This is a genomic window from Cognatishimia activa (genome assembly GCF_017798205.1).
Classification (GTDB): Bacteria; Pseudomonadota; Alphaproteobacteria; order Rhodobacterales; family Rhodobacteraceae; genus Cognatishimia; species Cognatishimia activa_A.
Map to the genome: position 1 here is coordinate 2203389 of NZ_CP060010.1, position 452160 is coordinate 2655548.

The following is a 452160-nucleotide window of genomic DNA, read 5'->3' on the forward strand; positions in this document are numbered from 1 at the left end:
TCCGTCGCCGGTCATTCCCGACACGCCAGTGGCGCCAGAGCTGCCAAGCATCGAGCCGCCAAGTGCCGCGCCAGAACAAGCCGTGCGCCCCATTGCGCGGCCCGTGCGTCGCGTAGCGCCAACGCCAGTCGACGCCCCGGACCCCGATCTGCAAATCGCCGAGATCGACCAAGCCCCAAGTGCTCCGAGTGAGGACGCGGCCGCGACCGAGGAGGCCCCCGAGGCGACCGCACGCGAAGAGGCCGCCACGGAAATCCCCACCGAGCCTCAGGATGTGGCCGCCGCACCGACGACCTCGGTGCGACCGCGCATCAGACCGCGCACCGTGACGCCCGCCGTACCAACGCCTGCACCTGACACAACCAACGACAGCGTCGCCGCGGCTTTGGCTGAGGCACAAGAGCAGGCCGATACACCCGCGCGCCCTAGCGGCCCGCCGCTGTCCTTCGCTGAAAAAGAATCCCTCAGGGTCTCGGTTCAGCAATGTTGGAACGTGGATGTGGGCAGTCAGGCCGCAAATGTGGTCGTGGTCTTGGGCATGTCACTGGATCGTGATGGTCGTGTGGTAGGTGGTACGTTAAGACTGCTGTCAGCAACCGGCGGCGACACCCGTGCCCAAAATGCAGCTTTTGAAGCCGCACGGCGGGCGGTTTTGCGCTGTCAGCGTGGTGGATTTAATCTGCCGATTGAGAAATATGACCATTGGCGTGATATAGAAATGACGTTCAATCCGGAGAAAATGAGACGTAGATGAAGACTTTCCTTAAATCATTGCTGTGCGCTTTGGCTCTTTTCGTGAGCGTGGCCCCGCTGGCGCAGGCCCAGAACGGTCCTCTCCGGATCGAAATCACCGATGGTGTGATTGAACCCTTACCCTTCGCGGTGCCGAATTTTGTCGCCGAAACCAGCGGCATGGAAGAGCTCGCGACCAATATCGCGCGGGTCGTTGCGGCGGATCTGAACGGCACCGGCCTTTTCCGCGAGATCCCGGAAAACGCTTTTATCAGCACGATCACAAACTTCTCTTCTCCGGTGCAATATTCCGACTGGAAGGCGATCAACGCACAGGCGCTGATTTCCGGTGCCGTCAGCATGAACAACACGGGCGAGATGTCGGTGAAGTTTCGGGTTTATGACGTCTTCTCGGGCCAAGAGCTTGGCAACGGCCTGCGCTTCCGCGGCACGCGCGAGGGTTGGCGGCGCATTGCGCATAAGGTGGCCGATGCGGTTTATAGCCGGATCACGGGTGAAAGCGGCTATTTTGACAGCCGCGTCGTTTACGTCAGCGAGACTGGCCCCAAAAACGAGCGCCTCAAGCGCCTTGCGATCATGGATTATGACGGCGCGAACCTGCAGTTCCTAACCGACAGCAGCTCCATCGTTCTGGCACCGCGCTTTTCGCCCAGTGGTGACCGCGTGCTTTATACCTCTTACGAAACCGGCTTCCCGCGTGTGTTTGTCTTGGATGTGGGCTCTGCGACCCGTCGCGTGCTTGAGGATCAACCGGGCACCATGAGCTTCGCGCCTCGTTTCTCGCCGGATGGCAACAGCGTCGTCTTCTCGATTACCGAGGGCGGCAACACCGATATCTATCTGATGGACATCAACAGCGGGTCTCGCAAACGCCTGACCAATGCGCCGTCAATTGAAACGGCTCCGTCGTTTAGCCCCGACGGCAAGCGGATTGTCTTTGAAAGTGACCGGTCCGGCAGTCAGCAGCTTTATATCATGTCCGCAAATGGCGGGCAGGCGCAGCGGATCAGCTTTGGGCAAGGACGCTATGGTACGCCGGTCTGGAGCCCGCGCGGCGACCTCGTGGCCTTTACCAAACAGAACAAGGGCCGTTTCCACATCGGCGTCATGCGGGTGGATGGCTCGGAAGAACGTCTTCTGACCGCGAGTTTTCTGGATGAAGGCCCGACCTGGTCCCCGAATGGGCGTGTGATCATGTTCACCCGCGAAACACAGGGCGCGAATGGCTCGGCGTCGCTTTATTCGGTGGATGTCTCGGGGCGCAACCTCAAGCCTGTGCGCACGCAGGGTGGGGGGTCCGACCCAAGCTGGTCGCCGCTGCAACAGTAAAGATATTCAGGAATGCCGGACTATGATAAGCTTGCAGCAAATCCTTAGATCCGGTCTGAGAGAGAAAAGAAGCGAGGGGTAAAGATGAGCAGCATGAAATTGACAGCCGCTTTGGTGGCGAGCTTGGCGCTGAGCGCCTGTACGGACGCTGGCCAGTTCGGCGGTGGAGGCCTGTTTGGCGGCAATCGCCCTGCGGACGATACCGAATTCGGTGACCCGACAAGCCCCAGCTATTTCCAGCAAGCCATTGGCGACCGCGTGTTGTTCCCGGTGGATCAGGCCGTGCTGACGGACGAAGGCCGCGCGATCCTTGATGCCCAAGCGGGCTGGCTTGCCGTGAATTCCGATTATGTCGCCATCATTGAAGGCCATGCCGACGAGCAAGGCACGCGCGAATACAACCTCGCGCTGGGCGCGCGCCGTGCCAATGCGGTCCGCGAATATCTCTTGTCCAAAGGTGTCGCCGGCGTGCGTCTGCGCACCGTCAGCTACGGCAAAGAGCGCCCGATTGAGATCTGTTCGGCAGAGGCTTGCTATGAACAGAATCGCCGCGCAGTGACGGTCATTTCGGGCGGTCTCAGCAGCTAAGTTAAGGAATTTCGCCATGCGTTTCATTGCAGTCGCAGCCTTTGTGCTATGCTCTTTCGCTCCTGCGACGGTCTCGGCCCAGCAAGAGGAAACCTTGGCGGATATTCGTCAGCAGCTCTCGATCCTGTTTGTGGATGTGCAGCGGCTAAAGCGGGAGTTGTCGACGACTTTGGCCCCGCGTGGGTCCGAGAACGAGGTGTCCGTTCTGTCGCGCATTGACGCGATTGAGCTGGAACTGCAGCGTTTGACCGGCAAAACGGAACAGCTGGAATTCCGTATCGAGCGGATCGTCAAAGACGGGACCAACCGGATTGGCGATCTTGAATTCCGCCTTGTCGAACTTGAAGGCGGCGACGTCAGCCAATTGGGCGAAACCACTACGCTGGGCGGGGATGTGGCTGGCACAATCGATCAGCTTGAGGACACAGGGTCTGGCGATGGAGTCCCAACCGAATTGGCCGTGGGCGAAGAAGCGGATTTCCAGCGCGCTTATGATGCGCTGGATTCCGGGGATTTCCTGGCCGCCGCTGATCAATTCCGCGCCTTTAACGAAACCTATCCCGGTAGCCCGCTTTCGGCTGAAGCCTTCCTGCGTCAGGGCGAGGCTTTGGAAGGGTCCGGCGCAACCGCAGATGCGGCGCGGGCCTATCTGGAAAGCTATTCCGGCCATCCCAATAACTACACAGCGCCCGAAGCCTTGTTCCGTTTGGGAACGGCCCTTGGCAAGCTGGGTCAAACCCGCGAGGCCTGCGTGACCCTCAACGAGGTCGGTGTGCGTCATCCGGGCGACAGTTTCGTCGGGGATGCGCAGGCTGAAATGCAAAGGCTTCAATGTAGCTGATGCGCGACAGCAAGACGATTTTAACGAAAATCGCCAGTCGAGTGCCTGCTGAAGGCGCGATTGGCGTGGCTGTGTCGGGCGGCGGGGATTCCCTTGCGCTCTTGCTGGCATTGCAGGAAATAGCAGAGACCACGGGGCAACAGATCGAAGCCATGACCGTCGATCACGGGCTGCGCGCCGAAGCGACTGCCGAGGCGGATTACACCCGCAAAATCTGTGTCAAACTCGGCATTCCCCACGCGACCGCGCGCTGGACGGGGTGGGGCGGCGAAGGCAACTTGCAGGACGCGGCGCGGCAAGGCCGGTATCGTTTGATCGCGGAGTGGGCCGAGCGTCGCAAACTGGCTGCGGTCTGCATTGGCCACACACAGGACGACGTGGCCGAGACCTTTGTGATGCGCCTGGGTCGCGAAAGCGGTGTCGACGGTCTGGCGAAAATGGCCGAGCGTTTCACGCGCCACGACGTGCAATTCCTGCGTCCAATGCTGGACATCGAACGTTCCGAGCTGCGCGACTATCTAAAACGGCGTGGTGTTGAGTGGGTTGATGATCCCTCTAACGACAACGAAGATTTCGACCGCGTCCGCATCCGTCGCGCGCTTGAGGTTTTAAGGGACGTCGGTATCTCGTCTGAAAACCTCGCTGCAGTTGCCGAAAACATGAGCCAAGTGCGCGACGTGATGAAAGATCGCGCTGCGGATTTTGCGGCTCGGGTGGCACGTCAGGACAAGGGCGATCTTGTTCTGGATCTGGAGAGCTTTAAGGCAGCGCCCTATGAATTGCGCCGCCGTCTTTTGAATGACGCCCTGGGCTGGGTGTCTCCAACGCCTTACCCTCTGCGCCGAGGCACGTTGAGCGAGCTGGATCATGCCATTTCCGAGGGTCGGAATTTCTCTTGCAACGGCTGCATCATTCAGCTGACCGCAAAATCGGCCCGCATTCTGCGCGAATTCAATGCCGTGCGCGAGCTGGTGGAATTTGCTCCAAACTGGGATCGTTGGCACCTTAAGGGGCCTTGGACTGTGGGCCTCAAAGTCACCGCTTTGGGCGAACCGAGCCTTGCCGGTTTGGAAGATTGGCGCGCATCAGGCGCGACGCGACAATCCTTGATGGCGTCGCCCGCCGTGTGGAAAGGCGAAGATTTGATCGCGGTGCCCTTGGCAAACTATGGCGAGGGGTGGTCATTAAACCTACGTGAACCCGATTTTCACAAGTTTATGCTAGGATCCGCCTATTCGCATTGAACCTTGCGGCGTGATGTCTATTTATCACCCATGGAGGCTGTGATAGACACGGCTCCAACCGAATTTTAGGAGAATTGCCTTGGGCAACGCACGTAATATCGCTTTCTGGGTTGTGCTCTTCCTGCTGATCCTCGCGCTTTTCAATCTGCTAAGCGGCAACAGCAGCACCCTGCAAAGCCGTGAAATTGGCTATTCCGACTTTGTCGCCTCTGTTGAGGAGGGCACTGTCACCAGCGTCACCTTGGATGGCGAAAAGGTTGTGTATCGCACGGCAGACGGCACGGACTATGTCACCATCGCGCCCGAAGACGCCCGCGTGACCGAGCTTTTGCTGGCCCAGGACGTGCCGGTAAAAGCCGAGGCGCAAGAGCAATCTGGCTTTCAGGCATTCATCCTAAGCCTGCTGCCCTTCCTGCTGTTGATCGGTGTGTGGATCTATTTCATGAACCGCATGCAGGGTGGTGGCAAAGGCGGCGCGATGGGCTTTGGCAAATCCAAAGCCAAGATGCTGACCGAAAAGCATGGCCGCGTGACCTTTGATGATGTCGCTGGCATCGATGAAGCGAAAGAAGAGCTCGAAGAGATCGTTGAGTTCCTCCGCAACCCTCAGAAATTCAGCCGTCTTGGCGGTAAGATCCCTAAGGGCGCGTTGCTCGTAGGCCCTCCGGGTACAGGTAAAACCCTACTGGCGCGCGCGATTGCGGGTGAGGCGGGTGTGCCGTTCTTCACCATCTCTGGTTCTGACTTTGTTGAGATGTTCGTGGGTGTGGGTGCCTCCCGTGTCCGTGACATGTTCGAGCAAGCCAAGAAAAACGCGCCTTGTATCGTGTTCATCGACGAAATCGACGCCGTGGGTCGCCATCGTGGCGCAGGCTATGGCGGCGGCAATGACGAGCGTGAACAGACGCTCAACCAGCTGCTTGTCGAGATGGACGGTTTTGAAGCCAACGAGGGCGTGATCATTCTGGCCGCGACCAACCGGAAAGACGTGCTGGACCCAGCGCTGCTGCGTCCGGGCCGTTTTGACCGTAACGTGACTGTCGGCAATCCTGACATCAAAGGCCGTGAGAAGATCCTTGGCGTTCACGCGCGTAAGACGCCTCTGGGCCCAGACGTCGACCTGCGCATCATTGCGCGCGGTACGCCGGGTTTCTCTGGTGCGGATCTCGCGAACCTTGTGAATGAGGCCGCGCTGATGGCTGCCCGTGTCGGTCGTCGTTTTGTCACGATGGAGGATTTTGAATCCGCCAAAGACAAGGTGATGATGGGGGCCGAACGTCGCTCGATGGTTCTGACTCAGGATCAGAAAGAAAAGACCGCTTATCACGAAGCAGGCCACGCTGTGGTGGGCCTAAAATTGCCGGAATGTGATCCCGTCTATAAGGCGACAATCATTCCGCGCGGTGGCGCTTTGGGCATGGTCGTGTCCCTGCCTGAAATGGACCGTCTGAACTACCACAAAGAGGAATGTAAGCAGAAGCTGGCCATGACCATGGCTGGTAAAGCTGCTGAGATCATCAAATACGGTGAGGACAATGTGTCCAACGGCCCAGCAGGCGATATCATGCAAGCCAGCCAACTGGCACGCGCGATGGTGCTGCGTTGGGGGATGTCCGATAAGGTCGGCAACATCGACTATGCCGAGGCGCATGAGGGCTATTCCGGCAATACCGGTGGTTTCTCGGTCTCGGCCAACACCAAAGAGCTGATTGAAGAAGAGGTCCGCGCCTTTATCCAAGGCGGCTATGATCGTGCCTACGAAATTCTGACCAAATACAAGGATGAGTGGGAACGTCTGGCGCAAGGCCTGTTGGAATACGAAACCCTGACGGGCGAAGAAATCCAGCGCGTCATGAACGGCGAGCCTCCGCAAGCGTCTGATGATGACGAAGGCTCTGCGCCTAGTGCCGAGGATAAGCCATCTGTGACGGCGATCCCGAAAACCAAACCGCGCAACAAGCCGGATGGCGGGATGGAGCCTGAGCCGACCGCCTAACGCGCTCGACACGCAAAACAAATAAACCGGTGCTCGCATGAGTGCCGGTTTTTTGTTTTCGAAAGCATGGTGATCCAGACCGCTTGTTTGGCATAGGACGCGAAACGAGATTTCCGTTTCCCAAACGAAACCCCATCTGTCGCGCAAGACGCAAGAATGCTTGTTTGTGTCGGAATTGCTCCGTGTGCCGAGGCATTCTGTCGCTATTAATCGAGTCAAACACCACCTTTAGCGACTGGAAAGACCGCCATGGGATATAAATCAGACATCGAAATCGCACGCGAAGCCAACAAGAAACCGATCATGGAGATCGGCGCCAAGCTTGGTATGGAACCAAATGACCTGCTGCCCTATGGCCATGACAAAGCCAAGGTTAGCCAAGAGTTCATCAACTCGGTTCAGGGCAAAGAGGATGGCAAGCTGATCCTCGTCACCGCGATCAACCCGACCCCTGCGGGCGAAGGTAAAACCACCACCACCGTGGGTCTGGGCGATGGTCTGAACGCGATCGGCAAGAACGCGATGATCTGTATCCGCGAGGCGTCCTTGGGCCCGAACTTCGGCATGAAGGGCGGCGCTGCTGGCGGCGGTTACGCGCAGGTTGTGCCAATGGAGGAAATGAACCTCCACTTCACCGGTGACTTCCACGCGATTACTTCTGCGCACTCGCTTCTGTCGGCGATGATCGACAACCACATCTATTGGGGTAACGAGCAGGAAATCGACACCCGCCGCGTTGCATGGCGTCGTGTGGTCGATATGAACGACCGTGCGCTGCGTCAGATCACGGCGTCTTTGGGTGGCGTATCCAACGGCTTCCCGCGCGAAACCGGCTTTGACATCACAGTGGCCTCTGAGGTTATGGCGATCCTTTGCCTCGCGACCGACCTCGCGGATCTGGAGAAACGTCTGGGCGACATCATCGTGGCCTATCGCCGCGACAAGACGCCTGTGTATTGCCGCGACATCAAAGCATCCGGCGCGATGACCGTGCTGCTGAAAGACGCGATGCAGCCAAACCTCGTGCAGACGCTGGAAAACAACCCGGCCTTTGTCCACGGCGGCCCATTCGCGAATATCGCGCACGGCTGTAACTCTGTCATCGCGACCAAGACCGCGTTGAAAGTGGCGGACTACGTCGTGACCGAAGCTGGCTTTGGTGCGGACCTTGGCGCCGAGAAATTCATGAACATCAAATGCCGCAAAGCAGGGCTTGCACCCGATTGTGTGGTGCTCGTGGCGACTGTGCGCGCGATGAAGATGAACGGCGGGGTGGCGAAAGCGGATCTGGGCGAAGAGAACGTGCAGGCGGTTCAAGACGGTTGTGCGAACCTTGGCCGTCACATCGGCAACGTTAAATCCTTTGGCGTGCCTGTGGTCGTTGCGATCAACCACTTTGTCACCGACACCGACGCCGAAGTTGCGGCCGTCAAGGAATACGTTGAGGGCCAAGGCTCTGAAGCGATCCTGTGTCAGCACTGGGCGCATGGCTCTGAAGGCACCAAAGAACTGGCGACCCGCGTTGCGGAAATCGCAGACTCAGGCGTCAGCCAATTCGCACCGCTCTATCGCGACGAGATGCCTCTGTTTGAGAAAATCGAGACCATCGCGAAACGCATCTACCGTGCGGACGAAGTTCTGGCAGATCAGAAAATCCGCAACCAGCTGCGCGAATGGGAAGAGGCCGGCTATGGCAACCTGCCTGTCTGTATGGCTAAGACACAGTACAGCTTCTCGACCGACCCGAACCTTCGTGGTGCACCAGTCGGTCACTCTGTGCCAGTACGTGAGGTGCGCCTCTCTGCCGGTGCCGGTTTCATCGTGGTTGTCTGCGGTGAGATCATGACCATGCCTGGCCTGCCACGCAAGCCAGCGGCCGAGACGATTTGCCTCAATGCAGATGGTGAAATCGAGGGCTTGTTCTAAGTTGAAAAATGCGCTCTCTGCGGCCACATAAAGGGTGGCCGCAGGAGTATCCAAATGACGACACTGAAATCCCCTCAAGACTGTCAAAACATGCAGGAATTGCGGGAGGCCATAGATGGTCTGGATCGTCACTTGGTCGAGCTTTTGGTGGCGCGTGCGGGGATGATCGACCGCGCAATCGAGCTCAAACAGATTAACGGCTGGCCCGCCCGCATTCCCGAACGTGTGGAAGAGGTGGTCAGCAAGGTCAAAGCAACCTCGGCATCTGTGGGGCTAGACCCCCAGCTAACCGAGGATTTGTGGCGACGCCTGATAGATTGGTCCATCGCGCGCGAGGCGCAGGTGATCAAAGAGAACGCAGAGGCCTAGCCTCTTAGACTGTGGGGGACTGACAAGATGGCAGCTCAGATTATCGACGGCAAAGCCTTTGCCGCAACCGTGCGTGAAAAAGTGGCAGGCCATGTGGCGCGGCTGAAAGAAGAAAACGGCATCACGCCGGGTTTGGCCGTGGTTCTTGTTGGGGAAGACCCTGCGAGCCAGGTTTATGTGCGCTCTAAGGGAAAGCAGACCGTTGAGGCGGGCATGAATTCCTATGAACACAAGCTGGACGCGGACACCTCTGAAGAGGATCTGCTGGCCGTTGTGAACCAGCTGAACAATGACCCGAATGTGCATGGCATTCTGGTGCAGCTTCCGCTGCCGGGGCATCTGAACGAAGATCTGATCATCAACTCTATTGATCCGGCGAAAGATGTGGATGGGTTCCATATTTCTAACGTGGGCCTTCTTGGCACGGGTCAGAAATCCATGGTGCCTTGCACACCGCTTGGCTGCTTGATGATGCTGCGCGATCACCATGGTTCTCTGTCTGGTATGGATGCGGTTGTCATCGGGCGCTCCAACATTGTGGGCAAGCCAATGGCGCAGCTTTTGCTGGGCGATAGTTGCACCGTGACAATCGCACATAGCCGCACCAAAGACTTGCCGGATGTTGTGCGTCGTGCGGATATCGTTGTGGCCGCTGTGGGCCGCCCTGAGATGGTGCCTGGGGACTGGATCAAGGAAGGCGCGACCGTGATTGATGTGGGCATCAACCGCATCGAGCGTGATGGTAAGAACAAACTTGTGGGCGACGTGGATTACGCGTCTTGTGCCGAGCGGGCAGGGGCGATCACCCCAGTGCCGGGCGGTGTTGGGCCGATGACCATCGCCTGTCTCTTGGCCAATACTGTGACGGCTTGCTGTCGTGCACACGGGCTCGCGGAACCCGAAGGGCTCACCGCTTAAACTTTTTCTTTGAAAGAAAAAGACGTCGGATCCTTTTAAAGGATCCGCGCAGGCGGCCTAGGTCTTTGGATGGGCCGCCACCATCGTTCCCATTAAAATCGCGACGTGGATCGGCGCTTTGCCGTGGCTCTCGCCGTAGACATCGGCCTGCGTGACAATCAGCCGCTTGCCGGGTTTGATCACGCGTCCGACTGCACGCAGCCGCTCTCCAGCGGCAGGGGCAAGCAGGTTGATCTTCATTTCAGTGGTCAAAACATTGCCGTCCAGCGTCATGGTTGTGGCGGCCGCAAAGCCCGCTGCTGTGTCCCCAAGCGCAAAGGTCAGGCCCGCATGGCCAACGCCATTGTGCTGCAAAAACGCTTCGCCTAGCGGTGCGGTGATTTCGGCACGGCCCAATTCGACCCCATGAATTTCAGCGCCAATTGTCTTCATAAAGGCCTGTGCATAAAAGGCTGCGCGGATTTTTTCATCAACAATGGGATCCAGGGACATAGGACACCTGCCGTTCGTATTCCCTTAGAGCATGCCGATCTGATCAGAGGTCACAACGAGAGCGTCGCGTCACTTTGGCAAGGGAACGATCCGAGGGGTTTGGCCGGTGACGATGGCTTGCGCCTCAGGGCGCATCAGGCTTTTCAGTGCGTCATCAGAGCTGCGCAATCCGCCGGTATAGGTGCCATATGACGGCATGATGATCCGGTCGGAATCAAACAGGAACGCGGGTCTGGAAATCGACCTAAGGCGGGTCTGCACACGAACTTTGGGATGATAGTGCCCTGAAATTTCGCCACTTTTCCCCTGCTGCGGGATATGGCGGAACGTAAGCGGCGGCAAAGGCAATTCGGCCAAATGGCTGCCCGGCAATTGCACGGGTCCCGGATCATGGTTGCCTTCGATCCAGATCCAACGGCGGCCTGCCTGCAGGCGATGGATCCAGTTGGTCTCGGCCTCAGGCAGCTCGTCCAGCACCTCTAGATCGTCAAAACTGTCGCCCAGACAGACCACAATCGCGGCCTGCGTCTGTTGCAGATCATGTTCCAGCCGGATCAGCGTGTCCTGCGTGTCATAGGGCGGCAGAACCTGCCCAGACAGGCGCGCGAGCCGTTCTGATTTCCCAAGATGAAGGTCGGAAACACAAAGCAGGCGTTTTTCCTGCCACCAAAGCGCGCCCGACCCAAGGGCCGTCAACTGTGCGCCTGCCAAAGAAAAGTCCACGCCGTTCATATGGCATAGGTGACCTAAATCGGGGGCACTGGCAAGCAGGGATCAGTTAATTTTTGCAAGGCCAGAGGTGTCCATCAACCTGGCCTCTTCTTCCGCCAAAAGCCGTTCTTCGGCAGACCCTGATACTGAGACCTTGCCGACCTCTAAAAACAGGGGCGCTGCCAGAGGCGTCACACGATCCAGCACGACGTGATCGATACGCCCGTCGATCCGCGCGAGCATTTCTTCGATGCGCGCGAAATCTACGAGGCCGCGCATCGCCTCTTCTCGGGTGATCTGCATCAAGACGTGATCAGGGTCATACTTCAGCAAAGTGTCATAGAGGATATCGCTGGAAAACGTTGCTTGCCGGCCGGTCTTGCGCTTGCCGGGCAGGTTGCGGTCAATCAGGCCCGCGATGGTCGCAACACCTCGGAAGGTGCGTTTCATGAGTGCGTTTTCAGCAAGCCAGCCGTCCAAGCCGTCGCGCAGCTCCTTTGGGTCCAGCAGTGGGCGAGGATCGCTTACGTGATCTAAACCCCAGATCAAGGTGGCGTAATCGGTGGCGACAAAGCCCATTGGAGCGAGCCCCAAGTCTTCCATCCTCTTCGTCAGCAAAAGTCCCAAAGTTTGCTGCGCGTTTCGGCCTGCAAACCCATAAACACACAGGTTCTGGCGATCGTCATTCGGAAAGCTTTCAACCAAAAGACGCCCGGGTTGTGGCAGTCTCGACATCTTGGTTTGTAGATGCAACCAGTCGCTAGTGTGTTGGGGCAGTTCGGGCCAATCCCCTTTGTCAAACAATCGCAAAATACGTTGGGACAATTGGGTTGAGGTCGAGAATTTCGACCCCGAGAATACAGCCACTTTGGGTTTGCGCCCGCGATTGCGCGAGACTTCGACGGTCATCTCGCGCAGGCCCTCATAGCGCACGATCTGCCCGCCGATCAGAAAGGTGTCGCCGGCGGTGAGTGACGCGGCAAAGGCTTCTTCGATCTCGCCCAGCGGCTTGCCGCCGCGGGACCGGCCCATGCGCACTTTCAACAGGTCGCTGTCCTGAATAGTGCCCGCATTCATGCGGATCTTGGCCGCCGAACGTGGATCGCGCAGATGCCATGTCCCGTCCGGTGCCTGTTTTAACCGTTGCCACTGATCATACGCCCGCAGCGCATAGCCACCGGTTGCACAGAACGTCAGACAAAGGTCGAAATCAGCTCGGGACAGATCAGCGAAGGCCCCAGCCGAGGTCATTTCGGCGAAGAGTTCGTCCGGATCAAACGACCCCGCCGCCGCGCGCAGCATGATATGTTGGCACAAGACGTCCCGAGGCCCAGCCCCGCGTGTTTCCCCATCCAGATCGTTTTCCTGCACCGCTTGAAGCGCTGCGACGCATTCAATGACCTCAAATCGGTTCGCCGGCACCAGTATGGCTTTTGACGGCGCATTATAGCGGTGATTGGCCCGCCCGATGCGTTGCACCAGTCGTTTAACGTTCTTGGGCGCGCCGACCTGAATGACCAAGTCCACATCGCCCCAGTCGATGCCCAGATCCAGACTGCCCGTGCAAACAATTGCCCGCAGCTCGCCGCGCACCATCGCGGCTTCGACCTTTAGGCGTTGCTCTCGGTCCAAGCTGCCATGGTGTATGCCAATGGGCAGCGCTTCGTCATTTGCGAGCCAGAGGTTGTGAAAGAAAATTTCGGCCTGCGCGCGGGTGTTGTGAAAGATCAGCGTGGTCTTGTGTTTCTTGACCTCTTCCAGAACTGCTGGGATCGCATAGGCCGCGCCGCCGCCGGACCAGGGTGGGGCCTCGTCGGTCTGTAGCATCGAGATATCAGGTGCAGGGCCTGGATCTGCGGTTAAGATCTCGCAAGGGTCCGGGTTTTTGGCCAAGAGCTTTGCGATGTCGTCTGGTCGATCCACGGTCGCCGAAAGGCCAACACGTTTCATATCGGGGCACAGTGCCTGCAAGCGCGCCAGTGCCAGCATCAATTGGTCGCCCCGTTTGCTTTCCGCCAAAGCGTGGATTTCATCCACGACGACCCGCTTGAGGCCACGGAAAATATGGGGCGCATCCTCGTAACTGGTCAGGAGAGCAAGGCTTTCCGGCGTGGTCAGCAGAATATGAGGCGGATCAGCCCGCTGGCGTTTCTTGCGCATACCAGAGGTGTCACCCGTGCGCTCTTCGATCCGAATGGGCAGCCCGATCTCTGAAATCGGCGTGTTGAGATTGCGTTGAATGTCGCTCGCAAGCGCCTTGAGCGGAGAAACATAGAGCGTATGCAGACCCTCATGCGTCCCATCTGCCAAATCGACCAAAGTGGGCAGGAACCCCGCCAGAGTCTTGCCACAGCCCGTCGGAGCAATCAGCAAAAGGGCGGGCACATCGCCTTTGGCCAGCATCTGCAACTGATGTGGATGGGCCGCCCAGCCTCGGCTGGCAAACCAGTCGTTGAATGCCGATGGAAGCGTCATACCTGCGCGTAAGACCTTTGAAGATTGAGGCGAAGCGAGAATTTAAGGAACGCTAGGGCGCTGCGGCGCTCAAGGCAAGATCAACATCAAGCGAGCTCGAAGCTCGATGTGCTCTTACTCTTTTGAGGGATCTTCACGCGTTGAGTCCGTGGCGCAAAACCGTTCATAGAGAACACCGATAATCTGGGCGACAGTCTGGTCTGCGACAGAGTAATAAACGGTCTTTCCGTTGCGGCGGGTCTCAACCATCTCTTCTTCGCGCAAGCGTGCAAGCATCTGACTGACCGCAGCCTGACGCGCATCCAATAGAATTTCCAACTCGCTGACGGATTTTTCGCCTGTCGAGAGATGGCAAAGGATTTTCAATCGACCTTCATGCGCAAAGCTTTTCAGGAAGCGCGCCGCAGCGGCTGCGCTTTCTTCAAAAGACGTCATAGAGTCGGCGGAGTTTTGGATATTCACAGCTAAATCCTAAAACAATTGACCCAGCCTAGCATAGAAACCGCCAATTTGCGAAGTCACTTATTCAAGAGGTGGCGCGCCACCGGCAAAAGAGTTGCCATTCACATAGTCGCAAGGATCGTCCTGCATGTTCAGATGTAGATCGTGGCCGGTGAAAGGATGCGCGCGGGCAAGGTCTTCGTCGACTTCGATGCCAAGGCCGGGTTCGGTTGGCGCGTGGACAAAGCCGTCTTCGACGCGAATGCCGCCTTTGATGAGGTCCTTGTGGAAAGGTGTTTCGATGGTTTCGACCATCAGGATGTTCGGGATCGAAATGCCGAAATGGATATTCGCGGCCCATTCCACTGGGCCTGCATAAAGATGCGGTGCCATCTGCGCGTTGTGAACTTCGGCGAGGGCTGCGATCTTTTTTGCCTCCCATATGCCGCCGACGCGCCCCAGCGCGGGTTGCAGGATTGTTGCGGCTCCCAGGCGCAGGACGTCTGCGAATTCGGCTTTGGTAGTGAGGCGCTCGCCGGTGGCTGTCGGAATGCGCACAGCTTGCGCGACTTTGGCCATTTCGCGCGCATTGTCTGGCGGAATTGGCTCTTCATACCAGAGCGGGCTGTATTTCTCCAAGGCCTGCCCAAGGCGGATCGCGCCCGCGGTGGTGAATTGCCCGTGGGTTCCGAACAATAGGTCCGCCTCATCGCCCACCGCGCCGCGGATCGCCTGACACATGGCCTCGGACATGGTGATGTCGCGCATCGCAGGCATGTGGCCGCCGCGCATTGTGTATGGACCAGCCGGGTCAAATTTCATCGCGGTGTAGCCTTGGGCCAGCAGATCAGCCGCCGCTTCGGCATGCATAGCGGGCGAGGTCCAAAAGGCGTTTATGTCATGCTCGGGAAGGGGATAAAGATAGGTATAGGCCCGCAGCCGTTCATTCATTTTACCACCCAGCAGAGCATAGACGGGACGACCGCGATCCTTGCCCAGAATATCCCAGCAGGCGATCTCTAACCCGGAAAACGCGCCCATCACGGTCAGGTCCGGCCGCTGCGTGAAGCCTGAGGAATAGACCTTGCGGAACATCAATTCGATGTCTTCGGGGTTCTCGCCCTGCATATGCCGCTCAAAGACATCGCGGATTACGTGGGTCATGGCCTCGGGCCCCACAGAGGCCGCATAGCATTCACCCCAACCGACCAGCCCGGTGTCGGTGCGCAGTTTGACCAAAATCCAGTAACGGCCACCCCAACCCGGCGCTGGGGGGCTTGTGACGATGACATCCAGATCGATCAGACGCATGGGGCTCTCCTTTGGATGTGAGCTTGCGACGAAGTCTTCGCGGGCGCAAGCGCGCCTTAGAACACGATGACGTTGCGCTTGGCAGTGCCGGTTTTTGTGTCGGCAATGGCTTCGTTGATTTTATCCAGCGTCCATGTGCCAGAGACCAACTCATCCAGTTTCAAGCGGCCTTGCTCATAGAGGTCTGCCATCCAAGGGATGTCGCGCGGCACCACCACGTCGCCCATTTTAGAGCCGATCATGCTCTGGCCGACAGCGGCGAAGTTCGCGGCCTCATATGTAGAAACCGCGCCCGTATGGGGCATACCCACCATGATCATCTTGCCGCCATAGGCGAGGTAATTCGGCGCGGCGTCATAGGCAGGGGCGGCACCCACAGTGACCAGAACCGCATCGGCCCCACGTCCTCCGAGGGCCTCTTTGGCGGCGCGCCATGGCTTATCTTCCGTAGCGAGCACACCGTGGGTTGCGCCAAATTCCTTTGCGATTTCAAGCTTCTCTTCGCTCATATCCACGGCGACGATCCGACGAGCACCTGCGATACGCGCGCCTTGGATGGCGTTCAGGCCCACACCGCCTGCACCAATAACGACGACGTCTTGACCAGCGCGCAATTGCGCTGCGTTCACAACAGCTCCGACGCCGGTGATGACGCCGCAAGCCAAGAGGCTCGCGCAGGTCGAGGACATATCCTCGGGGATCTCGGCGATCTGGCTTTGATCGACCACGACCTTCTCTGCAAAAGCTCCACAGGCCATCGCCTGATGCAACTTGCTGCCGTCGGGCATGGTCAGAGGCCCTTTGTCACCGTCATAGGCCGTTTGACAGATCGTCGGCGTTCCGGCCGCACAGGCAGGGCAGGTGCCACAGGCGCGAATGAGGGTCACGACCACTTTGTCACCCACCTGATGGCCCGTTACATTGTCGCCCATCGCGGTAATCACGCCCGCCGCCTCATGGCCATAGACCGCAGGCAAAGACCCGCCCCAGGCACCATCGGCGTAAGAGATATCTGAGTGGCAAATCGCGACGGCAGCGAGGGTCACCTCGACCTCGCCTGAAATCGGTGCGCGCAGCTCGACGTCTTCGATAGAGAGGGGTTTGCCAAATTCGTGGCAGACAGCAGCTTTGACTAGGGCCATGTCAGAAATCCTTGTTAACTCGCACCAGCTTGGTGAGTTAACGCTATCAGCTGACCGCCCGATTGCGACAAAGTTTTATGCGTTTTGTGTCGCTTGTGATGCACTACGCCACGTAAAGATCACGATCGCGATGCCCATGAGGAGTGCTGCCAGCAAGAAGGACGCACCGGGCAGGTAGATCGGGGCCGAGTCTCGCGTGAAAAAGGCGAAGGTTTGGTTCATCACCAAAGGCGAAATCACCATGCCGATGGCCGCCACAGACGTGAGCACGCCTTGCAATTCCCCTTGTGCGTCATCAGGGACGACGCGCGACATTATGCCTTGCAACGCAGGCAGGCCGATAGAGGCGAGCGCGGCGATAGGTGTGAAGGCGAGGATCAACATGCCGCTGGGTACCAAGCCGATGAAAAGCATGGCGAAAATTTCGAGGCCGAGACCGAAAATCACCGTGCCGCGATAGCCGAAGCGATTGATCAAAGGCTGCACCAAAAGAGCTTGGCTGGCGGCATAGAAAATGCCGAAAACGGCCAGAGATATCCCGATCATGCTGACGCTCCAGCCAAAGGCTTCGGCGGTGAAGTAGCTCCAGATCGCGGGGTACACATAGGCTGAGACCTGATAGAAAAAGAACACCAAGAGAAGCGCGCCTAGGTTTGGGAGCTTGGAGACGGCGGCAAACGCCCCAAGCGGGTTTGCGCGTTTCCAGCGGAAGGGGCGGCGGATCTCATCCGTGACGGTTTCTTTTAGGACGAAATAGCCTAGGATCACATTCGCGCCGGCGAGGGCGGCGGCCGCAAAGAACGGCGCGCGGGTGCCAAATTCCGCAAGCATACCGCCAAGCGCTGGGCCGAGGACAAAGCCAATGCCAAAGCCTGCACCAATCAGGCCGAAGTTCTTCGCCTTTTGATCCGGCGTCGAGATGTCTGCCATATAGGCGCTGGCGGTAGAGTGCGTCGCGGCGGTAATGCCTCCGACGATCCGGCCCGCCAGCAATAGCCAGATGCTGCCCGCCAGAGCCATGACGATGTAGTCAAGCGCCATGACCGTCAGGGAAATCAGCAGGACGGGTCTGCGGCCATAGCGGTCAGACAGGTTGCCAAGGAAGGGACCAAAGAGGAACTGCATCGCGGCAAAGGACGCGGCCAATATGCCGCCCCAGATCGCCGCATCCGAGATGCCGACGCCCTGAACCTCTTGGATCAGATCGGGCATCACAGGCATGATCAGACCGATGCCCATGGCGTCAATCACAACGGTCATAACGATGAAGATGATCGGCAATCTTGATGACATAACGGTCCCCAAACCCTCTTAGGGGTCAGAGATAAGGGATTTAAATGCAAAATCAAACTGATCAGTTCAGTTTTGACAGTTTGCCGTAGGGTCAGATTTCCGCGTCTTGGGCTATGTGGCCGATATCTTTGAGGAATTGCACCAAGGGCATGGCAAAAGAAATTGGCTGATCCACGGGCGAAAGGTGCCCGGATTTGCGAATGATTTCCACTTTTGAACCCGGGATGAGCTCTACGATCTCTCGGGTCATGTCCGGCGGGATGATCTTGTCGTCAAAGCTGGCGAGCCCCAAAGTCGGCAGGCGCAGACCGCTGGTGGGTGTGTAAAAATCCGTGGTTTTTACCGCTTCCATATAGCCGATCACCACCTCATCCGGCAGGGCCGCGAGGCTTTTGCGCCAAGGCTCGGTCTTGCCGTTCAGATGCCAGTCTTTGGTGAACCAGGCTTCAATCGTGCGGCTTGTCATGCCGCCGGTGCCCTTGGCGCGCACCTCTTCGATTTGCTTGTCCCACTGGCTGGCAATCCCTACCCGCGCCGAGGTATTCGCCAGCACGAGGCCTCGGATGATATCCAGCCGCTTCACAGCCAATCCCTGCGCCACCATGCCGCCAATCGACAGGCCGACAACGACCGCATCGCGGACCTTCAGGTGATCCAGAACCCGTTCCACGTCACGCACCAGACTGCCCATCTTATAGATACCCTCAGGTGCCGTGCTGTCGCGATGGCCGCGCATATCTGGGCGTATGATCCTGAGGCCCGGAGGCAGGTGCTCGATCATATCCTCCCATAGATGTGCGCCGGTTCCGAGCGCGTGCAACAGCACCAAAGGTGCGCCATTGCGTGGGCCTTCGTCGATCACGTTAAGGCTGTGGGTGCCGAGGTCGATCTTCATTCATTTCAATCGCATATGGGCCATGATCTGCCCGTGATCAGAGGCCAGTTTGTTATAGGGCGCTTCCGGGTGGCTGCCGTCGGTGAGATGGTCGTTAAAGACACTAAAGTACTCCATATCGCCGATCCGGTCGGGATTGTCAGGATTGAAATGACGCGACAGGTAAATCTGGTCGATACTTTCATGCACGCCGCCAAACGCGGTCGTATAGACCACATCGCGCAGGCTTTTGCGCAGGAATAGGTTCTCGGCAGAGACGAGCTGCATTTTCAGCAAAGCCGCGCGGATCTGTTTGTCCTCAGCCTCGCTGTAGCGATCGCGCGGCGTTTCGGCGTCGTGGCGCAGCATCCAAGCGTAGTTTTTGAATGGTGTCTCGCCCGAGATGATTTCCGAACTGACCGCGTTTTCGCCATCGTTGAAATCGCCCGTGACGGCGACGGGGTTGCCCGCCTCCAGTTCCTTGACGATCTCGCGGCGCAGAACCCAAGCCTCTGCCATGCGGCGCACTGCGGCGCGTAGGGATCCAAGGGCACGGCCAATTGGATCGTATTGGGTGAGATCTGCCTCGGGGGCAGGGCCTCCGTGATCGGGGCGGGGGAATTCGCCGAGTTTGGATTTCAGGTGGCAATTGAAAAGCGTCACCACGTGATCGCCCACGGGCACGCGCACCTTGAGGATCGGGCGGGAGAGACGAGTGATCCGGATCGAGCCGCCGTCGCCTCCGGTCAGATCCTGCATGGGAATGTCGAGTGTTTCAGGTAGGTCCTGAATGACCTCAGGATCCCCGACAAACCCAAACCGGCTGAGGACCGCGACGCCAGGGCGGCGATGGCCTGGCTCGCCTGTGTCGTTGACGTTCTTGGCAAAGGCGATGTAGCGCGTGTCATAGGGGTCAAACCCCAGCTTTTTGAAGATCGCTTTGCGGTGATAGCGTTTGTCGCGACTGGGGATCACAGCGGCATTCAGGGCCGCGCCCCGTTCATTGGTTTCCTCAATCACTTGGCGCAGCGCGTCTTCTTCAAAGATCTCTTGAAATCCGATGATATCGGCATCCATCGACAGGATCTGATCCGCCATCCAATCGACTTTCCACGCATGTTCCTCGGGGGTGTAGGACTGGAAGCGATAATACTCCTGATCTGCTCCGATCAGGTTTTTGACGTTGAAGGACGCAAGCGTGAAATGCATGGGATCTATCCGTAGGTCTGAAGGACTTGGGTAAAGAGCGCAGGGTCGACGTTGCCGCCGGTGGTGACGGCGATGGCGGTGTCCATCGCGAGCGCGTCGCCATGAAAGAGCGCCGCCGCAAGCGACACCGCGCCGCCGGGTTCCAGCACGATTTTGAGGCGGTTGAAGGCCAATGCCATGGCGCGTTTGGCCTCTTCATCAGAGACCGCGATGCCTTGGCCTGCGAGGCGGTGGAGGATAGGGAAGGTCATCTCACCGGGCGCAGGCGTGAGGATTGCGTCACAGAGGCCTTTTGCCGGGCTATTGTGGGCCGTGATCGCACCGGTTTCGAGCGAGATGCGCACGTCGTCAAACCCTTGTGGCTCGCAGGTGCGCACTTTCATCTTTGGCGCTTTGGCTTCTAGTGCCAAGGAAATTCCCGCAGACAAGCCACCGCCGCCTGTACAGATCAAAACCTCTGCCGCATTAATGCCGACCTCCGCCGCTTGTTCGGCAATCTCAAGGCCAGTGGTGCCTTGGCCTGCGATGACCTGAGCGTCGTCATAGGGGCGGATCAGGATCATGCCAGCTTTGGTGTATGCCTCAGCAGCCTCTTCGCGGCTTTCGCCCCCGGCGCGGTCATAAAGGACCACGTCTGCGCCCAAAGCACGGGTGTTGTCGATTTTAATCTGAGGCGCATCGGCTGGCATGACGATCACGGCTTTCACGCCGTGCGCCGCTGCCGCAGATGCCACGCCCTGCGCGTGATTGCCCGAAGAGAAGGCAATGACGCCCTGTTTTCTCTGCGCGTCGCTGAGCGCTGAGACCGCAGACCATCCGCCGCGAAATTTGAATGATCCGGTGTGCTGCAGGTTTTCAGGTTTCACGAAAACATGCCGTCCGGCGATCTCGTCCAAGAATGGCGACGACAGAAGCGGTGTGCGTCTTGCGTGGCCCTTGAGCCGCTGGGCGGCGGCTTCGATCATGTCTATGTTCATGTGAGCCTCGCAATCCAATCGCGCAGGGTGTCCAGCGCTTCTGGTTCATCCAGAAAGGGGATATGACCGCGATCTGCTACGGTGACGGCCAGAGCATCGGGCAGTTCCTTTTGCATGCGCTCAAAGGCGGTCGCGGACAAAAGGTCGGAGTTCGCGCCTCGGATCAGGGCCACAGGTAGATGCGCGAAGGCTGTAAAAAAGGGCCAGAGGTCCGGCACTGCTTGCAGGCTGGCGGCCTCGACCGCGTCGCGCAGCTTGGGGTCATAGGTGTTGATCAGGCCGTTCGGTGTCTGGTGGTGCTGTTTCTCGACTTCTTCGCGCCAGCGGCTGTCGGGCACATTGGCAAAACCTGCCATGACGCTTGACCGCACGGCCGCGGCTTCGGCATAGGTTTTCCACACGGGCGGGCGGCCCAGATAGCCCATGATGGCCGAGAGACCCGCTGTGTCGAGTTCCGGCCCGATGTCGTTCATCGCAACGCCGATCAGACGATCCATACACATTGCTCCAAGCGTCATCGCAATTAGCCCGCCGCGCGAAGTGCCTAAGATTGCGAACCTCTCAAGACCCAGATGATCCATCAGCTCAATCGCGTCTTGGGCTTCGCGCGAGACGGAATAGGTGGTGAAATCCTCGACCCAATCAGATTTGCCACGCCCGCGATAGTCCATCTTGATCAGCCGCGCGCCGGGCAGATGGCCGTCGATGTAGCTGAAATCGGTGGAATTACGTGTCAGGCCCGAGAGGCAGAGGACGGGGGCCTCTTCGGTGCCCTCATCGGTATAGAAAATTGTGACCCCGTCAGAAGTTTGAAAATTGGCCATCAGGCCCTCGCTAAATCTGGAATTGTGGTGAGGTCAGACAGAACATGATGCGGGGTCCAAGGCAAGCGGTCCATCGGTTCGCCTGCGCGGTTGACCCAGACAGTGGTGAAGCCAAAGCCTGCAGCCCCCGCCGCGTCCCAACCGTTAGAGGATACAAAGAGCACCTCGTCGCGCGCGCAATTAAAGCGGTTTGTCACAAGCTCATAGACCGAGGCGTCTGGTTTAAAGATACCCACGCTTTCTACACTAAGAACGTCATCGAGCACATTGCCGATCCCAGCACTGTCGACGGCACCATTCAGCATATCAGGCGATCCATTGGACAGGATCGCCGTCTCAAACTCCTGATCTTTCAGGGTTTTCAGCATCGTTGGCACCTCTGGATAAGCCGAGAGTTCCCAATAAAGTTGTAAAAGCCGTTCGCGCAGCGCGGGCTCAGCGAGGCCAGAGGCCTCCAGCGCCCAGTCCAAGCCCTCCTGGGTCACTTGCCAGAAATCCGTATGGGCGCCTGTGATGGCACGCAGCCAAGTGTATTGCAGCTGTTTCAAGCGCCAGTCATTTGCGACCTTGGGCCAATGGGTGGCAAATGCTTCGCGCCCCGGTTCCTGGGCCGCTTCACGTGCGGCAGCGGCGACGTCAAACAGCGTGCCATAGGCGTCAAAAACGCAAGCTTTAATGGGCATATGAGATCCTCCGTTGCGGCCAGAATGATCCCTTGCAGCGTGAAGTCAATGCAGGGCGATTTGCATCACGGGATTTTTCCCGATAGGGGAGGCGCGTCAGAGGTCACGGGGACGTCTGAGAACAGATTGGACAGACCATGAGTGACGCAAAACAGCTCGCCAAAGCGGGCGACAACGTACAGATCCACTACACCGGCACGCTGGATGACGGCAGCACCTTTGACAGCAGCGAGGGCCGCGATCCGCTGGCGTTCACTCTGGGGTCTGGGCAGGTCATCAAGGGTTTTGATGACGGTGTGACCGGCATGAGCGTCGGCGAAGAAAAGACGATCCACATTCCATGCGAAGACGCTTATGGCCCGATCAACCCAGCCATGATGCAGGATGTGCCGCGTGAGCAGATCCCGGACGAGATCCCTCTGGAGCTGGGCATGATGCTACAGATGCAGGGGCAGGCGGGTGATGTAATCCCTGTGACGGTCGTGAATATCACCGACGATACCGTCACGCTGGACGCAAACCATATGCTCGCGGGCAAGGATCTGACCTTTGCCTTGAAGCTGGTCAGCATCGGCGCGCCGGTTGCGGCGGGTGGCGAAGAGAAAAGCTGCGGCTGCTGCTAAGTATTTCGTTCAGAACAGAAAAAGCCGGGTGATATGCCCGGCTTTTTGCTTTTTAGATGTCTATGAAACCTAGAGGTTTTCCGGCTGCGGCATGCCCAGAACGTGATAACCACCATCCACGCGGATGATCTCACCAGTTGTGCAGGCCCCGGCTTCGGACGCCAGATAAACCGCAGTTCCACCGACCGCTTCCAATGTCGCATTTGCACGCATCGGCGCGTTGGATTCGGTCTGACGGAAGGTCTTGCGTGCCCCGCCAATCGCAGCGCCTGCCAGTGTTTTCATCGGACCCGGAGAGATCGCGTTCACGCGGATGCCTTCTGGGCCAAGGTCGTTTGCTAGATAGCGCGTTGCCGCCTCAAGCGCGGCTTTCGCAACACCCATGACGTTGTAGAAGGGCGTCACACGGTTAGAGCCCTGATAGGTCAGGGTCAGGATCGTCCCGCCTTGGTGCTTCATCAAAGGATGGGCACGACGGGCGACTTCGATCAGGCTATAGGCCGAGATGTCCATGGAGTTCTTGAAGTTCGCGCGCGAGGTGTCCAAGAACCGGCCTGTCAACTCGTTCTTGTCTGAATAGGCAATCGCGTGGACGACAAAGTCGATGTTGTCCCAGCGCTGGCCCAGCTGATCAAACGCTGCATCCAAGGACGCATCATCCGTCACATCCACATCGACCATAAAGTCGCTACCAAGGCTTTCTGCCAGAGGCGCAAGGCGTTTGCCAAAGGCCTCGCCCTGATAGGTGAAGGCCAGCTCCGCGCCGGCTTCATGCATAGCTTTTGCAATGCCCCAAGCGATCGAGCGATCGTTGGCGACGCCCATAATCAGGCCGCGTTTTCCTTTGAGCAGGTCAGACATATCTTTCGTCCCTTAAAGTTGTCTTGTTGCTAAATCAGTGGGTTAGCCGGTGTATTTCGACATGATCATCGACCCGTTGGTACCGCCAAAGCCAAAGCTGTTGGTCATCACGCTATCAAGCCCTGCGTTTTCCACGAGGCTTGTGGCGATTTCGCCTTCGTTGATGCCATCGGCGAGGGTTTCCACGTTGATCGACGGGGTGATGAAGTCATTGTCCAGCATCAAGAGGCAGAAGATCGCCTCCATCGCGCCGGCCGCGCCCTGACCGTGGCCGGTCATGGATTTGGTCGAGCTGATCGGAGGCACATTACCCTCGCCGAATACACGGCGGACCGCTTCGACTTCGCCGACATCGCCGACAGGGGTCGAGGTGCCGTGGGCGTTGATATAGCTGACTTTGCGCCCCTCAGGCAGAGTCTGCAGCGCCAGACGCATCGCGCGCTCGCCGCCTTCGCCGGAGGGGGCGACCATGTCGTGGCCGTCAGAGGTTGCGGCGAAACCCGTGACTTCGGCGTAGATCTTGGCACCGCGGGCCAGAGCGTGGTCGAGATCTTCAAGCACCACGATGCCACCGCCGCCGGTGATGACGAAGCCGTCGCGGTCTTGGTCAAAGGCGCGTGATGCTTTGGTCGGATCGTCGTTTTTCTTGCTGGACATCGCGCCCATGGCGTCAAAGAGGCAAGAGAGCGTCCAGTCCAGTTCCTCACCGCCGCCTGCAAACATGACGTCCTGTTTGCCCATCATGATTTGCTCCGCCGCATTGCCGATGCAGTGCAGGGATGTCGAGCAGGCCGAGGTGATCGAATAGTTGATGCCTTTGATTTTAAAGGCCGTCGCGAGGTTTGCCGAAATGGTCGAGCTCATGCATTTTGGCACGGCGAATGGCCCAATGCGCTTGGTCGCGCCGGTTTTCGCAACGGTCTGGTGCGCAGTCAGCATGGCCGAGGTCGACGGCCCGCCAGAGCCTGCCACGAGGCCAGTGCGTTCGTTGACCACATGCTCCTCAGACAGGCCAGCATCCGCGATGGCCTGAGACATCGCAATATGGGCATAGGCCGCGCCCGGCCCCATGAAACGGAGGGTGCGTTTGTCGACATGTTCGCTGACGTCGATTTTCAACGTACCCGCCACCTGAGAGCGGAACCCGTGTTCCACCATCTCGGGGCTGGCTTCGATGCCGGATTTACCTGCCTTTAGGCTGGCGATGACTTCTTCTGCGTTATTGCCGATTGAGCTGACGATGCCCAAACCAGTGACGACGACTCGACGCATATGCGTACTCCTGAATTTGTGCCGGGGTGGGCTTAGCTTTCGGACAGGGCGACTTTCATGCCTGTGACTTGATAGATAACCTCTCCGTCGGCCTCTACAATACCATCCGCGACGCCCATTGTCAGACGGCGGGTTTGCACGGCTTTGGTGAAATCCACCTTATAGGTCAGCATTTTGCGATCCGGGCGCACCATGCCGGTTAGTTTGACTTCGCCAACACCAAGCGCATATCCGCGCCCTTGCCAGCCGCGCCAGCCAAGGTTGAAACCGGTCAGCTGCCACAAACCATCCAGACCCAGACAGCCTGGCATGATCGGATTACCTGGGAAGTGGCAGTCAAAGAACCAGAGGTCCGGCGTGATGTCGAATTCCGCCACCACATGGCCTTTGCCATGCAGGCCGCCGTCGCCGGAAATATCCGTGATCCGATCCATCATCAGCATCGGAGGAGCAGGCAGCTGTGCATTCCCTTCGCCGAATAATTCGCCGCGGGCGCATTTCAGGAGGTCCTCTTTGTCAAAGCTGCTTGGATAATCGGCCATAGAGGCATGCCCCTTTCTTGTCATTCTGTGTCTTCATTTCCGTCTAGCACTGCATGCCATGGGGCTGCAAGGTGACACTGAGGGTGCAACACCTGTCTTTGCGACGCATTTTCAATTGAAAGGGGCGTCAGCGGGGCTTATATTGGCTGTGAACCAGATGGCAGGCACTTTAATGACACCAACCGCGATCAAGAATGGAACCAAATGGCTGGCGAGCGCAGATGTGCGCCCGACGCGTCAACGTGTTGCGCTTGCGTCTTTACTGGTGGGTGACGGAATGGATCGCCATGTCACTGCCGAGAGCCTGTTTGACGATGCCCGTGGCGTCGGTGAAAGCGTGTCTTTGGCGACGGTGTATAATACTCTGCGCGCCTTTTGCGATGCTGGTTTGATGCAGGAAATTACGGTGGATGGCTCTAAAAGCTATTTTGACACCAATATTTCCGACCATCCGCATTTCTTCTGGGAAGATGATCGTGTTCTAACCGATGCGCCTGCAGAGCAGCTTAAGATCGTCCAACTGCCAGAAGCACCAGCGGGTGCCGAGATCTCTAAGGTCGACGTCGTAGTGCGTCTGCGCCGGAAGTAATCTGACATTCTTAGAAATTAGCGATCAGCGCGACGTCAGTCGTTCCAACGTTGCACGTAATCGGTCTGATAGGCCCGTTTGGCGCGCTTTGGTGTCAGGGGCTTGCGCACCACGTAGTGAATGATCAAAGGCGCCCCGGCGGGCAGCTCGCCTTGAACGCGCGGGCGGCGTCCGGTTTGCGTCGGGTCGCTGACGCGAGCGGTTTGATTGGCAAGGGCAGGGCGGAGCGGTTGCAGTAGAACGTCCAAAACCTCGTACCCTCGAGCGTTTTGCCAATAGCCAAAGATCATCTCGGGGCAGATCTGATAAAACCCGTGATTTATCCAGTTATTGCACGGGGATTGTCCGATCAGAACCCCTCCGGGTTTTAGCGCTTTGTCGATATTTTTATAGGCTGTGGGAAGGTCAAAAATATGCTCGCACGTGCCCCCGTCGTAGATCACGTCAAACTGCGCCTCTAGCTCTTTGGGCAGTTTTTGGGACAGGTCACAGACGATGGATGCCTTCTCAAAATCGGAATAATCGATCGAGTCGACCTGCGAAAACCCAAGTTGATGAAACAGGGCTTCGGAATAGGCATCGTCTGCATTGTGCAATTGATCCTCGGTCACGCCGGGCAAGTGCTCTTCGAGTACCTTTGACAGTAATTTCGCTGAGGCTCCTCGGCGAGAGCCGACCCATGTTTGACGCCCGAGCATCGCAAAACGCCCAGTGAGGTCGTGGGTTTTCACCGTTTCAATAAGCCGGGCAACGAGCGTGTCTGGAAGCGCCATTTACGCAGCACCGAAAGGGGTTAGAACCACTGACCCGGCTCCATCAACCCGAGGTCCATCAACTGACGAGAGTGCCACTCAAACGGCACGGAATTGTGCCATTTAAAACTCTTGATGTCATAGGTCGAGCCCGCGTTGGTCTTGAGCGCCTTCGCCGCGCGGAACGAACAGACCGAGGCGGTCAGGTTGCTGTGCCAGGCGCAGCTATAGGTGTTCATTTCTTCGTCTGAGAATGTGAAGTCCGGACGCAGGTAAACGCCTGGTGTGGCTCGGAAAATAGAGATCCTGTCGATCTTGCGTTTGGCTTTTGGAATGTGTTCTTCAAACCGCCAGCGAAGCCCGCCATAGAAATCAAGTTGGCGTTCTTTGGGGTGATTGTGGTTCTCTGGGTCCGGCCGCGCCAAAGCGTAATAGCCAGCCTTGTCCATCATCGCCCCTTCGATAGTCACCGCGTCCCGATGCTGATGCAGGTTTTCGGCATAAAGGTCGACCACATAGGTCAGCATCGCCGAGCGGCGCTCTTCGGCGTGAAAGGCTAGCATTTCGCCGATGCTGCGCGTCTCGCAGAACGGAAACAGCAGGTATTCGGCGTTAAAGCAGTAATAGAGCCATTGACCCGCACAGGCCTCCGCGACCTCATTGACCGCAGTGATCATGTCAGGGCCGCTCGCGGTCTCCATGTCGATACGGATAACCATCTCGGCGACATCATGGGCCAGCTTGAAACCACTTGGCATAAAGGCCAGCACTTGCTTGAACCCGATGTCCTTGTGGTGGCGCAGGGTGGTGTCCAGCTCCACATCGTCTTCGGCAAAGATCAGGGCAAGCGGGCCTTTCGCAACAAGACCTGCGTCGGATTTCAATAGCTCGGCAAAACTCGTGAACTGCATCGGTGCCTACTTTTGATTTTTGCTGAAAGTGATCGAAATCGCCTCTTATTGCAAGCGTCACGCATCGTGGTATAGGGAGGCGCTCTGGATTTTAGAGGTAAGATCATGGCCGACCCCAAGAAGCTCTTTATCAAGACCTATGGCTGTCAGATGAATGTCTATGACAGCGAACGCATGGCCGAGGCTATGGGGGGCGCTGGTTATGTGACCACGGAAACGCCGGATGACGCGGATATGATCCTGCTGAACACCTGCCACATTCGCGAGAAGGCGGCCGAGAAGGTCTATTCCGAGTTGGGCCGTTTTAAAGGGCTTAAGGCCGAGAAGCCTGACCTAAAAATTGGCGTCGCAGGCTGTGTCGCGCAGGCCGAGGGCGAAGAGATCATGCGCCGCCAGCCTTTGGTTGATCTGGTCGTGGGGCCTCAGGCCTATCACCGTCTGCCAGAGATGGAAGAGAAGGCGCGTGGCGGGGCAAAGGCCTTGGATACGGATTTCCCCGAAGAGGATAAATTCGAGAAACTGAAAGGTCGCGGCAAAGCCAAACGGGCACCTGCTGCGTTCTTAACCGTGCAGGAAGGCTGCGATAAATTCTGTGCTTTTTGTGTGGTGCCCTACACACGCGGTGCGGAAGTCAGTCGTCCGGCAGAACGCGTCCTGAACGAAGCGCGCGATCTTGTGGAACGCGGCGTGCGCGAGATCACCCTCTTAGGCCAGAACGTAAACGCCTATCATGGTGACGGCCCAAAAGGAGGCACATGGTCTCTGGCCGATCTGATCTGGGAACTTGACAAGGTCGACGGGTTAGAACGCATCCGCTTTACCACCAGCCACCCCAATGACATGCAGGACGATCTGATCGCCGCTCATGGTGAATGCAGCAAGCTGATGCCGTATCTGCACCTGCCGGTGCAATCGGGCAGTGACAAGATCCTCAAGCGCATGAACCGCAGCCATACCGCCGAAAGTTACCTGCGCTTGATCGAGCGCATCCGCGCGGCGCGTCCAGATATCCTGATCTCGGGTGATTTCATTGTTGGCTTCCCAGAAGAGACCGAAGAAGATTTTCAAGACACCATGGCCCTGATCGAAGAGGTCAAATACGGTCAGGCGTTTTCCTTTAAATATTCCACGCGCCCCGGCACGCCTGCAGCGGAACGTCCGCTGGTAGATGACGCAGAGGCCTCGGATCGCCTCTACCGCCTCCAAGCCCTGATCACCAAGCAGCAGCAAGAGATCCAGCAGTCCATGGTGGGCCGCGAGGTCTCTGTGATGTTTGAACGCAAAGGGCGGCTTGAGGGGCAGATGGTCGGCAAGTCCGAATATCTGCACGCGGTCCATGTGGCAAATGCGGATGTGAATGTCGGCGATATCCGCGCTGTGAGAATCGTTGAAAGCAGCGCAAATTCGCTGGGTGGCGTTCTCGTTTAAGGTAACAAAAGTTAACCTTTCAGCCCGTTCCCTATATTTTCTTGGCGCTGCGCGGGTTTCTATGGTCGCCCACAATATCTTGTGGATTTCCCTTCACATGATCGGAAAATTTGCTACAGTACTGTCATGAATGATGTCGGCTCTTCCCTTGGCTGCTGCGGCCCGGGTGGCGCGCGACAGTGAGGGTAGTATCGTGGCAGATCATTTTAAAACCGGCCTGCGCCGTGCATTGGGGAGCATCGCAATTGCTGCGATCACATGCACCAGCGTTGCGACCACTGCGGTCGCGCAAGGCACCAAAACCATCCGAGGCGCGGAATATAAACCTACCATCTGGGTCGACCCGGATGGCTGTCAGCATTGGGTGATGGACGACGGCGCAGAGGGCTATATGACCCCGAATGTGAACCGTCATGGCATTCCAGTGTGCGACCATTCCAAACTTTGCGGCATGATGAATGCGGATCAGTTCTTTGCCTCTGGCAGCTATCGGATCACCAGCCAGGGCCGCGCGCGCCTTGCGCAGTTCTTTCAGCAGAACGGCTCGGACGCCTATATCATCATCGGCCATACCGACAGCCGGGGCTCTGACGAAAGCAATATGAAGCTTTCCTTCAACCGCGCCGCGACCGTCGCGAATGTCGGCACCAGTGCTGGCGCGAATATCGTCGACGTGCGGGGCTATGGCGAGCGAATGCCGCGGGCCTCGAACAAAACATCCGTCGGCCGCGCGGAAAACCGCCGCGTCGAAATCATGTGTCTGAATTAAGGGGAGCGACGATGAAACTGAAATCAACAGCACTCGCTCTCCTGGCGGCAACGGCGGTCTCGGGCTGTGTCGAGTCCTTTGAGGGCGGCAAGAACATTGCCGATAAGACCATCGATCAGGGGTTTGACGACAAGCACCTTAGCCAATTGGTGGCCGGTATTTGGGTCGATCCAAACGGCTGTGACCACTGGATTATTGACGACGGTCTCGAGGGATACCTCAGCCAGCGGCTGGATCGCTATGGCAAGCCGGTCTGTTCTGGCATCGCACCGCCCAATACGGCAACCGGCCCCTACAAAGAAGGGTCCAAGTACTACGACAAACTATGATCGGGTCCCAGATCACAGATCATCATCCAAAAGACCGCGCGCATCCGCTCGCGGTCTTTTTTTGTAACTCTGGCGTGAATTTTGCCGCCAACTGCTTGCAGGTCTTTTGGAAAATTTGCAGGCTAAGACTCAGAGCCATTTAGAAAAAGGAGAGCTGCTTGGCCATAAGTGCCCTGACCCCGCCATCCACTGGGGAAACATCGAAAGAAGTTCTGATCGAGTTCCCAGACAATCGCCTTTTGATCGACCTTTGCGGTGAGTATGACCGCAATCTCGCGGATATAGAGCAGCAGCTCTCGGTTCAAATCATTCGCCGTGGCAACCAACTGGCCATTTTGGGCGAAGAGGCCCATCAAAAAGAAGCGGCCGAGGTCCTGCAGTCCCTCTATCAACGTTTGGAAACCGGCAAATCGGTTGAGCACGCGGATATCGATCGCGAGCTGCGCATGGGTGGATCGGAAAAAGGCACCGGAGCGCGGGACGGCGACCAGATGGAGCTCTTCAAAGGCGGTAAGGTCGAGATCAAGACTCGCAAAAAGCTGGTTGAGCCTCGGACCGATGCACAAAAGGCCTATGTGCAGAACCTCTTCAAAAACGAAATGGCCTTCGGCATTGGCCCGGCAGGCACCGGTAAGACCTATCTCGCCGTGGCCGTTGGTGTGTCGATGTTCATCGGAGGCCATGTGGACCGTATCATCCTTAGCCGCCCTGCGGTCGAAGCGGGTGAAAAGCTCGGCTATCTGCCCGGCGACATGAAGGACAAAGTCGACCCCTATATGCAGCCGCTTTATGATGCGCTGAACGATTTCCTTCCGGGCAAACAGCTCGCGAAACTGATCGAAGAGAAAAAGATCGAAATCGCGCCGCTGGCCTTTATGCGGGGCCGCACCTTGGCGAATGCTTTTGTTGTGCTGGACGAGGCGCAAAACGCCACCACCATGCAGATGAAAATGTTCCTGACCCGCCTGGGCGAAGGCTCGCGCATGGTGATCACCGGTGACCGCAGCCAGGTTGACCTGCCCCGCGGCGTGCAATCGGGGCTGCGTGATGCAGAAAGGTTGTTGAGCGGCATCAAAAACATAAGCTTCAACTATTTCACCGCAGATGACGTGGTCCGTCACCCGCTTGTGGCCGCCATCATCAAGGCCTATGACGCGGATTCTGAACGCGCCATGGCCGACAAAGCCTAGGCTTTCATCTTGCGCAAAATACTCACGGGGGTGTGGGGGCAGTCAGCCCCCACGAGGCCAGTCACATGATCGTAGACATCCAATTCGAAGACAGTCGCTGGCAGGATCTGGACCTGCAGAGGCTGGCCGATCAGGCTTGCGCTCAGACGCTGGCCCATCTCGGCTTGGGAGATGACTGGGAGGTCAGCCTTCTGGCCTGCGATGATGCGCGTATTGCCGATCTGAATGCCGAGTTTCGCGAGAAACCGACCCCCACCAACGTCCTTTCTTGGCCCTCAGAGGAACGCGGCTCTGATGAGGACGGTGGCAACCCCGATCTGCCCGAAGGCCCCGACCCAGAACTCGGCGATATCGCCATCGCCTATGACACCTGCGCCCGCGAATCCGAGGCGGTAGGCAAGCCAATGCGCGACCATGTCACACATCTATTGGTTCACGGCGTGCTACATTTGCTGGGATATGATCACATTCGTGACAAAGATGCCGCCCTTATGGAGGGTTTAGAGGTCGAGATACTTGGCAAACTAGGGTTGAGTAACCCATATTATGAAGGATAACGGGGTTTCTCCCCGATTTGGAAAGGTACAATGGGCGACAGCACCGACGGGTCTTCTATCGCAGCGCAGAGCGCGCAGGGCGAGATCCCAGAATTAAATAAAAGCGGCGGGTTTTTCCGTCGCATCCTCGAAGCGATCAGCCCCGCAGATGTGGGCGAGGTCGCAGAACCTCAGCAAACCGATAAGCCGAGCACCCAGACCCATGGGATGATCAACCTGCGTCGCATGCGGGTTGAGGACGTGGCCGTGCCCAAAGTGGACATCGCCTCGGTTCCCGTCACCATGACACGTGCCGAGCTGGTGGATGTGTTCCGCGAAAGCGGGTTTACGCGACTGCCGGTCTTTGACGGCACGCTGGATACGCCGGTGGGCTTTGTGCACCTCAAGGACTTGGCCCTGAAGCACGGGTTCAATGGATCCGGTGGACGGTTTTCACTGCGCCAAATGCTGCGGCCTCTGCTATTCGTGCCGCCCTCCATGCCCATCGGTGTGCTGCTGACAAAAATGCAGACCGAACGGCGTCACATGGCCTTGGTGATTGACGAATACGGCGGTGTGGACGGGCTTGTGACCATCGAGGATCTGATCGAACAGGTGGTCGGAGAGATCGAGGACGAACACGACCAAGAAGAGGCTGCGCTGTGGCGCGAGGAAAGCCCGGGCTGCTATCTGGCGCTGGCGAAATCTCCGCTGGATGAGTTTGAGCCGGTCATTGGACGCTCGCTGACCAACCACGAAGAGATCGACGAAGAAGAGATCGACACTCTGGGCGGTCTGGTCTTTATGCTCGCCGGTCGTGTGCCCGCGCGGGGCGAAGTCGTTGTGCACCCCGATGGCACAGAGTTCGAAGTCGTGGACGCCGATCCGCGCCGCATCAAACGGCTGCGTGTGATCCTAAGCGATCAAAATGCCCATGCCGACGGCTGATCTGGTGTCGCGCTATGCTGGGCTGCCCCGTTGGGGGCGGCTTGGTATTTGGGCAATATTGGGCGTGATTTCAGCCATGGGACAAGCGCCCTTCGGATGGGCGCTTGTCTCGGTTCTTGGCTTTGCGTTCGCCTTTCTTTTCTTTGAACGCACAAAGGGCACCGATGCGCCTGCCGCACAAGGTTGGACCTTTGGGTTCGGCTATTTTCTTCTGACACTCCAATGGCTTGTGAGCCCCTTCCTTGTGGAACCCGAGCAGCATGGCTGGATGGCGCCCGTTGCCTTGGCGCTGATGCCTGGCGGGCTTGCGTTGTTCTGGGCCGCTGCTTTTTGGGGAGCAGGTCGCTTGGGCAGAAGTTCTGCCTTGATCTTTGCACTGCCGCTGATGGAACTGGCCCGCGCCTATGTTTTCACAGGCTTTGCCTGGGGCATGCCTGCTTATGGCATGGTTGATAGCGCCTTGGGGCAGGTGGTCACCTGGGTCGGATCCCATGGGTTGAATGTCTTTGTGCTCGCGATTGCTTGGGCCGTTGCGCAGGCGATCAACTCTCACGGGCAGTTTCGGCTCGCATTCCTAGGCCTCGCTGTCGCCGGAGTGGTCGCCATTCTCTGGCCTGCGCCTGAGCCAATGGCACCGCGCGACGACGCTCCAATGATCCGGTTGATACAACCCAACGCAGCGCAACATGAAAAATGGGATCCAGACCTGATCGATGAGATCTTTGAGCGTGGCCTTGCCCTGACGCGGGCAGAGGCCGAGGGGCCGATTGCTCTGACTATTTGGCCTGAGACATCATTGCCCGAGATCCTGAACTATGGCGATGAGCTTTTGGCGCAGGTCTCCGAGGCCGCCGGACTGGCCCCCGTGGTGATCGGAGCGAACCGTTTTGAAGGCCCACGACTTTTCAATTCCGCCGCGCTCATCGGATCTGATGGCGAGGTCCATGCGATCTATGACAAGCACCACCTTGTGCCCTTTGGGGAATATCTGCCGTTTGGCGATTTCCTTGCGCGGTTTGGCTATTACGGCATGGCTGCGAGCCAGGGGCATGGTTTCTCACCTGGAGCTGGGGCCGAGTTGATGGATCTTGGCCCGTTGGGCCTCGCGCTGCCATTGATTTGCTACGAAGTGGTTTTCCCGCAAGATGTGCGCGCCAGTCAGATCCGAGCCAATATGCTGATGCAGATCACCAATGATGCGTGGTTTGGGACGTTCTCGGGCCCCTATCAGCACCTCGTTCAGGCGCAGATGCGGGCGATGGAAATGGGCCTGCCGATGGTGCGGGCAGCCAATACGGGTGTCTCGGCCATGATCGATGCACGCGGTCGGATCGTGGCGCAATTGCCGATGAATGAAGCGGGATATCTAGATGTACGCCGCCAGGATCCTTTGCCGCAAACGCTCTATGCCTGGGTAGGAGACGCGCCTGTTTTGGCATTTCTGATCCTGGTGCTTCTGGGATACATCACCGTCCGCCCCCGCGAATTCGCTTGACCGCATGGTCAACCCCGCCTAAGTCCCGTTGATATCACCGCCGCCACAACGGCTTCCTGACGTGGCGGTTAGATTTCTCAATGGAGCACTTCATGGCACGACAGAATTACACGTTCACTTCCGAGTCCGTTTCGGAAGGACACCCAGACAAGGTCTGCGACCGCATTTCCGATGCCGTCCTTGACGCTTTCCTCGCCGAGGAACCCGAGGCGCGCGTTGCAGCAGAGACCTTTGCCACCACAAACCGCGTTGTTATTGGCGGTGAGGTGGGCTTGTCTGATCCGGACAAACTCAAAGATTACATGGGCAAGATCGACGCGATCACCCGCGCTTGCATCAAAGACATTGGCTATGAGCAAGACAAATTCCACCACGAGACCGTAGAGGTCACGAACCTGCTGCACGAACAATCTGCGCATATCGCACAGGGCGTGGATGCGGCCGCGGATAAAGACGAAGGCGCGGGCGACCAGGGCATTATGTTCGGCTACGCGACCAACGAAACCGACGCGCTTATGCCGGCTCCGATCCAGTATTCCCATGCGATCCTGCGCCGTCTGGCCGAGGTGCGCAAATCCGGCCAAGAGCCTGCGCTGGGCCCGGACGCGAAATCTCAACTTTCCGTTGTTTATCGCGATGGCAAGCCTGTGGGCGTGTCGTCTGTGGTTCTCTCCACGCAGCACCTTGATGAAGCGCTGAGCAGCGAAGACATCCGCGCCATTGTTGCACCTTATATCGAAGAAGTTCTGCCAGAGGGCTGGCTGTCTGCCGAGACCGAATGGCACGTGAACCCAACCGGCAAATTCGTCATCGGCGGCCCTGACGGGGACGCGGGTCTGACGGGCCGTAAGATCATCGTGGATACTTATGGCGGCGCGGCACCTCACGGTGGCGGTGCGTTCTCTGGTAAAGATCCAACCAAGGTTGACCGTTCTGCGGCTTACGCTGCGCGCTATCTGGCCAAGAACGTCGTGGCTGCAGGCATGGCAGATCGCTGCACGATCCAGCTGTCATATGCGATTGGCGTGTCCAAACCGCTGTCGATCTATGCGGACACCCATGGCACCGGCAACGTGGCTGATGCTGCGATCGAAGCAGCTGTGGCCTCCGTGATGGATCTCACGCCGCGCGGCATCCGCCAGCATCTGGGTCTGAACAAGCCGATCTATCAGCGCACCGCAGCCTATGGCCACTTTGGTCGTACGCCGGACGCGGACGGCGGGTTCAGCTGGGAAAAAGACGATCTGGTGACAGCGCTGAAAGCTGCCGTCTAAGCACATCGCCTTGACGAAAGAGACACAAAGGTCGCCAAACTGGCGGCCTTTTTCTTTGCCGCCTTGGCAGCTCTCGCTTGCTGCGCTAGCTCTGAAGAGCACGCCGGAGGATCTGAATTGCGTAGTTTATTTGTTGTTTTTGCCACTCTTTTGGCCACTCATGCCGTTGCCGAAAGCCATGGCGACCTGCCGCCCAAGTTCGAAGTGCGTGGCACGACTTTGGTCTATGACACCGAGACGAGGGTAAACTCCGAAATTGAATCCGACGACGTGGACCACCTTTTGGCGGTGTTGCGCGCCAACGAAAGTTTGCGCGTGCTCGAACTCAACAGCAGCGGAGGCAGCGTTTGGGCCGGGCGCGAGATGGCGCGGATCGTGATTGATTTCGGGCTGGACACCATCGTGCATGGGGAATGCGCGAGTTCCTGCGTCCGCGTTTTTCTGGCAGGCCAAAAGCGTCAGATGACCTTAGGGTCTAAGTTAGGGTTCCACCAACCCTTCTGGAGCGCGGCCAATATGCAGAGCTACTACGAGCAATGGCGCGAGCAGGATGGCTGGGACACACCGTTCGAGTTCTCTGAATGGGTCTTTGAAGACACCCAGCGCGAGTTCCACGAAGACCTCACCTATATGATTTCGCGCGGGGTGGATGCTGAGTTCGCGGTGAAAAGCAAAGGCATCCCAAACAGCGACAACTGGTACCCAACACGGGTCGAGCTGACCTTGGCGGGCGTCTTGCGCAGCGAATAATCGTCACGAAAGGCTTGCACATGACGCGTCCATACGGCAGAGGGCGCGCAGCAAAACCTATGGAACCTTTATGTCAAACCCATCTGATATATCCAAAACTCACCCCTCTGGCGCGCCTTGGCGGAATTTCTACGGCCGCTTCAAAGGCAAGGGGCTGCGCAAGTCTCAAGAGGCGTGGCTGGATGAGGATCTGGCGGCTCTGTCGCCGGGCAAGGTGAGCTGGGAAGACAATCCAGAGCGCGAGGCTTTGGATCTGGAAGGGTTGTTTGGAGACCGCGATCTATGGCTGGAAATCGGCTTTGGTGGCGGCGAGCATATGATTCATCAGGCCACTCAGAACCCCGATGTCGGGTTCATCGGCTGTGAACCCTATATCAACGGCGTCGCCATGCTCCTGGGCAAGATCCGCGAAGCAGGGGCCGAGAATATCCGCATCCATCCGGGCGACGCGCGGGATATGTTTGATGTGTTGCCGCCGGAGTCCGTGTCCAAAGCCTTTTTGCTCTATCCCGATCCGTGGCCGAAGAAACGTCACCATCGGCGTCGCTTTGTGACACAAGAGCACCTAGTTCCTTTGCATGGGGTTATGAAACCCGGCGCGATCTTGCGGGTGGCGACTGATATTCCTGACTACGTACGTCAGACCCTGCAAGAGGTGCCTAAGGCCGGCTTTGAATGGTTGGCCGAGACGGCGGAGGACTGGCGGCAGCCTTGGGGCGACTGGATTTCGACTCGCTATGAGCAGAAGGCATTTCGCGAAGGCCGGACTGCGCATTACCTGACATTCCGCAGGGTTTAGGCGGGCAGGGGCTTTGCCTCTTTGTGCGGGATTGCGGGCTATCCCTCCCATTCACCCTGAAGTACTTGCGGCAAGATGAAATCTTGGCTTGGTCATGGACGCCGGGAATGTTCTGCGCTAACAGCTTGCCTGACTTGGAACAAGGAAGACCCGAATGTCCGGACATGGCACCCCGATCCCAATGACCTCTCGTCCCTGCGGCCCGCTGAAAGGCGAGGCGATTGTGCCGGGTGATAAGTCGATTTCGCATCGGTCTTTGATTTTGGGCGCTTTGGCCGTGGGCGAGACCAAGATCTCGGGGCTTTTGGAAGGCGAAGACGTGATTGACACCGCCAAGGCGATGCGCGCCTTTGGGGCAGAGGTTGTCGATCATGGCGGCGGAGACTGGTCTGTGTTCGGCGTAGGTGTCGGAGGCTTTGCCGAGCCTGATCAGGTGATTGACTGTGGTAACTCGGGTACTGGCGTGCGTCTGATTATGGGGTGCATGGCGACCACGGGGATCACGGCGACATTCACGGGGGATGCGTCCCTGAACAAACGACCGATGGCGCGGGTTACCGATCCGATTGCCTTGTTTGGCGCGCAGTCTGTAGGTCGCACTGGGGGGCGTTTGCCTATGACAATCGTAGGCGCGAAAGAGCCGGTGCCGGTGCGCTATACGACGCCTGTGCCCTCGGCGCAGGTGAAGTCTGCGGTTCTTTTGGCGGCGTTGAATGCGCCGGGGCAGACGGTGGTGATCGAGAAAGAAGCGACACGTGATCATACCGAACGGATGCTGGCTGGTTTTGGCGCGGAGATTTCTGTGCGCGACACTGATGAGGGACGTGAGATCACTCTGACGGGTCAACCGGAATTGGTCGCGCAAGAGATCGCGGTGCCGCGCGATCCGTCTTCAGCGGCTTTCCCTGTCTGTGCGGCTTTGATCACACCGGGCTCTGATGTGTTGGTGCCCAATATTGGCCTCAACCCGACGCGCGCTGGGCTCTTTACCACGTTGCAGGAAATGGGCGCGGATCTGACCTTTGAGAACGAGCGCGAAGAGGGTGGCGAGCCTGTTGCCGATCTGCGGGCGAAATTCTCGCCGGACCTGAAGGGTATCGACGTTGATCCGGCGCGCGCGGCGAGCATGATTGACGAATATCCCGTGTTGTCTGTGGTGGCCTCTTTTGCCCAAGGCGATACGGTCATGAAGGGCGTCAAAGAGCTGCGTGTGAAGGAAAGCGACCGTATTGATGCGATGGCCAAAGGGCTTCGCGCCAATGGCGTTGAGGTCGAAGAGGGAGAAGATTGGTGGATCGTCAAAGGTCTGGGTCACGGCAATGTACCGGGCGGCGGCACTTGCGAAAGCCAGCTCGATCACCGGATTGCCATGAGCTTCATGGTGATGGGCATGGCCGCGCAGAAACCGGTCTCTGTGGATGACGGCGGGCCAATCGCGACGTCTTTCCCGATCTTTGAGAACCTGATGGGCAATCTTGGCGCGCAAATCGTGCGCACGAACGCATGAGCTTTACCGTCGCGATAGACGGGCCTGCTGCGGCGGGCAAAGGCACGATTTCCAAGGCGGTCGCCGCGCATTTCGGATTTGCGCATCTGGACACGGGGCTTTTGTATCGTGCGGTTGGGGCTAAGGTTCTGGTGGGTGCCGAGGCAATTGCCGCGGCTGAGGCTTTGACCGCTGAAGATCTGGAGGCCGACAACCTGCGCACGCCAGAGGTGGCGCAAGCAGCGTCCAAAGTGGCAGTGATCGCCGAGGTGCGCGCCGCTTTGGTGGCGTTCCAACAATCCTTTGCCCGCCGCGCAGGCGGAGCGGTGTTGGATGGGCGCGATATCGGCACGGTGATCTGCCCAGATGCCGAGGCCAAGCTCTTTGTGACTGCCAGCGCTGAGGTGCGGGCCGAGCGGCGGTATCTTGAGCTTGCAGCCAAGGGTCACAGCGATACCCGCGAAGAGGTCTTGGCCGATGTCAAAGCGCGCGATGAGCGGGATATGAACCGTGCAGAGGCTCCGTTGAAGGCCGCAGACGACGCCATTCTGATCGACACAAGCGATCTCTCGATTGAGGATGCCGTGGCGCGCGCTGTGGCTGAGATTGAGGCGCGGTTGTCTGCCTGATCCAGCGGCGATGCAGAATTGACATGGGTCACCGCTTGACCGGAGTCTGCGCCGGATTATCTCGGGGTCAGCAGAAAGAATAGGACAAGAGATGTTTCTTGAAAAACTGGACTGGCGTTATGTCGTCAAGAAGATGGATCCCACCAAAACTGTCGCCCAGGCCGATGTCGACCAGATCATCGAGGCGATCCGGATGGCACCGACCTCGAGCGGGCTGCAGCCGTTTGAGCTCTTGGTGATCACCAATGACGAGATCCGCGCCAAGATCCAGAAAGTTGCGTGGAACCAGGCGCAGATCACCGAAGGCAGTCACCTATTGGTGTTCGCCGCCTGGGACACCTACACCGAAGCACGTATCGATGCGGTCATGCAGCATATGGCCGAGGAACGCGGCGGGCTGACTGAGACGCTTGAGGGCTACTATACCAACCTTAAGAAAATGTACTTGCCGCGCGAGGCTGAGGTGAACTTTGAACACGCAGCGCGTCAGTCCTATATCGCGCTTGGCTTTGCCATGGCAGCCGCGGCGGAACTGGGTGTGGATTGCACGCCGATGGAAGGGTTTGACCCCGTTAAGGTAGATGAAATCCTTGGCCTTTCGGCAAAGGGGCTGCGCTCGGTGACGCTCTTGCCCTTGGGCGTTCGGGCCGAGGCGGGCGATTGGCTCAAGGACATGCCAAAAGTGCGGAAGTCCAGATCCGAGATGGTTTCCGAGATCGCCTAAACCGCCATCAACATTAGAATAAGAGCCCCGGCCATAAGGTTTGGGGCTCTTTTCTTGGCAAGCCCTCATGTGGGCTTTACGCTTGTCGCAGCAGAGTTGATTTCCCCTCAGGAGTTTACCCAATGAAGACGCGCAAAATTGGTCGCAACGGTCCCGAAGTCTCGGCCCTTGGTATCGGCGCTATGTCGTTTTCCAACTTCTATGGCGAGACCGATGAGGCGCGCTCGCATGCGATCCTGGATGTGGCGCGCGAGGCTGGTGTGACCCATATCGACACGGCCAATGTCTATGGGATGGGCGCGTCCGAGGCGGCAATCGGGACATACTTCGCCAAACATGGCGCTGGGCTGCGGGACGGGTTCCACATCGCCACCAAAGCCGCCATCACCCGACGCGATGGCAAACGGTTTTACGACAACACGCTGGAGCACCTCGAAACCGAGCTCGACCAGAGCCTCGCGCGTCTGGGCACCGATCACGTGGATCTCTTCTATGTGCATCGGCGCAATCCTGACATCCCGATTGAAGAGGTCGCGGGGTTTCTGGGGCAACTGAAAGCCAAAGGCAAAACCCTCGGCATCGGTTTTTCCGAAATCGCGCCCACGTCCCTGCGCCGCGCGGTCACTGAGCACCGAGTGGATGCCGTGCAGTCAGAGTATTCCCTGTCCACCCGTGCGCCGGAACTGGGGCTGGTTCAGGCCTGCGCCGAACTCGGCGCGGCTTTGGTGGCCTTCTCACCCGTCGGGCGGTCTTTGTTGACGGATGACCCGATCCCTCTGGAGCGCGCGTCGAGCTTGCCGTGGCTTGGCACGAACCCTCGGTTCCAAGAGCCGAACTACAGCGCCAATCTTGAGGCCGTGAAACCCTTCCGGGCGTTGGCCACAGACATGGGCCTTCCCGCCGCTGGCCTCGCCATCGCTTGGGTCTTGGCGCAGGGCGATCATGTGACGACGATCCCGGGCACGCGGTCGGTGGCGCATTTCATGGAGCTGGTGGCGGGGTGGCAACGCGTGTTGACGCCCGATGAGGTGAAGGCCGTGGAAGAGGCCTTGCCACTGGGGTGGGCCCATGGGGATCGCTATAGCGAGGATCAATGGGTTGGGCCGGAACGGTATTGTTAGGGCTCTTGGGTCAGGCTTTTAGACATCCGAAAGTAGGGGATGTCACCTTTGAAAAATCGGTTGCCATCAATGGAAAACCCGAGTCTTTTGTAAAAGGGTACGGCAGTTTCTCGGGCGTCGAACCAAAAGACTTCCGCATCCAAGTCATGGGCCACTTTCAAAAGGTGTTGGAGCATCAAAGATCCAAATCCTAAGCCTTGAAAATTCGCATCAGTAGCGAACTTGCGCAGTCTGACCGTTTGGCCGTCGCGAAAGAGGGAGGCGACGCAGATCAATTTCTCTTCTAGAAAGCCGCCAAAATGCAGCGCAGTTTCGTCCCCGTCGAGTAGCGAGTGTTCGACGGGATAGCCCGGCCAAAGTATTTTGTGACGCAAGGGCAGGGTGTCTCCGGCGGAGATGGCTTTGATCACAATCGACATATGGAGTTGTTTGCAGAAAGTCACGGGATCGGCAAGTCACTGAAAATCTAGGCTTAAGCCTTGCAAAACAGGCGATTCCCCCATAAACAGCGCGCTATCTGACGACCGACAAGAGTCGCAGCCATGGTGAGCAGGGCCTAAGGGAAACCTTTGGCCCTTGTTGTTTGTGTTTTTTACCATGGATTGCAACGCTTTAGCGCGCGGTATCAGATGCAACGAAACCAAGACCGGCGGAGCCAACCGCGCGGCCAGTAAAACCGATCAAAGGATATACACGCCACATGGCAATGACATCTATGGAGGAATTCGAAGCCCTCTTGAACGAAAGCTTCGAAATGGACACCCCTGATGAGGGGACCGTTGTTAAAGGCAAGATCATCGCAATTGAAGCGGGTCAGGCCATCATCGACGTAGGCTACAAAATGGAAGGCCGCGTTGATCTGAAAGAATTCGCAAACCCTGGCGAAGCTCCTGAAGTTTCCGTTGGCGACGAGGTAGAAGTCTATCTGCGTGCCGCTGAAAACGCCCGTGGCGAAGCCGTTATCTCTCGTGAGATGGCACGCCGCGAAGAAGCTTGGGACCGTCTGGAAAAAGCATATGCGGACGATGCACGCGTCGAAGGCGCGATCTTTGGCCGCGTCAAAGGTGGTTTCACCGTGGATCTGGGCGGCGCAGTTGCGTTCCTTCCAGGCTCCCAGGTCGACGTACGTCCAGTACGCGACGCGGGCCCTCTGATGGGCATGAAGCAACCGTTCCAAATCCTGAAAATGGACCGTCGCCGTGGCAACATCGTTGTGTCCCGTCGTGCGATCCTCGAAGAGTCCCGCGCAGAACAGCGTGCTGAGGTTATCGGCAAGCTGGCAGAAGGCGACGCGGTTGACGGTGTTGTTAAAAACATCACCGAATACGGTGCCTTCGTTGATCTGGGCGGCGTTGACGGCCTGCTTCACGTCACCGACATGGCATGGCGCCGTGTGAACCACCCGAACGAGATCCTGACCATCGGCGAAACCGTCAAAGTTCAGGTCATCAAGATCAACAAAGAGACCCACCGTATCTCTCTCGGCATGAAGCAGCTGATGGAAGATCCATGGGATATCGTTGCAGCGAAATACCCGCTGGAATCCACCCACACTGGTCGCGTCACCAACATCACCGACTACGGTGCATTTGTTGAGCTGGAGCCAGGTGTCGAAGGTCTGGTTCACGTCTCTGAGATGTCCTGGACCAAGAAAAACGTACACCCAGGCAAGATCGTTTCCACGTCCCAAGAAGTCGAAGTCATGGTTCTGGAAATCGACGGCGCCAAGCGTCGCGTTTCCCTTGGTCTCAAGCAGACCATGCGCAACCCATGGGAAGTCTTCGCGGAAACCCACCCAGAGGGCGCGGAAGTCGAAGGCGAAGTCAAGAACATCACCGAATTCGGTCTGTTCATCGGCCTGCCAGGCGACATCGACGGTATGGTTCACCTCTCCGACATTTCCTGGGAAGAGCGTGGCGAAGATGCGATCCAGAACTACCGCAAGGGCGATCTCGTCAAAGCGGTTGTTTCCGAGGTTGACGTCGAGAAAGAGCGTATCTCTCTGTCCATCAAAGCGGTTGGCGGCGACAAGTTCGCAGATGCGACTGGCGGCGTGAAGCGCGGCTCTATCGTGACTGTCGAAGTGACCGCGATCGAAGACGGTGGCATTGAAGTGGAATACGAAGGCATGAAGTCCTTCATCCGCCGCTCCGATCTGGCACGTGACCGTGCTGACCAGCGTCCAGAGCGTTTCAATGTTGGTGACAAGGTCGACGTTCGCGTCACCAACGTCGACAACAAGACACGCCGTCTGGGTCTGTCCATCAAGGCACGCGAGATCGCAGAAGAGAAGGAAGCAGTTGAACAGTATGGTTCCTCTGACTCCGGCGCGTCCCTGGGCGATATCCTCGGCGCAGCTCTGAAGGGCGACGAGTAATCGCTTAGATCTCTGATCTAACAACCTTTTGGCCTCGCCCAATCGGGCGGGGCCTTTCCTTTTCTGAGGCCTCAGGCCTTCCGTTTCGAAAGACCCCGACCGTGAAACAAGCCCTACAAGACGCGCTGGATGAGCGCGGCTATTCCACTCTGACTCCGGTTCAGCAGGCTGTGATCAGCGACGAGCATTTGGGGCGGGATCTGTTGGTCTCGGCACAGACTGGGTCAGGGAAGACGCTGGGCTTTGGTCTGGCGATTGCGCCGACGGTTCTGGGCGAAGGTGAGCGGTTCGCGCGCGCTGAGACGCCCATGGCGCTGGTGATCGCGCCGACCCGTGAGTTGGCGATGCAGGTGAAACGCGAGTTGGGCTGGCTTTATGCGCAGGCGGGGGCCGTGATGGCGTCTTGTGTGGGTGGCATGGATATCCGCAGTGAGCGCCGTGCGCTGGATCGTGGGGTGCATATTGTCGTCGCTACGCCGGGGCGGTTGCGCGACCATATCGAAAAAGGAGCGATTGATCTGTCGGACGTCCGCGCCGTGGTGCTGGACGAAGCCGACGAGATGCTTGATCTGGGCTTTCGTGAGGATCTGGAGTTCATTCTGGGCGAATGCCCCGAGGATCGTCAGACGCTCTTGTTCTCGGCCACCGTGCCCAAGATGATCACGGCCTTGGCGCAGAATTATCAGAATGACGCTGTGCGCGTGGTCGTAAAATCTGAGACCCGCCAACACGCCGATATCGAATACCGTGCGATGCAAGTCATTGATCGCGATGTGGAAAATGCGGTCATCAATAGCCTGCTTTACTATGATGCGCCCAATGCCATCGTCTTCGGAAACACCCGGGCGACCGTGAACCGTCTGACCACGCGGCTTTCAAACCGCGGCTTCCGCGTTGTCTGCCTGTCGGGTGAATTGACCCAAGCCGAACGTACCAACGCGCTGCAAGCGATGCGTGATGGGCGCGCGAATGTCTGTGTTGCGACCGATGTGGCCGCGCGTGGGATTGACCTGCCGAACCTTGATCTGGTGGTGCATGCAGAACTGCCGAGCAGCCATGAAACGCTCCTTCACCGCTCGGGTCGCACGGGGCGGGCAGGGCGCAAGGGCACCTCAGCTTTGATTGTGACCAAACGCAGCGCCAAGAAAGCGCAGCGCATTCTGAAGATGGCGAAACTGGACGCAGACTGGGGTGGTGCGCCCACATCCGAAGAGGTCTCAGAGCGCGAAGACGCGCGTATGATGGCCGATGAGGGCTGGGCGACTCCGGTTAATGAAAGCGAACAGGACACCGTCGCGGCCCTGACCGAGGCTTTTACCGCAGAGCAACTCGCCGCGGCTTATCTGCGCCTGCGGCGAACTGCACGCTCGGCCCCCGAAGAGCTGAATGTGTTTGCCGACACCAAACCCCGCCGCAAAGAAGACTTCGGCCCAAGCACCTGGTTCTCGGTTGCAGGTGGCCGCAAGGCAGATGCCGAAGTACGGCGTCTTTTACCGATGATCTGCAAAGCCGGAGACCTGACCAAAGACGATATCGGCGCGATCCGTATCCAGCAGACTGAAACCTTCGTGCAGGTTCTGAATTCCAGCGTGGACGGATTCCTTGCTTCCATTGGTCCGGACCTAACCATCGAGGGTTCCAAAATCACTCAGATCGAAGGCGCGCCAAAACTGGAGCGGCCTGAGCAGTCCGACCGGCCTTTCAAATCGCGCGGACCAAAGCGCGACGGCGGCAAGCCCTTCAAAAAACCACGCCGGGATGAGGACCGTCCAGCCAAGCCGCACCGCAAAGGCGACAGCAACAAGTCGCGCGACGAAACGGTGTGGAAGGACCTTGGTCCAAAGGCCGACAAAGCCGCCTCTGATAAGCCCAAGAGCCACAAGAAACGCGACAACGGGCTAAGTGACAAACCTAAAGGCCCACCTCCACCCAAAGGCAAGCCGAACAGCAAAAAGAACAAGGCCCGCGCTGCGGCAGCCAAGCTGGCGGCCAAGGGCAAGGGGACGCCTGCGTCCAAAGGGGGCGAGGCACGTCCGAAGCGTCGGGGCTAAGGCCTCAGCGCCCCTTTAGCCAAAGACGGACCAACCGGTCATCTCAGCAAATTTCTCAGCGGCCTCTGTGCCCAGCTGAGAGTTGCCTTGCGCGTTTAACCCCGGCGACCAAATCGCGACCGAGGCTTTGTTGGGCACGATCATCAGGATGCCGCCACCCACACCGCTTTTGCCGGGCAGGCCGACGCGATAGGCGAATTCTCCGGACCCGTCGTAGTGCCCACAGGTCAGCATCAGTGCATTGATGCGCCGCACATTGCTTTGGGAAATCAAACTCGGTCCAGTTGCGCCAATCAGAAATCGCCCCGCGCGGGCCAGTTGTTCGCAAGTCATCTCGATGGCGCATTGATGAAAATATGTCCCGCAGGTCATCTCGGGCGGGTTCTGGAAATTGCCCTGTGCCTGCATGAAATGCGCCAAGGACAGATTGCGCGCGCCATGCTCTGTTTCGGATTTCGCTACCGCCTTGTTGATATGGATGTCGTCGTCACCGGCCGCCGCGCGCACAAATCGCAAAAGTTCGCCAAGCACTTCGCGCGGCTGATGGCCCGCCAAGATCGCGTCGGTCACAACCAAAGCGCCTGCGTTGATGAAAGGATTGCGGGGGATGCCGCGTTCATGTTCCAACTGCAGGATCGAATTGAAAGGCAGGCCAGAGGGCTCGCGCCCCACGCGGCTCCAGAGCTGATCGCCAAGACGTCCCAGTGCCAGGGCCAGCGTAAAGACCTTAGAGACCGACTGGATCGAAAAACGTGTCGCCGCATCGCCGACGGAAAAGCTCTGACCATCGGCCATCACAACGGACATACCAAACTGTTTGGGATCAACGGAGGCCAGCTCGGGGATATAGCTCGCAACCGCGCCCCGCTCGGTCTGAGCATCAGCGTGTTTGGAGATACGGTCCAGTATGGTTTTGATCTGTGCCAAATGAAGTCCCTCCGTACCGCGGAGTAGTGAAGAGCGTGCGGCAAAAGTTCAACCTGATTTCTTCTTCGGGTTAAGGCGTCTTTGGCCGATCAAATGCCGTATTCAAATGCCCGAATCGCGATATGAGTTCTGCAGTGCAGCATTGAAATTGCTGCGCTTTAACCTGGCTTAAATTCTGTGTGTTGCGTTAATTTCCCCTAATCCTCCCCTTTTTCGCACCAAAATCAGGGGTTTGGCGGATCTTAAGGTTTCCGTTTGGCCAATATTGTTTCTATAGTCTGAACTGTTGTTCAAAAAAACAAAACAGAACACTGGGGAGTGGCTATAGATGATCCGGTCTGAATTGATTCAGAAACTCGCGGACGAGAATCCGCATCTTTATCAACGCGACGTAGAGCGCATTGTGAATTCCATTTTCGAAGAGATCACCGAAGCCATGGCGCGTGGCGATCGGGTCGAGCTGCGCGGCTTTGGTGCGTTTTCGGTGAAACAGCGCGATGCGCGCGTCGGCCGTAATCCGCGCACCGGCGAGTCTGTCGCAGTTGAAGAAAAGCACGTTCCGTTCTTTAAGACAGGGAAGCTCTTAAGAGATCGTCTAAACGGAAAAGCCTAATGCGCTACATTCGCTATGCCTTTTTGGCAAGCCTTGGGGTGGTCCTGATATCGGTGGCTCTGGCCAACCGGGGTATGGTCACCTTGAACCTGCTGCCCGCTCCGATGGGAGAGTTGCTGAACTTTAACTTCTCGGTGTCATTGCCGCTGTTCATCGTGATTTTCATGGGGATCGGCGCGGGGCTGTTGATTGGGTTCTTCTGGGAATACCTGCGCGAGCACAAGCATCGCGCGGCAGCCGGGGCCGCACAGCGCGATCTGAAAAACAGCCAACGCGAAGTGCGCCGTCTGAAAGGCAAAGCGAACGAAGGTAAGGACGAGGTACTGGCCCTTTTGGATGAAGCGAGCTAGATCCTGTCACAAGAGATCACCTGATGGCCCCAGAGATCCTCTGGGGCTTTTCATTTTGAGGGCCTTATGGACACCAAAGTCAAAATCTGTGGGCTGACCACGCCCGAGACCATCAAGGCCGCGGCCGAGGCGGGCGTAACCTATGTCGGCTTCAATTTCTTTGCCAAATCGCCACGCTATGCCGCGCCCGAACTGGCACGCGCGCTTGCGTTGGACACGCCGGTCGGCGTGGCAAAAGTGGGGCTTGTGGTGAATGCGGATGACGCCTTTCTGGATCATCTGGCTGACACCGTGCCTTTGGATATGATCCAACTGCATGGAAAAGAAACACCCGAGCGCGTGGCAGAGGTGCGCGCGCGCTATGGTCTGCCTGTGATCAAGGCCATCGGCATTGCGACGGCAGAGGATGCCAAACAGATCGATGTCTATGGCCAGGTCGCAGACCAACTTTTGGTCGATGCCAAAGCGCCGAAGGACTCGGTCCTACCCGGCGGCAATGGACTGGCCTTTGACTGGCAGCTCATCAATCGCAAGTTCTGGCCCAAACCTTGGATGCTGGCCGGAGGCCTGACACCTGAAAACGTGGGCCTTGCGGTGCAGATGACGGGGGCACGTCAGGTGGACACGGCCTCGGGTGTCGAGTGCGCGCCGGGCGTGAAAGACCCAGACTTGATGCGCGCTTTCATCACGGCGGCGCGGGAGAAGACCGCACCGAAACTTTGACGTCACTTTCCGATGGTGTCCGGGCGCGTTCCGTCCTAAGACTTTCGGCAACTTCTGAGAAATGAGGCAGCTATGGCCAACGATCTTTTCAACAGCTTCATGAACGGCCCTGACGACAAGGGCCGCTTTGGTGATTTCGGTGGGCGTTTTGTGTCTGAAACGCTGATGCCGCTGATCCTGGATCTGGAAGCGGAATATGAGAAAGCCAAGACCGACCCAAGCTTCTGGGCCGAGATGGATGACCTCTGGGCGCACTACGTGGGCCGCCCAAGCCCGCTCTATTTCGCGCCGCGCATGACCGCGGAACTTGGCGGGGCCAAGATCTATCTCAAGCGCGACGAGTTGAACCACACCGGCGCGCACAAGATCAACAACGTGCTGGGTCAGATCATTCTGGCGCGTCGCATGGGTAAGACCCGCATCATCGCAGAAACCGGAGCGGGCCAGCACGGCGTTGCGACAGCAACGGTCTGCGCCAAGTTCGGCCTGAAATGCGTGGTCTATATGGGCGCACATGACGTGGAGCGTCAGGCGCCGAACGTGTTCCGTATGCGCCTGTTGGGGGCTGAGGTTGTTCCTGTAACCTCTGGTCGTGGTACGCTGAAAGACGCCATGAACGACGCCCTGCGCGACTGGGTGACCAATGTCGCGGACACTTTCTATTGCATCGGTACCGTGGCTGGCCCGCATCCTTACCCTGCGATGGTGCGTGACTTCCAAGCGATCATCGGCAAAGAGGTTCGCGAACAGCTCGCCGCGCAAGAGGGCGAAGGCCGCCTGCCTGACACCGTGATTGCGGCGATTGGTGGTGGCTCGAATGCAATGGGCCTGTTCTTCCCGTTCCTGGATGATCAATCAGTCAATATCGTCGGCGTCGAAGCGGGCGGCAAAGGCGTGAATCAAAAGATGGAGCACTGCGCGTCCCTCACCGGAGGCCGTCCGGGCGTTCTGCATGGCAACCGCACTTATCTGTTGCAGGATGACGATGGTCAGATCCTCGAAGGCTTCTCGATCTCGGCAGGCCTCGATTATCCGGGTATTGGCCCGGAACATGCTTGGCTGCACGAAATTGGCCGCGCGCAATATGTGTCGATCACCGACAAAGAAGCGCTGGAGGCGTTTCAGTTTAGCTGCCGCACCGAGGGTATCATTCCGGCGCTCGAACCCAGCCATGCGCTGGCCCATGTGATGAAGCTCGCACCGACCCTGCCTAAGGACCATATCATCGTGATGAACATGTGTGGGCGTGGCGACAAGGACATCTTTACCGTCGCACGCCATCTTGGGTTCGACATGAAAGACGCTGAGTAAAACATCAAAACGTTAGACACTTAAAAGGCGCCCTATTTGGGGCGCCTTTTTGTTTGGTAGGTCGCCAAATTCCAGACGTCATCGTCTGGATTGCGCATAAACCGATGGATTAGGCATCTCAACCAAGGCTTATGCGCTCTACTTTGCCGCTCTGCATTGCTGAAAACACGATTGCCGTTTGGGGTTTGGTGATGTCTCAATTAAGAATTTGATTTTAATGGGAAATTTAGAAAATAGAGAACGCCACTCTGCTAAACTTTCGTTCCAATTTCTAACCCTTGGTACTGAAAGCCGCGATCTAAACCCCAGCCCAATATCTCTGGCCGTGTTCTCGAACCAAGTTGTGTCCAAGGCAGCCAACGCTGTCGAACAACCCTCGTAAGACTAACCTCGTAACCACAGGACACACACATGAAAAAAATTCTCTCCACCACCGCGATCGTTTTTCTTGGCACAGCTGCCTTCGCACAAAGCACCGACTTTGAAGCGCGGATCACAGCTGATCTGGAAGGTCAGGGCTACACCGTTGTCGATGTTGAAACCGAAGGCGGCGAAGTGATCGTCGAAGCAACCCGCGACGGCACTGAGTTCGAATTCACATATGACGCAGCCACCGAGGCCCTGCTGGGCACCGAAGAAGAGCCAGTCGACGCCGATGAAGATGAAGACGACGCAGATGAAGCTGACGACATGGACGACGAAGACGACGACATGGACGACGACGAAGATGAGGACGAAGACGACGACGAAGATGAAGACGAAGACGACGAAGATGAAGACGAGGACGAAGACGACGACTAAGTCGCTCTGAGGACCGTCTTTAGGTGACTTTAAAGCCTAACGCTTGAATAGTTACCTGCTGGCTGATGCCGCATCCCCGAAGTCGCATCAGCCAGCTTTTTTCGTTGCACTTGGGTCAACTGATGATGGCCCGCGATTTGTCTGCTGCCACCTTGCGCCTTTGGCGCAGATGGCAGGGATGAAAAAGACGAAGATGAAGACGACGATACCGCAAGTGACGATGAAACATAGGTCCCGAGCGGATCGAGTTCAGCGAAAGACCCCACAAACTTCCCCACACTCACGGCTTTCGCTTGAAATCACTTGAATGATCGTCATGCTGGCCAATGCAAAACGTCCCGTAGAAGCATTGGTCAGCAGCCTGTTCGGAGAAGACGATGAAGAGAAAATTTGTACTAGCGTTTTGCATAGGATGTGCCTTCGCAATGCCAGCGTCAGCTGCTCCAACAGTCGAAGAAATTATCGCTCAGCTTGAAGCACAAGGCTATACCGATGTGTCCGTGTCGCGCACTTGGCTGGGTCGCATTCGGATCGAAGCCGAAAGCGGCACCCATGAGCGCGAGATCGTGTTCAACCAACGTACTGGAGAGATCCTGCGTGATTTCTGGGAAGAGCTCGAGGACGACGATGAGGTCGAAGAGTCAGAGGAAGCTGGCGAAGAAGGATCTGACGATGGCGATGACTCGGAGGATGAAGACGAGGGCGATGATGATTGACCCGGTTACCATCGCACAGGAGTTGACGTCCCCGCATGGATAAAAACCGCGCGTTTCTGATTGCAGTTACAGCCGTGCAGGGCGCTTGCGCGGTGTTTTTTGTGTCTGACATTTTGTTGACGATCATAGGCGTCAGAACGAATCCGATCCGATGGCAAACCCGCGAATTGCTTGAAATAGGCGCCGCGATTGGCCTGACCCTTGGGGTGGTCTTCGGCTATCTGACCCTCAGACGTTCTCTGAAAAGAACAGCGGCCGCCGAGGCCAGTTTGCGTTCTGTACAGATGACGTTTCAGGAGCACATCCAAGACCGCTTCAATGCTTGGGAATTAACGGCCGCCGAGCGGGACGTAGCGCTCTTTACGATAAAAGGGCTTAGCGTGTCAGACATCGCTGAGCTACGCGCGACATCTGAGGGCACTGTCAAAGCGCAAAGCGCGGGGATCTACCGCAAGGCGGGCGTGAATAACCGTACGCAGCTTGTCAGCCTGTTCATCGATGACTTGCTAGAGCAAGACGGCTAACGCACCGATTAAGGCAGGGCGTATTGCTCCAGAACACGCAGGGGCACGATGTCGGTGGCCCTCAGATGTGTCGCAGCCAGATTGACCTTCGGCGCGCAACCTTCGTCATGGGCCTGCAGAAACCGCGCCGCGCATAGGCACCAACTGTCCCCAGCCTTCAGCCCCGCAAACCCATATTCGGGGCGTGGGGTAGACAAGTCATTCCCGACATATTTCGAATAGGCGAGGAATTCGTCAGTCATGACCGCACAGACGGTATGGCTGCCTTGATCGGAGGCACAGGTGTTACAGGCCCCGTCGCGGAAGAACCCTGTGAGAGGCTCTGTGCTGCAGGGGATCAGTGTCTCGCCGTAAATATTGACGCTAGGATCTGCTTTCATATCACCAGATTACAGGTTTTCAGCGATGGCGCGAAACATTTCTATGTTAGAGCTGTTCACACCTTGGTTGCGAAAGCCGCGATCTGCGCCGTTGGTTACGATAACGATGTTCCGAGGGTGATCGATATAGATGTATTGGCCATAGATACCGCGCGCAAAATACTCTCCGGGGCGGGCGTCTGAGGGCATCCACCATTGGAACCCGTATTGCTGCCGTCCCGCTTTGGTTGGCGCCGACGGGGCGGTCGAGGCGGTGATCCAATCGGCAGGCACAATCTGTGCGCCATTGAATGCCCCGTCATTCGCAATCATCTGCCCAAAGCGCGCGTAGTCGCGGGTGGTGAAATTCAAACCGCCCAGCACAAAGGCAACACCGACACCGTCAGTGACGTAATAGCCATCCTGTTCCATGCCCAAGGGCGTCAGGATCTTTTCGGTCAGAAGGTCGGCGATTGGTCGCCCTGTCGCGCCTCGGATCACCATGCCGATGACGTGCGTGTCGATTGACACATACTGCCACGCGGCGCCCGGTTCTGCGAAGGAACTGTCGATAGAGGCCGTGAAGTCGTCCATCTTTTGCCCCAGTGCAAGGACACGGCCCATACGGTTGATATCGGAATTGAAATCCAGATAGTCCTCGTCGAACTCGACCCCGCTGGCCATGTTCAACACATTGCGCACGGTGGCGTCTTTGTAGGCGCTTTCCGCAAGCTCAGGCGCATATTTGATCACCGGATCATCAAGCGAGTCGATGGCCCCTTCGGCCATCACCACCCCAAAGAGCGCGGACAGATAGCTCTTGGCAACGGACCAAGAGATCCGGCGATCCTCTGCGCTGGTCCCAAGGTAGTACTCCTCAAACCGCATCTCTCCGTCTTTCAGAACGATCAGAGAGGTGACGCTTCGGTCTTTGATCCATTGATCCGCACCAACGGGCAGCGTGATCGCCTCGCCCTTTGGGAAAACATAGGTCGGCCCATCGCCTTTGGGCAGGTCGGTTTTCAGAAAGGCCGCCTCCATGGACGAGAAATTGCCAACGATCTTGTCAGCATCAAACAGAGAGTTCACGACCAAGAGCCGTTGGATCTCCTCGCGTTTCCAAATGGCAAGCACGGCGACAACAATCACCAGAACCAAAATGATGCGGAATACAATTCGACCCAAACGGCGCATGTGACCTCTCCCTCAACCCATGTTCAGCATGAGAGTAGAGGCGCTAGCGTGCAACGAGGACGCTACGGAACCTTAGGTCTAGCGGAACTTGTCCATCAGTTTTTGAAGGGGGGACTTGTCCTCGACCGGCTCAGGCTCTGCGGCCTTCGGGGCTGGCGCGGGTTTTGGTTTCGGCTTGCTGTTCGAAGACCGCGGCGGGGCCACGCGCAATGCCACCGCATTCATAAATTTGCCGCCATCATCGCGTGCCAGATGTTCCGCCCCATCGCTGATCCCGCGCATGAGGTCATCCAGCCACTCCTGATCCGCCTTGGCAAAATCCCGCAAGACATAGCCTGCCACGGCGTCTTTGTGACCGGGGTGCCCAATTCCCAGACGCACACGATCATAGTGTGGCCCGATATGCTGGTGAATGGAGCGCAGGCCGTTGTGGCCCGCATGGCCTCCGCCCGCCTTGACGCGACACTTGCCCGGGGCCAGATCCAACTCGTCATGCAAAACCGTGATGTCGGTGCTGTCGAGTTTGTAAAACCGCATCGCCTCTCCAACCGATTGGCCGGACTTGTTCATGAAGGTCATGGGCTTCAGCAAGATGACCTTGTCGCTGCCAAACTTGCCTTCGCTGACCTCGCCCTGAAATTTGCTGCGCCAGGGCGTAAACCCGTGGTCCTCGGCGATCCGGTCCAACGCCATAAAGCCGATATTGTGACGGTTCCCAGCGTATTTATCGCCCGGGTTGCCTAGTCCTACGAAAAGTCTCATGGCGTGATCTCTGCGGTGTCTTTCTTGTGCCTTCATACGCGCCTTTGTTCCCCAAAGCGAGAGACCCCCAAAGAAAAACGCGGCGCCCGAAGGTGCCGCGTTTCAACGTCTTGGCAAAAGCCGCGCGAGGATTATTCCTCTGCTGCCGCCTCTTCGCCCTCTGCTGCTTCGCCTTCGCCGTCTTCGTCGTTGTCAGAAGACCGCAGGGAAGATGGTGCAGAGATGTTCGCGATCACGAAGTCACGATCGATCGTTGGCTTCGCGCCTGCTGGCAGCTCAACCGCAGAGATGGTCAGAACGTCGCCGACTTCTTTGCCTGCCAGATCAACAACGATCTTTTCAGGAATGTCGCCCGCGGTCACGTTCAGCTCAACTTCGGAACGCACAACAGTCAGAACGCCGCCTTTTTTGATGCCAGGTGCGGCTTCTTCGTTCACAAACTCAACCGGGATAAACAGGTTGATTTTGGAAGTCCGACGCAGACGCAGCAGGTCCAGGTGGGTCGGCAGGTCTTTGACGGTGTGGCGCTGCACGTTACGGCAGATCACGCGCACGTCTTCCTGACCTTCAACTTTCAGGTTGAAAAGGGTCGACAGGAAGCGGCCGTCTTTCAGCTTTTTGAAAAGCACGTTGAATGGGATGTTGATCGCGATAGGATCAGCGTCACCACCATAAACAACACCAGGTACGAAGCCGTCGCGACGAGCTTGACGAGCGGCGCCCTTGCCTGTCCCCGTCCGGACTTCGGCGTGAAGATCAGGGATCTGTCCAGCCATTTGAATTCTCCAATAGATTAGGGCAGGGTTCCTCCAAGGCTGTAACCCCGCGTGAAGCGCTGCCCTTAGCGCAGAATCATCAGATTGCAAAGGGGTATTCGCGTGAATTCGGCCGCGATTTACCCGTTGTATTGCTGCAAATGACCGCCCGCGTCCAAAACCCTTTGATAAAGGGCAAATTCATCGGCGCGGAAGGCGCGCAGCTCGGCTTCGACGTCAGGCGACAGAGGCGTGGGTTTGTCAGGTGAGACGTTCTTTTGCTGGAACTCGAATGTCTTGCCAAAACGGTCATTCAAAAAGCCCCGCACGACCTGCTGTTTTTCATAAGCAAAGATGTGGTGAACAGGGATCACGCCGTCAAACATCGACAGGAACCCAAGCTGTGTGCCAATGGCTGCGGCTGGCGGCTGCGGCTCTTGCATCACGAGGCGGACGAAGTCGTCAAAGCTCAGATCCTGACAATCCGCGCGTCCGCCTTTGCCAACGGGCCGTGCGCGGTATCTGTACCAGCTGCGGATCTGTTCAATGGGATCGCGGATGATCGCCATGACTTCGGGTTTGAGGCCGTAGAAGTCGTCCAGAAACGGCACCATGCGGCGTTTGAACTGGCCTGCGGTCATATGCTTGCGGCGCTTTGCAAAGACGATATCGGCATGCGGGCGTAGCGCCATTTCATAGGCCGTGCTGCCGGTCTTGGGGACCGCAAGAAAGGCGAGGTTTTGCTCGAAGTAGATTTGCACGGGGTGGCCTAGCTAATTTTGGATACCGTAGCGTTCGGAGAGCGCGAAGTCTAAACAGAAAAGTCCCCCAGACTTTCGCTGCCCGGTGCGACTGCCAGAGAATTCTATTGTTCTGTGTTCAAAAGCGCTTTTGCGCAGCTGCCCTCTAAAATTCCGGTGCGCGTGTAAACTTGAACAAACTCAAAGTGGAGAGGCGATATCGCTGCTGAGATTGCGGCAACCAGATCTTTGCTAAAGAATGACTGTTGACCACCTGCAAAAGTGCTTTTGTCGCAAATTTCTAGAACCGTTTTCAGGCTGTCCTCACTGCTCAAGGGGCTGTTCTGATCGCGTAGTGAAATAGTTTGTGAGAGTAGCGCCAAGAAGGGTTCACGAGACGTGTGAACCCTCATGTCTTCTGAAAGATCGATGCGGCCTATTTGCTTGTCAGCCCTTCTAAGAGCTTCAAGTGCCAAGAAAAATAACCGATCTTTTTCCACGCTTTGCGCAAAGAAATTTTTGTTTAAAAGAAACTGAATGAATTCGAAGTTTGTTTGGCTCACTTCGTCATCGTTTAGGTGGCTGAAGGCGAATTCAATTAAACTGCGGTCAAATTGGTCCGTCACAAGTAACACGTCGGGCGATGTCGTGACGATGTTTAGTAAGCGCGCGTTGTCGAACCGCGCGTTGGCGATTTTTGCTTCATCAAATAGAGACCGCGTAGCGCCGTTGTTCCCAAATGCTGTCCCGGTCATCACAGGTACACAAAATAGGACAGCGGTTAGGAGCTTGACTCCTGTCTCAGTGAAACGCGAAGTTGAAAATTTTCGTAACAAGGAAACTTCTCTAAGATACGAGGAACACTATTAAAGCGCGTTCAGCGTAAACCAACAATACCTCTGTGGTTTCCAAGATTTGGCGCCTACTCCCACTCCCCCGAAAACCCTTTCGGCACCATTAGGACATCGCGATCAATCTCATCGATCGTGCGCCGTCCGGCTAACCCCATCGAGATATCCAGCTCTTTGTGAATGACCTCCAGCGCTTTGGTCACGCCGGGTTCCCCCATAGCGCCGAGCCCATAGATGAAGGCCCGCCCGATATAGGTCCCTTTGGCCCCAAGCGCGATGGCCTTCAGCACGTCCTGTCCAGACCGGATTCCACTGTCCAGATGCACTTCGATCTTGTCGCCCACCGCGTCCATAATCGGGGGCAGGGCGCGGATAGCCGAGAGGGCTCCGTCAAGTTGACGCCCGCCGTGGTTTGACACGATGATCGCGTCAGCACCGACGTCCAAGGCTTTGACCGCGTCGCGCGGGTCGATGATGCCTTTGATGATCAGAGGGCCGTCCCACATCTTACGGAACTCTTTGATGCGGTCCCAATCGAGCGCCTGATCAAAGCTCTTGGCGGTCCATTCAAACAGCGAACTTGGGTCGTTCACGCCCTTTGCGTGCCCAATGATATTGCCAAACCCGCGCCGTTTGGTGCCGAGCATCTCCAGCCCCCAGCGCCATTTGGTCGAGAGGTTGACAATATTCTTGAGCGTCGGCTTGGGCGGGGCAGAGAGGCCGTTTTTCAGATCCTTATGGCGCTGGCCGAGCATCTGAAGGTCGACTGTAATCACGGCGGCCGAACATTTCGCATCTTTCGCTCGGTCAAACAGGCGACGCATGAAGTCGTCATCGGTCAGCGTATAGACCTGCATCCAGAAAGGCTTGTCCGTGTTCTCGGCCACGTCCTCGATCGAGCAAATCGACATGGTCGAGAGCGTGAAGGGCACGCCAAAATTGCCCGCCGCCCTTGCGGCCTTGATTTCTCCATCCGCCGATTGCATGCCCGTCAGACCGACCGGGGCCAAGGCCACCGGCATCGCCACATCCTGTCCGATCATCTGCGTCGCCGTGCTGCGGCCCGTCATGTCGATAGCCACGCGCTGCTTAAGATAGATGTCCGCAAAGTCCGAGGTGTTCTCGCGGAAAGTCTGTTCGGTATAGCTGCCGCTTTCCGCGTAATCATAGAACATGCGCGGCACGCGGCGCTCATAGATGCGTTTCAGATCCTCGATGCAGGTGATCACTGGCATAGCGTAACTCTCTAAATTGGTAAGGGATGTTTGCCAATTTGGGTGAAAACTTGCAATCCCCAATTTTGGGTAGGGCAATCAGACTGGCAAAACCGTCGAGGATTTCGTGCGGCGCAGGACGAAATTCGTATAGGACGAACTGATGATGCCCAGCCTTAACACGCGCTTCATAATGAACTGTTCCAGCGCCTCGGCGTCTTCGGCCACGACCTTTAGGAGGTAGTCGTTGGACCCAGTAATCGAGGCGCATTCGATCACCTGCGCTTCGTTTTGTACAAAGCGATCAAAGGTTTGGATGGTCTCTTCTTTGTGGTCAATCAACGAGAGTTGCAGATAGGCCTGCGCGTTCAGACCCAGAGCCTTTTGATCCAAAAGCGCCACATAACCTGTGATGATCCCGATGTCTTGCAGGCGTTTCACGCGGCGAAAACAGGGGGATGTGGACATGTTCACCAGCCCGGCGAGGGCTTGCAGGCTGATTTTGCCGTCTGTCTGGAGGGTGCGCAGGATTGTGCGGTCGATTTCGTCTAAGTTGGGCATGAATTTTGGCTTTGGCGTTCGTGTGAGGCATATTTTGCTCTAAAAATTGCTGCAATGCTAGATTTTAGGTGATTTTTTGCCCCTGTTTCGCGCGAAACTTTCCCAAAGAGAGGAAAATCATGCCGAAATCGACCGCCTATACCGCCAAAACGCCCGATGAAAACGGGTTGATTCCCTACACCAGCGAAGAAGACGCCGTCTGGGCGGATCTGGTAGACGCCCAATGGGACGCGGTTCAGGCCCATATGGCGCGCCCGTATCTGGATGGGCTTAAGAAACTCGATATGCCACGCAGCAAAGTGCCTCAATGCGCGGATATTTCTGCTGTCTTGCAGCGCGAGACGGGTTGGAAAGTCGCGCCCGTGCCAGCGCTGATCGGATTCAAGACGTTTTTTGGCATGCTCGCCGATCGCACCTTCCCTGCGGCGTCCTTCATCCGGTCTCGCGAAGACTTCGACTACATCGAAGAACCCGACATCTTTCACGAGATCTTTGGCCATACGCCGCTGCTGACCGATCCCCGTTTCGCGGCGTTCTCCGAAGCCATTGGACGGGCAGGGCAAACAGTCGACAAATCGCAGTATTCCTGGCTGATCCGCCTTTACTGGTTCACGATTGAGTTCGGTCTGACCTACGAGAACGGCGCACTTAAAGCGCTTGGCTCTGGGCTGGCTTCCTCAAAAACCGAGCTGCCTCATGCGGTCATTAGCGGCGACCCGTTGATCCGTCCTTTTGACATTCAGGACATCCTGCGCACGCCTTACCGTATCGACATTCATCAGCCGGTCTATTTCGTGATCGAGACCCTCGACGACCTGTTCGCTGCCGCCGACCGCGACCTGACGAAGGATATCGTAGAGGCGCAATCCAAAGGCCTGTTTGAGCCGCTTTACCCTCCAATCCCAAAGGCATCGTAATGAAAACTCAAGAAACCTGCGAGCCCTGCACCCTGGGCGACGGCCTCCTGTCCTCAGAGCAGATCCAAGCTCGTTTTGCATTGCTGGACGGCTGGGAGCTGGCCAAGGATCACATCAAAAAGCGTTTTGACTTCAAAGGCTTTGCCAAAGCGGTCGAGATGGCGAACCTAGCGGCCTGGCATTCCAATAAAATGGGCCACCACGCGGATATCGCCTTTGGTTGGGGCTATTGCGAGGTCACCTACACAAGCCACGAGGCAGGCGGGTTGACGGCCAATGATTTCATCTGTGCGCGTAGGCTCGACGAGTTACTCAGCTAAAGCGTCAGATGCCGATAAACCAGATCCTCGGGAGCTTGGCGCGGCGCATCGTCGTCGCGCGTGGCTCCGAGGCGTTCGGCGAGCTTTTGTGATTTCACATTATCTGGGTCGATATAGCTGACCAGCCCTTTGATGCTGAGCACCTCATAGGCCCAACGCCGCATGCATTCGGCCGCTTCAAAGGCATAGCCTTTGCCTTCCGCAACCTCATAGAGCATCCACCCAAGCTCTTTTTCTGGGAAAAGCGGCCCGTGGTTGATGCCGACTTGGCCGACGACGTCTCCGGTGGCCTTCTCGACCACCATCAAAGCGCCGTGGCCAAACAGCGCCCATTGGCCTGCGTCCTGGCAAAACATCCCCCATGCGTCACGCTCTGAAAAAGGCCCACCCATATAGGCGGCGCGCTCTGATCCCATCAGCTTTTTATAGGCCGACCAATCGTCCAGCTCCATCGGGCGTAGGATCAGGCGGTCGGTTTCAAGCGTGGGGGCTTGGGGCATGGGCTCAGGCGCGGTGCGCTCCATCAGCAAGGGTTTTCACGAAGGCCAGAACTTCGTCTGCTGGCTTGCCCTCGCCAATCATTTTCACAATCGCAGAACCCACGACCGCGCCATCAGACACGGAGGCAATCGCCTCGGATTTCTCGGGTGTGTTGATGCCAAAGCCCACGATCACAGGCAGGTCGGTGGAGGATTTGATCCTTTCGACTTCTGGGCCGACATTGGTGGCCTGCGCTTCAGCCGCGCCGGTGATGCCGGTGATCGAGACATAGTACACAAAGCCTGAGGTGTTCTGCAGAACCTTCGGCAGGCGCTTTTCGTCTGTGGTTGGCGTCGCGAGGCGGATAAAGTTCAGACCCGCCGCTTGGGCTGGAATGCAGAGCTCGTCGTCTTCTTCGGGCGGCAGGTCGACCACGATCAGCCCGTCGATACCGGCGTCTTTAGCGTCTTGAAGGAACTTGTCCACGCCGCGGCTGTAGATCGGGTTGTAGTAGCCCATCAGCACAATCGGGGTCGTGTCGTCGTCTTTGCGGAAATCGCGTGCCATCTGCAGCGTGGTTTCCAGCGTCATGCCCTGATCCAGCGCGCGCTGACCGGCCAGCTGAATGGTTGGGCCATCGGCCATCGGATCGGTGAAGGGCAGGCCGAGCTCGATAATATCAACACCCGCCGCTGGCAGGCCTTTGACCACCTCAAGCGAGGTCTCATAGTTCGGATCACCTGCCATCACATAGGACACAAAGGCTTTCTTACCTTGCGCCTTCAGCTCGGCGAATTTGGCGTCGATGCGGGTCGTGAAGTCGGTCATTGGGCGATCCTTAATACTACGCCCAGCGGTTTGCCTAAAGTTTTGGGGGAAATCAATCCTTCGCGGACAGCGCAGGCGCTTTGCGACCCAAAAGACGCGAGATCATGCGGCGCAGCGGCCCGGGGCCTGCGGATTTGCCGAGGCTGATGCCTGCGCGAATACGCTCGATTTCATGATTGTCGATCACACGTTCCGCACAGCCGCACCCTTCGCCGAGACCGACTTTGGTGTAATAGAATTTCTCAAAGCTTTGCCGCCGCATTTACTCTTCCTCTTTGGCGATCATGATCATCCAATGGGTCCCGAACCGGTCTTTGCAGGTGCCAAATCCATAAGCAAAGAAGGTTTCCTGATAGTCCATCAGGATTTCGCCACCTTCAGCCAGTCTCGCAAACTTCGCGCGGCCGTCTTTGGCGTCCTTGGCGTAATGCGTCACATGCACCGAGGCCTGAGGCGCATAGGTCTGCCCCGGCAAAATGTCAGAGGCCATGAGCATGTGATCCCCAATGCGAATGTGAGAATACATCACCCGCGCATCCGGCGGCATCCCAGCTTCTGGCGGCGCATCGGCGAAAGATGTTTTCACAACTTCGTCCGCCCCCAAAACCTCTGCGTAGAAATCTATCGCCTCTTCGCAGTTGCCGTCGAAAAACAAAAATGGGGTAAAGCTCATGAAGTACTCCTTAGGGTTGAATATGGCGACCCTAACACCACCTTGCGCCATTCCCAAACACTCAGTAAGAGCGGCAGAGAAAATATCAGGAGGCCAATATGGGCTTTAAAGTTGGGATCGTCGGGCTGCCGAATGTGGGCAAATCCACCACGTTTAACGCGCTGACCAAAACGGCAGCGGCGCAGGCGGCGAATTTTCCGTTCTGTACGATTGAGCCCAACGTCGGAGATGTTGCCGTACCGGATGATCGTCTGGACAAGCTTGCTGCGATTGCGAGCTCTAAGCAGATCATCCCAACGCGCATGACATTTGTCGACATCGCAGGTCTGGTGAAAGGCGCGTCTAAGGGTGAAGGCCTTGGCAACCAATTCCTGGCCAATATCCGTGAAACCGACGCGATTGCGCATGTTTTGCGGTGTTTTGACGATGACGACGTGACCCATGTGGATGACCGCGTGGATCCTGTGGCCGATGCTGAAACCATCGAGACCGAGCTGATGCTCGCGGATCTGGAAAGCATCGAGAAGCGCCGTCAGGGTCTGGTCCGCAAGCTCAAGGGCAATGACAAAGAGGCCAAAGAGCAGGACCGCCTGCTGGCTATGGCGCAAGAGGCGATTGAAAACGACCGCCCCGCGCGCACGGTTGAGATCGCGCCAGAGGACGAGAAACTCTGGAAAGGCCTGCAGCTCTTGTCCACCAAGCCTGTGCTTTACGTCTGTAACGTTGGCGAATCTGAGGCGGCCGAAGGCAACGCGCACTCCGCCGCCGTCGCCGAAATGGCCGCCAAACAGGGCAATACCCATGTGATCATCTCGGCCCAAATCGAAGAAGAGATCAGCCAGCTTGAAGCCGAAGAAGCCGAAATGTTCCTTGGTGAAATGGGCCTTGAAGAAGCCGGTCTGGATCGCCTGATCCGCGCGGGTCATGACCTTTTGCAGTTGGAAACCTATTTCACCGTCGGCCCCAAAGAAGCCCGCGCTTGGACCATCAAAAAAGGCACGCTGGCCCCACAAGCGGCGGGCGTCATTCATGGTGACTTTGAACGCGGCTTCATCCGCGCCGAGACCATCGCCTATGACGACTACATCGCCTGCAATGGCGAGCAGGGCGCCAAAGAAGCGGGCAAGATGCGCGCCGAAGGCAAGGCCTATGTGGTGCAGGACGGCGACGTCATGCACTTCTTGTTCAATACCTAAGCCGTTCCCTAGGCTTTCGGAAAATTTGAAACTGTTCCGGCCGGGCAGGGCGCATTCGCGCTTGCCTCCGTTAGCGCTATCTACATTATGGGCCGCTAAAAAATGAGGACCCTATGACAAAGATCATTATCGACACAGATCCCGGCATTGATGATGCAATGGCGATTTTCTACGCGGCGGCGGCTGAGGATATCGAGTTGCTGGGCCTGACCGCGATCTTTGGCAATGTGACCGTCGACACCGCCACACGCAACGCGTTGCGACTGGTTGAGGCGGCCGGTCTCGATATTCCTGTGGCTCGGGGTGCTGAGAAGCCGCTTGAGATGCCGCATATCAAACCCTCAGCCCATGTTCACGGCGACGAGGGCTTTGGCGATATTCCCGCTGCGACACCTAAAGGCAAAGCGATCGACGAAACCGCGGCCGAGTTCCTCGTCCGCATGGCGCGCGCGCACAAAGGCGAGTTGGTGCTTTGCCCAATCGGGCCATTGACCAACATTGCGCTTGCCATCCAAGCGGATCCAGAGTTCGCCCCAAATGTGGATCGCATCGTCCTGATGGGCGGCTCTTACAAAGAGGGCGGCAATATCACGCCCTATGCCGAGGCCAATATCTACCATGATCCACATGCGGCTGAAGTGGTCTTTGCCTCTGGCGCCAAGGTCGAGATGGTGGGGTTAGACGTCACCCATCAGATCCTCTGCACCAAAGAAGATTTCGCCGCGATGGCCGAGGCCGCACCAAAGCTGGGCGGCATGCTTCAGGACATGAGCCACTTCTATCTGAAATTCTATGAAACGGTCGGCAAATTCGATGGTTGCAGCCTGCACGATCCCGCGGCCGTGATTGCCTGCACGCACCCGCACCTCTTCACATCTGAAGAGGTCGGCATCACGGTTGCCACCCAAGGCGAAGAAATTGGCGAAACCCGAGCTGCCGCTGACGCTCGCAGTGAAACAAGCGTTTTGATGGGCGTGGAAAGTGAAGTAGTGAAGTCCCTGTTTATGCAGAGAATTTCTGATCTGTCGTGATCGCATTAAGCGCAGTTTGACACGTTTGATCAACGACCACGAGCCTATCAAAAAAATGATAAAAAGCCCTTGTGGAAGCAGGGGCTTTTCTTTACTTCCGGTCAGTGGAGACGTGGCCGAGTGGTCGAAGGCGCTCCCCTGCTAAGGGAGTATACCGGAAACGGTATCGAGGGTTCGAATCCCTTCGTCTCCGCCATCAAACAATTTTTCTTTTTCATAATAGTAAGTTATTGAGAAATAAGGTTTCTGACAAGTTACATTGCTACAATATCATGCTACAATTTGCGTATGAATCCACGAGTAGCTGTCCCGAAACTGTTCCGCAGGAAAAATCGCTGGTACGTCCGTATCCAGGTTCCAAAAGGAATGCAAAAGAGACTTGGGAAAAAAGAGTATTGGAAATCCCTGAGAACGTCTGATCGCCAAGAAGCGTTGAGGATTGCGCCGTCGGTCGTTGCTGATGCTAGAGCAATCATGAATGCAACGTTCAGCAAGGCCGAGGGAATTCGTACTACGATAACCGAATTTGCCCAAGATCACGAGCAAGCTTTGTTCCGAGAAGCTTATGCAAACCATGTCAAAGGCGGCTCCGATTTGATTTCGGAATATGAAAGCAGCGCATTTAGATCACTGAAGGAATTTGCAGACCACAGAGAGGCAGTGGTGGTCGAGATGATCGCACGTCTTCGAGTTGAGCGTGGTGTCAATCCGAGCATCAAGATAATGATGCTCTCGTTGGCAGAAGCAAATGGGTTCAACGCACCACCCGGTTCAAAAGCTGAGGACACGTTGCGACGCATTTGCGTAGAGAGCTTTATCGAAGCGAAAAGAAATGAGGTTGCTCTTCTAAAAGGGAAAGCAGTTCACACAAGCCCTAACCCCGAAATAGTTGATCCTGCTAGTGGCCGACCAAGAGATTTTACTCCACTACGTAGCCTACTTGCCCGACCACCAGAGGAGCCGGTTAGCCTGACCAAACTGGTTGAGGAGTTTATTGCAAACCCGAACAAGATCAGAACGCCCAAGACCCAGAAATCGATCCGTGGGTCTTTGGAAGTTGTCATCGAAATCTTGGGAGATGCTACATCGCCTGACGAGATCACCGAATTAGACTGCGAACGTGTCCGGGACATTATTATGCAGTTGCCACCTAATTTTCGGAAACTACCGGCTCTGAAGGATCGGTCGATAGATGAGATGGTGAGGATCGCTAGAGCTAAAGGAATGGCAAGATTGACGCCAACGGGCGTCAACACATACTTGAAGTGGCTGACCACCTTCCTGAACTGGTGTCAAAAAAAGGGTAAGCTAACTCGGGTACCGACTTCATTCAGCGAAATCCGGGTAGCTGACCCTGAGAGAAAAGAACACAAACGTTTGCCATTCAAAGATGAACAGCTACAAACCTATTTCCACAGCAGGGTTTTTACCGAACAAGACCGTTCCAACTGCCTATTCTGGGTGTCTTTGATAGCCCTGTGGAACGGAATGAGGTCAAACGAGATTTGTCAGCTTGATGTTGCCGATGTGTTAGAAATTGAAGGCATTTGGGGCTTTGATATCTCGTACATCAGCGCATCCGGCGATGATGACAAATCGCTTAAAACTGGGGCCTCTTTCCGATTGATCCCGATTCACAGCAGGCTGATTGAGTTCGGTTTCTTGGAGTTTCATGCCCGCCGACCGAAGGAAGCCAAATTGTTTGGCGACATCACTCGTGGATCAGACGGCTATTATTCGAGCACTTTCAGTAAGAAGTCCAACCGGTATCTTGCAGAGGTTGGTGTCCACGGGCGCAAGCAAAAATTCCATTCTTTCCGCCATAATTTTCGCGATGCACTTCGACGTGGTCGGGTTGATCGAGAAATTGGAAAGGCTCTTGGTGGATGGCAACGGGGAAAGACGGAAGCCTTCGATATCTATGGTTCTGGGTTCCCTTTAGAAGAGTTGGCAGGTGAACTTGATCGAGTTGACTATCCCAGAGTCGAATGGGACCATTTAGTCATATGAACCGCATCGTATTGCGACCCCGGCAGGGTCACAATTCCCTTTGGTTTATTTGAATTTTTTGGAATGTGTGAAAGCGCTAGGCCCTCTGGCACTAACTGACACCAAGCAAGATTACATCGCGCCTAGCATTGTCCGCTACACGATCTGTTCTTTGATCGATTGCTCTATGTCCATGACAGCACCGCGGGTGATAGCGTTTTCGTTCACGAGGGATATCCTATCTCAACTAGAAGCCATCGAGGCCGACGAGGCAATATCTAAACAAGCAGCTTTGGAAGCTGAGGTTCCCCTATCAGCGTTTGGTGAGCCTTGTTTGCCTGCTATTCCAACGTCCAATGATCCGCAGGACTAACATCCTTTATGTTCGTCTTATCGATCACATCGAACAGTAGTTGATAAACCGTCAGAAAGACCAACTCGGCAAACATTTACAGGCCAAGATTTTCCGCAGTGGTGAACGCAATGCAAAAGCGTGTCCGAATATCGCTACTGTCCTAAACCTTTGGATGATACCAGGGTAGCTTGAATCGGAATATCGACCTCCCTACCTTTTTCCCGCTCGGTGCACAGCAACTGACGTAATCAGTCCATCCGACGCAGGTATTGTCGTAGAAGGAGTTAATACGATGCCCCAATTTACATCACCGCGTACTACGCCGCCATTTTGCATTAACCCATGTGAAAACTACATCGACGGTGAACTGGGAATCTCCGGGTGAACTTCGTCTCGGGTTTCTTGCTCAATAAGCATTTCAATGGCGTCGCTGACTAATTCTCCAAGTGTGCGCCGCCCTGTTTGAAGAGCATGAATCTTCGCATCGGTGACCAATTCTGGGTCCAAATTGCGTATAGTATTACGTGTTCCTGACATTGGTTGTCTCCCTAAGAATTACACCAGTATTTAGGGCATTTTAGCATTCTAGGTGTTTCCAGAGATCAAACGGATCGTGGCGTCGCTGACGTAGCATAAATACTAGTTCAGCGTGGTGAACCACGGGTCCCCTAAGAGAGAAGAATTGAGCCATGACGGCAAAACACGACATAACCGATCCAAGCAAAAAAGTTGCCCAACACGGTGCGTATGTCGTGCTAGTGGTCAAGGTTTTACATGTGGTGATGTGATGTTCTCGAAGACTATCCAAGATAAAATCCAAGAAGGGAATGCAAACTTATATCGAAGGGTCAGCACGAGTAAGCAAGCCAAAGACGGGTACAAGCATCAACTCGAATGCATTCAGGCGAAATACCCAGATTTCACTATTTCGAACAGTGCCAGGATCAGCGAAAAAGAAATTATAACGGGTAAAGCCGATATGGAAGTTCGGGTAGCCACCAAACTAGGTAAATGTCTTCGACAGCTTGTTCACAATCCAAATGAAATTCTTATAGTTTCTAGTTACGACCGCATCGCGAGATGTGCTGAGGTCTTTGAGAAAATTCAGCAAGTGGCGATGGGGGACCGTATCTTCGATGCATCCACTGGAATGAACGTGGATGACTTTGTCAAAGCTGGCCTGCATCGCTCCTTGGAAAAAGAAACGAACGAAAAGCACCTTGCCCAGCTTGCGTCAATTAAGCGTCGTCAGGCTGCCGGTGAAAAAATTGGTTCTGACAACATTGCAAGTCATTCAACGAAAGGATCAATGACCAAGGTACGTCGCGCAGAGAACAGGGTAGGAAAGGTTCTCAAAGTTGTCTCAGCTATGGCTATTCATGGAAGAGGTAAGCGTCCTTCATATGAAGAAATCAGCGACGAATTGAACGCACAAGGTATCCGGACTGGGCAAAATCGCCTTTGGTCAGCGGAAAAGCTCTGTCAATTTCGGAAGAGATCACCAGAGAAATGGGATCAAGCCTTCGATGCTTATGACAGACCGCGACGGCGGCTATTCGCACTAATGGACGCGATAGAAATAGAAATTCTGAATCGAAGAAAAACCCGCCGTCGAAAGATATGGTTGGCACATAAAACATACCTTGAAGAATTACTATACGGGGTCACATGGAGTGATCGTCGATCATCCCTGAATGCACCTAGCCAGTATATTGATCAGACACTTAAACAAGTCGGCGAGGATGGGTGCCGTGGCCCTCCCTCCAAATTCCAGTGCGCTCTTTAGCAGTTTTCAAGCTGGAGTTCGGGCTAATCCGTTCCGTGGCTCATCAGTTGTCTGATCAAAGATCACTTTAGCTAAGCAGTAACGAAAGCCCCTAAAAGGGTGGTTTTCTAAGGCTTCTTAACAAGAACCAAGAGCAGCCTGCGAATATGATCATTGGGACAAGAAAATTGGCAACCGCCTCAAATGGATTATTCGCGACATCCAGAAATCGGATGAACACAAGGCCAAAAAAACCGCTAAATGCCCAAGCAATAAAAGGAACAATTCGATTGCTCTTAACTAAGTCTTCCACCGTTGTATTTAAATCTTGGCGGATTGCGTTGACCGAAGCTTGGATGTCTCCGTCGCGATCAACTTCTGGATCGACTGAATCGAAAGGCTCTAATTGCTGACTCAACGAAGCGGTTGCTTGTCGTTCTTCTCGCATTCCATTCACAATCATCACGATACCGTAGATTATGGCGGCAAAGGCGATCGGTGCTATCCAAACGGCTAAATTGTGCATGTCCCCTCGAAGTTCTCGGAAAAACTGATAGAAAAGAACGCTCATACCACTTGCGATCATTGCACCAACATTTTGCGTGTCGAGTCCCTGTTTCAGAAATAATTTCGTGGTATTCATTTCCATTAGCCGCGCTTGAACGTCTAGGCCAATTTCACCCGGTCGCATAAGAAGGTTTGCTTGAGCTTCAAGCTCTGACATTGCCATATGCTGCTGTCTATTGATGTGACCAGATTTGAAAATGCGGTCCCAAAATCCGAGTTGATCTTTCTTCAATGAATGCCCCTCCAAATAGACGACAGGTCCGTGACAAACCGTGTATGCACAATACTCCACTGAAGACTGCATGACCCTGGAAGACAATGCAATTAGCGATGCAAATTGCGATGGCACGAAGTCCAGTCTTCTATGGGGCAATTGATTTCTAGCGCTTCAGTGTTACGCTTACGGCAATTACATGCAGCCCAACTTGTCTCAAAATTTGGAGCACCATTGTGAAATACATATTGCCTATTGTCGCAGCTTTGTTCGTCTCTTTTGCAGTCTCTTCTGCACACGCTACGCCTTTGAACCAATGGAAAATCTCATGTGGTGTGGACAAAGGTTCCATCAAAAAGAAGGGCAAGACGCGCATTTTTAAAACAAGCACTAACCATTGCACAGGCGGCGTGTTTCAGCAGCGGGCAGAAATTACGTCTAAGAAAGTCAGCCCTAACATCAAAGGAAAATACCGCTTCACCTCAACCATCAGCATGACGAACAACAAGAATGAAAAATTCGATATTTTCCAAATGCATGACGGTCGTGACGGATGCGCTCCTCCTCTGAAGGTCACGGTTCTTAGCAATGGTCGCTTCAAGCTGGAAGCAGACTATAAGACTGGTAAAGGCGAGTCTTGTGTACGGGACGTTTTCGCTCAGTCCACGAAAAGCAATGTCGTGTTCAAACGTAACGGCCAACCACAGCAATTGGATGTATTCGTGGATTTTCGAGGCAAAGCTCATTTCTCGGTGCAAGTGTTCTTAGATGGAAAGTTAGCTGCGCAAGGTGACTATTCACCACCTGAGGGAAAAGGCTATTTCAAATCTAGACATTTCTATTTCAAGCACGGTGTGTACTCATATCGGATGTTTGACTATGAGATGGTCTCTCAAAATATGTCCGTCAAACGTGTTAAAAAATAGAGGCCGTACCAACACACTTAGGTAGTGATCACGGAGACTGGCAATGAGTGAACTCAAAGCCCGGACATCTTAGTTCGTCCTTTGAAACCCTTTTGAAAGTGCAACGCAGCTATCTGAAAGCCACCCTGCGGCCATTCTTTTGGCGTATCGAGCAATAAGATTTCTTTCAGGCCAAACCCTGCATCACGAACGTCTCTGATGCGTGCCCTGCTACTGAAGTGAACCAGCGGTATGACCCAGACGACATTCGTTGCCAATGACATTGCATGGATATTAAAGGCTCGAAACTCTGACCATGGTGGGTTGCTTATGATCCAATCCACCCGTTCGGACAAATCGAAGAAGTCCCGACCCTCGTCTAATTCGCACCATCTCGCATCTGCTTCTGCGGGGAATGCTTCTAGGAAACTCCCATCACCTCGGCACGGCTCCAGAACAATTCCAGAAGGCGAAAAATGCTCAACAACGTCCCTAGCCATCTGCCGTGGCGTGTACACCTTGTCATGCTCCGGACCATTTCTAGTTGGCACAGCCCGTCGGTTCTTAGGAACGACTTTTGGCGCTATCCGTAGGGCAGTCAAAACGTCGTCCAGAACGCTCATGCGTCCAATACTGCCATTTTCGAGGGAGAGGATGCTGCGTGATGTTACGCCAACTTTTGTGGCCAAGGTGTGCTGAGACATTTTCCGTTCTTGGCGACGGTTCCTAACGATAGAGCCAATTTTCTGATCTGCTTGGCGGCCCTGCCATGTGAGGTTGCACCGAAGTGCCCAAAGGACCTTTTCCAAAGTTCTTAGTGAAGCAGCACTTCTTTCGACACTCGCCAAACTGTCAGGGTTTATTCCCGCCCTACGTGCTACCTCAGCAGCGGAGTGCCCTTGTCGATTACGTTCTCGTTTAACCAGTTCGCCTACTTTCATAGTGAATACTTTTGGGTCACAATCACCCAATTATTTTCACCTATGTTTCGTATTTGCAAGTACAGTAATATGCGCTCTCGCGTTTCGACATTCTCTTTGAGGTGTCATGGTCAAACACGACATAACGACGAAACAGCCGCAACAGTATGAACCACGCATTTGGTGTTGCAGATGCGGCATTCCACGAGCACGCACGTTCCAAGGTGCTTGTTTGGCAAAGCTTCGTTTTGGTTTCGGGACAACTCAGTGCCAAGCATCGAGAGGCCCACTCGATGGTCGTCGAAGACGTCCGAATGATGCGTGGCCGCTTTCCGAAACCAGTCACATTTTCTACTGAGCACACCGACGACCGCATCATGCGTGCCTAAATTCTTTCGCCCTAAAATCGCCACTTTCGGATTGAAGTTTTGCCATTTGCGGAAACTATAACTCCCTCAAAGTTTGATTAAACCCAAGAAGGAAACAGTATCGATGGAAAGAAAACCAGCAACCATCCTAGAGATTGTAGAACGCGAACAACGCCATTCTTTGTCTGATCGTGAGTGGAAACACCGGCTACGTGGATACGGCTATTCGATCAAATCCCGCGAAGATGGTCAGTTTGTTACTTCTCTCCTCGGTGGTGAGGAAATCTGTAAGCTTCCACAAGAATTGGCGGCTTAATCCCCTGTGTAACGCACCAACTGCCAGAACAGAGAGTTCGCCGTTTCTCGGGGCCAGCCTTAAGCGATTTTGGCTAGTTCAATGGACCGTACTGTTCCAGATTTGACGCTATATGCCTTTTTGAATTCGCGTGCGGCAGAGGCGGTCAAACTACCGTTCCTTGATTGGAATTTCATTTCTATTGGCCCAATCATCAGAAGCTCCACACCTTCAAAGTAGAAAGTTTCCCATCCATCCAAGTGTGAGCGAATTATTCCTCGCTCTGCAATGTCATGGATGCTCACATCAATCCCTAGGCATTCGGAAACCGCTGAAATCGCTTCAGACTGAAACTGCCGTTTAAGCTCGTCTGAAACAACATCCTGCATAGTAAGCTAACCCCAACCTGAAACTACGCGAACATAGTTCAGCCCTATTCTCCACCAATCACGTGTGCCGTGACCATCCCTAGTGCAGATTAAATAGCGCAGTTTTCCGCATGGATAGAAGTTGCTTATTGGGGAAAGAAGGATTGAGTTATCCGTTGTGTCTTTCCGACATGAGTAGCCAGAAGCACCAAATTGAAACGATTCTTAGCTTTCCTGGCGTCTGTTTCCAAATCGGCGATCATCAGGGCAAAATTTTGACACAATTTAATTCGCAGTAGAATGTCGTGCACATCAAGAAAGTGCCTCAGAGTCGCTTTTCTTGCCCCCACCCACGCGGCTCTGAGGCATGTTTTCACCCATAGTTATTAGTCTAATCGAGAATGAGGACCGAAACGTTGAGGCCAAAGGCAATTATAGCTGGAAGTGTGAAGCAAACGTTGTCGGAACTAAATCTAAAACATGTGTGGTTCCATCGTGCTATTTTTCGCGGTGAGGACGATGAAGGGCCGGTGTTCATATTCTCGGTCAACAACCCAAAACTACTAAACGATGTAGAGCTAAGGGGATTTTCGGTTCATCACTCAGCTAAGCATCACCCACGCTTAGAAGAATGCGAGATAATAGCACGTCAACGTATCAGGGGATGATCACCACACCACTTCATCGGCCTAAGGTGCTTACGTGGTCTCTCGATGATCTCTTAGTATTCGAAACACAGAAGCTCTTCCGATTTCTAACTGCTTGGCAATCTCATCGGGACGGAAGCCTCTTTCCCTCAACCTCAATACCTCTGGTGCCTTAGCACGTGCAGTTGGCTTCCTTCCCTTGTACTTACCTTCCTTCTTTGCTTTGGCGATCCCATATGCACGACGCTCAGCCAAACGGTCGCGTTCAAACTGAGCAACTGCTCCCATCATGCGCACCAATAGCATTTGAGTAGGATCAGTTGGATCAAGCGGGTGCTTTGACAGGTCGGGAAGCAACCAAATCACATTGTCATTGGCGGGACGAGTAATTGCCTCATCGGCAGCAGCTAGATCACGAAAGGCGCGGTCCATTTTTGACGACACTAAGCATATGCGATTAACTGGAGATGCTTTCTTGCTGGCTTCAGTAATCATTCTCTGAAACTCTGGACGTGCTGATCTCGTTGAAGCTTCCTCATAGAAAAACCGATCACAGCCTATTTGCTTTAATGTCCTGATCTGTTCTTCCCAACCAGCAGCTTGCATTTTGCGATCTACTGAAACCCGTACGTATCCCCATTTCTCCAATCGACACCCCCTGTATCATTGTGTTCTAAAGCAAGTGATACAGTATCATTAGGATGCTGATTCGTCAATTTTGATACACCATGAAGGAAGTTATGTTGGTATCTTTGGGGATGTCCCATGTGAGACAACATTCGCCGCTGTACTGAACGCGGTGTAATTTATCGTAATACAACAATTTCGTGACTACCTCGATCATATCGGCCGGGAGGCATCGGGTTCGCGAAACAAAATGGGGCTTTCGGAGACGGCTCGCGCTGGAAGCGTAAATAGTAAAATGGAGCTAGACAATAGGCAGTATGGCAATTATGTATATGCAATATTATCTTGCTTTTGTAGTTTCGCAAGATTTAGGTGGAGAGAAAAATGTCACAGACATTGTTTGGTGAGAGGCTTAGGTTTCTTCGTGACCAAAACGAAATGTCACAAGATAAACTAGCGAATTTGCTTGGATTAGAGAGTCGGCAAATAGTATCGAACATCGAGACCGGAGTTCGTAAGATAAGTGGCGACGAACTTATTGTGTGTACAAGCATCTTTGGCGTCGGGCTTGATTTCTTCACTAACCCATATCTTTTGGTTGGCCAGGGCTCTTTCTCCTGGAGGCAGTCCGGAGTGCCCCTGGAGGAACTGCGAGGCTTCGAAGCTCTGTCTGGCGAATGGATCGGTGCGTATCGTTCCTTGCGTAACCAACTTGGTAAGAAGCCTCGAGCGCTTCTTTCTGAAGTTCGGCTGACCAAAAAGTCCTCCTACGAGGAGGCGGTAGAAATGGGTGAGGCCGTAGCTGCCGAGCTTCAATTGGGTGATGTTCCGGCTCACTCGCTAGCCTCGGCTGCAGAAGAAAAGTTGGACGCGGTTGTCCTAATGACAGATACGATTGAAGGCATCTCAGGGGCGGCGTGCCGCCTACCTGAAATGAACGCCATCATTATAAACCGCAACGAACCGATATCACGGCGCAACTTTGATTTGGCTCACGAAATTTTTCACATCCTAACATGGGAGGCTATGCCGCCGGAATATTTGGATGGGGTAGACAATGCTAAGTCTCGGGTAGAGCAGCTTGCAGACAAATTTGCGTCAGGGTTGCTGCTTCCGCAAAGTGCTTTGGAGCGACATCTGGATAAGCTTCAACCCAGCAGTGAAGACTTTGTGGACAATGTTAATCGGGTTGCGACGGAGATGATGGTTTCGTCCGTCGCTCTACTTTGGCGTCTGGTTGATTTGGGGATTTTAAGCAGGCAGCAGTGTCGGGAATATTCAGAGACAAATTGGTTTAAGTACAACGGTGGCATGCTAGAAGACTTGCGCCCTGCTTTACTCAGTAAGAAGTATTTGTCTGTGATTGGTGAAGCGGTGGAGAAAGGGCTGATTTCCGAGCGGAGGGTCGCGGCGCTTCTGCGATTGTCGTTTGAAGAATTAGCCGGGCTTTTTATCGATCATGAGTTGGAAAGCCCATTGGGACTGTAAATGAAGCGTTCAGACATTGTACTGGTCGATGCATGCATAATTATCGAAGCACACCGAGTAGGTGTTTGGAATGCAATGCACAAAAATCTTACTCTGGAAACCGTGGAGACTTGTATAATCGAGGCGCAAACGGGAAGAGCAAATCGCCTCGACCCTGCGGTTCTCGACGCGGAACTTCGTGCCGGATTCTCGGCGGTTCACCAAGTAAGCCAGGCAGAAATTGCCAATCATTTGGCCGCCGCTGAAGGCAATTTGCCAGTCATTGATGCTGGCGAATTGGAGCTTTGGGTGCACGCTTGTCAGCGAGACGACGTGTGGTTTCTTTGTGGGCCTGACCGAGCAAGTATGAGATTTGGTTATGAATTGGGGTATGTAGATAGGCTAGTCTCGATGGAGCAGGTCCTTGATCTTGCTGGTGTCCAAAACAGCGGCATCAACGCCCACTATCAAGAGAAATGGTTGAGCGAGCTAAAGACGAATCTGACGATGGGCATTTTGTGAGATGCTATTGAGCAGTGATAACTCATAAAAAATTTGCTCCACATTTTGCTACACGAAAAAATTTTGAAATAGTTTTTTAATTAATAATAATAACATATTAGCCATAATACCATATGGTGGATGACGGACTTCGTCTCCGCCAACATTGCCGGCTTGAAATGCTCCTTATGATACCGACAATCGGGCCTTTACGGAGTTTTTTGCTAGGGATTTCTGCGCTAGTTTCCCGCCTTTAGAACAACTTGAATTGTTTATCTTCCTCATTTTTGAGTGTTACCCGTTTACCGGAGCGGCTGCGGCTTCCCAATTTTTGAAAGACCGCGGCAGAAGACGTTCGAAAACCGTCCTGTTTGCGAATTTCGAAAATGCGCTTCTTGGCTTCTTTCGCAGCGATTTCATGGTCCACAATGCGGTGAGGATAGTCTCTTCCCAACTTGAACGTGTCATCTTCGAACAAAGTTCGATCCCACGTCCATGGTGTGTGAATGAATTCGTCTGGCACCGCTTCCATTTCCGGGACCCACTTTCTGATAAAGGCACCCGTTGGGTCATGTTCTTTGGATTGCTTTACGGGGTTGTAAACGCGAATGGCATTAATCCCTGTCACACCAGACTGCATTTGGAGCTGACTATAGTGGATCCCGGGTTCGTAGTCGGTGAATACTCTTGCTAGGAAATGGCCAACCACGCGCCAATCTAGCCACAACTGATAGCTGGCAAAGCTCACTAACATGGCACGCATACGGAAGGTGATCCAGCCCTCAGCAAGGAGATTGCGCATACAGGCGTCTATGAACGGGAACCCGGTCTGCCCTGATGCCCAGGCCTTGAAATGAGTTTCGTTGTGTGCGTACTCGCGCAATCCTTCGAATGCAGGGTGCATGCATTTTGTTTCGATAGAAGGCTGGTCTTCGATTTTTTGTATGAAATGGCATCGCCAAGCGAGCCGAGAGCCAAAAGCGCTGTAGTTTCGACCGTAGATCGATTTCTCCATATGCGATAACTGAGAGCTACGTTTCGCAAGCGACTGCACAACTTCTCGCACGGACAGCGTGCCCCAAGCGAGATGCGTAGAAAGTCTGGAGCAATGATATTCCGACGAGTCGGGCGCTGAGATGTGAGAAAGGTAGTGACGCGATCGCGTTAGCAAGAAGCTCCGAAAATCTTCGATGGCGGCGCGTCTTCCGCCACGTTGAACGCGACCGTAAAGTGGTGCGCCAAACATAGGGGAGTCTTTGTTTGGCATCACGTCTGTTTTGACGGTTATTGGTTCAAGTTTGCTGGGCTTTGCGAGGATCTCATCTTTCATGCGGGCGTTTCTGATTTTTGCCCAGTCATCACGACTACTGAGCCTGCGCACGACGCCGTTGGATGGAAATTCGCGAAACTTGATCCCTTGATCTGCGCAAAGCCGAGCTACGGAAATATCTCGCGCGTAGGTCCAACCGTTCCCGGATTCTTCATGCGCAAAGACTTCGGCGACCCCGAAATCTCGAAACAACTTGCCAAAGACCTCGCATGCATCACCAGCCTTCACGACAAGTGGCTGCCCCAGAACCGAAAGCGCCTTGTTCAGGTCGACCAAACAATCGTGGATAAAATGCCAATGACGACGTGACGCAAACGGCTGTTGCCAGTAGTCCGGCTCTACAATGTATAGCGGGATCACCGGCCGACCTGACTGAGATGCCGCCAACAGTGGCGCATGATCGTGAACGCGCAAGTCGCGCTTAAACCAGACAATGCATGGGGATTGTGACATCTGCTCAGATTCACGCGTCGATTGGGTGGTGAAGCGTCAGGCCCGTTTTAACCAATCTCTAAGCGTTACATTCTGGCACGCTTAGCTTCACCTCGGCTGCTGCCCCCATGATTGCGGAAACTGAGGTGGTCTCGGATTTGAAGCTGACGGTGGTCCCGCTTATCTCGCTATCAGAGACAGTGATCGCACGTGCGCCACGAGTGTCGTCAACATCGATGGTGAAGGCGATCGATGCGTTCGTTTCCAGGCCCGAAATATCCAGAACTGCGAGTTGGTCCCCGTCTGAAATCGTAGGCAGTGTGTTCAAAAATTCTGCTCCGGACGTCAGCTCAAAAGGCTGGAAAACTTCAACTCCTGCGCCTGATCCTGAAACATCAAAGATCAACCCTGCATCGGATCCTGTGAAATCGATTTTGAAGATGCCAGCGCCAATATCGCAGTCGCTGAAGTTCGTTAATACAAAGCGATCTTTCGGGGCGCCCTCAATGAATTCCACACGTATGTCCGCCAGCGCCGGGCTTGAGAACGCTATTGTTCCAATGACTGCAGCAGAAAGAATTGAGTTACGCATTGTCCGCCTCCCACGTGTCTAGACATTCAAAATACGAATGGTCGGGCGATGTGGATCATTTGCCGCTGCTTAAGTCGGTGACTGTTTTTCGTTTTGGTGTCAGCTCCGCCGGTTGTGATCTAATTGGGCTACAGTCGCGTATTCTTGGTCATGTAGTTGGCAAGTGAGCTACACTATCGACCACAATTACGAGACTGGATTTGATACCAGAGATAATGACACAGCGGCCTGCGGACGAAGACGAGACGGGCGACCCCATTGATGCGGTTATTACCTGGGTCGACGGTAGCTCGGAGAAACATAGCCGCAAGCGACAGCGATACTTAGCGCAAGCAGGTCGCGCCCTGCATGAAAACGCAATCAACCCACATCGGTGGGCCTGTAACGATGAAATCCTCTACTGCCTTCAATCGCTGGAAAACAACGCGCCTTGGGTGCGCAAAATTTGGATTGTTGTCGACGATGAAACGCCAGACCTACGGTCGCTTTCTGAAAACATTCGGGCAAAGATACGGTTCGTGTTCCATCCAGAGATCTTTGTCGAGTTCGCCGATGCGCTGCCGACATTCAATTCGCTGGCAATCGAAAGCATGCTCTGGAGGATAGACGGGCTCAGCGAGCGCCTTATGTATTTCAACGATGACGTATTCTTGGCCGCGCCGTTGCAACCGTCTGATGTGTTCAGGGGGAATTTTCCTGTTTTGCGAGGAAAATGGGTCGACTATAGCGAAGCTCTGAGCAGTCCGGCCGTGCGTCGTGACCCGGCTAAATTCAATCATTACATGCAGTTGAATGCCGCGACCATGATGGGTCTTGAAGCCACTCGACTGTTCTCATCCGCGCATGTGGTTCATCCGCTGCGGCGTTCGGTCATGTCACGACTGTTTGATCAGCACAGGGAAGCCTTCGGCAAAAACGTGGCACATCGGTTTCGCGATCTGAGCCAGTTCCTCCCGCAAGGTCTTCACAATCACGCATGCATCATTGCGGAGGAGGCCGTTTTTGAGACAGCTGCCGATCACCTGCATATCGTAAGTGGACAGGGGGTGGGACAATGCCCGTCTGAAACCCGTTCGTTGTTGCAAAAGGCGACCAGTCCCGAGATCAAGTTTTTATGTGTCAACGATTTGCCCCAATTAGAAGATGTCGTGCCAGAGGCGCGTGAGTGGATTAGCTTGGCAATTGGCGGTTTTCCTGCGGGCAAAAATTTTTGCTCAACGCGCCTTCCCGGCAATCCCTTAGAGCCGGGAGTTCTTCCAGAGCCAAGTTAGAAATAATTTCTCTCTCCGACGACAATTATGGTCCTCATGAAGTGATCCGGAACGCGACATGATGCGTAATACTCTTTGTTCTTTAAGGAGTTGATCACCATGATCGAGATCGTGCTACCCAAGCAGTTGAACAATGCGAAAGCATCTACTGGCGCCTCTTTTGGCGAAGAAAAGATGGAAGCCATCAGCCGCGCCACACCATCAAAGGTAGACAACGATTTTGGTCGCGAACTTGATCAAGACCCCATTGGATTAAACCGCAGTTTCCAAGAGAATTTTGTAGTCAATGATGCATACAAAGCCAGCATGCCTGATCTGCAAAACGGGCCGTCGAGCCTGATCAAGGGATCCAAAACTGCAATCCAACACGTTGGCATTTCAAACTTCCGCCTGCCTCTGAAATGGCGGACCCGCTCGGGCGAGTCCTTGGCGCTAGAGACATCCGTGACTGGGTCCGTCTCGCTTGAGGCATCGAAGAAGGGCATCAATATGAGCCGCATTATGCGCTCGTTTTACAAATTTGCCGATACGCCATTCGATCTTGAGACCACGGGACAAATTCTGAAAAGCTATTTGGATGACCTGGAAAGCTTCGATGCGCGTTTGCAGCTCAGCTTTCGTTACCCGATGCTGAAACGCTCCTTGCGCAGCAATCTAGAGGGGTACCAGTACTACGATGTGGCTTATGAGGTGATCCGTAAAGGAAAGTCATCAACGAAAATTATGCATTTCGACTATGTCTATTCGTCGACCTGCCCGTGTTCGTTAGAGCTGTCTGAACATGCCCGAAACAGCCGCGGGCAGATCGCAACACCGCATTCTCAGCGCTCTGTAGCGCGAATTTCAGCGGTCATCGAAGATTATAAAACGATTTGGGTCGAAGATCTTGTGGACCTATGCCTGAAAGCCATTCCCACAGAAACACAAGTGATGGTCAAGCGCGAAGACGAGCAGGCGTTCGCAGAATTAAACGGCTCAAATCCGATCTTCGTCGAAGACGCAGTACGGCTCATTTATGCTGCTCTGGACGGAGTCAGCCACATCGGCGATTTCCGAGTGATCGCGAGCCACCAGGAGTCGCTCCATAGCCACGATGCCGTGTCGATCCTCACAAAGGGCGGCACATTTGATCAGGTGAGCTACGACCACAGAATGTTCGCGTCCCTGTATCACGTGGGGTAGGGCAGGGTGTTTACGAAAACTGCCGAGGGCGATAGCCCGTAAGGTGTTCCCCACCATCCAAAGCGATGATCTGACCAGTGATTGCTTTTTGGGACAGCAGGAAGCGGACAGTTTCGCATACCTCACTCAAAGATGCAGGCCGTTGCAGGGGCAGGAGCGAACACCGCTCACGAAAATGCTCTTCTGTCCGGCCGGCTTCTGGCAAAATCGGCCCAGGCCCGATCGCATTGACCCGAATTCTTGGTGCAAACTCTTCCGCCAAGATTTGGGTCAGGTTCCAAAGACCTGTTTTTGATAGGGTGTAAGTAAGGTGTCTAGGCGAAGGGTTGAGCACCCTGGAATCGATCACATTAACAATGGATCCGCCCGCCCGATCCGGCAAACGATCTGCAAAGTGCTGGCACAATAAAAGCGGCGATTTGAGGTGCACGCCCATGTGATTTTCAAATGACTCCGAGGTTGCTGTCGATACATCGTCCCATTCAAAAACCGACGCGTTGTTAATCAAGACACCTATTGGGCCACAACGGTTTTCGGCGCGGTGAATGAGCTTTGCCGCTTCCCCTGCAAGGGAAAGATCGGCCTGTACGATTTCCGCATGGCCACCAGAAGCTTCGATCTCACCCTTTAGATGGTCGGCCGCGTCCTTGGAGCCGTTGTAGTGTATTGCAACGGACCAGCCCGACGCGGCCAAATCCAATGCAATCGCCCGACCTAAGCGTTTCGCAGCACCCGTAACCAAAACAGAACTGGTTTGCGGTGTCGGTTGTTCAAACGCATCATGAAAAAAAATCTCGTCACTGTGATGCACAGGTTTGGTTATTGCGTCCACTTTATTCATCGAGACCACCCGTATCGAATACAGAAATATGTTGAAGAAACATATTATTAGTTACGAAATCCCATCTCGTTTGGATCACTATCCGAGCACTGTTTTTCGCATTTTCTGGTTTCAGCCCAGGGCCGTATCGCGGTATGAAAGCGTAGCGCTCGAGGCCGCTGTGTTTCAGCTTTCAGAATACTGTCCCACGAATGGTGCGTTGCAGCGCAGTGTTCGAATGGTTGGGCCAATTGCCTTGATAGACTGATCCAGGCGGGTCAGCTCGGATAGCTGAGACACAATTATTCATTATTCTCGGCTCTGATTGGCACATTGGTTAATCGCCAGAACCTTAGTGGCAATGCAACCGCTGCGACGACAAGGCCCAAAGTGTAACCCAGCCAAATGCCTGTGGCGCCGAGGTTAAACAGAAAGCCGAAGGCATAACATGCCGGAAGTGCCAGAACCCAATATGCGGTAAGGGTAATTGTTGTTGGCCTACGCATGTCGGACATGCCGCGTAGAGCCCCTAGTGCGGTGCCCTGGATACCATCGGCGACCTGCAAAAGGCCTACTATGAAAAACAGAACAGTGGCGAGGTCGATGACGACTTGATCCGTAGACATGGTTGCTGCCAAGTGCCGACCTGCCATAATAAAGAGAGTGGCCACTAGGATTTGCCAAAAAGTAACCAAGGCAAAGGACGCTTTGAGTATCGGGCGAAGGCGTTCTTGATGGTCTCGCCCAACGGCTTGGCCAATCCTAATTGATGCCGCGCCAGCGACACCGAGCGGGATCATATACGCCAAACCGGCCAGCGCATTGACGATTTGATGCGCGGCCAAAGCCTCGGCTCCCAGCCACCCCATCATGACTCCCACAATAGCGTAAGCTCCTCCTTCACCTGCGTATCCCAAGCAAAGCGGCATGGCCTCAGCGCCTTGTTCTTTTACATTGGCCCAAGAAATTGAAACTCGTTGACGATAGGGTGCAAGACCTGATGCACGCAGGAGGACGAAAGCGGCCGCGACAAGTGAGGCGCACTGCGAAAGGATACTGGCCAAGCCCGCGCCCAAAAGCCCCATGTCCAGCACATGAATGAACGTATAGTTCGCGGGAATGTTCACGATGACGCCGATGTATGAAAGCGCTACGGCTGTCCAAGGCCACTCTACAGCGTCAAAGAGCGATTTTAGGCCAAAAAACAGAGTGAACGGGATCATCCAAAGGGCCATAGAGACCCAGTAGGGCCAAAGGATTGTCAGAACCTCTTCGGGCTGTCCAAGTGGCTTTAGGAGCGGAAAGAGTGCTAGCATCAGCAGCGCGCCAGCGCTGCCACCGATCAGACATAGCACTACGCCACCTCGCAACGCGGCAGCCACACGGGCAAAGTTGTCAGCTCCATGCGCTTGACTGATTTGGACGGAAATCACGGTAATGACGCCCCAAAGCGCCGAGATCATTATGATCAAAACAGCCGTTGTCACCCCAGCGGCGGCCAACGGCACCGTCCCGAGAGGTGAGATCATCGCGGTATCTACGACACCGATCAGAAGGGCAGCCGCGAGCCCGACCATGAGCGGAATGCTTAACCGGATAACAGGCATCAGTTCGGCACGCGTTGTCGCCGGATTGGTAAGTGATTGGAAAGGCATGGATGTTCCTTCGGGCGAAAGCCCTAGCAATGTCGTCGCGAAACGGAGGTTCAAGCTCCGGAAATTTAACAGGCAATTAGCCCTGCGACGGGAAATCCATCTGACAACTCCTTACAATCTTGGGCTAGATAACGGATCTGGACATTGGTTGTCCATAGGAAGCCGAATTGATCAACTGATGTGGCGACGCTGGGAAATTGGCGCGCAGTGCAGCTTCCATTGCTGGATGCCTGAGCGAAAATAGAGTTAGCCGCTGCCTTTGAATACCAATTAGTCGTACCGGAGTTCAGTCGCCTTACCTCGGAAAATCGTATAGGCAAGCACTGTGTATCCCGCGATGACCGGCAATACGAAAATTGTGCCTATCAAAATTATGAACAGACTTTCGGGTGCACTTGCGGCGTCGTAGATGGTTAGTCTTTCGGGGACAACATATGGATAGAAACTGTATGCCATCCCAAAAAACGCCATAGAAAACAGAGCAATAGATGCTACGAATGGAAACCAGGCCAACCTGTCGTCTTTGGTTGGCAAATGGCGCAGACCGTACCAAAGCAAAGCGATGAGCAACCCCGAAGCTAAAGGCAACGGGGCCAATAGCAAGAATTCAGGAAAAGCGAACCATTTATCGAAAATGCGGTCACTCACCAATGGCGTTGCGATGGAAACCAAGGCAATGCCAATGACGAGCCCCCAAATACCCCCGCGCGCCCATTTCACCGACTTTTTCTGCAATTCACCGTCGGTTTTCAGGATCAGCCAACAAGCACCAATGAAGGAATAGCCAACTGCCAAGAAACATGAGGTTATGGCTGCGAAAATCCAAGTTCCTAATGTGCTCTCCAGACCCATAATATATTTCCCGAGCATGAAGCCTTGGGAAAGTGAGGTCATTAGCGAACCGCTGAAAAAGGCGAAGTTCCAGTAACTCTTTTGGCGAGTTGGGGCTTTTGCCCGAAACTCAAAAGCCACTCCTCGAAGGATTAAGCCAACTAGCATGATGGCGACCGGAAGGTAGAGAGCCGTGAGAATAACGCCGTGCGCCGTTGGAAAGGCGACGAGCAAAATGCCTATCGCGAGAACCAGCCAGGTTTCGTTGGCATCCCAGAAGGGCCCGATCGACGCGACCATCCTGTCCCTCTCATCGTCCTCTGCGAAAGGAAACAAGACCCCTACACCGAGGTCAAAGCCATCCAAGATCACATAGATAAGGATCGACACCCCCATCAGCATTGCGAATGCGATCGGAAGCCATTGAGTTGGGTCACCGAATAACGTCATCAATAATCACTCCGCTGGGAGGGGATCAACATCCCGAGACTGTGGCGGTTTGAAGCCTGAGTGACCGGCCTTTTTTGCCAAGTAGAACAAGACGGTTACGTAGGCAAACAGCAGCAGTGCGTAAATCGTCAAGTATACGGCCAACGTCGAACCAACCATCGGCGCAGGAACGTCCGCAACAGCTTGTTTTGTGGTCAAGACACCCTGCACCAACCACGGTTGACGCCCAATCTCTGTCGTATACCAGCCTGCAAGAGTTGCGACCCAGCCCGAGAAAGCCATCGGTACCATCCCAAACTGGATCAGTTTAGGAATTCCGGCTGGCCCACGTCCCCCTCTCATGAAAAACAGGGTGGACCAACTCAGCAGCAACATTGCCAGCCCAGTTCCCACCATGATGCGGAAAGACCAAAACACTGGGGCAACCGGTGGATGCAGAACCGTTCCATCCGCGGCAACAAAATCATTCAATCCAGGGACAACGCCGTCCGCTTTGTGTTTTAGAATGATCGACGCGAGGCTTGGAATACCAACTTCAAATCGGTTTTCACGCGCATCTTCGTCAGGGAGGGCAAACAAAAGTAAAGGAACGTTTGACTGTGTCTCCCAATTACCCTCCATCGCGGCAACTTTCTGAGGCTGATACTCGAGCGTATTCAGGCCGTGCATGTCCCCCATGAATATCTGAGCTGGAATAAGGACAGCTCCCAGCCATGCACCAGTTTTGAATGTTGCACGGACATCTTCACCACGATCATGTCGCAGCCAGCGATACGCTGATAAACCAAGTATCAAGAACGACACAGTTAGCCCACTGGCCAGCAACATGTGAACAAGGCGATAGGGCATTGAAGGGTTGAAGATGATCGCAAGCCAATCGGTTGCATGTGCCACTCCATCCCGCATTTCAAACCCGGCTGGCGTATGCATCCAACTGTTCAAAACCAAAATCCAGAACGCTGACATTGTGGTTCCAAAAGCGACCAAAAACGTAGCTAGCGAATGCAACCAGTTTGGAACCTTTGAAAAGCCAAAAAGCATAATTCCCAGGAAAACGGCCTCAAGGAAAAACGCTGTCAGGACTTCGTAAGCGAGCAGGGGACCGGCAATATTTCCCACAGTCTCCATGAACCCGGGCCAATTTGTGCCAAACTGGAATGACATGGTGATACCCGACACGACTCCCATCGCGAAGGATAGCGCAAATATTTTGACCCAGAATTGATAGGCCGCTAGCCATTTCGGGTTTTGCGTCGCGTTGAACCGCAATTTGAAGAAAAGCAAAACCCACCCAAGAGCGATGGTTATCGTCGGGAAAAGAATGTGGAACGAAATATTCGCTCCAAACTGAATTCTTGAAAGCAGAAGCGTATCCATAAATGCACCTTTGGACTGGTTTGCATTCTTAGCGGGTATATATGCTGACCAACTTGAAACTTAATGGTGATGCGGCTCTGTGGCGCAGTTCGGGTTTCTGTTTACTTTCCTCTCCATGTTAACTCCGAAAACGCAGGAAGGATCCCTTCGATTATAGGGTTTATTGTCCCGCATGGCGGTAACCATTAGCGCGTCAAGAGAATCCATTAAATTATTGCTTTGAAACGCTTACATTCATTTTGATGAAGTCGCGTTTTAGTCTTCGTCTCCGCCACCCAAAACCTCACAAAAATCAGTATGATGTTGGGGGGTTCTGATCGAGGAGTCCGCAAGACTCCTTTTTCACACCACCATTTGAGAGCCCAAATCGATGACGTCGTTCTTTGCGGTCAAACAATCGTCGCCTTTCAAGTCACAGTAGTCTTTCTGTGCGAGAAGCCCCCATTGCCCAATTGTTGCACAAAGTGTCCGTGTTCGTAAAATAAGTTGCGTCATTTGCAACAGTCTGACTCGATATGGATCAAAAACTCACCTCTACTTTTTTGCGTGTTTGCCAAGAGGGCTCTATTCGAGCAGCCGCTGTCGCTTTGGAACAAGAGCCTTCAACCATAAGCCGCCGACTGACCTCGTTGGAGGAAGAGCTCAGTATTCAATTGCTCGAGCGGCGAAAGAAGGGTGTCACACCGACGGAAGCAGGCGCGTTGCTCTTGTGCCATTTGCGTGCTCAGATGGCTGAGCTAGAGGCGCTTACAGCTGAGTTTGACGCTTTGAGAGGGATGCGCAGGGGTACCGTTTCACTCGCGGTCGGAGATGGGTTTATCAGCGATTTGATCAAGAACGCACTGCCCGGTTTCAAGAGGATGCACCCAGAAATCACTTTCAACATGCGAAGTGGTTCAACCGAAACCGTCATGCAAGATGTTCTCAATGATGTGGCGCATTTGGGTTTTGTTTTCAACGCGATGCCAGATCGCCAGTGTAAAGTATTGGCGCATATGACGCAGCCGCTGCAACTCTTGGTCAGTCCGTCATCAGGATGCGCCAATACAGTCGCCCCTGTGTCAATCAACACTCTTGCCGGTATGAGAATGGCCCTGTTGTCGTCAGGGTCCGGCATAGGTGCGATGGTGCGCGAGGTCGAGACAACCTATGGGGTCCGTTTGAATCGAGATTTAGAAGCGAACTCGCTCGCAGCCGTACGTAACTTTGTTCGAGAAGGGCTGGGCGTCACTGTCCTTCCTTCTTTCGTCGTTGCGCAAGAGATCGCGGATGGCTCAATCGTAGATTTGCCTGTGGACATACCTGAATTTGCAAAAGGCGAAGTCAGCATGATCGCTCGTTCGGGTCGGCGCCTGCCTGATGTCGCCATGAAGTTGGCAAACCACGCGATGCGGTCGATGCTGGCGTTCAAGACATGATCAAGAGTTGATGTTGCAAATTTCGCAACATTTTACTCGAACGCATGCAATTCACGGAACTAGGGTGATGAGCTAACTTTCACAAAACCTTGGGGAGGGGCTCATGATCGGATTGATTGGATTAGGTGCAATGGGGGGCGGATATGTCTCTCGTCTGATGGATCAGAAAATTGATCTATTGTGCTATGATGCCATGCCGGAAGCTCGCGACCGCGCGCGTGAATTGGGCGCCAGTGTAGCTCAAAGTCTTGCTGATTTTTGCGCTTGCGAAACGGTCCTTCTGTCTTTGCCTAAAGCCGCGATTGTAGCGTCGCTCATGGACGAGCTTGGTCCAAATCTGAAACCGGGCACCATTGTTGTGGACACATCAACGTCAGAGCCCGACACCACCAAGCAGCTCGCTGCGACTGCTGAACGTCAGGGCTATGTTTTCCTTGATGGCCCCGTCAGCGGCGGACCTCTCGGAGCTCGCAGCGGCACTATGACGATGGTGGTCGGCGGCGACAAAACCGCCTTTGCAAAAGTCCGACCACTGCTCGAGAAAATGACGGGCAAGCTGCTCCATATAGGTCCGTCTGGCGCAGGTCATACGGTAAAGATCGCCAACAATCTCTTGTGCGCCGCGAACCTTGTTTTGATGAGTGAAATGGCGCAGATGGCCGAGCGTGCTGGCATTTCTTTGTCAGAGCTTCTTGCAGGCATCAACGCTGGGTCCGGTCGATCGGGCGTTAGCGAGGTAAACTTTCCCAAGTGGATCACCAACGAAGCTTATGACTCGGGGTTCACCATGGGATTGATGCGAAAAGATGTCGGCCTTGCCACCGGGTTGGCCGGCCGCTTGGGTATCGACCTTCCGGCGACCGAGGCGATTGCCGCAATTTGGGAGAGCAGCCGCGAAGAGCTGGATGACAACGCCGACTTCAATGAAATCTTCAAATTCCGGAACACGTCTAATGCTTGACCGAATTGCTCACTACAAGTCGCTCTGCAGCGCGCTGGGGCTCGCGGACATGCCTCAAAGTTACGTTGGGGGTGAGTTTGTCTCTGGCAGTGGCGCGATGATCGCCTTGGAGGACCCGTATTCCCGCGCTGTACTGGCCGAATATTCCGACTGTGGTGCGGCGATCGCAAATCAGGCCTGCGAGACGGCTGAGGCTGCGCAAAAGGTCTGGACGGCAGATTTCACCGCTGCGGGGCGCGGCGTGGTGATGCAGAAGATAGCAGCCTTGGTTGATGAACGGCAGGAAAGCTTGGCGCAGGTTGAGGCGGTCGTATCGGGCAAGCCAATCCGCGATTGTCGTGTTGAGGTGGCCAAGGTCTCGGAAATGTTCCGCTACTACGCCGGCTATACCGACAAGTTGCACGGGCAAGTGATCCCAGTACCCTCGGGCCATCTGAATTATACCATCCGCGAGCCTTTGGGCGTGATCTTCCAAATCACTCCGTGGAATGCGCCGATGTTCACTGCCGGTTGGCAGATTGCGCCTGCAATGGCCTGCGGGAACGGCGTTGTTTTGAAACCCAGCGAGCTGACGCCCGTGACCTCGGTTGCCTTGGCTGCCCTCTGCGAGGAAGCAGGCGCCCCAAAGGGACTGGTCAATGTGCTAGCAGGGCTTGGACCAACAGCCGGTGAAGCAGCCATTGCGCATGACGCGACGCGCAAAGTGGTTTTTGTAGGGTCGCCGGCAACCGGTCGAGTTGTGGCTACTTCGGCTGGGAGGGCGTTGAAACCGGTCGTGCTGGAACTGGGTGGGAAATCTGCCAACATTGTATTTGAGGACGCCGACCTGGAAGCCGCCTGCAAGGGCGCGCAGGCCGCAATCTTTGCCACGGCAGGTCAAAGCTGCGTCGCAGGTTCGCGGCTCTTGGTGCAAGCATCAATCAAAGACCATTTTTTAGAGATGGTCGCGGATGGTATGAGTCACCTGAAAGTTGGTGATCCATTGGATGATGCGACAGAGATTGGCCCGATTAGCAATCGACGTCAGTTCGATCACGTGACAGCTATGGTCGATCAGGCAGTGCAAGAAGGAGCCAAGGTTCTGACAGGCCCCAGCTCCGAAGGCGATGCGCTGATGGTGCCGCCTACGATCCTCGCCGGCCTGCCGCCCGAAGCAAGTGCTGCTCAAACCGAAATTTTCGGACCCGTCGTGACGGCTCTGAGTTTTGAAGATGAAGCCGATGCCCTGCGCATTGCCAATAGCACCGATTTCGGGCTGGCTGGTGCAGTTTGGACCAACAACGTTAGCCTTGCCCACCGTATGGCAGCAAAAGTGCGGGCAGGGACATTCTGGGTAAACGGGTATAAAGCCATCCATGTCTCAACCCCCTTCGGCGGCTCGCGTTCTTCGGGATTTGGTCGATCCTCTGGTATGGAGGTACTCATGGAATACACAGAGCCCAAAAGCGTATGGGTGGAAACAGCAGAAGTCCCCCGCGTGGCTTTTGGTTATGCCCCGAGCGAATGACATGAACCTTCTGGAAGACATCGCCCGCCTTTTTCACGCAGAACCCGCCTTGTCGGCGCTTCTTGGGTTTGAACCGGACGAGGTACAAAACGACGCTGAACTGCTCGCCGCTGTCTTGGCCGGGCTCGTGCAAGACGCGCATGCGCGACATCGGGTGCGTGACTTGGTAGGTGAGGGATTTGCTGAGGACAGAGAGGCTGTTTCGGTCGCTTTGGAGGATCTCGCCGCCACTGCCGCGCGCGATCTGAGCACTGACCCTGCGCGGGTTTTGCTTTTTGCTGCGGGGTATCAGGGGCTGTTGTCCTATCGCGCATCTCGGGCTTTGTTCTTGTCGGGCCGTGACACCGCCGCCGCTGCGGTCAAAGCCATTCTAGGGCGACAGCTGAGCGTGGACATAGCCCCAGAGGCCGATATCGGTCGTCGGGTCTGGCTTGACCACGGGCTTGGCGTTGTAATCGGACGCACTGCGATCATCGAAGATGACGTGAGCATCTGGCACGGGGTCACTCTGGGGTCGAATTTTGTGAGTATGGGCGACCGCCGACACCCGCTTATCTGCAAAGGGGCAGTGTTGGGCGGTCATGCGATCATCTTGGGCGGCATTGATATCGGCGAAAACGCAGTCGTCGCCGCAGGGGCAATCGTGACCAGATCGGTTCCCGCTGGCAAAACGGTTTATGGTCCCAAGGCTACTATCCGCGATCGAAAGCCCGGCAGTTTCAGCGGATTTCTGTAGGAGGTTGCAATGGCATTTCTTGGGATCGACCATCCGCTGATCGCTGTTCATGATCTCGACAAAGCAATTGAGACTTACCGTGATTTGGGCTTCTTTATCGCGCCTCCGGGACAGCACCCTTGGGGAACCTCGACGGCGCTGGCTTTGTTCCGCCATCAGATCATAGAGATTGTGAGCATTGGCGATGAGACTTTGCTGGATGGATACGAAGCGGGCGGGTTTCGCTTTGGTCGACATGTTGAAGAATTCCTGAACAGGTCCGAAGGCGTAGCTCTGACGGCGCTGTTCACCGAGGACGCAGAAGAGGCCGAGCAACAACTGGCCGATCGCGATATTCAATGCACTGGCACGATTGATTTTGGTCGCGATGTTGTCCGTGCAGACAGTAAGCCTGATCGAACCAAAACCACGCTTAAGGTTTTCCACAATGACAGCCTGCCGCGTTTGTCCGTTTTTGCATGCCAACAACACCGACGCGACCTGCTGGAGTTTCCTAACAGGATGATCCATCCCAACGGCGCGCAAGGCTTTGCGGCCGCAACTATTGTGGCCGAGGACAAAGCACCTGTGCTGGATTGGTTCGCCCGTATTCACAATGTGTCTGCCACAAAAGATGCCGAAGGGTTTGACGCTGTTGAGACCACCAACGGACATTGGCGCATCATGGCGCCCGACCAATTTGAGGCTTTCTACAGAGTTACTTTATCCCAGGCTTTCTTCGCAAATGGACCGCGCATTTCAGCTTTGGATGTTCGTGTCAAAAATCTTGGGGTCGTGAAGGATTGCGCCTCTGTGACTGTGTCAGAAACCGACGAACATCTTATTGCATCTGACATGTCGCAGCTTGGCGGAATAGCCCTGCGCTTTGTTCCCTCATAACCTTCGCCTCACAATCTTGTCCGGCATCTGGTGTTGCGCTTTCTTACGGGTCAGTTGGAACCAGCAGGCGCGCTGTTAAAGCCGTCAATCATGCAGCCACCAGCGGGTCCAAAACAGCTTGCTTCGAAAATCTGCTCGCAGCGGATCTGATCTGAAGTCACATGGTCAAATACCTGCATGGTATTTTGATTGAATACGATGTGATCACCAGAGATGCGCTCATCAAGCCAGGATATGAAATAGATACCTTCGGCAATCTTCGTCACATGGGTTCGGAAGGTCTCTGCGGCTGCGCCATCGACGGACATCCATGTTTCGAGGTCGTTGATTTGGAGTTCAACAACACCCGCGCCGCTGTCATAGCGAAGCGTCTTGCCCATGAGTTCCGCCAACCCATCAGCATGGCTTTGAACAAGCGGTGGCTGGAATTCGGTCAAAGAGGTGAGCCGCCCCGACTTCGCAAGTAAATGTCACTACGCTTTGTGCGTAGAAAAGGTCCGTCTGGCAACGCGAACTTGCATCCGCAGCGTCTTGCGGGACCGGTGTGTTTGCCTTGCGCTCGTCCTTTAACGTTCAGGCTTAAAAGTAAAAGGCGTGCGCCACTGAGTTGAAGACTTGATCGTAGTGGTCTGATGGGATCAAGGCTCTCTGGGTTTCAAACATTTTTTGATAGTCCGAATAGAGTTTGTCCACCGGGAAGTTCGATCCAAACATGACGCGATCCGGACCAAATTGCCCAATGACGTCTTCTACAATCGGCGCGAGGCTTTCCTGCGTCCAATTGTGTTCAAACATTCCAAGTCCAGAGAGTTTGCAAGTTACATGAGGCAGGTCTGAAAGATGCCGCAATGACCGCGCCCAATTGGCCAGACCCGCTTCCGTTCGATCGTGTGGGGAGCCTGCGTGACAGAGCGCGACGGGCGTATCCGGCGCCTGTGCGATTACGGTGGCGGTTTTCTCCATGAGCTCTGGATTAAGCTGCAAGTCAAAACTCAGCCCGCGGTCACCCGCTTCCTTGAGACCTTTCAGGAATGAAGGGTCGTCCAGCAAGTCGTTCGTGCCTGTCACAGCATCTTCGCCAGGGGCACGTCCGATGATTTGGCGCACGCCTTTCACTGTCGAAAACCGCTGGTATTCATCCAGTTGAGCAGGCAGGTCCGGCGCTGTGAGATCGCAAAACACCACTTGCGCCATCGGCCAATCCGGCGTGGCGTCGGCAACCGATTGAACCCATTTTGCCTCGGCCAACGGGTCCTCTGCGCCTACCTGAATGTGGACCGATCCGGTGATCCCGCAGGCACTCGCCTCAGCTCGGAACTCATTGATCAGATAGTCGCGCTGAATAGGGGAGGGATCTCCGAAAAAGCGTTCTACGCCTTGGGCCATCAGCCAAGGGTAGTGTACCGCGTTCAAATCCCAGAGATGGTGATGTGCATCGATCATGTGCGGGGCACCTCTTGCATGCGGGCCAGTATGTCGACGCCAAGGCCTTTCCAGAAATGCAGAAGGTCAATGAAGATCCAGTTCTCGGCCAGCTTGTCGCCTTCGCGACGATAGATGTCGATCACGCGCATCTCGCCAAGTTTGTCACTGGCAGGCATGCCCATAAACCCGCCATCATGGCGGGCGGTGAAATTCGGCCAGCCAAAGAAACCGCCGTAGTGCCCTTCGGCCATGCGGCAGATGTGGTTTGTCTTGGATCGTTCAGAAAAGGCCGCGCGGAAGGGGCCAGAGTGCTGTTTGGCGTAGCGCTCGATTGTGTAGGTCGCACCGATCCCGGCTGGCCCCCACCAGATCATGTCGTCGTGCCATGTCCGCGCCAGTTCTTCTTCGAGTGGCAATCCAAGTTGCCAAGTGCCCAGATCCCCAATCATGGCGTTGATCGCCGCAAGGGTCGCGTCACCTTCGGCCTTTGGTTGCGCATCAAAGAGCAATCCATCATGCGTCATAGGCCCGGGCTGAACCAGATGCGCTGCGGTTTGAGGCGGGAAGGGATTTAGGCCCGCTTGCATCATCAAATGCGGGATATCGAAGTACATGGCGGTTTCGACGATCTTGCCGCCCGCGACCTTGTTGAACTCGCAATACCGCAGGAAAGCCATTTTGCCCGTCGGCGCGATGCCAAGCCAAGGCTCATCAAAGAGCCCCATAAGGTGGCCCATAGACACAACCCATGAGCCGTCAAAGCCGTCGGTTTCATTCTTGCCTGCCATGAAAACATCCTGACGCCGTTGAAGCCGTTTTAAGGATGTTTTCAGGGGTGCCCAGAATTCTGATGCGACACGAATCGAGTCCGTCATTTCATTGAAAGGATGAAAGCCGCGCCACAGATAGTCGGTCGAAATATATTGACCCAGAACACCCGCTATATCGCCAGAATCGGCGGCGTCCAAAGCAGCATAGTATTCTCTAACTAAATGTTTTTCCGCTTGAAAGTCGACCACTCGACCTCTCCCTTTGATGGATTTTTGCACACGTTTGCAAAAACTTCTTGCCAAAATCCGGAACCCGAGTCTACCCTGTTGCAAGCGTATGCAAAAATTGCATTGATGACACTCGGGAGGAGCCTTCATGGCCGAAATCCAGCTCAAGAACCTCAGCAAGCGCTGGGGCAGCTTTGTTGGCGTTGATGATTTCAATCTTACGATTGCTGACAAAGAGTTCCTTGTGCTCTTGGGGCCGTCTGGCTGCGGCAAGACCACGACGATGCGTATGATCGCGGGCCTAGAGGATGCAACCGAAGGCGATATTTTGGTCGACGGAACGCGGGTCAATGATTTGGAGCCCAAGGACCGAGATGTGGCGATGGTGTTCCAAAGCTATGCGCTTTATCCGAACATGAACGTCTACGAGAACATCCGCTTTCCGCTGAAAGTGCGCGGCGTTGATCCAAGCACACACGACGAAAAAGTGCGTCGCGCGTCGGCGATGGTTGAACTGGACGAATTCCTGCACCGCAAGCCAGCCGAGCTTTCTGGCGGTCAGCGTCAGCGTGTTGCTTTGGCCCGCGCCATTGTGCGCGAGCCGAATGTGTTCCTGATGGACGAGCCACTGTCCAACCTAGACGCAAAACTGCGCGTCTCGACCCGTGCGCAGATCAAAAACCTCTCTCACGAGCTGGCCGTAACCACCATCTATGTAACCCACGACCAGATCGAGGCCATGACCCTCGCGGATCGCGTGGTGGTCATGAAACAGGGGGTTGTGCAGCAGGTTGGTAGCCCAACGGAAATCTACGACCGCCCGGCCAATGCGTTTGTCGCAAGCTTCATCGGCAACCCGGCCATGAACTTGATGGATGGCGCGGTAGAAGGCGGAACATTTAAGGCGGAAGGCGTTGAGGTCAAAGGCCTCACGGCACCTGACGCGAAAACGACTTTGGGCTTCCGTGCAGAAGATGCCGAAGTTGTGGGCAGCGGCGGTCAGATCAACGCGCCGATTTATACGATGGAACTTTTGGGCGAAGCGACGATGGTATCGGTTCGGATCGGTGGCTCTTTGGTCAGCGTTAAGGCTGACAAGAACTATCGCGCGGACATTGGAGACATCGTCTCGATCAAAGTTCCAATGGAACATTGCCACTTGTTTGATGCTGAAACAGGTGAGCGTGTAGGGGGGTAAGCCCCTGAATTATGGCGCAATTAATAAGCGTCTTTAGCTGGGTGCGTGATTGCAAGACGCATCCAAAATGACAAGAAACAGGGAGAAAGACATGTTTCTAAAGAAAGTAATGGTTGCTGGTGCAATGTCAGCTCTGCTGGGGACCTCTGCCTATGCAGGTGGTCACGCAATGTGTGGTCCTGATGGCGCGTCGGTTCGTATTCTCGGGTCAGACTTTCCAGCGATCCAAGCGGTTGCTGGTGCGGCCGAAGCAAACTGCTCTGGCAGCGCGGGCGAGTTCACTATCAACCTGCGTGACGATACACGCGACATGATGAACCAAGCGCTGACGCCAAACCCGGCAGAATACACCAGCGTGATCGTGGCGAACTCTACGCTCACTCAGTTAATGAATGATGACCTCGTGCGTCCTTTGAACGATCTGGTCGACAAATACGGTGCGAACCTCAAGCCGCATCAGCTAATCACCATTGACGGTAACGTTATGGCGATTGCCTTCATGGCGAACTCCCAGCACCTCTTCACCCGGACTGACATTCTCGCGCAAGCGGGCGTCGAAGGCACACCGTCCAGCGTTGAAGAAATGGTGGCCGCGGCGGAAAAAATCCGCGCAGCAGGCATCATGGAATATCCGATTGCGATGAACATGAAGGTCGGCTGGAACGTTGGCGAGATCTTCAACCTGTTCTATTTCGCGAACGGCGGCGAGCTATTCAAGCCAGGTACAGCTGAGCCAGCAGTGAATTCCGCAGCAGGTGTCGCGGCGCTGAACTCGATCAAATCCTTGCTGGAGTACACCCACCCAGATCACCTCAGCCACGCGTCCAACGAAACCCAGGCACTTTGGGAAGCAGGTCAGGCGGCAATGGCGATCATGTGGGGCTCTCGTGGCGGCGCGGTTCTGGACGACGAGGGGTCTACAGCCGATGTCACCGAGAATACTCTGCTCTCGATGGCGCCAACCGCAAACGGTGGCTCTACGCCAGCGGCGACTCTGTGGTGGGATGGTGTGACCATTGCCAAGAACGTGCCTGATGCCGACGCGGAAGCAAGCTTTGCAGCCCTGGTCAGCGGCCTGAACGCAGACCTGATGAAAGAGCACAACGACAAAGCCATCTGGCTGATCGACGGCTTCCAGCCTGGTCCAGCGGCGGCAGGTGTGTCCGCGACTGCAAATGCAGGGGCCAAGCCTTACCCAATGATCCCATTCGTGAACCTGATGCACAACGCACTGGGGTCCGAACTGGTTGACTTCTACAAAGGCACCGAGAGCGCAGAAGACGCGCTGGCGGACGTCGAAGCGGCCTATGTGACCGCAGCGAAAGAAGCGGGCTTTTTGAACTAAGAGCCTGAGGAAGGGGGCTTTTCGGCCCCCTTCACCCCCTGATTTCTGACACGCCAAAAAGGTCTAGGACATGAAACACCGCACGTTCTTTTGGTTCATTCTGCCGACGCTCTCGGCCATGATCCTGTTTATCGCGTTGCCGATTGTTTCGGTCTTTATCCAATCGCTTTTCGTTGAGCACGAGCAGGTGCTTGTCGTCTCCGAAAGCTGCGGGCCTTTTGGCTGTAACCAAACCACATCGATTGACGCAGAGGCCACCGCAGCGCTTCGCGAAGAGAAACCCTTGGGTCGCTTTAACGGTCTCAGCACATATTTTGACCGGTCCCACTTGGCATCCGCCGAAGTAGCCGAGATCTGGCGCGAGTCGACTGGTCTTGCCTCTTTTGTCAATGGATTGATGGATCTGAAGTTCTATCGCGCTCTGATCTTTACTCTGACCTACACCTTCACTGTAACCCCGGCGGTTCTGATCCTGGGTCTGGCAATCGCGGTTGGCGTGAACAACCTCCCACGCGCCTTCCGCGGTGTCGCGATCTTTATCTCTCTGTTGCCGTTCCTTGTGGCGACGGTCGTTGGCTCGATGATCCTGTCCTGGATGCTTGACGGCGAAGGTATCATCGGCGCGACGCTCCAGAACATCTTCAATGACCCGAGTTTGACGATCAAATCGTCGACCCCGCTGATGTGGATCGCGCTGATCGTCTACGGGATCTGGCACACGCTGCCCTTTAGCTTCATCACCTTTTATGCGGGGCTGCAGACCGTGTCCAAAGACACGCTTGAGGCCGCGCAGATTGATGGGGCAAACAAGTGGCAATCCATGATCCACGTGGTCGTGCCGCATCTGATGCCGCTGGTGTCTTTCGTGACCCTGATGCTGTTGATGGATAACTTCCGCGTCTTTGAACCGATCGTCAGCTTTAACGCCGAGGCCCACGCCCAGTCGCTGAGTATTTTCATCTGGAGCGATCTGCGCGAAGCGGCAACCCGCTTTATGCTTTCGGCTGGCGCGACCTCGATCCTGACGATCATCGGCGTCGCTATCCTTCTCACACCTGTGTTGATCCGCACCTGGCGCGACTTCAACGCTAAGTCTCATTAAGGGAACGCATCATGGCAACTCAGGCACAAAACCGTCTTACACCGTTCAAGGTCGTCTCCTACGCACTGGTGATCACCTGGCTCGTGATCGCTGCCTTCCCTTTCCTTTGGACCTTCTGGGGCAGCTTTAAGGTTCAGGGCGACTTTTTCTCTAAGGCGGATTGGACCAACGCGCTTTATGGCGTCTTCACCACCCGCGAGACCGGTGGCGCCTTTACCGGCAACGGGTATTATGGCGCGTGGGTTCAGGAATCCTTTTGGCGCAACGTTCTGAACACAATGGTCATCGTGTTCTTCACGGTGATTATCTCGCTGACGTTCGGCACACTTGGTGGCTACGCTTTGGCGCGCTCTGGTTTCCGCTATGCGTTCTGGATCTTGATGGCCGCGCTGATCTTCCGTGCGATGCCGCATATTACGCTGGTCTCGGGCTATATGCTTCCGTTCTTTGAATGGAATATTTGGGGCCTCAAGGGCACAGCGATCATTGTGCTTGTGGCGATCAACCAGCCGTTCACATTGTGGATGCTGCACAGTTTCTTCAAAAACATCCCCAAAGACATGGACGAAAGTGCCATGGTCGATGGATGCACCCGGTTCCAAGCCTTCCGTCATGTGATCGTGCCGGTGATGTGGCCGGGCGTGATCACCACGGGCCTGTTCAGTTTCTTGCTTGCCTATAACGATTATGCCGTGACCTCGATGCTGCTCAGCAAACCGAACGAGACCATGGTGCCTGCCGTTGCAAGCTTCCTTGGCTCGGTTCAGGTGCAGGGCAACATCATGTTCGCAGTCGCAGCCGTTGTTTCGGCGACCGCACCTCTCTTTGTGTTGATCTTGTTCTTCCAACGCCAGATCGTCAGCGGCCTGACCGCGGGGGCTGTCAAAGGCTGATGAAGGACTTCCTTGTCATAGGTGCCGGTTCGGCGGGCTGTGTTCTGGCCGCCGAATTGGTGCGACGAGGGGCTGGGTCGGTGCTCTTGCTTGAGGCGGGGCCAAGTGATCGCCATCCTCTGGTTCAAACCCCGATGGGGCTGATTTGGGTTATGGGCAGCAAGCGTGATTGGTGTTTCACCTCAACTCCGCAGAAGGGTGCTGGAAACCGCGAAATTAAAGTGCCGCGCGGGCGGATGGTCGGCGGGTCTGGCTCGATCAACTCAATGGTTTGGTTTCGCGGCCGAAAGGACGATTTCGACAATTGGAACGTTCAGGGTTGGAGCTATGAAGAGGTCGCGCCTGCGTTTGAAGCAGTTGAGGATGCGCTAAAACCAAGCCGTCTTGCGACACCGCATCCTTTGACGACGGGGCTTTCATCAGTTTTCCCAGAAACACGTCCAACGCCCGAGACCGAAAGCTCTGGAGTGTTTGCCTATAACTTGGTGGGCGGCCGCAGAAACTCGGCGGCGCGCGCAATGAATATTGGCAAGCTGGTCGAGCTTCGCACGGATGCCCATGTGGATCGCTTGCTCTGGGACGGCGACAAGGCCGTAGGCGCCGTCCTTGTCGACGGTAGCGAAATCCGTGTGGCAAAGGGAGTTGTCCTAAGCGCTGGTTCTGTTGCGTCCCCGGGTATTCTGATGCGGTCGGGCGTTGGCCCTAAGAGCGATCTTGAGAAGCTAGGTATCGATTGCCGCGAAGACGCGCCCGAGGTCGGTGAGAACTTGCATGACCACCCTGGCATAGGGTTGCATTTTGAAGGAGCGGGTTCGGGATATGGGCTAGAAGCGGCGCAGTGGCTCAATTGGGTATTGGCTCCGTTTAAGTATGCGCTGTCGCGCACAGGTCCCTTTGCGTCACCGACCGTTGAGGGCGGCATGTTTTTCAATGCGCGCGGCGTAGATCAAGCTCCTGACGTGCAAAGCCATTTCATTCCGTTCCATTTGGCTCACACGGGCCCCCGGTTTCAAAAGAAGTCCGGATATTTCGCTGATGTGTGCCTGTGTCGCCCGAAATCGCGTGGACGGTTTAGTCTTGCGTCCAAGGATCCAAAAGCCGCGCCTCTGATCGACCTTGGGTTGCTCAAAGACCCTGATGATCTTGAAACGCTGGCTGCCGGGCTCGAGAGGCTTCGCGGCTTATTGCAGGCGGCGGATTTCGGCACTCGACGCGCGCCGGAGGTTTATCCCAGCGCAGCCGTCCAAGGGGACGCGCTGAAAGAGCACATCCGCGCGAACTGTGGCACGGCCTATCATCCGGTTGGCACCTTGCGTTTGGGCGGGCCGGTTTCAGAACGCCTTTCCGTCAGAGGCGTTGAAAACCTTTGGGTGGCCGACGCAAGCATTATGCCGTCTGTCACATCAGCAAACACCAATGCGCCCAGCATGATGATCGGCTGGAAAGGCGCAGAATTTATCGCGGAGGACGCTGCATGAGCTCTTCCGCCCGCAACAGCGCCATGGCGCGTCATCCGGCTCTGAACAGGATGCCGAGGGACTTTATAAAGAGAGGCTTTGCGCCCTCTTTTTTCCCTCAATGCACACTGAAAGGAGACCTCAGATGAAAGGTTCTCGCCCCGAGCAAGCGGTTTTGTCCCGCGACACAGACATGAGCAAGACCGATGAAACCCGTGCCGTGATCGAAGGCATGGTGGATGGTCTGAACGATCACCGGATCGACGATATTGGCCAGTTCTTTAGCGATGGTTTTCGCTGGATGGGCAACCAAGGCTGCGGCACCAAATTGGGTCTGAAAGCCTTTCAAGACAATTGGCAACGCCCGTTCCAGGCAGCCTTTAGTGACAAGGTCTGTATCGATGAAGCCCGCCTTTACATGGGCGAATGGGCAGCGGCGTTTGGGCGCCAAGAAGCAACCCATTCCGGCGAATTCCTTGGGATCGCGCCGACCGGGAAACGTGTTGAAATCCGCTACATGGATTTCTGGAAAGTCGTCGACGGCAAGATCGTCGACAATTGGGTGAATGTGGATTTCGCCCATGTGGCCGCGCAGTTGGGCGTTGATGTGTTCGACGGCGAAGGCTGGGAAAAATTCGATGGGGTCTCCCCACAAAATGAAGGTGAAAGTCATGGCAATTGAGTATCTGAAACGCGGTAAACCCGAAGCGGATCGAGCCGAGGACGACGCGAAAACAGCAGCGATTGTTTCGGCAACGTTGAAAGACATCGAGCAGCGCGGTGACACCGCTGTGCGCGAGCTGGCCAATAAGTTCGACAATTTTGATCGCGAGAGCTATCGGCTGTCGGACGACGAAATTCAGGCGATCATCGCCAAGGTCAGCCCGGAAGATATGGCCGACATCAAATTCGCGCAGGAACAGGTGCGCAATTTTGCGCAAGCGCAGCGGGATTCCATGTTGGATATCGAAGTGGAAACGCTGCCCGGTGTGATTTTGGGTCACAAGAACATCCCTGTGCAGTCTGTCGGCTGCTATGTGCCCGGTGGCAAATTCCCGATGGTGGCGTCTGCGCATATGTCCGTTGCCACCGCTTCAGTGGCTGGCGTGCCGCGTATCATCGCCTGCACGCCGCCCTTTAACGGAGAGCCGAACCCTGCCGTGATCGCTGCTATGCATCTTGGTGGCGCGCATGAAATCTATGTGCTGGGTGGCATCCAGGCCGTGGGTGCGATGGCGATTGGCACTGAAAGTATTGATCCTGTGCACCTGCTTGTGGGCCCGGGCAACGCATTTGTCGCCGAAGCGAAGCGGCAGCTTTTCGGTCGGGTCGGTATCGACCTCTTTGCTGGTCCGACCGAAACCATGGTCATTGCCGATGAAACCGTTGACGCAGAGCTTTGTGCCACGGATTTGCTGGGGCAGGCCGAGCACGGCTATAACTCGCCCGCTGTCCTGCTTACGAATTCGCGCAAACTAGCCGAGGACACCCTCAGCGAAATTGATCGGCTTCTGACAATCTTGCCAACCGCCAGCACCGCCTCTGTGAGCTGGGAGGACTATGGCGAGGTCATCGTGTGTGACACCTATGACGAAATGCTCGAAGTGGCGGATGACATTGCGTCTGAACACGTACAGGTCATGACCGATCGCGATGATTGGTTCCTTGAGAATATGACCTGCTATGGCGCGTTGTTCCTTGGTCCGCGAACCAATGTGTCAAATGGCGACAAGGTTATTGGCACGAACCACACGTTGCCCACCAAGAAAGCGGGCCGCTACACCGGTGGTCTTTGGGTCGGTAAGTTCCTGAAAACGCACAGCTATCAGAAGGTTCTGACCGATGAGGCCGCGACGATGATCGGGGAATACGGCTCTCGTTTGTGTATGCTAGAGGGCTTTGTCGGCCACGCTGAACAATGCAACGTTCGCGTGCGGCGCTATGGGGGTGTGAATGTGCCCTATGGCACGGGTGCACCACGCCGGATGGCCGCGGAATAGCCAAGACTGTGTGCGACACGCCCTTAAGGGCGCTGTCGCAAGACCAAAGAGACAAGAATGACCGACGTACACACAACCAACAAAGCCTTGATCGCGCCTCTGCGCGAGGCGATGTACAACTTTGACGAAAAGGGCGTTCGAGCAGCCCTTCGCGCCCTCATTGCCGAGGATGCCGTCATCCACATGCCCTATCCGCTGGATGACATGACTGGCCCTGATGCCTTTTATGACACCTGCTACGCGCCACTGTTTCAGTCCATGCCGGATCTGGAACGCCGGGACTGGATCGTCATGGGCGGGCTGACCGCCGATCACGAAGAGGATTGGATCGGCTGTGGTGGCCACTACATCGGCACTTTCGTTGCGCCTTGGCTGGACATCCCACCGACGGGGCATCTGGCCCATATGCGCTTTCACGAATTTTTCCGTTTCGTCGACGGCAAAGTCGTCGAAGTTCAGGCGCTCTGGGACATCCCCGAGCTGATGATGCAGGCAGGAGCCTGGCCCATGGCGCCGTCACTCGGCCTTGAATTCTGCATTCCGGGACCAGCAACTCTGGATGGCATTGTCGAAGGTCCGTGGGACAAGGAACGGTCTACCGTCTCCTGCGATCATGTCATCGACATGTTGGAACATCTCAAAAAGCACCCCTCGCAGGGCGGGCCCGAAGTGATGGAGATGGAAAAGTTCTGGCACCCAAAGATGAACTGGTACGGACCCGCGGGTATCGGAACGGGTCGGGGGATTGCTGGTTTTCGCAATTGGCACCAGATCCCGTTTTTGAAAGCAATGCCCGACCGCGGGTTTGAGCGCCACAAAATCACTTATCACTTCTTCGGAGACGCCGACTACATCGCCGTGACCGGTTGGCCCAATATGATCCAGACCGTGACACACGATGGCTGGATGGGGATCGCGCCCGCAGGCAAAAAGATTACGATGAAGTCCTTGGATTTCTGGAGGATCGAGGACGGTCTGATCCGTGAAAACTGGGTAATGGTCGATCTGTTGGACGCGTATCGCCAACTTGGTGTGGATGTTCTGGCGCGTATGCGAGAGTTCAATAAAGTACGCGTACAAGGACGCATTCCGTTCCCGGTAGGAGACATTTGATGACATTGCCACGTACGCCATCTTTTAACCTGAAGGGCAAACGCGCGCTCGTGACGGGGGCGTCTTCGGGGATTGGCTTGGCTTGCGCGACGGCTTTGGCCGAATATGGGGCTGAGGTCACCTTGGCCGCGCGGTCTGGCGATAAACTGGAAGAGATCTCGCGCCAGATGTCGGAGCAAGGGTGGGATGTGCAGACCATGCCTGTAGACGTCTCTGATGTCGCGGCCACGACCGCCGCTGTCACGGCGGCGGGGCCGTTTGATATTCTTGTGAATTCTGCAGGCCTTGCGCGCCATAGCGCCGCTTTGGAAACCACGGAAGAGGACTTTGACGCAGTCGCTGACCTGAATTTCAAAGGCGCATATTTTCTGACAAAGGCCGTTGCGCAAGGTCTGGTCGACGCCGGGCGGGGCGGGTCGTTGATCAATATCTCAAGCCAAATGGCGAAAGTCGGGGGCATTGATCGCGCGGTCTATGCGGCGACAAAGCACGCCGTCGAAGGCTTTACCAAATCGATGGCGATCGAATGGGGCCCAAAAGGCATTCGGATCAATACAATCTGCCCGACCTTCATTGTCACGCCTTTAACCAAACAGACCTTTGACCGCCCCGAGCGGCGGGCCTGGGTCGAAGAAAAGATCAAGCTTGGCCGCATCGGAGAGGTTGAAGACATCATGGGGGCAGTCGTATTCCTCGCGTCGGATGCAAGCGCGCTCATCACAGGATCCGCCTTGCTGATTGATGGAGGTTGGACCGCAGATTAATGACAGTCATTAAGATCACATCCGCAGAAGTCGCAGAACGCGCCGGGGTCAGCCAGTCGGCTGTCAGCCGCGTGTTTACACCTGGCGCTTCAGCCTCGCGCAAGACCGCTGAAAAGGTGCGCAAGGCGGCTATGGAACTCGGCTATCGTCCGAACGCTTTGGCGCGCGCGATGGTCTCGGGCAAGTCGCGGATTATTGGTCTTGTGGTCGCCTATCTGGAAAACCAATTTTATCCGGATGTGCTGGAAAAGCTGTCCAATGCGCTGCAGGCCGAAGGCTATCACGTGCTGATCTTTATGGCGTCGCAGACTGCGGGGAATATCGAGGGCGTAGTTGATGAAATCCTTGATTATCAAGTGGATGGGATCATCGCGGCCTCTGTGGCCATGACGTCGGACCTTAGCGAAAGATGCCGTGCAGCGGGCGTGCCGATGGTTATGTTCAACCGCTCGCAAGACACGCCGCATATGTCTGCCGTTACCAGCGACAACATTGCCGGAGGCCGCAAAGTTGCGGAGTTCCTGATCGCCGGAGGGCACCAGAAAATCGGCTATATCGCCGGTTGGGAAGGCGCCTCGACCCAAAGAGACCGTGAGGCCGGATTTACCCAAGGTTTGAAAGATGCGGGCACCACGTTGCACAAGCGGGGCGTCGGCAACTTCGGCATGGAAGACGCCCGCGCTGCAACGCTTGAGATGTTCTCAGAGGACGCGCCTGATGCCGTCTTTGTTGCAAATGACCATATGGCAATGGCCGTCATGGACACGCTGCGGTTTGAACTGGGCCTAAAGGTGCCCGAAGATGTTTCGGTTGTTGGCTATGACGACGTGCCGACCGCGGCTTGGCCCGCCTATGGCCTCACAACCGTCCGCCAGCCCGCCAACCGTATGGTGGCTGAGACAGTCGACATACTTCTAAGCAAAATCAACGATATAGACGTAAATCCGCGCAAGGTAGAAATTGACGGGCCGCTGGTCCTGCGCAAATCGGCCCGCGTGCCAGAAGGATGGACAGAATGAAGGGGTTCTCAAACCGTTTCGTAGACTTTCCCGATTACATCATCGGGATCACCAAAGAGATCTGGGAAGATCGTGGCATCGCCACGCTGCATGAATACTATGCGCCCGACATTGTCGTGCGGTCTCCGGCCTCTGTTGTGGTCGGCAATCAGAATGTCATCGGCGCGACCATGGCGACCCTGGCGGAATTTCCGGATCGCACGCTTTTTGGCGAAGACGTGATTTGGTCGGGTTCGCCCGAAGAGGGGATGTTGTCCTCGCACCGCCTGCATTCCACCGCGACCCATGCCAAACCCGGTGTTTACGGGGCTCCGACGGGCAAAAAACTGCACTACCGAATTCTCGCGGATTGCCACGCGATCAACAACCAGATCAACGATGAGTGGCTGATCCGGGACCAAGGCGCGATCGTGCGTCAACTCGGCTGGGATCCCAAGGACTATGCCCGCGATCTGATCGCGCGCGAAGGTGGGCCCGAGAATTGCGTTCAGCCCTACACGCAGGCAAATGAGGTCGAGGGGCCCTACAAGGGCAATGGCAATGACAACGAGTGGGGGCAACGCCTTGCGGATATCCTCACGCGGATGATGAATGCGGATTTCACTGTCATCCCAAAGGAATACGACCGTGCCGCGAACTTGGAATACCCAGGCGGTGTTCAGGCGCTGTCATTTGACGGGGCTGATGAGTTTTGGATGGGGCTGCGTGCGAGCTTCCCGAATGCCGAATTCAAAGTGCAGCACGTCATTGGCCGCGATGATCCGAACATGCCGCCCCGCGCCGCGGTGCGTTGGACGCTAAGCGGCAAGCACGACGGCTGGGGGTCTTTTGGCACACCTACGGGCAAGGACGTCTTTGTCCTTGGCATCACGCAGGCTGAATTTGGTGAACTGATCGCTGGTGATATCAAGCTGCGTCGCGAATGGACGCTCTTTGACGAGACCTCGGTCTGGAAACAGATCCTCCTGCAGACTGGGGATCTCTAAGTGGTCGATTGCGGCACATATCGGTTGGACAGCAGTCAAACGCTGTGCCGCTTTCACATTCACCGTTCGTCGCTGCGCGCGCGGCGGCTCAATCCTCATCCTCCGGGCTGGGCGTGTACAGCACGCGCAACCCACGGAAACTCTAGAGGAAATACGCAATGACACCCCAAGACATGGAAGCCCGCATCGTTCGCTATGGCGACCTTAAACCCTGTAAGACTGCCTTTATCGACGCACATACGCCCGGCAGTGATCAGAAAGAAAACTTCACCATCATCGGAGGTGGCGTCAGCGAAAGCCCCGACCAGCACGTGCACATCACAACGCCCCATGGGTTTAATATCGGCGCGGCAGGGCAGCCGCCAAAGTGCCGCAACTCTTTGCACGATCATCGCACGGCTGAAGTATTCTTTGTGCTCTCAGGCCGCTGGCGGTTCTTTTGGGGGCGCTGGGGCGATGCGGGCGAAGTCACTCTGGAGCCCGGCGATATCTTCAACATTCCAACTGGCATTTTCCGCGGTTTTGAGAACATCGGCACCGACTATGGAATGATCATGGCGATCCTCGGTGGCAACGATGCCGGCGGCGGTGTCATGTGGGCCCCTCAGGTGATCGAAGACGCCGCCGACCATGGGTTGATCTTGGCCGAAACCGGCAAGCTCTATGACACTAAAAAGGGCGAAGCACTGCCCGACGGCGTCAAGCCGATGCCCTTGCTGACGGCCGAAGAACTCGCCCTGCGACCAGAGCCCACCACAGCAGATGTTTTGCCCAACCATGTCGCGCGTTATTTGGACATGATGGCCTATTCCGACAAATCGCCCTGCAAAGTCATCGGGGAAACCGGCCTTTTGAAAGACAAGCCCGGGTTTGAGGTCGATTTCATTTCGCGCGCATCCGCCAGCGATCAAATGCACAGCCACGACAAGCCGTCGGTCTTGATGCCGGTCAAAGGCCATTGGCGCGTGGATTGGGACGGCGGCACCACAACGCTCGCACCGGGTGACACTATGTCGATCCCAGAAGGTCTGTCACACCGGGCAACGCCCTCGATGACCGGCGAAGCTGCGCTCTATCACATCATTGCAACTGACGATCCCGCAGGTCTGACCTGGACTGGACACTGACGCCAAAAGGAGAGGCCTCGCCATGACCAAGATTTTGACGACCCATGTCGGCTCTTTGCCACGTACCCAAGACGTTGTGGATTTCATCTTCGCCCGTGAACACGGCAAGGACTACGACCAAGACGCCTTTGATGCCTGCATGGCGGCAGCGGTGGACGACACCGTGCGCAAGCAGGTTGCGGCGGGCGTCGATATCGTGAGTGATGGCGAGACCTCAAAGATTTCTTACGCGACCTATGTCAAAGACCGCTACACGGGGTTTGACGGCGATAGCCCGCGCAATGCGCCTGCGGACCTCAAGCAATTCCCGAGCTTTCTCAAGCGGTTGGCGGATGATGGCGGGACACCGCAATATGCGCGCCCCATGTGCGTTGGCGAGGTGAAGTCCAAGGGGCAAGGAGAGCTGCAAAAGGACATCACCAACCTCAAATACGCGATGGCGGAACATGGTGTTGAACGGGGCTTCATGAATGCGGCGTCGCCGGGGGTGATTTCCCTGTTCTTGCAAAACGATCACTACGCCACGCGCGAGGCCTATCTGGCGGCGCTCGCCGATGCCATGAAAGAGGAATATGAAACCATCGTCGGTGCTGGCTTGGACTTGCAGCTCGACTGCCCCGATCTCGCTCTGTCGCGGCATATGCTGTTCAATGATTTGTCCGACGACGAATTCCTAAAGATCGCGGCATCTCATGTCGAAGCGCTGAACCACGCACTGCAGGATGTGCCGGCCGAGAAAGTGCGCGTTCACATCTGTTGGGGTAACTACGAAGGGCCACACGTCTGCGATATCCCCATGTCCAAGATGTTTGACACGCTGATGTCGACGAAATCGCGCTATGTGCTTTTCGAAACCTCAAACCCGCGCCACGGCCACGAATGGAGCGTCTTCCGCGACCGCAAAGCCGATATTCCAGAGGATAAGGTTCTCGTGCCCGGCGTGGTCGATTCGACCACGAACTTCGTGGAACACCCAGAGCTTGTTGCCGAGCGTGTGTCGCGCTTTGTCGACATCGTTGGGGCAGATCGCGTGATTGCGGGGTCCGATTGCGGGTTCGGCACCTTTGCGGGGTTCGGCGCCGTCGATCCTGATATTGCCTATGCCAAGCTCGGATCCCTTTCAAAAGGCGCAGCTTTGGCGGGATGACACCGCTTGTTCTGATCCCAGGCATGATGTGCGACGCGCGGCTTTTTGGGCCGCAAGTTGACGCGTTTTCAATGGATTACGATCTGATCTTCGCTTCGATCACAGAAGAAGCCAGTGTCACAAAACTGGCAGAGCGTGTTTTGAGCCAAGCACCCGAGCGTTTTGCAGTTGCGGGCCTGTCGATGGGTGGGATCGTCGCGATGGAGATGATGCGGATCGCGCCACAGCGGATCGAGCGAATTGCGCTGATGGACACAAATCCGATGGCTGAAACGGAACAGGTCAAAGCTGGTCGTATCCCCCAGATGATGGCCGTGCGTGAAGGGCGGCTTGCATCTGTGATGCGGGATGAGATGAAACCAAAATACCTCGCGCCCGGGCCCGGTCGTAAGGACGTTCTGGATCTTTGCATGAAGATGGCGCTGGGCATAGGACCACACGCGTTCTTGCGCCAATCCCGCGCCTTGATGGATCGCCCCGATCAAACCGAAACCCTGCGCGGCAGCACTATTCCGTCCCTGATCCTTTGTGGCCGCTATGATAAGCTCTGCCCAATAACCCGGCATGAATATATGGCCTCTTTGATGCCACATGCGGATTTTGAAGTCATCGAGGACGCGGGCCATTTGCCCACGCTTGAAAACCCTGACGCAACAAACCAAGCGCTGGCGCGCTGGCTGGAGGCCGCATGAACGACGATCTTTTGACCCTTTTGAAACAAGTGGATACGCCAACAGTTTGCAACGCGATTGAGGTGGTCGAAGGCAAGCGCGGCTTTGACCAATTCACCCGCGGCACCATGCTGTCCAGCGCCCCAGAAGAGGGGGCGATTGTCGGCTATGCTCGGACGGCCAAGATTTCGGCCATCGCGCCGCCATCCGAGGCGCCAGAGGTCATCAAAGCACGGCGCATGGACTATTATCGCCATATGGCCAGCGGTCCGCGACCGGCGATTGCTGTGGTGGAAGATGTCGATGGCGACGATGCTATCGGCGCCTATTGGGGCGAGATCAATACCACAATTCACAAAGGCTTCGGCCTAAACGGTGCGCTGACAAATGGCGTCATGCGCGACCTCGGCGACTTACCAGAGGGCTTTCCTGTGATCGCGGGGTCGATTGGCCCGAGCCATGGTTTCGTCCACGTCAAAGAAATCGCGACTCCGGTTACGATTTTCGGTCTCACGATCAATGACGGCGACTTCGTTCACGCAGATCGTCACGGAGCCCTGGTTGTCCCTGCACAGCATATGGGCAAGTTGGAGGCTGGCGTGCGTAAGCTATTGGAGACTGAGCGGATTATCCTTGATGCCGCTAAAGGCAACGACTTCGATTTCGCGAAATTTGAAGAGGCCTGGGCAAAGTTCGAAGCGTCCAGAACTTAAAGACGGGCCAATTCGGTTTCTCGGGAGCGGTGCCTGCGCCAGTAACTGCGAACCGAATGGGTGAAACTTGTAATGCAGCTTAACGTGCTGGAAGTGCTGCAGGAATTTCGGTCGATCAATCGGCCGGGCTATGAACGAACGCTCTGCCGCTTCCAACTATTCCGCTCTTAATTGTTGCGCAAAATGCTGCTGGGACACCTCTTTCACGATCTCGGTGAGCCGCTCCAAAGTGGTCCCGTGAGGCGATTGTTTGCGCCATACCATACCGATGGATCGCGTCAACCTATTGTTACGGAAGGGTAAAACTGTCACGTCATTCGCGGATTTTCCAACTTCCGATTTCACATAAAGTGCAGGCAAGAATGCAACGCCCATGTCTAAGGAAACCATGTGCCGGATCGCATCCAAACTTGTGCCTTCGTACTCTGAACGAAGATGCGCTCCTAGTTCGTCACACAACAATGCAATTTGGTTGTGCAACGTATAGGCCGTAGAGAGGCTGAGCACATCCAGATCGCCAATATCGGCATCCTGTACCTCCGGCTTTTGGGCCAATGCATGATCGCGCGCGACAGCGAGCATCAGCGGCTCTCGGAACAGGCGACGAACCGAAACGTCGGCAGAGCGAAATGGCAGTTGCGTGAGGATAAAGTCATGGCGGCCCTGAAGCAGTTCCTCTTTGAGGATAGCGGGTGCTGCGTCCCTGACGAGCACTTTCAGAGCTGGATACTCTTTGTGAATTCGGCGCATCACCTGAGGAAGAAAGTAAGGCCCAAGCGTCGGTGTTGATCCAAGTCGCAATGTGCCACTGATACCTTCTTTTGCGCCATGTGCAGAGGTCCTGAGGCTTTCGACGTGGTCCAGAATGATGCGCGACTGCTCCAGCACATCTCTGCCGCCGGGTGTCAGAATAGCACCGCGCTTGCCACGCTCGACCAGTTCCAATCCAAGAGCCGCCTCAAGCCCGACAATCTGTTGACTCAACGATGGCTGGCTTACACCGACCAACTCGGCGGCTTTGCGGTAGTGACTGGTGTCAGCCAAGGCAACAAAGTAACGCAATTGGCGAAGCGTAACGTCAGGGTTCATGCGGGCTCTCCAAAATCCTGACTTTAATATAGGTTTTTCCTATCAAATTTTCACCCTTCAGTGGATTTATTCTTATGTCGTTTCGGGCGATATCGCCGGTCAGCAACGATACTTCCCAGAATTTAAGGGGCTTAGGTGACCATAATGACCGCCATGCAAAATACGCTTCGTAACCGCATCCACGAACTCCAGATCTTTGTTTCCCTTGTGGATCAAAGGCTTGCGCAAGAGCGGAGCAACCCGCACCCAAGCCTTGAATTGATTCAAAGGCTTGAGCTGGGACGCGAAGACCTCCTCGACACTCTGTCGCAGGCTCAAGCCTGGTCTCAGCACGACAGCCATACCGGACCTTCTGCGGCATAGATCTCAAGATATGACTGAAATCCTTTCTTTGGCAGGTAGCAACCTGGCCTCTCCGATCATCTTGTGTTTCGCTCTTGGTCTCGCGGCCGCCCTCGCAAGATCGGATCTGTCCATTCCAGAGGCGGTCGCCAAAGGGATGTCGATTTACCTATTGTTTGCCATTGGTTTCAAAGGAGGCGCATCGGTCGCGTCTCATGGAATAGATGGCACCCTGTTAAAGGCACTTGCCGCCGGAATATTCCTGTCATTTAGCCTTCCGTTCATCGCTTTTGCGTTTCTGAGAACCATTACAGGAATGTCTCGATTAGACGCAGCAGCAGTGGCGGCCCACTATGGCTCGATCAGCATCGTGACCTTTGTTGCCGCGACTTCCATTCTGGAAGGGCGAGGTATTCCGTCTGAAGGCTATATGGTGGCGGTGGCGGCCGCGATGGAAGCCCCTGCGATCCTTTCAGCGCTATGGCTCGTAGCGCGCAGTGACAAAGGCGGGCAGATGGAACCGGGACTTCTACGGGAAATCCTTCTCAATGGTTCTATTGTGCTTTTGGTCGGTAGTTTCGCAATAGGCACGGTGACTGGTGAACAAGGGCTTGCCGAGATCGCGCCATTTATTGTGGCACCTTTCAAAGGCGTATTGTGCCTGTTCCTTCTGGACATGGGGTTGGTTGCTGGACGCGGGTTGCGCCAATCAAAAGGGGCACTGGGCAGCAGTGCCGTTGTTTTCGGCGTCACAATGCCCGTGATGGGTGCCGCAATTGGCTTGGGCCTTGGCGCCATGATTGGCCTTTCGATGGGAGGTGTGGTTTTGCTGATGGTTCTCGCAGCATCTGCGTCGTATATCGCAGTGCCCGCAGCCATGCGTGTGGCCTTGCCCGAAGCTAATCCTTCTGTCTATCTGACTTTGTCTTTGGGCGTGACCTTCCCATTTAACCTGACGCTCGGCATCCCCCTTTATGTCGCGCTTGCCACGATGTTCATTGGAGGCTGACATGCAAATGCACTCGGCGAAACGCGTTGAAATTGTAATCGAAAGGCCTCTGGAGAGCCGCCTGACCGATGCACTGAACGAAGCCGGTGTGACCGGCTATACCATTGTGCCTGTGCGCGGCGGATCAGGGCGTTCCGGCCCTTGGACACGCGAGGGTCAAGTCGGACGCGCAGGCATGGTGATGATCGTTTGCCTTATTCGCCCAGACCGTCTCGACAGTCTGCTGGAAGCCGCTTTCGCGGTGGTAGAGCGTCACATCGGTGTTGTTTCAGTCACCGATGCGCAGGTCCTACGGGCAGAAAGGTTTTGAGTGGCGACCGCAGCTTGAAGTCCATTCCAAAATAATGACAATGCTCGGCCTAGCCGGGCATTTTTTTTTGGCGAAATGTCTACGCCCAATAATAGGGAACACCCATGGATCTGGGTCAGATACTAAATTTGCAGGCCGAAACTCTGGCTATTGCATTAGCGGCAATTCTACTTGCTGGATTTGTCAAAGGAACGACTGGCGTCGGTGCCCCAGTTGTAGGGGTCCCAATTTTAACCGCACTCTTTGACATAGCTTTCGCCGTAGCGATCTTCTCCATCTTGAACCTGCTTTCCAATATTTGGCACACGATCGCGTTCAGAGACAAAGTGCCCAATAAGTCCTTTGTTCTCAGGTTCGCATTCGCCGGAGCTTTGGGCGCAATACTCGGGTCGTTGCTATTGGCATCTTTGTCTGACGCACCGTTGATGCTGACAATGGCTGGCGTCGTATTGTTCTATGTCGGCTTCAAACTGACCAAGCCCAATTGGAAGCTATCCCGCGAAGCAGGAGATCGCTTGGTTATACCGGCCGGTTTACTTGGTGGTCTGTTGCAAGGGGCAGGGGGGCTGTCTGCGCCAATGTCTATTACCTTCTTGAGCGCCCTGAAACTCCCAAGACCCGAGTTTATTGGAACTATTTCAGCCTTCTTTTGCATAATGTCGCTGTTTCAAATTCCCACACTCGCTGTCTTGAATATTCTTAAACTCGAGCATGTGTTCTATTGCGGGTTAGCGCTTTTGCCATTTGGAATGGCTATTTGGGCCGGTGAAAAAGTCTCGCGATTTGTATCGGGGCGATTGTTTGACCGATCTATCCTCTTATTACTCTTCGCTGTGGCAGTGCTGCTTATTTCGAGATCCATAGCATAAAATCTGATCCACCCATTTGCTTAGAATGTGGAAGAACAAGACTGGCGAATAAGCGACCGAAATTGGAAGAAACGGTTTCCAAACACCGTTAAGTAAGTCCGGTTTTGAAAAGGCTCTTTTGTCTTAAGCAGCCCATTCAATTGAAGCGGTTTTTAAATTTGACTGCTTTTCGCGCTCGTATCATTTTGAGATGAAACGATGTGTGGAGGCTCGCTTGGCTCAGATATTTCCGTTTACGGATCCGGTAGCGGCCGTAACCACACCGCCGACACAATTTGTTCGGGGAGACGGCGTGAGAGCCGTCGATGCCGATGGCAAATCCTACATTGATGCCGTGTCTGCGCTCTGGTGTGCCTCGCTTGGATTTTCCCCTGAAAGGTTGACCCGTGCGATGGCGGATCAAATGGGTAAACTTGCCTATTACCATTCGTTCATGGGACGAACGCCCGAGGTTGCAGATCAATTGGCTGCCCGCCTAGTCGCGCGTTTGCCGGGTATGGAAAGGGTGTTTTTTGGTACATCCGGATCCGAGGCCGTCGAAACAGCATCGAAATTTGTCCGCTATTATTGGAATGCCAAAGATCGCCCACAGAAAAAACGGATCATATCGCGGGAGGGCGCATATCACGGGTCTGGTCAAATGAGCGCGGCATTGACCGGCTTAACCTATTGTCATGACGGGTTCGATCTGCCGTTGGATGCGGTCTTGCGCACGGGGCGGCCCCATTACCTGCGGGATGCGGAACCCGGCGAGAGCGAGGCCGACTTTTCCAAGCGCCGCGCGCGTGAGCTTGATGCTTTGATCTCTGCTGCTGATCCAGAAACGGTTGGTGCGTTCATCGGCGAGCCAGCGATGGGAGCGGGCGGAGTTATCCTGCCCCCGGATGGATATTGGGCCGAGATTCAAAACGTTCTGACCAAACACGATGTTCTGCTTATCGCTGATGAGATCATTTGCGGGTTCGGGCGGACTGGAGAATGGTTCGCTTGCGAAACCTACGATATCCGTCCCGACATGATGACGCTGGCAAAGCAACTCACGGCCTCGGTCTTTCCGATGTCAGCCGTTGCGGTGTCTGGAAAAATCTATGAAGCGATTGAGGCGCTAGCAGGTAAAAACGGCACTTTGGGCCATGGCGTCACTTACGGAGGCCATCCGGTGGGGGCAGCGGTCGCGCTGGAATGTCTCGACATATATGAAGAGATGGATTTAACCGCTCACGTCGGGCGATTAGGCAATTTGATCGCAGATGGGTTGGCGCCATTGCGAGACGCGCCTGGTGTTCTGGATGTCCGTCATAGTGGCATGTTGGCCGCCGTCGAATTCAACACCGACGCGCTTGCTCGTGCTGTAGGCGAGGAAGCTGAGCGCTTGGGCGTCTTCTTCCGACTTATCGGCTCGGTTTTGGCAATCGCGCCGCCGTATATATGTACCGATGCGGACATCGAAGAAATTACCTCTGTCATGAGGAAGGCGGTTGAGGCCCAGACGGTACCGCAATGACTCAACTGGCCTATCTTTCTGCCTCGGAAATTTTGACGGCCTATAGGCAACGGGCATTGTCGCCGGTCGAGGTGGTGGATGCTGTTATAGCGAGGTCGAGGCAAACTGAGCCGGATGTAAATGCACTGACCTATACCTATTTCGATCAGGCGCGCGATGCGGCTCGCGAGGCCGAAAAACGGTATATGGGCAAAACCGCTGATAACCCATTTCCTCTTGATGGTATCTGCGTTGCGGTGAAGGATTCCGGCCATATCGCGGGGCAACCAACGTCGGCGGGCTCACTTCTATCTAAGGACATTGCACAGCCTGCAACCTCGCCTATCAACCAACGGGTGCTCCGAGCTGGCGGTATTGTGCATGCGCGCAGCGCGACCCCCGAATATTCCTGCGCCGCAGTGACTTTGTCAAAACGCTGGGGGATCACGCGCAATCCGTGGAACCTGGACATGACGCCCGGTGGGTCATCGGGCGGGGCTGCGGCGGCGCTTGCCGCGGGTTCGGCCACCTTGGCCACCGGGTCTGACATCGCTGGATCGATCAGAATCCCAGCCGCATGTTGTGGCGTCGTCGGCTACAAGCCACCGCGTGGGCGAAACCCTGTCGATGCACCGTTCAATCTGGATACCTATTGTCACACAGGTCCGATGGCCCGCACTGTTGCGGACGCCTTGTTGTTTCAAAACGTTTTGTCAGGTCCTCATGCTGAAGACCCCACAACGCTGCCCTATCAGCGCATTGCGCCGGGCGATGCCAGTATCAAGGGCCTTCGTTTAGCAGTCTCTTCGGACCTCGGATTTTTTCCAGTCGATCCTGAGGTTGTGGCGTCTCTGGATAAAGCAATCCAGCTGTTCACCGATCTGGGCGCACGGGTGGAGGAGGTCGTTCTACCATGGAAGGCGGACGTGCTGGACGCCACGTTGACCCATCTCCGGCATATTTTCGGGACATCGATTGCGCCAGACACCGCGGAGGATTGGGAAAAACTTACACCCTACGCCCGATCCTTTGCACAAGCCGGTTTGGAGGTAACGCCCAAAGACTATTTTGCAGCGCTTACAACAGCCGGCGCGGCAGCGCAGAGTTTTGGCGCAGTCATGTCGCAGTATGATCTTTTCATATGTCCGACGACAACTGTCCCAGCAGTCGCTGCCGACTTCGATCCAGGTTCCCAGAGTTTGCAGGTCGCAGGCCAAACTGTCGACCCAATGCTGGGCTGGGTCATGACGTCACCGTTCAACATGCTAAGCACACATCCGGTGTTGTCCGTGCCGGTGTCACAGGCGGAAAATCAAGTGCCAATTGCAATCCAAATTGTCGGACGACCGTTCGATGAAGCCACCGTGTTCCAGGCTGCATTGGCGTTCGAAGCTGAACGTGGGCATTGGTTTGCCGATGACGCGCCGCAACCATTCTTGCCACACCCATAGCACTCACAAGCCAAACCTGAGATGCTTGATATCAGTTGAGAGAAACGAATAAAGTCAGTGCCTTACCAACACGCCATAAATTTCCTAAAAAAGGTACTTGGTAAAAGCATCTTGCGCCTTCGCGCATCACATTTGAGCCGCATCATTTGCGATTTCTGACAAAGCTGAGATGGCCCACTGGTGCATGGGATTGTTCGAGTTGCGCTCATGATGCATGGCGGAAACGGTGAATGGACGGATTTCGATAGGCGGTGGACATGACACGAGCTGGTAGCGTCCTGCTTGGGTCGCAACCAGCCGGCTCGGCATCGTCGCGATCAAGTCCGTCGTGGCGACGATGGAAAGCGCTGGCAAGAATTGCGGCACCGCCGTTGTCACCTGTCGCATACTTCCGAATTTTTCCAACGCGTCATCGACGATCCCTCTGTGATCGCCGCGGGGAGAAACGATGAGGTGCTCTGCACTGACATAAGCCTCAAGGGTCATCTGGGCCTGCGCAAGCGGATGCCCCTGACGCAATACGACACTGTAGCCTTCTTCATATAGCTTTACCTGTTTGATGCTGCGCGGCAAGCTCCAGGCAAAGCCCAGTGCGAGGTCTATGTCACCGTGCTCCAAAGCGTCGACTGCTGGACGGCGGCCTAGGGGTAGGATGCTGACGCGCATGCCCGGCGCATCCGAGCGAACAACCTGAAGAAAACGCGGAATGAGCGTTGTCATCTCATTGTCAAATGCCCCTAAGCGTAAGGTCTCAGTAGATGACGCCGGATCAAAGATCACGGGTGCGCTTATCGCCTGCGACAATGTTTCGACAACGCTGCGGATCTTTGGTTCCAGCCCAAGTGCGACTGCGGTTGGCTCCATGCCCTTAGGAGTGCGTAGGAAAAGTGGATCACCAAAGGTTTCGCGCAAACGTTTGATCGAATGGCTGATCGAAGACTGTGTCAAGCCCATGTGCTCGGCGACATAAGAGGCTTTCCGCAGCCGCATCAGGTTGGTGAAAACCAACAGGACCGTCAGATCTAACCTGCGCAATTCGATTTCATCGATATTCACATTTAACCCAATTCGTTTTCATTTAAGCTTTGATCTCTCTATCTCTCGATCAACGTCAAGGCAATGGAGAGATGTCATGCGGATTGGGATTATCGGGAAGGGACGGGTTGGTTCCGCGTTGGCCGTAGGTTGGCGAGCTGCTGGCCACGAGGTTCAGCTCGGCGGGCGCGAGACCTCGCCCAACGCATCAGAAGTAGCAAACTGGGCCGATGTCGTAGTGCTAGCGGTGCCATTTGCAGCGCTTGAGAGCATCGCACAGACGATTATCGCTGCAGACAAACCAGTTATCGATTGCACAAACCCGATCGCCATGGGTCCAGACGGCATGGGGCTGGCGATAGGACATACGACTTCGGGGGCCGAGCAGTTGCAGGCGAAATTGCCGGGCGCGCACGTTATCAAGACGCTCAATCAGGTGGGCGCCGAGGTGATGGCTGATACCACTGGTTTCGCCCACGCTCCGGTGCAGTTCCTTGCAGGTGACAACGAGGTCGCCAAAAAGGTTGTTGCATCCTTGCTTGTCGATCTGGGGTTCGAGCCACTGGACGCAGGTGGGCTTTCCAAAGCGCGGCTGCTTGAACCATTCGCTCTCGCTTGGATCAATCAGGCCATTGCACAGAAACATGGGCGTGATTGGGCCTTTGGCGCAATGCCGAGGACGGTCAAATGAGCGAACCGGTCACCATCGTCGTGCGTCGCCGCGTCAAGGCAGGTTCAGAGCAATTCTACGAAAACTGGCTGAACCGACTGACGTCAGAGGCACAAGCGCTGCAAGGCTATCTTGGAGCGCAGTTTCAAAAACCCTCAAACACTGGAGCGCCTTACACAAGCGTGTTCCGTTTCGCGAGCCTAGAGGCGCTGGAGGCTTTTGAGCGTTCTGAAATGCGGGCGCGTTACCTTGGTGAGATCGCTGCCCATGTGGCGGCAGACGCGGTGTGGGATCGGACCACTGGGCTTGAGGTTTGGTTTGAAGCGCCAAAGGGTACGGTTGTCGCGCAACCGTCTCCGCATCGTATGGCGCTGGTTTTGCTCGTGGTCGTGTTTGTGCTGGTTTTGCTGCTGAATCTGGCGCTTGGCCCAGTGATTGGCAACTGGCCGCTGGCCCTTCGCCTTCTGGTCACGGTCATCCTTCAGGTCACTCTCATGACCTATTTCATCATGCCGCGCGTCACGCGTATCTTGGCGCGCTGGATTTTTCCTTCAACTAAAACAGCAATCTAGAAAGGCAATGACCATGTCTGCATCTATTGACACACTTGGAACCAAACGCGTTCTCATGATCGTCGCGAACCCTGGCACCTCGCCGACCACCGGCTGGCCTGTGGGCTTCTGGTGGGCAGAAGTCACGCACCCATATTGGACATTTACGGAAGCTGGCTACGAGGTCGAGATTGTTTCCCCAAAAGGAGGGGATCTGATGGCCGACGGATTTTCAGATCCTGAAGACGACAGCCAATACTCTGCCCATGACATCATCTCGTTGGGGTTCAAAAAATCGGCGACCCACAGCGCTTTGCTCGAGGGGACCAAGCCAATCGCCAAAGTCTCATTGGATGACTACGACGCAGTCTTTGTGGCGGGCGGCCAATCTCCGATGGTGACCATGATTGATGATGAGGAACTGCACGCCTTCATTGCCAAGGCCTATGAGGCGGGCAAGGTTGTCAGCATCGTTTGCCACGGCACGTCAATCCTGCTCAAGACGCGGCTTTCGAACGGGGATCTCCTTGTGAAAGGAAAGACTTGGACGGGCTTTGCCGACGCTGAGGAGCAATTCGCTGACGACTTCGTAGGTCAAAAGATTCAGCCGTTTTGGATCGAGGAAGAGGCGCGCAAACTCGACGACACAAATTTTGTGGTTCAGTCAGTGTTCAAACCTTTTGCGGTGCGGGACGGCAACCTCATCACGGGTCAACAGCAATTCTCTGGTGCTGCGGCGGCGGAATTGGTTGTGGAAACGCTTGGGCGTTAGTTTTTGGGAAGTTCGAGAGGCCTGCGGCGCAAACCGGAGGCCTCATTGTGCTGCAATTTCCACGCGACCTTTAAATAGTCCTTCAGTTGAAACGGACTATCGTTGTGCAACGCACTAAAGTCGGCCCTACGCGCAAACTTTATTAAACTGCAGCCCCATCCGAGCTGAAAAAGTGCACGTGCTCTGATTGGAACGACAGTCCCACCTTTTGGCCAACTTCGTAGGTTTCTCCGCCACCGACACGTACGTTAAGAACGCCTAAGGGACCGCAATTGACGAATACAAAACAATCGGCACCGAGGTATTCGACAACCTCTACTTCACCGTCGCATTGTCCAGAGCCGACGTCGCAAAAGGTAATATGCTCGGGACGGATGCCGACATGGGCAGGCTGACCTGATCCCGTGTATTTTCCGCCTCGTGCGCCTTCCAGTTGGTATTCCGATCCACTGAAAGAACAGCCCATCACGTTCATCTTCGGAGACCCGATAAACTGCGCCACAAACAAGTTGGCCGGGGAATTATAGAGCTCTCTTGGTGTGCCGACCTGTGCGATTTGACCCGCGTCCAGCACAACAATTCGGTCCGCCAATGTCATAGCTTCGACCTGATCGTGGGTGACGTAGATCATCGTTGTTTCCAGAGACCGGTGAAGTTTTGCGATCTCCAGACGCATGTCTACGCGGAGGGCGGCATCCAGATTGGACAGCGGTTCATCGAACAAAAACGCAGTCGGAGCCCGCACGATGGAACGCCCGATCGCGACACGCTGACGTTGACCGCCCGACATGTCTTTGGGGCGCCGGTCCAGCAGCGGTTCGAGTTTCAGAACCCTTGCGGCTTCTTCAACCTTTTCTTTGATTTCCGACTTCGGAGCGCCGGCCGTTTTCAAGCTGAAGCCCATATTGTCGCGCACGGACATATGCGGATAGAGCGCGTAGGATTGGAACACCATGGACAACCCGCGTTTTGAAGGAGGCTGATCCGTGACGTCCGTGCCGTCCAGAACAATCGCACCGCGTGACGTCTCTTCCAACCCGCCGATCATTCTGAGCAACGTGGATTTGCCGCATCCCGATGGGCCGACAAAAATGATGAACTCACCGTCTTTGATATCCAGGTCAATGCCTTTGATGACCTGAAGTTCGCCGTACCATTTTTCGACGGCTTTTAATTCGATCGCGCCCATTATTTGTCTCCCACTGAAGATGACGCCCAGGCCAGCCAAACCGCAGCGGTCCAGGAAAATGTGCCGCCCCCGGCAGGCGAGCCTGTCTCGGGGTGGAAATACTCGGCAAACCCGTGTTCCGCGATCAGCGCGCGCGTCCGAATGCGTAGCGTTTCTGCTTCGTCGTCGTGGCCCATGTCCTGCAAGCCGATGCCGATCAGTGCATTCATGATGGCCCAGGTTGGCCCGCGCCAATACCGCATGCCGTCAAACAATGGCGATGTCTTTGCTAGGCTTGGAATAGGGTAGGTGTTATTGGCCAGCTCCTGACGGATCGCCTCAAGAGAGGCTTGATCCTCCATACCTGCATACCACACCAAGAAGGTCGCCGAGGTGACGTGGCCAGTGTGTTCGCCCGAGCGCAGGTTGATTGCGTTGAACAGACCGGTGTCCGGATTGCGCAGCGACTGCGCGCCTTTCATGAGCCGCTCGGACCAAGCGTCGACTTCGGATGTGTCCATCCCCATTGCGTTCATCATGAACGAGAGGTCCTTGTTTGCACGTAGCAGGATGAAGGTGAGGGTCGGATCCGCGACCATGAAGGGGCGATCTCTGGAGAGTTCTTCTTCGTTCCAGCGACGTTCACGCCCGCGATAGACCAGCCACAAATACCGGTCGTATTCGTCTTTGGTCGGGCGCATGGCGGGATCCACATGGGAGGTATCACGACGTGAGTATTCGCCCACGCCCTCTGGATTGATCATGGCCATAGAGCTGTCCCAATCCGGGCTATTGTCGCGCCCAGCTTCCCATGGGTGGGTCAAGAACACGGCCCCGTCGCTTGAGGTACGCCATTTCATGAACCATGCGTGCCAGGCTTTGATCTTTGGAAGCAGAGCCGCAACGCGTTCTGCTCCAAAGTCCTTGTTTTGCTCCCAGACGCTGCGCACAAAAGTCGCGGCCACCGGCGGTTGGCTAATGCCCCCTGAGGGGATTGGCCCAATGCCTTCGGTGCCCCAGACATCAGGGCCCGGGAAATAATCCGGATCGTTTTGCCGAAACAAGATGTGAGGCACCATGCCGTTTGGCCATTGGCCGGAAAACAGCGTGTCAAATTCTTGCCATGCGCGCTCGACGTCGAAGGTGCTAAAGCCCCATCCGCAAAAGGCGCTGTCCCAATTCCACTGGTATGGATAGAGACCCTCGGTTGGAATGGTATATCCACCGCGATCGTTGGCGATCAGAATATCTCGTGCACGTGCGTCCAGTGCGGCGTTGTCGTGGTTGCTCATCCTTTGACACTCCCTGCGGTCAGTCCTTTGGTCATGAAGCGTTCAAGTCCAAGGAAAAGGGCCATAATTGGTAAAGTTGCGATCACTGCGCCCGCCATGAGGTGCTGCCGTGGAACTTCTGAAGAGTTCAACGACGCAACGCCGCGCGTCAGTGTGAATTTCGATGGATCGTCCAGAAGCATGAGCGCGAGGAGGAATTCGTTCCATGCGATCATGAAGACGTAGAGGCTCACCGAGGCAAGTGCTGGCAGCGCAAGGGGCAGGGTGATTTTCCAGATCACAGCCAAACGGGACAGCCCGTCCATAAGACCTGCTTCCTCGACCTCAGCGGGAAGGCCGCGAAAATAGCCTTGCAGCATGTAAAGCGCGACGGGGATCGTTGTTACTGGATAAATCAGCACGATGCCAAGGATCGTGTTGCGCAAGCCAGTCATCGAAAACACGATATAGATTGGCAGGGCGAGGACGATCATCGGAACCATGTAGATCAGCAGGATCGACCGGCCAAAAGCGGCACGGCCCCTAAAGCGCAGCCGCGCTACGGCATAGGCCCCGGGAATAGAGAAGGCGAGCGTGATGAAGACGGTGATCACCGAGACGTAAAAGCTCGTCCACAGATAAGAGCCGAACCCGAAATCCCCGAAGAGTTCAAAGTAGCTGCGGAACAGGTCCAGCCCCTTTGACAGATCAATCGTGAAGTCCAGTGGGTTCTGCAAAAGCTCTTGCTGGTTCTTCAGGCTGGTCATGACCATGACGTAAAACGGTACAAGGACGATCGTCGTGAAGAAGATATAGCCAAATCCGGTGAGAAAGCGGATCACCGCCTCTTCGAATTCGTGCTTATCCACAGGGCCGGGCACTAGGCTGTCCAGGATCACCAGCAGCGGCCAGGCGGTGAAGATCGCGAAAAGTACATTTGCCACGATCAGCATCGTTAGGGACACGTCCTCGCCGACCAAGATCGCTCCAAATCCGGCAAGGCTTACAATGACGGCCACAACAGAGAACGCCAATGAAAGCAGACGTTTGTCTCGGAAGAAGAGGGTGGTCAGGCCGACACCCAGGCCAAGGACAAGGCTTGACCAGAAAGACGGGCGAAACGGGTCGCCTGTCGAAAAGGACATGATGACAGCGACAATGATTGCGATCGTGAAGGCCCAGAACCAGCCAATGATTGCGGCCGTCAGATATCCGTTGCGCATGGAGATCATAGCCCTTCCTCCCGGCTCATGAACTTGAAGAAGAAGATCGAGAACACCAGCAGGAAGCCAAAGATCACAACAGCCACAGCTGCGCCTGCCCCAATGTTAGAGATCGCAAACGCCTGTTCATACACGTTGACGGTCAAGGTCCGCGTGCCGGCATTGCCGCCTGTCAGCAAAAAGATGTCGTCGAACTTGTTAAACGTCCAGATGAAGCGCAGCAGGAATAGGACGCTCAGAATGCCAAGCAGCATTGGCAGGCTCAGGTACCAGAACTTCTGAAACGGGCTGGCCCCATCCATGTCCGCCGCCTCATACATATCGGTATCGATGGACTGCATGCGCGCAAGGATGAACAGGAAGGACAGCGGGAAATAGCGCCAGATCTCAAACACCGTCACCATGATCAAAGCCTGCGGACGTTGTCCGAAAAAGTTGATCGGACTGTCAGCGACGCCCATCTGCACAAGCAAGGCGTTGACCGAGCCTGAGAAGGGGTCAAACAGCGTCACCCACGAGAAGGCAACCGCAATGACGGGCGCCACATAGGGGAACAGATACAGCCCCCGCACGATGCCCTTACCTCTGAATTCCTTGTTCAAAAGCAGCGCGGCAAAGAGGCCGACGACCAGCGCGCCGACGGTGCCCACAATCGTGTAAAACATCGTGGCATAGAGCACGGCCCAAAACTCGCGACCATCGAAGATGCGTGCAAAGTTCTCGAGGGTGAACTCTGAATTTGTGAGGATATTGTCGCCACGCCCCGTGGCCTTGGTTGGGGTCGCGCCCAGGTCCGGATCTGCGTCCAGAAAAGCCTGGCTGACTTTCACATCGATTTCGATGTTTTCGCGCTGACCGCCTTCAAAATCGCCAAGGTCGCAAAACAGAGACAGGTTATCCAAGGTGCAACGCTCATCAACGGCAACAATGGTCAGGCCTTCTGGCAACGTGTCGGAAATTGTGACGCCGGTCAGGATTTCTTTCTGGCTCGAATTGCGCACCCGGTACCGCAATGTCGCGTCATCGCCAGCTTCAGCTGGGCGCCCCCGCAGCTGTTCGCGCACGACGGTTTCAGGTGGGCGAAGGTCTTCAAGGCCGATGGGCTTGAAGCTCACCCAAAAGATCGCAAGAAGCGGGAGGATGACCACAAGGGACACTGAGAAGATTGTAGGGAACAGCAAGCCCCAGGCCAGTCGCGCCTCGCGCTTGGCTAGCGGCCCTGCACCAGTGGGTGGCACAGCACTCGTCATCTCGTGATCTCCGAAAGAAACAGGTTGGTTTGGGCTCAGGCGGCGACGATCGGCCGCCGCCTGAAGGTTCTGAGGAGAAAGTTACTCTAGCTCAGAGAGTTCCGCATTCATTTTTGCCACAGCGTCGGTCGCGCTGATGGTCCCGTCGATGTACTCGCGGGTCACGCGGTTGATTGCTTGGCTGTTGATGATCTTGGACGCGAGGCCCAGTTGACCCTCGGACACGCCCCAGCGCTGACCAACATCCAGACCGGACACGATGTTCGCGATCACGTCAGCCGGATAAAGCTCGGACAGTGGCGCGCGGCGGTCAACACCAACGTCCAGCTTGGACCAGCCGTCGATATAGGCGGTTGGGTTGTCCGCGGTCCCGTTGCGAATTGGGAATTTGCCCTCAGGCGCGATGGCCAGAGTATCCAGATACCCTTCGCTGACTGCAAATTCGACGAAGTCCTGCGCAGCTTCGGTGTCAGCGTCTGCGGTGATGCCGAAGTAACGCGTATCTGCCCATGCGGCACCAGCAGGGTTGGATGGGCCTGCAAAGTTGGTGATGAAGCCAGTTGCATTCGCCAGCTCACGCGACGTTGGGTCGTCGTTGATGGTCACAGGTGCTGCGTCGCGCAGACCTGCCAGTTCGTCCATGATGAATGGAGACCAGATGATCATCGCCGCTTGGCCCGCGAAATAAAGCTCGCGAGACTGCTTCCAATACAATTCGCCAGGAGGGGAGGCTTCTGCGATCGCTTTGTAGAATTCGAGAGCTTCTACAGTTTTCGCTTCGTCAAAGCCCGAGAAACCGTTCTCGTCCACCGGAGTCGCGCCGTTCGCAAGCAGAACATGCTCCAGAACCTGGCTCATGAAACCTTCGTCAACCTTGGTTGCGGCCACAAAACCAAACATTTCTGGTGGGTTGTGCAATGCCTCAACCGCGGCCAGCACGTTGGCATAGGTCGTTGGCGCGGCAAGACCTTTTTCTTCAAAGAGATCTTTGCGGTAAACAACCATTTGGGTCCAGCCATCGACCGGAACGCCCGCAACGCCATCATCAGTCTGTGCCATTGCAACACCGCCTGGTGCAAAGGTGTCAGCGCCCAAGGTCTCCAGCACTTCTTGTGCAGCTTCAGCATCCAGAATGCCTGCCTCAACCCATGGCAGCGCATGCTGAAGTGGGAAGTAGATAACGTCTGGAAGGTCGCCGGCCGCGAAGGCTGCGGTGGCCCGCGTGCTGTATTCGCCTTCGTCTACTGGGATCATTTCCACTTTGACGCCGGATGCTGCTTCGTAATCGGCGGCCATTTGCTGTTGGCGCTCAAGGCGCGCAGGCTGCGTTTCTGTCGTCCAAACGCGGATCTCTTGCGCAACTGCAGCGCTTACAGATGCAATAAGTGCCAGGCCGGAAACGGCGCCGGCCAGTCTAAAATTAAAGGACATTCCTCTCTCCCTATCTGTGGTCCGCCTTCGCGAGATCCACTTTTGCAACAAGGCGCTCACTCCCGAACACCATCAGTTTGCTGTGCTTAGGTCCGGCAGGATTGTGCAATTGCAGCATCAAGCCGACTCGGATCCAAGTCGAGATAAAAGTGATGCAACGTTTAACCAAAGTCAATCATATGTTGACGTAATTTCCTTAGGGGGTGGTCATTTAGAGGTCTTTAATATTGATTAATAAGGGGAATAATGGTAAATTATTTGAAGTGAAATGGTACAACGTTTTGTCGATTTGATCCTATTTTTGCTAGATTGGGGCAGGAAAGATGACGAAAAAACCGACTCTGGCAAACGTCGCCAATCAGGCCGGCGTGTCTATCGCGACCGCCAGTCAGGTGTTGCGTGGTACCGGGAGAATTTCTGATACCACTCGAAATTTGGTGAAGGCAGCAGCCAAAAAACTGAACTACGTTCCAGACGCAAGAGCAGCTTCCATGCGGTCTGGTGCCAACCATGAAATTGGCCTGTCCATTCACAAGATCGCAAACCGTTTCAATGCCGAGATTATCAGCGGTGCCAGTGATTTGCTGGAAGACGAGGGCTATCTATTGTCGGTGCTTGATGCACGCGACGACGTGGTGCGCCAGAGAAAACAGCTTGAAGCGTTCATTCGTTCCTCTCGTGGCGGGCTGATTTGGGTTCCCGCGGCTGACACGCCTGAATCGACTTTTGATCTATTGAACACGCATGGTTTGCCTAGCGTTACCTTTCTGAGGCGGCCGGAATTCGGAGAACTAGATCACGTCGGTATTGAGAACGCGGCTGCAACATTTGCCGCGACCAATCATCTTTTGGATTTGGGGCACACCAAAATTGCCTATCTGGGTGGCGAAGCGAATGTGGATGTGCGTTCTGAACGTATCGAAGGCTGTCGCAAGGCTCTTAATGCCCGGGGGATCGATGACATTCACATTGTTGACTGTCAGGACAGCCGCTCTGCTGGTATCGAAGCCATGCACAATTTGATGAAGCAGCATCCTGAGGTAACGGCGGTTGTGTGTAACGGCGACATGGTTGCGATTGGTGCCAGCTTGGCGATTGGTCAAGTCGGTATGCGCCCGGGCCGCGAGATTTCCGTCGTCGGATTTGACGACACGCCAGATGCAAAATACGCGACCTATCCGCTGACCACATTGGCCGTTTCGCCTTATGAGCTGGGCCGAAAACTTGCGCGTGTTTTGTTGGAGCGTATGAATGAACCGAATATGCCGCCGTCCACGACATTGGTACCAGCGAAATTGGTAGAGCGCGAAACAACAGGGGCGCCACCAGCAAAGTGAGCAAGGTATCGGAGCGGCGCGGATTTTGAACATTGGTCCAAATCTGTTGGCGCATCAGTTGAGGATAGCGCGCGTGGTTGGGACTCCAATTTGAAAACTGTACGGCACCAATTGGGTGCTTCGAATGTCGATCTGCCTAAACAAGGGGGTATCGACAGTCGCGATTTTCTAAGGTTGATCGACCGATGCGCGCCTCTTGCCTGATTGGGGCTCTAGTCTAAGTTTCAAGTATGCGCCATTTCGTTCTTTTCTTGCTGTTTCCCATTCCAGCACTTGCGTGGGAATTCTCTCCTGACCCAATTTGCACGCTCTTTCACCAAAACCCGTCTGCACAGATCACTGTAACTTTTGATCCCGAGCCTTCGCAGTATCAACTTGCGATCACTCTGGAAGGCAGGAATTGGGATCCGGCTCCGAACTTCGGTATGGGCTTTGATGGCGGGCAAGCGCTCACGATTGGAACCGACCGACAGGTGATCCAAGGGAGTACATTGAGTGTGTCGGACAGCGGCTTTGGAAATGTCCTAAACGGGCTCGAGTTTAATCAACGCGTGACAGCTTTCACCTCGAACCTTGCGGTGTCTTTCAGTTTGGAAGGCGCAGCAGAACCCGTGCAGCAATTCAGAGACTGCACCGAACCAGCTCCTGCTTTGTCGTAAGACATGTGTTTCGGCGGAATAGAACGTAGTTTCCCAGCGCCCAATACATTGAATTTCTAAGCTCTCCACACTTCCGTGCGTTGGCGCTCGGTGATGGCGCGAGACAGGCTTTGAAACTGAAGCGATACATTTTTGACGAACTGTCGGACCGCTGGCGTTCGGTCATTTTCCGTTTTCATCAGCAGGCCAAGTTCGCGTTTTGGATGCTGAATGCGGATCGGCAGCGCGTGGATGACCTTGCCAGGGTGCATGAAGACCACCGAATAGGGCAAGACGGTCATAGCGTCCGAGCCCGCGAGAATTGTTATGATCGACGACAGGGACCCACCCGAATAACTCACTTTGAAATCAGTGATCCCGATGCTGCGCAACACATCGCGCAAGTCTTGATACAAAGGACTTCCAGCAGGTTGGGTGATCCACGGGTATTCCGAGATATCCTCCAGTCGCAGGCTCTTTTTGCGCGCGAGCGGATGCCCCGCGCTACAGGCGATCACATTTCGCCCCTTAAGGAAGGGACGAAATTCAAACCCCTCTGGCACATCCTCATCCAGCATCGGGCATATGCCCAAATCAATCGTGCCCAGCTCCAACCGGTCTATCAGTTCTGACGCGTACCCATAGCTTTGATCCACACGCACGTCGGGATGGTTTTGCTGAAACCCGGCGATGATATTGGAAATCACCCCATCCATGAAAATCGGAGACCCCGCCACGCGCACGCTGCCTGCCTGCCCGCGCGTGAAGCGGTCCACTATGTCTTCGGCGGCTTGGGTCGCCAGATGAATGGCGCGTCCTTCATCGGCCAGCCTGCGTCCGAGTTCCGTGGGTCTTAGGGGGCGACGCCCTTTCTCAAACAGGGGTTCATTCAGCCGCTGTTCAAGGTTGGACACCACCCGCGAGAGGCTGGGTTGTGTCTTGCCCAGGGCCAGCGCGCCTTCGCTCAGTCCGCCTTCATCGACGATGGCTGCAAGTATTCTGAGATGGTTTGGGTCTATTTGCATACCAAAAAGGTATATTGTTGATCGTTAATTTTATCAACTTGCGAATTTGTGTCGCCTAGCTTTGCAGCAAGGAGGCCCGAATATGGCACAAGCGCTTAGACAAGAAGACTTTGATTCAGTGCGCGTCCGCGACGGCGCTGGACTTCGGTTTGAGGTCGCAGATGAAGTCGCCCGCCTTGGGTGCACGAAGGCCTTGGTGCTGTCGACACCCCAGCAATGCGATCTCGCGCTCGAGATTTGCGAAGCGCTTGGGGATGCCGCCGCCGGTGTCTATTCCAAGGCAGCAATGCACACGCCGGTGGATGTCACCGAGGATGCACTAAGTCATTTGTCTCTGTCCGGTGCCGATTGTTTGGTCGCAGTCGGAGGCGGGTCCACCGTTGGTTTGGGCAAGGCGCTCGCCTATCGGACGGGCCTGCCGCAGATCACGATCCCCACCACATACGCGGGTAGCGAAGCCACGCCCATTCTTGGGCAAACGGAAAACGGGGTCAAAACGACCCTCACGGACGCCAAAGTTCTGCCGAGCGTTATTCTTTACGACCCCGAACTTGTCGCCACATTGCCCGTTGGCATGACTGTAACCTCTGGTCTGAACGCGATGGCCCATGCCGCCGAAGCGCTTTATGCGGAAAACCGCACGCCCGAGACCACGAATTTGGCGATCCAAGGTTTGAAAGATCTGGCGCAGGGCATGGCGAAAGTAGTGCAAGCCCCGGACGACCTTGACGCACGCGCACTAACTCAGCGTGGGGCTTGGGCCTGCGGCACTGTGCTTGGTCGCGTTGGCATGGCGCTGCATCACAAGCTTTGCCACACATTGGGCGGGACGTTTGATCTGCCCCATGCTGATACGCATGCGATCATTCTGCCGCATGCGATTGCCTATAATGCACGCGCAGCGGCGGATGAACTTGCCCCAATCACCGAGGTCTTGGGCGGCGAGAACGCAGGGCGGGCGCTCTATGATTTTGGCAAGTCGCTTGGGGCTCCGCTGGCGCTGAAATCGCTTGGGGTCACCGAGGCCGATCTGGATCACGCGGCCGATCTCGCGGTGCAAAAACCCTATCCAAATCCACAACCCGTGACGCGCGAAGACATCCGTGCGCTGCTGCAATCAGCTTGGGCCGGAGACGTTCCGGCATTCTAAGACCACGTCATTTTGGGAGGAAAGACGATGATCACCAGACGTAAACTACTCAAGACATCCGCGGCGAGCGGTCTGACTCTGGCCGCCGGTGGCCTTGCCGCCCCGGCGCTGGCGATGGGCGCAAAGATCAAGCTGGGCTATGTCAGCCCGCAATCCGGTCCTTTGGCGGCATTTTCCGAGGCGGATAGCTTTATCATCAATGGCTTTATGAATTCCGCCGTCGGTGGGGATTTTGAAGTCATCGTCAAGGACAGCCAGTCCAACCCCAACCGCGCTGCCGAAGTCGCCAAAGAGCTCATCTTGGACGACGAGATCGACATGATGCTCGTGGCCTCGACGCCTGAAACAACCAACCCGGTCGCGACGACCTGTGAGGCCGAGGAAATCCCTGTGATCTCGACCGTTGCGCCGTGGCAGCCTTATTTCATTGGCCAGCAGGGCAACCCCGGCGATCCGGGATCCTGGGAGCCGTTTGAATACTCGTTCCACTTCTTCTGGGGGCTTGAGGACGTGATCTCTGTTTTCACTGCCATGTGGAACCAGCTCGATACCAACAAGCAGGTCGGCGGGCTGTTCCCGAATGACGGGGACGGCAATGCATGGGGTGATCCAAATGTTGGCTTCCCACCCGCCTTGGCCGCCCAAGGCTATGGTCTGACAGATCCGGGCCGCTATCAGAACCTGACGGATGATTTCACGGCGCAGATCAATGCCTTTAAACAGGCCAATGCCGACATCATCACAGGCGTGCCGATCCCGCCGGACTTCACCACCTTCTGGACCCAGATGAAGCAGCAGGGCTTTACGCCGAAAGCCGCCTCTATTGGCAAGGCGATCCTCTTCCCGCAAGCGGTCGAGGCGCTGGGCGATCAGGGTCATAACCTGTCTTCCGAGGTCTGGTGGTCTCCGAGCCATCCGTTCGCCTCATCCCTGACCGGCCAATCCGCCGGAGACCTCGCAGGGGCCTATACCGCAGCCACAGGCAAGCAATGGACCCAGCCGATCGGCTTTGTGCATGCGCTGTTTGAGATGGCGGCCAATGTTATGGGGCGCGTGGATGACACAGGCGACGCGGATGCTGTGGCCGAAGCCATTGCCGCAACCGAGCTGCAGTCCATCGTCGGACGTATCGCCTTTGACGGCGCAGGTCTGCCGCCGTTTGCGGCCAAGAACGTGGCGAAAACCCCGCTGGTGGGTGGCCAATGGCGTCTGAAAGACGGCGGTGGCTATGACCTCGTGATCGTGGACAATTCTGATCATCCAAACATCCCGACCGGCGGGTCGATGGAAGCGATCAGTTAAGCTTCTCCTCCTTTGCGGCGCGCGAGTTGTGCGCGTCGCAGTCCTTTCTTCACTGGGAATTCCTATGTCGATTTTGGCGCTCAAAAACGTATCCAAAAGCTTTGGAGCCTTGAAGGTGACAGACAGCGCGAGCTTTGATGTCCCGCAGGGGCAGGCTTTGGGGATCATCGGGCCGAATGGAGCCGGGAAATCTACGCTGTTCAACCTGATCACCGGCAACCTTAAAGCGGATGAAGGTTCGATCCATTTCGATGGGCGCGACGTCACCAATGTTTCGGCGATGGAGCGCTGTCTGACGGGGATTGGGCGTTCGTTTCAAATCCCGCAACCCTTTGAGAAGATGACGGTTTATGAAAACCTTTTGGTCGCCGCCACCCATGGTCGCAACCAATCCGAGGGTGAAGTTCAGCAAGCCTGCGCCACGGTTCTTGAACAAACCGAGATGTTGCGGCGAGCGAATACACCGGCAGGGCAGCTCAGCCTTTTAGAACGCAAACGGCTAGAGCTGGCACGCGCCATGGCGACGGAACCGAGGCTCTTGCTGCTGGATGAAATCGCTGGCGGTCTGACCGAAGGTGAATGCCAAGCGCTGATCCAGACCATCAAAGACATTCACGCCCAGGGCGTCACGATCATCTGGATCGAACATGTGCTGCATGCGCTCACTTCTGTGGTCGAACGGCTCTTGGTTCTGGACTTTGGCAAGGTGATCGGCATCGGAGACCCCGACGAGATCATGGCCAGCCGCGAAGTCAAAGAAATCTATCTGGGGATTGATGTCTGATGGCCTTGCTCGCAACCCATAATCTGACCGCCCATTATGGCGACTTCCAAGCGCTTTTTGGTGTGGATATCGAAATCAACGAGGCCGAGACCATCGCCATCATCGGCGCGAATGGGGCAGGGAAGACGACCCTCATGCGCTCGATCTCGGGCGTGCTGCGCAATGGCCCCCAGATGGTACGCCTTGAGGCCGCCGAGATCGGAAGAGCCCCCGCTGATGAGATCATGGCGCAGGGTGTTTCCATGGTGCCTGAAGGGCGCAAGCTCTTTCCGTCTTTGACCGTCGAAGAGAACCTTTTGATCGGCACCTACGGGCGTAAGATCGATGGGCATTGGACGCTTGAAACGATCTACGATCTCTTTCCGATCCTAAAAGAGCGGCGCAATTCGCCCGGCACAGCTCTGTCTGGCGGACAACAGCAGATGGTCGCGATTGGCCGCGCGTTGATGTCCAACCCTCGGGTCTTGCTCTGTGACGAGATCAGCCTCGGCCTCGCGCCGGTGGTGATCAAGGATATCTACAAGAGCATTCCCAAAATCAAAGCCGCCGGGGCCAGCCTGATCGTCGTCGAGCAAGACATCGGCCAAGCTATGGCCGTCGCGGACCGCGTCTATTGCATGATGGAAGGCCGCATCACCCTGTCGGGCCGCCCAGACGAGCTCAGCCGCGACGACATCCACAACGCATATTTCGGAGCAAGCCATTGATCTGGATCGACACACTCGTTCAAGGCGTCCTGCTGGGAGGGCTCTATGCGCTCTTTGCAGCCGGGCTAAGCCTCGTTTTTGGCATCATGCGGCTGGTCAATCTGGCGCATGGGGATCTGATCGTGATGGGGGCCTATCTGATCCTCGTCCTCGTGACGCTCTTGGGGCTGTCGCCCTTTGTGGCGTTGCTGATCGCCATGCCGCTGATGTTCGCACTAGGGTGGGTGCTGCAGAAGTTCCTGCTGAACCGCACTCTGGGCGATGACATCCTGCCGCCGCTGCTGGTGACATTCGGCCTGTCGATTGTCCTGCAAAACGCATTGCTCGAAGGGTTTTCTGCCGATAGCCAACGGCTGCCGACGGATGCTCTGACCACGGCCTCTGTGTCGCTGGGGCCTGTGACTGTCGGTGTCATGCCGCTTTTGACCTTTGCCTCGGCCATCGTGGTGATCGTCGGTCTCAACCAACTGTTTTACCGCACCTCTCTGGGCCGCGCCTTCCGCGCCACCTCGGATGATGCGGTGACAGCCAGCCTCATGGGCATCAAGCCCGCCAATATCTTTGCCACCGCTACCGGGCTCGCGCTGGTCATCGTCGCCATCGCAGCGATCTACCTTGGCCTGCGCGCCAATTTCGACCCGAGCGTTGGCCCCGCGCGCCTGATCTATGCCTTTGAAGCGGTCATCATCGGAGGCCTCGGTTCGCTCTGGGGCACGCTGATCGGTGGCATCTTTATCGGCGTAGCCCAAACCGTGGGCGCGGCGATCAATCCCGAGTGGCAGATCCTCTCGGGCCATCTGGCGTTCCTCGCGGTGCTGCTTGTGCGTCCGCGTGGACTTTTCCCAAGGGCGCATGACTGATGAACACCTATGTCGTAGAAACCCGCACCCGCGCGTCCAATGTGACGGCTCTGCTTGGCGCAGCCCTCGTGATCGCGCTGATCCTTCTGCCACTTTACGCAGGGCGCAGCACCATTCAGGATATGTTCTTTATCCTGACCATGCTGGTTCTGGCCCAGTTCTGGAATCTGCTTGCAGGCTACGGCGGGCTGGTGAGCATCGGCCAGCAGGCCTTTGTCGGCATGGGCGCCTATGCGCTTTTCGGAGGCGTCATTCTTGCGGGCATGGATCCGGTTCCAGCGATCCTTCTATCCGGCGTCGCAGCCTTGGTGATCGCGATCCCGACCGCCTTCTTTGCCTTCCGCCTGCAAGGGGCCTATTTCGCCATCGGCACTTGGGTCATCGCCGAAGTCTTTCGCCTTTTGCTGGCCCAATGGAAAACGCTGGGCGGGGGAACGGGCACGTCTTTGCCGCGCTCGGCCACCAAGGACATGTGGTTTGTCGATGCGATCAAAGCGCTGTTGGGCGTCAAGACGTCAGCCGCGCGTGATATTCTTGCCTATTGGCTGGCTCTGCTGCTCGCTTTGGCGACCATCGGCGGCATTTATTGGCTGCTGCGCACCCGCAGAGGCCTCGCCTTGGCCGCCGTACGCGACAACACCGAAGCCGCTAAATCCGTCGGTGTGGATGCCGGTCGCATGAAATGGATGGTCTTTCTGACCTCTGCTTTCGGAACCGGCCTCGCCGGAGGTCTCATCTATATGCAAAAGGCCCGGATCTCACCGGATGCGGCCTTCTCCGTCACCGACTGGACCGCCTATGTGATCTTTATCGTCGTGATCGGAGGCATCGGCACAATCGAAGGCCCGATCCTTGGCGTGCTGATCTTCTTTGCCCTGCAATCGCTGCTTGCGGACTTTGGCAGCTGGTATCTGCTCAGCCTTGGCGTCCTTGCGATTGCCATCATGCTTATCGCCCCGCGCGGCATCTGGGGGCTGATTTCCGAACGCACGGGGCTGCAACTTTTCCCAATTCGACGTCGCCTGAAGGGCGGCCAACTAGATAACCTGGAGGACTAACCATGGCCGATATGACCACAGATGTTTTGATCATTGGAACGGGGCCTGCGGGCTCGGCCACGGCGGCGCTGTTGTCGACCTATGGCATCGAAAATATGGCCATCAACCGCTATCGCTGGCTGGCCAATACCCCGCGCGCGCATATCACCAACCAGCGCACGATGGAGGTCCTGCGGGATTTGGGGCGAGAGGTCGAGGACGAGGCCTATATGCACGCAGCAGGCCAGGATCTGATGGGCGAGAACGTCTTTTGCGAAAGTCTAGCCGGCGAAGAGATCGGCCGGATGAAAAGCTGGGGCACGCATCCTCTGTCAAAGGCCGAGCATCTGCTGAGCAGCCCGACCTTCATGAACGATCTGCCGCAAACCTTTATGGAACCTTTGCTGTTCAAAACCGCCTGCTCACGCGGCACCCAAGCACGCATGAGCACGGAATACCTGAGCCACGAGCAGGATGCCGAGGGGGTCACGACCACCTGTCTGGACCGCCTGTCTGGCAAGGAATTCACCATCCGCTCGAAATATCTGGTTGGTGCGGATGGCGGCAATTCCCTCGTGGCCTCAAACGAAGGTCTTGAGATTTCGGGCGCAATGGGTGTCGGCGGGTCGATGAACATTCTGTTCAAAGCCGACCTCAGCAAATACGTCGCGCATCGCCCCTCGGTGCTTTACTGGGTCATGCAGCCCGGCGCGGATGTGGGCGGGATCGGCATGGGGCTTGTACGGATGGTGCGGCCTTGGAACGAATGGCTGATCGTTTGGGGCTATGACATCAATGAACCCGCGCCTGAAGTCGACGAGAAAATGGCCACCGATGTGGCACGGCAGTTGGTCGGGGATCCGGAGCTAGAGATCGAACTCATCAGCGCCAACACCTGGACCGTGAACAACGCCTATGCCGAAAAGATGTCGAGCGGTCGCGTCTTTATCATGGGCGATGCTGCCCATCGTCACCCGCCGTCCAATGGGTTGGGTTCGAATACTTCTATTCAGGACTCCTTCAACCTTGCTTGGAAGCTGGCGGCGGTGCTGAAAGGCGAGGCCGGAGAGCGTCTGCTGGAGAGCTACAACACAGAGCGCGCGCCCGTGGCGAAGCAGATCGTCACTCGCGCGAACCAGTCGATTGCCGAGTTCGGCCCGATCTTTGAGGCCTTGGGCATGACCGGCGGCACGGATGTCGAAAAGATCAAAGCCAATATGGACGCGCGCTGTGGCACGACAGCAGCCGCCGAAGAGCAACGCGCCGCGCTGCGCGATGCCATAGCGTTCAAGAAATACGAATTCGATGCTCACGGTGTCGAGATGAACCAACGCTATAAATCAGATGCCATCGTCACTGATGGGCAGATGGAACCGGATTTCGCGCTAGACGCGGATCTGCACTATCAGCCCACCACATGGCCCGGCGCGCGGATCCCACATGCCTGGCTCTTTGATGCAGAAGGAGGCAAGCACTCGACGCTCGATATCACCGGAGGCGGCAGCTTTACCCTGCTTACGGGGCTGGGTGGCGAAGCTTGGGTAGAGGCCGCCGCCAAGGTCAGTGCGGCGCTTGGCATCACGCTGAAGGCCCATGTGATCGGACCGCGTCAAACCTATGTTGATCACGTCGGCGACTGGGCCCGTGCCCGCGAAATAGGGGACTCTGGTTGCATCCTTGTGCGCCCAGACCAGCATGTCTGCTGGCGTCAGGAAGCGCTCGCGGATAATCCTGAAGCAGAGCTGACCCGGGTTATGTCCCAAATTCTAGCGAAGTGAGGCTAAGATGAGCGAAGTAAACAAAGGCTATTTCACCGAAGAAAACTCGGCCGACGTCGTGATCAGCCGCATCGCGGACAGCACAGAGCCTCGTTTGGCCGAGGTCATCTCGGTGATCACCAAACACCTCCATGCCGCCGTGAAAGAGATCGAACCGACACAAGACGAGTGGCTGACCGCGATCAAGTTCCTGACCGAGACAGGGCATAAGTCAGACGACTGGCGGCAGGAATACATTTTGCTCAGCGACATTTTTGGCGTCTCGATGCTGGTCGATGCGATCAACAACCGCAAACCCTCGGGCGCGTCTGAGTCCACGGTTCTTGGCCCGTTTCACGTGCCAGATGTGCCCGAACTGCCAATGGGCGCAAATATCTGTCTGGATGGCAAAGGGCACCCTATGTTGATCAAAGGACGGATCCTGAACACTGCGGGTGAGCCCATCGCGAATGCCAAGATAGATGTCTGGCAAACCAACGATGACGGGTTTTATGATGTACAGCAAAAGGGCATCCAACCTGATTTCAACCTGCGCGGTGTGTTCCGCACCGGAGCGGATGGCACTTATCACTTCTGGGGCGCCAAACCGCGGTTTTATCCGATCCCAGATGATGGCCCTGTTGGCAAACTCTTGGGCAGCCTTGGTCGGCATCCTTTCCGCCCGGCCCATCTTCATTACATTCTGGAAGCCGACGGGTATGAGACGCTGGTCACGCATATTTTTGACCCTGACGATGAGTACATCCATTCCGACGCAGTCTTTGGCGTAAAGGAAAGTCTGCTGGCCAAGTTCGATCTGATCGAGGATCCAGAACGCATCGCCGCTGAACACCCAGACGGGGCGTTCTACGAAGTCATACATGATTTTGTCCTAGCGCCGGACGCGTGATAGAGGCAGGTCGTTGTACCCGCGAGACTGTTTGAGCGGGTACAATCGTCGCTTGAACCTCGCGAACAATTTCTCGGCAGGAGTTTACGAAAAGCCCCCGAATAGTTAGGGCTTTGGGTAAGCTACTTTATGCCAATCACTCTGACGAGGGCTCGCACATTACAAAACCTGAGTTAGCAACGCTGCCACTGGCATATCAAGCCGTGGTCAAAGTGACCCAACAGTGGCTTGAACAGATGGTTGTGGGTTTGAACCTATGTCCGTTCTCCGCGAGCGTCATTGCCCGAGATCAAGTGTATTTTGCGGTCTGTGATGCGGTGGATGATGCCGAGATTCATCAGTTCTATCTGAACGAATTGCAACGTCTGCTCGCGACACATGAAAACGATATCGCCACCAGCTTGCTCATATTTCCCCAGGGTCAGGACGCGTTCGAAGACTACCTCAGTTTGCTTGATTGGTTTCAGCAGTTGTTGGAGCAAGCTGAGCTAACAGAGCATGTGCAACTCGCGTCGTTTCATCCTCAGTATCAGTTTGAGAGCGTGGCGTCAGAGGATCTAAGCCACTTTACCAACCGCGCGCCCTATCCGACGATACAACTGCTGCGGCAAGATCAGATGACCAAGGTTCTAAGCCATGTGTCAAACCCGCAAAAGATCTATGAAGACAACATTAAGACGCTAGAAAACCTTGGGCGTCGCAAGGTCGAAGGGCTGTGTCCCTGGGGTGTTTCATTGTGAATGCATCGAGGTCTTCAAAACGTCGGCACAACGGGTGTTAGTGAAAGCAGATCGATCGCATAGTTCGACTTTGGATGGTCAAACACTTGATCCGCGGGTCCGGCCTCTTCAATGCGCCCATTTCGAAGAACGACCACATCATCTGACATCTGGCGAACAACCGCGAGGTTGTGGCTGATGAACAAAATGGACAAGCCGAATTTGGACTGCAAGTCTTTCAAAAGGTTCAGAATTTCGGCCTGAATCGACACATCCAGCGCAGAAGTGGGTTCATCGCAGATCAGGAACCTTGGGCGCGCAAGGAGCGCTCTGGCAACCGCAATACGTTGACGTTGCCCGCCGGAGAACTGATGCGGGTATTTATCGATTGCATCCGGTGACATGCCCACTAGTTCCAGCATCGCCGCCGCGATATCGCGTCTTTCTTTGGCGTCAGGAACCAGCCCATAGAGCCACAGAGGCTCAGCCAGTATCGCTCCAATTCTGTGGCGGGAATTCAGACTAGAGTAGGGGTCTTGAAAGATCATCTGTACGATCTGACGAGAGGGGTGGGTCCGCCCGCGTTTTGTGCCATCTGGCAAAACTTCGTTGCCGAGGATCATTGTTCCAGAGGTTGGGTTCACCAGTCCTGTGATCGCTTTGGCGAGCGTTGATTTCCCCGAACCACTTTCCCCAACCAGACCGGTGATCCCGCCTGGCTTGACCTCAAAACTAACGTCCTTGAGCGCGGTGAACGGGCTTGGTTTGCGCCAGAGTGAGGTTCTTACGCCAGGAAAATCGACGCAGAGGCCATCGATCTTAAGCCCAATCTTGTCTTGCGCCGTCCCCTCCAAGAGCCAGCGCTCGGCGACGTCGCCTAAGTCGTCGCCGCCAGACGTTGGGCTTTCCTTGGGAACTCGAAACCTTTCAAGTTTCCTATCCAACGGCGGCACCGCATCCAAAAGCGCGCGTGTGTATGGGTGTTTAGGATTGCGCAGTACCTGTTTTGTCTCGCCAGACTCCAGAAGCTTGCCATGGCGCATCACCGACACGCGATCTGCAATCTGAGCGATGACGCCAATATCATGCGTGATCAATATGAACCCAATTTTGCGGCTTTGGGCCAAACCCTTGATCAGGTCAAGAACCTGACTTTGCACTGCTACATCCAGCGCTGTGGTAGGTTCATCGGCAATGATCAGATCCGGATTGGTGCAGAGCGCAAGCGCAATGACCACACGTTGACGCATGCCGCCAGAGAACTGATGTGGAAAGGCTGTGATGCGCTCCGACGCGTTTTGGATGCCGATCTCTTCCAGAATATCAACGGCGCGGGCGCGGGCCGCTTTGGTTGAGATTTCCTCATGGGCCTGCATGGTCTCGATCAGCTGATCTTCGACGCGCATCAGCGGGTTTAGGCTGGTTTGCGGATCCTGAAAAATCATCGAAATCCGCTTGCCGCGCAGGTGATGGGCCTCAACCGGGCTTAAACGTCTGAGATCCGTGTCGCCCAATGACATAGACCCTTCGGCGACATATCCAGGTGATTGCAAAAGCCCGATGATTGCGGCGCCGACTGTGGATTTCCCAGCACCGCTTTCTCCGACCAGCCCGTGGATCTCTCCGGGCTGAACGGACATGGTGACATCTTCGATTGCCGTGATGTCCCCGAAACGCGAGGGGAAGCGAACGGTAAGGCCTTCTACATTCAGCATCTCAGCGTAACCTCGGATTAAAGACATCGCGCAGGAAATCCCCGAGGATGTTGATTGAGACCACCAAGGCCACAAGGAACAAGGTCGGGATCCACAGGATCCACCATTCGCCAGAGAGCATGAACTGCATGCCGATGCGGATCAGGGTTCCCAGCGAGGGGCTGTCCGCAGGCAGGCCGATCCCGAGAAATGACAGGGTGGCCTCCAGAAGGATCGCCGAGGCGAGATCGACCGTCATAATAACCAAGAGCGGTCCCAGAATATTGGGCAGGATATGCACGAACATCACGCGGATTGGGCGTTGGCCGGTGATGATGGCGGCCTGCACGTATTCCTTTTGCATTTGAACGAAGGTCGACGCGCGGGCTGTCCGCGCGAAGTTGACCCAAAGCGACAGGGCGATCGCGAGCGTCAGAACGGCTACCCGCAGATCTTGTTGCATTTCAGACGGCAAAACACCCCGCGCGATACCGTCAATCAACAGAGCAGTAAGGATCGCGGGCAGCGCCAATTGGATGTCCGCGATGCGCATCACGATCATATCAAAGCGCCCGCCGTAATACCCGGCGGCTAGACCCAGACCAACGCCTAGGACTGTGGCGATCGCCATGGCCGACAGTCCGATTATCAAAGACAGACGCGCGCCGTAAAGGATCGAGGACACCATATCGCGGCCCTGATCGTCTGTTCCCAACAGGAACTTCGGGTTGCCGAACTCCTCCCAAATCGGCGGCAACAGCCCGTCCATCAGGCTGAAAGAGGCAAGATCATAGGGATTGGCAGGTGCGATGAGGGGTGCAAAGACCGCGCCCAGAATGGACAGGACCGCGACGATCGCTGCGATTATGGCCGCAGGTGATCTTGAGAACAGCCAAAGCCCTTCGTATCGTTTGATGAACTCCCTCATGACTCATCCTTAATCCGCAAACGCGGGTCAATCGCTACGTACAGAAGGTCAACGATCAGGTTCACGAGGACAAAGAAGAAGGCGATCACGACGAGGTAAACGCCCATCACAGGGATGTCGACAAATCGGATGCTTTCCAGAAATAACAGCCCCATACCCGGCCATTGAAAGACGCTTTCGGTTACAATCGAAAACGCAATCACGCCGCCAAACTGAAGGCCGATGATCGTGATCACCGGCACCATCGTATTGGACAGAGCGTGTCTGAAATAGAGGCTCCGCATCGGCACGCCTCGGGCCATCCCAAAGCGAATATAGTCCGAGCGCAGAACCTCCATCATCTCGGCGCGCACAAGCCGCATCGTGAGGGTCAGTTGGTACACGCCCAGCGTGATCGCGGGCAGAAGCAAGGCACGCCAGCCGTCGATTGTGAACAGAGAGGATTCCCATCCGCCGATCTGAACAGTGCCGCCGCGCCCGAACGTCGGCAGCCATCCCAATTGCACGCCGAACAGGAATATCAACATGATCCCGATCACAAATGTCGGTATCGAAACACCCACCAATGTGGTCAGCAATATCGATTGGGTCGCAAAGCCCCTTGGTCGCAACGCCGTGTAAACACCCGTCGGAATGCCGACGATCAGGGAAATCAACAAGGCGACCGTGCCAAGTTCCAAAGTTGCAGGAATGCGAGAGGCGATCATTTCCCCGACTGACTGACGGGTCCGGTACGAGTAGCCGAAGTCGCCTTGCAACATGTCACCGGTAAATCGGTAGAACTGAACCACGAAGGGATCGTTCAATCCCAATTCTTCGCGCAGCCGTTCCTGGTCTTCGATCGCCGTTTCCACGCCGGTCATCTGGGTGATGGGATCCCCCACAAACCGGAACAGGGAAAAGGCAAGAAAAGCGACGGCGATCATCACGAAGACTGATTGGACCAGCCGCTTTAGGATAAAATATGCCATCGCTTTTCTTAGTTTTCAGTGCCTTAGTTCACAGTTACCCAACGCAGCATAAAGAAGTTGTCCGCACGTTGTGTCAGATCAACATTGTCTTTTGCCGCCCAGATCAGGGGTTGGGTATAAAGCGGGATATATGCCACTTCTTCTTGGGTGATCGCAACGACCTCATCAACCATCGCCTGACGTGCGGCTGGATCGACCTCACGCTGAATGCCTGGCAAGAGTTCATCAACACGCGCGTTGGAATAGCCACCAAAGTTCCAGGACCCCAGTTTCTTTTCAGAGTTCGGCGTCGACATCAGAAAGCGAATTGGGTGTTCCATGTCAAAAGTACCTGGCGACCAGCCCAGAAGGTACATGTCAAACTCATCCGCACGCAGCTGAGGCCAGTAGTCACGTACCGGACCGGTGCTCAGTTCGGCATTCAGACCGACTGCGGCAAACATAGAGGCAGCAGCGCGGCAGAGTGCTTCATCGTTGATGTAGCGGTCGTTCGGGCACTTCAGACCAAAGCTGAACCCGTTTGGATAACCGGCTTCCGCAAGCAGGGACTTGGCTTTTTCTGGGTCATAGGCCGGGCGCGTTGAGTTCGCCTCGGAGTAACCAGAAATGCCCGCCGGGACCAATTGCGACGCGCCGTCGATCTTGCCGCGGAACAGAACACGATCGATGGAGGCGATGTCGATGGCATGCGCTGCCGCCATGCGAACGCGTACGTCCTGGAAGGGGTTCGTGCCGGTTACATCGGTCGAATAAAGCAGCTCTTCGTGCTCATGGCCAAAGCCGAACATGATCACACGTGTTTCTTCGCCCTCCAGCACTTTGAAGCCATCGCGGCTTTCGACCTGCGCAACGTCCTGCAAAGGAATTGGCTGGATGAAGTCGATCTCACCGGACAAGAGCGCCGCCAATCCGGTGGCTGCATTGCCAATCGGCGTGAAGGTCGCTTCGGTTACGTTATGCTCGACGTCACCCCACCAGTTGGCGTTAGGAACCAGAACGGTTTTGACGCCCGGATCGCGGCTGGCGAGCGTGAACGGCCCTGTGCCATTGACGTTCATCGTCGCGAAGTTTTCCGCATCACGCGCAGGCAGTTCGGCACCATTCGCTTCGGCCCAGCCCTTATCCAGGATCATGAAGTTGGCGATAGAATCCGGAAACAGTGGGTTTGGCGCGTTGGTGACGAAGTCGACTGTGTAGTCATCCACAACGCGCACCTCTTTGACAGGCGCAAACCAAGACCGGACGTCAGCCGCTTCGCTTGACGCGCGCTGATAAGAGAACATCACGTCTTCTGCATTGAACGCAGAGCCATCCTGGAAAGTGACGCCCTGACGCAGGTAAAACCGCCATCCGTCCTCGCCATCCAGCGGCTCCCAGGATTCTGCCAGCGAGCCTTCGATTGCCATGCCTTGGTTTCGACGCACGAGGCCTTCGTAGATATTGTTCAGGAACGACAGAACCGGGGCCGAGTTCACGGCATGCGGGTCCATGGTTTGTGGATCAGTATTGGACGCCCACTTAAAACTCTCCGCCGAGGCGCCTGCGGCGCTGACGAGCAACGCCGTGCCGACCAAGGCGCTGCGTTTAAATGTTTGGATACTCATATTTGCACTCCCACCCATGTTGGTAACGTTAACAGCCTCGGCAAATGAGGCGGAACGTCAAGCGAAAGTTTGCGCTGATCACATGTCCGTGTGGTTGAAAGGCTATTTGACTGTTCTCGCGAGGCGCGAAGGTTTTCCAGGGTTCTGAAATAACGCCAATGGCGAAGCGCGGTAACAAGCTGCGGCTATTGTTTTTCTTCAAGATATTCCAAGAGTACTTTTCTAAAATGCAGATACTCGGTTCTATTCTGATCTGTCTTGCGCATCCAAAGCGCGATGTCGCGCCGAATTTCGGGGAAGTCAAAGTCGATAATACGCGCGCCACCAAGATCCCCTGCGGCATTGGTCAGACGCTCTGGCAGGGCGATCAGCGCATCAGTAGTCTTGAGCAAATGCAAAGGGATCTGCAAATCACCGGAAATCGCCATGCGAATACGTTTGGGCTCGATTCCAAGGTACTGGAAAATCTCTTCTTCGGTGCCGTGGATTCCCGCGCGGGCCCCCGCGATCAACCAGTTCCCATTCTCGAGGTCAGCGCGCGTGACTTTGGCGTTCGGCTTTGACAGGGGCGATTTTGTCCCCGCAAAAATCTTGAGCCGATCCTTGAAGACCACTTCTTGAACAAGCCTTTCTTGATGCAGGCGAAGCTGGGCGGGCGCGAGGGCCATATCCAGCCTGTGGTCATTCAACCGCCGGATCAAAGGTGCAGCAGAGGCACTGTGAAGGCGCAGGCGATAGGGCCATTTGCGCCGCATATAAAGCTCGGTCAGTTGCGGAAGCAGTGTCGCCGCCAGAAGCGGGCCGAGGCCCAGCCGTATTTCAGACAATTGCCCGTCACGCCAAAGCCTGACGGCATCATCTGCGGATTCCGATTCCGACAAAACAGCGCGACCTTTCTCGGCGAGCTTTTCACCAATATCGGTCGCCACAACACCAGAACTTTCGCGGATCAGAACAGGCGCGCCGACGCGGTCTTCGATGATCTTGATGCTGCGCGTGAGCGTCGGTTGGGTCACATTCAGCCGCTGGGCTGCGCGATTTAATGAGCCAAGATCAATGGCGACGGCAAGGTGAACAAGCAGGCGAGAATCCATGGTTATAAATATATGCATAACCAAAGGTGGTTTTTCAATTTCTTTTGTGCTCAGCTTTTATGCAAGAACCAGAGTCGGATTATTTGGGAGGAAACCATGAACATCCTTAAAACTGCAGCCTTCGCTGCATCTATGACACTCGCGGCCGCTGCGCCTTCTTTCGCTGACACTTTGAAGGCGGAGGGCGGTTCTGCTGCTGGTCTGTCTGCGCTGGTCCCTCAGTTGCTGTCCAAATACGCGACAGACAACCATGAGATCCGCGTAAACGTCGACCAGACGCTGACTCGCGCAGCTCTGAAAGTCGCGAACGGCTCTATCGACATGGCCAGCATCCCTGCTGGTGCCTATGACAAAATGGTCAAAGGCAAAGGTCCATACAAGAAAGTTTCTGAAGAAGCGATTGCCGCATCTGGCAACGTACGTGCACTGTTCTCGTTCCTGGGCGGTCACTATCACCCAATGACATACGCTGACTCTGGCGTTGAATCTTGGGAAGACATCAAAGGCAAGCGCGTCTTTGTTGGCCCACCAGCGGGTTCCGCATCCGGTCAGTCCATGGACATGATCGAAGCAATCACCGGCTATAAAGCTGGCGAAGACTATGAAGCGATCAAACTGGCCTGGGGCGCTGCAAACCAAGCGTTCGAAGATGGCAAGTTTGACCTGTTCATGCGCACCGGCACCATGGGTTCTGCGGCAATCGACCAGTTCGGTTCTGCAAAACAGTTCCGCATCCTGTCCGTTCCTCAAGAGGTTATCGGCACCGATGCATGGGCGAAATACCTGCAGGTTCCAGGTCGCGCGACTGACGTGATGCCGGCCGGCACATACGCAAACCAAGTCAATGCTGACGAAGACGTTCTGTCCTCTGCCTATGTTATGTTCATGGGCGTGAATAAAGACATGAGCGACGATGTTGCATATCAACTGACTAAAGCGATGTTCGAGAACCTGGACGACGCACACAGCGTAAACAAAGGCCTGACCCCACTGAATCTGGGCAACGCGTTTGTTTCGCAAAAAGCAAAACTGCACCCAGGTGCAATCCGCTATTATGAAGAAGCTGGCGTAGAAGTTCCTGCGGAACTGCGCCCAGACGCTTCCTAATCATAGCGCTCTCGCTCTCGAAGGCGGCACAGAGCTGCCGCCTTCACTCAGCGACCCAAAATTTTCTTAAGGAGACGTGCCATGGCTGATCAGGCCGCGCACCAAGGAGCTATGCAGAGAAACATTCTGCTGGTGATTGGTTTCTTTTTTGCACTACTGGGATTTTTCAATGCTCTTCCTGACCTAGGCCCTATCCGGTCTCCTTTCGGGATCATCGGCGCTGAAACCCTTCACCCACTTGTCCTCGCAGTCGGGCTTGTGATCGCCACCATCAGCATCTCGCGTTTTTCCAGCAACCCTCGCGATGTCGCTGTGACAGGTTTTAACTTCACGCTTCTGGTCGCAGGTCTTTACGCCCTCTATGACTACAACGTCGCGATGATCGAGTTGAACGAAGGTCTGTTCTTCTTTGACGCGCGCCACGCTTGGATCTCGGTCATTGGCTGTATCATCATCCTGTATTTCTGCTGGCGCCTCTGGGGTCTGCCTCTTGCCATTGTTGGCGCGGTAACCCTGCTGTATTTCTTCTTTGGTGAAAACGCGCCAGGCATTCTGGGCCACGCGGGATCTGATTTCATCGAAGATACCCCACCAGAGCTTTGGTATAACACCGGCGACGGTGTCCTTGGTAAGATCCTTGGTATTCTGATCGGCACCATCTTCCCGTTCATCATTATGGGCGCGGTTCTCGAAGGCACCGGCGGTGGTCATTCCATGATCAAACTGTCCTTCCATGCGATGCGCCGCTTCCGTGGTGGCCCTGCACACGCAGCGATCATGGCGTCCTCACTCTTTGGGACGATCTCGGGCTCTGCAGTATCTAACGTGGTTGGCACCGGTGTTATCACCATTCCAATGATCAAAAAGCGCGGCTTCTCTCCGGCCTTTGCGGGCGGCGTCGAAGCAACAGCCTCGACCGGTGGTCAGATTATGCCTCCGATTATGGGTGCCGCTGCACTGGTTATGGCGGACTTCATCGAGCTGGATTACTTGCTGATCATCACAGCCGCGATCATCCCTGCGATGGCCTATTACGCATCGCTCTTCACAACCGTTGTGTTCGAAGCACGTTCCCTGAACGTCGGCGAGACCGCGGAAAGCGAGATGGATCCGATCACTGGGCAGGACTGGATCAACCTGATCCTTGTTGTTGTGCCGATCTCCACCGTTGTCTTCTGTCTGATCGCAGGCTTCTCGGCTGCTGGTTCCGCGATGATCGCTCTGTCGATCCTGCTGGTGATCAGCTTCCTGAACCCTGAAATGCGCAAACGCCCACTGACCGTGGCCGAAGCCTTTGCCCGCGGCGGCACGACCTTTGGTCGCCTGCTGATGGCGATCAGCACCGTTGGTATCATCGTGGCTGTTCTGGGTGCGACCGGTCTGCCTCTGGAATTCGCGAAAGTGATTAGCCAATCTGCAGGCGATAACCTGCTGGTCGCTCTGATCTTTGCGGCTCTGGCTGCTCTGGCGTTGGGGATGGGCATGCCGACACTGCCGGCGTATCTGACCATCATCATCATCCTTGGGCCAGCACTGACCTCTCTGGGTCTGACAGATCTCGCAGCGCACTTCTTCGTGTTCTACTTCGGTGTTGCATCCGCAATCACGCCTCCGGTCGCGATGGCAGCTTTCGCTGCGGCGTCGATCTCTGGCGGTGGTGCGATCGGGACTGCCGTGGCCGCAACGCGGATCGGTATCGTGATCTTTGCGATCCCATTCATGTTCGCCTTCAACCCAGAAATGCTTCTGGTGGCCGAAGGTGGCGCTGAATTCGCGATGGGTCCGTTCCTCTACATGATCGTGCGTCTGATGCTGTTGATCTACATGCTGGCCTCTGCCGCCTCGCGGTTTGACAAAGCCCGTATGCCTGCCTGGGAATCCCTAGCACGTGCAGCGGTCGGTCTGGCGCTGATCAGCCCAGTCATCGCGATCAGCGGTGCAGCGATTGTCGCAAGTGCGGCTCTGATCTTCCTGCACTACACGGTCCTGAACCGGAAAGAGGCGACAGCATGAGTGACCGCCCAAATATCCTCTACATCATCACTGACCAGCACCGAGCCGATTGGCTCGGGTGCGCCGGCCACCCGGTGGTCAAGACGCCAAACATCGACAAGCTCGCCGAGCGTGGAACCCGGTTTACCCAGTTCCACGTGACCACCCCGGTCTGCATGCCGAACCGTGGGGCGATCTTTACCGGGCGCTATCCGTCGGTGAATGGGCTGAGGCATAACGGGCTGCCGCTTCCGGCTGACGCAAATACCTTTGTCGATATCCTGCGTGACGCAGGGTATCGCACCGCCGCCATCGGCAAGAGCCACCTGCAACCCTTCGGCCATACCCCAGCGGTGCGCACGGACGAAGAGCGGGTTGCCAACGACCATTTCCCCGAAGCAAAGAAATGCGATGGGGGCAAATACACACACGAACATCCCAGCAATTATGAAACTGGGGAAATGTTCGAATTCCCAAAGCCATACTATGGGTTCGATCACGTTCGCATGGTCACGCATCACAGCGACCAATGTGGCGGTCACTACCTGCAATGGCTGCGCAGCAAGTCCAACAATTGGGCGAGCTATCGTGACCGCAACAATCAGTTGCCACATGATTACACGGTGCCTCAGGCCTACCGGATGAAAACTCCGGAAGAGCTCTATCCGACCTCCTACATCAAGGAAGAGGCCAAGGCCTATCTGGCAGAGCAAAAAGACAGCGAAGATCCGTTCTTTGCCTTTGTCTCCTTCCCGGATCCGCACCACCCGTTCACGCCGCCCGGTAAATATTGGGACATGTATGATCCCGAAGATTTCGACGTCGATCTGCCATATGAGGCCCATAAGAACCCTCCACCGCAGCTCGCGCGCTGGAAGGAGCTGATGGATCAGGGCGAAGTGCCCAAGAACGAGCAGCAGTCCTTCATGGCGTCAACACAGCAGGTCAAAGAGGCTATGGCCCTGACTGCGGGCATGATGACGATGATTGACGACGCTGTCGGCGAGATCCTCGAGTCTCTTGAGGCCGCGGGTAAGCTCGACAATACGATCATCATCTTCAACTCCGACCACGGCGACTATATGGGCGCGTTCAATCTGTTGTTGAAAGGCCCGTTTGCGCATGACTCTGTGAACCGGGTTCCCTTTATCTGGGTCGATCCAACCCAAGAGGGCGGTAAGACGGCGGACGATCTCGCGGCCTCTGTCGATATCGCGCCGACGATCCTGGAACGCTGTGGGCTGACGCCGTACTACGGTATTCAGGGACGTTCGTTCCTGAACCAGATCAAAGGCGGCGAGGGCGCGCGGGACTTCGTGCTGATCGAGCATGAGGAAAACAAGGTTTATCCGGGTTTGGACAAGCGGCCGAACATGCGCCATCTGGTCACCGACACCCATCGCATGACCGTCTACAAAGACCTCGATATGGGCGAGCTCTATGACCGAGAGGCCGACCCGAACGAGACCAAAAACCTGTGGGATTGCCCCGAGTCCGCCGCGGCAAAATCCAGCATGATGTTCACCCTCAGCCAAGCCATGCTCGACGCCATCGAACGAGGGCCCTGGCCGAAACATTTCGCGTAAAGGAAAGTACCAATGACCAAAGAATTGAAGAACCTGATCGCTGGAAAATGGGTCGGGTCTGAGAAGACTTTTGAAAAGCGCAGCCCTTTCAACGGCGAAGTCGTTGCGACCGTGCACGAAGCCACACAAGAGATGGTGGACGAGGCGGTTACCAAAGGCCGCGAAGTTTCGATTGGTGCGCGGGCGAATGAATGGGGCAATATGCCTCTAAAGCAACGCCTTGCGATCATTCATGATTTCTCGGATCGCTTGCTGAAACGCGTTGATGATCTGGTGGAGGCCGATGTGGCCGATACTGGCCGCAGCTATTGGCAGGCGTGCAACTTTGACGGTGCGAGGGCGGCCAACCTGTTCCGCGCCTATGCGGATCTGGCAGTGTCGCTTGAAAACCGCTCCAAGACCTTTCAGGGCGAGATGGGCTTTCAGGGTCTGTGGTACACAACCCGCCGTCCAAAGGGCGTGATCGCAGCAATCTGCCCCTGGAACGTGCCTTTGCTGATGGCCTCCATGAAGGTCGCGCCGGGCCTCGTGATGGGGAACTCGGTTGTTTTGAAACCATCTGAAGAAACCCCAAGCTCGGCCACCGTGTTGGCCGAAGTCATCGCAGAATCCGACATCCCAGACAGTGCCTTTTCTCTGGTGCACGGCTTTGGTGTTGGCAGCGCAGGGGCCTTCCTGACCGCGAACCCGCAGGTCGATGCCATCACCTTCACAGGCGAAACCGGCACCGGCACCGCGATTATGAAAGTCGCGGCAGATGGCATGCGCGGCGTATCTCTGGAACTGGGCGGTAAGAATGCCTCTCTGGTGTTCGAAGACGCGGATATGGACAAAGTCGTCGAGGGCACAACGCGGTCTGCCTTCTTTAACTGCGGCCAGATCTGTTTCTGCACCGAGCGCGCCTATGTGCATCGCTCGCGTTATGACGAATTCGTTGAACGCATGACCGAGGTCGCCAATAGCATCGTCATCGGCGATAAAAACCACGATGGGTTCAACATCGGCCCCTTGGTCAGCCATGGCCACCGTGACAAGGTGAAAGAACTGCTGGACACGGTCAAAGAAGACGGTGGCGAGTTCGTGGCTGGCGGCGGCATCCCTGAATTCGGCGACGAGCGCGACAATGGCGCCTTCATCCAGCCGTCGATTGCGGTCGGCCTGCCTGAAGATGCGCGTTTTGTGAAAAACGAAGCCTTTGGCCCGGTTCTGCACGTGGCACCATTTGATACCGAAGAAGAAGCCATCGCGCTAGCCAATGACACCGTTTACGGCCTTGGGACCTGCATCTGGACGGAAAACATCAGCCGCGCACATCGCGTCGCGCCGCGTATTCGTGTCGGTCACGCTTGGGTCAACTCCTGGCAGATCCGCGACCTTCTGAGCCCGCTCAGCGGGGCGGGGGCCTCTGGACTTGGTGAAGAAGGCGGCAAGCTGAGCCTTGAGTTCGTCTCGCAGCCTCAGACCGTGACCGTTCGGATCTTCGGAGAAGACTGATGAAAATCGGCATTCTCGGTTCAGGTGCTTTGGGATCCGCTGTCGGCGGCTCCTTGGCGCTGGCCGGGAATGACGTCGAGCTTTGGGACATCAATGAAGCTCATATGAAAGCGGTCAACGACAACGGGCTGAAGTTCGATGCCGTTGACGGCAACCATGTCATACCACTGTTTGCCTGCCGACCCGAAGAGGGCCATGCGCAAGACTTGATCATTCTGATGACCAAGACCTGCGACAGTGACGCCGCTTTGAAATCCGCGCGCCGCCATATCGAGGCTGGGGCGATGGTGATGTCGGCGCAGAATGGTCTTGGAAATGAAGTGCGTTTGGCCGCGCATGTGCCTCAAGAACAATTGCTTTATGGTTGCACAATGATGCCTGCACGGTTTCTTGATTATGGCCATGTGGCCAGCCAGGCGGTGGGCCGGATCGTCTTTGGTGCAAAGAACGAGGTTGCTTCAGAGAAAGCAGCCCAGTTCGCTCAGACGTCTGCGCATTTTACCCTAGAGTTCGCACCGGACCGCGCGGATACCGTCATTTGGCAAAAGGCCGCGTTTAATTGCGGGATGAATGCTGTGAATGCGCTGACCGGCGGTCGTGTTAAATCGATGGCCAACAACCAGGACGCACGCGATCTGGTACAAGCGGTCGCCAGCGAAGTGGTCGCCGTGGCGCGTGCAGGCGGCGTGAGTGCAGAATACCAGCCGGTGTTTGACCATCTGGCGAACTCCATGGCCAAACACGGCGAACATAAAGCCTCGATGCTGCAAGACATCGAAGGTCGCCGTCCAACAGAGATAGACAGCCTCTGCGCCGAAGTTGCGCGGCAAGGCGAAGACCTTGGCGTGCCAACGCCTCTCAACAAAACCCTCGCGACGCTGGTGACATTAAAAAGCGACGTATTGAATGGAGATTACCTATGACTGAACAAGTTTCCGCAGGCGAAGCGATCCTGCGTTCCCTGAAATCCAACGGGGTCGACTATCTCTTTATCAATCCGGGTTCGGACTTTGCACCTGTGATCGAGACCTACGCCAAGACCGGCGGCGAAGAGATCCCAGAAGCCGTCACCGCCGCGCATGAAAACGTGGTTGTGACCATGGCGCATGGCTACTACCTCGCAACCGGCAAAATGGCGGCTGCTGCAGTGCACGTGAACGTAGGCCTGGCCAACGCCGCAATGGGTCTTTTGAACGCGCATTCCGATGATGTACCAATCTTTATGATGTCCGGCCGCAACCCTCTGACTGAGGGGCAGCGCATGGGCAGCCGCCACACACCGATCCAATACGGTCAGGAAATGTTTGACCAAACCGCTATCGTGCGTGAAGCGGTCAAATGGGATTATGAATTGCGTTACGCTGAAAACGCAGCCGATCTTGTCAGCCGAGGTTCTTCGGTTGCACGTATGGAACCGCAGGGCGCCGTCTACCTCTCTCTTCCTCGCGAACCCCTTTGCGAACTGACGGATATGCCGGGAGCTCCCACCCAGGTTGCCCCTGCGGTTCCATACCCAAATCCGGATGCGATTGCGGATCTTGCCGCGAAACTGGCTGCGGCCAAGAATCCGCTGATCATTTGTTCGCGTGGTGATGTCGACGGCGAAGTCTCTGCCGAGATCATGGCGATTGCAGAAGAGAACTCAATCGCTGTGTCCGAAGTTTTTGTGACCCGCAACGTCCTGCCAACCGATTGGAAAAACGGTGTTGGCGGCAATATCGCAGCGCATATTCCTGATGCGGATGTCGTGCTGGTCGTCGACGCAAGCGTGGCCTGGATCGAAGCCAAAGCCAGCCCGAATGCAGATGCAGAGGTCATCCATATGGGCCCGGACCCTATGTTCACGCGGATCCCGGTGCGGGGCTATAAAACAACCGCAGCGATCCCATGTAACACGGTTGCGGGCCTAAAGGCGCTGCGTGCCGCACTACCTGGTCAGCCCAACGCCACACGTCAGGAAGAGATCGAAGCGCGCCACGCGAAGTTCCGAGAGCGTATGACGTCCAAAGTCGAGCAGGGCTCTCAGGGTTTGGCCAACAAGCCTTGGATCGCAAAGTGTATTTCTGACATTCTGGGCGACGGCACCGTGTTTGCCGAGCGCGGCGGCCCATTGCCGCTTTATAATGTCAAAGGTCCAAACCAATGGTTCGGTAACGCACAGGCCGGTGGTCTGGGCTGGGGCCTTCCTGCAGCACTTGGCTATCAACTGGCCAATCGCGACAAGCTGACCGTCTGCGTAATTGGTGATGGTTCGTATATGTTTGCCAACCCAATCGCATGCCACCAGGTTGCGTCAGCACAGCATCTGCCTTTGCTGACCATCATCCTGAACAACGGCAGCTGGGACGCGGTGCGGATTTCCACTTTGGATATCTACCCAGACGGCGAGGCATCCAAAGCCAACCACGTGCCAATGGTGCCGTTTACTCCGACCCCAAGCTATGGCGACATCGCGGGTGCCTCCGGTTGCTATGCTGAAACTATTGAAAAGGCAGAGGATTTCCCAGCAGCATTGCAGCGCGCACTGAAAGTGATCCAGGAAGAGAAACGTCAGGTTCTTCTGGATGTGCATGTCGGGATGGACGACGGCGAAAAGTAAGCGCGTCAAATCTAACGAAATAATGGGGGTGCCACGGCGCCCCCTTTTTGCTTTTGTCGTCGTCTATTTGAAGGGCGTATGGCGCGTCAAAACATGCTTGCGAGGGCCGAGTCTCAGGCCGCGCAGACCAGCTTTAGCAATGGATCATCTGACTTCAAAGCCTGCCAGTCGGCGTCCTCAACAGTGCCATCGGCAGCAAAGTTTGCACCATCGATCAGCAGAGCAGACCGAGCGCTTGCACAGTCAAACAAGACCGGCGCTTGGCTGATCGGCGACCAACGGCCAAAGAAGTAAAGGTCGGTCAGGCGTTGGTCCGGCAGGTTCGTATTGGTGCGCGTGGCGGCCGTATCCACGGCGGCAAAGCGTTTGGTGTATGGCCAGACTTGCGTCCAGGGACGCAACCAGCTTTGCTCATCGACCTTGGTGGCGATCACCACACCCTCGGGCAAGTTTTCCGCGGTGCGGTCAAACCATGTGTATTCATTGGAGATCGTCATACCGATCATGCCGGCTCCGGCGGCAACGGGCATGAGCCATTTTGGCAACCTACGGCCCAAAGCGATGTTCACAAGCATGGCGATCCCGGCGCAGGCGATACCTGCAAAGATTGTGCCGATCAACTCTATGAACATGGGATTAGGTCTCTTGGTTTAGGGGGTATGCGTAAAGCGGGGAGGGCACCGCCGCAAGTGCTGCGGCGATGCCTATGTTGTTTAGTGACCGTCGACCGCGCCACCCGCACCGCGTGGGATGCGTACGCTTTCGACCAGATCTTTGATCTCCTGTGGGGTCTCTTTGGTCATGCCAGACACGACATACGCGACACCAAAGTTCACCGCCGCGCCGATGACGCCGAAGGAGGTGGACTTCACTGGGCCAAGCAGCGGGTCCGCATCCGTGAAGGAGTTGGTGCCCGGTACAAAGAACCAGCCTTTGTGCAGGAAGATGTACAGCAGCGTGACAACCAGACCTGCCAGCATGCCCGCAACCGCGCCCGCGTTGTTGATGCGGGTCGAGAAGATCCCCATCATCAGCGCCGGGAAGATCGAGGCAGCGGCAAGGCCAAAGGCCAGGGCCACGGTTTGCGCTGCAAAGCCTGGAGGGTTCAGGCCAAGCAGAACCGCAACCACGATCGCCGCTGCCATAGACAGACGCGCTGCCATCAGTTCAGAGCGTTCAGACATATTTGGTGTCAGCTGACCTTTCAGCAGATCATGCGACACCGCCGAAGAGATTGCCAGCAACAGACCCGCTGCCGTGGACAGCGCCGCCGCCAGACCACCAGCCGCGACCAGACCGATCACCCAACCAGGCAGGTTTGCGATTTCTGGGTTCGCGAGAACCAGAATGTCACGGTTGAATTTGGTCAGCTCGTTGCCGGCCCAGCCGTTGGCTTCTGCTTTAGCTTGTAAGTCCGCACTCTTGTCGTTGTAGTACTGGATCTTGCCGTCGCCGTTCTTGTCTTCCCAATCCAGCAGACCGGTTTTCTGCCAGGTTTCCATCCAGGCATACTCAGGGTCCGTTTGGATTTGCTCGACGCTCACAGCTTCGCCATCCGTGCCATTTGGCCACATCAGCTCTGAGATGTTCAGACGCGCCATCGCACCCACCGCAGGAGCGGTCAGATAGAGCAGGGCGATGAACACCAGCGTCCAACCCGCAGACCAACGTGCATCAGAAACCTTAGGAACGGTAAAGAAGCGCATGATCACGTGGGGCAGACCCGCAGTACCGATCATCAGAGACAGGGTGAAGAGCACCATGTTGATGGTCGAGCCATGCGCGGCTGTGTATTCCTTAAAGCCCAGATCAGTGACGATTTGGTCCAGTTTCACCAAGAGTGGCTCGCCAGAACCGGTGTGCTCACCAAAGAGACCCAGCGCAGGGATCGGCGTGCCTGTCAGCTGCAGCGAAATAAAGACCGCAGGGATTGTATAAGCGGTGATCAGAACGCAATACTGCGCCACCTGCGTATAGGTCACACCCTTCATGCCGCCGAAAACAGCATAGGCGAAAACCACACAAGAGCCGATCAGCAGCCCCCAGAAGGCGTCGATTTCAAGGAAGCGGCCAAAGGCAATGCCCACGCCCTGCATCTGACCGATCACATAGGTGATAGAGGCAACCAGCAGACAGATCACAGCCACCAGACGCGCGGTCGGGGAATAGAAACGGTCGCCGATGAATTCAGACACAGTGAACTTGCCGAACTTCCGCAGGTAAGGGGCCAGCAGAAGCGCCAGCAGCACATAGCCGCCAGTCCAGCCCATCAGGAAGGACGAGTTGTCATAGCCGGTGAAAGCAATCAGGCCCGCCATCGAAATAAACGATGCCGCAGACATCCAGTCCGCTGCCGTCGCCATACCGTTGGTGACAGGGTGAACGCCGCGACCCGCTGCGTAGAATTCCGAGGTGGATCCCGCACGGGCCCAAACCGCGATGCCGATGTAAAGCGCGAAAGAAGCGCCTACAAACAGCAGGTTAAGAGTAAACTGATCCATAATTTAGTCCTCGTCCACGCCGAATTCGTGATCCAGCTTGTTCATCCGCCAGGCGTAAAAGAAGATCAGCGCCAGAAAGACCAGGATCGAGCCTTGCTGGGCGAACCAGAAGCCAAGATCGCTGCCGCCGACAGAGATGCCGGACAGCATGGGGCGCAGGAGAATCCCGAACCCGAAAGAGACCAGCGCCCAGATAATAAGGCTGATCCGAATGAGCCGCACATTGGCTGCCCAATATGCGTTGTTGTCGTTTTGGGACATGATTAGAAAGTCCTCCTTCTTTTTCCCACCGCCCTCGTTGGGGGCCTTTTGAGCATTATTGAGTGGCGTTGGAGACCACATTGCTCAGGTTGGACGCGATCTCCTCAATCGCCCCCATTGCATCGATGCGTGTGAGCGCATCGGCATTCTCGTAATAGGCAATCAGCGGCGCGGTCTGCGCGTGATAGGCCGTCAGGCGCTGGGCGACGGTCTCTGCCTTGTCGTCCGCGCGCCGTTTCATGTCTGTGGAGCCGCATTTGTCGCAGGTGCCTGCGGTGGCGGTTGGCTTGAATGTTTCGTGATAGCCTTCGCCGCAATTGCCGCAGGTAAAACGTCCCGAAATCCGTTCGACCATGGCGCTGTCATCAACCTCGAGGCTGATGGCAGCGTTGATTTTCTGGCCCCGTTTCGCGAGCAGATCGCCAAGCGCATCGGCCTGCACCGTGGTGCGCGGGAAGCCATCAAGGATCACGCCCTTGGAGCAGTCTGGCTCATCTAGCCTGTCTGATAGGATCGCGATCACGATGTCATCGCTCACCAGCCCGCCGGCCTCCATCACGGCTTTCGCCGCTCTGCCAGCCTCGGTGCCCGCAGCAACCGCTGCGCGCAAGAGGTCTCCGGTAGAAAGTTGGACCAAACCAAAGCTCTCTTCGAGCATACGGGCCTGCGTGCCCTTGCCGGCCCCGGGAGGGCCAAGCAGGATCAGAACAGGGGCGACGGCGGGGGTGTTCGCGCCGTCCATTATGCGTCCGCCCGGTTCATGCGGTTGGCGATCAGATCGTCAACGACCGACGGATCCGCGAGTGTCGAGGTATCGCCCAAAGCGCCGAAATCGTCCTCCGCAATCTTGCGCAGAATACGGCGCATGATTTTGCCGGAACGTGTTTTCGGCAGGCCTGGTGCCCATTGGATCAGATCCGGCTTCGCAATTGGTCCGATCTCTGAGCGGACCCAGGTTTCCAGCTCTTTGCGCAGCGCGTCGGATGGCTCTTCGCCGTTCATCAGGGTGACATAAGCATAGATGCCTTGCCCTTTGACGTCGTGCGGATATCCGACCACGGCGCTCTCGGCGACTTTGGCATGTGCGACCAGCGCGCTTTCCACCTCGGCCGTGCCCATCCGGTGGCCCGAAACGTTGATCACGTCATCGACGCGACCAGTGATCCAATAGTCGCCATCTTCGTCACGACGACAGCCGTCGCCCGAGAAATAATAGCCTTTGTAATCCAAGAAATAAGTCTTCTCGAACCGCTCGTGATCGCCCCAGACCGTGCGCATTTGACCGGGCCAGCTGTCTTTCATGCAGAGCACGCCTTCGACGCCATTGCCCTCGATGATTTCGCCAGAAGTTGGTTCCAGTACAACGGGTTGCACGCCAAAGAAAGGCTGTTGCGCAGCACCCGGTTTAAGGTCCGTTGCTCCGGGGAGGGGAGTGAGCATGTGACCACCGGTTTCGGTCTGCCAGAAGGTGTCTACGATGGGGCAGTTCCCTTTGCCGACAACCTCGTTGTACCAGTTCCAAGCTTCTGGGTTGATCGGTTCACCGACCGATCCAAGAACACGCAGATCAGAGAGATCGTGCTTTTCAACCCACTCATTGCCTGCACCCATCAAGGCACGGATCGCGGTGGGGGCTGTATAGAATTGATTGACTTTGTGCTTGGCGCAGACTTCCCAGAAACGACCTGCATCAGGATAGGTTGGGACGCCCTCGAACATGATCGTGGTCGCGCCATTGGCCAGCGGGCCATAGACGATATAGCTGTGGCCCGTGACCCAGCCCACATCCGCCGTACACCAGAAAACATCGCCCTCGTGATAGTCAAAGGTGTATTGATGCGTCATCGATGCATAGACCATGTAGCCGCCGGTCGTATGCACGACGCCCTTGGGCTGGCCGGTCGAGCCGCTGGTGTAGAGGATGAACAGAGGATCTTCGGCGCTCATTTCCTCGGCGGGGCAGTCGTCGGAGGCCGTCTCCATCAGAGCATTGCAATCGTGATCGCGGTCAGTCCATGCGACCTCGCCACCGGTGCGTTTCACCACCAAACATTGCACCGAGTCCTTGCAGGTCGCCAGAGCGGTATCTGCGTTGGATTTCAGCGGTGTTTGACGGCCGCCCCTAGGTGCAAAATCAGCGGTGATGAGGAGTTTTGCGTCGCATCCGTTGATACGCGCACCTAGGGCGTCCGGGGAGAAACCCGCGAAAACGATAGAATGAATGGCCCCGATCCGCGCGCAGGCCAGCATCGCATAGGCGGCCTCGGGGATCATCGGCAGATAGATTACCACGCGGTCGCCTTTTTCAACGCCAAGCCCTTTCAGGACATTGGCCATCTTGCTCACCGAGCGATGCAGATCCGCATAGGTGATATGGAGCGATTCTGTGGTGTTGGGATCATCCGGCTCCCAGATGATGGCGGTTTGATCGCCACGTGTCGCCAGATGACGGTCCGTGCAATTGGCGGCTGCGTTCAGCGTGCCGTCCTCAAACCAGCGGATGTCGATATTGCCGGGTTCAAATGAGGTGTTCTTTACTTTGGTAAAGGGTTTGATCCAGTCAATGCGCTGACCGTGCTCGCCCCAAAAGGCGTCTGGATCGGTCACAGACGCCGCGTACATTTGCGCATATCCGTCGGCGTCTACATGGGGTTTGGGTTGGGTTTTCGGTGCTGGCTGCGCGTTAATTTCCGCGCCAGAAACTACGTCTGACATGAATGTCTCCTCCAAAATCTTCGCCTCTCCCAAAGCGAATTGCCGCATCGCGGCATCTGAGGGTGAGCATACATACAGTTTTGTAAATTTCCTCAAAGTCATTCACATCGTTGCGTTTTTTTGTAAAAATATTCATGAAATTAACGAATTTATCGTAATTAATTTTACAAGCTGTGCGGATTTCCACGAAAATTCAGATGGTTAGAAAATCGAGCGCGCAATAATGTTGCGCGCTGGGTTGCGCATTTGTGCGCAGCGCTTAGCTTCTGGCGTGACCGGGCGCGGGGGCTGAGGGGAGTGCTTGAAAAATTGAACACTCCGGACGTGCTGCAAGCGCCTAAACCACGGCGCTGAAACGCGTATATATACTCTAATGGCTCAGCCACCAACGGAGCTCATGTTTGAGGGCTTCTAGTGTTTTGGCGACTCACCCAGATCAAAGGTGACGCCAAAGGAAGCGGTCAGTTTGACGCTATTGCCGTTGCCGGGGAAGAGCTGTGTGAAGACATTTTTGTATCGCAGCGAGGCTCCTGCAATCGCGACGATATCGCCTTGCGAGAACCGAAATCGATCCGCGTAACCGGGATAGGTCGCAAGACCGGTGAAGAGCGACAGCTCAAAGTCGTCTTTATAAATCAGAGGGGCCCCAACGGTAGCGGCTGTTGAAAATCCGCCATAAGAATTGCGAAAGGCACCAACTGTATAGCCAAGGTGCTCGCCTTCCCATGTCAGAAAAAGTCCAGGATTGATCTGTTCGAAGTCTTTGTCGCTGATATGTGCGGATCCCAGCGAAATCCACGCGCGGTCTGGATCTGCGACTCCCGCGGTGGCTGAAACCGTTGCCAAACTAAAAAGAGCAAAGAGCGTGCGGAGCTTTTTCATTGCGTGTTCCGATAAAGAGAGAGCGAAGGCTTAAATGCCTAGCTGGCTTCTTTGGCGGCGGTAAGCACTTTGCGGTTTTTCTGTGTCATTGTTGACGAGCAGAGGAAAGTCGCCGCAAACGCCAAGTTTTTTGCACGAAACTCGTGACAAACCTGACCCTGTCTCAGGAAGGAAAACTTCCACAAAGATGTCGCATGTGGCCGATGGCGCTGACTGTGGTATGCTATTTCTAATTTAGCCCGCGTTTAGTTCTGTGGGCTGAAGGGAGAAGAATGACCAGCGGCACTTCAAGCGCCGACTTTCCACATAGATCAAGCCCTGTCTGACGTGCGAAAGTGCTTGCATACCATTGTATGCTGAAATAAGAGGGGTTCAGCCAGCTGTCCCAGCGCGCGAAAGTTACTGCCGCGAGGGACGCAATCCACAAACTCTAACGCGCCGGTATTATCATGAGCTTGTACACAGATTATCTCGCAGAGATCGAAACCCGCAAAACCCAAGGCCTGAGCCCAAAGCCGATTGATCAGGCAGATCTGGTCGAAGAGCTGATTGCTCAGATCAAAGACGCGGGTCATGAACATCGCGAAGACTCGCTGAATTTCTTTATCTATAACACCCTGCCAGGCACCACGAGCGCAGCTGGTGCAAAAGCAGGTTTTCTGAAAGAGATCATTCTCGGTCAGGCCGAGGTCGCTGAGATCTCTGTCGAGTTTGCATTTGAACTGCTGTCCCACATGAAAGGTGGCCCATCCGTTGCTGTCCTTCTGGATCTGGCGCTGGGCGATGACGCAGGCATCGCGGCGCAGGCTGCGGACGTGATGAAGACTCAGGTATTCCTGTACGACGCCGACATGGAGCGCCTGAAAACGGCCTATGAAGCAGGCAATGACATCGCCAAAGGCCTGCTGGAAAGCTACACAGCGGCTGAATTCTTCACCAAGCTGCCAGAAATCGACGAAGAAATCGAAGTCGTGACCTATATCGCTGCCGAAGGCGATATCTCGACCGACCTGCTGTCTCCGGGCAACCAGGCGCACTCGCGTGCGGACCGCGAATTGCACGGCCAGTGCATGATCAGCACCGATGCGCAAAAAGAAATCGAAGCTCTGAAGCTTCAGCATCCAAACGCGCGCGTGATGCTGATTGCGGAAAAAGGCACCATGGGTGTTGGCTCTTCGCGGATGTCTGGCGTGAACAACGTGGCACTGTGGACCGGTAAGCAAGCGTCTCCTTATGTGCCTTTCGTGAACATCGCGCCGGTTGTGGCCGGCACCAACGGCATTTCTCCGATCTTCCTGACCACCGTCGGCGTGACCGGTGGCATCGGTGTGGATCTGAAGAACTGGGTCAAAAAGCTGGACGAGAACGGCGAGCCTGTTGTGAACAACAATGGCGACGCGGTTCTAGAGCAGCGCTATTCGGTGGAAACCGGTACGGTCCTCAAGATCAACACCAAAGAGAAAAAGCTCTACTCCTCTGACGGCTCCGAAGAGCTGGTCGATATGGCAGGTTCTTTCACCCCGCAAAAGATGGAGTTCATGAAAGCGGGCGGCTCTTACGCCATCGTCTTTGGTAAGAAACTGCAGACATTTGCGGCGGAAACTCTGGGCGTCGAAGCCCCTCAGGTCTTTGCCCCATCAAAAGAGATCAGCCACGAGGGCCAAGGCCTGACCGCGGTTGAAAAGATCTTCAACGCCAACGTGCGCGGCGCAACACCGGGCAAGGTGCTGCACGCAGGCTCTGACGTGCGTGTCGGCGTGAACGTTGTCGGGTCTCAGGACACCACGGGCCTCATGACCATGCAGGAACTCGAAGCGATGGCGGCGACCGTTGTGTCTCCGGCCGTGGATGGGGCCTATCAGTCTGGTTGTCACACTGCGTCCGTTTGGGACGTGAAGGCACAGGAAAACACCCCGCGCCTGATGAAGTTCATGAACGACTTTGGTCTGGTGACAGGTCGTGACCCCAAGGGCGTCTATCACTCGATGACCGACGTTATTCACAAGGTTCTCAATGACATCACCGTCAGCGATTGGGACGTGATTGTGGGCGGCGACAGCCACACGCGGATGTCCAAAGGCGTGGCCTTTGGTGCAGACTCCGGCACCGTGGCGCTGGCTTTGGCGACCGGTGAGGTCTCTATGCCGATCCCTGAGTCTGTGAAAGTGACCTTCAAAGGCGAAATGGCCGAGTGGATGGACTTCCGCGATGTGGTACACGCAACCCAAGCGCAGATGCTCGATCAATGTGGCGGTGATAACGTCTTCCAAGGCCGCGTAATCGAAGTTCACATCGGCACGCTTCTGGCAGACCAAGCCTTCACCTTCACCGACTGGACCGCAGAGATGAAGGCGAAAGCCTCTGTCTGTATCTCCAACGATGAAACCCTGATCGGCTCGCTGGAGCTGGCGAAGTCCCGTATCCAAGTCATGATCGACAAGGGTATGGAGCACGAGAACGGCACTTTGGCCCGTCTGATCGCCAAAGCCGACGCGCGGATCAAGGAAATCAAATCCGGCACCCGTCCGGCTCTGGTGCCTGATGCAAACGCGAAATACTTCGCTGAGGTCGTTGTGGATCTGGACGAAATCATCGAGCCGATGATTGCCGACCCGGACGTGAATAACGCCGATGTGTCCAAACGCTATACCCACGACACCATCCGTCCGATTTCTTACTACAAGGCGGAAAAAGAGGTGGATCTGGGCTTTGTTGGGTCCTGTATGGTCCACAAAGGCGACATCAAGATCGTGGCGCAAATGCTGCGCAACCTTGAGGCCGCCGAGGGCAAGGTCGAGTTCAAAGCCCCACTCGTGGTGACCGCGCCGACCTACAACATCATCGACGAGCTGAAAGAAGAGGGCGACTGGGAAGTTCTGCAGAAGTACTCTGGCTTTGAATTCGACGACAGCGCGCCAAAGCAGGTCGCACGGACCGAGTATGACAACATCCTCTATCTGGAGCGTCCGGGCTGTAACCTCTGCATGGGCAACCAGGAAAAGGCTGCGAAGGGCGACACCGTTCTGGCGACCTCAACCCGCCTGTTCCAAGGCCGCGTTGTGGCTGACTTGCCTGAGAAGAAAGGTGAATCGCTGCTGGCCTCGACCCCAGTTGTTGTTCTGTCCGCGATCCTTGGCCGTACGCCAACTCTGGAAGAGTACAAGGTTGCGGTCGAAGGCATCGACCTGACCAAATTCGCGCCGGGCAAAGGTAAGCCTCTGGATACATTGTCTGTGCATTACTAAGCACGGTTTCATACGAAATTCGAAGGGCCATCCGCTTGGGTGGCCCTTTTTCGTGACGTCCCCCATTGACGCAGAATACGAGTCTGGCTTACAGCGCAAATATTCTCAGGGCGGGGTGAAATTCCCCACCGGCGGTGACAGCCCGCGAGCGGCCCATGTTTTGGGTGTCAGCAGATCCGGTGAAATTCCGGGGCCGACGGTTAAAGTCCGGATGGTAGAGAAGTATGCGGTGATCCTTCGCGGGTGACCCGTGTCAAAACGCTCTGGGATCTTGTCATTGGGAAAGGACTTAGAGCTATGACAAAATCCCCAAACTTCGCCTTCATCAAGGCGCGCTGGCATTCTGATATTGTAGACCAATCGCTGGTCGGTTTTGAAAACCGTCTGGCTGAAATGGGCGTGGATGCCGGTATTGAGACATTCGACGTGCCCGGCGCGTTTGAGATGCCTTTGCTCGCGCAAAAGCTGGCCGTAACCGGCAAATATGACGCTGTGATCGCGGCGGCTCTGGTCGTGGATGGCGGCATCTATCGCCATGATTTCGTGGCGCAGGCCGTCGTCGATGGCCTGATGAAAGCGGGCATGGAGACAGGTGTTCCGGTGCTGTCCGTGTCGCTGACACCGCATCATTTCCAGCCTTCGAACGAACACGAAGCCTATTTCCACGCGCATTTCGTCAAGAAGGGTGCAGAAGCTGCGAATGCGGCTGTGCAGATCGTTGACGTGCACGCCGAGCTGGCAGCGCCTGCAGAGCTTGCGGCCTAGGACGTCAGGCTCAAACACAAAGGGTGATCGGCGTCTGCAAGCCCGTCGATCACGTCAAAATGATGCTTGCCCGGGTCCGCAACGAGCCGGGCAGGGACGCCGGCACGGCTCCAGTTTTCGGTGATCAAAGCAGACTGGCGCAGGAACTCTGGCCGTTCGCAGGCCCCAACCCAAGCGGTGAAATCAAATCCTTTATAGGGCGCTCTGAGTGAGGGACTTTCGGCGTGTGCGGTTTCTTTCATCAGGCCAAGTTTTCCATTCATCGAGTGCCGCAACAGGAGGCGCAGATCGTGAACACCACTTATGCTGGCGATCTTGTCGATCCGCGTCGTCACCGTGGCAAGCAAAGGCGTGTCGTCACACCCCATCCGCGACACCAAATGTCCGCCTGCTGAGTGTCCCGTCAGCCGGATCGGGCCTGCGACCTCGTTGGCAACCATTGATACCGCACGACCAATCTGCGCCGTGATCTCAGGAATTTTCGCTTCAGGCGCAAGGGTATAGCTCGGCATAGCCACGGCCCACCCGTGTTCTATCGGCCCGCGCGCCAGATGCGACCAGCTGGATTTATCAAAGGCCTGCCAATAGCCCCCATGCACGAAAACGATCAGCCCTTTGGGTTTTTCATTAGGCAAGAAAAGGTCCAGCTTTTCACGCGGAGCGTCGCCGTAGGCCAGATCCAACCGTCCACGCACCGAGGCGCGAAACTGCGCGGCCTGTTCTGACCACATCGGCGGAAAATCCGCTGCGTTCTCGATGTAGTCGCCATTGGAAAAGGCATCTTCCCAGTCGATGTCTGGTGTCATGGTCAGGTCTCAAAAAATCTCTTGCGCGTTTTGTTTAGGTTAATATATTTCATGCTTGAAGCAAGTGAAATTCCAACCACCGAGCCCCGCGTGCCAAAACCTTTCAAGCCAGATCCCCCAGACGGAGACCTCAGCAAAGAGCGTCTTGAGCTGTGGCTGCGTTTGCTAAAGGCCAGCGGTTTGATCGAAGAAGAATTGCGCCGACGGTTTCGCAGCGAGTGCAATTCTACCCTGCCGAGGTTTGACGTGATGGCGACGTTGGCGGCCGCAGGTAGCGGCCTCAAGATGAGCGAGATCTCGGCGAAGCTGCGCGTTTCGAACGGCAATATCACCGGCATCGTGGACAAGCTGAGCGAAGAGGGGATCGCAGCCCGCGTGCCCTTGCCCGGCGACCGGCGCGCGCATCTCGTGCAACTGACCGACAAAGGGCGCAAAGTTTACGAGGACCACGCCAAGGCCCATGCCGGATGGATCGACGAAATCCTAAGCGGCCTGAACGCCGACGACATCGAGGGCATGATCTTGCGGCTCGATTATATGACCAAATTCTTGGAGAGCGACGATGACTAGCGCCTACAACCCCAGCGAAGACGGCGCGCAAATGGGATTTGCCAAGGCGATGTCTTATGGCGACTACCTTGGGCTAGAAGGGCTTTTGGCGCAGCAGCACCCACAGAGTACGGCCCATGACGAGATGCTATTCATCATCCAGCATCAGACCAGCGAGCTTTGGATGAAACAGGTTCTCCATGAACTCGGCGCCGCGCGGATCGCGCTAAAGACCGGCGACACGCCGCAGATGTTCAAGATCCTTGCCCGTGTCAGCCGCATCTTTGAACAGCTCAACAACGCCTGGGATGTGCTGCGTACGATGACGCCTGCGGACTATACGACTTTCCGAGAAGCGCTTGGGCCGTCAAGCGGATTTCAATCCTATCAATACAGGCTGATCGAGTTCACTTTGGGCAACCGCAACCCGCATATGATGCAGCCCCATGCGCATGTGCCAGAGGTCCATGCGCTGCTAGAGGCAGAACTGGCGCGTCCCAGTTTCTATGATGAAGTAGTGACCAATCTGTTTCAAACGCTGGATGGGCACTCAGACAATATGCCCGCGCCACAGCTCGACAGCCCCCACACAGCGCAGCCTGAAATCCAAGCGCGCTGGAAGCAGGTTTATCAAGACACTACAACCCATTGGGCGCTCTATGAGCTGGGCGAGAAACTGATGGATATGGAAGATTACTTCCGTCGCTGGCGCTTTAACCACGTGACCACGGTTGAACGCGTCATCGGGTTCAAGCGTGGCACCGGAGGGACATCCGGTGTGCAATATCTCAAACGCATGCTCAGCGTCGAGCTCTTTCCTGAACTCTGGAACGTCAGAGGCGAACTCTGATCAAATCAAAGGATGATGTTATGAAATTTATCTCTTTCTGCGCGGCATTCGCCATATCGGCCACCGCAGCCTTCGCCCAAGACCTGTCACGCGAGGAAATACGCCGCGTGCCGGTGCCCGGGTCCGAGACCATGGAGGTCATCGTCAGCAAGCTCACCGTCGCGCCGGGCGCGACGATCCCGATGCACAGCCATCCTGGCGACGAGCACGCCGTGGTGATCACTGCGGCAACGGCACAGGCCCCAAACGGGCAGATCATCGAATTCCCGATCGGGGCCACGCTCTATTTTCCAGACGGGCAGGTGCATGGCGGTCTGACCAATATCGGCGAGGCACCTATGGTGGCGATCACGACCCATGTGGTGCGGGTGGGCGAACCTCTGACCATTCCGGCTCAGTAAGATTTGCGACACGAGGGGGGAGCAATGTTACCACGCAAAGATCTGTTTGAGTTGCCCGAAGGGGTGATCTATCTGGACGGCAACTCATTGGGACCATTGCCAAAAGGTGCACAAGAGCGTGCCATGCACACCATTTCCCAAGAATGGGGCGGAGAGCTGATCCGCGCATGGAATTCCGCCGATTGGATGTCTTTGCCGCAAAAGGTCGGGGACCGTATCGCCGGATTGATCGGGGCCGCACCAGGCTCGGTTGCCACCGGAGACACCCTCTCGATCAAGGTCTATCAGGCCTTGGCCGCTGCATTGAAAATGCGGCCCGATCGCAAGGTGATCCTGTCGGACAAAGGCAATTTCCCCACCGATCTCTATATGGCGCAGGGCCTGATCAAGACGCTGGACGCAGGTTATGAATTGCGTACACCTGCACCCGAAGACGTAGCGGATGCGATCACGGAAGAGGTCGCTGTGGTCATGCTCACACAGGTCGATTATCGCAGCGGACGCCTACATGACATGCAGGCAATCACTGAAAAGGCCCATGCGGCGGGCGCGGTGATGATCTGGGATCTGGCGCATTCGGCGGGGGCTTTGCCTGTCGATCTGGCGGGCAGCAACGCAGAATTCGCCGTTGGCTGCACCTATAAATACCTCAACGGTGGCCCCGGAGCGCCGGCCTTCATCTATGCCCGTCCTGATATTGTCGAGGACGTAGAGCCTGCGCTCGCCGGTTGGCTTGGCCACGCCGCGCCCTTCGCGATGGACCCAGCCTACAGCCCCGCCATGTCGACAGAGCGCCTGCGTGTTGGCACGCCACCAGTCGTTCAATTGTCCCTGTTGGATGCAGCTTTGGATGTCTGGAACGGCGTCGGTATGGCAGATATTCGCGCCGCATCTATTGATCTTTGCGAGACATTCATTGCCGAGGTCGAAGCGCGCTGCCCTATGGTAACGCTCGCCTCTCCTCGCGACGCGCAGCAACGCGGCTCGCAGGTCTCGTTCGCATTTGATCCGGGCTACCCGGTGGTGCAGGCCCTGATCGACCACGGCGTGATCGGAGATTTCCGCGCGCCCAACATTATGCGCTTTGGCTTTACGCCGCTGTACATTGACCAAGCCGACGTCATCCGCGCCGCCGAGATCCTTGAGACCATCATGACTGAGGGTCTCTGGAAGGATCCCAAATATCACCAAGTTTCCAAAGTCACCTGAGTAAAGGACATCACTATGGTCTGCCTTTTCGTTCAAATCCGCTGCACCCCCGGTACGGCCTATCGGGTCGCAGATGACATCGCCCTGCGCGAGATTCATTCCGAGCTTTATTCCATCAGCGGCGACTATGATCTCTTGATGAAGCTCTACATCCCAGAGGGCGAGGACGTTGGGCGCTATATCAACGACAACCTGCTCAATATCGAGGGCATCGAGCGCACCCATACGACCCAGACCTTCAAAGCCTTCTGAGCGCTTGCCAAAGCGATGCCGCGCACGGATAGTCGCGGCAAGAGCATTGAGGAAATTGCAGCATGGCTTTGGAAAACCTCTGGGAAAAAACCGCCGTTGCGCCGCCAGCGACCAAAATTCTGGCGAGCGCACAATCCGCCTATGATCTTATGGTCATTGGCGCTGGATTTTCCGGCTGTTCAGCGGCTCTGACCGCGCGGGATTTGGGGGCGTCTGTTGCGGTTTTCGAAGCCAGAACAATCGGCTATGGCGGATCAGGGCGCAATGTCGGTCTGGTGAACGCAGGCCTTTGGACGCCGCCCGAAGACATCGAGGCCACGATTGGCAAACGCGAGGGCTCGCATCTTTACGAGAGCCTCAGTGCGGCACCAGATCATGTGTTTTCCCTGATCGACCGGCTGAATATCGAATGTAATGCCCGCCGCAATGGCACCCTGCATTGCGCCCATGCGGACACGGGGCTGGCGGATCTGAAATTGCGCGCGAAACAACTGCGCGCGCGTGGTGCTCCGGTCGAGCTGTTGGGCGCCAACGCCACCCGTCATCGCGTCGGCTCTGACCGTTTCAAAGGCGCGCTTTTTGATCCGCGGGCTGGGACCATTCAGCCGTTGTCCTATGTGCGTGGCCTCGCCAAAGAGGCCATGAAAGCAGGCGCGCATCTGTTTGAAAACGCGCCGGTGCATCATGTGAAAAAGACCTCATCGGGTTGGATGGTTTCGGTCGGCGAGCAAGTGATCTTTGCCAAGGCGTTGTTGTTGGCCACAAATGCCTATCTGAAGGGGCTCAGCGGCTTGCCCGCGCCGCAGTTCACCAAAGTCGGTTATTTTCAGGCGGCCACGCGCCCGCTGGAGCCCACATGGCAGCGTAGCATCCTGCCCGGCAAAGAAGGCTGTTGGGACACGGCCATGGTTATGTCGTCCTTTCGCATGGACGGCGAGGGGCGTCTTGTGATTGGCGGGGTTGGATCCCTCGACAGCATTGGGCGTGGCACGCATCTGGCCTGGGCGCAGCGCAAACTGGCGCATCTTTTCCCGCAACTGGCAAAAGAAACCCTGCAAGAGGCCTGGAGTGGCACGATCTGTATGACCAGCGACCATATTCCAAAGATTCTGGACATTGGCACCAAAGGCTATGCGCTTTTTGGCTATTCCGGTCGTGGGATCGGGCCGGGCACGGTCTTTGGCGCGACGGCGGCCCATGCGCTTTTGACCGGAGACCGCCAAGACCTGCCGGTGGTGCCCACCAAAGCGCATACTGAAAAGCTGACGGGCCTGAAGGAAGTCTACTACGAGGCCGGAGCGACTCTGACCCATATGGTCTCTGCCCGTTAGGACGCCGCGTTCCTGTTGGGATCATTTGCAATTGCCCCGGCATTTGCCCCATGATCCCGTCAGCCACTCTGGGAGGATCAGACATGCATGATGGATCGACACCGCCAATGGACCCGGTCACGCTTGAGGTGTCCGACGGCATTGCCACGCTGACCATGGAACGACCACGCTCGATCAATGCGCTGTCCGAAGAGATGTTGGCAGCCCTGCAAGCGCAGCTTGATGACATTGCCACGCGCCGCGACATCAAAGTGGTGATCCTGCGTGGGGCAGGGGATCATTTCTGTGCAGGCCATAACCTCAAAGAAATGACCGCGCGGCGGGGCGATGAGGATGGCGGGTATCAGTACTACAACGACCTCTTTGCCACCTGCGCCAAGATGATGATGTCGGTCGTGAACCTGCCGCAACCCGTGATCGCTGAGGTTACGGGCATTGCGACGGCTGCGGGCTGTCAGCTTGTGGCGAGTTGCGATCTGGCCGTCGCCTCTGAAGAGGCGCGTTTTGCGACCTCTGGCATCAACATCGGGCTGTTCTGTTCCACGCCCATGGTGGCGCTCAGCAGGAATGTGCCGCGCAAGGCTGCGATGGAAATGCTGTTGCTGGGTGAATTTATCCATGCGGACAAGGCCTTAGAGATGGGCCTTATCAATCGCGTCGTGCCCTTGGATCAGGTCGCGGCAGCTACCCGCGAGATGGCTGCCAAGATCGTCAGCAAGTCTCCGGTCGCCGTAAAAATCGGCAAACGTGCCTTCTATGAGCAGGCCGAGATGACTTTGGCCGAGGCCTATGACTATGCCGGTCGTACCATGGCCGACAATATGATGGCGCGGGACGCAGAACGTGGCATCGGGGCCTTTGTGACCAAAGCCCCAATGCCGGAATGGGAAGGCGAATAGGCGTTAGTCCCAGGCCACCACGGTCTGGCGCTGTTGCCCCAGCCCTGTAATGCCAAGTTCCACGACATCGCCCGGTTTCAGGTACTGCGGCGGCTTAAAGCCCATGCCGACGCCCGGAGGCGTCCCCGTCAGGATCAAGTCTCCGGTTTCCAATTGCACGAACTGCGACACGTGATGGATGATCGTGCGCACATCAAAGATCATCTTTGAGGTATTGCCCGTCTGTTTGCGCGTGCCGTTCACATCCAGCCACATCTCGAGGTTCTGGACATCGGCGATCTCGTCCGGCGTCACAAGCATCGGACCCGTCGGGCAGAAGTTCGGAAAGCTCTTGCCTTTCACCCATTGCCCGCCACGCTCGATCTGCCACGCGCGTTCGGACACATCATTGGCCAGCGTATAGCCCGCAACATAATCCAGCGCGTCCTCCATCGACACACAAAGCGCGGTCTTGCCAATGACCAAGGCCAGTTCGACCTCCCAGTCCAGCTTGGTCATATGGGGCGGGTAGGGGATGTCGGCATTGGCCTCGCAAAAGGTGGCGGAGGATTTGCTAAACAAGATCGGCTCCTCAGGGATCGGCAGGCCCGCTTCTTCGGCGTGGTCGGAATAGTTTAGGCCGATGCACCAGATATTGCGGGGTTGTGCGATGGGCGTTGCGATACTAAGGCCCGCGGTGTCGAGCTGTTCCAGAGTGTTGATGTCAATCGAGGCCAAGCGATCCATCAGCCCCTCTGCAAAGGCATCTGGCGAGATGTCGTCACAGATGGTCTCCAGCCCGTGCCAAGTGTCTCCGTCCATAGATGCTGCCGGAATGATCGATCCCTCAGCGTTCTGAAAGCGTTGTAGTTTCATAACCTTACTCGTCCTCGTTAAAGTAAATCGCGCGCAGCAAGATTGCGCATCAGATGGCTGGCCCCAAAGGTCCATTCATCGCATATGGTTGATAGCTGAACGCGATTGCGCAGCGTGCCGAGACCCGGGGCTTTGATCTCGACCTGATCACCAAGCTTGTGGGTAAAGCCTTCGCCGGGCACATCTCGGTCCTGTGTGGGCGCGAAAAGCGTGCCAAGATAAAGCATCAGCCCATCGGGGTATTGGTGATGACGCCCCAAGGTTTGTGCGACAAGGTCTTCGGGGTCTCGGCTGATTTCTTTCATCGACGAATGGCCGGTCATCTCAAAGCCGTCTTCGCCGCGCACGGTCAGCGTCAGTTCAGCCGCGCGGACGTCGTTCAGCGTAAAGCCCTCGTCAAACAGGCGGATCATCGGGCCAATGGCGGCTGAGGCGTTGTTGTCCTTTGCCTTGGACAGCAAAAGCGCCGAGCGCCCCTCCACGTCACGCAAGTTTACGTCATTACCCAAAGTTGCGCCAACGATTTGACCCGTTGAGGAAACGGCCAAAACCACCTCGGGTTCGGGGTTGTTCCAGGTCGACACCGGATGCAGTCCGACATCAGCACCATAGCCGACGGCAGATAGGACCTGCGCCTTGGAAAACACTTCGGCGTCAGGGCCGATGCCGACCTCTAGATATTGCGACCACAGACCTTCTTCGATCAATGCAGCCTTCACCTTTTGTGCCTCAGGAGAGCCGGCTTTGACGTTGCGCAGACTGTCTCCGATGGCGCCACCGATGCGCGCGCGGATGTCTTCGGCGCGTTGGGGATCCCCTTTCGCGCGTTCCTCAATCACGCGTTCCACCATCGACCCCGCGAAGGTGACGCCGCAGGCCTTTACGGCCTGAAGATCGCAGGGGGTAAGAAAATGGATCTGCGCGCGATCCCCAGCCGGAGCCGCCGCGATCTCGTTAAGCGATCCCATCGAGACGCCGTCTGCCGTCGCCACATAGCGCGCGGGGTCGTCCATCTCGCAGATATCCCGCACCAATGGCGCGGATTTGGACGTGATATCAACAACCTCTTCGTCGCGCAGGGTGACGACGCAGGGCCCACTTGCCTCGGGCGACCACACGCGGCCGAGCCAAGTTCCGGCATGTTCAGCCTTTGATAAAAACGTCATGTACTGGTCCTTTCTTGCGGGATGAACTGGCCATGCGGCAGGCCTTTGACTGGAATATCGAGGGCAAAGAGCCCGCCTGCCTGTGGTGTCTGCTGGAGTGCCTTTGCGTCCATTCCCACCCGCGCTGTGGTGATAAACAGACGATCCAGATTTGCGCCGCCAATGCAACAACAAGTGACATTGGGCACGGGGAGGGTGATGACTTTGTCAAGGTGACCTTCAGGTGTAAAACGCAGAACAGACCCTCCGCCAAACCGGGCGTTCCAAAGATGGCCCTCGGCATCCACGATCGAGCCGTCTGGCACCCCATAGCCCTTGATATCCGCAAAAAGACGCCCTTCGCCAAGCGCGCCTTGTGCGTCGTAGTCATAGGCATAGATGGCGGTGCCTGCACTGTCCGCGAAATACATCAGCGTGCCGTCGGGCGAAAAACAGATCGAGTTCGCGCAGCCGATGTTTTCAAGAAGGGTTTCGCACCCATTGCCATTCCAGCGCCAAACCGGTGTCGTTGGGGCCATGGAATCTTCGTTTATGCCGCCAATAACGAAATTCCCCTCGCGGTCCAGATTGCCGTCGTTCATGCGGGTGTTAGGAACACCTGGTTGATAGCCGCGCAATTTGTCACGCGCGCCGGATTGCGGATTGAAATAATACAGCCCGTCAGAAAATCCGGCGAGCAGGGTTTGGTCTTGCAGAAACGCGAAAGCACAGAGTTTACCGGGCAGTGGGATCGACCGAGGATCGCCACCATTGGCGTCACAGGACCAAAGCATCTCTCCGAAAATATCGGTCCAATAGAGACGTTGATCAGTGCAATTCCATTGGATGCCTTCGCCAAGCTGGTTCTCGCAATCCAGCAGCAGGTCTGCGCCAAGTTCCTGTGGTTCATGCGCAGTCATTTTGCGGTCAGCCCTTCGTTGAGGTGACCTGAGTCGCCAATCAGGTGTGATCTATAGATTCGGGACTGCGCGTATGAGGCTACAGCCAAAAATCCCGCTGTTTTCCGAACAAAATCGAGGAAAGTTGGGCGTTTTCCAGAAAATTCTAGCCCCATGGAAGTAAACATTTTTTTACACATTGGCGGTTCAATCCCTCATCGCAAGCACATGATGCAAACTGCGATCATGAATTATTTTTCTTGACGAAATTAATGCGATATCTATTCTAAATCACACCTAAAGCGCAATGAAAATGTGCTTTGGTCGGCTAGGCCTTACCCCGAGGACGCGCCGACGAGTGGAGGGGGAAGAGTATGAGTATTTTGATGTCGCTGCCTGGTTTTACCCGTGACGCCTTGATCAACACGGCAAGTGCGCTAACCCGCTTGCCGACGCTGACCCCATCCCGATACCGCGCTCTTGGTCCCTTGAAGGCGATGTCCCCAGCGGGCGCACTTCGGGCAGTTCAAATTCGCTATTTGCAAGCAAGCTCCCATACCTTGCAGCTCCTTTCGCAAATAGTGCCCCGAAACAGGAGAGGCGCTGCTTGTCACAGCGCTTCTCCTAAGTGGGTTTGAAGGGGCGCTTCCCAAAAAGCGCCGGTGTCTGCCTAGGACTTGTTCGGAGGAAACAGTTTTAGACGAATTCAGGCACCCAATGATGAATATCAAATGAAAGTCCGGGCACCCCGGTCTAAAGTTAGAAAAACTGGAGGAAACTATGAAACACGTCTCACTCACGCTCGCGGCTTCGCTGGCATTCACTGCCGGATCCGCATTTGCGGATGTGACCGTTGACGTTTTGTCGATCAACCGGGATTCAACACCTTGGCTGGGGCTCTACACCGATGCTGTTGCCTCGTTTGAAGCCGCAAACCCAGGCGTCAAAGTGAACCTGCAGTTCATGGAAGATGAGGCGTTTAAGCAGAAACTGCCTACTTTGCTGCAGTCTGATGCTGCACCTGATATGTTCTTTAGCTGGTCCGGCGGCGTGTTTTATGAGCAAGCAGAGCAAGGTTTCCTGCGTGCCTTAGATGACGCAACCGTCGCTGAATGGCAGCAAGATCTGTCCGCAGGTGGCATGGCGGCCCTGTCTCACAATGGCAAATACTACGGCGCGCCTGAGGCCTCTCAGAACGTTGCGATCTGGTACAACAAAGACCACGCGGCCGCATTGGGTATCGACCCGACGTCTATCAAAACCTATGACGAGCTTTTGGGCGCGGTGGAAACAGCCAAAGCAGGCGGCGTGACCCCGTTTGTTGTCGGCGGTCAGGACAAATGGCCTCTGCATTTCTTCTATTCCCTGATCGCGATGCGCATCATGGGCCAAGAGGGCATGGCGGCCTCGGCCGCGGGTGAGAATGGCGGCTTTAACAATGAAGATTGGGTGCGTGCCGGACAGGAATACATGCGCCTGATCGAGCTTGAGCCGTTTCAGCCGGGCTTTATGGGTGTGAAATACGATGGGGCAACCGGCCTTTGGGGCGACGGAGAGGCTCTGTTCCACCTCATGGGCGACTGGGATCTTGGCGCATCGCGCGGTGCGGCGAGCGACGGCGGACTGTCTGATGACCAGCTCGGCGTGATCCCTTTCCCAATGATCGAAGGCGGCAAAGGTGCGATCACCGATACGCTGGGCGGGGCCTCTGGCTTCGTTCTAACCAAGGATGCGCCGGATGAAGCGATTGATTTCCTGAAGTATTTCATGGGCGTAGACGTTCAGAAAGCTGCCGCGAGCGGTGGGGTATATATCCCAACTGTTCCCTCTGCAGGTGGGTTGGTAGAGGACGTGATCCTCAAGCAGTTCGCAGCCATCGGGGGTGCCTCGACCTATCACCAACTGTTCCTGGATCAATTCTTTGGCTCCGAGCTGGGGGGCGCGATCAACGACGTCTCTGCGCAGATGGCAACCGGCGACATCACGCCCGAAGCTGCTGCAAAACTGCTCGAAGAAACCCGCGCGTTTCAGTGACCTAAAGTGAAATTGCTCTCCCCGCCAAAGGGGAGAGCGACCTAAGGCAAGACAGATGGTCACCACGACAGACTACGCAACCCAAGCAACGCTTAAGCCGAACGTTTTCCGCCGCATGTGGACAGACGGCCAGCTTAAGATGTTGCTGATTTTCCTGCCACCAGCACTGCTAGTGTTCACGGTCTTCGTGATCCTGCCCATGCTGCAGGCCGGTTTCTTTGCGCCCTACAAATGGTCGGGCTATGGACCTGCTCCCTGGGTTCTGAACGAAGACACCGGCCGCGAATTTGGCCGCTGGGTCGGAAGCCAGAATTTCGAACGCATGTGGGGGCATTCCGCTTTCCAACAGGCCTTTGAAAACACGCTTCTGGTGATCGCTGTCTCGCTGCTTATTCAATTGCCGATCGCTTTGTTTCTGGCGCTGTTGATCTATCAAAACAGCCGCATCAACACGATCTTTCGACTGGTGTTTTTCCTGCCCTACATCATGGCAGAAGTCGCGACGGGTCTGATCTTTAGTTTTGTTCTGGATGGCAACTATGGCCTGTCCAAATGGTTCTCGGACCTTATGGGATATGAAACGGCTTTCTTCCCATTGGCCGAGAAACCTTGGGCGTTCTATTCGATCCTTGCGGTCATCGTCTGGAAGTACTTTGGCTTTCACATGATGATCTACATCGCCGGTCTTCAGTCGATCTCGAAAGAGCTGATCGAGGCCGCGCGGATTGACGGAGCGAGCGCTACACAGCGTGCGTTCTTTATACAGATCCCCCTTCTGTGGCCCGCCATTACGATCTCGATCTTTTACTCGGTACTGGGGGGATTGCAGGTCTTTGACCTTGTGATGCCGATGACCGCCGGAGGCCCGTCGAACTCGTCCCATACGTTGGTGAGCTATCTCTACAACTTCGGCTTTGTCCGCCTGAACGTGGGCTTTGGCTCGGCGGTTGGCGTGTTCCTGTTCGCGGTCGGCGTGGTCTTTGCGCTGGTCTATCGCAACACCGTCCAGAGGGGGCAGTAAGATGTTTGATTGGAAAGACGCCGGTCGCATTTCCGTGCTTCTCTTGGTGTCGTCCCTGATCCTGATCCCCTTGGCCGCGACGGTTCTTGGAGGGTTCAAAACCTCGGGTGAGCTGCGCGTGTCGCCCTTTGGGATCCCGGATCGATGGCATATGGAATTCTATGGTGAAATCTTTGCGGATGCGAATTTCTGGCGCTATCTCTGGAACTCGCTCCTGATCTCTTTGCTGACGGTGTTTCTGACCGTGCTGATGGGCGCAATGGCCGCCTATGCCTTTGCGCAGGTTCGGTTTTTCGGGTCAGAGTTTCTGTTCAGCTATATGTTGTTGGGGCTCATGTTCCCCTTCGCCGCAGCCATTATGCCCCTGTTCCTGACGGTCCGGGATCTTGGCTTGCTTGACACCCCTTGGGGCGTCGTTCTGCCCCAAGTCGCCTTTGGTCTGGCGTTCTCGATCATGTTCTTCCGCACGTTCTTCTCCCAGATGCCGGCGGAACTTTTCGAGGCCGCACGGGTCGATGGCTGCGGCTATATCAAGTTCTTTTTTCTGTTCACGCTGCCCCTCTCGACGCCGATCCTGGCGACCATCGCGACTTTTGTGTTCGTGCAGAGCTGGAACAACTATCTCTTGCCGCTGATCATGCTGAATGACCGCGCGGGCTATACCTGGACGCTCGGCGCAATGGATTATCGCGGAGAGTATACGGCCGAGTGGAACCGAACGCTGGCCTTTGTTTCGGCCACCCTAGCGCCTGCAGTGGTGTTCTTCTTAGCGGCTCAGAAATACATTGTCGCAGGCCTAACCGGAGGCGCGGTAAAAGGATGAATATTCAGAACCCAATCCTACCGGGCTTTCACCCCGATCCCTCGATCTGCCGCGTGGGCGAGACCTATTACATCGCGACCTCGACCTTCGAGTGGTACCCGGGCGTTGAGATCAACGCCTCAACCGACCTGCAAAACTGGTCGCTGGTGGCGCGTCCTCTGGACCGCGCGCAACAGCTCGATATGCGTGGAGAGCCTGACAGCTGCGGCGTCTGGGCCCCCTGTCTGTCCTATCACGACGGTCTCTTTTGGCTGATCTATACGGACGTGAGACGCTATGATGGGAACTATAAGGATACCCACAATTATCTGGTCACGGCCCCCTCTATTGAAGGGCCGTGGAGTGACGCAATCTATCTGAATTCCAGTGGCTTTGACCCCTCGCTCTTTCATGACGATGACGGGCGCAAATGGCTGGTGAATATGGATTGGGACCATCGCGGGAACAGCGCGGACCCACGGAGTTTCTTTGCGGGCATCCTCTTGCAGGAATACGACCCCGCGCAAGGAAAACTGGTCGGAGAGGTCACCCGGATTTTTGAAGGGTCCGAGGCGGGTTTCACCGAAGCGCCACATCTTTTGAAACACGACGGAAGCTACTACCTTTGTACCGCCGAGGGCGGGACCGGATATGGCCATTGCATAACCTATGCGCGTGCCGATGCTTTGACCGGGCCCTATGTGCTTCCGGACGAGCCCAATGTGCTGACAGCGCGGGACGAACCGGACGCGCCCTTACAGCGCATCGGACATGGACAGCTTGTTAAGGGCGAGGGCGACACGTGGTGGCATACTTTCCTGTGTTCACGCCCCTTGCTCGGCAGGCCGTTCAGCCCTCTGGGTCGCGAAACGGGGATCACCAAAGCGCGTTGGGAGGATGGTTGGCTGGTGCTGGATGATCCTCAGCACACAGCAATAGATGACGGCTTTCACGAAGACACTGCGACTTATGCGTTTGATGGCAAGCTCCCTAATGCCTTTCAATGGCTGCGTTCGCCTGACAAAGATCGTCTCTTCTCGCTGACAGATCGCGCGGGTGCCCTTAGGATATTTGGCCGCGAAAGCGTTGGGTCCTATTTTGAACAGGGTTTGGTCGCGCGCCGTCAGACCGGCTGGCGCTATTCAGCCGAGACGCTGATCGACTACAGCCCGCGCGATTATCAGACCATGGCGGGGCTCATTGCCTATTATAACCGCCATCAGTTTCACTACCTCTATATCACCGTCGGCCCAAAGGGCGGTCGCCAGCTAGAAATTCAATCCTGCAACGGCGATTGGCCTGAAGGGGAACTTACTTTCCCGCTTGAGGCCCCCGTGGACCTGCCCGACGGGCTGATCGAGCTTGGTGTAGATGTCGACCTCAGCGGACTTCAGTTCCGCTGGCGTAGCGTAGGAGGGGACTGGTGTCCCACAGCTCCTCTCCTCGATGCGTCCCTGCTGTCTGACGAAGCCGGCCGCGGCGACCGCGCAAATTTTACCGGAGCCTTCATCGGCATGGCAGCCCAAGACCTGAACGGGTCGGGTCTGCACGCCGATTTCCTCGGCTTCTCGTATCGCAATAGGAAAGAGTAACCCATGGCAGAAGTACGCCTTACCTCCGTTCAGAAATCCTTTGGCAACGTGAATGTCATTCCTCAACTGGATCTGACCGTCAAAGAGGGTTCTTTCACCGTGCTCGTGGGCCCGTCTGGTTGCGGTAAATCTACCCTATTGCGTATGATCGCGGGTCTCGAAGAGGTCTCGGGCGGGTCGATCTATATCGATGGGGTGGATGTCACCAACGCCCAGCCCTCGGATCGCGGCATCGCTATGGTGTTTCAATCCTATGCACTTTACCCGCATATGACCGTGCGCCAGAACATCGGCTTTGGCCTGCGTCTGGCAAAGTTGGCCAAGGACGAGATCAACCAACGCGTCGAAGAAGCTGCCGAGATCTTGCAGCTTGGTCCACTTTTGGATCGCAAACCCAAGCAATTGTCCGGCGGTCAGCGTCAGCGTGTGGCCATTGGGCGGTCGATTGTGCGCAAACCCAAGGTTTTTCTATTTGATGAACCTCTGTCCAATCTGGATGCCGCCCTGCGCAGCCAGATGCGGGTCGAGCTGGCAGAGCTGCATTCCAAGCTGGATGCCACAATGATCTACGTCACCCATGATCAGGTCGAAGCCATGACTATGGCCGATCAGATCGTGATCATGAAAGGCGGGGAAATACAGCAAACCGGCGCGCCTATGACGCTCTATAACCAGCCAAACACGCCTTTTGTGGCCGAGTTCATCGGCTCGCCCAAGATGAACCTGATCGAAGGCGCTGTCGCGATGGATCTGAACGCCAAAGCCATCGGGGTCCGCCCTGAACATATCCGCGTCAGCCCAAAGGAAGGCGCTTGGAAAGGCCGTTTGCGCCACGTTGAACACCTTGGTTCAGACACCATCGCCTATGTCGAAAGCCCAGACACCGGGGCCATGACCGTACGGCTGGTAGGAGAGGTCTCGATGCGGTCAGGGGACGAGATTTACATGACGCCAATGATAGGAAGTATGCATCTGTTCGGCCACGATGGATCGGTGCAAAGGGTTTGAAACTATGAAGAAAATTTGCGTAACCGGAGGAAGTGGCGGCGCTGGGAATGCGGTGATTGGGCATTTGCTCGCGCATGGCTATGACTGTGTGAACATCGACATCAAACCGCCCAAGTCCCAGCATTGCCCTTTCTTTGAGGTCGATATGACCGACTATAAGGCCGTCTATGAGGCGATGGCCGGCTGTGATGCTGTGGTTCATTTCGCGGGCAATCCGGAACCTGACTTTGACCATTGGGAATCCGCGGACCGGTTCAACAATAACACCAGCGCCCTGTTTAACGCCTTCAATGCGGCTCAGGCGCATGGGATCAAACGCGTGGTCTGGGCCTCATCTGAAACCATCTTTGGCTTCCCCTTTGACACGAACCATCAAGAAACGCTGCCGGTCAACGAAACCTCTGAACCTCAGCCTCAAGGTGGCTATGCGCTGTCCAAGATGATCTCCGAGACCCTGGCTGAACAAATGGCCAAGCTCTACGGCATGACGTTCATCGGCCTGCGGCTGTCCAATGTGCTCTATGACGACGTGAACGCCGTGCCGAGTTTTCAGAAAATCCCCGGTTACTGGGAGGACATGCCGTACCGCAAGTTCAACCTCTGGGGCTATATCGACAGCCGCGATACGGCGCGGGCGGCGCGCTTGGCTCTTGAGGCGGATATCTCGGGCGCCGAGGTGTTCAATATCGCCGCAAAAGACACGCTGATGCGCCAGCCCACCAAAGAGCTGGTCGACACGGTGATGCCGCAATCAAAACTCGATCCCAAGATCACAGGTCACATGGCGCTTTTGGACTGTTCCAAAGCCCGCGACCTCTTGGGGTTTGAACCGGACTACAACTGGCAAGACGTCCTCGGGTTGACCGTGGATGGCACCCCTAAAGGTGACGCATGAAGATCAAGAATATCACCACTCATCTGCTGAAAGAATGGCGCACTATGCTGTTCGTCGTCGTGGAAACCGATGACGGGACAATCGGTGTTGGAGAGAGCGGTTTGACCAGTCGCGAATATGCGGTCGCGGGCATGATTGATCATCTAAAGACCCTGCTGATCGGCGAGAATGCCTTTGACATCGAACACCATTGGCAGACTATGTGGCGTTCGGGGTTTCATCCGGCAGGACAGGTGCTGTCCAGCGCGATTGCTGCCATCGATATTGCGCTGTGGGATATCAAAGGCAAGGCGCTTGGCGCGCCCGTATATGAGCTGCTGGGCGGACGGGCACGTCAGAAGGTTCTCAGTTATTGCCACCTGCGCGGCGCCACGCCCGAAGAGACATTGGCCTCGGCCAAAGAGCATGTCGCCATGGGCTGGAAAGCCCTTCGTTGGGAGCCGAGCTATGGCGAAGACATGATCATGCGCGGACGCTGGTCGATGGACAAAGCTATCGAGGAATTTCGTTTGCTGCGCAGTGAGTTGGGTCCTGAAATTGAACTTGCTTTTGACGCCCATACCAAATTTACACCCGCTGAGGCCGCTTATTTCTGCAATGCAATCGCCGATCAGCGGCCAATGTTTGTCGAAGATCCGCTACGCAGTGAATATACCGATGCCTACCGTTCTTTAAGGGGCAAGACGTCGGTGCCTTTGGCCGCAGGCGAGCAGTTTGCCTCGAAATGGCAATTTGTGCAGATGTTGCAGGACAACCTTATGGATTATTGCCGCGTGGATCTCTGCATTGCCGGAGGGATTACCGAAGGGCGCAAGATTGCGGCCATGTGCGAAGCGCATATGGTCGATCTTGCCGTCCACAATCCGATAGGCCCTGTGTCAACGGCAGCTTGTTTGCATCTGAATATGGCCAGCCCAAATGTCTTGGTGCAAGAACTGCCAAAGAGGCCGGGCGAGTGTTTGGATGATGTAATCGCGACGGATCAGACCTGGGAGGATGGCTGGTTGACCTGTTCCGGCAAGCCGGGTCTTGGGGTCGAGGTTGATATCGAGGCGCTTACAAAATACCCATTTGAACCAGAACATTTGCCAATGCTGCGCCGAGAAGACGGCAGCTTCGCCAACTGGTAAGCCAAACACTAAGTGGAACGACCATGTTACAGAAAAAACATTTGATTGCTGGCGATTGGGTGGACGCAGAAGAGCGGTTTGAGAACCAACCTGTGTCCGGGAATGCGGACAGATTCGCGGCAGGCTCCCAGATGCATGTCGATCAAGCGGTAAGTGCGGCAGAAGATGCGTTTTGGAGTTTCGGCTATTCCACGCGAGACGCGCGCGCCGCCTTCTTGCGCAAAATCGCTGATGAAATCGAAGCTCGCGGTGCCGAGATCACAGCGATGGGCGTCAAAGAAACAGGTCTGCCAGAGGCTCGTTTGGAAGGCGAACGCGGGCGCACGACGGGCCAGCTTCGTTATTTTGCCGATGCGATTGAGGCAGGCGATTATCTGGATCGCACCCATGACGTAGCCTTGCCGGATCGCGCGCCCTTGCCGCGCCCGGATTTGCGACTGATGCAACGTCCGATCGGGCCTGTTGCAGTCTTTGGAGCGTCCAACTTTCCATTGGCGTTTTCGACGGCCGGGGGTGACACGGCTGCGGCTTTGGCGGCTGGTTGCCCTGTGGTCGTGCGTGGTCATCATGCCCATCCCGGCGTGTCTGACCTTGTGGCTCAGGCCATCGATGCTGCGATCAAGGCTTGCGACATGCCCGCCGGTGTCTTCAGTCTGATCCAGGGTGGTCCGCTTGAGGTCGGAGCGGCTCTGGTGCAACATCCGCTGATCAAGGCGGTCGGATTTACCGGATCGCTCAAAGGTGGGCGTGCTTTGTTTGACCTTTGCGCGACCCGCCCCGAACCGATCCCGTTCTTCGGAGAGCTCGGATCCGTGAACCCCATGTTCCTTCTGCCGGAGCTTCTGGCCAGCAAAGCCAAAGCCACAGCCGAGGGTTGGGCGGCATCGCTGACGATGGGGGCAGGGCAGTTCTGTACCAACCCGGGCGTTGTTGTGATGATTGCAAGCGAGGGCGCAGATGCGTTCTTGGATGCGGCACAAACGGCGTTGGGTGGGGTTGCGCCTCAGGTCATGCTGACGGATGGGATTGGCCAAGCCTATCAGGCCGGACAGGCGCGGATCTCGGACAAGCCGCAAGTCACCTCCTTGATTGCACCAGAGCTCGCGGCCCGCAGCGCAGCGCCGTCTCTTGCGCGCGTTTCGGCGTCGGATTGGTTGGCTGACGATACGCTCGCTGACGAGGTCTTTGGACCCTTTGGGTTGGCCGTTATCTGCGAAAACGAAGAAGACATGCGGGCTGTGGCAAAATCCCTGCATGGCCAACTGACCTGTACCCTGCATCTGGAAGCAGGCGATGAGGCGCTGGCCCAAAGCCTGATGCCGATTTTGGAACATAAAGCAGGCCGTGTCTTGGCCAACGGGTTCCCAACCGGCGTTGAAGTCTGTGATGCAATGATGCACGGGGGGCCTTATCCAGCGTCAACGACCTTTGGTGCAACATCTGTCGGCGCGATGTCGATCCGTCGTTTTCTAAAGGCGGTCAGCTATCAAAACCTGCCAGAGGCGCTTATTCCGCAGGACTTGCGTTGATAATCTTTTCAGCCGTGTCGCTGTTTTCAGTCAGCATTTGATACATCAGCCGCCGCGCCTCGATCGGGTTCGCGGCGGCAATTGCCTGCGCCACGTCGATATGGGCCTGACTGTTCACTTGCACTTCGGGCACCACTTCGGCGCCGGTGGAATAGCTAAATTGCAACAAGGCCCGAATAAGGCCGCGCAGTTGCGCCAGGATCAGGTTGCCTGTGGCCTCAAGGATCGTTGCGTGAAACGTATAGTCCGCGGCGAGCATGCCATCCATGCCGTAGGGCTCGGGATTTATGTGCTGAGCCGCCTTTAGGATCTTTTCCCGCTGTTCAGGCGTGCCATTTTCGGCGGCCAGTTTTGCAGCCTCAGGTTCGACCATCAGGCGCATCTGCGTGCTGGCGGCATAAATCCGCGTCGCTGCAGGGCTGGTTGGATCGTGCCAGACAATGACATCGGGGTCCAAAAGGTTCCAGGATTCAAATGGCAACACCCGCGTTCCGTACCGGCGAGCTGTCCGCAACATGCCTTTGCCAGACAAAACCTTCGTCGCTTCGCGTACGACAGTTCGGGACACACCTAACATGTCACAAAGTTCCGCCTCGACGGGGATGGTCACCCCTTCCGCGAACTCTCCACGTGCAATCATTCGACCCAATTTATCGACCGCCGTTTTCACAGAGCCTGTAGGCAGTTCGTTTAGAAAGAAATCGGGCAGCTCAAAAGGCGAAGACGCTGATTTTTTCATAATATCCCCTCTGCCAAGATATTATCTAAGCGCATCTCAATAACCAAGACGAAACGGTTAACTTATTCACCAGAACGGAGAAAAATGTGCGATTTGTTCAACTTTCTTTCATTCCGTTGTGTAAAATGAGAGAACTGATCTTTCTATTTGAGAGGGGCTAGTGGTTTGCAATAACAGTCGAAATCAGATGCATTGCTCCTTTGTTAAGAAACTTGCATATCTGTGAGCGGATGGACGCAAGATGCAGATTGATTGGACACCTCTCAGAGACGAACTCTCCAAGTGGCACCAAAAGGGGCTGACCTTGCCGCTTTGGTGGCGCGATGATGATGCAGAAACCGATGGGCCTGCTTTGGATCGGCTGATTTCTCTCTCGAAGGAAGTGGGAGTGCCAGTGCACCTTGCCGTGATCCCGCGCAAAGCGACACCGCAACTGGCGGCGCGTTTGGCCAACGAGTCGCATATCGTTCCCATCGTCCACGGTTGGGCCCATCGAAATCACGCGCGCGGTCTTGGGGATCGCTCGGAGTTTACAGATGCCCGCCCGCCCCAGGCAAATCGCGACGACGCCGAAGCCGCGCTCCGGGCGATGCGAAGGTTGATGCCCGAACGCCTTCTTCCGGTCTTTGTGCCACCCTGGAACCACATCGATCCGGGGGCCGCGAAAGAGCTGGCAAGTTTGGGTTACAAAGTTCTCTCGACCTGTGACGCCCGTCACACGGCAGAACCTTTTGAGGGCTTGTTGCAAATCAATACCCATCTTGATCCGATTGCCTGGCGAGACGGAGAAGGGCTACATGACACGACCTATCTGGTCGGCAATTTGGTCACTACTCTCAAGCGGCGACGGCAAGGCAAGGACGACAACCAAGAGCCGTTCGGGCTGTTGACGCATCATCTGGCGATGCAGGATGACGTTTGGGAGTTCACCGCGCAATTCTGGTCCGAGATTCTCTCTGCTCCGCACGAAATTGCGACGATCGCGCCGCAATAGACAAATTTTGACGTCGTTAGACTAATTCGGCCTCAGCGCTGTTTCTGTTACCAAAGCTTTGCATTGCCGACATCTAAGCGCCACAGAAGCGTTAATTTAACTTCAACTGCGCTTCTTAGGGTTCCTCCGGAATATCGGGGGAATGCCATGCTAAGCGTTCAAGGCCTTACCAAACGGTTTGGTGATAAGACAGCGGTCGATAAGGCCAGCTTTACTGTAGAAAAGCCCGCCATGATCGGAATCATCGGTCGTTCAGGCGCTGGTAAGTCCACTTTGCTGCGGATGATGAACCGGCTCGCAGATGTGAGCGAAGGGTCGATGGTCTATAACGACGTCGAGATCTCGTCCTTGCGCGGTGCTGACAAACGCGAATGGCAATCCCGTTGCGCGATGATCTTCCAACAGTTCAATCTGGTGCCGCGTATGGATGTGGTGTCCAACGTGCTGCACGGAACGCTCAATCGCCGCTCGACGCTGGCGTCGATGTTCAACCTCTATCCGCAGGCGGATATCCACAAAGCCATTGAAATCCTTGATCGTTTGGGCATTGCCGAGCAGGCGGCCAAACGCGCCGAAGCCCTGTCTGGCGGCCAACAGCAACGTGTCGCCATTGCACGTGCGCTGATGCAGGACCCGCAGATCATTCTGGCGGACGAACCGATTGCGTCACTTGACCCAATGAACGCACAAATCGTGATGGAGGCCCTGCGCCGCATTCACGAAGAAGACGGCCGCATGGTCATCTGCAACCTGCACACGCTGGATACGGCGCGTCGTTATTGCGACCGGGTGATCGGCATGCGCGACGGGCGTATCGTGTTTGACGGCACGCCTGCGCAGCTGACCACAGGTGTGGCTCGCGACATTTATGGCGCTGGCGATGACTTTTCTGAAGCCGCCACAAGCACCGAAATCGAGACTTTGGATCGGTCGGACTCTGCACGCGCAGTTCCGGCCTAATTTTTCGACCCGTGGCCTTGGGGGACGCGGGCGGACACTTCATCACTAGGAGAAAGAGATGAAAAACGTAGTAGCACTGGCTCTGGCCACCACCATGCTGTCTGGCGCGGTTTCCGCAGAAGGCATCAAAGAATTCCGCATCGGCATCCTGGGCGGCGAGAACGCGCAAGACCGTCTGAACTCTTACGAGTGCCTGCGCTCTTACACCGAAGACGCGCTGGGCGTTGAAACCAAGCTGTTCGCGCCTGCGGACTATGCGGGTGTTATCCAGGGCCTCGTTGGCGGCACGCTGGACTTTGCATGGCTGGGCGCGTCCTCTTACGCGGCGACCTACCTGCAAGACGCAGACGCGGTTGAGCCAGTTCTGATCAAAGTGAACGTGGATGGCTCCATCGGCTATCACTCCATCGGTTTTGCCCGCAAAGACAGCGGTATCGCGTCTCTGGACGACATGCAGGGCAAAGTCTTTGGCTTTGGTGACCCGAACTCCACCTCTGGCTACCTGATCCCATCCATCGAGATCCCTCAGTACAAAGACGGCATCACCATGGAATCCGGCGCATACTTCGGCGAAGTTAAATTCACCGGCGGCCACGAGCAGACCATCGTTGCAGTCAACAACGGCGACATCAACGGCGGCGTGACCTGGGCAGACGGCCAAGGCGACTGGGAAGACGGCTACAACTCTGGCGCGCTGCGCAAAGCGGTTGACGCGGGCCTCGTAGACATGAACGACCTGGTACAAATCTGGAAATCCAAGCCGATCCCAGAAGGCCCAATCGTTCTGCGCAAGAGCCTGCCAGCGGACGTCAAAGCAACCATGACCAAGCTGGTTGACGACATGTTCGAAAACGACGCGGCATGTGCCTACAACATCGCAGCGGGCGACACTCTGGGCTTCCAGCCAGTGACCCACGAAACTTACGTCTCCATCATCGAAGCACGTAAGCTGAAATCCAAATAAGCCACACAGGCTTGCGGCGGGTCCCTCATCGGGGCCCGCTTTTTCATGACATTTCAAGCGTTTCGGAGTGAGGCTTCGCGCAAGCCCCAGTCCACAACGCTTTGAGGATAAGGCACGTCACCATGACAGAGGCTGCAGTAAGCCCCCCGCGGATCACCATGATCCAAGACGCCTATATGGCGCAGACCCAGAAAAAGAGACGTTACGGCTTTCTGACCCTAGTGATCTTTATCTTTGTGATGGTGGCGGGGTTTAACACCGCTGCCTCGCGCAATGGCGGTTCCTTCTGGGGCGGGATCGACAATTTCTTTGACTATCCTGCCGAAGTGGTCAGCGAAGCGGTCGAGAAATCCTCAGAGCTGCCCGCGCATTTCGTGACCTACTTCCCAGCGCTGGTCGAAACGGTCAATATCGCCGCGGTCTCCACCTTGATCGGAGCGCTGCTTGCGATCGTGCTGTCGCTCTTGTCCACGCGTGGTTTGGCGCGGTTTCCACGCATGATCCCGGTGTTTCGCCGCGCCATGGATATCATGCGCGCTGTACCGGAAATCGTCATCGCGCTTGTGTTGATCTTTATCCTCGGCGGCGGGCCAGTGCCTGCGATGATCGCGATTGCGTTCCACACCGCTGGCGCGCTGGGCAAACTCTTCTCCGAGGTCAATGAAAACGCCGATCTCAAGCCGGTGGACGGCCTCGCCTCGGTTGGTGCCACCTGGAGCCAGAAGATGCTACTTGGGGTCGTGCCTCAGGTTGCACCGAACTGGCTGAGCTATGCGCTTTTGCGGTTTGAAATCAACATTCGCGCCTCGGCGATTCTGGGTTTTGTGGGCGCAGGCGGCCTTGGCTATGAACTCAAGAACGCGATCTCTTGGGGGCAGGGGCGCTTTGATGAAGCAGGGGCGATGTTCATCCTGCTCTTCCTGACGATCATGTTTTTCGACCAAATCTCAAGCTATTACCGCGACCGTCTGGTGCACGGTTCAGGCGAAGGGGCGCACTGATGGCCACTCTTGACGCAAATGCTGGGCTGCGACTGCAAGCCGACCGGATTTTTCTACGCAAACGCCTGGTGGCCTTTAGCGTTCCGGCTCTGATCCTGGCCTATCTTATCTATGTCTTCTTTGCCTTTAACATCCCTGATGTGATCGAAAAGGCCAATGGCGACAATGCGCGTGCGCTGGTGGCTGACACCTACAGCCACAAGGTCCACGTCACCCGCGACAACCGGAATGCGGCGGTTACTGTGGCTATCGAAGGCGAAAAGAAAGGCCGCTATCCCGAAGGCACGTCGCCAGAGTGGGTGACCCTTGGCGACACGACGGTGATCGATCTGGGCGAGGGTCATATCGTGACTTTTGGCCCCGAGACAATCACCTACGACGTCCCCGGCTATGGCATGATCAAAGCCACGCCGACCCGTGCGCAGGGTGTGATCCAGGAGTACCCAACGGATGAGATCCCCGCGTGGGTCAACGCCTCAAAGAACCGTATGGCGGTCACAACAGAGGCCGGTCGACTGACTGTCACCCGCAACCGTTCTGAGGTGTTCCGTTATTTCGGCGGCTGGGAGCTCTTCTTCTTTACGCTCGACAGCCCCTATCACGGTTTGTCATTTGGCGAGGTAATTTCTCGCGCCATCACGGGCGAAGTAGGGGCCATCGCAAGTGACTTCTGGAACAACGCCATGTGGCGTCACGGCGACGTGGCCTGGGCGATTGGCGAGACCATTCTGATGGCTTTCCTGGGCACTTTCGGGGCTGCTGTCGTGGCTTTGCCACTTTCGTTCTTGGCGGCCAAGAATTTCACGCCGCTGCTCACCGTTCGCTTTGCCATGCGCCGTTTCTTTGACTTTGTGCGTGGCGTGGATGGGCTTGTCTGGACCATCATTTTAACGCGTGCCTTTGGGCTTGGACCTTTGACAGGCGCGTTGGCTATTCTGATCACGGACACCGGATCCTTTGGTAAGATGTTCTCCGAAACCCTTGAGAATGTAGATAAAAAGCAAATCGAAGGTATCCGCTCCACTGGCGCGAAACCGCTGCAAAGATACCGTTTCGGAGTGATCCCACAGATCACGCCAATCCTTCTTAGTCAGGTGCTCTACTATCTGGAATCCAACACCCGTTCGGCAACCGTCATCGGAGCGATCACCGGCGGTGGCATCGGCCTCTTGCTGACCCAGGCCATCATCACCCAGAAGGATTGGGAAGAAGTCACTTACTACATCGTCCTCGTCGTGCTTATGGTGATGTTCATGGATTGGGTCTCGGGCTGGCTGCGTGGCCGCCTGATCGGCACAGCAGAGGACAAACATTGATGGCGCGACTAAAAGCTGAAGCTCCGTTTCTGCATGCCAATGCAAGCGTGGTGAATTCCGAGCTTGGAGCGTTCACAGAGGTCGGCGAGGGCGCGCGGCTCTTGAATTCAGAGCTTGGGGATTATTCCTACTGCGAACGCTTCTGCGACATCGCCAATACGACCATCGGCAAGTTCTCAAACATCGCGAGCTTCGTGCGGGTGGGGGCCACGGATCATCCGCTAACAACGGCGTCGCTGCATCATTTCCTCTATCGATCCTCTGACTATTGGGATGATGCGGACAACGATGCAGAGTTCTTTGAACACCGGGCCTCCCGCCGTGCCAGTATCGGCCATGACACCTGGATCGGTCATGGCGCGATGATCAAACCCGAAGTGACGGTGGGCGATGGCGCTGTTGTAGCAGCTGGCGCGATTGTCACCAAAAACGTTGGCCCCTATGAAATTGTTGCAGGCACGCCGGCCAACGTTTTGCGCCTGCGCCAACCACGCGACATCGCAGAGCGCATGATAGACCTTGCCTGGTGGGATTGGGACCACGCGCGTTTGCGCGAAACATTGGAAGATTTCCGCAGCCTCTCTGCCGCGGCCTTTCTGGAAAAATACGAGGGCGCATAGGGGCTTTGCCCCTCGGCCCAAGGGCCTCACCCCAGAGTATTTTGGGCAAGATGAAAGCGCGCGCTCATTCTCTTGCCAAAAATATCCTCGCGCCGAAGGCGTCCGGCGCTAGGCGTCTTCCTCTAGGGTTAGTGTGACGCGGTCCCCGGCGAACCAGGTACGTCCGAATTCAACTTTTTGACCGTGCTGATCGACACTCATACTGGTCGTGTAGATCAAAGGCGCGCCTTCCCGAAGTTCCAGGTGCAGCGCTTGGGTTGCGTTGGCCAAAGTCGCACGCACGCGGGTGGATTCGCGCGTGTAGTCGGTGATACCAGCCCTCTCAAGTGCTTTGGTGACGCTGGTTTCACCGCGCATCAGGTCGCCAATACCGGGCAGGCGTGTTTCCGGGAATTCACTGATCGACAGAGCAATCGGCTGGTGGTCCGCATAGGACACACCATGGCGCAAAGTGATCAATTCGCCCGGCGTCATGTCTAACCGCTCGGCTTCCTTGACTGTGGCTGGGCGGGTTTCCACATGCAGGACTTTCTTAGACGGAGCACGGCCCGCGGCGCGTAGGTTCTGGTGATACCTTACCCGTTTCCCAATGGGATAATCCGTCGGAGCCCCCTTCACGAAAGCCCCCGATCCGCGCCGTGTACGCACCAGCCCATCTTCGACCAAAACCGATATCGCATGCCGGATTGTGTGACGGTTCACGCCAAACCGCTCGGCCAGCTCAGCCTCGGTGGGCAGCTTGTCACCGGGCCTGTAGCGTCCTTCAGCCATGTCCTCACGCAAGGCGTTTGAGATCGCCTGCCATAGAGGTGTCTTGCTCATGTCGTCTCTCCGTTACGCAAGTTTCACAAAATCTTTCTGGCTCGATAGCCCCGAATCTCGCATAATAAGTCTAGTTGTATAGTGTAACGAAAATTTGTCGAGACAGAGATGGGACAGATGGAAACACAAGATCGCCAGGCCTGGATGGGGCTCTTGGCAAAGGCCCCCAAGGGGCGGATTGCGGATCTTCTAGGGGATCGCAAAACCGAAGGATTTGAATGGCTGCGCAAGCCCGAAGTGGGCAGCGTTATGATCCGTGGGCGCATGGGCGGCACGGGCTCGGCCTTTAATATGGGCGAGATGACCGTGACGCGCTGTGCGCTGAAACTGGACGCCGGCGTCGTCGGGCATGGCTATGTACAAGGGCGCAGCAAAGCTGATTCAGAGGCTGCTGCCCTGGTCGATGCCTTGATGCAGACGGATCAGGCCGAGGCTATTCGCGCGAATGTCCTGACCCCTCTGGAAACCGCCCAACGTGAGGCCCGCGAGTTGCGCTCGCGCAAGGCCGCCAGCACGAAAGTGGATTTCTTCACCATGGCACGAGGAGAAGACTGATGAGCGCGACAGCTTTAGAAGGCGGGTTCAAAAACCCTCCGCATGACTCAGCACGCGCGTTTCGTGCTCTGATGAATGCGATGGCGCGGCCCGGCACGACCCATGAGGTTGCGGGCGCTCTGCCACCAGCCCCCATGTCCATTGCGGCGGGCGTTCTGTTGCTGACGCTCTGTGATGGCGACACCGGGATCTATCTGACGCCGGAATTTGACACCGAAGAGATCCGCACCTGGATCAGCTTCCACATCGGCGCGCCTTTTGTGGCCCCGATGAAGGCTGATTTCGCGGTCGGGCGCTGGGATGAGCTCGCGCCAATTGATCGCTTTGCGATTGGCGATGCGGAATATCCCGACCGCTCCACGACTTTGGTGATCGAGGGGCAGGGGGCTGAGGACGTCACCTTGAAAGGCCCGGGCATCAAAGACACGCAGGCTTTTGCCTTGCCTGAGGTCGCGCCGTTCCAAAACAACCGCGCGCTCTTTCCGCTGGGTCGCGATTTCTATTTCACCCAAGGCGCAGAATTTGCGGCCTTGCCTCGCTCAACGGAGATCACAGCATGTATGTAGCCGTAAAGGGTGGCGAGCGCGCCATTGACAACGCGCATGCCTGGTTGGCCGAGGAACGCCGTGGAGACACCACGGTCGCGGAACTGAGCGTGGATCAGATCAATGAGCAGCTCAAGCTGGCAGTGAACCGCGTTATGGCCGAAGGCTCACTCTATGATCCCGACCTTGCCGCGCTGGCGATCAAACAGGCGCGCGGCGATCTGATCGAGGCGATCTTCCTCATTCGCGCCTATCGCACGACACTGCCGCGTTTTGGAAATTCCAATCCGGTGGAAACCAGCAAAATGGCCTGCGAACGTCGGATTTCGGCGACCTTCAAGGATCTGCCGGGCGGGCAGGTTTTGGGCCCGACCTTTGATTACACCCATCGCCTGTTGGATTTCAAACTGGCGGCTGAGGGCGAAGAAGTTCAGGCGGCAGAACGTGACGCGGAGCCAGCTGACGTGCCGCATGTCACTGAATTCCTGAACAAAGAAGGCCTCATCGAGGAAACCTTCCCCGAAGAGACCACACCGCCAGACCTCACCCGCGAGCCGCTGGAACTTCCTGCCGAGCGCGCGTTGCGCCTACAGGCGCTGACGCGGTCAGACGAGGGGTTCACCCTTGGCATGGCCTATTCCACGCAACGTGGCTACGGGCGCACCCATGCCTTTGTGGGCGAGCTGCGGATTGGCGAAGTTGCGGTTGAAATGGACATTCCAGAGCTGGGCTTTGCCATTGAAATCGGCGAGGTCACCCTGACGGAATGTGAGACGGTGAACCAATTCGTCGGCTCTAAATCGCAACCGCCGCAGTTCACCCGAGGCTATGGTCTGGTCTTTGGCCAGAACGAGCGCAAATCGATTTCCATGTCGCTGGTGGACCGCGCGTTGCGTTGGGAAGAATTTGGTGAAGACAACGAAGGCGTGCCGGCGCAGGATGCGGAATTCGTGCTTTATCACGGGGACAATATTCAGGCGACGGGGTTCCTCGAGCACATCAAACTGCCGCATTACGTGGATTTCCAGGCGGAACTCGAACTCATCCGAAAACTGCGCGCCGAGGCGACTGCAGAGCAGAAGGAGGCCGCGGAATGAGCGACTATAATTTCGCATATCTTGATGAGCAAACCAAACGCATGATCCGTCGTGCGATCCTCAAAGGCCTCGCGATCCCCGGCTATCAGGTGCCTTTTGCCAGCCGCGAGATGCCGATGCCTTATGGCTGGGGCACAGGTGGCGTGCAGGTGTCCGCCGCAACCTTGATGCCTGAGGATACGATGAAAGTCATCGATCAGGGCGCGGATGACACGACCAATGCGGTGTCGATCCGCAAGTTCTTTGAGAACACCGCCGAGGTGAAAACCACCACCGCGACCTCCGAGGCAACGGTCATTCAGACCCGTCACCGGATCCCCGAAGAGCCTCTGAGCGAGGATCAGATACTCGTCTATCAGGTGCCGATCCCGGAACCTCTGCGCTTTCTGGAACCGCGCGAGACGGAGACCCGCAAAATGCATGCGCTTGAGGAATATGGCCTCATGCATGTGAAGCTCTATGAGGACATCGCCAAGCACGGTCATATTGCCACGTCCTATGCCTATCCGGTGCAGGTCGAAGGGCGCTATGTGATGGACCCGTCACCGATCCCGAAATTCGACAACCCCAAATTGGAAATGGACGCGATCCAGCTGTTTGGGGCAGGGCGCGAGCAGCGGATCTATGCGCTGCCACCACACACCAGAGTGGTGAGCCTTGATTTCGAGGATCACCCCTTTGAGGCCTCCAAGGCCGATCATGTCTGTGATCTTTGTGGCGCGACCCACAGCTATCTGGACGAGGTCATCACCGACGATGAAGGCGGGCGGATGTTTGTCTGCTCTGATACGGACTACTGCGAAAGCCGACGTGGCGAGGGCCATGTTGGACCGAAAGGAGTGGCGGCATGACACCTTTGCTCTCTGTCAAAGACGTCAGCAAATATTACGGCAACCGGATTGGCTGTGCGAATGTGGGGTTTGACCTCTATCCCGGCGAAGTCATGGGCATTGTCGGCGAATCTGGCTCTGGCAAGTCGACCTTGCTGAACTGCCTTGCGGGGCATCATGCGCCAGACACAGGCGAAGTGATCTTTGACACCCGCACCGATGGCCCGCGCGACACATTGCAAATGAGCGAGTCCGAGCGTCGGATGTTGGGCCGCACCGACTGGGCCTTTGTGCATCAACATGCGCGCGATGGGCTGCGTATGGGTGTCTCGGCTGGCGGCAATGTGGGCGAACGCCTCATGGCCGTGGGCCAGCGCCACTATGGCGATATCCGTGCGCAGGCTGTGGACTGGCTGGGCCGCGTGGAAATCGACGAAGACCGTGTTGACGATCGCCCAACCGCCTTTTCCGGCGGCATGCAACAACGCCTACAGATTGCCCGCAACCTCGTGACCGGCCCGCGACTGGTGTTTATGGACGAGCCGACCGGAGGCCTTGACGTCTCGGTCCAAGCACGCCTCTTGGATCTGTTGCGCGGTCTGGTGCGGGATCTTGGATTGTCGGCCATTATCGTGACCCACGACCTCGCCGTCGTGCGCCTTTTAGCGGATCGCCTGATGGTGATGAAATCCGGCCATGTGGTGGAAACGGGTCTGACCGATCAGGTCCTGGATGATCCGCAACATGGCTATACCCAGCTGCTCGTCAGCTCTGTTTTGCAGGTATAAGACGATGATTGAACTGACAAATGTCTCGAAAACCTTCACCTTACACAACCAAGGCGGCGCCGTGCTCGAAGTCATGCGCGGAGCGAACCTCACAGTGCCAGCGGGTGAATGCGTCGCCCTGACCGGAGCCTCGGGTGCGGGCAAATCCACGCTGATGCGGATCATCTATGGCAATTATCTTGCTGCGGGTGGATCCGTGGTGGTCGGCGGCGTCGACGTCACACAATCCGAGCCACGCGACATCCTGAAGCTGCGCCGCGAAGTGCTTGGCTATGTCAGCCAATTCCTCCGTGTCGTGCCGCGTGTGCCCACCATCGAAGTCGTCGCCGAGCCGCTCTTGTCACTGGGCACCCCGATGGAGGAGGCCAAGGAGCGCGCAGCAAGCCTTTTGCAAAAGCTCAACATCCCCGAGCCTCTGTGGTCGCTCTCGCCCACCACCTTCTCGGGTGGTGAGCAGCAACGTGTGAACATCGCGCGCGGCTTTGCCCATAGTTATCCCGCGCTTTTGTTGGACGAGCCGACCGCGAGCCTTGATGCCACCAACCGCGAAATCGTGCTGGGGCTGATTGAAGAGGCTAAAGCAAATGGCACCGCCATCGTCGGTATCTTTCACGACGAGGCCGCGCGCGAGCGGGTCTGTGATCGAGAGATTGACGTCACGGGCTTCAGCCCTCTGGCGGCGGCCTAAATGGCGGGGCGGCTCATAGCGATTGTCGGCCCCTCCGGGGTCGGCAAAGACAGCGTCATGGAAGCGCTGGTTGTGGCACACCCGCGCCTAGGGCTGGTCAAACGTGTGATCACCCGGCCTGAGGGTCTGGGCGGCGAGGACTATGAGCCCGTCTCAACCACGGAGTTTGAGAGCCGAAAAGCGCGCGGCGCGTTTGCCTTGGACTGGCCCGCGCATGGGTTGCTCTATGGTATTCCCAAGACGGTGCATGATGACCTCGCAAAGGGGCATGACCTGCTCGTGAACCTCAGCCGTGCAGTTCTGCCCGCCGCTCAAAAGGCCTTTCCGGATCTCGTGACCTTGCGTTTGACGGCCAGCGACGCGACGCTACGCGCGCGTCTATCAGGCCGGGGTCGCGAAACCGCCGAAGATATCGAACAGCGCCTTAAGCGCGCAGATTTTCCGATGCTTGCGGGCGTCACCTATACCGACCTCAGCAATGACGGCGCGCTTGACGAGACCATCGCCGCGGCCCTTGCTGTGCTCTATCCAGAGGATGTTTTGACATGAACTCTCCAAGCCTGTCCCACGATGTCGATAGCGGTGTTTTCTGCCTCGCAAATGCGCAGATCGTGCTAGAGGACCGCGTTGTTTCTGGCGCGATCTATGTGGCGGAGGGCAAGATCCTTGACGTGGTTGAAGGGGGGCAATGTCCCGTCGGGGCCATTGATTGTGATCGCGACTTTATCCTGCCTGGCCTTGTCGAATTGCACACAGACAATCTGGAACGCCACATCCAGCCGCGCCCAAAGGTCGACTGGCCGCATGACGCCGCGATCCTTGCCCATGACGCAGAGCTCGCGGGCTGTGGTATCACCACGGTGTTCGATGCCATGCGGGTTGGGTCTATTCCGACAGGCAAGGGGCGCTATCTGAAATACGCCCGCCAACTCTCACGCGAGATGCTGGCGATGCGGGCCGAGAATGCGTTGAAAATCAGCCACTTCCTGCATCTGCGGGCTGAGGTCTGTTCTGAAACCCTGATCGAAGAACTCAGCGAGTTTGACGAAAACGACCGCGTTGGCATTGTCAGCCTAATGGATCACACGCCGGGGCAGCGTCAGTTCCGCGACACCGAGAAATTCAAAGCCTATGTCATGGGCAAATCCGGCATGAATGACGCGGAATACCAAGAGCATTTCGATACTCTCTTGGACCTGCGTGCACGCCTTGGCGACAAGCACGAAGCCATGACCGTCAGCGAAGCAGCACGGTTTGGCGCGGTCTTGGCAAGCCACGATGACACCACAACTGAGCAAGTCGAAACCTCGGCAGGTCATGGTATCCGCCTCGCGGAATTCCCCACCACAGTAGAGGCCGCGCGGGCCTGTCGCGACAATGGCATCGCGATCATGATGGGGGCTCCCAATATCATGCGCGGGGGCAGTCATTCGGGCAATGTCTCGGCACTGGAACTGGCAGAGCTGGGTCTTTTGGACATCATTTCCTCTGACTATGTGCCTGCGGCTTTGCTGCAATCTGCCTTCCGCCTGGCCAAGCTCTGGGACGACCTGCCGCGCGCGGTGAAAACCGTGACCAAAGCGCCAGCACGGGCCTCAGGCCTCACGGATCGCGGCACGTTCGAGCCCGGGATGCACGCTGATATGATCCGCGTTCGAACTCTGCGAGACATGCCGGTTATTCGAGGCGTCTGGAGCCACGGTCGCCAAGTGGGCTAAGCCTCTTGTAATCCGGCGCGGCGCGGGACATTTTCGGGGCGTTGCAAAGCAAGGCTCCGATGTCGACGTCCACTCCTGAACAACCGGTGATTTTACCCCTTGGCCTCACGTCCTTGATAGTGCGGTTCGGGTTGACCGCGCGGCCAGAGCTGACGGTTGCGGTCCGCGCTTTTGTCGCGGATCTGACGTCAGATCCAATCGCCGGTGTTGCGCAGGTGGCCGGATCTTTGACGACCGTCATGGTCGAGGTCGACGGAGGCTCTGCGGCACGCGCACGTGTGCAGGAGGCGTTGCAAAAGCGGCTCGATGCCCGTGACTGGAGTAAAGCGGCGCGGCCAGATCCTTTGCGTCGCTGGACCATTCCTATCGCTTTTGGTGACGCCTGTGGCCCTGATCTGACGAAAGCCGCAGGTGCTGCCGGGCTGTCTGACACAGACGCGGTTGCAGAGCTCTGTGCCCAAGAGGTCGAAGTCCTGACGCTGGGTTTCGCCCCGGGGCAGGCCTATCTGGGCTTTTTGCCAGAACGGTGGGATATCCCCCGAATGTCGGCGATAAACCCCTCCGTTCCCGCCGGGGCGCTCATCCTTGCTATTAGGCAAGTCATTATTTTTACAAATGAAAATCCGACGGGATGGCATCACATTGGTCAGTCCGGATTTTTGCCCTTTGCTCTTGATCGTGCCGAGCCAATCTTGCTGCGCGCAGGCGACGTCCTGCGATTTGAAGCGGTCGCAAGCTCTGAGATGGCAAGCATTGTGGCCGACAATGCCGACGGCCTCGGCCGCGCGAAACTCGAGGTTTTGCGATGAGCGTTATTTTTCAGGGCAACGGTCCAGCCATCACGATCCAAGACCTCGGACGCCCGGGACAGATCGCGGCGGGCCTGTCGCGCGGCGGGGCGATGGATCGTTTAGCCCTGTTTGAAGCAACGGCACTATTGGGGGCTGCGCATGTCTTGCCAGCGCTGGAGATTGCAGGGTTTGGCGGCACTTTCTTGTTCAAAGCCACAACCCGCATAGCGCTGACCGGCGCGCCGATGGTTGCGAGTTTGGACGACGCACCGCTAGCCTGGAACCAGACCCATTTGATCCCCTCCGGCGCACGTCTGGATCTGGGTGCCTGTCGCGCAGGCAGCTACGGATATCTGACCTTCGCGGGCGGCATTGAAAGCCCCCTTCATTTGAGCAGTCAGGCTGCGCATCTGATGGCTGGGATTGGCGCGGTGCTCGCAACGGGCGCGGAGATCACCTTTGCCCAGGATCCCGATCCCAATGCTGTGCAAGTGGGTTTGACTGCGGAAAACAGGTTTGACGGCGGCGTGTTGCATGTGGTCTCGGGCCCTCAGACCGATCTTTTTGATGCGGCGACGCAAAAGGCATTTTTTGAGGCCGAATTCACCAAATCCAACCGCGCCAATCGGCAGGGGATTGGTTTGGATCATCCAAGCCTCAAGTTCGGTACAGATCAGGCGGCGGGGCTTGCCTCGGATTTCATCATGCAGGGGGACATTCAACAGACCGGAGACGGCGTGCCCTATGTGCTAATGGCAGAATGCCAGACCATGGGGGGCTATCCGCGCATCGGAACTGTCGTGCCGGATGATCTACCGAAACTGGCGCAGGCGCAGCCCGGAAAACCGTTTCGGTTCAAGCTGATATCGCGCAAAGAAGCCGAGGCGCGCACCAAATCCGAGGCGGATCAGCTTGCTGCGTTGCGCAGCAAATGCACTCCGGTCGTCAGAAACCCTGCCGACATGCGCGATCTTCTGAGCTATCAATTGATCAGTGGCGTCACAGCCGGACAGGACCCGGAGGGCTAAATGGCAAAAGTAGACCTGAACGCGGATATGGGCGAAAGCTTTGGCCCTTGGCCGATGGGCAATGACGCGGCTTTGTTGGACATTGTCACCAGCGCCAATGTGGCCTGTGGCTGGCATGCAGGTGACGCGGATACGATGGCCACAACCATGGCCTTGGCTCGGGACAATGGCGTCAACATCGGCGCGCATCCGGGGTTTGCGGATCTGCAAGGGTTTGGGCGGCGGCGCATTAAGTTGACGCCGACCGAGTTGGAAAACCTCGTTATTTATCAATTGGGTGCGGCGCAGGCGACAGCGGCGGCTTTGGGCACATCGTTGCGGCATCTCAAGCTGCACGGGGCTTTGGCCAATATGTGTGCCGAGGACGAAGATATGGCGCGCACTGCCTATAATGCGGCGCTGCGTGTGGCTCCGGATATTGTCATTATGGCCATCGCTGCAACGGCTCAGGAACGCGCGGTTCGGGCGTTGGACTGCAACTGGGTCGGAGAAATCTTTGCCGACCGCGCCTATGAGGACAACGGCCTTTTGGTAGATCGCAGCAAACCCGGCGCGGTGATCCATGACGCGCAAGAGGCCTCAGATCGCATTCTGCGCATGGTCGATCAGCAGGCGTTGATCTCGCAGAATGGTGTGAAGATCCCGACGCAGGTCGATACGATCTGCCTGCACGGGGACGGAGAGACTGCGGTGCAAATCGCCCAGACCCTGCGGGGTAATCTTTCAAAAGCTGGCGTGGATATTCGGCCGTTCTAAAGGTCGAAGGTCAGGCGCAAGCCGTCATAGGCCGGAATAATATGATCTGCGGTTTCCGCCGCGACGGTCTCGTAATCCAGATCCACATGCATATTGGTCAAAACGGCCTGTTCGGGCGCGGCGCGCTCGATCCACTCAAGGCTATTGTCCAAATGCGAATGCGACGGATGCGGCGTGCGGCGCAATGCGTCCAGGATCCAGCATTTAAGGCCCGAAATCTGCTCCCATGCCTCGTCAGAAATCCCTGAAACATCAGGCAGATAAAAGACGTCATTCACCCGAAATCCCAGCGAGTCGATGCTGCCGTGCTCGACTTCAATCGGCGTCAAGACAATGTCGCCGCCCGCGCCAGACACGGTGACGTCTCCGTCGATGCCGTGCAGGTCCAAAATAGGTGGATAAGGCGAGTTCGGCGGCTGCACAAAGGCATAGCCAAAGCGTGACAACAGCGCGTCTTGGGTGGGACCATCGGCATAGACTTTGACCCGCTCGCGCATATTGAACACGATCATACGCAGATCGTCGATCCCATGCACATGATCGGCATGAGAATGCGTGTAAACGACCCCATCAATATGCCCCACATTTTCGCGCAAGAGCTGCTGGCGCATGTCCGGAGAGGTGTCGATCAGAACCGTGGTCTTGCCATCTGCAGTCTCGCGTTCGATCAACAGAGAGCATCGGGTGCGCGTGTTTTTTGGGTTTTCCGGATCACAATCGCCCCAGACACCGCCCAGTCGCGGCACTCCGCCCGAGCTGCCACAGCCCAGGATGGTGAAGGTGATCGTCCCGCTCATGCAGCGCTTGCCTGCGTGAGGGTGGCTTTGGAAAACAGCCGTTCGAAATTGGCTTCGGTCTGGGTCGCGAAGTCTGCGTAGTCCATGCCAAAGACCTCAGCCCCTTTGCGCGCGGTGTGGGCCACATAAGACGGCTCATTGCGTTTGCCGCGGAAGGGCGGGGGCGCCAGATAGGGTGCGTCGGTTTCCACGAGGATGCGATCTACCGGCGCGCGGGCGAAAATATCGCGCAATTCCTGGCTTTTAGGGAAGGCGGCGATGCCGGACATGGACAGGTAGAACCCCAGATCCAAAGCGGCTTTTGCGAGCTCTGCAGAGGAGCTGAAGCAGTGCATCACACAGGAATAGGGCGCGTTGGCGTGTTCCTCAGACAGGATCCGCGCCATATCGTCATCCGCTGCGCGGGCATGAATGATCAGTGGCAGGCCGGTTTCTTGGGCGGCTTGGATGTGAACACGCAGCGAGGTCTTTTGGATCTCGGCGGAATCGGCGGTGTAGTGATAATCCAGACCGGTCTCTCCAATCCCGACGAATTTGGGATGCGAGGACAGCGCCACCAACTCTTCAACCGTCGCCAATGGCTCGCTGGCTGCACTCATTGGGTGCGTCCCAGCCGCATAGAAAATCGGCGCATGGGCTTCGGCGATGGCGCGCACAGAGGGCTCGTTTTTCAGTTTCGTGCAGATTGTCACCATGCGATGCACGCCAGCCTCTGCGGCTTTGGCAACGAAATCGCCGATTTGGCCCTCAAAGTCTGGGAAATCGAGGTGGCAATGGCTGTCAGTGATCAGTGGTTCGGACATTAAAAACGCTGCGCGGTTTGTTGGATCTTCCAAACCGTATCAAGCACCAAAGCGGCAGGGTCAAGGTTCACCGACTTGCCGTGACGGCTCCGCGCAGAGATTTCCTGCGCCACATCCGCCCAGGCCCGCGCCTGTGCCGGGTTTTTGGACAGGTTTGCCAGCACTTGTGCCTCATTCGGCGCGGCTTCGATTTGTGGTAGCTGTCCGGTCGCACCGACCCGTACGAGGCGCAAGAGCAAAAGGTCGATGAGGTTAAGCAGATGATCCAGCCGATCTTGTTGTCCGGGCATCGCGGCACTTTCCGCTAAGGCCATCGCCGCTTGCCTGTCCGGGCGCGGCATGCCCGCAAAGAGCGCCACCAATTGCGCGTAGATTTCGGTTCCACCCGATTGCGCCAAACGCATCGCTTCCCCGACCGAGCCCCCGGCGAGTTCAGCGAGCTCTGGCGAGGCGGGCTCGCCCGGATCGGCCTGTTCCAGCGCGCGCGCCATATCGTCAGGCGACAAAGGCGCAAGACGCAGCTCGCGACAGCGGCTGCGGATCGTGGGCAAAAGGCGCGAGGGCTGATGGCTGATCAGCAAAAGCGTGGTGTCAGCAGGGGGCTCTTCGAGCAGTTTCAAGAGCGCATTGGCAGCTGAGACGTTCATCTCATCCGCGCTGTCGACAATCACAACGCGGTGGCCGCCGTCGGCGGCTGACAGGGAAAAGAAGTTCTTGAGCCGCCGCACTTCGTCCACAGTGATCTGGGCTTTGAACTTCTTGGTTTTCTCGTCATAGGGCCGTTTGACCGTCACAAGGCCGGGTTCAGACCCCGCCTGAATGCGACGCGCCACCGGATGTTCAGGATCAATCGCGAGCGAGGTCGGGGCAGGGGGCGCGCCAAAGAGGCTATCACCGTCGTCCTTTGGCGTCGCGATCAGAAAGCGCGCGATCTGCCAGGCCAAAGTGGCCTTGCCGATCCCGCGCGGTCCCGTGATCAGCCAGCCATGGTGCAGACGGCCTGCGTTAAACACATCCAGAAACCCGCGTTCTGCTGCCTCTTGCCCAAAGATCTTCGCCGTCTCACGCGGGTGAGGCGCACCGTCGATCTGGTCGGATTGGGGCAGGGCGTCGTCAGTCATTCAGATAGTCTAACACAGATTTCAGCACGTCAGCGGCGACGTCATCCATGCTTTGATCACCATTGATGATCCGGTAGCGGTCGGCAAATTCTCGGGACAGATCCAGAAATCCCGCGCGCATTTTGTTTTGCAGCTCTTGGCCGAAGTCCTCGAACCGCTCCTCCGCGGTTTGCCGCCCCTTGGCGCGTGCGAGCCCCGTGGCAGGGTCCATATCAATCAGTACGGTCAGATCCGGCTCGCGCCCAATCATCAGGTCGTGGAGTTGATCAACAAGCGCGCGCAGGTCGCCGCGCGAGAGGCCCTGATACATGCGTGTGCTGTCGGCAAATCGATCACAGAGCACGATTTTTCCGGCCTCAAGTGCGGGCAGGATCGTGCGTTCCATGTGGTCGCGCCGGGCGGCTGTGAACAGGAGGATTTCGGTTTCAGCCGACCAGCGATCCGTTGCGCCTTCAAGCACAAGAGAGCGGATCTCTTCGGCTCCTTCTGATCCGCCCGGTTCACGCGTGACAACCACGTCGTGGCCAGCGGCCTTGAGCGCCTCGGCCAAACGCTTGAGTTGGGTCGATTTCCCAGACCCATCAATACCCTCAAAGGTGATGAATGCGCCGTTGCCCATGTCTTTGAATTTCCTTTAGGACCCAAGCCCGAAGTTCTTCATCAGAACCGCAGTCGCCGTGCGCATCCGTACCGAAAACCCGCCCGCGGTAACAGAGCTTTCCGCAACCAGCGGCACGCGGACCTCTGGCAGATCACCTGCTTGGATCACGAGTTCGGCGATCTCTTGGCCGGCCTCAATCGGGGCTTGTAGAGGGCCGTTATAGACCACTTCGGCCGCGATCTCATCGCCTGCTGAAACCGGAACAAGGATGTCGATGTCATCTGTGGCCACAAGACCGACACGCGGCGCATCTCCCATCCAGACATCAGCGTCGGCCACGCGTTTGCCCGCGCGCAGGATGGTTTTCGTGCTGAACTGACGAAACGCCCAATTGACGATTTGTTCTGAAACTTCAGCACGTTCCTTGGCGCTTGTCATGCCAGAGACCGCAAAGATCACACGACGTGGCCCCTGTTTGGCCGACCCCACAAGGCCATAGCCCGCTTCCTGAGTATGGCCGGTTTTAAGACCATCCGCGCCGACACCAAGGCGCAACAAGGGATTGCGGTTGTTCACATTCTGAGGCGCGCGCCCGTCGAATTCGAACTTGGTTTCCGAGAACATCGGATAGAACTCGGGAAAATCTGTAATGAGGCGGTTCGCGAGCAAGGCCAGATCTCGCATCGACATGCGATGCCCGGGCGCGGGCCAACCGTTGGAGTTCGCGAAGGTCGAGCTAGTCATACCCATTTGGCGCGCGCGCAGGGTCATCTGACGGGCAAAGCCTGCCTCTGTTCCGTCTGGCGATAGCGTCTCGGCAATCACCGCACAGGCGTCATTGCCGGACAAAACAATAATGCCACGGATCAAATCCACGACCTTCACTCGGTCCGTCGTGTCCAGAAACATGGTTGAACCGCCATAGTTCATCGCGTGCTGCGACACCGGCAGTTTCTCTTCCATATTTAGCCGCCCGTCGCGCACGGCCTCAAAGGCCATATAGAGCGTCATAAGCTTGGACATGGACGCAGGCGGCAAAGCCTCATCCGCGCGCTTGGAAAACAGGATCGTGCCCGTGGTGTGGTCAATCACAAACCCCGCCTTGGCGCGGTTTTCAAATGCAGACACAGGTGCCGCCAACAGCGCCGCACAAAGAACAGAAGCCAATAAGCGTTTGGCAGATGAAAACATAAAACGGGTCTCCAAAAGATCCGGGTTAGTTGGACACCGCATAGGCGTCGGTAAAGCCATTGTCACGGATGCGCTTGATCAGGGAATTCAGCTCGGACCGCGTGGTCGCAGGCCCTACGATGACACGCCAGAAGGGTTTGCCCTTGATCGTTTGCGCTTTGACCGTCGGGATCATGCCCGCATTGCGCATCTGAGCCGCAGCATTGTTGGCGTTGTTTTCAACGCTGAAAATGCCGATCTGAACGAATGGCTTGGCGAGATTTGATTGTACCACAGGTGCCGCCGCGGGTTGAGAGGCCTCGGCATTGTCAATGGCCGCGGACGCCGATGCGATGGGATCCAGCGTCTCTTCGGTCACGGCCTCTGCCGTTTCCACGCTGTCCACGGTTTCCGCAACCACAGGCGCTTCTTCGCGCCGCAGGGCGGTTACTTCGATTTCGACCGGCTGTCCTGCGAGGACGGAAATCGCCGCCGCCGCGTCAGACGAGAGTTGAACGCGCGGCCCTGGGATCGCACGTTCGCGCCGGAAGAGAGCGCCGATGACAAACTTGCCATTTGCTTTGTTTTTGATGATCACCCGCTCGGGTTCCGTCACATCCGGATGCGCAACCCAGACGCCACCCAATGAGGGTCGACCGTCCCAAAGACCCGCTTCCGAGACGTAAAATACCTCGGGCGCTTCGACATCGCGCTCGACAACAGTGGTTGACGTGGTTTCCACCGGCGCATCCGCACCCGCGTTGCCGCCGAGGTTAAACCCCTGAAAATCCTCGCAACCGGCCAAGAGGCCAAGCGCCAAAACGCCCGCTAAGGTTTTGGAAAGAATAGTGAACTGCCTGTTCATGTGCCCTGCTGTCATCCTGCCTTGCCCTTTGCCTGATGCGCTTGTTCCAAGGTCGTTGTTGGGCATCGCACCCACAAGACCCCTTTTATTTATGCGGTAGTGTAACGAGAGCGATGCAGCAAGGAAAGTCTGCGTAAGGCAATAGGCGAATTTTCCCTCAATTGCGGTCTTTCAGAATCAAAGCGGGGGCGCTAGACGGATCAAACCGGAGGAGTGGCAGAGCGGTTGAATGCACTGGTCTTGAAAACCAGCAAGGGTTAACGCCCTTCGTGGGTTCGAATCCCACCTCCTCCGCCATTAACTTCAATTTTTATTGGGCTAAATAGTGTCATTTAGATACTACCCCACATAAGGCCCCACAAAATCGAAGCCGCTTGGCGTGTTGTTGACTTGAAGTTGACTTTGGCAAAAACCGGGATTGCTTTCAAAAGCGAAGACCTCGCCAAGAGAGCGGATTAGCCTCATCTGACTGGTCCAGCTTGATTTTTACTCGCGCGTTGGCCAATGCTCAATCGGTTTGATGCTTTCCTAGGCTGGCGGGAGTTAGTCCAACGCACTGGTTTGACGTACTGTGTTGTAGGCTTGTTCCATTTTCAACTCAGGAACTGAGCTTCGCGCAGGCTGCAAAAAACCTAAGACCCGAGTAGGCCACCCCTCAACTGCCCATTTAAGCATTCGCCGAACACGTTTCCACAGGTTGATACCTACTCGATATTTGCGATTAGTGTGCCAAAAGTTGTGATCCAATCTCGAACAGCCTTAGCGACAAACTCTGCGTCGTTGCCTAAGCTGCGGATTGCGTTCCATTGAAAGACCATGTCGAGAATTGTCTTCCGTCAGTGTAAACCGTCTATTTTGCCTATCAAGGTTTGGGTTGAATAACTCTGCCTCAATCCAACCAATAGAAACGGACTGGTGGTATAATAGCCGTGACTTGAACCTATTTGCCTCGGGCTTTCTCAATGGCGACAAAAACCGGTACGCGTATTGTGTATGGGCGGTAGAATTTTGGAAATTCGAGATGGCACTTCAAACTCTGTGGCCCTTCTATTATGGGAATTGGTATGTCGATTGGAGATTGGACAGAAAGCTTTGTCGGGACGCGAAACTTGCCGCGCAATGTGCGTGACAAGCTTCTGCGTGAGGCCCGCGTGGTCAAGTTTGCAAAGGGCACCGAGGTGTTCGGTCCAGAAAATATTCCCGACAGTCTCATGTTTCTATACTCTGGGTGCATACGCGTCTCCCAATCCTCCGAGAGTGGTCGCGAGATCGTTCTTTATAGGGTTGAGGCCGGCGAAAGCTGCGTGCTGACGACAGCCTGCATGCTCTCGGAAGAGGCTTACAATGCTGAAGGCGTCGCGGAGACTGAGGTCGTTGCGATCACTTTACCAAAACCCTCGTTCGACAGGCTTGCGTCGGAAGAAGACAGCTTTCGCGCCTTTGTTTTTCAGGCCTATTCGAGACGTTTGATAGATTTACTGCGTGTTGTTGATGACGTGGCCTTTGGACGAATGGACGTGCGTCTTGCGCAAAGGCTTCTGGATCTGGCAGGCGAAGACCTACAGCTGAAAGTCACCCATCAAACCTTGGCCGGTGAATTGGGTACTGCGCGTGAGGTCGTTTCGCGAATCTTGAATGATTTCCAGAAACGAAACCTGATCGGGCAGACACGTGGTCACATTTCGATTTTAAATAAGAACGAACTCCAACGCTTGGCAGAAAGCGTCTAGCTCGAAAACGCCAAGGTGACATTGTCACTGAGGCCTCAAGGCCAGGCCGGTATTCAATCACTAAGCTGATTCACCGGAGTGACCACATGGAAACCGTATTTACCCGCTTTGCTTCTTTTGGAGGCGGAAAAGCCCTTGGGCTAGGTCAAAGAATGCCTGAAAGGAAATCCAGATGACATACATGGTTGATATGACAATCATCCCCGAGGTCCAGGCCTTCTTCGATGAAGCGACCAACACAATTAGTTACATTGTGAAAGACCCTACAAGCCCCTCTGCTGCCATCATCGATAGTGTGATGGACATCGATTACGCCGCGGGTCGCATCACTTTTGACCACGCCGACGCGCTGATCCGGCAGATTGAAGCGCAAGGCCTCAAGCTGGAGTGGATTATCGAAACGCATGTCCATGCGGACCACCTAAGCGCGGCGCCTTACATTCAGGAAAAGCTTGGCGGCAAGATCGGCGTAGGTGCGCAGATCACCGTTGTGCAAGAAACTTTTGGCAAGGTTTTCAATGAAGGGACCGAATTCCAGCGGGATGGTTCGCAGTTCGATGCTTTGTTCGAAGACGGCGATACCTATCAGATCGGCAATATGCAGGCCGTCGCGATGTACACGCCCGGCCACACTCCGGCTTGTATGGTGCATGTGATGGGCAATGCGGCCTTTGTTGGCGACACGCTTTTCATGCCGGACGGTGGTTCAGCTCGGGCTGACTTCCCCGGCGGTGATGCGGGAACGCTCTATGATAGCATTCAGAAGGTGCTATCGCTGCCCGACGAGATGCGGCTCTTCATGTGTCATGACTACGGTCCCAATGGGCGCGACATCGCTTGGGAAACAACCGTGGCCGACGAAAAAGCACACAACATCCACGTCGGCGGCGGCAAAACTCGCGCGCAGTTTGTGCAGTTCCGCGAAGAGCGCGACGCGCAGCTGGCCATGCCCAAACTCATTGTGCCGTCGCTGCAGGTCAACATGCGCGCAGGTGAGGTGCCGACGGATTCCGACGGCAACCCGATGCTCAAAGTCCCAGTTAATAAGCTATAGGAGTAGACCCAAATGGAACTCACCCGAATGTCCGACCACTTTGCCACAACGGCACAGATTACTGTCGCGGATCTGGATGCGATCAAGGCGCAGGGCTTTAAGGCCATCATTTGTGCCCGCCCTGACGGTGAAGGCGAAGGTCAACCAGACTTTTACGAAATTGCTGCTGCGGCCGATGAAATTGGCCTTACCGCGAGATACGTGCCTGTAGACCCCACCGGAGCCACTGAGGCTGACCATGCAGCTTTTGAAAAGGCAATGGAAGGATTGAGCGGGTCGGTGCTTGGCTATTGTCGCACCGGCAAGCGTGCCGGAATGCTTTGGCAGGGCCTTCAGGTAGCAAATTAAAGCAAATGGACATCACGCGATACATGCCAGTCCTGTCCTGGGGGCGTCGTTACGGTCGTAAGGAACTGTCTGCAGATCTTATTGCGGCGGTCATTGTCACGATCATGCTGATACCCCAGTCGCTGGCCTATGCACTTTTGGCAGGGCTTCCGCCAGAAGCAGGGCTTTATGCCTCCATCGCGCCGATAATCCTTTATGCCCTGTTTGGCACCAGCAAAGCACTGGCGGTTGGCCCTGTCGCCGTTGTCTCGCTGCTAACGGCATCCGCGGTGGGGCAGGTGGCCGAACAGGGCACAGCAGGCTATGCCATCGCCGCACTGACTTTGGCCTTTCTGTCGGGTGGATTCTTGCTGGTGATGGGTGTCCTTCGACTGGGATTTCTAGCGAACTTTCTGAGCCATCCCGTTATCGCAGGCTTCATCACAGCCTCAGGCATCCTGATTGCCACAAGTCAGTTCAAGCACATTCTAGGAGTTAGTGGCCACGGTCATACTCTGCCGGAAATGCTGCTGTCGCTCGCCACGCATTTGGGAGACATCAACTGGATCACATTGGGGCTCGGCGGGCTGTCGGTCGCGTTTCTGTTTTGGGTGCGCAAGCATTTTAAACCCTTTCTCCTGATGCTTGGCGCGTCTGAGAAGCTCGCCGATGTGCTGACAAAGGCCGGGCCTGTCTTTGCCGTCATCGCCACGACCGTGGCAGTCTGGGCCTTTGAGCTGCAGACCCAAGGCGTAAAGATCGTGGGCGAGGTTCCACAGAGCCTACCGCCGCTTACCATGCCTGGGTTCGCTCCGGAATTGTTGGGCGCGTTGCTTATGCCAGCGATCCTGATTTCGGTCATCGGCTTCGTGGAATCTGTTTCTGTTGCTCAAACACTGGCGGCCAAGAAGCGGCAGCGCATCGATCCGGACCAGGAATTGATCGGGCTTGGCGCCGCGAACATGGGGGCGGCCTTTACCGGTGGCTACCCTGTCACTGGCGGGTTTGCCCGGTCTGTTGTGAACTTTGATGCGGGTGCCGAGACACCAGCAGCCGGGATCTACACAGCCATCGGTCTTGCCATCGCCGCGCTGGCTCTCACGCCGCTGGTCTATTACCTACCAAACGCGACGCTGGCAGCGACGATCATTGTTGCCGTTCTAAGCCTTGTTGACGTGTCGATTTTGAAAACGACCTGGTCCTATGCGCGCGCGGATTTTTCGGCTGTCGCGGCGACTATTCTGTTAACCCTCGGTTTTGGGGTAGAGTTTGGGGTGGCCGCAGGTGTTATCATCTCTGTTCTGCTGCATCTTTACAAAACGTCACGCCCGCATGTGGCAGAGGTCGGCCGTGTCCCCGGCACCGAGCATTTCAGAAACATTCTGCGTCATGATGTTCAGACGCATCCAAGTTTGTTGACGTTGCGTGTTGACGAAAGCCTGTACTTTGCGAATGCGCGCTTTCTGGAAGATCTTGTGCAGAACCGTGTATCTGAGAGGACAGACATCAAGCACGTTGTGCTTATGTTTTCCGCTGTAAATGAGGTGGACTATTCGGCGTTTGAAAGCCTCGAAGCGATAAACTTCAGACTAGGCGAGATTGGGGTCAGGTTGCACTTCTCAGAAGTTAAAGGACCTGTGATGGACCGGTTGAAACGCGGTCACCTCCTTGAGCAGCTGAACGGGAAGGTGTTCCTGTCACAGAATGATGCGTTTCGGGAATTGGCCTACGAATGAACTCGACCGGAGGATAGCGTTTAGATTCAATTTTGAACCAATTCCAAAACTTACCAGCTTATGAAACCGCGTTAACTGGAGGTCGCCGAGAAACCGACGATCAGCTGTCTCAAACCAAATGCGCATCCGATGAAGATCGAGAGCAATGCGACCGGCGCGCTAAAGGCGAGGGTCGAAAACGCTGAAATACCTTGGCCGACACTGCAACCGACGGCCAGGATCGCGCCTGGGCCCATGATGCTGGCTCCCAGTATTTGACGCTTGAGCTCGCGAGGGTCTTCGCAAGCTTCCCAACGGAAATGGCCTTTGGAATAAGAACCCATGGCTGCGCCAATGAGCACACCGAGTATTGAGCCCACGCTGAACGACAGTTCATTGCCCGAAGCCGTCATGAAATAAAAAATCGTATCGCCAATAGGCGCCGCAAATGTATGGGTCTCGACCGGTTCGACGGCAAATCCGTTCTCAGCGATCCACGTGGTGCCGATCCAACCGGATGCGACAGCAAGGCCAACTACCGATCCCCAGAATATAGATTTTGCGGGCAAAGACTCTTTAAAGAAAAAGAGTGTTCCGGCGAGAATAGCCAAGCCGATTGCCACGCCAGAGTAGGCGGCTTTGATGCCAAAGGTTTCAAGTAACTGCGAGAATCCCTGCGGCGAAGTCGCATCAGTTTCTACGGGAAAGAGCCAAACGCGCGTTGTTGCCAAGGGGCCAGACATAACGAAATAGGCCGAAAGTCCCATAACCAGGATGATTACAAACGCCCGCAGATCACCGCCTCCTAAACGGGCGAGTGCGCCGTAACCGCAATTCCCGCTAAGAGCCATCCCGTACCCAAACATCAGTCCTCCAACGATGGTGCCCAATGGGTTCCAAACACGGTCGAGATAGGCCGCGTCTGATGGTACAAAAAGCTGAAATCCAATGGCGACATGGGTGGCAATAACAGCGACGCCGATCGCAATCGCCCACATTCGCAAGCGCGCAGTGCTGTCGCCATAAAGGAAGTCTTCAATCGCGCCAAGCGTGCAAAACCGCCCGATGCGCGCGGCCAGACCAAGGGCAATCCCACCCAGCAGTCCTACCAATGCGGCAAAATTACCTTCGCCAAACCATTCAAGCATTTGGTTCCTCCCAAAACCAAACGCACCTACGCACGCGACTACTCGCTACGACAAAACAGATCGTAGACGATCTCCATGATTTGCTTCGGTCGATCATCTGTCAAGCTGTAGTAGATGGTCTTCCCGTCCCGGCGTGGGGTGACAAAACCTTCCAGGCGCAGTCGCGTCAGTTGTTGGGAAACCGCCGATTGCCGCGAGGACAACAGCTCTTCGAGTTCTGTGACAGACTTTTCGCCGGTGACGAGGTGGCACAGGATCATCAGGCGACCTTCGTGGCCAAGGGCCTTGAGGAAGTTCGCTGCATTGACCGCATTTTCGGCCATACGATCCATTTCACTCGCGCACATGTTCTTGTCAAACACGGGTAGGCGCGTTGTGCTCGTTTCGATTTGCTGTGTCATGTTTTGGTTCATAGGGTATTAACCAGCATTTTTGTAGGGTATTTCGGCTTTTTCGAGCATCATTCCCAGCAATCCCCAGAAAAAATCTTCTCCGGGATAGCCTTCGATCCGCGCGATTTCTTTGTCGTTGTCGATCAGGATAAACGTTGGCGTAAAGTGTACACGGCGCGCAAACGAAACGCTCTCAGGCAAAGCGTGTATGTCAGCACGCTGAAGAGGGGCCGCGTGTCCTTCCGGTGTCTTCGGATAAATCGCAGAGATTTCCTGGTTCCAACGCTCACACCAATAGCACCCATCCTCTTCCGCCATCAGCAGATAAGGTTCGGCAAAAGCCGTAGTCGCCATCCAAAGGGCGGTGATTGATGCCAAGAACGTTTTCACAATGAAACTCTTGTTGACGCATTTATTGACTCAAACATAATATAATTTGTGAATATGACAAGGCGAGGAGGGGCGTTTCATGTTCGATGTCACGCTTTTTGGGGCATTGGTGGCAGGTTTGTTGTCTTTTTTGTCACCCTGCATCCTGCCAATCGTTCCGTTTTACCTAAGTTACCTTGCTGGCGTGGGAATGAACCAAATCTCAGCAGATGCCGAGATCCCCAGATCTGTGCGGATTCGCGCGGTTTTTTCAGCGATTTGTTTTGCGCTGGGCGTGATCACGATTTTTGTGGCTCTGGGCGCAACTGCGACAGTTTTTGGTGAGTTGGTTCGGCAATATTTTGATGTTTTGCGTTGGGCTGCTGCTGCGATCATCCTTGCAATGGGGCTCCACTTCCTCGGGATATTCAAGATTGGCATTCTTTACCGTCAGTTTCGGGCAGATGTCGGAAGTACCAGCAACGTGGGATACCTTGGTTCCTATGTCATAGGTTTGGCTTTCGCGTTTGGTTGGACGCCCTGTGTTGGTCCAGTTTTGGCAGCGATCTTGTTTACGGCTGCCGGTCAAGAAACAGCCTCGCATGGGGCCAGTTTGCTCTTTGCGTATGGGATCGGGATGACCGCGCCATTCGTGCTTGCGGCTTTGTTTGTCGGGCCATTCATGCGGTGGATGTCAAAGTTCCGAAAACATCTTGGGACTGTCGAGAAGATCACCGGGGTTTTGCTGGTCGTTTTTGGTCTTTTGATTGCGACGAATTCGGTGAACGTCATTGCCGAATGGATGCTGAGACATATTCCGTGGTTCGCCACGATTGGATAATGGAGGACTTGCGATGAAACGTTTCCTGTTAGGTTTGGTGGTTGTGATCTGGGGTGGGGCGGTTGTTGCCGCAGAGATTGGCGACGACGGTCTGCACAAAACCCCGTGGATGCGCGACACATTCAAAGATTTGCGTGAAGACCTGGAAGAAGCAAATGCCGAAGGCAAGCGGCTTATGGTCATGGTCGAGCAGCGCGGCTGTATCTATTGCACCAAGATGCATGAAGAAGTGTTCCCTGTTCCCGCGATCCAGGATTTTATCACCGAGAACTTCTTTGTCGTGCAGATCAATATGTTCGGAGATGTCGAAGTTACTGACTTCGACGGCACAACTCTGCCAGAAAAAGACATGGTCAAACGGTGGGGCGCATTGTTTACGCCTAGTATTTACTTTTTCCCAACCGAAGTGCCTCAGGATGCCGTTGCCACGCAAGCGGCGGTCGCTCATATGCCAGGGGCTTTTGGGCGGTGGACGACGTTGAACATGCTAACCTGGGTCGTCGAAGAGGGGTATCTTGGCGACGAGCCGTTTCAAAAGTATCACGCCCGAAAGTTCGCGGAACAGAAGGGATAAAATTCTGCGGTAGCGAAATAAAATTTCAAAATTTTCTGCGACAGCGAACATATGAAAAAATTCATAAAAGCGAATTTGTTGTTGCAAGAAATCGCAGGTGTACCGTAGTGTACTTCTAACCAAGGCACGGAATCGACCTAGGGAGGGGTTATGAACCAAGCGATTGGATATGGCGTTGGCCTGATAATGTGCGCGTCTGTTGCGTTAGCGGCAGATGTCACCCCACAAAAAGTTGCCTTCTCTGATGGTGCGGTCTCGGATGCATTGACCGGTTCAGCAGGCGACGCGGTTAACGGCCGCAAGGTGTTCGCCAATAGAAAGCAAGGCAATTGCCTCGCCTGTCATATGAATGCCGATCTGGATGAACAAAGCTTCCACGGTGAGGTTGGGCCGCCTCTGGATGGCGTGGCTGATCGTTGGACCGCAGCAGAGCTGCGTGGGATCGTGACAAACGCGAAAATGATGTTCGATGATACCATCATGCCTGCGTTCTATATCGATGCCGGCTACACACGCCCGCTCGAGAAATTCGAGGGCAAAAGCATCCTGACAGCTCAGCAAGTTGAAGATGTCGTCGCGTATCTACTTACGCTGAAAGAAGAATGATTTCCTGAAATGGAGAGTAACATGAAACTAACACGGCGAGACCTCCTCGCGCTTGGAACTGGCAGCTTTGCAATGGCGAGCCTGTCCGCTCTGCCAGCTTTTGCAAGCTTGGCGGACGATGCAATCGCGGCGTTGACGAGTGGCGCAGAACTGGGTGAGGGGGCTATTTCCCTGACCGCTCCGGAAATCGCAGAGAACGGCAACACTGTGCCAATCGGTGTCGATGCGCCAGGCGCGGTTGAGGTTACCTTGTATGCGGACGGCAACCCAACTCCGAACGTCGCAACGTTCAAGTTCGGACCGCTGAGTGCGTCTCGTAGCGCCTCCACGCGTATTCGTTTGGCGTCCACGCAAAACGTGATTGCTGTGGCGAAAATGGAAGACGGATCATTCCAGATGGCGAAGGCCAACGTGAAGGTCACAATCGGCGGCTGCGGCGGCTAAAAGCGGTAAGGAGAATTATCATGGCATCTGGTGTAAAACCACGCGTCAAAGTACCAAAGACCGCAGCTGCGGGCGATACGATTACGATCAAAACCTTGATCAGCCACAAGATGGAAAGCGGCCAGCGTAAAGACGCAGACGGCAATACAATCCCACGCTCAATCATCAACCGCTTTGTCGCCGAGTTTAATGGGCAAAGTGTGATTGATGTGGCGCTCGAGCCAGCAATCTCGACCAACCCTTATTTCCAGTTCGACGCGGTTGTGCCGGAAAGCGGCGAGTTCAAGTTCACGTGGTATGACGACGACGGATCTGTCTACGAAACAGCGAAAAAAATCAGCGTTTCGTAAGTGCTTAGATCTTCGACGAGGGAGGAATACAATGCAAGCTAGACTGTGGATTACATCCGCCGCTATAGCGATCTTTGGGTCGGTGGCGTCCGCCCAGGATGCCAGCAATTTGACAATTGATGGCGTGCCAATGGTGACAGAGATCGCCGCGCCATCACACATGGATAATGTCGACACCATCTATTCTGGCTGGCGTTTCCGGGCGCCTGAAACCCAGGCGCTAGAGATGGACGACTTTGACAATCCCGCTTTCGTCTTTGTGGAACAGGCAGAAGAAATCTGGGCAACAGAGGATGGATCTCAGGGGAAAGCCTGCGCCTCTTGCCATGCGATAGAGGACTTTGCCGGTTTACGTGCTACGCTTCCGCGGGTCGAGGACGGCAAGCTGGTAACGCTCGAAGATCTCATCAACAAAAGCCGTGTCGAGCATATGGGGGCCGACCCTTGGAAGTGGTCTAGCGGCAGCATGACAGCGATGACCGCGCTGATTGGCTTGCAGTCGAGGGGTATGCCTATGAACGTTGCGATCGACGGAGACGCAGCGGCTCATTGGGAAGCCGGCAAAGCGCTGTATTACCAACGTGTTGGGCAGCTTGATATGGCTTGCTCTAATTGCCACGAAGACAACTACGGTGTGATGATCCGTGCGGACCACCTCAGCCAGGGACAGATCAATGGCTTCCCCACCTATCGTTTGAAAAACGCAAAGCTGAACTCGATCCACGGTCGATTCAAGGGGTGCATGAGCAATATTCGCGCGACGCCTTACGCAGAAGGCAGCGACGAGTTCAAAGCTCTGGAGTTGTACATCGCGTCGCGTGGACAAGGTCTGTCCGTCGAAACTCCTTCTGTACGTAACTAATTCTGAAGACCCCGGAGTGTGAGTTCTGGGGTCTTCATGCGTTATACATATTAACGAATTCGAATATGAGAAAGAAAAGTCAATGATCTCACGTCGAGATTTTCTGCAAGTCAGCATGGCGGCCTCAGCGCTTCTTGGGGCATCGGGGTTTGGAAACTGGGCACGACTGGCGGCCCAGCAAAAGCTCACGCAAGATCAACTGTTGAATTTTGACACCTATGGAAATGTGTCGCTGATCCATGTGACAGACATCCATGGGCAACTTAAGCCGATCTATTTCCGCGAACCGTCCATCAACATTGGTGTCGGTTCTAACAAAGGTGCAGTACCGCATGTAACGGGGGCAGACTTTCGCAAGCTCTATGGCATCAATGACGGAAGCCCGAGCCACTATGCCCTAAGTTCCGGTGACTTTGCAGCTTTGGCAGAGGGGTACGGACGCGTCGGCGGTCTGGATCGCGTCGCGACGGTCATAAACGCAATTCGCGCGGATCGGCCGGATGCGATCCTGCTCGATGGCGGTGACACGTGGCACGGCTCCTATACGACCTATCACACCCAGGGTCAGGACATGGTCAACGTCATGAACGCGCTCAAACCTGATGCGATGACGTTCCACTGGGAATTCACCCTTGGCAGCGACCGGGTCAACGAGATCGTCGAAAGCTTGCCGTTTGCAGCGCTTGGCCAGAATATTTTTGATGCAGAATGGGACGAGCCGACGGAACTCTTCCCGCCTTACAAAATGTTTGAGCGTGGCGGCACAAAAATCGCCGTTATCGGGCAGGCTTTCCCATACATGCCGATCGCCAATCCGCGGTGGATGTTCCCCGAGTACTCATTTGGGATTCGCGATGAAAACATGGCGGCTATGGTGGACGAAGTGCGTTCCATGGGCGCGGAATGTGTGGTCGTGCTCAGCCACAACGGCTTTGACGTTGATAAAAAAATGGCCAGCGTTGTGCCAGGGATTGATGTGATCTTGTCAGGTCACACGCATGATGCGCTGCCAGAACCGGTTTTGGTTGGTAAGACGATCATCGTACCCTCAGGGTCGAATGGTAAGTTCGTGAGCCGCGTTGATCTGGACATTCGCGATGGGCAGATGATGGGCTATCGCACCAAGCTCATTCCAATTTTCTCGGACGTTATTGCGCCAGATCCAGAAGTTTCCGCCCTGATTGATGCACAGCGCGCGCCATATGAGGCGGCGATGGGTGAAGTGATCGGCAAGACTGATAGCACGCTCTACCGTCGCGGCAACTTCAATGGCACGTGGGACGATGTGATTTGCGATGCGCTGATCAGCGAACGCGATGCCGAGATTGCTCTGAGCCCAGGGGTGCGTTGGGGGCCAAGCCTTATCGCGGGTCAGGATATTACCCGCGAGGACATCTGGGGCGTGACCTCAATGACATATGGCGAGGCCTATCGCACTGAAATGACAGGCGAATTCCTGAAGGTTGTGCTCGAAGACGTCGCCGATAACATCTTTAACCCAGACCCATATTACCAGCAGGGTGGGGATATGGTGCGCACGGGTGGCCTCGGCTACCGCGTCGACGTGAGCAAGCCTCAAGGTGAGCGTATTTCTAACATGACGCTCTTGTCGACTGGCGAGCAGATTGACCCTTCAAAATCCTATGTCGTGGCCGGTTGGGCCAGCGTGAATGAAGGCACCGAAGGCCCTCAGATTTGGGATGTGGTTGAAAGCCACATTCGCAAGCTGGGTACGGTCACGGTGCAAGACAACAACAGCGTCGACGTTGTCGGCATTTAATCCTCGGAGACTTTGAGACGAATGAACAAGCTGTCAAAGCCATCCCGCCGGGCCTTCCTAAGGGGAAGCGCCGCTGCCGCCGCCGGCACCGTTGCTGGCGCTGCCGGGGCGCAGACGCCAGATCCTTTGATCACCGAATTGCAGGACTGGGCGTCGTACACCGGTGCAGGGGTTGATGAAACGCCCTATGGCATGCCGATCCAATATGAATCCCATGTCGTGCGTCGCAATGTGGAATGGCTCACAGCCTCGCCCATTTCCTCGATCAACTTTACGCCGATCCATGCTCTGGATGGAACGATTACACCACAAGGCTGTGCCTTTGAGCGTCATCACTCGGGCGCCATTGAGCTGCGTAAAGAAGACTATCGCCTGATGATCAATGGCTTGGTCGATCGACCCTTGGTGTTCACCTACGAAGATATCGAGCGTTTCCCGCGTGAAAACCACGTATACTTCTGCGAATGCGCGGCCAACACAGGGATGGAATGGGCTGGAGCTCAGTTGAATGGGGCTCAGTTCACCCATGGTATGATCCACAATATGGAATACACCGGCGTGCCTTTGCGGACATTGCTGCAAGAGGCGGGTGCAGACATATCGTCTGATAAATGGGTTTATGTTGAAGGTGCGGATGCATCTTCCAATGGCCGTTCGATCCCAATGGAAAAGGCGCTTGATGACGTTCTCGTCGCGTTCAAGGCCAATGGCGAAGCGCTGCGGATGGAGCACGGTTATCCAGTGCGCCTTGTTGTGCCTGGCTGGGAAGGCAACATGTGGGTGAAATGGCTGCGTCGAATAGAGGTCGTTGATACCGCTGTCGAAAGTCGCGAAGAAACCTCCAAATACACGGACGTCTATGAGGACGGTACCGCTCGCAAGTGGACCTGGGTCATGGATGCGAAATCTGTGATTACCTCTCCCAGCCCACAGATGCCCATCACACATGGCACAGGCCCGCTTGTGATTTCCGGTCTTGCTTGGTCAGGTCACGGCCAGATTACACGCGTCGATGTTTCCAAAGATGGCGGGATCACCTGGGAAACCGCGCGTCTTGGCAAACAGGGCGACACAAAAGCGCTGACACGGTTCTATCTGGACACCGAATGGGATGGCGCGCCGATGCTTCTGCAATCCCGCGCGATGGATGAAACCGGCTATGTGCAACCCACGAAAGATCAACTGCGCGAGCAGCGCGGCGAAAACGCCGTTTATCACAACAACTGTATCCAGACTTGGTACGTCAACGTAGAAGGGGTGGCCGAGAATGTCGAAGTCTCTTAATCAGATTTATCTGCCGGCCTTTGGTGGGATCTCATTGGTCATCGCCGTGGCGTTGGTCATGTCAAACCGCGAATATGCCGACGACCGCATGTCGATGCTGGAAGGCAGAATTGCGCAGGTCGATGCGCAAGCCGCAGAGTCCAAACAACTTGCGTCTTCGTTGGCCCTCGAACTCGAAGCCGCCAAAGCTGAAGCGGCCATGATGACTGCAACTCTGACCGCACCAGCGCCTGTTTCTGAGGGCACATTTGGTCTTGGACGCGCAGCGCTGGCCGAAGAAATTGCCGCATGGGACGTGGATGTCTTGCCAGACGGTCGCGGGCTCCCTGCTGGACAGGGTGACGTTTGGACCGGCGAGGAAGTTTTTGCCGACCGTTGCGGGTCTTGCCATGGTGATTTCGCTGAGGGTGTAGACAATTGGCCGGTTCTGGCAGGGGGCTTTGACACGCTCGCCGACGAAGACCCAGTCAAAACTGTCGGTTCCTATTGGCCACATCTTTCGACTGCCTGGGACTATATCAACCGCTCTATGCCCTTTGGGGAAGCGGGCACGCTGACCGCCGATGAGACCTACGCGATTGTGGCTTACATCCTATATTCCAACGACTTGGTGGATGACGACTTCGTTCTTTCAAACGAAAATTTCTCGGATTTCGACATGTACAACGCCAAGGGCTTTGTGATCGATGATCGGCCTGAGCTGGAATATGCGGAATGGCGCGCCGAGCCCTGTATGAGCAACTGTAAAGACGAAGTTGCCGTGACGATGCGCTCGGTCTTTCTGGTGGAAACGCCCCCAGAAGGTGGATCCAATTCTGTGATGAACCACAGCTCGCTAGAGGGGATTCCGTCTTTCACGGCGAATGGTCCTTCGTTCATCCCGGCGTCTACTGCGAAGCCCGAAGCGCCTGCGGCTCAGGAGGCTGCGGCCGAGCCTGCAACGGGCGCTGATGCCGGCGCGGAACTGATCGCGGCTGGTGAAAAAGTCTTCAAGAAGTGTAAGGCCTGCCACGAAGTCGGTGATGGTGCCAAGAACAAGTCCGGCCCTCAGTTGAACGGCCTGATTGGGCGCACGGTGGGTTCGGTTGACGGCTTTAGATATTCCAACGCTTTCAAAGCGTTGATGGAAGAAGGGCGCGTTTGGGATGAAGAGTCTCTCGCGGCGTTTCTAGCAAAGCCGAAGTCCTACATCAAAGGGACCAAAATGGCCTTCTCAGGCCTCAAGAAGAAAGGAGATCAGGAAGCCATTGTCGCGTACCTGAATAGCTTTCGCTAGTGGCGAAGACGCCGCGCAAGCTGCGGCCCCTGAGACGGGTTTTACCGTTTCACAAGAGATCCTCGCGATCGAAGGGGACCCTGAATATGGGGAGTATTTAGGGTCAGAATGCACAACCTGCCACCAGGCAAATGGCGGCAACGACGGCATACCTTCGATTGTCGGGTGGGAGACTGAAGACTTTGTGATCGCAATGCACGCCTACAAGGAAAAGCACCGCGAAAACCCAGTCATGCAGATGATTACTGGCCGATTAGCCAATGACGAGATCGCAGCCTTGGCAGCGTATTTCAAAAGCTTCGGGAACTGAGGCGAAAATAAAAGGGAGGAGACCCCAATATGACTATGAACAGAAGGACTTTCCTAGGAACGACGGTGGCCGCTTCGGCAACGCTTGCGGCACCGATGGTTCTAGGTGCAGGTCATGGCAAGCCACGGGTTGTTGTCATCGGCGGTGGTGCCGGCGGTGCGACCGCTGCGCGTTACATTGCCAAGGACAGCAAAGGTGAGATCGACGTCACCTTGGTTGAACCAACCCGCAAATACTACACGTGCTTCTTCTCAAACCTCTATCTTGGTGGTTTTAAAGAGATGGACGATCTAGGCCACACCTATGGTGGGCTCGCAGCGAATGGCGTGAATGTTGTTCACGACTGGGCAATTGGCGTTGATCGTGACACCAAGACAGTGACGCTGGCTGGCGGTTCTGCGCTAAGATACGACAAGTTGATCCTGAGCCCCGGTATCGATTTCGTCGATATGTCGGTTCCTGGATGGGACATCACCTCGCAAAACGCGATGCCGCATGCTTATAAGGCAGGGTCCCAGACTGAACTACTGAAAGCTCAACTGATGGCAATGCCACAGGGCGGGACCTTTGCAATGGTTGCGCCTCCAAACCCGTATCGTTGTCCTCCAGGGCCATACGAGCGGATTTCGATGGTTGCCCATTACCTCAAGAACAACAACCCTACGGCCAAGATCCTGATTGCCGATCCGAAGCCAAAGTTCTCTAAGATGGGATTGTTCCAAGAAGGCTGGTCAAACCACTATGACGGAATGATCGAATGGGTCGGCGAAGACTTCGGTGGCGGCAATGTTGCTGTTGATACCCATGCGATGACTCTGTCCATCGACGGTGACGTCAACAAAGTGGATGTTTGCAACGTGATCCCTGCCATGAAAGCGGGCAAAATCGCGGATATCGCGGGCGTAACCGACGGCAACTGGGCTCCAGTCAACGCCGTAGACATGTCCACCAAAGCTGATCCTGATGTTTACGTCTTGGGGGATGCGTCGCAGCAAGGCGATATGCCGAAGTCTGGCTTCTCTGCGAACTCTCAGGCGAAAGTCTGTGCAAACGCGGTACGCGGCGCGCTGACAGGGTCGAAAATCTTCCCAGCCAAGTTCTCCAACACGTGCTGGTCTCTGATTGACACCAATGACGGTGTCAAAGTGGGCGCGACATATGAAGCGACGGCTGAGAAGATCGCCAAGGTTGACGGTTTCATCTCTCAGACCGGTGAATCCGCGGATGTTCGTAAAGCGACTTACGAAGAGTCCGAAGGCTGGTATTCCGGTATCACAGCCGACATGTTTGGCTAGTACTATAAAACCCGGGCCTCTTGTGGCCCGGGTTTTCCAAATTGTTGAGGTTCGCCATGCGCAACATTGTGCTGCCCCTGTTGTTGCTCGCCACGCCGGCATTTTCTGAGGCGCCTGTGCTCGTCCCCTATGACGGGAGTTTCGAAGACGCGAGTTTTGCCGTTGAAAGTGCGATTGTGGATCGGGGACTTGTGATTGACTACGTCAGTCACGTCGGCGACATGCTCAACCGAACCGGAGTAGATGTTGGGAGCGATGCCGCAATCTTTGACGCGGCCGACATCTTTCTTTTCTGTTCTGCGGTCCTGTCCCGAGAGGTTATGGAGGCAGATCCCAGCAATATCCAATTCTGTCCATACGGAATTTTCGTCACTGAGATAAACGGCGACGTCTCCATTGGACACAGGACCTATCCCGAGGGGCCGATGCAAAAAATCCAAGCGCTGCTGCAGGATATTGTGACGGATGCGAGTGCGTTCTAATGGACTTTGAAGCCTTTTTCGACCAGCAACTGCAATCGCTAAAGAACGACGGCAACTATCGAGAATTTGCCGAGTTGGAGCGCCACCGCGGCGCATTTCCAAATGCCACGTGTCACAATGGTCCGGGCGAGGTGACGGTTTGGTGCTCAAACGACTATCTGGGAATGGGGCAGCATCCTGCGGTGCTTGCAGCGATGCATGACGCGCTTGATCGAACCGGAGCCGGGGCAGGGGGCACCCGCAACATTTCGGGCACCACGTATGCGCATGTACTCTTGGAGAAAGAGCTCGCAGATTTGCATGGCAAAGAGGCCGCTTTGCTGTTTACGTCGGGCTATGTTTCCAATTGGGCAGCTTTGGGAACTTTGGCCTCAAAGATACCGAACTGCGTTGTGCTATCGGACGCGCTAAACCATGCATCAATGATCGAAGGCATCCGTCATTCGCGAGCCCAGAAAGTGATCTGGAAACACAATGATGTTGGCGACTTAGAGGCGAAGTTGCGGGCGCTCCCAAAAGAGCAACCAAAGCTGATCGCCTTTGAAAGCGTCTATTCCATGGATGGCGATATCGCGCCAATCAAGGAAATCTGTGATCTGGCAGATAAATATGGGGCAATGACATATCTGGACGAGGTTCATGCTGTCGGGCTCTATGGTCCTCGGGGTGGTGGGATCGCAGAAGAGCGTGGTTTGATGGATCGGATCACGGTTATCGAGGGCACTTTGGGCAAGGCCTTTGGTGTCGTGGGGGGCTATATTGCCGCCTCGGCTAAGCTCTGCGACTTTATTAGATCGTTTTCCAGCGGGTTCATTTTTACAACCGCATTGCCGCCCTCGGTTGCGGCAGGGGCGGCGGCCTCTGTCAAACACCTGAAGAACAGTCGCAAAGAGCGCGAGACCCATCAGGCTCGTGTGGCCGAAGTGCGCGCGCGACTGGATGCGATCGGACTGCCGCATATCGACAATCCAAGTCACATTATCCCTGTGGTTGTGGGTGATCCGGGAAAATGTAAGTTTATCTCGGACACGCTGCTTAAGAGGTACGGCATCTATATCCAGCCCATAAACTACCCGACCGTCCCAAAAGGCACAGAACGCCTCAGGATCACGCCATCGCCTGTTCACAGCAGTGATGATGTGGAAAGGCTGGTGTCCGCGCTTGAGGACCTCTGGACGCAATGTGAGCTCGCACGCGCGCCTATGGCTGCACAATAGTGAAAGGGTTTCCGGATATTCCTCCGATCTGGTGGGTTGCGAGTATCGCCCTCATTCATGCGTTTGGGTGGGTCGCACCTGGGCTGCACGCTGAGAGCGCCATTTTGGAATTACTTTCGCGTGTGATTCTTGCAGCTGCGCTCGCATTGATCATGTGGTCGGCCATTTGGTTTTGGCGAAAGAAAACGCCAATCGAGCCGCATCACACGCCCAAGGCCCTTATTGTCGAAGGGCCATACAGGGTGTCTCGGAACCCAATTTATCTTGCGCTTGTGATGCTCACAGCGGCCTCTGCATTGGGCGCGGGCTCCGTATTTGGTCTATTCGTCACGCTTGCCCTATGGCGTGTGTTGGATACGCGTTTTGCTGCGATTGAAGAAGAGCTACTCAAAGAAACCTTTGGAGGCGAAGCCGAGTCCTATTTGGCGCAAACACGCAGGTGGATTTGAAGACCTTAGTTCGTAGCCGCCCAAGTGTCGCGCGCGGCGTCATAGGCATCCGCCGCGTCTTTTAGATCAACCAGGGGAAGGCCCTTTTCAATCCAACCTTTGCCGCGCTGATTGCCGAACATGCCTTCTGATACATCCACGACACCTGCGATGCCGTTACGCTCCAACACCTCTGCGATATAGGACGAGCGACCGCCCGTTGCGCAGATGAGTGCGATCTTTTCTGGGGCGTATTGAGCTAACAGCGTCTGGAGTTGCGTTGCGAAATCAGGGCGGTGCATTGAAATAGGCCACGCGCCCGCGGCCAACCCGCTTTCCTTCCATTCCTGTTCCGAGCGAATGTCGATCAACACGATGTCTCCTGATGCTACGCTTTCCAAAGCTTGCTCGGCACTCATGATCGGGGCTTCGGCAAGCAGTTGGCCAGCTTTCAGGATCGCTACCAAAAGAACCGCGCTGAACCACATAAAGCGCATATGCTTTAGGGAATTGCGTTGTCTCGCGACTGACTTGCTCACTCGAACTCCATCTGCTCATACACGCGACCGGCGTTTCTGGTCGCCAGTTCCTCGAACGTATCGAGGTGTCTATAGGGGCTCTGATCAACATAGTAGGCTTCAGCGAGATCGCCACCATTGTCTAGGTGCTCACCAATTTTCTCGCGGAGATACACCAGGTAGTCACGCGTGTAGCGACGGACCTGGTCCATATTCGTTGGCGTGCCGTGTCCCGGTATCACATATGTGGCATTCAACGCTTCAAACCCGGTTTCCCAGGTTTCGATCCAGTCATAGACGATCGTGTCTTCAAAGATCGGAAGCATACGCTGGTGAAATGCCATGTCACCGGCGATGACAAGGCTTTGTTCCGGCAACCAGACCTGAATATCCCCTGGACCATGTGCTGGGCCGAGGTGAAGCACCTCTATCGTGTAAGACCCCATTTCAATTGAATGTTTATCTTCAAAGGTAATGGTTGGGGGCGCGATGAACGTGCCTTCCGATTTGTCACGATTGTAGCGTTTCATATTCTCGAGAATGAACGGACCGCGCTCGGCAATTTCATGCGCTGCATCCACATGGGCGAGAATAGGGACGCCAAACTCAGACCAATAGGAGTTGCCCAACATCGCATGCCCCTGGCCATTTTCATTGATCACCAATTTTACCGGCTGATCCGTGATTGCTTTGATCTCTTGATGCAGCGCTTGCGCTAGCACATAGGCCGCGCCGCCGTTAACAACAATGACGCCGTCACCGGTGACAATGAAGCTTAGGTTGTTGTTATGCCCCGTGTTTTCATAAGTCGGGGGAGCTGTCGCACCGATTGCAGACCAAACATGAGGGATGACTTCGATGGGTTTGGAATAGAGCGCAGATGCAGGGTACTGATCTGCAATATCTTCGCTGGCCAGAAGTGGTGACGCGAAAAAAATGAAAGGAAGGACATAGCGCATCATCAGATCCCAATAAACCGATAACCATCGCGATACCGCTCGACTTTGCCCATGCCACCGTCGGGCAAATGGAACCCAATCAGCGTAAGGTCTTCTGAGGTCAGCCGATCAAAAAGCATCTGCCGCGTTTTGACGGCCAGCGCTGCGTCCTGATCTGATCCGCTTTCCCAGGAGGGACGCTGAAACGCAACATGGTGGTTTCCGATCGCATCGCCAACAACAAGCGCTGCGTTGGACCCGTTTCGAATTTCAAATCCCATATGCCCCGGAGTATGCCCGGGCGAGGAAACTGCGGCGATCCCCGGAAGAATCTCCGATCCGTCATCAAATAGGACAACAGAATCTTCAATCGCCTCCATCCGTCGCTTGGCTCCAACCGCGAAAGCCGCGCGAGCCTCACCGATGGTCGAGACGGTCTCGGGATTCCACCAATAGTCCCACTCTTGTCGACCCATCATGTAGGTTGCGTCGTAGAATAATGGGTCATCGAACTCGTCAAGAAGCCCCCAAATGTGATCCGGGTGCGCATGCGTGAAAACCACATGGGTGATGTCTTCCGGAGCCAATCCAAGCGCATCCAAGCTGTCCACGATCGTGCCTGCGCTTGGCATGAAGTCGGGGCCGGAACCCACGTCAAATAAAACTGTGTTTTCTCCATCTCGATAGAGCGCCAGATTGCATTCGGGTGTCAGGCGGTCTTTCGAAACGCCAAACTCTAAAAGGACGTCGTCCAACTGATCCTGCGGCATCGGTTCAAATATGAAGCTTCCAGGGAGCATCAGGCTTCCGTCACTCACCGTAGTTAGAGACGCGCTTCCCAAAGCGATTTCTGATTTGGCAAAGTGGGGCAAAGCACAGGCGAAAGGAGCAGCTAGAGCGTGGCTTAGAACCCGTCTACGTGAGAAATTCATGGCAGACCTCTTACGAATTATTAAATTCGAATATGATAATTTTGAACCGCTGCGTCAAGGAAACAGCTTCGGGTTCGACCTACAAAACATCCGGTTGAAGCGGGTGGGGGCGGCGCAAGAAAAATGGAGAGTCAGAAATAGCCTGCGTCTTTCCGCGTGGGCCAAATTTCTTGGGACGAGAAAGTTCCCATAAGGTTCTGAAATAATGCTGAAAAATTAGATGTGTCGACCCGAATGGACGGGTGCCTCCGCAGCCACTTTCCCCTTCGCCCGGCCTCACAACATCAGCGCTTTTTCGACCAGTGCGCGTTTGTCCTGATATTGCGAAACATCCACCCCACGCTCTGCAAGGGCATCGCTCAGCTCTTGCTGGCTCAGGCTTTCGATAGCTTCAGTGGTCATTCTCATCAAATTGATGCGGCGTTTCAGTGGGGGATTGGTTTCGCCAAAGATATGGCGATCCTCAAACGCGAATTCGTCGGCATATTTGGTCATAAAAAACGCAAGAAACGTGTTGATGCTTTGACGCACGCGCGGATCTTCCGTCATCAAATCCGCAGAATCCTCCAACGTCTGACGCATGAGCGTCACCCAGCGCTCGGCCCCTTTGTCGTTCATGAGGGCCATAGCGTTGTGTGTATGGTGAAAGCTCAGGCGGTATTCGCCACCGTGATAGTAAGGGCCGCCCCCCATGACATCGATCCACATGGACGCCTGAGTCGCGATGTGGTGCTTCAGGCCTCCGACCCGTTCAAAAACGGAGACGAACCACGGTTCATCTGCGAAGACACGCTCATAGAAACGGCTCACGATGCCAACAATCGGCTCCTGACCCAGAATGGAGTATAACTGCCAGAACTGGATGGGCTTGGATGTTTCGCTCGGCGCTGTCAGCGAGACAACTTCGGGCATTCGATGCGCCTCTGCAGGCAGCAGCTCTTTTTCGACAGCCGACTTGATATAGGCCTCTTGAATGCGCTCTGTCATATAGCCGTGACGTGTCGGGTATTTAGGAAGATCTATGCCTGTCATCGGTATTTTTCTTTAGAGTGTTGTCTCTATCGCCGAAATGCTTTGCGGTATTTGGGGATGAAGAGCGCCTTACCTTTCATGTGTCTTGTGACCTAATTGCCTTTGGCGGCAATGAGCCACCTTTTTGCCGAGAAGTGGGGCGTGGTTCGGCAGACGGCATTACGATCCTCATTGTGTTTCCTGTGTCTGAAGCTTACTTAAAAATGCAAGATCAAAACGACAAGTACGATCATTGAGGATACTGAAATGGCACAGCTCGAACCCGACGAGAATTGCCTCGTCGAACCGCTGATTGAAGCAATCTCGGGCAAGTGGAAATTGCTCGTGATCTATTGGTTGGCGCAAGAAACGTCGCGATTTAACCAACTTCAGCGCAATCTTGGCAACATCACGCATCGCACGCTGACGCGACAGCTGAATGAGTTGCAAGAGGCCGGGATTGTCGCGCGCAAAGACTTCAAGACGATCCCGCCACATGTGGAATACAGTTTGACACCCTTGGGTCAAAGCCTGATCCCGCTGCTACGGGCAATGCACGACTGGGCGGCGGCACATGCCGATAAACTCGTCGGAAAAAAGTAGAGCACCGCATCTCAATAGCACGCGACTGATCCGCGCTAGAAGGCTAGTGCATAGATCCAAAGATGCGTTTTTGCCGTGATCTCAAGTCTCTGAAGCGCGCGATCCTAGAGGATCGCTTTTGTGGTAAAGATGTCTTGTGTCGCAAAGTCTATATTTTTGATACCCCCCTCGCGCGACGGCGACGCGGCCGCGACTGTGCTGAAACGCCATATTCTGCGCGGTCTGGAACATACCCTGGCCGCCATGAGAGCTGAGGAGGCGTCATGAAGAACCCAAAGAACCTTTTCAAAGCGGGGCTAAAGGCCGGGTCGCATCAGTTCGGTATTTGGAACTCGATCGGCGAAAGCGGCGTCACAGAGATGCTGGGCAATGCAGGCTATGACTGGGTTATGATCGACTGCGAACACAGCCCGATTGAGGCCACGGCCGCTCTGCCAGCCTTGCAAGCTCTAGCGGCCTATCCTCAGACCTCGGCGGCCGTGCGGGTTGCGGGGAATGACACCGTTCTGATCAAACGCGTTCTCGATATGGGCGCACAGACCATCATGGTGCCTTATGTGGAAAGCAAAGCCGAGGCGAAGGCCGCCGTTGATGCTATGCGCTATGGCCCACGCGGGATACGCGGCATGGCGGGCATGACTCGCGCCACGCGCTTTGGGCAGGTTGAGGACTATTTCACAACCGCCGAAGAAGAGCTCTGCCTGATTGTGCAGGTCGAGACCGCCAAGGGCATGGCGGCGCTTGAAGAGATCGCGGGTGTTGATGGGGTGGATGCGGTCTTTATTGGCCCGGCGGACCTCAGCGCGAGCATGGGCTATCCGGGTCAGTTCGACCACCCTGAGGTCGTGAAAACCATCGAGCAGGCCTTTGAGAGGTGCAAGAAAATCGGCATGCCCATTGGGCTCATGGATCTCAATGTAGAAGCCGCGAAACGCTGGATCGCATTAGGCTCGAGCTTTACGGCTGTGGCTGTAGATCAAGTCCTACTCAGTCAGTCCATTCACGCGCTTCGTGCTGAGTTTTAAAACCGCGAACCCCCACGTGCTGAACTAGGGGAGAACCAATAGCCAGAATGATGCGGTGATCACGGTCAGTGCGGTTCCGATCAAGACAGACGTCGCGATTACGCGTCTCGCGACCCCATACATATCTGCAAAGAGATAGGCGTTGATCCCGGGCGCCATTGCGGCGGTCACGACCACCGACCGGAGCTTGGCGGTTTCCAGCACGCCCAAATGCGCAAGTCCAAAAGCCATCGCAGGCTGAACCATCAGGGACAGACCACAGAGGAATAGGATCGTGCGCAGATCTCCCTCAGGCTTATAGCGAAACAGAACACCACCCATGCCAAAGAGCGCGGCTGGCAGGGCGGCGCGGATCATAAGGTCCAGCGCGTCGGCAAAGATCAAAGGAATAGCGATGCCGCTGACGTTGACCAACAACCCAAGCGCGATGCCGATCATAATGGAATTGTGGAACATGGCGTTGGCCACGGTAAAGACCAAGGCGCGGCCGCGTGTTTTGGCCTGAATGAATTCCATGGTGGAAATGCCAATCAGATAGCAAGTGGCGGCGTTCAAGGCGACGATGGTGAAATTGGCCTCTAAGGCGTCGACGCCATAGGCGCGCTCCATAACCGGCAGGCCAAGCAAGACGGTATTGGCAAACATCGCCGCAAAGCCAATCGCGACACTGTCTGGCCAGGGGCGCGCGAATAGGTGGTGGGCGACAGCAATGCCGATGCAAAAACACCCAATCGCGCTGGCGAAATAGGCGAAGAGGACCTTCGGGTCAAAAGCGGTACTCAAATCCAGCTGCGCCATGGCCGCAAAAAGCAGACAGGGAATGGCGAACTTCTGGGAAAACACCATCAGCCCGTCGACGGCCTGATCAGAAAATAGCCCCTGCCACACAGCGACATAGCCCGCGCCGACCACCAGAAAGACCGGTGCAACAATTGTGAAAATATCCAACATGCGCGTGGCCTCAGTTTCTGCGCGATCTTTGCGACGACCATGCGCCATTGGCTGGGAAAGGTCCACCGGAGGAAGCTAAAATCACGTGCCACCAGGCCTCTCACTGCCTGTTGAGGTAATCGTGATTGGCTCTGTGAACGGAAACTGTGGATGCTCTGGGCAACGAACCCTCCGAGGAAGATCCATGACGTTCAAACAGCTCACCGCATCTCTATTGGCCGGAGTCTTGGCGCTTGCCCCCATTACCGGGGCCGTTCAGGCGCAAGACACGGTGACAGACTACGCGATCGCGCAATTTGGCGAGCCGCCCGCCATTCCAACAGGCGACCTGTCGCCCGAGTTGCAAGAGGCAGTGCGTGTGGTCTTTGTGGAAAGCCTGGAGAACGGCCGCTGGGGCACCGATCAAAGCGAGGCTTTGGACGTCATCGCAGCCTCTGGCGATCCACGTCTGGCTTGGACAATCGCCGATATGATGCGCTTCACATGGCGGCTCGAATTCCACAATGCGCTCTCTGATACCGCAGGCGAGCTGCTTGGCATTTCATTTGACAGCTTTGATCGCTGGAACAAGATCACCAACCATTTGATCGCTTGGGATGTGCCGTCTTATCCGGGCTATCTCAATGAAAAGCGGACGATTTTTACCCGCTTTGTCCCCGGATGGGACCGCATCTTTGTTGAAGGCGACATTGACTGGCGGCTTGTCTCATGGGGAGGCGTTCTGATCGATGACAGACCGTTCGGGCTGGAAGAGATCTGCAACAACTGTATCCCTGCCGCCGATGATCCGGCCGTCAGCACCGCAGACGAAGCGACGTGGCTCAAGGACAGCGACATCGTCTTTGGCGTCGAAGTAAACGGTGAAACCCGCGCCTATCCGCGCCGCATCATGGAAGTGCGCGAGATGGTCAATGATACGCTGGGCGGGCGTCAGTTGGGCATCCCATATTGTACCCTCTGTGGCGCGATGCAGGCTTATTTCACCGACAACATGCCAGCGGGTGTTGAGCGTCCGGTGTTGAGGACCTCCGGTCTTTTGATCCGCTCAAACAAGGTTATGTATGACCACAACACCTATTCCGTCTTTGACACCTTCCTGGGTCACGCAGTCACCGGCCCCTTGGCCGAGATCGGTTTGAAACTGGATCAGGCCACGGTCATCACCACCGACTGGGGCACATGGAAAGCCCAACATCCAGAAACCACCGTCCTCGTCGAAGAACTGGCGCTGGGCCGAGATTTTGATTTCCGCAACAACCGCGACAAAGACGGGCCGATCTTTCCTGTCGGAGACGTCGACCCCCGTCTGCCCATCCACGAAGACATCATCGGCGTGACCACGGCCTCAGGCAAGCCGGTGGCTTTCCAGCGCGCGACCGCCTTCCTTGCGCTGCAAGCGGGCGAAGAGATCGCTTTTGAAAACGTGCGTCTGAAACTAGAGGCAGGCGGGATCAAAGCCGTCGACGCGGATGGGTCAGACCTTGGCAGCCATCAGGCGTTTTGGTTTGCGTGGTCTCAGTTCCATCCAGACACAGAGCTGTGGACCCAATAGGGCAGGGCAACACAGGCAAAGAAAAAGGCGCGCCAACCCTCGGGCGCGCCTTTTTTGATTTGTGAGCGACTTAGCTGGCGATAGGCATCCGCTGTTCAATCATTTCAGCGAACCAGCTACAGCCCATCGGGATAACGTCGTCATTGAAGTTGTATTCCGGATGGTGCACCGCCGCGGTGTCTCCATTGCCCATCAGGATATAAGCACCGGGGCGTTCCTCGAGCATATAGGCAAAGTCCTCGCCGCCCATGACCAGAGGCGCGTCAGAGCAAGAGCCAGCCACATCCGCCGCCGCCTTGGCCGCGTATTCGGTTTCGGTCTCGTGGTTGGCCATGATCGGATAGCCGCGCATATAGTTCACATGGGCCACACCGCCGAAAGTGGTCGCAATACCCTCGCAGATTTCGGTGATACGCTTTTCAGCCAGGTCACGGTTTTCTTTGGACAAAGTCCGTGCCGTCCCACGAATGGTCACCGTCTGAGCGATCACGTTAAACGGCATGGTCGGCGTTTGAATGCCGGTGACAGAGACCACGATCTGCTCGACCGGATCTGCGTTGCGGCTGGCGATAGACTGTAGCGCCACGATGGCTTGTGCTGTCATCAAGGTGGTGTCGATGGTCTCATGTGGCTTGGCCGCGTGGCCGCCTTTGCCTTCAAACACCACCTCAAACTGATCGGCCGCCGCGAAAAACGCGCCCGGGCGGATCGAGAAGGATCCCGCCGGCGCGCCTGGCCAATTGTGCATGCCGTAAACCTCTTGGATGTTCCAACGGTCCATCATGCCGTCCTCGCACATCTCACGACCGCCGCCGCCGCCTTCTTCGGCAGGTTGGAAGATCACCACGGCTGTGCCGTCAAAATTGCGGGTCTCAGCCAGATATTGCGCTGCACCCAAAAGCATGGCGGTATGGCCGTCATGCCCACAGGCATGCATCGCGCCCTCGTTTTTCGACGCATACTCAAGCCCAGTCGCCTCATGAATCGGTAGCGCATCCATGTCCGCGCGAAGACCAACAACCTTGCCACTGTCCGTCCGGCCCTTGATCACTCCGACGACACCCGTGCGGCCAATGCCTTCGACCACTTCATCACAGCCAAAGGCGCGCAGTTTTTCGGCGACAAGGGCAGAGGTGCGGTGGGTTTCAAACAGGATTTCAGGATGCGCATGAATGTCGCGTCGCCATTCGGTGATATCCGCGTGCAGCTCGGCAAAACGGTTCTTTACTGGCATATTTCTGGTCCTCGCAAAATCAGATCAAGCAGTGGGGCGGATCAATAGCCGCTGTCAGTGGTCAGAACGAAGTGGCCGGGGGCGACTTCGTCGTATTTGGATGGCTCGGGCTCGTAGCCAATCGGATGAATAGGGGAGGGGATCGGCTTGAAATTCAAGTCTTTTTCCTCTTTGCGCTGGCGCGGGTCGGCGATGGGAACGGCCTTCATCAAAGCGCGCGTATAAGCGTGCTGCGGGTTCTCAAAGACCTGCGCGCGCGAGCCCATTTCAACGATGCGGCCCAGATACATGACGCCAACTTGGTGGCTGACACGTTCCACGACCGCCATGTCGTGAGAGATAAACAGATAGCTCACGCCAAGTTCGGCCTGCAGCTCCATCATCAGGTTCAGAACCTGCGCCTGTACGGATACATCGAGCGCCGAAACCGCTTCGTCCGCGACGATCAGTTTCGGGTTCAAGGCAAGCGCGCGGGCAATCGCGACACGTTGACGTTGGCCGCCGGAGAGCTCATGCGGGAAGCGGCGCATAAAGCTGCGCGGCAGTTCAACGCGATCAAACAGCATTGAGACACGATCCGAAATCGCCGAACCCTTGAGCGTGCCAAAGTTATGGATCGGCTCGGCCACCTGTTCGGCCAACTGCATCTGCGGGTTCAGGCTCGCGAAGGGATCCTGAAAAATCATCTGCATATCGCGCCGCATGTCCCGCAGATCGCCGGGGTTCAGCGCCATCACATCGGTGTCGCCAAGAGTGACTTTGCCCGACATCGGCTCGACCAACCTTAGGATTGAACGCCCCGCCGTGGACTTCCCGCAGCCAGATTCCCCAACCAGCGATAGGGTTTGCCCCTTGTTCAGCGTAAAGCTCAGATCCTCAACCGCGTGAACATTCGCCACGGTCCGGCGAAAGAATCCGCCTTTGACAGCAAACCGCGTGGTCAGGTTCTCGACCTTAAGCAGAGGTTCTTGTGTGCCAATGATAGGTTCGATCTTGCCTTGCTCACGACCCAAAAGCTTCATGGGTTCTGGATTGGCCTTCTCGCGCATTTCGCCCAGCTTGGGGACCGCGGCCAAAAGCGCTTTGGTATAAGGGTGTTGCGGGTTCTCAAAGATCTCTTCGACGGTGCCTTCTTCGACCTTATTGCCGCGGAACATGACCACCACGCGGTCGGCCATTTGCGCAACCACGGCCATATCATGCGTGATGAACATCACAGCCGTGCCGGTCTCGCGTTTCAGGCGGTCCATCAGAGCAAGGATCTCGGCCTGAATGGTTACGTCCAGCGCCGTGGTTGGCTCATCCGCAATCAAAAGCCGCGGCTCGCAGGCCAGAGCCATCGCGATCACCACCCTCTGGCGCATCCCGCCCGACAATTCATGCGGATATTGCGCCAAACGCCGCTCAGGTTCCGGAATTCGTACCTGCCGCAGCAATTCCAATGCGCGCGCGTCGGCCTCAGATTTGCTGAGACCTTTGTGCAGACGCAGCCCTTCTGTCAGCTGTCGACCCACTGTGAAAACCGGGTTCAGCGCCGTCATCGGCTCTTGGAAAATCATGCCGATTTCATTGCCGCGGATCGACCGCATCAGGTCCTGAGGTGCTTTGGACAGGTCCATTGGCTCCGACTCACCGCGGTCAAACAACAGCCGTCCGCCCGCAATATCACCGCCGCCAAATTCCACCAGCCGCATCAAAGACAAAGACGAGACCGACTTGCCCGAGCCCGACTCACCCACGACGCAAACCGTCTCTCCGGGGTTGATTTTAAAGGAAACATCTTCGACGCCGACCACCGGACCGTCTTTGGTTTGAAACTCCACGCGCAGGTTTTCAATCTGCGCGATTGGCGCGGAGTTTTGGACATCAAGCATTAGGAACCCTCACTGAATTACGCTCAGGCTACGCCTCATTTCGTCAAACTGTCAAACAAAGTGACCTTGGGTCCAAGATGACCTTACGGCGCCTGGCCAGAACAGAATTTTCTGACTTATTTTCGCGAAGAAAAGAAACAAAAGGCTAAAAATTTGACCAAAAAGGAAAGAAGTTGATCCTCTGAATGCCCGTATTTCGGCAGTTCGTCGGGAAATCCTCCTAAGTCGGCGGAAAAAGGGGAATGATTGTTTTTTGACCGCTTGCTTTTTTCTTAATTTGTGCTTCGATGGCGATGCAACTTGAGGGGTAAAAGCATTAAACGAATGTTCTTATTAGCGTTTGATCTTTCTCGGGGTTTGCGCGGAGACGATCCATCTAGAGACGTCCCAACCGGCACACGCATGTGTCCAACTAGGAGTATGATATGAAAATTAAGACCCTGTTAATGGGAGCAATTGCTGCAACAGCATTTGCGCCAGCTGCCTTTGCTGAACGCGGAAGCGACGGCAATGTCAGCATCATCTATTGGCAAGCGCCATCCATCCTGAACCCGTTCCTGTCAGGCGGTACCAAGGATGTTGAATCCGCTTCCATGATCATCGAGCCTCTGGCCCGCTACAACCAAGATGGCCAGCTCGTTCCTTGGCTGGTCAATGAGATCCCAACAACCTCCAATGGTGGCGTGTCTTCTGACCTGACCTCCATCACCTGGAACATCACCCCAGGTCTGAAATGGTCTGACGGCTCTGACTTCACTTCTGCGGATGTGAAATTCACCTATGACTATTGTACCCACCCAGAAGGTGGCTGTGCGCAGGTGACCAAGTTCGAAGGCGTTTCCTCTGTTGAAACACCAGACGCGACCACTGTCGTTGTGAACTTTGCGGCGCCAACGCCAAACCCATATGGCCCGTTTGTTGGTGGCGAAAGCCCAATCATCCAAGCGGCACAATTCGCAGACTGTCTTGGTGCCAAAGCACCTGAGTGTACAGACGCGAACTTCGGCCCAATCGGCACCGGCCCATTCGTTGTCACCGAGTTCCGCCCGAACGACGTGATCACCATGGAAGCCAACCCGAACTACCGTGACCCAGCGAAGCCTGCCTTTGCGTCCGTGACCTTCAAAGGCGGCGGCTCTGCAGAAGATTCCGGTCGTGCGGTTATGGAAACCGGCGAATTTGATTATGGCTGGAACCTGCAGCTGGCACCTGACGTGATCGCAAAGATGGCAGAAGGCGGCAAAGGTACACCGGTTGCGGGCTTTGGCCCACTGGTCGAGCGTCTGATGCTGAACCAAACCAACCCATCGCCAGATCTGGCGGAAGGCGTGCGCTCTACGGCTGCAGAACCACACCCATTCCTGCGTGATCCAGCGGTTTACAAAGCGATGTCCATGGCGCTTGACCGCCCACTTCTGGTTGAAGTCGGCTACGGCACCGCAGGCAACGTGACCTGTAACTGGGTTCCAGCGCCAGCGGCGTTCAACTCTGACACCTTCACCTGCGACACCCAAGACATCGCAGGCGCGAACGCAATGCTGGATGCAGCAGGTATCGTGGATACCGATGGCGACGGCGTGCGTGAAAAAGACGGTGTGCCTCTGAAGATCCTCTATCAGACCTCTACCAACGCTGTGCGTCAGGACTTCCAGGCCCTGATCAAAGCATGGTGGGCTGAGATCGGCATTGAAACCGAGCTGCGCAACATCAACGCATCCGTGTTCTTCGGCGGTGACCCAGGCTCCCCTGACACCTTCCAGAAGTTCTACGCAGACGTTCAGATGTATGCGAACACCTTCAACGGCACCGATCCGCAGGCGTATCTGGGTAACGGTCTCTGCGACAAGGCACCAAAGCCTGAGTCCCAGTGGCAGGGTGAGAACATCTCTCGCTTCTGTATGCCAGAATATGACGCTCTGCATGCTCAGCTGACCACCACAGCAGGCATTGATGAGCGCGCCAAGATCGGCAAGCAGTTGAACGACATGCTCGTGTCCAACGGCGGTATGATCCCGCTGGTGCAGCGTGGTCGTGTCTCTGCGCACGCAAATTCCCTCGGCGGCGTTGTCCTGAACGTATGGGACTCCGAGCTGTGGAATGTGGCCGACTGGTACCGCAAGTAATCTGCACTTGATCTGACAAAGCCCGCGAGGCGCAACCATATTGCGCCTCGCGGATCTTTCGTCCTAACGTACCCAATAGTTAATAATGCTTGCGTAAGGGGAAGCGTATGCTGACCTATACCATTCGCCGCTTGGTTCTGGCCGTACCGACGCTGATCTTCATCAGTCTGGCGATTTTCCTGCTATTGCAGTTGGCCCCTGGAGACCCGATGGCCCAGGTACCTCTGACCGTCCCCCCCGAAGTCAAACAAAAGATGCGCGAGGCGCTGGGACTGGGTCAGCCTGTTCATGTTCAATACTACAAATGGCTGGTGCAGATGTTCTGGGTCGAACCTCAGGTTCTGATCGATTACTACTTTGGCACCGGATTTGCTGAGGGCAAACTGCGGGTGATTTCCTGGCAGACGCGCTCTCCGGTGATGGACATCGTGGTGCAGCGTATCCCTCAGACGCTCTGGGTTGTGGGCACCGCATATGTAGTTGCGATCCTGATTGCTCTTCCGATCGGGATTTACTCGGCCTACAAACAATATTCTGTCTTTGACAACGTCGGCACCTTTGTATCGATGATCGGCTTCTCGATCCCGCCGTTCTTTACCGGCCCGCTTCTGATCGTGATCTTTGCAGTGCAGCTTGAATGGCTGCCTTCGGTCTACAACACGGTCCACAAGGTCGTGGATTGGGAGAGTTTTGTCGTACAGCTCAAACAGATGGTCTTGCCGGTGATGGTGCTGGCGCTTCAGATCACGGCGCAGCTCAACCGCTTTATGCGGGCGTCGACGCTGGATAACCTCAACCAAGATTACGTGCGCACGGCACGGGCCAAAGGCCTGCGGGAACGCACTGTGGTTCTGGCGCATGTGGTTCGGAACTCGATGATCCCGGTTGTGACTGTGATCGCGCTCAACGTGCCGCAGATCTTTGGCGGGGCGATCATCACCGAGGTGATCTTTAAGGTGAACGGCATTGGTCAGCTTCTGATCACGGCGCTGTTTGCGAACGATCTGCCGATGGTCATGACGCTGACCTTCATCTTTGCCATCCTGATCGTTGTCTTCAACATCATCGCGGACGTGCTTTACGGCGTCCTAGACCCGAGGATCCGCTATGACTGAGACCTCTGAAAACACCGTGGAAACCTACGGCGCGCTGCAGGACAAAGTGCCGGATCAGCCACCCACCAGTCAGTGGAAAGACGTCTGGCACCAGTTCCGCAAACACAAAGGCGCGGTCTGGGGCGGGGGATTCCTTTTGTTCATCACATTGGCTGTGATCGTCGGGCCCTATGTCTGGACCATTGACGCACAGAAACTGGACATCCGCGCCAAGGACATGCGCCCGATCTATGTGGCACTTTGGGACGGAGACGCCAAGACCGGCTGGAACCACCCTTTCGGCACCGATCAACTGGGCCGAGATATCCTCGCAAACCTCTTGGAAGGTGGCCGCGTCTCTATGGCCGTCGGCTGGCTCGCCATGGCGCTGACCATGGTGATTGGCACCTTTGTGGGGGTGACCGCAGGCTTTTTCCGCCGCGCAGACGGGCTCCTGATGCGTTTCACCGATCTGGTGCTGTCCCTGCCAATCCTGCCCATCACGCTGGTGGCCGTGACCCTGTTCCGCCAACCTCTGGTCAGTCGTTTCGGCCCCGAAGGCGGCATGTTCATTATGATCGTTGGCATCATTGGCATCACGTCATGGATGCAGACCGCGCGGATCGTGCGTGGCGAAGTGCTTGCGTTGAAGGAACGAGAATTCGTTCTAGCCGCGCGCTCTATCGGCACGTCGTCTAGCGCGATCATCCGCAGGCATCTGTTGCCTAATGTGATCTCACCGATCATGGTCTCGGCCACTTTGGGTCTCGCGGCGGCGATCATCACCGAATCCGCGCTGTCTTTCCTCGGCGTCGGCTTCCCGTCAGACTTCCCCACATGGGGCAAACTTCTGGCGGATGCTGTGTCGCGAATGGAGGCCTTCCCCGAACGCGTCATGCTGCCCGGCATCGCGATTTCCCTGACGGTTTTGTCGGTGAACTACCTCGGAGACGGCTTGCGCGACGCTTTGGATCCAAGAATCCGCGGAAGGTAAGCAAAACCTACTGTCATTCAGCACGCGCATTCCCTAGATTGCGAAAAACAATCGGGGGCAGCGCGTGCTGGAGATTTCCATGACCAAGCTAGAGGGCGTTCTATTACTAACGCCCAAACGCCACGGCGACGCCCGTGGCTATTTTTGTGAGACCTGGAACAAGGCACGCATGGCCGAGCAGGGGCTCGACTATGACTTCGTGCAGGATAACCAGAGTCTTAGTGCCGAGGTCGGCACCGTGCGGGGCCTGCATTTTCAATCGCCGCCACATGCACAGGCAAAGCTCGTGCGCTGTGGGCACGGCGCGTTGCTCGATGTGGCCGTAGACATCCGCAAAGGCAGCCCGACCTATGGGCAGTGGATTTCTGAGGAACTCAGCGCCGAAAACGGCCGGCAGCTCTTGATCCCAGAAGGTTTCCTGCATGGCTTCATAACGCTGCTGCCCGACACAGAAATCCTTTATAAATGCAACGATTACTACAGCCCAGACTGCGACGGGGCCGTGCGCTTTGATGATCCTGACATCGGGGTTGATTGGGGCAGCGACACATCCGGCGCAACGCTCAGCGCCAAGGACGCGAACGCCCAAAGTTTTGCAGATTTCAATTCCCCATTTGAATGGACCGCACCATGAAACTTCTCGTCACCGGCGGCGCCGGCTTTATTGGATCTGCCGTCGTACGCCTCGCCATCGAACGCGGTCATGAAGTGATCAACCTCGACGCGCTGACCTATGCCGCCTGCCTGGACAATGTGGCCCCTGTGGCGCTCTCGCCAAACTACACTTTCGTGCAAGCCGACATCCGAGATGCTCTGGCTATTCAGACCGCGATCAACGGCCACAAACCCGACGCCATCATGCATCTGGCTGCAGAATCCCACGTGGACCGCTCCATCGACGGCCCTGGCGATTTCATCGAGACCAACGTCAACGGCACCTATGTGATGCTCGAGGCCGCGCGCGCCTATTGGGAGGCACAGGGGCGACCAGACACCTTCCGTTTTCATCACGTATCCACCGACGAAGTCTATGGCACGCTCGGCGCCACCGGCTTGTTCACCGAGGACACGCCCTACGCACCCAACAGCCCCTATTCCGCGTCCAAAGCCGCCTCCGACCACCTCGTGCGCGCCTGGGGCGAGACTTATGGCCTGCCGGTCGTCATCACCAATTGCTCCAACAACTACGGCCCCTATCAGTTCCCTGAAAAACTGATCCCCGTAGTGATCCTAAACGCCCTCGCAGGTCAGCCAATTCCGGTCTATGGCAAAGGCGAGAACATCCGCGACTGGCTTTACGTCGAAGACCACGCCGACGCGCTTTTGCTTGCGCTTGAAAAAGGCGAGCTGGGCCGCAGCTACAACATCGGTGGCGAGAACGAAGCCACCAATATCGACCTCGTCCGCCAAATCTGCGCGATCCTCGACGATCTACGCCCGGGCGACGCGCCCTATGCAGATCAGATCACCTTTGTGACCGACCGCCCCGGCCACGATCTGCGCTATGCCATCGACCCAACCCGCATGCGCGAAGAACTCGGCTGGCGGCCCTCTGTGACTGTCGAGGAAGGCCTGCGCAAGACGGTTCAATGGTACCTCGAAAACGGCGACTGGCTTGAGGCGCTCATGGCGCGTCACGGCGTCGGAGAGCGGCTCGGGCAGGGCGGATGAAGCTCTTCGTCTTTGGCAAAACCGGACAAGTCGCGCGGGAATTGATCCTGCAAGGCAGCGCGCATGAGATCACGGCCCTGGGCCGCGATCAGGCGGATCTGTCAGACCCCGCGGCCTGCGCCGCGATCGTCGCCCAAAGTGACGCGGACGCAGTGATCAACGCCGCGGCCTACACGGCGGTCGACAAGGCCGAAGAGGAAGAAGCCCTAGCCACCATAATCAACGGCGACACGCCCGGTGCGATGGCGCGGGCTTGTGCCGCCAAGGATATCCCGTTTTTGCATGTCTCAACCGACTATGTGTTTGACGGAACAGGCGAAACCCCTTGGTCGCCTAGTGATCCCGTCGCCCCGCAAAACGCCTATGGCCGAAGCAAATTGGCGGGTGAAGAGGCTGTGCGCGCGGCAGGCGGGGCCCATCTCATCCTGCGCACTTCTTGGGTGTTTTCGGCCCATGGCAATAACTTCGTCAAAACCATGCTGCGGCTTTCTGAAACGCGCGACCATCTCACCGTCGTCGCCGATCAAATCGGAGGCCCAACCGCCGCGCGCGACATCGCGAAAACGTTGCTCGCCATTGCGCCCCAGCTCGGGGCCCGCAAGGGCGGCACCTATCATTTCGCAGGCCAGCCGCCAGTCAGCTGGGCCGATTTCGCCCGGGTAATTTTCGTGAAATCAGGTCGGAAAATGCAGGTCGCTGATATCCCAACATCGGACTATCCAACGCCTGCCAAACGCCCGCTCAATTCGCGAATGGACTGCGCCGATTTGACGACAGATTTCGGCGTAACGATCCCCGATTGGCGCGCGTCACTGGACGAGGTTTTGCGCGACCTAGAGGCCTAACCCAAACGCGCCCTGAGCAATTCCAGATGCCTTGTGACCAAAGCCGTTGCGGCATCGGCGCTGTCACTTTCGGCATAGCATCGAAACTCTGGCGCATTGCCTGAGGGGCGCAGATGCACGATATCACCGTCTTCAAACGTCACGCGTAGCCCGTCTGTTTGGTCCACCGCAGTTTCCTTAGGCAAACCCTCAAAAAACGAAGCCCGAGCGGCCGCGTCGGTGCTGAGACCCGCCAGAAACACCTTCGACGCCTCAGTGGCGATCCCTTGCAAGCGGTCTGCGGCTGTGAAACGCGGCGGCAAACCCGCAACCAAATCCGCCAGCGAAACGCCTTGAGATTTCGCCAACGCCAAAGGCGCAAGGATCGGCAAGACGCAATCACGAGTCATCAGCGGCGCGAGGCCTTTGGCCTCAAACCCCAACAAAAAGCCCCCATTGGCCTCATATCCAACGACACGGACGGCTCCGTCATCGCCCAAGGCCTTTTCCATCGCTGCAATCACATAGGGCGACCCGATGCGAGTCCGGTGGATGGTGGAAAACCCCTCCATCGCTTCGATCATCGTATTGCTGGAAACTGGCGTCACCAAGACATCGGCCTCAACATACTCCGCCGTCAGCGCGCCAAGCACGTCGCCAGGCACAATCTCACCCGGTGCAATCGCCAGCATCGGACGGTCTGCGTCTCCGTCAGTGGAGACAATGGCATCAAGACCATGTGCATGTACCCAGCCCGCCAGCATATCTCGGGTCTCTGGATCGACCGCTTCGGTGTCCACCGGAATAAAGACTTCGGAACGCGCCAGCGGCGTGACCTCTGCCCCCAAGGCCTCAAGGATTGTCACCAAGAGATCACGCGCGACCGAACTGTGTTGATAGACCCCAATGCGTAGGCCGCTTAGTGCATCTTTCGTGAAAGCATCGGTGTAGCGAGCCACAAAGGCCGTGGCGCTATCCTGCCGAGAACGCGCCCCTTTTGCCGCCTTCGACGCGCCGCCCAAAGTCGCGACAATCGCCGTCTCGTCAGCCTTGCTGATCTCGCCGCTTGGTACATAGAACTTCAACCCGTTGCGATCTGCCGGGATGTGGCTGCCGGTGATCATAATCGCGCCATGCCCCTGCGCCATCGCCGAAAAGGCCAGAGCAGGCGTCGGGAGCACACCGCAATCAATGGCCTCTAGTCCCGCGGCCTCAACGGCTTTCAGGACCTCGGACGCGATCTCAGGGGACGAAGGCCTCAGGTCTTGTCCCACATGCACGGCACCGCCGGTGTCACAGCTCGCGATGAATGCTTGTGTGTAATCCTGCACCAAGTCAGCGGTCAGTTCTGTCACCAACCCACGCAAACCGCTCGTGCCAAATTTCGGAGCCATAATCCCACCCAATCCAAATACTTGCTTGGGTTTTAGCGCCTCGCGTCAAGTGGTGCGAGGGGAAATCCCTCTGAGGTCAGGAAAACCTAGAACCAGCGGCCAAAGGCGATCAGATGCACGGTTTCGGCCTGTCGCGTGCCGGTGGTGTCCCAGCAATCGACGTCGGTCTGGGTGGTGCTCGACGCGCCTGTCGTCGTGAACCTTGGCACGCTGGCTTGGGCACTTGCGACACAGCTTGGAGGCGTCGAAAACGCGATTGGAAAGCTCCATGTTGTCACGCTCGTGCTGCTTGTGGTCAGGGCCTGCGCACAAATTTGCGTGCCGTCCGCAAAGCGCGTGTAGCTGCCATTCGCGGTTGATCCGGTCTCGATCACAGCCCCAGTCGGTACGCCTGCCGCCTCCGCGACACTGCCAACCAAATTACCTGGCCCATAGCCATAATCCGCCCGCATCAACCGACCAGCCGTCGTATCCGTCGCAGAGGCCATCACCGCAGCGCCCGTGACATGCCCGCTGTCGCCATCCACACGCAAAGCATCCACCCAGATGCTGCCATCTGCCGAGACTTTGATCGTCAGGTCATCGTTTCCGGTCGTCCCAACCTCGGCACGGCCGCCATATCCGGTTTGAAACAGAAAGCTTGCGGTGTCGCCTTCTGTGGCCTTGTTCAACGTTAGCCGATGCCCCGCGCCATCATGGGTGAACAACGTCGACGCCCCGCTGAGGATCATCTGATTGTTGGCATCAGGCGTTGCATTCACGCCCAAGCGCTCGATTTCCAAAGGCAAATCGCGGGCGGTCCCCCAAAGGTTACTTGGGTTCAAAACCGCCATCTCCGCTTCATCCATCACATAGGCGCGCCAACCGGGCAGGGGGGCGATGAACCAATAGGCCCCGCCTTCATAGATCGCGATCTCTCCGTCATGACCCGCCCAGCCACCTGTCGCATTGGTCGCGACAATATAGCGATGTCCCTCGACGTCGGAGGTAGGTGGTGCTGTCAGGCTGCGGCTTTGCACCACCAGTTGCACCGCAATATCCAATAATCGAATGGCCTCATTGTGGGTCACATGTTTCTGGGCTTGTGCGGCTTGAATATAGGGCAGGGCGAGGATCGGGGATGTTTCTATCGGCATGTCATTGCTCCGGCTTGGTTTCGCCAAAGCTGCGAAAAGACGGTTGCGATCTCCTTGGCACGGCGCACGCTGGTCAGGCAAAATGCGCAACGCCTGCCGCCGTGCCTGCGGGTTTTCCGCAGTTTTTCTTGCCAAACCGACGCGTTACTGGGCACAAGAAGACAAGAAATTCAAAGCAGGCACAGATCATGACAGAGCGCAAAGGCATTATTCTCGCAGGGGGCACGGGGTCTCGCCTGTTCCCGATCACCAGCGGCGTCTCAAAACAGCTTTTGCCGGTCTATGATAAGCCTATGATTTATTACCCGATTTCGGTCCTGATGCTGTCAGGCATCCGAGAGATCGCGATGATCACGACACCGCAGGACCGTGCGCAATTTGAACGTGCTCTGGGCGATGGCAGCCAATGGGGCGTGTCGCTCACATATATCGAGCAACCCAGCCCAGATGGCCTCGCGCAGGCCTATATTCTGGCCGAGGATTTCCTGAGCGGCGCGCCAAGTGCGATGATTTTGGGCGACAACCTGTTTTTCGGCCATGGCCTGCCTGATCACCTCGAAGAGGCCGCAAAACAGGCGCAGGGCGGCACGGTCTTTGGCTACCGCGTCACCGATCCCGAACGCTATGGCGTCGTAGATATCGATGCCGACGGCAAAGTTACCGCCATCGTGGAAAAACCCGAGGTCGCGCCGTCGCCTTACGCAGTCACAGGTCTTTATTTCCTCGACGGCACAGCTCCTGCAAAAGCCAAATCAGTCAAACCTTCGGCGCGCGGCGAGCTTGAGATCACCTCTCTTTTAGAACTCTATCTGGACGAAGGTTCGCTGACCGTTCAGCAACTCGGTCGCGGTTTTGCGTGGCTCGATACGGGCACCTACGCGAGCCTTCTGGATGCCGGAAACTTCGTCCGTACCTTGTCAGAACGTCAGGGGATGCAGGTTGGCTGCCTTGAGGAAATCGCCTTTGAGGCTGGCTGGATCGACGGCGATGCCTTGGCTGAACGCGCGGAGTTCTATTCCAAAAACGCCTATGGCACCTATCTAAAGGGCCTATTGGCTGAGACTAAGAAAATCAAATAAGCCACTCTTCTAAAAACAAAAAAGCCGCGCAAAGTCTCCTCTGCGCGGCTTAAGTTTGAGTGGGAGTGTTATTAGTTTAGTATCAGCTCCGGTCCCATGATCGAGTTCGGCAGGAATGTCGAAATCGCTGGGATATAGGTGATCATGATCAGGAAGATGAACAGCACACCGAGGAACGGAAGGGCCGCACGGACAACGCTCATCATCGGCATCCCAGCCACGCCCGAGGTCACGAAGAGGTTCAGACCAACCGGAGGCGTAATCATACCGATCTCCATGTTGACCACCATGATGATACCCAGATGGATCGGGTCAATGCCCAGCTCGATCGCGATTGGGAACACCAGCGGTGCCACGATAACCAAGAGGCCTGATGGCTCCATGAACTGCCCGCCGATCAGCAGGATGATATTGACCACCACAAGGAACATCACGGGGCCAAAGCCCGCCGACAGCATGGCGTTAGCCACAGCCTGAGGGATCTGCTCTTCGGTCAGAACATGCTTGAGGATCAGGGCGTTGGCGATCACGAACAACAGGGTGACCGTCAGCTTACCTGCTTCAAACAGGGTCTTGCGAGTGTCTTCGTGGAACCAAGCAGTGATGATCGCCTGAGGCGCCTGCAAGATCGATTTGCGCTCTTGTCCGTCGCGTGCAGCCAGCGGCCCCATGTCACGATAGATGAAGCAGGCCACGAAGAAGGCATAGACAGAGGACACAGCCGCCGCTTCAGTCGGCGTGAAGAACGCGCCAGTCACGCCCGGAATGCCGTAGATCCCTACCATGATGATCACGATCAGCAACAGACCCCAAGACGCATCACGGAAGCTCGCGCCGATCTCGCCCCAGCCTTTCCACTCACCTTTTGGCATGTTCTTAATACGCGCCATCACATAGATCGCGATCATCAACATTAGGCCCGCAAGGATCCCAGGAATAACGCCTGCGAGGAACATCCGGCCCACGGAAACCTCAACAGCCGCTGCGTAAACCACCATCACGATAGACGGGGGAATAAGAATGCCCAAAGTACCTGCATTGCAGATCACGCCTGCTGCAAATTCTTTGGTGTACCCCGCCTGTCGCATAGCAGCAATGACGATAGTACCGATAGCGACGACGGTTGCAGGGGATGAACCCGAAAGGGCTGCAAACATCATGCAGGCAAATACGCCCGCAATCGCCAAGCCTCCGCGCAGATGTCCCACGCAGGCAATCGAAAAGCGAATGATGCGTTGGGCAACACCGCCAGTCGACATGAACGACGACGCCAAAATAAAGAATGGGATCGCCAGAAGAGTGAAGTGACCTACGAATGCCTGCATCAGCGTCTGTGCAATAGAGGCCAGGGAGGTGTCACTAAAGATAAGCAGAAACAGGATTGAGGACATGCCAAGCGATACAGCGATAGGGACGCCGATCAGCAAAAAGCCAATGACCAGTAGGAATAGAAATAGGACTGACATGGTCAATTAGTCTCCGATTTTTTCGCGTGCTTCGTCGATTTCGTCTTCGACTTCGTGGCTTGCGACGATGCGATCTGTTTCGCCTTTCCAGATGGCGATGCCAGCTTGGATGAAGCGGAAGAGCAGAAGGGCAGAGGAAATAGGCAAAACCACATAAGGAATAAGGCGTGGCATTTTGTTATAGGCTTCGCCTTCGTTAAAGACGTCTTCCATCCACTTCAGGATCGTTGGATGTGGGATGTCATCAAGCTCGTACCAGCCTTTGGCGAGGAACTTGTCTTCAAAGCCCAGTGGGAACCAACGGCCTTCTGTTTTCGGAAGGTTTGCGAAGTTTGCCCAATAGTCCCAGCTGCCTTTCAACAGAAGGAAAGCAAAGGCAATACAGACGCTTATGGCAATCAGACCGGTCATGCGACGCGCGCTCTCGGACATGCCGTTGATCATGACGTCAACGCCCAAATGCGCGCCTTTCTTGACCGCATAGGATGCGCCTAGCAGGACCAGCCAGCCGAACAGGAAAACCGTCGCCTCAAGCCCCCAGAGAATGTTTGAATTGAACCCTTTGCGTGCAACAACATTGGCAAATGTCAGCAATGTCATGGCACCCAGCAGAGCAGCGATGAGGTTTTCTTCGAGCTTGTCGACGAACCCGGAAGAAGGTTTCGACTGCATGTCCCAGCTCCTTTTCAGTGTGGCCTGTCTTGCGATCAGGCATAAAAAAAGAGCCCACCCAAAGGATGGGCTCTTTCAACGTTACATCAAATTACATGCTCGCGTTAATCGCTTGCGCTGCATCGATGTTTTCTTGGCCTACGTCATCTTTGAACTGTGCCCAGACAGGTTTCATAACTTCAACCCATGCCTGACGCTGTTCAGGTGTCAGCTGACGCACAACGCCGCCTGCTGCGATGACAGCTGCTTTGGCTTCTTCGTTCACGGCAGTGGATTCTGCGTTCCGGGTCGCGGTCACTTCGTCCAGGATGGTCATGAACTGGTCACGAACGTCCGCATCCAGACCGTCGAGCCATTCTGTGGAGGTCACAACCAGATAGTCGATGATACCGTGGTTGGTCTCGGTGGTGCCGTCCTGAACTTCGAAGAACTTCTTGCCGAAGATGTTGGACCAGGTGTTTTCCTGACCGTCCACAACGCCCTGTTGCAGCGCGCCGTAGACTTCGGAGAATGCCATTTTCTGTGGGGAGCCACCGATGGCTTCCATCTGAGCAACCAGAACGTCAGAGGACTGAACGCGGAAGCGCAGGCCGTTTGCGTCAGATGGCTCGATCAGAGGCACGTTTGCTGACATCTGCTTCATGCCGTTGTGCCAGAACGCCAGGCCTTGCAAGCCGCGGCGCTGCATGGAGTCTTTCATTGCCTGACCCGCGTCAGACGCTTGGAACGCGTCAACCGCGTCTACGTTTGCGAACATGAACGGCAGGTCAAACAGACGGAACTGCTTGGTGAAGGCTTCGAACTTGGACAGCGAAGGGGCCGCCAGTTGAACATCGCCCTGAAGCAGCGCTTCGAGAACTTTGTTGTCATCGTAAAGGGTAGAGTTCGGGAAGACTTCCATACAAGCCTTGCCGTTCATCTCTTCGTTCACGCGCGCTTCCAGCAGGGATGCCGCGATGCCCTTAGGGTGTTTGTCGGTGTTGGTGACGTGGCTGAATTTGATAACCACTTCGCCTGGATCACATGCGCCGGACGCGGATGCTGTGGTTGCGCCAAACGCGATGGTGGCCGCAACGGCTGCGGTGATGAATTTCATAGTGTTTCCTCCCAAGTGTTAAACACTGTTAGCAGACAGGAAGTCTGTCCCAGCCTTAATGAAAAGCAGGCAGGTTGAGCGAACAAGAGAAACTCTAAATTTTTTGTGAACTTCGGAAAAAATTAAAGAAAACAAAGGGTAGGGCGTGGTTTTCGCGTGGTCACTCTTATCCGTATTTCTACTGTGTGCGGATTTTCGCACATGGTGTTTTGGGGGCTGTGCGAAAATCCGCACAAATCCGTTAGCGGTAAAGCTCTGCGCGAATCTCGTGGCGCGTCAGCTTGTCATAAAACGTCTTGCGCGGCAGCTTCAGCGCCTTGGCGGCTTCGGTCGCATTCCCACGGAAACGCTTGAGCGCATCTGTCAGTAAAGACCGCTCAACACGCGCCAGTTGTTCTGCCAGTCCTAGGTCCTCTCCGCTCTCGCCATCCGAGACCCCAAGTGTGAACCGCATCGCCGCATTCATCAGCGCCCGCGCATTTCCAGGCCAGTCTTGGGCCATCAACGTGCTGATCGTTTCGGGCGTGACCTCGGGGGCAGGGGTGCCGGCCTGCTCAGCGGCGATATTCACATAGTGGCGGAACAGGTCGGGAATGTCCTCTGGGCGTTCCTTCAGCGACGGCACCCGCAAGGTCATCACGTTCAGGCGATAGAACAGGTCGCTGTTAAAATTCCCACCCTCATGGAAGAACTCGGGGCTCTCGTAAGTGCCGCCAATTATGATCGGAGCATTTGGCGCGTCCAAAGCGTCGTTTAGGGCAAACTGCACGTCTTGGCGCAGGGTTGATATCTCATCCAGAAACAACGTGCCGCCTTCTGCGGATTTCAGCGCCTCTGACAAAGTCTCAGGCGTCAGCCCCGCCGCCGTGCGTTTCTCAAACGCCGCAGAGGAGGCTTCTGACAACAAATGCACCACTTCGGCCACCTTGAAATTCCCCGACCCCGGCGCGCCAAAGATCATAGCGTTAGTCCCAGCCTTGGCCGTCTTGCGCGCCTGCGCCCTCAGACCTTCGGCCAAGTCCGACGTGCCAAACAACAGCCGAGAGGCGGCGTCGCCCTGCTCCAGTTTTTGCTTAAGAACGCGGTTCTCCATCACCATTTGGCGCGACCTCAGGGCGTTTTCAACCACCGAAAGAAAGTCCTGCGTTTCACACGGCTTCTCAAGGAAATTGAAGGCCCCGGCCTGCAGCCCTCGGACAGCCATTGGGATGTCACCTTCGCCGGTTAACAGCACCACAGGAAGATCGGCGTCTACGCCACGCGCAAAGGCCAATAGGTCAAAGCCATCCTTGCCTGGCATCCGAATATCGCTGACGATCACGCCTCCAAAGTCGGGTGTGATATGGTCTTTGGCCTCGATGTAACTGGCTGCGAGCGTGACGTCATAGCCATCTAGCATGAGCGTCTGCCCCAATGCATCCCGCACCGCGCGGTCATCATCCACCAAAAGCACCGATTTGCTCATGCCGCCCCCTCACTTGCCGCCAGTTCCACCGTAAAGACCGCGCCGCCTTCGGGGCGGTTCCTGCCATCGATCGCACCGCCAAAGCTCTGAACCAAACCATAGGAAATGGAAAGCCCAAGCCCCATGCCTTCGGATTGTCCCACTTCTTTCGTGGTGTAAAACGGATCAAAGATCTTATCCGCATCGTCCAGCCCAGGGCCCGTGTCACTGACCGAGACATGCACAGCGGAGCCGTCCCGCATCACATTGATATCAAGCTGCTTTTTGTCGCTTTGCAACATCGCATCAGCGGCATTGGACACGAGGTTCATAAAGACCTGCTGCAGCCGCACCTCGCCGCCGCGCACCCAGACATCTTTGGGCGGACCACTTCGGTTCACCACAACATTCTCGGTATTCAGCCGAGGCTCAGACAGCTCCATAACAGCGTCCAGAACGCTATTGATGTTCACATCTGTGACCGGTTCGCTCTCTTGTCTTGCAAAGGCGCGCAGGTTCTTAATAATCCGACCCATACGATGGCTTAGCGCGCTGATGCGAGAGAAATTCTCGGCCGCCTGCGTCGGGTTCTTCCGCTCCAAAAATAACGATCCATTGTCCGCAAAGGACCGGATCGCCATCAGTGGCTGATTGAGCTCATGACTGATCCCCGCCGACATCTGCCCAAGCGCGGTTAGCTTGCCTGCCTGAATCAAATCCGCCTGTGCCTTGCGCAAAGCTTCCTCGGCCTCTTGCCGCTCTGCAATCTCGTGCCGCAAGTTCACGTTTACGGCAGTCAACTGCGCCGTCCGCGCTGTTACGCGCTGTTCCAGCAACTGGTTGTCCCGCGCCAACACCCGCCGCCGCTCCCGCGCGAGGTAGAGAAACGCGCCAAAGGTGATACAGACCGCCGCCGCGACCAATGCCTGCAGTGACGCCAGCCGCTCTGCCGGGGCTGTCGAAATCAAAGTATGCCCCGTCATCCCAACAACCGGACGCGGCAATTCCATATAAAGCGCGCGGTTCGGCAGATACCGTGCATCCGGCAGCGTCCAAACGGTGTTCGTCCCGGCTGCACGCACGCGCGTCGGTGCAAAAACACCTTCTGTCGGCTCGATGGAAAACCCCTCAAATAGAACTTCGGAGCGGTTCGTGACAAAGACCCGCGCGGCCTCGTCTGTGAACAAAACCACCTGCGGGGCAGAGCGCCAGTCGGACTCTTCGATGGTCTCCATATCAACCTGCACCATCACAGCGCCCGCAGGTTTACCGTCCACCCGCACAGGTGCCATGAACGAGAAAATCCGCCGGTCTGCCTCGTCGACAAAATGCTCAAACCCCATGGCACCGGTCATGGCACGCTCGAAATGGTCGCGGTCGCTCCAGTCTTGCCCCGAGGTGCTGTCGGCAGACGCCAGAACCAACCGCCCATCGGCATCCAAAAGCCCGACTTCCAAGGCCCCCGTACTGTCCGCAGAGCGTGTAAACAGCGGCAGGATATCCTCGGGTGGGATCTCTCCGCTGGTCACTGCAATGGCTTCGGGGTGGTGCGCAATCAGGTCAGCCAACTGGCGAAACCGTTCCAACTGCCCCACCAAACGATCCGAGGCCGATTGCAAATAAACCCGCCCTTGATCCGCCACACCGGTCAGCGCCGTGCGGTAGCCGATATTCCAGATCGCGCCGGAAAAAATCGCCACTGCGAGCAAAAATAATATGATTGTCAGGCTTCTACGCACGGCTCTCCCCTATGCGCGCCACATTAGGGGCAAGCGCAATCCGGGCACAAGGCCCCTTGTCTTTGCCACTGCGATGGCCATGATTGCCCACAAGAAGGAGGCACCAATGGCCCTTGATACAATCGAATCTGTGATATCTGAACTCAAATCTCTTCTCGGTGAGCGCCTGTCCACGGGCAGCTCTGTGCGTAACCTGCACAGCCATGACCAGGCCTATGCAACGCCTGCTCAGCCGGACGCAGTGGCCTTTCCGGAAACCACCGAAGAGGTCTCACAGATCGTGAAAATCTGTGCGCGCTACAAGTGCCCTGTGGTGCCTTATGGGGTCGGAACCTCTCTGGAGGGGCAGGTGATACCAATCCAAGGCGGCATCTCGATTGACACCAGCCGCATGAACAAGATTCTCGCGGTGAATCCCGAGGATCTGGACGCCGTGGTGCAACCCGGCGTCACGCGCAAGCAACTCAACACCGAATTGCGCGCAACCGGCCTCATGTTCACCGTTGATCCCGGAGCCGATGCCACCCTCGGCGGCATGGCGGCGACGCGTGCATCCGGCACGAATACCGTGCGCTACGGCACAATGCGCGAGAACACTTTGGCGCTAGAGGTCGTTCTGGCGGACGGCACGATCATCGAAACCGGCACCCGCGCGCGGAAATCTTCGGCTGGCTATGATTTGACCAAGCTGATGGTCGGCTCGGAAGGCACCCTTGGGATCATCACCAAACTGACCGTCCGGCTTTATGGGCAACCCGAGGCGATCTCGGCCGCGACCTGCGCCTTTCCTTCGGTCGATGATGCGGTGAATTCGGTGATCCTCGCCATCCAATCCGGTCTGCCCATGGCACGGATTGAGCTTTTGGACGAGGTTCAGATGAAGGGGATGAACATCTATAACCCCGATCTGAGTTTCCCTGAAAAACCTCATCTTTTCCTTGAGTTCCACGGATCAGACGCCGGCGTCGCCGAGCAGGTCGAAGCCTTCGGCGACATCGCGTCAGAATTCGGCGGAGAGGCCTTTCAATGGGCCACCAAGACGGAGGATCGCAACCGCCTCTGGGAAGCCCGCCACAATGCCTATTACGCCGCCATCAGCCTGCGCCAGGGCGCGCGCCCCGTGGTGACCGATGCCTGCGTGCCGATTTCCGCGCTGGCCGAAGCGATCAACCGCACCAAAGCCGAGATCGCAGAGGCTGGCCTTCTGGCCCCGGTCGTCGGCCACGTTGGGGATGGCAATTTCCACCTTTCAATCCTGATTGATCCCGAAGATCCAGAGGAGTTCGCAAAGGCAAAATCGCTGGCCTCGTCGTTGAACAAAATGGCGCTGGAACTCGAAGGAACCGTGACTGGTGAGCACGGGGTCGGCACCGGAAAAATGCCCTATCTGATCGAGGAACATGGCGCGGCGTTGAATGTCATGGCGACGATCAAGAAGGCGCTTGATCCAGACAACATCATGAACCCTGGAAAGATGGTTCAGATCAACTGAAGAAAGGCCCGCAGTGCGCGGGCCTTTCTTTTTATTACAAGGGTTTAAAAGTCGAACTTGATCCCCTGAGCCAAGGGCAGCTCGCGGGAATAGTTCACCGTATTGGTCTGACGCCGCATATAAGCTTTCCACGCGTCAGACCCACTTTCACGTCCACCACCGGTGTCTTTTTCCCCACCGAAAGCACCGCCGATTTCCGCACCCGAAGGCCCGATATTCACGTTGGCAATCCCGCAATCAGACCCCGCCGCAGACAGGAACAATTCCGTCTCGCGCACGTCGGTTGAGAAGATACAGGAACTCAGACCTTGCGGGACCTCGTTCTGCATATCAATTGCCTGTTCCAGCGTCTTGTATTTCACCACATAGAGGATCGGCGCAAAGGTCTCGTGATGCATGATTTCGCTCTGGCTCGGCATCTCGACAATCGCCGGATTGGCATAGGCCGCGGCCCCATGGCTGCCTGTCAGCGCCTGTCCGCCGCCATGCACCGTGCCACCTTCAGACTTCGCCTTCTCAAGTGCCGCATCCATTGCACGCAGCGCTTGATCATCGATCAGAGGCCCCACAAGCGTGCCCTCCGCCAGAGGATCGCCGATCGGCAGGCCCTCATAAGCTTTGATCAGACGTGGGACCAAAGCGTCATAGACGTCCTCATGCACAATTAAACGGCGCAATGTGGTGCACCGCTGACCCGCAGTACCAACGGCCGAGAACACAATCGCCCTTAGCGCCATTTCCAGATCCGCCGAAGGGGCCACGATCATGGCGTTGTTGCCGCCCAACTCAAGGATGGTTTTTCCCAAACGCTTGGACATATCCGCCGCCACGGCGCGGCCCATGGGCACAGACCCCGTCGCCGAAATGATCGCGACCTTCTTATGGGCGGTCATCGCCTCACCCAGCTCCCGTTCGCCGACCAGAACTTGCGTCAGCCCGTCAGGCGCATCATCTCCAAATTGCGCAGAGACCCGCTCGCAGATTTTCTGCACCGCCAGCGCTGTCAGCGGTGTTTTCTCCGAAGGTTTCCAGATCACCGGATCCCCGCACACCAGCGCCAAGGCCGCGTTCCAGCACCATGGCGCAACAGGGAAGTTAAACGCCGTGATCACGCCGCAGACCCCCATCGGATGCCAGGTCTCGCGCATGGAATGCCCCGGGCGTTCCGACGCGATCGTCAAGCCATAAAGCTGGCGCGACAAGCCCACTGCAAAGTCACAAATGTCAATCATTTCCTGTACTTCGCCGAGGCCTTCCTGCAGGATCTTCCCGCACTCCAGCGTCACCAAAGCACCCAGATTGTCCTTCTCGCGCCGCAGCTCTTCGCCCAGCAGACGCACATATTCGCCACGCCGAGGGGCAGGGACCCTGCGCCATTTCAAGAAGGCGTCATGCGCTTTGTCGATCATCGCATTGGCCTCAGCCACGGAATGCTCAGACAGCTTGGCAATCTCGGACCCATCCACTGGGGTTGCGACGGACAATGTGCCACCACCAAGTTCTGCCTCGCCAAAACCAGAGGCCTTCAGGATTTCCATATGAGACATGTTTTTCTCCTTCTAGATGACCAGCGCGCGCTGGCTCTCCATTCCCATGGACACAAGCAGAGGGCCTGCGTCCTGTTTCTCTTTGAAATCGGTTTTGTTGCGCATGCCCTGCCAATCCACTTGGATCAGAGATTGCGCGATCGCGCCGCCCAGCGTGGTGCCAGGCCCGGTCACGATGAAGATATCCGGCGCGAATTCACGCGCGGCCGTGGTGATCGCGGCGGTAAAATCATAGGTTTCGGTGACTTGATGCCCCAGGGTGTAGTCCCACAAGGCACTCGGGTCGCTCGCGCCGGGCCACCAGATATGTCCGCGCCCATCAATCATCGGCAGATCCGGCTGCCCAAAAAGCGCAGCGTGCAGGGCAGCCCGTCCACGCTCGGCAACCGGCGCCTGCAACATAGAATGAAACCCCGCGTGGTTGCTCAACCGCATCGGAAACCGCTCCTGCGCGGGTTCGACTGCCTGCTCAAAAGCGCTCAAACCTTGTTCATTCCCAGCCAGCACCAACATGCCGCCCAAATCAATTGAAACGCTCAGAACGTGATCCGCGCGCGCATCAATCTCTGCGATCAAATCCTGAAGAGTTTGACGCAATGCAGGCAGGGGCACCCAGTTTTCATTCACCCAAGGATAGATCAACTGCCCACCAATCATCGCCTCTTGCATGAAGCTACCCATCGTATTGGCGATCCTGAACCCGTTCTCAGGCGTCACGGCCCCCGCACAGGCCAGCGCGGAATACCAGCCCATCGAATTGCCCGTAACTGCGATGACCTCGATGTCGCCGTTAATCGAGGCAAAATCCCCATAGGTCGCGGCATAGATCAGGCCCGAGGCATTGTCGCCCCGCGTATGTTTGGACAGGACAAAGCGATCCGCACCGTCCAAAGCCCGCAGGCTGTCTTGCCCCAAACCCGCGCGTTGCGCATCAAAGGCGTCCAAAAGATCCGCGTAGGGGAAGTTGCGTGCCAAATACCCCAGCTCCGTTGCATTGTAGGTCCCGCGTCCGGGGCAAATCACAACAGCGGTCGTCATCGCGCGCCCTCCACCAACGCGAGAGCCGCCGCCACAATGCTCTCAGCCGAAGGCATCGTGGCCGCATAGGCTGGGCCCGTCGCAATAAAGCTGTCCTCTGATGTTTCCCGCGCCAGCCGCGCAACGCCTATCTCATGAAAATGCGCCATCAATGCCTCGGCCACACCGCCGGAATGGCGGGTTTCATCGACGATCAACACGGTCTCACAGCCCACAACCGCCGCAGTTAGCGCCTCTTTCGGCAGGGGAGATATCCAGCGCAGGTCGATAATCCGCGTTTTGATCCCCTTGGCGTCAAGGGATTTGCGCGCTTGGTGGCTAAGGTAGGTGCCATTGCCGAAGGTCACGATGGCCAGATCTGTGCCATCGCCATCCACGCCCACTTCGCCAAGTGCGATGGTCTCATCCGGTGCAGGGTAGGTCTGCATCCAGCCCCCGTCTTTGTCCTTGTGCAGATCCCGCATCGGATAGAGCGCAATCGGTTCAAGGAAGGCCACAACCCGCTGTTCCTTGCGCGCCAGCCGCACGCATTCCCGCAGCATTTTCGCGGCATCCGCGCCATTGGACGGGATCGCCAGGACCACCCCTGGAATGTCGCGCAGAACCGCGATTGAGTTGTCATTGTGGAAATGCCCGCCAAAACCCTTTTGATAGCCAAGCCCCGCGATCCGAAGCACCATCGGGTTGGTGAATTGCCCTTTGGAAAAGAAGGACAGTGTCGCAGCTTCTCCGCGGATCTGGTCCTCGGCGTTGTGCAGATAGGCTAGAAACTGGATTTCTGGCATCGGCGTAAAGCCGTTTTGCCCCATGCCAATCGCCAGCCCAAGGATGCTCTGCTCATCCAGTAGCGTGTCGATCATCCGGTCCGCCCCAAACCGCTGTTGCAGTTTTTGCGTCACGCCATAGACGCCGCCTTTCAGGCCAACATCCTCGCCCATCATGACGATATCTGGATGGGTCAGCATCAGATCTGTCATCGCCCAGTTGATGAGCTTGGACATGATCTGCGGCTCGCCCATGGTGCGCAGGTCAGAGCCAAAAGCCTCAGCTCGCGCGGCCTCTGAAGGGCCGTTGGTCGGCGCGCAGTGGCGTTTGGGCGGGATCAGCGAGGCCATCACGTCGCTTGCGGTTTTCAAATGCGGGCGGGTGACGACTTCGCCCGCAATCCGGGCCACGCGTTTGCGGGTGTCTTGATAGATCTTAAGGCAGTCGCTCGGCGCGGCCGCTTCTCGCTCTTTGAGCAACCGCACCGTATGCAACAAGGGATCATTGGCTTCCTGCGCTTCGACCTCGGCTTTGGGCAGGTAAGAGGTCGCGACATCGGCACCGGCGTGGCCGTAAAGGCGGACGGTTTTGACATGCAACAGCGCAGGTTTGCGTCGTGAGCGGACATAGTCGGCGGCTTGTTGCGCGACGCGGTAGGTCTCAAAGATATCCAGCCCATTGCAATGGAAATACGTGATCCCCGGGCGGTTCTGAAAATTGGCCGCAATCCAACCCGTAGGCGTTTTGGTCGAAATCCCGATCCCATTGTCTTCACAGCAAAACAGCAGAGGCATCGGCACCGACTGATAGGCCGCCCAGCCCGCCGCATTGAACGCGCCTTGTGCTGTGGAATGGTTTGCAGAGGCATCGCCAAAGCTACAGTAGACAATTGAATCTTCAGGGAATTCCATATGTTCGGGCTTGAGGCGCTTTGCCGCCCCAATCGCATAGGCTGCGCCAACTGCCTTGGGCAGATGACTGGCAATCGTCGAGGTCTGTGGCGGGATATTCAGCGCCTTGGATCCCAGAACCTTGTGCCGCCCCCCAGAGATCGGATCCTCAGACGAGCAGGCAAAGGACAAGAGCATATCCCATGCAGGATTTTGCCCCGGCACCTGCATGGACCGCGCGATCTGGAAGGCTGCGTCGCGATAATGCAGAAAGGCCGTATCCGTGGGACGCAAGGCCCAGGCAATGGCCGCCAGACCTTCGTGGCCGGAAGACCCAATTGTGTAAAACCCCTGCCGCTTGCTTTGCATCGCGCGGCTCTGCAGATCCAGCGCTCGGCTCAGGCATTGCGCATGAAACAGCCCGACCGCATCCGCATTCCCAAGCGGCCCTGCAGCAGGCAATCCGCCCGGCATATCGCCTGCTGCCACGCGCCTCAGGAAGTTCTCTTCGACAATCGCCGCGCGATCCATCATGGACCTCTAGAAGAACGCCTGAAGGCCAGTCTGCGCGCGGCCAAGGATCAACGCATGCACATCGTGAGTGCCCTCATAGGTGTTCACAGTCTCGAGGTTGGCCGCATGGCGGATCACATGGAATTCCTGGCTGATCCCATTGCCGCCATGCATGTCCCGCGCGTGCCGCGCGATGTCCAGCGCTTTACCGCAGTTGTTGCGTTTGATCAGGCTGATCATCTCAGGTGCCGCTTTGCCTTGATCCATCAAGCGCCCCACGCGCAACGCCGCCTGCAGGCCCAGAGTGATCTCGGTCTGCATATCCGCGAGCTTTTTCTGAAACAGCTGTGTCTGCGCCAAAGGCCTACCGAATTGCTTGCGATCCAGCCCGTAAGAGCGCGCCCGATGCCAGCAATCCTCAGCCGCCCCCATCGAGCCCCAACCGATCCCGTATCGCGCGCGGTTCAAACATCCAAACGGGCCCTTAAGCCCTTGAACACCCGGCAAAAGCGCGTCCTCGCCAACCTCGACATCTTCCATGACGATCTCGCCCGTGACCGACGCGCGCAGCGAGAGTTTTCCCTCGATTTTCGGCGCAGACAGCCCCTTCATGCCCTTTTCCAGCACGAAGCCGCGGATCTTGCCATCATGGGCGTCAGACTTCGCCCAAACCACGAAAACATCCGCAATCGGGCTGTTGGAAATCCACATCTTGGAGCCGTTCAGCACATAGCCGCCATCGACCTTGGTCGCGCGGGTCTTCATGCCGGCAGGGTCTGATCCCGCATCCGGTTCCGTCAGGCCAAAACAGCCAATCCATTCACCCAAAGCGAGTTTCGGGAGGTACTTCTGGCGCTGGGCATCAGATCCATAAGCATCAATCGGATACATCACCAAAGAGCTCTGCACCGACATCATAGACCGGTACCCGCTGTCCACCCGCTCGACCTCGCGTGCGATCAAGCCGTAGGTCACATAATTCGCGCCCAAGCCCCCCAGATCTTCGGAAATCGTTGCCCCCAAAAGCCCAGCCGCGCCCATTTCGGCGAATATCTCGGGCTCGACCCGTTCCTCGGCATAGGCCGCTGTCACACGCGGCAAAAGTTTTTCCTGCGCGAACACATGGGCTGCCTCTGACAGCATCCGCTCGTCTTCATCCAGCTGATCTTTCAGCAGAAACGGATCCTCCCAATCAAAACTTGCAAGGTCGGGACCGAAACCAGGTTGATCAGAATGCGCCACGCCTATCTCCCTTATGGCTGAACATCTTGCGCCCTTTCAGGCGCGTCACGGGGATCTTACGTGCGCCTTTTATGCATAAAAATACTGGTATTTTGCATAAATGCGTGAGTATTACTCATGAATGAAACCCGATAACTTGCCATCTACCTCCGTCCTGCGCTGCTTTGAGGCGGCGGCAAAGCACCAAAGCTACACCGTCGCGGCCGAAGAGCTGCAGGTGACACAAGGCGCGATCAGCCGTCAGATCAAAGAGCTTGAGGCCCTGATGGGCGTGACGCTCTTTCGCCGCGAAGGGCGCGGGATTGCCCTGACGGACGCGGGTCGCAGTTTTGCAGATCGCCTGTCGCCGGATCTGGAACGCCTCAGGCAGTCGATAACACTGGCCCGCGCGGCTGGGCAGGGGGGCAAGATCCTGTCCATCGCTGTGCTACCCACCTTCGCGACCCGTTGGCTGGTGCCGCGTCTTCCGAGTTTCCAAAAGCAATACCCGGATGTGCAGCTCACTTTCTACAGCCGCGCCGAACCCTTTGATCTGGCCGCCGAAGGCATTGATCTGGCAATTCAGTTTGGCCGCGAGGAATGGGGTGGCATCACGCTTGCCGAACTCTGCCCAGAGGATCTCGCCGTCGTCGCCGCGCCTGATCTGGTCGCGCGGTTTCAGGTGACGTCTCCCAAAGACATCATGCGCCTACCCCGCCTGCACCTTCTCAGCCGCAAGAGCGCCTGGCCTCAGTACGTCGCGGATCTGGGGCTCACGCGGGATGATATCATGCAGGGGACGCTCTTTGATCAGTTCTCAACTATGATTGCCGCCGCAATCGAAGGCATGGGCGCGGCAATTGTGCCCAGCTACCTGATTGAAACCGAACTCACCGGCGGCGCGCTGAAAGTTTTGGGGCGGCCCAAATCGCAAGGGCAATCCTATTTTGTGGCAACGCGCGCCGGCGAGGTGAATCTGATGGCCGAGGCCTTCAAGACCTGGATTCGCCGCGAAGCCCGTGCGTCGTTCAAACAGCGCAGCACTGCAAGCTAAGAGCTTGGCAAATATCGCTTAATTCTTGGGGGTGTTTCTGGAGCGGGTAGCGGGAATCGAACCCGCACCTTAAGCTTGGAAGGCTCTTATGATACCATTTCACCATACCCGCTCAGTAGGATGACGAAGTATTTTATCCGCAAATTGAGGTCAACACCTATTCGCCAGAAATCTGGGTCTTTGCCATGCAAGAGTAAGTTTGGTCAGATATCCCTCGGTTTTTCTATGCGCTCTGGGTGTAGTTTGAACGCTGCGCTTTAGTGGCTTGCGCTAAGGCGCCAACCTGTCCTTTAGCCAGTTTTCAAACAGCACCGCGCTGGCATTGCGCGGCTCCGTTGTGACCGGCGTCAACAAATACATGGCTTCGTCCGGCAGCACGCTCAGATGCGACAAGGCGACGAGCCTACCGCTCGTATGTACCCGCGCCGCGAGCTTTTCTTGCATAAGAGTAACGCGATTGCTGGTCAGGGTTATCTCTGAGGCCCCCATGGAGGAATCCACGCCGATATCCGTGGTTTTGGTTGGGCGATCCACATCGTAGTGGGCAAAAAACTTGGACCATTGATCCTCGGGTCCCATAACATGCACCAACGCATGCTGGGCAATGGCTTGCGGCGTCGCAGGGGACCCCAGTTCTTTCGCCGTCTCAGCAGAGCAGACTGGCACCAACGCATCATGAAACAAGGGCCGCGCCTCATAGCCCGGCCAATGACCGCGTCCAAGGCGCAGTTCGATATCTGTGCCTCCGACCGCAAGGCGATCGACCCATATGGAACTGGACAGATTGACCCGGATGCCAGGAAATTCCTGCGTGAAGTCCGTGACCAAAGGCCCAAGCCACAGCGCCGTATAGCTGACCGGAGCCCGCAGATGCAGTGTCTTGCCGCCGCGATGGCCAAAGACGCCGGATGTGGCGCTGAGAATATCCTCAAACGCCCGCCGCACCGATGGCAAATAGGCCTTAGCCGCCTCGGTTAGACGCAACCCACGGGGTAGGCGTTCAAACAGCGGATAGCCCAAATGATGCTCAAGCCCACGGACCCGATGGCTGACCGCCGATTGCGAGAGGTTCAGCTCTTGCGCAGCGGCGGCGAAATTCTCATGGCGGGCCGCGGCCTCAAAGGCCTGAAGGGCGGGAAGAGGGGGCAGTTTATTGGGCATTGGGCGTGTGCGCTCTGACAGAGCCTCCAATTTTTGGGGGTCTTTTGGGTGAAAGATTACGTTTGATTAGCTGCGGAGGCAATGCCACGCTTTAGCGAAGACAGAGCGCCACACCAAAGCCCGCGCAAGGAGATCGACATGTCCGAACCTTCAGCCCTGACGCCCGCCCAAATCGCCGCTTTCGAAGAAGATGGGTTTCTCGCCATCGACAGCCTTGTGCCGCCCGAGGACCTTGTCGCGATTGAAGCGGAATATGAAGCGCTGCTGGATCGACTGGCATCGGCGCTGTTTCAAAAAGGCAAGATCAGCAAGACCTATGAGGACCTTGATTTTGGGGCGCGATACGCCGCGATGATTGCGGAATATCCCGACCTGACCAACTATTTGAACATATCATTGCCCTTGCTCAACGAAGGCATTGATCCGGAAACCTTCCATGTTCACGCGGGCCCTGCAGTCTTTGATTTGATGCGCCATCCCAAGGTGCTCGATGTGGTTGAGGCTCTGATTGGCCCCGAGATTTACGCAAGCCCGGTGCAGCAAATGCGGATGAAGCCGCCGGCCCAAGGGTTACACGATGCTGTGGCTGGGCATTCCAACGTCGGCGCAACCACTTGGCATCAGGACATCGTCGCCTTGTTTGAAGAGGCCGATGACACGCACCAGATCACCGTCTGGTTGGCGATCACAGAGGCGACGATTGAAAACGGCTGCCTCACGTCTATTCCGGCGTCGCATCGTGAGGGGCCGAAAGTGCATTGTTCCAATGCGGCCATCGCGCGTGAACCGCAGGTGCCTGACAAAGTCATGGGCGGACGTGAGGGCACGCCTTTACCTGTGAAAAAGGGTGGAGCGGTTCTGTTTCACAAGATGAACGTACATCGCGCCTTGCCCAACCTGTCGGACGGCCTGCGCTGGAGCATGGATCTGCGCTATCACCCTACGGGTCAGGCCAGCGGACGTCCGGCTTTTCCGGGGTTTGTCGCGCGCAGTGCCGAGCGTCCTGATCAGGTGCTAAACGATCCCGCGGCATGGGCTGCCTCCTGGGAGGCCGCACGGCACAGGATCCTGTCAGGTCAGCACAAGGGTCGCTTGTTTGAGGACACACGCTGGAACGACGCGGCGGTCTGTTGAGCCGCCGCGCTTTATTCATTTGCCCTGCGGCACGACCTCATAGCCTGGCTCTTCGGGTTCATCGTCCGTCATCTCCGGGGGAAAGCCCGGCGCGCGGATGTCCAGTCCCGTGGCCTCTTCAAGCCGTTTGATGATGTTGGGCGAGAGCTCGCGTTCCCCATAGCGCGCGATGCCGTCGTCAAAGATACTGATCAGCATCGGCGAAATTTCCAAGGGCACATTTGCACGATCCGCGACCTCTTGAAAGAGGCCTACGTCCTTTTTGACAAGGTCCATGGTAAAGGAAATATCGCGCGAGCCGTTCAGGATGACCTGACTTTCGGTTTCATGCACAAAAGAGGTGCCTGAGCTGATTTTGATCGCCTCATAGGCGGTGTTTAAGTCCATTCCCGCTGCCTTCGCGGTCACCAAAGCCTCGCAACAGGTCACAAGGTTCGCCGTCGCCAGATAGTTGGTCACGACCTTGAGGATCGAGGCAGAGCCAAGCTCGCCCGTATGCAAAATCCGCCGGCCCATGGTCTTTAGAAAGGGCAGGATCCGTTCGAATGTCGCGCGATCACAGCCTGCAAAGATTGCGATATTGCCGGTGTCCGCGCGGTGGCATCCGCCAGAGACCGGACAATCCACCGCCGCGCCCCCGCGTTCGATCACCTTGGCGCCCAGTCGTTTGACTTCGGCCTCATCGGTCGTGGACATCTCCATCCAGATCTTGCCCTCGGTGACTTCGGGCAGCATCTCGTCCATGACGGCCGCCGAGGCTGCGGGCGAGGGTAGGCAGGTGATCACCGCATCACAATCGGCCATAAGCTGCGCAGGCCCTTCGGCCCTTTTGGCACCCTTTGCCACAAAGGCATCAACCAATTCCGCGTTCAGGTCATGAACCGTCAGATCGACCCCATTGCGCAACAAAGACCCCGATAGCTTTCCCCCGACATTGCCGAGGCCAATAAACCCAACTTTCAATTTCGCACTCCCTTGTCTGGCTCACGCGCGTGACTCAATTTTATTTTGCGTCAGCGTTGCACAGGGACGGGTCTTAAAGAAATGCATTTTGCATGTGCTAAGGCCCAAGATAATTGGCCGATCGATGAGGCTACAAAAAACGCCCCCTTGGCGAGACCAAGAGGGCGCGGAAATTTTGTGTTTCGGAAGCCTTAAACGCTCAGTGTTTTCAAGACTTTGGACTTTGGAACTGATCCTTTGGCGGCGTCCAGAATAATCTCGCCGCGCCGCATCGAGTAAAAATGATCAGCAAGCCCATAGGCGAACTCGAAATATTGTTCCACCAGAACAATCGCCATTTCGCCTTGGTCTTTGAGGTAGGAAACCACCCGGCCGATCTGTTGGATGATGTTGGGCTGAATGCCCTCTGTGGGTTCATCCAACAAAAGGAGCTTGGGCCGGGTGATCAGCGCGCGCGCAATCGCGAGCTGCTGTTGCTGGCCGCCGGAGAGGTCTCCGCCACGACGGTGTTGCATCTCTTTCAGCACGGGAAAGAGTTCGAACATCTGCTCGGGCAGGCTGTGTTCGGATTTATCGAGACAGGCAAAGCCGATCTCCATGTTTTCCCGCACGGTCAAAAGCGGAAAGATATCGCGGCCCTGAGGCACATAGCCCACGCCACGTCGCGCCAGCACATGCGCGGGTGCGCGACCTTGGTCCTCTCCGTCCAGCTTGTAAGTGCCGCCGGAATGCGCGTGGGTGCCAGAAATCACCTTCATGAGGGATGTCTTGCCAACCCCATTCGTGCCCATCAGACAAGTGATCTTTCCGGTCTCGGCCTGCAGGTTCACATCGTAGAGGATTTGGCTCTGACCATAATGCAGAGTGATATTTTGCAGATCCAGCATGTCAGCGTCCCAGATAGACGTCGATGACGTCCTTGTTAGAGGTCACGAAATCCAGCGAGCCCTCGGCCAGCACCGAGCCTTCGTGCAGGCAGGTGACTTTGCAGTCGAGGTTACGGATGAATTCCATGTCGTGTTCCACCACCACAACGGCGCGGGTCTTGGCGGCACGTTTGAGGATTTCTGTGGTCTTGTTGCGCTCATCCACGGTCATGCCGGCGGCAGGTTCGTCCACCAGCAAAAGCTGGGGATCCTGCGCCAAAAGCATGCCGATTTCGAGCCACTGTTTTTGCCCGTGAGAGAGGGCTCCGGCGCGGCGATCCAGCGCGTCCTTCAGGCCGATCTCGGCTGCGAGCTCTTCGATCCGTGCCGTCTCGTCATCGCTGCCACGGTGAAACAGAACCGCCCAAGGGGTGCGTTTGGCTTTGAGCGCCATCATCAGGTTGTCGCGCACCGATTGGTCTTCAAAAACCGTGGGTTTTTGGAATTTGCGGCCAATGCCAAGGTTGGCGATCTGGCTTTCGGATTTCGACAAGAGCGAGATGGATTTCTCACCCCATAGCACGGACCCTTCATCAGGTCGCGTTTTGCCTGTCACGATGTCCATAAAGGTGGTTTTACCCGCCCCATTCGGCCCAATGATCGCGCGCAGCTCGGCATAGCCAATGCTAAAGGCCAGATTGTTGATCGCCTTAAAGCCGTCAAAGGTGACCGAGATGCCGTTCACTTCGAGAAGTTCAGCCATTATGCGTCTCCTTTGCGGACCAGTCGGTCAAACAGGCCGCCGATGCCTTTGGGGAAGTAGAGGGTTACGACCACAAAGCTGAGGCCCAAGAGGACAAGCCACCAGTCGACCCATTTGATGGTGTAAAAGCCCAGCGGGATGTCGGGTGCCTGACCGCCGGTGAACCAGGTGGACAAGAGCGAGACAAACGCCGCGCCAATGACCGCGCCATAGATGCGGCCACGTCCGCCGATTGCGACCCAAACCGCCAGATAGATCGACGCAATCGGGGCGATTTCCGCCGGGTTGATGATACCCGCCTGCGGGTAATAAAGCGCTCCTGCAATGCCTGCGATGATCGCGGTCAGCACGAAGACAAAGAGCTTATAGCCTTCGACGTTATAGCCCAGGAAACGCACCCGTGCCTCGTCGTCCCTAATACCGCGCACGATATTGCCCAGTTTGCTTTCGGTGATCAGTTTGACCAGCAGATAGCTGAGACCCAAGGCAAAGGCCGAGGCCCAGAAGAACCACATGGACACGATGTCTTGGGACACATCATCGAGCCCGGGCAGGTTTTGGAGGCCTGAGAGGCCGTTGTTGCCTCTCAGGCCGCTGTCGTTCTGAAACAGGTAAAGCGAGAGTGCCAGGGTCATCGCCTGAGTCAGAATGGACAGATACACGCCAGTCACGCGAGAACGGAACGCGAGCCAGCCAAACACCAAAGCCAAAATACCAGGAACAAGGACCACCAGCGCCATCTGCACCCAAAAGAGATGCGCGAAAGCCCAGATCATCGGGAAATCAGAGCCGCCCACGACGCCAAAGATCTGCGTGCCGATGGCGTCAATGACCTCTTGATCGGTGGGGGGGATGACCTCGTTGGACATGGCTGTCTGCACGATGATCTCGGTGCGCGCATACATCAGCCACATGCCCAGCATATAGCCACCCAGCCCAAAGAAGGCGAAATGCCCGAGGCTGAGGATGCCGCAATAACCCCAGACCAGATCCATTGCGATGGCAATCAGGCAGAAGCACAGCGTCTTGCCCAAAGTCTTCACGAAAGAGGTCGAAATAAAGCCCCAGCCAAAAGCCTCTGATCCAACAGAGACAAAGGCGGTGAAAAGGGCGAGGGCGCCAAGGAACACCAGTACGGATGGGTTCTTCAGCAGGAATTTGGTGAGAAGTCCGTTCATGGGATCAATCTCCTGCTGCGCGGCCTTTGAGAGCAATGATGCCCCGCGGCCGGAATTGAATGAAGATGATGATGAAGATGATCATATAGGTCTGCGCCGCCAGCGTGTTGGACGGGTTGAACCATTCGATGCCCTTCTGAAGGAAGCCGATCATCGTGGCACCTGCAAGCGTGCCAAAGATATTGCCAACGCCGCCGACAACCACGGTCATGAAGCTCTGGACGATATAGTCCGAGCCAAGTTCCGAGGTCACTTTGGCGAAAAGGCCGATGGCGATGCCTGCGATGCCCGCGATGCCCGAGCCAAGCCCAAAGGTCAGCATATTGATGCGATCCGGATTGATGCCCATAGCGGCGGCCATGCGTGGGTTCTGCGTGACCGCGCGGGTTTCAAGGCCCAAACGGGTGCGGTTCAGCACAAACAAGAGGCCCAGGAAGAAGATCACAGACAGCACAAAGATCGCAATACGGATCCATGAAATCGCGATCACGTCGTTGAACACCAGCGCTCCATCCAGCCAGCCCGGAGAGGTGAGGGGACGCGCCTGCGTGCCAAAGATGTTCTTGGCGATCTGTTGCAGCGCAATCGAGATGCCGAAGGTCGCGAGCAGGGTTTCCAACGGACGGTGGTACAGATGCCGGATCACCAGACGCTCCATTGCGACGCCAGCGGCGAAGGTGATGACAAAGGCCGCCGGGATCGCGACGATCAGGGACACCGTGTAATTCGGAATGATCTGCTGCACGACATAACCCGTGTAAGCGCCCATCATGATGAATTCGCCATGCGCCATGTTGATGACGCGCATCACACCAAAGGTGATCGCAAGACCAATCGCCGCAAGGAAATAGATCGACGCGAGCGAGATCCCATCGAGTACAAGGTCGATGAATTGCGAAACGCCCACTGCGGTGCTGATCGAGCTCAGCGCCTCAACTGCGGCGGCTGTCACCGCGGGGTCAGCCTCGGCATAGACCTCGTAATAGGTGGCGCTCGCCAAAAGTTCGGCTTTGGCCTCAGAGGTGAGGATCGCGGGCACTGCGCCCGTTGCGGCCAAAGCCATATAGGCCGTCAGTCGGGCCTCGTCGGTGCCAAGATCCGCGACGTTCACACCACCGACAGTGTCGCCGTCGATATTGGCTTTCAGAGCGGCTTTGATGTCGGCCTTAGTTGGCTCGGCCTGTGCAAGACCAGATGCCACCAAAAGGGCAATGGCGTCCTCTTCGCTGATGTCATTGCCAAGACGCAAGGTTTTGGCGACGTTTTCACCTGCGCCAACTTCGGGTGCTGCCTTGAGTGTTGTGGTGACCAGAGGGTTCAGAACCGCGCGGGCATCGAGACCCAGATCGCCGTCAAAACTTTCGATAGCCGCAACGCGGGCCTCGGTTGTGTCGCCAAAGCTGACGGTCAGAACGCGCGACAGGCGCTCCATGCGCGCTTTGAGGTCGGGGTCTGTTTCGCTCGCGAGCGCTGCGGTCAAAGGCGCGAGATCTTTCGCTTTAGGATCGCGGCTGATGCCCACGAGGGCTGCATCGCGCACCGCAGGGTCTGCGTCGGTCAGGCGAAAGGCGACCAAAGCCCCGTCGATCTTGGCGCGGACGCCAGAATTCGGCTTGATCTGTTTGATCTCTTTCTTTGCGACCGCGGCCACGACTTCACCGCTTTCGATATCAATCAGGCGGTAGGTCTTTTTGTCATCTGTCGCGACAAAGAAGAACTTGTCGTCAGACTTGCGATACCAGACCTCTTTGCTTTGCAGCTTGGTCAGGAAATCCGCGACACCGGGGGCGCCGCTGTCTTGCAGACCCGAGATCACACTCTCGATGGTCTTGGAGGACGGTTTTTTAAGGCCAGCTGTCTGGTCAGCCAAGGCGTCGTATAGGGAGGATTGCGCGAAGGCAGGGACGGCCAGCAGCAAGCCCAAGAAAAGCGTCAGGACACGGAGCATAGGGGAGTATTCCAAGAAAAAGGCCCCGGGGATCGCGCCCCCGGGGCCAGAGGTCAGGTCAGCTTAGTAGTTGGATTTGATCTGAACACAGGTCTCGGTTTCGGTGTTGTACATACCGCAACCCAGGTCTTTCCAGTCAGACTTCAGTACCGCAGATTCTGGCAGGAAGTCGGTCCATGCGTCGCCTGGAACTTCTGCAGTCTGCGAGATGATGTCGAATTGGCCGTCTTCTTGGATTTCACCAATCAGAACTGGTTTCGCCAGGTGGTGGTTTGGAAGCATCACGGCTGTACCGCCGGTCAGGTTCGGGAACTCCTGGCCGTACATTGCAGAGCGGACTGCGTCCACATCAGTGGTACCTGCTTCTTTGACCGCGTTCACCCACATGTTGAAGCCGATGTAGTGTGCTTCCATTGGGTCGTTGGTCACGCGCTCTGCACCCATGGTTTCTTTCCATGTGTCGATGAAGTCCGCGTTCGCGTCACCTTCTGCGGATTGGAAGTAGTTCCAGGCTGCGAGGTGGCCAACGAGGTTGGTGGTGTCCAGACCCGCGAGCTCTTCTTCACCCACAGAGAAGGCGACTACTGGGATATCATCTGCAGAGATGCCAGCCGCTGCCAGCTCTTTGTAGAAGCCAATGTTCGCGTCACCGTTGATGGTAGAGATCACACCAACTTTTTTGCCGTCTGCACCCAGAGCAACAACGTCAGCAACGATCTTGGACCAGTCGGAGTGACCGAATGGGGTGTAGTTCACGAAGATGTCTTCAGCCGCAATACCTTTGTCTTTCAGGTACTGCTCAAGGATCTTGTTGGTGGTGCGTGGGTAAACATAGTCGGTGCCCAGCAGAGCGAATTTTTCAACGCCCAGTTCTTCGAGGTAGTAGTCAGTCGCTGGGATCGCCTGTTGGTTTGGCGCCGCACCGGTGTAGAAGACGTTCTTGGAAGACTCTTCGCCTTCGTACTGAACTGGGTAGAACAGCAGGCCGTTCAGTTCTTCGATCACAGGCAGAACGGATTTACGGGACACAGACGTCCAGTTGCCGAAGATCACGTCAACCTCGTGGACGGTCAGCAGCTCACGTGCTTTTTCAGCAAACAGTGGCCAGTCAGACGCAGGGTCTACAACGACTGCTTCCAGGATCTCGCCGTTGATGCCGCCTTTTGCGTTTTGCTGGTCGATCAGCATCAGCATGGTGTCTTTCAGAGTGGTCTCGGAAATCGCCATGGTGCCGGACAGAGAGTGCAGAACACCGACCTTGATGTCGGCGGTTGCAGCGGAAGCGGCGACTGCGGAAATGGCAGAAGCGAGCAGTAGTTTTTTCATCACATGTACCTCCTTGGGGGCATTTTCGTAGTTCGTCAGAAGCGCCGCCTTTGGGATAAAAAGGACTGGTGGCGTTCCCCAAAAGCTTCATTAATTCGTTAATGTGCGTCGGTCTGCCTCAAAGATTTGCGCAAGGTGTTGCGTTTTTTGCACCACTTTGGCAGCTAGATCACATGAAACACCTGCAAAGCTTCAAATATGTAAGGGCGATTGCCGCATCTGGCTCGATCCGAAAAGCGGCTGAAACTCTGGCAATTTCGCCCTCTGCGCTGAACAGACATATCCAAACTTTAGAGTTGGATCTGGATATACAGATCTTTGAAAGGGTCACAAAGGGCGTGCGACTCACCTCGGAAGGGGAGCTGTTTTTGAACTTCGCGATGAACCAATTGTCGGGGTTTAATCGCGTGCGCCAACAGATCTCGGCGATGAAAGGTCTGCGGGTCGGAGAACTACGGGTCGGCATCAGCGAGGACTTTGATCAGTCGATTCTGCACGACATGATCGCCAAATTTCAGCGCGACCACTCCCAGATCGATGTGACCATCGAGCGGCTGACGTCACAAGATGCGCTCTATCGCGCGCTGGACACGCAAAGCATCGAGCTGGCGCTTTTTGTGAACCCGGTTTTGCGCAAAGGCATTCAGATCCTCCATGGCGCAGACGTGGATATTGCGGCCTTCGTGCCGCTTGGGCTGGGGCTGGGCAAAAACGACGAGCTGCGCATTTTCGAATTTCAGGGCATTCGACTGGCCCTGCCTCCGGCCAATACTGAAGTCACCAAAAGGATCGAGGCCGCCATCGACAAAAACCGGATCGACACGCTGATCCATTACCGAGGCCCTGATATGTCGCGCTTTCTTGAGCATGCGTTTTCGGCGGTGATCGGGATTTCTGTTGTGGTCAATCCGGGGCCAGCACCTCTGCAGATTTCGGGATACAAACGTACAAGCCTGCTGCGCCGAGAGATCGGGACCTGTAATTTCTGCCTCGTGGGATCAGATGATCACGGGTTAAGTTTCGCAGCCCACGCCTTTCAGGAAATCTTTAGCGAGGCGTTTCAATAAAAAGAAACGCGCCGAATGGGGCGCGTCTCGTGTGTTATTGTGCCTCAACCCGCGCCTTTAAGGCTGCGTTGGTTTTTGCATAGGCTGGCTCGATCCAGTCGGAATTCCAGAACCAAAGGTACAGCCCGCGGTCGACCTCGTGTTGGGTGACTTTGGTGCCGCCTTCAACGGGTTCCAAAATCCAGCGATGGTCAAAAGTGATGACCAAGGGTACGCCCCCTTTTTGACGCAACTCTTGCGCGGGCGTCAGGGTGGCCACGGTTGCGGTCATCTCAAGCACGCTGCCCGAAGGATCCTGAACCTTGTTCAGAACCTTGCCGCCTTGCGCATACGCGCCCTGAACTTCAACAAAAGTTGGGTTCCAGTCAGGGTAGGCCGCGGTATCCGTCAGAACGCCCCAGATCTGCTCTGCTGGGGCCGCAATCACCGTTTCGACATGGAACGTCTTGGTGGTCAAAGCTCCAACCGCCGCCGTCAAAGCGACGGCGATTGCGCCGTATGTTAGAATATTCATAAGCATTTATAGTTACTTTTCTTTGGACGTCTGGATGTCCGGGGAACGCGCGCCGTTAAAGCACGGAGGCTCATAGGGCTTGGTCTTCGCGCTAGCATTCAAAAAAATCCTGACATGTGTAGTGCCTCCCCGTTGCGGCGTGCCATTTACAACAGCCTGTCAAACGCGGCTGCCAAGTCTCGCGCGAATTGGGTGGTCAGGTTCGTTCCCGGGAAACCGTCAAAGGCGTGGACTGCACCGGAATAAATATGGAATTCGCAGGGCACGCGGGCGCGGGTCAGCGTCAGCGCATAGGCTGTGTCTTCTTCGAGAAAGAGATCAAGGTTGCCGACGGCCATAAAACAAGGAGGTAAGCCTTCGTGTGACGCCGCATGTGTCGGCGAGAAGTGCCCGGTCCGGTTGTCATCCATGGCGTAGTCCCCGCGTAGACTGTCCCAGCCAAAACGGTTGGCTGCTCGGACCCAGATGAATTCGCCCGTCGTCAGGTTGTTGACGGGAGCCTCTGTGGTGGCTGTGCGATAATCCAGCATTGGATAGATCGGGAATTGCGCTTTCACCGGTACTTCACCGCGGTCGCGGGCCAGGATCGCCAGGGCCGCACAAAGACCTCCGCCGGCGGAATGCCCCATGATGCTGATCCGCGTGGGGTCGATGCCAAGGCTGGCAGCATTCTGATAGGCATAAGTGAGCACATCGTGACAATCCTCAACCGGGCCCGGGAATGGGGTTTCTGGCGCCAGTCGATATTCCACGTTAAGAACAACGGCCCCCGAGGTTTGCGCGAGATCATAGCAATAGCCATCATATTGCTCTGCTGTGCCAAAGACATAACCGCCGCCATGGATGTAAATAATCGCAGGCGCAGGTGCCGCGCGTGGAGTTTCTGGGCGGTACAGGTTGAAGCCGGCGGTGCTTCCAGACATCTCAAAGCGTTCTAGCGTTGGATTTTGCGTGCCTTGCCTTGGGCCGTTCTCAAGCGCCTGGCGCAAAACTGGAAGAGAGTTAGAGTCCGGTACGAAACCCGCCATGGCCTGTGCGAATTCGCGATACTGAGGATCTACCAAATCCAGCGTAGAGGTTGTGATATCAGCAGCGGCTGGGGCCGAACTGGCAAGGGTGATCTGCGGTAACCCAAAGGCTGCACCGGCGGCAAGCCCACTGGTTGCGGTCAAAAAGCCTCGGCGCGTGGTGGTCTTGGTCATGGGATATCTCTCTGTCTGAATGCGAGGGGGGCTGACCCCATTGGGATCAGTCGATTTTCTAGATACAATCTAAAGATGCGCGTCGTACCAAGCGACCATCTCAGCAGGGTTCTTGCTGAAATAGCGATAGCCTTCGTAGCGCACAGGAGTTCCTTCGATCCAAAGCAGCTTCTTGTCTGGGTTTGGCAGCAGGTCATGGATGCCCTGCGCATCAGAGGGTTTTGTGGTCCTGTCGTCTTTGACCTGAACAACCATGGTTGGTACAGTCACCTTGTCCGCACGCGCGATTGCATTGGAATCCGTGTGACGGAAGCTGCAGTAGTAGCTGTAGCGTTCGTTAAACCGCTCAACCGCGTTCTCAACACCCTGATCAGACAGCGCGCGTTCGATGAACGGTGCCGCAGACAGAGGCTGAAGGGCGATCATGCAAGAGATGTGCTCGAATTCCTCTGGGTGTTTTTCCATCGCAATGAAGGTCGAGTTACTGCCCATGCACTGGCTGTGCAGCGCGACTTTGGCATTCGGGAAACGTTCTTTTGCATAGCGTACCGAGCCGATCACGTCGCGCCATTCAATTGCGCCAACGCCGGTGATGTTGTCGGCACCGGCTGCGGAATGGCCGTGGCCGCGCAGATCATAGGCCAGAACGCTATAACCCGCGTCATGCAGAGCTTTATAGGCCTCGATAAAGTTGACTTCAAAGCCGCCTTGACCGGTCCATGGCTCTAGGTGGCCGGGATAGCCATAGCGGTTCGCACCAATGAAATGGTTCACAATAATCAGCTTGCCGCCTTTGCCTGCTGGAATATACCAGCCGTCCAGCATCACGCCGTCCATCGCTGGAAAGAACACGTCTTCGTACTCCATGCCGAGATCAGAAGGGCGGCGCAGAATTGGGGTGCGGAAAGAATAGCTCACGCCTTTAGCGATTGCGTCGATCATTGCGTCTTCTTGTGCCGTGTCCATTTTAGGTCCTTTCACTGTGTCAGCCATCAGGCTGCGATAGGGCAACACACCTGCTACGACTGCAGCGGTGCTAGATTGAAGAAATTGTCGCCGGGTTTGGGTCATATCGTTAACTTTACATTTGGAGTAAACTTGTCCAAGTGTATTTTACACCACTACCCCTCTTGTCAAGTGGTAAAGTGTGAATTATTTAAGACCCATGACAGTTTTACAGCCAGATACCCCGACCGAAACCGAAGCCAAGATTGTCGCCGCTGCGATCCAATGCTTTGTGCGTTACGGTGCCCGCAAGACGTCCATGGCGGATATCGCCTCGGCCGCCGGCGTGTCACGCCAGACGCTTTACGATTCCTTTGATGGCAAGGATGGGCTCATCCGCGCCGCTATCCGCTTTGTGACGGATCAGAGCCTGCAAAAAGTGCGCGAGGGCGTTGCAGGGCTAAGTGATTTCGCAGATCAGTTGGATGTCTATTTCCAGCATACCGTGATCGAGAGCTTTGAGCTGTTGCAAACCGCAGCAGACATGGAAGACCTCATGGCTGGCCATAACGCTGCTGGGAAAGAAGAAATTGAAGCGTCGCATCAACGTCATGAGGCTCTGATGACCGAGCTTTTGATGCCCTATGCGGCGCCGCTGGAATCGCATGGTTTGTCGCCAGAGGCCCAAGCTCATTATCTGATCGTTGTGATCATGAACCTGAAGTACAGCGCTCAGACGCGGGCGGATCTGGATGGTCTCTTAGCAACGTTGAAAACCGGAACGCTTGCCGTGCTCAAAGGGTAGGGCGCTCTAAAGCTCTAGTTCAAAATCGTCCTGATATTTCGCGCGCAAGATTTCAAAGAAGCGGTCGTGGAACAGAGCGGTGTGTTCATGCGCCAGCCGGTCCGCATCTGCGACATCGCGCCGTTCAATCGCGTCGATCATGGTGAAATGCTCGGGACCCAGACTGCGCCCCTTTGCGCTGTCGCGGGTAAATTCAAAGTGCATATGAAGGATCCTGCGCCCTTCATCCAACAGGCGTCCGTAGCCTGCGGTGAAATAGGGGTTCTTGCCCGCGCGCGCCACGGCCATATGGAAATCCTTATTGGTCGCGGACATCGCCAGATGGTCTTCTTCAAGGCAGGCAGCATCATAGGCGGCCGCGCGGGATTTCATCTCTATGATGTCGTCCGCCGTGCGATGCTGGGCGGCGAGGCGGGTGGTCATGCGCTGCAACAGATCCAGCGCTTCCACATAACGCGGAAACTCCATCAGGTTGATAGGCGCGACAAGAGTGGTGCGATTGGAGAGCATTTCGACCATGCCTTCAGCCGACAAACGCACCAGAGCCTCGCGAACAGGCGAGCGTGACATAGAGAATCGCTCGGCCAATGCAGCCTCGTCCAAAGGCTGGGCCGGGGCGAGTTTCAGTTCGAGGATCTCGCGTTTCAGCGTTTCATAGACAAAACGACCGCCACCACCTCGCGCTGGCTTGGTAGACGAGGAGGATTTGCTATTTTTCGTTGCCCCAAGGTCAGTTGCCATGACGCCCTCTGATGAATTTTTCAACATATGCATCCTGAATCTACAGAATGTTACTGCAACCCAGAGCGCCTAATTGAAATATATTGACGAGTCGACGAACTGTCGACTATTTTCCCAACATCATTCACGTCGACACTTTGTCGACAAATGATCCCGACATTCGGGTCAACAGAGGAGAACACCTATGAAACTTAAAATGCTTGGCCTTGCCGCTGCTGGCCTTCTGGCTGCAGGCGCTGCTGCAGCTGATAGCCGTCTGGACGCGGCTCTGGACCGTGGCAAGCTGCTTTGCTCTGGCCACAACGGCTCTTTCCTTGGCTTCGCGGAAGTCGACGACAAGGGCAACTGGAAGGGTATGGACATCGACCTGTGTAAAGGTCTGGCGGCATCCCTGTTCGGCAAGTCCGAAGGCAACCTGGAAATCGTACCTATTTCCTGGGCACAACGTTGGCCTGCGCTGCAGTCTGGCGACATCGACGTGGTTATCAAACTGTCCGGCTGGACCCAGTCCCGCGACACCGAGCTGAACCTCGCATACTCTCTGCCTTACTTCGTTGGCGCATTCCACGTGATGGCGCACGCTGAACTGGGCGCAGAATCTGTGGCAGATCTGGACGGCGGCTCCATCTGCGTATCCGCAGGCACCTCCACCGAGCGCGTTCTGGCGTCTTACCTTGAAAACAACAACATCGACGCAGAAGTCGTTGTTTTCGAAAAAGGCGACGAAGTTAAGACCGCCTATTTCAACCAGCGTTGCGACGGCCTGATCCTCTTCGCTCCGCCACTGGCCGCAACCCGCGCAACCTCTGACAACCCAGAAGCACACGTTATCCTCCCTGACGTGCTGGGTCTGGAGCCAGAAGCGATCATCGTCCCTGAAAATGATCCAAAATGGCTCGACGTTCAAAACTGGATGCTGTCCTCCCTGTGGTTTGCTGAAATCAACGGCATCACCCAAGCGAACGTTGACGAGATCCGCGCAAACCCTGGTTCCGCGCAAATCGGAAAATTCCTGGGCGTAACCCCGGGCTACGGCGAGCGCCTCGGTCTGTCCGATGATTGGGCTTACAACCTCATCAAAGAAGTCGGCAACTATGGCGAAATCTTTGAGCGCAACATCGCGACACCATACGCGCTGCCACGCGGTATGAACGAGCTCTACACAAACGGCGGTGTTTTCTATCCGCTGACTGTGGACTAAGTTGCTCCCTGCTCTGGGGCCAGACTATCGGCCCCGGAGCCCCTTTGAGTTCCAAATAAATGAACGTTCTGGCTTTAGGAGATGCGGATGCTATCGCTTCTCAGAAATAAAACTATCCGTGACAATGCCATGCAGATTGGCTTCGTCGGTGGTCTGGTCTTGTTGATCTTGATCTTTATCATCACCGCACGCACCAATCTTGAAGCACAGGGCATGACGTCGGGCTTCGGCTTCCTCAATCGCGCTACGGGCTGGGGTGTTAACTTTTCCCTGATCGAGTTCACCACGTCGGACACCTATTTGAAGGTGATCTGGGTCGGGATCCTGAACTCTATGTTCCTGGGTGCCATCGCGCTGACCATCGCGACGTTCCTTGGCACTTTGGTCGGCATCATGCGGGTGTCGGGCAATAAAATGGCCGAGCTGATCGGCACGACATTCGTTGAGATTTTTCGCAACCTGCCGCTGCTTCTGCAGCTGTTCTTTTGGTATTCGCTGCTGACCAGCCTGCCAAAACCAAAGCAGGGCATTTCTATCTTTGACGTGGCCTTCATTAGTGGTCGTGGGTTTTATCTGCCGGGGCTGAACGTCTCGGGTGGGTATGTGTTTGTTGTGTTTCTGATCCTTGTCGCGACCATCTCCCTGGCACTCTGGCTTCGGATGGCGAAACGCTTCAAGCGCATACCCGAAGTTCGCAAGACCTTGATCACACGGATGTTGTGGCTGGGCTTTGTGGTGCTGACCGTGGTGATCTTTTGGCTGGGCCGGATCCCTGACACGCCGCTGCTGAATATTCCTTACCTCAAGGGACTAAACTTCCGCGATGGTATCCGTGTCTCGCCCGAGCTTCTGGCCTGTATCATCGCCATCTCTTTGTATGGTGCCGCCTATATCGGTGAGATCGTGCGCGCAGGTTTCAATTCTGTCTCTAAAGGACAGGGCGAGGCTGGTCACGCGCTGGGTCTGAGCCCTTGGCAAAACTTTAGCCGGATCAAACTGCCTCTGGCGATCCGTGCCGTGATGCCGACGCTGATCAACCAATATGTCTGGCTGTTCAAAGCAACCACCATTGGTATCGCGATTGGCTTTGTCGACTTCTTCATGGTGATCTCTACCTCGATCAACCAATCCGGTCAGACGCTCGAGCTGATTGCGATCCTGATGGGTGGCTTCCTGATCATCAACTACTCCATGGCCTGGGTTCTGAACTGTGTGAACGACGCGATCAAACTCAAGGGCAATCAGTTGCGGACCTAAGATCATGGCAAAGACTTATGTAGAACCAACCCTGATCGACCGCATCCGCGCCGATTACTTCTCGTCCCGCATGGACACAGCGATGACCACCGTCTTTGGTGCGCTGGCTTTGTGGGTGATCTATAACCTCGTCAGCTGGGGCATCGTGAATGCGGTGTGGTCCGCGGAAAATCGTGACCTCTGTGCCCATGGCTCTGGCGGAGCCTGCTGGGGCGTGATCGACAGCCGCTGGCGTCTGATCCTCTTTGGTCTTTACCCATACGAGGAACAATGGCGGTCGGCGCTGGCCTGTCTGGCGATTGTTCTGGTGGGTGGCTTGTCCTGCGTGCCGTACTTCTGGAACGCCAAGCGGATCACCACGCTTTGGCTGGCAGGTTTCGCAACCTTCTATGTTCTGATGCGTGGCGGCTATTTCGGCCTGACGACTGTCTTTGAGCAAAACTGGGGCGGGCTGTCGCTGACCATCTTTATTTTCGCGGCAACCTCCTTGCTGGGCATGCCTCTGGCGATCATCTTCGCGCTCTTGCGTCGCTCTGAACTGCCTGTGATCGCCAAGACCATGGGCATCATCATCGACACCATCCGCTCGCTGCCTTTGTTGTCGATCATGTTCACCTTTGCGATTGTTCTGCCCTTCGTGCTGCCCGACTGGCTGACCGGAGACAAGCTCTACCGCGTCATCGTCGGCTATGCGCTCTTCTTTGCCTGCTATCAGGCCGAGATCATCCGCGGCGGCATGCAAGCGCTGCCCGCGGGTCAGGAAGAGGCCGCTAAAGCGCTCGGCATGGGCTATTGGCACCGCATTGGCTATATCGTGCTGCCGCAGGCCTTCCGCAATGCGCTGCCGCCGACCATCAACCAGTTCGTGATCACCTTTAAGGAAACATCCCTTGTGGCGATCATCGGCTTCTTTGAAGTGGTCAAATCGGGCGATGCCGCCTTTGGCAACGCGGAATGGAATTTCGCCCATGTCGAAGTCTACAGCTTCGTCGCCCTGATCTATTTCGTCTTTGTTTTCGCGCTGTCCCGCTATGGCGCCTATCTCGAGCGGCGCTTGGCCGTGGCTGAACGCTAGGAGGTTACCCTAATGTCTACTCAAACCGCCGTCCAAATCACTGATATGGACAAATACTACGGCAGCTTCCACGCGCTGAAGAACATCAACCTCGAGATCAAAAAAGGTGAGAAAATCGTGGTCTGCGGCCCATCTGGGTCCGGTAAATCCACCCTGATCCGTTGCCTGAACAAGCTCGAAGACTACCACGGTGGCTCGATTAATGTTCTGGGCACGGAACTGGATGATAACCTCGACAATATCGACGAGATCCGCCGCGAAACGGGTATGGTGTTTCAGCACTTTAACCTCTTCCCGCATATGACGATCTTGGAAAACTGCACCCTCGCGCCGATGCTCGTGCGCAAGCAGAGCCAGGCCGAGGCGGAAAAGATCGCGATGGAGTATCTGACCAAGGTCAAGATCCCTGAGCAGGCTGACAAATATCCGGGCCAGCTTTCCGGTGGTCAGCAGCAACGTGTGGCGATTGCCCGCGCGCTTTGCATGAAGCCTGAAATCATGCTTTTCGACGAGCCGACTTCGGCGCTGGACCCCGAGATGATCTCTGAGGTGCTGGACACGATGGTCGAGCTTGCCAAAGAGGGCATGACCATGATCTGTGTCACCCATGAGATGGGCTTTGCCCGTCAGGTTGCAGATCGTGTGGTCTTTATGGCCGACGGTGAAATTGTTGAAGAGGCCGACCCACAAACTTTCTTTGATGCGCCCAAGCAAGAGCGTACCAAAACCTTCCTGAGCCAAATTCTAGGACACTAAGAACAATGAACGCAGAAGCTGTACACAGCCACTCAACCCACGACGCCCAAGCCGATGATCGCAACGAGAACATCAAGATCTGGGTGAACGGAGAGCTCGTCCACAAGGATGAGGCCAAAGTGTCGGTCTATGATTCAGGTTTCATGCTGGGTGACGGCATGTGGGAAGGCATGCGTCTTTATGACGGTGAATGGGCCTTCTTTGATGAACACATGGACCGCCTGTTTAACTCGCTGAAATCCGTCTCCATTGATCTGGATATGGGGCCACAAGACATCCACAACTTGCTGAACGAAACAGCAGCGGCAAATGGGATGACCTCGGATGCGCACGTGCGTTTGATGATCACCCGTGGTCGCAAAGCCAAACCGTTCCAGCACCCGGGGCTGTCGCGCTTTGGTCCAACCGTTGTAGCGATCGTCGAGCATTCCAAACCGGCCGAAAGCCTGATGGGGCAGGGGATCCGCCTAGCGACTGTTCCTCAGGTGCGTGGGCTGCCGATGTCTCAGGATGCGAAATACAACAGCCACTCTAAGCTCAACTGCATCATCGCCTGCCTTCAGGCTGAACAAGCGGGCGCAGATGAGGCGCTGATGCTGGATCCCAATGGCTTTGTGAACACCACGAATGCCTGCAACTTCTTCATCGTGCGTCGCGGAGAGGTTTGGACCTCGACTGGTGACTACTGCATGAACGGCGTGACTCGTCAGAAGGTCATCGACCTCTGCCGCGCAAACGACATTCCGGTGAAAGAGAAAAACTATTCTCTCTACGAGGCTTACGGCGCGGATGAGGCATTCCTGACCGGCACATTCGGGGCACAAACCCCAGTGGCCGAGATTGACGGCAAACGCATCGGAACCCATGATGGCGCGGGACCAATGACCCTGAAACTGCGCGCGCTGTATAAAGAGCTCGTCGCGCAGGATGTGGCGAAACAAAAGGCAGCGCGTGCATGAGTATAGGTGAGAAAATCGGGAATGGCGGCCTCTTGCTGTTGGGATGCGGCAAGATGGGCGGCGCGATGCTGCGCGGTTGGCTTGCGCAGGGTCTGGCAGCGGGTCAGGTCACAGTTCTCGATCCTTATCCAGCGGATTGGCTGGTGGCACTTGAAGCAGACGGTCTGCGTCTGAACAAACAGCCAGAGACCGCGCCCGATATTGCTGTGATCGCGACAAAGCCTCAGATCATGGCAGATGCCATCCCGGGTGTGGCAGCGTTCGGTAATGGCCCGACCATGTTCATCTCTGTGGCGGCAGGCACGCTGATCTCGACCTTTGAAGAGATGCTCGGCGACAAAACCCCGATCATCCGCGTGATGCCAAACACACCTGCGGCGATCGGTGCAGGGATCTCGGCGCTGGTGTCCAATGACTCTGTGTCTGGCGACCAAATGGCTTTGGCCGAAGAACTCTTGGCCGCTGTGGGTCAGACAGTCCTCTTGGACAACGAAGACCAGATGCATGCGGTTACGGCCCTTTCGGGCTCTGGCCCGGCCTATGTCTTTGCCATGGCCGAGGCGATGACGTCGGCAGGAGAAAAGCTTGGCTTGCCGGCTGATATGGCGAAAAAGCTCGCGCTGGGCACCATCGCCGGCGCAGGACGTTTGATGCTGGAAAGCGGCACAAAGCCCGCTACTTTGCGCGAACAGGTGACCTCACCGAATGGCACGACCTACGCGGGGCTTCAGGTGCTGCAACAATCGCCTGAAGGGCTGCAAGACTTGATCGACGCGACGCTCAAAGCGGCGTCTGATCGCAGCGAAGAGCTGGCGAAAGGTTGATGAAAAAGGGCCCTTCGGGGCCCTTTTCTTTAACCTTTGTTTAGCCCCAAAAGCCTCGACGTTAACCCGTTTTCCGGCGATAATAACGCCACTGCCGGAGACCTATTTTGCCATTTCTATACGTCTATAGCCCAAGCGATTTCGTAGAGACTCCACCCGCAGAGTCTGGTGCGATGGCCGCAGGATCTGGCACGTTCACGCTCGAGCTTGCGCCCAGCGCAACGCCCACGCTGATCGAGGTCAACGACGCCGACGGCGTGCTAGACGAAGTCGATTATAGCCAGACGCTCGACAGCGGCGCGAATATTGACGGCACCGAATATGCAGCAGGCACAACGATCCATTCGGCCTATGACCTTCTGAACACCGACACGGGCCACAAAGTCACCAGCCTGCATTTTGGCGGAGACGGCTATGAGCAGGGTGCCATCCACGGCATGGTTTCGACTGTACGGTTTGAGCCCGGACAGACCTATACATTCAACGTCGAACGCACCTCGCACAGGAAGAACAACCAATACGAGGACTATGTTGCCTGTTTCGCCGCAGATACGCTGATCGGAACCTCAAAAGGCGACATCCGCGCTATCGACCTGAACGCCGGTGACTTGGTGGAAACGCAAGACGCAGCGGCGCAGGTTTTGCGCATGAAGCTGTCGCGCGAAGTAGGGGCCGAGGAACTTGCCAAACGTCCCAATCTACGCCCGATCTGCATCACGGCTGGTGCCTTGGGGCAGGGACTGCCGAAACGCGATCTCTGGGTCTCGCCTCAGCATCGGATGTTGGTGGACGGCCCGTTATGTGAGCGCATGTTCGGTCGCACCTCAGTCCTGATCCCTGCGCGGAAAATGTGCGCGTTGCCAGGGGTTTATGAAGATACATCCTGCACATCTGTCACTTATGTGCATCTGGTCTTTGACAGTCACCAACTGGTGTTCGCCGAAGGCGCGCCGTCCGAGAGTTTCTTTAACGGAGCCAACGAATTGGCTGGCATGTCCGAGGCCGCACGCCAAGAGTTTCTTACGCTTTTCCCTCAGGCCGATACACATCGTATCCAATCCGATGCCGTTCGTCCGATCCTTAAAGGCGCACAGGCGCGGGATTTGGCGCGCCGTCTTGGTAAAAACAATCAGAGGGCGCTGAAACTGGGCTAGCCTGCCTGAAACGCTGCCATTTCCTCTTCGATCCATTCTTGAAACGCGCGGGACGCAGGGGTGCTGCCGTGTTCGGGGGCAGGTTGCAGGAAATAGCCCTCGGACAGTTCCGGACGGTGATCGAAAGGCTCAATAAGGTCTCCGCGCGCCAGAATATCGCGCGCAAGCGTGTTATGCGACATGGTGATCCCAGCGCCATATATGGCTGCTTGCATGGAAATGTTGAACGTCGAGGTCAGGTTTACCGCGCGCGGGGGCAGGGATTGCGGGCTTTTTGATTTCAGCCAAGTGCCCCATGACCCTGTCACGCCAGCACAGTCAAAAAGAGTCGCTCTCGTAAGATCGATCTTGCCGTCTTGATAACTCGGCGCACAAACCGGGAAGAATTGCTCGCGCGTCAGCCGGATCGACGCGCGCGACATATCCTCGGACCGGCCAAAGCGGATGTCGATGGTGGCACCGGCCGCATGACGATCCGGATCCCAGATGGGGGTTACGATGTTAAGCACTAGCCAAGGGTGCTGTTCATAAAGCCGCGCCAGACGGGGTGCCAACCAGAACACCGAAAACGCCAGATTGCATTGCAAGACCATGCTGCGGCCTCGGTCGCCTCCAATGAAGGCTTGCGTGCCACTTGCCAGCAAATCAAAAGCTTCGCGCACCACGGGCAGATAATTGCTGCCGTCCTCGGTCAATTCCAGCGCCCGCGTTTTACGCACAAAGAGCGCGCGGTTCAGGAAACTCTCAAGGCTGCGCACATGCTGGCTGACCGCGGATTGGGTCAGGTTCAACTCACTCGCAGCACGGGTGAATGACAAATGCCGCGCGGTTGCTTCAAAGGCGCGCAACCACGTCAGAGGGGGCAGAGATTGTGTCGTATCGGACATATGCGATGCGCCTATTAGTTTTTCTAATGCATTAGCCGTAAATTCATCGTTTGTCAGCAGCGACTTTCCCGAACAGAGTAGAGGCAAGCTAAGATTAAAGGACTTTCCCATGCGCGACGAACACCAGACAGCCAACCTCACTCATTGGGACGAGAGGGTGGATATGGCCGCAGCCTTTCGATGGACTGCGCGACTGGGTATGCATGAGGCAGTCGCGAACCATTTCAGCCTCGCGGTGAATGAGGACGGCACCCAGTTTCTGATGAACCCGAACCAGCGCCATTTCAGCCGCATCAAAGCCTCTGATATGCTGCTTTTGGATGCCAACGATCCAACCACCATGGATCAACCCGATGCGCCCGATCCAACCGCTTGGGGCCTGCATGGCTCGATCCACCGCGCCTGCCCACATGCGCGCTGTGTGATGCATGTGCATTCGATCCACGCCACAGTTCTGGCCTGTCTGGCCGACAGCACCTTGCCGCCGATTGATCAGAACTGCGCAGCCTTCTTTAACCGCTATGTGGTGGATGACCACTACGCTGGACTGGCGTTTGAGGAAGAGGGCACGCGCTGTGCCGCTATGCTGTCTGATCCCAAGATCAAAACCATGATTATGGGCAACCACGGCGTTTTGATCATTGGCGATACAGTCGCTGATACCTTCAACCGGCTCTACTATTTCGAACGCGCCGCCGAGACCTATATCCGCGCGCTGCAAACCGGACAGCCTCTACGGGTATTGTCCGATGAGATTGCTGAGAAAACCGCGCAGGAACTGGATGACTACCCGGATCAAAGTGGGCGTCATCTTGCTGAACTCAAAGCCATTTTGGACGAAGAGGGCAGCACCTACGCCAACTAACACTGCGACCATGGAGGAGGAGACATGACCGCAACAGATCCAGAAAGCGACCGCTGGCATTATCGGCCAGACCATCTGGTGCCGCTAAATCCGCTGTTCAGCTGGCCGCCCAGCCCCCGCGCCGTGTGGAACTGGTATAGCGGGGCGTGGTTGCAAATCACGGCATTGACGCTTTGCATGGTCATGGCGCTGGTCATCTATTTTGCCGTTTTGCCGCCGCTTGAAACGATGCAGAGCTTCGCCTTTGGCTGGATGTTCCGCATCTGGCTGATCAATATGGTGGCCCAGACCTTGGTGGCCGGCACCCTACATTGGTGGCTTTATATCCGCAAAGGTCAGGACATGAAGACCAAGTTCGACCGGCGCGATCTGACGCGGAACAACGGGGTCTTTACCTTCAACAATCAGGTCTATGACAATATCTTCTGGACGCTCGGCAGCGCGATGACGGTGGCGACCGTCTATCAATGGGTCATCTGGTGGGCGATGGCGAATGGCTTTGTGGCGACGGTGACCTTTGCGGAAAATCCGATCTGGTGTGTTGTCTGGATGGCTTTCATTCCCATGTGGTCAGGCCTGCACTTTTACTGGGTGCACCGGCTGTCCCATCACCCGAAGCTCTATAAATACGTCCACGCTGTGCATCACCGGAACGTCAATGTCGGGCCGTGGTCGGGGATTTCGAACCATTGGTACGAAAACATCCTCTACTTCACGACCTATTTCATCCATCTGATCGTGCCCAGCCATCCGCTGCACCTGCTGTTTCACAATATGTTCCAACAGGTTAGCCCGATCCTGTCGCATTCAGGGTTCGAAAAGCTGATCGTAAAGGAAAGCGAGGCAGCGCGGTCCGGGGATTTCTTCCATCAGCTGCATCACCGCTATTTCGAGTGCAATTACGGAACCTCGGAAATCCCCTTTGACCGCTGGTTTGGCACCTATCACGACGGCACCGCCGAGGCGACGACGCGGACGCGGGCCTTCAAGAAACAGATGTACACAAAGTGAGCGCCCATGAAACGGATCTATGATTTTAGCCGCAGCCCCGCCGAGCGGAACTACACCATCGCCGATCTGCAGGCATTGAAGGGCTCGGGCAAAAAGCTCTCGATGTCCAATCCCGCCAATGCCGACGAGCTACGCGCCTGTATCGAGGCGGGGATCGACCTTTTGGTAGTCTGGGAGAGCCAGATCGAAGAGGTCCGCCAAATCGCACCGACGCATTTCGCTGGCGTCGGCTCGACCTGGGCGCAGTTCGGCTCGGCGCAAGAAATCATGGACCATGCCTTTGATATGATGCGCAAAGGCGGGGACATGTATTATACGCTCCGGTCTTTTGACGTGATGGAGATGCTCGCCAAGGAAGGCATTCCGGTGCAAAGCCACATCGGCCTGATCCCGACCTTCAGCCACTATTGCGGAGGTCTGCGTGGCTTTGGCCGCAAGGCAGATGAGGCGATGGAAATCTACAAGACGCTGAAACGCATGGAAGACGTGGGCGTCTTTGCGGTTGAGGCCGAATGCATCGCCGAAGAGGTACTTGAGGCGGTGAATGGCAAGACCTCGATCGTGACCTTCTCGCTGGGATCGGGCATGGCGGGCGATGTGATTATGTCCTTCGTGGCGGATGTCTGCGGTGAGGCCAGCGAAGAAGACACGCCCCCCAAACACGCCCATGCCTTTGGCAATGTGGGGCGCTTGCACAAGCAAATCCACGAAGAACGTGTCGCAGCCCTTGGTGAATTCCACCGCGAAGTCGTGGCCGAGAATTTCCCCTATGCCAGCACCAACATCGGCATGCATGCAGGGGAAAAAGAGAAATTCCTCGAGGCTTTGGACAAATGGACGCCCACGCATCAGTAAAGGCCCCTTGACCTTCCAGTAACTGGAGGCCCTATTTAGCCATGGACGTCACTCAATGAGGATCCCATGGCGCAGGCAGCGCGTGTGCAAATTGATATCACCGGTATGAACTGCGGCTCTTGCGTTGGCCGGGTAGAGCGGGCTCTGGCCGCTGTGCCAGATGTTGCGGAGGCTTCGGTCAATCTTGCGAACGAAAGCGCATTGGTGTCGCTTGCCTCCCAAGGTCATGTGGATCGGGTGCTCGCGGCTTTAAAAGAGGCGGGCTACCCCGGAAGCGTCCGTCAGGCAGAAGCGCCGAGACGGGATAAATCTGAGGAAATTGAAAACCTTAGGCGGTCGGTCATCCTGGCGGCAATTCTGGCTGCGCCGGTGTTCTTTGCCGAAATGGGCGGGCATCTCTATCCACCTTTGCACCATTGGATTGCTGCCAACATCGGGCTTGGGACGTCTCACGTCCTTCAATTTCTGCTGGCCGCGCTCATCCTTATTGGGCCGGGGCGTCAGTTCTATCAGCTTGGTATCCCATCCCTCTTGAAGGGGGCGCCAGACATGAATGCTTTGGTGGCGCTCGGCACTTTGGCGGCCTTTGGGTTTTCTGTGGTGGCCACCTTCGCGCCGTCGGTTTTGCCTGCTGGAAGCGCCAATGTGTATTATGAGGCTGCTGCCGTCATCGTGGTTTTGATCCTGTTTGGTCGCTACCTTGAGGCCCGCGCCAAGGGCCGCGCCGGAGATGCCATCGCCGAATTGGTCGGCCTCACCCCCAAAACCGCGCGCGTTTTGCGAGGGGGGGGCATAAGGATGTCCCAATTGCTGACATCGCAGTCGGAGACCTGCTGCAAGCCCGCCCGGGTGAGCGGATCGCCGTGGATGGCGTGGTGACGGATGGCAGCTCTTACGTGGATGAGGCCATGTTGACCGGAGAACCTTTGCCCGCTGCCAAGGGCGTAGGTGATGACGTGATCGCGGGCACTATAAACGGTCAGGGCGTTCTGACCTATCGCGCCGAAAAGATCGGGGCAGAGACAGTTCTGGCGCGGATTGTTGCGATGGTCGAAGAGGCGCAGGGGGCGAAGCTGCCCATACAGGCCTTGGTGGATCGCATCACGCTGTGGTTTGTTCCCGCGATCATCGGAGTGACCGTGGTCACGTTTGGGATCTGGCTGCTCTTCGGTCCGTCTCCGTCCCTCATCCCAGCGATAGTGGCGTCGGTGTCGGTTCTGATTATTGCCTGCCCCTGCGCGATGGGGTTGGCGACGCCCACCTCGATTGTCGTCGGAACGGGGCGGGCCGCGCAGTGGCACGTTCTTTTTCGGCGCGGAGATGCGCTGCAGCGCTTGCAGAATGTAGATGTTGTGGCCCTGGACAAAACCGGGACGTTGACGATGGGGCGTCCTGAAGTGTCGGGAATTTTCGTGGTAGAAGGTCTGGAGGAAGACGAGGTCCTGAAGGTCGCAGCCTCTGTCGAGCAACATTCAGAACACCCGCTTGCGCGTGCGATTGTCGATGCGGCGCAGGCGCGAGGTCTTGCGTTGTGTCGATCCACCGTTGTGACCGCACATACAGGACGCGGTATCGAAGCACGCACGGATGAGCATCACATTCACTTGGGATCAGGCCGTTTTATGGCAGACATCGGGGCCAGCACGCAGGACTTTGAGCAGCAGGCTCAAGCTGCGACGCTTGCGGGGCAAACTCCGATCTTTCTTGCGGTGGCGGGGTGCTGTCTCGCCCTCATTCTCGTGTCTGATCAACTGCGAGACACGACCCCTGCGGCGATTGGAAACCTCAAGGCGCGTGGCCTGGAGGTGGTTATGATCACCGGCGACACAGAGGCGACGGCTCAGGCAATCGCGCGGGACCTCGGCATCGATCGCGTCATTGCGGGCGTGCTGCCCGAGGGGAAATCAGAGGCCATCCGTGCGCTGCAAGCAGGCCAACGCTCTGTGGCCTTCGTGGGAGACGGTATCAATGACGCACCCGCTTTGGCGCAAGCTGACGTGGGGATTGCGATTGGGACAGGGACCGACGTGGCGATTGAAACCGCTGACGTGGTTCTGATGTCGCCGGATATGAACGGAGTGATCAATGCGCTGGACGTCAGCAAGACCACCATGCGCAACATTCGCCAGAACCTTGGCTGGGCCTTTGGCTATAACGTCTTGCTGATCCCCGTGGCGGCAGGCGTTCTTGTGCCCTTCGGAGGGCCGCTTTTGTCGCCCATGCTTGCGGCTGGCGCGATGGCGCTGTCCAGCGTCTTTGTCGTCACCAATGCGCTGCGGTTGCGCCTGCTGCGCCCCGCGCTGCCCTCGAAAGGAGCCCTGTCATGAACATCGGACAAGTTGCGAAGTCCTCGGGGATCCCGGTGAAGACCATTCGCTACTACGAAGAGATCGGCTTTATCCGCCCGGATCGCGACGCCAATGGCTATCGGAATTTCGACGACAGAGACCTGCATAAGCTGGCCTTTATCGGTCGCGCGCGGTCTTTGGGGTTCACCATCGAGGAATGTCGCGCGCTTTTGGCGCTATATGAAGACCAATCCCGCGCCAGTGCCGACGTAAAACGCCTTGCCATGGATCACCTGAAGGACATCGACGCCAAGATCGCCGCGCTGAAATCCATGCGGGACACGCTGTCTGACCTTGTGACCTCTTGCGCGGGTGATGACCGTCCCGATTGTCCGATCCTGAATGATCTTGCAGGGCGCTAATCAGGCCGTTTTGGCGCGGGGCCCACGTATTTCTGGATCCACTCTTCAGGCACCTCAGAGCCATCATAGAGGAACGGCAAAATCCCGCGCCGTCCGCTTTTGCCGCGCATGGCTTTGATGTCGTCCTCAGATTTCGTCACCCGCTGCGACAAGCGCCGCCCCCATTGCGCGAGATAGCCATAAAGCCGGTCAATCTCGGCCTGATGCGTGTCGGTTTTGGCGAGGTCATGGAATTCCTCGGGGTCGGTTTCTAGGTCAAACAGCATAGGGCGGAAGCCACCCTCGGCGTGGATCAGTTTAAACCGCCCGTCAAAGACCATGAACAGCCGCGCATCCCGTGGCTCGAGCCCCAGCTTCACACAGACAGAGGTCGCCGAAAAATCATATTCGCTGATCGCAAAGTCGCGCCAATCGGGCGCCTCCCCATGCAGCCAGGGGGTTAAGGCGCGTCCCTCTAGGATGTGATCCGCCACTTTGCCTCCAGCGGCTTCGACAAAGGTCGGCGCGAGGTCGATGGATTCCACCAAAGCGTCACAGATCGTGCCTCGCGTTGCGTCAGCCTGTCGACGTGGGTCATAGACAATGAGAGGCACCTTTACGGACTGCTCGTGGAACAGTTCCTTCTCGCCCATCCAGTGATCGCCTAGATAGTCGCCATGATCAGAGGTCAGCACGATCATCGTGTCTTTCATGCGATCGGTTTGTTCCAAATAGTCCAGCAAGCGCCCAAGCTGATCATCGCATTGCTTGATCAGCCCCATATAGGCAGGGATGACCTTTTGGCGGACCTCATCACGCTGAAATGCGCTTGAGATCGCGTTCTGCATATAGGCCCCATAGACCGGATGCGCATCCTCGCGTTCGACATCATGGCGCAGAGGCATTGGCACGTGATTTTCGCCATACATATCGTGATAGGGCGCGGGCACGATGAAGGGCCAATGGGGTTTGATATAGCTGACATGAGCGCACCATGGCCCCTCGGCCTGTTCGATGAAATCAATGGTGCGGTCGGTCAGCCAGGGCGTCTCGCTGTGTTCCTCGCGAATGTTGGCAGGCTTGTCGGCATTTTCGAACATCCAGCCCGAGGCGATCTGGCCGTCTGTGACACCTGCATTGGCAAAATCCGCCCAAGGGTTTTCGCCTTCATAGCCCTGCGCCTTAAGGTATTCATTATAGGGGCTGCGTTTCTCGTCATAGAACCCGTCAGGCCCATAGCCCCATAGCCCATCGTCTCTGATCCAGACGTCAAACCCGCATTCCGCCTGCCGCGCGCCGATCACAGAGTCAGGCGCAAGGCCCAGCCGCGCCATACCCTCGGCATCGGCCTTCATATGGGTCTTGCCGATGAGCCAACAGCCCATCCCCGCCTTGCGCAGATGATCGCCCATGGTCAGCTCCCCGACCCGCAGGGGATAGCCATTCCACGCCGCTCCATGGGACGAGACATAGCGACCCGTATAGCTGCTCATGCGCGACGAGCCACAGATGGGCGACTGAATATAAGCATTGGAAAAGCGCACGCCCATCGCCGCCACACGGTCGAAATTCGGGGTTTGCAGATGCGGATGGCCCGCACAGCTTAGGTAATCAAACCGCAACTGATCATACATGATGTAAAGGATGTTCATGCTCTGAGGGCCTCATATCTGCGCGGCTTTGACCGCCTTGGGCCAAGTCCTAACATTTGAGCGTGCCCGAGGCTACTGCGCCTCGCGCATGCGCTCACGGATCGTCAGGACCGCAGAATAGCTCGAGACACAATAGGGCACCAAATAGGTCATCAGGATTTTGATCACGACCTCTGAAGAGATATCGCCAGAAATCAACCTGTCCCCATGGTTGATAATCGCCAAGATCGTGCCAACCACCAAAGCAATCATCGCAGCGCGGCGCATGACGGCACGCCGCGTGCAAAGGGCGATCAGGCTTGGCTCTTGGTCGGTGGTCATAACTCTGTCCCTGTGGTCTATTGCCAATCTATGGCAAGCCGCGCGCCGTGGCACCAGCCACTTTCCGGTGAACCTGGCGGAATTTACAAAGACTGCTTCGCCCAAAGCGCAATTGTCAGGCAGCTTGCTTCATGGCATGCAACATATTCGGCCCACCCCAAGGAGCGCAGGATGACCGTCTATAATCTGGGATCTATCAATATCGATCACGTCTACACGATGGAGGACTTCCCGCGCCCTGGCCAAACCCTCAGCGCGGAGAGCATGGTCACGAACCTCGGTGGCAAGGGTTTGAACATTTCAGTGGCGCTTAACCGGGCGGGTGCAGATGCGCGCCATATCGGGGCTGTTGGGGCAGGGGATGCACTGGTGCAGACGCTGCTCGCGCCGTTTGACCTGAAACTGGACAGTGTCGCCTTGCTTGAGGATCCCACGGGCCATGCCATTATCTATCTGGACAAGACCCGCGAAAATCAGATCGTGATCTTTCCGGGTGCCAATGGGGCGATCACGCGGGCGCATGTCGAGGCCTCTTTGGCGGATGCAGGCCCGGGTGACTGGCTGGTGCTGCAAAACGAAACCAACGCCAATGAGATCGGCCTCGCGGTCGCGCGCGCCAAGGGTATGAAGGTCGCGCTTGTGGCCGCGCCCTTTGACGACAGCATGCCCGATCTGATGCGCCGGGTGGATCTGGTGTCGGTCAACGAAGAGGAACTGCGCGATTTTGAGGCCGCCATGGGCGGATCCTTCCGCGATCACCGCGACATGTCTTTCCTAGTGACCTATGGGGCTGAGGGCGCTGAATTCGTCTCTGGTGATGAAACGCACCGGGTGGACGCCCACAAGGTTCAGGTTGCCGACACAACCGGAGCGGGTGATACCTTCTTTGGCGGTTTCATGGCGCATTATGCGGCTGGTGCGAGTGTCCCAGAGGCTCTGGAGTTCGCCTCGGCGATGGCGGCCTTACAAGTCCAAGCGCTGGGCGCGGCGGTGGCCATTCCGGCGCGCGATGATGTTTTGGCCTTCTTAAAAGGTTAAAATCGCGGCTTCCGCCCGTTCAAAATGCAGGCGGGTTCATCCACAGTTGGGTGAGTCTCTGTCTTGGGGCATCTGCGCCCAATTAACCTGCCCAAATGGTTAACTGTTGCGGATTTTGGGTACAGGCTCAGAGCCTTCTGCCACTGTTTCCAGTATTGTAACACAAGGCGAAAAAAACTCTGACGCGATCTGCGGGGCTCGTCAAATATCGGTCATAGATATTAATGCACTGTGAACAAGTTAAATTAAATAAAAACAATATTTTAAGTCGAATTTCCGCCTGTCCGCTATGCCTGCCCGCCACAATTGCTGACAGCGTGTAGGCAAAACCCCTACAACGTCCCGTTTTTTCCCGACTTATCGGCGTGCCGTGCCAGCGCCACGCTTTCCTCAAGTCTGGTTAATCGCCTCAAGAGGATTTCTCTAAAAATGGCTCGAATTAGTGTATTTGGAATTGGGTATGTTGGCGCAGTTGCGGCCGCGTGTTTGGTGCGTGATGGCCATAAGGTGATCGCGGTTGATGTCGACGAAGACAAGGTAGACCTGATCAACCGAGGACAATCTCCGATTGTAGAGGAAGGTCTTGGCGCGCTGATTGCAAAAGGCATCGACAGTGACCGGCTTTTTGCCACCAGTGACGCGAGTTTTGCCATTGATCAAACCGACGTCAGCCTGGTTTGCGTGGGCACGCCCAGTGATCCGAGCGGCGCATTGGATCTGACCTATATCAAAGAGGTCAGCCGCCAGATCGGCCAGGAAATGCGTGAAAAAGAGACACTGCATTCTGTGATCCTGCGCTCCACTGTCTTGCCCGGCACGTCTGAGGACATCTGTATTCCTCTGATCGAGCGCCATTCCGGCAAAACCGTGGGGCGCGGCTTTGGCTTTGGCTACTATCCGGAATTTCTGCGCGAGGGCAGCGCGATTGAGGATTATGACGATGCGGGTCTTGTGGTCTTTGGCGCGTTGGATGAGGCGACGCGGAACTTCCTGCATATGGTGAACGCGACACAGGACTGCTGCCTGCATGAGGTCGGACTGCGCACCGCCGAGATGGTGAAGTATACCTCTAACAGCTGGCGTGCGACCAAAGTCACATTTGCCAATGAAATCGGCAATATTTCAAAGGCTTGCGGCCTTGATGGGCAAGAAGTGATGGATGTGCTGTGCGCCGACCACAAAGTCTCGATGTCGCCGAAATTTCTGCGTCCGGGCTTTGCCTTTGGAGGCTCTTGCCTGCCCAAGGATATCCGCGCGTTGAAACATCTCGCGGATCGCACGCAAACGCCGACACCGCTTTTGAGCGCGGTTCTGGATGCCAATGACGCGCAGGTGGCGCGGGCGGAACGTATGGTGCGAGACTCTGGCGCGCGCCACGTCGGTTTTGTCGGCATTTCCTTTAAGCCTGGCACCGATGATCTGCGCGAGAGCCCTCTGGTCGAGCTGGCCGCGCGGCTGGTGATGCAGGGTATCACTGTCTCGGTTTTTGATCCCTATGTGGCGCAATTGGCGGCGCAACAGGATGGCGATCCGTTTCGCAACAGCAAGCTGCCCTATCTGAAGCAGATGCTAGTGCAAGAGCTGCCCGCGCTGGTCGCGGCGACAGATGCGCTGGTGATCGGCAATTTCTATGCGGAAACCGTTGAAATTCTGGGGGCAGCCTCGGTGACCAAGCCCACGATCGATCTGACGCGCGTGAGGCGCGATATGGTCAGCACGGGCACCTATGAAGGCATCTGCTGGTAAGTCTTGATGCTGGGTCACGCGACATATCTCATGAGCCTTGCGCTTTTGGCGATCCTTGTCAGCGCGACGGATTTGTCTGGAGCACGCGAGGCATTTGTCGTGATCGGAGCGCTCGGGATCTGGCGCTATAGCTGGGCCGTGTTGAATTTCTCCCGCGCCATTTGGTTTCGTCGGGTCGCTTACCCGCGCCGCAAGGCGCGCGCGCGCGGCTTATGCCGAACGCGGCCGCCCCGCGCGGGCACATTTTCTGGTGACTTCTTACCGTATCCCCACCGACGTCACCCTTCGCGTCTAACCGAGTCATTGTGATGCGCTTCCTTTGGGTTCTGTTTCTCGTGGTCGCGAGTCCCTTGGTTGCATGTCCGGATTTTGCCGATGTGCCCAGATCACTCAGCTATCCAAGCCCCTACGTGGCAGGAGATCCGACAAAATCTCAGATTTCAAAGTCGCAACATGCGCAGATGAAAGCTGCGGTGGCACCTATAGATGACGCGCTGCAGGCTTTGGCGCGTGTTGCAGACGATTTACCAGATCCAGACGCACAGCGGTGTTTGACATCGCACTTGCAGCACTGGGCGCAGCAGGATGGGCTTGCAGAGCTTCAGACACTGCAGGCCCGTTTGACAATCGGCGCGCGTCTTGCCGGTTTTGCCATCCTCGCGCGGCGCTTGAAGGCGGCTGGCGCGATAGAGGCTGACTTGAGAGATATCTCGCAATGGCTTTCACGACTTGCTCGAGCGCAGGTGTCATTTTGGGAAGCCGAAGCCCCACCTTTGGCCCGTAAGGGCAACTTGCGGGCTTGGGCCAGCTTAGCGGTTTGGCTGATCGGAGAGCTACAGGGATCAACGATTTTGATGGAGTGGGCCAGGGCCGGACAAGCGCAAGTCATTTGCGCCGCAAACACGGATGGCAGCCTGCCAATCGAGATGCGTCGCGGGCAATTTAGTTTACATTATCAACTGCATGCGGTTGCGCCGCTTGTTGTCTTGGCCGCGTTTCAAAAACAGGCACAGCGGCCTGCGCCGTGCGAGGCGGCGCTACGGCGCGCGGTGGAATATGCACTCTCTGATATAAAGACTGGTTCAAAAACCGCGGCTCGCACAGGCGTAGTTCAGAGTTACTTCAATGGAACGGAAACGCTTGCGCCACATGAACTCGCTTGGATTGAGGCATACCTGACGCTTGAGGCCTCGGGGCCTGCATTTAAGCTTGCGCGTGATTTGCGCCCGCTACGCGCTTCAAAACTCGGAGGAAATCAGACCAAACTCTGGGGTCATTAACGGATCATAAAGAATTTCCTGAGACTTTTAGAAAAACAATAAGAGCAGTTTTAGGAAGTTATTTGTGCAAACGGTTTTAATCATAGATCGGAATCCGTCTTTGGCAGAGGCTCTGGCCGCACAGCTTTCAGTGCCAGGTGAACGGAGCTGCATGGGGGCGGCTTCGGACAACCCAATCGCCCGCATTCGTGAGGCAGAGGTCGATCTGGTTATTCTGGATCCCTGCGATCTAGAGGAGGATCTGGAGCAGTTTTGCACAACGCTTCTGAATGGTTCCGGGAAACCTCGGTTGCTGTCCTATAGTTTCACGGTCTCACGCCCTGCGATCCAAGAGGCCTTAGGGGCAGGGTTTCACGGCTGCATGTCAAAATACTCGACCCTCATCCAGCTAGAGGTAGCGATTGCAGCGGTGCTTGGGGGCGGCGTTTACTTTGACCCGAGGTTCGCGGAACTTTTGTGGCCCGCTCAGAATAAATTGCCCGACGATGTGCTGAGCCTGCGTGAGAAGGAAGTGCTGGTGCGCACAGCCAAGGGGCTTGCGAGCAAGCAAATCGCGATGGATCTGGAAATCAGTGCCAAGACGGTCGAAACCTACAAGGCGCGCGCGGTGCAGAAACTGGGGCTGTCTGATCGCTCCAAGGTATTTGATTATGCGCTAGAGCAGGGCTGGATCAACTAAGCTGCTTCCAATTGGCGCGCTGGCCCATTGCCTCTTGACCCGCGTCCGCTTTGTGACCACTTACGCTTGCACCAGCAAGCGAGGACTCTATGGCGCGCCAACCCACCCCCTATGCCAGCGACGAAGAGCGCGAGAAATCCAAGCGTATCGGCGCCTTGCGCGAACTTGCGCCATTTCTGGCCCCTTATAAGTGGCTTGTTTTCTTTGCGGGTGTCGCGCTGGTTCTGACAGCCAGCGTGTCGCTTGTGCTGCCAATAGCGGTGCGCCGCGTGGTGGACAATTTCAACACGGCCAATGCGGAACTATTGAACAGCTATTTCCTTGCCGCGATTGGCGTCGCTGGCTTGCTCGCTGTGGGTACGGCGCTGCGCTATATGCTCGTGACGAAACTGGGCGAAAGCGTTGTCGCTGATATCCGCAAAGCAGTGTTTGACCGCGTGATCGGCATGAGCCCCGCCTTTTATGAACGCATCATGACCGGCGAAGTCCTTTCTCGGATCACGACGGACACCACACTGATCCTGTCGGTCATCGGCAGCTCGATCTCGGTGGCCTTGCGCAATGTTCTGATCTTTGCGGGCGGTCTGGTCCTGATGCTTTGGACCTCGGCCAAGCTGACGGGCCTTGTTTTGCTGATCGTGCCCTTGGTCATTGTGCCGATTGTGGTGCTGGGCCGCCGCCTGCGCGTGATCAGCCGCGAGAACCAGGACAAGATCGCTGAAAGCTCTGGCAACGCCTCTGAGGCCTTGCTGGCCGTCCAAACCGTGCAGGCCTTCACCCACGAGGCGCAGTCTCGCAAGAGCTTCTCGGATGTGACGGACCAGTCCCTTGTGGCAGCCTATAAACGGATCACGACCCGCGCCGTCATGACAATGATCGTGATTTTCCTGATCTTCTCTGGCGTGGTCGGCGTTTTGTGGATCGGCGCCAATGACGTGCGCACAGATGTCATGAGCGCCGGTGCTTTGATCCAATTCGTGATCTATGCGGTGATGGTCGCGGGCTCTGTCGCGGCCCTGTCGGAAATCTGGGGAGAGCTGCAACGCGCAGCGGGCGCGACTGAGCGTCTGGTGGAACTCTTGCAAGTCGAAGACCGCGTGCAAGATCCCCAAGCGGCCAAATCCTTGCCGAAACCCGCGCGCGGCCAGATCGACTTTGATGCGGTCAGCTTCAACTACCCCGCGCGCCCCGATATCCCGGCGCTTAAGGACGTCACCCTGTCCATTCAGCCCGGAGAAACCGTGGCCTTTGTCGGCCCCTCTGGTGCGGGAAAAACTACGATCATCCAGATGCTGCAGCGCTTCTATGATCCTCTGGCGGGCGAGATCCGCATTGACGATGTGGCGTTGACCGATATGGAGCGCTCCGATTTCCGCTCGGAAATCGCGCTGGTGCCGCAGGATCCTGTGATCTTTGCAACCACCGCCCGCGAAAACATCCGCTTTGGACGCCCCGAGGCGACAGACGCAGACGTCGATGCCGCCGCCAAAGCCGCCGCGGCCTATGACTTTATCTCGGCTCTGCCCGAGGGTTTTGACAGCTATGTCGGCGAACGCGGCGTGATGTTGTCTGGCGGTCAAAAGCAACGCATCGCCATTGCGCGCGCCATCCTGCGCGATGCGCCGATCCTTTTGCTCGACGAAGCGACCTCGGCGCTGGATGCGGAAAGCGAACGACTGGTGCAGCAGGCCGTCGATGGCCTATCTAAGGACCGCACGACGCTGATTGTGGCCCACCGTCTGGCGACCGTAAAGAAAGCCGACCGCATTATCGTCATGGAGGCCGGTCAGATCGTCGCGCAAGGCACGCATGCGGAATTGGTCGCCCAAGGCGGGCTTTACGCGAAACTGGCGCGTTTGCAATTTACAGCCGACGACGCCGCTTAATCGCGAATTTTCGGACTTTCGCACCGCGCGGCTCTTTAGATTTGTTGCGCGGTGCCTAAATCTCTGTAACCCTGTGAAAAGAGGGGCGTCGGGCAAACCGACGCAGCGTCTTTTGTCAGATCGGCCAAGGTTGACCCAAAGGTAACCTTGATCCGCAAAAGTCGCATATGGTGAAAGTCCAAGGCGCGCAAACGTCTAAGAATAGGGCGCTAGGGGAGGAATATATGAGTTTCGACAATATTGGTGACATCCAGCAGATCAACGCAACGCCGCTTGCGGATCGCAATCTGCCCACCACCATCCACGAGATGCTGCTGCGGTCCAAAGAGACCCACGGCAGTCGTCGCGCGGTCAGCTATCAGATCACCTCTGGCCCCAAAGACAAGGCCGAGACCATCACCTGGTCCGAGTTCTATGACAAATCCGTACAGGCCGCGAACCTGTTCCGCAGCCTGGGCGTCGGGGAAAACGATGCGGTGGCGTATATTACGCCCAACACCAATGAGACGCTCTATACGCTCTTTGGGGGCATGATCGCGGGTATCGCAAACCCGATTAACCCGCTTCTGGATCCTGAACAGATCGCAGGCATCCTGCGTGAGACCGGCTGTAAGGTCGTTGTGACCATCAAGGCCTTCCCCAAGACCGACGTGCCTCAGAAAGTGGCCGAGGCGATTGCCATGGCACCCGACGTGCATACGGTTCTGGAAATCGACATGCTGCGCTATCTGACACCGCCCAAAAGCTGGATCGTGCCGCTGATCCGTCCGAAAAACCCAGTGACCCACAAAGCCAAGGTGCTGGATTTCGTCACCGAGATGAACAAGCACAATAAAACGCTGGATTTTGCCGACAGCACCGGCGACCGCGTTGGCGCTTATTTCCACACCGGTGGTACCACCGGCACGCCGAAAGTAGCACAACACCAATATAGCGGCATGATTTACAACGGCTGGATCGGCAATCATCTGTTGTTCACTGATGAGGACAACATCATGTGTCCTCTGCCGCTGTTTCACGTCTTTGCGGTCCACGTGATCATGATGGCTGCCATTCAGGCGGGCTCTCATGTGGTCTTCCCAACGCCTGCGGGCTATCGCGGTGATGGGGTGTTTGATAACTTCTGGAAGTTGATCGAACGCTGGAAGATCTCGTTCATCATCACCGTTCCTACGGCGGTTGCCGCTCTGATGCAGCGCGAAGTGAACGCGGATATCTCCTCGGTCAAAACGGCCTTCTCAGGCTCGGCCCCAATGCCGATGGAGCTGTTCAAACGTTTTGAGAGCGTGTCTGACGTGGCCATCGTCGAAGGCTATGGCCTGACCGAAGCCACGACGCTTGTGTCCTGTAACCCTCCGGGTGGTGAGAAGAAAGTCGGCTCGGTCGGCGTGCCGCTGCCCTATGTGGACGTCAAGATTTACAACACCGACGCAGACGGCAAACCGGTGGACGTGCCGAACAATGAGATCGGCGAGATCTGTGTCTCTAGCCCCGGTGTCTATGTAGGCAACACCTATACTGAGGCCGAGAAAAACGCAGACCTTTATCATGGCGACTACCTGCGCACCGGCGACTTGGGTCGTATTGATGAGGACGGCTATGTCTGGATCACGGGCCGCGCCAAAGATCTGATCATCCGCGGTGGTCACAACATCGACCCGGCCGAGATCGAAGAGGCATTGGTGCAGCATCCCGCTGTTGCCGTGACCGGCGCCATCGGTCAGCCCGACGCCTATGCTGGTGAGATCCCCTGCGTCTACGTCGAGCTGGTTGAGGGCGCATCTGCGACTGTTGACGAGTTGATGGAACACTGCAAATCCACGGTCATGGAAAAAGCAGCGATGCCGAAATACGTCGAGATCCTGCCAGAGGTGCCAAAGACTGCGGTTGGCAAGGTCTTTAAGCCCGATCTGCGGAAAATGGCGATCGAGCGGATCTATAACGAGGCGCTTGAGGCGGCGGGCTCACCGGCGCGCGTGGTGAGCGTTTCGGATGACAAGAAACGCGGCCTCGTGGCGCAAATTCAGCGCAATGACGCGACTGAAGAAGACATGACCCGCATCCTTGGCGCCTTCACACGTCCGTGGGAGTGGGCCGCATAAGGGCTCGCAGATATTTTGCGACAAGGGCGAAGGTCGATGCGGCCTTCGCCCTTTTCTTTTGAATTTGTTCGCGCTAACGGTTTTGGATCAGCGAAATCACACGCGCGTATGTGCTTGTTCCAATAGGTGAAACTCATGACCCATATCCTCGCAATCGACCAAGGCACCACCTCTACACGGGCGATCATCTTTGATGCGGATATGAAGATCACTGCGGTGGCGCAGGAAGAGTTCAAACAACATTTTCCGGCCTCTGGCTGGGTGGAACACGCGCCAGAGGATCTGTGGGACACGACGTTGTCGACCTGCACAGCGGTGTTGGAAAAGGCTGGGTTGGCCGCAACTGACGTCACTGCAATCGGCATCACCAACCAGCGCGAGACGACGTTGGTCTGGGACCGCGCAACGGGCAAGCCTGTGCACAAGGCGATTGTCTGGCAGGACCGGCGGACAGCCGACACTTGCCGTGCTTTGAAAGAGGCTGGGCATGAAGAGCTGGTGACTGATGTCACCGGGCTTTTGCTGGATCCCTATTTCTCGTCCACCAAGATCAAGTGGATTTTGGATCAAGACGACACCCTGCGCGACCGCGCGCGGGCAGGGGAGCTGGCCTTTGGCACCGTGGACACTTGGGTCATCTGGAACCTCACCGGCGGCGCTCGCCATGTGACGGACGCGACCAATGCGGCCCGCACGATGCTTTATGACATCCACAAAGGGAAGTGGAGCAGCCGCATCTGTGATTTGCTTGATATTCCTATGGAAATGCTGCCCGAAGTCCTGGATTGCGCCGCTGATTTCGGCGTGACCGATGCGGGTATTCTGGGCGCAGAGATCCCAATTCTTGGTGTCGCAGGCGATCAGCAGGCCGCCACCATCGGGCAGGCTTGTTTTGAGCCGGGCATGATGAAATCCACCTATGGCACCGGCTGTTTCGCCCTAATGAACACCGGCGGCATGTCGGTGAAATCTCACAACCGTTTGTTAACCACCATCGCCTATCAATTAGACGGCAAAACGACCTATGCGCTGGAAGGCGCGATCTTTATCGCGGGCGCTGTGGTGCAATGGCTGCGTGATGGGTTGGGGATTATCGAGGATGCCAAGGAAACGCAGGCTTTGGCGGAACAGGCAGATCCCGCGCAGGATTTGGTGCTGGTACCTGCCTTTGTTGGTCTCGGCGCGCCTTATTGGGCGCCGGATTGCCGCGGCGCGGTCTTTGGGCTGACCCGCGGCTCTGGTCCTGCGGAATTCGCCCGCGCGGCGTTGGAAAGCGTCGGCTATCAGACCCGTGATTTAATGGAGGCCATGAAAGGCGACATGGGCGAACGCGCGCAATCCGGCGTGTTGCGCGTGGATGGTGGCATGACGGCGAGCGATTGGACGATGCAATTCCTCTCCGACATCATCGGCGCACCTGTAGACCGCCCAGAGGTGCTCGAGAGCACCGCGACCGGCGCTGCCTGGCTCGCGGGCATGCGGGCAGGGGTCTATCCATCGATGGAAGATTTCGCGAAATCCTGGGCGCGGGATCGGCAATTTGAGCCTGCGATGGATCGCGACACGCGGGATGCGAAATATGCAGGCTGGAAAAAGGCTGTGGATGCGACTTTGTCGGTCTAACGGAGTGGTGGGGTGAAACCCCAACCTACGACCATTGATCGGTGTCCATCCAGATCGTCACGGGGCCGTCGTTTAGCAGAGAGACCTTCATATCCGCCCCAAAGCGCCCTTTGGCGACAGGTATGCCTGTTTTGGCTAGTTGGTCGGCAAAGAACTCATAGAATCTATTGCCTTCCTCTGGCCCGCACGCAGTTGAAAACCCGGGCCGATTGCCGCTTTTGGTGTCTGCCGCGAGGGTAAACTGGCTAACCACCAAAGCAGATCCGCCAATATCCAGAACAGACTTGTTCATCTTGCCTGCCTCATCCTGAAAAATCCGCAGTTTGCTGATTTTTCCGGCCAGCTTCACGGCTTCAGCCTCGCTATCCCCGCGCATCGCGCAGATCAGCACCAAGAGGCCTTGGCCAATCTCGCCAACAACTTCACCGTCCACTCGAACAGAGGCCTCAGAGACCCGCTGGATCAAAGCTCGCATATCTCTACCTTATTGATTTTGCGCCACAAAATAGCCGATTACACCCGCAAAAATCAGCCCCAAAACAACGGCAAAGCCGATCTTCCAGGCGGACCAAGGCCGCTCGCCCTGAACCCGTCCGGTGCGGCCGTTCACGACAAAGCGATAGGTCTCGCCGCGATATTTATAGGCAGCCATCCAGACTGGCAGCAGGATATGTTTGAACGTCACATCCGAGATCGTGGTGTCCACGTCATGCACACGCTGGCGATCCCCGCCGATGTCAAATTTCACGTCCCGCAGGATCACGCGGTCCATATGGGCGCGGGCCTCAACAAAGCCTTCATCCAGCTCCACCGCATAGGCTTCGGCGCGGAAACCGGCGAGGAACTCCGGGCGGTATGGCTCCAACGCGGCCAGGTCCCAAGGCGCAAGCGCATCGGTGTATTTCTTGGGCAGGCTTCGCGACGCCAGCACAAGCACATCGTCAAAAAACCGCGCCACGCGACCCGAGACTGCGCGCCAGCGGACTTTGACCTCGCTGATGGTCTCGGTCTTGCCATTGCGCGTCACAGTGCGGTTGACGCGATACTCGGTGCCGCGCTCGCCGCGATAGCTGGATTTCGTGTCTGCATCAAAGGTCCAATAGGGCACATAGATGCCGTCCATCTTGCGACCCTTGCGTGCGTATTCCTGCAAGCCATTGGGGGCAAACCACAATTTACCAAGCCAGTCTTCCATCGCCTTGTGGGCGGAACGCTCGTTCAGGTGAAACGGCAGCACGCCACGGGGTTTGATATGACGGTGCGTGCCGGTGTCGGTGACCACGGGTGTGGCGCAAAACGGGCATTCCTTGGAATGGGTGACCGAGTCAAATTCCACCTGTGCGGCGCAGTTCGGGCATTTGGAGACCCGCGTTTCTTCGATCTCTTGCGCGGGCAGCTGGTTCTCGATCGCGCGGCGGAAATCCAGTTCCTTGATCGAACCTTTCCACGGCCCGACCTCGTCGATCTGGCTTTCATTGCCGCAATGGTCACAGACCAGTTTCGAGGCCGCCGGATCAAACCGAAAATCCGCTCCGCAATTGTCGCAAGGAAAACGGTGCTGGCTGCTCGGCGTGGCCGGTGCAGCGGGCGGTGGGGGAGGGGTGTCCTGCATTTATGCGCCCGGTGGAGGCGGTGGCGGCATGATGGTGAAAAGCTGCGCGAGCTCGGCCACGTCTTCGGCCTTTTTCCAGCCGTCTTGGCCTGCCGTCCAAACATAGGTCTCGCGCGTCAGCCCGCCTTCTTCGGCCATACGTCCGAGGCGCGCCTTGGAAAACGGCCCGGAGGTCTGCCCATTTTCCGCAATGTGCCACACATGCTCCACGGGCGGAGGCGGCGGGGCCGGTGCCGCCGCAGAAGGCGCCGTCGCCTGACCCGCCGCACCCCAAGGTCCGGAATTTGTGGCACCGGTCGCCATCGCGCCCATCTGCATGCCAAGTGCTGCGCCCATGCCGGCTTCCATTGCACCACCTGCCATGCCGCCTTGACCCAGGGCTTCGGCGGCTTTCCATTTCATGTGGTCATTGAGGTTACCCGCGATACCACGCGAGGTGCGGTCGTCGAGAGCCGCTTCAACAGCAGGCGGTAAGCTAATGTTTTCAATATAAAGTTCAGGGATCGACAGCCCGTATTGCGCAACCACAGGATCAATCGCCTCAGCAACGATCTTGCCAAATTCGCCCGTATTCGCCGCCATATCCAAAACCGGAATACCCGAGCCCGCGATGACCTTCGAGAACTCCTGCACGATGATGTTGCGGATCTGGAAAGAGATCTCGTCCATGGTGAATTCACCATCGGTCCCAACGATCTCGGTCAGGAAACGCGCAGGGTCAGTCACGCGAATCGAATAGGTGCCATAGGAGCGCAGACGCACCGGCCCAAATTCCGGATCCCGCGCCATTATCGGGTTTTTGGTGCCCCATTTCAGGTCGTTAAAACGTGTTGTGTTGACGAAGTAGATCTCGGATTTGAAAGGGCTTTTGAAGCCGTGATCCCAATGCTGCAACGTGGTCATGATCGGCATGTTGTTGGTCTCAAGCATATAAAGACCAGGCGTGAACACATCCGCCAATTGCCCTTCATGCACAAAGACGGCGGCCTGGCCTTCGCGGACCGTCAGCTTGGCGCCATATTTGATCTCGTGGCCCTCGCGTTCAAACCGCCAGACCATCGTGTCGCGCGTGTCATCGACCCAATGGATGACGTCGATAAACTCTCCGGTCAGAAAATCAAAAATACCCATGGGATCTCCTTTAGGTTTCGGCCCCGTCGCCCATTTTTTCGCGGGCGAGGGTTTGAACGATTGGTCGGGCCTCGGCTGCACTCATGCCGATGCGCAACCGAGGGTCATATAGCATAGCCAAGAGCGCTTCGTCATGGCTGGTGAGCAGGGCGAACTCGTCGTCATCGTTGAAAATAGACGGCCGCGCAAAGGGGCTGTCGTTCACGATGCCCAGCCCTTGCGCGATTTCCTCGTGATAGCAGGAGCGGCGCAGCAAATCAGGGTGTTCTGCACGCACAACGGCGACGGCCGATAGGATACGAGGGGCAGGGCCTTCGGCGTGGCTGACGACCACCAAACAATGTGTGGCGCGCGGCGGAGAAATGATCTGGGCCAGCGCCGAAGCACTCAGGCTGGGCAGCAGGGCGCGAATGCGCGCCGTCATGGCGCTTTTGTCGTCTTCGCCGATCACGAGAATATGGAAATTCGGACGCAAGCGGCCCGCAGAGATCGGATGGCCTGTGATGCGAGACAGGCGTCCCGCGTATTCGCGGATCATTGCCGTATCCTGGGCGCGGATCTCGTCACTGACGCTCGGGCCATATTCGACATTGATGCGCACCGGTTGATCCCAGCGGCTCAGCAGCCGTTCCTGACCCGTGCCACGCTGCACCCGCGTTCCAATGGTGTGTTCGTCATAAAACGTCACCTTCTCGAAGTTTCGGGCAAGCATGGCTGAGGTATAAGGCGTATCCGGCCCGCCACCATCGACCCGCAAGAGGCCGCGTACCAGAAGGTCACTTTCCACGCGCTGGTAATAGCGCGCCATATCCGCACTCTTGAGGCTTTGTTTCGGGCCCTGAGGTGCAGAAGTGGATGGCGGCACCGGTTGCGCAACCGGAACGAGCTGACAGGCCGCGAGGCCTGCCATGAGGGCAAAAGCCGTTATGCGTTTGAAAACACGCACCAATTAGCCAGCAGAAGTCCCGACGGTGTCGCCCAAGCCAGTCTTTTTGGCCTTAGCCGCCGCAAGGGTCTCGCGCAGTTCGGATTCCATCTTTTTCAGCTCTTCCTCGGCTTCGGCACGTTTGGCTTTGCCTTCGTCCGCGATCTGCAGGCTTTCCTCAATCGTGCCGATCAGGTCCGCATTCGCCTGTTTCACCGCCTCGATATCAAAGACACCGCGTTCCATTTCCTCGCGGATCATCTTGTTGCTCTCGCGCAGGTTCGCGGCGTTGGCGGTCAGAAGCTCGTTGGTCAGGTCATTGGCGTCACGCACCGCAGCGGCGGCCTCAGCCGAGCGTTGAATAGTCACCGCCTGCGCCAGTTGGGTTTCCCAAAGCGGCACGGTGTTGACCAAAGTCGAGTTGATCTTGGTGACCAAGGATTTATCGTTTTCCTGCACCAGACGGATCGAGGGCAGGGACTGCATCGTCACCTGACGGGTCAGTTTCAGATCGTGCACCCGGCGTTCCAGATCATCGCGCGCGGCGCGCAGGTCGCGCAATTCCTGCGCCACCATGACCTTGTCTTTTTCCTCAGCGGCCTCGACCGCAGCCTCTTTCGCGGGAATGTCATTGGCATCCAGATCCGCGATCTTGGCTTCGCCAGCGGCAATATACAGCGCCAGCTCGTCATAGAAGTTCAGCGTCTTTTCATAGAGCAGATCGAGGGACTTGATGTCCTTCATCAGCGTGTGCTCGTGATCCAGAAGGTTGTCGGTGATCCGGTCGATCTGGCCTTGGACTTCTTCAAACCGTGCGGTGAATTTCGCAAATGGCGCGGCGCGGCCCAACAGTTTCTCCCAGAAACTGGTCTTGCGGCGTGTGTCGAGTTCGCTGACAGAGAACCCACGGATCGTCGTCACGATATCGCGCAGGCTGTCACCCGCAGGGCCTACGTCCTTGTTGCGCACACCGTCCAGCATGGATTGGCTGATGGTCTGCAATTCCGCCTGTGCGGCAGAGCCGAAGGACACGATGGAATTCGTGTCGCTCATGTCGAGTTCCGCGATGCGTTTGGTGATCTCTGCAGAGGTCGCTTTATCGGCCTGTTCCAGCGGCACAATCTCGGTTGACTGTGCGGGTTCCGGCAGGATCACGGCGTTGATAGCTTCGACTTCGGCCAGCGCGGCCTCGGCTTTTTGACGAACAGTGTCAGACATTAAAATTCCCTCGTTTACAGTGTGTTACGCATCGTCGCGGATGCCTTCGCGTTGCAACCTTTCGCGCAACACATCGATTTCGACCGTCAGGTCAGAATGGTCATTCATTAGGAGCTTCTGAGTGCGAGAGGCAAAGTTTTGCTCCAGATCATCCAGCAGAGCCTCATAGTCCGCACGGGCCTGAGCGTCTCGGTTGCGCGCATAGATGTCAGAAAACTTCGCGGTGGCGTCACGTGCACCTTTCAAATAGACCGACAGATATTTGCGCGCAGAACTCAGATCACGCGGGTCGTCTTCGATGGTGCGAAAGAGATCCCGCGCGGTGGTGCCAAACTGCGCAACTCGGCGTTCTAAGGCGCGGTCTCCGGCACGAAGAATGGATTCCTTCATAGCCTCAAGATGCTTTTCCGCCTCATCCACAGCCCGCGCGACACGGTCTGTCTGAAAGGTGTCGATGCCATCCATCCCTTTGTCGCGCATGGGGTCCAGCCCAAAGGCAAAGCTGTGCAGAACCGCGCCCAGAACCGCAAAGATCACCGCATCAATCAGCCCATGACCCGCAATGCCAACCAGACCAAGTCCCACGCCCGTCATAACAGATCCTGCCAGCTTGCGCGGCATGGCCGGACGCCTTGCGACTTTGCGCGCCTCATAGGCTTCTTCGGCAATCAGGCCTTCACGGGTCAGCCAGCCCGCCAAGAGCAGCACACCAAGGGCTGCCAGATATTGCGCCATGACAATGGGCTCAGAGGTGAAGGCCTTCCAGATCAAGGGCAGAGGCGCGATGAACAGAAGGTTGACGCGAAATCCGACCTTGCTGCGTTTCGCGTTTTGAAAGCCGCCCTTGGGTGTCGACGCCGCCGCAGTGTCGCGCGCACCGTCAGGGCTGAATTTACCACCATATCGCTGAGCCATCACGCACCTCCTGTGAAAGAGACGTAAAGGATCAATATGACAAGCAGCACAAAGGACAGGCGCTGCAATCCATTTGCTGACATTAACAATTTACCCCCAAGAACCTTTGTCAAAAATCTAGGGGGTTTAATGCTGTCTTGCTAGGGGGAACTCTGGTGAAAGCGCATCAAAGCTGAGGTTTGCCGAAGCTTTGGTCAGGTTAGCGTGACTTATGCGGCCCGCGCGCCTGTGGCTTGCCACTCCGATTGGGGGAAGGGCGCTTGCCGGGCTCTCCCATAGGTTTCTTGCCGGGTTTGCTGCTGGCTGCGAAGGGCTTGCCGCCGGGTTTGCCACCTGGCTTCCCCGCAGGCTTGCGATTTCGCGAGGGTTTCTTGCGGTCCTCTATGGGAGTGACGTCCTCAATACCCAGATGCGCCCGTACCGCGCGGCGACGGATCTCATCGACCTCGCCGGGCTTCAGATCACCCAATTGGAACGGCCCATAAGACACACGGATCAGCCGGTTCACCGTCAACCCAACCGCCCCCATCGCACGCCGGATCTCGCGGTTTTTGCCTTCCTTAAGGGACACAGTCACCCAAGCGTTCGCCCCTTGCTGGCGATCCAGAGAAATCACCATCGGTGCAAATTTCTCGCCATCAACTTCGATGCCACGACGCAGGGGCGCAAAGGTATCCTCAGTCGGCCGCCCATTCACCCGCACGCGGTATTTGCGGATCCAACCCGTGGAGGGCAGCTCCAGCTTGCGTTTGACCGCTCCGTCATTGGTGAGCAACAGCAGGCCTTCAGAGTTCAAATCCAAACGCCCGACCGTCATCACCCGCGGCAGATCCTCGGGCAGCTCGTCAAAGATCGTCTTGCGGCCTTGCTCGTCTTTGTGGGTCGTGACCAGTCCCAGAGGCTTGTGATAAAGCCAGATGCGTTCGGGTTCAGCCTCTGCAATCGGCGCGTCATCCACGGTGATCTTCTCATGCCCCATGATGTTGAGGGCAGGGGACTTCAGCACCTTGCCATCGACGGCCACACGGCCCGCCTCGATCATACGTTCGGCTTCGCGGCGCGAGGCAACACCTGCGCGGGCGAGAACTTTGGCAATGCGGTCGCCCTTGGAGGCTTCTTTGGCCCTGCCTTTGGTTGTGGCTTTGGGCTTGGGGGGCTGTTTCTTGGTCATGCAGGGGCTTTAACGGCCAATTGACGCTTGCGAAAGGGGGAATGCGCGGGCATCTGATGGGGTATGCAGTTCAAAAGCCACATGGATAAGGCCCTTGAGGCGGCCCGAGACGCCGCCGCGCGCGGAGAAGTGCCTGTGGGCGCGGTGCTCGTCGCTCCCGACGGAACGCTACTTTCTATGGCAGGAAACCGCACACGTGAGCTGAATGACCCGACAGCCCATGCCGAGATGCTGGTGATCCGCGAGGCCTGCGCCAAGCTGGGCAATGAACGTCTGACGGGCTGTGATCTCTATGTGACGCTCGAGCCATGCCCCATGTGTGCCAGCGCCATCAGCCACGCCCGCATCGCGCGGGTGTACTACGGCGCGTCTGATCCAAAATCCGGAGGCGTTGCCCAAGGCCCGCGGGTCTTTGACCACAGTCAAAGCCACCACACCCCAGAGGTTTACGACGGAATAGCCGCCGAGGCCTGCGAGACCTTGCTCACTGATTTTTTCGCAAAAAAACGCTAGGATTTCTCTTGCCCAAAATATCCTGGGGTGAATTCGAGCGATTGCTTGCAATCGCGGGAAGAGGGGCAAAGCCCCTAAAGCGTGATCGCCTCCATTACCTCAGGTTCAATGACATCCACACCCGGCAAGGCATCCACCAGCACCTCAGCCGATTGTTCCAGCAAAGGGAAGGTCCTGTAGTGGCAAGGGATCACCACTTTGAAATCAAAGAACTTCTTGGCCGCATAGGCTGCGCGTTTCATATCCATGGTGAAATGCCCGCCCGCACAGAGGATCCCGATATCTGGCGCATGAAGATCGTTAAAGATCTCCATATCTGCCATCACATCCGTGTCGCCCGAGACATAGATCGTGCGTCCTTCGCCGGAAATCATGAAGCCACATTCCGTGCCTGGTACAATTGGCCCATCTGGTCCACGGAAACTCGTGGAATGTACCGCATGCACCATGGTCACAGCCACATTGCCAAGGTGTACGGTCCCGCCCTTGTTAAAGCCAATCGTCGTCAGCTCTTCATGCTCGGCCCAATAGCCCATGAGGTCATATTGCCCAACCAAAGTCGCGCCGGTCTCGCGGGCGATATCACGACAGTCGGCGACATGGTCAGAATGCGCATGCGTCAGCAGGATGTGGTTCACGCCGTCTATGGCCTCGGCACGGCGGTCTTCTGGAAAGACCGGATTGCCGGTGATCCAAGGATCGATCAGCAGGACTTGCCCATCGATCTCGATGCGAAAACTTCCGTGACCTAGCCAGATGACTTTCATGATTTGCTCCCTATGTTTCCTGCAACCTTATCAAAGAAAGCGAGTCGGCAAAGATGGATCTGACAGCCCAACTGGACGGCTATTGCGAACGCATTGACCCGAGTTTCTGGTCCGAGCCCGTGAACGCCATCACAAACGCCGCATTTTTAATCGCAGCGCTCTATATGTGGCATAGATCGCGCGGCCTGCCGAATGCGCAGGCGCTTTGCGCTGTGCTCTTCGCAATCGGCGTTGGCAGCTTCCTGTTCCACACTTACGCAACCACCTGGGCCGCAATCGCCGATGTTACCCCGATAGCAGTCTATGTTCTGCTCTATATTTTCCTCGCGACCCGCGACTTCTGGGGGCAAAACACGCTGACCTCTTTGGGCGCGGTTTTGCTGTTCTTTCCCTATGCCTATGTGACTGTGCCATTGTTTGAGATGCTGCCCATTCTCAATGTCTCGGCAGGTTACGGCCCCGTACCTTTGCTGATCCTGATCTACGCCTTTGGCCTACGCAATCGCGCACCTGAAACGGCACGCGGCTTGGCCATTGGCGCAACGATTATCCTCATCTCTCTGACCTTCCGTTCGCTCGATATGCCTGTCTGCGAAAACCTGCCGCTGGGCACGCATTTCATGTGGCATATCCTCAACGGTATCGCGCTAGGCTGGATGATCGAGGTCTACCGTCGCCACATGCTTGCACAGCCTGCAAAGCAAGGCTAAACGCAATGCAAGTTTAATCGGAGTTTTCGCATGTCCATTGACAGGGATACCGCCGCGCGCGTCGCCAAATTGGCGCGCATCAAGGTCGAAGAAGACGCGCTGCCGGCGCTGGCTGAGGAATTCAACAATATCCTTGGCTTTATCGAGCAGCTCAATGAGGTGGATGTCGAGGGCGTCGAGCCGATGACCTCTGTGACGCCGCAGCGTCTGAAACGTCGTGTGGACGAAGTCACCCAGGGCGACATGCCAGAGGCGGTGCTGAAGAACGCGCCAGTTTCCCGCGAAGGCTTCTTCGCCGTGCCGAAGGTGGTTGAATAATGTCTGATCTGAACAAACTCACCCTGGCCGAAGCGCGCGACAAGCTGCGTGCGAAAGACGTGACATCGGTTGAGCTGACCGAGGCCTGTCTGACCGCGATTGAGGGGTCCAGCGCGCTGAACGCCTTCGTGCACAACACGCCAGAGATCGCGATGGAGCAGGCCAAAGCCGCCGACGCGCGTCTGGCTGCTGGCGACGCGCCTGCGATGTGCGGCCTGCCCATCGGCATCAAAGACCTCTTCTGCACCAAAGGCGTACCATCTCAGGCGGCCAGCGGCATCCTTGAGGGCTTTAAGCCAGAATACGAAAGCACCGTCAGCCAGAACCTGTTTGACGACGGCGCGGTCATGCTGGGCAAGCTCAACATGGACGAATTCGCCATGGGCAGCTCGAACGAAACTTCGGTCTATGGCAACGCTGTAAACCCATGGCGTCGCGGCAATGACGACGCAGAGCTGACACCGGGCGGCTCCTCTGGTGGCTCTGCTTCTGCGGTTTCCGCAGACCTCTGCCTCGCCGCAACCGGCACCGACACCGGCGGCTCGATCCGCCAGCCGGCAGCTTTCACCGGCATCACCGGCATCAAGCCGACCTACGGCCGTTGCTCTCGCTGGGGCATCGTGGCCTTTGCATCCTCGCTTGATCAAGCGGGCCCTATGACCAAAGACGTGCGCGATGCGGCGATCATGCTGGAAACCATGTGCGGCCATGACCCAAAAGACAGCACATCGGCAGACCTCGCCGTGCCTAATTTTGAAGCCATGTTGACGGGCGACATCAAAGGCAAAAAGATCGGCATTCCAAAGGAATACCGCATGGACGGCATGCCAGAGGAAATCGAAAAGCTCTGGGCCGATGGCACCGCCATGATGAAAGACGCAGGCGCCGAGATCGTTGATATCTCGCTGCCGCATACGAAATACGCGCTGCCCGCCTACTACGTAATCGCGCCTGCCGAGGCGTCCTCAAACCTCGCGCGCTATGACGGTGTGAAATACGGCCACCGCGCCAAGCTGGAGGCAGGGGACGGCATCACCGAGATGTATGAAAAGACCCGCGCCGAAGGCTTTGGCCCCGAGGTGCAGCGCCGTGTGATGATCGGCACCTATGTGCTGTCGGCAGGCTTTTATGACGCCTATTACAACCGTGCCCGCCGCGTACGTGCGCTGATCAAGAAAGACTTTGACGATGTCTTTGCAGCAGGTGTGGACGCGATCCTGACGCCAGCCACCCCATCCGCAGCTTTTGGCCTTGGAGAGATGGCTGACGCGGATCCGGTACAAATGTATCTGAACGACGTCTTCACCGTCACCGTGAACCTTGCAGGCCTGCCCGGGATCTCGATCCCAACGGGTCTGGACAAACAAGGTCTCCCTCTGGGTCTGCAACTGATCGGCCGTCCTTGGGAAGAGGGCGATCTGCTGAATTGCGCCTATGCGCTTGAAAACGCAGCCGGTTACGTAGCAAAACCGAACAAATGGTGGTAAAACGCTGCCAACGATAAGGCGAATGAGGCGTTAAAATGCGGGTGATCTTAGGCTTCGGAGTGGCTCTGGCCCTAGCGGCGTGTGACGTGCCGGTGCCCGATAGCGGCGTCGGTTTCGACAATGGCAACTTCAAGCCCCGCATCTCGGACGAGCCTCTGGGCGCAACGGCGACGAGCTTGCCGCCCGCGGAATCCGTCAGCAGCGAAACTTTGGATGTTCTCGCCGCCACTGCGCCCACGACGCCTCAGGCAGCAACGGGTGAGTCTGGATTTGTCGAGGCTAGCCCGTCTAATCCAGCTCCTGTGCGGGTCGAGAATTCTGGCATCTCGGACGAGAACGACTTCGCCGCCGTCGACGCGCGCCGCTCTATTGAGGATGACGCACAGCGCCGCCAGCAGATTGCCGCACAGTATCAACAGGTTGAAGCAACAGACCTGCCGGAACGCGACGGCGGAGTAGGGCCGAACATCGTCGAATATGCAGTGCTTAGCAAAAACCCCTTAGGCAACCGCATCTACCGCCGCATTGGCCTAAACGCCGCCAACCGCTTTGCCCGCAACTGCCGCGCCTATCCAAGCTCGGACCAAGCGCAGATCGATTTCCTGTCGCGCGGCGGCCCGGAGCGAGATCCTCGCGGCCTGGACCCAGATGGCGACGGCTATGCATGCGCGTGGGACCCAACGCCCTTCCAAAAGCTCGGCGGCTGATGGGCCCTCAGCCCGACATCATTCAAACCCCCTCGCCGAACTTCGGCCCCCGCAAAGGCGGCGCAACGCCCAGCCTCATTGTTGTGCATTACACAGCCATGGAAACGGCCACAGCAGCACTTGAGCGGCTTTGTGATCCGCAGTTCGAAGTCTCAGCCCACTATCTGATCTCGGCCCAAGGTGAGATCCACCAACTGGTCGCCGAAGACATGCGCGCCTGGCACGCTGGGGCAGGGCAATGGGGGGATATCACGGACGTCAACTCCCACTCGATTGGCATCGAGTTGGACAATCGCGGCGACCACCCCTTCGCCCACCCTCAAATCGAAGCCCTATGCGCTCTGCTGCCAGCCATCATGCACCGCTGGGACATCCCCTTTGAAAACATCATCGGTCATTCCGACAGCGCCCCCGGGCGGAAAATCGACCCGGGTCCCCGTTTTGACTGGCAGCGCCTGAGGCGCGCGCTCACCTGATTTCATCTTGCTAAAAATACTCGAATTCCCACCCGCGCCCCACGCGCCGTCGATTGACGCATGCCCCAAACCATCGTAACCACGCCTTCACGCAGGGGGCTGGATGACCGCGCAAATGCGAGGAAAGTCCGGACTCCACAAGGCAACGGTGCCGGGTAACGCCCGGCCGGGGAAACCCGAGGGACAGCGCCACAGAAATCAAACTACCCGACTTGTTTGGGTAAAGGTGAAACGGCGAGGTAAGAGCTCACCGCGTCCTTGGCAACAAGGATGGCACGGCAAGCCCCACCGGGAGCAATGCCAAATAGGGACCGCACGCCGCAAGGCAAGGACGTCTTGGCCCAGTGGTCCGGGTTGGCAGCTAGAGGGGCCTTGGTAACAAGGTCTCAAGATGAATGGTCATCCAGGAGGGCAACCTCTGGACAGAATCCGGCTTATAGGCCCCCTGCGTTTATGCTTTTTGCCGCTCGGCCATGGCGTATAGCTCGGTCGCCAATGTCTCCTTGTCCCAACCAGACAGCACCGCTTCTTTCAGCAAAGCCTGCTGCGTCTTGGGTGCAAGCCCGCCGACCGGAGGATCGCTGTCCAGATTGGTTGGGAAGGAATACCCTTCGGCGGTTGAGGCAATCACCGCATCTAGCGACGTCTCATCCATCTGTGCGGCTTTCAGAGCGTCAAACACTGCGAGGCACATGGCCCTGCGGTCCACCGTCTCCATCGCGCGCCCAAAGGCTGAAGATGTCTGCAACAGGTTCACCATCCGCTCGATATCCGCCGAGCGGTTCTCGCCGGCTGCATGAAACAGCGCGGGGTTGAAAAAGATCGCATCGCCTTTTTCGAGCGGTAATTGGATATACCGTTCCTCAAAATCCGCCCGAAAATCCTCACGCCGCCAGGCTGCGTAGCCGGGGCGATAGAGCTGAGAATAGGGCAGGAGTTTGGTCGGCCCGCTCTCGATCGGCACATCGCAATGGGCAATGCCGCCCTGTAGGGTCATCAATGGCGAGAGATCATGCACATGCGCCGGATAGGTGGCCGAAACCTCGGCGGTCTGAAACCCCAGATGATAATCCCGATGTGCCTGTTGCGCTTGCCCGCCCGGATGCACCAGATTGACCTGCGCCGTCATCTGATAGTTCGGCCCCAGCCACGCCTCACAAGCTGCATCAATCATGGGGGAGGCAAAATACTGCGCAAAGACCTCAGGCGCGGTCAGGCAGAGCTTTTGCAGAGAGTTCCAGATCCGGTCATTGCTGCCCGCCGCTGCGAAATGGTCGGCCCCTGATCCGGAGGCAGCCTTTTCCTGAGCGATGATCTGCAAATAGGTCTCAGTGGCTTGATCGATTGCTGCAAGGTTGGGCTGCGCGCCTTTGATGACAAAGACGCCGGGGCCTTGCCCCAAGACCCACGCCCATTCGCTGAGCACTCTTCGGCGCTCTTGCGCAAGGTCAGAGGCCAAGGATTGGGCCGCATAGATCGGAACGTTCTTCTGAATGTCAGATGCCAAAGGCACATCCGCCTGTGAGGTCTGCTGCGTTGTCAGCTCTTGGAAGTCTTTCAGGCTGCAAGCGGCTGGATCGTAAAATCCGATGTGATCGTGGGGCATATCATTTCCTCCCTCATGAAATGCGTGGTCTTGACCAACTCTACCCAACCGCGCGCATTGATTGCCCAGCAAAACACATCAATAATACATCAATGACCCATCGCTTTCCGATCAAAGAAATCGCGCTTCAGTCTGGTCTCAGCACGGCCACCATCGACCGAGCCCTCAATGGGCGCGCGCATGTCAGTCCGCAAACGCAGGAACGGGTAAAGGCGGCGATCTCAGAGCTTGAGGCGCAGGAACAGCAACTATCGGCCCGAGGACGGCGGCTCTTTGTCGATATCATCGTCGAGGCGCCCCAGAGGTTCACGACAGAGGTTCGTTCGGCGTGCGAGGCGGTTCTCACTGAAACCCGTTCTGCGGTGTTTCGACCTCGGTTTCATTTCTTTGAGACCCTGCCAGAGCCTGAGCTGCTGACCCTGCTTCACCGGATCGAAAAACGTGGCACGCAGGGGATTTGTATCAAAGCGCGGAACGCGCCCGCGATTCAGTCAGAGATCGACCGGTTGGCTACGCGAGGCCTGCCGATCTTCACTCTGGTGACTGACATTCTCCCGTCGCAACGCATAGGATATCTCGGCCTGAACAATCGGCGTGCGGGCCAGACCGCAGCCTATTTGATGGCGCGGTCTTTAATGGGGCGAACAGGCGTGATCCTGACCACACGCAGCCGCGATGATTTCTTTGGCGAGGCGGAACGTCATGAGGGGTTCCTAAGCACGCTTGGTGAATTGCGCCCTGATCTGCGGGTCATTGATGTTTCAGGAGGCGGGGGGCTGTTTTCGAACACGCTTGGCCAAATGGCCGATGTAGCCACCACAGAGGAGATCCTCGGCGTCTATTCCATGGGTGGGGGTAATCGCGCGATCCTAACGGAACTTTCACGCGGCGCGCACAGGCGGCCTTTCTTCATTGCGCATGACCTCGACAAAGAAAACCTCAGCCTGTTGGACGCAGGGCAGTTGGACTTTGTCCTTTATCACGACTTGGGGCAGGATATGCGTCACCTGTTCCACCGTTTTGCCGCCGCACATGGGCTAGCACGCGACTACGACGCCCCCTACAGCAGCGACATTCAGGTGGTCACGCCGTTCAATGTCCCGCGCCAAGGTCGCGCATCGACGAGGGCGCCAGGCTAGGCCCCCTAAAAATATCTCAATATCGCAGCTATTTCCCCCGAACCCCATTGACTCGGCCCGCTACACCAGTAAAAGGCGTGCTTCATAGAGATTTCACGGGCTCCTTGCCGATCAAGGGCCCCGTTGTAGGAGAAAAAAAATGGCGAAGCCGACGACAATCAAGATCCGTCTGAACTCGACCGCGGGCACAGGCCATTTCTACGTGACCAAAAAGAACGCCCGTACCATGACCGAAAAGATGGTCGTGCGTAAATACGATCCGGTAGTGCGCAAGCATGTCGAGTACAAAGAAGGTAAGATCAAGTAAGATCAAAGACTTCTTTAAAATGACAGAGCCGCGCAATCAGAGCGCGGCTTTTTCTTTTGGGGCCGCGCAAAAATTCCCAAGCGTTCAGGACCCAGAAAAATGTCCAGATATCACACCCCTGCAATTATCGCAGAACCCGCATGTCCCTCTGATGCAGCGAGCATCTCGGCCATGATGCAGCGTTCCTATGGTCAGCTTTTGGCCAAGGACTATACCGACGATGTGTTGGAATGTGCCCTACCAATGATGACCAAGGCGCAGCCAGACCTTTTGGCGACCGGCACCTATTTCGTCGTACGCAACGCCAAGCGGGAGGTCGTCGGGGCAGGCGGCTGGACGGACCTCAGCCCGACCCGAGGCCTGGGGGCCTTTGGTGAGGGGCATGTGCGCCATGTGGCGGTCGACCCCAGCGCTTTGGGGCAGGGTGTGGGCCGTGCTTTGATGGAAGAAGTGTTTCTGTCAGCCCAGAGCTTTGGGATCTCTTCCCTGCGCTGCAACAGCACGCTGACCGCGGAGCCGTTCTATGCAGCGCTGGGTTTTGAGAGATTGCATGAAATCGACGTCACCTTCGCGCCGGATGTGCATTTTCCTGCGGTCGAGATGCGTAAGGTTTTGAATTAATCAGAGGGGCGGCGATCAGCCTTCAACGATGATCGTCGCGTCTTCCATGATCGCGGACTGCCAGGTCTCGGGGTCGGTCACCGCTTTGATGTTGCCCCGCAGCGTGATGCGGATGCTTTCGTCAAAATTGGTGATCGGCTCAGCCAGCGTGACCTGCAGGTTCGCGCCGTGGTCGCCATTACCGCAGAGCGGGCAGAGGCCCATGTCGGACACCAGGATCAGCTCTTTGATGGTCTCGCCAGGCAGCATCGGGAAAGCGTAGCCCGAGATCAGGATATCCTTGCCACGCTCTTCCATTTTCTCAGGGAATGTCTTTTGCACCTCATAGGTGGTCTCGGTGACGATCTCTTTGATCTTGATCTCTTCGAGCAATTGCCACGCGTCAGTCGTTTCGGCCTGCGCAAAAGTTGCGGTGGTGCCTACGGCTGTGCCCATCGCGGCGAAAAGAGCGAATTTGCTGGTTTGCATTGGTCGTCCCTGTTGTCGTCCCCGAGCCGCAGAATGCCTATAAATGCCTAGTTTGTTAATAGTTTATTTGCCAAGTTGCGGATTTTCGCCATCACAAAAAAGTAAGGGCCGGAACAATGTCCGGCCCTTCTGTATCACTGTTTCCAGATCTGCTTATTCGCGGTTGCCCAGCAGCTGCAGCAGGAACATGAACATGTTGATGAAATCAAGGTAGAGGCTCAGCGCGCCCATGATGGCGGCTTTGCCCAGCCATTCCTCATCCATTGCATGTGCGTGGGCAAGGTAGGTGTTCTTGATGTTCTGCGTGTCATAAGCGGTCAGGCCTGCAAAGATCAGAACACCCAGAACCGAGATTGCCAGGCTCATGACGCCGGAACCAAGGAAGATGTTCACAATAGAGGCGACCAGAATACCGATCACGCCCATGATCAGGAAAGAGCCCCAACCAGAGATGTCACGCTTGGTGGTATAACCCCAGAGCGACAGACCCGCGAAAGCGATCGATGTCACAAGGAACACCTGCGCGATGGAAAAGCCTGTAAAGGCGACGAAAATCCACGCCAGAGACAGACCCATGAGGGACGCAAAGACGTAAAAGAACGTCTGCGCGCCAGCGGCGGACAGGCGGTTAATCGCGGCGCCAAAGAGGAACACCATGCCCAGAGGGGCAAACATAATGATCCAGCCAAGGATGTTTGGCTGAAGCGTTGCAGGATCGCGGAACACGCTCAGCAGAGCAGGGCTGGTGCCCACGGCCCAAGCCACAGCGAAGGTCAGCAGCATGCCGATCGACATGGTGCCATACACTTTGTTCATATGGGTGCGAAGACCCGCATCAATCTCGGCAGCGCGGGCACCGGCCACACCACGGATTGCATCATACTCAGCCATTAAAGCCTCCAAGTTTATCTGAGTGGGCCCCTGACAAAGGGTCAGAGGCCGTCACAGCAGAATATTGGTCACTTGGCGCTGATTTTCAAGAATTTCCCGCTCAAAATCGGCGGGAAATCGCATCATTTGTACCAGAAATTCGGTGCGTCCCAGAGCGGGCGTGTGGCTTCACGCTGCGCCTCGGCCTGGGTGACGCCGATGTCCTCAAGCTGGGACGGGGTCAGCTGCGCCAAATCCTTGCGCTGCTTGGCAAGGTTCAGGTGGCGGGTGAAAGAGGTTTTGGAAATGCGGCCAAAACCCGAGAAACGAGACAGAGTTGCGGGACGAGTCATAGTCAGATCCTTTCCTGTTCCTGATGTAGGTTTGGGTATTCATCAAATGTGTTGATATATATGGCGGAGTGTGGTGTATTTTGAAAACGAATGTTTGTTGAGTGATGCATCACAGGGATTGATGATATGAGGAACCTGGATATTACGACCCTGCGCAGTTTCGTCGCTGTGGCTGATTTGGGCGGTGTGACCAAAGCCGCGGGGTTTCTCAATCTGACGCAATCAGCTGTTTCCATGCAGCTTAAGCGGCTGGAAGAGATGATGGGGATCGACTTTCTGGATCGCTCGGGCAGGGGGATCGCCCTGACTCCCGCCGGTGAACAGCTCTTGGGCTATGCCCGCCGCATGATCGCGCTGAACGATGAGATCGTCCGCCGTCTTGCGGATGAAGAATATGAGGGAGAGATCTCGATCGGCGTCCCGCACGACATCATCTATCCGGCGATTCCGGCGGTTCTGAAACAGCTTCGCTCGGCCTATCCGCGCATTCAGGTCAATATGGTCTCGAGCAACACAAGCGAGCTGATCCCCCAGTTTCAAAAGGGAGAGTTTGACCTGATCCTCACAACAGAACCCACCCGAGGTGGAGAGCAACTCTGCAGCCTGCCGCTGACGTGGATGGGTGCCAAAGGCGGCGCTACCTGGCGGCGTCGTCCGCTGCGCATTGCGGGTGGGCGCATTTGTTCATTCCGGCCTCGCATGCTCGCGGCGCTCGAAGAGGCGGGGATTGAGTGGGAGAATGCAGTCGATACCGCGTCTGATCGCACCGTCGAAGTCACCGTGGCCGCCGATATGGCCGTCTGCGTGATGATTGAGGGCACCGAGCCACCGCATCTGGAAATCATCGACCACGGCGGCGCGTTACCAGAGGTCGGGACGCAGTTCATCAATATGTATGGGGCCGAACCGAGCAAGGGCGAAGTGATCAACCATTTCGCAGATCTCTTGCGTCAGGGTTTTGGGGCGTTCCAGCATCGCAACGACCCAAATATCGCCCAGCGTCGGATCGGTTAATCCATCGTCACCACGACTTTACCGGTGGACTTGCGCGCTTTGAGCGTGGCGAGCGCTTCGGCCGTGTCCTCAAGCGGGAAGCGGTGGCTGATATGCGGTGTGAGCTTGCCTTGGCTATACCAGTCAAACAGGTCACGCAGGCTGTCGGTGACGACTTCAGGTTTGAACTTGAGGTACGCGCCCCAATAGACGCCGAGGATTGTCAGGTTTTTAACCATCACGTGATTGGCCGGGATCTGAGGCACTTCGCCGCCCGCAAACCCAATTGGGATCAGCCGCGCATCCGGCTTGCAGGCGCGGAATGCGGCCTTCCAAAGATCGCCTCCGATCGGGTCATAGACGACATCGGCTCCACCCAGCGCGAGGACTTCGGCGCGCAAGTCCTGCGTGTCTGAGTCAATCAGATGGTCTGCCCCGGCCTTCCGCGCGATCTCGAGTTTCTCGGCCCCCCGCGCACAGGCAATGACCCGCGCACCCATCAGTTTTCCAACCTCAATGGCCGTCAAGCCAACGCCACCCGCAGCCCCCAAAACCAAGAGCGTTTCGCCAGGTTGCATTTTCGCGCGATAGTTGAGTGCCACGTGACTGGTGCCATAGGCCACCTGAAAGGCGGCGGCCTCTTCAAAACTCATGTTGTCAGGAATGACCACCATTCTGTTCGCATCGAAGCAGCCATATTCCGCGAATCCCCCTTGGCCTCCAAACACGGCCACCCGGGCACCAATTGTGGGTCCATAGGTCTCTAGCCCCAAATCATCGACAATTCCCGATATTTCCAGACCGCCCACAAAGGGCAGTTCAGGTGTGTCTTGGTATGTTCCCTTCTGCATTAGAATGTCTGCAAAATTCAGAGCGCAGGCTTTGATATTAATGCGCGCTTCGCCTTTTGAGGGAATCGGCATTTGGATGTTTTTCAATTTCGCAGGAGAGTCGAAGGCTTCTGTCAGGAAAGCTCGCATGATTTTTAACCGTTGTTTAACATTTCTGCCGCACAAGAGCAGGATATCTGAGTGGTTACAAATCGCCTTAATGTCTGACAATCAACAGTTTTCGAATAAGCTGCAACCTATGGTAAAGTCCAAATTTAGAATTTCTCAAAAAACTTGATAACGAAATTGTTCATGGTATTGTGTGCTAGTCGCTGTAGGGATGCGTAGTGACACACTATTGTCGTAACCAGTATGGGAGCTGGCCGACGCCTTCGATCGCGAGATGTGGGTTTTCGTGGTTGGATGAAATGGTTTGTAATAAGGAGCCTATAGTATGACGCACCCCGTTGACGTCCACGTTGGCAAACGTATCCGGCATCGCCGGTGGTTAATTGGTATGACGCAACAGCAGCTGGCCGAACAGGTTGGCATCAAATTCCAGCAGATCCAAAAGTACGAGACCGGCGCGAACCGCGTAAGTGCGTCTCGGCTTTGGGATATTGCTGAAGCGCTGGATATTCCGGTTAGTTTCTTCTTTGAAGGCATCAGCGACAGTCAACTGTCGGATGGTGTGGATGCACCATCGGATCTGATGGGTGACAAAGAGGCTCTTGATCTGGTGCGCTCGTATTATTCCATCCCGGAAAACCAACGCCGTCGTTTGTTCGAATTGGCACGGGTCCTGAGCGACGTCGCTTGAGATTTTGTCTGCCCTGCGCTAGGCGAAGCCGTGCAGGGCAGAGGATACATCAATGCGGCAAGACCTTAATGGCACCGAGCTACTCGATATCGCGTCACGCCTAGCTGACGCAGCAGGACAGGCGATCCTTCCATATTTTCGCGGTGATGCGCTTTCCACTTCTAACAAGTTGGAAGGTGGGTTCGACCCTGTCACGGTCGCTGATCGCGCGGCCGAGCGTGCAATGCGGGATGTGCTGGACGAATTGCGTCCCGACGACGGTATTTTGGGCGAGGAATATGGCACCAAGGCGGGTACGTCGGGCCTGACCTGGGTGCTTGATCCCATTGACGGCACGCGCGGATTTATCAGCGGGACCCCGACATGGGGCACTCTGATCGCTGTGTCGGACGACAACGGCCCGATGATGGGCGTGATCGATCAGCCCTATATCGGTGAACGCTTTATCGGAGGTTTCGGCACAGCGCGGGTCGATGGTCCGCATGGGTCTCGTGATCTGGGAACCAAGACGACGACATCTCTAAATGAGGCGATCCTGTTTACGACCTTTCCCGAGGTTGGTTCGCCCGAAGAGCGCACTGGTTTTGAAACGGTGGCCGAACAGGTCAAGCTGACCCGCTTTGGGATGGATTGCTACGCCTATGGTCTTTTGGCGGCGGGGCAGGTGGATCTGGTGATCGAAGCCGGTCTGCAACCCTATGATATTCAAGCGCCAATCGCGGTGATCGAGGCGGCCGGAGGCATCGTCACAGATTGGCAGGGCGGTCCGGCCTATAATGGCGGACGCTGTCTGGCCGCTGCGAATGCGACGCTGCACGCCGAGGCGCTCAAATTCTTGTCCCGCGTGTAGAAAGAGTTTCAATAAAACCATAGCTTGCAAAGCTGTCCGGATCTTCTAGACTGGTCTCACGCCGAGTAGTTTGCCCGTATTCCGTCGGCGGTTGTCTCACATCTATGAAACGGGCCTGAAGGATGTGGGATAAATGCGTGATACTTTAATCAAAAATGCGGCCTTTGTTGCGACGATGGACGACGCATCGCGCGAGTTGCGCGACGTGGATATTCTTGTTTCAGGTGGGGTGATTGCCGAGATCGGCGCGGGGTTGACGGCAGATGCCGAAATCATTGATGCCAAAGGGTTTTTGGTGACCCCGGGCCTGGTCAACACGCACCATCACCTGTTTCAAACCCTGACTCGCGCAGTGCCTGGTGCACAAGATTCCCTGCTGTTTGGCTGGCTGCAACGGCTCTATCCAATCTGGTCGGGGCTGACGCCTGAGGACATGTACCTCTCGACCCAAATCGGTCTTGCGGAACTAGCGCTTAGCGGCTGCAGTACGGTCGCCGATCACATGTATCTCTTCCCGAATGGGTCTCGGCTGGACGACACCATAGCGGCGGCTGCGGATATGGGGATGCGCTTCCACCCGACGCGGGGCTCTATGAGTATCGGTGTCTCGAACGGAGGCCTGCCGCCCGATTCGCTGGTAGAACGCGAAGCGGATATCCTTGAGGACAGCATTCGCCTGATCGACCAGTTCCACGACGCCTCTGAGGGCAGCATGTGTCGCGTGTCGCTCGCGCCCTGTTCGCCGTTTTCCGTGAGCCAAGACCTGATGCGCGACAGCGCGCTTTTGGCCCGCGACAAGCGCGTGATGCTGCATACGCATTTGGCTGAGAACGACGAAGACATCCGCTATTCACTGGAAAAATTCGGCTGTCGCCCAGGGCAATATGCCGAGGATCTGGGATGGGTTGGAGATGACGTCTGGTTTGCCCATGCGGTGAAACTGGACGCGCAAGAGATTGATTTGTTTGCCAAACATCAAACCGGCGTCGCGCATTGCCCTTGTTCAAACTGCCGTCTCGGGTCCGGCATCGCGCCCATCCGCGAGATGCGGGATGCAGGCGTGCCGGTTGGCTTGGGCGTAGATGGATCGGCCAGCAACGACAGCGGCAATCTGATGGCTGAGGCGCGTCAGGCCATGCTCATGCAACGTGTGTCCAAGGGCGCGGATGCCATGTCGGCCCGTGAGGCTTTGCATATTGCGACGCGGGGCGGGGCCGAGGTTCTGGGACGAGATGACTGTGGTCAGATCGCCGTAGGTAAACGCGCCGATATTGCTATGTGGGACATCGCCTCGATTGAAATGGCCGGCAGTTGGGATCCGATTGCGATTCTGCTCGCTGGGCCTCAGAAAGTGCACAATCTCTTGGTAGAAGGCCGTCAGATCGTGCGCGACGGAATTTTAACGACCGTTGACCTTCCGTTAGTAATTGAACGTCAGAATAACAGAGTGGGGGCCTTGCAGGAGTAACATCATGCGGGCCATGGGTCTAAAAACTATTCTTCTCGGGGCCGTTCTGGTCTCCGGTCTCTTTTCATATGCGCAGGCGGGCTCTGGGCGCGATGTGGTCCGACTGACCAATGAATTTCGCACGTCCAACAATCTACCGGCGTTGAAACTGTCGCCATTGCTGGAATCGATTGCCGCAACGCATGGCAGCGACATGCGCTATCACGGGTTTTTCTCGCATATGGGGACGGATGGGACGTCGGTCGCGGATCGGGCGCTGCGGCAGGGCTATAATTATTGCCTGATCGCCGAAAATATCGCCGTGGGGCAGAGGTCCGCGAAGCGAGTCACCAAAGACTGGATCAAATCGCGGGGCCATCGCGAGAACCTCTTGAACATCGGCGTCACCGAGATCGGTGTGATCCAAGAGGGCAACTACTGGGTGATGGTGCTAGGCCGCCGCTGTTAAGTGCGGCCAAAATTTCCGCGAAATTTTACGCGCGTTTGCCGTTGATCCAGACCGCCTCAATGGCGCGGTCGTCTCCCATCATGATGGTCGGGAAGACGCTCTCCCAGAACTCATTCGCGTTGTCCACACGCTGGGAAATCGCATCAGTGGACGAGAGGTTCAAAACAACCAAATCGGCCTCTAGTCCCGCTTTCACGTTGCCGATATTATCGTCCAAATGCAGCGTTTTCGCGGAACCTTGCGTCGCCAGCCACAGAAGCTGTGCCGCATGCAGAGGGGTGTGACGCAACTGGCCGATCTCATAAGCAGCGGCCATGGTGCGCAGCATCGAGAAGCTCGACCCGCCACCGGTGTCTGTCGCCAGTCCCACGGAAATTCCCTTTGATTTCAATCCACTCATATCAAAGAGGCCAGAGCCGATGAAGGTATTGGAGGTCGGGCAATGCACCACACCCGCGCCGACATCATGCAACCGGTCGATCTCTCGATCTGTCAGATGGATCGCGTGTCCATAGACCCCGCGCGCGCCGAGAAGGCCGAATTGTTCGTAGGTGTCTAAATAGTCCCGCGCGTCGGGAAATAGCCCCAAGACCCACTCAATTTCGTCGGTTTGCTCGGACAGATGGGTCTGCATCAGGCAATCGGGGTGCTCGGCCCACAGGTCGCCCAACATTTGCAATTGTTCGGGCGTCGAGGTCGGGGAAAACCGCGGCGTGATCGCATAGGTGATCCGGTCGACCCCATGCCAGTTCCCGATCAGATATTTGCTTTGGTCATAGGCCTCTTGCGCCGTGTCGCTCAGCCCCTCAGGCGCATTGCGGTCCATACAGGTTTTGCCTGCCACGATCCTTTGCCCGCGCGCTTGTGCCGCCTCAAACAAAGCCTCAACAGACCCTGGATGGATCGTCGCAAAACTCGCCACCGTCGTTGTGCCATGCTGCTTTGTCAGATCCAGATAGCGGTTCGCGATGTCGCTGGCATAGGCGCGATTGCCAAAGCGCATTTCCTCGGGGAAGGTATAGGAATTCAGCCAATCAATCAGCCGCTTGCCCCAGCTCGCGATCATCGCAGTTTGGGGATAATGCACATGGGCATCCACAAATCCGGCCATGATCAGGCCCTGGCCATAGTCCACGGTTTCCGCCAGCGGATGCAGCGCCCGCAGGGTCTCGCGTTCTCCGACCGCAGCGATCTTGCCATCTCGCAACAGCACCGCGCCCTGACGCAGATGTTGGGCTGCCTCTTCGATGGGCACCTCAAACGGATCCGCGGTGAAACTCAGCACCTGTCCCAAAAGCAAAGTCGTGTCGGTCATGGTCAAAACCCTTTCGCAGGCAATTTAACTTGGCCCGAGCTGGGCGTAAATTGCCGCGTTGGCATTGAATTTCCGACACAGCTTCAACTATGGTCTGAAAATAAGACCATCCGGGGCAAAAGGAGGCGCACCATGACCGAGACCGACCAACTCACGCCCCCAATCCCCTCTGACGACGAAGACTATAGCCTGGATGCGAAAAACGTCGCGGCGATCCTCTTTGCGGTGGAAACCGGCAATCGTGATCAGCTGGTGGATCTGCTTGAAGATATGCACGCCGCAGACATCGCGGATTTGCTGGAACAGGTGAACGCCTATGACCGTCGCCGTCTGATCCAGCTTTATGATCGCGAGTTTGATGGTGAAATCCTTTCCGAGCTTGAGGAAAGCCTGCGCGAGGATGTGATTTCTGTGCTGCGGCCTGAGACGCTGGCCGAAGCCGTGCGGGACATGGAATCCGACGACGTCGTCGACCTTGTCGAGGATCTCGATGACGCACAGCAGGAAGCCATCCTTGAGGTTCTTGAAGACGCCGACCGCGTCGCGGTCGAACAGGCACTGAGCTATCCGGAGTTCTCCGCTGGCCGTCTGATGCAGCGCGAAACCGTTTGGGCGCCAGAGCATTGGACCGTGGGCGATGCCATTGATTATATGAGGAATTCCGAAGAGCTGCCCGAGCAGTTCTACCACGTGATCCTTGTGGATCCGCGCATGCGTCCGGTGGCGAATGTGACCTTGGGCAAGATCATGGGCTCTCCTCGCGAGGCGCCTTTGAAGAACCTCTCGGAAGAGATGTTTCAGGTCATTCCAGTCGCGCAGGACGAAGGCGAGGTGGCCTATGCGTTCAACCAATATCACCTGATTTCGGCCCCCGTGGTGGATGAGGACGAGCGACTGATCGGTGTCATTACCATCGATGATGCGATGGCGGTTCTGGATGAGGAACACGAAGAGGATATCCTGCGACTGGCCGGTGTTGGCGACGAAAGCTCGCTGTCGGACAGCGTGATGGAGACGACGAAACAGCGGATCCCGTGGTTGGCAGTGAACCTTGTGACCTCGATCCTTGCGTCGCTGGTGATCGCGCAGTTTGAAGAAACCCTCGCGCAATTTGTGGCGCTTGCGATCCTGATGCCCATCGTGGCCTCGATGGGCGGCAACGCGGGCACGCAATCCTTGACGGTCGCTGTGCGCGCCTTGGCGACCAAAGACCTCACGAGCTCTAACCTCTGGCGCGTTGTCTCGCGGGAGGCTTTGGTGGGGCTTTTCAACGGCATCGTTTTTGCGATCGTGATGGGCATCGTGGGCGTCATTTGGTTCGGCACACCGATGCTGGGTGTGGTGATCGCCGTCGCGATGGTGATCAATCTGGTCGTGGCTGGGCTTGCGGGTACAGGCATTCCGGTGCTTTTGGAAAAGATAGGCGTAGACCCGGCGCTGGCCTCCGGGGCCTTCGTGACCACGGTCACGGATGTCGTTGGTTTCTTTGCCTTTTTGGCGCTTGCGGGCGCGGTACTGCTGTAAGGATGTCATATGGATCTGACCGAGATCAAAGCCGCCGCGCGCAAGGCGGCTTTCGCACGCCGTAAAGAGGCGTTTGACGCAGACTACCCCGCACAATCTGCCTATTTGTCCGAAGTCCTCGCGGGCTATCGTGGCGTGCCTTTGGCGGGCTACATGCCGATCCGAACCGAGATCAATCCGATCCCTGCGATGGCCGAGGCGGCGGCCCATGGGCCAGTAGGTGTGCCTGTCATTCAGGCGGCAGGTCAGCCGTTGAAATTCTCGCGTTGGGAACCCGAGGGGGAGCTGAAGGACGGCCCCTTTGGTGCGAAAGTGCCGGTGGTGGACGATTATTTCGAGCCAGAAATCCTGATCGTGCCGCTCGTGGGCTTTGACGCGCGGGGTGGGCGTTTGGGTTATGGCGGCGGGTTTTACGACCGCACGCTCGAGCTCTTGCGCAGCAAGCGCGCGACTTTGGCGATTGGCTTTGCGTTTGATGCGCAAGAGGCCGAGAAGTTGCCGCTTGAACCAACGGACCAGCCGCTCGACCTGATGGTCACAGAGACCGGTATTCGTGAATTTAGCCGGGGCATTTGAGTATTTTTGGCAAGATGAATCCCGCTTGCGCAACTGAGCCCTTGCTCTGAGCGGTTAGGACGGATAGGGCAAACCCCCATGAAAATACTGTTTTTAGGCGATGTTGTCGGGCGCGCGGGGCGAGCTGCCCTGACCGAGCATCTTCCACGGCTGCGCAAAGACTGGCGTTTGGATTTTGTCATTGTGAATGGCGAGAACGCGAGCAATGGCATGGGGCTGTCTGCGCAGCATGCCAAAGTGATCTTTGACGCGGGCGCAGATTGCGTCACTTTGGGCGATCATGCTTTTGATCAGAAAGACATGATGCAGCATATTCAGGAAGACAGCCGCATTATTCGGCCCCTGAACTATGCCTCGGGCGATGTGCCCGGGCGGGGGCATCGGATTTTTGATGTGCGCGGCAAGAAGATCCTGGTTTTGCAGGCGCTTGGGCAGGTTTTCATGAAGCGGCCTTATGCGGACCCGTTCTCTGCCGTGGATCGCGTTCTCAAGGCGCATCCGCGCGGCGGTTTGGTGCAGGCCATTGTGGTTGATATGCATTGTGAGGCCACTAGCGAGAAGATGGGCATGGCGCACTACTGCGACGGGCGCGCGAGCCTTGTTGTGGGGACGCATACGCATGTGCCGACGGCGGATGCGCAGATTTTGGACAAGGGCACAGCGATGCTGTCGGATGCGGGCATGTGTGGCGATTATAATTCCGTCATTGGCATGGAAAAGGCCGAGCCGATGCGCCGTTTCGTGACCGGCATGCCGAAGGGGCGGTTCACGCCAGCTTTGGGCGAGGCGACCCTCAGCGGCGTCTATGTTGAAACTGATGATAAATCAGGCGCAGCGACCCGGATCGAGATGGTGCGACAGGGCGGACGGTTGCAACAGGCAGGGCCTGACCCGGTTTAGGCTTGCTCAGGGGCCAAGCTTGCGGAATGCTTAGGGGGTGTAAGCCCCGAGGACTACATGGACTTTTTTGAATTTACGCAGACCCAACAGGCGGTGATCACTTTGGTGACGGTTGGGGTGATGTTTGGGTTGTTTGTGCGTGAGGTATTTCCGACCGAGGTGGTTGCGATCTCGGGCGTGGCGACTTTGTTGGTTTTGGGCGTCTTGCCGTATGAGGGTGCGCTGACGGTTTTGTCGAATCCCGCGCCCTGGACGATTGGGGCGATGTTCATCGTCATGAGCGCTTTGGTGCGCACCGGAGCTTTGTCGAGTTTCACCCATCTGGCGGATCGGCAGGCGAGGTCTAATCCGAAGGTCGCGATTGCCATGTTGATGGTCTTTGTGATCGTGGCGTCCGCTGTTGTGTCCAATACGCCGGTGGTCGTGGTGATGATCCCGGTGTTCATTCAGCTGGCGGGGACTTTGGGCGTTGCGCCGAGTAAGTTACTGATTCCATTGAGCTATGCGGCCATTCTGGGCGGGACGTTGACGTTGATCGGGACGTCGACGAACCTCTTGGTGGATGGGGTTGCACGGGCGCAAGGCTTGGAAGGTTTCTCGATCTTTGAGGTCACGCCTTTGGGTGTCGTTCTGGTGATCTGGGGCATGATCTATCTGCGCTTTATTGGGCCAAAGCTGCTGCCGGATCGGGATTCTATGGCTGGGCTCTTGGGCAATCGCAAGGATATGAAGTTCTTCACCGAGGCGGTTATTCCGCCCGATTCAAACCTGATTGGCCGCGAAGTGACCGGTGTGCAGCTGTTCAAGCGTGACGGGGTGCGGTTGATCGACGTTCTGCGGGGCGATGCCTCTTTGCGGCGCAATCTGAAGGGCGTGGAGCTGCAAGTGGGCGACCGCGTTGTGTTGCGGACCAAGATGGCAGAGCTTTTGAGCCTGCAGCGCGACAAGTCGTTAAAGCGGGTCGATCAGGTTTCAGCCGTCGAAACCACCACGGTTGAGGTGTTGATTACACCGGGCTGCCGCATGGTGGGCCGTTCTTTGGGCGCAATGCGACTGCGGCGGCGGTATGGCGTCTATACGATTGCGGTGCATCGCTCGAACCAGAATATCGGCATGCAGCTGGATGAACTGGTGGTGCGCGTTGGGGATACGCTGCTGCTGGAAGGCGCGCCGGAGGATATCCAGCGTCTGGCTGCTGATATGGATATGGTGCAGGTCAACCAGCCTGTCGAACGGGAATACCGCAGGGGGCAGGCGCCGATTGCCATGGCGGCATTGTTTGGGATTGTGGCTTTGGCGGGCTTTGGTGTCGCGCCGATTTTCCTTTTGTCGGTGATTGCTGTGGCTGTGGTTTTGGTCACGCGCTGCATTGATGCAGATGAGGCTTTTGCGGCTGTGGACGGGCGTTTGCTGGCGTTGATTTTCTCGATGCTGGCGATAGGCGTGGCGTTGCAGACTTCCGGCGCGGTGACGCTGATTGTCGAGGCGATTGCGCCTTGGCTGCAGGGTTTGCCGCCGTTCTTTTTGGTCTGGGCGATTTATCTTTTGACGTCGGTTCTGACCGAGATGCTGTCAAATAACGCGGTGGCCGTGGTGGTGACGCCGATTGCCATGGGGCTGGGCGACGCGATGGGCTTTGATGTGCGCCCCTTGGTGATTGCCGTGATGGTGGCGGCCTCGGCGAGTTTCGCAACTCCGATTGGGTATCAGACGAATATGCTGGTTTATGGACCTGGTGGCTATCGGTTCACGGATTTTATGCGGGTTGGTATTCCGCTGAACCTCTCGGTTGGCTTGCTGGCGAGCGCGCTTATTCCGCTGATGTGGCCGCTTTAAGGGGCTTTGCCCCTCGCAGGCCTGGCCTGCTCACCCCAGGATATTTCTTGCAAGAGAAAGGCTTAGAGCGGCCAGAATAGCAGGATCGAGGGGATCGAGACCGCGACCACGAGGATTTCCAAGGGCAGGCCCATGCGCCAGTAGTCTCCGAAGCGATAGCCGCCGGGGCCGAGGATCAAAGTGTTGTTTTTGTGGCCGATGGGGGTGAGGAAGGCCGCAGAGGCGGCAACGGCGACGGCCATGAGGAACGGGTCGGGCGAGGCTCCTAGAGAGTTGGCCATATGGATGCCGACGGGGGCTGCGACGATGGCGGTGGCGGTGTTGTTCAAGACATCGCTGAGCGTCATTGTGACGACCATGAGGACGGTTAGGATGGCCCAGGCCGGGAGGCCTTCGGTAAGGGTCACCAGAGAGCCTGCGATGAGTTCGGTGCCGCCTGCGTCTTCTAGCGCGGCACCCAGCGGGATCATGGAGCCGAGAAGGACGACCACGGGCCATTCGATCTGAGTGTAAAGTTCCGACAGTGGTACGATTTTGGTGAGCACATAGGCGGCCACGACAATGCCAAGGGCGATGGGCAGATAGAGCAGGCCGACGGCAGAGGCCGCGATAGCACCTGCGAAGAGGCCAATGGCGAGCCAGGATTTTTGGTCGGCGGTGACTTGCAGGCCTCGGTCGGCGAGGGGAAGGCAGCCGAGCCAGTCGGTGATGTCTGCGCCCCGGTCTTTGGGGGTCAGCAGGAGGAGGATATCGCCCGCTTTGATCTCGGTCTTGCGCAGATGTTTGGTGATGCGTTGGCCGTTGCGAGACAGGCCCATCAGGATCGCGCCTTGCCGCCAATTCAGGCCAATGCGTTCGGCGGTTCTGCCGGTGATGCGGGATGTTTCAGAGGCCACGACTTCGACCATGTCCAGACCGTCGCCAGTGGCTTTTAATCGATCTTCGCGTTTTTCTTCGGCAAAGCGCAGGCCGGTGGCGGTGCGGAATTCATCGAGTGCGTCGGGTGTGCCTTCCAAAAGCAGCGTGTCGCCTGCACGCAGTTCAGCGTTACGGGCCGAGCCATAGCGGCGGCGACCCTCGCGGCTGAGGCCGATCACGGCGACATCGGCTTGGGTCGCTTGGGTGTCGAGCTCTGCGAGCCGTTTGCCGATAAGCTTGCTATCCTCGGGCACGGTGAGTTCGGCGAGATAGGCGGTGAGGTCTGATAGAGCGCTGCCCGCATCGTCGCGTTTCGGGATGAACCGCCAACCGATCAGGGCCACGAACGCGAGGCCTGCGAGCGCCGTCAGACCGCCGACCGGCGCAAAGTCAAACATCCGAAACGGCGCTCCTAATGTGTCTTCGCGGATTGAGGCGATGATGATATTGGGCGGCGTGCCGATCAGGGTTGCCATGCCGCCCAGAATTGTCGCGAAGGACAGAGGCATGAGTGACAGCCCCGGGCTGCGGCCTGCTTTGCGCGCGGTTTGCACGTCGACAGGCATCAAGAGGGCGAGGGCTGCGACGTTGTTCATGAAGGCCGAAAGCACGCCGCCGACGCCGCCCATGATGGCGATATGGGTGCCGAGGGCTCGGGAACTGTCTACCAATGTGCGGGTGATCAGAAACACGGCACCTGACCGCACTAACCCTGCCGAGACCACAAGGACCAACGCGACAACCAATGTGGCTGGATGCCCAAAGCCCGAAAATGCGTCCTTTTCCGGCACCACGCCCAGAACGACGCCCGCCAAAAGCGCGCAGAAGGCCACCAGATCGTACCGAAACCGTCCCCAGAGCAAGAGGCCAAAGACCACGCCGAAAAGGGTGAAAAGAATGATTTGGTCTTGGGTCAATGCGGTGCTCATGAAGGCCTCAATCTAACTTGGGACAAGGTTCGCCAACACCAGCGATGCATGCAAGGGGAAAAGCCGTGCGCGCCCCGCCTTGAGACCATGGATTGCTTGCGCTATAGGAGGCGAAACGAGATCTTTGAGGGGGCATCCGCCATGGCTGGCCATAGTAAATGGGCAAATATTCAGCACCGCAAAGGGCGTCAGGATGCTGCGCGCTCTAAGCTATTTTCCAAACTCGCCAAGGAAATCACCGTGGCGGCGAAAATGGGTGACCCGGACCCCGATAAAAACCCGCGTCTGCGTCTGGCCGTGAAAGAAGCCAAGAGCCAGTCTGTGCCGAAGGACGTGATCGAGCGCGCGATCAAAAAGGCGATTGGTGGCGACGCGGAGAACTATGACGAGATCCGCTATGAAGGCTATGGTCCCAATGGCGTGGCTGTCATTGTCGAGACCATGACTGACAACAAAAACCGCACCGCGTCGACTGTGCGCTCTACGTTCTCCAAGAATGGTGGGAACCTTGGCGAGACCGGCTCTGTTGGGTTCATGTTCGAACGTAAAGGCGAGGTTGTTTATCCAGCCGATGCGGGTGATGCCGATGACATCATGATGGCTGCGATCGAAGCGGGTGCTGAGGACGTCGAAAGCTCTGAGGATGGGCATATCATCTATTGCGCGGACACGGATTTGAATGATGTGTCCAACGCACTGGAAGCCGACCTTGGGGAATCTGAATCCACCAAGCTGATCTGGAAGCCGACCACCACGACCGAGCTTGGCCTTGAGGACATGCAAAAGCTGATGAAGCTGGTGGATGCTCTTGAGGACGATGATGACGTGCAGCGCGTCACGACCAACTTTGAAGCTTCTGACGAGGTTATGGCGCAGCTCTAAGCCACGCCAGTCCTCTTTTGAAAGCCGCTCCTGTCCGGGGCGGCTTTATCTTTTGGTGGTGATGCCCGCTTGGAATAGCTCGTTCTTATGAGGATACCAAAGCGTGCGACGGTCATCGCTAAAATAGCGATCGATAAAGGCCGGTGAGACCTGTTGCTGCTCGTAAAAGCTCTGGTCTTGCAGCCGCTCAACGTCCACTTCTGCAAAGGGCATGAGCTGTTTGAAATCAAGGCCATAGCGGTGAAAACCCAGTTGCGCGCCAGGACCCAAAGTGCGGTTCGCGCCAGCCGTGAAGGCCAGAAGGCAGCTTGCGCTACATTCTACGTCGACATGGGTATCCAGTCCCAATTGCAGCACCTGCTGTGCCAGTCTGCGGGCTTCGTAGAGATTGCCGCCAGGGCTGTTTAACGAGATTTGCTGCAAGTCGGGGGATTGTCTCAAAAGTGGATTGAGTTCGCTCATCATCCCTGAAGCCATAATGCCGTCATAGGTTAAGGTGCGCCCATCCACGGACAGGTGCACGCGGAACCGTTTGGGGGGTGCGCGAGACTCCAGAACTGCTGGCCCGGTCTCGGGGCTTGTTCTGAAATTGGCGTCAGAACGAAGACCTGACAGCGCCTTATCAACGACGGCGAAAGCCAAGAACCAGAAGTAAAACGTAACGATGCCAGCCGCTACAAATCCCAATGTTGCCCCTGTAATCGTCCAGAAGCGTCCGGTGTCCTGCATATAAAGGCTTGCTGCGTTTGCATAGCGGACAACCTGATAAGCAAAGACAAACAGATCCAGAAATAACAGGAAAGCAAAAGGCCAAGCCGCGTTCGGGGCAATCATAAGCAAAATCACAAATAGGCTGATCATGCCAATACGCAGCAGTAAGCCAGTCACCCAAACAGCGCTGGAAAAACTTGGGCCCATTCTTTGGGCATATGGATTAATCGTACTCATAGAGCACCTTTCAGAATCCGAGTTTCGTCACTCTCGATTCTGCATGGTGATCTGTCAGGATTGTGGCAAGTTTTTGCGCGCAGTTTGGCAAATATGCCGGGTGAAGTCAGCCAGCGTCTCGCGCCAGATGCGGCTGGTCTGCCAGTAAATTGGCATGCGGAAATCGCTGTCTTGTCGCAACAGTACCAGGTTTCCCTTCTTAAGATCGTCGCGCGCCAAAGCAATATACTCCATGCCCCAACCGAGCCCAGCCACAAGGGCTTTGTTCAAGGCGGGCTTTGACGCGATCGAGTGATAGGGCGGGGTGACGGTCGATCCGAACTCTTGTCTAATCCACTCCGACCAATTGTGGTCTTTAGAGTTGAACCTGACGACAGGTGCAGTGGCCAAAGCCGACGGCGAAACGCCTTCTGGAAAGTGCTTTTTAACGAATTTCGGCGATGCCACAGGAAGATAGACCATGTCTCCCAGAGGGTAAACGTCACAGCCCGGCACTGGTTTCTTCTGGATCGTAACGGCGCCAACGACTTGACCGCTTTCCAGCAAACTGTCCGTGTAAGCGGGATGATTGAGCTGGAAGTTAAAGAGCAAATCATGATGCGCGCCGAAGCAGTCTCCGAACCACGAACACATCGAATCGACATTCACAGAGATGTTGACGGGAACCGGTTCGTCACCCACTTCGTGCCCCAGATTGCGGGCCAGGATTTTTTCCAGCGCCTCGACCTGATCCGCATGGGCTGCGAGTTGCAAGCCTGCATCTGTACCGACGCATGGGCTCTCGCGCTTCACAAGTCGTGCGCCGACTTTTTCTTCGAGCAGCTTAATCCGTTGCGAAACAGCGGACTGGGTGATACGCATTTCGTTCGCGGCGGCCTCAAAGCTGCCGGTACGTAGCACCGTCGACAGTGTCCTAAGTCTTTCCGGATCGAGCTTCATAAGAGTCTCTAATTTGGAATAAGATTTATTAATTTGTGTAATGTCACGATGTTGATATTACAAGTCATACCAAGAGAGGCTTTTATGATCTCTTCGTTAACAGCCGGATTTGCGCTCGGCTTGTCACTTATCCTGGCGATCGGCGCTCAGAATTCGTTTGTATTGCGTCAGGGATTAAGGGGAGAATTCGTTCTCCCTGTGGTTCTGACCTGCGCCATTTCGGACGCGATCTTGATCGTAGCGGGCGTGGCTGGGTTCGGTGCTCTGGTCGATGCGGCTCCATTTGCAGTGGATCTCGCAAGATGGGGCGGGGCAGCTTTCTTGGTGGTATATGGCGCTCTAAATTTCGCGTCTGCTTACAGAGGCGGCAGCTCCCTGGCATCAGAGGGCGCCAATGCACCAAAGTTGAGCAAGGCAATTGGGACGTGCCTTGTTCTAACTTGGTTAAACCCCCATGTTTATCTGGACACAGTCGTGTTGCTGGGGGGCATTTCAGCGACCTATGACAGCCCTTGGGTGTTTGCCGTAGGCGCCGTTTGCGCGAGCTTTACCTTCTTTTTTTCACTGGGATATGGGGCGGCCTTGCTGCGCGGTTTTTTCACCAATCCGCTGTCGTGGCGCATTCTGGATGTGCTCGTGGGCGTAACGATGTGGGCAATTGCAGCGAGCTTATTGCTGAACCACTAGCCGCCCTTGAGCAACAGATCCGCCACCCGCCGCGCTTCAAGGCGCGCGGCTTTGGCGTCCACAGGTCCGGGGTTCATTGCGGCCTCGATCCAGACTCCGTCAATATAGTTCTGCAAAGCTTGTTGTACTGTCGCCATTCGGTTTTCCGGCAAAAGTTGCCGCAGCTCGGCGCGGAAATGGCTGGTGACACGCATCCGGTTTACGCGCTGTAACCGTGCAAGACCTTCGTGATAGGGCGCGTTGGCCCAGAACTGCAGCCAGATCGAGCAGGTCGCCGAGGTAAAGAGCGTCTCATCAAAATTCGCATCCAGCCCGGCCATCAAACGATCATAGGGGGTTTCTGCCATCTTAAGTTGACGCAAGTTCGCTGCCTTCAAAGTGCGCAGAACCAGCTGCATCACCGCTTGGATCAGCTGATCCTTGGAGCCGAAGTAATAGTTGATACTCGCCGCCGTAGATCCTGCCTGTTTGGCGATATCGGTCATCGTCACCTGCGCATAGCCATGCTCTGCAATCGCTTGGATTGCGGCATCAATCAGCTCTTCATGGCGAATGTCACGGATGCGTTTCTTGCTCATAGCCTGTCTATAGCGTGGTTTGCGCATCGAAACAGGCTTTTTTGGCGCGGGCATGATAAAAAATTAAATGGGCATTTAAATTTTTGTTTTGCTGTTTAAGTTTCGCATTGCTAGGGTCGCGAACGCTTGGACGCGCCGATTTGGATTCGCGCGATCCGGTAAGTTTGAAGGCAAAGCAGAACGACAATGACCACACAGCCCACCGCCAGCCATTTCATCAATGGCGCCTATGTCGAGGACATATCCGGCACCGAAATCCCGGTAATCTTCCCGGCCACCGGAGAGGTGATCGCGACGGTCTATTCCGCGACGCCTGCGATCATCGATCAGGCGCTGGATGCGGCGAAAGCGGCACAAAAGGCCTGGGCCCAGATGACCGGCACGGAACGCGGCCGCATTTTGCGACGCGCGGCCGACATGATCCGCGAGCGCAACCACGAGCTCTCGGTTCTCGAGACCTATGACACCGGCAAGCCTTTGCAGGAAACGCTGGTGGCCGACGCTACATCCGGTGCCGACGCGCTGGAATATTTCGGAGGCCTCGCAGCCACACTCACGGGCGAGCATATTCCGATGGGCGACGACTGGGTCTACACGGTCCGCGAAGCCTTGGGCGTTTGTGTGGGGATCGGGGCATGGAATTACCCAACCCAGATCGCCTGCTGGAAAGGCGCGCCAGCTTTGGCTTGTGGCAATGCGATGATCTTTAAGCCATCGGAAACCACGCCGCTTTGCGCTTTGAAGGTTGCGGAGATCCTGCATGAAGCGGGCCTGCCTGCGGGGCTTTACAATGTGGTGCAGGGTCTTGGAGACGTGGGCGCTTCGCTGGTAAATGACCCGCGCGTGGATAAGGTCTCGCTGACAGGGTCGGTGCCGACGGGCAAGAAGGTATATGCAGCTGCCGCCTCGGGCATGAAACACGTCACGATGGAGCTGGGCGGTAAGTCGCCTCTGATCATCTTTGACGACGCGGATATCGAGAACGCGGTCGGCGGGGCCATCAACGGGAACTTCTATTCCTCTGGGCAGGTCTGTTCCAACGGCACGCGGGTTTTTGTGCATAAGAACATCAAAGATGCTTTCCTAAAGCGCCTGTTCGAACGCCTTGAAGGCGCGGTCCTCGGCAATCCTCTGGATGAGGCCGTGAACTTTGGCCCCATGGTCAGCGAACGGCAGATGGGGATCGTTCTCGACTATATCGCCAAAGGCAAAGCCGAAGGCGCACGTCTGATCGCAGGCGGTGAGCGCGTTGATATGGAAGGCTTTTTCATAGCCCCCACGGTCTTTGCTGATGTCGCCGACGAGATGACCATCGCCCAAGAAGAGATCTTTGGCCCCGTCATGGCGGTGCTTGATTTCGAGGACGAAGACGACGTGATCGCTCGCGCCAATGCGACCGACTTCGGCCTGTCGGCTGGCGTCTTCACTCGCGACCTGACCCGCGCGCACCGCGTCATATGCGCGCTTGAGGCGGGCAGCTGTTTCATCAATTCCTACAACGACGCGCCGGTCGAAGCTCCGTTCGGCGGGGTCAAAGCCTCGGGCGTGGGGCGCGAAAACAGCAAGGAAGCGATCCAGCACTACAGCCAGGTCAAATCCGTCTACGTCCGCATGAGCGACGTCGAAGCGGCATTCTAGGGAGGCGGCGATGCGAGCAGATTATGTGATCGTCGGCGCGGGCTCTGCGGGATGCGCCATGGCCTATCGTCTTTCGGAGGCAGGCAAATCTGTCATCGTGATCGAACACGGCGGCACGGACGCGGGCCCTCTGATCCAGATGCCCGCCGCGCTGAGCTATCCGATGAACATGAGCCTCTATGATTGGGGCTACAGCACGCTACCCGAGCCGCATCTGGGTGGCCGTCGTCTGGTCACGCCTCGAGGCAAGGTAATCGGCGGGTCGAGCTCGATCAACGGTATGGTCTATGTGCGCGGCCACGCGGGGGACTATGATCACTGGGCCGAAAGCGGCGCGCAGGGGTGGTCCTATGCGGATGTGCTGCCCTATTTCAAACGCATGGAGACCTGGCACGAAAGCGGGCAGGGCGGAGACCCGGATTGGCGTGGCAAAACCGGCCCTCTGCATATCTCGCGCGGGCCAAGGGACAACCCTCTGCACGCAGCTTTTGTTGAGGCAGGTCGTCAAGCGGGCTATCCGGTCACCAGCGACTATAACGGCGAGCAGCAAGAGGGCTTTGGCCCGATGGAGATGACCGTTTACAAGGGGCGGCGCTGGTCGGCGGCGAATGCCTATCTGAAGCCTGCTTTGAAACGCGAGAACTGTACGCTTGTGCGCGGGCTGGCCTGCAAGGTGGTGACGGACGAGGGACGGGCCACGGGGGTCGAGATCGAGCGCAATGGGCGTAAAGATGTCATTCATGCCTCGGGCGAAGTGATCCTCGCGGCCAGCTCGCTCAATTCCCCAAAGCTCTTGATGCTCTCGGGCATCGGCCCCGCAGCGCATTTGGCGGAACATGGCATCGACGTCGTTGCAGATCGCCCCGGAGTAGGCCAAAACCTGCAGGACCATCTGGAGCTTTATCTGCAGATGGCCTCCAAGCAGCCGATCACGCTCTATAAATACTGGAACCTCTTCGGAAAGGCTCTGATCGGTGCGCAATGGCTGTTTACAAAGACCGGTCTTGGTGCGTCCAACCAGTTTGAGTCTGCGGCCTTCATTCGCAGTAAGGCCGGCGTGCAATACCCTGATATTCAATATCATTTCCTGCCCATCGCTGTGCGCTACGATGGCAAGGTTGCCGCCGAGGGCCATGGGTTCCAAGCCCATGTCGGCCCCATGCGCAGCGGCTCTCGTGGAGAGGTCACATTGGCGAGTGCGGATCCCAAGGCAGCACCCGATATCCTGTTTAACTATATGTCGACCGAGCAGGACTGGATCGATTTTCGCCAGTGCATTCGCCTCACGCGCGAGATCTTTGCGCAGGATGCGTTTAAACCCTTCGTCAAACATGAAATCCAACCGGGCGTTGCGCTGCAATCCGACGACGAGCTGGACGGATTTATCCGCGAACACGTTGAAAGCGCCTATCACCCCTGTGGCACCTGCCGCATGGGCGCGCTTGAGGATCCGATGAGCGTGGTGGATTCCGATTGTCGCGTGATTGGCGTAGATAACCTGCGCGTGGCCGACAGCTCGATCTTTCCGCGGATCACCAATGGCAACCTCAATGGGCCATCGATCATGACCGGCGAGAAGGCGTCAGATCATATCCTTGGGCGTAGCCTGCCTGCCGCCAATGATCAGCCTTGGTTCAACCCGAATTGGGAAAGGTCTCAGCGCTAAAGGCCGAGGTCTTTCAATGCCATATGCCCGAACAGCTGCGTCAGGATCCCGCTGGCCCAGAGGTTCACGTGATTGGCATCCGGCACGCGCATGATCTTTTTCTTCGCCGAGCCCGCTGCGTTGTAAACCGCTTGACCCTGGGAAATCGGCACAACGCGGTCTTGCTTGCCGTGGATCACCAAAAGGGGCAGGGATATCGCGGCGGCACGCTTGGCGCTGTTCCAAGAGTCCATGAAGACCGGCGCAATTTGGCCAATGTCACCGACGGTGGCCTGAGCTATATCTGAGATCGAAGAAAACGGTGCCTCAAGAACGATGCCGGTGGGCAAATCCTGATCGCCCGAGGCCTTAAGCGCTTCGATCAGTCCAAGCCCCACCGCCGAGCCCAGACTTTCGCCGTAGATCACCACGGGGCCGTCAAACGTGGCGAATTGACCGTCACTTTTGAGGCTGTCGTAGGCAAACTTCACGGTCGAAATGAGCGCGGCTTCAGAAGGCCGACCTTCGCTGCCTGAACTGCCGGGATAGGCCGGGGCAAAAACGCCAAAGCCCGACTGCCTAAGGCGGCGAAACCTGCCATCGCGATTTGCAAGATTGCCAGCATTGCCATGCAGATAGAACACCGTCGGCTTATTCCCGCGCGGAGGCACTGCCCAGACAACCACGCGACCTTCGGGGCCGTCCAGATCATAGGCTTGTATCCTAGCACCGTAAGCCGCAGGGCTTGGGGGCTGCTCAGTCGCATCATAGGGGTAGATGAGCAGGGGATTGGCTTGCTCTAGCGCCAATGCACCAAGGCCAAGAAAGAGAAAAAGAAATGCCAAGGTTCTTATCATTTTGGGTCAATACTCGTTTAAAATCTTTGCAGGCCGCGTACAGCAAACTCTGCAAACTTACCCGACTTCATAGGGCAAAACACCCCGTTCATTCTCCTTAATCATCAACTTGCGCTCAAGCGGCGGCACCGAGCGTTGATGGCAATCAGGCCGCTCGCAGATCCGGCAGGAAATGCCGATAGGCTGGAAGGCAGCGGCGTTGTTTACGTCCATATTGTCGGCATAGACCATACGATCCGCGTGTTTGATCTCGCAGCCCAAGGCAATCGCATAGCGCCGTACAGGCGCGCCATAGTGCCCGCCAGATTTGGACACATCCCGCGCCAAAGAGAAATAGCGCACCCCGTCAGGCGTTTCGGCCAGCTGTCGCAAAAACCGCCCCGGCGTTTCAAAGGCGCGGTGGACGTTCCATAGGGGGCAGGCCCCTCCAAAACGCGCGAACTGCAGACGTGTGGCGGAATGGCGTTTGGTGATCGTGCCCGCCTGATCGACGCGGACGAAAAAGAATGGGATGCCTTTGTTGCCGGGCCGTTGCAGGGTCGACAAACGATGGGCGACCTGCTCAATGGACGCCCCAAATTGGTTGGACAAAAGCTCCAGATCATGGCGATGTTCCTGCGCCGCCGCGTGGAATTTGCCGTAGGGCATTAAGGCCGCTCCGGCGAAGTAATTCGCAAGCCCGATCTTGGCGATATCCCGCGCGGTCTCAGACTGGAATTTCGCCAGATCCAACGTCGCTTCAAGCAAAGAATTCCTTTGCAAAAGAGCGACTTGCAGCAGCATCTGAAAGCACTGTGTTTCTGGCGACGCATGGGCGGACAAGGTCAGTGCCTTATTCGCATGGTCATAGTGCCTGAGAGGCCCAGTATCGGACAGTCGAACCGAGACGCCGACATGTGCCAAAGCATCCTCAGCAGCAATGCGCATCGACGGTTTCTGCTCGGCGCTTTTGGCGAAATTCTCCGCCGCGTGGTCGACCGCATCGATATAGTTGTCGCAATAATGAAAGAAGTCGCGCACCTCGTCCCAGGGGCTCGGCTGCATGCGGAACTCTTGGCGTCCCAAAGCGTCATCCAGCGAGGCGAGCCGTTCATGGGTTTCACGGTAGGTATGGTGCAGTTTCAAAAACGCCCGGGCCAAAGCAGGGGCGTTGGAAGCCGATAGTCGAATATCCGCCAAAGGCACGTCGCTTTCGGCGAGGGCTGGGTCCGCGAGGGCTTCGCGCAGATCGCTCACCAGACGCTCGGAATCCCCGGTGGACAGCTCGGTGACATCGATGCCGAACTCTTGCGCAAGGGCAAGAACCACCGTTGTCGACACAGGGCGGTTGTTGTTTTCCATCTGGTTCAGATAGGGAAGGGACACGCCAAGCTTGGTTGCGAATTCCCGCTGTGTGAGCGCCACGCGGTTGCGGATCTCGCGCAGTTTTGCACCGGCATAAAGTTTCTGCGTCGCCATAGCTGCCCCTTGGTTTGCAAGTTAGCTTTCATGCAAGCATAGTTTTGCAAACCGCTGGGCGCTAGCCCCGAAGGCGTCTTTCGCGACGAATTGTCAGGGTAATCGCGACGAGCGCTGCGACAGCGGTGGCCAGCATCAGGGACAAAAGCGGGTAGGGTGTCGGCCAGATTTCAAGCAATACGCCCGCCAAAGCCGACAAGCCCGCGCCGCCCCCGATCATGATCGCGCTGGCGAGGCCAGAGGCAGTGCCTGCGAGATGCGGGCGTACGGACAAAGCGCCAGCAGTGGCGTTCGGGATCACCATACCATTGCCCAGCCCGACAAATGTCATGAAGGCGAAGAAGCTGAAGGCGGATCCGATGCCAGCCGCAAATAACAACAACGACAAACCGACACCGATAGCGTTCACGAAGGATCCCCAAAGCACCATATTGTTCACGCCAATCCGCTGAGAATAGGCGCCAGAGACGTAGTTGCCGGCGAAGTACCCGATGGCGGGGGCTCCGAAGTATACCCCGACTTCGGTCGGATCGAGTGCGAAATAGCCGCTTGCCACAAAAGGCGCCCCGCCGAGGTACGCGAAAAACGCACCGGACGCGAAGCCGGAGGCGAGGCTATAGCCCCAGAAGCGCGGGCTCTTTAGCAGCTCGGGATATTGTTTGAATTGCGCGCCCAGCGTGAGGCCGCTGCGTCGTTTGGTTTCGCCCAAATCGAAATAGACCAGCGCCAGTGACATGCTGCCCGCCCCAAACATCAACCAAAAACTCGCCCGCCAGTCCCATGTTTCCTCAAGCAGGCCTCCGAGGGCAGGGGCGACCATCGGCACCACCGACATACCCATCGTGACAAAGCCGATTTTAGACGCGGCCTCGCTGTCCTCGACCACATCGCGCACGATGGCGCGGCTGAGTACGAGGCATGTTGCGATGACGGCCTGCGCAATGCGAAAGATCAGAAAGATTGTCGCGTTTGGTGCATAGATGCAACCTAAGGTGCAGACAAGGAACAGAAAAATACCCCAAAGCAGAACTGGCCTGCGTCCGATTTGGTCTGATATTGGCCCAATGAGGATCTGCAGGACAGCACTTGCCCCAAGATAGCCGGCGACTGCCAATTGCATGACGCTGTAGTCCGTATCGAAGTAAACAGTCATGCCAGGCAGGCTGGGCAGAAAGATATTCATGACCATGGCGCTAAGGCCTGCCAAGAGGATCAGGGTCGAGATATGTGGAGGGGACTTACGACTGAAATACATAATAGGCACGCAGAGTTGACCTGTCTTGTTTAGGCCCGAGATGAAGGGATGAACAGGGGTATTGCGACCATAAGTTGAAAAAATGAACCAATTGGTTCAAAATTTGCTGGTTTGCAATTTGCTTGCGTTGAGCGTGCTGGGGTTTGCAAATTTGCGGGAAAACCCTTTCCGCACCGCAGCACACGGGCTATCACTCCTTAACAGACCAGAGGGTGTGACATGGACAATATTCTTCAAGAACTCGAAGCCCGCCGCGAAACCGCGCGCCTTGGTGGCGGTCAGCGCCGCATTGATAGCCAGCACGCACGGGCGAAACTGACCGCGCGCGAACGGATTGAACTGCTGCTGGATGAGGGCAGTTTCGAAGAGTTCGATATGTTCAAAACCCACCGCTGTGTCGAATTCGGCATGGAAGAGCAAAAGCCCGCGGGCGACGGTGTTGTCACCGGCTGGGGGACGATCAATGGCCGTATGGTTTATGTGTTCTCGCAGGATTTCACCGTGTTTGGCGGCTCTCTGTCAGAAACTCATGCGCAGAAGATCTGTAAAATTCAGGATATGGCCGTTCAAAACGGTGCGCCGATCATTGGTCTGAATGACTCCGGTGGCGCGCGGATCCAAGAGGGTGTGGACTCTCTGGCAGGCTACGCCGAGGTGTTCCAACGCAACATCATGGCCTCGGGCGTTGTGCCTCAGATCTCTGTGATCATGGGCCCGTGTGCGGGTGGCGCTGTGTATAGTCCTGCGATGACCGACTTTATCTTTATGGTCAAAGACACATCATACATGTTTGTCACCGGCCCTGACGTTGTGAAAACCGTAACTAACGAAGTGGTTACGGCGGAAGAACTGGGCGGCGCGTCCACCCACACCAAGAAATCCTCTGTTGCAGATGGTGCCTTTGAAAACGACGTCGAAGCGCTGCGCGAGGTTCGCAACCTTGTCGACTTCCTGCCGCTGAACAACCGCGAAAAGCCTCCGGTGCGTCCGTTCTTTGACGATCCGGCGCGGATTGATGCGTCGCTGGACACTCTGGTGCCGGAAAACCCGAACACGCCGTATGACATGAAAGAACTGATCCATAAGATCGCGGATGAAAGCGATTTTTATGAGATCCAGGAAGACTACGCCAAGAACATCATCACCGGGTTCATCCGCATGGAAGGCCAGACCGTGGGTGTGGTTGCGAACCAGCCGATGGTTCTGGCGGGCTGTCTGGATATCGACAGCTCTCGCAAAGCGGCGCGGTTTGTAAGATTCTGTGATTGCTTTGAAATTCCAATTCTGACGCTTGTAGACGTTCCAGGCTTCCTGCCGGGCACCACGCAGGAATACGGCGGTGTCATCAAACACGGAGCAAAACTGCTCTTTGCTTATGGCGAAGCGACGGTGCCGAAGGTGACCGTGATCACCCGTAAGGCCTATGGTGGTGCTTATGACGTTATGGCCTCCAAACACCTGCGCGGCGATTTCAACTACGCATGGCCATCCGCCGAGATCGCCGTGATGGGCGCGAAGGGCGCGACCGAGATTATCCACCGTGCAGATCTGGGCGATGCGGATAAAATCGCGGCCCATACCAAGAACTACGAAGATCGTTTCGCGAACCCATTTGTGGCCGCTGAGCGGGGCTTTATCGACGAGGTGATTATGCCGCAATCCACACGTCGCCGTGTGGCGCGCGCATTTGCGTCCTTGCGCAATAAGAAACTCGAGAACCCTTGGAAAAAGCACGACAATATCCCGCTCTAAGCGGCTGATTTCGTAGCGAAAAGGACTGAACCTGTGGCCCGAGCCAAGTGGCATACCCTAAAGGACGGAGACGTGCTGACCCTCGCACGTCATCTGCCTGCGCGTTTTGACGTGGCGGCGGAAACCACCATTCGTGCGGGCTCTGCCATGTGGCTGGCGCATCAGGTGCGCCAGGATATGTGGCGCGCGCTGCAGTCCTTGCGCGGCTTCTCTCCGGTGGTTCAGGTCACGCGCCAGGATGGGGCGATGCACATCAAAGCCGGCGGTGCAGTCAATGGCGCTCTGCCCAAGGCCGCGACCGAGGCCAAGATCGCCGCGCTTTTGGCGTCGCCTGACTATATCCGCCGTTGGGAGCGCTTCGCGACCAAGAAGGGGCCCGCCCATGCGTAGCCTTGCCCTCATCGCCGCGGTTCCCATGCTCATGCAAAGCTGTGAGAAAGAGGCCGAGACCGCCTCGGATATCCCTTCGGGGTTCAATCACAGCCTGTTTGAGACGCTTGATGATGTAATGCCCGACGGCAAACGCGTGATGCGTCTGCGCTACGTCGCAGAGGATATGACGGCGGAAGATCACCAAAAGGTCGCCGAGGATTTCGCGGCTCTCTGCGCGCGCGATGCCCTGCCACGTCAGGCCGAGGCGAAGCCGCCGTTTGATCAGGCCGTGATCTCTCTGGCCAATAAAAAATCTGAATTCGGAGTGTTCAATCCAGACGTCACCCAGTATTTCGAGGCTTTCACCTTGGAAAACGACACCTGTATCTGGGAGGCATTCTGATGCGGACACAAAACCTAGGGGGCAAAACCCCAAATCGGCGCGTTCTTGCGTCTTTCGCACCACAGGGCAGAGCCTCTCTGTCTAAATGTTTTATTTTCGGGCTAAAATCCGGTATATTCGGCCTTGGATACGTACGACTTACCTCGTGCTCCAATCTGAGGCAGGCAGGGGAAACATCCTCTGTTCAAAATAAAAGATATACTAGGAGAAACAGATGTCTAAGAGCATCAAGTCCATTCTGGCGCTCAGCGTCGTTGTCGTTGTCGCAGCCTGCGCCAAAGAGCCGGTTGATGAATTCGTTGTGGTCGACCCGGCCCCAATCTCGACCGAGCCAACCCACACGGGTAAATACAAGTAAGACTTTCGGGCGGGCGGCTGGCCAATTTGGTCAGGCTCCTGCCCACCTCGCACCTCGCGTTGCTCTGGCGTTCGGAGGTGCAGCATGATCAAGCATCGTGGTTTCCCAAGCCGTCTTCCCGGCACGGATTTTCAATTCACCATTCGTCGGCCCAATCCCAAAGGCGTCACCGCCATCATAAAGCGTGAGCGCTTTAAGGATCGCAAATACGCGGATCGCCGCGCGGATCTTGGCTTTATGCAAGCACTTTGGGAGGCTTTCGGCACCGAGCCTTTTGAACGCGGTAATCTGGATGCGGGGCGTCTGTCGTGGCTCTTTGGCCGTGAAGTCAAAGCCTATGATCCCGAGAATTTTGATCCCGAAGATTACGAAGCGCTTCTGATCATCGACGAAAACGTCGCACGGTCGTCTTTCCCTGATGCAATCGACGGGGACGGTATCCTGTGATCTTTGCTGCGCGCATATCCCTTGGACCTCGGCACAGTCTTGCCGATAGGGTTGCGGGTGCGCGCAAAAGCTTGCGCAAGGGCTCGGCATCTCTGACGCTGGGTTCAGATTTGGGCAATCAAAAAGGGGCAGATCACAGATGCGACTTCTCAAACTCACAGCGGCGCTCAGCCTTGGGCTTGCGCTCACGGCTTGTGGCGACACGGCGCTGGAACAAGGCTTGCTGGGTGCAGGCGCGGGCGCAGGGGCGGCCATTCTTACCGGTGGTAACGCAAAAACCGGCGCAGTCATTGGCGGTGTGGGCAACGTGGCCTACTGCCAGACCTACCCAGACCGTTGTAAGTCTCCGTAACACTCGCGTCTTCGGACGTATCACTCGACATTTGGCCGTCGGCACCTCGCGTGCCGATGGCCTTTTTTGTTTCGGCGCGCGGGGCGCGTCGGCTCGAACAGGAAGGACCCCTAATGTTTGATAAGATCCTGATCGCCAACCGCGGCGAAATCGCCTGCCGCGTCATCAAGACCGCGCGCAAGATGGGCATCAAGACCGTGGCGATCTATTCGGACGCCGACAAAAACGCGCTGCACGTCAAGATGGCAGACGAAGCGGTCCACATTGGCCCTCCACCCGCGAACCAGTCCTATATCGTGATCGACAAGGTGATGGCCGCGATCAAGGAAAGCGGCGCGCAGGCGGTGCATCCGGGCTATGGATTCCTGTCTGAAAACGCCAAATTTGCCGAGGCACTTGAGGCGGCTGGCGTTGCGTTCATAGGCCCACCTAAGGGCGCGATTGAGGCCATGGGCGACAAGATCACCTCAAAGAAAATCGCGCAGGACGCCAATGTGTCCACGGTTCCAGGCTTTATGGGCCTGATCGAGGACGCGGATGAGGCGGTCAAGATTTCCAACGAGATCGGCTATCCAGTGATGATCAAAGCCTCTGCCGGCGGTGGCGGTAAAGGCATGCGGATTGCCTGGAACGACGAAGAGGCGCGCGAGGGTTTCCAGTCCTCGAAAAACGAAGCGGCCAATAGCTTTGGCGATGATCGAATTTTTATTGAAAAATTCGTCACCCAGCCGCGTCACATCGAAATTCAGGTGCTCTGCGACGCCCATGGCAATGGCGTCTATCTGGGCGAGCGTGAATGTTCCATTCAGCGTCGGAACCAGAAAGTCGTCGAAGAAGCGCCGTCTCCGTTCCTGGACGAAGCCACCCGCAAGGCCATGGGCGAGCAATCTGTCGCGCTGGCGAAAGCCGTGGGCTATGCCTCTGCTGGCACCGTGGAATTCATCGTCGATGGCGAGAAGAATTTCTACTTCCTTGAAATGAATACCCGTCTGCAGGTGGAACACCCTGTGACCGAACTGATCACCGGCGTTGACCTTGTGGAACAAATGATCCGCGTCGCCAATGGCGAGCCGCTGACCATCACTCAGGACGATGTCACCCTGACCGGCTGGGCGATTGAAAACCGCCTCTATGCCGAGGATCCTTATCGCAACTTCCTGCCCTCTATCGGCCGTCTGACCCGCTATCGTCCGCCCGCCGAGAACCCCGATTACACCCCGGGCACCGCAGCCGGATCCGTCGGCGATGTGGTCGTGCGCAACGACACCGGCGTCTATGAGGGCGGCGAGATTTCAATGTATTACGACCCGATGATCGCCAAGCTCTGCACATGGGCACCGACCCGCGAGGCCGCGATCGAAGCGATGCGCGTGGCGCTGGATAGCTTTGAGGTCGAAGGTATTGGTCACAACCTGCCATTCGTGGCGGCTGTTATGGATCACCCAAAGTTTGTGTCAGGCGACATGACCACAGCCTTCATCGCCGAAGAATACCCCGACGGCTTTGAAGGCGTCGAGCTGCCCGAGGCCGACTTGCGCAAGATCGCAGCGGCGGCGGCAGCGATGAACCGAGTATCCGAGATCCGCTCAACCCGTGTCTCAGGCCGCATGGACAACCACGAACGCCGCGTCGGCACCGAGTGGGTCGTGTCCCTGCAAGGCAATGATTTCCCTGTGGAAATCTCGGCGGATGCGGATGGTTCTTCGGTCAAATTCGAAGATGGCGAGACGCTGCGCGTTGCCTCTGACTGGACACCGGGCGATCAACTGGCTGAGTTGACGGTCAATGGCGCGCCTCTGGTTCTGAAGGTCGGCGCGATCACCTGCGGCTTCCGCATTCGCAGCCGCGGTGCGGATTTGAAGGTGCATGTGCGCAGCCCGCGTGAGGCGGAGTTGGTCAAATACATGCCAGAGAAACTCCCACCGGATACCTCTAAGCTACTACTTTGCCCAATGCCGGGTCTGATCGTGAAGGTCGATGTCGAAGTGGGGGATGAGGTCCAAGAGGGTCAGGCGCTTTGCACAGTCGAGGCGATGAAGATGGAAAACATCCTGCGCGCTGAAAAGACCACTGTGGTCACGAAAATCAACGCGGCGGCGGGTGACAGCCTGGCGGTGGACGACGTGATTATGGAGTTCGAATAAGGGCTTATGGCGACGCCAGCGACATATCACAGACACGCACGCGGGGGTTATTCATCCCCGCGACGGTCTCTGATTTCCTGCTGGCGCATGGGCATTTTGTCGATGACGCGCCCGAGTTCGCGCACGTCCCAAGGGAAAGGCTTGCGCAGCTTCACGCCGCCGTCCTTGCCAATGAGCACCATCATGAAGCCGCGCGGGCGCAGCTCGGTGCGCAGCTCGGATTTCGCGGCGGGATCGGTGTCGGTTAGAACCACGACATCCCGCTCGCGCAGCGCGTCGATCTGGTCTTGTAGCAAAGCGATTTGCTCGATGAACCGCGGATCGGCCGGGCTGTCGGCAAAGACAATCACTGGACGGTTTGTCCAGAGAAAGCTCTCGATCGGGGCGGGATCCGTCAAAAAGACGGGCGCCTCTTCGGTGACCTCATCGGCGGATGCGGTGGACCCTAAGAGGGCTGCGAAAACAACGGCTAAGCCATGGCGTACAGAAGTGCTCATGTCTGCCAATATAGGCGCATTTGATACGATTGCGATGGTTTCGACCTGCGCCTCACAGAAATTTATGAAGACGCGGATCCCCGCGCAGAGGATGGTCACATGACGACGAAAAAAGACTGGGAAGCGCTGGCGGAGAAAGAACTGCGGGGCAAGCCGCTGGAGGCTCTGACCTGGGACACGCTGGAAGGCATTCAGGTCAAGCCGCTTTATACGGCGGAAGATACGGCAGAGATCGACCATATGGGGGGGCTGCCGGGCTTTGGGCCATTCACGCGCGGCGTTAAGGCGACCATGTATGCAGGCCGCCCTTGGACGATCCGTCAATATGCGGGCTTTTCAACGGCCGAGGAATCCAACGCCTTTTACCGCCGCAATCTGGCGGCGGGGCAGCAGGGTGTCTCTGTGGCTTTCGATCTGGCGACGCACCGGGGCTATGATTCAGATCACCCGCGTGTTGAGGGCGATGTCGGCAAGGCGGGCGTTGCGATTGACTCTGTAGAGGACATGAAGATCCTCTTTGACGGCATTCCTTTGGATAAAGTTTCCGTGTCCATGACCATGAACGGCGCGGTCATTCCGATCCTCGCGAATTTCATCGTCGCAGGCGAAGAGCAGGGCCATGATAAGGCGCTGCTCGCAGGCACCATTCAAAACGACATTCTGAAAGAATTCATGGTGCGCAACACCTATATCTATCCGCCAGAGCCCTCGATGCGGATCATCTCGGACATCATCGAATATACCTCAAATGAGATGCCGAAGTTCAATTCGATCTCGATCTCGGGCTATCACATGCAAGAGGCGGGCGCGAACCTGGTTCAGGAACTTGCCTATACGCTGGCGGATGGTCGTGAATATGTGCGTGCGGCGATTGAGGCAGGCATGGATGTGGATAAATTCGCAGGCCGCCTGAGCTTCTTCTTTGCGATTGGCATGAATTTCTTTATGGAAGCCGCCAAACTGCGCGCCGCGCGTCAGCTGTGGCATCGCATCATGACCGAGTTTGGCGCGAAATCGGAACGCTCGAAAATGCTGCGCACCCACTGTCAGACCTCGGGCGTGTCCTTGCAGGAACAAGACCCATATAACAATGTCATCCGTACCGCCTATGAGGCGATGGCGGCGGCGTTGGGCGGCACGCAATCCCTACACACCAATGCGTTGGATGAGGCGATTGCTCTGCCGACCGACTTCTCGGCACGTATTGCGCGCAACACTCAGCTGATCCTGCAAGAAGAGACGGGCATCACCAATGTGGTCGATCCTCTGGCGGGCTCCTACTATGTGGAAAGCCTGACCGATGAGTTGGCGACCAAGGCCTGGGAACTCATTGAAGAAGTTGAGGAAATGGGCGGTATGACCAAGGCCGTGGCCTCTGGCATGCCGAAGCTTCGCATTGAGGAAACCGCCGCGCGGCGTCAGGCGATGATCGACCGGGGTGAAGAAGTCGTCGTAGGCGTGAACAAATACCGCAAAGAGCAGGAAGAGGCGATCGACATTCTGGACGTCGACAATATCGCCGTGCGCGAGAGCCAGATCAAACGTCTGGAAGAGATCCGCGCCACCCGTGATGACGCAGCCTGCACGGCTGCATTGGCGGAGCTCACCCGCCGTGCCAAAGAAGGCGGCAACCTTTTGGAAGCCGCCGTCGAAGCCGCCCGCGCGCGGGCCTCTGTCGGAGAGATCAGCATGGCAATGGAAGACGAATTCGGCCGCCACCGCGCCGAAGTGAAGACCCTCGCAGGCGTCTATGGCGCGGCTTATGAAGGTGACGAAGGCTTTGCTAAGATCCAGAAATCTATCGAAGATTTCGCCAAGGAAGAGGGGCGTCGGCCACGTCTTCTGGTGGTCAAGATGGGTCAGGATGGGCACGACCGTGGTGCCAAGGTGATCGCGACGGCCTTTGCAGATATCGGCTTTGACGTGGATGTGGGACCTCTGTTCCAGACGCCTGCCGAAGCGGCGCAAGACGCGATTGACAATGACGTGCATGTGGTCGGGATCTCGTCTCAGGCGGCGGGGCATAAGACGCTGGCACCGCAATTGATCAAAGAGCTTCAGGCCAATGACGCGGGCGATATCATTGTGATCTGTGGCGGGGTTATTCCGCAGCAGGACTATGATTTCCTCAAAGAGGCCGGTGTGAAGGCGATCTTTGGGCCTGGGACGAATATTCCTGAGGCGGCTGAGGATATCCTGAACCTAATCCGCGAAGCGCGTAGCTGATAGGCGGGGGGGCCGCCCTCCAAACCGCACGAATGATGGGGGGCGCTGCCCCCCAAACCCCCCGAGGATATTTCGAGCAAGAGAAAAGACGTTGTCTTTGATCTGACGAATTGTATGCTGAGCCTTCGCTTATCGGAGCCAACATGCAGTTTGATCATTTCGCCATTGCCGGAGAGACCCTTGAGGCCGCTGTTGCCCATGTTGAGGACGTACTTGGCGTGGCACTTTTGCCAGGCGGAAAACACACGCATTTTGGCACGCATAACCAGCTCTTGGGGCTGGCAGACGGGCTCTATTTGGAAGCCATTTCCATCGATCCAGAGGCGCCAAAGCCTGATTATGCACGGTGGTTTGATCTGGACCGTTTTGCGGGCGCGCCTCGCATCAGCAATTGGATCTGCCGGAGCGAAGATTTGCTCGCGGAACTTGAAATCCTGCCGGATGGTGCGGGTGTTCCGGTGGCTTTGACGCGCGGAGATTTCGCCTGGCGGATGGCGGTGCCTGCGGATGGTGTTCTGCCCTGTGACGGCTGTTTTCCAGCGCTAATTCAATGGGATGTCGCAAAGATTCCGGGAGATATCCTGCCTGCGTCAGGTTGTAAGTTGTCCCGATTTGAGGTCGCGCATCCTGAGGCGCAGTGGTTGCGTGAAACGATCTCTTTGGATGATCCGAAAGTGCAGTTTGTCGAAGGCCCCCGTGAGATGCGCGCAACCTTTGAAACGCCCCACGGCACGCGGGTCTTGTCATGATCATCAGGCAAGCCACCGCGCAGGACGCGCCAGATATCGCAGCCGTTTGGAATGCTGAAATCCGCGATGGCGTGAGCACGTTTAACTCGGTCGATAAAACTCTGGCCGAGGTGCAAGAAATGATCGAGCTGCGCGGGGCCGCAACGCAGGTTGCCCATGAGGGCGAGAGTTTTTTGGGCTTTGTCACCTATGGCCAGTTTCGCGGCGGGATCGGCTATCGCCATTCGGTCGAGCACACGATCTATTTGACACCAGCCGCCAAGGGACGCGGCGTGGGGCGGGCCTTGATGGCGCGGATTTATGAGGTCGCGCGCGGCGAAGGCCATCATATTATGGTGGCGGGCATAGGTGGCGAGAACGCAGATGCTATTGGCTTTCACACAGCGCTTGGGTTTAAGGAAGTCGGACGTATGCCCGAGGTTGGACGCAAGTTTGATCGCTGGATGACGCTCGTATTGATGCAAAGGGAATTATGACGCGGTGACACTCCGTTAGCGCTCTCGTATACTTGAATTATGTCGATTTGGACCAGAATTAGCGATGCGATCGAAGCCCTTGTGCAGGGGCAACCCCTGTCTGAGGTCTTTGACCGCTTGCGCACACCGCCAGAGCGGTCGATTGCCTTTACCATTGCCGTGATTGCCTTGGGGGCCAAGATGGCCAAGGCCGATGGCTTGGTGACCCGCGATGAGGTCACAGCCTTTCGTGAGGTCTTTCATATTCGCCCTGAGGATGAAGCTGGCGCGGCGCGGGTCTTTAATCTGGCGCGGCAGGACGCCGCGGGTTTTGAGGAATATGCCGTGCGTATCCATCGGTTGTTTGGCACCGATCATCCGATGTACTGCGATCTGATCGAGGGGCTCTTTCATATCTCGATGGCGGATGGCGAGTTTCATCCCAATGAGAATGTGTTCCTTGAGCGGGTTGCCGAGATCTTCGAGATGGCGCCTGCCAGATATCAGGCGATCAAAACGCGCTTTGTGCCAGATGCAGAGCCAGATCCCTACACGGTGCTGGGCGTAGATCCCTCGGCCTCGATGGACGAGATGCGCAAGGCCTGGCGACAGCTTGTGCGCGAGACCCATCCTGATGCGATGGTCGCACGTGGCGTGCCCGAAGAGGCCGTGAAAATTGCTGAGAAGAAGATGATCGACATCAACCGCGCCTGGGACACCATCAATGGCAAGGCGGCCTGATGCGGATTGCGACCTACAATATCGAGTGGTTCGCAAATCTTTTTGACGAAGAAAATCAATTGGTTCTGGACGACTCATGGTCCTCGCGGCGGGATGTGACCAAAGCCCAGCAGGCGGCGGCCGTGGCGCATGTTCTGCGGTCTATGGATGCGGATGCAATTCTTGTGGTCGAGGCACCTGATCAGAACGGGAAACGCTCAACCGTCGCCGCTTTGGAGGACTTTACCGCGCATTTTGGCCTGCGCACTAGCGATGCGATCATCGGGTTTTCCAATGACACGCAACAGGAACTGGCGCTGCTTTATGATCCAAATGTTTTGAAGGCGCGGCATGATCCCAAAGGTTCGCTGGATGCGCCGCGATTTGATCAAGAGCTGGGCATTGATCTGGACGTGGATGAACGCAGCGATACGGTGCGGTTTTCAAAACCCCCTTTGGAACTCGCGGTGACGACGAAATTCGGCGGCGAATTTCGTTTGATCGGCGCGCATTTGAAATCCAAAGCCCCCCATGGGGCGCGTAATCGCGACGAGGTCATGCGGATCTCGATTGCCAATCGGCGCAAGCAATTGGCGCAGGCGATTTGGCTTCGGCGTCGGATCGTGGAGCACCTGAAAAATGGCGACTCTCTGATGGTGCTCGGAGACCTCAATGACGGTCCCGGTCTGGATGAATACGAGGGGCTCTTTGGGCGTTCGTCGGTTGAGATCGTGATGGGAGAGCAGGGCGAGAACTGTTTGACCGATCCCCATGCGCGACAGGCTTTAGGGCCTCGGTTGGGTGCGCGGCCGACCACATCGCGGTTCTATTTGCGCCATGAGGGGCGGTATCTGCAGGCGCTGTTGGACTACATCATGGTCTCGCAGGATCTTGCGGCCAAATCCCCGAAATGGCGGATCTGGCATCCGTTTGATGATCATGATTGCTGGGCCGATGAAGCCTTGCGCGCGGCCTTGCTGGATGCCTCAGACCACTTTCCCGTCACGCTGGATATCGATCTTTAGGAAAAGCTCACAAAGAGCTCGGCCTCAAGCGCGCTGGCGAGTGATTGCAGCCGCGCCTCGGCCACCTCGCCATAAAGCGCGCGGGCGCGCTCCGGCAGTTCTAGATGGAGTTCTGCGGATTTGGCCTTATACGTCAGTTTGCCCAGATCCGTGCCGGCCTGCATCCACAGCATCGCGCCAAAGCGCATGGCTTTGCCAAGGATTTCGGCCTGTTTCTGGTCTTCGGTGTTGAGAAGGTCATAAAGCTCTTCAAACCGCGTGCCTTCGCGTTTGTTGCGATAGCGGTGGAGCAGGGCCAGCCCGAGGAACACGCGCTCGGAATGCTTAAGCCCGCCCAAATTCGCGCGTGTCGCGTTGTCAAAACAGGTTTCCGCGCGATAGTCGGGATGCGCGCGCCAGCTGACGTCATGCAGAAGGCAGGCAGCTTTGACCAAGCGTTTGCGGTCTTTGCTGCCGTCCTTGAACAATGGCTTCACGAAATCATAAAGCGTCCGCCCAAATCCCGGCAGGCGAGCGTCCTTGGATTCCGCGTGGCGACAGGCCTCGATCAGGGGATCACGACGGCGCAGTTCATCGGGCATTTGCTCGTAAAGCATGCCCTCGCGGATGCCGTAGCTGGAAATCGCGATATCGTATGGGGTGAAACGGTCAAGAAGGCCGATCAGAACCTCGATCGCAAAGGGCACAAGCGCCATCCGTTGGGCGGATAGCCCACAGCGCTGGCGCAGCTCTTCAAGATCATTCTCGGCGATAAACGCGGCCGTTGCGGCCACGTCCTCGGCTGTCATGCGGTATTCATGCAGAACATTCAGCGGATAAGCGCGGCGTTCCATATCCACCCGTGCAATGGCCCGCCACGAGCCGCCCACAAGGAACAGGCGGTTCTCCTGATCGCCCATTTTCACATAGAGTTTGTCGAGTGTTTTCTGAATGTAAGCCTGACGCCCCTCGGCACCGCCCTCGATGTCTTGCAACTTCAGAGGGCCGAGTTTCGAGGTGACTCGCTCACCGACTTCGCCGTCGTTGATTTCGGCGAGTTCCATGGAAGAGCCGCCGATGTCGCAGACAAGACCGTAAGAGCCCGGCCAGCCTAACAGAACACCTTGCGCCGACAGCCGTGCTTCTTCTTTGCCGTCGATGACGTGGATCTCTAGGCCGGTCTTTTCCAGCACCTCGGCACAGAACTCGGGGCCGTCTTCGGCCTCGCGGACTGCGGCCGTGGCGACGGCGGTCAGCGGGCCGTTGCAGATCTGAGCGGCGATTTCCTGAAACCGCGCGATAGCCGAAAGGGCGCGCGCGCGGCCCTCGGGGTTCAGGCGGCCTGTGTCAGACAGACCCGCGCCCAAGGCACACATGATCTTCTCGTTAAAGAAATAGGCAGGGCTTCGCGCCGCGCCGTCAAAGACCACCAAACGGACAGAGTTTGACCCCACATCCACAACGCCCACGCGTTTTAGCTTTCGAGAGGATGGGTCGTTAAAGAGCGGGCGTCCAAAGATATCCGCGTCTTCTAGGCTGTCGATGGTTACATTCATGAATCGCCCCAGGGTCTTGGCTTGCAAGATGCGGCACGGGGCAGGGTGGGTCAATGGATCAGAAGGGTCTGCGCGTTTTATGTCGCGGCTTCATCATCCGTATGCGTCAGTTTCGGCACATCCGAGGCCCCCGCCGATCCGCGGCCCGACAGTGATGGGTTTTCCATAAAGAAGCGGTGGCAGTTGAACGAAAACTCGCCCTGAGGCACCTGCGCGCGGTCAAAGCTGCCGTCCGCGTTCATAACCCAGCTTTGTGCAGTATCGGCCATATTCGCGGCCATGATCTGGCTGACGATCTGCGCTTTCACGGTCGGGTTGTCGATCCGCACCAGAGTTTCCACACGCCGGTTCAGGTTGCGGCCCATCCAGTCGGCCGAAGAGATATAGACCTTGGCTTTCTTGCTGGGCAGCCCATGGCCATTGCCAAAACAGGCGATCCGGGAGTGTTCCAGAAAGCGCCCGACCACGGATTTCACGCGGATATTGTCTGAGAGCCCTTTGATCCCGGGACGCAGCCCGCAAATGCCACGCACGACAAGGCTGATTTTAACACCAGCCTGGCTCGCCTCGTAAAGCGCATCGATAACCTCGGATTCGATCAGGGAATTCATCTTGGCCCAGATCTCTGCAGGTTTGCCAGCGCGGGCAAATTCCGCCTCTTTGCGGATATTCTCAATAAGGGTTTGCTTTAGGGACAGCGGAGAAATCGCAAGGTTTTCAAGGCTTTCTGGCTGCACGTAGCCCGAGAGATAGTTGAAGATCTTGGTCGCATCCCGCCCCAGACCATCGTCGCAGGTAAAGAAGCTGAGGTCGGTATAAACCTTGGCCGTAATCGGGTGGTAGTTGCCCGTACCATAGTGCGTATATGTCACCAGCCGATTGCCCTCGCGCCGCACGACGGTCGAGATCTTGGCGTGGGTTTTCCAATCGGTGAACCCGTAAACCACATGCGCACCCGCGCGTTCCAGACGGCGGGACTGGCGGATGTTCGCGGCTTCGTCAAAACGGGCTTTGAGTTCGACCAAAGCGGTCACGGACTTCCCGTCCTCCGCGGCCTCACAAAGCGCCTCGACGATAGGGGAGCGTTTGGACGTGCGATAAAGCGTCTGTTTGATCGCCACCACATTCGGATCACGCGCCGCCTGACTGATGAAGCGCACCACCATGTCAAAGGTCTCGTAAGGGTGGTGGAGCAGCATATCTTTTTGCTTGATCGCGGCAAACATATCGCCGTCGTGGTCTTGAACTCGTTCAGGCACGCGCGGCGCGAATGGTGTCCACAAAAGGTCAGGGCGGTTGTCCAGCACCAGCTCTTTGAGGTCCGCAATCCCGATCATGCCATCAAATTCGATGATCTCTTGTGGATTCACATGCAGCTCGCGGCTGATCATGTTGCGCAGGCTTTTAGGCGCGCCGCGCGACAATTGCAGACGCACAACCTCGCCGCGACGCCGCCGTTTCAGTGCGGTTTCAAACTCGCGTACGAGGTCTTCGGCCTCTTCTTCGACCTCCATATCGCTGTCGCGCAACACGCGGAAGGTACAGTGGCCCTTGGCCTTATAGCCGGGGAAAAGGATTTCCAGATGTAGGATCAAGAGATCCTCAAGCATCAGGAAGCGTTGCGTGCCATTGGTGCCGGGCAGGGCGACGAAGCGGTCGATCTGATGCGGGATCGGCAAGAGCGCTTGCAGCGGGCGTTTGTCTTTTTTGCGCTCAAGCTCCAGAGCCAGCGAATACCCGGTATTGGGGATGAATGGAAACGGGTGCGCGGGATCAATCGCCAGCGGCGAGAGAACCGGGAAGACTTGGTTGAGGAAGACATCCTGCAAAAAGACAGTGTCGTCCTCAGTGATTTCCTCGCGGCTCAGAACGAGGATGTCAGAGGCGGTCAACTCTTCGCGCAGCTGTGCAAAGATCGCCTGTTGCCGTGTCATCAGCTTGCGGGCGTCCTCGTCGATCAGAACAAGCTGCTCGGCAGGAGACAACCCGTCTTGGCCGGGGGTGACATTCCCCTCCCGTGCAAGCTCTCGCAGACCCGCGACGCGGACGGTGTAAAATTCATCCAGGTTGGTGGCCGAAATCGACAGGAACCGCAGGCGTTCCAGCAAGGGCACACGGGTGTTTTCTGCCTCTTCCAAGACCCGCCAGTTAAAGGCCAGCCAGCTCAGTTCACGATTAAAGAACCGGTCTGGGCCGGTCAGGTCCATCTCGGGGATATCTATCGGAGTTTGGAAGTCTGACTTCAGGAAATCGGCGTTGGTCATAAAGGGTCGGCTATCAGTACTCTGTCACAGGAAGATGACAGTATCGCGCCAACGGGCCGGACTGTCCAGAGACCTAGGAATTCATCACTTCGGCGGCTAAGGCGCGGCTGACTTTGCGTTTTTTCGCGAGCGACGCCTGATCGATGTCGCGCACCAGACGGCGCGCTTCCGCAAAGCTGCGGTCCATATGCTTGACCATATAGGCGATGGTTTCAGTGTTCGGCGTGAGTTGGCGATCCACGAAGAGTTTCGCCAAAAGGATCGACAAAAGCGCGTCGTCTGGTTCCTTTAGAACGGCAGTCGTCGTGCCCTCCAGCCGGCTTCTCAGATCGGGCAGGGTGAGGCCCCAGTGTTTGGGTTCCGATACGCCAGTAACCAAAAGGGAATGACCCTCGGCCAAGGTCAGATTGTGCAGGTGAAAGAGCGCGTCTTGCGCGGCGGCGTCCTTGGCAATGGCCGGAACATTTTCCACGGCAATCGGCGTTTGGGCCAGATCAGGCACCGCGTCTTTGGTGAGGCTTGCCGCATCCACAATCCGCGCGCCGGATTGCGCGGCCCAAACGTGGGTCAGATGCGTCTTGCCGCTGCCTTCAGGGCCAATGATCGCAAGCTTGTTGCCCGCCCAATTGGGCCAGCTGTCCACAAGTGCCAAAGCCATGGCATTTGCGTCAGAAACAAAGAAATCGTCACGGCCCAAGGCTGCCCGCGCGGGCAGGTCAAAGCCTAGCTGTTCAGCCATCTTAGCTGTCGTCCTCGGTGGTGGATTCAAGCCCTTTGTAAAGGCGGGATTCAACGTATTGGCTGGAGGCATAGCGCACGAGGACGCCGATGGCTGCTGCAACAGGGACGGCTACGAGCATGCCCACAAAGCCAAAGAGCGAGCCAAAGAGCGATAGGGCAAACAAGAGCCACACAGGGTGTAGGCCCACCGAGCTGCCAACGAGTTTCGGCGTCAGATAGTTGCCCTCCAACATTTGGCCGGTGATGAAGATGCCACCAACGAGGCCAAGGGATACCCAATCGCCCCAGAACTGGAATAGTCCGAGGCCTACTGCCAGGGCGCCTCCCACGAGGGCACCGACATAGGGAATGAAGGTGATCAGACCAGCAATTGCGCCGACGACGAGGCCAAATTGCAGACCGACCAGCATAAGCGCGACCGCATAATAGGTGCCAAGGATCAAACAGACTGTGCCCATCCCGCGCACAAAGCCTGCAAGCACGCGGTCGATTTCTTTGGCAAGGCGGCGAATGACCGGCGCATGATCACGCGGCAAAAGTTGGTCGACGCGCGCGATCATATTGTCCCAGTCCAGCAGCAGGTAGAAAGCTACAACCGGTACGACGACGATCAAGACCAGCACGTTTACCAAACCTGCCGCAGACGTCAGCGCGGATTGCAGGAACGCGCCGCCATGGGCTTGGATCTGATCCCCGATAGAGGCAAGCGCCTGATAGGCCGCGCTTTCCGGGTTCAGAAGCTGCGGGAAACGTTCGCTGATAAAGGCCTGTAGGTCTCGGACCAGTTCCGGTGCGATTTGCACAAGCGACGTGGCTTGGGCGATCAGGGTCGGCACAACGGCTAGGATCATGACCACAAAGATCAGGATCGCGACGATGGTGATCAGTGCAGTGGCAGCGGCTCGCGACAATCCCATGGCCTCAAGCCGATCGGCGACCGGATCCATGAAATAGGCAATCGCGCCTCCCAGCACGAAGGGCAACACCACATTTCCCAACTGCCAGAGTGCAACAAATAAGACGACTGTGGCGATGCCCCAGTATTTCGCTTGTTCTTGAACCGGAAGAGCCATTGTTACCTCGCCTCACGTGTTGCCCTAGACATCGCGTATTGAGAGGCGGGATTCAAGAGGCCGACCCGATGGGGACGGGCCGGCCTTATAACCATTGGACTGGTTACTGGGGACAACATCCGGTGCCGAGGGGCGCCAGATGCCGGTTACAGCGGGAAAGTAGGGCAACTCCGATCTGTGTCAAACCCACTCCCGCCATTTGGTCTTAGTGGCAATCCGGACGTGTGCCCGGCAGCAGAACTTTGTCGATCACGTGGATCACGCCATTGTCGGCTTGGATATCTGCGATGATGACGTTCGCCATCTCTCCGGTGCCATCCGCGATCATCACGCCGTCTTGCGAACGCGTAATGCAGAGGCGCTCAGAGGCCAGCACCGGCTTAAAGTAGCTGGACCCATGCGGGATCATGCCTGCGGTCAGATTGCGGTCGTCTACGTGGTAAAGCAGAACATTGGTCAGCTGACCTTTGTTGGCGGGCTCCAGCAGAGTTTCCACTGTGCCTGCAGGCAGAGCCGCGAAAGCGTCATTCACGGGCGCATAAACGGTAAAGGGGCCTTCGCCCTGAAGGGTCTCGACCAGCCCCGCGGCGCTCACAGCGGCCACGAGGGTTGAGAAGCGGTCGTCGCCTACGGCGATGTCCACGATGGTGTTAGACGCCATTGCGGACGTGCCAAGAGTGGCGGCAACCAGAGTAGCCGCAAGAGTGCTTGCGCGTTTCATTGATAATTTCCTCACTGTTACGTTGCACAAGTACCCCGGGGTGCAAGTACTAAGGGGTACGGGGCAAGTCGCGCTTTGGATCACGCGGCAGATAACAAGTGGATCACGGTTTCGTGGGGTTAAAGCGTTAGGGCTGGCTGTGCGTTCTTAGCCAGCCGTGCAATCACAGCTTTCTGTTGCCGCGGATTGGGGATGGGGCAGGCCTCAGGTGGCAGAGTGCCCTGTATATCTGGAAACAGCGCTTTGATCTCGCGGCGCGCGGCAAGAGGAAGTGCGTTCAAAGACTGCCGGCCCATATAAAGGCTCTCGGTCGGCGCGCCTTCGGCCATGATGACTTCATGACGGTCAAACAGAAGGTGGATATAGGTCACGCTATGGACAGAGCTATCGACAAAGATCCCGGGCAGCAGTGTCAGCTTGTTGGCTGGGATCAACACATCGCGGGTGCCGGTGATACGTTTGGCAACCTCAGAGGACACCAGCATCCGGTGCTGGCGCGAAACGAGAAGGTCTTGCTTAGGTAAACCCTGACCCAAAGCACCCGCGACAATGCGGATAGGACGCAGGGCCGGTGCGGCCTCTAGCTCTTTGGCGCCGAGGGTACGTTTGTACACACGCAGCAGCGGGGTAGACCCACGCGGGTCGTCAAAGAGTGTGACCACATCGCCGGTCTCCAAATCCTCGACGGCGCGCTGGCCGTCAGGCGTGTTGATCATCGTGCCAGCAGTGAAACACGGCACATAGGTCGTGCCCGAGATCACGCCGCTGGGAAAGGCAACGATGCCCACGGTTTCGTCAATGTGATCCACCTCTGAGTCAAGGGACTTTTCTTCCATCACAAAAACGCCGACGTTGTCGTCTGTCTGACCGTTGATCGCCACATGCGCGGTATCTGTGCCATTCATGGTCTGAGTTTTGGCAATTACGACCGCATCGTTGATGGTGGATCCAAAGCCAATCGTATCGGTTGCCTCATCAACCCCATCTGCCGTCAGAGCCGTGCCGAAATCGCCGCTGCCTCCGGGCTCTATCGCGATCCAGCCGACAGTCTCTTGTGCATGAGTTCCGTCCTGACCTTCTTCCTCTTGCAAAGAGAGGTCAAAGCCATCCGCTGTAATATTGAACCCATCACTGTCCACGGTGGTTGTGTCATTGTTGGACATCACAGACGTCATCACTACAGGCGGGCTGTCAAAGTCTCCGTTCAGATCCACTGAGGACGTGCTGTCATCGGCGGTCGTATGCCCGGCCTCAATAACGCGCCCGTCGGGCAATGTGTGTATGCCTTCTTCAATCGCGATCCAATTCACATCCTCCACCGCCGGGTGGACGCCATCCAGATATTCCCACTCTTCCATCACAAAGCTAAAGGACGTGGTATTGCCGTCGCTGTCATAGGTTTGATCGGTGATACGGAATGTATAGGGGTGGCCGCCGTTCTGTGTGCCGGTCATGACGATGACAGGATCGGTAAGAGGCTCCGTGAAGGTCACGGTAATCTCTATAGTGTCACCACCACTGGTACTAAGCGTGCCCGCTTCGCCGATTGCCATACTCTTACCCGATACAGACTGCAGCCCCTTTGCCAGAGCCTTTCCACAAGACTACCTGAAATCTGTGGCAAAATTAAGGTTGCGGTCTAGAAACCGCGCAGAGGACCAAGCTCTTGTGTCGGCGCTCACTTGCCTGCCCCCAAAGAACCGCCTAAACGGGATGAAACACGTCATCCCACGGAGCTCTTATGCGCCTTTCTCGCTATTTCCTTCCTGTTCTGAAAGAGACCCCTTCAGAGGCTCAGATCGTCAGCCACCGCTATATGCTGCGCGCTGGTATGATCAAACAATCCTCAGCAGGGATTTATTCCTGGTTGCCGCTGGGCTTTAAGGTGCTGCGCAAGATCGAGAATATCGTACACGAAGAGCAGATCCGCGCTGGGCACATCCCGATGCAGATGCCGACGATTCAATCGGCGGACCTGTGGCGTGAAAGCGGGCGCTATGATGCCTATGGCGAGGAAATGCTGCGCATCAAAGATCGTCATGATCGCGATATGCTGTTTACGCCCACGGCCGAAGAGCTGGTGACCGATATCTTCCGAGGCCATGTGAACAGCTACAAAGACCTTCCGCTGACCATGTATCAGATCCAGTGGAAGTTCCGCGATGAACGCCGCCCGCGTTTTGGCGTCATGCGGGGTCGTGAGTTCTATATGAAGGACGGCTATAACTTTGACCTTACCAAAGAGGACGCGCTGCACGCCTATAATCGCCATCTGGTGAGCTATCTGCGCACATACGAACGCATGGGGCTGCAAGCGATCCCGATGCGCGCGGATGGTGGGCCGATTGGCGGCGATTACACCCATGAATTCCTTGTGCTGGCCGAGACCGGTGAATCTGAGGTGTTTTATGACAGCGCAGTGACGGACCTAACCTTTGGCGACCGTGAGATCGACTATGACTCGGTTGAGCAATGTCAGGGCGTTCTCGAAGAATTCACCAGCCGCTATGCGCGGACGGACGAAACCCACGACGAAGCGCTGTTCAACGAGATCCCAGAAGAGCGCCGTCGCACGGCTCGCGGGATCGAAGTTGGTCAGATCTTCTATTTCGGCACCAAATATTCCGAGTCGATGAATGCGACTGTGCAGGGCCCCGACGGTAAGAATGTCGAGGTTCATATGGGCAGCCATGGTATTGGCGTATCGCGTCTTTTGGGTGCGATCATCGAAGCTTCGCATGACGATAAGGGGATCATCTGGCCAGAGGGCGTCACTCCGTTCCACGTGGGCATCGTGAACCTTAAGCAAGGCGACGAAGAGGCGGATGCGGCCTGTGATGCTTTGTATAAGAGCCTGACCGCCGTTGGCCTTGAGCCGCTCTATGATGACCGCAAAGAACGGGCAGGGGGCAAATTCGCGACGATGGATCTGATTGGTCTGCCATGGCGGATCACCGTTGGGCCGCGTGGCCTGAAGAACGGTGTTGTGGAGCTAACCAGCCGTCGCACCGGCGAAAGCGAAGAGATGTCTCCTGAGGCGGCTGTTGCAAAGATCGTCGAGATCTATGCCGATCACCGCGTCACTGGGATCTAAAGCCTATGAAAACGGTCCTCGCTTTTGGTGACAGCCTGACTTGGGGGTCTTGCCCCCATGGCACGGGGCGTCATCCCAAAGAGGACCGTTGGCCTGACGCCATGGCCGCGGGTCTGCCGCAGGCCGAGGTGATCACCGAAGGCCTAAGGGGCCGCACCACGGCCTATTACCGCGCTGGGCCAACCGAGATGCGCGGCGACCTCTTGTTGCCAAGCCTCCTGCACAGCCATGCGCCGCTGGATCTGGTGATGATCATGCTGGGCACAAACGATGTCTATTCGCGCGTGCCGGTGACCGAGAGTTACTGGGGGCTGCGCAAACTGGTCGAGATCGTGCGGACCCATCCTTATGGGATTGAAGGTCACGCTGGTCCTAAGATCATGCTGATCGCACCGCCCGGCTTTGTGGCAGGGCAATGTTTTGGCGTAGATGAGGGCGTTGTCGAGGCCGGGCATCAAATGCGCGAGATCGTGCGGGATCTTGCCACTGAGTATGACACCGCCTTTTTTGACGCCTCGACCGTGGCGACTGCTGAGGCAGGGGATGGGCTGCACCTAGAGGCCCAAGTGTCGCGGGCGCTGGGCGAGGCTTTGCGGGCGCCTGTGGCCGAGGTTTTGGGTCTTTAAATCGTTTCATTTTGCTGCGCGCGGGGGAGCCTCCGGCGGGAGTATTTCGGGCAAGATGAATGCCGGTTTGGTGTTCTCGGCCTGCCCGTGTTAAACTCTGCGCAAAAGCGGCGGAGAGCAGAATGATCGCACGTGTCCTGGCATTAACGGGCGGCTTGGCCGGTGGGCTGAGCTTGTCGCAATTTCCCGAGTATTCTCAGCAGTATATCCAGCGTCTGGCCGGAGCAGTTGATGAGTTGACCCTGTTCGTGGAAGGCTTTGACGCGGATGCCACATCGGTGGGCATGACGCGGGAGGCTGCTCTTGAAGAGATGGCTGCGAGTGGCGATCTGGGGGCTGCGCGGGCAGAGACCATTGGATCTACAATTGTCCGCTATGAAAAGATGAGCGCCGCACTTGAGGTGCTGCAAAGCTCGGGGCCGTTCACGCGGGCCTATAACGCCATTCAGTTCAATGACTTAGATGTGGCGCGCGCGGCGGCGGATGATTTCAAACCCGCGGTCCCAGTGAGTTTTGTAGGCGTGGTTTTCACAGGCTTCGGCTTTGTCGGCGGCTGGCTCGCGATTGCCTTGATATTCGGCATTCTGCGCCGCCTGATCTTTGGGCGAAGACGCGCTGGCGTGGCTTGACCCCCCTATGAGCGCCTCATAGGGTGCGCGCAACAAGGCCCGGAGCAGATATGGCAGGCACACCTCCTTTTTCGCGATTTGAATGGATGATCGCCTGGCGCTATTTGCGCGCCCGTCGTGCTGAGGGCGGCGTGTCGGTGATGACCTGGATCAGCCTGATTGGGATCACGCTGGCGGTCTTTGCGCTGATTGCGACATTGGCTGTAAGGAGCGGTTTTCGCACGGAATTTGTTGATACCATCCTGGGCGCAAATGCCCATGTGACGGTTTACAATAGTGCTGTGGTGACCGAACGCGGGCAGTTGGATCGCACGATCAAGAATTTTGATGAGCTGGCCGCGACCCTGCAAACTGTTGAAGGCGTTGTTCGCGCGGCACCTTTGGTCAAGGGGCAGGTCATGGCGAACCTGCGCAATCGTAACGCGGGGGTCGAAGTCTTTGGGATTTCGGCTGAAAACCTCGCGACCTTGCCGCGCATCGCCAATCCCGAGACCTCCAGCGGCGACATCGCCCGTTTTGATGAGGGGATAGCGATTGGGTCCGGTGTCGCGCGGGAACTGGGTGTGTCTCTGGGCGATAAGATCAAGCTGATCTCGCCCAATGGGGTGCGGACAGCCTTTGGGGTCAGTCCACGCGTTGTCAGCTATGACGTGGTCTATATTTTCACAGCGGGTCGTTATGACATTGATCGCACGCGGGTTTACCTTCCCTTTGAGGCTGCGCAGAGCTTTTTCAACATGGAAGGCGCGGCCAATGAGATCGAGGTGATGGTCGAAGATCCTGAAAACGTTGATCTTTTGACGCTGGATCTGTTGCGCGTCGCTGGGGATCGCGCGCTCTTGTGGACCTGGCGGGATACATCCGGAGGGTTTCTGAGGGCCTTGGAAATCGAGGATAATGTGATGTTCATCATCCTTTCGATCCTCGTTCTGATTGCAGCGATGAACATCGTTTCGGGCCTGATCATGCTGGTGAAAAACAAGGGCAGCGATATCGGTATCCTGCGTACCATGGGTCTGTCGGAGGGATCGGTGCTGCGTGTGTTCTTTATTTGCGGGGCCTTTACTGGGGTGATTGGCACGGTGATGGGTGTAGTTCTCGGGTGCCTCTTTGCGATTTATATCGACCCGATCTTCTCTTTCGTGAACTTTGTCGCAGGCGGAGGCGTTTGGGATCCGGCAGTGCGGGGGATCTATCATTTGCCCGCAGAATTGCGCCTTGAAGACGTACTTAGGGCCGTTTTCCTCAGCCTTGGCTTGTCCTTTGTGGTGACCATCTTCCCAGCCCGTCGCGCGGCACGGATGAACCCGGTGGAGGCTTTGCGGTATGAGTGATGCGGTGCTGAGCCTCACAGGCGTAAAAAAGTCTTATAACAAGGGCTTGGCGAATGAAGTGAATGTGCTCTCGGGCTGTGATCTGACGCTGAATGCCGGCGAAATCGTGGCCTTGGTGGCCCCCTCTGGGTCAGGCAAATCGACACTATTACACATCGCGGGCCTCTTGGATGAGGCCGACGAAGGCTCGGTCACGCTCGCGGGTACCGATATGGCAGGCCAATCTGATCGCCGACGCACGGCGGCGCGGCGCGAGGATGTGGGGTTTGTCTATCAGTTCCATCACTTGCTGCCTGAATTCACGGCGCTTGAAAACATCACCCTGCCGCAATTCGCCAATGGGGTATCACGCCAAGCGGCTGAGGCACGCGCGATGGAGATGCTGACCTCGGTCGATGTCGCGCATCGCGCAGCGCATCGCCCTGCGGAACTGTCCGGAGGAGAACAGCAGCGTGTTGCTTTCTGTCGCGCGTTGGCCAATGCCCCGAGGGTTTTACTGGCGGATGAGCCGACGGGGAACTTGGATCCCGCCACCTCTGACACGGTGTTTGAGGCGTTGATGACGCTCGTGCGTGGCTCGGGCATGGCGGCTTTGATCGCGACTCATAACCTTGATCTGGCCGCGCGTATGGATCGCATTGTGCGCCTAGAGGACGGGGTGCTCGTTTAGGCCTTTTGGATCAACCAAAGACCAAAGGCCATGATCGCGATGCCGCTGGCGCGGGTGAGTGTCAGGGGGGAGATCTGCGCATTGAAGAGGCCAAAGTGGTCAATGGCCGCAGCAGATATCATCTGCCCCAAGAGGACGAAAAACACGGCGTTTCCAATACCAAAACGGGGGCCGATATAAGTCACGCTGAGCACATAAAAGACGATTAGTGAGCCTGCCAGCAACAGATGTTTGGGTGCGGAGGCAAGGCCTGAAAGATGGGCCCAGGGGTTGGTGATCACGCCTGCGATCAGGATCAAGACAAAGGCCACTGCAAAGAGGATCACCGAGGCCGCCACCGGATGGCCCAGATGTTGGCCTAGGGCTGCATTAAGAGCGGCGAGGATGGGAATGCCGACCCCGGTCAGCAGCATGATCAGAGCATATGTGGTCATCTGTGGCATCTTATCCCTCGGTTTTTCACCACTCTGCGCGAGGCATTGGCCTTCTGTCACCCGTGAAAATATGTGACGTGGCGCGCTAGACGCTCATCGCGAGGGTGCGGCTGATCTCGGTGAGGCCGCGACCGGATTGCTCCATCCAGGTGTTAAACGCGGCCTGAACCGCGCGCATAGCGGTTTTGGAGGTCGCAGGTTTGTCGATCACCCCTTCGGCGATTAGGCGCGCAGTCACGTCTTGGGACAAAAGGAAACTGTCTTTGCCTTGGAACCGCAGGGAGTAACCCGCCGCAAAGCCTCCAAGCCGCGACCCGCGTTTTTTCAAGAGCTCAAGAAGGGAGATGTAGTCGGTGGAAGGCCACTCTGCGATCACTTTGGAGATGCCGCCGTCTTCGCGCATCTCTTGAATGAAGATCGCATTGTCGATCACTGACCGCAGTTTGGTGCCGTTGCGCACGACAGCCTTATTGGACAGTAGCGCATCAAATTCGTCGTCGTTGAAAAAGGCCACGCGATTGACGTCAAAGCCGGAAAACGCCTCCTCAAACCCGTCCCATTTGGCTTCGATCACTTTCCAGTTAAATCCGGCCTGAAAGATGCTTTTGGTGAATTGCGACAGCCAACGATCCTCGGGGATTTTTAGCAACTCGGAGGCGGGCAGAGGTTTGTCGATCATGGCCTCCAGCGCCTCGGCTCCGCCTTTACGCGCCGCCGCAATGTCAAAAATCTCTTGATAGCTGCGCATCTGGCCCTCCGCTCGTTCACAATTCTTAATGCCAAGCCTAGAAACAAAGCAAAATCACGCCAAGGGATTGTTTTGCCCTTTTCCTCAATTAAATCGGGCTTACGATGTGGTTAGGGAATTAACCAACGACGTCTTGCAGGTGCCCGCGCGCGCCACTAAGACTCTTTTTAGGCAATGGCCCAGATGCTGGGCGACAGCAGAAAGCAGGCAAAGATGAACGATCCAGTCGAGACATATATGAATTTGGTCCCCATGGTGGTTGAGCAAACCAGCCGGGGCGAACGCGCCTATGATATTTTCAGCCGCCTGCTGAAAGAGCGCATCATCTTTTTGAACGGCCCCGTGCATGACGGCATGTCGAGCCTCATCGTCGCGCAGCTCTTGCACCTAGAGGCGGAAAATCCCTCCAAAGAAATCTCGATGTATATCAACAGCCCCGGCGGTGTCGTGACCTCTGGCCTGTCGATTTATGATACAATGCAATACATTAAGCCCAAAGTGAGCACGCTTGTGATTGGTCAAGCGGCGTCCATGGGCTCGCTTTTGCTGACAGCCGGCGAGCAGGGCATGCGCTTCTCTCTGCCGAACTCTCGTGTGATGGTGCACCAGCCCTCTGGCGGCTATCAGGGTCAGGCAACCGACATCATGATCCACGCGCAAGAGACTCAGAAACTAAAAACGCGCCTCAATGAGATCTACGTCAAACACACCGGCAAAGACCTCGCGACCGTCGAAGCGGCGCTTGAGCGTGACAACTTCATGTCGCCCGAAGAAGCCAAGGAGTTTGGCCTGATCGACGAGATCGTGGAAAACCGCTCTACGGGCGATGATGAATAAGTGATTAAAGTGGCCCCTCCGAATGGATAGGGGGGCCACTTTCGCATTGTATGCGGAAAAAGGCTGGCCTAAGCTGGCACGAAAGTCGGTAACGACGGACATGGGCAACGACCCAAGGGGCATAGGCTGACGGCCTGAAAGGACGACCATATGGCGAATACTTCCGGTGGTGGAGACAGCAAGAACACTCTGTACTGCAGCTTCTGCGGCAAGAGTCAGCACGAGGTGCGCAAGCTGATCGCGGGCCCAACGGTCTTCATCTGCGATGAATGCGTTGAGCTTTGTATGGACATCATCCGCGAAGAGACGAAGTCCGCTGGGCTGAAATCTTCCGAAGGCGTGCCAACCCCGAAAGAGATCTGTCAGGTTCTGGACGATTATGTGATCGGTCAGGGCGTTGCGAAACGAGTTCTGTCTGTGGCGGTGCACAACCACTACAAACGTCTGAACCACGCCCAGAAGTCTGGCGATATTGAGCTGCAGAAATCCAACATCCTGCTGATGGGGCCGACGGGCTGCGGTAAGACGCTGCTGGCGCAAACCCTCGCGCGCATTCTGGATGTACCGTTTACGATGGCCGATGCGACCACGCTGACCGAAGCGGGCTATGTGGGCGAAGACGTCGAGAACATTATCCTGAAACTTCTGCAGGCGTCTGAGTATAACGTCGAACGCGCGCAGCGCGGCATCGTTTATATCGACGAGGTCGACAAGATCACCCGCAAGTCTGAGAACCCTTCGATCACCCGCGATGTCTCGGGCGAGGGCGTGCAACAAGCGCTTCTGAAGCTGATGGAAGGCACCGTTGCTTCGGTTCCGCCTCAAGGGGGCCGCAAGCATCCACAGCAGGAATTCCTGCAGGTCGACACGACCAATATCCTGTTTATCTGCGGTGGCGCCTTTGCGGGTCTGGATAAGATTATTGCGCAACGTGGCAAAGGCTCTGCCATGGGCTTTGGTGCGGATGTGCGTGACAATGACGAACGCGGCGTTGGCGAGATTTTCCAGGATCTCGAGCCGGAAGATCTGTTGAAATTCGGCCTGATCCCGGAATTCGTCGGCCGTTTGCCGGTTCTGGCGACTTTGGAAGATCTGGACGAAGACGCGCTGGTCATCATTCTGACAGAACCTAAGAACGCGCTGGTGAAACAGTATCAACGCCTCTTTGATCTGGAAGACACCCAGCTGAGCTTTACCGAGGACGCTCTCAAAGCCATCGCGCGCCGTGCGATTGAACGCAAAACCGGCGCACGTGGTCTGCGCTCGATCCTCGAAGAGATCCTGCTGGATACGATGTTTGATCTGCCGGGTATGGACAGCGTGACTGAGGTTGTTGTGAACGAAGAGGCCGTGACCTCGGATGCAGCGCCTCTGATGATCCACGCGGATGCAGAGAAAGAGACCGCTGAGGCGGGTTAAGCGCCTCAGTTCAAAAGTATGCGTCCCCGTCTGAGGTAGGAGCCTCCGGCGGGGATTTTTTTGGCAAGAGAAAATGAGGGACCTATGACCATCACACGTATTTCATCAGGCGGAGAATTTGAGGCCAAGGTCGGCTATTGCCGCGCAGTTGTTGCAGGCGGTTTCGTGCATGTTGCGGGCACCGTCGGGCAGGGCGACGATGTGGTTGCGCAGTGCAAATCCGCGCTGGAAACCATTGGCGCGGCGCTCGAGAAGGCTGGGTCCGGGTTTGAGAAGGCCGTGCGGGTGAATTACTACCTGCCGGATGCGGCGGAGTTTGAGCCTTGCTTTGAACTGCTTGCGGAGACCTTTGGGGCGAACCCACCGGCAGCGACGATGATTGAATGCAATCTGATTGATCCGAAGTTCCGGATCGAAATCGAGCTGACCGCGCTGGCGTAGCGCCACAAAAGGCGGGGTTAACCCGCCTTTTGCATGTCTGACGCGGGGATCAGCCCGGCCTGGTCTTCGATCACCGCGATGATTTCATCCACGCTTTGCCCGTGTTTCAGCTGCGCAAAGATATGTGGACGCCCGCCGCGTTGCTGGGTCGCGTCGCGGTCCATGACCTCAAGCGAGGCACCGACATAGGGCGCGAGGTCTGTCTTGTTGATGATCAGAAGATCCGAGCGCGTGAGGGCTGGGCCTCCTTTGCGCGGGATCTCTTCGCCGGCCGCCACGTCGATCACATAGACGGTGAAATCTGCAAGTTCAGGCGAGAAGGTGGCCGACAGGTTGTCGCCGCCTGATTCAATCAGCACGACCTCGACGTCTGGGAAACGATCCTGCATCTCGGCCACAGCGGCGAGGTTGATTGAGGCGTCCTCGCGGATCGCCGTATGGGGACAGCCGCCGGTTTCCACGCCGATGATCCGGTCAGAGGGCAGGATTTGCATGCGTGTCAGTGCTTCGGCGTCTTCTTGGGTGTAGATGTCATTGGTGATGACACCGATGGAATAGCGTTCTTTCAGGCGCTCGGAGAGGCGTGCGGTCAGGGTGGTTTTGCCCGCGCCGACGGGGCCTCCGATACCGATGCGAAGCGGTCCGTTGAGTTTGGTCATGATTGGAAAAGCCTCGGTTCTTGCACCTCGTGGCGCATCGCGGCGATGTCGCTGAGGAAGGCGTTGGAATGGATGTCATCTGGCGTCAGATCGCGGGTGTCTTCGGCGATCTGGCTGCAGAGCGGGGTCAGGCGGTGCAGCACCCGCTGCGCTCCGGTCTGGCCCAGTGGCATCAAGCGTTGGGCGGCCTGCGTAAGGTTGCTGGCGAAGCTGTGCAGATAGAGCGCAACCAGTTCGGCAGGGGCGAGGTCGACCAGCTTGGCCGCGTGGCCCAAGGCGACAGGCAGCATGAGGTCGGGAAGGTCTATTTCCCAGACCTCTCGTGTGACGCGAGCAAAGGCCGACCCTTGGCGCTGCGCTTCTCGGAGCCGTTCTGAGCTTGGCGCAAAGGCGCGGGCGATGGCGTCGATGTCTTCAATGTTATCAGAGGTATAGGCGCTCCAGATCAGGATTGCGTCGCCGCGGCCGGAACCTTGCGACAACACGCCTTTTAGCCATTCAAAGAGCGTCTCCTCGTCTTTGACCCAGCCCTCGGCAATCGCTGCCTCAAGCCCATGGGAAAAGGCAAAGGCCCCCATGGGATAGCTGGGCGACAGCCATTGGGTCAGGGTCGGAAGACGCGGATCAATGGGCATGGTCGTGCCCGTGATCGTGGTGATGATGGCTGTGATCATGTGCCGAGTTGCCGTGTTCGTGGCTATGGGTGCGCCCGTGGCCATAGGCGCCGCCTTCGGGGGTGAAGGGCAGGGTGGCTTTCTCGCATTTCGCGCCTACATGGCTCAGCATATGGGCGATGACCGGATCGTCTTGGATCAACAGGCGATCCTCTTCGATCTGACACGGCGTATGGCGGTTGCCGATGTGCCAGCCAATGCGGGCAAGGTTTTCGCCGGTGACGATCAGCACGGCCTCAGGCGCGGCTTTGATCTCCACCAGGCGGCCATCGGCCAGTTCGACCGCGTCTCCGTGATCCAGCGAGGTGGTCTGTCCCAGATCCAGCACGAAAGCCTCGCCCTGATCGGTTGTCAGTTTCTTGCGGCGCAGAAAGCGGCCTTCGTAATCGAGCGTTACCGAGAGGGCATCGCCCTCCCAATCACCCGCACGTTTATATGTCTGTGCAATCAACATGTTAGAACAGGAAATAACGCTGGGCCATCGGGAGCTCTGTGGCCGGTTGACAGGTCAGAAGTTCACCATCGGCGCGAACCTCATAGGTCTCGGGGTGGACCTCGACCTCAGGTGTTGCGTCGTTGAGTTTTAGGTCCTTTTTGCCGATATCGCGCGTGTTCTGTACGGCGACGGTTTCCTTCGCCAGACCAAGGCTCTCGCCGATATTCATCGACTGAGCCGCGCCCGATACAAAGGTCACGGCCGAGTTTTCGACCGAGCGGCCATAGGCGCCCCACATTGGGCGCGAATAGACCGGCTGAGGGGTTGGGATCGATGCGTTCGGGTCGCCCATCTGCGCGGCGGCAATCGTGCCACCCAAAAGGACCATCTCGGGTTTAACCCCAAAGAAGGCGGGGTTCCAGAGCACGAGGTCGGCGCGTTTGCCTTCCTCAATCGAGCCGATCTCATGGCTGATGCCATGGGCAATCGCCGGGTTGATCGTGTATTTCGCCACGTAGCGGCGGACGCGGTAGTTGTCGTTGTCGCCGGTTTCTTCAGCCAGTTTGCCGCGTTGTTTCTTCATCTTATCAGCGGTTTGCCAGGTGCGGATGATGACTTCGCCGACGCGGCCCATGGCCTGACTATCCGATGCGATGATTGAGAAAGCACCCATGTCATGCAGGATATCTTCTGCAGCAATCGTCTCGCGGCGGATGCGGCTTTCGGCAAAGGCCACGTCTTCGGGGATCGACTTGTCCAGATGGTGGCAGACCATCAGCATGTCGAGGTGTTCTTCGATGGTGTTCACGGTGAAGGGGCGGGTTGGGTTGGTCGAGGAAGGCAGTACATGCTCTTCGCCACAGATCTTGATGATGTCGGGGGCATGCCCGCCGCCCGCGCCTTCGGTGTGGAAGGCGTGAATAGTTCGGCCCTTCATGGCGGCGACAGTGTTTTCGACAAAACCGGACTCATTGAGCGTATCCGTGTGGATCATGACCTGAACATCCATCGCGTCGGCCACCGAAAGGCAGCAGTCGATGGCCGCCGGCGTCGTGCCCCAGTCTTCGTGCAGCTTCATTGCGCAGGCGCCAGCGTTGATCTGCTCTTTAAGTGCTGCGGGCAGGCTGGCGTTGCCCTTGCCTGCGAAGGCCAGGTTCATGGGGAACGCATCTGCCGCCTGCATCATTCGACCAAGGTGCCAGGCACCGGGGGTACAGGTGGTGGCCAAGGTGCCGTGCGCTGGCCCGGTGCCTCCGCCGAGCATTGTGGTGAGGCCCGAATGCAGAGCATCCTCGATCTGTTGTGGGCAGATGAAGTGGATGTGTGAGTCAAACCCACCTGCGGTCAGGATGCGGCCTTCGCCCGCGATGGCCTCAGTGCCGGGGCCAACGATGATATCGACGCCCGGTTGCGTGTCGGGGTTGCCTGCCTTGCCGATCTTGTGGATGCGGCCGTTTTTCAGTCCCACGTCGGCTTTGTAGATGCCGGTATGGTCCACGATCAGCGCATTGGTGATCACGGTATCAACGGCGCCGTCCGCGCGGGTGGTCTGGGCTTGGCCCATGCCGTCGCGAATGACTTTGCCGCCGCCGAATTTGACCTCTTCACCATAGTGCAGCGCGTTTGCCCCGCTGCCGCCCGTGGTCGCGGTGCCAGAGCGTTCGGCGATCAGGTCCCGCTCGACTTCGATGATCAGGTCGGTGTCGGCCAGTCGCAGCTTGTCGCCGACGGTGGGGCCGAACATGGCGGCGTAATCGGAACGTTTTATTTGTGCGGGCATATGTTCAGTTCCCTAGTTGTATCCATCCGCTCGGCCGAAGGCCGGGCCGCGCCCGGACCTCCCCCATGGGGAGGGCGCGTTTGTTATGTTCTGCGCCAGATCAAGCTGGCAGTGTATTGCAAGGTCATGGCTGTCAGCAGCGTCAGAGCGCCCACCCCGAGGTCCGGGCGCGGCCCTCGCCGCAGATCTCACAGCTTGCCCATAACCTTCTGATTAAACCCATAGACCACGCGGCCCCCGGAAATCGGGATCAGGTTCACTTCACGTTTCTGACCCGGCTCAAAGCGCACGGCGGTGCCCGCGGCGATGTCCAGACGCATGCCGTGGGCGGCCTCTCGGTCAAATTCGAGACCCGGATTGGTCTCGGCGAAATGATAGTGGCTGCCGACCTGCACTGGACGGTCTCCGGTGTTGGCCACCATAAGCGTCGTGACTTCTGCGCCGGGATTGAGCTCAAGAGTGCCCTCGGCTGGGATCAGCTCTCCGGGGATCATTTGCGACCTGCCAGCAGGAAGGCCGCCGCACCTGCTGCTGCGATCAGGGCGAGACCCATATTCAGGTTCTCAAACCCATGCGGGTGCAGATGCGCGCCGGAATGCGCCAAGGCAGGTGCTGCCAGAAAGAGCGTCGCGAAAGTCGCGTAAGTGATTGTTTTCATGTGTCTGTCCTCAGCGAATAGGGTTGTGTACGGTCACCAGTTTGGTGCCATCGGGAAAGGTGGCCTCGACCTGAACCTCGTGGATCATCTCGGCGATGCCCTCCATGACCTGCGCGCGGGTCACCACTTCGGCACCGGCCTGCATCATGTCCGCCACCGAGCGCCCGTCGCGCGCGCCTTCGACCACCGCATCGGTGATCAAGGCGATGGCTTCGGGGTGGTTCAGTTTGACACCGCGCGCCAGTCGTTTGCGCGCCACTTCGGCAGCCATGGCCACCAGCAGTTTGTCTTTTTCCCGAGGGGTGAGTTGCATGTCTTATAGTCTCCAAGACGTAGGAAGCCCGTCGCCGGAAAGGCGATCGAGGATCGGCAAAAGGGGGCTGCGTAATGTGTGGCTGTCAGAGGCCACCATGCGCAGAGCAAGAACATCAGGGGCCAGAAGGCTCGCGCCTCCGGTCTGAGGGAGAAGGGCGCGAAGCGGCGCTAGGTGGGCCTCAGCATCAGGGGCCACGTAGAGCAGGCTGACCATTGCACCTGCACGATGAGCAACGGCGCGGTCAGTGAGTTGGGCGGCCACATCGCCGGTCAGATGCATACCGTCAAAATAGAGCGGTGCGCCATCGCACGTCACGCGGATTTTGTCTTTGAAATCAACGTCGTTTAGCACTTCACCCATGGCAGTGCGGCCAAAGATCATGGGCTCTACCATCAGGAACTTGGCGTCTTGGGCCAAATCCACGGTCAGGCTGCGATTAAGCCGCGCGCCTTCAAACAGGATCAGTTCCTGTGGCAACCAATGCAGCGATCCCCCCGCTGCCACTGACAGATGCGAGTCCATCCGCGCATGGCCCTCTTTGGACCGATAGGCACGCTCGGCGGCCTGAGTGGTCAGGGTCAGGTGGCTGCCCGTGCCCGCAGAGGCCTCGATATCCAGCTGATCGCCTCCGGTCAGGCCGCCAGAGGTATTGATCATGATCGCTTGCACCCCATGCCCGCGCGGAAAGAGGGCCTTCATCGCGCCGGAGGTGCGGAATTTATCAATGCCCGACCCAGCCCCAACCGCCTTGGTCGAGAGGCTCAAAACCCCCTGCGTACGCGGCACCGGCCCAATCGCTGTGGGCGGTGTCGGCGGCGTAGGCACGTCAAGATATGCAGGCGCAAGCGGGATGGCTGACCTCGGAACATTGGGTAAAACGAAAGATACCCTCCGAAATTTGGACATTTTCAGATCGTACGAAAGCAAAATGCGGCGACAAAACCGTTAACTTGCGTGAAAAATGCGCGCGCGCTTAAAAATTAAGCAAATCACATCCCGCCTGAAAAAACAGCAGGCAGAAAAAAACGCGCCCCGAAGGACGCGTCAGTCACTGTTGGGGATAGTGAAGTTAATGCGTCCGCAGAAACACGGCTTCTCGTTTGTTGAGAGTGCGGCGGGCCGAGACAAACATGCCTAGGGTCTCGCGCTCGCGCAGTTCCGGGAAAATCTTGAAGATCTCGTCCTTTTGGGCGGTCTCTAGTGTGCCCAGCGAATAATCACCGGGCTGAAAGCTTTCGGACCAGGCACCGTTGCCCAGAATGACTTCGTGGTGCTCAAATAGAACATGGTGATAGCCCACACCGCCGATATTGACGCGTTTGACGCCCTTTTTGCCCAAAAGATGCTTGGCGGCGACCAGTGTTTCGCGCTCATCAAACACCAAAGCAGTGATGTCATTGGTGATAAGCATGCGGTGGTTGGGCGACACCAGAATATCGGTTTCAGGCGCGTTTGGTCCCAAGGCACCTGCCTTGATCAGGATCGGGCGCAGGTCTTCGTTGCGGTCCAGGTCCATTGACGAAAACTCACGATGACCGACCCAAGCGATTTCCTGAAGGCCATTGTCACGTGTGATAACTTTGTCACCGGGGCGCAGGGATTCGATGGCGCGCGTGCCCTTGCTGGTTGCGATCTGCGTACCGGTCGCAAAACAAATCGGAGGCCAAGGGGTGCCTTCACGGAGATCTTTGTCAGCCATTGTCGTGCCTACCTTTCACCTGACCTCGGGGGTTTGAGGTCGATTTACCCAGACTTGGGGCGCTTGGACGTCCCGGCGCGAAGATGCGATGACTGGCGGACCAGTATGTGCCGCTACATCGCGCTCGCGCGTTCTTGCGATCAGGTTAGGGGCGAAAGCGCGTTTCCCAAATGGGCAAGTCATCGGTCTTGCCTGCCAAATGACGAGTTTCTGCCCAAGTTTGGCCATATTTGCTGCGCGTGAATCTCGGTTTTGTTTCCGATGGTTGGACAATTTCGCCCGTATTGGGGGCAGTGAAACACGTTCTTGGCGAAACTCAACTTGGAAATGGAAACAATCCATTTGCATCTAGGGGGCCAGTGTTCCGCGTTAGGACTTAGTTAACTATATTTGGCTGATTGTTGCTGGCTTCATGGCAGTGCTCGGCTTTGCGCTTCATTGTTCACGAATTAGCGTTCCTGGGCCGCCACCATACTGGATGAGCCGCGCGTTTGATTCGAAGCTTTCCTCGATCTCTCTTGTCTGAGACCCGACACAGGTGTAACCCCGATCGTTGAACCAGCATCAGCTATTCAGAGGCAAACCGTGACCCACCCCGATCTAGCAACATCCGCGCGGCTCTCTGTGGCCCCGATGATGGATTGGACAGACCGTCATTGCCGCTTTCTGCACCGTCTCTTGTCGCGCGAAACGCTGCTTTACACGGAAATGGTTACCGCGCCGGCTTTGGTGCGGGGTGGGGCGCTGCATCTCTTGGACTATTCGCAAGAGGAGCATCCGGTTGCGCTGCAGCTGGGTGGATCGGATCCGGCCGAACTGGCGCAGGCCGCCAAAATGGGCGCAGACGCCGGCTATGATGAGATCAACCTGAACGTCGGCTGCCCCTCTGATCGCGTGCAATCGGGCACATTTGGCGCGGTTCTGATGCGCCAGCCTGATTTGGTCGCAGATTGTGTTGCCGCGATGCAGGATGCTGTGGACGTTGAGGTCACGGTGAAATGCCGCATCGGCGTGGATGATCAAGAGCCCGAAGAGATCCTGCCACAGTTTCTGGAAACCATTGCGAGGCGGGGCATCACGCGGCTCACAATCCACGCGCGCAAGGCCTGGCTGCAGGGGCTGTCTCCGAAAGAAAACCGGGATATCCCGCCGCTGGACTATCCGCTTGTCCATCGCATGAAAGCGCAATTCCCAGAGCTGCATCTGTCGATCAACGGCGGCATTGCGACGCTGGATGAGGCGCTTTTGCATCTTGAGGCGGGGTTGGATGGCGTCATGATCGGGCGCGCGGCCTATCACAGCCCGTCCGACATTCTTGTTGAGGCCGACACGCGTATCTATGGCACAGATCACCATATCACAGCCCAAGACGCCGTCCGGGCCATGTTGCCTTATATCGAAAGCCACCTAAGTTCTGGCGGGCGGCTGCATCAGGTCTCGCGCCATATGTTGGGCCTGTTCGCGGGTCGTCCCGGCGCGCGTTTGTGGCGGCGGGTGTTGTCCGAAGGTGCAAGCAAGGTGGGCGCAGGTCCAGAACTGGTGCTAGACGCCCTGAGCCACGTCGAAAATGCCGCCCTCGCGGTAGGAGAGTAAAATGCCAGAGATGAGTTTACTGTTGCCCTTGCTGGCTTTCCTGCTTGCCATCGGAGCCTTTGCTGGCGTGCTCGCAGGTCTTTTGGGGGTCGGCGGCGGCATCGTTCTTGTCCCTGCATTTTTCTATAGCTTTCAGGTGCTTGGCTATGAGGGACCGCAGTTGATGCAGGTCTGCCTCGCAACCTCGTTGGCAACGATTGTCGTGACCTCTGTGCGCTCTGTGATGAGCCACAACAAGAAAGGCGCGGTCGATTGGGAGATCCTGAAAAGCTGGGCGCCGGGCATTGCCATTGGGGCCATTGTCGGCGTGGCTGTTGCCTCGAACCTACGCTCAGATGTGTTGCAAGGGATATTTGGCGTGCTTGCGATGATCGTCGGGCTCTATATGGGGTTTGGCCGGTCAGAATGGCGTTTGGGTCCAGAGATGCCCAAGGGTGCGCGCCGTGCGGTCATGAGCCCCTCGGTTGGGTTTCTGTCGGTGCTTATGGGCATTGGCGGCGGCAGTTTCGGAGTGCCTCTAATGTCTTTGCACAATGTGCCGATCCACCGTGCTGTTGCGACTGCGGCTGGGTTTGGTCTGGTGATCGCAGTGCCGGGCGTTATCGGTTTTCTGATGCTCGAGGTCGATCCGGCCTCTAAACCGCCATTCACCATCGGCGCGGTCAACCTGATCGCTTTTGCTATTATCGTGGCCATGACACTGATCACCGCGCCTTGGGGCGTGAAACTGGCCCATAGCTTGGACCCAAAACCCTTGAAACGCGTATTTGCCGTGTTCCTTGTGCTTGTGTCTATCAACATGCTGCGGCGTAGCTTTGGGATCTGATCTGAGCCCTCAAGACCATTTCGCGCAGCGCGGCTGGCTGCGGTTTTCTTATGATCCGCAGTTGGCGGCTTGGGCCACAGCGGCGCGACGCGCGGGGCAAGCGGCAGCGCAGGATCCCAAGCACGCGCATTGGTGGCAATGCGGCGACACGTGGTTTGTTGGGGTCGATGTGCTTGAAAATGATACCGCTGGAGCGATCAACGGCGTCGCCCTGGGCGAGAAATTGCTACAGCACCTCAGCACCCTCTTCGGGGATCTGCCCGATTTCCACCCCGCGCAGGTGTCGATCATCAAACCTGGATACCCCAAGCCCCGCGACGGAGAGACTGAGGCCGCCTTCGGCTATCGCCTCAGACGCGATGCGGCCCATGTGGACGGGCCGCGCTTGAACAGAGACACCGGTGCGCGCGTCTGCGACGAATATCATCAGTTCATTCTGGGTCTGCCCTTGAACGAGGCCAGCGCCACCGCGAGTCCGATGGTTCTCTGGGATGGAAGCCACCACATCATGCAGCGTGCTTTGGCGACCGCATTGGCCGAGCATCCGCGCGCCGATTGGCCCAAGGCCGACATTTCCGAGCCCTATAAAGCCGCGCGGCGTGAGGTGTTTGACACATGCACCCGCATCGAACTCGCGGTCAGACCCGGCGAAGCCTATGTGATCCACCGCCACCTTTTGCATGGTGTCGCACCTTGGGGGCAGGGAGCAACGGCTGATCCGGAGGGGCGTATGATCGCCTATTTCCGTCCCGAGATGGTTGGCGGACTCGGTGACTGGATTACATTCTAAAAATCATATGTTTTCAGAGCTTTAGGCTGATTGTCGCGAGCCGCGGAACAGTTTCAGACGGCACCCATTGAGTGTTTCCATTTCACAGGCCGCTTTGGGGCTAAAATTTGTCTTTTGTTAATAATTGCGGCGATTTCGAGGCAGTGGCGATTTATTAACGAGGATTATCATGCACCACATTATGTACTTATTGTGCTGCCTCACTGTGGGCGCAGGACTGTTCTTTCTGGTTGATTTCGTAAGTGATGAAATCTCGGACAACGATGACGACGACACCGGCAGCGGTGACGACGACATGCCAATTGATGACGGCACAGGGGATGGTGACGACGGCATGGATGACGGCATGGACGACGACGACGGCATGGATGATGATATGGGTGACGGCACAGGGGATGGTGACGACGGCATGGATGACGGCATGGACGACGACGACGGCATGGATGATGATATGGGTGACGACACAGGGGACGGTGGCGACGACGATGGTGGTGATGGCGGGGACGACCATGACGACATCACCATCGTGCCCGGCACTGATGGCGACGACACGCTTCAGGGCGGCGCGGGCAACGATCAGCTGCAAGGTGGGCTTGGCGATGACGTGCTCTTTGGTGGCGACTCTGACGACTCGCTCTTTGGCGCACGTGGTCAGGATTCGCTTTACGGCGAAGGCGGTCAGGACCACCTCTATGGCGGCGTAGGCAGCGACTTGCTGGACGGCGGCACTGAAGGCGACACGCTTGTCGGCGGTCTTGGCGAGGACACAATGCTGGGCGGCGCAGGGGATGACGTGCTCGTCGGCTTCATGGACTCGCGGATCGATGACGTCAAAGACGCCTCAGACCTTCTGGACCGGGACATCTTGGATGGTGGCGATGGTATGGACCGACTGCTCATGGGCAGCGGAGATACGGCCACCGGTGGCGCGGATGCAGATGTCTTTGTGACCGGCGCTTACGTTGACGCGGCTAATGTGCCTGTGGTCACGGACTTCACTCCGGGCGAAGACGTGCTTGAGGTCGAGATCCTGCCGGGTGCTGACTACACAATCACCGTTGAGCCTGCGTCCTCTGCAGGAGGCTCTGTGATCCTTCTGGATGGGGTGCCCGTGGCACGGCTGAATGTCGCCCCGACAGATATCACTGCAACGAATGTGGTGGCCGTAGAGAATCCAAATCTTACCTCAGATGCGGCCTAACCATGCGTGGCCGAATTTGTTGGAAATTGTAAAGAAATCCGCAGATTCGGCCAAAATTAACACGTTTAGCGTGCAAACATGTGGATAATGTAGAAGAGTTCTGCGGGCCGATGGCCCGCTTTCGTATGTGCTGAGGCGCTGAAATCAGCGTTTTCCAGCGCAATTTATGCCTCTGCCGCGACCTTCATACACCAGAGTTAACATATCATTTCTGCATTCCCGAAACTTGGTGGTGCATTGTTCGCCTCAGGTAAACAGTTCGCCGACGAGCCGTCATTCGTTTCATCAATCTGCATCGAACTCACCAATAGCTTGCAGGACTGTCGAAAGTGCGGTGAAACCTATCCAAAGGCATATTTTAGAAAGAGATTGCTATGGAGCTTTTGGTATTGCTCGGCCTCGTGGCCGTAGGTGTTACGCTGTCCTCGCTTGTTGATTTTGGAAGCGACGAAGAGGAAACGATCACCCGGACAGATGGAACAGAGGGCGATGATACGCTCACCGGCGGAGACGGCCGGGATCTTCTTCTTGGCGCTGCGGGTGCAGACATTCTGGACGGTGGCGCAGGCAATGACCAACTGGAGGGCGGCATTGGCGACGATCTTTTGCGGGGTGGTGCAGGCGATGACGTGCTTTTGGCGGCACGCGGTGAAGATACTCTGTTTGGTGGAGATGGCGTGGACCTGTTGTACGGTGGCGTCGGCGATGATTCCTTGTCCGGTGATGCCGGTGATGACCTCTTAGAAGGTGGACGGGGCGCGGATACTCTAAATGGAGGAGCCGGAAGTGACCTCTTGTGGGGGATTCTCGATTCTAGTCGCGTGGATGATGTTATTGATGCAACCGACATCGTAGATGCGGATCGCCTAGAGGGCGGTGCTGGAAGTGATCTTCTATTCCTGGGCAGTGGAGACGTCGCAAATGGCGGTGCCGATCGCGATGCTTTCCTAACTGGGGTTTACGTCGATGGCTCTGCACCGCCGGTGATTGAAGACTTTGTTCCCGGTGAAGATATTCTGGCCATTCAAGTCCCAACAGCGGCAACTGTGAGCGTGGCTATCACCGCTGACGCTGGTGCGGCCGTCGTGAGCGCCAACGGACAGGTTGTCGCCCGTCTTGATGGGGCTGCTGGAACCGTGACTCTTGCTGATATCCGCGTTGTTGAAAACGAAGCTATTCAGTCAATTGTGGCTTAAGTTCTTGAAAATGTTTAAAATATAGAACGCACGCGTGGAGCCGGTTTCACGTTATACTTGGCTCTTGCCTGTGCTTCACTTAAGCCGCGCTGCGCGTCCACCGCGGCGTTTTTTCAGCCGGGGTGCGCGATCTGGCAGCTCTGCCATGATCTCGGCGCGTTCATCGTCCGAAAATTTCGACCAGGCGCCAATCTCGTCGATAGACCGATAGCATCCGGTACAAATCCGCTCCGTCGGATGGATGACACAGATCTGAATACAGGGGCTGTCAATTTCGTTGCGTTTCCAGACCCGAGATTTCTCGTTCATTAGGGTATTCCCATCCTAGCTGCGGCGCAGGTGACCCAAACGGTCCAGCACACCTTGAAGGATATAGGACGCCGCCACGTGATCGATAACCTCTGAGCGACGTTTTCGTGACGTATCCCCCTCTAAAAGCGCGCGTTCGGCGGCCACGGTGGAGAGGCGCTCGTCCCAGAAGGTGATTGGGATCTCGATCAGTTTCTCCAGATTGCGGGCAAAGGCGCGGGTGGATTGCGCGCGCGGGCCTTCGGTGCCGTCCATGTTCAGCGGCAATCCCAAAACGACTGCGCCGATATTGCGTTCTGCGATGATCTGCAAAAGTCGCTCGGCGTCCTGCGTGAATTTCTTGCGTTTTATTGTTTCCAGCGGCGTGGCAACAGATTGCATCCCATCTGACACGGCGACCCCGATGGTTTTGGTGCCAAGATCCAAGCCCATCATCGCCTGCATCACAGGGATTTCCTGCGCCTGTGCGTTCAGATCGTCTAAAATCATCTATTCTTCCGTAAGGCCCGCATTGGCAGCGGCTTGGTTGATCATGGCCAAGCCTTCCGGCGTCTCTTTAAAAAGATCCTGCGCCTCTGTCCAAATGTCTTTTGCGTCGCCTGTGCGGCCCAAAACGCCCAGGGCGTTTATCAACTGAGCCCATTCCTGCGCGGATCCACCTTCCGAGGCCAGTCTGTCCGACAGGCTCGCTACCATGCCCTCGATCATTGCAGCCCTATCAGTCGCACTAAGCGACTCGGCGGCGGCGATATCTTCTGCGGATGGTCCGCGCGGGGCAGGCGGGTCGTATCGCACGCCTGCGATCCAGGCGAGATCGTCGATATTGGACCTAATAGGCGCGATCCAGGGCGCGTTCTCGGGGCCTTCTTCCAGCAATACGCGCCAGAAGCGGAAGGTCAGATCAGGACGTCCGGTCTGCATCATCAACAGGCCCGTGTAATAGCGCGCAAACCCGTTTTGAGGCTCGCGCCGGATTGCCTCGCTCAGAGCGTCCTCGGCTTCGGGCGAGATATAGCCCTGCGCCGCGATCATGTAATAATCTGCCAAGGTGAGATAATCGTTGGTCTCGACCGCGTCGCCTTTCAGCTCAATGATGCGGTTCTGGGCCGCATAGGCACGGGTATAATTGCCCAATGAAGCCTCATTGCGCGCCAATAGCTGAAAGCCTCGCAGATCGTCAGGACGTTCTTTAACAACGTCCCGTAACTGTTCGACAAGGTTCAATAAACTTGGATCAGGATCTGGCGAGGTGGCCACAGGCATTTGCGCTTCAAACGCGGCCTGAGACAGCCGTGTGCTGGCAAGATCACGTGCCTCTTGAAGCCGGTTTTCCAACGGCATATCGCCCATCTGAGGTTTGCCAAGATAGCTATAGAGCCCAAGCCCGCCAGCCGTCACAAGAATGGCGGTCAGGGTCAGTCCGCCCCAGGTTTCCACACCCGTCCGCGCACCCTTGGCAGCGACTGATTTTGCCGCCGCATCCGCGGCCAGAAGACGACGGGAAATCTCGGTTCTGGTCCGCTCTGCCTCAGCCTCGCCCAATACGCCACGGGCCACGTCGCGATCCACTTCGCTCAGCTGGTCGCGATAGACCTGCACATCATAGGCCGCCGCGTCTACTTCGCCGTCCTGACCGCGCAATAGGCTGCGCCCCAAAAGCGCGGCCACCAAAGCCGAGATCAATACCGCGATCAGCCAGAATTCCATCGTACATCCTCGTGTTATGCCCCCCTGATGTAACCTCGCAGGGCTCGACAAAAAAGAGGAAGCGCTATTTGTCGTCACAATGTCGCAACTTGGCGCAAAAGGGACGGTTTGACTGGGGCCGATTTCTTGCCCATGAGTCACATGGATAAAAACACCACAATTGGATGCTTTGGATGAAACGCTACTCTGCATTTGCCATCGCCCGCGAGGCCCTGCGCTTTCACAGCGGCTGGGAACGCGCCTGGCGCAGCCCCGAGCCGAAAAAGAAATACGACGTCATCATTGTCGGAGCGGGGGGCCATGGTCTGGCCACGGCCTACTATTTGGGCAAGAATTTCGGCATCACCAATGTGGCGATTATCGAAAAAGGCTGGCTTGGTGGCGGCAACACCGGTCGGAACACCACGATCATCCGCTCGAACTATCTGCAGGACAGCTCGGCCGCCTTGTACGAAAAGGCGCGCAGCCTTTATGAGACCCTGTCTCAAGACCTGAACTACAACGTCATGTTCTCCCCGCGCGGCGTGATGATGCTGGCGCAGACCGAACATGAGGTCCGCGGCTATCAGCGCACGGCGCATGCAAACGCTTTGCAGGGCGTGCAGACAGAATTTATCGGACCCGAAAAGGTCAAAGAACTCTGCCCGATCATGAATATCTCGGGGCCACGCTATCCGGTGCTGGGTGCGCTTTGGCAGGCGCGAGGCGGTACTGGCCGTCACGATGCGGTAGCCTGGGGCTATGCGCGCGCCTGTTCCGACATGGGCATGGACATCATCCAGAAATGCGAAGTCATTGGCGTGCGCTCAGAAGGCGGCAAAGTCAAAGGCGTTGACACCACCAAAGGCCCGATTGATTGCGATAAGCTCGGCCTTGTGGTCGCCGGCAACTCGGGCGCGCTGGCCGAAATGGCTGGCTTCCGTCTTCCGATGGAGTCCGTCGCCCTTCAGGCGCTGGTCTCCGAGCCGATCAAACCCTGCATGGATGTCGTGGTCATGGCCAACACAGTGCATGGCTACATGAGCCAGTCTGACAAAGGCGAAATGGTTATCGGTGGCGGCACCGACGGGTTTAACAACTACACCCAACGCGGCTCTTTCCATCACATCGAGGAAACCGTGCGTGCGCTGGTTGAAACCTTCCCGATGATCTCGCGACTGAAAATGCTGCGCCAATGGGGCGGTATCGTGGATGTGACTGGCGACCGCTCGCCAGTCATTGGCAAAACGCCTCTGGGCAACTGCTTTATCAACGCAGGCTGGGGCACCGGCGGCTTCAAAGCCATCCCGGGCGGCGGCTGGGCGACAGCGGAACTGATCGCCAAGGGTGAGCCCGGACCGTTGTCAGCGGAATTCGGCATGGAACGCTTTATCGAAGGCCGCTTCATCGACGAGAGCGTCGCAGCAGGGGTGGCGCACTGATGGAAACCCCAATCGCTGGCGCAACACTGGGTGTCATGATCGGTGCCATTTTCGGCAACGGAAGCCGTATTGTCGGCGGCCTGATCGGAGGCGTCTCCGGTTTTTGGCTATGCGTCGCTCTTGCGGGCTGCATTGGCGGCCTGCTTGGCGAGATTGTAAGACTTAGAAAGGAGGCCCGCTGATGCTCGTCCTTACCTGCCCATATTGCGGCGTCACCGCCGAAGAAACCGAATTCCACGCCGAGGGCGAAGCGCATCTGAAACGCTTTGGCCCAGGCTCCAAGGACGAGGACTTCGAGGCCTATCTCTTCATGCGCGAAAACCCCAAGGGCGTGCATCTGGAGCGCTGGCGTCACCAGAACGGCTGCGGCAAATACTTCCACGCCGCGCGCTGCACCATGACGCTTGAGGTATTCGGCACTTATCCCGCCCAAACCTATGAACCGCCCCAAGTGATCAAAGACAAGATCGCCGCCAAACACCCCAATTGGACATGGCGCGAGTTCACGCTGTGATCCTTTCTCTTGCGACAAATATCCCCGCCGGAGGCAATCCGGCCTCTCAACCCGAAGCAAAGGGCTGACACATGAGCACAAGACTTTCCACAGGCGGCAGCCTCCTCAATCGGGGCAAAGCCATCGAATTTACCTTCAACGGCAAACGCCTGAAGGGCTTTGAAGGCGACACGCTCGCCTCAGCCCTTCTGGCCAATGACCAGATGCTGGTGGGCCGCTCGTTCAAATACCACCGCCCGCGCGGCATCGTCGCGAGCGGGGCCGAAGAGCCCAACGCTCTGGTCAATCTGGGCGAGAACGGCAAGTTTGAGCCCAACCAACGCGCCACCACGACCGAGCTGTTTCATGGCCTCACTGCCACCAGCCAAAACCACTGGCCGAGCCTTGAGTTCGACATCGGTGCGCTCAACAGCTTTGCCTCGCGCTTTATGCCAGCAGGGTTTTATTATAAAACCTTCCTCTTCCCGCGCTTTGCCTGGAAACATCTGTTTGAGCCTTTCATCCGTCAGGCCGCAGGCCTTGGTAAAGCGCCCAAAGAGCGCGATGCGGACACTTACGAGCATTTCTATGCCTTCTATGACGTCGTGGTCATCGGCGGCGGCGTTGCGGGGCTGCAGGCGGCCAAAGTGGCGGCCAAGGGCGGCGCTAAAGTTCTGTTGATCGAGCAAGACGCCTCCTGGGGTGGTCGCGCAATCATTGATGGCGGCGAGATCGACGGCAAATCCGCTGAGGATTTCGTGGCCGAGACGCTCAATGAGCTGAAAGCCAATGAAAACGTCACCCTGCGCACCCGCATGATGGGGGCAGGGGTTTATGACCACGGCTACGTGCTGGGCTATGAACGTGTCGCCGATCACGCGCCAACCCAAGGTGGTCCTCGTCACCGTCTGTGGCGCATCCGAGCCGGTCAGATCGTGACCGCAACCGGCGCCATCGAACGCCCGCTGTCGTTTGCAGGCAACGATATTCCCGGAGTTATGCTGGCCTCTGCCGTACGCGATTATGTCACCGGCTATGGCGTCTCAATCGGAGACCGCACCGTCGTTGTCACCAACAACGACGACGCTTATCGCACGGCAATTGCTCTGAAAAACGCAGGTCTCGAAGTGCCTGCGATCATCGACGCGCGCGCCTCTGGCGGCGGCTCTTTGATGGACGAGGCCAAGGCGCTCGGCATTCGTGTCGAGACCGGCAAGGGCATCGCCAAAGTAAAAGGCGGCAAGCGCGTGACCGGCGTTGCGATCTGCGCGCAGGCGGGCGAGGGCTCGGTTCTGGAAGAGATCAAATGCGACGCGGTCGCGATGTCCGGCGGTTGGTCGCCTGTTGTGCACCTCTGGTCGCACTGTGGTGGCAAGCTCAACTGGGATGAGGTGCAAAACCACTTTGCGCCAGACGCCTCCCGCGGTCCGACCAACCAGAATGGCGACGTCTTTGTGATCCCAGCCGGGGCAGCGAATGGCCCGATCTCTCTGGGCGATGTGCTGGCGGACGCCACAGAGGCGGGCAAACAAGCGGCCAAGATGGTTGGCAAGCCTGCGAAATCGGTGAAAGCGCCGAAGGTTGAAGACGTTGCCGAGGCGGCGATGGAACCCGTCTGGCTCATGCCACAGGGTGCCTCTGCCAAGCTGCGTGCGAAATCCTGGCTGGATTATCAGAACGACGTCAAAGTCTCTGACGTGCGCCTCGCCGCCCAAGAGGGCTATGAAAGTGTCGAGCACACCAAACGCTACACCACGCTCGGAATGGCGACCGACCAAGGGAAGCTCAGCAATATCAACGGCCTGGCGACGCTAGCGGGTCAATTGAACGCGCCAATCCCTGCAGTTGGTACCACGACCTTCCGTCCGCCCTATACCCCGATTTCCATGGGGTCCATCGGCGGCGAAGCCCGTGGCGATATCTTCCAGCCGATCCGCCGCACGCCAATCCACGAATGGCACGAAGCGCAAGGTGCTTTCTTCGAACCTGTGAGCCAATGGCGTCGCCCGTACTGCTTCCCGAAAGCAGGCGAGAGCCACGCGGACGCAGTCAAACGCGAGATCAACCAGACCCGCAGCTCTTTGGGCATGCTCGATGCATCCACCCTCGGCAAACTCGTGGTCAAAGGGCCGGATGCGGGCAAGTTCCTAGACATGCTCTACACCAATATGATGAGCACGCTGAAGGTCGGCAAATGCCGCTATGGCCTGATGTGTAACGAGAACGGCTTTCTGATCGATGACGGCGTGGTTGCGCGCATTGATGATGAGACCTTCCTCTGCCACACCACCACCGGCGGGGCCGAGCGCATTCACGGCTGGATGGAAGACTGGCTGCAGTGCGAATGGTGGGATTGGAACGTCTATGTCGCCAATGTCACCGAGCAATTGGCGCAGATCGCAGTGGTCGGCCCGAATGCACGCAAAGTGCTGGAAAAGTTGGGTGGCATGGATGTCTCTGCCGAGGCGCTGCCGTTCATGGAATGGCGTGACGGCAAGATCGGCGACTTCGACGCGCGGGCCTACCGGATCTCTTTCTCGGGCGAACTGTCCTACGAGATTGCGGTTCCGGCCAGCCAGGGTCGTGCCTTCTGGGATGCTCTGCTCGAAGCAGGCGAAGAGTTCGGCGTCATGCCTTACGGCACCGAAGCGCTCCACGTGATGCGGGCCGAGAAGGGCTTTATTATGATCGGAGACGAGACCGACGGCACCGTGATCCCTCAGGATCTCAATATGCAGTGGGCGATTTCCAAGAAGAAAGAGGATTTCCTCGGCAAACGTGCACAAGAACGCGCGCACATGGCTTCGGGCGATCGCTGGAAGCTGGTCGGTCTGGAAACGCTGGATGGGTCGGTTATCCCTGATGGGGCGTATATCCCATCGGCAGGAAACAACGCCAATGGGCAGCGTAATGTTCAGGGGCGGATCACCTCGACCTATTATTCCCCAACGCTGGATCGCGGCATTGCGATGGCTCTGGTCCATAAGGGCCCGGATCGCATGGGCGAAGTTCTGGATATTCCGAAGCTTGACGGCACCAGCGTGAAAGCACGCATCGTCGATCAGGTTTTCTATGACAAGGACGGAGAAAAGCAAAATGTCTAATCTTGTCAGCGCATTGAATGGCGTCAAAGCCAAAGGCTTCGCCGAAGTCTCGGAACTTGGGCTGTCCGGCATGATCACCCTGCGTGGGGATCTGCAGAGCAAAGAAATGGCGAAAGCCATCAAAGACGCAACCGGCGCGAAGGTGCCGGCCACACGGAAGGTTTCTTTTGGCGACAAAGGATCCGTAGCGTGGATGTCTCCGGATGAACTGTTGGTTCTGGTGGGCTATGCCGCAACGGGTGAGGCCAAAGCAGCGCTTCAAGCGGCTTTGGCGGGTCAGCATTTCCTGGCCGAAGTTGTATCGGACGCGCGTGCGCATTTCCGTATCAGCGGCGATGCGGCGCATGAGGCTCTGTCTAAAGTCATGCCTGTGGATTTCAGCACCTTTGAGGCCGGAGATTTCCGCCGGTCTCGTCTATCGCAGGTCGCGGCGGCTGTGTGGAAAACAGAAAGCGGTGACTATGAGCTCGTCTGCTTCCGCTCGGTAGCGCAATATGTGTTTGATGTGTTGAGAACGGCATCGACCAAAGGTTCAGAGGTTGCCGTTTAACCGCGCCGCTGAGCCGATACACCTATTTGAACCAAATAGAGCGCTTTTGCCTTGACCTTTTAGGGCAAAAGCTCACATCTAGCGTAAGAGACCGCTTGAACTTTTAGGAGGCCGAAATGGCATTTGAACTCCCCGATCTTCCTTACGCACATGACGCTCTGGCCGAGTTTGGCATGTCCGCTGAGACCCTAGAATACCACCACGATCTGCACCACAACGCCTATGTGACCAATGGCAATGCGGCCATCGCAGGCACCGAGTGGGACGGCAAGTCCCTCGAAGAGATTATTGTCGGCACTTACGACAAATCTGCGGTCGCGCAGAACGGCATCTTCAATAACATCTCTCAGCTGTGGAACCACAACCAGTTCTGGGAAATGATGGGCCCTGGCAAATCCGCAATGCCTTCTGAATTGGAAGCGGCGCTGGTTGAGAACTTCGGTTCCGTTGACGACTTCAAATCCCAATTCTCTGCGGCAGGCGCAGGTCAGTTCGGTTCTGGCTGGGCGTGGCTCGTGAAAAACGCAGACGGCTCGCTGGCGGTCACCAAGACCGAGAACGGCGTGAACCCGCTCTGTTTCGGTCAAACCGCTCTGCTGGGTTGCGACGTGTGGGAGCATTCCTACTACATCGATTTCCGCAACAAGCGTCCGGCTTACTTGACCAACTTCCTGGACAACCTGGTCAACTGGGAAAATGTTGCGTCCCGCATGTGATTTTGGGTCACCTGAATAAAAGAAACGCCCCGCCATTTGGTGGGGCGTTTTCTTTTTGGATATTTGTGGCAAGAGAAAGAGTTAGGCGTCGAGATCTTCAATGATCTCAGCGGGTGTTGAGACCGGTTTGATCAGGGTTTTCAAGCTGTTGCTCGCAAAGCCTTGCTCGATAACATGATCGATAAGGTCTAGAAGTTTGTCCCAATAGCCTTCAGTGTTCACGACATAGATCGGCTTTTCGTGCAGGCCGAGCTGCCGCCAGGTGAGCACCTCAAAGAGCTCGTCCAGCGACCCCGCGCCGCCGGGCAGCACGACAATCACGTCGCCTTCTTCATACATGCGTGTCTTGCGCGCGTGCATGTCTTTGGTGACCACATATTCGGTCAGATCGCGCTTGCCGACTTCAGCCTTTTCCAGATGTTCTGGGATGACGCCAAAGGTCTTGGCTCCGGCCTCCTGAGCCGCGCGGGCGACGGTGCCCATAAGCCCCACGTCTCCGGCGCCATAGACCAGCCGCCAACCGTTTTCGCCAATCGCTTGGCCCATCTCTATCGCCGCCGCCTCATATTCAGGCTTTGCGCCCAAGCGAGAGCCGCAGAAAACGCAAATCGACAGTTTTGCCATGGTTGATCTCAAATTAAGGAATCTGTTTTGACCACCGTATCCCTTGTTGATACTGTCCCTCAACCGAGGGGACTGCAAAAATTACTGGGAAGACCGTGAATGTCTAAAATGGGATCAGCTGCGTCTGGGCAGACGTTGTTATTGGCAGGGATTGCCGTGGTCGTCGTGTCTGGCGCGGTCTATACCTCGGGCGTTTTCGCGCCCGCCAGCCTGCCGCAGCAAAGCGCACCGGTCGAGCCTGTGGTTCAGGTAGAACCTGAGACGCCTGTGGTGGTTGAAGCGACGCCTGAGGTGGTGCCTGAGGCCACGCCTGAGCCTGAGGTCGTGGCACTGATCAAGCCGAGTTTTGATCTGGTGCGCATTGCGCCGGATGGGGCGGGACAGGTGGCCGGAACAGCGGAGCCGGGTGCCGTCGTTGCGATCCTTTTGGACGGCGCCACTCTGAGTGAGGTTGAAGTCGGTCGCGACGGAAAGTTCTTTGGATTCATCGCCTTGGAGGCGAGCCTTGAGCCACGCGTCATGAGCCTTTTGCAGACCATTGATGGCGAAGAGCTGTATTCTGACGCCACCGTGATCATTGCGCCAAGCGCGCCTGTTGTGGCGGGAACGCTAGAGGAGAGCACCGAAGAGACGGTTCTTGCCTTGGCGGAACCAGTGGCGACGGCGCAGCCTGAATCTGCCGAGACCGAGCCTGAGGCGGAGGTCGCTGCCGCAGCGCCAGTGGTGGATAGCGGCTCGGAAGAGGCTCCGGTTGTTGCAGAGACAACTGAGGCCGTTTCAACTGCCGTTGAAACCGCAGTTGCTGAAGTGGAAGACACCGTCGAGACAACTGTCGAGACCGCGGTCGAAACCGTTGCGGCGGCTGTCGCAACTGCGCCTGCGGTGACCGTTGAGACGAGTGAAGAGACACCAACGGAAGTGGCGGTTGTGACCGAGGAGGTTGCAACGCCTGAAGCGCTTGCCGAGCCAGAGCAACCTGCAGCCTCTCCGGTTGTGATCATCGCGGACAGCAGCGGTGCACGCGTGTTGCAAAGCCCGACATCACCAGAGCTTGCGCCAGAGGTGCAGGCCACCGTTGCGATTGACTCGATCAGCTATTCTGATTTGGGCGAAGTCCAGGTGGCAGGGACCTCTCCGAGCGGGGATTTCGTGCGGATCTATCTGGACAATGAGCTCAGCTCGACCGCGCGGATTGCGCAAAGCGGCCTTTGGGAGTTGAAGCTGCCGGATGTGGCGCCCGGCGTTTATACGCTGCGGGTGGATCAGGTATCGGATGCGGGCGAAGTGGTGTCTCGGGTTGAGACGCCGTTTAAGCGCGAGCCGAGTGAGAAGCTGGTTGAGGCCACGCAAGAGATCGACATCAAAAAGGTTCTGGCGGTCACAGTACAGCCAGGCATGACGCTTTGGGCGATTTCCAAGGAAAACTACGGCGACGGACGCCTGTATGTGCAGGTCTTTGAGGCCAACAAAGACCGGATCCGCAACCCGGATCTGATTTATCCGGGGCAGGTTTTCACCGTTCCGGAACAGAACTAAAGCCAGCGCCGCCCTTTAAGGCGGCGTTTGTTTTTGAGTATTTTTAGCAAGATGAAATATGGGGCGTTCGGGGCTGGCAATCCGCCGCCGAGAGGACTACCTATGGGCCATGGCACGAGGCAATACCCAGCGCTGGCGCACCGCTTCTGACGAAGAACTGGCCCGCCACGAACAGAGATCCGGCTGGAAGATTATCCGCCGCGTCATTCCCTATTTATGGCCCGAGGGGCGCAGCGACATTAAGGCCCGTGTGGTCCTGTCGATGGCGGCTTTGCTTGTGTCGCAGTTGATGGCCGTGGGCGTGCCGCAGCTTTACGGGATGGCGGTGGATGCTCTGGCCGAAGAAGGGGCCTCTGTGCTGATGCTTGGCGCGGTTGGCCTGACCGTGGCCTATGGTGTCGCACGCGTCATGCAGATCGGCTTTCAGAACCTTCGTGATGTGATCTTTGCCCGCGTCGGGCAACGTGCACTGAGGCAGTTGGCGCTTGAGACCTTCACCCATATTCACCGCCTCTCGATGCGCTATCACATCTCGCGCAAGACCGGCGGGCTAAGCCGGATTGTTGAGCGGGGCGTCAAAGGCGTCGAGTTTCTCTTGCGATTTTTGCTGTTCTCGATCGGGCCGCTGGTGCTGCAGCTTGTGTTGATCATGGGCATTCTCGCCTATCAGTTGGACGCTTGGTATCTGCTGGTCATTCTGGTCACGATCGCGCTCTATGTTTGGTTTACCTTCAAGGTCACCGAATGGCGCGTGAAGCTGCGCAAAGAGATGAATGATCAGGACACGGATGCAAACCAGAAGGCCATCGACAGCCTGCTGAACTTTGAAACCGTGAAGTATTTCGGGGCAGAGAAGCGCGAAGCGGCGCGCTATGATGTTTCGATGAAAGGCTATGAGCGCGCGGCGCTGAAGACGGCCTATTCCCTCGCGGGGCTGAATGTTGGGCAGTCCTTCATCATCACGTCGGGCCTTGTGATTGTCATGATCATGGCGGCTGTTGGCGTGGAAAACGGCACGCTGACGGTCGGCGATTTTGTGATGGTCAACGCCTATATGGTGCAGATCACCATGCCCCTGAACTTCCTTGGCACGGTTTACCGTGAGATCCGTCAGGCCCTTGTGGATATGGGCGAGATGTTTGATCTGCTGGAGCAGCCGGCGGAGATCAAAGACAAGCCAAATGCCAAGCCCATTGAGATCGACAAGGGCCATATCGAGCTGCGCAATGTGGTCTTTGGCTATGAGGCCGAACGTGTGATCCTCAAAGGCGTTGATATCGACGTAGAGGGCGGGCAGACGGTTGCCATTGTCGGGGCCTCTGGGTCCGGGAAATCCACCATCGGGCGGCTTTTGTTCCGCTTTTACGATGTGCAAACTGGTGGTTTGTTCATCGATGGTCAGGACGTGCGAGATGTGACGCAGGAAAGCCTGCATAAGTCCATTGGCGTCGTGCCGCAGGATACGGTGCTATTTAATGACACCATCCGCTACAATATTGCCTATGGTCGCGATGGTGCCACGCAGGCGGATGTGGAAGCTGCGGCCAAGGCTGCGCAGATCCATGACTTTGTGGAGAGCCTGCCCGAGGGCTATGACACGATGGTGGGCGAACGAGGGCTTAAGCTTTCGGGCGGTGAAAAACAGCGGGTCGGTATTGCACGTACGCTCCTGAAGGATCCGCCGCTTCTGTTGTTGGATGAGGCGACCTCGGCGCTGGACACGGAAACCGAACAGTCCATCAAGGAAGCGCTGGCGCATGCAGGCCACGGGCGCACTGTGATCACCATCGCGCACCGTTTGTCTACCATTGCCGAAGCGGATCGGATCGTTGTCTTAGAGGCCGGAGAGGTCGTAGAGCAGGGCAAGCACGAGGAGTTGCTGGCCCGCGAAGGGCGCTATGCGCAGCTATGGCATCGTCAGCTCAACGAAACCGACTTGGCTTCGTAAAGAGGGAAACCAAGCTCTGTCATGGCTCGGTTTTGATCGGTTGAGTCTGCTTTTACCAGTTTAACGCCATGCGGTGTGCGTTCGACATAAAAGCTGGTACGCCAGGACGTGACGACGTCGCCCTTTGCATTGTGAGCGGTGTCGAGCGTAAAGGCTAAGGCTTCGTCTGCATGGGTTTGGTGCACTTTGACCACCTCGCGCGAAATCGAAGCGATCCCCAGTTTTTTGTGAATCGCACGAAAGGTCTCAAGCCGGGCCATCATCTGTGCTTGATTTTGATAAAAGTGCTTTTTGCGGCCTTTCACGATGACTTCGAAAGGGAACGCCATAAGGTTCGCAATCACAGCGTTATCCTTGCTGGCGATTGCGGCTTCATATTCTGCGATGATCTTTAAGACTTCTGTCTCAAGGTCCAAAGCGACGGGTCTCCTGTCTAGGCTGGGGGCATGCTAGCGTTTTAAAACGGTTTTGAGTAGGGCGAATTCTGTTGACCCAACTTGAAGCAGTTTCTTTCGGCTAAATCATAGTGTTTCAAATGGTCGCGTTTTCGTTCAACTTGACATAAATCCCAATCAGGAGGCCCCTATGACGTTTGAAACTTGGTTGATTTATGTTGCGACCGTTCTGGCTTTGATGAGCACACCGGGACCGAGCCAGCTTTTGATGCTGTCTAACAGTGGAACACATGGGTTTCGCAGGGCTCTTTCTACCGCGGCAGGCGATCTTAGCGCGAATATGTTGCAGATGTTGGCTGCTGGATTGGGTTTGGCAGCCGTGATCGCGGCCTCAGCCACTGCGCTGTCGGTGATCAAATGGGCGGGGGTGGCTTATCTGATCTGGTTGGGCGCGCGAATGATTTTGAAAGCAAAAGCGAATGATCCCAATACGCGGGCAGAACAGGCAGACGTGTCCGCCCGTGCCTTGTGGATGCAGGGGTTTATCACCTCTGCGGCAAACCCGAAGGCTGTCGTGTTTTTCGCAGCGCTCTTTCCGCAGTTCATTTCAGCAGAGGCAGCCTTCTGGCCGCAGTTCCTGATCTTGTCTGCCACTTATCTCGCGATGGATGGTGCATTCCTTTGCGCCTATGGCGGCAGTGCAAGCTGGATCGCGGCACGGTTCAAAGGCGCGGCCAAGCTTTGGATTGAACGTTTGGGGGGTGGGTTCATGATTGCAGCGGCTGTGCTTTTGGGTCTCAAATCGGTCACAGACCGCGCATAGATCCCGCACAAAGCTTACTTTTACGTAAGGTTCCGCTTGAGATTGAATGAGGTCGCCCAGCATAGTCCTGATTGGGAGCAGGGGGGCTTTCGGTGCGGCATGACGCGCAAGGGAACTCCAAAAGCCTAAATGCTGGGCGGACCTCAGAGCTTGCGGCGGCGTTAACGCCGCAAGCGTTCCGCGAACTTATTCCGCAGCGCGCAAGTCTCCTTTGGTGGGCTGCAGGGGTTCAATCACATCCTGACCATCATCCCAGAGGATTTCGGGTGCGCGGAATTTCTTGGCTTCCCGGCGCAAAGCCCAGTCGCGGGCGACACGGCTGCCACGACCACGGGTGATCCGCGCAAGCAGGCGCAAGAACCAAGCCGCGTAGGTGGTGGCCCAAACGCGTAGGGCGAGCATCGACGGGGTGAAGACCAGCGTCAGTACCGTCGCGATGCCAAGGCCAAAGACCACCGCCGTCGCCAGCTGTTTCCACCAGAGCGCGGTTGGGCTGTCGATGGAGTAGCCCCCGTTCACGAAGTCCAGCGAGAGGCCGAACATCATCGGGGCAAGGCCTGCCATTGTGGTGATGGTGGTCAGCAAAACGGGGCGCAGACGGTCTTGGGCCGTGCGAATGATCGCCTCGATGCGGGGCATGTATTGGCTGTATTCCTGATAGGTATCGATCAGAACGATATTGTTGTTCACCACGATCCCCGCCAAAGCCACGATGCCCGTGCCGGTCATAATGATCGAGAAGGCCTGATCCATGACCAGCATCCCGATCAGAACGCCGGTGGTGGACAGGATCACGGCCAAAAGCACCAGAACCGAGTTATAGAAGCTGTTGAACTGCGCCAGCAGGATGATGAACATCAGCCCCAGCGCGCCAAGGAAGGCATTGCCAAGGAAGGCCTGACTTTCCGCTTCGTCCTCTTGGTCACCGGTCCACTCCCATTCGATGCCATGGGCAAACGGAGAGGTTTCCAGCCACGACGTGATCAAGGTGATCTGCTCAGCAGGGGTCAGCGGGACTGCTGTGAAACCGGCTTCAGTCAGTTCGGCTTGGAGCGCAGTGTCCGCTTCATAGTCCGCCGCCGGGATCACGCGGGTTTCCCCGGTGGTCTCGTTTTTCAGAAGCATTTGCGCTGTTGCAACGCCCGCTTTCACATCGAAATAGCGGGTCTGATCGACACGGTTGATTTCGGCCAGTTTTGGAACCGGCTGGCGGGTGATGAAGTTGGACAAAGGCACCAGACCGCCTTGGGTACGCACCTTGAGCGTGTCCAGCGTGCTCAGAACGCGGTCCTCTTCTGGCAGACGCACGCGGATCTCGCTTTCCTCGTCTGATCCGTCCTGCGTGTAGGTGTCCAACAGGATGCCACGGGTCACCAGCTGCACCATCGCGCCAACGGTTGCCACGTCGGCGCCATAGCGGCCCGCGCGTTCCACGTCGACTTCGATCTCCCAGTCGATGCCGGGCAAGGGCAGGGTGTCTTCAATCAGCGTCAGCCCGTCAGTCGCGTCAAACTGAGCACGCGCCATGCGCGTTGCGGCCAGAAGGTCTTCCCAATTGTCACCTTTCAGGCGCAGGTGTACGGGCTTGGCAGAGGCAGGACCTCGGCTAGCGGCAAGGATTTCAACCTGAGCACCGGGGATCTGTTCCAGCTCTGCCATGAGTTCATCGATGATCGTGTCGCCGTCAAATTCCAGCGCTTTCACTTGTTGGTTCACGGTGTAGTCGATGAATGGGATGGTGAACCAAGGCTCCTGGTTCTCAGGCCGGTCTTCCCAAGGAATGGTTTCAAATTGGATCTGACCAACAGTATCCCCCGGAGGCTGCGCGCCGCCGGTGTTGTTGTTGAGGCCCCCTTCACCCGCAAAGGCAAAGGCGGTCTCCACTCCAGGATGGGCGATGACGATCTCTTCGGCTTGCTTAACAAGGCCGTCTTTTTGTTCCAGCGACAGGTTACCCCGCGCTTTGACATAGACGATGGCCATTTCAGGCTCGGATTCCACGAAGAACTCGACGCCTTTGTTGTTCGCGCCAAAATAGGTGAAGACCGAGACCACAAAAAAGGCCACGGCGACGATCGAGACAATCGGCATGATCGGATTGCCCGCGATCAGCTTGATGAACCAGCCAAAGGGTGACAGACGGAGACCTGAGCGCACGCGTTTCTGGCGGCGGGTGAACATAACGGCGTCCACGGTGATCGAACCCGCGAAGGCTCCGCCCAAGAACATCACAAAGCCCAGAATAAAGCCGACCATGGCCGGGAAGGGGGCTTCTCCGCCAAAGAGGTAGCCGGGGTTCAGGATGGTCATAGCGCCTGCAAACACGAGGAACAGCGATGGCGGCACCAAAATTGCGCGCACCAGCCAGGGGGTGCGTTTGCGCAGCACATCAGAGGCGCGCTGGAAGCTGCGGCTGAGACGGCCAGACACACCGCCCATGACGGGCAGATAGATCAGCGCAACCACGAGCGACGCCGACAAAACGAAGATCAATGTCACAGGCAACATACCCATGAACTGCCCCGGAACCCCCGGCCAGAAGAGCATGGGCAAGAAGGCACAGAGCGTCGTCGCAGTCGACGAGACAATCGGCCAGAACATGCGTTTGGCGGCCTCGGTATATGCGTGCATCGGGCCGACGCCGGATTTGATGCGTTTGTCCGCGTATTCCACGACCACAATCGCACCGTCCACAAGCATACCGACCGCAAGGATCAGGCCGAACATGACGATGTTTGAAACCGTCACGCCCATCAATGCGAGGAGGACGAAACATAGAAGGAAGGACGTCGGGATCGCAAAACCCACCAGCAACGCAGCGCGCGTGCCCAAGGCAGCCAAGACCACGATCATCACAAGCGCAATCGCGGTCATGACCGAACCCTCAAGCTGGCTAACCATAGAGCCAACGATCCGGCTTTGGTCATTAGATGTGCCAAGCTCAACCGAGGCTTTGAGTTCAGGTGGCCAATCGGCAGAGGCTTCTTCGACCGCGAGCTTCACCTCTTCGGCGGTGCCAATCAGGTTAAAACCGCGCCGTTTCACGACCTGCAGAGCAACCGTATTTACGCCGTTAAAGCGCGCGGTGCCGACACGGTCTTCGAATGTCAGTTTGATCTGCGCCAGATCGCCCAAGGTCACGATCCGGTCGCCATTGGTTTTTACCGGTAGGCCATAGACGTCGGTCGCATCACTAAAGGACGACGGAATCTTGACCGCGAAAGTACCCTGCGAGGTCTCAACTTCGCCTGCCGCAATCAGCTGGTTGTTGTTGCGCACGACATTGATCAGTTCAGAGGCGGTGACGTTGTAAGCCTCAAGCCGCAAGGGGTCGATCAGAACCTCAAGCATCTCTTCGCGCTTGCCCGCGATACCGGCTTCCAGAACCGCATCCATGCTCTCGAGCATTTCCTGCAGGTCTTCGGCGACGCGCGACATGGTGCGTTCAGGCACTTGGCCCGTCAGGTTCACAATGATGATCGGAAACTCAGAGAAGTTGATTTCGTTGACAGAATAGCTGTCAAACCCGTCAGGAAACTGGCTTTCGGCGGTGCCCATTGCGTCGCGCACATCGGCCATAATCTTGGTTTTGTCCCAGCCGAACTCGAACTCCAGCCCGACACCGGCATAGCCTTCGGCCGCCGTGGCGGTCATTTCCTTAAGGCCATCCAGATCTGCGAATTCGGTTTCCATCGGCTTGACCAACAGAGTTTCCGCGTCACTCGCGGAGATGCCGGGGAAGGGGACAGAGACAAAGAGCGCCGGGATCTCAATATCCGGCTCGCCCTCTTTGGGCAGCGTGAAATAGGCGAAGCCGCCTGCCACCAGAGATAAGATAATGAATGCAATGACCATGCGGGCGCGCGAGGCGGCCCAGTCTACGATCCCAGTCATTCGTTCGTCTCCTGATAACTCGCCTCCACGGGAACGCCGGGGATGACGTACTCTTGACCAATGACAATAACATCGGCGGCCTCAGGGAGACCCGCCAGCCAGACGCCGTCGATCGTGTCACGCAACATTGTGACAGGGACGAAGTCGGCTTTCTTTTCGGCTGTGACTGTGCGCACGCCCAAGGTGCCTTCGTCATTCAGCGTCAGGACCGACTGCGGCAACAGATGCGCAGATTTACCGTCTGAGGCGATGATGATCTCAGCAGTCTGACCGTCGCGGATTTTCAGGTCCGCGTTGTCGACGGTGATTTCGACGCGGAACGTACGGGTGGTTTCATCAGCGGCGCGGGACAGGAAGGTTACTTCGCCGATCACCTCGTTGCCGTCGGTCAAACGCGCGCCAGCACGTGCGCCGAGCTGCACGCGGTTCACTTCGGTTTCCGGCACAAAGCCCACGAGCTTCACAGGGTCCAACTGGATGATCGTCGCGCAATGGGCGCTATTCGGGCTGTTCACGCTGAGCAAGCCGCCGATTTCGGCTGTGTCGGTTTCCAGCAGGCCACCGAACGGAGCGAAGACCTTCAGGCGGTCGATTTCTTTCTGTGCCGAGGCCACACCTGCTTCGGCGGACTCGATATTGGCTTGCGCGCTTTCCAGACCGGATAGCGCCGAAGACACGCCTGCTTCCGCTGCACGAACTGCCGCTTGGGTCGCCGCCACGCGGGTTTCAGAGGCGAAGCCCTCCTTAGAAAGACGCTCGGCGGCGTTGTCATTGATGCGTGCTTCTTCCAAAGCAGCGCGGGCTTGTTCAACAACGGCCTGCGCGGCTGGGGCGGCGGCTTTGGCAGAGGCCAAACGCGCCTGTGCCTCGGCCAAGGACGCCAGACGCGTGCCCGGATCGATTTCGCAGAGCAACTGACCCGCTTCGACCAGTGCGCCTTTGCGCAGAGGCTCAGAGATCACGAGGCCCGAGGTCTCTGCCATGACATCCAACTGGCGGGTTGCTTCCGTCTCGCCCCGCAGCACAACCGCGCTGTCGATCACACGGGCTGTCGACTGGATCGCTACTACGCGCACCACATTTTCAGTTGATTCTACTGTTTCCGCAGGCTCCGCAGTTTCGGTAACCACAGTGTCACTGTCTCCGGATCCACCGGATGCAAATTCCAACAACTGCTCACGTTGGATTACAAATAAAAACAAAAACGCCGTTACGATTGCGGCAATAATAACTGGTACTGGCTTCATTTCCCCTGCCTTATGTTGGCAACCTCTGATTTGCAATTAGGGTTAAGGACTCTGATTACAATGGCGCAAACAGATTTTTTTGAACTGACCAGTTTAGTTTACTTTTCTCGTGGAACCGTTGCAAGAGCAGCATAGTTTTGCCGTCAACACTTGGCCTTTGGTGTGGCAAAGGCTATGAGAGGGAAAATCGAATAGGGGTAGGGTCTGTGAGCGATACCGACAGCTTTATTGATGAAGTCACCGAAGAGGTGCGCCGCGATGCATTGTTCGCGCAATTCCGCCGCTATGGCTGGATTGCGGTCGTGGCGGTTGTCGCCATCGTAGGCGGGGCGACCTGGAATGAATACAACAAGTCTCAAACCGCAAGTGCCGCGCAAGCCACTGGGGATGCTTTGCTTTTTGCGCTTGGAACGCCTGAGGCGTCTGAACAGGCCGCGGCTTTGCAAATTGCAGATCTTCAGTCCTCTGACGCGGAAATCGTGCGTCAACTTCTGCTGAGTGCCGCGCAACTGGATGCGGGCGACGCTGAGGCTGCGGCGGCCACGCTGAACGCGGCGGCCACCACGGATGTCGATGCCGTCTATAAAGACCTTGCCGCGTTTAAAGCGGTGCTGGCGCAAAGCGACACATTGTCCGCTCAGGATCGCCGGATTGCCTTTGAAGCGCTGTCTGCGCCGGGTCGTCCAATGGCGCTCTTTGCCTCAGAACAGATCGCTTTGCTGGAAATTGAGGCAGGAAATACAGAGGCCGCCATCACACGTTTGCAGACAATTTCGCTGGATGCGGGCGCATCTGCGGGCTTGCGTCAACGCGCAAGTCAGTTGATTGTGGCTCTTGGGGGCGAACCAGAAGATTTGCCGGCTGGGACAGAAGGTCAGTAAGATCACGCAAACCACTCGGCGGGAGGGACATCGTATGAAATTCGGGACACTGCTTTTGGCAGCGGCCAGCACGTTGGTTCTGACGGCCTGTGCGCAACGCGAAGTTCTGCTGACCGGCGAACGTGAAAGCATCCGGGGTGACGAGATTGCTCTGGAACTGCCTTCTGAAAGTAAAGCGATCCGCCTGCCGGGTGTGACCCGCAACACAAGCTGGACCCACCGTCACGGCACGCCGCGCTATCGCACGAGCCATCCTGCTTTGGGCGCGAGCCCGACATTGGCATGGTCTGCGGACATCGGCGCGGGTGAGGGGCGTCGTGCGCGTATCTCTACCGATCCTGTCATGGCCGATGGGCGTATCTTTACGGTTGATGCAGAATCCAACCTCGTAGCGACCTCGACCTCGGGTGCGCGCATTTGGTCGCGCAGTCTGACGCCGGCAGGCGACGATGCGCGGGATGCCTCCGGTGGTGGTTTGGCGATTTCCGACGGTGTCCTCTATGTGACCACCGGTTTTGGCCGTCTTTTGGCGGTGAACGCCTCTGATGGCGCGGTGCAGTGGGAACAGCGTCTTGGGGCTACCGGCAATGGCGCACCTGTTGTCTATGGCAACCTGATCTACTTCGTGGCCGGTGACGACGTCGCTTGGGCCGTCAATAAATCCAACGGACGGATCGAGTGGAAACTGACCTCGACTCCCTCTGTGAACAACCTGCAAGTGCCGTCAGCCCCTGCGCTGTCTGATCGCTTTGCGGTCTTTGCCTTTGGCTCTGGCGAAGTGCAAACCGCCTTCCGTCGCGGCGGTGTGCGCTTTTGGGACGCGGGCATTCAAGGCCAACGTATCGGTCGCGCCTTGTCGACAGTCGGAGACATCACCGGTGATCCTGTGATCGTCGGCTCTACGGTTTATGTGGCTAACCACTCTGGCCGCATCGCAGCGCTGGATCTGGAAAGCGGCGAGCGCAAATGGACCACTGCCGAAGGCGCGATTGGTCCGGTTTGGCCTGTGGGTGGTTCTCTGTTTTTTGTCAATGAACAGAACCAGTTGGTGCGCTTGAATGCCTCTGACGGATCGCATGTCTGGGTCAAAGGCCTGCCTGACTTCGTCAAGGCACGCCCGCGTCGCCAGGTGGCGCGTTATGCCCATTACGGGCCTGTTCTGGCGGGTGGTCGTCTCTATGTGGCCTCTTCTGATGACACGCTCCGTGCCTTTGATCCGGCCTCGGGTGAGATGGTCTATTCCACCGCAATCCCGGGTGGCGCAGCCTCTAGCCCGATTGTTGTGGACGGCACGCTTTATGTTGTCAGCAAAAAGGGCCAATTGTTGGCTTTCCGTTAAGGGAAATATGCTGTAAGGCCGCGTCTTCAGACCTCTGGAGAGTATCATGAGTTTCACACTCGCCATCGTGGGGCGCCCGAATGTGGGCAAATCCACGCTGTTCAATCGCCTTGTGGGCAAGAAGCTGGCTTTGGTTGACGACCAGCCGGGCGTCACGCGTGATTTGCGCGAAGGTGAGGCGCGTCTGGGCGATCTGCGCTTTACTGTGATTGATACGGCGGGTCTTGAGGATGCGACTGACGACAGTCTGCAGGGCCGTATGCGTCGCTTGACGGAACGCGCTGTGGATATGGCCGATGTCTGCCTGTTCATGATCGACGCGAGGGCAGGGGTCACGCCGACCGACATGATTTTCGCCGAGATCCTGCGCAAGAAATCCGCCCATGTGATTTTGGCTGCCAACAAAGGCGAAGGCGCGGCCGCCGATGCAGGTGTGATTGAGGCCTACTCATTGGGTCTGGGCGAGCCGATCCGCCTGTCAGCCGAGCACGGCGAAGGGATGAATGACCTCTTTGTTCAGCTTTTGCCCGTTGAAGAGAAATTCAAGAAACTGGCTGAAGAAACCGCGCCAGAAACGGATGTGGAGCTGGATGACGACGCCGAAGAGGGCGCTGTTCCCAAGCCCACAAACGAAAAACCTCTGCAAATTGCCGTGGTTGGCCGTCCGAACGCGGGCAAGTCTACACTGATCAACAAGATCATTGGCGAAGATCGCCTGCTGACCGGCCCTGAAGCCGGTATCACCCGCGACGCGATCTCCCTGCGCACGACGTGGAACGAAACGCCCATGCGGATATTTGACACCGCCGGCATGCGCAAGAAGGCCAAAGTGCAGGATAAGGTCGAGAAGCTCTCGGTCTCTGACGGTCTGCGTGCGGTGAAATTCGCTGAGGTCGTGGTGGTCTTGCTGGATGCGGCAATTCCCTTTGAACAACAAGACCTTAGGATCGCAGACCTCGCCGAGCGCGAAGGCCGCGCCGTGGTGGTGGCCGTCAACAAATGGGACGTTGAGGACGCCAAGCAGGAAAAACTGCGCGACCTTAAGGAAGCCTTCGGACGTCTGTTGCCACAGCTGCGGGGCGCACCTCTGATTACGGTGTCTGCGAAAACTGGCCGAGGTCTTGAACGCCTGCATGACGCCATCCTGCGCGCCTATGACGTGTGGAACCGTCGTGTCACCACGGCTCAACTGAACCGCTGGCTGACGGGCATGCTGGAACAGCACCCGCCGCCCGCACCACAAGGCAAGCGGATCAAACTGCGGTATATGACACAGGCCAAATCCCGGCCTCCGGGATTTGTGGTGATGTGTAGCCATCCCGACAAGATGCCCGACAGCTATTCTCGTTATCTTGTCAATGGCTTGCGCGAAGACTTTGATATGCCAGGCACGCCGATCCGGCTGCATATGCGTGGGCAGGGGGATAAGAACCCCTATAAAGGCACGCGCAAGAAGAACGCGGGTGCGCTGAAAAAGCACATCACGCCTCGGGCAAAGCGCGAGAAGTAATCAGGGAGCCATGCCCTGCGGTGGACCGGGGGGCGGCGCACCAACGCATATTACAGCCACTTAATAGTCTCGGCATCCGTGAAAGCCAAAAATGTTGCGCGACAGGAGAGAATGCGCCGGCCCATGGGGCCGGTCCGGCGCAGGGCATGGCGGGCCTAAGGCCCTTGATTCCATGCCAGGTTTTTCCTTTAGGCCAGAATACCTTCTGCTGTCAGCGTGAGCTTCCCACCCAGATAAGGGGCCAGTGCTGCGGGCAATGTCACAGAGCCGTCTTCCTGCTGCCCATTCTCAAGCACAGCAATCAGGCAGCGACCCACGGCCAGACCCGAGCCGTTCAACGTATGCACATACTCAGGCTTGCCCCCGCCCGCGGGCTTGAACCGCGCGTTCATACGGCGGGCTTGGAAATCGCCCGTCGTGGAAACCGATGAGATCTCACGATAGGTTTTCTGACCCGGAATCCAGGCTTCGATGTCGTAAGTGCGACGTGCGCCAAAGCCCATGTCTCCGGTGCAAAGCACAACCGTGCGGTAAGGGATGCCAAGTTTCTCAAGGATCCCTTCGGCACAGCGCAGCATGCGTTTTTGTTCGGCGTCCGACTCGTCTGGATGCACGATCGAAACCATCTCGACCTTTTCAAACTGATGCTGACGCAGCATGCCGGCGGTGTCACGGCCCGCAGAGCCCGCCTCAGAGCGGAAGCACAAAGTATGCGCGGTCATGCGGATCGGCAGGGCGCTTTCCTCAAGCACGTCGCCCGCCACCGTATAGGTCAGCGGCACCTCGGAGGTCGGCACCAGCCACCAGCCGTTGGTGGTCTGATAGCTGTCTTCGCCGAATTTCGGCAATTTATCGGTCCCATACATCGCCTCATCGCGCACCAGAACCGGAGAGTTCATCTCGGTCAGGCCATTTTCGTCCACATGGGTGTCGATCATGAACTGAGCCAAAGCGCGGTGGATGCGGGCAACTGCGCCCTTTAGCATCACAAAGCGTGCGCCAGAGATCTTGGCGGCGACGTCGAAGTCCATCGAGGCGGCGACGCCTGCGATCTCGTAGTGTTCCTTGGCCGCAAAGGGCAGCTCAACAGCCTCGCCCCAGCGGTTGATTTCGACGTTGTCGTCCTCATCCCCCCCGTCGGGCACGTCTTCGGCAGGCGCATTAGCGATGCGGGCGAGGGCGTCGGTGAGTTGAGTGTCAAGCTCTTTGGCTTCGGCCTGCATAGCGGCGACTTCGGCTTTCTTCTCGGCCACCAGCGCGCGGAGGCGTTCGAATTCGGCCTCGTCTCCGCTGGCCTTTGCGGCGCCGACGGATTTGGAGGCTTTGTTCTGTTCCGCCTGCGCGGTTTCTGCCGCGGTGATTTTGGCGCGTCGTGCGGCGTCCATCTCCAAAAGGGATGAGGACATCGGCGCATCCCCACGGCGGGCGAGGGCGGCATCAAAAGCGGCCGGATTTTCACGGATCGCGCGGATGTCATGCATGGAACTTATCCTTTGAAGTGATTCAGGTTGTGAGCACGCTTATGGCGCATTTTGCAGGCCTTGGTAAACCACAGCACGCGCCATTCCTGCCGCCTGTGGCAGAAGCCTTGTGCAATTGGATAAGAATGCCCAATCCCGCCTTGCATCTGCCCCCCATCACACATAGGTTCCATCCAAATTTCGCGCGGGGAGCCGCGCCAGACAAAGGATCCAAAACATGGAAGCTTTCGCCCAGTTTATGCCGCTTATTCTGATCTTTGCGATCATGTATTTCCTGCTGATCCGTCCGCAGCAGAAAAAAGTCAAAGAGCATCAGGCCATGGTGGCCGCTGTGCGTCGCGGTGACGAAGTGGTCACGCAGGGTGGTCTGATCGGCAAGGTCTCTAAGGTCAAAGACGGCGAGAACGAGCTGGAAGTCGAGATCGCGGATGGTGTTAAGGTGCGCGTGGTGCAGAACACCATCGCGGATGTGAAATCCAAGACCGAACCTGTCAAATCCTAAACGATCAAAGGATCCAGCCCTATGCTGCAAATCGCGCTCTGGAAACGCGTTCTGATCTGGGCGACTTGTGCGCTGGGTCTTTTGCTTGCGATGCCCAATGGGTTTTACACCCGGGTGGAAACGCATAACGACGCTGTTGCTTCGCTTGAGGCGGGCTTTAGCGGCAATGGTATCGAAGAGCAGGCGGCCATGTGGCCGTCCTATCTGCCGTCCTCTTTGGTGAACCTGGGTCTGGATTTGCGCGGCGGTGCGCATTTGCTGGCCGAGGTGAAGGTCGCGGATGTTTATGCCGCACGTATGGAGGCTCTGTGGCCTGAGGTGCGTAACCTTTTGAGGGCTGAACGCGCCACAGTTGGCACGATCCGTTTGCAGCCAAGTGCGGATGATGAGCTGCGGGTTAAGATCTCAAAGCCTGAGGCGATTTCAGAGGCTGCTGCGATTGTTGGCACTTTGGCGCAGCCGGTTGTTTCTTTGACGGGTGTCGGATCCAATGATCTGTTGGTCAGCACCGATGGTGATACGATTGTCGTCACCCTGTCAGAGGCCGAGCGTGTCGCAACGGACGAACGCACCGTGCAGCAATCCCTTGAAATCATTCGCCGCCGGATTGACGAGGTCGGCACACGTGAACCGACCATTCAACGTCAGGGCTCGGACCGGATCCTTATTCAGGTGCCGGGTATTGGCTCTGCCAGCGAGCTGAAAGACATCATCGGCACCACGGCGCAGCTGACCTTCCAGCCGGTTGTGAGCCGCACGTCTGATGCGCAAGCCCCTGCGGGGTCCGGCAATGAGGTCCTGCCATCTTTGGACGACGCAGGCACCTTTTATATCCTTGAAAGCGCGCCTGTTGTGACCGGCGAAGAGCTGGTTGATGCACAGCCGAGCTTTGATCAGAACGGCCGTCCAGCTGTGTCCTTCCGGTTTAACCCAAGCGGGGCCCGTAAGTTTGGCGATTATACCGCCGAAAATATCGGCTCTCCCTTTGCGATTGTTTTGGACGAAGAGGTGATTTCGGCACCTGTGATCCAAAGTCATATCCCGGGTGGATCGGGGATCATCACCGGCAACTTTACGGTTGAAGAAAGCACCAATCTCGCTGTTCTCCTGCGGGCAGGGGCTCTGCCTGCGGGGCTTGATTTCCTTGAAGAGCGCACGATTGGCCCAGAGCTGGGGCAGGATAGCATCGAGGCAGGTCGGATCGCTTGTATCGTGGCTTTCGCCGCTGTGCTGGTCTTTATGCTCCTGAGCTACGGCACCTTTGGAATTTTCGCCAATATCGCGCTGATTATCAATGTGGGTCTGATCTTTGGCCTTTTGTCTCTGGTGGGCGCGACTCTAACCCTGCCGGGCATCGCGGGCATCGTTCTGACCATCGGTATGGCGGTGGACGCCAATGTGCTGGTGTTTGAACGGATCCGCGAAGAGATCAAATCCGGCAAAGGGCCGGCAAGATCGATAGACCTTGGCTATGAAAAAGCGCTGAGCGCCATTCTGGACGCCAACATCACGACCTTCATCACTGCTGTGATCCTCTTCGCGATGGGCTCGGGCCCTGTGCGTGGCTTTGCGATTACGCTGGGCGTCGGCATCCTGACCTCGGTCTTTACCGCGATCTTTGTCACGCGCCTGATGGTGATTATCTGGTTTGAACGCCGCCGACCTAAGAAGCTGGAGGTGTAAGAGATGCGCCTGAGACTTGTTCCAAAAGAAACAAACTGGGATTTCTTTAGCAAATCCACGCTGACGCTTGGGTTTTCCGGGTTCCTGATCGTGCTGGCCTTGGTGTCCTTCTTTCTGCAGGGCCTGAACTTTGGCATCGACTTCCGGGGCGGTACGACCATTAGGACCGAAAGCACCGTGGCAGTTGACGTCGGCGCCTATCGCGGCGCGATTGAGCCGCTGGGTCTGGGCGATGTCACGATCACCGAAGTCTTTGACCCGACCTTTGAAGAAAACCAGAACGTGTCGATGATCCGCATTCAGGCGCAAGAGGGACAAGAGTCTGTGTCCGCCGAAGTCGTGCGCGATGTTGAGGCCGCTTTGAAAGAGGTCGCGCCGGATATTGTCTTTGTTCAGGTAGAATCCGTGGGCCCGAAAGTGTCTGGCGAGTTGATCCAGACGGCGGTCATTGCGGTCGTTCTCGCGATTGCGGCGGTGCTTGTCTATATCTGGTTGCGCTTTGAATGGCAGTTTGCTGTGGGCGCGGTGGCTGCGCTGGTGCACGACGTTGTGCTTACCATCGGTGTTTTCTCGGAACTGCAGATCAGGTTTGATCTGGCGATCATCGCGGCGCTGCTGACCATCGTTGGCTACTCGCTGAATGATACCGTGGTTGTCTTTGACCGCGTTCGGGAAAACCTGCGCAAGTATAAGAAGAAAGACCTGAAAGAGGTCCTCAACCTCTCGATCAACGAGACGCTCAGCCGGACCGTGATGACCTCGGTTACCACCTTGTTGGCGCTGATCTCGCTCTTCGTTCTGGGTGGCGACGTTATCCGGGGCTTCGTCTTTGCGATGATCTGGGGCGTGATTGTCGGGACATATTCGTCCGTCTTCGTCGCCTCGGCAGTCTTGCTGAAATTGGGCGTGAAACGCGACTGGTCCAAGCCTGACGCAAATGCAGGCAACCAATACGCAAACATTGATGCCTGATCTCATCAGCCAAGCCTTAGCCACCGATGGGCTAGGGTGGTTGGTTCTGACCATGACAGTCGCGGGCATCGTCCGCGGCTTCACTGGTTTTGGGACCGGGATGATCTTTGCGCCGATTGGGTTTCTGTTCCTCGAGGTCACCGACGTCGTGCTGTTGCTGGCGATCACGGGCTTTGCAAGCACGGCGGCTTTGCTGCCAAAAGCTGTGCGGGATGGAGATATCAAAGAGGTCTCGAAGCTCGGGATTGCCGCGATCATCACAGTGCCCTTCGGGATCTGGCTGATTACGCTCTTTACGCCGGATGCGATCCGCTGGCTGGCTTGTTTCATCGCCGGAGGACTGGTGGTCGCGTTGCTTTTGGGCTGGCGCTATCGCGGGCCGATCACCACGCCGCGCTTGTTCGGCATCGGTGCAGCGGGCGGTATTTTCGGAGGCCTCACGGGGCTGACAGGCCCAGCGGTGATCCTGTTCTATCTGGCGAATGGCTCTCGCGCGGTCGTCGTGCGTGCCAATACGATCCTGTTTCTGGCCACTCTGGATATCGCGCTGGCGGCTAACCTCTTTGCCAAAGACCTGATCCGCGCGGAAATCGTCGGGCTCGCCTTGGTGCTGAGCGTGCCGTATTTCTTGACCTCGCTGATCGGGCAGCGCCTGTTCCGACCCAACTATGAACAGATCTACCGCCTTGCGGCCTATGGTATCATTGCGGGTTCGGTGGTGATTGGGTTACCTCTGTGGGACTGAGGATGAAAACATGCAACTGACCGAAATCGACTACCCTGACGCGCAGCCCATCGAGAGCTATGGGCCGGATTTCTTCCGCATCGGAGACGACAAGATCGCAGCCCCCGCTTTGGTGCATGCCAAAGGCGCGACGGTCTGGGGGGGCTTGGACGATCCCGCCAAGGTGATCGAACTGGCCACAGAAATCGATTTCATCCTTCTGGGCACCGGCGCTGACTTGCGCCACGCGCCGAAAGAGTTTCGCGAGGCACTAGAGGCCGCGGGCATTGGGGTTGAGGTCATGAAGACCTCGTCGGCCTGCCGCACCTACAATGTGCTGGTTTCGGAAGGGCGTCGTGTGGCGGCAGCGCTTTTGCCAGCGGGTGAGGGTTAAATGCTGAAGGTCACCGATCTTGCGGTCGCGCGTGGCGGGATCGCTGTGCTGGAAGGCGTGACGTTTGAGGTCGCCAAAGGCCAGGCCGTGATTCTGCGAGGCGACAATGGCTCGGGAAAAACCACCTTGCTGCGCACGATTGCGGGCTTGCAGGAGCCGCTGGCGGGGCAGGTGGACTGCGCCCCTGACAGCATCGCCTATGCTGCGCATCTGGACGGGATTAAAGCCAATCTAACCGTGGAAGAGAACCTAAAGTTCTGGGCCGATGTGTTTCAGTCAGATCAGATGGACAAGGCGGTTGAGGCCTTTGATCTGGGCGGGCTGTTGCAACGGCCCGCGAATACTCTGTCGGCGGGACAAAAACGCCGTCTGGGTCTGTCGCGTTTGTTGGTCACGGGCCGTGATATCTGGGTTCTGGACGAGCCGACCGTGTCGCTGGATGCCTTCACTGTCAAAGGCTTCGCCGAGATCGTAAAGGCCCATCTGGCGGCCGGAGGCTGTGCCCTGATCGCGACCCATGTGGATCTGGGCCTAGAGGGCGACACCCTCGACGTCATGCAATTCTGCGCCAAGGGCGATAGCACCTTGTCCAGCTTTGACGAGGGCTTTTTATGATCGCGCTTTTGCTGCGGGATCTGAAACTGGCCTTCCGCGCCGGTGGGGGCTTTGGCCTTGGCCTTGCGTTCTTTCTGATTGTTGTGGTGCTGGTGCCGTTCGGCGTTGGCCCTCAGACCGAGCTTTTGTCGCGTATCGCGGCGGGCATCCTCTGGGTCGGCGCGCTATTGGCCTGCCTTCTGTCGCTGGACCGTCTGTTTGCGCTCGATTGGGAGGACGGCTCGCTGGATTTGCTGGCGACCTCTCCGCTGCCGCTTGAGGCGGTCGCTGTCAGCAAAGCGCTCGCCCATTGGCTCACGACCGGACTGCCGCTTGTTGTCGCATCCCCTGTCTTTGGCCTGCTTTTGGGCTTACCTGAAGCGGGATATATCTTTGTGGTTCTGTCGCTTTTGATCGGCACACCCGCGCTGAGTTTCATCGGCGCTTTCGGCGCGGCCCTCACAGTGGGGATCAAACGCGGTGGGCTGTTGCTGTCTCTCTTGGTGTTGCCGCTCTATGTGCCGACGCTGATTTTCGGTGCAGAGGTCGCACGGCGCGGCAGTGAAGGACTGGCCGTGCAAACTCCGCTGCTTTTGCTGGCGGGGATCACATTTGGGTCAATGGCGCTTTTGCCCTTCGCGAGCGCCTTGGTCTTGCGGGTGAATTTGAGGTAAGCACGGGATCACCGTGCAAGGAAGGAAGAGTAAGATCATGAGGCTGAACGCTTTGTGGGAATACGCCAACCCAGTAAAGTTCATGCGTCTGACGGACCGTGTGCTGCCTGTGGTGTCTGTGCTGGCTTTAGGGGCCATGGCCCTTGGGCTGGTCTGGGGCTTTTTCTTTACGCCCGATGATTTTCGGCAAGGATCCACAGTTAAGATCATCTATCTGCATGTGCCCTCCGCCATGATGGCGATTTCGGCCTGGTTCATGATGCTGGTGACCTCGCTGATCTGGCTTATCCGTCGCCATCACGTCAGTGCTTTGGCCGCCAAGGCCGCAGCGCCTGTTGGGGCGGTTATGACGATCATCGGGCTGGTGACTGGCGCGATCTGGGGGCAGCCCATGTGGGGGACTTGGTGGGCCTGGGATCCGCGTCTGACGTCCTTTCTGATCCTGTTCTTGTTCTACCTCGGCTATATCGCCCTTTGGGAAGCTGTCGAGGACGGGGATACGGCGGCTGATCTCACCTCAGCGCTCTGTCTGGTGGGGTCAGTGTTCGCGTTTCTCAGCCGCTATGCGGTGAACTTTTGGAACCAGGGTCTGCATCAGGGCGCCAGCGTTCTGCGGGCGGGGGCCATTGCCGGAGACACTGAGGAACGAGTCAGCAATGTCTTTGCCGTGCCGCTGTTCATTTCCATGGCCGGATTTGTGTTGTTTTTCATCGCCTTGGTGCTGTTGCGGACGCGAACTGAGATCCGCCTGCGCCGTGCCAAAGCGCTCATCGCGCGGGAGCGTTTGTCATGATACCAGACCTCGGGAAATACGCGGGCGAAGTGCTGTCGTCCTATGTGGCGTCTTTGGTCTTGCTGGCAGGTTTGGTGATCGTCAGCTTACGTGCTTCGCGCAAAGCCAAGGCGGCCTTGGAAGCTTTGGAAAAGGACCGTCAGAATGGCTAGGATCTCGCCTTTGATGATCGCGCCACCGGCTATTTTTTTGGGCCTTGCGACGCTGTTTTTTGTCGGCATGCAACGGGACAATCCGGACGAGCTGCCAAGTGCGATGGTGGGTCGCCAAGCGCCCGAGGTGGCTGTCGCGCCCGTCAGCTATGCCGAGACATTTGACGCAAGTGACCTGCGCAGCGGCGAGCTGACTATGGTGAATTTCTGGGCAAGCTGGTGCGCGCCCTGTCGGACGGAACACCCGACGTTGATGCAATTGAAGGACTCTGGCATCAAAATCATGGGTGTGAACTACAAAGACAACGAAGGAAACGCCGCTGGCTTCATTGAGGAACTCGGTGATCCCTTTGCCAAAGGCGGTGCGGATCCCAACGGGCGTATGGCGCTGGAATGGGGCGTTTATGGCGTGCCCGAGACCTATATCATCGACGAAGACGGCACGGTGCTGATGCGCATCGCAGGCCCGCTGACGCAACGCGAAATGGCCGCAAGGGTGCAGCCACTCTTGGACGCGCGCTAGGGATTAGGCCGAAGCCTGTGAGATCGCTAGGTCTCCGGCAAGTTCCAGTTTCAGGAATTTGCGTTTCTCGGCGTTGACGCGTTCGATCATGCCAGGGATGAGGAAGGCGTCAACGACGACCCAAATGCCAAGGGGGATCAACAGAAAGAACCCGACCGCAATGATCGCCGTGGCCACACCGACCAGCCAAAGCACAAGCATGACAACGCCGCTGCTGGTGCGACCCAGATAAAAACGATGGCCGCCAAGTCCCCCAAGGAAAAACCAGATTAAATAGGCCACCCCTGTGGATTTCTTCTCGTTTTGAAGGCGCTGCTCAATTAGGATTTGTTGCTCTGTGGTCAGGGACACGGATTTCTCCATTTAAACTAATAAAGAAACCGCTAATCCCAAAAGCTTATCAAAGCGTTAACGTCGATGCCTTCAGTGCCCGTCCGCCTCAAAAATCGACAGTTTTAACTCGAGCCCCGCGCCCAGCCAGATCGCGTGATCGCGGTGGTCTGCAAGATCGTCACCTGTGCTGGGGTGGGCAAAGATGATCAAGCCGTTGCGATTAAGCGCGCACCAGGGCAGCAGCGCGTTGAACTGCTCGGGCGTTGCGCCCAACAGGCAGGAATACATCGGATGCGGACCTACCGGGCGCTCATGGACACGTCCCATCGTGACGCCAAAGCGGTCTCTGGCGTCTTCGCAAAAGGCGCGCGCCTGATCGACGGTGGCATCGTCAAAGTAAACATGGACGTGGTAGTCGGTGATGATGTCTGTGTGTTTCATGAGGTTTAGGTGGCGACAATAGGTGCGCAACGCAAGAGACAAAATTGAACAGGTCTTGTGCGAAACACCGCGTTCGCACACGCGACCTCACAGTTTTTAGCGGCGATCTCGCGAAGGCTTGATTGGTGTTTCAACGGGAAGTTTTTTATCAAGGTCGAGACTTAGCAAGATTTGGATGGAACAAATGGCGCGATTTATTCGGTGGATACAAGCGGCACTCCTGAGCGCGGGGCTTGGCGTTTCTGCAGGTGCAGTTGTTGCTGGCGGGCCTGTTGTGGTCGAGCTTTACACCTCGCAAGGCTGTTCGAGCTGTCCTCCGGCGGATGCATTTCTGGCCAAAGAACTGGCAAAAAGGGACGACGTGATCGCGCTGGCGCTGCATGTGGATTATTGGGACTATATCGGTTGGAAAGATGATTTTGCAGATCCGGCCTATACCGACCGGCAACGCGGCTATGCCCGCGCAGCAGGGCAGCGGACGATCTACACGCCTCAGATGATCATTGGCGGGTTGGATCACGTGATTGGCAGCCACCCGCGCGAAGTGAAACATTTCATCAGCAAACATGCAGAGGCTGCGAATGATGTGTCAGTTTCTTTGACCCGTACTGGGGATGTTTTGGAGATTTCCCTTGATCCCGGCACGGTTAAGCGCTCGCGCATGTCTGTGCAGTTGGTTCGCTACGAGCCTGAGGCTACGCGAAACATCAAACGCGGCGAGAACGCGGGGCGGGAATTGCTTTATGCCAATATCGTAACTGAATGGTTGCGCGTAGGCACCTGGAACATGCGCTCTGATCGTACGTTCAAGGCCAATGTCAAAGGTGATCAGCCGATTGTGGTTCTGGTTCAGCACGAAGACCACGGCCAGATCGTAGCCGCCGCGCGCTTAAACTGAGATATCCAGTTTCATGTCCTTGCGCTTGTCCAGATGCGCGCGCTCGGGCTTCCACCTTTTGTGTGACCAAAGCCATTGTTCAGGTGACTTGCGGATTTGTTCTTCCAGTCCGTCGTTGATGGCTTGGGTCATGGTCTTCACATCGCTATGCGGGATGGGCTCTTCGACAAGAACCTCAAAAGAGATCCCGTCTTTCAAACGGCGACTGTAGACGGGCACAACCAGGGCGTCGTATTTCAAAGCAAGTTCCGCTACTGAGGAAGCCGTCGGCGCAGGTTTACCAAAGAAATTAACAATCATTCCACTGCTGTAATATTGATCCGGTAGGATCGCGACCGTGTTGCCTTGTCGCAGAAACTTCACCATCTCCGCCATGCCGCGGCGTGTCCGGCCGAACATTGGACTGGCGATTGCAGCAAGTGCTTCAACGTAGTGAGGGTTGAAGTAAGGGTTAGACATGTCGCGATATAGTGCGCCGATTTTGTGCCCACGTTGCATGATAAGACTGCGCGCTGCGTGGCAATTACCGAAATGCCCAGAGACCACGATGATCGGCCGATTGTTAACGCGTGCTTCGTCGAGAGCCGTAATGCCAGGGCCAATAGGCGCTAGCTTTGAGACGCGCTCGTTGAATTCCCGCGCGGAGTACTGTTCTAGAAGGCATCTTCCGATATTGTCGGGAACTGCGATACAGAGTTTGTCGACCTCATTCGCAGGCAACTCAGGCCAGACATAGGCCAAATTCTGCTTTATGCGCTTTCTCGCGCCCGAGAGGGGGCCAAGCACACGGGCAAAAAGCCAACCCGCTAGGTGCATGCGCGGTACGTAAGGCAATGCGAGCATCATCAAGATCACAGAACGGCCAATGGCATTCAGAAGCCAATTGCCTGCGCGTTGAGAAAAAGGAGGTTTGTCGGCCATGGTCCCGCTCGTGTTTTCATCAGACTTAATGCCTGTACGGGCGGGACGCAAGAAAAGCGCTTAGCTGTCGTAGGTGCTGCCGCCCGACATCGCTTTCAGCAGAAGGGTTTCTGCACGGCTGCCTGCGCCGCCACGGGCACGGATTTCGGCCAGTTGCGCCAGAGCGCCGTCGTAGTCACCCATGTTGACCTTGGCCTCACCCAGATAGGACCGCGCGAGGATATTGTTGGGATCGACCTCAAGTGCCTTGTCGTAAAAGGATAGCCCGACCTCGATGTTGCCCATCTTGCGGTGAGTAAAGCCCCAGAGCGCCAGCGTGCGGCTGGCGTCCTGCGATTTCACAGCACGCAGAACCTTTTGCGCATCGCCATAATCGCCCGCATAGGCATAGCGTTGCGCGCTGTCCAAAAGGTAGGCGTCGTTTTGAGTGGACTCAGAGGGTTCGACACATTCTTTGGTGTCTTTGTCCCAGACCAGCCCGTCGTCGCATTTCTCATCCGCGGTCGGCTCTGGGGTGCTTGGGGTCGTGCCTGCCGCGAGGACCGTCAGGGGGGCGAGGGTCAGGGCCGCAGCTAAAACAAGTTTCATGATCATTCCTCCATGGGATCTGTTGACGTTATCATGAGGAATACGTTCGACAGCGGGGATTTATTCCCGTGATCACGAAAATGTTTACAACTTTCTGCTGCGGCCCTTGTTTTTAAACGGTTTTTAGTGCGGCTTAGCTCTCGCCAAAGACGCGTTTAAAGATCGTGTCGACATGTTTGGTGTGATAGCCCATGTCGAATTTCTCGTTGATACCGTCAACGCCCAGCGCGTTTACCACGTCCTCATCCGCCAGAAGTTCCTCGCGGAAATCGGTGCGGAACTCCCAGACTTTCAGAGCATTGCGCTGCACCATGACATAGGCGTCCTCGCGACTGACACCGGCTTGGGTCAGGGCCAGAAGCACACGCTGAGACATCACGAGGCCTGGGAACTTGTTCATATTGTCGAGCATGTTCTCAGGGAAGATCAGCATCTTGTCGACTACGCCGGTCAGACGTGCCAGCGCGAAATCAAGCGTCACACAGGCGTCCGGGCCGATCATACGTTCCACAGAGCTGTGCGAGATGTCACGCTCGTGCCACAGGGCCACGTTCTCCATCGCAGGGACAACGGCCATACGCACCAGACGCGCGAGGCCTGTGAGGTTTTCGGTCAGGACAGGGTTTTTCTTGTGCGGCATCGCGGAGGAGCCTTTCTGGCCCATCGAGAAGAATTCTGCGCCTTCCAGCACTTCCGTGCGCTGCATGTGGCGGATCTCGATCGCGACGTTTTCGATGGACGATGCAATCACGCCAAGGATCGCAAAGAACATGGCGTGACGGTCACGCGGGATGACCTGTGTGGAGATCGGCTCTGGTTTCAGGCCGAGTTTCTCGCAGACATGTTCCTCAACCGCCGGGTCGATATTGGCGAATGTGCCAACGGCGCCAGAGATCGCACCGGTCGCGATTTCTTCACGCGCAGCTTTCAGGCGCTCGAGGTTACGATCCATTTCCGCATAAAACCGCGCAAAGGTCAGGCCCATGGTGGTTGGCTCCGCGTGGATACCGTGAGAACGACCGACACGAACGGTGTTCTTATGCTCCATCGCGCGCTTCTTCAGCGCAGCGAGCAGACCGTGCATGTCTTCGATCAGAATGTCCGCGGCGCGCACCAGCTGCACGTTCAGGCAGGTGTCTAGAACATCAGAGGATGTCATGCCCTGATGCACAAAACGTGCTTCTTCTGAACCGACATGTTCCGCCAGATGGGTCAGGAAGGCGATGACGTCGTGTTTGGTGACCGCTTCGATCTCGTCAATGCGGGCGACGTCAAATTCGACATCCTTGGCTTTCCAAACTGCCTCTGCGTTTTCGCGCGGGATCACGCCCAAATCCGCTTGTGCATCACAGGCATGCGCCTCGATTTCATACCAAATGCGGAACTTCGTTTCCGGAGACCAGATGGCCACCATCTCGGGGCGGGAATAGCGTGGGATCATGTCACAGCCTTGTGTCTTTTGGGAAGTTGCGGGCGGTATAGACTGCGCATGACGAATGAACAAGTGAAGGACGGGAAAATGTGGCGCAAAGCCCTTGTTTTATTGGTATTGGCCATGCCAGCCGCCGCAGAAGACTGGGTTCCGCTGACGGGTGCGCAGATCCAAGAGGCTCTGACGGGCAAAAAACTACAATATGAGAACGCCTGGCAGGATTTCCGTGCCTCGGGTCGCACGCTTTACAATGCGGGGCGGGATAGCTGGGGCTATTGGGCTGTGCGGGACGATCAATACTGCAGCCAGTGGCCGCCACAAGCGCCATGGGATTGCTATGACGTTTCGCAAAAAGGCGATCAGATCCGCTTTACTGGCGCGTTTAATGACGTGAGCGAAGGCGTTTTTGTCGAGGAATAGCCGGTTCACACAGCAGTGAGATTTCGCGCAAAGGTTGAAATTTGTCTGGTCTCTCACGCGCGGCGCACTAGCTCGCAAGTGTAACATGTTATGATTATGTCTCGGGAGGACGCAGAGATGACCCTTAATCGCAGAACATTCCTGGCCAGCGGCGTGGCGAGCGCAGCGCTGGCCTCGCCTTTGGCAGCGGCAGCGCCGAAGCTTGGCGTGAACTTTGGCGGGTTTCATCGCGTCACCTTGGGCGACTTTGAGATCACGACTCTGGCCGGCGGGACCCGCGTTGTCGAAGAGCCGCAAAAGATATTTGGCCTGAACGTCAGCGCCGACGACTTCGCGGCGGCTTCCAGCATGGCGAATATCCCTGCCGATCGCACGCGCTTCTATTTCACGCCGGTGCTTGTGAACACAGGATCAGAGCTGGTTCTGTTTGACGCAGGCCTCAACGGTCAGGCGACTTTGGCGCAGATCGAGGCCGCGGGATATACCGCTGATCAGATCGACAAAGTGATCATCACCCATATGCACGGCGACCACATCGGCGGCCTCATGGGCGATGCGGGCGAGACCTTTGCCGGTGCGGAATATGTCTCTGGTGCGGCCGAGAACAATTTCTGGGCGGGGCAGGACAACAAGAACTACAAGGCCAAGGTCATGCCGTTGGCTGAGAAGTTCTCTTTCGTGTCTGATGGCGCGTCTGTGGCCTCTGGTATCACGGCCATGGATGCAAGCGGGCACACGCCGGGGCATATGGCCTATATGCTGGAAAGCAATGGGGCGTCGATGCTGTTGGGGGCCGATTTCGCGAACCACTATGTCTGGTCGCTGGGGTATCCTGATTGGGAAGTGCGTTTTGATATGGACAAGTCAGGCGCTGCGGCGCGGCGTCGGCAAATCTTGGATATGCTGGCGACGGACAAAATCCCCTTCACCGGCTATCACATGCCGTTCCCGGCCATTGGATATGTCTCCACGCGCGGCGATGGATTTGAGTACGAGCCAGCGACATATCAGCTGACGCTCTAAACTTCGTGAAAGTCTAAGGATTTCAAAGGCAAGGCGGAGGTATCTCCGCCTTGTTTTGTTTAGCCGGGCGCGAGTTCAGTGACCACTTGGCTGGATTTCTCAAGCGTCCGGTGTACCGGGCATTTGTCAGCTATTTCCAAAAGCCGCGCGCGTTCATCGCTGGTGAGCGTACCCTCGAGGTGAATCACCCGCTTGAAGCTGTCGATCTTGTCGCCGGATCCGGTCGAGGCATCCTGAGCGTGCACTTTGTTGTGGCTGACATCCACCCAAACGTGGTCCAGTTTCCACCCTTTGCGGCGCGCGTACATGCGGATCGTCATAGACGTACAAGCGCCCAGGCCAGAGGCCAGAAATCCATAGGGAGTCATGCCCTTATTGGTGCCGCCATAGGCCAGCGGTTCATCCGCGAGCGTGTGATGGAAGGGCCCAGAGTTCACGTCCTGCAAGAAACCATCGGCATCCGCTTCCGAGACGCGCACAACGCCTTCAGGAGCTCCGATAGGTGGGGCAGGTGGCGCAAGGTCCAGATAGCGCGCGGCCCATGCCGAGATCACTTCGGCGGCATATTCAGCGTCTTCGCCTCGGCTGATGAGGTGGTCGGCGTTATCCAATGTAACAAAGCTTTTGGGGTGTTTGGCCGCAAGGAAGATCTCTGACGCGTTTTCAATCCCTACGATGTCATCTAGCGGCGCATGCATCACGAGCAGTGCTTTTTTCATGTTTGCAATCAGAGGCTTGAGGTTTTGCGCCTCAACATCCTGAACAAAGCTCTCGCGGATTTTGAAGGGGCGTCCGCCAAGGCTGACCTGCGCTTCGCCTTTCTCGCTGATCTCTTCTAAGGCACCGCCGAAATTATGCGTCACATGGGCCGGATCAAAGGGCGCACCGAGTGTGACCACAGCCTTCACGCTCTCAAGTTCGCCCGCCGCCCGCAGAACCGCCGCGCCTCCAAGAGAATGGCCGATCAGAAGGCTCGGGGCCATGCCGCGCTCTGTCAGGTAGTCTGCGGCTGCGTTCAGATCCTGCACATTGCTGGTGAAATGTGTGTTTGCGAATTCGCCCTCCGAATGCCCGAGCCCGGTGAAATCAAACCGCAGAACCGCCACGCCCATGGCGGCCAATCGCCCGGCTATCCGACGCGCGGCCGGGATGTCTTTGGAACAGGTAAAGCAATGCGCAAAAAGGGCGGTCGCCAGATGGGGTCCTTCGGGCAGATCCAGACGGGCGGCCAGCTTTTCGCCGCTGTGGCCGATAAATGAGACGCGTTCGCTTGGCATGGGGCAGATCCTTGGCTGTGGATGCCTTAACTTGGGGCATCCACTCCGCCGCGCCAACCCCAGCGAAACAAGGGTCACGCCAAGGTGAAGAGCTGCGACTTAGGTCTGGCCCATCAGCGCCGGATCAAACGGATATTTGGTGAGGTTTTCATAGCCGTCTTCCGTGATCAGCACCTGATCCTCTAGCTTGATCGAGAAATCGCCGCCCTCGGGGCTGACCAAAGCCTCAACACAGAGCGTCATGCCCGCCTCGAGTTCATAGTCAAAGGCGTCCTCGTGGCCTGTGCCCGGGTAATCCACATGGGGCCATTCATCACAGAGGCCGACGCCATGCATCATGCAGCTGTATTTCTGTTTCTGGAACTGCGGATCCAATACATGGCCGTTGGCTGACAGATCATTGATGGACACACCTGCTTTCAGCATCTCCATATTGGTCTGGATATGCTCGACCCCATGCTGCATCGCATAGATCATATCGGCTGGGGGCTTTTCATCGCCGATCCACCAAGATCTTGAGATATCGATACAAATTCCGTATGCGCCGACGAGGTCGGTGTCGAAACTGACGATCTCATTGTTGCTAATCAGACGCGGGCCGCATTCCTGGAACCACGGGTTTGTGCGCGGACCAGAGGCAAGCAGACGGGTTTCGATCCACTCGCCGCCGCGTTCGATATTGGCTTTGTGCAGGATCGCCCAGACATCATCTTCAGAGACGCCTCCGCCGGGAATGGCTTCGCGGGCGAAGTCTTCCATTTCCTTGACGGCGGCCTCGCAGGCCACAGAGGCGCAGCGCATGGCGAGGATTTCGTCAGGGCCTTTCACGGCGCGGCATTTCTCCGTGAGCTCTTCGCCGGGGAAGACCTCGAGCCCTGCGCTTTCCAGTGCGCGCAGACCGTCGATCATGATTTTGTCGACCGCGAGACGTTTGTTGCCCGGCGCGTGTTCGTTCAAAAGGTCGATGACCTCGTTTGTGAATTTCGTTGCCGCCTCGGTGATCCGGTCCCCAACCGAGAAGTAGAACATCGAGGCACCGGAACGTTGTTCCCGCACCAAGGGGTTGAATTCACTGAGGAAGGGCGAGTTCTTGTAATCCCACATCACCATATAACCGTCCGCGCAGATCAACGTGGCGCGGAAGGGGTTGTGGGTGTTCCAGAGCTGCATATTGGTGCTGTCGGTCGCGTAGCGGATGTTCAGCGGATCAAACACCAAGAGGCCCGCATAGTCGCGGTCCTGGATGAATTTGGTCAAACGCTTGAGGCGAAATTCGCGCATGCGGGGCAGATCGGGCAGGGTGAGGCCTGCGGCTTCCCACTCGCGGAAGGCAAGTTGGGTCGGGCCGATCTCGATGCGGTCGTTGTCGTTTGGGGTGTTGTCCCCGAGCATGACACCTTTGGATGGGTCAATCTTGCGGCGGTCGCGGGAATAATTCATCTGGCTCTCCTCCTGAGGTCAGGATGCGGGGCGGGATGCGGCCATGTCCGGTCAAAAAGCGACCTTTGGACGGGGTTTGGGCGGCGCTTTTGGGAAATGGGGTTCTCTTTTGCCGGGAATTGCGAGAGGTTTTGCGTCAAAGACGCTTTGAGGCTGCGCGGTGATGTCTGTCATTTTGCAAGATGAGATTCCCTATGATGTGACGGTGGAAAAACCGCTTCCGGGCGTTGCGCCTCTGGGGGAGTCGAGCTGGTTGCATCTGGATGAGGCTTACGTTGCGCAATTGGCGCGAAAGGCCGAGTTGCTCGCGGAGCGGCGTGCTGAAGTGGTGGCTTTGGACGCGGGGGCTGTGCCTGCAGCGCAAGAGCTGTTGCGGATGGTTGTGCGTGAACTGATTGAAAAGCATGGGTTTTCTGGCTCAAGTGACTCGGTGGCGCGCCCTGACGGGCGCGCGGTTGCGCTTAATTATAAGGATCCGCTTGGAACGTTGGCTCAGTTGGTGCAGGAGGATTTCTGCATTCTGCAAAAGCAGGGCAACGAGCATGTGCTGACGGGTGCGTTGTTGTGTTTTCCGGCAAGTTGGACTTTGGCGGAGAAATTCATGAAGCCTTTGGTGCGTATTCACAAGCCAGTTCGAAGCTATGACGCCAACATCGCGAAACGCGTGCAGCGGTTGTTTGATGGGGTGCGCGTGGGGAGGCCTGTGTGGCGGTTCAATGCGTTGCACTATGCGGATGCAGAGCTGTTTCATCCGAGGACAGAGGATGCGCCGCGCGAGGATGACTATGAAGAGCGGCGGTATCTACGGAGTGAACGGCAGGTGATTATGCGGTTGCCTGAGACACAGGCGGTCGTGTTTGCAATTCACACCTATATCGTCGAGGCGTAGCGCCCTAGGCATGGGACAAGGCCGAAGGCCGCCATGCCAAAGCGGACCCGCCCCTTTGGGGCCGCTTTTTGGTTGAGGCTGTTCGAGCCGGATATGTCCTGCGGATTAGGCGGAGATAAACGGGCATATTGAAATGTTTAGAGAGCGACCCCGCGGGTCCGTTTTGGCATGGCTTTCACCCAACAAAAAAAGGCGCCCCGAGGGACGCCTTTTCCGTAATATTCCAGCAGCTTAGCAGCTGTAGTACATACCGAATTCCACTGGGTGTGGGGTATGTTCGTAGGTTTCGATCTCTTCCATTTTGAGCTCGATGTAACCTTCGATCTGGTCTTTGGTGAACACGTCGCCAGCCAGCAGGAAGTCCATGTCCGCTTGCAGCTCTTCCATTGCTTCGCGCAGGGAGCCACAGACAGTTGGGATACCAGCCAGTTCTTCTGCAGGCAGATCGTACAGGTTTTTGTCGTAAGACGGGCCTGGGTCGATCTTGTTCTTGATGCCGTCGATGCCGGCCATCAGAAGCGCTGCGAAGCAGAGGTATGGGTTCGCGGATGGATCCGGGAAACGTGCCTCAACGCGCTTGGCTTTTGGAGATTCGGTCCAAGGGATACGAACACAGCCAGAACGGTTACGTGCAGAGTATGTGCGCAGAACTGGGGCTTCGAAGCCTGGGATCAGACGCTTGTAAGAGTTGGTGGATGGGTTGGTGAAGGCGTTCAACGCTTTCGCGTGCTTCAGGATACCACCGATGAAGTACAGAGCTTCTTGGGACAGATCCGCGTACTGGTCACCAGCAAACAGAGGCTTGCCGTCTTTCCAGATGGACATGTTGCAGTGCATGCCGGTGCCGTTGTCGCCTGCGATTGGCTTTGGCATGAAGGTTGCAGATTTGCCATAAGACTGTGCCACGTTGTGGATCACGTACTTATACTTCTGCAGCTCGTCCGCTTGGTGAGTGAGCGAACCAAAGATCAGGCCCAGCTCGTGCTGACAGGACGCAACCTCGTGGTGGTGCTTGTCCACTTTCATGCCCAGACGCTTCATGGTGGAGAGCATCTCGGAGCGGATGTCCTGACCATCATCGATTGGGTTTACTGGGAAGTAACCACCTTTGACACCTGGACGGTGACCGGTGTTGCCCATTTCGTATTCGGTGTCAGAGTTCCAGGAACCGTCCTGAGCATCAACTTCGTAGGACACTTTGTTGATGGTGTTAGAGAAGCGAACGTCGTCAAACAGGAAGAATTCTGCTTCTGGACCCCAGTAGGAGACATCACCGATGCCGGAAGACTTGAGGTACGCTTCTGCTTTTTCAGCAGTGGAACGTGGGTCACGCTCATAGGCTTCACCGGTGTCTGGCTCAACGATAGAGCAGTGCACACAGATGGTTTTCTCTGCGTAGAAAGGATCTACGTAAGCAGAGTTGGTGTCTGGCATCAGTTTCATGTCAGAGGATTCGATGGATTTCCAACCAGCGATGGAGGAACCGTCGAACATGAAGCCTTCTTCCAGGAAGTCTTCGTCGACTTCTGTGGACATCACGGTGACGTGCTGAAGTTTACCACGAGGGTCTGTGAAACGGATATCTACGTATTCCGCTTCCTCGTCTTTGATCAGCTTGAGAACTGCATCTGCGCTCATGCTTGCTTTCCTTCTACTAAAAGAGTTCGGAGTGTTTACAGGGCGTCCGCGCCGGATTCACCGGTACGGATGCGGATGGCTTGTTCGACAGAGCTGACAAAGATTTTGCCGTCCCCGATTTTATCGGTTTTCGCTGCGTCGACGATCGCTTCGATCGCCTGGTCCACCATGTCGGCGTCCAGAACGACTTCGATTTTGACCTTTGGCAGGAAGTCCACGACATATTCTGCGCCGCGGTAGAGTTCGGTATGGCCTTTTTGACGACCGAAACCCTTGACCTCGATCACCGAAAGACCTTGGACACCTACGTCCTGCAAAGCTTCTTTCACTTCATCAAGTTTGAATGGCTTGATGATGGCTTCGATTTTTTTCATCTCGGGGTCTCCTCACCTGAGTTATGTCGTGCTGATCCCATGTTCCTGAGGGGGCGACAATCGGATAGGGCGTTTTGGGTCGAAAGGCTAGGGTCAGTTTTTGAATCGTGATTAAAAAATAGGCAAATAGGCGCGAAAAGGGGCGAAATGAAAACTTTGCCACTTTGGGCCTTGTGAATATGGGCGTAACGCAGGGTGGGGTGCACGGAAATTTACTGGGACAAAGATGCATTTTCCACTCGCATCCCGCAAATAGCTTTGCTAGAGACACGCGAACTGGCGGCAGCGATGCGCCAGCGATGTGCGGGTGTGGCGAAATTGGTAGACGCACCAGATTTAGGTTCTGGCGCCGCGAGGCGTGGGGGTTCAAGTCCCTCCACCCGCACCACTCTTTCTTCTGACATAGGTTACTGAAGCATTACGGCGGCGCGCGCGCTGTTGGCGGTGTGTTCATCAATCTTAGCTAGCCCTGATCCTTACTCAAAACGCGTATGTGAGGATGGGAAATGGATATTTACGATGAAACTCTGGGAATGACTCGCAGTTTGGCGGGCACCTTTGGCAATATGGTCGACGTGGTGCCCAATGACGGGGCCGATCTGCCGCAACCTGCGGTGAAGCTTTATGTGGAAACCGGCGGGGCGCTGGTGGTGATGGGGGTGAACGGGACCGCGAGCGTGACCGTGCAAGTGCCTGATTTTTCAGAGCTTAACCTGAATGTGCGTCGGGTCTATGCAACCGGCACCACGGCCTCTGGCATCAAGACGTTTGTGGTCTGATGCTGGATCTGGGTGTGGGTATAGGACAGAGCGCAGGCCAAGCAGCGCAGGTGCGAGCACGAATGCCGGCCGGGCTCCTGCCGATTAGGCAGGCGACCCTGCAGGACATGAGCCATGTGACTTCGACCACGGGCGATGTGACCCTGGGCGATGGAGAGATCCTGATGGGCGCGAATTCTCGGGTCACCATTGCGGGGAATTTCTCGGGCAATCTCTGGGTGCATTCGGTGACGGCGGATGTCTCGGGCACGACGCGAGCTCGGTTTCTGAGCCCGACCTATATGCCAGAGGGCACACGTCAGGCTGAGGGCATGCAAACGTGGAAATTTCCAGCTGCGAGCAATCAGGGTTCTTTGGATTTTCTGACGGGGAGCAATTCCTCTTGCCGGCTGCTTGGGTTGCAAGTGGTTGATATGGGGGATGTTTTGACGAAACCTGCCAAGGTGGTGCTGGCCTTGGGACAATCCTTGATGGAGTGCTCGTCGGTGTCTCTAGGCGTCAATCGCAGCTTTGACTATTGGCCCGGGGCGCGATGTCTGTATCTGCCCGGGGCGAGTTATGCCGGTCGTGGCACCACTCGGGCCGAGCCGCATGCGATGCATGTCCCGCTGCAGTATCAGTCGATCGGTCAGGGCGTGTCTCCGGCGGCGGCATTTGCACAGGAGCTGCTGCCCTTTGTGCCAGAGAGCCATAACCTCGTGATTGTCGCAGGCGCGTGGTCGCAGACGTCTTTGGTGGGCGCTGATGGCGATTGGAACCCGGTGGCGACCACGGCGGATCGGGCGGCCTATCAAAATGCGGTGGATTTGGTGACGGAGGGGCTGGCCAATTTGCCTGCAGGATCCGAGGTCATCGGTGCCCTCTGGGCGCAGGGGCAGGGGGACTATAGCGCGACCTTTGATGTCGACTATCCGCCAGCTTTTGCGGCGATGCGCAATCAGATGCAGGTGGATTTGGGGACGGGTACGATCCAGTGGCTGATCCTTGGCCCGCCACCGGACGGAGTGGCAATCTATCAGGATCTGTTCCGTGAAACCCAGCAAAATATGGATCAAGACAGTGGGCATGCCCTGGCGCAAGCCGGCGTCCACACGATCTCGCATCCCACCGGATATATCGAAGACGGCACCCATGTGACCGCCTGGGGCAGCCGCGTGATGGGGCGGCTTGCGGCACGGCGATTCATCGCGGAAGGGTATCTTTGACAAGGGGCGGCTTTCGGGCCGCCTTTTCTTTGCGCCTTGCCCTTAGATCATTGGCAAATCCGTGCCTTTCACGCGCGCCTTTTGCCTTGTCATTCTGCCCCCTGATCTATAGAGAGCGACGTCAACGCATGAAGAAGTTAAAGGCGGTGCCAATCGGTGCCGCTATTTAGGTTGAAAGAAGGACGATACAATGCAGGTCACCGAGACCCTGAATGAAGGCCTGAAGCGCGGCTATACCATCACGCTGACCGCAGATGAGCTGGACGCGAAGGTCAACGAAAAACTGGCTGAAGCGCAGCCAGACGTTGAAATGAAGGGCTTCCGCAAAGGCAAAGTGCCTATGGCGCTGCTGAAAAAGCAATTCGGCCAGCGTGTTCTGGGCGAAGCGATGCAAGAGTCCATCGACGGCGCGATGAGCAGCCACTTTGAAGAATCCGGTGATCGTCCTGCGCTGCAGCCAAAGATCGAGATGCAGAATGGCGAAGAGTGGAAAGAAGGCGACGATGTAGTTGTCGACATGTCCTACGAAGCTCTGCCAGAGATCCCAGAAGTTGATCTGAAATCCATCGAGCTGGAAAAGCTGGTTGTGAAGCCAGAGGATTCCGACGTTGAAGAAGCGCTTGGCAAGCTTGCCGAGACTGCGCAGAACTTCAAATCCCGCCGCAAAGGCTCCAAAGCGAAAGATGGCGACCAGGTTGTGATGGATTTCGTTGGTAAAATCGACGGCGAAGCCTTTGACGGCGGCGCGGGCGAAGATTTCCCACTGGTTCTGGGTTCTGGTCAGTTCATCCCTGGCTTTGAAGAGCAGCTGGTTGGCGTGAAAGCCGAAGAAGAGAAGGACGTCACCGTATCCTTCCCAGAAGAATACCAAGCCGAGCATCTGGCGGGCAAAGAAGCTGTGTTCACCTGCACCATCAAAGAAGTCAAAGAGCCTGTGGCGGCTGAACTTGATGACGAGCTGGCCAAACAATTCGGCGCCGAAGATTTGAACGCTCTGAAAGAGCAGATCACTGAACGTCTGGTTGCGGAATACGCAGGTGCTGCACGTCAGGTTCAGAAGCGTGCGCTGCTGGATGCGCTGGACAAGGTTGTGTCCTTCGACCTGCCTCCGTCCTTGGTTGAAGCAGAAGCAAACCAAATCGCGCACCAACTGTGGCACGAGGAAAACCCTGAGGTGGAAGGTCACGACCACCCAGAGATCGAACCAACCGAAGAGCACACCTCTTTGGCAGAACGCCGCGTGCGTCTTGGCCTGCTGCTCGCAGAGCTGGGCCAGAAAGCCGAAGTCGAAGTGTCTGACGCGGAAATGACCCAAGCGATCATGAACCAAGCGCGCCAGTATCCTGGTCAGGAACGTCAGTTCTTTGAATTCGTTCAGCAGAACCAGCAGATGCAACAGCAGCTGCGCGCGCCACTGTTTGAAGACAAAGTCGTCGACTATGTGTTTGAACTGGCTCAGGTTTCTGACAAAGAAGTCAGCAAAGCCGATCTGGAAAAAGCTGTTGAGGCACTGGACGAGGAGTAATCCTCGCTTGGGCGCGGCCTAACGCTGCGCCTCAATCCAAAATCAAAAAGGGGCTGCTCAGAAATATTGAGCAGCCCCTTTTCATTGCGCCACACTCTACGCAACACGCCTTGGGGAATAAGGCGATTTGGGTGGCCAAGGTCACAGGGTAGCACCCTCGGCCGAAGAAATAACTTTGATCTAAACTTTTAATAAATGTCGTGACAGGCGACGAATCGCATGCCGTGTTTGTGTAGGGCGACCTTAGATCGTCGCTGTAAGCGCAGAGGGCAGGCGCATCGAAAGTGCGCTGCGCAATGCCAATACCGCCGAGCGTTCCTTGTCCGAGGAAGCCTCTGCGATTTGCTCGTCAAAATAGGTCTGCAATTCTTTCGGATCAGTCACACCCGGCATTGGCGGTTCCATGGCCAGAGCTTCAATTTTCGCAACCGCCGCATCCTCATCAAGCATGACATCGCCTTCGATACCTGCAAAAGCGCGCACCTTGCCGATACGCTCGTCTGTGCAGTCCAAAAGCGCCGCCAGAGCCGAGACCTTGCCCATTGGAACAGTCTTGCCCACATAGCCATGAGGCGCGTTGTCAGAGCGTTTCAAAACGCGGTCCATGACCGGATCAATCACAGTGATGATATCGGTGATACCCGCCGCCTTGGAGTATTCCAGAATGCCCACCATCAACTCACATGTGGCTTTGGACACTGTGGTCTTGCTGTCTTCGCTTTTGATGCGCTGTGTATCAACGCAGAAGCGGGTGGATTCCCAGATGTTCGGGCTTCGGACCGGAGGTTCTCCGTCCAGAATAGCGTCAAACACATCGGCCAGCATATGCGGCCCCATGGTTTGCAGAACACGTGCGCAGGAAATGACGTTCATCTCGTCATCCAGGCCCACAATGTAGCTAGGATTCATATTGTCGAATTGGTCGATCTCTTTGCCGTCCGTGATGGTCACATCCCATCCCAAACGACCTGCGAAAACCCGCGCGCGAAGCTGAAACATGTCTTCCAGGATCGTCGGGAAGCGATGCATGTTCAATGCGTCTATTGTTAAAATCATGTGCACCCCCAATTGTGCTTTGCCGTGAATGAAGGTTAACGGCGTGCCATTGGGTGCGGGTATTGTGGGAAACCCGTAGTTTGGGATTTCTCACCTTATTTCAGAGGTTTATACGGGATTTCCCTAGGTCTGTGAGAGCGGATACAGCGATTTTGGCGCAGTTTTCCCACATTTACACACAGAGTTATCCACAGGATGGTGGTGGAATTAACCGGGGAAAATTAGGTTCATCCCAATCGCGCGACCAACGGCCTGAGATGTGGTCAGGGCGACGAGTTTTTCGCGTGATGAACGGACGTGAACTTCGACAGTGCGTGTAGAGATATTCAGAATATCCGCCACATCCTGCTGTGATTTCCCGGCGGCCAGCCATTGCAGGACTTCGAGCTCTCGCTTGGAGAGGTTCGGGTGGTGCAGATAGCGCGACAGGGGCTCTGTGCGCATCACGTTGTCATGCATATGCGCTGCGGCTTGCTGCAGTTCGATCATGACGTTATTGCGCAGTTTGATCCATTCTTCCTTGCTGCAGTCGCGGGTGACGCTGAGCATGCCGAACTCGCCAAATGGGCCACGGATCGGGATAGTGATGCCTTTGTCGCCGATGCCAAATTCGCGGGCAGGGTCAAAGACCTTGCGGAAGTTCTGATCTTTGTTCAGGCGGAGCCAGTCTACAGGTGCGACGCTGCGCATGGCTGAATGCAGGGTAGGGTCGATCGTGTGCAGGTGGTTGTCCTGATAGTAAGTCTGCCATTCATCGCTGTAGGTGACGATGGCATGCATGACGCCACCAACCGGATTTATGCCTGCATAAGCTGCATCGTCAAACTCATAGGTTTCACAAATATTGTGCAGAAACTTAGTGTAACGATCTTCCGATTCCGGAATGTCGTGCAGGCTTATCAGGTCCAATTGCCACCCCCAATGAAACGTCGCCGGCAGCTTACTTAGCGACGCTTAGATTACCCGTTTTGCTTTCCACGGCCATCGACCGCATGAACGCGAGAACCGCACTGCGCTGCGTTTGAGGCAGCTTGCGATACAGTTCCATCATTTCGATTGTGTCACGGTCCGACAAGAAGTCCATCTTGTCAACCGGATCCACGGCCACCGTCGCGTCAGTTTCGCGGGCGATACCTTCGAAGAAATAGACGACATCCACGCCCAAACGCTCGGCAATGGCCCAGAGGCGAGAGGCGCTGACGCGGTTGGCACCGGTTTCATACTTTTGAATTTGTTGGAATTTAACGCCAATGGCCTCGCCGAGTTCAGACTGGCTGACGCTCAGGGCGTGACGGCGGGCACGAATGCGCTTGCCAACGAGTACGTCAATCTTATTCATTTCTCACCTGCGGTCTTTATTCAACATCCAAACCGGCACACAGGCGCCGACATGGCAAATCGTAAATTTTTGACAAGCACGGGTGCCGAATTCTGGCAGGCGATTTCGTCGCTTTAAATTATTATGACGCTTCTGCGCTTCCTTGCTTGGTGTGCCGATGCGCGGAGACCGCGCATCAACGTTTCATGTTAATATAGTGTTACTCGTCGTCGTTAACAGGTTCGTCAACGATTGGAGCAGAGTCTTCGTCGTCATCAGACGCGGCAGAGCCGATATCGTCGAACAGTTCGGCGATTTCGAATTCTGCAGCCGCTTCTTCTTCCGCCGCCAGTTCCTGAATGGATTTACCGGACTCTTGCAGTTCGGCTTCTTCCTCAGAGCGGGCAACGTTCAGAGTGATTTCAACGGTCACTTCTGGGTGCAGTTTCACAGCAACATTGTGGAGGCCAAGGTCTTTGATCGGTGCGATCAGAGCGACTTGCTTACGGTCCACAGAGAAACCAGCTTCGGTCGCAACTTCGGCGGCGTCACGTGGGGTGACAGAGCCGTAGAGGGAACCGGCGTCAGACGCGGAGCGAATCACGACGAACTTCTGACCGTCGAGTTTCTCTGCCAGCGCTTCGGCTTCTGCTTTGGTTTCCAGGTTGCGGGCTTCCAGCTGAGCTTTTTGCGCTTCGAAGGAAGCAACGTTGCCTTCAGAAGCAGTCAGCGCCTTGCCTTGTGGCAAGAGGAAGTTGCGGGCGTAGCCAGGTTTTACGTCAACGACGTCACCCATTTGGCCCAGTTTCGCAACGCGTTCGAGAAGGATAACTTGCATGTCAGTCTCTCCTTACTTCACAGCGTATGGCAGCAGCGCGAGGAAGCGGGCGCGTTTGATTGCGCGAGCCAGTTCACGTTGCTTTTTCGCGGAAACCGCAGTGATGCGGGATGGAACGATCTTGCCGCGCTCAGAGATGTAGCGTTGCAGCAGTTTCGTGTCTTTGTAGTCGATCTTTGGCGCATTCTCACCGGAGAATGGGCAGACCTTGCGACGACGGAAAAATGGTTTTGCAGCCATGGTTTAGTGTCCTTTCTTCGCGCAATTAAGAGCGACGTTCGCGGCGCTCGCCACGTTCTTCGCGTTTTTGCATTTGGATGGACGGGCCTTCGGCGTGCTCGTCGACTTTGATCGTCAGAACGCGCATAACATCGTCATGCAGGCGCATCAGGCGTTCCATTTCCTGAACCGCTGGCGCAGGGCTGTCGGTCTTCAGAAAGGCGTAGTGACCTTTGCGGTTCTTGTTGATCTTATAGGCCATTGTTTTAACGCCCCAGTACTCGCTTTCGACGACTTTGCCGCCGTTGTCCGAAAGGACAGTACCGAAGTGCTCAACGAGGCTTTCAGCTTGCGCGTTGGACAGGTCCTGGCGCGAGATAAAGACATGCTCATAAAGTGGCATGTGAGCTCCATTTCATTTCAAGCGCATTTCAAAGGGCGGGATAAAACTCTTTCGCGTCCCACCCACGAGAGACTGCGCGGTTTTTAGATAAGTGCGAAAGATTGCGCGCTATATAGCGAACCCCCCTCGATTCACAAGCATTATCTGATTTGGAAACAGTTAGTTTCCTTATCCAATCGCCCAATTCCTGCCTCAATTCATAGGCAGGGTGCGAAATGTTAACTTCTGTTCTTTCAAGGCGAAGCAGAGATGGCGAATGTCACGGAGTCCCGGCCCCTGAATAGGGTCGTGATGCCCGCCCCAAAATTAAGTGCCCAGTTCTGGGTGCGTTTGCTGGCAGGGAGCTTAGGCACCCTGCTTTGTGCTGTCGGGTCGGCTGTGGCTGTTTTTCCGTTCCCGGGATTGCCAGAAGGGTTTCAACTGGCAAAGTTCACCCTGGGTGTTTTGATTTTCACGACAGGCATCGTTTTTGCCCGAACCGGCAAACGTCCGCCATCCAGCGAGCTACATTTCGATCCAAAGTATGGCGAATTCATCCTAGTACCGGTCGATGCCGGTTGGGAGGCCGCGCAATGCGTGATGTCCACAGACGTGGCGCAAGTAGACGTCAGTGGTAGGCATTTGTCCGTTGCGTCTGAGGATGCGCGACTCTCGATCAACATCGCGATGCAAGATGCCATGTCGGCCAAACAAGTGTCAGAAACCTGTCAATCCCCGTCCAAGGCGGCTTAACAGAATGTGATGTGCGTTTTCGCACATTGGATGTTGTAAAGCTCAGGTTGTTTTCCCTGCGTCATCTTCGATGTTAGAGCCATCTGAAACTGGAGCTAACCCTATGAAATCTCTTATCCTTGCTGCGGGCCTTGCCGCCGCGGCCACGTCTTCTTTTGCCGAAGCCGAAGCCTATAAACTGGACCCATCTCACAGCCAGATCGTGTTCTCGTATAACCACCTCGGGTTCTCGACCACCTATGGCATGTTCTCGGGTTTTGAAGGCGACATTCAGTTCGACCAAGAAGACCCAGCGAAGTCCTCTGTATCTGTTTCTATGCCTGTACGCTCTATGCTGACAGGTTGGGAAGCGCGGTTTGGTCACTTCATGAGTCCAGATTTCTTTGACGCGAGCGAAGACGAAATGGTGTCTTTCGTGTCCACCGGCATCGAAGTGACCGGTGACGACACCGCGCTGATCACCGGTGATCTGACGCTGAACGATGTGACCAAATCTGTTGTTCTGGATGCCAAGCTGAACCAAGCTATGGTGCATCCGATGGCAGGCGTACCGTTCGCTGGCTTTGATGCGACCACAGAGTTGAAGCGTACCGACTTCAACCTCGGCCAGTTCGCGCCATTCGTGGGCGATGAAGTTCAGGTGGTTATTTCCATCGAGGCGATGAAGGCTGAATAAGCCCTTCTTGCTCATTCTAAAAAAGGCCCCCGAGATTTCGGGGGCCTTTTTCGTTTAACGCGCGGCGGTGAAATTGATGTCTATGATCACCGCAAAGCCCAGTGAGCTTTCATCAGGCATGGATTGGCCGACGTTAAAGTCTTGCCGGTTGAGCGTGGTTTGAGCCGAGACCGTGGCCGTGTCGCCCTCGATGGTGAGATCATACGGGAAAGTCACGGGAACCGTTGCGCCTTTGACGGTGAGCGTGCCTTGAGCCATGTGCCCTGCGTCTCCGGCAAGAAGTTCCGCCGAAAAAGTTGCTGTAGGGAAGGTCGTGGCATCAAAGAAGTCAGGCCCCATGGCTTGTTGCGTGACCGATCCCAGCGACAAAGACCCGATTGCGATCTGAACCTCTGCGCTGCCGTGTTTGCGGCCGGTCGGCGTTTCGTTGAAGGCGATGTCTGCGGTCCAATCCGCGAAACTGCCGCGCACGTCAGAGCCGAATTGGCGGATGGTCAGGGCGATCTCTCCGTCTTGGACGGTCCATTCCGACGAGACTTCAGCCAGCGCGGCTTGCTGTGTCTGTTCGGCTTTGGGAGCATCCAATACGCCAATGGTCATCGCGAGCGCCCAAATGCCGAGCGCCGCGAGGAAAGGCAGGCGTGAGTGCTTTTGCGCAGGGGGTGTCGGGGCATCAGACAGACCGGGCATCATGCGGCGCAGCGTGTGGTCTTTGTCGATGATCGCGTGTTTGAGGGCTCCGCCGATGTGTGCGAGGATTGTCAGGGCGAGCACGGGTGTGAGTGTTGTATGTATCGACCCAAAGATCGCCGAGAGCTGCGCGTCCTTAGGGATAAAGGGCAGGGCCTGACCAAAAGGCCACCAGATCGGCGCAAAGCCTTCGGCGGCGGCATGGTGGATCCAGCCGGTCAAAGGGACCAGCAGCATACAGCCGTAAAGTACCCAATGGGCGGTCTCGGCCGCAAAGGCTTCGAGGCGGTGGTCTGCGTTCAACAGGCCGGGGCGTGTCTGGGTCAATGCCCAGAGTATGCGTAAGAGCGCGGTGAAGAAAGCCATCACGCCGACGGTCTTGTGCAAAGAGAACAAGAGCGCTTTGCGGGTCAGCTCGTCGCTCGTGTCAAAAGGCGCGTCATGGGCGAGGATGCCCAGCGGAAAGGCTGTGAAAATCAAAAGGGCGGTCAACCAGTGGAAGGTCTTGGTGACACCGCCATAGGCTCTGTCGGTATTGGTGAGGGCCATTGCATGCTCCTGAATTTGCGAGTTGCGCTGACGTTAGTCGCCCCTACGTCACCCGCCAAGGTGAAACGCCCTCGATTTCCGTGCGGCAAAGCGCAATAGCGTTGCACCTGTGAACAGGGCGGGGTATTGCCATAGAACGCAAAATAAGAGGTCAGAGATGAGCCGAGCATTTGTATTTCCGGGACAAGGGGCGCAGACGATTGGGATGGGGAAGGCCTTGGCCGACGCCTATCCAGAAGCCCGCGCAGTGTTTGATGAGGTCGATGAGGCGCTTGGCGAAAAGCTGAGTGCGCTGATCTGGGGAGGCGAGCAAGAGACGCTCACTTTGACCCAAAACGCCCAGCCCGCACTGATGGCGACATCTCTGGCGGCGATGCGCGCTCTGGAGGCCGAAGGGGTTTCCATTGAGGCTGCGTCCTATGTGGCGGGACACTCGCTTGGGGAATACTCCGCCCTTGCGGCGGCCGGCGCCTTGAGCGTCGCGGACACGGCGCGCCTGTTGCGCACCCGTGGGGAAGCGATGCAAGCCGCCGTGCCTGTGGGCGTTGGCGCGATGGCGGCTCTGTTGGGTCTGGATTTCGCGGGTGCGACTGAGGTTGCCGAAGCCGCGGCGCAGGGCGAAGTTTGTCAGGCGGCCAATGACAATGATCCGGGGCAAGTGGTTGTGTCCGGTCACAAAGCGGCTGTTGAGCGCGCGGTTGAGATCGCTAAGGAAAAGGGTGCGAAACGCGCGGTGTTGCTGCCGGTCTCAGCGCCTTTCCATTGCGCGTTGATGCAGCCAGCAGCGGATGTGATGGCTGAGGCCTTGTCTCATGTGGATATCAACGCGCCGAAGGTTCCGGTTGTGGCCAATGTCGTGGCCTCGTCCGTGAATGATCCGGCAACGATCAGGTCCTTGCTCGTGGAGCAGGTCACAGGCTCGGTTCGTTGGCGCGAATCGGTGAGCTATATGAGCGAAGCCGGTGTAACGGAGATCTATGAGATTGGCGCGGGCAAAGCGCTGTCGGGTATGGTGCGCCGCATTGATCGCGCGATTGCCTGCACGGCGGTGGGCACGCCTGACGACGTGAAGGCTGCAGCAGAGAAATTGGCGTAAGCGCCGAAGGTTTAAGGTTGGGGAAAAACTATGTTTGATTTGACAGGCAAAGCAGCGCTGGTCACTGGCGCTTCTGGTGGCATTGGCGGCGAGATCGCAAAGGCGCTGCATGGCGCAGGGGCCAAGGTCGGCTTGTCCGGCACACGGGTGGAACCGCTTGAGGCGCTGGCGGCAGAGCTGGGCGAGGGCGCCTTTGTGCTGCCCTGTAATCTGGGTGATGCCGCGGCGGTTGCCGAACTGCCAAAGCAAGCGATTGCCGCGATGGGGTCTCTGGATATCCTCGTGAACAACGCAGGCATCACCAAAGATCAGATTTTCATGCGCATGTCTGATGAAGAATGGCAGCAAGTTCTGGATGTTAACCTGACCTCCTCTATGCGTCTGTGTCGCGCTGTGATGCGCCCGATGATGAAGGCGCGTTGGGGTCGGATCATCAACATCAGCTCGATTGTCGGCGCGACCGGCAACCCGGGTCAGGTGAACTATGCGGCCTCTAAGGCGGGTATGGTCGGTATGACCAAATCCATCGCCTATGAGGTGGCGAGCCGTGGGATTACCGCGAACGCTGTGGCTCCGGGGTTCATTGCGACGGCGATGACCGACAAGCTGACCGATGATCAGAAAGAGAAGATCAACGTGCAGATCCCAACGGGCCGTATGGGCACACCAGAGGAAATCGCAGCGGCGGTTTTATACCTAGCAAGCCCTGAAGCGGGCTATGTCACAGGCACGACCTTGCATGTGAACGGCGGTATGGCCATGTTGTAAGCGGAGCCGCACCCGCGGGACGTATTACTGCGGGTGCTGTTTCCTGTCGAAAACGTTTGCCTTGTCGCACACTTGTGCTATAGGCGGCGCAGATTTCCGGGTGGGCCGTTTGGCGCTCCGGTATTCCGGTAAAAATCGGAGTAAAGAGCCGCCCTGTCGGGCACCATCAAATGTCCACTTGGGTGGACGACCAAAGGCCCTAAGGCCTAACTGAACGAGGAATAGTTATGAGCGACGTCGCAGACCGCGTAAAAAAGATTGTTGTTGAGCACCTGGGTGTAGAAGAAGGCAAAGTTGTTGAAGCAGCTTCCTTCATTGACGATCTTGGCGCAGACAGCCTGGACACCGTAGAGCTGGTTATGGCTTTCGAAGAAGAGTTCGGCATCGAGATCCCTGATGACGCAGCTGAAACCATCCAAACTTTCGGCGACGCAGTGAAATTCATCACTGAAGCGTCCTAATCTGAAATTTTCAGATTTTGATCTAGGCCCCTGCCATTTGGCGGGGGCTTTTCTTTTGTTTGTAAGGGTTTGTGGGCGGCTTTACCCCGTTCAGCGCCTTGATATCCCGCATTAGACTTTAGCTTATTTTGCCCGAAATCGCCCTTTTGGCCAATAGAGATCCTCGCCGCGTTGCCGCCACTCAGGGCCATGCAATCAAACGAGGATGACATGATGCAAACGTCTAAATTTCTGGTGAAAAACCTTTCAGTCGCAGCGCTGGTCGCAGGCCTTTCTGTGACGGCAGCCCATGCGGTGGATGTGGTGGACCCTGTGTCTGGTGACACGGTCGAGATTTCTACATTGGACTTCACGACGCTCTCGCGCAGTGACATTCGCGATATTCGTGATCAGCTCAGCGAGCTGGGCTATACGGATGATGAGGCCAAAGAGGCGATTGGCACAGAGATCAGCGCGGATTTCGGGGCTTTGGAAGTGACGGATCCTGAAACCGGCGAGACGGTGACACTGGATGAGATTGACTTTTCCACGCTCTCAGGCAGCGAGGCGCGCGAGATTGCGGCGGAGCTGAGAGAGGCGGGCATTTCCGGCGGCGCGGTGCGCTCTGCGATCCGAAGTGAGCGGCGCGAGGATATTGGTGCGGTTGAAGTGGTGGATCCTGTCACCGGCGAAACCGTGACTATGGCTGAATTGGATCGCTCGGAGCTCAGCGAAGAGGATCGTGAGAATATTCGTGAGCAACTTGAAGACCTGGGTGTCGAAGCCGGTCGCGGTGGTGGCGATGATGAGCGTCCGGGCCGCGGCGGTGATCGCGGAGGCCGCGATGGAGGGCGCGGGGGCGACCGTTAAGACAAGGCACTTGGGAAGATTGACGACGCCAGCGCGGGCCCCAATGGGTCCGCGTATGGTGCTGGAAACGTCAATAAAGCTAGGGTAGGGATAGGCTATGAAACCGCAATTGATCCTATTTTTCTGTTCTTTTCTGGCATGGGCCGGGCCGTCCGTCTCGGAAACGCTTTGGGCGGAAGAGGTGATCGCCGAGCTGGTGGAAGAGGGCTATACGGTGACTGATGTGCGCCGTTCTTGGCTGGGGCGTGTGATCATCACGGCGGAAAATGGTGAGGACCTGCGGGAGGTCGTGTTGAACCGCGCCTCAGGAGACGTCATGCGGGATCGGGTCTTTGCAGGCGCTGCCGAGGGGCGTGAAGGTTTGGAAACTGGTACGCGACCCGAGAGGCCTGAGCGTCCAGAACGCTCCGAGCGACCTGAAGGTGGCGGCGGCGGTGGTGGGCCAAAGCATTGATGCGTGGCAATACCGGAATTTTCACTTGGGCTTTGGTTGCGGTGCAATGCCTCTGTGGGGCCTATTTTCTATGGGAAATCGTGGCATCGATCGCAGGCCTGCCGTCTTTGCCCCTGCGTTGGCAGACGCGCGAATTGGTGGAATTGGGCGCAAGCCTCGGGTTGATCCTTGGGGCTTTGCTGACGGTGCGTTTGCTCTTTGTGGCGCAACGCGCGCGGCAGCGGGCAGATCAGGCGCGGCGGATGACCTCGGGCCAGTTCACTGAGATCGTGGATGGCTATTTCCAGAGGCTCGCCTTTACCGAGGCGGAAACCGATGTGGCCTGGATGCTTTTGAAAGGTCTGAGCACAGCGGAGATTGCCGAGCTGCGCGACACCAAACTGGGTACGGTCAAAGCCCAATGCACAGCGCTTTATCGCAAGGCCGGGGTGAAATCGAAGGGGCAGCTGTTCTCTTTGATTGTTGAAGATCTGCTACTTTGACATCGTCAAACGCTCCCTTAGGGCGGGATTGGATCACAATTTGTCGATTCCAGCGCGCGCGTCTTTTTGATAGGCTTTATGCGGAACTTGGAGTGAGTGTTTTTTGAACCAACCAGGGGCGCGTTATGATTATTTACCCGACGATTGAACTCAAAGACGGCAAATGCGCGACCCTGTATCGGGGGCGTGAGGAAGAAGCGAGCTATTGGCATGTGGATCCGATTGCCACGGTCCAAAGCTTTGTAGAGGCCGGTGCACGTTGGATCCATGTGACGGATTTGGATGCGGTTTTTGGCACGGGCGACAATGCTGAGTTGGTCGAAGAGATCATTCTGAAAGCAGGGGCGTCGGTGCAATTGGGCGGCGGTATTCGTACGCGCGAACATATCGAGAGCTGGATTGATCGTGGTGCCGGGCGCGTGGTCGTGGGCACTTTGGCGGTGCAGGATTCTGCAACGGTCAAAGAGATGGCGATGCGCTATCCGGATCAGATTTCCGTGGCGATTGACGTCTATCAGGGCAAGCTGATGACCGATGGCTGGCGCAATGCCGGCGCACTAGAGCCTGAGGCCTTTGTGACCGCCTATGAGGACGTGCCATTGTCGGGCATCATTGTCACCGATATTGATGCGGATATTGGCGATCAGGACGGCCAGTTGGGCGTGATTTCCGGTGTGGCTGCAGCGACGCGGCATCCGGTTGTGGCGCGCGGAACCGTGCACACGACCGATGACATATCGCGCCTGAAATATGTCTCCAATATTGCGGGCACTTTGGTGGGCAAGGCCTTGTTTGCCAAGGACGTAGATCTGGCAGAAGCGCTCGAGATCGCGCAGCCAGTGCCTGAGCCAAAGGCCGAATTCATCTAAAAAACCGCCAAATAGGCGAAATGCGGCCATCCAGAGGGGTGGCCGTTTGTATTTCTTTTGCTCAAAGCCGCCTTGGCCCTCGGTTTGGCTTGCCCCTTACCCGAAAGCCAAGGTATGACCGTCAAAAGACCAGAGGAAAGGGCAGCAATATGCGTCGTGTCGTCGTCACAGGATTGGGTTTGGTCACACCGTTGGCCAGCGGTGTTGAAGAAAGCTGGAGCCGCATTCTGGATGGTCAATCCGGAGCAGGGCCGATCACGCGGTTTGATGCCTCGGCTGTCACTACGAAATACGCCTGTGAAGTGCCTTTGGGTGATGGCTCTGACGGGACCTTCAATTCTGATGATTGGATGGAACCAAAGGAACGTCGCAAGGTCGATGATTTCATCCTTTACGGCATTGCGGCGGCGCAGATGGCGGTCACTGATGCGGGCTGGACGCCTGAAGACGAAGAGAGCCGCCTGCGCACCGGCGTGATGATTGGCTCGGGTATTGGTGGTCTGAACTCGATTGCCGAGACAGCTGTGATGATCAAAGAGCGTGGCCCGCGGCGCGTGTCTCCGTTCTTTATTCCGGGTGCTCTGATCAACCTGATTTCCGGTCAGGTGTCGATCCGCTTTGGCTTTAAAGGCCCGAACCATTCGGTTGTGACGGCTTGTTCTACGGGCGCGCATGCGATTGGCGATGCGTCTCGTCTGATCAAGAACGGCGATGCGGACGTGATGGTCGCAGGTGGCGCGGAAGCCGCGATCTGTGAGATCGGGATTGCGGGCTTTAACGCCTGTAAGGCTCTGTCTACCAAGCGTGCGGATGATCCACAGGCGGCGAGCCGGCCTTATGATGCGGACCGTGACGGCTTTGTTATGGGCGAGGGCGCGGGTGTTGTTGTCCTTGAGGAATACGAACACGCGAAAGCGCGTGGCGCGACGATCTATGCCGAGGTTCTGGGCTATGGTCTGTCGGGTGACGCGTACCATATCACCGCACCTTCCGAGGACGGTGAGGGTGGCGAGCGCTCTATGCGCGCAGCATTGAAGGACGCGGGGCTCGAGCCTTCTGCGATTGACTACATTAACGCGCATGGCACTTCGACCATGGCTGACAGCATTGAACTGGGTGCGGTGGAACGCATGATGGGCGATGCGGCGGCAAATGCGACCATGTCCTCGACGAAATCCATGACCGGCCACTTGCTGGGGGCCGCAGGCGCGATTGAAGCGATCTTCTCGATCCTTGCGATCCGCGATCAGGTGGCACCTCCGACGATCAACCTCGATAATCCTGCGGTGGAGACCAAGCTGGATCTGGCACCGAATGCCAAGGTAGAGCGCAAGATCGACGTGGCACTGTCGAACTCCTTTGGGTTTGGCGGCACCAACGCCTCGGTTCTCTTCGGAAAGGTCTAATCCATGTGGCGGGCGATTGCGTCTAACGGGTTCACGATGCTGATCGTGGCGCTGTTTCTCTTCGGAGGGGTGATCCTCTGGGGGCAGGCGCAATATACCGCCAAAGGGCCATTGGCTGAGGCTATGTGTCTACGCGTGGCACCGGGTAGCAACATGCGGCGGGTGTCGGATACGCTGGAGAGCCGTGGGGCGTTGAGCAATAGCTCGATTTTCCGCGTGGGTGTGGATTACACCGACAAGGCCAACAAGCTGAAAGCGGGCGCGTTTCTGATCCCGGAAGGCGCGTCTATGGCCGAGATCGCGGATATCGTGACGCGCGGCGGGGCGAGCACCTGCGGTACTGAGGTGGTCTATCGCATCGGTGTGACGCGAGCCGCCGTGCAGGTGCGCGAGATGGATCCGTCGACCAATCGCTTTGCTGAAGTCGTGAGCTTTAATCCGGCCACGGAAGAAGTCCCTGCGGAATATACGCAAGTGCGAGGGCAAGCCGATACGCGCTATCGCGTGGCCTTGGCTGAGGGCGTGACCAGCTGGCAAGTTGTTGAAACGCTTAAGGGAATTGAAGTCCTTAAGGGCGAGGCTGCTGTGCCGCTTGAGGGCGTTCTTGCGCCTGACAGCTATGAAGTCAGCGTGGGTGACACGGTGCAATCCGTGCTCGACCGTATGGAAGCCTCGCAGCAGCGTCTGATTGATGCGGCTTGGGAGAGCCGTGATCCGGATACGCCTCTGACCTCGAAACAGGATCTGCTGATCCTTGCGTCAATTATCGAGAAAGAAACCGCCGTGGCCGAAGAGCGTGGCGTGGTTGCGAGCGTCTTCACGAACCGTCTGAACCGCAGCATTCGTTTGCAGACGGACCCGACGGTAATATATGGGATCACGCAAGGCCAAGGCACCTTGGGCCGTGGTCTGCGCCAAAGCGAGCTGCGTCGGGATACGCCGTGGAACACGTATACGATTGACGGTTTGCCGATCACGCCGATTGCCAACCCGGGCCGCGCGAGCCTTGAGGCGGCGGCCAATCCTGACACTACGGATTTCATCTACTTTGTGGCAGATGGCACTGGTGGCCACGCATTCGCGAAAACTTTGGATGAGCACAATCGCAATGTGGCGGCGTGGCGCAAGATCGAGCGCGAGCGCAACAACAATTAACGCGGTTTACGCCTCGGCGCGTTTCTCGATCTGGTGTTCGTCTTCCACAAGTCCGATTTTCCAATAGCCCGCGATGTAGGCGTCCTTTTTGGGCAGCTGCTTTTCCGTCAACAGGAACGTGCGCAGGGCTTTGACGACGCCTGCTTCTCCGGCGATGCAGGTTTGGACTGTGCCGTCGGGCCAGTCCATGTTGCGGATGAAGTCGACCTGCGCCTTTGAGGGTGTGTGGGCGTCCTCGTGCAGCCTCCAATGGATCTCGACACCCTCTGGCGCGTTGATGGGGTAGCGGTCGTCCTCGGACGGGATCTCGAAGATCGCGATGCCTTTGGCGTCGCGCGGCATGGCTTCGAGGGCCGCAGCGGCGACCGGAAGCGCCGAGGGATCCGCGGCCACGAGGTACCAGTCGGCGTAGAAGTCTTTGACTTTGACGGGACCGGGCCCGGAGAAACCAAGGAATGATCCGGGCTGGGCATTGATCGCCCAAGCAGAGGCCGGGCCATTAGGGCCGTGGTCGACGAAATCGATATCGAGTTCCTGTACCTCTGGGCGATAGGCGCGCACCGTATAGGTTCTGCGGCTTGGGGCTGGGCCGTTCGCAAGACGCTCGACAAAGGCGTCGCGTGCCTCGCCGGGTTCCGGGATCATCAGCTTGCAATTCGCGCCTTCGCGACCTTCGGGGAAGCCTTCGAGTTCTGGACTGGAAAAGGTCACGCGGATCATATGGGGCGTGAGATGCCAAGCTTTCTTGACAGTCAGAACGCGGGGTAACGGTTTTTTCGGCTTTGGCGTGGTCATGGCGGCTCTTAAAGTTGAATAATTTTGTCGGAAATAAGGTGGAGTTACCGAAATTGCAAGAGGAGCGGGTCAATCATCTCGGCTTGGGTCCTTGGGATTGCTGGAAAATAGAGCGATTTTGTTTCCGTCTGGGTCGCGTAGATAGCCGACATAAAAGCGCGGGCCATAGTCGGCGCGAAAGCCCGGTGCGCCTTCGTCAGTGCCTCCGGCAACGAGGGCTGCGGCGTGAAGGGCGCGGACCTGGTCTTGGGAAGGCGCCTCAAAGGCGGTCATGCTGCCGTTGCCTTGGGTAGCGGGGGCATCGTCGAACGGAGGTTTCACGTAGAAGTCGGGTTGGGGGGCTTGGCCTTTGGCAACGGGCAATTCGAAACTGAGGCCTTCAGGGCCTTCGGAAAATGTGTAGCCGAGGGCCGGTAGGAAGGCTGTGTAGAACCGTTTGGAACGTGGGATGTTGTTTGACCCGACGGTGACATAGGCGATCATGAAAGGCTCCTTTGACGTGAGCTTAGGTCAAGCTGGGCGCAGGGGCTATGGGCGTGTTGCGTTTGGTCCGGTGATTTCATTAAGTATCTGTTATAGTGCGAAAATTTGACATGCGTCACGGTCTCTGTTAGGGTTTTCTATGCTGGAGAGATGCATGAACGGCGCCGGGGCTTCCCTTGGCGCCGTTTTTATTTCGCTCGTGTGGAGGGGATGACTTTGCATGAGAGGCGACAGAAATGACGGACAAGAAACCGCCTGATGAGGCAGGACTGGACGCGGAAATCGAGCAGGTTCGGCGCACTATGAGCTATCTGACAGAGCTTTTGGCTTTGATGGAAGACGAGGTCATGGAGGGCGAGCCGGGCGCGATCAGGGAGGCTGCGAAGCTTCTGGGAGAGATCCGCAACTGGTCCAAGCTGGCAATGGAAACGGAGGCACGATTTGAAGAACGCGAGAAACGACGAGAGGGCGTGGTCAACGGCTATGCCCTCGACCTTGAGGAGGCCCGAGCTACGATCGGCTGCCGCATGGCTCGCCTGCGAAGATGTTGCGATGCAGGAAGAGTTTCTGAGTGAGTTTAGTGAGGGAGAGCTGATGGCTCTCCCTTATTTGTTTGAGGTTTGGGCGATGAAGCATCAGCTGCCCCCCGAAGGCGATTGGAAGAGCTGGGTGATTTTGGGCGGTCGCGGCGCGGGCAAGACGCGGGCTGGATCGGAATGGGCGCGGTCGATGGTCGAGGGGGCTGGGCCCTTGGATCAGGGGATCGCGCGGCGAGTGGCTTTGGTCGGCGAGACGATGGATCAGGCGCGCGAGGTGATGGTCTTTGGCGAAAGCGGGATCTTGGCTTGTTCACCGCCGGATCGACGTCCGAAATGGCATGCCTCGCGCAAGATGCTCGAATGGCCCAATGGGGCCGTGGCGCAGGTATTTTCGGCCTTTGATCCAGAAAGCCTGAGGGGGCCTCAGTTTGATGCCTGCTGGGTGGATGAGCTGGCGAAATGGCCCAAGGCGCGGGAAACCTGGGATATGGTGCAGTTTGGTTTGAGGCTGGGGGATCATCCGCGGCAGGTGGTGACGACGACGCCGCGGAATATGCCTGTTTTAAAAGAGATTTTGGCACTTGAGAGCACGGTGATGACGCATGCTGCGACCGAGGCGAATGCGGCGAATTTGGCGGCGAGTTTTCTGACGGAAGTGCGTGCGCGCTATGCGGGGACGTCTTTGGGGCGGCAGGAGTTGGATGGTGAATTGCTGGAGGACGTTGAGGGAGCTTTGTGGTCGCGGGAGACTTTGGAAGGCGCGCGGGTGGATGTGCCTGGGCCATTGTCTCGGATTGTCGTGGCTGTTGATCCGCCAGTTTCGTCTGGGGCGAAGGCGGATACCTGTGGGATTGTGGTCGTTGGGGGCATGACCGAGGGGCCGCCAAGTGAGTGGCGGGCGGTCGTGCTTGAGGATTCGTCTGTGCAGGGGCTGTCTCCGGTGGGCTGGGCTGAGGCCGCGATTGCTGCAATGGAGCGTTGGGAGGCGGATCTGATGGTGGCTGAGGTCAATCAGGGCGGCGAGTTGGTGCAGTCTGTTGTCCGGCAGGTGGATCCTTTGGTGGCGTTTAAGGCGGTGCATGCGCGGGTTGGGAAATCAGCGCGGGCGGAGCCGGTGGCGGCGCTCTATGAGCAAGGCCGGGTGAAACATCTGAACGGGATAGGTCATCTTGAGGATCAGATGTGTTTGATGACCGTGGCAGGGTTTCAGGGGCAGGGGTCTCCGGATCGGGTGGATGCTTTGGTTTGGGGGCTGCATGAGGTGATCTTGGCGGCGAGTAAAGCTTACAAGCGGCCAGCGGTGCGGGCGTTGTAAGGTCGGAACTTGAGTATTTGGGGCAAGATGAAGCGGGCTTTTTCTCTTGCCGCAAATATCCCCGCCGGAGGCATCCTGTCTGTTGCGCTTGGTGCGGGCGTACATGTGGGGCGGTGTTAAGGGCAGTTTGAGAAAGTGATCCTCGTCAAAGACAGCGAGGGTTTTTCGATGTTTGAATTTCTACGCCGCAAAGCGCCAGAGCAGAAGTCGAGCGCGACTGCGCCGATGGTGGCTTATGCGAGTGGTGGGCGCGTGGCCTGGTCCGCACGGGATGTGGTGTCGCTGACCAAGACGGGGTTTGCGGGCAATCCGGTGGGGTATCGCTGTGTGAAGATGATTGCCGAGGCAGCCTCGGCGTTGCCGTTGGTGCTGGATGGGTCGGTCGGTGATTTTGCAGTTCATCCGGTGATGGACCTCCTCGCGCGGCCGAATATGGCGCAGGGGCGGGCGGAATTGCTTGAGGCTTTGTATGCTCAGCTTTTGCTGGCTGGGGACGGGTATGTTGAGGCCGTTGGGGCTGAGGGGCTGCCTGCAGAGCTACATGTTTTGCGGAGTGACCGGATGCGTGTGGTGCCGGGCGCGGATGGGTGGCCCGCGGCTTATGAATATAGCGTTGGTGGGCGTAAGCATCGGTTTGATGCCTCTGCGGGGCGCGTGTTGCATGTCCGGAATTTTCATCCGCAGGATGATCATTACGGGTTTTCTCCGCTGCAGGCGGCGGCGGTGGCGATTGATGTGCATGGGGCGGCAAGCCGTTGGTCCAAGGCGCTTTTGGACAACGCGGCGCGGCCATCAGGGGCGATTGTTTATTCGTCGAGCGATGGGCAAGGGTCTTTGACCAGCGATCAATATGATCGCCTGGTCGGCGAGATGGAGGCGCATCATCAAGGCGCGCGGAATGCGGGGCGGCCGATGCTCTTGGAGGGCGGGTTGGATTGGAAACCTATGGGGTTTTCACCGTCCGATATGGAGTTTCAGAAAACCAAAGAAGCGGCGGCACGAGAGATTGCTTTGGCGTTCGGGGTACCTCCGATGCTGTTGGGGATCCCGGGGGATGCGACTTATGCGAACTATCAGGAGGCGCATCGGGCGTTTTTCCGGTTGACGGTTTTACCTTTGGCGACGCGGGTTTTGGCGCGCTTAGGTGTTTGGTTGTCGGAGATGGCGAGCGATCCCGTGCCGTTGCGGCCTGATTTGGATCAGGTGACGGCGCTGAGTGCGGAGCGGGATGCGCAATGGGCGCGGGTGATGGCTGCGGATTTTCTAAGTGAGGCTGAGAAACGGCGGATTTTGGGACTGCCTGAGGCGCAAGATGGGTGAGCGGATTGGGTTTGAGGCTTTTGAGTGTGCACCCGCGTTGCGGCTTGAGGCGCATGAGAGGGTATGCGCCGGTGCATCTGCGCGCGCGGGTGTCTGGCGGCGATGTGAATGTGTCTTGGATCCGGCAAACCCGAATTGACGGAGATCGCTGGGATCTGGGCGATGTTCCCCTCGGCGAAGAAAGTGAAACCTATGAGCTGTGTGTTTCGGTCGACGGTCAGCTTGTGCGGCAAGAAACACTCAGCGCTGCGACTTGGTCCTACACGGCGGCGGCTCAGGCGTTGGACAATGCCGAGGGGCTGGTGACCTTCGACGTGGCGCAGGTTTCGGCGCGGTTTGGGGCAGGGCGCAGGGCCTCGGTTTCAATTGGGCTTTGACCCGTGCGATCCGTGATGATCGGAGACCTTATGGCCTTGGCGCGTGGCATTGCATCTCTCCCCGCGCCGGACCGTGCCTTTGCCTGTCAGACCGCGTTTGAGCGCGCACATGTGGCCGACAAATACCGCAAGCGGTTTGGGCGTTTGCATCCCAAATGGGGCAATGGCAGCGTTATGGGTTTTGCGATGCTGGCCTATAGAACCAGAACGCAGGACGATCTGAGCGATCCCGCCTATTGCGACGCCTTTGCTTGTGCGCTGGATGCCTTAAAGACTTGGCGCCTTAGCCAGTCGCGCAGGACATGCATTTCAGAACCGCCGGATTGAGTTTGAGCCGCGCGTCTGGGATGTCTTCGCCGCAGTCCTGACAATAGCCATAGTCGTCGTCTTCCATGCGTTTCAGAGCGGCGTTCAGCGCTTTTACCTGTATTTCCCGCTGGGCCTGAGTGGCTTTTGCCATGGCCTGCGATTGCAATGCATCCATGCGCGAGAGCCGCCCGACGGCCTGTTGATCCAGCTCGACCACCGCCTGACCGTCACGCCCCAAACGATCCTGCTCTTCCAATTCGGCAAGCTTTTGGAGAATGATTTCCCTAATTTCGGCCTCTGCACTTGCATTCATAGGCGTGATCCTGTCCACAACACTATTGAATTTGCCTCATTTTTCCTAAGTCGTATAGGATAGAGGCCAAAGGAGCACCGATATGGCTAAAATTCAGAATGTTGTGACGGCGATTGATCCAGTCTGGGAGCGTATTCTGGACGAGGGCCAAAGTGCCGTGCGCGAAGAGCCTCTGTTGGGCGGTTTGGTCCACAGTTCGATCCTGCACCACAAGTCGGTAGAACAGGCGCTGGCCTATCGTATCTCACTGAAACTGGCTTCGGGCGAGATGTCAGAGCAGCTCTTGCGCGAGATATGTGAAGAGGCGTTTGCCACGGATCCGAGGATCTCGACGGCGGCTCGTGCGGATATCATGGCCGTCTATGAGCGTGACCCGGCGTGCCATCGGTATATCCAGCCGATGTTGTTCTTTAAGGGCTTTCAGGCGGTGCAATGTTACCGGATTGCGCATTGGCTGTGGAATGAAGGCCGCAAGGATATGGCTTATTTCTTCCAGATGCGCAGCTCTGAAGTCTTTGGCATCGATATTCACCCTGCGGCCCGTATCGGGCAGGGTATCATGATCGACCACGCCCATTCCATTGTGATTGGCGAAACCGCTGTGGTGGGGGACAATGTCTCGATGCTGCATTCGGTAACCCTTGGTGGCACCGGAAAAGAAGAAGAGGACCGTCACCCGAAGATTGGTGATGGGGTTCTGATTGGTGCGGGTGCGAAAGTGCTCGGCAATATCAAAGTGGGCGAATGCTCGCGGATTGCGGCGGGGTCTGTGGTGTTGGAAGAAGTGCCGCCGTGCAAGACAGTTGCGGGCGTTCCGGCCAAGATCGTGGGCGAGGCGGGATGTTCGCAGCCTGCGGTGAGCATGGATCAGACGCAGCTTTAAGTCTCTGATATAGAAATAGAAAACGCCGCCCTGTTGAGGCGGCGTTTTGCGTTTTTGGGGATGGCTTAGGCCAGCATTGCGATTGGGTTTTCCAAATTCTCGACAATGGCCTTGAGCAAATCGGCACCGAGCGCCCCGTCAATCACGCGGTGATCGACCGACATCGTGACGCTCATGACAGTCGCGACACCGAGCGTGCCGTCATCTTGAACAACAGGCTTTTTCACACCAGCGCCAACGGCCAGAATGCCCGCATGCGGCGGGTTCACGATGGCGTCGAAATTGTCGATGCCGAACATGCCAAGGTTTGAGATCGCGAAGCTGCCACCCTGATATTCATGCGGCGCGAGCTTGCGGTCGCGGGCTCGGGTAGCGAGATCTTTCATTTCGGTCGACAGCGCCGAGAGGGATTTCACGTCCGCGTCCTGTAGGACAGGCGTGAACAGGCCACCTTCGATGGCGACTGCAACGGCCACATCGGAGGCTTTCATTTGCAGCACGCGATCTCCGGCCCAAACCGCATTGGCGGCGGGCACCTGTTGCAGGGCCAGCGCACAGGCTTTGATGATGAAATCATTGACCGAGACTTTCACGCCGCGATGTTCAAGCTGTTTGTTCAGCTCGCTGCGGAATTTCAGCAGGGCATCCAGTTTCACATCCCGACGCAGATAGAAATGCGGGATGGTCTGTTTGGCCTCGGTGAGGCGCGCGGCGATAGTTTTGCGCATGCCATCGAGCGAGACTTCCTCATAGGTGCGGCCTTCGTAGGCGCGGGCGACGATGTCAGCCGACGGGCTTGCTGCCATCGGAGCTGCAGCGGGTGCAGGCGCTGAGGAGGGCGCCGCAGCGGGTGCCGATGCAGTCGTTGCTGTTGCGCCGAGAACATCCGCTTTGACGATCCGCCCTTTGGGACCTGAACCTTTGAGGGTGCTCAGATCAATGCCCTTATCCGCAGCAATACGACGCGCGAGAGGGGATGCAAACACGCGGTCACCGCTTGCGGTGCTGGGCGCAACAGGAGCCGCCGGGGCTGGCGCGCTGGCCACAGGCGCAGGTGTCGCCGCCGGTGCGGGAGCCGCCGCTGCGGCAGAGGGAGCCGGGGCCGCACCGGCCTCTTCACCGTCCTCCAAAAGGATCGCGATGGCGGTGTTTACCTTCACACCTTCGGAGCCCTCAGCCACAAGGATCGTGCCCATGACGCCTTCGTCGACGGCCTCAAATTCCATCGTGGCCTTGTCGGTCTCAATCTCGGCGATCACGTCGCCCGATTGCACCTCGTCGCCCTCTTTCACCAGCCATTTCGCCAGCGTGCCTTCCTCCATCGTCGGAGAGAGCGCGGGCATTAGGATTTCTACTGCCATGTCAAATTCTCCTTACCGATAAGTGACTTGCTTGACGGCGGCGATGACCTCTTCGGTCGTCACAAGCGCGAGTTTTTCGAGGTTGGCCGCATAGGGCATCGGGACGTCCTTGCCGGTGCAGTTGATGACCGGCGCGTCCAGATAATCAAAGGCCTTTTCCATGATCGTCGCCGAGAGGTGGTTGCCGATGGATCCGACAGGCCAGCCTTCCTCAACCGTCACGCAGCGATTGGTTTTCATCACCGAGGCGAGCACTGTGTCGTAGTCAATCGGACGCAAGCTCCGCAAGTCGATAACTTCAGCGGAAATACCTTCCTCTGCGAGCTTGTCTGCGGCCTCGAGCGCATAGGTCATGCCGATGCCGAAGCTCACGATGGTGACATCCGAGCCTTCACGCCAGATCTTGGCTTTGCCGATTTCGACGGTGAAATCATCCATGACGGGGACGTCAAACGACCGCCCGTAGAGGATCTCGTTTTCAAGGAAGATCACTGGGTTCGGATCGCGGATCGCGGATTTCAGCAAACCCTTCGCGTCAGAGGCCGAATAGGGCATGACCACCTTGAGGCCCGGGATCTGCGAATACCAGGCCGCATAGTCCTGAGAGTGCTGCGCGGCCACGCGGGCCGCAGCGCCGTTGGGGCCCCTAAAGACGATCGGACAACCCATCTGACCGCCAGACATATAGAGCGTCTTGGCGGCAGAGTTGATAATCTGATCAATGGCTTGCATGGCGAAGTTGAACGTCATGAACTCCACAATCGGGTTCAATCCGCCAAAGGCTGCGCCGACTGCGATGCCAGCAAAGCCATGCTCGGTGATCGGCGTGTCGATGACCCGTTTGCTGCCGAATTCATCGAGCAAACCTTGCGAGATTTTATAGGCGCCTTGGTATTCCGCGACCTCTTCGCCCATGAGGAAGACGTTTTCCTCACGGCGCATTTCCTCGGCCATGGCGTCGCGCAAGGCTTCGCGGACCGTGGTGGATTTCACCTCAGTGCCTTCGGGCCAGTCGGGGGTGGTGTTGGCAACAAGCAGAGGGTCCGCAGGAGCAGCCACAGGCGCAGCGCTTGCCGCCGGCGCAGGAGCCTCATCCGCCGCTTGCGCCACGGGCGCCGCGCCGGCCTCTTCGCCGTCTTCCAAGAGGGTTGCGATGGCGGTGTTGACCTGTACGCCTTCGGTGCCTTCGGGGACCAGAATGGATCCGATCACGCCTTCGTCGACCGCTTCGAATTCCATCGTCGCTTTGTCGGTTTCGATTTCGGCGATGATGTCACCAGAGCTGACCTCATCGCCTTCTTTGACCAGCCATTTCGCCAGCGTGCCTTCTTCCATCGTCGGCGAAAGCGCGGGCATGAGAATATTGATTGCCATGATATCTGCTCCTTACGCCACGATGTCCGTCCACAGCTCGCTTTCGGCGGGCAGGGGGCTGGTTTTGCTGAATTCGGCGCTTTCGTTGACGATGGCCTTGATCTCTTTGTCGATGGCTTTGAGGTCCTCTTCTGAGGCGTGCTTGCCTTCCAAAAGCATCTCACGCACGCGCTCAATCGGGTCACGTTCGGATTTCACGCGCTGGACTTCTTCGCGGGTGCGGTATTTCGCCGGATCCGACATCGAGTGGCCGCGATAGCGGTAGGTTTTGACCTCGAGGATATAAGGCCCTTTGCCCGCGCGACAATGCGCGACGGCCTTTTCGCCAGCAGCTTTCACGGCCAGAACATCCATACCGTCCACGACTTCGCCCGGTATGCCAAAGGCTGCGCCGCGGGTGTAGATGTCGGGCGTCGAGGTCGAGCGCTGCATCGAGGTGCCCATGGCGTATTGGTTGTTCTCGATCACGAAAACCACCGGCAGATCCCAGAGGGCGGCCATGTTGAAGGTCTCATAGACCTGACCCTGGTTCGCCGCGCCATCGCCGAAATAGGTGAAGGTCACGCGCTTGTTGTCGTTGTACTTATCCGCAAAGGCCAGGCCTGCGCCAATCGGCACCTGTGCGCCGACAATACCATGGCCGCCATAGAAATGTTTTTCCTTGGAAAACATATGCATAGAGCCGCCTTTGCCCTTGGAATAACCGCCTTCGCGGCCCGTGAGCTCGGCCATGACGCCGTTGGGATCCATGCCGCAGGCCAGCATATGGCCATGGTCGCGATACGAGGTGACGCGCTTGTCGCCTTCTTCCGTGGCTGCCTCAAGCCCCACAACAACGGCCTCTTGACCGATATAGAGGTGACAGAACCCGCCAATGAGACCCATGCCATAGAGTTGGCCGGCTTTTTCCTCAAACCGGCGGATGAGTAGCATTACTCGGTAGTATTCTTTCAGCTCGTCGCCACTGACATTGGGCTTTTTCGCAGCTTTCTTCGCAGCCATTCGGCACGCTCCTCCCAGCTTTGTTTAGCGTTAAACTAAATTCTGTTTGAGCTATTAAAACCACGGGCAGGGCGGTTAGGCCAGAGAAAAATTCCCGGTGTGTAGTGACTGGCGTGGAACAAGGGCCATAAGCCCGCCACGCTCTGCGCCGAACCGACCCCAAGGGTCGGCGCATTGGTGAACACAGGCGTGACAGATCAATGTCGCGCGGAGTTTGTGAGATAAACTGGCAGAATGTGAGCTTAGAGCGCCAACCCTCGGTTCGGCGCAGGGCGAGGCTTAGCGGATCACCATCTCGTCGCCGCGAATGAGGCCCAGAACAGAGCGCGCCTGCTGGTCCAAGAGGTCCAGATCCAGATAATCGTCAGACAGGCGCCTTGTCAGGTTTTCCATGCGCGCCACATCGTCCTGCATGCTGGCCAGTTGGATTTCCAAAAGCTGGGTTTCTGCCAGAATCTCAGTCCGGCTGAACAGCCCGTATTCCCCCTGCACAGCTGCAAAGGTGAAATAGACTGCCAAGCTGAACGCCACCCCGAAAAACAGGATAGGGCCAACGGCCGGACGGGATTTTGTGACTGCCATGGTAACTGCCAATCTGCCTCAATGGACGGGGTCTTTTGCGACCCTCTATGAGACACAGTATGCCACAGGTGATTCGCCCTGTGAATCCCTAAAATGCACGGGCGATTCGTTTTTTTGGTTTGGAGTCAGATCGTTAAAGGACGTTAACCCGCGATAGAGGCCTGATAGATCCCATCGATGCTATCCGCGATCACCGCGTTGAACTCGTCCTCGGTCTGCTGCGCGCTGAGGCCTTCGGTCAGTGCGCGCGAGAAGGAGGCGATCATGCCGGTGTTCTGCGCCAGAAGGCCATTGGCCTCTTCGCGGGAATAACCACCAGAGAGGGCGACCACTTTCAGAACCTGCGGATGATCCACCAACGCTTTGTATTGGTTGGCGTTGGTGGGCAGTGAGAGCTTCAGCATGATTTGCAGATTGTCATCCAATGCGTCGAGCTCAGCAAGGATCGCATCGCGCACGAGGTCTTCGGTTTCGGCCTTGTCGGCGATGGTGATGGTCACCTCTGGCTCGATGATTGGCATGAGGCCCTTGGCGATGATTTGTTTTGCAACTTCAAACTGTTGCGCGACGTTGGCTTTGACGCCCTCGGCATTGGCTGCAGAGATCACGGAGCGCATCTTGGTGCCAAAAATGCCCGCTGCATTCGCACGCTCCAGCAGGTCATCGAGATCTGGCATCGGCTTCATCAGTTGAACGCCGTTTTCCTCGGCCTCAAGGCCTTTGTCGACTTTCAGGAAGGGCACCACGCCGCGTTTTTCCCAGATGTACTGTGCCGCTGGGATGCCGTCGATTTCGCCGTCCATGGTGCGCTCAAATAGGATCGCACCGACGACTTTGTCGCCGTTAAACGCCGGAGATTGCGCGATCCGTGCGCGCATGGCGTGGATCATGCCGAACATTTCTTCGTCGCCGTTGTATGCGTCTTCCTCAACACCATAGAGACGCAGGGCCTTGGGCGTTGAGCCGCCGGATTGGTCCAATGCTGCGATAAAACCTTGGCCTTTGGCGATGAGGTCGGTCTGGGCGGAATTGGACATTTGTGTATCCTTTGGCAGAAAATAGGAGTGTTAGGCTCCTTCTAGGTCAGCCCCAGAAGGCGCGCAATGCTGGTACCGCTAACCCTCTCCGGAAAAGAAAAGGTTAAGCCGAATGGCTAGGATTGTAGAGCTGCGACGCCGGGCAGGGTCTTGCCTTCCATCCATTCAAGGAAGGCGCCACCGGCGGTCGAAATATAGTTGAAATCCTCGGCCGCGCCGGCGCCATTTAGCGCTGCGACGGTGTCGCCGCCGCCTGCGACGGACACCAGACTGCCTGCTTTGGAGAGGTCAGCAGCGGCTTTGGCGGCGGCATTGGTGGCCGCATTAAAGGGCTCGATTTCAAACGCCCCCAGAGGGCCGTTCCAGATCAAGGTCTTCGCTTGGGCCAAAATGCCTTCGATACGCGCAACCGACTGAGGGCCAGCGTCAAGGATCATAGCGTCCGCAGGGCAGGCGTCAGAGGCGACGGTTTCGTTGTCCGCTCCGGCCTTAAATTCACGCGCGACGACGATGTCAGAGGGCAGAACCACGTCACAACCGGCATCCTTGGCCTTGGCGAGGATCTCGCGGGCGGTGTCTGCGAGGTCATGTTCACAAAGAGATTTGCCCACATCGATGCCTTGGGCCGCGAGGAAAGTATTGGCCATGCCGCCGCCGATCACCAGATGATCGACTTTCGCGACGAGATTGCCCAAGAGTTCCAGCTTGGTCGACACTTTCGCGCCGCCGACGACGGCCACAACGGGACGCTTTGGCGTGGACAACGCCGCTTCCAAAGCGCTGAGTTCGGCTTGCATCAGACGGCCCGCGCAGTTTGGCAAAAGTTTCGCGACACCCTCGGTCGAGGCATGCGCGCGGTGGGCGGCGGAGAAGGCGTCGTTGCAATAGATGTCGCCCAAAGTGGCAAGGAAGCCAGCCATTTGCGGATCATTAGCTTCTTCCATGGCCGTAAAGCGGGTGTTTTCGACAAGAACAACCGCGGTGGCAGGCAGATCGTCAATCATCTCGCGGCTTGGGCGTTCGATGAAGGTGACCTCTTCGCCAAAGGCCTCAGCCAGATAGGGCACCAGCGGATTCAAAGACATCTCCGGGACATACTGACCTTTCGGGCGTCCGAAATGCGCGAGCATAATAGGGGAGCCGCCCGCCTTCACGATATCCTGAATGGTCGGCACGATACGGTCGATCCGCGTGGTGTCGGTAACCTTGCCGTCTTCCATAGGAACGTTGATGTCCACACGTACCAAAACGCGTTTGCCCGCCAGATCCATATCGTCGAGGGTTTTCCAAGCCATAATGCCGTCTCCAATGTCCCGAATTTTCCTCGTGAATATAGGATTAATGCGACAGGTCAATGGCAGCTTGGCAATCCTTTGGTGAGGCACTAGGTTAGCTTCAACGAATATAAACGGAGCAGCCAAATGGCCGAGATCAAAGATCCCGAAAACACCATCCTGATGGAACTCAAAGACGGCACCG

At 56.8% G+C, this 452160-nt stretch carries 453 protein-coding genes, 4 tRNA genes, 1 other RNA gene, 3 pseudogenes and 2 riboswitches (2 of these 463 running past the window's edge); of the genes and pseudogenes, 276 read left to right on the forward strand and 185 right to left on the reverse strand.

What is annotated here, in order from left to right:
- The 9 genes from HZ995_RS10780 to folD form a co-directional block, all read left to right on the forward strand.
- On the forward strand, window positions 1-754 hold the 3' portion of the coding sequence (locus HZ995_RS10780; RefSeq protein ID WP_209355661.1) for an energy transducer TonB. 350 nt of this gene lie to the left of the window's left edge; 754 of the gene's 1104 nt are visible here — the last part of the coding sequence; its start codon lies off the left edge, out of view; the stop codon is at window positions 752-754.
- Window positions 751-2082: a Tol-Pal system beta propeller repeat protein TolB gene (tolB, locus tag HZ995_RS10785; protein WP_209355662.1), complete on the forward strand. Its 1332-nt coding sequence runs from the start codon at window positions 751-753 to the stop codon at window positions 2080-2082. Before HZ995_RS10780 ends, tolB begins: the two co-directional genes overlap by 4 nt.
- 84 nt (window positions 2083-2166) lie before the next feature.
- Window positions 2167-2670 (forward strand): peptidoglycan-associated lipoprotein Pal, encoded by a 504-nt coding sequence (gene pal, locus HZ995_RS10790; protein ID WP_432417969.1) that lies wholly within the window; start codon window positions 2167-2169, stop codon window positions 2668-2670.
- 16 nt (window positions 2671-2686) lie between these two features.
- A complete protein-coding gene (gene ybgF, locus HZ995_RS10795) occupies window positions 2687-3511 on the forward strand; it encodes a tol-pal system protein YbgF (RefSeq protein ID WP_209355664.1) in 825 nt (274 codons plus the stop codon).
- Window positions 3511-4755 carry a tRNA lysidine(34) synthetase TilS gene (gene tilS / locus HZ995_RS10800; RefSeq protein WP_209355665.1) on the forward strand — a complete coding sequence of 415 codons (1245 nt, stop codon included), beginning with the start codon at window positions 3511-3513 and terminating at the stop codon, window positions 4753-4755. Before ybgF ends, tilS begins: the two co-directional genes overlap by 1 nt.
- Before the next feature lie 79 nt (window positions 4756-4834).
- A complete protein-coding gene (gene ftsH / locus HZ995_RS10805; RefSeq protein WP_209355666.1) occupies window positions 4835-6751 on the forward strand; it encodes an ATP-dependent zinc metalloprotease FtsH in 1917 nt (638 codons plus the stop codon).
- 249 nt (window positions 6752-7000) lie between these two features.
- A complete protein-coding gene (locus HZ995_RS10810) occupies window positions 7001-8677 on the forward strand; it encodes a formate--tetrahydrofolate ligase (RefSeq protein ID WP_209355667.1) in 1677 nt (558 codons plus the stop codon).
- Window positions 8678-8731: 54 nt separating this feature from the next.
- Window positions 8732-9046 carry a chorismate mutase gene (locus HZ995_RS10815; protein ID WP_209355668.1) on the forward strand — a complete coding sequence of 105 codons (315 nt, stop codon included), beginning with the start codon at window positions 8732-8734 and terminating at the stop codon, window positions 9044-9046.
- A gap of 27 nt (window positions 9047-9073) precedes the next feature.
- Entirely contained in the window at window positions 9074-9964 is an 891-nt protein-coding gene (gene folD, locus HZ995_RS10820; RefSeq protein WP_209355669.1) for a bifunctional methylenetetrahydrofolate dehydrogenase/methenyltetrahydrofolate cyclohydrolase FolD, read from the forward strand.
- Between the two features lie 57 nt (window positions 9965-10021).
- Here the strand turns inward: folD and HZ995_RS10825 are convergent, their stop codons facing one another.
- From HZ995_RS10825 to HZ995_RS10880, 12 genes are all read right to left on the reverse strand, one after another.
- Entirely contained in the window at window positions 10022-10456 is a 435-nt protein-coding gene (locus tag HZ995_RS10825) for a PaaI family thioesterase (RefSeq protein ID WP_209355670.1), read from the reverse strand.
- A 69-nt stretch (window positions 10457-10525) separates the two neighbouring features.
- A complete protein-coding gene (pdeM, locus tag HZ995_RS10830) occupies window positions 10526-11188 on the reverse strand; it encodes a ligase-associated DNA damage response endonuclease PdeM (protein ID WP_209355671.1) in 663 nt (220 codons plus the stop codon).
- 42 nt (window positions 11189-11230) lie between these two features.
- The gene (locus tag HZ995_RS10835) at window positions 11231-13642 is read right to left on the reverse strand and encodes a ligase-associated DNA damage response DEXH box helicase (RefSeq protein WP_209355672.1); all 2412 of its coding nucleotides are present in this window, start codon (window positions 13640-13642) and stop codon (window positions 11231-11233) included.
- A 114-nt stretch (window positions 13643-13756) separates the two neighbouring features.
- Window positions 13757-14077: an ArsR/SmtB family transcription factor gene (locus tag HZ995_RS10840; RefSeq protein ID WP_209358243.1), complete on the reverse strand. Its 321-nt coding sequence runs from the start codon at window positions 14075-14077 to the stop codon at window positions 13757-13759.
- An 87-nt stretch (window positions 14078-14164) separates the two neighbouring features.
- Entirely contained in the window at window positions 14165-15394 is a 1230-nt protein-coding gene (locus HZ995_RS10845; protein WP_209355673.1) for a mandelate racemase/muconate lactonizing enzyme family protein, read from the reverse strand.
- Window positions 15395-15450: 56 nt separating this feature from the next.
- The gene (locus tag HZ995_RS10850; protein WP_209355674.1) at window positions 15451-16536 is read right to left on the reverse strand and encodes a Zn-dependent alcohol dehydrogenase; all 1086 of its coding nucleotides are present in this window, start codon (window positions 16534-16536) and stop codon (window positions 15451-15453) included.
- A gap of 75 nt (window positions 16537-16611) precedes the next feature.
- On the reverse strand, window positions 16612-17829 hold the full coding sequence (locus HZ995_RS10855; protein WP_209355675.1) for a TCR/Tet family MFS transporter: 1218 nt from the start codon (window positions 17827-17829) through the stop codon (window positions 16612-16614).
- A 91-nt stretch (window positions 17830-17920) separates the two neighbouring features.
- Window positions 17921-18724 carry an alpha/beta fold hydrolase gene (locus tag HZ995_RS10860; protein ID WP_209355676.1) on the reverse strand — a complete coding sequence of 268 codons (804 nt, stop codon included), beginning with the start codon at window positions 18722-18724 and terminating at the stop codon, window positions 17921-17923.
- Window positions 18725-19912: an endonuclease/exonuclease/phosphatase family protein gene (locus tag HZ995_RS10865; protein WP_209355677.1), complete on the reverse strand. Its 1188-nt coding sequence runs from the start codon at window positions 19910-19912 to the stop codon at window positions 18725-18727. It lies immediately after the preceding gene.
- Between the two features lie 5 nt (window positions 19913-19917).
- Entirely contained in the window at window positions 19918-20889 is a 972-nt protein-coding gene (locus tag HZ995_RS10870) for a threonine ammonia-lyase (protein ID WP_209355678.1), read from the reverse strand.
- A complete protein-coding gene (locus HZ995_RS10875; protein ID WP_209355679.1) occupies window positions 20886-21713 on the reverse strand; it encodes an alpha/beta fold hydrolase in 828 nt (275 codons plus the stop codon). Before HZ995_RS10875 ends, HZ995_RS10870 begins: the two co-directional genes overlap by 4 nt.
- Window positions 21713-22396 (reverse strand): haloacid dehalogenase type II, encoded by a 684-nt coding sequence (locus tag HZ995_RS10880; protein WP_209355680.1) that lies wholly within the window; start codon window positions 22394-22396, stop codon window positions 21713-21715. The genes HZ995_RS10875 and HZ995_RS10880 overlap by 1 nt, the downstream gene beginning before the upstream one ends.
- Before the next feature lie 137 nt (window positions 22397-22533).
- On the opposite strand from HZ995_RS10880, the gene HZ995_RS10885 reads away from it, so the two are divergent.
- The gene (locus HZ995_RS10885) at window positions 22534-23019 is read left to right on the forward strand and encodes an FKBP-type peptidyl-prolyl cis-trans isomerase (RefSeq protein WP_209355681.1); all 486 of its coding nucleotides are present in this window, start codon (window positions 22534-22536) and stop codon (window positions 23017-23019) included.
- A 69-nt stretch (window positions 23020-23088) separates the two neighbouring features.
- Here HZ995_RS10885 and HZ995_RS10890 read toward each other — a convergent pair whose 3' ends face one another.
- The 3 genes from HZ995_RS10890 to fabA are packed head-to-tail and all read right to left on the reverse strand — an operon-like array spanning window position 23089 to window position 25694.
- Window positions 23089-23880, reverse strand: a complete 792-nt coding sequence (locus tag HZ995_RS10890) for an enoyl-ACP reductase FabI (RefSeq protein ID WP_209355682.1) — start codon at window positions 23878-23880, stop codon at window positions 23089-23091.
- A 42-nt stretch (window positions 23881-23922) separates the two neighbouring features.
- Window positions 23923-25152 carry a beta-ketoacyl-ACP synthase I gene (fabB, locus tag HZ995_RS10895; RefSeq protein WP_209355683.1) on the reverse strand — a complete coding sequence of 410 codons (1230 nt, stop codon included), beginning with the start codon at window positions 25150-25152 and terminating at the stop codon, window positions 23923-23925.
- A 32-nt stretch (window positions 25153-25184) separates the two neighbouring features.
- On the reverse strand, window positions 25185-25694 hold the full coding sequence (gene fabA, locus HZ995_RS10900) for a bifunctional 3-hydroxydecanoyl-ACP dehydratase/trans-2-decenoyl-ACP isomerase (RefSeq protein ID WP_209358244.1): 510 nt from the start codon (window positions 25692-25694) through the stop codon (window positions 25185-25187).
- Between the two features lie 172 nt (window positions 25695-25866).
- On the opposite strand from fabA, the gene irr reads away from it, so the two are divergent.
- Window positions 25867-26283 (forward strand): Fur family transcriptional regulator Irr, encoded by a 417-nt coding sequence (gene irr, locus HZ995_RS10905; RefSeq protein ID WP_209358245.1) that lies wholly within the window; start codon window positions 25867-25869, stop codon window positions 26281-26283.
- Window positions 26284-26318: 35 nt separating this feature from the next.
- On the opposite strand, the gene HZ995_RS10910 is transcribed toward irr, so the two are convergent.
- Window positions 26319-27056: a class I SAM-dependent methyltransferase gene (locus tag HZ995_RS10910; RefSeq protein WP_209355684.1), complete on the reverse strand. Its 738-nt coding sequence runs from the start codon at window positions 27054-27056 to the stop codon at window positions 26319-26321.
- Window positions 27057-27076: 20 nt separating this feature from the next.
- Window positions 27077-27946, reverse strand: a complete 870-nt coding sequence (locus tag HZ995_RS10915; protein WP_209355685.1) for a hypothetical protein — start codon at window positions 27944-27946, stop codon at window positions 27077-27079.
- Between the two features lie 105 nt (window positions 27947-28051).
- Between HZ995_RS10915 and miaB the strand changes: the two genes are divergently transcribed.
- From miaB to HZ995_RS10985, 14 genes are all read left to right on the forward strand, one after another.
- A complete protein-coding gene (gene miaB / locus HZ995_RS10920; protein WP_209355686.1) occupies window positions 28052-29374 on the forward strand; it encodes a tRNA (N6-isopentenyl adenosine(37)-C2)-methylthiotransferase MiaB in 1323 nt (440 codons plus the stop codon).
- 193 nt (window positions 29375-29567) lie between these two features.
- Window positions 29568-30143 carry an OmpA family protein gene (locus HZ995_RS10925; protein ID WP_245168648.1) on the forward strand — a complete coding sequence of 192 codons (576 nt, stop codon included), beginning with the start codon at window positions 29568-29570 and terminating at the stop codon, window positions 30141-30143.
- Window positions 30144-30154: 11 nt separating this feature from the next.
- Window positions 30155-30472 (forward strand): hypothetical protein, encoded by a 318-nt coding sequence (locus tag HZ995_RS10930; protein WP_209355687.1) that lies wholly within the window; start codon window positions 30155-30157, stop codon window positions 30470-30472.
- A 158-nt stretch (window positions 30473-30630) separates the two neighbouring features.
- On the forward strand, window positions 30631-31662 hold the full coding sequence (locus HZ995_RS10935; protein WP_209355688.1) for a PhoH family protein: 1032 nt from the start codon (window positions 30631-30633) through the stop codon (window positions 31660-31662).
- A gap of 65 nt (window positions 31663-31727) precedes the next feature.
- Window positions 31728-32219 carry an rRNA maturation RNase YbeY gene (gene ybeY / locus HZ995_RS10940; protein ID WP_209355689.1) on the forward strand — a complete coding sequence of 164 codons (492 nt, stop codon included), beginning with the start codon at window positions 31728-31730 and terminating at the stop codon, window positions 32217-32219.
- Between the two features lie 30 nt (window positions 32220-32249).
- Window positions 32250-33146 (forward strand): hemolysin family protein, encoded by an 897-nt coding sequence (locus HZ995_RS10945; protein WP_209355690.1) that lies wholly within the window; start codon window positions 32250-32252, stop codon window positions 33144-33146.
- Window positions 33127-34641 carry an apolipoprotein N-acyltransferase gene (gene lnt / locus HZ995_RS10950; protein ID WP_245168649.1) on the forward strand — a complete coding sequence of 505 codons (1515 nt, stop codon included), beginning with the start codon at window positions 33127-33129 and terminating at the stop codon, window positions 34639-34641. Before HZ995_RS10945 ends, lnt begins: the two co-directional genes overlap by 20 nt.
- A gap of 37 nt (window positions 34642-34678) precedes the next feature.
- A riboswitch (SAM-SAH riboswitch) is annotated at window positions 34679-34729 on the forward strand.
- Window positions 34730-34733: 4 nt separating this feature from the next.
- Window positions 34734-35915 (forward strand): methionine adenosyltransferase, encoded by a 1182-nt coding sequence (metK, locus tag HZ995_RS10955; protein WP_209355691.1) that lies wholly within the window; start codon window positions 34734-34736, stop codon window positions 35913-35915.
- Between the two features lie 117 nt (window positions 35916-36032).
- A complete protein-coding gene (locus HZ995_RS10960) occupies window positions 36033-36665 on the forward strand; it encodes a hypothetical protein (RefSeq protein ID WP_245168650.1) in 633 nt (210 codons plus the stop codon).
- Between the two features lie 70 nt (window positions 36666-36735).
- Entirely contained in the window at window positions 36736-37464 is a 729-nt protein-coding gene (gene trmB, locus HZ995_RS10965; RefSeq protein WP_209355692.1) for a tRNA (guanosine(46)-N7)-methyltransferase TrmB, read from the forward strand.
- A 154-nt stretch (window positions 37465-37618) separates the two neighbouring features.
- The gene (gene aroA, locus HZ995_RS10970; RefSeq protein WP_209355693.1) at window positions 37619-38971 is read left to right on the forward strand and encodes a 3-phosphoshikimate 1-carboxyvinyltransferase; all 1353 of its coding nucleotides are present in this window, start codon (window positions 37619-37621) and stop codon (window positions 38969-38971) included.
- Window positions 38968-39579, forward strand: a complete 612-nt coding sequence (cmk, locus tag HZ995_RS10975) for a (d)CMP kinase (RefSeq protein WP_209355694.1) — start codon at window positions 38968-38970, stop codon at window positions 39577-39579. Before aroA ends, cmk begins: the two co-directional genes overlap by 4 nt.
- Window positions 39580-39670: 91 nt before the next feature.
- On the forward strand, window positions 39671-40303 hold the full coding sequence (locus HZ995_RS10980; protein ID WP_209355695.1) for an NAD(P)H-dependent oxidoreductase: 633 nt from the start codon (window positions 39671-39673) through the stop codon (window positions 40301-40303).
- A gap of 122 nt (window positions 40304-40425) precedes the next feature.
- The gene (locus HZ995_RS10985; RefSeq protein ID WP_209355696.1) at window positions 40426-41424 is read left to right on the forward strand and encodes an aldo/keto reductase; all 999 of its coding nucleotides are present in this window, start codon (window positions 40426-40428) and stop codon (window positions 41422-41424) included.
- Here HZ995_RS10985 and HZ995_RS10990 read toward each other — a convergent pair.
- On the reverse strand, window positions 41421-41843 hold the full coding sequence (locus HZ995_RS10990) for a GNAT family N-acetyltransferase (protein WP_209355697.1): 423 nt from the start codon (window positions 41841-41843) through the stop codon (window positions 41421-41423). The two genes, HZ995_RS10985 and HZ995_RS10990, sit on opposite strands and share 4 nt — an antisense overlap.
- A gap of 281 nt (window positions 41844-42124) precedes the next feature.
- Here HZ995_RS10990 and rpsA point away from each other — a divergent pair, with 281 nt between their 5' ends.
- Together rpsA and HZ995_RS11000 are read left to right on the forward strand one after the other, a co-directional pair.
- Window positions 42125-43801 carry a 30S ribosomal protein S1 gene (gene rpsA, locus HZ995_RS10995; protein WP_209355698.1) on the forward strand — a complete coding sequence of 559 codons (1677 nt, stop codon included), beginning with the start codon at window positions 42125-42127 and terminating at the stop codon, window positions 43799-43801.
- Window positions 43802-43902: 101 nt separating this feature from the next.
- Window positions 43903-45852 carry a DEAD/DEAH box helicase gene (locus tag HZ995_RS11000; RefSeq protein WP_209355699.1) on the forward strand — a complete coding sequence of 650 codons (1950 nt, stop codon included), beginning with the start codon at window positions 43903-43905 and terminating at the stop codon, window positions 45850-45852.
- Between the two features lie 15 nt (window positions 45853-45867).
- Here HZ995_RS11000 and HZ995_RS11005 read toward each other — a convergent pair whose 3' ends face one another.
- Window positions 45868-46770: a glutaminase gene (locus tag HZ995_RS11005; RefSeq protein ID WP_209358249.1), complete on the reverse strand. Its 903-nt coding sequence runs from the start codon at window positions 46768-46770 to the stop codon at window positions 45868-45870.
- 337 nt (window positions 46771-47107) lie between these two features.
- On the opposite strand from HZ995_RS11005, the gene ihfB reads away from it, so the two are divergent.
- The 7 genes from ihfB (at window position 47108) to HZ995_RS11040 (ending at window position 51817) form a co-directional block, all read left to right on the forward strand.
- A complete protein-coding gene (gene ihfB, locus HZ995_RS11010) occupies window positions 47108-47392 on the forward strand; it encodes an integration host factor subunit beta (RefSeq protein WP_209355700.1) in 285 nt (94 codons plus the stop codon).
- On the forward strand, window positions 47392-47742 hold the full coding sequence (locus tag HZ995_RS11015) for a lipopolysaccharide assembly protein LapA domain-containing protein (protein ID WP_209355701.1): 351 nt from the start codon (window positions 47392-47394) through the stop codon (window positions 47740-47742). The genes ihfB and HZ995_RS11015 overlap by 1 nt, the downstream gene beginning before the upstream one ends.
- Window positions 47743-47808: 66 nt before the next feature.
- Complete coding sequence (locus HZ995_RS11020; RefSeq protein WP_209355702.1) at window positions 47809-48465, forward strand: phosphoribosylanthranilate isomerase; 657 nt, start codon at window positions 47809-47811, stop codon at window positions 48463-48465.
- 72 nt (window positions 48466-48537) lie between these two features.
- Window positions 48538-49776 carry a tryptophan synthase subunit beta gene (trpB, locus tag HZ995_RS11025; protein ID WP_209355703.1) on the forward strand — a complete coding sequence of 413 codons (1239 nt, stop codon included), beginning with the start codon at window positions 48538-48540 and terminating at the stop codon, window positions 49774-49776.
- Window positions 49777-50187: 411 nt separating this feature from the next.
- Window positions 50188-50577, forward strand: a complete 390-nt coding sequence (locus tag HZ995_RS11030) for a PepSY domain-containing protein (protein ID WP_209355704.1) — start codon at window positions 50188-50190, stop codon at window positions 50575-50577.
- A 425-nt stretch (window positions 50578-51002) separates the two neighbouring features.
- Entirely contained in the window at window positions 51003-51293 is a 291-nt protein-coding gene (locus tag HZ995_RS11035) for a hypothetical protein (protein ID WP_209355705.1), read from the forward strand.
- 35 nt (window positions 51294-51328) lie between these two features.
- The gene (locus tag HZ995_RS11040) at window positions 51329-51817 is read left to right on the forward strand and encodes a helix-turn-helix transcriptional regulator (protein WP_209355706.1); all 489 of its coding nucleotides are present in this window, start codon (window positions 51329-51331) and stop codon (window positions 51815-51817) included.
- Between the two features lie 8 nt (window positions 51818-51825).
- Here the strand turns inward: HZ995_RS11040 and HZ995_RS11045 are convergent, their stop codons facing one another.
- From HZ995_RS11045 to HZ995_RS11080, 8 genes are all read right to left on the reverse strand, one after another.
- Window positions 51826-52197 (reverse strand): DUF2237 family protein, encoded by a 372-nt coding sequence (locus HZ995_RS11045; protein ID WP_209355707.1) that lies wholly within the window; start codon window positions 52195-52197, stop codon window positions 51826-51828.
- Between the two features lie 9 nt (window positions 52198-52206).
- The gene (locus tag HZ995_RS11050) at window positions 52207-53370 is read right to left on the reverse strand and encodes a serine hydrolase domain-containing protein (RefSeq protein ID WP_209355708.1); all 1164 of its coding nucleotides are present in this window, start codon (window positions 53368-53370) and stop codon (window positions 52207-52209) included.
- Between the two features lie 78 nt (window positions 53371-53448).
- Complete coding sequence (gene pth / locus HZ995_RS11055; protein ID WP_209355709.1) at window positions 53449-54132, reverse strand: aminoacyl-tRNA hydrolase; 684 nt, start codon at window positions 54130-54132, stop codon at window positions 53449-53451.
- Between the two features lie 131 nt (window positions 54133-54263).
- Window positions 54264-54908, reverse strand: coding sequence for a 50S ribosomal protein L25/general stress protein Ctc (locus HZ995_RS11060; protein ID WP_209355710.1), 645 nt, complete (start codon window positions 54906-54908; stop codon window positions 54264-54266).
- A 119-nt stretch (window positions 54909-55027) separates the two neighbouring features.
- Window positions 55028-55648 (reverse strand): hypothetical protein, encoded by a 621-nt coding sequence (locus HZ995_RS11065; RefSeq protein ID WP_209355711.1) that lies wholly within the window; start codon window positions 55646-55648, stop codon window positions 55028-55030.
- Window positions 55649-55752: 104 nt separating this feature from the next.
- Window positions 55753-56382: a hypothetical protein gene (locus tag HZ995_RS11070; RefSeq protein WP_209355712.1), complete on the reverse strand. Its 630-nt coding sequence runs from the start codon at window positions 56380-56382 to the stop codon at window positions 55753-55755.
- Between the two features lie 167 nt (window positions 56383-56549).
- On the reverse strand, window positions 56550-57713 hold the full coding sequence (locus HZ995_RS11075; protein WP_209355713.1) for an alpha-hydroxy acid oxidase: 1164 nt from the start codon (window positions 57711-57713) through the stop codon (window positions 56550-56552).
- A gap of 78 nt (window positions 57714-57791) precedes the next feature.
- Complete coding sequence (locus HZ995_RS11080) at window positions 57792-58253, reverse strand: Lrp/AsnC family transcriptional regulator (RefSeq protein WP_209355714.1); 462 nt, start codon at window positions 58251-58253, stop codon at window positions 57792-57794.
- A 119-nt stretch (window positions 58254-58372) separates the two neighbouring features.
- Between HZ995_RS11080 and phhA the strand changes: the two genes are divergently transcribed.
- Both phhA and HZ995_RS11090 read left to right on the forward strand, forming a co-directional pair.
- Complete coding sequence (gene phhA, locus HZ995_RS11085) at window positions 58373-59170, forward strand: phenylalanine 4-monooxygenase (RefSeq protein ID WP_209355715.1); 798 nt, start codon at window positions 58373-58375, stop codon at window positions 59168-59170.
- A complete protein-coding gene (locus tag HZ995_RS11090) occupies window positions 59170-59490 on the forward strand; it encodes a 4a-hydroxytetrahydrobiopterin dehydratase (protein ID WP_209355716.1) in 321 nt (106 codons plus the stop codon). The genes phhA and HZ995_RS11090 overlap by 1 nt, the downstream gene beginning before the upstream one ends.
- On the opposite strand, the gene HZ995_RS11095 is transcribed toward HZ995_RS11090, so the two are convergent.
- The 4 genes from HZ995_RS11095 to HZ995_RS11110 are packed head-to-tail and all read right to left on the reverse strand — an operon-like array spanning window position 59487 to window position 61471.
- Window positions 59487-60014 carry a GNAT family N-acetyltransferase gene (locus HZ995_RS11095; protein ID WP_245168651.1) on the reverse strand — a complete coding sequence of 176 codons (528 nt, stop codon included), beginning with the start codon at window positions 60012-60014 and terminating at the stop codon, window positions 59487-59489. The two genes, HZ995_RS11090 and HZ995_RS11095, sit on opposite strands and share 4 nt — an antisense overlap.
- Window positions 59995-60798, reverse strand: a complete 804-nt coding sequence (gene trpA / locus HZ995_RS11100; protein WP_209355717.1) for a tryptophan synthase subunit alpha — start codon at window positions 60796-60798, stop codon at window positions 59995-59997. Before trpA ends, HZ995_RS11095 begins: the two co-directional genes overlap by 20 nt.
- Before the next feature lie 52 nt (window positions 60799-60850).
- Entirely contained in the window at window positions 60851-61060 is a 210-nt protein-coding gene (locus tag HZ995_RS11105; protein ID WP_209355718.1) for a hypothetical protein, read from the reverse strand.
- Window positions 61061-61471: a VOC family protein gene (locus HZ995_RS11110; RefSeq protein WP_209355719.1), complete on the reverse strand. Its 411-nt coding sequence runs from the start codon at window positions 61469-61471 to the stop codon at window positions 61061-61063. It lies immediately after the preceding gene.
- Window positions 61472-61569: 98 nt separating this feature from the next.
- On the opposite strand from HZ995_RS11110, the gene ychF reads away from it, so the two are divergent.
- The 4 genes from ychF (at window position 61570) to HZ995_RS11130 (ending at window position 65708) form a co-directional block, all read left to right on the forward strand.
- Window positions 61570-62667, forward strand: coding sequence for a redox-regulated ATPase YchF (ychF, locus tag HZ995_RS11115; RefSeq protein WP_209355720.1), 1098 nt, complete (start codon window positions 61570-61572; stop codon window positions 62665-62667).
- A gap of 113 nt (window positions 62668-62780) precedes the next feature.
- Window positions 62781-63698 carry a nucleoside hydrolase gene (locus HZ995_RS11120; RefSeq protein WP_209355721.1) on the forward strand — a complete coding sequence of 306 codons (918 nt, stop codon included), beginning with the start codon at window positions 62781-62783 and terminating at the stop codon, window positions 63696-63698.
- A 106-nt stretch (window positions 63699-63804) separates the two neighbouring features.
- Window positions 63805-63894, forward strand: a tRNA-Ser gene (locus HZ995_RS11125).
- 170 nt (window positions 63895-64064) lie between these two features.
- Window positions 64065-65708: a site-specific integrase gene (locus HZ995_RS11130; protein WP_209355722.1), complete on the forward strand. Its 1644-nt coding sequence runs from the start codon at window positions 64065-64067 to the stop codon at window positions 65706-65708.
- Window positions 65709-66393: 685 nt separating this feature from the next.
- Here HZ995_RS11130 and HZ995_RS11135 read toward each other — a convergent pair.
- Entirely contained in the window at window positions 66394-66579 is a 186-nt protein-coding gene (locus tag HZ995_RS11135) for a hypothetical protein (protein WP_209355723.1), read from the reverse strand.
- Window positions 66580-66829: 250 nt separating this feature from the next.
- Here HZ995_RS11135 and HZ995_RS11140 point away from each other — a divergent pair, with 250 nt between their 5' ends.
- Window positions 66830-67828 carry a recombinase family protein gene (locus HZ995_RS11140; RefSeq protein WP_209355724.1) on the forward strand — a complete coding sequence of 333 codons (999 nt, stop codon included), beginning with the start codon at window positions 66830-66832 and terminating at the stop codon, window positions 67826-67828.
- A gap of 91 nt (window positions 67829-67919) precedes the next feature.
- Here the strand turns inward: HZ995_RS11140 and HZ995_RS11145 are convergent, their stop codons facing one another.
- Window positions 67920-68606 (reverse strand): hypothetical protein, encoded by a 687-nt coding sequence (locus tag HZ995_RS11145; protein WP_209355725.1) that lies wholly within the window; start codon window positions 68604-68606, stop codon window positions 67920-67922.
- 218 nt (window positions 68607-68824) lie between these two features.
- Here HZ995_RS11145 and HZ995_RS11150 point away from each other — a divergent pair, with 218 nt between their 5' ends.
- Window positions 68825-69514, forward strand: coding sequence for a hypothetical protein (locus HZ995_RS11150; protein WP_209355726.1), 690 nt, complete (start codon window positions 68825-68827; stop codon window positions 69512-69514).
- 53 nt (window positions 69515-69567) lie between these two features.
- On the opposite strand, the gene HZ995_RS11155 is transcribed toward HZ995_RS11150, so the two are convergent.
- Window positions 69568-70197 carry a hypothetical protein gene (locus HZ995_RS11155; RefSeq protein ID WP_209355727.1) on the reverse strand — a complete coding sequence of 210 codons (630 nt, stop codon included), beginning with the start codon at window positions 70195-70197 and terminating at the stop codon, window positions 69568-69570.
- Window positions 70198-70320: 123 nt separating this feature from the next.
- Window positions 70321-70434 (reverse strand): annotated as a pseudogene (locus tag HZ995_RS16220) (hypothetical protein); the annotation flags it as partial.
- 146 nt (window positions 70435-70580) lie between these two features.
- Between HZ995_RS16220 and HZ995_RS11160 the strand changes: the two are divergent.
- Window positions 70581-70802, forward strand: coding sequence for a hypothetical protein (locus HZ995_RS11160; RefSeq protein WP_209355728.1), 222 nt, complete (start codon window positions 70581-70583; stop codon window positions 70800-70802).
- A 103-nt stretch (window positions 70803-70905) separates the two neighbouring features.
- Complete coding sequence (locus tag HZ995_RS11165; protein WP_209355729.1) at window positions 70906-71097, forward strand: hypothetical protein; 192 nt, start codon at window positions 70906-70908, stop codon at window positions 71095-71097.
- Window positions 71098-71156: 59 nt separating this feature from the next.
- On the opposite strand, the gene HZ995_RS11170 is transcribed toward HZ995_RS11165, so the two are convergent.
- Together HZ995_RS11170 and HZ995_RS11175 are read right to left on the reverse strand one after the other, a co-directional pair.
- Window positions 71157-71465, reverse strand: coding sequence for a hypothetical protein (locus HZ995_RS11170; protein ID WP_209355730.1), 309 nt, complete (start codon window positions 71463-71465; stop codon window positions 71157-71159).
- Window positions 71466-72142: 677 nt separating this feature from the next.
- Complete coding sequence (locus tag HZ995_RS11175) at window positions 72143-72697, reverse strand: recombinase family protein (RefSeq protein ID WP_209355731.1); 555 nt, start codon at window positions 72695-72697, stop codon at window positions 72143-72145.
- Window positions 72698-73102: 405 nt separating this feature from the next.
- On the opposite strand from HZ995_RS11175, the gene HZ995_RS11180 reads away from it, so the two are divergent.
- Together HZ995_RS11180 and HZ995_RS11185 are read left to right on the forward strand one after the other, a co-directional pair.
- Entirely contained in the window at window positions 73103-74206 is a 1104-nt protein-coding gene (locus tag HZ995_RS11180; protein ID WP_209355732.1) for a helix-turn-helix domain-containing protein, read from the forward strand.
- Entirely contained in the window at window positions 74207-74707 is a 501-nt protein-coding gene (locus HZ995_RS11185) for a hypothetical protein (RefSeq protein WP_209355733.1), read from the forward strand. It begins immediately after the preceding gene.
- A gap of 232 nt (window positions 74708-74939) precedes the next feature.
- Here the strand turns inward: HZ995_RS11185 and HZ995_RS11190 are convergent, their stop codons facing one another.
- Both HZ995_RS11190 and HZ995_RS11195 read right to left on the reverse strand, forming a co-directional pair.
- Complete coding sequence (locus HZ995_RS11190; RefSeq protein WP_209355734.1) at window positions 74940-76469, reverse strand: FAD-binding domain-containing protein; 1530 nt, start codon at window positions 76467-76469, stop codon at window positions 74940-74942.
- A 58-nt stretch (window positions 76470-76527) separates the two neighbouring features.
- Window positions 76528-77040, reverse strand: coding sequence for an aggregation factor core (locus HZ995_RS11195; protein WP_209355735.1), 513 nt, complete (start codon window positions 77038-77040; stop codon window positions 76528-76530).
- A 215-nt stretch (window positions 77041-77255) separates the two neighbouring features.
- Between HZ995_RS11195 and HZ995_RS11200 the strand changes: the two genes are divergently transcribed.
- The gene (locus tag HZ995_RS11200; protein WP_209355736.1) at window positions 77256-78311 is read left to right on the forward strand and encodes a Stealth CR1 domain-containing protein; all 1056 of its coding nucleotides are present in this window, start codon (window positions 77256-77258) and stop codon (window positions 78309-78311) included.
- A gap of 99 nt (window positions 78312-78410) precedes the next feature.
- Window positions 78411-79493 carry a GTP cyclohydrolase FolE2 gene (gene folE2 / locus HZ995_RS11205; RefSeq protein WP_209355737.1) on the forward strand — a complete coding sequence of 361 codons (1083 nt, stop codon included), beginning with the start codon at window positions 78411-78413 and terminating at the stop codon, window positions 79491-79493.
- Between the two features lie 10 nt (window positions 79494-79503).
- On the opposite strand, the gene HZ995_RS11210 is transcribed toward folE2, so the two are convergent.
- The 4 genes from HZ995_RS11210 to HZ995_RS11225 all read right to left on the reverse strand — a co-directional run bounded on the left by HZ995_RS11210 (window position 79504) and on the right by HZ995_RS11225 (window position 84626).
- Window positions 79504-80334, reverse strand: a complete 831-nt coding sequence (locus tag HZ995_RS11210; protein ID WP_209355738.1) for an SDR family oxidoreductase — start codon at window positions 80332-80334, stop codon at window positions 79504-79506.
- A 281-nt stretch (window positions 80335-80615) separates the two neighbouring features.
- Entirely contained in the window at window positions 80616-81968 is a 1353-nt protein-coding gene (locus HZ995_RS11215; RefSeq protein WP_209355739.1) for an MATE family efflux transporter, read from the reverse strand.
- 270 nt (window positions 81969-82238) lie between these two features.
- Window positions 82239-83249: a cytochrome d ubiquinol oxidase subunit II gene (locus HZ995_RS11220; protein WP_209358251.1), complete on the reverse strand. Its 1011-nt coding sequence runs from the start codon at window positions 83247-83249 to the stop codon at window positions 82239-82241.
- 6 nt (window positions 83250-83255) lie between these two features.
- Window positions 83256-84626 carry a cytochrome ubiquinol oxidase subunit I gene (locus HZ995_RS11225; RefSeq protein ID WP_209355740.1) on the reverse strand — a complete coding sequence of 457 codons (1371 nt, stop codon included), beginning with the start codon at window positions 84624-84626 and terminating at the stop codon, window positions 83256-83258.
- 515 nt (window positions 84627-85141) lie between these two features.
- Here HZ995_RS11225 and HZ995_RS11230 point away from each other — a divergent pair.
- The 5 genes from HZ995_RS11230 to HZ995_RS11250 all read left to right on the forward strand — a co-directional run bounded on the left by HZ995_RS11230 (window position 85142) and on the right by HZ995_RS11250 (window position 90127).
- Window positions 85142-86044 carry a LysR family transcriptional regulator gene (locus HZ995_RS11230; RefSeq protein ID WP_209355741.1) on the forward strand — a complete coding sequence of 301 codons (903 nt, stop codon included), beginning with the start codon at window positions 85142-85144 and terminating at the stop codon, window positions 86042-86044.
- Window positions 86045-86147: 103 nt separating this feature from the next.
- Window positions 86148-87005, forward strand: coding sequence for an NAD(P)-dependent oxidoreductase (locus tag HZ995_RS11235; RefSeq protein ID WP_209355742.1), 858 nt, complete (start codon window positions 86148-86150; stop codon window positions 87003-87005).
- Window positions 87006-87054: 49 nt separating this feature from the next.
- Entirely contained in the window at window positions 87055-88512 is a 1458-nt protein-coding gene (locus tag HZ995_RS11240; protein ID WP_245168652.1) for an aldehyde dehydrogenase family protein, read from the forward strand.
- Window position 88513: 1 nt separating this feature from the next.
- Window positions 88514-89248, forward strand: a complete 735-nt coding sequence (locus HZ995_RS11245; RefSeq protein WP_245168653.1) for a serine O-acetyltransferase — start codon at window positions 88514-88516, stop codon at window positions 89246-89248.
- A 9-nt stretch (window positions 89249-89257) separates the two neighbouring features.
- Window positions 89258-90127: a VOC family protein gene (locus tag HZ995_RS11250; RefSeq protein WP_209355745.1), complete on the forward strand. Its 870-nt coding sequence runs from the start codon at window positions 89258-89260 to the stop codon at window positions 90125-90127.
- A 50-nt stretch (window positions 90128-90177) separates the two neighbouring features.
- Here HZ995_RS11250 and HZ995_RS11255 read toward each other — a convergent pair whose 3' ends face one another.
- The 3 genes from HZ995_RS11255 to HZ995_RS11265 all read right to left on the reverse strand — a co-directional run bounded on the left by HZ995_RS11255 (window position 90178) and on the right by HZ995_RS11265 (window position 92571).
- Window positions 90178-90507 (reverse strand): hypothetical protein, encoded by a 330-nt coding sequence (locus HZ995_RS11255; protein WP_209355746.1) that lies wholly within the window; start codon window positions 90505-90507, stop codon window positions 90178-90180.
- A gap of 199 nt (window positions 90508-90706) precedes the next feature.
- Window positions 90707-91570, reverse strand: a complete 864-nt coding sequence (locus tag HZ995_RS11260; protein WP_209355747.1) for an amidohydrolase family protein — start codon at window positions 91568-91570, stop codon at window positions 90707-90709.
- Window positions 91567-92571 carry an ester cyclase gene (locus HZ995_RS11265; RefSeq protein ID WP_245168654.1) on the reverse strand — a complete coding sequence of 335 codons (1005 nt, stop codon included), beginning with the start codon at window positions 92569-92571 and terminating at the stop codon, window positions 91567-91569. Before HZ995_RS11265 ends, HZ995_RS11260 begins: the two co-directional genes overlap by 4 nt.
- A gap of 127 nt (window positions 92572-92698) precedes the next feature.
- Between HZ995_RS11265 and HZ995_RS11270 the strand changes: the two genes are divergently transcribed.
- From HZ995_RS11270 to HZ995_RS11340, 15 genes are all read left to right on the forward strand, one after another.
- Window positions 92699-93748 (forward strand): ABC transporter ATP-binding protein, encoded by a 1050-nt coding sequence (locus HZ995_RS11270; protein ID WP_209355749.1) that lies wholly within the window; start codon window positions 92699-92701, stop codon window positions 93746-93748.
- Window positions 93749-93839: 91 nt separating this feature from the next.
- Window positions 93840-95093 carry an ABC transporter substrate-binding protein gene (locus HZ995_RS11275; RefSeq protein WP_209355750.1) on the forward strand — a complete coding sequence of 418 codons (1254 nt, stop codon included), beginning with the start codon at window positions 93840-93842 and terminating at the stop codon, window positions 95091-95093.
- 70 nt (window positions 95094-95163) lie between these two features.
- Window positions 95164-96195: a carbohydrate ABC transporter permease gene (locus tag HZ995_RS11280; RefSeq protein WP_209355751.1), complete on the forward strand. Its 1032-nt coding sequence runs from the start codon at window positions 95164-95166 to the stop codon at window positions 96193-96195.
- Between the two features lie 11 nt (window positions 96196-96206).
- On the forward strand, window positions 96207-97088 hold the full coding sequence (locus HZ995_RS11285) for a carbohydrate ABC transporter permease (RefSeq protein WP_209355752.1): 882 nt from the start codon (window positions 96207-96209) through the stop codon (window positions 97086-97088).
- Window positions 97088-98566: a GMC family oxidoreductase gene (locus HZ995_RS11290; RefSeq protein ID WP_209355753.1), complete on the forward strand. Its 1479-nt coding sequence runs from the start codon at window positions 97088-97090 to the stop codon at window positions 98564-98566. Before HZ995_RS11285 ends, HZ995_RS11290 begins: the two co-directional genes overlap by 1 nt.
- A gap of 124 nt (window positions 98567-98690) precedes the next feature.
- Window positions 98691-99227: an ester cyclase gene (locus HZ995_RS11295; protein ID WP_209355754.1), complete on the forward strand. Its 537-nt coding sequence runs from the start codon at window positions 98691-98693 to the stop codon at window positions 99225-99227.
- Window positions 99217-100545, forward strand: coding sequence for a histidinol dehydrogenase (gene hisD, locus HZ995_RS11300; RefSeq protein WP_209355755.1), 1329 nt, complete (start codon window positions 99217-99219; stop codon window positions 100543-100545). Before HZ995_RS11295 ends, hisD begins: the two co-directional genes overlap by 11 nt.
- Window positions 100546-100602: 57 nt before the next feature.
- The gene (locus HZ995_RS11305; RefSeq protein WP_209355756.1) at window positions 100603-101658 is read left to right on the forward strand and encodes an ester cyclase; all 1056 of its coding nucleotides are present in this window, start codon (window positions 100603-100605) and stop codon (window positions 101656-101658) included.
- Window positions 101658-102422, forward strand: coding sequence for an SDR family NAD(P)-dependent oxidoreductase (locus tag HZ995_RS11310; RefSeq protein ID WP_209355757.1), 765 nt, complete (start codon window positions 101658-101660; stop codon window positions 102420-102422). Before HZ995_RS11305 ends, HZ995_RS11310 begins: the two co-directional genes overlap by 1 nt.
- On the forward strand, window positions 102422-103441 hold the full coding sequence (locus tag HZ995_RS11315) for a LacI family DNA-binding transcriptional regulator (RefSeq protein ID WP_209355758.1): 1020 nt from the start codon (window positions 102422-102424) through the stop codon (window positions 103439-103441). The genes HZ995_RS11310 and HZ995_RS11315 overlap by 1 nt, the downstream gene beginning before the upstream one ends.
- Window positions 103438-104427 carry an ester cyclase gene (locus tag HZ995_RS11320; protein WP_209355759.1) on the forward strand — a complete coding sequence of 330 codons (990 nt, stop codon included), beginning with the start codon at window positions 103438-103440 and terminating at the stop codon, window positions 104425-104427. The genes HZ995_RS11315 and HZ995_RS11320 overlap by 4 nt, the downstream gene beginning before the upstream one ends.
- 158 nt (window positions 104428-104585) lie before the next feature.
- A complete protein-coding gene (locus HZ995_RS11325; protein ID WP_209355760.1) occupies window positions 104586-105554 on the forward strand; it encodes a cupin domain-containing protein in 969 nt (322 codons plus the stop codon).
- A 22-nt stretch (window positions 105555-105576) separates the two neighbouring features.
- Window positions 105577-106701 (forward strand): cobalamin-independent methionine synthase II family protein, encoded by a 1125-nt coding sequence (locus tag HZ995_RS11330; RefSeq protein WP_209355761.1) that lies wholly within the window; start codon window positions 105577-105579, stop codon window positions 106699-106701.
- A complete protein-coding gene (locus tag HZ995_RS11335; RefSeq protein ID WP_209355762.1) occupies window positions 106698-107393 on the forward strand; it encodes an alpha/beta fold hydrolase in 696 nt (231 codons plus the stop codon). Before HZ995_RS11330 ends, HZ995_RS11335 begins: the two co-directional genes overlap by 4 nt.
- A complete protein-coding gene (locus tag HZ995_RS11340; RefSeq protein WP_209355763.1) occupies window positions 107390-108085 on the forward strand; it encodes an RraA family protein in 696 nt (231 codons plus the stop codon). The genes HZ995_RS11335 and HZ995_RS11340 overlap by 4 nt, the downstream gene beginning before the upstream one ends.
- Before the next feature lie 156 nt (window positions 108086-108241).
- Here HZ995_RS11340 and HZ995_RS11345 read toward each other — a convergent pair whose 3' ends face one another.
- A complete protein-coding gene (locus HZ995_RS11345; RefSeq protein WP_209355764.1) occupies window positions 108242-109174 on the reverse strand; it encodes a hydrogen peroxide-inducible genes activator in 933 nt (310 codons plus the stop codon).
- A 144-nt stretch (window positions 109175-109318) separates the two neighbouring features.
- Here HZ995_RS11345 and HZ995_RS11350 point away from each other — a divergent pair, with 144 nt between their 5' ends.
- From HZ995_RS11350 to HZ995_RS11375, 6 genes are all read left to right on the forward strand, one after another.
- A complete protein-coding gene (locus HZ995_RS11350) occupies window positions 109319-109537 on the forward strand; it encodes a hypothetical protein (protein ID WP_209355765.1) in 219 nt (72 codons plus the stop codon).
- A 10-nt stretch (window positions 109538-109547) separates the two neighbouring features.
- Window positions 109548-110525 (forward strand): sodium-dependent bicarbonate transport family permease, encoded by a 978-nt coding sequence (locus HZ995_RS11355; RefSeq protein ID WP_209355766.1) that lies wholly within the window; start codon window positions 109548-109550, stop codon window positions 110523-110525.
- A 1-nt stretch (window position 110526) separates the two neighbouring features.
- Window positions 110527-110835: a DUF3240 family protein gene (locus HZ995_RS11360; RefSeq protein WP_209355767.1), complete on the forward strand. Its 309-nt coding sequence runs from the start codon at window positions 110527-110529 to the stop codon at window positions 110833-110835.
- 104 nt (window positions 110836-110939) lie between these two features.
- Window positions 110940-111704: a sulfite exporter TauE/SafE family protein gene (locus tag HZ995_RS11365; protein ID WP_209355768.1), complete on the forward strand. Its 765-nt coding sequence runs from the start codon at window positions 110940-110942 to the stop codon at window positions 111702-111704.
- A 292-nt stretch (window positions 111705-111996) separates the two neighbouring features.
- Window positions 111997-113208 (forward strand): aminotransferase class III-fold pyridoxal phosphate-dependent enzyme, encoded by a 1212-nt coding sequence (locus tag HZ995_RS11370; protein ID WP_209355769.1) that lies wholly within the window; start codon window positions 111997-111999, stop codon window positions 113206-113208.
- Complete coding sequence (locus HZ995_RS11375; protein ID WP_209355770.1) at window positions 113205-114638, forward strand: amidase; 1434 nt, start codon at window positions 113205-113207, stop codon at window positions 114636-114638. Before HZ995_RS11370 ends, HZ995_RS11375 begins: the two co-directional genes overlap by 4 nt.
- 126 nt (window positions 114639-114764) lie before the next feature.
- Here HZ995_RS11375 and HZ995_RS11380 read toward each other — a convergent pair whose 3' ends face one another.
- On the reverse strand, window positions 114765-115694 hold the full coding sequence (locus tag HZ995_RS11380) for a LysR family transcriptional regulator (protein WP_209355771.1): 930 nt from the start codon (window positions 115692-115694) through the stop codon (window positions 114765-114767).
- 76 nt (window positions 115695-115770) lie between these two features.
- On the opposite strand from HZ995_RS11380, the gene HZ995_RS11385 reads away from it, so the two are divergent.
- Genes HZ995_RS11385 through HZ995_RS11395 form a run of 3 tightly spaced genes read left to right on the forward strand, consistent with a single transcriptional unit; the run spans window position 115771 to window position 117666 of the window.
- Window positions 115771-116364, forward strand: a complete 594-nt coding sequence (locus tag HZ995_RS11385) for an NADPH-dependent F420 reductase (RefSeq protein WP_209355772.1) — start codon at window positions 115771-115773, stop codon at window positions 116362-116364.
- Window positions 116361-116915 (forward strand): antibiotic biosynthesis monooxygenase, encoded by a 555-nt coding sequence (locus HZ995_RS11390; protein ID WP_209355773.1) that lies wholly within the window; start codon window positions 116361-116363, stop codon window positions 116913-116915. Before HZ995_RS11385 ends, HZ995_RS11390 begins: the two co-directional genes overlap by 4 nt.
- Before the next feature lie 13 nt (window positions 116916-116928).
- Window positions 116929-117666, forward strand: a complete 738-nt coding sequence (locus HZ995_RS11395) for a type 1 glutamine amidotransferase domain-containing protein (protein ID WP_209355774.1) — start codon at window positions 116929-116931, stop codon at window positions 117664-117666.
- Between the two features lie 142 nt (window positions 117667-117808).
- Here the strand turns inward: HZ995_RS11395 and HZ995_RS11400 are convergent, their stop codons facing one another.
- The 5 genes from HZ995_RS11400 to HZ995_RS11420 form a co-directional block, all read right to left on the reverse strand.
- A complete protein-coding gene (locus tag HZ995_RS11400) occupies window positions 117809-118855 on the reverse strand; it encodes an ABC transporter ATP-binding protein (protein WP_209355775.1) in 1047 nt (348 codons plus the stop codon).
- A complete protein-coding gene (locus tag HZ995_RS11405; RefSeq protein WP_209355776.1) occupies window positions 118855-120126 on the reverse strand; it encodes an MGH1-like glycoside hydrolase domain-containing protein in 1272 nt (423 codons plus the stop codon). The genes HZ995_RS11400 and HZ995_RS11405 overlap by 1 nt, the downstream gene beginning before the upstream one ends.
- Window positions 120123-121337 carry a carbohydrate ABC transporter permease gene (locus tag HZ995_RS11410; protein ID WP_209355777.1) on the reverse strand — a complete coding sequence of 405 codons (1215 nt, stop codon included), beginning with the start codon at window positions 121335-121337 and terminating at the stop codon, window positions 120123-120125. Before HZ995_RS11410 ends, HZ995_RS11405 begins: the two co-directional genes overlap by 4 nt.
- Entirely contained in the window at window positions 121334-122578 is a 1245-nt protein-coding gene (locus HZ995_RS11415) for a sugar ABC transporter permease (RefSeq protein ID WP_209355778.1), read from the reverse strand. Before HZ995_RS11415 ends, HZ995_RS11410 begins: the two co-directional genes overlap by 4 nt.
- Window positions 122579-122659: 81 nt before the next feature.
- On the reverse strand, window positions 122660-124009 hold the full coding sequence (locus HZ995_RS11420) for an ABC transporter substrate-binding protein (RefSeq protein ID WP_209355779.1): 1350 nt from the start codon (window positions 124007-124009) through the stop codon (window positions 122660-122662).
- A 323-nt stretch (window positions 124010-124332) separates the two neighbouring features.
- On the opposite strand from HZ995_RS11420, the gene HZ995_RS11425 reads away from it, so the two are divergent.
- Window positions 124333-125346 carry a LacI family DNA-binding transcriptional regulator gene (locus HZ995_RS11425; RefSeq protein WP_209355780.1) on the forward strand — a complete coding sequence of 338 codons (1014 nt, stop codon included), beginning with the start codon at window positions 124333-124335 and terminating at the stop codon, window positions 125344-125346.
- A 230-nt stretch (window positions 125347-125576) separates the two neighbouring features.
- Entirely contained in the window at window positions 125577-126005 is a 429-nt protein-coding gene (locus HZ995_RS11430) for a hypothetical protein (RefSeq protein ID WP_209355781.1), read from the forward strand.
- Between the two features lie 56 nt (window positions 126006-126061).
- Here HZ995_RS11430 and HZ995_RS11435 read toward each other — a convergent pair whose 3' ends face one another.
- Window positions 126062-127009, reverse strand: coding sequence for a LysR family transcriptional regulator (locus HZ995_RS11435; protein ID WP_209355782.1), 948 nt, complete (start codon window positions 127007-127009; stop codon window positions 126062-126064).
- An 82-nt stretch (window positions 127010-127091) separates the two neighbouring features.
- Between HZ995_RS11435 and HZ995_RS11440 the strand changes: the two genes are divergently transcribed.
- The 9 genes from HZ995_RS11440 to HZ995_RS11480 all read left to right on the forward strand — a co-directional run bounded on the left by HZ995_RS11440 (window position 127092) and on the right by HZ995_RS11480 (window position 136256).
- Window positions 127092-128159 (forward strand): maleylacetate reductase, encoded by a 1068-nt coding sequence (locus HZ995_RS11440; RefSeq protein WP_209355783.1) that lies wholly within the window; start codon window positions 127092-127094, stop codon window positions 128157-128159.
- Window positions 128160-128186: 27 nt separating this feature from the next.
- Window positions 128187-129461, forward strand: a complete 1275-nt coding sequence (locus tag HZ995_RS11445) for an ABC transporter substrate-binding protein (RefSeq protein WP_209355784.1) — start codon at window positions 128187-128189, stop codon at window positions 129459-129461.
- A 64-nt stretch (window positions 129462-129525) separates the two neighbouring features.
- Window positions 129526-130245: an ABC transporter ATP-binding protein gene (locus tag HZ995_RS11450; protein WP_209355785.1), complete on the forward strand. Its 720-nt coding sequence runs from the start codon at window positions 129526-129528 to the stop codon at window positions 130243-130245.
- Window positions 130245-130952: an ABC transporter ATP-binding protein gene (locus HZ995_RS11455; RefSeq protein WP_209355786.1), complete on the forward strand. Its 708-nt coding sequence runs from the start codon at window positions 130245-130247 to the stop codon at window positions 130950-130952. Before HZ995_RS11450 ends, HZ995_RS11455 begins: the two co-directional genes overlap by 1 nt.
- Entirely contained in the window at window positions 130949-131812 is an 864-nt protein-coding gene (locus HZ995_RS11460) for a branched-chain amino acid ABC transporter permease (RefSeq protein WP_209355787.1), read from the forward strand. Before HZ995_RS11455 ends, HZ995_RS11460 begins: the two co-directional genes overlap by 4 nt.
- Entirely contained in the window at window positions 131812-132870 is a 1059-nt protein-coding gene (locus HZ995_RS11465) for a branched-chain amino acid ABC transporter permease (RefSeq protein ID WP_209355788.1), read from the forward strand. Before HZ995_RS11460 ends, HZ995_RS11465 begins: the two co-directional genes overlap by 1 nt.
- Before the next feature lie 2 nt (window positions 132871-132872).
- A complete protein-coding gene (locus tag HZ995_RS11470) occupies window positions 132873-134627 on the forward strand; it encodes an FAD-dependent oxidoreductase (protein ID WP_209355789.1) in 1755 nt (584 codons plus the stop codon).
- Window positions 134628-134634: 7 nt separating this feature from the next.
- Window positions 134635-135516, forward strand: coding sequence for an intradiol ring-cleavage dioxygenase (locus HZ995_RS11475; protein WP_209355790.1), 882 nt, complete (start codon window positions 134635-134637; stop codon window positions 135514-135516).
- Between the two features lie 113 nt (window positions 135517-135629).
- Window positions 135630-136256 carry a DUF1415 family protein gene (locus tag HZ995_RS11480; protein WP_245168655.1) on the forward strand — a complete coding sequence of 209 codons (627 nt, stop codon included), beginning with the start codon at window positions 135630-135632 and terminating at the stop codon, window positions 136254-136256.
- A gap of 14 nt (window positions 136257-136270) precedes the next feature.
- On the opposite strand, the gene HZ995_RS11485 is transcribed toward HZ995_RS11480, so the two are convergent.
- From HZ995_RS11485 to HZ995_RS11505, 5 genes are all read right to left on the reverse strand, one after another.
- Window positions 136271-137977: an ABC transporter ATP-binding protein gene (locus HZ995_RS11485; RefSeq protein WP_348521211.1), complete on the reverse strand. Its 1707-nt coding sequence runs from the start codon at window positions 137975-137977 to the stop codon at window positions 136271-136273.
- Window positions 137952-138857 (reverse strand): ABC transporter permease, encoded by a 906-nt coding sequence (locus HZ995_RS11490; protein ID WP_209355791.1) that lies wholly within the window; start codon window positions 138855-138857, stop codon window positions 137952-137954. Before HZ995_RS11490 ends, HZ995_RS11485 begins: the two co-directional genes overlap by 26 nt.
- Complete coding sequence (locus tag HZ995_RS11495) at window positions 138854-139828, reverse strand: ABC transporter permease (protein ID WP_209355792.1); 975 nt, start codon at window positions 139826-139828, stop codon at window positions 138854-138856. Before HZ995_RS11495 ends, HZ995_RS11490 begins: the two co-directional genes overlap by 4 nt.
- Before the next feature lie 23 nt (window positions 139829-139851).
- Entirely contained in the window at window positions 139852-141432 is a 1581-nt protein-coding gene (locus tag HZ995_RS11500) for an ABC transporter substrate-binding protein (protein ID WP_209355793.1), read from the reverse strand.
- Window positions 141433-141617: 185 nt separating this feature from the next.
- Window positions 141618-142526, reverse strand: a complete 909-nt coding sequence (locus HZ995_RS11505) for a LysR family transcriptional regulator (RefSeq protein WP_209355794.1) — start codon at window positions 142524-142526, stop codon at window positions 141618-141620.
- 96 nt (window positions 142527-142622) lie between these two features.
- On the opposite strand from HZ995_RS11505, the gene HZ995_RS11510 reads away from it, so the two are divergent.
- The 6 genes from HZ995_RS11510 (at window position 142623) to HZ995_RS11535 (ending at window position 151304) form a co-directional block, all read left to right on the forward strand.
- The gene (locus HZ995_RS11510; protein ID WP_209355795.1) at window positions 142623-143633 is read left to right on the forward strand and encodes a TAXI family TRAP transporter solute-binding subunit; all 1011 of its coding nucleotides are present in this window, start codon (window positions 142623-142625) and stop codon (window positions 143631-143633) included.
- Between the two features lie 81 nt (window positions 143634-143714).
- Complete coding sequence (locus tag HZ995_RS11515) at window positions 143715-145646, forward strand: TRAP transporter permease (protein WP_209355796.1); 1932 nt, start codon at window positions 143715-143717, stop codon at window positions 145644-145646.
- On the forward strand, window positions 145643-147211 hold the full coding sequence (locus HZ995_RS11520; RefSeq protein WP_209355797.1) for a sulfatase family protein: 1569 nt from the start codon (window positions 145643-145645) through the stop codon (window positions 147209-147211). Before HZ995_RS11515 ends, HZ995_RS11520 begins: the two co-directional genes overlap by 4 nt.
- A 12-nt stretch (window positions 147212-147223) precedes the next feature.
- The gene (locus HZ995_RS11525) at window positions 147224-148705 is read left to right on the forward strand and encodes an aldehyde dehydrogenase family protein (protein ID WP_209355798.1); all 1482 of its coding nucleotides are present in this window, start codon (window positions 147224-147226) and stop codon (window positions 148703-148705) included.
- On the forward strand, window positions 148705-149628 hold the full coding sequence (locus HZ995_RS11530; RefSeq protein ID WP_209355799.1) for a ketopantoate reductase family protein: 924 nt from the start codon (window positions 148705-148707) through the stop codon (window positions 149626-149628). The genes HZ995_RS11525 and HZ995_RS11530 overlap by 1 nt, the downstream gene beginning before the upstream one ends.
- On the forward strand, window positions 149625-151304 hold the full coding sequence (locus HZ995_RS11535; protein WP_209355800.1) for a thiamine pyrophosphate-requiring protein: 1680 nt from the start codon (window positions 149625-149627) through the stop codon (window positions 151302-151304). Before HZ995_RS11530 ends, HZ995_RS11535 begins: the two co-directional genes overlap by 4 nt.
- A 113-nt stretch (window positions 151305-151417) precedes the next feature.
- Here HZ995_RS11535 and HZ995_RS11540 read toward each other — a convergent pair whose 3' ends face one another.
- From HZ995_RS11540 to HZ995_RS11565, 6 genes are all read right to left on the reverse strand, one after another.
- Window positions 151418-151936 (reverse strand): hypothetical protein, encoded by a 519-nt coding sequence (locus HZ995_RS11540; protein WP_209355801.1) that lies wholly within the window; start codon window positions 151934-151936, stop codon window positions 151418-151420.
- Between the two features lie 81 nt (window positions 151937-152017).
- The gene (locus HZ995_RS11545) at window positions 152018-153805 is read right to left on the reverse strand and encodes a sodium:solute symporter family protein (protein WP_209355802.1); all 1788 of its coding nucleotides are present in this window, start codon (window positions 153803-153805) and stop codon (window positions 152018-152020) included.
- Window positions 153806-153808: 3 nt separating this feature from the next.
- Window positions 153809-154066 (reverse strand): DUF4212 domain-containing protein, encoded by a 258-nt coding sequence (locus HZ995_RS11550; RefSeq protein WP_209355803.1) that lies wholly within the window; start codon window positions 154064-154066, stop codon window positions 153809-153811.
- A 55-nt stretch (window positions 154067-154121) separates the two neighbouring features.
- Window positions 154122-154808 carry an adenylate kinase gene (locus tag HZ995_RS11555; protein WP_209355804.1) on the reverse strand — a complete coding sequence of 229 codons (687 nt, stop codon included), beginning with the start codon at window positions 154806-154808 and terminating at the stop codon, window positions 154122-154124.
- On the reverse strand, window positions 154808-156688 hold the full coding sequence (acs, locus tag HZ995_RS11560) for an acetate--CoA ligase (RefSeq protein ID WP_432417991.1): 1881 nt from the start codon (window positions 156686-156688) through the stop codon (window positions 154808-154810). The genes HZ995_RS11555 and acs overlap by 1 nt, the downstream gene beginning before the upstream one ends.
- Before the next feature lie 504 nt (window positions 156689-157192).
- Window positions 157193-157663, reverse strand: a complete 471-nt coding sequence (locus HZ995_RS11565) for a hypothetical protein (protein WP_209355806.1) — start codon at window positions 157661-157663, stop codon at window positions 157193-157195.
- A gap of 449 nt (window positions 157664-158112) precedes the next feature.
- On the opposite strand from HZ995_RS11565, the gene HZ995_RS11570 reads away from it, so the two are divergent.
- Both HZ995_RS11570 and HZ995_RS11575 read left to right on the forward strand, forming a co-directional pair.
- Window positions 158113-160908 carry a bifunctional aconitate hydratase 2/2-methylisocitrate dehydratase gene (locus HZ995_RS11570; RefSeq protein WP_209355807.1) on the forward strand — a complete coding sequence of 932 codons (2796 nt, stop codon included), beginning with the start codon at window positions 158113-158115 and terminating at the stop codon, window positions 160906-160908.
- A 97-nt stretch (window positions 160909-161005) separates the two neighbouring features.
- Window positions 161006-161135: riboswitch (FMN riboswitch) on the forward strand.
- Window positions 161136-161205: 70 nt separating this feature from the next.
- Window positions 161206-161673, forward strand: coding sequence for a 6,7-dimethyl-8-ribityllumazine synthase (locus HZ995_RS11575; protein ID WP_209355808.1), 468 nt, complete (start codon window positions 161206-161208; stop codon window positions 161671-161673).
- On the opposite strand, the gene HZ995_RS11580 is transcribed toward HZ995_RS11575, so the two are convergent.
- On the reverse strand, window positions 161670-162479 hold the full coding sequence (locus HZ995_RS11580; protein ID WP_209355809.1) for an alpha/beta hydrolase: 810 nt from the start codon (window positions 162477-162479) through the stop codon (window positions 161670-161672). The two genes, HZ995_RS11575 and HZ995_RS11580, sit on opposite strands and share 4 nt — an antisense overlap.
- 51 nt (window positions 162480-162530) lie before the next feature.
- Here HZ995_RS11580 and HZ995_RS11585 point away from each other — a divergent pair, with 51 nt between their 5' ends.
- From HZ995_RS11585 to HZ995_RS11615, 7 genes are all read left to right on the forward strand, one after another.
- Entirely contained in the window at window positions 162531-163049 is a 519-nt protein-coding gene (locus HZ995_RS11585; protein ID WP_209355810.1) for a MarR family winged helix-turn-helix transcriptional regulator, read from the forward strand.
- Window positions 163042-163878, forward strand: coding sequence for a tryptophan 2,3-dioxygenase (locus tag HZ995_RS11590; RefSeq protein WP_209355811.1), 837 nt, complete (start codon window positions 163042-163044; stop codon window positions 163876-163878). Before HZ995_RS11585 ends, HZ995_RS11590 begins: the two co-directional genes overlap by 8 nt.
- A gap of 20 nt (window positions 163879-163898) precedes the next feature.
- Entirely contained in the window at window positions 163899-164279 is a 381-nt protein-coding gene (locus HZ995_RS11595) for a cupin domain-containing protein (protein WP_209355812.1), read from the forward strand.
- A gap of 24 nt (window positions 164280-164303) precedes the next feature.
- The gene (kynU, locus tag HZ995_RS11600; RefSeq protein WP_209355813.1) at window positions 164304-165488 is read left to right on the forward strand and encodes a kynureninase; all 1185 of its coding nucleotides are present in this window, start codon (window positions 164304-164306) and stop codon (window positions 165486-165488) included.
- A 15-nt stretch (window positions 165489-165503) separates the two neighbouring features.
- Window positions 165504-165740: an Lrp/AsnC family transcriptional regulator gene (locus HZ995_RS11605; protein ID WP_209355814.1), complete on the forward strand. Its 237-nt coding sequence runs from the start codon at window positions 165504-165506 to the stop codon at window positions 165738-165740.
- 62 nt (window positions 165741-165802) lie between these two features.
- Complete coding sequence (locus tag HZ995_RS11610; RefSeq protein WP_209355815.1) at window positions 165803-167071, forward strand: NAD(P)/FAD-dependent oxidoreductase; 1269 nt, start codon at window positions 165803-165805, stop codon at window positions 167069-167071.
- A gap of 83 nt (window positions 167072-167154) precedes the next feature.
- Window positions 167155-167970 carry an enoyl-CoA hydratase gene (locus HZ995_RS11615; protein ID WP_245168656.1) on the forward strand — a complete coding sequence of 272 codons (816 nt, stop codon included), beginning with the start codon at window positions 167155-167157 and terminating at the stop codon, window positions 167968-167970.
- A gap of 3 nt (window positions 167971-167973) precedes the next feature.
- On the opposite strand, the gene HZ995_RS11620 is transcribed toward HZ995_RS11615, so the two are convergent.
- The 3 genes from HZ995_RS11620 to HZ995_RS11630 are packed head-to-tail and all read right to left on the reverse strand — an operon-like array spanning window position 167974 to window position 170890.
- Window positions 167974-168825, reverse strand: coding sequence for a fumarylacetoacetate hydrolase family protein (locus HZ995_RS11620; RefSeq protein ID WP_209355816.1), 852 nt, complete (start codon window positions 168823-168825; stop codon window positions 167974-167976).
- 17 nt (window positions 168826-168842) lie between these two features.
- Window positions 168843-169991 (reverse strand): fumarylacetoacetate hydrolase family protein, encoded by a 1149-nt coding sequence (locus HZ995_RS11625; protein ID WP_209355817.1) that lies wholly within the window; start codon window positions 169989-169991, stop codon window positions 168843-168845.
- On the reverse strand, window positions 169988-170890 hold the full coding sequence (locus HZ995_RS11630; RefSeq protein WP_209355818.1) for an SMP-30/gluconolactonase/LRE family protein: 903 nt from the start codon (window positions 170888-170890) through the stop codon (window positions 169988-169990). Before HZ995_RS11630 ends, HZ995_RS11625 begins: the two co-directional genes overlap by 4 nt.
- A gap of 759 nt (window positions 170891-171649) precedes the next feature.
- Between HZ995_RS11630 and HZ995_RS11635 the strand changes: the two genes are divergently transcribed.
- Genes HZ995_RS11635 through HZ995_RS11670 form a run of 8 tightly spaced genes read left to right on the forward strand, consistent with a single transcriptional unit; the run spans window position 171650 to window position 180880 of the window.
- Window positions 171650-172903 carry an ABC transporter substrate-binding protein gene (locus HZ995_RS11635; RefSeq protein ID WP_209355819.1) on the forward strand — a complete coding sequence of 418 codons (1254 nt, stop codon included), beginning with the start codon at window positions 171650-171652 and terminating at the stop codon, window positions 172901-172903.
- Between the two features lie 55 nt (window positions 172904-172958).
- The gene (locus HZ995_RS11640; RefSeq protein ID WP_209355820.1) at window positions 172959-173924 is read left to right on the forward strand and encodes a carbohydrate ABC transporter permease; all 966 of its coding nucleotides are present in this window, start codon (window positions 172959-172961) and stop codon (window positions 173922-173924) included.
- A 1-nt stretch (window position 173925) separates the two neighbouring features.
- Window positions 173926-174747, forward strand: a complete 822-nt coding sequence (locus tag HZ995_RS11645) for a carbohydrate ABC transporter permease (protein ID WP_209355821.1) — start codon at window positions 173926-173928, stop codon at window positions 174745-174747.
- The gene (locus HZ995_RS11650) at window positions 174744-176318 is read left to right on the forward strand and encodes a glycoside hydrolase family 43 protein (protein ID WP_209355822.1); all 1575 of its coding nucleotides are present in this window, start codon (window positions 174744-174746) and stop codon (window positions 176316-176318) included. Before HZ995_RS11645 ends, HZ995_RS11650 begins: the two co-directional genes overlap by 4 nt.
- A gap of 3 nt (window positions 176319-176321) precedes the next feature.
- Window positions 176322-177326, forward strand: a complete 1005-nt coding sequence (locus HZ995_RS11655; protein WP_209355823.1) for an ABC transporter ATP-binding protein — start codon at window positions 176322-176324, stop codon at window positions 177324-177326.
- 4 nt (window positions 177327-177330) lie between these two features.
- On the forward strand, window positions 177331-178221 hold the full coding sequence (locus HZ995_RS11660) for an NAD-dependent epimerase/dehydratase family protein (RefSeq protein WP_209355824.1): 891 nt from the start codon (window positions 177331-177333) through the stop codon (window positions 178219-178221).
- Window positions 178218-179351 (forward strand): galactonate dehydratase, encoded by a 1134-nt coding sequence (gene dgoD, locus HZ995_RS11665; protein ID WP_209355825.1) that lies wholly within the window; start codon window positions 178218-178220, stop codon window positions 179349-179351. The genes HZ995_RS11660 and dgoD overlap by 4 nt, the downstream gene beginning before the upstream one ends.
- 23 nt (window positions 179352-179374) lie before the next feature.
- Entirely contained in the window at window positions 179375-180880 is a 1506-nt protein-coding gene (locus tag HZ995_RS11670; RefSeq protein WP_209355826.1) for an aldehyde dehydrogenase (NADP(+)), read from the forward strand.
- On the opposite strand, the gene HZ995_RS11675 is transcribed toward HZ995_RS11670, so the two are convergent.
- Window positions 180858-181619 (reverse strand): FadR/GntR family transcriptional regulator, encoded by a 762-nt coding sequence (locus tag HZ995_RS11675; protein ID WP_209355827.1) that lies wholly within the window; start codon window positions 181617-181619, stop codon window positions 180858-180860. The two genes, HZ995_RS11670 and HZ995_RS11675, sit on opposite strands and share 23 nt — an antisense overlap.
- 241 nt (window positions 181620-181860) lie before the next feature.
- Here HZ995_RS11675 and HZ995_RS11680 point away from each other — a divergent pair, with 241 nt between their 5' ends.
- The 6 genes from HZ995_RS11680 (at window position 181861) to HZ995_RS11705 (ending at window position 187474) form a co-directional block, all read left to right on the forward strand.
- Entirely contained in the window at window positions 181861-182613 is a 753-nt protein-coding gene (locus HZ995_RS11680; protein ID WP_209355828.1) for a polysaccharide deacetylase family protein, read from the forward strand.
- A gap of 147 nt (window positions 182614-182760) precedes the next feature.
- Window positions 182761-183573: a phosphonate ABC transporter ATP-binding protein gene (gene phnC, locus HZ995_RS11685; RefSeq protein WP_209355829.1), complete on the forward strand. Its 813-nt coding sequence runs from the start codon at window positions 182761-182763 to the stop codon at window positions 183571-183573.
- 58 nt (window positions 183574-183631) lie between these two features.
- Entirely contained in the window at window positions 183632-184537 is a 906-nt protein-coding gene (gene phnD / locus HZ995_RS11690) for a phosphonate ABC transporter substrate-binding protein (protein ID WP_209355830.1), read from the forward strand.
- 122 nt (window positions 184538-184659) lie between these two features.
- Window positions 184660-185538: a phosphonate ABC transporter, permease protein PhnE gene (gene phnE / locus HZ995_RS11695; protein WP_209355831.1), complete on the forward strand. Its 879-nt coding sequence runs from the start codon at window positions 184660-184662 to the stop codon at window positions 185536-185538.
- Window positions 185538-186854, forward strand: coding sequence for a phosphonate ABC transporter, permease protein PhnE (phnE, locus tag HZ995_RS11700; RefSeq protein ID WP_209355832.1), 1317 nt, complete (start codon window positions 185538-185540; stop codon window positions 186852-186854). The genes phnE (HZ995_RS11695) and phnE (HZ995_RS11700) overlap by 1 nt, the downstream gene beginning before the upstream one ends.
- Window positions 186854-187474: a chloramphenicol acetyltransferase gene (locus tag HZ995_RS11705; protein WP_209355833.1), complete on the forward strand. Its 621-nt coding sequence runs from the start codon at window positions 186854-186856 to the stop codon at window positions 187472-187474. Before phnE (HZ995_RS11700) ends, HZ995_RS11705 begins: the two co-directional genes overlap by 1 nt.
- Window positions 187475-187582: 108 nt before the next feature.
- Here the strand turns inward: HZ995_RS11705 and phnF are convergent, their stop codons facing one another.
- Window positions 187583-188296: a phosphonate metabolism transcriptional regulator PhnF gene (phnF, locus tag HZ995_RS11710; RefSeq protein WP_209355834.1), complete on the reverse strand. Its 714-nt coding sequence runs from the start codon at window positions 188294-188296 to the stop codon at window positions 187583-187585.
- A 117-nt stretch (window positions 188297-188413) separates the two neighbouring features.
- Here phnF and phnG point away from each other — a divergent pair, with 117 nt between their 5' ends.
- From phnG to HZ995_RS11765, 11 genes are read left to right on the forward strand one after another with little or no spacing between them, the layout of a single operon-like run.
- Entirely contained in the window at window positions 188414-188851 is a 438-nt protein-coding gene (gene phnG, locus HZ995_RS11715; protein WP_348521212.1) for a phosphonate C-P lyase system protein PhnG, read from the forward strand.
- The gene (gene phnH / locus HZ995_RS11720; RefSeq protein ID WP_209355836.1) at window positions 188851-189417 is read left to right on the forward strand and encodes a phosphonate C-P lyase system protein PhnH; all 567 of its coding nucleotides are present in this window, start codon (window positions 188851-188853) and stop codon (window positions 189415-189417) included. Before phnG ends, phnH begins: the two co-directional genes overlap by 1 nt.
- Window positions 189408-190493 (forward strand): carbon-phosphorus lyase complex subunit PhnI, encoded by a 1086-nt coding sequence (locus HZ995_RS11725; RefSeq protein WP_209355837.1) that lies wholly within the window; start codon window positions 189408-189410, stop codon window positions 190491-190493. The genes phnH and HZ995_RS11725 overlap by 10 nt, the downstream gene beginning before the upstream one ends.
- A complete protein-coding gene (locus tag HZ995_RS11730) occupies window positions 190490-191344 on the forward strand; it encodes an alpha-D-ribose 1-methylphosphonate 5-phosphate C-P-lyase PhnJ (RefSeq protein WP_209355838.1) in 855 nt (284 codons plus the stop codon). Before HZ995_RS11725 ends, HZ995_RS11730 begins: the two co-directional genes overlap by 4 nt.
- The gene (gene phnK / locus HZ995_RS11735) at window positions 191341-192111 is read left to right on the forward strand and encodes a phosphonate C-P lyase system protein PhnK (RefSeq protein WP_209355839.1); all 771 of its coding nucleotides are present in this window, start codon (window positions 191341-191343) and stop codon (window positions 192109-192111) included. Before HZ995_RS11730 ends, phnK begins: the two co-directional genes overlap by 4 nt.
- 4 nt (window positions 192112-192115) lie before the next feature.
- On the forward strand, window positions 192116-192799 hold the full coding sequence (phnL, locus tag HZ995_RS11740) for a phosphonate C-P lyase system protein PhnL (protein WP_209355840.1): 684 nt from the start codon (window positions 192116-192118) through the stop codon (window positions 192797-192799).
- Window positions 192800-193348, forward strand: a complete 549-nt coding sequence (phnN, locus tag HZ995_RS11745; protein ID WP_209355841.1) for a phosphonate metabolism protein/1,5-bisphosphokinase (PRPP-forming) PhnN — start codon at window positions 192800-192802, stop codon at window positions 193346-193348.
- Window positions 193345-194517 carry an alpha-D-ribose 1-methylphosphonate 5-triphosphate diphosphatase gene (locus HZ995_RS11750; RefSeq protein WP_209355842.1) on the forward strand — a complete coding sequence of 391 codons (1173 nt, stop codon included), beginning with the start codon at window positions 193345-193347 and terminating at the stop codon, window positions 194515-194517. Before phnN ends, HZ995_RS11750 begins: the two co-directional genes overlap by 4 nt.
- Before the next feature lie 59 nt (window positions 194518-194576).
- The gene (locus tag HZ995_RS11755) at window positions 194577-195326 is read left to right on the forward strand and encodes a 5-oxoprolinase subunit B family protein (RefSeq protein WP_209355843.1); all 750 of its coding nucleotides are present in this window, start codon (window positions 194577-194579) and stop codon (window positions 195324-195326) included.
- Window positions 195323-196336 (forward strand): biotin-dependent carboxyltransferase family protein, encoded by a 1014-nt coding sequence (locus tag HZ995_RS11760; protein ID WP_209355844.1) that lies wholly within the window; start codon window positions 195323-195325, stop codon window positions 196334-196336. The genes HZ995_RS11755 and HZ995_RS11760 overlap by 4 nt, the downstream gene beginning before the upstream one ends.
- Window positions 196337-197092 (forward strand): LamB/YcsF family protein, encoded by a 756-nt coding sequence (locus tag HZ995_RS11765; protein ID WP_209355845.1) that lies wholly within the window; start codon window positions 196337-196339, stop codon window positions 197090-197092.
- Here the strand turns inward: HZ995_RS11765 and HZ995_RS11770 are convergent.
- The 6 genes from HZ995_RS11770 to HZ995_RS11795 are packed head-to-tail and all read right to left on the reverse strand — an operon-like array spanning window position 197089 to window position 202449.
- Window positions 197089-197889, reverse strand: a complete 801-nt coding sequence (locus HZ995_RS11770; protein ID WP_209355846.1) for an MBL fold metallo-hydrolase — start codon at window positions 197887-197889, stop codon at window positions 197089-197091. The genes HZ995_RS11765 and HZ995_RS11770 overlap by 4 nt on opposite strands.
- The gene (locus tag HZ995_RS11775) at window positions 197886-198692 is read right to left on the reverse strand and encodes a TatD family hydrolase (RefSeq protein ID WP_209355847.1); all 807 of its coding nucleotides are present in this window, start codon (window positions 198690-198692) and stop codon (window positions 197886-197888) included. Before HZ995_RS11775 ends, HZ995_RS11770 begins: the two co-directional genes overlap by 4 nt.
- Entirely contained in the window at window positions 198692-199813 is a 1122-nt protein-coding gene (locus tag HZ995_RS11780) for a DNA polymerase III subunit delta' (protein ID WP_209355848.1), read from the reverse strand. Before HZ995_RS11780 ends, HZ995_RS11775 begins: the two co-directional genes overlap by 1 nt.
- Window positions 199806-200432 (reverse strand): dTMP kinase, encoded by a 627-nt coding sequence (gene tmk / locus HZ995_RS11785; protein ID WP_209355849.1) that lies wholly within the window; start codon window positions 200430-200432, stop codon window positions 199806-199808. Before tmk ends, HZ995_RS11780 begins: the two co-directional genes overlap by 8 nt.
- Before the next feature lie 15 nt (window positions 200433-200447).
- A complete protein-coding gene (locus tag HZ995_RS11790; RefSeq protein WP_209355850.1) occupies window positions 200448-201605 on the reverse strand; it encodes a D-alanyl-D-alanine carboxypeptidase family protein in 1158 nt (385 codons plus the stop codon).
- A gap of 25 nt (window positions 201606-201630) precedes the next feature.
- Window positions 201631-202449: an SPOR domain-containing protein gene (locus HZ995_RS11795; protein ID WP_209355851.1), complete on the reverse strand. Its 819-nt coding sequence runs from the start codon at window positions 202447-202449 to the stop codon at window positions 201631-201633.
- A 207-nt stretch (window positions 202450-202656) separates the two neighbouring features.
- Between HZ995_RS11795 and HZ995_RS11800 the strand changes: the two genes are divergently transcribed.
- The 5 genes from HZ995_RS11800 to HZ995_RS11820 all read left to right on the forward strand — a co-directional run bounded on the left by HZ995_RS11800 (window position 202657) and on the right by HZ995_RS11820 (window position 207296).
- Window positions 202657-202746: transfer RNA gene (locus tag HZ995_RS11800), tRNA-Ser, on the forward strand.
- Window positions 202747-203513: 767 nt separating this feature from the next.
- A complete protein-coding gene (locus HZ995_RS11805; protein ID WP_209355852.1) occupies window positions 203514-204179 on the forward strand; it encodes a Crp/Fnr family transcriptional regulator in 666 nt (221 codons plus the stop codon).
- A 172-nt stretch (window positions 204180-204351) separates the two neighbouring features.
- Window positions 204352-205233 carry an MBL fold metallo-hydrolase gene (locus HZ995_RS11810; RefSeq protein ID WP_209355853.1) on the forward strand — a complete coding sequence of 294 codons (882 nt, stop codon included), beginning with the start codon at window positions 204352-204354 and terminating at the stop codon, window positions 205231-205233.
- A 12-nt stretch (window positions 205234-205245) separates the two neighbouring features.
- Window positions 205246-205581: a TIGR01244 family sulfur transferase gene (locus HZ995_RS11815; RefSeq protein ID WP_209355854.1), complete on the forward strand. Its 336-nt coding sequence runs from the start codon at window positions 205246-205248 to the stop codon at window positions 205579-205581.
- A gap of 23 nt (window positions 205582-205604) precedes the next feature.
- Window positions 205605-207296 (forward strand): SulP family inorganic anion transporter, encoded by a 1692-nt coding sequence (locus HZ995_RS11820; RefSeq protein WP_245168657.1) that lies wholly within the window; start codon window positions 205605-205607, stop codon window positions 207294-207296.
- 71 nt (window positions 207297-207367) lie between these two features.
- Here HZ995_RS11820 and HZ995_RS11825 read toward each other — a convergent pair whose 3' ends face one another.
- From HZ995_RS11825 to HZ995_RS11835, 3 genes are read right to left on the reverse strand one after another with little or no spacing between them, the layout of a single operon-like run.
- Window positions 207368-208423 (reverse strand): YeeE/YedE family protein, encoded by a 1056-nt coding sequence (locus HZ995_RS11825; protein WP_209355856.1) that lies wholly within the window; start codon window positions 208421-208423, stop codon window positions 207368-207370.
- A 38-nt stretch (window positions 208424-208461) separates the two neighbouring features.
- A complete protein-coding gene (locus HZ995_RS11830; protein ID WP_209355857.1) occupies window positions 208462-208824 on the reverse strand; it encodes an ArsR/SmtB family transcription factor in 363 nt (120 codons plus the stop codon).
- Between the two features lie 18 nt (window positions 208825-208842).
- Window positions 208843-209205, reverse strand: coding sequence for a thioredoxin fold domain-containing protein (locus HZ995_RS11835; RefSeq protein WP_432417972.1), 363 nt, complete (start codon window positions 209203-209205; stop codon window positions 208843-208845).
- 79 nt (window positions 209206-209284) lie between these two features.
- Here HZ995_RS11835 and HZ995_RS11840 point away from each other — a divergent pair, with 79 nt between their 5' ends.
- From HZ995_RS11840 to HZ995_RS11900, 13 genes are all read left to right on the forward strand, one after another.
- Window positions 209285-210025: a cytochrome c biogenesis CcdA family protein gene (locus HZ995_RS11840; RefSeq protein WP_209355858.1), complete on the forward strand. Its 741-nt coding sequence runs from the start codon at window positions 209285-209287 to the stop codon at window positions 210023-210025.
- 13 nt (window positions 210026-210038) lie between these two features.
- Entirely contained in the window at window positions 210039-210599 is a 561-nt protein-coding gene (locus tag HZ995_RS11845) for a thioredoxin family protein (RefSeq protein ID WP_209355859.1), read from the forward strand.
- A gap of 150 nt (window positions 210600-210749) precedes the next feature.
- Complete coding sequence (soxX, locus tag HZ995_RS11850) at window positions 210750-211205, forward strand: sulfur oxidation c-type cytochrome SoxX (protein WP_209355860.1); 456 nt, start codon at window positions 210750-210752, stop codon at window positions 211203-211205.
- A gap of 21 nt (window positions 211206-211226) precedes the next feature.
- Entirely contained in the window at window positions 211227-211649 is a 423-nt protein-coding gene (gene soxY, locus HZ995_RS11855; protein ID WP_209355861.1) for a thiosulfate oxidation carrier protein SoxY, read from the forward strand.
- A 20-nt stretch (window positions 211650-211669) separates the two neighbouring features.
- Complete coding sequence (gene soxZ, locus HZ995_RS11860) at window positions 211670-211999, forward strand: thiosulfate oxidation carrier complex protein SoxZ (protein ID WP_209355862.1); 330 nt, start codon at window positions 211670-211672, stop codon at window positions 211997-211999.
- A gap of 31 nt (window positions 212000-212030) precedes the next feature.
- A complete protein-coding gene (gene soxA, locus HZ995_RS11865; protein WP_209355863.1) occupies window positions 212031-212861 on the forward strand; it encodes a sulfur oxidation c-type cytochrome SoxA in 831 nt (276 codons plus the stop codon).
- Between the two features lie 82 nt (window positions 212862-212943).
- Complete coding sequence (soxB, locus tag HZ995_RS11870) at window positions 212944-214641, forward strand: thiosulfohydrolase SoxB (RefSeq protein ID WP_209355864.1); 1698 nt, start codon at window positions 212944-212946, stop codon at window positions 214639-214641.
- Between the two features lie 21 nt (window positions 214642-214662).
- Window positions 214663-215925, forward strand: coding sequence for a sulfite dehydrogenase (gene soxC, locus HZ995_RS11875; protein ID WP_209355865.1), 1263 nt, complete (start codon window positions 214663-214665; stop codon window positions 215923-215925).
- A complete protein-coding gene (locus HZ995_RS11880; RefSeq protein ID WP_209355866.1) occupies window positions 215909-217201 on the forward strand; it encodes a c-type cytochrome in 1293 nt (430 codons plus the stop codon). The genes soxC and HZ995_RS11880 overlap by 17 nt, the downstream gene beginning before the upstream one ends.
- A 339-nt stretch (window positions 217202-217540) precedes the next feature.
- Window positions 217541-218806 (forward strand): NAD(P)/FAD-dependent oxidoreductase, encoded by a 1266-nt coding sequence (locus tag HZ995_RS11885; protein WP_209355867.1) that lies wholly within the window; start codon window positions 217541-217543, stop codon window positions 218804-218806.
- A gap of 56 nt (window positions 218807-218862) precedes the next feature.
- Window positions 218863-219288 carry a DUF302 domain-containing protein gene (locus HZ995_RS11890; protein WP_209355868.1) on the forward strand — a complete coding sequence of 142 codons (426 nt, stop codon included), beginning with the start codon at window positions 218863-218865 and terminating at the stop codon, window positions 219286-219288.
- Window positions 219288-220505, forward strand: coding sequence for a 5-aminolevulinate synthase (gene hemA / locus HZ995_RS11895; protein ID WP_209355869.1), 1218 nt, complete (start codon window positions 219288-219290; stop codon window positions 220503-220505). Before HZ995_RS11890 ends, hemA begins: the two co-directional genes overlap by 1 nt.
- A 152-nt stretch (window positions 220506-220657) precedes the next feature.
- Complete coding sequence (locus HZ995_RS11900) at window positions 220658-220954, forward strand: methyltransferase family protein (RefSeq protein WP_245168806.1); 297 nt, start codon at window positions 220658-220660, stop codon at window positions 220952-220954.
- A 5-nt stretch (window positions 220955-220959) separates the two neighbouring features.
- On the opposite strand, the gene HZ995_RS11905 is transcribed toward HZ995_RS11900, so the two are convergent.
- The 4 genes from HZ995_RS11905 to HZ995_RS11920 form a co-directional block, all read right to left on the reverse strand.
- Window positions 220960-221472, reverse strand: a complete 513-nt coding sequence (locus HZ995_RS11905) for a rhodanese-like domain-containing protein (protein ID WP_209355871.1) — start codon at window positions 221470-221472, stop codon at window positions 220960-220962.
- Entirely contained in the window at window positions 221469-222413 is a 945-nt protein-coding gene (locus HZ995_RS11910; protein WP_209355872.1) for an MBL fold metallo-hydrolase, read from the reverse strand. Before HZ995_RS11910 ends, HZ995_RS11905 begins: the two co-directional genes overlap by 4 nt.
- Window positions 222413-223321: an MBL fold metallo-hydrolase gene (locus HZ995_RS11915; protein ID WP_209355873.1), complete on the reverse strand. Its 909-nt coding sequence runs from the start codon at window positions 223319-223321 to the stop codon at window positions 222413-222415. The genes HZ995_RS11910 and HZ995_RS11915 overlap by 1 nt, the downstream gene beginning before the upstream one ends.
- Window positions 223322-223597: 276 nt before the next feature.
- On the reverse strand, window positions 223598-224353 hold the full coding sequence (locus HZ995_RS11920) for a hypothetical protein (protein WP_209355874.1): 756 nt from the start codon (window positions 224351-224353) through the stop codon (window positions 223598-223600).
- Window positions 224354-224599: 246 nt separating this feature from the next.
- Between HZ995_RS11920 and HZ995_RS11925 the strand changes: the two genes are divergently transcribed.
- Window positions 224600-224935: a winged helix-turn-helix transcriptional regulator gene (locus tag HZ995_RS11925; RefSeq protein ID WP_209355875.1), complete on the forward strand. Its 336-nt coding sequence runs from the start codon at window positions 224600-224602 to the stop codon at window positions 224933-224935.
- A gap of 263 nt (window positions 224936-225198) precedes the next feature.
- Window positions 225199-225960, forward strand: coding sequence for an HpcH/HpaI aldolase family protein (locus tag HZ995_RS11930; RefSeq protein WP_209355876.1), 762 nt, complete (start codon window positions 225199-225201; stop codon window positions 225958-225960).
- Between the two features lie 24 nt (window positions 225961-225984).
- Here HZ995_RS11930 and HZ995_RS11935 read toward each other — a convergent pair whose 3' ends face one another.
- A complete protein-coding gene (locus HZ995_RS11935) occupies window positions 225985-226959 on the reverse strand; it encodes an AEC family transporter (protein WP_348521213.1) in 975 nt (324 codons plus the stop codon).
- A 136-nt stretch (window positions 226960-227095) separates the two neighbouring features.
- Here HZ995_RS11935 and HZ995_RS11940 point away from each other — a divergent pair, with 136 nt between their 5' ends.
- A complete protein-coding gene (locus HZ995_RS11940; RefSeq protein ID WP_209355877.1) occupies window positions 227096-228463 on the forward strand; it encodes a DUF3179 domain-containing (seleno)protein in 1368 nt (455 codons plus the stop codon).
- A 70-nt stretch (window positions 228464-228533) separates the two neighbouring features.
- Here the strand turns inward: HZ995_RS11940 and HZ995_RS11945 are convergent, their stop codons facing one another.
- Together HZ995_RS11945 and HZ995_RS11950 are read right to left on the reverse strand one after the other, a co-directional pair.
- On the reverse strand, window positions 228534-229697 hold the full coding sequence (locus HZ995_RS11945; RefSeq protein ID WP_209355878.1) for a M20 aminoacylase family protein: 1164 nt from the start codon (window positions 229695-229697) through the stop codon (window positions 228534-228536).
- Between the two features lie 41 nt (window positions 229698-229738).
- On the reverse strand, window positions 229739-231571 hold the full coding sequence (locus HZ995_RS11950; protein WP_209355879.1) for an ABC transporter ATP-binding protein: 1833 nt from the start codon (window positions 231569-231571) through the stop codon (window positions 229739-229741).
- Window positions 231572-231996: 425 nt separating this feature from the next.
- Between HZ995_RS11950 and HZ995_RS11955 the strand changes: the two genes are divergently transcribed.
- The 6 genes from HZ995_RS11955 to rfbD all read left to right on the forward strand — a co-directional run bounded on the left by HZ995_RS11955 (window position 231997) and on the right by rfbD (window position 238298).
- Window positions 231997-233694 carry a peptide ABC transporter substrate-binding protein gene (locus tag HZ995_RS11955; RefSeq protein WP_209355880.1) on the forward strand — a complete coding sequence of 566 codons (1698 nt, stop codon included), beginning with the start codon at window positions 231997-231999 and terminating at the stop codon, window positions 233692-233694.
- A 107-nt stretch (window positions 233695-233801) separates the two neighbouring features.
- Window positions 233802-234809 carry an ABC transporter permease gene (locus HZ995_RS11960; RefSeq protein ID WP_209355881.1) on the forward strand — a complete coding sequence of 336 codons (1008 nt, stop codon included), beginning with the start codon at window positions 233802-233804 and terminating at the stop codon, window positions 234807-234809.
- Window positions 234802-235782, forward strand: a complete 981-nt coding sequence (locus tag HZ995_RS11965; protein ID WP_209355882.1) for an ABC transporter permease — start codon at window positions 234802-234804, stop codon at window positions 235780-235782. Before HZ995_RS11960 ends, HZ995_RS11965 begins: the two co-directional genes overlap by 8 nt.
- 79 nt (window positions 235783-235861) lie before the next feature.
- Window positions 235862-236416 (forward strand): dTDP-4-dehydrorhamnose 3,5-epimerase, encoded by a 555-nt coding sequence (gene rfbC, locus HZ995_RS11970; RefSeq protein ID WP_432417973.1) that lies wholly within the window; start codon window positions 235862-235864, stop codon window positions 236414-236416.
- Window positions 236413-237453 (forward strand): dTDP-glucose 4,6-dehydratase, encoded by a 1041-nt coding sequence (gene rfbB, locus HZ995_RS11975; RefSeq protein ID WP_209355883.1) that lies wholly within the window; start codon window positions 236413-236415, stop codon window positions 237451-237453. Before rfbC ends, rfbB begins: the two co-directional genes overlap by 4 nt.
- On the forward strand, window positions 237450-238298 hold the full coding sequence (gene rfbD, locus HZ995_RS11980; protein WP_209355884.1) for a dTDP-4-dehydrorhamnose reductase: 849 nt from the start codon (window positions 237450-237452) through the stop codon (window positions 238296-238298). Before rfbB ends, rfbD begins: the two co-directional genes overlap by 4 nt.
- On the opposite strand, the gene HZ995_RS11985 is transcribed toward rfbD, so the two are convergent.
- Window positions 238295-239671, reverse strand: a complete 1377-nt coding sequence (locus HZ995_RS11985) for a phosphomannomutase (RefSeq protein ID WP_209355885.1) — start codon at window positions 239669-239671, stop codon at window positions 238295-238297. The two genes, rfbD and HZ995_RS11985, sit on opposite strands and share 4 nt — an antisense overlap.
- A gap of 86 nt (window positions 239672-239757) precedes the next feature.
- The gene (locus HZ995_RS11990) at window positions 239758-240807 is read right to left on the reverse strand and encodes a DUF2793 domain-containing protein (RefSeq protein WP_209355886.1); all 1050 of its coding nucleotides are present in this window, start codon (window positions 240805-240807) and stop codon (window positions 239758-239760) included.
- A gap of 188 nt (window positions 240808-240995) precedes the next feature.
- Here HZ995_RS11990 and rfbA point away from each other — a divergent pair, with 188 nt between their 5' ends.
- The gene (gene rfbA / locus HZ995_RS11995; RefSeq protein WP_209355887.1) at window positions 240996-241886 is read left to right on the forward strand and encodes a glucose-1-phosphate thymidylyltransferase RfbA; all 891 of its coding nucleotides are present in this window, start codon (window positions 240996-240998) and stop codon (window positions 241884-241886) included.
- Between the two features lie 71 nt (window positions 241887-241957).
- Here the strand turns inward: rfbA and HZ995_RS12000 are convergent, their stop codons facing one another.
- The 5 genes from HZ995_RS12000 to HZ995_RS12020 form a co-directional block, all read right to left on the reverse strand.
- Window positions 241958-243352 (reverse strand): TRAP transporter large permease, encoded by a 1395-nt coding sequence (locus HZ995_RS12000; protein ID WP_209355888.1) that lies wholly within the window; start codon window positions 243350-243352, stop codon window positions 241958-241960.
- Window positions 243353-243358: 6 nt separating this feature from the next.
- Window positions 243359-244024 carry a TRAP transporter small permease gene (locus HZ995_RS12005; protein WP_209355889.1) on the reverse strand — a complete coding sequence of 222 codons (666 nt, stop codon included), beginning with the start codon at window positions 244022-244024 and terminating at the stop codon, window positions 243359-243361.
- A gap of 91 nt (window positions 244025-244115) precedes the next feature.
- Window positions 244116-245120 (reverse strand): DctP family TRAP transporter solute-binding subunit, encoded by a 1005-nt coding sequence (locus HZ995_RS12010; RefSeq protein WP_209355890.1) that lies wholly within the window; start codon window positions 245118-245120, stop codon window positions 244116-244118.
- Between the two features lie 241 nt (window positions 245121-245361).
- A complete protein-coding gene (locus tag HZ995_RS12015) occupies window positions 245362-246585 on the reverse strand; it encodes a sigma-54-dependent transcriptional regulator (protein WP_209355891.1) in 1224 nt (407 codons plus the stop codon).
- A complete protein-coding gene (locus HZ995_RS12020; RefSeq protein WP_209355892.1) occupies window positions 246582-248303 on the reverse strand; it encodes an ATP-binding protein in 1722 nt (573 codons plus the stop codon). The genes HZ995_RS12015 and HZ995_RS12020 overlap by 4 nt, the downstream gene beginning before the upstream one ends.
- Before the next feature lie 106 nt (window positions 248304-248409).
- Here HZ995_RS12020 and HZ995_RS12025 point away from each other — a divergent pair, with 106 nt between their 5' ends.
- Window positions 248410-249795, forward strand: coding sequence for an FAD-binding oxidoreductase (locus HZ995_RS12025; RefSeq protein WP_209355893.1), 1386 nt, complete (start codon window positions 248410-248412; stop codon window positions 249793-249795).
- Window positions 249796-249839: 44 nt separating this feature from the next.
- Here the strand turns inward: HZ995_RS12025 and amaB are convergent, their stop codons facing one another.
- The 4 genes from amaB to HZ995_RS12045 are packed head-to-tail and all read right to left on the reverse strand — an operon-like array spanning window position 249840 to window position 255790.
- Window positions 249840-251342 (reverse strand): L-piperidine-6-carboxylate dehydrogenase, encoded by a 1503-nt coding sequence (gene amaB / locus HZ995_RS12030; RefSeq protein ID WP_209355894.1) that lies wholly within the window; start codon window positions 251340-251342, stop codon window positions 249840-249842.
- A 12-nt stretch (window positions 251343-251354) separates the two neighbouring features.
- A complete protein-coding gene (locus HZ995_RS12035) occupies window positions 251355-252380 on the reverse strand; it encodes an ACP S-malonyltransferase (RefSeq protein ID WP_209355895.1) in 1026 nt (341 codons plus the stop codon).
- Window positions 252377-254566, reverse strand: a complete 2190-nt coding sequence (locus tag HZ995_RS12040) for a dehydrogenase E1 component subunit alpha/beta (protein ID WP_209358258.1) — start codon at window positions 254564-254566, stop codon at window positions 252377-252379. Before HZ995_RS12040 ends, HZ995_RS12035 begins: the two co-directional genes overlap by 4 nt.
- A gap of 9 nt (window positions 254567-254575) precedes the next feature.
- Complete coding sequence (locus tag HZ995_RS12045; protein ID WP_245168659.1) at window positions 254576-255790, reverse strand: acyl-CoA dehydrogenase; 1215 nt, start codon at window positions 255788-255790, stop codon at window positions 254576-254578.
- Window positions 255791-255911: 121 nt separating this feature from the next.
- On the opposite strand from HZ995_RS12045, the gene HZ995_RS12050 reads away from it, so the two are divergent.
- Window positions 255912-256823 carry a LysR substrate-binding domain-containing protein gene (locus tag HZ995_RS12050; RefSeq protein WP_209355896.1) on the forward strand — a complete coding sequence of 304 codons (912 nt, stop codon included), beginning with the start codon at window positions 255912-255914 and terminating at the stop codon, window positions 256821-256823.
- Between the two features lie 38 nt (window positions 256824-256861).
- Here HZ995_RS12050 and HZ995_RS12055 read toward each other — a convergent pair.
- Window positions 256862-256935, reverse strand: a tRNA-Gly gene (locus HZ995_RS12055).
- A gap of 158 nt (window positions 256936-257093) precedes the next feature.
- Window positions 257094-257984: a LysR family transcriptional regulator gene (locus tag HZ995_RS12060; protein ID WP_209355897.1), complete on the reverse strand. Its 891-nt coding sequence runs from the start codon at window positions 257982-257984 to the stop codon at window positions 257094-257096.
- A gap of 138 nt (window positions 257985-258122) precedes the next feature.
- Here HZ995_RS12060 and HZ995_RS12065 point away from each other — a divergent pair, with 138 nt between their 5' ends.
- Window positions 258123-259118 (forward strand): phytanoyl-CoA dioxygenase family protein, encoded by a 996-nt coding sequence (locus tag HZ995_RS12065; RefSeq protein ID WP_209355898.1) that lies wholly within the window; start codon window positions 258123-258125, stop codon window positions 259116-259118.
- Between the two features lie 15 nt (window positions 259119-259133).
- On the opposite strand, the gene HZ995_RS12070 is transcribed toward HZ995_RS12065, so the two are convergent.
- From HZ995_RS12070 to urtA, 6 genes are all read right to left on the reverse strand, one after another.
- A complete protein-coding gene (locus HZ995_RS12070; protein ID WP_209355899.1) occupies window positions 259134-260081 on the reverse strand; it encodes an NAD(P)-dependent oxidoreductase in 948 nt (315 codons plus the stop codon).
- A 191-nt stretch (window positions 260082-260272) separates the two neighbouring features.
- Window positions 260273-260968, reverse strand: a complete 696-nt coding sequence (urtE, locus tag HZ995_RS12075) for an urea ABC transporter ATP-binding subunit UrtE (RefSeq protein ID WP_209355900.1) — start codon at window positions 260966-260968, stop codon at window positions 260273-260275.
- 1 nt (window position 260969) lies between these two features.
- Window positions 260970-261710: an urea ABC transporter ATP-binding protein UrtD gene (gene urtD / locus HZ995_RS12080; protein ID WP_209355901.1), complete on the reverse strand. Its 741-nt coding sequence runs from the start codon at window positions 261708-261710 to the stop codon at window positions 260970-260972.
- Window positions 261710-262888 carry an urea ABC transporter permease subunit UrtC gene (gene urtC, locus HZ995_RS12085; RefSeq protein ID WP_209355902.1) on the reverse strand — a complete coding sequence of 393 codons (1179 nt, stop codon included), beginning with the start codon at window positions 262886-262888 and terminating at the stop codon, window positions 261710-261712. Before urtC ends, urtD begins: the two co-directional genes overlap by 1 nt.
- 4 nt (window positions 262889-262892) lie before the next feature.
- On the reverse strand, window positions 262893-264836 hold the full coding sequence (urtB, locus tag HZ995_RS12090) for an urea ABC transporter permease subunit UrtB (RefSeq protein ID WP_209355903.1): 1944 nt from the start codon (window positions 264834-264836) through the stop codon (window positions 262893-262895).
- Between the two features lie 63 nt (window positions 264837-264899).
- Entirely contained in the window at window positions 264900-266162 is a 1263-nt protein-coding gene (gene urtA / locus HZ995_RS12095) for an urea ABC transporter substrate-binding protein (protein WP_209355904.1), read from the reverse strand.
- A gap of 173 nt (window positions 266163-266335) precedes the next feature.
- Between urtA and HZ995_RS12100 the strand changes: the two genes are divergently transcribed.
- Window positions 266336-267229 (forward strand): LysR family transcriptional regulator, encoded by an 894-nt coding sequence (locus HZ995_RS12100; protein WP_209355905.1) that lies wholly within the window; start codon window positions 266336-266338, stop codon window positions 267227-267229.
- A 34-nt stretch (window positions 267230-267263) separates the two neighbouring features.
- Here the strand turns inward: HZ995_RS12100 and HZ995_RS12105 are convergent, their stop codons facing one another.
- From HZ995_RS12105 to HZ995_RS12115, 3 genes are all read right to left on the reverse strand, one after another.
- On the reverse strand, window positions 267264-267749 hold the full coding sequence (locus HZ995_RS12105; protein WP_209355906.1) for an SRPBCC domain-containing protein: 486 nt from the start codon (window positions 267747-267749) through the stop codon (window positions 267264-267266).
- Window positions 267750-267889: 140 nt separating this feature from the next.
- A complete protein-coding gene (locus tag HZ995_RS12110; RefSeq protein WP_209355907.1) occupies window positions 267890-268945 on the reverse strand; it encodes an alpha/beta hydrolase in 1056 nt (351 codons plus the stop codon).
- Between the two features lie 69 nt (window positions 268946-269014).
- Window positions 269015-269911, reverse strand: coding sequence for an alpha/beta hydrolase family protein (locus HZ995_RS12115; protein WP_209355908.1), 897 nt, complete (start codon window positions 269909-269911; stop codon window positions 269015-269017).
- A 199-nt stretch (window positions 269912-270110) separates the two neighbouring features.
- On the opposite strand from HZ995_RS12115, the gene HZ995_RS12120 reads away from it, so the two are divergent.
- Window positions 270111-270695 (forward strand): TetR/AcrR family transcriptional regulator, encoded by a 585-nt coding sequence (locus HZ995_RS12120; protein ID WP_209355909.1) that lies wholly within the window; start codon window positions 270111-270113, stop codon window positions 270693-270695.
- Between the two features lie 6 nt (window positions 270696-270701).
- On the opposite strand, the gene HZ995_RS12125 is transcribed toward HZ995_RS12120, so the two are convergent.
- Window positions 270702-271436, reverse strand: coding sequence for a GntR family transcriptional regulator (locus HZ995_RS12125; RefSeq protein ID WP_209355910.1), 735 nt, complete (start codon window positions 271434-271436; stop codon window positions 270702-270704).
- A 184-nt stretch (window positions 271437-271620) separates the two neighbouring features.
- On the opposite strand from HZ995_RS12125, the gene HZ995_RS12130 reads away from it, so the two are divergent.
- The 7 genes from HZ995_RS12130 (at window position 271621) to HZ995_RS12160 (ending at window position 278662) form a co-directional block, all read left to right on the forward strand.
- On the forward strand, window positions 271621-272637 hold the full coding sequence (locus tag HZ995_RS12130) for a transporter substrate-binding domain-containing protein (protein WP_209355911.1): 1017 nt from the start codon (window positions 271621-271623) through the stop codon (window positions 272635-272637).
- A gap of 129 nt (window positions 272638-272766) precedes the next feature.
- On the forward strand, window positions 272767-273894 hold the full coding sequence (locus tag HZ995_RS12135) for an amino acid ABC transporter permease (protein ID WP_209355912.1): 1128 nt from the start codon (window positions 272767-272769) through the stop codon (window positions 273892-273894).
- Between the two features lie 4 nt (window positions 273895-273898).
- A complete protein-coding gene (locus HZ995_RS12140) occupies window positions 273899-274969 on the forward strand; it encodes an amino acid ABC transporter permease (protein ID WP_209355913.1) in 1071 nt (356 codons plus the stop codon).
- Window positions 274970-274981: 12 nt separating this feature from the next.
- Window positions 274982-275725, forward strand: a complete 744-nt coding sequence (locus tag HZ995_RS12145; RefSeq protein WP_209355914.1) for an amino acid ABC transporter ATP-binding protein — start codon at window positions 274982-274984, stop codon at window positions 275723-275725.
- A gap of 5 nt (window positions 275726-275730) precedes the next feature.
- Window positions 275731-276684 carry an aminotransferase class IV gene (locus HZ995_RS12150; protein WP_209355915.1) on the forward strand — a complete coding sequence of 318 codons (954 nt, stop codon included), beginning with the start codon at window positions 275731-275733 and terminating at the stop codon, window positions 276682-276684.
- Window positions 276681-277508, forward strand: coding sequence for a pyrroline-5-carboxylate reductase (gene proC, locus HZ995_RS12155; RefSeq protein WP_209355916.1), 828 nt, complete (start codon window positions 276681-276683; stop codon window positions 277506-277508). Before HZ995_RS12150 ends, proC begins: the two co-directional genes overlap by 4 nt.
- A 107-nt stretch (window positions 277509-277615) precedes the next feature.
- A complete protein-coding gene (locus HZ995_RS12160) occupies window positions 277616-278662 on the forward strand; it encodes a Hint domain-containing protein (RefSeq protein ID WP_209355917.1) in 1047 nt (348 codons plus the stop codon).
- Here the strand turns inward: HZ995_RS12160 and HZ995_RS12165 are convergent.
- The gene (locus tag HZ995_RS12165) at window positions 278659-279549 is read right to left on the reverse strand and encodes a LysR family transcriptional regulator (RefSeq protein ID WP_209355918.1); all 891 of its coding nucleotides are present in this window, start codon (window positions 279547-279549) and stop codon (window positions 278659-278661) included. The genes HZ995_RS12160 and HZ995_RS12165 overlap by 4 nt on opposite strands.
- A gap of 109 nt (window positions 279550-279658) precedes the next feature.
- On the opposite strand from HZ995_RS12165, the gene HZ995_RS12170 reads away from it, so the two are divergent.
- The 5 genes and pseudogenes from HZ995_RS12170 (at window position 279659) to cueR (ending at window position 284990) form a co-directional block, all read left to right on the forward strand.
- Window positions 279659-280414 (forward strand): class II aldolase and adducin N-terminal domain-containing protein, encoded by a 756-nt coding sequence (locus HZ995_RS12170; protein ID WP_209355919.1) that lies wholly within the window; start codon window positions 279659-279661, stop codon window positions 280412-280414.
- Between the two features lie 24 nt (window positions 280415-280438).
- Window positions 280439-281425, forward strand: coding sequence for a sterol desaturase family protein (locus HZ995_RS12175; protein WP_209355920.1), 987 nt, complete (start codon window positions 280439-280441; stop codon window positions 281423-281425).
- A gap of 6 nt (window positions 281426-281431) precedes the next feature.
- Window positions 281432-282280, forward strand: a complete 849-nt coding sequence (locus HZ995_RS12180; RefSeq protein WP_209355921.1) for a 3-methyl-2-oxobutanoate hydroxymethyltransferase — start codon at window positions 281432-281434, stop codon at window positions 282278-282280.
- A 72-nt stretch (window positions 282281-282352) separates the two neighbouring features.
- A pseudogene (locus tag HZ995_RS12185) lies at window positions 282353-284607 on the forward strand (heavy metal translocating P-type ATPase); the annotation flags it as partial.
- On the forward strand, window positions 284604-284990 hold the full coding sequence (gene cueR, locus HZ995_RS12190) for a Cu(I)-responsive transcriptional regulator (RefSeq protein ID WP_209355922.1): 387 nt from the start codon (window positions 284604-284606) through the stop codon (window positions 284988-284990). The pseudogene HZ995_RS12185 and the gene cueR, both read left to right, overlap by 4 nt.
- On the opposite strand, the gene HZ995_RS12195 is transcribed toward cueR, so the two are convergent.
- Complete coding sequence (locus HZ995_RS12195; protein ID WP_209355923.1) at window positions 284987-286621, reverse strand: sulfatase-like hydrolase/transferase; 1635 nt, start codon at window positions 286619-286621, stop codon at window positions 284987-284989. The genes cueR and HZ995_RS12195 overlap by 4 nt on opposite strands.
- Window positions 286622-286693: 72 nt before the next feature.
- On the reverse strand, window positions 286694-286942 hold the full coding sequence (nrtS, locus tag HZ995_RS12200; protein WP_209355924.1) for a nitrate/nitrite transporter NrtS: 249 nt from the start codon (window positions 286940-286942) through the stop codon (window positions 286694-286696).
- Window positions 286943-287113: 171 nt separating this feature from the next.
- On the opposite strand from nrtS, the gene HZ995_RS12205 reads away from it, so the two are divergent.
- From HZ995_RS12205 to glpK, 7 genes are all read left to right on the forward strand, one after another.
- Window positions 287114-287980 (forward strand): ribokinase, encoded by an 867-nt coding sequence (locus tag HZ995_RS12205; RefSeq protein WP_209355925.1) that lies wholly within the window; start codon window positions 287114-287116, stop codon window positions 287978-287980.
- A gap of 429 nt (window positions 287981-288409) precedes the next feature.
- Window positions 288410-289726 carry a nucleotide sugar dehydrogenase gene (locus HZ995_RS12210; RefSeq protein ID WP_209355926.1) on the forward strand — a complete coding sequence of 439 codons (1317 nt, stop codon included), beginning with the start codon at window positions 288410-288412 and terminating at the stop codon, window positions 289724-289726.
- A gap of 308 nt (window positions 289727-290034) precedes the next feature.
- Window positions 290035-291006 (forward strand): alginate lyase family protein, encoded by a 972-nt coding sequence (locus HZ995_RS12215; RefSeq protein ID WP_209355927.1) that lies wholly within the window; start codon window positions 290035-290037, stop codon window positions 291004-291006.
- 64 nt (window positions 291007-291070) lie between these two features.
- Window positions 291071-291685: a response regulator transcription factor gene (locus tag HZ995_RS12220; protein WP_209355928.1), complete on the forward strand. Its 615-nt coding sequence runs from the start codon at window positions 291071-291073 to the stop codon at window positions 291683-291685.
- An 89-nt stretch (window positions 291686-291774) separates the two neighbouring features.
- The gene (locus HZ995_RS12225) at window positions 291775-293571 is read left to right on the forward strand and encodes an ABC transporter transmembrane domain-containing protein (protein WP_209355929.1); all 1797 of its coding nucleotides are present in this window, start codon (window positions 291775-291777) and stop codon (window positions 293569-293571) included.
- Window positions 293572-293795: 224 nt separating this feature from the next.
- On the forward strand, window positions 293796-295673 hold the full coding sequence (locus HZ995_RS12230; RefSeq protein ID WP_209355930.1) for an acyl-CoA synthetase: 1878 nt from the start codon (window positions 293796-293798) through the stop codon (window positions 295671-295673).
- Between the two features lie 135 nt (window positions 295674-295808).
- Entirely contained in the window at window positions 295809-297296 is a 1488-nt protein-coding gene (gene glpK / locus HZ995_RS12235) for a glycerol kinase GlpK (RefSeq protein ID WP_209355931.1), read from the forward strand.
- Window positions 297297-297321: 25 nt separating this feature from the next.
- Here the strand turns inward: glpK and dtd are convergent, their stop codons facing one another.
- The 7 genes from dtd to HZ995_RS12270 all read right to left on the reverse strand — a co-directional run bounded on the left by dtd (window position 297322) and on the right by HZ995_RS12270 (window position 304268).
- Entirely contained in the window at window positions 297322-297771 is a 450-nt protein-coding gene (gene dtd, locus HZ995_RS12240; RefSeq protein ID WP_209355932.1) for a D-aminoacyl-tRNA deacylase, read from the reverse strand.
- A gap of 9 nt (window positions 297772-297780) precedes the next feature.
- Window positions 297781-298908, reverse strand: a complete 1128-nt coding sequence (locus HZ995_RS12245) for a TFIIB-type zinc finger domain-containing protein (protein ID WP_209355933.1) — start codon at window positions 298906-298908, stop codon at window positions 297781-297783.
- Window positions 298909-300039: an SPFH domain-containing protein gene (locus HZ995_RS12250; RefSeq protein ID WP_209355934.1), complete on the reverse strand. Its 1131-nt coding sequence runs from the start codon at window positions 300037-300039 to the stop codon at window positions 298909-298911.
- Window positions 300040-300049: 10 nt separating this feature from the next.
- Window positions 300050-300985, reverse strand: a complete 936-nt coding sequence (locus HZ995_RS12255) for a DUF2927 domain-containing protein (protein ID WP_245168660.1) — start codon at window positions 300983-300985, stop codon at window positions 300050-300052.
- Between the two features lie 3 nt (window positions 300986-300988).
- On the reverse strand, window positions 300989-302182 hold the full coding sequence (locus HZ995_RS12260; RefSeq protein ID WP_209355936.1) for a toxic anion resistance protein: 1194 nt from the start codon (window positions 302180-302182) through the stop codon (window positions 300989-300991).
- Window positions 302183-302206: 24 nt separating this feature from the next.
- On the reverse strand, window positions 302207-303097 hold the full coding sequence (locus tag HZ995_RS12265; protein ID WP_209355937.1) for a 5-bromo-4-chloroindolyl phosphate hydrolysis family protein: 891 nt from the start codon (window positions 303095-303097) through the stop codon (window positions 302207-302209).
- Window positions 303098-303296: 199 nt separating this feature from the next.
- Window positions 303297-304268, reverse strand: coding sequence for a pseudouridine synthase (locus HZ995_RS12270; protein ID WP_209355938.1), 972 nt, complete (start codon window positions 304266-304268; stop codon window positions 303297-303299).
- A 63-nt stretch (window positions 304269-304331) separates the two neighbouring features.
- Between HZ995_RS12270 and HZ995_RS12275 the strand changes: the two genes are divergently transcribed.
- The gene (locus HZ995_RS12275; protein ID WP_209355939.1) at window positions 304332-304781 is read left to right on the forward strand and encodes a nucleoside deaminase; all 450 of its coding nucleotides are present in this window, start codon (window positions 304332-304334) and stop codon (window positions 304779-304781) included.
- A gap of 74 nt (window positions 304782-304855) precedes the next feature.
- On the opposite strand, the gene HZ995_RS12280 is transcribed toward HZ995_RS12275, so the two are convergent.
- On the reverse strand, window positions 304856-305548 hold the full coding sequence (locus HZ995_RS12280; RefSeq protein ID WP_209355940.1) for a metal-dependent hydrolase: 693 nt from the start codon (window positions 305546-305548) through the stop codon (window positions 304856-304858).
- Window positions 305549-305601: 53 nt separating this feature from the next.
- Here HZ995_RS12280 and HZ995_RS12285 point away from each other — a divergent pair, with 53 nt between their 5' ends.
- The 6 genes and pseudogenes from HZ995_RS12285 to rnpB all read left to right on the forward strand — a co-directional run bounded on the left by HZ995_RS12285 (window position 305602) and on the right by rnpB (window position 309699).
- Window positions 305602-306258 (forward strand): ceramidase domain-containing protein, encoded by a 657-nt coding sequence (locus HZ995_RS12285; protein ID WP_209355941.1) that lies wholly within the window; start codon window positions 305602-305604, stop codon window positions 306256-306258.
- Window positions 306259-306288: 30 nt separating this feature from the next.
- On the forward strand, window positions 306289-306576 hold the full coding sequence (gene gatC, locus HZ995_RS12290) for an Asp-tRNA(Asn)/Glu-tRNA(Gln) amidotransferase subunit GatC (protein WP_209355942.1): 288 nt from the start codon (window positions 306289-306291) through the stop codon (window positions 306574-306576).
- Window positions 306576-308063, forward strand: a complete 1488-nt coding sequence (gene gatA / locus HZ995_RS12295) for an Asp-tRNA(Asn)/Glu-tRNA(Gln) amidotransferase subunit GatA (RefSeq protein WP_209355943.1) — start codon at window positions 306576-306578, stop codon at window positions 308061-308063. Before gatC ends, gatA begins: the two co-directional genes overlap by 1 nt.
- A gap of 35 nt (window positions 308064-308098) precedes the next feature.
- Window positions 308099-308770: a hypothetical protein gene (locus HZ995_RS12300; RefSeq protein WP_209355944.1), complete on the forward strand. Its 672-nt coding sequence runs from the start codon at window positions 308099-308101 to the stop codon at window positions 308768-308770.
- Window positions 308770-309234, forward strand: a pseudogene (locus HZ995_RS12305) (N-acetylmuramoyl-L-alanine amidase); the annotation flags it as partial. The gene HZ995_RS12300 and the pseudogene HZ995_RS12305, both read left to right, overlap by 1 nt.
- Before the next feature lie 103 nt (window positions 309235-309337).
- Window positions 309338-309699: RNase P RNA component class A (gene rnpB / locus HZ995_RS12310), an RNA gene on the forward strand.
- On the opposite strand, the gene HZ995_RS12315 is transcribed toward rnpB, so the two are convergent.
- On the reverse strand, window positions 309698-310852 hold the full coding sequence (locus tag HZ995_RS12315; RefSeq protein ID WP_209355946.1) for a phytanoyl-CoA dioxygenase family protein: 1155 nt from the start codon (window positions 310850-310852) through the stop codon (window positions 309698-309700). The genes rnpB and HZ995_RS12315 overlap by 2 nt on opposite strands.
- Before the next feature lie 92 nt (window positions 310853-310944).
- On the opposite strand from HZ995_RS12315, the gene HZ995_RS12320 reads away from it, so the two are divergent.
- The 3 genes from HZ995_RS12320 to HZ995_RS12330 all read left to right on the forward strand — a co-directional run bounded on the left by HZ995_RS12320 (window position 310945) and on the right by HZ995_RS12330 (window position 312919).
- Window positions 310945-311991: a LacI family DNA-binding transcriptional regulator gene (locus HZ995_RS12320; RefSeq protein WP_209355947.1), complete on the forward strand. Its 1047-nt coding sequence runs from the start codon at window positions 310945-310947 to the stop codon at window positions 311989-311991.
- A 139-nt stretch (window positions 311992-312130) separates the two neighbouring features.
- Entirely contained in the window at window positions 312131-312298 is a 168-nt protein-coding gene (rpmG, locus tag HZ995_RS12325) for a 50S ribosomal protein L33 (RefSeq protein WP_007814563.1), read from the forward strand.
- A gap of 99 nt (window positions 312299-312397) precedes the next feature.
- Window positions 312398-312919 (forward strand): GNAT family N-acetyltransferase, encoded by a 522-nt coding sequence (locus tag HZ995_RS12330; RefSeq protein ID WP_209355948.1) that lies wholly within the window; start codon window positions 312398-312400, stop codon window positions 312917-312919.
- Window positions 312920-312934: 15 nt separating this feature from the next.
- Here HZ995_RS12330 and HZ995_RS12335 read toward each other — a convergent pair whose 3' ends face one another.
- The 3 genes from HZ995_RS12335 to HZ995_RS12345 all read right to left on the reverse strand — a co-directional run bounded on the left by HZ995_RS12335 (window position 312935) and on the right by HZ995_RS12345 (window position 314610).
- Window positions 312935-313387 carry a hypothetical protein gene (locus HZ995_RS12335; RefSeq protein WP_209355949.1) on the reverse strand — a complete coding sequence of 151 codons (453 nt, stop codon included), beginning with the start codon at window positions 313385-313387 and terminating at the stop codon, window positions 312935-312937.
- Between the two features lie 153 nt (window positions 313388-313540).
- On the reverse strand, window positions 313541-314278 hold the full coding sequence (locus HZ995_RS12340; RefSeq protein ID WP_209355950.1) for a Bax inhibitor-1/YccA family protein: 738 nt from the start codon (window positions 314276-314278) through the stop codon (window positions 313541-313543).
- A 122-nt stretch (window positions 314279-314400) separates the two neighbouring features.
- Entirely contained in the window at window positions 314401-314610 is a 210-nt protein-coding gene (locus HZ995_RS12345) for a DUF1127 domain-containing protein (protein ID WP_209355951.1), read from the reverse strand.
- 126 nt (window positions 314611-314736) lie between these two features.
- On the opposite strand from HZ995_RS12345, the gene HZ995_RS12350 reads away from it, so the two are divergent.
- On the forward strand, window positions 314737-315624 hold the full coding sequence (locus tag HZ995_RS12350) for a LysR family transcriptional regulator (protein ID WP_209355952.1): 888 nt from the start codon (window positions 314737-314739) through the stop codon (window positions 315622-315624).
- Here HZ995_RS12350 and HZ995_RS12355 read toward each other — a convergent pair.
- A complete protein-coding gene (locus HZ995_RS12355) occupies window positions 315621-316583 on the reverse strand; it encodes an NADPH:quinone oxidoreductase family protein (RefSeq protein ID WP_209355953.1) in 963 nt (320 codons plus the stop codon). The genes HZ995_RS12350 and HZ995_RS12355 overlap by 4 nt on opposite strands.
- A gap of 304 nt (window positions 316584-316887) precedes the next feature.
- Between HZ995_RS12355 and HZ995_RS12360 the strand changes: the two genes are divergently transcribed.
- The 4 genes from HZ995_RS12360 to HZ995_RS12375 all read left to right on the forward strand — a co-directional run bounded on the left by HZ995_RS12360 (window position 316888) and on the right by HZ995_RS12375 (window position 320019).
- Window positions 316888-317253: a helix-turn-helix domain-containing protein gene (locus tag HZ995_RS12360; RefSeq protein ID WP_209355954.1), complete on the forward strand. Its 366-nt coding sequence runs from the start codon at window positions 316888-316890 to the stop codon at window positions 317251-317253.
- Between the two features lie 52 nt (window positions 317254-317305).
- Complete coding sequence (gene hisN, locus HZ995_RS12365; protein ID WP_209355955.1) at window positions 317306-318103, forward strand: histidinol-phosphatase; 798 nt, start codon at window positions 317306-317308, stop codon at window positions 318101-318103.
- 133 nt (window positions 318104-318236) lie between these two features.
- On the forward strand, window positions 318237-319571 hold the full coding sequence (locus tag HZ995_RS12370; RefSeq protein ID WP_209355956.1) for an 8-oxoguanine deaminase: 1335 nt from the start codon (window positions 318237-318239) through the stop codon (window positions 319569-319571).
- 4 nt (window positions 319572-319575) lie between these two features.
- Entirely contained in the window at window positions 319576-320019 is a 444-nt protein-coding gene (locus HZ995_RS12375; RefSeq protein ID WP_209355957.1) for a CAP domain-containing protein, read from the forward strand.
- Between the two features lie 25 nt (window positions 320020-320044).
- Here HZ995_RS12375 and guaD read toward each other — a convergent pair whose 3' ends face one another.
- A complete protein-coding gene (gene guaD / locus HZ995_RS12380) occupies window positions 320045-321334 on the reverse strand; it encodes a guanine deaminase (RefSeq protein ID WP_209355958.1) in 1290 nt (429 codons plus the stop codon).
- A gap of 132 nt (window positions 321335-321466) precedes the next feature.
- Between guaD and mgtE the strand changes: the two genes are divergently transcribed.
- The 4 genes from mgtE to HZ995_RS12400 all read left to right on the forward strand — a co-directional run bounded on the left by mgtE (window position 321467) and on the right by HZ995_RS12400 (window position 326170).
- Entirely contained in the window at window positions 321467-322858 is a 1392-nt protein-coding gene (gene mgtE, locus HZ995_RS12385; RefSeq protein WP_209355959.1) for a magnesium transporter, read from the forward strand.
- Between the two features lie 9 nt (window positions 322859-322867).
- A complete protein-coding gene (locus HZ995_RS12390; protein ID WP_209355960.1) occupies window positions 322868-323434 on the forward strand; it encodes a 5-formyltetrahydrofolate cyclo-ligase in 567 nt (188 codons plus the stop codon).
- Between the two features lie 78 nt (window positions 323435-323512).
- Window positions 323513-324334 carry a TIGR00282 family metallophosphoesterase gene (locus HZ995_RS12395; protein WP_209355961.1) on the forward strand — a complete coding sequence of 274 codons (822 nt, stop codon included), beginning with the start codon at window positions 323513-323515 and terminating at the stop codon, window positions 324332-324334.
- A gap of 57 nt (window positions 324335-324391) precedes the next feature.
- Window positions 324392-326170: an SLC13 family permease gene (locus HZ995_RS12400; protein ID WP_209355962.1), complete on the forward strand. Its 1779-nt coding sequence runs from the start codon at window positions 324392-324394 to the stop codon at window positions 326168-326170.
- A 62-nt stretch (window positions 326171-326232) separates the two neighbouring features.
- Here HZ995_RS12400 and HZ995_RS12405 read toward each other — a convergent pair whose 3' ends face one another.
- Entirely contained in the window at window positions 326233-328005 is a 1773-nt protein-coding gene (locus HZ995_RS12405; protein WP_209358260.1) for an SLC13 family permease, read from the reverse strand.
- A 153-nt stretch (window positions 328006-328158) separates the two neighbouring features.
- Here HZ995_RS12405 and HZ995_RS12410 point away from each other — a divergent pair, with 153 nt between their 5' ends.
- A complete protein-coding gene (locus HZ995_RS12410) occupies window positions 328159-328899 on the forward strand; it encodes a YebC/PmpR family DNA-binding transcriptional regulator (RefSeq protein WP_209355963.1) in 741 nt (246 codons plus the stop codon).
- A gap of 45 nt (window positions 328900-328944) precedes the next feature.
- On the opposite strand, the gene HZ995_RS12415 is transcribed toward HZ995_RS12410, so the two are convergent.
- Both HZ995_RS12415 and HZ995_RS12420 read right to left on the reverse strand, forming a co-directional pair.
- Window positions 328945-329787: a hypothetical protein gene (locus HZ995_RS12415; RefSeq protein ID WP_209355964.1), complete on the reverse strand. Its 843-nt coding sequence runs from the start codon at window positions 329785-329787 to the stop codon at window positions 328945-328947.
- Between the two features lie 114 nt (window positions 329788-329901).
- A complete protein-coding gene (locus tag HZ995_RS12420) occupies window positions 329902-330786 on the reverse strand; it encodes an ArgP/LysG family DNA-binding transcriptional regulator (protein ID WP_209355965.1) in 885 nt (294 codons plus the stop codon).
- An 84-nt stretch (window positions 330787-330870) separates the two neighbouring features.
- Between HZ995_RS12420 and HZ995_RS12425 the strand changes: the two genes are divergently transcribed.
- A complete protein-coding gene (locus HZ995_RS12425; RefSeq protein WP_209355966.1) occupies window positions 330871-331473 on the forward strand; it encodes a LysE/ArgO family amino acid transporter in 603 nt (200 codons plus the stop codon).
- Here HZ995_RS12425 and betI read toward each other — a convergent pair.
- Window positions 331470-332051 (reverse strand): choline-binding transcriptional repressor BetI, encoded by a 582-nt coding sequence (gene betI, locus HZ995_RS12430; protein ID WP_209355967.1) that lies wholly within the window; start codon window positions 332049-332051, stop codon window positions 331470-331472. The two genes, HZ995_RS12425 and betI, sit on opposite strands and share 4 nt — an antisense overlap.
- A gap of 186 nt (window positions 332052-332237) precedes the next feature.
- Between betI and betB the strand changes: the two genes are divergently transcribed.
- Window positions 332238-333689: a betaine-aldehyde dehydrogenase gene (betB, locus tag HZ995_RS12435; protein WP_209355968.1), complete on the forward strand. Its 1452-nt coding sequence runs from the start codon at window positions 332238-332240 to the stop codon at window positions 333687-333689.
- 10 nt (window positions 333690-333699) lie between these two features.
- Window positions 333700-335355, forward strand: coding sequence for a choline dehydrogenase (betA, locus tag HZ995_RS12440; RefSeq protein ID WP_209355969.1), 1656 nt, complete (start codon window positions 333700-333702; stop codon window positions 335353-335355).
- Here betA and HZ995_RS12445 read toward each other — a convergent pair.
- The 3 genes from HZ995_RS12445 to HZ995_RS12455 form a co-directional block, all read right to left on the reverse strand.
- Entirely contained in the window at window positions 335352-336179 is an 828-nt protein-coding gene (locus HZ995_RS12445) for an alpha/beta hydrolase (protein ID WP_209355970.1), read from the reverse strand. The genes betA and HZ995_RS12445 overlap by 4 nt on opposite strands.
- Window positions 336180-336248: 69 nt before the next feature.
- Window positions 336249-337649 carry a helix-turn-helix domain-containing protein gene (locus HZ995_RS12450; RefSeq protein WP_209355971.1) on the reverse strand — a complete coding sequence of 467 codons (1401 nt, stop codon included), beginning with the start codon at window positions 337647-337649 and terminating at the stop codon, window positions 336249-336251.
- A gap of 61 nt (window positions 337650-337710) precedes the next feature.
- Window positions 337711-338904 (reverse strand): multidrug effflux MFS transporter, encoded by a 1194-nt coding sequence (locus HZ995_RS12455; RefSeq protein WP_209355972.1) that lies wholly within the window; start codon window positions 338902-338904, stop codon window positions 337711-337713.
- Window positions 338905-339123: 219 nt separating this feature from the next.
- Here HZ995_RS12455 and HZ995_RS12460 point away from each other — a divergent pair, with 219 nt between their 5' ends.
- From HZ995_RS12460 to HZ995_RS12490, 7 genes are all read left to right on the forward strand, one after another.
- Window positions 339124-340656, forward strand: coding sequence for an acyl-CoA carboxylase subunit beta (locus tag HZ995_RS12460; protein ID WP_209355973.1), 1533 nt, complete (start codon window positions 339124-339126; stop codon window positions 340654-340656).
- 33 nt (window positions 340657-340689) lie between these two features.
- Window positions 340690-341046: a hypothetical protein gene (locus HZ995_RS12465; RefSeq protein ID WP_209355974.1), complete on the forward strand. Its 357-nt coding sequence runs from the start codon at window positions 340690-340692 to the stop codon at window positions 341044-341046.
- A complete protein-coding gene (locus HZ995_RS12470) occupies window positions 341039-341431 on the forward strand; it encodes a DUF6497 family protein (protein WP_209355975.1) in 393 nt (130 codons plus the stop codon). The genes HZ995_RS12465 and HZ995_RS12470 overlap by 8 nt, the downstream gene beginning before the upstream one ends.
- A gap of 214 nt (window positions 341432-341645) precedes the next feature.
- Window positions 341646-341789 carry a hypothetical protein gene (locus tag HZ995_RS12475; protein ID WP_209355976.1) on the forward strand — a complete coding sequence of 48 codons (144 nt, stop codon included), beginning with the start codon at window positions 341646-341648 and terminating at the stop codon, window positions 341787-341789.
- 84 nt (window positions 341790-341873) lie between these two features.
- Entirely contained in the window at window positions 341874-342236 is a 363-nt protein-coding gene (locus tag HZ995_RS12480; protein ID WP_209355977.1) for a hypothetical protein, read from the forward strand.
- Between the two features lie 139 nt (window positions 342237-342375).
- The gene (locus tag HZ995_RS12485) at window positions 342376-342588 is read left to right on the forward strand and encodes a hypothetical protein (protein WP_209355978.1); all 213 of its coding nucleotides are present in this window, start codon (window positions 342376-342378) and stop codon (window positions 342586-342588) included.
- A gap of 113 nt (window positions 342589-342701) precedes the next feature.
- Window positions 342702-344732 (forward strand): acetyl-CoA carboxylase biotin carboxylase subunit, encoded by a 2031-nt coding sequence (locus HZ995_RS12490; RefSeq protein WP_209355979.1) that lies wholly within the window; start codon window positions 342702-342704, stop codon window positions 344730-344732.
- 47 nt (window positions 344733-344779) lie between these two features.
- On the opposite strand, the gene HZ995_RS12495 is transcribed toward HZ995_RS12490, so the two are convergent.
- On the reverse strand, window positions 344780-345229 hold the full coding sequence (locus HZ995_RS12495; protein WP_209355980.1) for a DUF4174 domain-containing protein: 450 nt from the start codon (window positions 345227-345229) through the stop codon (window positions 344780-344782).
- A gap of 99 nt (window positions 345230-345328) precedes the next feature.
- Between HZ995_RS12495 and scpA the strand changes: the two genes are divergently transcribed.
- The 5 genes from scpA to HZ995_RS12520 all read left to right on the forward strand — a co-directional run bounded on the left by scpA (window position 345329) and on the right by HZ995_RS12520 (window position 350404).
- Window positions 345329-347455 carry a methylmalonyl-CoA mutase gene (scpA, locus tag HZ995_RS12500; RefSeq protein ID WP_209355981.1) on the forward strand — a complete coding sequence of 709 codons (2127 nt, stop codon included), beginning with the start codon at window positions 345329-345331 and terminating at the stop codon, window positions 347453-347455.
- A 143-nt stretch (window positions 347456-347598) separates the two neighbouring features.
- Window positions 347599-348204 carry a VOC family protein gene (locus HZ995_RS12505; RefSeq protein WP_209355982.1) on the forward strand — a complete coding sequence of 202 codons (606 nt, stop codon included), beginning with the start codon at window positions 347599-347601 and terminating at the stop codon, window positions 348202-348204.
- Entirely contained in the window at window positions 348201-348680 is a 480-nt protein-coding gene (locus tag HZ995_RS12510; RefSeq protein WP_209355983.1) for a GNAT family N-acetyltransferase, read from the forward strand. The genes HZ995_RS12505 and HZ995_RS12510 overlap by 4 nt, the downstream gene beginning before the upstream one ends.
- Before the next feature lie 39 nt (window positions 348681-348719).
- Window positions 348720-349400: a J domain-containing protein gene (locus HZ995_RS12515; protein ID WP_209355984.1), complete on the forward strand. Its 681-nt coding sequence runs from the start codon at window positions 348720-348722 to the stop codon at window positions 349398-349400.
- On the forward strand, window positions 349400-350404 hold the full coding sequence (locus HZ995_RS12520; RefSeq protein WP_209355985.1) for an endonuclease/exonuclease/phosphatase family protein: 1005 nt from the start codon (window positions 349400-349402) through the stop codon (window positions 350402-350404). The genes HZ995_RS12515 and HZ995_RS12520 overlap by 1 nt, the downstream gene beginning before the upstream one ends.
- Here the strand turns inward: HZ995_RS12520 and HZ995_RS12525 are convergent.
- The 6 genes from HZ995_RS12525 to HZ995_RS12550 all read right to left on the reverse strand — a co-directional run bounded on the left by HZ995_RS12525 (window position 350401) and on the right by HZ995_RS12550 (window position 358291).
- A complete protein-coding gene (locus tag HZ995_RS12525) occupies window positions 350401-351939 on the reverse strand; it encodes a Ppx/GppA family phosphatase (RefSeq protein ID WP_209355986.1) in 1539 nt (512 codons plus the stop codon). The two genes, HZ995_RS12520 and HZ995_RS12525, sit on opposite strands and share 4 nt — an antisense overlap.
- 77 nt (window positions 351940-352016) lie before the next feature.
- A complete protein-coding gene (locus tag HZ995_RS12530) occupies window positions 352017-354203 on the reverse strand; it encodes an RNA degradosome polyphosphate kinase (protein WP_209355987.1) in 2187 nt (728 codons plus the stop codon).
- 73 nt (window positions 354204-354276) lie between these two features.
- On the reverse strand, window positions 354277-354942 hold the full coding sequence (locus HZ995_RS12535; protein WP_209355988.1) for a chromosomal replication initiator DnaA: 666 nt from the start codon (window positions 354940-354942) through the stop codon (window positions 354277-354279).
- Between the two features lies 1 nt (window position 354943).
- The gene (locus tag HZ995_RS12540) at window positions 354944-356017 is read right to left on the reverse strand and encodes an AI-2E family transporter (RefSeq protein ID WP_209355989.1); all 1074 of its coding nucleotides are present in this window, start codon (window positions 356015-356017) and stop codon (window positions 354944-354946) included.
- A 205-nt stretch (window positions 356018-356222) separates the two neighbouring features.
- Window positions 356223-356738: a fasciclin domain-containing protein gene (locus HZ995_RS12545; protein WP_209355990.1), complete on the reverse strand. Its 516-nt coding sequence runs from the start codon at window positions 356736-356738 to the stop codon at window positions 356223-356225.
- Between the two features lie 119 nt (window positions 356739-356857).
- Window positions 356858-358291 (reverse strand): Hint domain-containing protein, encoded by a 1434-nt coding sequence (locus tag HZ995_RS12550; protein WP_209355991.1) that lies wholly within the window; start codon window positions 358289-358291, stop codon window positions 356858-356860.
- 188 nt (window positions 358292-358479) lie between these two features.
- Here HZ995_RS12550 and proS point away from each other — a divergent pair, with 188 nt between their 5' ends.
- The 5 genes from proS to HZ995_RS12575 all read left to right on the forward strand — a co-directional run bounded on the left by proS (window position 358480) and on the right by HZ995_RS12575 (window position 363091).
- Window positions 358480-359832, forward strand: a complete 1353-nt coding sequence (gene proS / locus HZ995_RS12555) for a proline--tRNA ligase (RefSeq protein WP_209355992.1) — start codon at window positions 358480-358482, stop codon at window positions 359830-359832.
- Window positions 359833-359837: 5 nt separating this feature from the next.
- A complete protein-coding gene (locus HZ995_RS12560) occupies window positions 359838-360458 on the forward strand; it encodes a GDSL-type esterase/lipase family protein (RefSeq protein ID WP_209355993.1) in 621 nt (206 codons plus the stop codon).
- 122 nt (window positions 360459-360580) lie between these two features.
- On the forward strand, window positions 360581-361087 hold the full coding sequence (locus tag HZ995_RS12565) for a DUF2937 family protein (protein WP_209355994.1): 507 nt from the start codon (window positions 360581-360583) through the stop codon (window positions 361085-361087).
- 50 nt (window positions 361088-361137) lie between these two features.
- Window positions 361138-362421, forward strand: a complete 1284-nt coding sequence (locus tag HZ995_RS12570) for a lipoprotein-releasing ABC transporter permease subunit (protein WP_209355995.1) — start codon at window positions 361138-361140, stop codon at window positions 362419-362421.
- Window positions 362414-363091, forward strand: a complete 678-nt coding sequence (locus tag HZ995_RS12575; RefSeq protein WP_209355996.1) for an ABC transporter ATP-binding protein — start codon at window positions 362414-362416, stop codon at window positions 363089-363091. The genes HZ995_RS12570 and HZ995_RS12575 overlap by 8 nt, the downstream gene beginning before the upstream one ends.
- Here the strand turns inward: HZ995_RS12575 and HZ995_RS12580 are convergent.
- Together HZ995_RS12580 and HZ995_RS12585 are read right to left on the reverse strand one after the other, a co-directional pair.
- The gene (locus HZ995_RS12580; protein ID WP_209355997.1) at window positions 363088-363525 is read right to left on the reverse strand and encodes a DMT family transporter; all 438 of its coding nucleotides are present in this window, start codon (window positions 363523-363525) and stop codon (window positions 363088-363090) included. The two genes, HZ995_RS12575 and HZ995_RS12580, sit on opposite strands and share 4 nt — an antisense overlap.
- Window positions 363526-363610: 85 nt before the next feature.
- Window positions 363611-364273: a DNA-3-methyladenine glycosylase I gene (locus tag HZ995_RS12585; protein ID WP_209355998.1), complete on the reverse strand. Its 663-nt coding sequence runs from the start codon at window positions 364271-364273 to the stop codon at window positions 363611-363613.
- Between the two features lie 213 nt (window positions 364274-364486).
- Between HZ995_RS12585 and HZ995_RS12590 the strand changes: the two genes are divergently transcribed.
- The 3 genes from HZ995_RS12590 to HZ995_RS12600 all read left to right on the forward strand — a co-directional run bounded on the left by HZ995_RS12590 (window position 364487) and on the right by HZ995_RS12600 (window position 366970).
- Window positions 364487-365110, forward strand: coding sequence for an ATP-dependent Clp protease proteolytic subunit (locus HZ995_RS12590; RefSeq protein ID WP_209355999.1), 624 nt, complete (start codon window positions 364487-364489; stop codon window positions 365108-365110).
- Window positions 365111-365260: 150 nt separating this feature from the next.
- Window positions 365261-366529, forward strand: a complete 1269-nt coding sequence (clpX, locus tag HZ995_RS12595) for an ATP-dependent Clp protease ATP-binding subunit ClpX (protein WP_209356000.1) — start codon at window positions 365261-365263, stop codon at window positions 366527-366529.
- An 84-nt stretch (window positions 366530-366613) separates the two neighbouring features.
- Window positions 366614-366970 carry a RidA family protein gene (locus HZ995_RS12600; RefSeq protein WP_209356001.1) on the forward strand — a complete coding sequence of 119 codons (357 nt, stop codon included), beginning with the start codon at window positions 366614-366616 and terminating at the stop codon, window positions 366968-366970.
- A 17-nt stretch (window positions 366971-366987) separates the two neighbouring features.
- Here HZ995_RS12600 and ureG read toward each other — a convergent pair whose 3' ends face one another.
- From ureG to HZ995_RS12645, 9 genes are all read right to left on the reverse strand, one after another.
- Window positions 366988-367629: an urease accessory protein UreG gene (ureG, locus tag HZ995_RS12605; protein WP_209356002.1), complete on the reverse strand. Its 642-nt coding sequence runs from the start codon at window positions 367627-367629 to the stop codon at window positions 366988-366990.
- The gene (locus HZ995_RS12610) at window positions 367626-368303 is read right to left on the reverse strand and encodes an urease accessory protein UreF (protein ID WP_245168661.1); all 678 of its coding nucleotides are present in this window, start codon (window positions 368301-368303) and stop codon (window positions 367626-367628) included. The genes ureG and HZ995_RS12610 overlap by 4 nt, the downstream gene beginning before the upstream one ends.
- The gene (locus HZ995_RS12615; RefSeq protein ID WP_209356003.1) at window positions 368254-368757 is read right to left on the reverse strand and encodes an urease accessory protein UreE; all 504 of its coding nucleotides are present in this window, start codon (window positions 368755-368757) and stop codon (window positions 368254-368256) included. The genes HZ995_RS12610 and HZ995_RS12615 overlap by 50 nt, the downstream gene beginning before the upstream one ends.
- Window position 368758: 1 nt before the next feature.
- Window positions 368759-370519: an urease subunit alpha gene (gene ureC, locus HZ995_RS12620; RefSeq protein ID WP_209356004.1), complete on the reverse strand. Its 1761-nt coding sequence runs from the start codon at window positions 370517-370519 to the stop codon at window positions 368759-368761.
- Window positions 370520-370707: 188 nt separating this feature from the next.
- Window positions 370708-371013, reverse strand: a complete 306-nt coding sequence (locus tag HZ995_RS12625) for an urease subunit beta (RefSeq protein ID WP_209356005.1) — start codon at window positions 371011-371013, stop codon at window positions 370708-370710.
- Window positions 371010-371177 (reverse strand): peptidase M23, encoded by a 168-nt coding sequence (locus tag HZ995_RS12630; RefSeq protein WP_209356006.1) that lies wholly within the window; start codon window positions 371175-371177, stop codon window positions 371010-371012. Before HZ995_RS12630 ends, HZ995_RS12625 begins: the two co-directional genes overlap by 4 nt.
- Window positions 371178-371187: 10 nt before the next feature.
- Entirely contained in the window at window positions 371188-371490 is a 303-nt protein-coding gene (locus HZ995_RS12635) for an urease subunit gamma (RefSeq protein WP_209356007.1), read from the reverse strand.
- A 3-nt stretch (window positions 371491-371493) separates the two neighbouring features.
- Entirely contained in the window at window positions 371494-372318 is an 825-nt protein-coding gene (locus tag HZ995_RS12640) for an urease accessory protein UreD (protein WP_245168662.1), read from the reverse strand.
- Between the two features lie 244 nt (window positions 372319-372562).
- Window positions 372563-373192, reverse strand: coding sequence for a Hint domain-containing protein (locus HZ995_RS12645; RefSeq protein WP_209356009.1), 630 nt, complete (start codon window positions 373190-373192; stop codon window positions 372563-372565).
- Window positions 373193-373825: 633 nt separating this feature from the next.
- Between HZ995_RS12645 and dusA the strand changes: the two genes are divergently transcribed.
- The 5 genes from dusA (at window position 373826) to HZ995_RS12670 (ending at window position 378798) form a co-directional block, all read left to right on the forward strand.
- Window positions 373826-374785 (forward strand): tRNA dihydrouridine(20/20a) synthase DusA, encoded by a 960-nt coding sequence (gene dusA, locus HZ995_RS12650; RefSeq protein WP_209358262.1) that lies wholly within the window; start codon window positions 373826-373828, stop codon window positions 374783-374785.
- 1 nt (window position 374786) lies between these two features.
- A complete protein-coding gene (locus tag HZ995_RS12655; RefSeq protein WP_209356010.1) occupies window positions 374787-375611 on the forward strand; it encodes a sulfite exporter TauE/SafE family protein in 825 nt (274 codons plus the stop codon).
- Window positions 375601-376401, forward strand: a complete 801-nt coding sequence (locus tag HZ995_RS12660) for a hypothetical protein (protein WP_245168663.1) — start codon at window positions 375601-375603, stop codon at window positions 376399-376401. Before HZ995_RS12655 ends, HZ995_RS12660 begins: the two co-directional genes overlap by 11 nt.
- Before the next feature lie 169 nt (window positions 376402-376570).
- Window positions 376571-377602 (forward strand): calcium-binding protein, encoded by a 1032-nt coding sequence (locus HZ995_RS16155; protein WP_209356011.1) that lies wholly within the window; start codon window positions 376571-376573, stop codon window positions 377600-377602.
- 374 nt (window positions 377603-377976) lie between these two features.
- On the forward strand, window positions 377977-378798 hold the full coding sequence (locus HZ995_RS12670) for a calcium-binding protein (RefSeq protein WP_209356012.1): 822 nt from the start codon (window positions 377977-377979) through the stop codon (window positions 378796-378798).
- Window positions 378799-378873: 75 nt separating this feature from the next.
- Here HZ995_RS12670 and HZ995_RS12675 read toward each other — a convergent pair whose 3' ends face one another.
- From HZ995_RS12675 to ccmI, 3 genes are read right to left on the reverse strand one after another with little or no spacing between them, the layout of a single operon-like run.
- A complete protein-coding gene (locus HZ995_RS12675; RefSeq protein WP_209356013.1) occupies window positions 378874-379107 on the reverse strand; it encodes a DUF1289 domain-containing protein in 234 nt (77 codons plus the stop codon).
- A 15-nt stretch (window positions 379108-379122) separates the two neighbouring features.
- A complete protein-coding gene (gene ruvX, locus HZ995_RS12680) occupies window positions 379123-379596 on the reverse strand; it encodes a Holliday junction resolvase RuvX (RefSeq protein ID WP_209356014.1) in 474 nt (157 codons plus the stop codon).
- Window positions 379597-380814 carry a c-type cytochrome biogenesis protein CcmI gene (gene ccmI, locus HZ995_RS12685; protein WP_209356015.1) on the reverse strand — a complete coding sequence of 406 codons (1218 nt, stop codon included), beginning with the start codon at window positions 380812-380814 and terminating at the stop codon, window positions 379597-379599.
- A 173-nt stretch (window positions 380815-380987) separates the two neighbouring features.
- Between ccmI and HZ995_RS12690 the strand changes: the two genes are divergently transcribed.
- The 6 genes from HZ995_RS12690 to HZ995_RS12715 all read left to right on the forward strand — a co-directional run bounded on the left by HZ995_RS12690 (window position 380988) and on the right by HZ995_RS12715 (window position 387098).
- A complete protein-coding gene (locus HZ995_RS12690; RefSeq protein WP_209356016.1) occupies window positions 380988-382235 on the forward strand; it encodes a sarcosine oxidase subunit beta family protein in 1248 nt (415 codons plus the stop codon).
- Window positions 382235-382417 (forward strand): hypothetical protein, encoded by a 183-nt coding sequence (locus tag HZ995_RS12695; protein ID WP_209356017.1) that lies wholly within the window; start codon window positions 382235-382237, stop codon window positions 382415-382417. The genes HZ995_RS12690 and HZ995_RS12695 overlap by 1 nt, the downstream gene beginning before the upstream one ends.
- A complete protein-coding gene (locus HZ995_RS12700; RefSeq protein ID WP_209356018.1) occupies window positions 382417-382749 on the forward strand; it encodes a sarcosine oxidase subunit delta in 333 nt (110 codons plus the stop codon). Before HZ995_RS12695 ends, HZ995_RS12700 begins: the two co-directional genes overlap by 1 nt.
- Window positions 382750-382820: 71 nt before the next feature.
- Entirely contained in the window at window positions 382821-385832 is a 3012-nt protein-coding gene (locus HZ995_RS12705; RefSeq protein ID WP_209356019.1) for a sarcosine oxidase subunit alpha family protein, read from the forward strand.
- Entirely contained in the window at window positions 385825-386382 is a 558-nt protein-coding gene (locus HZ995_RS12710; protein WP_209356020.1) for a sarcosine oxidase subunit gamma, read from the forward strand. Before HZ995_RS12705 ends, HZ995_RS12710 begins: the two co-directional genes overlap by 8 nt.
- Before the next feature lie 116 nt (window positions 386383-386498).
- Window positions 386499-387098, forward strand: coding sequence for a superoxide dismutase (locus HZ995_RS12715; RefSeq protein WP_209356021.1), 600 nt, complete (start codon window positions 386499-386501; stop codon window positions 387096-387098).
- Between the two features lie 81 nt (window positions 387099-387179).
- On the opposite strand, the gene HZ995_RS12720 is transcribed toward HZ995_RS12715, so the two are convergent.
- On the reverse strand, window positions 387180-387722 hold the full coding sequence (locus tag HZ995_RS12720) for a TIGR00730 family Rossman fold protein (RefSeq protein WP_209356022.1): 543 nt from the start codon (window positions 387720-387722) through the stop codon (window positions 387180-387182).
- 99 nt (window positions 387723-387821) lie between these two features.
- Here HZ995_RS12720 and HZ995_RS12725 point away from each other — a divergent pair, with 99 nt between their 5' ends.
- Together HZ995_RS12725 and HZ995_RS12730 are read left to right on the forward strand one after the other, a co-directional pair.
- A complete protein-coding gene (locus HZ995_RS12725; protein WP_209356023.1) occupies window positions 387822-389258 on the forward strand; it encodes a LysM peptidoglycan-binding domain-containing protein in 1437 nt (478 codons plus the stop codon).
- A 109-nt stretch (window positions 389259-389367) separates the two neighbouring features.
- Window positions 389368-391206 carry an ABCB family ABC transporter ATP-binding protein/permease gene (locus tag HZ995_RS12730; RefSeq protein WP_209358264.1) on the forward strand — a complete coding sequence of 613 codons (1839 nt, stop codon included), beginning with the start codon at window positions 389368-389370 and terminating at the stop codon, window positions 391204-391206.
- Here the strand turns inward: HZ995_RS12730 and HZ995_RS12735 are convergent.
- Complete coding sequence (locus HZ995_RS12735; protein WP_209356024.1) at window positions 391176-391622, reverse strand: hypothetical protein; 447 nt, start codon at window positions 391620-391622, stop codon at window positions 391176-391178. The genes HZ995_RS12730 and HZ995_RS12735 overlap by 31 nt on opposite strands.
- 169 nt (window positions 391623-391791) lie before the next feature.
- Here HZ995_RS12735 and HZ995_RS12740 point away from each other — a divergent pair, with 169 nt between their 5' ends.
- Window positions 391792-392424 (forward strand): LysE family translocator, encoded by a 633-nt coding sequence (locus tag HZ995_RS12740; protein WP_209356025.1) that lies wholly within the window; start codon window positions 391792-391794, stop codon window positions 392422-392424.
- Window positions 392425-392610: 186 nt separating this feature from the next.
- On the opposite strand, the gene HZ995_RS12745 is transcribed toward HZ995_RS12740, so the two are convergent.
- Window positions 392611-396318: an efflux RND transporter permease subunit gene (locus HZ995_RS12745; protein WP_209356026.1), complete on the reverse strand. Its 3708-nt coding sequence runs from the start codon at window positions 396316-396318 to the stop codon at window positions 392611-392613.
- On the reverse strand, window positions 396315-397565 hold the full coding sequence (locus HZ995_RS12750; RefSeq protein WP_209356027.1) for an efflux RND transporter periplasmic adaptor subunit: 1251 nt from the start codon (window positions 397563-397565) through the stop codon (window positions 396315-396317). Before HZ995_RS12750 ends, HZ995_RS12745 begins: the two co-directional genes overlap by 4 nt.
- A 206-nt stretch (window positions 397566-397771) precedes the next feature.
- Here HZ995_RS12750 and HZ995_RS12755 point away from each other — a divergent pair, with 206 nt between their 5' ends.
- From HZ995_RS12755 to der, 3 genes are read left to right on the forward strand one after another with little or no spacing between them, the layout of a single operon-like run.
- On the forward strand, window positions 397772-398446 hold the full coding sequence (locus HZ995_RS12755; protein WP_209356028.1) for a tetratricopeptide repeat protein: 675 nt from the start codon (window positions 397772-397774) through the stop codon (window positions 398444-398446).
- Window positions 398447-398480: 34 nt separating this feature from the next.
- Window positions 398481-399785 (forward strand): PQQ-like beta-propeller repeat protein, encoded by a 1305-nt coding sequence (locus HZ995_RS12760; RefSeq protein WP_209356029.1) that lies wholly within the window; start codon window positions 398481-398483, stop codon window positions 399783-399785.
- Window positions 399786-399831: 46 nt separating this feature from the next.
- Entirely contained in the window at window positions 399832-401295 is a 1464-nt protein-coding gene (der, locus tag HZ995_RS12765; RefSeq protein ID WP_209356030.1) for a ribosome biogenesis GTPase Der, read from the forward strand.
- A 188-nt stretch (window positions 401296-401483) separates the two neighbouring features.
- Here the strand turns inward: der and serS are convergent, their stop codons facing one another.
- Complete coding sequence (gene serS, locus HZ995_RS12770; protein ID WP_209356031.1) at window positions 401484-402776, reverse strand: serine--tRNA ligase; 1293 nt, start codon at window positions 402774-402776, stop codon at window positions 401484-401486.
- Between the two features lie 217 nt (window positions 402777-402993).
- On the opposite strand from serS, the gene yajC reads away from it, so the two are divergent.
- The 10 genes from yajC to HZ995_RS12820 are packed head-to-tail and all read left to right on the forward strand — an operon-like array spanning window position 402994 to window position 409787.
- Window positions 402994-403278, forward strand: coding sequence for a preprotein translocase subunit YajC (gene yajC / locus HZ995_RS12775; protein ID WP_209356032.1), 285 nt, complete (start codon window positions 402994-402996; stop codon window positions 403276-403278).
- Between the two features lie 21 nt (window positions 403279-403299).
- Window positions 403300-404961, forward strand: a complete 1662-nt coding sequence (gene secD, locus HZ995_RS12780; RefSeq protein ID WP_209356033.1) for a protein translocase subunit SecD — start codon at window positions 403300-403302, stop codon at window positions 404959-404961.
- A gap of 3 nt (window positions 404962-404964) precedes the next feature.
- On the forward strand, window positions 404965-405933 hold the full coding sequence (gene secF / locus HZ995_RS12785; RefSeq protein WP_209356034.1) for a protein translocase subunit SecF: 969 nt from the start codon (window positions 404965-404967) through the stop codon (window positions 405931-405933).
- A complete protein-coding gene (locus HZ995_RS12790; protein WP_209356035.1) occupies window positions 405926-406678 on the forward strand; it encodes a sulfite exporter TauE/SafE family protein in 753 nt (250 codons plus the stop codon). The genes secF and HZ995_RS12790 overlap by 8 nt, the downstream gene beginning before the upstream one ends.
- 10 nt (window positions 406679-406688) lie before the next feature.
- Entirely contained in the window at window positions 406689-407051 is a 363-nt protein-coding gene (locus tag HZ995_RS12795; RefSeq protein ID WP_209356036.1) for an Mth938-like domain-containing protein, read from the forward strand.
- A complete protein-coding gene (gene ccmA, locus HZ995_RS12800) occupies window positions 407052-407666 on the forward strand; it encodes a heme ABC exporter ATP-binding protein CcmA (protein WP_209356038.1) in 615 nt (204 codons plus the stop codon).
- On the forward strand, window positions 407663-408319 hold the full coding sequence (gene ccmB, locus HZ995_RS12805; RefSeq protein WP_209356039.1) for a heme exporter protein CcmB: 657 nt from the start codon (window positions 407663-407665) through the stop codon (window positions 408317-408319). The genes ccmA and ccmB overlap by 4 nt, the downstream gene beginning before the upstream one ends.
- Before the next feature lie 37 nt (window positions 408320-408356).
- A complete protein-coding gene (locus HZ995_RS12810) occupies window positions 408357-409112 on the forward strand; it encodes a heme ABC transporter permease (protein WP_209356040.1) in 756 nt (251 codons plus the stop codon).
- Window positions 409109-409264: a heme exporter protein CcmD gene (ccmD, locus tag HZ995_RS12815; protein ID WP_209356042.1), complete on the forward strand. Its 156-nt coding sequence runs from the start codon at window positions 409109-409111 to the stop codon at window positions 409262-409264. Before HZ995_RS12810 ends, ccmD begins: the two co-directional genes overlap by 4 nt.
- Window positions 409257-409787 (forward strand): DsbE family thiol:disulfide interchange protein, encoded by a 531-nt coding sequence (locus HZ995_RS12820; protein WP_209356043.1) that lies wholly within the window; start codon window positions 409257-409259, stop codon window positions 409785-409787. The genes ccmD and HZ995_RS12820 overlap by 8 nt, the downstream gene beginning before the upstream one ends.
- Window positions 409788-409790: 3 nt before the next feature.
- Here HZ995_RS12820 and HZ995_RS12825 read toward each other — a convergent pair whose 3' ends face one another.
- Window positions 409791-410138, reverse strand: a complete 348-nt coding sequence (locus HZ995_RS12825; protein WP_245168664.1) for a TM2 domain-containing protein — start codon at window positions 410136-410138, stop codon at window positions 409791-409793.
- Window positions 410139-410210: 72 nt separating this feature from the next.
- The gene (locus HZ995_RS12830; protein ID WP_209356046.1) at window positions 410211-410561 is read right to left on the reverse strand and encodes a DOPA 4,5-dioxygenase family protein; all 351 of its coding nucleotides are present in this window, start codon (window positions 410559-410561) and stop codon (window positions 410211-410213) included.
- A 184-nt stretch (window positions 410562-410745) separates the two neighbouring features.
- On the opposite strand from HZ995_RS12830, the gene HZ995_RS12835 reads away from it, so the two are divergent.
- On the forward strand, window positions 410746-411459 hold the full coding sequence (locus tag HZ995_RS12835; RefSeq protein WP_245168665.1) for a DUF1223 domain-containing protein: 714 nt from the start codon (window positions 410746-410748) through the stop codon (window positions 411457-411459).
- On the opposite strand, the gene HZ995_RS12840 is transcribed toward HZ995_RS12835, so the two are convergent.
- From HZ995_RS12840 to purB, 3 genes are all read right to left on the reverse strand, one after another.
- Window positions 411451-412380: a lysophospholipid acyltransferase family protein gene (locus HZ995_RS12840; RefSeq protein WP_209356049.1), complete on the reverse strand. Its 930-nt coding sequence runs from the start codon at window positions 412378-412380 to the stop codon at window positions 411451-411453. The two genes, HZ995_RS12835 and HZ995_RS12840, sit on opposite strands and share 9 nt — an antisense overlap.
- A gap of 60 nt (window positions 412381-412440) precedes the next feature.
- Window positions 412441-412968, reverse strand: coding sequence for a tetratricopeptide repeat protein (locus HZ995_RS12845; RefSeq protein ID WP_209356050.1), 528 nt, complete (start codon window positions 412966-412968; stop codon window positions 412441-412443).
- 133 nt (window positions 412969-413101) lie between these two features.
- Complete coding sequence (gene purB, locus HZ995_RS12850; RefSeq protein ID WP_209356051.1) at window positions 413102-414409, reverse strand: adenylosuccinate lyase; 1308 nt, start codon at window positions 414407-414409, stop codon at window positions 413102-413104.
- Window positions 414410-414457: 48 nt separating this feature from the next.
- Between purB and HZ995_RS12855 the strand changes: the two genes are divergently transcribed.
- Both HZ995_RS12855 and HZ995_RS12860 read left to right on the forward strand, forming a co-directional pair.
- On the forward strand, window positions 414458-414820 hold the full coding sequence (locus HZ995_RS12855) for a hypothetical protein (protein ID WP_245168666.1): 363 nt from the start codon (window positions 414458-414460) through the stop codon (window positions 414818-414820).
- Window positions 414821-414937: 117 nt separating this feature from the next.
- Entirely contained in the window at window positions 414938-415843 is a 906-nt protein-coding gene (locus HZ995_RS12860) for an MBL fold metallo-hydrolase (protein WP_209356053.1), read from the forward strand.
- Window positions 415844-415902: 59 nt separating this feature from the next.
- On the opposite strand, the gene HZ995_RS12865 is transcribed toward HZ995_RS12860, so the two are convergent.
- Both HZ995_RS12865 and dddP read right to left on the reverse strand, forming a co-directional pair.
- Window positions 415903-417120, reverse strand: a complete 1218-nt coding sequence (locus HZ995_RS12865; RefSeq protein WP_209356054.1) for a bifunctional alpha/beta hydrolase/OsmC family protein — start codon at window positions 417118-417120, stop codon at window positions 415903-415905.
- A 99-nt stretch (window positions 417121-417219) separates the two neighbouring features.
- Entirely contained in the window at window positions 417220-418560 is a 1341-nt protein-coding gene (gene dddP / locus HZ995_RS12870) for a dimethylsulfonioproprionate lyase DddP (protein WP_209356056.1), read from the reverse strand.
- Between the two features lie 163 nt (window positions 418561-418723).
- Here dddP and HZ995_RS12875 point away from each other — a divergent pair, with 163 nt between their 5' ends.
- A complete protein-coding gene (locus tag HZ995_RS12875; RefSeq protein WP_209356057.1) occupies window positions 418724-419449 on the forward strand; it encodes a heme-dependent oxidative N-demethylase family protein in 726 nt (241 codons plus the stop codon).
- A gap of 231 nt (window positions 419450-419680) precedes the next feature.
- On the opposite strand, the gene glnA is transcribed toward HZ995_RS12875, so the two are convergent.
- Both glnA and HZ995_RS12885 read right to left on the reverse strand, forming a co-directional pair.
- The gene (glnA, locus tag HZ995_RS12880; RefSeq protein WP_209356059.1) at window positions 419681-421087 is read right to left on the reverse strand and encodes a type I glutamate--ammonia ligase; all 1407 of its coding nucleotides are present in this window, start codon (window positions 421085-421087) and stop codon (window positions 419681-419683) included.
- Between the two features lie 35 nt (window positions 421088-421122).
- Window positions 421123-421461, reverse strand: a complete 339-nt coding sequence (locus HZ995_RS12885; RefSeq protein ID WP_209356060.1) for a P-II family nitrogen regulator — start codon at window positions 421459-421461, stop codon at window positions 421123-421125.
- A 303-nt stretch (window positions 421462-421764) separates the two neighbouring features.
- Between HZ995_RS12885 and HZ995_RS12890 the strand changes: the two genes are divergently transcribed.
- From HZ995_RS12890 to tig, 4 genes are all read left to right on the forward strand, one after another.
- Window positions 421765-421849 (forward strand) — tRNA-Leu (locus HZ995_RS12890).
- Window positions 421850-421967: 118 nt separating this feature from the next.
- Window positions 421968-422240 carry a spike base protein, RCAP_Rcc01079 family gene (locus HZ995_RS12895; protein WP_245168667.1) on the forward strand — a complete coding sequence of 91 codons (273 nt, stop codon included), beginning with the start codon at window positions 421968-421970 and terminating at the stop codon, window positions 422238-422240.
- 62 nt (window positions 422241-422302) lie between these two features.
- On the forward strand, window positions 422303-423445 hold the full coding sequence (locus tag HZ995_RS12900) for a sialate O-acetylesterase (protein ID WP_209356062.1): 1143 nt from the start codon (window positions 422303-422305) through the stop codon (window positions 423443-423445).
- A 190-nt stretch (window positions 423446-423635) separates the two neighbouring features.
- Complete coding sequence (gene tig, locus HZ995_RS12905; RefSeq protein WP_209356063.1) at window positions 423636-424970, forward strand: trigger factor; 1335 nt, start codon at window positions 423636-423638, stop codon at window positions 424968-424970.
- A gap of 243 nt (window positions 424971-425213) precedes the next feature.
- Here tig and HZ995_RS12910 read toward each other — a convergent pair whose 3' ends face one another.
- From HZ995_RS12910 to rpsF, 6 genes are all read right to left on the reverse strand, one after another.
- The gene (locus HZ995_RS12910; protein ID WP_209356064.1) at window positions 425214-426026 is read right to left on the reverse strand and encodes an acyl-homoserine-lactone synthase; all 813 of its coding nucleotides are present in this window, start codon (window positions 426024-426026) and stop codon (window positions 425214-425216) included.
- 207 nt (window positions 426027-426233) lie between these two features.
- Window positions 426234-426935, reverse strand: coding sequence for a helix-turn-helix transcriptional regulator (locus HZ995_RS12915; protein WP_209356066.1), 702 nt, complete (start codon window positions 426933-426935; stop codon window positions 426234-426236).
- 31 nt (window positions 426936-426966) lie between these two features.
- Window positions 426967-427365, reverse strand: a complete 399-nt coding sequence (locus tag HZ995_RS12920) for a helix-turn-helix domain-containing protein (RefSeq protein WP_209356067.1) — start codon at window positions 427363-427365, stop codon at window positions 426967-426969.
- Window positions 427366-427564: 199 nt separating this feature from the next.
- A complete protein-coding gene (gene rplI / locus HZ995_RS12925) occupies window positions 427565-428182 on the reverse strand; it encodes a 50S ribosomal protein L9 (RefSeq protein ID WP_209356068.1) in 618 nt (205 codons plus the stop codon).
- Between the two features lie 12 nt (window positions 428183-428194).
- Window positions 428195-428422 (reverse strand): 30S ribosomal protein S18, encoded by a 228-nt coding sequence (gene rpsR / locus HZ995_RS12930; protein ID WP_009805008.1) that lies wholly within the window; start codon window positions 428420-428422, stop codon window positions 428195-428197.
- Between the two features lie 25 nt (window positions 428423-428447).
- Window positions 428448-428804 (reverse strand): 30S ribosomal protein S6, encoded by a 357-nt coding sequence (gene rpsF, locus HZ995_RS12935; RefSeq protein ID WP_209356070.1) that lies wholly within the window; start codon window positions 428802-428804, stop codon window positions 428448-428450.
- Window positions 428805-429095: 291 nt separating this feature from the next.
- Here rpsF and HZ995_RS12940 point away from each other — a divergent pair, with 291 nt between their 5' ends.
- Window positions 429096-429536 carry a hypothetical protein gene (locus HZ995_RS12940; RefSeq protein WP_209356071.1) on the forward strand — a complete coding sequence of 147 codons (441 nt, stop codon included), beginning with the start codon at window positions 429096-429098 and terminating at the stop codon, window positions 429534-429536.
- Between the two features lie 103 nt (window positions 429537-429639).
- Window positions 429640-430212, forward strand: a complete 573-nt coding sequence (locus HZ995_RS12945; protein WP_209356073.1) for a YceI family protein — start codon at window positions 429640-429642, stop codon at window positions 430210-430212.
- Between the two features lie 54 nt (window positions 430213-430266).
- Here the strand turns inward: HZ995_RS12945 and HZ995_RS12950 are convergent, their stop codons facing one another.
- Window positions 430267-431451 (reverse strand): cytochrome b/b6 domain-containing protein, encoded by a 1185-nt coding sequence (locus HZ995_RS12950; RefSeq protein ID WP_209356074.1) that lies wholly within the window; start codon window positions 431449-431451, stop codon window positions 430267-430269.
- Window positions 431452-431608: 157 nt separating this feature from the next.
- On the opposite strand from HZ995_RS12950, the gene fabD reads away from it, so the two are divergent.
- The 9 genes from fabD to mltG all read left to right on the forward strand — a co-directional run bounded on the left by fabD (window position 431609) and on the right by mltG (window position 438991).
- Window positions 431609-432547, forward strand: a complete 939-nt coding sequence (fabD, locus tag HZ995_RS12955; protein WP_209356076.1) for an ACP S-malonyltransferase — start codon at window positions 431609-431611, stop codon at window positions 432545-432547.
- A gap of 30 nt (window positions 432548-432577) precedes the next feature.
- Window positions 432578-433315, forward strand: a complete 738-nt coding sequence (gene fabG, locus HZ995_RS12960; RefSeq protein ID WP_209356077.1) for a 3-oxoacyl-[acyl-carrier-protein] reductase — start codon at window positions 432578-432580, stop codon at window positions 433313-433315.
- 227 nt (window positions 433316-433542) lie between these two features.
- Window positions 433543-433776, forward strand: a complete 234-nt coding sequence (locus HZ995_RS12965; protein WP_209356079.1) for an acyl carrier protein — start codon at window positions 433543-433545, stop codon at window positions 433774-433776.
- A 210-nt stretch (window positions 433777-433986) separates the two neighbouring features.
- Window positions 433987-434625 carry a hypothetical protein gene (locus tag HZ995_RS12970; RefSeq protein ID WP_209356080.1) on the forward strand — a complete coding sequence of 213 codons (639 nt, stop codon included), beginning with the start codon at window positions 433987-433989 and terminating at the stop codon, window positions 434623-434625.
- Window positions 434626-434722: 97 nt separating this feature from the next.
- Entirely contained in the window at window positions 434723-435079 is a 357-nt protein-coding gene (locus tag HZ995_RS12975) for a hypothetical protein (RefSeq protein WP_209356081.1), read from the forward strand.
- Window positions 435079-435561, forward strand: a complete 483-nt coding sequence (locus HZ995_RS12980) for a helix-turn-helix transcriptional regulator (protein ID WP_209356083.1) — start codon at window positions 435079-435081, stop codon at window positions 435559-435561. The genes HZ995_RS12975 and HZ995_RS12980 overlap by 1 nt, the downstream gene beginning before the upstream one ends.
- Window positions 435562-435686: 125 nt before the next feature.
- Window positions 435687-436430 (forward strand): HisA/HisF-related TIM barrel protein, encoded by a 744-nt coding sequence (locus tag HZ995_RS12985; RefSeq protein ID WP_209356084.1) that lies wholly within the window; start codon window positions 435687-435689, stop codon window positions 436428-436430.
- Window positions 436431-436579: 149 nt separating this feature from the next.
- Entirely contained in the window at window positions 436580-437836 is a 1257-nt protein-coding gene (gene fabF / locus HZ995_RS12990; RefSeq protein ID WP_209356085.1) for a beta-ketoacyl-ACP synthase II, read from the forward strand.
- A gap of 3 nt (window positions 437837-437839) precedes the next feature.
- Window positions 437840-438991: an endolytic transglycosylase MltG gene (gene mltG / locus HZ995_RS12995; protein ID WP_209356087.1), complete on the forward strand. Its 1152-nt coding sequence runs from the start codon at window positions 437840-437842 to the stop codon at window positions 438989-438991.
- A 6-nt stretch (window positions 438992-438997) separates the two neighbouring features.
- Here mltG and HZ995_RS13000 read toward each other — a convergent pair whose 3' ends face one another.
- Both HZ995_RS13000 and HZ995_RS13005 read right to left on the reverse strand, forming a co-directional pair.
- Complete coding sequence (locus HZ995_RS13000; protein WP_209356088.1) at window positions 438998-439786, reverse strand: siderophore-interacting protein; 789 nt, start codon at window positions 439784-439786, stop codon at window positions 438998-439000.
- A 69-nt stretch (window positions 439787-439855) separates the two neighbouring features.
- Complete coding sequence (locus HZ995_RS13005; protein WP_209356089.1) at window positions 439856-440269, reverse strand: VOC family protein; 414 nt, start codon at window positions 440267-440269, stop codon at window positions 439856-439858.
- Window positions 440270-440505: 236 nt separating this feature from the next.
- Here HZ995_RS13005 and HZ995_RS13010 point away from each other — a divergent pair, with 236 nt between their 5' ends.
- The 5 genes from HZ995_RS13010 to HZ995_RS13030 all read left to right on the forward strand — a co-directional run bounded on the left by HZ995_RS13010 (window position 440506) and on the right by HZ995_RS13030 (window position 444147).
- Entirely contained in the window at window positions 440506-440844 is a 339-nt protein-coding gene (locus tag HZ995_RS13010) for a hypothetical protein (protein ID WP_209356091.1), read from the forward strand.
- The gene (locus HZ995_RS13015) at window positions 440822-442123 is read left to right on the forward strand and encodes a DNA-packaging protein (protein ID WP_245168668.1); all 1302 of its coding nucleotides are present in this window, start codon (window positions 440822-440824) and stop codon (window positions 442121-442123) included. The genes HZ995_RS13010 and HZ995_RS13015 overlap by 23 nt, the downstream gene beginning before the upstream one ends.
- Window positions 442124-442291: 168 nt before the next feature.
- Window positions 442292-443443, forward strand: coding sequence for a phage portal protein (locus HZ995_RS13020; protein ID WP_209356093.1), 1152 nt, complete (start codon window positions 442292-442294; stop codon window positions 443441-443443).
- Window positions 443444-443496: 53 nt separating this feature from the next.
- A complete protein-coding gene (locus tag HZ995_RS13025; RefSeq protein ID WP_209356094.1) occupies window positions 443497-443820 on the forward strand; it encodes a hypothetical protein in 324 nt (107 codons plus the stop codon).
- A 15-nt stretch (window positions 443821-443835) separates the two neighbouring features.
- The gene (locus HZ995_RS13030; RefSeq protein ID WP_209356096.1) at window positions 443836-444147 is read left to right on the forward strand and encodes a hypothetical protein; all 312 of its coding nucleotides are present in this window, start codon (window positions 443836-443838) and stop codon (window positions 444145-444147) included.
- Here HZ995_RS13030 and HZ995_RS13035 read toward each other — a convergent pair.
- On the reverse strand, window positions 444104-444442 hold the full coding sequence (locus tag HZ995_RS13035) for a TraR/DksA family transcriptional regulator (protein WP_209356097.1): 339 nt from the start codon (window positions 444440-444442) through the stop codon (window positions 444104-444106). The genes HZ995_RS13030 and HZ995_RS13035 overlap by 44 nt on opposite strands.
- A gap of 82 nt (window positions 444443-444524) precedes the next feature.
- Between HZ995_RS13035 and cysE the strand changes: the two genes are divergently transcribed.
- On the forward strand, window positions 444525-445325 hold the full coding sequence (gene cysE / locus HZ995_RS13040; protein ID WP_209356099.1) for a serine O-acetyltransferase: 801 nt from the start codon (window positions 444525-444527) through the stop codon (window positions 445323-445325).
- Between the two features lie 65 nt (window positions 445326-445390).
- Here the strand turns inward: cysE and HZ995_RS13045 are convergent, their stop codons facing one another.
- The 6 genes from HZ995_RS13045 to HZ995_RS13070 all read right to left on the reverse strand — a co-directional run bounded on the left by HZ995_RS13045 (window position 445391) and on the right by HZ995_RS13070 (window position 451976).
- On the reverse strand, window positions 445391-446686 hold the full coding sequence (locus HZ995_RS13045) for a pyruvate dehydrogenase complex dihydrolipoamide acetyltransferase (protein WP_209356101.1): 1296 nt from the start codon (window positions 446684-446686) through the stop codon (window positions 445391-445393).
- 12 nt (window positions 446687-446698) lie between these two features.
- Window positions 446699-448060: a pyruvate dehydrogenase complex E1 component subunit beta gene (locus HZ995_RS13050; RefSeq protein ID WP_209356103.1), complete on the reverse strand. Its 1362-nt coding sequence runs from the start codon at window positions 448058-448060 to the stop codon at window positions 446699-446701.
- A 12-nt stretch (window positions 448061-448072) separates the two neighbouring features.
- Entirely contained in the window at window positions 448073-449062 is a 990-nt protein-coding gene (pdhA, locus tag HZ995_RS13055) for a pyruvate dehydrogenase (acetyl-transferring) E1 component subunit alpha (protein ID WP_209356104.1), read from the reverse strand.
- 279 nt (window positions 449063-449341) lie between these two features.
- A complete protein-coding gene (locus HZ995_RS13060) occupies window positions 449342-449644 on the reverse strand; it encodes an FtsB family cell division protein (RefSeq protein WP_209356106.1) in 303 nt (100 codons plus the stop codon).
- A 143-nt stretch (window positions 449645-449787) separates the two neighbouring features.
- A complete protein-coding gene (locus tag HZ995_RS13065) occupies window positions 449788-450681 on the reverse strand; it encodes a fructose bisphosphate aldolase (protein ID WP_209356107.1) in 894 nt (297 codons plus the stop codon).
- Between the two features lie 116 nt (window positions 450682-450797).
- Window positions 450798-451976, reverse strand: coding sequence for a phosphoglycerate kinase (locus HZ995_RS13070; RefSeq protein WP_209356108.1), 1179 nt, complete (start codon window positions 451974-451976; stop codon window positions 450798-450800).
- Between the two features lie 126 nt (window positions 451977-452102).
- Between HZ995_RS13070 and HZ995_RS13075 the strand changes: the two genes are divergently transcribed.
- Window positions 452103-452160, forward strand: partial view of a peptidylprolyl isomerase gene (locus tag HZ995_RS13075; protein WP_209356109.1) — the 5' end (the start) only. Its footprint extends 452 nt past the window's final position; only the first 58 of its 510 coding nucleotides appear in the window; it begins with the start codon at window positions 452103-452105; the stop codon falls past the right edge of the window.

Coding starts and splice junctions, on each gene's coding strand:
- tolB (WP_209355662.1), top strand. CDS start 751: ATGAAGACTTTCCTTAAATCATTGCTGTGCGCTTTGGCTCTTTTCGTG.
- pal (WP_432417969.1), top strand. CDS start 2,167: ATGAGCAGCATGAAATTGACAGCCGCTTTGGTGGCGAGCTTGGCGCTG.
- ybgF (WP_209355664.1), top strand. CDS start 2,687: ATGCGTTTCATTGCAGTCGCAGCCTTTGTGCTATGCTCTTTCGCTCCT.
- tilS (WP_209355665.1), top strand. CDS start 3,511: ATGCGCGACAGCAAGACGATTTTAACGAAAATCGCCAGTCGAGTGCCT.
- HZ995_RS10810 (WP_209355667.1), top strand. CDS start 7,001: ATGGGATATAAATCAGACATCGAAATCGCACGCGAAGCCAACAAGAAA.
- HZ995_RS10815 (WP_209355668.1), top strand. CDS start 8,732: ATGACGACACTGAAATCCCCTCAAGACTGTCAAAACATGCAGGAATTG.
- folD (WP_209355669.1), top strand. CDS start 9,074: ATGGCAGCTCAGATTATCGACGGCAAAGCCTTTGCCGCAACCGTGCGT.
- HZ995_RS10825 (WP_209355670.1), bottom strand. CDS start 10,456: ATGTCCCTGGATCCCATTGTTGATGAAAAAATCCGCGCAGCCTTTTAT.
- pdeM (WP_209355671.1), bottom strand. CDS start 11,188: ATGAACGGCGTGGACTTTTCTTTGGCAGGCGCACAGTTGACGGCCCTT.
- HZ995_RS10835 (WP_209355672.1), bottom strand. CDS start 13,642: ATGACGCTTCCATCGGCATTCAACGACTGGTTTGCCAGCCGAGGCTGG.
- HZ995_RS10840 (WP_209358243.1), bottom strand. CDS start 14,077: ATGACGTCTTTTGAAGAAAGCGCAGCCGCTGCGGCGCGCTTCCTGAAA.
- HZ995_RS10845 (WP_209355673.1), bottom strand. CDS start 15,394: ATGCGTCTGATCGATCTGGATGTCATCGTCACAAGCCCCCCAGCGCCG.
- HZ995_RS10850 (WP_209355674.1), bottom strand. CDS start 16,536: ATGGCCCTAGTCAAAGCTGCTGTCTGCCACGAATTTGGCAAACCCCTC.
- HZ995_RS10855 (WP_209355675.1), bottom strand. CDS start 17,829: ATGTCATCAAGATTGCCGATCATCTTCATCGTTATGACCGTTGTGATT.
- HZ995_RS10860 (WP_209355676.1), bottom strand. CDS start 18,724: ATGAAGATCGACCTCGGCACCCACAGCCTTAACGTGATCGACGAAGGC.
- HZ995_RS10865 (WP_209355677.1), bottom strand. CDS start 19,912: ATGCATTTCACGCTTGCGTCCTTCAACGTCAAAAACCTGATCGGAGCA.
- HZ995_RS10870 (WP_209355678.1), bottom strand. CDS start 20,889: ATGAACATAGACATGATCGAAGCCGCCGCCCAGCGGCTCAAGGGCCAC.
- HZ995_RS10875 (WP_209355679.1), bottom strand. CDS start 21,713: ATGGCCAATTTTCAAACTTCTGACGGGGTCACAATTTTCTATACCGAT.
- HZ995_RS10880 (WP_209355680.1), bottom strand. CDS start 22,396: ATGCCCATTAAAGCTTGCGTTTTTGACGCCTATGGCACGCTGTTTGAC.
- HZ995_RS10885 (WP_209355681.1), top strand. CDS start 22,534: ATGAGTGACGCAAAACAGCTCGCCAAAGCGGGCGACAACGTACAGATC.
- HZ995_RS10890 (WP_209355682.1), bottom strand. CDS start 23,880: ATGTCTGACCTGCTCAAAGGAAAACGCGGCCTGATTATGGGCGTCGCC.
- fabB (WP_209355683.1), bottom strand. CDS start 25,152: ATGCGTCGAGTCGTCGTCACTGGTTTGGGCATCGTCAGCTCAATCGGC.
- fabA (WP_209358244.1), bottom strand. CDS start 25,694: ATGGCCGATTATCCAAGCAGCTTTGACAAAGAGGACCTCCTGAAATGC.
- irr (WP_209358245.1), top strand. CDS start 25,867: ATGACACCAACCGCGATCAAGAATGGAACCAAATGGCTGGCGAGCGCA.
- HZ995_RS10910 (WP_209355684.1), bottom strand. CDS start 27,056: ATGGCGCTTCCAGACACGCTCGTTGCCCGGCTTATTGAAACGGTGAAA.
- HZ995_RS10915 (WP_209355685.1), bottom strand. CDS start 27,946: ATGCAGTTCACGAGTTTTGCCGAGCTATTGAAATCCGACGCAGGTCTT.
- miaB (WP_209355686.1), top strand. CDS start 28,052: ATGGCCGACCCCAAGAAGCTCTTTATCAAGACCTATGGCTGTCAGATG.
- HZ995_RS10930 (WP_209355687.1), top strand. CDS start 30,155: ATGAAACTGAAATCAACAGCACTCGCTCTCCTGGCGGCAACGGCGGTC.
- ybeY (WP_209355689.1), top strand. CDS start 31,728: ATGATCGTAGACATCCAATTCGAAGACAGTCGCTGGCAGGATCTGGAC.
- HZ995_RS10945 (WP_209355690.1), top strand. CDS start 32,250: ATGGGCGACAGCACCGACGGGTCTTCTATCGCAGCGCAGAGCGCGCAG.
- lnt (WP_245168649.1), top strand. CDS start 33,127: ATGCCCATGCCGACGGCTGATCTGGTGTCGCGCTATGCTGGGCTGCCC.
- metK (WP_209355691.1), top strand. CDS start 34,734: ATGGCACGACAGAATTACACGTTCACTTCCGAGTCCGTTTCGGAAGGA.
- trmB (WP_209355692.1), top strand. CDS start 36,736: ATGTCAAACCCATCTGATATATCCAAAACTCACCCCTCTGGCGCGCCT.
- aroA (WP_209355693.1), top strand. CDS start 37,619: ATGTCCGGACATGGCACCCCGATCCCAATGACCTCTCGTCCCTGCGGC.
- cmk (WP_209355694.1), top strand. CDS start 38,968: ATGAGCTTTACCGTCGCGATAGACGGGCCTGCTGCGGCGGGCAAAGGC.
- HZ995_RS10980 (WP_209355695.1), top strand. CDS start 39,671: ATGTTTCTTGAAAAACTGGACTGGCGTTATGTCGTCAAGAAGATGGAT.
- HZ995_RS10985 (WP_209355696.1), top strand. CDS start 40,426: ATGAAGACGCGCAAAATTGGTCGCAACGGTCCCGAAGTCTCGGCCCTT.
- HZ995_RS10990 (WP_209355697.1), bottom strand. CDS start 41,843: ATGTCGATTGTGATCAAAGCCATCTCCGCCGGAGACACCCTGCCCTTG.
- rpsA (WP_209355698.1), top strand. CDS start 42,125: ATGGCAATGACATCTATGGAGGAATTCGAAGCCCTCTTGAACGAAAGC.
- ihfB (WP_209355700.1), top strand. CDS start 47,108: ATGATCCGGTCTGAATTGATTCAGAAACTCGCGGACGAGAATCCGCAT.
- HZ995_RS11015 (WP_209355701.1), top strand. CDS start 47,392: ATGCGCTACATTCGCTATGCCTTTTTGGCAAGCCTTGGGGTGGTCCTG.
- HZ995_RS11020 (WP_209355702.1), top strand. CDS start 47,809: ATGGACACCAAAGTCAAAATCTGTGGGCTGACCACGCCCGAGACCATC.
- trpB (WP_209355703.1), top strand. CDS start 48,538: ATGGCCAACGATCTTTTCAACAGCTTCATGAACGGCCCTGACGACAAG.
- HZ995_RS11030 (WP_209355704.1), top strand. CDS start 50,188: ATGAAAAAAATTCTCTCCACCACCGCGATCGTTTTTCTTGGCACAGCT.
- HZ995_RS11035 (WP_209355705.1), top strand. CDS start 51,003: ATGCCAGCGTCAGCTGCTCCAACAGTCGAAGAAATTATCGCTCAGCTT.
- HZ995_RS11040 (WP_209355706.1), top strand. CDS start 51,329: ATGGATAAAAACCGCGCGTTTCTGATTGCAGTTACAGCCGTGCAGGGC.
- HZ995_RS11045 (WP_209355707.1), bottom strand. CDS start 52,197: ATGAAAGCAGATCCTAGCGTCAATATTTACGGCGAGACACTGATCCCC.
- HZ995_RS11050 (WP_209355708.1), bottom strand. CDS start 53,370: ATGCGCCGTTTGGGTCGAATTGTATTCCGCATCATTTTGGTTCTGGTG.
- pth (WP_209355709.1), bottom strand. CDS start 54,132: ATGAGACTTTTCGTAGGACTAGGCAACCCGGGCGATAAATACGCTGGG.
- HZ995_RS11060 (WP_209355710.1), bottom strand. CDS start 54,908: ATGGCTGGACAGATCCCTGATCTTCACGCCGAAGTCCGGACGGGGACA.
- HZ995_RS11070 (WP_209355712.1), bottom strand. CDS start 56,382: ATGACCGGGACAGCATTTGGGAACAACGGCGCTACGCGGTCTCTATTT.
- HZ995_RS11075 (WP_209355713.1), bottom strand. CDS start 57,713: ATGCCAGTGATCACCTGCATCGAGGATCTGAAACGCATCTATGAGCGC.
- HZ995_RS11080 (WP_209355714.1), bottom strand. CDS start 58,253: ATGCCCAACTTAGACGAAATCGACCGCACAATCCTGCGCACCCTCCAG.
- phhA (WP_209355715.1), top strand. CDS start 58,373: ATGCCGAAATCGACCGCCTATACCGCCAAAACGCCCGATGAAAACGGG.
- HZ995_RS11090 (WP_209355716.1), top strand. CDS start 59,170: ATGAAAACTCAAGAAACCTGCGAGCCCTGCACCCTGGGCGACGGCCTC.
- HZ995_RS11095 (WP_245168651.1), bottom strand. CDS start 60,014: ATGGAGCGCACCGCGCCTGAGCCCATGCCCCAAGCCCCCACGCTTGAA.
- trpA (WP_209355717.1), bottom strand. CDS start 60,798: ATGACCGACTTCACGACCCGCATCGACGCCAAATTCGCCGAGCTGAAG.
- HZ995_RS11105 (WP_209355718.1), bottom strand. CDS start 61,060: ATGCGGCGGCAAAGCTTTGAGAAATTCTATTACACCAAAGTCGGTCTC.
- HZ995_RS11110 (WP_209355719.1), bottom strand. CDS start 61,471: ATGAGCTTTACCCCATTTTTGTTTTTCGACGGCAACTGCGAAGAGGCG.
- ychF (WP_209355720.1), top strand. CDS start 61,570: ATGGGCTTTAAAGTTGGGATCGTCGGGCTGCCGAATGTGGGCAAATCC.
- HZ995_RS11120 (WP_209355721.1), top strand. CDS start 62,781: ATGACAAAGATCATTATCGACACAGATCCCGGCATTGATGATGCAATG.
- HZ995_RS11130 (WP_209355722.1), top strand. CDS start 64,065: ATGCAAAAGAGACTTGGGAAAAAAGAGTATTGGAAATCCCTGAGAACG.
- HZ995_RS11135 (WP_209355723.1), bottom strand. CDS start 66,579: ATGTCAGGAACACGTAATACTATACGCAATTTGGACCCAGAATTGGTC.
- HZ995_RS11140 (WP_209355724.1), top strand. CDS start 66,830: ATGTTCTCGAAGACTATCCAAGATAAAATCCAAGAAGGGAATGCAAAC.
- HZ995_RS11155 (WP_209355727.1), bottom strand. CDS start 70,197: ATGTCTCAGCACACCTTGGCCACAAAAGTTGGCGTAACATCACGCAGC.
- HZ995_RS11160 (WP_209355728.1), top strand. CDS start 70,581: ATGAACCACGCATTTGGTGTTGCAGATGCGGCATTCCACGAGCACGCA.
- HZ995_RS11165 (WP_209355729.1), top strand. CDS start 70,906: ATGGAAAGAAAACCAGCAACCATCCTAGAGATTGTAGAACGCGAACAA.
- HZ995_RS11170 (WP_209355730.1), bottom strand. CDS start 71,465: ATGCAGGATGTTGTTTCAGACGAGCTTAAACGGCAGTTTCAGTCTGAA.
- HZ995_RS11175 (WP_209355731.1), bottom strand. CDS start 72,697: ATGCAAGCTGCTGGTTGGGAAGAACAGATCAGGACATTAAAGCAAATA.
- HZ995_RS11180 (WP_209355732.1), top strand. CDS start 73,103: ATGTCACAGACATTGTTTGGTGAGAGGCTTAGGTTTCTTCGTGACCAA.
- HZ995_RS11185 (WP_209355733.1), top strand. CDS start 74,207: ATGAAGCGTTCAGACATTGTACTGGTCGATGCATGCATAATTATCGAA.
- HZ995_RS11190 (WP_209355734.1), bottom strand. CDS start 76,469: ATGTCACAATCCCCATGCATTGTCTGGTTTAAGCGCGACTTGCGCGTT.
- HZ995_RS11195 (WP_209355735.1), bottom strand. CDS start 77,040: ATGCGTAACTCAATTCTTTCTGCTGCAGTCATTGGAACAATAGCGTTC.
- HZ995_RS11200 (WP_209355736.1), top strand. CDS start 77,256: ATGACACAGCGGCCTGCGGACGAAGACGAGACGGGCGACCCCATTGAT.
- folE2 (WP_209355737.1), top strand. CDS start 78,411: ATGATCGAGATCGTGCTACCCAAGCAGTTGAACAATGCGAAAGCATCT.
- HZ995_RS11210 (WP_209355738.1), bottom strand. CDS start 80,334: ATGAATAAAGTGGACGCAATAACCAAACCTGTGCATCACAGTGACGAG.
- HZ995_RS11215 (WP_209355739.1), bottom strand. CDS start 81,968: ATGCCTTTCCAATCACTTACCAATCCGGCGACAACGCGTGCCGAACTG.
- HZ995_RS11220 (WP_209358251.1), bottom strand. CDS start 83,249: ATGACGTTATTCGGTGACCCAACTCAATGGCTTCCGATCGCATTCGCA.
- HZ995_RS11225 (WP_209355740.1), bottom strand. CDS start 84,626: ATGGATACGCTTCTGCTTTCAAGAATTCAGTTTGGAGCGAATATTTCG.
- HZ995_RS11230 (WP_209355741.1), top strand. CDS start 85,142: ATGGATCAAAAACTCACCTCTACTTTTTTGCGTGTTTGCCAAGAGGGC.
- HZ995_RS11235 (WP_209355742.1), top strand. CDS start 86,148: ATGATCGGATTGATTGGATTAGGTGCAATGGGGGGCGGATATGTCTCT.
- HZ995_RS11240 (WP_245168652.1), top strand. CDS start 87,055: ATGCCTCAAAGTTACGTTGGGGGTGAGTTTGTCTCTGGCAGTGGCGCG.
- HZ995_RS11245 (WP_245168653.1), top strand. CDS start 88,514: ATGAACCTTCTGGAAGACATCGCCCGCCTTTTTCACGCAGAACCCGCC.
- HZ995_RS11250 (WP_209355745.1), top strand. CDS start 89,258: ATGGCATTTCTTGGGATCGACCATCCGCTGATCGCTGTTCATGATCTC.
- HZ995_RS11255 (WP_209355746.1), bottom strand. CDS start 90,507: ATGGGCAAGACGCTTCGCTATGACAGCGGCGCGGGTGTTGTTGAACTC.
- HZ995_RS11260 (WP_209355747.1), bottom strand. CDS start 91,570: ATGATCGATGCACATCACCATCTCTGGGATTTGAACGCGGTACACTAC.
- HZ995_RS11270 (WP_209355749.1), top strand. CDS start 92,699: ATGGCCGAAATCCAGCTCAAGAACCTCAGCAAGCGCTGGGGCAGCTTT.
- HZ995_RS11275 (WP_209355750.1), top strand. CDS start 93,840: ATGTTTCTAAAGAAAGTAATGGTTGCTGGTGCAATGTCAGCTCTGCTG.
- HZ995_RS11280 (WP_209355751.1), top strand. CDS start 95,164: ATGAAACACCGCACGTTCTTTTGGTTCATTCTGCCGACGCTCTCGGCC.
- HZ995_RS11285 (WP_209355752.1), top strand. CDS start 96,207: ATGGCAACTCAGGCACAAAACCGTCTTACACCGTTCAAGGTCGTCTCC.
- HZ995_RS11290 (WP_209355753.1), top strand. CDS start 97,088: ATGAAGGACTTCCTTGTCATAGGTGCCGGTTCGGCGGGCTGTGTTCTG.
- HZ995_RS11295 (WP_209355754.1), top strand. CDS start 98,691: ATGAAAGGTTCTCGCCCCGAGCAAGCGGTTTTGTCCCGCGACACAGAC.
- hisD (WP_209355755.1), top strand. CDS start 99,217: ATGGCAATTGAGTATCTGAAACGCGGTAAACCCGAAGCGGATCGAGCC.
- HZ995_RS11305 (WP_209355756.1), top strand. CDS start 100,603: ATGACCGACGTACACACAACCAACAAAGCCTTGATCGCGCCTCTGCGC.
- HZ995_RS11310 (WP_209355757.1), top strand. CDS start 101,658: ATGACATTGCCACGTACGCCATCTTTTAACCTGAAGGGCAAACGCGCG.
- HZ995_RS11315 (WP_209355758.1), top strand. CDS start 102,422: ATGACAGTCATTAAGATCACATCCGCAGAAGTCGCAGAACGCGCCGGG.
- HZ995_RS11320 (WP_209355759.1), top strand. CDS start 103,438: ATGAAGGGGTTCTCAAACCGTTTCGTAGACTTTCCCGATTACATCATC.
- HZ995_RS11325 (WP_209355760.1), top strand. CDS start 104,586: ATGACACCCCAAGACATGGAAGCCCGCATCGTTCGCTATGGCGACCTT.
- HZ995_RS11330 (WP_209355761.1), top strand. CDS start 105,577: ATGACCAAGATTTTGACGACCCATGTCGGCTCTTTGCCACGTACCCAA.
- HZ995_RS11335 (WP_209355762.1), top strand. CDS start 106,698: ATGACACCGCTTGTTCTGATCCCAGGCATGATGTGCGACGCGCGGCTT.
- HZ995_RS11340 (WP_209355763.1), top strand. CDS start 107,390: ATGAACGACGATCTTTTGACCCTTTTGAAACAAGTGGATACGCCAACA.
- HZ995_RS11345 (WP_209355764.1), bottom strand. CDS start 109,174: ATGAACCCTGACGTTACGCTTCGCCAATTGCGTTACTTTGTTGCCTTG.
- HZ995_RS11350 (WP_209355765.1), top strand. CDS start 109,319: ATGACCGCCATGCAAAATACGCTTCGTAACCGCATCCACGAACTCCAG.
- HZ995_RS11355 (WP_209355766.1), top strand. CDS start 109,548: ATGACTGAAATCCTTTCTTTGGCAGGTAGCAACCTGGCCTCTCCGATC.
- HZ995_RS11360 (WP_209355767.1), top strand. CDS start 110,527: ATGCAAATGCACTCGGCGAAACGCGTTGAAATTGTAATCGAAAGGCCT.
- HZ995_RS11365 (WP_209355768.1), top strand. CDS start 110,940: ATGGATCTGGGTCAGATACTAAATTTGCAGGCCGAAACTCTGGCTATT.
- HZ995_RS11375 (WP_209355770.1), top strand. CDS start 113,205: ATGACTCAACTGGCCTATCTTTCTGCCTCGGAAATTTTGACGGCCTAT.
- HZ995_RS11385 (WP_209355772.1), top strand. CDS start 115,771: ATGCGGATTGGGATTATCGGGAAGGGACGGGTTGGTTCCGCGTTGGCC.
- HZ995_RS11390 (WP_209355773.1), top strand. CDS start 116,361: ATGAGCGAACCGGTCACCATCGTCGTGCGTCGCCGCGTCAAGGCAGGT.
- HZ995_RS11395 (WP_209355774.1), top strand. CDS start 116,929: ATGTCTGCATCTATTGACACACTTGGAACCAAACGCGTTCTCATGATC.
- HZ995_RS11400 (WP_209355775.1), bottom strand. CDS start 118,855: ATGGGCGCGATCGAATTAAAAGCCGTCGAAAAATGGTACGGCGAACTT.
- HZ995_RS11405 (WP_209355776.1), bottom strand. CDS start 120,126: ATGAGCAACCACGACAACGCCGCACTGGACGCACGTGCACGAGATATT.
- HZ995_RS11410 (WP_209355777.1), bottom strand. CDS start 121,337: ATGATCTCCATGCGCAACGGATATCTGACGGCCGCAATCATTGGCTGG.
- HZ995_RS11415 (WP_209355778.1), bottom strand. CDS start 122,578: ATGACGAGTGCTGTGCCACCCACTGGTGCAGGGCCGCTAGCCAAGCGC.
- HZ995_RS11420 (WP_209355779.1), bottom strand. CDS start 124,009: ATGTCCTTTAATTTTAGACTGGCCGGCGCCGTTTCCGGCCTGGCACTT.
- HZ995_RS11425 (WP_209355780.1), top strand. CDS start 124,333: ATGACGAAAAAACCGACTCTGGCAAACGTCGCCAATCAGGCCGGCGTG.
- HZ995_RS11430 (WP_209355781.1), top strand. CDS start 125,577: ATGCGCCATTTCGTTCTTTTCTTGCTGTTTCCCATTCCAGCACTTGCG.
- HZ995_RS11435 (WP_209355782.1), bottom strand. CDS start 127,009: ATGCAAATAGACCCAAACCATCTCAGAATACTTGCAGCCATCGTCGAT.
- HZ995_RS11440 (WP_209355783.1), top strand. CDS start 127,092: ATGGCACAAGCGCTTAGACAAGAAGACTTTGATTCAGTGCGCGTCCGC.
- HZ995_RS11445 (WP_209355784.1), top strand. CDS start 128,187: ATGATCACCAGACGTAAACTACTCAAGACATCCGCGGCGAGCGGTCTG.
- HZ995_RS11450 (WP_209355785.1), top strand. CDS start 129,526: ATGTCGATTTTGGCGCTCAAAAACGTATCCAAAAGCTTTGGAGCCTTG.
- HZ995_RS11455 (WP_209355786.1), top strand. CDS start 130,245: ATGGCCTTGCTCGCAACCCATAATCTGACCGCCCATTATGGCGACTTC.
- HZ995_RS11465 (WP_209355788.1), top strand. CDS start 131,812: ATGAACACCTATGTCGTAGAAACCCGCACCCGCGCGTCCAATGTGACG.
- HZ995_RS11470 (WP_209355789.1), top strand. CDS start 132,873: ATGGCCGATATGACCACAGATGTTTTGATCATTGGAACGGGGCCTGCG.
- HZ995_RS11475 (WP_209355790.1), top strand. CDS start 134,635: ATGAGCGAAGTAAACAAAGGCTATTTCACCGAAGAAAACTCGGCCGAC.
- HZ995_RS11485 (WP_348521211.1), bottom strand. CDS start 137,977: ATGTCTTTAATCCGAGGTTACGCTGAGATGCTGAATGTAGAAGGCCTT.
- HZ995_RS11490 (WP_209355791.1), bottom strand. CDS start 138,857: ATGAGGGAGTTCATCAAACGATACGAAGGGCTTTGGCTGTTCTCAAGA.
- HZ995_RS11495 (WP_209355792.1), bottom strand. CDS start 139,828: ATGGCATATTTTATCCTAAAGCGGCTGGTCCAATCAGTCTTCGTGATG.
- HZ995_RS11500 (WP_209355793.1), bottom strand. CDS start 141,432: ATGAGTATCCAAACATTTAAACGCAGCGCCTTGGTCGGCACGGCGTTG.
- HZ995_RS11505 (WP_209355794.1), bottom strand. CDS start 142,526: ATGGATTCTCGCCTGCTTGTTCACCTTGCCGTCGCCATTGATCTTGGC.
- HZ995_RS11510 (WP_209355795.1), top strand. CDS start 142,623: ATGAACATCCTTAAAACTGCAGCCTTCGCTGCATCTATGACACTCGCG.
- HZ995_RS11515 (WP_209355796.1), top strand. CDS start 143,715: ATGGCTGATCAGGCCGCGCACCAAGGAGCTATGCAGAGAAACATTCTG.
- HZ995_RS11520 (WP_209355797.1), top strand. CDS start 145,643: ATGAGTGACCGCCCAAATATCCTCTACATCATCACTGACCAGCACCGA.
- HZ995_RS11525 (WP_209355798.1), top strand. CDS start 147,224: ATGACCAAAGAATTGAAGAACCTGATCGCTGGAAAATGGGTCGGGTCT.
- HZ995_RS11530 (WP_209355799.1), top strand. CDS start 148,705: ATGAAAATCGGCATTCTCGGTTCAGGTGCTTTGGGATCCGCTGTCGGC.
- HZ995_RS11535 (WP_209355800.1), top strand. CDS start 149,625: ATGACTGAACAAGTTTCCGCAGGCGAAGCGATCCTGCGTTCCCTGAAA.
- HZ995_RS11540 (WP_209355801.1), bottom strand. CDS start 151,936: ATGTTCATAGAGTTGATCGGCACAATCTTTGCAGGTATCGCCTGCGCC.
- HZ995_RS11545 (WP_209355802.1), bottom strand. CDS start 153,805: ATGGATCAGTTTACTCTTAACCTGCTGTTTGTAGGCGCTTCTTTCGCG.
- HZ995_RS11550 (WP_209355803.1), bottom strand. CDS start 154,066: ATGTCCCAAAACGACAACAACGCATATTGGGCAGCCAATGTGCGGCTC.
- HZ995_RS11555 (WP_209355804.1), bottom strand. CDS start 154,808: ATGGACGGCGCGAACACCCCCGCCGTCGCCCCTGTTCTGATCCTGCTT.
- acs (WP_432417991.1), bottom strand. CDS start 156,688: ATGTACGCGGCGTCTGTGACCGATCCAGACGCCTTTTGGGGCGAGCAC.
- HZ995_RS11565 (WP_209355806.1), bottom strand. CDS start 157,663: ATGAAAAAGCTCCGCACGCTCTTTGCTCTTTTTAGTTTGGCAACGGTT.
- HZ995_RS11570 (WP_209355807.1), top strand. CDS start 158,113: ATGAGCTTGTACACAGATTATCTCGCAGAGATCGAAACCCGCAAAACC.
- HZ995_RS11575 (WP_209355808.1), top strand. CDS start 161,206: ATGACAAAATCCCCAAACTTCGCCTTCATCAAGGCGCGCTGGCATTCT.
- HZ995_RS11580 (WP_209355809.1), bottom strand. CDS start 162,479: ATGACACCAGACATCGACTGGGAAGATGCCTTTTCCAATGGCGACTAC.
- HZ995_RS11585 (WP_209355810.1), top strand. CDS start 162,531: ATGCTTGAAGCAAGTGAAATTCCAACCACCGAGCCCCGCGTGCCAAAA.
- HZ995_RS11590 (WP_209355811.1), top strand. CDS start 163,042: ATGACTAGCGCCTACAACCCCAGCGAAGACGGCGCGCAAATGGGATTT.
- HZ995_RS11595 (WP_209355812.1), top strand. CDS start 163,899: ATGAAATTTATCTCTTTCTGCGCGGCATTCGCCATATCGGCCACCGCA.
- kynU (WP_209355813.1), top strand. CDS start 164,304: ATGTTACCACGCAAAGATCTGTTTGAGTTGCCCGAAGGGGTGATCTAT.
- HZ995_RS11605 (WP_209355814.1), top strand. CDS start 165,504: ATGGTCTGCCTTTTCGTTCAAATCCGCTGCACCCCCGGTACGGCCTAT.
- HZ995_RS11610 (WP_209355815.1), top strand. CDS start 165,803: ATGGCTTTGGAAAACCTCTGGGAAAAAACCGCCGTTGCGCCGCCAGCG.
- HZ995_RS11615 (WP_245168656.1), top strand. CDS start 167,155: ATGCATGATGGATCGACACCGCCAATGGACCCGGTCACGCTTGAGGTG.
- HZ995_RS11620 (WP_209355816.1), bottom strand. CDS start 168,825: ATGAAACTACAACGCTTTCAGAACGCTGAGGGATCGATCATTCCGGCA.
- HZ995_RS11625 (WP_209355817.1), bottom strand. CDS start 169,991: ATGACGTTTTTATCAAAGGCTGAACATGCCGGAACTTGGCTCGGCCGC.
- HZ995_RS11630 (WP_209355818.1), bottom strand. CDS start 170,890: ATGACTGCGCATGAACCACAGGAACTTGGCGCAGACCTGCTGCTGGAT.
- HZ995_RS11635 (WP_209355819.1), top strand. CDS start 171,650: ATGAAACACGTCTCACTCACGCTCGCGGCTTCGCTGGCATTCACTGCC.
- HZ995_RS11640 (WP_209355820.1), top strand. CDS start 172,959: ATGGTCACCACGACAGACTACGCAACCCAAGCAACGCTTAAGCCGAAC.
- HZ995_RS11645 (WP_209355821.1), top strand. CDS start 173,926: ATGTTTGATTGGAAAGACGCCGGTCGCATTTCCGTGCTTCTCTTGGTG.
- HZ995_RS11650 (WP_209355822.1), top strand. CDS start 174,744: ATGAATATTCAGAACCCAATCCTACCGGGCTTTCACCCCGATCCCTCG.
- HZ995_RS11655 (WP_209355823.1), top strand. CDS start 176,322: ATGGCAGAAGTACGCCTTACCTCCGTTCAGAAATCCTTTGGCAACGTG.
- HZ995_RS11660 (WP_209355824.1), top strand. CDS start 177,331: ATGAAGAAAATTTGCGTAACCGGAGGAAGTGGCGGCGCTGGGAATGCG.
- dgoD (WP_209355825.1), top strand. CDS start 178,218: ATGAAGATCAAGAATATCACCACTCATCTGCTGAAAGAATGGCGCACT.
- HZ995_RS11670 (WP_209355826.1), top strand. CDS start 179,375: ATGTTACAGAAAAAACATTTGATTGCTGGCGATTGGGTGGACGCAGAA.
- HZ995_RS11675 (WP_209355827.1), bottom strand. CDS start 181,619: ATGAAAAAATCAGCGTCTTCGCCTTTTGAGCTGCCCGATTTCTTTCTA.
- HZ995_RS11680 (WP_209355828.1), top strand. CDS start 181,861: ATGCAGATTGATTGGACACCTCTCAGAGACGAACTCTCCAAGTGGCAC.
- phnC (WP_209355829.1), top strand. CDS start 182,761: ATGCTAAGCGTTCAAGGCCTTACCAAACGGTTTGGTGATAAGACAGCG.
- phnD (WP_209355830.1), top strand. CDS start 183,632: ATGAAAAACGTAGTAGCACTGGCTCTGGCCACCACCATGCTGTCTGGC.
- phnE (WP_209355831.1), top strand. CDS start 184,660: ATGACAGAGGCTGCAGTAAGCCCCCCGCGGATCACCATGATCCAAGAC.
- phnE (WP_209355832.1), top strand. CDS start 185,538: ATGGCCACTCTTGACGCAAATGCTGGGCTGCGACTGCAAGCCGACCGG.
- HZ995_RS11705 (WP_209355833.1), top strand. CDS start 186,854: ATGGCGCGACTAAAAGCTGAAGCTCCGTTTCTGCATGCCAATGCAAGC.
- phnF (WP_209355834.1), bottom strand. CDS start 188,296: ATGAGCAAGACACCTCTATGGCAGGCGATCTCAAACGCCTTGCGTGAG.
- phnG (WP_348521212.1), top strand. CDS start 188,414: ATGGAAACACAAGATCGCCAGGCCTGGATGGGGCTCTTGGCAAAGGCC.
- phnH (WP_209355836.1), top strand. CDS start 188,851: ATGAGCGCGACAGCTTTAGAAGGCGGGTTCAAAAACCCTCCGCATGAC.
- HZ995_RS11725 (WP_209355837.1), top strand. CDS start 189,408: ATGTATGTAGCCGTAAAGGGTGGCGAGCGCGCCATTGACAACGCGCAT.
- HZ995_RS11730 (WP_209355838.1), top strand. CDS start 190,490: ATGAGCGACTATAATTTCGCATATCTTGATGAGCAAACCAAACGCATG.
- phnK (WP_209355839.1), top strand. CDS start 191,341: ATGACACCTTTGCTCTCTGTCAAAGACGTCAGCAAATATTACGGCAAC.
- phnL (WP_209355840.1), top strand. CDS start 192,116: ATGATTGAACTGACAAATGTCTCGAAAACCTTCACCTTACACAACCAA.
- phnN (WP_209355841.1), top strand. CDS start 192,800: ATGGCGGGGCGGCTCATAGCGATTGTCGGCCCCTCCGGGGTCGGCAAA.
- HZ995_RS11750 (WP_209355842.1), top strand. CDS start 193,345: ATGAACTCTCCAAGCCTGTCCCACGATGTCGATAGCGGTGTTTTCTGC.
- HZ995_RS11755 (WP_209355843.1), top strand. CDS start 194,577: ATGTCGACGTCCACTCCTGAACAACCGGTGATTTTACCCCTTGGCCTC.
- HZ995_RS11760 (WP_209355844.1), top strand. CDS start 195,323: ATGAGCGTTATTTTTCAGGGCAACGGTCCAGCCATCACGATCCAAGAC.
- HZ995_RS11765 (WP_209355845.1), top strand. CDS start 196,337: ATGGCAAAAGTAGACCTGAACGCGGATATGGGCGAAAGCTTTGGCCCT.
- HZ995_RS11770 (WP_209355846.1), bottom strand. CDS start 197,889: ATGAGCGGGACGATCACCTTCACCATCCTGGGCTGTGGCAGCTCGGGC.
- HZ995_RS11775 (WP_209355847.1), bottom strand. CDS start 198,692: ATGTCCGAACCACTGATCACTGACAGCCATTGCCACCTCGATTTCCCA.
- HZ995_RS11780 (WP_209355848.1), bottom strand. CDS start 199,813: ATGACTGACGACGCCCTGCCCCAATCCGACCAGATCGACGGTGCGCCT.
- tmk (WP_209355849.1), bottom strand. CDS start 200,432: ATGGGCAACGGCGCATTCATCACCTTTGAGGGTATTGATGGGTCTGGG.
- HZ995_RS11790 (WP_209355850.1), bottom strand. CDS start 201,605: ATGTTTTCATCTGCCAAACGCTTATTGGCTTCTGTTCTTTGTGCGGCG.
- HZ995_RS11795 (WP_209355851.1), bottom strand. CDS start 202,449: ATGAACAGGCAGTTCACTATTCTTTCCAAAACCTTAGCGGGCGTTTTG.
- HZ995_RS11805 (WP_209355852.1), top strand. CDS start 203,514: ATGTCGATTGGAGATTGGACAGAAAGCTTTGTCGGGACGCGAAACTTG.
- HZ995_RS11810 (WP_209355853.1), top strand. CDS start 204,352: ATGACATACATGGTTGATATGACAATCATCCCCGAGGTCCAGGCCTTC.
- HZ995_RS11815 (WP_209355854.1), top strand. CDS start 205,246: ATGGAACTCACCCGAATGTCCGACCACTTTGCCACAACGGCACAGATT.
- HZ995_RS11820 (WP_245168657.1), top strand. CDS start 205,605: ATGCCAGTCCTGTCCTGGGGGCGTCGTTACGGTCGTAAGGAACTGTCT.
- HZ995_RS11825 (WP_209355856.1), bottom strand. CDS start 208,423: ATGCTTGAATGGTTTGGCGAAGGTAATTTTGCCGCATTGGTAGGACTG.
- HZ995_RS11830 (WP_209355857.1), bottom strand. CDS start 208,824: ATGACACAGCAAATCGAAACGAGCACAACGCGCCTACCCGTGTTTGAC.
- HZ995_RS11840 (WP_209355858.1), top strand. CDS start 209,285: ATGTTCGATGTCACGCTTTTTGGGGCATTGGTGGCAGGTTTGTTGTCT.
- HZ995_RS11845 (WP_209355859.1), top strand. CDS start 210,039: ATGAAACGTTTCCTGTTAGGTTTGGTGGTTGTGATCTGGGGTGGGGCG.
- soxX (WP_209355860.1), top strand. CDS start 210,750: ATGAACCAAGCGATTGGATATGGCGTTGGCCTGATAATGTGCGCGTCT.
- soxY (WP_209355861.1), top strand. CDS start 211,227: ATGAAACTAACACGGCGAGACCTCCTCGCGCTTGGAACTGGCAGCTTT.
- soxZ (WP_209355862.1), top strand. CDS start 211,670: ATGGCATCTGGTGTAAAACCACGCGTCAAAGTACCAAAGACCGCAGCT.
- soxA (WP_209355863.1), top strand. CDS start 212,031: ATGCAAGCTAGACTGTGGATTACATCCGCCGCTATAGCGATCTTTGGG.
- soxB (WP_209355864.1), top strand. CDS start 212,944: ATGATCTCACGTCGAGATTTTCTGCAAGTCAGCATGGCGGCCTCAGCG.
- soxC (WP_209355865.1), top strand. CDS start 214,663: ATGAACAAGCTGTCAAAGCCATCCCGCCGGGCCTTCCTAAGGGGAAGC.
- HZ995_RS11880 (WP_209355866.1), top strand. CDS start 215,909: ATGTCGAAGTCTCTTAATCAGATTTATCTGCCGGCCTTTGGTGGGATC.
- HZ995_RS11885 (WP_209355867.1), top strand. CDS start 217,541: ATGACTATGAACAGAAGGACTTTCCTAGGAACGACGGTGGCCGCTTCG.
- HZ995_RS11890 (WP_209355868.1), top strand. CDS start 218,863: ATGCGCAACATTGTGCTGCCCCTGTTGTTGCTCGCCACGCCGGCATTT.
- hemA (WP_209355869.1), top strand. CDS start 219,288: ATGGACTTTGAAGCCTTTTTCGACCAGCAACTGCAATCGCTAAAGAAC.
- HZ995_RS11900 (WP_245168806.1), top strand. CDS start 220,658: ATGTGGTCGGCCATTTGGTTTTGGCGAAAGAAAACGCCAATCGAGCCG.
- HZ995_RS11910 (WP_209355872.1), bottom strand. CDS start 222,413: ATGATGCGCTATGTCCTTCCTTTCATTTTTTTCGCGTCACCACTTCTG.
- HZ995_RS11915 (WP_209355873.1), bottom strand. CDS start 223,321: ATGAATTTCTCACGTAGACGGGTTCTAAGCCACGCTCTAGCTGCTCCT.
- HZ995_RS11920 (WP_209355874.1), bottom strand. CDS start 224,353: ATGACAGGCATAGATCTTCCTAAATACCCGACACGTCACGGCTATATG.
- HZ995_RS11925 (WP_209355875.1), top strand. CDS start 224,600: ATGGCACAGCTCGAACCCGACGAGAATTGCCTCGTCGAACCGCTGATT.
- HZ995_RS11930 (WP_209355876.1), top strand. CDS start 225,199: ATGAAGAACCCAAAGAACCTTTTCAAAGCGGGGCTAAAGGCCGGGTCG.
- HZ995_RS11935 (WP_348521213.1), bottom strand. CDS start 226,959: ATGGCGCATGGTCGTCGCAAAGATCGCGCAGAAACTGAGGCCACGCGC.
- HZ995_RS11940 (WP_209355877.1), top strand. CDS start 227,096: ATGACGTTCAAACAGCTCACCGCATCTCTATTGGCCGGAGTCTTGGCG.
- HZ995_RS11945 (WP_209355878.1), bottom strand. CDS start 229,697: ATGCCAGTAAAGAACCGTTTTGCCGAGCTGCACGCGGATATCACCGAA.
- HZ995_RS11950 (WP_209355879.1), bottom strand. CDS start 231,571: ATGCTTGATGTCCAAAACTCCGCGCCAATCGCGCAGATTGAAAACCTG.
- HZ995_RS11955 (WP_209355880.1), top strand. CDS start 231,997: ATGAAAATTAAGACCCTGTTAATGGGAGCAATTGCTGCAACAGCATTT.
- HZ995_RS11960 (WP_209355881.1), top strand. CDS start 233,802: ATGCTGACCTATACCATTCGCCGCTTGGTTCTGGCCGTACCGACGCTG.
- HZ995_RS11965 (WP_209355882.1), top strand. CDS start 234,802: ATGACTGAGACCTCTGAAAACACCGTGGAAACCTACGGCGCGCTGCAG.
- rfbC (WP_432417973.1), top strand. CDS start 235,862: ATGACCAAGCTAGAGGGCGTTCTATTACTAACGCCCAAACGCCACGGC.
- rfbB (WP_209355883.1), top strand. CDS start 236,413: ATGAAACTTCTCGTCACCGGCGGCGCCGGCTTTATTGGATCTGCCGTC.
- rfbD (WP_209355884.1), top strand. CDS start 237,450: ATGAAGCTCTTCGTCTTTGGCAAAACCGGACAAGTCGCGCGGGAATTG.
- HZ995_RS11985 (WP_209355885.1), bottom strand. CDS start 239,671: ATGGCTCCGAAATTTGGCACGAGCGGTTTGCGTGGGTTGGTGACAGAA.
- HZ995_RS11990 (WP_209355886.1), bottom strand. CDS start 240,807: ATGCCGATAGAAACATCCCCGATCCTCGCCCTGCCCTATATTCAAGCC.
- rfbA (WP_209355887.1), top strand. CDS start 240,996: ATGACAGAGCGCAAAGGCATTATTCTCGCAGGGGGCACGGGGTCTCGC.
- HZ995_RS12000 (WP_209355888.1), bottom strand. CDS start 243,352: ATGTCAGTCCTATTTCTATTCCTACTGGTCATTGGCTTTTTGCTGATC.
- HZ995_RS12005 (WP_209355889.1), bottom strand. CDS start 244,024: ATGCAGTCGAAACCTTCTTCCGGGTTCGTCGACAAGCTCGAAGAAAAC.
- HZ995_RS12010 (WP_209355890.1), bottom strand. CDS start 245,120: ATGAAATTCATCACCGCAGCCGTTGCGGCCACCATCGCGTTTGGCGCA.
- HZ995_RS12015 (WP_209355891.1), bottom strand. CDS start 246,585: ATGAGCAAATCGGTGCTTTTGGTGGATGATGACCGCGCGGTGCGGGAT.
- HZ995_RS12025 (WP_209355893.1), top strand. CDS start 248,410: ATGGCCCTTGATACAATCGAATCTGTGATATCTGAACTCAAATCTCTT.
- amaB (WP_209355894.1), bottom strand. CDS start 251,342: ATGTCTCATATGGAAATCCTGAAGGCCTCTGGTTTTGGCGAGGCAGAA.
- HZ995_RS12035 (WP_209355895.1), bottom strand. CDS start 252,380: ATGACGACCGCTGTTGTGATTTGCCCCGGACGCGGGACCTACAATGCA.
- HZ995_RS12040 (WP_209358258.1), bottom strand. CDS start 254,566: ATGGATCGCGCGGCGATTGTCGAAGAGAACTTCCTGAGGCGCGTGGCA.
- HZ995_RS12050 (WP_209355896.1), top strand. CDS start 255,912: ATGAAACCCGATAACTTGCCATCTACCTCCGTCCTGCGCTGCTTTGAG.
- HZ995_RS12060 (WP_209355897.1), bottom strand. CDS start 257,984: ATGCCCAATAAACTGCCCCCTCTTCCCGCCCTTCAGGCCTTTGAGGCC.
- HZ995_RS12065 (WP_209355898.1), top strand. CDS start 258,123: ATGTCCGAACCTTCAGCCCTGACGCCCGCCCAAATCGCCGCTTTCGAA.
- urtE (WP_209355900.1), bottom strand. CDS start 260,968: ATGCTGGATCTGCAAAATATCACTCTGCATTATGGTCAGAGCCAAATC.
- urtD (WP_209355901.1), bottom strand. CDS start 261,710: ATGGCTGAACTTCTCGAAGTGAACGGCATCTCGGTCACCTTTGACGGC.
- urtC (WP_209355902.1), bottom strand. CDS start 262,888: ATGAACGGACTTCTCACCAAATTCCTGCTGAAGAACCCATCCGTACTG.
- urtB (WP_209355903.1), bottom strand. CDS start 264,836: ATGCTCCGTGTCCTGACGCTTTTCTTGGGCTTGCTGCTGGCCGTCCCT.
- urtA (WP_209355904.1), bottom strand. CDS start 266,162: ATGAAAAAACTACTGCTCGCTTCTGCCATTTCCGCAGTCGCCGCTTCC.
- HZ995_RS12100 (WP_209355905.1), top strand. CDS start 266,336: ATGAAACACCTGCAAAGCTTCAAATATGTAAGGGCGATTGCCGCATCT.
- HZ995_RS12105 (WP_209355906.1), bottom strand. CDS start 267,749: ATGCTTATGAATATTCTAACATACGGCGCAATCGCCGTCGCTTTGACG.
- HZ995_RS12110 (WP_209355907.1), bottom strand. CDS start 268,945: ATGACCAAGACCACCACGCGCCGAGGCTTTTTGACCGCAACCAGTGGG.
- HZ995_RS12115 (WP_209355908.1), bottom strand. CDS start 269,911: ATGGACACGGCACAAGAAGACGCAATGATCGACGCAATCGCTAAAGGC.
- HZ995_RS12120 (WP_209355909.1), top strand. CDS start 270,111: ATGACAGTTTTACAGCCAGATACCCCGACCGAAACCGAAGCCAAGATT.
- HZ995_RS12125 (WP_209355910.1), bottom strand. CDS start 271,436: ATGGCAACTGACCTTGGGGCAACGAAAAATAGCAAATCCTCCTCGTCT.
- HZ995_RS12130 (WP_209355911.1), top strand. CDS start 271,621: ATGAAACTTAAAATGCTTGGCCTTGCCGCTGCTGGCCTTCTGGCTGCA.
- HZ995_RS12135 (WP_209355912.1), top strand. CDS start 272,767: ATGCAGATTGGCTTCGTCGGTGGTCTGGTCTTGTTGATCTTGATCTTT.
- HZ995_RS12140 (WP_209355913.1), top strand. CDS start 273,899: ATGGCAAAGACTTATGTAGAACCAACCCTGATCGACCGCATCCGCGCC.
- HZ995_RS12145 (WP_209355914.1), top strand. CDS start 274,982: ATGTCTACTCAAACCGCCGTCCAAATCACTGATATGGACAAATACTAC.
- HZ995_RS12150 (WP_209355915.1), top strand. CDS start 275,731: ATGAACGCAGAAGCTGTACACAGCCACTCAACCCACGACGCCCAAGCC.
- proC (WP_209355916.1), top strand. CDS start 276,681: ATGAGTATAGGTGAGAAAATCGGGAATGGCGGCCTCTTGCTGTTGGGA.
- HZ995_RS12165 (WP_209355918.1), bottom strand. CDS start 279,549: ATGTCCGATACGACACAATCTCTGCCCCCTCTGACGTGGTTGCGCGCC.
- HZ995_RS12170 (WP_209355919.1), top strand. CDS start 279,659: ATGCGCGACGAACACCAGACAGCCAACCTCACTCATTGGGACGAGAGG.
- HZ995_RS12175 (WP_209355920.1), top strand. CDS start 280,439: ATGACCGCAACAGATCCAGAAAGCGACCGCTGGCATTATCGGCCAGAC.
- HZ995_RS12180 (WP_209355921.1), top strand. CDS start 281,432: ATGAAACGGATCTATGATTTTAGCCGCAGCCCCGCCGAGCGGAACTAC.
- cueR (WP_209355922.1), top strand. CDS start 284,604: ATGAACATCGGACAAGTTGCGAAGTCCTCGGGGATCCCGGTGAAGACC.
- HZ995_RS12195 (WP_209355923.1), bottom strand. CDS start 286,621: ATGAACATCCTTTACATCATGTATGATCAGTTGCGGTTTGATTACCTA.
- nrtS (WP_209355924.1), bottom strand. CDS start 286,942: ATGACCACCGACCAAGAGCCAAGCCTGATCGCCCTTTGCACGCGGCGT.
- HZ995_RS12205 (WP_209355925.1), top strand. CDS start 287,114: ATGACCGTCTATAATCTGGGATCTATCAATATCGATCACGTCTACACG.
- HZ995_RS12210 (WP_209355926.1), top strand. CDS start 288,410: ATGGCTCGAATTAGTGTATTTGGAATTGGGTATGTTGGCGCAGTTGCG.
- HZ995_RS12215 (WP_209355927.1), top strand. CDS start 290,035: ATGCGCTTCCTTTGGGTTCTGTTTCTCGTGGTCGCGAGTCCCTTGGTT.
- HZ995_RS12225 (WP_209355929.1), top strand. CDS start 291,775: ATGGCGCGCCAACCCACCCCCTATGCCAGCGACGAAGAGCGCGAGAAA.
- HZ995_RS12230 (WP_209355930.1), top strand. CDS start 293,796: ATGAGTTTCGACAATATTGGTGACATCCAGCAGATCAACGCAACGCCG.
- glpK (WP_209355931.1), top strand. CDS start 295,809: ATGACCCATATCCTCGCAATCGACCAAGGCACCACCTCTACACGGGCG.
- dtd (WP_209355932.1), bottom strand. CDS start 297,771: ATGCGAGCTTTGATCCAGCGGGTCTCTGAGGCCTCTGTTCGAGTGGAC.
- HZ995_RS12245 (WP_209355933.1), bottom strand. CDS start 298,908: ATGCAGGACACCCCTCCCCCACCGCCCGCTGCACCGGCCACGCCGAGC.
- HZ995_RS12250 (WP_209355934.1), bottom strand. CDS start 300,039: ATGGGTATTTTTGATTTTCTGACCGGAGAGTTTATCGACGTCATCCAT.
- HZ995_RS12260 (WP_209355936.1), bottom strand. CDS start 302,182: ATGTCTGACACTGTTCGTCAAAAAGCCGAGGCCGCGCTGGCCGAAGTC.
- HZ995_RS12265 (WP_209355937.1), bottom strand. CDS start 303,097: ATGGCTCAGCGATATGGTGGTAAATTCAGCCCTGACGGTGCGCGCGAC.
- HZ995_RS12270 (WP_209355938.1), bottom strand. CDS start 304,268: ATGACCAAGAAACAGCCCCCCAAGCCCAAAGCCACAACCAAAGGCAGG.
- HZ995_RS12275 (WP_209355939.1), top strand. CDS start 304,332: ATGCAGTTCAAAAGCCACATGGATAAGGCCCTTGAGGCGGCCCGAGAC.
- HZ995_RS12280 (WP_209355940.1), bottom strand. CDS start 305,548: ATGAAAGTCATCTGGCTAGGTCACGGAAGTTTTCGCATCGAGATCGAT.
- HZ995_RS12285 (WP_209355941.1), top strand. CDS start 305,602: ATGGATCTGACAGCCCAACTGGACGGCTATTGCGAACGCATTGACCCG.
- gatC (WP_209355942.1), top strand. CDS start 306,289: ATGTCCATTGACAGGGATACCGCCGCGCGCGTCGCCAAATTGGCGCGC.
- gatA (WP_209355943.1), top strand. CDS start 306,576: ATGTCTGATCTGAACAAACTCACCCTGGCCGAAGCGCGCGACAAGCTG.
- HZ995_RS12300 (WP_209355944.1), top strand. CDS start 308,099: ATGCGGGTGATCTTAGGCTTCGGAGTGGCTCTGGCCCTAGCGGCGTGT.
- HZ995_RS12315 (WP_209355946.1), bottom strand. CDS start 310,852: ATGCCCCACGATCACATCGGATTTTACGATCCAGCCGCTTGCAGCCTG.
- HZ995_RS12320 (WP_209355947.1), top strand. CDS start 310,945: ATGACCCATCGCTTTCCGATCAAAGAAATCGCGCTTCAGTCTGGTCTC.
- rpmG (WP_007814563.1), top strand. CDS start 312,131: ATGGCGAAGCCGACGACAATCAAGATCCGTCTGAACTCGACCGCGGGC.
- HZ995_RS12330 (WP_209355948.1), top strand. CDS start 312,398: ATGTCCAGATATCACACCCCTGCAATTATCGCAGAACCCGCATGTCCC.
- HZ995_RS12335 (WP_209355949.1), bottom strand. CDS start 313,387: ATGCAAACCAGCAAATTCGCTCTTTTCGCCGCGATGGGCACAGCCGTA.
- HZ995_RS12340 (WP_209355950.1), bottom strand. CDS start 314,278: ATGGCTGAGTATGATGCAATCCGTGGTGTGGCCGGTGCCCGCGCTGCC.
- HZ995_RS12345 (WP_209355951.1), bottom strand. CDS start 314,610: ATGACTCGTCCCGCAACTCTGTCTCGTTTCTCGGGTTTTGGCCGCATT.
- HZ995_RS12350 (WP_209355952.1), top strand. CDS start 314,737: ATGAGGAACCTGGATATTACGACCCTGCGCAGTTTCGTCGCTGTGGCT.
- HZ995_RS12355 (WP_209355953.1), bottom strand. CDS start 316,583: ATGCGAGCTTTCCTGACAGAAGCCTTCGACTCTCCTGCGAAATTGAAA.
- HZ995_RS12360 (WP_209355954.1), top strand. CDS start 316,888: ATGACGCACCCCGTTGACGTCCACGTTGGCAAACGTATCCGGCATCGC.
- hisN (WP_209355955.1), top strand. CDS start 317,306: ATGCGGCAAGACCTTAATGGCACCGAGCTACTCGATATCGCGTCACGC.
- HZ995_RS12370 (WP_209355956.1), top strand. CDS start 318,237: ATGCGTGATACTTTAATCAAAAATGCGGCCTTTGTTGCGACGATGGAC.
- HZ995_RS12375 (WP_209355957.1), top strand. CDS start 319,576: ATGCGGGCCATGGGTCTAAAAACTATTCTTCTCGGGGCCGTTCTGGTC.
- guaD (WP_209355958.1), bottom strand. CDS start 321,334: ATGACCGACACGACTTTGCTTTTGGGACAGGTGCTGAGTTTCACCGCG.
- mgtE (WP_209355959.1), top strand. CDS start 321,467: ATGACCGAGACCGACCAACTCACGCCCCCAATCCCCTCTGACGACGAA.
- HZ995_RS12390 (WP_209355960.1), top strand. CDS start 322,868: ATGGATCTGACCGAGATCAAAGCCGCCGCGCGCAAGGCGGCTTTCGCA.
- HZ995_RS12395 (WP_209355961.1), top strand. CDS start 323,513: ATGAAAATACTGTTTTTAGGCGATGTTGTCGGGCGCGCGGGGCGAGCT.
- HZ995_RS12400 (WP_209355962.1), top strand. CDS start 324,392: ATGGACTTTTTTGAATTTACGCAGACCCAACAGGCGGTGATCACTTTG.
- HZ995_RS12410 (WP_209355963.1), top strand. CDS start 328,159: ATGGCTGGCCATAGTAAATGGGCAAATATTCAGCACCGCAAAGGGCGT.
- HZ995_RS12420 (WP_209355965.1), bottom strand. CDS start 330,786: ATGAAGCTCGATCCGGAAAGACTTAGGACACTGTCGACGGTGCTACGT.
- HZ995_RS12425 (WP_209355966.1), top strand. CDS start 330,871: ATGATCTCTTCGTTAACAGCCGGATTTGCGCTCGGCTTGTCACTTATC.
- betI (WP_209355967.1), bottom strand. CDS start 332,051: ATGAGCAAGAAACGCATCCGTGACATTCGCCATGAAGAGCTGATTGAT.
- betB (WP_209355968.1), top strand. CDS start 332,238: ATGACCACACAGCCCACCGCCAGCCATTTCATCAATGGCGCCTATGTC.
- betA (WP_209355969.1), top strand. CDS start 333,700: ATGCGAGCAGATTATGTGATCGTCGGCGCGGGCTCTGCGGGATGCGCC.
- HZ995_RS12450 (WP_209355971.1), bottom strand. CDS start 337,649: ATGGCGACGCAGAAACTTTATGCCGGTGCAAAACTGCGCGAGATCCGC.
- HZ995_RS12455 (WP_209355972.1), bottom strand. CDS start 338,904: ATGTATTTCAGTCGTAAGTCCCCTCCACATATCTCGACCCTGATCCTC.
- HZ995_RS12460 (WP_209355973.1), top strand. CDS start 339,124: ATGGACAATATTCTTCAAGAACTCGAAGCCCGCCGCGAAACCGCGCGC.
- HZ995_RS12470 (WP_209355975.1), top strand. CDS start 341,039: ATGCGTAGCCTTGCCCTCATCGCCGCGGTTCCCATGCTCATGCAAAGC.
- HZ995_RS12475 (WP_209355976.1), top strand. CDS start 341,646: ATGTCTAAGAGCATCAAGTCCATTCTGGCGCTCAGCGTCGTTGTCGTT.
- HZ995_RS12480 (WP_209355977.1), top strand. CDS start 341,874: ATGATCAAGCATCGTGGTTTCCCAAGCCGTCTTCCCGGCACGGATTTT.
- HZ995_RS12485 (WP_209355978.1), top strand. CDS start 342,376: ATGCGACTTCTCAAACTCACAGCGGCGCTCAGCCTTGGGCTTGCGCTC.
- HZ995_RS12490 (WP_209355979.1), top strand. CDS start 342,702: ATGTTTGATAAGATCCTGATCGCCAACCGCGGCGAAATCGCCTGCCGC.
- HZ995_RS12495 (WP_209355980.1), bottom strand. CDS start 345,229: ATGAGCACTTCTGTACGCCATGGCTTAGCCGTTGTTTTCGCAGCCCTC.
- scpA (WP_209355981.1), top strand. CDS start 345,329: ATGACGACGAAAAAAGACTGGGAAGCGCTGGCGGAGAAAGAACTGCGG.
- HZ995_RS12505 (WP_209355982.1), top strand. CDS start 347,599: ATGCAGTTTGATCATTTCGCCATTGCCGGAGAGACCCTTGAGGCCGCT.
- HZ995_RS12510 (WP_209355983.1), top strand. CDS start 348,201: ATGATCATCAGGCAAGCCACCGCGCAGGACGCGCCAGATATCGCAGCC.
- HZ995_RS12515 (WP_209355984.1), top strand. CDS start 348,720: ATGTCGATTTGGACCAGAATTAGCGATGCGATCGAAGCCCTTGTGCAG.
- HZ995_RS12520 (WP_209355985.1), top strand. CDS start 349,400: ATGCGGATTGCGACCTACAATATCGAGTGGTTCGCAAATCTTTTTGAC.
- HZ995_RS12525 (WP_209355986.1), bottom strand. CDS start 351,939: ATGAATGTAACCATCGACAGCCTAGAAGACGCGGATATCTTTGGACGC.
- HZ995_RS12530 (WP_209355987.1), bottom strand. CDS start 354,203: ATGACCAACGCCGATTTCCTGAAGTCAGACTTCCAAACTCCGATAGAT.
- HZ995_RS12535 (WP_209355988.1), bottom strand. CDS start 354,942: ATGGCTGAACAGCTAGGCTTTGACCTGCCCGCGCGGGCAGCCTTGGGC.
- HZ995_RS12540 (WP_209355989.1), bottom strand. CDS start 356,017: ATGGCTCTTCCGGTTCAAGAACAAGCGAAATACTGGGGCATCGCCACA.
- HZ995_RS12545 (WP_209355990.1), bottom strand. CDS start 356,738: ATGAAACGCGCAAGCACTCTTGCGGCTACTCTGGTTGCCGCCACTCTT.
- HZ995_RS12550 (WP_209355991.1), bottom strand. CDS start 358,291: ATGGCAATCGGCGAAGCGGGCACGCTTAGTACCAGTGGTGGTGACACT.
- proS (WP_209355992.1), top strand. CDS start 358,480: ATGCGCCTTTCTCGCTATTTCCTTCCTGTTCTGAAAGAGACCCCTTCA.
- HZ995_RS12560 (WP_209355993.1), top strand. CDS start 359,838: ATGAAAACGGTCCTCGCTTTTGGTGACAGCCTGACTTGGGGGTCTTGC.
- HZ995_RS12565 (WP_209355994.1), top strand. CDS start 360,581: ATGATCGCACGTGTCCTGGCATTAACGGGCGGCTTGGCCGGTGGGCTG.
- HZ995_RS12570 (WP_209355995.1), top strand. CDS start 361,138: ATGGCAGGCACACCTCCTTTTTCGCGATTTGAATGGATGATCGCCTGG.
- HZ995_RS12575 (WP_209355996.1), top strand. CDS start 362,414: ATGAGTGATGCGGTGCTGAGCCTCACAGGCGTAAAAAAGTCTTATAAC.
- HZ995_RS12580 (WP_209355997.1), bottom strand. CDS start 363,525: ATGACCACATATGCTCTGATCATGCTGCTGACCGGGGTCGGCATTCCC.
- HZ995_RS12585 (WP_209355998.1), bottom strand. CDS start 364,273: ATGCGCAGCTATCAAGAGATTTTTGACATTGCGGCGGCGCGTAAAGGC.
- HZ995_RS12590 (WP_209355999.1), top strand. CDS start 364,487: ATGAACGATCCAGTCGAGACATATATGAATTTGGTCCCCATGGTGGTT.
- clpX (WP_209356000.1), top strand. CDS start 365,261: ATGGCGAATACTTCCGGTGGTGGAGACAGCAAGAACACTCTGTACTGC.
- HZ995_RS12600 (WP_209356001.1), top strand. CDS start 366,614: ATGACCATCACACGTATTTCATCAGGCGGAGAATTTGAGGCCAAGGTC.
- ureG (WP_209356002.1), bottom strand. CDS start 367,629: ATGACCAAACTCAACGGACCGCTTCGCATCGGTATCGGAGGCCCCGTC.
- HZ995_RS12610 (WP_245168661.1), bottom strand. CDS start 368,303: ATGATCACAGCCATCATCACCACGATCACGGGCACGACCATGCCCATT.
- HZ995_RS12615 (WP_209356003.1), bottom strand. CDS start 368,757: ATGTTGATTGCACAGACATATAAACGTGCGGGTGATTGGGAGGGCGAT.
- ureC (WP_209356004.1), bottom strand. CDS start 370,519: ATGCCCGCACAAATAAAACGTTCCGATTACGCCGCCATGTTCGGCCCC.
- HZ995_RS12625 (WP_209356005.1), bottom strand. CDS start 371,013: ATGATCCCCGGAGAGCTGATCCCAGCCGAGGGCACTCTTGAGCTCAAT.
- HZ995_RS12630 (WP_209356006.1), bottom strand. CDS start 371,177: ATGAAAACAATCACTTACGCGACTTTCGCGACGCTCTTTCTGGCAGCA.
- HZ995_RS12635 (WP_209356007.1), bottom strand. CDS start 371,490: ATGCAACTCACCCCTCGGGAAAAAGACAAACTGCTGGTGGCCATGGCT.
- HZ995_RS12645 (WP_209356009.1), bottom strand. CDS start 373,192: ATGGCTGACAAAGATCTCCGTGAAGGCACCCCTTGGCCTCCGATTTGT.
- dusA (WP_209358262.1), top strand. CDS start 373,826: ATGATGGATTGGACAGACCGTCATTGCCGCTTTCTGCACCGTCTCTTG.
- HZ995_RS12655 (WP_209356010.1), top strand. CDS start 374,787: ATGCCAGAGATGAGTTTACTGTTGCCCTTGCTGGCTTTCCTGCTTGCC.
- HZ995_RS16155 (WP_209356011.1), top strand. CDS start 376,571: ATGCACCACATTATGTACTTATTGTGCTGCCTCACTGTGGGCGCAGGA.
- HZ995_RS12670 (WP_209356012.1), top strand. CDS start 377,977: ATGGAGCTTTTGGTATTGCTCGGCCTCGTGGCCGTAGGTGTTACGCTG.
- HZ995_RS12675 (WP_209356013.1), bottom strand. CDS start 379,107: ATGAACGAGAAATCTCGGGTCTGGAAACGCAACGAAATTGACAGCCCC.
- ruvX (WP_209356014.1), bottom strand. CDS start 379,596: ATGATTTTAGACGATCTGAACGCACAGGCGCAGGAAATCCCTGTGATG.
- ccmI (WP_209356015.1), bottom strand. CDS start 380,814: ATGGAATTCTGGCTGATCGCGGTATTGATCTCGGCTTTGGTGGCCGCG.
- HZ995_RS12690 (WP_209356016.1), top strand. CDS start 380,988: ATGAAACGCTACTCTGCATTTGCCATCGCCCGCGAGGCCCTGCGCTTT.
- HZ995_RS12695 (WP_209356017.1), top strand. CDS start 382,235: ATGGAAACCCCAATCGCTGGCGCAACACTGGGTGTCATGATCGGTGCC.
- HZ995_RS12700 (WP_209356018.1), top strand. CDS start 382,417: ATGCTCGTCCTTACCTGCCCATATTGCGGCGTCACCGCCGAAGAAACC.
- HZ995_RS12705 (WP_209356019.1), top strand. CDS start 382,821: ATGAGCACAAGACTTTCCACAGGCGGCAGCCTCCTCAATCGGGGCAAA.
- HZ995_RS12710 (WP_209356020.1), top strand. CDS start 385,825: ATGTCTAATCTTGTCAGCGCATTGAATGGCGTCAAAGCCAAAGGCTTC.
- HZ995_RS12715 (WP_209356021.1), top strand. CDS start 386,499: ATGGCATTTGAACTCCCCGATCTTCCTTACGCACATGACGCTCTGGCC.
- HZ995_RS12720 (WP_209356022.1), bottom strand. CDS start 387,722: ATGGCAAAACTGTCGATTTGCGTTTTCTGCGGCTCTCGCTTGGGCGCA.
- HZ995_RS12725 (WP_209356023.1), top strand. CDS start 387,822: ATGTCTAAAATGGGATCAGCTGCGTCTGGGCAGACGTTGTTATTGGCA.
- HZ995_RS12730 (WP_209358264.1), top strand. CDS start 389,368: ATGGCACGAGGCAATACCCAGCGCTGGCGCACCGCTTCTGACGAAGAA.
- HZ995_RS12740 (WP_209356025.1), top strand. CDS start 391,792: ATGACGTTTGAAACTTGGTTGATTTATGTTGCGACCGTTCTGGCTTTG.
- HZ995_RS12745 (WP_209356026.1), bottom strand. CDS start 396,318: ATGACTGGGATCGTAGACTGGGCCGCCTCGCGCGCCCGCATGGTCATT.
- HZ995_RS12750 (WP_209356027.1), bottom strand. CDS start 397,565: ATGAAGCCAGTACCAGTTATTATTGCCGCAATCGTAACGGCGTTTTTG.
- HZ995_RS12760 (WP_209356029.1), top strand. CDS start 398,481: ATGAAATTCGGGACACTGCTTTTGGCAGCGGCCAGCACGTTGGTTCTG.
- der (WP_209356030.1), top strand. CDS start 399,832: ATGAGTTTCACACTCGCCATCGTGGGGCGCCCGAATGTGGGCAAATCC.
- serS (WP_209356031.1), bottom strand. CDS start 402,776: ATGCATGACATCCGCGCGATCCGTGAAAATCCGGCCGCTTTTGATGCC.
- yajC (WP_209356032.1), top strand. CDS start 402,994: ATGGAAGCTTTCGCCCAGTTTATGCCGCTTATTCTGATCTTTGCGATC.
- secD (WP_209356033.1), top strand. CDS start 403,300: ATGCTGCAAATCGCGCTCTGGAAACGCGTTCTGATCTGGGCGACTTGT.
- secF (WP_209356034.1), top strand. CDS start 404,965: ATGCGCCTGAGACTTGTTCCAAAAGAAACAAACTGGGATTTCTTTAGC.
- HZ995_RS12790 (WP_209356035.1), top strand. CDS start 405,926: ATGCCTGATCTCATCAGCCAAGCCTTAGCCACCGATGGGCTAGGGTGG.
- HZ995_RS12795 (WP_209356036.1), top strand. CDS start 406,689: ATGCAACTGACCGAAATCGACTACCCTGACGCGCAGCCCATCGAGAGC.
- ccmA (WP_209356038.1), top strand. CDS start 407,052: ATGCTGAAGGTCACCGATCTTGCGGTCGCGCGTGGCGGGATCGCTGTG.
- ccmB (WP_209356039.1), top strand. CDS start 407,663: ATGATCGCGCTTTTGCTGCGGGATCTGAAACTGGCCTTCCGCGCCGGT.
- HZ995_RS12810 (WP_209356040.1), top strand. CDS start 408,357: ATGAGGCTGAACGCTTTGTGGGAATACGCCAACCCAGTAAAGTTCATG.
- ccmD (WP_209356042.1), top strand. CDS start 409,109: ATGATACCAGACCTCGGGAAATACGCGGGCGAAGTGCTGTCGTCCTAT.
- HZ995_RS12820 (WP_209356043.1), top strand. CDS start 409,257: ATGGCTAGGATCTCGCCTTTGATGATCGCGCCACCGGCTATTTTTTTG.
- HZ995_RS12830 (WP_209356046.1), bottom strand. CDS start 410,561: ATGAAACACACAGACATCATCACCGACTACCACGTCCATGTTTACTTT.
- HZ995_RS12835 (WP_245168665.1), top strand. CDS start 410,746: ATGGCGCGATTTATTCGGTGGATACAAGCGGCACTCCTGAGCGCGGGG.
- HZ995_RS12840 (WP_209356049.1), bottom strand. CDS start 412,380: ATGGCCGACAAACCTCCTTTTTCTCAACGCGCAGGCAATTGGCTTCTG.
- HZ995_RS12845 (WP_209356050.1), bottom strand. CDS start 412,968: ATGAAACTTGTTTTAGCTGCGGCCCTGACCCTCGCCCCCCTGACGGTC.
- purB (WP_209356051.1), bottom strand. CDS start 414,409: ATGATCCCACGCTATTCCCGCCCCGAGATGGTGGCCATCTGGTCTCCG.
- HZ995_RS12855 (WP_245168666.1), top strand. CDS start 414,458: ATGACGAATGAACAAGTGAAGGACGGGAAAATGTGGCGCAAAGCCCTT.
- HZ995_RS12860 (WP_209356053.1), top strand. CDS start 414,938: ATGACCCTTAATCGCAGAACATTCCTGGCCAGCGGCGTGGCGAGCGCA.
- HZ995_RS12865 (WP_209356054.1), bottom strand. CDS start 417,120: ATGCCAAGCGAACGCGTCTCATTTATCGGCCACAGCGGCGAAAAGCTG.
- dddP (WP_209356056.1), bottom strand. CDS start 418,560: ATGAATTATTCCCGCGACCGCCGCAAGATTGACCCATCCAAAGGTGTC.
- HZ995_RS12875 (WP_209356057.1), top strand. CDS start 418,724: ATGTCTGTCATTTTGCAAGATGAGATTCCCTATGATGTGACGGTGGAA.
- glnA (WP_209356059.1), bottom strand. CDS start 421,087: ATGAGCGCAGATGCAGTTCTCAAGCTGATCAAAGACGAGGAAGCGGAA.
- HZ995_RS12885 (WP_209356060.1), bottom strand. CDS start 421,461: ATGAAAAAAATCGAAGCCATCATCAAGCCATTCAAACTTGATGAAGTG.
- HZ995_RS12895 (WP_245168667.1), top strand. CDS start 421,968: ATGGATATTTACGATGAAACTCTGGGAATGACTCGCAGTTTGGCGGGC.
- HZ995_RS12900 (WP_209356062.1), top strand. CDS start 422,303: ATGCCGGCCGGGCTCCTGCCGATTAGGCAGGCGACCCTGCAGGACATG.
- tig (WP_209356063.1), top strand. CDS start 423,636: ATGCAGGTCACCGAGACCCTGAATGAAGGCCTGAAGCGCGGCTATACC.
- HZ995_RS12910 (WP_209356064.1), bottom strand. CDS start 426,026: ATGATTTTAACAATAGACGCATTGAACATGCATCGCTTCCCGACGATC.
- HZ995_RS12920 (WP_209356067.1), bottom strand. CDS start 427,365: ATGAATAAGATTGACGTACTCGTTGGCAAGCGCATTCGTGCCCGCCGT.
- rplI (WP_209356068.1), bottom strand. CDS start 428,182: ATGCAAGTTATCCTTCTCGAACGCGTTGCGAAACTGGGCCAAATGGGT.
- rpsR (WP_009805008.1), bottom strand. CDS start 428,422: ATGGCTGCAAAACCATTTTTCCGTCGTCGCAAGGTCTGCCCATTCTCC.
- rpsF (WP_209356070.1), bottom strand. CDS start 428,804: ATGCCACTTTATGAGCATGTCTTTATCTCGCGCCAGGACCTGTCCAAC.
- HZ995_RS12940 (WP_209356071.1), top strand. CDS start 429,096: ATGCCCGCCCCAAAATTAAGTGCCCAGTTCTGGGTGCGTTTGCTGGCA.
- HZ995_RS12945 (WP_209356073.1), top strand. CDS start 429,640: ATGAAATCTCTTATCCTTGCTGCGGGCCTTGCCGCCGCGGCCACGTCT.
- HZ995_RS12950 (WP_209356074.1), bottom strand. CDS start 431,451: ATGGCCCTCACCAATACCGACAGAGCCTATGGCGGTGTCACCAAGACC.
- fabD (WP_209356076.1), top strand. CDS start 431,609: ATGAGCCGAGCATTTGTATTTCCGGGACAAGGGGCGCAGACGATTGGG.
- fabG (WP_209356077.1), top strand. CDS start 432,578: ATGTTTGATTTGACAGGCAAAGCAGCGCTGGTCACTGGCGCTTCTGGT.
- HZ995_RS12965 (WP_209356079.1), top strand. CDS start 433,543: ATGAGCGACGTCGCAGACCGCGTAAAAAAGATTGTTGTTGAGCACCTG.
- HZ995_RS12970 (WP_209356080.1), top strand. CDS start 433,987: ATGATGCAAACGTCTAAATTTCTGGTGAAAAACCTTTCAGTCGCAGCG.
- HZ995_RS12975 (WP_209356081.1), top strand. CDS start 434,723: ATGAAACCGCAATTGATCCTATTTTTCTGTTCTTTTCTGGCATGGGCC.
- HZ995_RS12980 (WP_209356083.1), top strand. CDS start 435,079: ATGCGTGGCAATACCGGAATTTTCACTTGGGCTTTGGTTGCGGTGCAA.
- HZ995_RS12985 (WP_209356084.1), top strand. CDS start 435,687: ATGATTATTTACCCGACGATTGAACTCAAAGACGGCAAATGCGCGACC.
- fabF (WP_209356085.1), top strand. CDS start 436,580: ATGCGTCGTGTCGTCGTCACAGGATTGGGTTTGGTCACACCGTTGGCC.
- mltG (WP_209356087.1), top strand. CDS start 437,840: ATGTGGCGGGCGATTGCGTCTAACGGGTTCACGATGCTGATCGTGGCG.
- HZ995_RS13000 (WP_209356088.1), bottom strand. CDS start 439,786: ATGACCACGCCAAAGCCGAAAAAACCGTTACCCCGCGTTCTGACTGTC.
- HZ995_RS13005 (WP_209356089.1), bottom strand. CDS start 440,269: ATGATCGCCTATGTCACCGTCGGGTCAAACAACATCCCACGTTCCAAA.
- HZ995_RS13010 (WP_209356091.1), top strand. CDS start 440,506: ATGACGGACAAGAAACCGCCTGATGAGGCAGGACTGGACGCGGAAATC.
- HZ995_RS13015 (WP_245168668.1), top strand. CDS start 440,822: ATGCAGGAAGAGTTTCTGAGTGAGTTTAGTGAGGGAGAGCTGATGGCT.
- HZ995_RS13020 (WP_209356093.1), top strand. CDS start 442,292: ATGTTTGAATTTCTACGCCGCAAAGCGCCAGAGCAGAAGTCGAGCGCG.
- HZ995_RS13025 (WP_209356094.1), top strand. CDS start 443,497: ATGAGAGGGTATGCGCCGGTGCATCTGCGCGCGCGGGTGTCTGGCGGC.
- HZ995_RS13030 (WP_209356096.1), top strand. CDS start 443,836: ATGATCGGAGACCTTATGGCCTTGGCGCGTGGCATTGCATCTCTCCCC.
- HZ995_RS13035 (WP_209356097.1), bottom strand. CDS start 444,442: ATGAATGCAAGTGCAGAGGCCGAAATTAGGGAAATCATTCTCCAAAAG.
- cysE (WP_209356099.1), top strand. CDS start 444,525: ATGGCTAAAATTCAGAATGTTGTGACGGCGATTGATCCAGTCTGGGAG.
- HZ995_RS13045 (WP_209356101.1), bottom strand. CDS start 446,686: ATGGCAGTAGAAATCCTAATGCCCGCGCTCTCTCCGACGATGGAGGAA.
- HZ995_RS13050 (WP_209356103.1), bottom strand. CDS start 448,060: ATGGCAATCAATATTCTCATGCCCGCGCTTTCGCCGACGATGGAAGAA.
- pdhA (WP_209356104.1), bottom strand. CDS start 449,062: ATGGCTGCGAAGAAAGCTGCGAAAAAGCCCAATGTCAGTGGCGACGAG.
- HZ995_RS13060 (WP_209356106.1), bottom strand. CDS start 449,644: ATGGCAGTCACAAAATCCCGTCCGGCCGTTGGCCCTATCCTGTTTTTC.
- HZ995_RS13065 (WP_209356107.1), bottom strand. CDS start 450,681: ATGTCCAATTCCGCCCAGACCGACCTCATCGCCAAAGGCCAAGGTTTT.
- HZ995_RS13070 (WP_209356108.1), bottom strand. CDS start 451,976: ATGGCTTGGAAAACCCTCGACGATATGGATCTGGCGGGCAAACGCGTT.